We start from the raw sequence: 461373 nt of genomic DNA on the forward strand, positions 1-461373 counted from the left end.
AGTGCGACCTGCTCTTCGGTACCCACGGGCAGATGGTGCCCTCGTCGGCAATCCGCCTGGCCAAGCGTCTGGAGAAATACGACCCGCTGTGGTTCGAAGAGCCAGTGCCGCCGGGACAGGAAGAGGCCATGGCGCAGGTCGCGGCGAAGACCAGCATCCCGATCGCCACTGGCGAGCGCCTGACCACCAAGTACGAATTCTTCAAGCTGTTGCAGGCTGGCGGCGCGTCGATTCTGCAGATGAACGTGGCGCGCTGCGGCGGTCTGCTCGAAGCCAAGAAGATCGCCAGCATGGCCGAAGCCTACTACGCGCAAATCGCCCCGCACTTGTACAACGGGCCGATTGGCGCGGCGGCGAGTTTCCAGTTGGCGACCTGTACGCCGAATTTCCTGATTCAGGAAAGCATCGAGACGTGGGGTGGCTTCCACGCGCAAGTGCTGACCAAACCGTTGCAGTGGGAGGACGGCTACATCATTCCGTCCACCGAGCCGGGCCTGGGGGTTGAGCTGAACATGGACGTGGTGCGCAAGCATTCGCCGTACACCGGCGAGCGTTTGCACCTGCAGATGGCGCCGACCCCGGTGGACGTGAAAGACAGCTCACCAGCTCGCGGCTGACACAGGCTTTGATTGCCAGGCCAGTCCCCTGTGGGCGTGAGCTCGCTCGCGAACCGACGGGGTGTCAGGCAATGAAAATGCGAGCTGACAGGCAGTCTTCGCGAGCAAGCTCGCTCCCACAAGGGCGGCGAATTTTGTACAACGACTTACGCGGTAACCGTGCATGACATACGACTACATCATCGCTGGCGCCGGCGCCGCTGGCTGCGTGCTGGCCAACCGGCTCTCGGCCTCGGGCCAATACACCGTGCTGTTGCTGGAAGCGGGCGGCAAGGACAGTTCCCTGTGGTTCAAGATTCCGGTCGGCTTCGCCAAAATGTATTACAACCCGACCTTCAACTGGATGTATTACAGCCAGCCACAGAAACAACTGAGCAACCGCGAAATCTACGCACCGCGCGGCAAGGTGCAGGGCGGCTCCGGCTCGATCAACGCGATGATCTACGTGCGCGGCCAGGCTCATGATTTTGATGATTGGGCCGCCAATGGCAACGACGGCTGGGGCTTCAAGGACGTGTTGCCGTACTTCCGCAAACTGGAAAATCATCCACTGGGTGACAGCGAATATCACGGTGGCAGCGGCCCGATCAGTATTACGCCGATGAAGGGCCAGACCCATCCGATCTGCGATGTATTTCTTGAGGGCTGCTCGGAACTCGGCTATCCGCGCAGTGAAGATTTCAACGGAGCGAAGTTCGAAGGGGCGGGTCTCTACGACGTCAACACCAAGAACGGTCAGCGCTGCTCCAGCAGCTTCGCGCATCTGCATCCAGCACTGAAGCGGCCGAACCTGACGGTCGAGCACTTCGCGCTGGTGGATCGGGTGTTGTTTGATGACGCGCAACAACAGGCGACCGGGATCTCGATTACTCAGCATGGCGTGGTACGAACCTTTACTGCACGCAAGGAAGTGATCTTGTGTGCAGGTGCCGTCGACACACCGAAGATCCTGCAACTGTCCGGCGTGGCGGATCGTGAGCTTCTGGCCAAACATCAGATTCCCTTGGTCAAACACCTGCCGGCAGTCGGGCAGAACCTGCAGGATCACCTGTGCACCAGCTATTACTACAAGGCCAATATCCCGACGCTCAACGATGAACTGAGTTCGCTGTTCGGTCAGTTCAAACTCGGCGTGAAATACCTGCTGACGCGCAAGGGCGCCTTGGCCATGAGCGTCAATCAGGCCGGTGGTTTTTTCCGTGGCGACGCGCAGCAGAATCACCCGAACCTGCAGCTGTATTTCAACCCGCTGTCGTACCAGATCCCGAAAAACAACAAGGCCAGCCTCAAGCCTGAGCCGTATTCCGGCTTTCTGCTGTGCTTCAATCCGTGCCGGCCGACCAGCCGTGGGTATATCGAAATCGCCTCGAAAAATCCCCGGGACGCGGCGCTGATCGATCCGAATTACCTGAGCACGCAAAAGGATATCGACGAGGTGATACAAGGCAGTCGCCTGATGCGCAAGATCATGAATGCGCCGGCGCTAAAGGCCATTACCGTTGACGAGGTTTTGCCTGGGCCGGCGGTAGAAACAGACGAACAGATGTTGCAGTACTTCCGCGATAACTGTGGCTCGATCTATCACCTCTGCGGTTCGTGCGCGATGGGCGTTGACGAGCAGACGTCGGTGGTCGACAAGCGGCTGAAGGTGCACGGTTTCCAAGGGCTGCGGATTGTTGATGCGTCGATCTTTCCGAACGTGACATCGGGCAATACTCACGCGGCGGTGTTGATGGTGGCGGAGAAGGGCGCGGATCTGATTTTGCAGGATGCGTAATGAGTGGTGACAGTTGCGCGTGAGGGTTTTCAGCCGTGTGCACTAGGCTTTTGAGGGGCGGTCGATAGTCAGATCGGCCGGTCTTTCAAGGAGCCTCGGATCATGGATGATCTGGTCAAAGAAGTAATTCCGCTGTTGCAGTACCTGATTCCCGGTTTTTTGTCGGCGTGGATTTTTTATTCGCTGACGGCTTTCAGACGACCCGATACGTTCGGGCAGATTGTCCAGGCGCTGATTTTTACATTTGTGATTCAGGGAGCGGTTTTGGGGATTGGGGCGATGTGTTTGTGGGTAGGCTCGAAAGGCTTTTCTGTAGGACGTTGGGATGCCAAGGCCGAAACAATTTGGGCATTCGTTGTGTCGGTGACGCTCGGGTTGCTTTCCTGCTACCTGGCCACGAATGACAAATTGCATGGCTGGTTACGCAGTCGAAATGTCACGAAACAAACTTCCTACCCCAGCGAATGGTTCAGCGTTTTTGCCCAACATCATCGTCTGGTCACGCTACATTTGAACGATGAAAGGCGCGTTTTTGGCTGGCCCGTGGAGTGGCCACCGGAATCCAGCAGTGGCCAGTTCGTGATGCAGAATCCCTGTTGGCTGGATGCCGAAGGGGCAGAAGTGCCTTTTGGCGCTGAGTTTTTGCTGATAGATTCCGGCAAGGTCAAGTGGGTCGAATTCGGCCCGAAATCGGAGGTTTCTTTATGACAGCCAGAGCACCGCAACCAATGCCGGAATGGGTAGCGCGTCGTTACACGAAAGATGGCAAGCCAGTGGCAAATGCGCAGCCTAGAGCACCGAGCGCTCCACCACCGCTGAAGAGCTAGTATTTCCTTAGCCCCAACCCTCAGCCACCGCCCGGCGAATTGCTTCCAGCAACATCGCAAACGCCGGGTTGTCGTTGTTCTCGCGCCAGATCAGATGCAGCTCGCTCTGCACGCCTTCACCCAGATCGATATCGCGAAATACCACATTCTTGAACACCACACTGGTGGCGCAGCGCGGTACCAGCGCCAGGCCCATCCCGGCATTCACCAGTGCCAGAATCGTCAACGATGAGCCCAGCCACTGCACATAATCCGGCGCAACCCGAGCCGAGCGCAGCATTCCGGTGAGCAATTCGTTGAATGGCGGATACGCGGCATGGGAGTACATCAGGAACGGTTGTTTATCCAGATCACTGACCGCCACTTCAGCCGCCGACGCCAATGGGTGTCCGCTCGGCACCGCCAGTACAAACGGTTCGCGCACCAGGCATTCAGTCGCGTAGCCAGGCTCCAATAGCGGCGCGCGGGCGATGCCCAAATCGATGCGTCGCGCGCGCAGGGCTTCGTGCTGCTGGTAAGTGTTCATCTCCGACAGATCGATTTTCACCTGCGGTTGTTTCAGGCGCGCCTCGGCAATCACCTTAGGCAGAAATTCATACACCGCGCTGCCGACAAAACTGATGTTCACCGTACCGATGTCGCCCTCTGCGAACCGTCGGGCAGTGACGGCTGCTTGCTGTGCGCGCTCCAGCAGGTTCTGTGCTTCGACGAAGAACGCCCGACCGGCAGCCGTTAGCGCGACGCTACGAGTGCTGCGGGTAAACAGTTCGACGCCGAGGTGATGCTCGAGCAATTGAATCTGCCGGCTCAGTGGCGGCTGGGTCATGTTCAGTCGCTCAGCGGCGCGGCGAAAGTTGAGTTCGGTGGCGACCGTGGTGAAGCAGCGCAGTTGAGTCAGTTCGAACATTGATCTAATCCGGGTATCAATCGAATGCCAAGTTAGATTAGACGGGATCAATGACCCCGTCCATGATCGGCCCATCGCTTTACGCCATCCCTAAAAAAACAAGATCGGGAGTCGCCCCTTGAAAACCCTCCAGAGTCCGCTGGACGTCACGGTGCTTGCCCGTGCCGCCGCCAAGGTCAAGCGCCACGTGCTGCCGCTGTTCGTGGTGATGTTCATCGTCAACTACATCGATCGGGTCAACATCGGTTTCGTGCGCAGCCACATGGAAACCGACCTCGGCATCGGTGCGGCGGCTTACGGCCTCGGTGCCGGTTTGTTCTTTGTTGGCTACGCGCTGTTCGAAGTGCCGTCCAACATGCTCCTGCAACGTTACGGCGCACGGGTCTGGCTGACGCGGATCATGTTCACCTGGGGCGCGGCCGCCATGGCCATGGCGTTCGTTAGAGGTGAAACCAGTTTCTATGTGCTGCGCTTTATTCTCGGCGCGGCCGAAGCAGGGTTCTTTCCGGGGATCATTTATTACTTCACCCAATGGCTGCCAGCCTCCGAGCGCGGCAAGACCATGGCGGTGTTTCTCAGCGGTTCGGCGATTGCTTCGGTGATCTCCGGCCCGGTGTCCGGTGCGTTGCTGCATATCAGTGGCCTGGGTTTGCATGGCTGGCAGTGGATGTTCCTGATCGAGGGTGCCGCATCGGTGGTGCTCTGCGCATTTGTCTGGTTCTGGGTGCAATCGCATCCGCGTCAGGCCAAGTGGCTGAGCGAAGAGGAACGCGAAGCGCTGGTGGCGGCGATTGCCGAGGAGCAGCGTGCTCGTGAGGCGGTGCAAGTGGCCAAACCGTCGATGTTCAAGCTGTTGGCGGATCGGCAGATTGCGCTGTTCTGTTTCATCTACTTCTCCATTGCCCTGACCATTTACGGCGCGACGTTCTGGCTGCCGAGCATGATCAAGAAGATGGGCAACCTCGGTGACTTCCAGGTCGGCCTGCTCAATTCGATTCCGTGGATCATTTCGATTGTTGCTATGTATGGTTTCGCGGCGATGGCCGGCAAGTGGAAATTCCAGCAGGCCTGGGTCGCGCTGACACTGGTGATCGCGGCGATCGGCATGTTCATGTCGACCACTGGCGGGCCGATCTTCGCCTTCGTTGCCATCTGTTTCGCCGCCATCGGCTTCAAGGCTGCGTCGGCGTTGTTCTGGCCGATTCCGCAAAGCTATCTGGATGCGCGCATTGCCGCTGCAGTGATCGCGTTGATCAACTCCATCGGCAACCTCGGCGGCTTCGTTGCACCGACGGCGTTCGGCATCCTCGAAGAAACCACCGGCTCCATCGAGGGCGGTCTTTATGGCCTGGCGGCGACGTCACTGGTCGCTGCGGTGGTGATCTTCTTTGCTCGCACGGCCCCGGGTGCCAAGGGTAAAACTCCGGCAAAGCCCCATGACGAGACCGCCGTTGTCGCGACGGCCAGACCGGCCGCGAGCCATTGAATTGATTGTTGATCTGTCAGGAGCGTTATCTTGAAAATCACCCGTGTCACCGTGACCCCGATTGCCTTTCGTGATCCGCCGCTGCTCAACGCCAGCGGCATCCACGAACCGTTTGCCCTGCGTTCGATCATCGAGATCGAAAGCGATAACGGCTACATCGGCCTCGGCGAAAGCTATGGCGATGCCCCGGCGCTGGCGATCCAGCAGCAGTTGCAGGGGCAACTGATCGGCCTCGACCCGTTCAACCTCAACCAGTTGCGCGCGATCGTGCAGGCCACCGTTGCCGCGAACAAACCTGCAAGCATTGCTGGTGCCGAACTGGCGCCCGGTTCCCACGCCAGTAAAGCAGTGAGCAATGCCTATTCGGCGTTCGAAGTGGCGTTCCTCGATTTGCAGGCGCATTACCTCAATGTGCCGCTGGTGGATCTGCTCGGCGGTGCCATTCGCGATGAAGTGCCGTTCAGCGCCTACCTGTTCTTCAAGTATGCGCAGCATGTTGATTCGCCGTACAAACCGGACAATTGGGGCGAGGCGCTCAGCGAGCAGCAGATCGTCGCCCAAGCCGCGCGGATGATCGAGGCGTACGGTTTCAAGAGCATCAAGCTCAAGGCCGGCACCTTGCCGCCGGAGCATGAGGTGGCGTGCATCAAAGCGTTGAAAAAGGCTTTTCCCGGTTACCCGTTGCGCATCGATCCGAACGGCAACTGGTCGCTGGAAACCTCGATTCGCATGGCCGAGTTGCTCGGCGATGATTTGCAGTATTACGAAGACCCGACCCCGGGCCTCGACGGCATGGCCGAACTGCACAAGCGTACTGGTCTGCCGCTGGCGACCAATATGGTGGTCACCGATTTCGACGAGTTCCGTCGCAGCGTTGCGCAGAACAGTGTGCAGATCGTGCTTGCCGATCACCATTACTGGGGTGGCCTGCGCGACACGCAGACGCTGGCGAAGATGTGCGATGTGTTCGGTCTCGGTGTGTCGATGCATTCCAATTCACACCTGGGTATCAGCCTGATGGCGATGGCGCATGTCGCGGCGGCGGTGCCGAATCTGGATTACGCCTGCGACACCCATTACCCGTGGCAGGAGCCGGATGAGGAGGTGATCAAGGGTGGCAAACTGCCGATTGTCGATGGTTGCGTGAAGATCACCCGCGCGCCGGGGCTTGGGCTGGAGCTGGACCGGGATCAGTTGGGCAAGCTGCATGATCAGTACCTGACGTGCGGGATTCGTCAGCGCGATGATGTGCGGCAGATGCAGCGCTACAAGCCGGACTGGAGGGCGGTTAAACCGAGATTTTGATGTCGTGCTCGCTGGCCTCTTCGCGAGCAAGCTCGCTCCCACATTTGATCTGTGGCGTTCACAAATCCTTTGTGGGAGCGAGCTTGCTCGCGAAGGGGGCGACTCATTCCTTCAGAGTGTATGCACCAGCCAATCCCGAAACGCTTTCAGCGACGGCAAATTCTCATTTCGTGGCGGATACACCAGGTAATAGCTGCGGCGACTGGTAATCGCCTCACCCAGCTGCAGCAGCTCACCCTTCAACAACTCATCCTCAACCAGAATTCGCGGCACCAACCCCACACCAATATTGGCCCGCACTGCCTGAATCAAGTGCGAAGTCATTTCAAAGCTCGGCCCGATACGCATGCTGCGGTGCGGCAGACCTTGATGGCTGAACCACTCCGCCCACGCCTGGGCATTGCTGCTGACATTGAGCAGCAGTTGCCCGGCGATGTGTTGTTCGGCGTCGTCGCGTTCGGCGTCGGACAGCTGCGCACTGGCAATCACCACCAATTCTTCCGTGTGCAGGGGCAGGGCGGTCAGCCCCGGCCAGTCACCACCGCCGACACAGATTGCCGCATCGATTTCGCTGGTATCGAAATCAATCGCTTCGATCCGCGAATGCAAATGCACGGTCATACCCGGGTGCGCGGTGTAGAAATCCTTGAGTCGCGGCAATAGCCACTTCGAACCGAAAGTCGGCAGCGTTGCCAGGCGCAAGCTGTGAATGCCCGAACCAAACGCCATGGCCTGCAACGTCGCGCTGCGAATCTGCCCAAGCGCTTCAGCAAGTTCGCGCTGATACATGCGTCCGACATCGGTCAGCACCACTTGCCGGCCTTCGCGCGTGAACAGGCGCATGCCGAGCATTTTCTCGAGAATCTGCACCTGACGGCTGACCGCACTCTGCGTCAGCGACAGTTCATGAGCAGCGCGGGTGTAGCTTTCGTGGCGTGCGGCGGCCTCGAAAGCCAGCAATAACGACATGGAAGGCGTGAGCGTGCGCGGATTCATTCGTAAAAGTCATCAATAGCGGGTCGAATTTACGGTTGTCCCGGCGTTCGCCAGCAATGAACATGGACACCATGAGATGGCGGAGCCTGACGCAATCATTCGTTGCGTACAACTGTTCACCGCCACGCGGCCCGATTTGACCGAGATAACCTGACCGATGATTGCCCAGCTGTCCCCCGCCAAAGCCCTGACCAGCGATTACCAGCAGTTCCTCAAAGCCCTGAAAGCCAGCGGCTTTCGCGGTGAAATCAGCGCCGATTACGCCAGCCGTGTCGTGCTGGCGACCGACAACTCGATCTATCAGCGCCTGCCGCAAGCGGCGGTGTTTCCGCTGGACGCTGATGACGTGGCGCGGGTGGCGCGGCTGATCGCCGAACCGGCCTATCAACAAGTGGTGATCACCCCGCGCGGTGGCGGCACCGGCACCAACGGCCAATCGCTGACGGACGGCATCGTCGTCGACCTGTCGCGGCACATGAACCGCATTCTGGAGATCAACGTTGAAGAGCGCTGGGTGCGGGTGCAGGCCGGAGTGGTCAAGGATCAGCTCAACGCCGCGCTGAAATCCACCGGGCTGTTTTTCGCCCCGGAATTGTCGACCTCCAACCGCGCCACCGTCGGCGGCATGATCAACACCGATGCCAGTGGTCAGGGCAGTTGCACCTATGGCAAGACCCGCGACCATGTGCTCGAACTCGACATGATCTTGCGCGGCGGTGAGCGCCTGCACGGGCAGCCTCTTGCGGAAAGCGAACTCGAAGCCCTGTGCGCCCGCGAAGATCGCGTCGGTGAAGTCTACCGTTGCGCCCGGCAGATCATTGATGAGCAGGGCGAGCTGATCAAACAGCGTTTCCCCGATCTCAACCGTTGCCTGACCGGTTATGACCTCGCACACCTGCGTGAGGCGGACAATCGCTTCAACCTCAACAGCGTGCTGTGCGGTGCCGAAGGCTCGCTGGGATTTGTCGTCGAAGCGCGGCTGAACGTACTGCCGATTCCCAAACACACGATGCTGGTGAACATCCGCTACGCCGGGTTCATGGACGCACTGCGCGACGCCCGCGCCTTGATGGCGCTCAAACCCTTGTCGATCGAAACCGTTGACTCGAAAGTCTTGCTGCTGGCGATGCAGGACATCGTCTGGCACGGCGTCGCCGAGTATTTCCCGGAAAGCGCCGAGCGGCCGACCCTGGGCATCAACCTGGTGGAGTTCTGCGGCGACGATCCTGAAGAGCTGCGAGGTCGGGTCGAGGCGTTCGTCGAGCACTTGAGCAGCGACCGCACAGTCGAGCGTTTGGGCCACACGCTGGCGGTCGGGCACGCTGCGGTAAACAAGGTCTACGGCATGCGCAAACGCGCGGTAGGCCTGCTCGGCAACGTTGCCGGTGAAGCGCGGCCGCAGCCGTTTGTGGAAGACACCGCGGTACCGCCGCAGCACTTGGCCGAGTACATCGCTGAATTGCGCGACCTGCTCGACAGCCACGGTTTGCAATACGGCATGTTCGGTCACGTCGATGCAGGCGTGCTGCACGTGCGGCCGATCCTCGACATGAAAGATCCGCAGCAAGCGGCGCTGGTGCGTCCGGTGTCCGATGGTGTCGCCGCGCTGACCCAGCGTTACGGTGGCCTTCTGTGGGGCGAGCACGGCAAAGGCTTGCGCTCGGAATATGCGCCGGCCTTCTTCGGTGAACTGTACCCGGCGCTGCAAGCCTTGAAAGCCGCGTTCGACCCGTTCAATCAGTTCAACCCCGGCAAAATCGCCACCCCGGCCAACACTGGCGCAGCGCTGCTGAAAATCGACGAAGTCACTTTGCGCGGTGAACTCGATCGACAGATCGACGAAAAGGTCTGGCAGAGCTACGGCGCGGCCATGCACTGCAATGGCAACGGCGCCTGCTACAACTTTGACCCCGACGACGCCATGTGCCCGTCGTGGAAAGCCACCCGCGAGCGCGCTCAGTCGCCCAAGGGCCGTGCCTCGTTGATCCGCGAGTGGCTGCGTTTGCAGGGCGAGGCGGGTGTCGATGTGTTGTCCGAGGCGATTCGCAAGCCGGCGTTTTTCAGCACGTTGTGGCAGCGCTGGCGCAACAGTCGTGCGCAGGCCGAAGACTTCTCCCACGAAGTCTACGACGCCATGGCCGGTTGCCTGGCGTGCAAATCCTGCGCGGGACAGTGCCCGGTCAAGGTCAACGTGCCGGAGTTTCGTTCGCGCTTTCTCGAGCTGTATCACAGCCGTTATCTGCGCCCGGCGCGGGATTACCTGATCGCCTCGCTGGAATACAGCATCCCGTACATGGCGCGGATTCCGGCGCTGTATAACGGGTTGATGGGCGCTGCATGGGTTCGCGGGCTGCTGGAACGCGTCGGCGGCATGATCGATGTGCCGTTGCTCAGTCGCTTCGATTTCCACGCGGCGATGCGCCGTTGGCAAGTGCAGCCAGCGACGGTGTCGACCTTGGCGGCGCTGACTCCAGCGCAACGCGAACGCAGTGTGGTCATCGTGCAGGATGCCTTCACGCGCTACTTCGAAGCGCCGCTGTTGGCCGATCTGGTCGAGCTGATTTCGCGTCTGGGTTATCAGGTGTATCTGGCGCCGTTCAGCGCCAACGGCAAACCGCTGCACGTGCAGGGCTTCCTCTCGGCGTTCAACCGCGCGGCGCTGCGCAATGCCCGGCAGTTGCGCGAATTGGCGGACATCGGTGTGCCGTTGCTGGGCCTCGATCCGGCGATGACGCTGGTGTATCGCCAGGAATACCTGAAAGTCCCCGGCATGCAGCAATGCCCGGAGGTGGCGCTGGTGCAGGAATGGTTGCTCAAGGTCATGCCAGAGCAGGCGGCGCAGGATAAAACCGCCTCGTTCCGACTGCTCGCCCATTGCACCGAGAAAACCAACGCCCCGGCCGCGACTCGGCAGTGGGAACAGGTGTTCGAGCGCGCAGGGTTAAAACTGGCCACGCAAGCCACCGGTTGCTGCGGCATGTCCGGGACCTACGGCCACGAAGCGCGCAACCGCGAAACCTCAGCGGTGATCTACGAGCAGTCGTGGGCCCGTCAGGTGGCGGCGCCGGCAGAGCAGGGTGAAGCGTTGGCCACGGGGTATTCCTGCCGCAGTCAGGTCAAGCGCCAGTCGGATCAGGCACTGCGCCATCCGTTGCAGGTGTTGCTGACGGCTCTGCGTCGCTGAGTGGTTCATCGTCCGGAGCGTTGTCCCAGATCAGCCGAGGGTCGAAGCTCATTGCCGAGAGCATGGTCAGCACCACGACCATGCCGAAGAACAGGATGCCCGGTCGCGGTTCGATATCGCCCAGTGTCTGGAACTTCACCAACGCTGCGACCAGTGCGACCACCAGTACATCAAGCATTGACCAGTAGCCGATCAGCTCGACGAAGCGGAACATTTTCGAGCGCTCTCGGCGTGCCCAGCCACTGTCGCGTTGCACCGTGATCAACAACAGCGACAGGGCGACGAACTTGACGCCCGGCACGGCGATACTGGCAATAAAGATGATCAGTGCGATGTCCCACGCGCCATGCTGCCAGAACTCCAGCACGCCGCTCATGATCGTGCTGTCAGACCCGCTGCCAAGCATGGTGGTGTTCATCACCGGCAGCAGATTGGCCGGCACGTAAAACGCCAGCGCCGCGAGCATATAGGCCCAGGTGCGCGCCAGTGAATTGGTCTTGCGTCGATGCAGCGGCGCGTCGCAACGGGGGCATTCATGTGGCTCGTCGGTCATGTCGCAGGCCAGGCCACAGCTGTGGCACAGGCACAGGTTGAGTTCGCTGGCAGTCGCGGGTCGGTTCATGGAATATCCCATAGGTCGCGGATATCGCGGCCGGCAATCCTGATCATCATCAAACTCAGCACGGCCAATGCGAACAGGCCGATGCCGGGCAACACGTCGAGCAATCCCGCCAGTTTGAACACCGCGACCATCGCCCCCAGCAGGCACACTTCGAGCATGCTCCACGGCCGCAGGGTTTCCAGCCAGCGCATGCACAACTTGAACCCCGGTGCGCGTCGCGATGACAGCGCGAAGCTAAGCACCCAGGTCAGCAGGACCAGTTGAAATGCCGGGGCAATAATGATCGAAATTGCCGCGACCATCGCTATGAAGGTGATCGGCCCCTGACTCAGCGCCAGCACAGAATCCCACAGCGTCGCACTGTTTTTCAGGCCTTTGAGGCTGATGCTCATCACCGGATAGAAATTGGCAAACAGCCACAGCATCGCCGCCGTGAAGGTCAGGGCCAGGCGCTGTTCGACGGTCAAACCGTTGAAGCGCTGGAGCACGCCGCCACAACGCACGCACGAGGTTTTCTGGTGTTTGGCCAGCACGGCTTTTTCGTACACGCAGTCGCAGTGCTCGCAAATGATCAGGTGTTCGGTGTTGACCATGGACAACGCTCGACAACAGGCCGCAAGGGCAGGGGGACCTGATCACTATAGAAGCCTGAGGCTATTGGGCAACCTGGACGGTGTGATCGGCTGCGGTTTTCTGAGAATTGCTATCGATTGGGCTTTGGATTTTGCTTTTTAGTGTTATAAGGTAACGCAAAATTTTCAGGGCCGTCCTTGTCGGCGCCCGCTGTTAACCCTTCGATTGCGAAACGCTCATGACAATTGCGCTCCCCCATTCTGCCTCGCCCACTGGCCGGCTGCTGTCCATTGACGCCCTCAGAGGCCTGGTCATTCTGTTCATGCTGCTGGACCACGTGCGCGAAACTTTTTTGCTGCACCGCCAGGTCGCCGACCCGATGGACATTGCCAGCACTGAACCGGCGTTGTTTTTCAGTCGCACGCTGGCGCATCTGTGTGCGCCAGTGTTCGTGCTGCTGACGGGATTGTCGGCGTGGTTGTTCGGCGAAAAGTACGCAGGCAAGGCCGATGTCAGTGCGTTTCTGTTCAAACGCGGTCTGTTTCTGGTGGTGCTGGAGTTCACGCTGGTGAACTTCGCGTGGACCTTCCAACTGCCACCGAGTGTGATTTATCTGCAAGTGATCTGGGCGATCGGCTTGAGCATGATCGCCCTGTCGCTGCTGGTGTGGCTGCCGCGCTGGCTGTTGCTGACGTTGAGCCTGACGATCATCGCCGGACACAACCTGCTCGACGCGGTACATTTCCCGGTGGAGTCGGCGCTGCATGTGCCGTGGGCGATTTTGCATGATCGTGGCTGGATCGAAGTCAGTGAAAATCTGCGCCTGCGCACCTCCTATCCGTTACTGCCGTGGATCGGTGTGATCGGTCTGGGTTATGCGCTCGGGCCGTGGTTTGCTCGTGGCGTTGAAGCAGGTTTGCGTCAGTGCCACCTGCTGATCGCGGGTAGCGCCGGGCTGCTGGGTTTTGTCGGCTTGCGGCTGATCAACGGCTATGGCGAAAAACCATGGGCCGTGGGTGACACGTCGGTGCAAACCCTGATGAGTTTTTTCAACATCACCAAGTACCCGCCGTCGTTGCTGTTTATCGCGCTGACCGTGAGCGTCGGGCTGTTGCTGCTGCTGGCCTTCGAGCGTGTACAGGATCGCCGCTGGATTCGCTGGCTGACTGTGTTCGGTTCGGCGCCGATGTTTTTCTATCTGCTGCACCTGTACGCGTTGAAGGTGTTGTACCTGATCGGCGTGGCCCTGTTCGGGCTAAATCAGGGCAGCTATTTCGGCTTCTCGTCGGTGGCGGCGATCTGGCTGGCAGCGGCGATTCTGGCGATTGCACTGTTCCCGGCCGTGCGTTGGTTTTCGGCGTTGAAGGCGCGGCGCCGCGACATTGCCTGGTTGAAGTATCTGTAAACGCCTAACGCCGGTTGCGCACGAAGTCGATAAACGCCTTCAGCACTGCCGGCACATGACGGCGGCTCGGGTAGTACAAGTGCAGACCCGGATAGTACGGGCACCAGTCTGCCAGTGCCGTGCACGTGGTGGCGGGTGCCGAGGCGTCGCTGATCGCCGAGAACGCGCACCGGGTGACCACCGGCGATATGGCGCATGCGATCAACACCGTGCCAGGTCTGGCCAATGAACGTTTGGTGCAAGGTTATGCGGCGGCGTTTCAGTATCTGCTGCACATCCTGACGGTGATCACCCTCGCATCGGCGGCGGTGGTGCTGGGATTGTTGAGCAAGGATCGCAGTGTCGCCGAGCCACAACAGGCTGCTGCATAAACCCAATGTGGGAGCGAACCTGCTCGCGAAAGCGGTGAGTCAGACAATGGAGATGCTGACTGGGCCGGCCTCATCGCGAGCAGGCTAGCTCCCACTTTGGATTGTGCCGAGCCAACTATTTTCAATCTGTCTGCGAATCCCTGTGGGAGCGAGCCTGCTCGCGAAAGCGGTGAGTCAGACAATGGAGATGTTGACTGGGCCGGCCTCATCGCGAGCAGGCTCGCTCCCACTTTGGATTGTGCCGAGCCAACTATTTTCAATCTGTCTGCGAATCCCTGTGGGAGCGAGCCTGCTCGCGAAAGCGGTGAGTCAGCAACGGATGTGTTGACTGAGATTGCCTCTTCGCGAGCAAGCTCGCTCCCACTTTGTATTGTGCCAAGCCAACTATTTTCAATCTGTCTGCGAATCCCTGTGGGAGCGAGCCTGCTCGCGAAAGCGGTGATTCAGACAATGGAGATGTTGACTGGGCCGGCCTCATCGCGAGCAGGCTCGCTACAGGGGTTTCCGGTCTCTGGATTATTTGCGATCCAGCCACACAGTCTGCGCATTGCAGAACTCGCGCACGCCGAAGTGCGACAGTTCACGTCCGAAACCGCTCTTCTTCACACCACCAAACGTCACGCGCGGGTCGCTGGCGGAGTAGCCGTTGATGAACACGCCGCCGGTGTCCAGTTCGCTGGTCAGTTGCTGGGCCAGTGCCACGTTGGCGGTGTAGATCGTGGCGGTCAGGCCGAACTCGCTGTCGTTGGCCAGGGCCACGGCATGCGCGCAATCACGGGCGGTGATGATCGACGCGACCGGGCCGAACAGTTCCTGTTTGAACGAAGTCATGCGGTCGGTGACATCGGCCAGCACGGTCGGCTCGTAGTAGTTGCCCGGGCCTTCAGACTTGCCGCCGCCGAGCAACAGCGTTGCGCCTTCTTCAAGGGTGTCGCGCACTTGCTGGTCGAGTTCATCACGCAGGTCGAAACGTGCCATCGGGCCGATGTAGGTCTCGGCAGACAGCGGATCACCGACCTTCAACTTGCGCGTGGCCTCGACGAACTTGCGGGTGAATTCTTCAACCACGCCTGCTTCGATGATCAATCGTTTGGCCGCTGCGCAGACCTGACCGGAGTTCTGGTAGCGACCGATCACCGCCGCTTGCACGGCTTCATCCAGATCGGCGTCGTTGAGCACGATAAACGGATCGGAACCGCCGAGTTCCAGCACGCATTTCTTCAGCGCGGCACCGGCCTGAGCGCCGATGGCCATGCCGGCACGCACGCTGCCGGTCAGGGTCACGGCGGCGATACGCGAGTCGGCGATGGCAGTGGAAACGCCTTCCGGGGTGACGTTGATCACTTCAAACACGCCATCAGCGAAACCGGCGCGGGTAAAGGCGTCGCGCAACAGGTAGGCGCTGCCCATCACGTTCGGCGCATGTTTGAGCACGTAAGTGTTGCCGGCGATCAGCGCCGGCACGGCACCGCGCAGCACTTGCCAGATCGGGAAGTTCCACGGCATTACCGCGAGGATCGGGCCGAGCGGACGGTATTCGATGCGCGCCTTGCCGCCTTCAACCTGGGTCGGTTCAGCGTCAAGCATGGCCGGGCCATTCTCGGCGTACCACTCGCAGAGCTTGGCGCATTTCTCGATTTCACCACGGGCCTGAGCAATCGGCTTGCCCATTTCCTGGGTGATCATCGTGGCCATGGCTTCGCTGGTTTCACGCAACGCACCGGCCAGGGCGCTCAACAAGCGCGAGCGATCTTGCAGCGGCTTGCGCTTCCACTTGCCAAAGCCATAGGCGGCGCGGGTCAGCGCAGCGTCAAGGGCAGTGGCGGACTCAAACGCGTAGTGACCGATCTGCTCGCCGGTGGCGGGGTTGATCGAGATGGCGTGGGTCTGGCTGGAAATCTGGCTCATGGCATCGTCCTGCATGTTCGTCGGATGGGCCTAGAGTAGGGTGGTGTTTGTTTTCTGGAAACTGAATAATAAAGATCGTTTCTTTCACGATTGGAGAATGACTGTGGATCTGGTGCAGCTGGAAATCTTCAAAGCCGTTGCCGAGCACGGCAGCATCAGCGCCGCCGCCACGCAGATTCATCGCGTGCCGTCGAACCTGACCACGCGGATCAAGCAACTTGAGCAGGATCTCGGGGTTGATCTGTTTATCCGTGAGAAAAGCCGTTTGCGTTTGTCCCCGGCCGGGTGGAGTTTCCTTGAATACGCGCGGCGAATTCTCGACCTGGTGCAAGAGGCCCGGGCGACGGTGGCGGGAGAGGAACCGCAGGGCGCGTTTCCGCTAGGCTCACTGGAAAGCACGGCGGCGGTGCGCATTCCCGAATTGCTCGCGGCGTACAATCAATTGCACCCCAAGGTCGATCTCGACCTGTCCACCGGCCCCTCGGGCACGATGATCGACGGCGTGCTGTCCGGGCGTCTGGCTGCAGCGTTTGTCGACGGCCCGGTGCTGCATCCGACGCTGGAAGGTGTGCCGGCATTCGAGGAAGAAATGGTCATCATCGCGCCGCTCAACCACGCGCCCGTCAAGCGCGCGGCGGATGTCAACGGCGAGAATATTTATGCCTTCCGTTCCAACTGTTCCTACCGTCACCACTTTGAAAAATGGTTCAGCACCGACGCCGCCGTACCGGGCAAGATCTTCGAAATGGAGTCCTATCACGGCATGCTCGCCTGCGTCAGTGCAGGCGCCGGGCTGGCGCTGATGCCGCGCAAAATGCTGCAGAGCATGCCCGGCGGCGCGACCGTCAGCGTCTGGCCATTGGCGGCGGATTTTCGCTATCTGACCACGTGGCTGGTATGGCGGCGGGGCACGGTATCGCGCAGTCTGAGCATGTTTGTGCGTTTGCTGGAAGAGCGCGGGGTGGTGCGTGCAGATGCATGATCGCGTCTGCCGCGCACTGGGTTGCCGTTATTGCCCGTCGATGCTGCGCGGCAGATTCAGCGGATTACTCTCGCGCAACACCTCTGGCAACAACTCATCCGGAAACCCCTGATAAGCCACGGGCCGTAAGAAGCGCTCGATCGAGGTCATGCCCACGGAAGTGAAGCGGCTGTCCGATGTGGCCGGAAAAGGGCCGCCGTGCACCGTGGCAAAGGTTACTTCCTGTGGATGCGCGAAGGCGTTGACCACGATGCGTCCGGTGCGGCGTTCAAGAATTGGCAGCAGGCGCCGCGCCAATCCCATATCGACACTTTCAAGGTGAATCGCCGCGCTGAGCTGACCTTTGAACGAGCGGGCGACGGCCAGCAACTCGGCTTCATCGTTGACAGCAACCAGGAGCGCCGATGGACCAAACACCTCATGAGCCAATGCCGGTTCGCCGAGTAATTGGTGGCCCTCGACTTCCAGCAACACAGCGCGTCCAGCGAATGTGGCATCGGCCGGCGTGCCTGCCGCTATCACCTGCGCGCCGGTACCTTCCATCGCAATCAGACCCTCGACGTAGGCACCATGAATGCCCGGCGTCAGCATTGTCCGCGCCGGTGCCGCGCTGACCCGATTGCGCATGGCGTTGCGCAGCTCTTCAAACCCCGCACCACGGATGGCGATCAGGATCGACGGACACAAACAGGCCTGCCCGACGTTGACCAGCATGCGCTCGATAAAGCCGTCGCCGATTTCGGCGCCGCGAGCCGCCAGCGCCTCGGGCAGGATGAAGGTCGGGTTGACGCTGGTCATTTCGGTGAACACCGGGATCGGCTCGGGGCGCAATTGCGCACGGCGGTAGAGCGCCATGCCACCCGGTTCGGAGCCGGTGAAGGTCACAGCCTTGATCAACGGATGATCGACCAGCGCTTCGCCAATGGCATTGCCGCCACCACGCACCATCGAGAAAACACCTTCGGGCAAGCCATGCGCCTGCACGGCTTTACGAATGGCTCGCGCCTGGATTTCCGAGGCGCCGGGGTGGGCGTTGTGCGCCTTGAGAATCACGGTAGCGCCGGCCGCCAATGCTGACGCGGTATCGCCACCCGCCACCGAGTAGGAAATCGGGAAGTTGCTCGCGCCGAAAATCGCCACCGGGCCGATGGCGATTTTTTGCAAGCGATGATCCATCCGTGGACGCGGCTGACGCTGGGGTTGTGCCGGGTCGATCGCCAGTTGTAGAAAGCGGCCCCGGCGCACCACATCGGCGAACTGGCGGAACTGGATCGCGGCTCTCAAAGCTTCGCCCTCAAGCTGAGCTTCGGGCAGCCCGGTTTCGAGTGCCGCGCGTGCCGCCAGTTCGCTGCGCACCTCATCGAGGTTGTCAGCGATGCTCTCGAGAAACGCGGCACGCTCGGCCAGCGAGGTGTGGCTGTAGTGGTCGAACGCGGCATCGGCGAGTGTTGCAGCCTGATCAACCTGTGCCGCACCGCCGAAAGCGAAGTCCGGTTCTATCCGTTGATCGGTGGCCGGGTTCAGCGCTTTCATCGTGCCTTCGGTGGCGGCGACATCCGCCGCGCCGATCAGCAAATGGCCGGTCAGGCTCATTTCGATTCACCTTGGGATTTGAGGTTGGCAATCAGTTCGTCGGTGCTGGCAATCACGTGAGCGAATGTCGGGCCGTTGAGTTCGTGGGCGGCGTGCATCATTTCCGCTTTGAAGGCCGCTGTTGCATCGCGGACCAGGGTGACGTGGTAGCCCAGTTCCGAGGCATAGCGCGCGGTGGCTTCGATGCAGGTGTTGGCCAGCAGGCCGACGATGATTACGTGGGTGATGCCTTGCTGCTTCAGGCGAAAATCCAGGTCGGTGTTGGCGAAACCACTGGAACCCCAGTGTTCTTGAACCACGATGTCGCCGTCCTTCGGCGCAAAATCCGGGTGCCATTCGCCGCCCCATTCGCCCCGGGCAAAATGATGCATGTGCATGATTTTGCATTGGGTCGGGGTCGGGTGGTCCCAGGTTTCGTAGTCGCCTTTTTCCCAGCGATGATGGGGTACGATGACCACCGGAATGTTCAGGTCGCGCACCGTGCGGTCGAGTTTGCGCAGGTTGTCGAGCAGGCCGTTCTGCTCGGCCATGGGTTTGATCAAAGGGAAAATCTTGCCACCCTCCGAGAGAAAATCGTTGTACGGATCGACCAACAGGTAGGCGGTTCTGTCCAGCGGATAGGGGATATTCGACATGGCTGCTTGCTCCGGCAATGGGATTATCGGTGCACAGGGCTTGTCCCGGCATCGTGTAGATATGATAATCATAGTAACTGTAAAAGAGGCAAGCCCTGATGGCAGTAAACGATAGCCTTCCCGACACGCTGTGCCCGATTTCCCGGGCCGAGACGATCGTCGGCGACCGCTGGACCGTGCTGGTTTTGCGCGAGTTGTTCATGGCCAATCATCGCTATGACGAGATTCAGGCGCAGACCGGCGGTACGCCGCAGATGGTTGCCGCGCGTCTGAAATGCCTGGAAGCGGAGGGGCTGGTTGAGCGCCGGTTGTACAACGAACGGCCGAAACGCTACGAGTACCACCTCACGGCGAAAGGTGAGGCGTTCTACCCGGTGATCATTGCGTTGCGAGCGTGGGGAGAGACCTGGTGCAAATCACCGGAAGAGGGGCTGGCGGTGAACATGACCCACAAAAACTGCAACCATAGCGCCGGCCTCGGGCCGCTGTGCGAGCACTGCGGCGAACCGTTGCGTCGGCAAGATCTGATCAGCCAGCCACAAGAAGCCTACGCCGCCGAACGGCTGGCGCGGCGTGAGGCGTTCAAAAGCAAATAACCGCGATTACGGCGTGCCGTTGCGACCGTGCAGCAAGTAGCCTGGGCGCAGGCTCAAACGTTCGTAATAGGCTTTCACTGCGGCAAAATCCGGGTGAGCCAGTGGGGTTTCGAACCAGCGGTTCACCGACAGCCCGATGGGAATGTCCGCCAGGGAAAACTGTTCGCCGCTGACGTAGGCGCCGGTCTTGTCCAGTTGCCGGTCGAGGATGGCCATGTTCTTCGACCATTGTTTGATCCCTGCAGCCAATGCCGTGCTGTCCTGATGCCCCGGCGACTGACGCACCAGCGATAGAAACGCATACGACCACGAGCGATTCAGCTCCGAAGCCTGCCAGTCAATCCATTGATCAATCCGCGCCCGCGCCATCGACTCAAGGGGATAAAGCTGCGAACCGTTGTAGCTCGACACCAGATAACGAATGATCGTGTTCGATTCCCACAACGTGAAATCGCCGTCCTGAATCACCGGCACCATGGCACAGGGATTGAGCGCGAGAAACTGCGCATCGTGCGTCGATCTGAATCCCGAACCCCAGTCTTCACGCTCGAAGGGAATCTGCAGTTCAGCGCAAGTCCACAGGACTTTGCGCACGTTGATCGATGAGGCTTTACCCAGTATTCGCAGCATTGGATTTCCCTTACCCAATAATCGTCAGGCCTGAAGTAATACCACACCGCAATAGACAAGGCCCGCACTGGGCGTGCCTTGGTTGTTCATCAGGTCAAAATCACAGACTGCTCGCCAGTTTCCCGCCCATCATCCGCCGACGGTAGGACGTGTCCCGATTCGCCAGCCAGAAATACAGCGGCGAGGTCACCAGCAGTCCCACCAGCCAGGACAGGTCCGCGCCGTTGATGTGCGCCGACACCGGGCCTACGTACAGCGGCGTGTTCATGAACGGGATCTGCACGGCGATGCCGATCGCGTAGGCCAGTAGCGCTTGCGGGTTGTAGCGGCCGTAGATGCCGCCGTCGACCTGGAAGATCGACTGGATGTCGTACTGACCTTTGTGGATCGCGTAGAAGTCGATCAGGTTGATCGCCGTCCACGGCACCAGCACCACCAACAACACCAGCACCATGTCGACGAAGTGGCCGATGAAGTCCTTCGAGGCGCCGACGGCGGCGAAGCAGCAGGCCAGCAACACGATGATCGAGATCACCGCGCGGCTCTTGGCGGTGGGGATCCAGCGGTAGGCGAAGGTTTGCACCAGAGTGATCAACGACAGCACCGCGCCGTAGAGGTTGAGGGCGTTGTGGCTGATCACGCTGAGCAGAAACAGCACCAGCATCAGCGGGCCAATGGAACCGGTGGCGAGCTTCACCGCGTCCATGGTGTCCATCCCCACCGGTGTCGCCAGCACTGCGACGGCACCGAAGATGAACGCCAGACTCGAGCCCAGCGCTGAACCCAGATACGTGGTCCAGAACGTCGACGAGACTTTGACGTCGGCCGGCAAGTAACGCGAATAATCGGACACGTAGGGCGCAAACGCGATCTGCCACAACGCCGCCAACGACACAGTGGCCAGCCAGCCGGACAGGTTGAAGCTGCCGCGAGTGAGGAAATCATCGGTTTGAATGTGGGTAAAGATGTAGCCGAAACCGACAACGATGCCGATCCCCAACACCCACGTGCCGATGCGGTTGAGCACGTGGATAAAGCGGTAGCCGATGATGCCGATGATCCCCGAACCGACTGCGCCGATGACGATGCCGACCGGCACCGGAACGCTGTCGACCACGCCATGCAGCGACTTGCCGGCCAGCACGATGTTGGAGGCGAAAAAGCCGATGTACATGACGCCGGCAATCAACACCACCAACAGCGCGCCGAGGGAGCCGAACTGCGCGCGGCTCTGGATCATCTGTGGAATGCCCATCTGCGGGCCTTGCGCCGAGTGCAGCGCCATCAGCACGCCACCGACCAGATGGCCGACGAGAATCGCGACGATGCCCCAGAGCAGATTCAAGTGAAACAACTGCACGCCCAGTGCACCGGTGACGATGGGCAACGGCGCGATATTGCCGCCGAACCAGAGCGTGAACAGATCCCTGACCTTTCCGTGGCGATCTTCGGGGGGCACGTATCCTATCGTGTGTTTTTCAATCAGCGGAGCGGAGGATGCTGTTGGGGTAGCCATGACGAACTCCAAGGCAAGGATGAGTACGTGGACGTACTTCGGCAAGCGCCGGCACGGGCGGCGCATTTCTTGTTGAAGTGATCATGTGCAAAGCGTCGGGATAGATAAATTAGTAAGTTTGTTGCTACAGACCTTAAAAAAAATATGCTTCGGCTGGCGCCTGCGTCCGGTATGTTCAAGCTTGATCGTGCGCCAGGGAAACAGGGCGAACACTCGCGCTCTTCGGGAGACTCACATGGCTGCCTACAACCTGCGCCAGCTCAAATACTTCGTCACCACCGCCGACTGCGGCAGCGTTGCCGAGGCCTCGCGCAAGCTCTATATCGCGCAACCGTCGGTCTCCACGGCCATTAAGCATCTGGAAGAAAGTTTCGGTGTGCAGTTGTTCATCCGCCATCACGCCCAAGGGGTTTCGCTGACGCCGAGTGGCTCGCGGTTCTATCGCAAGGCACTGGAGTTGCTACGGGTGGCGCACGAGTTCGAGCAGAACGCGCTGGCTGACAATGATGTGGTCGCGGGGCAGATCGATATTGGTTGTTTCGAAACCGTCGCGCCGCTGTACCTGCCGCGCTTGATCGCCGGGTTCAAGGCGCGCTGGCCAGGGGTGGAAATCCGCATTCGTGATGGCGAACAACAAGAGTTGGTGCAGGCCCTCACCGCCGGCAGCATCGACGTTGCGATGATGTTTGAACACGACCTGGACAGCACCATCGAAACCACGCCGCTGATGCCGCCGCAGCAGCCTTATGCGTTGCTGCCGGCCAGCCACCGCTTTGCGCAACAGGCAAAGGTCTCGCTGGCTGATCTTGTGCTGGAACCGATGATCCTGCTCGACGTGGTGCCGAGCCGCACCTATTTCGTGAGCATCTTCGAAGAGCGCGGGCTGACGCCGAATATTGTCTTCAGCTCACCGTCGATAGAGATGGTGCGCGGCATGGTCGGCAATGGTTTCGGCTTTTCGATTCTGGTGACCAAACCGTTCAGCGACTACACCTACGACGGCCAGCAAGTCGTGTGCGTGCCGCTGGCGGAAAACGTCACCGGTTCGGGATTGTCGGCGGCCTGGCTGCGGCGGGTGCAACTGACCAAACCGGCGCAGTTGTTTGTCGATCATTGCCGCGAAGAGTTGGCCCGACTGCACTCGTGAGTGCCGCCAAGCCGCCTGTCAAAGACTGATAAACGCCAGCATGCGCTGGAGCATTTCATTGCACGCCTGCAACTGATCGAGGCTGACAAACTCATCGGGCTTGTGACCCTGATCCATGCTGCCGGGGCCACACACCACGGTGGGAATGCCTACTGCATCAAACAACCCGCCTTCAGTGCCGAAGGCCACGGTGCCGAAATCCGTTGAACCGCAGAACGCAGAGATCAACTCGGCGGCCTGGCTTTGCGCATCGGTGACCAGCCCCGGATACGCCGATAAGGCGCTGAAGCGAATATCACTCTGCGCACTGACCGCGCGCATACGTGGCAGCACTTCGCGTTCGGCGTAGGCTTGCAGCGCTTCGGCAACGAGCGCCGGATCCTGCGAGGGCAGGGCGCGGATTTCGAAATCGAAACGGCAATCGGCCGGCACGATGTTCAAGGCCTTGCCGCCGCTGATCACACCGGTCTGCACCGTGCTGTAGGGCGGGTCGAAGCGCGCGTCGTGATGCTCCGGCGCTTTCAGTTGCTGGCCGAGGCGACCCAGTTCGCCGATCAGTTCGGCGGCGTATTCAATCGCGTTGACCCCGAGCGGCGCGTACGCCGAATGGCACGGATGGCCCTGCACATCGCAGCGCATCGCCAGTTTGCCCTTGTGGCCGAGCACCGGTTTCAGTTCGGTCGGTTCGCCGATGATGCACAGCAACGGTTTGATTGGGCGTTGCTGCAAAACCTTGAGCAACGAACGCACGCCGAGGCAGCCGACTTCTTCGTCATAGGACAAAGCAATGTGCACCGGCATGCGCAGCGGCGTTTTAACCAGTGACGGCACCAGTGCGAGCACACAGGCGATGTAGCCCTTCATGTCCGCCGTGCCACGGCCGAACACTTTGCCGTCGCGCTCGGTCAGTTCGAACGGCGGCAGCGTCCACGGCTGGCCATCGACCGGCACCACATCGGTGTGCCCGGACAGCACAATGCCCGGTTGATCCACCGGGCCGATCGTGGCGAACAGGTTGGCTTTGCTGCGCTCATCGTTGTAGATCAGCGCGCACGACACGTCGAAACCTTCGAGGTAATCGCGGGCGAATTCGATCAGTTGCAAGTTGGATTCACGGCTGGTGGTGTCGAACCCCACCAACGCCTTGAGCAACTCCACGCTGTTCATCGGTCATCACCGGCCACGCCATAACCCGGTGCCTTGGCCGGATCGAGGGCGCGGTCGATATAGTCCTGAAGCTGCGGCTCGTAAGCGTTCCAGAGTTTTTGCAACTCGCCGATCGGGTCTTCATCAACCCAATCCACGCGCAGATTGACGATCGGCCAGGTCTGTTCACCGACCACCACGACAGCGGCCGAATGCACCGGGCCGGCTTCACCACCGAGGGCTTGCGCGGCGTGCAGGGCCTTGAGCAGACGATCAGCGAGTTGCCCTTCGCCATCCTCGAAGGCGCTGACCATGGCTTCGATCACCGAACGCCCGGCGAGCATGTTGCCAGCGGCGACGCATTGTTCGCCGGTGACGGCATTGTGCACGCCGAGGGTTTGCGCACCGCTGAAATACGCGGTCTGGCCGAGATGGTTGATCGCAGTGATCTGGCGGTACTGGCTGTAGCCGTTGCGCGTGAGGACTTTGTCCAGCGCATCGTCCGGCGCTAGACCTTGCTCCATCAGCGCAAGGACTTCCGGGCCGAGAGACGGCAGGGTGATGTTCTGGCTCGACACCGCGCCAACACCCGGCAGCAGCCACGGGCAACGGGCGCCGACGGCGATGCTGGAGGAACTGATGGCGACACCGAACTGGCCGGTTTCGGCGCAGCGGGCTGCGATTGAAAAGGTCATCTATTGAACTCCTTGTGTGTCTGGACTGGCCTCTTCGCGAGCAGGCTCGCTCCCACATTTGATTTGCATTCCATTGTGGGAGCGAGCTTGCTCGCGAAGGCCGCGACTCGGTGTGATGCCTTACTCAGGAATCACCGCAATCACATCAATCTCCATCAACCACTGCGGCTGCCCCAGTGCCGACACCACCAACCCAGTTGAAATTGGGAACACACCCTTGAGCCACTTGCCGACTTCGCCATACACCGCCTCGCGATAACGCGGATCGATCAGGTAAGTGGTGGTTTTGACGATATGGCTCATGTCGCTGCCAGCCTCTTCGAGCAATTGCTTGACGTTGCGCATGGCCTGTTCAGCCTGCGCGCGAGGATCTCCAAGGCCGACCAGATTGCCGTCGAAATCCGTGCCGACCTGGCCGCGCACATACACCGTGTTGCCGGCGCGCACGGCCTGGCACAGGTCATTGTCCAGCGTCTGGTTCGGGTAGGTGTCCTTGGTGTTGAACATGCGAATGCGAGTGTGGGTGGGCTGGCTCATGGAAAGCTCCTGAAGAAGGTATGCCCGGCGCAATCGGCGCCGGGGCGTAAAGGGCTGTCAAGCGTCGACGGTGTCGGCGGCTTTGCTGTGGCTGTTCTGGTGCAACTCGGCCTCGCGTTGTTCGGCATCGCGGTAGTCGAGGTACTTGCGCTGGGTGGCGATGTGGTCGGCGACATGTTTGGCGTCGTGCCAAACGCCCCAGATAAATGACGAGCCACGGCGCGACTGCCACGGCAGACCGAGGAAATACACCCCCGGCTCACTCGACACGCCGCGCTGATGCACAGGCTTGCCCTTGTCATCGAACGCTGCGACCTGCAACCACGAGTAATCCACGGCAAATCCGGTGGCCCAGATGATCGCGGTGACGCCAGCCTTGGCCAGATCCAGATCGGCTAGCGGATTTTTCACGCACTCGGGGTCGGGATAGGTTTCGCGCGCTTCTGGTTCTTCCGGCAGATCGAGGCCGTTGCGCTCGATGTAGGCGTCGGCGGCATCGAGCAACGCCAGATAATTCTCGTCGCCGCGAGTGAGGTTGCCGACCAGGTCCTGCTTGAACGTCACCACGCCGTTATTGAACGATTCGGTGACGCCGACCAGGGTCATGCCGCGATGGGCCAGACCACGGAAATCGATGGTGCGACCGCCATGGGCGCCGCTGACTGCGATGGTCACGTGCTCACGACCGGGTTTCATCGCCGCTTGGTCCCACTCGCCGAGCACGCCCAGCCACCAGCAGAAATCGCGGTTGCGATAAGCGCGAGGCGGGCGGTCATGGGCGCCGACCGACAGGTAAACCTGTTTGCCGGAACGTTGCAGCTCATCGGCGATCTGCACGCCGGAAGAACCGGCACCGACCACCAGCACTGCGCCTGCCGGCAGTTGCTGCGGGTTGCGATAGTCAGCGGAGTGGATCTGCAACAGACGTTGGTCTTGCGGGGCAATCGCCGGGATCACCGGTTTCTGAAATGGTCCGGTCGCGGCGACTACGCGGCTGGCTTCGATCACGCCTTCGGAGGTCTCGACAGTGAAACCCGGGCGGCCGACATTGCGTACCACGCTTTTCACTTCCACACCGGTACGGACCGGTGCATTGAATTTCTTTGCGTAGGCTTCGAAGTAGTCAGCTACACGTTCTTTCGGGGCGAAACCGTCGGGATCGACGTCATCGAATTCCAGGCCGGGAAAGCGGTCGTGCCACGCCGGGCCGTTGGCCACCAGCGAGTCCCAGCGCCCGCTGCGCCAGCGTTCGGCAATGCGATTGCGCTCCAGCACCAGGTGCGGCACACCGAGTTTGCTCAGGTGCTCGCTCATGGCGACGCCTGCCTGGCCGGCACCCACGATCAGCGTGTCTGTTTTTATTATCTCAGGGGTCATTTCTACATCCTTCCTAGCAAGGCAGTGGGATTCGGGCCGCTGTTGGCTTGTCCGTTTGGCTTGAGGTCAGACTAGGGAGGAGGGGGATATCGGTAAAATATTATTAAGCTGGGATGTGAAGATAAAATTCTGATGCAGAAACTCAAAGTCCGCGTATATCAAGGGCTGTAGGGTCAGTCGGGGTGGCTCAGAACGTCAAACGTGGACCCAGATAGGCATTGGCGTCGGCGATATCGTCGTCGCCCAGCGCGCCGACGTCGGCGGCAAGACGCAGCCTGGCCAGCAGATAGCGAAGTTTGGCTTCGAACAGGTCCCGGCGTGCGTTGAAGATCTGTTCCTGTGCGTTGAGGATGTCGATGTTGGTGCTGCTGCCGGCCTGGAACCCTTTCTTTGATGACAAAAGCGAGCGCTCGCTGGAGCTGACGGCTTTTTCCAGGGCATGGATTCGCGCTTCACCACTTTGTACGGCACGAAACTCTCGGGTCGTACCCGAGATGATCTCTTCGCGGGTGGCATTCAGATCCTCTTCAGCCTGGTCGCGCGTGGCCACACTTTGCCGGGCCCGGGCACTCACATAACCACCGCTGTACAGCGGAATGTTCAGCTCCACGCCGGCCGAGGTGTAACGGTTGCGTTGATTCTGGGTAGACAGGGTTTCGCTGTCGGCGGCGGTGTAGCCCAGTACCAGATCAAGGGTAGGCCAGTGGCCCGCCTTGGCTTTGGCCACCTCTTCATCGGCGGTGTTTACATTCAGGCGGCGGGCGCGAACCGAAGGATTGTCGGTGCCTGCGCGAATGATCCATTCCTGAAGATTGTCGGGCTGCAACGGTGGCGTGGGAAAGCTCTCCTGCAACGTCGCGATCTGCTCAGGAGCCTCACCGACGAACTCCTGCAACTGGCGTCTGGCGACGACAAGGCTGTCTTGCGCCTCAATCTGTTCAGCCTGAGCGAGATCGCGTCTGGCCACGGCCTCGTCGACATCGGTGATGGTGCCATCGCCTAGTTCCCGACGGCGCTGAGTTGACGCCACCTGTTCATTGAGTGCGTTGAGTTTGGCCGTTGCCAGCTTGACGGTTTCATGGGCCAGAAGCACGTCGAAGTAGCGCCCGGCCAGGCGCACCGCCGAATCCTGGGCCTTGCCGTCGTATACCGCGTTGCCGTACTCGGCCTGATACTGGCCCTGGTGATACTCGGCCATTTTCTGCTTGTTGAACAACGGCTGGCGCAGTTGCAGGGTGGCGCCGCGTGAGGCGTAGTTGAGGTCGTTGGTGTGGTTGTTACCGTAGAAATCCGGCTGTTGCTGCGTGCCGTTGATGTGGTTGTCGAACGCGGTGATGCCTATTTTCGGCAGCAGGCCGGATTTGCCAATGGCGCGGTTTTCCAACGCGGCATCTCGCTCGTGCCCGGCAGACAGGAAGGTCGGACCCTGGAACTGCATCAGGTTCCAGGATTCGCGCAGGTCCAGCGCTGCAGCTGATTGCGCCAGCCCCAGTAGCGTGGCCATCGCGATCACCCGCCGCATGCCATTCACCTCATTGCTCCTTGAACGCGCTGTTGACGCGGTCGAGCAGGGGTTTCAACAGGTAGCTGAGCAGGTTGCGCTCGCCGGTCTTGATGGTGACCGAAGCAGGCATGCCGGCACGGATGTGATTGTCGCCGAGCATGGCCATACCGGCTTGAGTCACTTCGATCTGGGCCAGGTAATAAGGTTGTTTGTTGTCCTCACTCATCAAGCGGTCGGCAGAGATGGTCAGCACCTTGCCGGGAATGTTGGGCGTCTGCACATGGTTGAACGCGGGGAACGAAATCATCACCGGCAGCCCGGGGTTCATGCGGTCGATGGCCTGGACCGGAATCATCGCATCGATTTGCAGCGGCTCATGGGCGGGGACGATTTCCATGATCTTGAAACCGGGGGCGATGACTCCGCCGACGGTCGACACACTCAAGCCCTGGACGATGCCGTCGATGGGCGAGCGGATCACCGTGTGCCGCACCTGATAGTCCAGCGCCTGCAAGCGATCGGTGAGGGCGCTGTTTTCCTTCTGCACATCGGCCAGCAGCGACTGTACTTCCTTGCGGTAGTCGTACTCGCGCTGAATGATGCGTAACTTGATATCGGCGGCCTGGCCCCGGGCGCGGGCGATGTTGTTGAGGTTATCGGCCTGAGAGGCATTCAGGTCGGAACCGGTACGCTCCAGTTCCAGCATGCGGTTGCGCGGCACGTAGCCTTCGGCGGCGAGTTGGCGCACGCCTGTCAGTTCCTGATTGAGGAAGCCGATCTGTGATGAGCGGGCGTTGTAGACGCGCTGCAGCCCCTTGATTTGCGCGTCGGCGGAGTTGAGCGACTCGCGCAGAATATCGAGCTCGCCGGCGAGGCTGGCGCGGCGCGTTTCGAACAGATGACGCTGCAGGCGGATCGCCTCGTTCAGGTGCTCATTGTCGGCGTAGCGCTGCAGCATGAGCGGGTCGAAGACCACCTCCGATAAACCGTCGCGCTCGGCTTGCAGACGGTTTTCCATGGTTTTCGTGGCGATGAATTGGGCGTTGACCACTCCTTGCTCGGAGAGCGCCTGAGTGGCATCGAGCCTGACCAGTTCCTGATCCTTGCTGACGTTGTCGCCTTCCCGTACCAGAATTGCGTCAATGGTGCCGCCGGTCTGGTGCTGAATGGCCTTGCGGTTACTGGTGACCTTGACCGTGGCGGTGGCAACGATCCCCGCGTCCAGCGGCGCGAGCCATGACCAGAGTAAAAAACTGCCGAAGCCGACGATCACCAACAGCACGCCCCAGCGCGCCGGGCGTCGGTCGTCGACGTCGATCTCGGCCACTGCACGTAGCAGTTCCTGGCCATGCGGGTCAACGCTCAAGGCCCCCATTTACTCTCTCCCGCGCACGGCTGACAGGGTGGGTGAGCCCACGGTCGGCAGCACACTGGTTTGGCGCAACGCCGCGAATACCTCTTCCCGTGGGCCGAACAATTGGGTGCTGCCTTCGCGCAGCATCAGGATTTTATCGACGGTGCCGAGGATGCTCGGCCTATGGCTGATCAACACCGTGGTGCAGCGCCGCTGCTTCAGGTCCTCCAGCACTTCGATCAGTGCTTTCTCGCCGGCATCGTCGAGGTTGGCGTTGGGTTCATCGAGCACAATCAGCGAAGGTTCGCCATACAGCGCTCGGGCCAGGCCGATGCGTTGACGCTGACCACCGGACAACGGGTTACCGTCGACGTCCAGTGTGGTGTCGTAACCTCGGGCAAAACGCAGGATCATGTCGTGTACGCCGGCGCGCCTGGCGGCGATGATCACCGCTTCACTGTCGAGGTTGCCGAAACGCGCGATGTTGTCGGCGATGGTCCCTTCGAACAATTCCACGTCCTGCGGCAGGTAGCCGATCCACGGGCCCAACTCTTGTTTGTTCCACAGGTAGACGTCGGCGCCGTCGAGTCGCACCTTGCCGCTGAGCGCCGGCCAGATACCGACCAGTAAACGCGCCAGGGTCGATTTGCCCGACGCCGAAGGTCCGATGATGCCCAGTGATTCACCCGGTGAAAGGTTGAAGTTAGGCCCGTGAATGATGGCTTGCGTCATGCCCGGCGCACCCGCGTGCAGGTGTTCCACCGAGATCATGCCCAACGGTTTTTGCAGTTTCATCGCATCGGCGCGGGCCGGGAAGTCCTGCAACAGGCTCCTCAGGCGCGCCCAGGCACGACGACTGGTCAGCAGTTGTTTCCAGGCACCAATCAGCTGTTCAACGGGGGCCAGCGCCCGACCACTGAGTATGGAACAGGCGATCATCATGCCCGGTGTGATCGAACCTTCGATGGCCAGCAAGGCGCCGGTGCCGAGGATCAGCGATTGCAAGGTAATGCGCACAAAACGCCCCAGCCCGCTGATGTAGGCCGCGCGATCCGAGGCCAGGGTCTGCATTTGCAGAATCTGCAGATGGCTGCCAAACCAGCGGCCGGTGATTGCCGGCAGCATGCCCATCGCTTCGATGACTTCGGCATTGCGCAAATTGTTGTTGGCGAATGTGCCTGAGACCTGAGCCGCCATATTGGCTTCGGCCAAGGGCTTTTTCGTGGCGATTTCGGTGAGCCAGGTCAGCGCCACCAGGATCAGCGAGCCGCACAGGGTGACGATGCCCAGCAACGGGTGAATCAGGTAAGCGACAAACAGGTAGATCGGCGTCCACGGCGCGTCGAAAAAGGCGAACAGTCCGTTGCCGGTCAAAAACTGGCGTACCTGGGCAAGGTCCTGCAGCGCCTGGGCGGGGTTGCCGCCGGCGCGTTGCAAGTTGCGCTCGAACGCGGCGGTGAACACTCGACGATTGAGGGCCATGTCGAGGCGGTTGCCGACCCGGATCATCACACGAGTGCGCACGACTTCGAGCATCGCCAGCAAGGTGTACAGGCCGATCATCAAAAAGGTCAGCATCAACAGGGTGGTGAGGTTGCTGCTGACCAGCGCCCGGTCATACACCTGCAGCATGTAGATGGCAGGAGAGAGCATCAGCACGTTGATCACACCACTGAATCCGGCCAGGGAATAAAGCGTGTGGCGCAGCCGAAAAAACACGTCGGCAAACTCGGATCGCGGGTGATTTTTCTTGTTCATCGCAAAGTTCCAGTGCCGTGGCCTGATGTACCTCAGCGTAGGAGAGCGACTGTTGGTCGGATGGCCACCAGGGCCGGGTTTTCGCTGGCGCTATATTTCTGACGGTTTTTTATTGATTTAGAAACAACGGTTTGCCGGCCTGTTTTGTGGTCGCTTGTTACGCGGATGGCTTGTTGACGGCGAAAAATCGCCCGACTTAAGTCTAATTTTGGCGCTGGCGACCCTGTTTGCACCGGATCGAAGCCCGACGGCTGGGCCGGTTAGCTGCTATTAATCAATGGGAGTTAAAACGCATGGCCTTTTTCAGGAGCGCGTCATGAATCCTTTCATCCGCATCGGCATTGCCGATGATCATCCTCTGCTGCGTGAAGGTGTTGCCAACACGCTGAGGAAAAGGGCAGACCTGCAAGTCGTGGAACAGGGCGGCAGTGCAGACGAGGCACGGGATATTGCTCAGCGGATGAGACCGGACGTGATGTTGATGGACGTCAACATGCCGGGTGACGTGTTTGCCGCAGTGAAGTTCATCTCCACGCAATTACCGCAGGTGAAAGTGCTGATGCTGACGGTGTCAGAGTCTGAGGATGACGCCTATTCAGCCCTGGAAGCGGGCGCGCGCGGCTATGTGTTGAAAGGGGTCAGCGGGCCGGACCTGGTGTTGGCGATCCGCTCGATTGCCAGAGGCGAAACTTTTATCACGCCCGAGTTTGCCAACAGGCTGCTGAGCAATTTCAAAAAGCATGAAGCTGAAGTGCGCAAGATCGATCTCACCCATCGGGAAGAGCAGATCATTCGCGAAGTCTCCAAAGGCCTGACCAACAAAGAGGTGGCATCCAAGCTGTTTATCAGTGAAAAAACCGTCAAGTACTACATGACCTGCGTGATGCAGAAGTTGCACGCACGCAATCGTGTGGAAGCGGTCACGGCGCTCAGGCGTCACTGGGAACGCGAGGCTGTCGGACGCTTGCACATCAACCCGGTGCCGACGCCGCTGGATGTTCACGGGGGCTCCTGACTACCACTTCAATTGCGCGCTGACAGCAGTGCCGACGCCCGGCGAGGACTCGATACTGAACGCGCCGCCCAGTGACTCCACGCGATAGCGCAAACCGGCCAGTCCGAGGCGGTTTCGGCCGTGGCCATCGACCACTAAAGCGTCGGCCGCCATGCCCGGCCCATCGTCTTTGACGGTGATGGTCAGTGTTCCTTCCTGGTGATTCGCGGTGATCGTCTGACCTTTGCCTTGGGCATGTCGGTAGGCATTGTTCAATGCCTCCTGAACAAATCGGTAAAGGCACAGTTTGACCGGCAGTGGCGCCGAGTCGGGCAATGGCGCGACATCCAGTTGCACTTTGCTGCCCGTGCGTTGCTCATGCCGCTGGGCCACCAGCTGCAGTTCTTGCGTCAGGGTCAAATCATTGATTTCCGGAAGGGCCAGGCCTCGTGAAAGGTCGCGCACCTCACGCAGGGCGTCGGTGGCGGCGCCGCGGATGGTTTCCAGCGACTCTTGATCCAGTGTCGTGCAGTGCTCGGCCAAGTCATCCAGGCGGATCAGAATCAGGGTCAGCAGTTGGGCCGGCCCGTCGTGCAGATCGGCGCCAATGCGGCGCAGGGTCAATTCGTTGATGCGCGAGAACTCTTGGGTCGCGGTGTTGACTTTGCGATGCAGGGCCGCGTTGCTGATGTGCAGTCGGGTCTGCTCCAGCAGCCGCATTCGCAGGGTGACCTGTTGACGCTGGATGATCTGGTCGCTGCGCCGGACGATGAAAAACAGCAGCGTCAGCATTGCCAGCGTGGCCGTTCCGACCACCAGCCATACTTGTTGGCGTACCCGATTGATTTCCTGTTCGAGGCTTTCCGCTTTTTCGTAGAACTCGCCCACGGCGATGATTTTCCGGGTATTGAACTCGCGAAGCGGTGCATAGATTTCGTAGAGCGGGACGTTGAGCTTGCGTTCGAATTCGTTCTCTTCCTGATCCAGGTCTTCAAGGTCAGTGACCACGTTGCCTTTGACCGCCTCGGCAATTTCATCCATCGGGAACTGGCGGTTGGTGATGGATTTGTCCGTGCTGTAAACCACCGTGCCGTCGGCTCGCCAGATCTTGATCGAGACAATGTGGCGCTTCAGCGAGCGGCTTTCCATCAGCCGGTCCAGGGATTTGACGCTGGTGGGGGACAGGCCGTTATCGCGACTCATCTCCTGCACGTAAGGCTCCAGAAACGCTTCCATGTAATGCGCGCCAGCCTCGGCAGCGCTTTGTACGGCTGCACGCTCAATACGTGCACTTACCAGTTTGCCGACGAAAAACATCGTCAACCCCAGTATCAGTGCAGCGGCCAGTACAAACTGCGTAGAGCGGCTCAGATGGCGCGCGCGCGACCTAACACGCAAATGCCAGGCCCTTCTGTGAGCGGGTTCCGGTTCGACCAAAGTCTCGGTTTCATCGGCGACAAAAGTCTCGTTTTTTGATTGGACTTTTGCATCTTTTGCCATTGCGTCGATTTCCTGATGATCGTGGTAAGTCGGTTGAAAAACCTTGCGAGCCAACGGATATCCGGAGTTTGCCATGTACCAGCTAAAGCGCTTCACCCTCAATGCCAACGATGTTTCGTTCCTTGAGCAGCAAGTGTCATTTCCGACTATCCATATCGTTGGCTACGACAGCGCCGGCCAGCCGCTTTACGGCTATGACGGTTCCGATGGCAACGTCCATGTGCTCGGCTTGCTTGGCAGTTTCAATCCCCTCGACACACCGCCCGGGGAAACTGTCTGGTACAACGGCGCCCGCGATCCGATCGGTCTGCGCAACGTCTCGGGCCACTTCAACAACCTGACCCAGGATGGACAGAGTTGGGGCAGTTTCGGTCAGAACTTCATCCGGCTGACCCATTCCGATTACAGTCACTACGTTCAGCAAAACCTGAGTAACGACGCCTTGACCGGCGCTGGCGTTCCGGCAGGCGCCACGCCCATGTCTGACAGTAGTTCACTCTATAGCGATCCGACAGCATCGCTGGTGGACTACACGCCACGGATGATCAGCCAGACCATCGTCAGCGGCGGCGTCACCTTTGCCACAGACGCCAATGGCCATATCCAGCACACCGCCACGGGCGTGGCGATCGTCACCGATCCCGGCATCCTCGGCACCATTGGTGAAGTCGACACCAGTGCTCCAGACTCCGGTCAGTACTACATCCGTAACCAGAACACTGTGTCGGGCGACCCGTCGACCACGGGCTGGTTCACCCTGTTCGGACAGTTCTTCGACCACGGGCTGGACTTCATCAACAAGCCCAATCAGAACGCGACGATCACCATTCCGCTGGCGCCGGACGATCCGCTCTACGGTACGATCGGGCCGGACGGGCAGCCGGTGTATTCGATCAAGGTTCATCGGGCCTCCGTGGCTGAAGTGGACGGCCAAGGGCAGGCGCAGTACGTCAACCTCGACTCGCCCTACATTGATCAAAACCAGACCTACGGCTCCAATGACGCCGTCACGCAGTTGTTGCGCCAGTGGGTGGCGGATCCGAATCATCCGGGGCAATTTATCGCCGGCGCAGCGCTGTTCGATGGCACGACCCTGAGCGATGAAGCGGCCTGGACACTCAACGGCGTGCTGACCCACCAAACCCTGCCGACGCTGAGCGAATTGCGTGCCCATGTGCTGGCCACCGGTCGTGATGATCTGACCTGGGACGACATCGCCAACTTCCGCGTGCGCGATGCCCATGGCCATGTGCTCGATGCCGATCCCAACACGGCTGGGGTGCAGGTGGTGTACACCCGTGAGGCGCTGTTGCTGGACATGAACCCGCACTTCGATGACGCGCATATCGACCAGGCCCGCCTGATGTCGCTGGACTCACATATCACCAGCATCACCTTCGACGCCAATAACCCATACGGCATGGTCGTCAACTACGATAATGCCGGGCCGAAGAATCTGTTCAGTTTCGTCAACTTTGCCGATTTCACCATCAGCTCGGCGCCGGGCAGTGCCGATTACGCGGTGGCCAACGAGTTGTTGCTGCAGTCGGTCGGTGATCACTACATTGCCGGCGACGGGCGGGTGAACGAAAACTTCGGTCTCACGGCGATTCATCACGTGTTCCACGAAGACCACAACGTGCAGCTGATCAACCTGCAGAACGAAGTGCTGAGCCAGACCGACGTCAATGTCCGGCATAACTGGCAAGTTCAGATCAGCAATGGCAGCGGCGGTTTTTACACCGATGCCAATGGCAACTTCACCTTGGCCGATGGCGTTACGGTGTCCTGGGATCAGGACAAGCTGTTCTACGCCGCCAAACTCACCGTGGAGATGGAATACCAGCACGTGGCGATCGACCAGTACGCTCGGCTGATCACGCCGGACCTGCCCGAATTCGTCACCTATGACTCGGGCATCAACACCAATATCTCGCTGGAATACGGTCAAGCCGCGTTCCGCTTCGGCCACTCGCAACTGCGCGAAACCATTGACGCGCTGGAGAAAAACGCCAGTGGCGGCTACGACCTGACGGGCGCAATCACCCACTATGCGCTGGAGCAGGCCTTCCTCAATCCGGGCGGTTTTGCCGAAGTGGGGCCGACCGCGATTGCGCTGGGCATGACCCGGCAGATCAGCAACGAAATCGATGAGTTCGTTACCCCGGCGTTGCAGCAAGGTTTGCTCGGCCAGCCATTGGATCTGGCGACCATCAACCTAGCACGCGGTCGGGATCTGGGGCTGCCAACCCTGAACCAGGCGCGGCAGCAGATCCACGATGCGTTGATCGCCGAACGGGCGTCACCGGCCGGTACGCAGCACCACACCAACCTGATCGTTGACGGCCTGACGCCCTATACCAGCTGGAGCGACTTCGCCAACAACATGATTCACCCCGAGTCGCTGGTGAACTTCATTGCGGCCTATTCGTTCGACGGTGATATTGCGCACGCCCAGGCCATTATCGATGCAGATGCAACCGGCCTGACCACCAACTATGCCGGCGGCAGTGTGACGGCAGAGCAAGCGGCCTATTTCCTCTCCGGTGCGGCAGATCCTGCCGGCAATCACGTGGCAGGTTATGACGGTTACAACGCGATCGATCTGTGGATCGGCGGGCTGGCGGAAAAACATGTGTACACCGGGCAACTGGGCACCACCTTCAACGCCATCTTCGAAGACCAGATGGAACGGCTGATGGACGGCGACCGCTTCTACTACCTGTTCCGCCTCGACCTCGGCTTGCCAGCGATGACCAACCTCAACGAGCAGGTGGTCACCGAGCAGTTCAAGGACATCATCGAACGCACCACCGACGCGCGGCACCTGGCCGGTGATGTGTTTGGCTATGCCGACAGCTACGTCGAGTTGAGCTACACCGACTCCGGTTCCAGCGCGACCGCGTACAAGAGCGAACACAAGTACGGCACGCTGATCGAAGCCAATCACATGGGGGTCTACTCCACCGGGGGCGTCGGCGGGATCGGTGGCAACGGCTTGCTGGTGAGCCTGAGCAATCCGGAAACGCACACCGCGCAAACCTACATCCGTGACTATCGGCCGGATCAGGGCGAGAACCCTGACGGCACCGCAGCCGTGGGCTACAACTCTCACGAGGTGCTGGTCGGTACTGACTACAACGACTGGCTCGATGCCGGTGACGGCGACGATACGATCTACGGCGAGGGCGGCGACGACATCCTTGATGGCAAGGCCGGCGCCGACCATATCTACGGCGGCGACGGTAACGACGTGATCTACGGTGGCGACATCGAGGACTTCCTCGATGGCGGTGAGGGTGACGACACGATCTATGCCGGTACCAGCGCTGGAGCCCTGGACGTGGTCATCGGCGGCAACGGCAATGATCACCTCTATGGCGAAGCCGGTATTGATGAGCTGTACGGTGGCGCTGGTAACGACTATATCGACGCCGGTGGCGACACCGACCTGGTGCATGGCGGCGACGGCAACGATGAAATCTATGGCGGCGACGGCCCGGACATCCTCTTCGGCGAAGACGGCGACGACATCATTTCCGGCGGCTCCACTGGTGACCAGGAATTTGGTGGTGCCGGCGACGACATTTTGCTGCCGGGGCTCGGTGGTGCTCCCGGCCAGGGCGATGGCGATGAGGCCATTGGTGATGTCGGCTTCGACATTGCCGCGTTCAGCGACGTGAACATCGCGCTGGATGCGGCGGCGGACCTGAACAACCAGAACATCGTCGCCGCTCCGGGTACCGGCGTGCTGTTCCAGCCGTTCAACGCCTTGCTCACCGACATTGAAGGGCTGATCGGTTCGCGCTTCAGTGACAGTCGGCCCAACAGCGCCTCGCCGGCCAATCCGACGGCCGGCCTGATCGGCAACACGACCGAGAACTGGCTGATTGGCGGCAGCGGCGATGATGTCGCCCAAGGCAACGGTGGCAATGATGTGATTGTCGGCGATTCGATCAAACTTGCCGACCTCAATCACTTGCTCGCCAGCCAGGGCTTTGCCGAGCATTTCACTAGCCTGCAGGCCAGCCGTCCGGATTTCATTCTGGGCGACAATCACGCCGCACCCGGCACGGCGGATGGTGCAGCCGATACCGCAATCCTCAGTGGCAACTTCGCCGACTACAGCATCACCAAGTTCACCGACACCCGTCCGGGTGGCGAGTTGATCACTGCGTTCAAAGTCGTCGATCTTCGTGTGGGGGCGGCCAATGTCGACGGCACTGACATCGTGATCGGTGTGGAAAAACTGCGTTTTGCCGATCGCACGGTCAATCTGAGCATCAATAACCATCTACCGACCGGCAATGTCGCTGTGTCCGGATTTGCCACCGCGCCGACCACGCCCGCTCGGCCGGTGCCGGCGCAATACCGGCTGACCGCGAACACCTCGGCGATTCAGGATGCCGACGGTTTACCCGGACCAAGCGGCTTCTCCTATCAATGGCAGGCACTGGCAGGCGCTGCGTGGCTGAACATCGCCGGCGCGAATGCTTCGACATTTGCTCCGACTTCGGCACAGTTCGGTCAACAGGTGCGAGTGCTGACCACCTACACCGACAATAACGGCACCGTGGAGCAATTGACTTCAGATCCGACGGAAGCGGTCGGACGCTTTATCGAAGGCACCAACTTCTTCAGCAACACCCTCAATGGCACCAACTATCAGGACATCCTGATGGGCTACTCGGGCAACGATGTGCTCAATGGTGGCCTCGGCTCGGATCTGCTGGATGGCGGTAGCGGCAACGACACGATGCGTGGCAATGCCGGCAACGACATCTACGTGGTCGACGCCAATGGCGATGTGGTGCAGGAAAACCTCAATGAGGGCACCGACACTGTGACGTCGTCGATCAGTTACACCCTGGGCGCCAACGTCGAGAACCTGACCTTGCTCGGCTCGGCCAATATCAATGGCACCGGGAACGCTCTGGACAACGTCATCACCGGCAACAGTGGCAACAACCAGCTCACCGGGCTGGCCGGCAATGACACGCTGTCCGGTGGTGCTGGCAACGACACGATGCTGGCGTCGCTCAACGATGGTAATGACCATTATGACGGCGGCACCGGCACCGACACCTATGATCTGTCAGCCACTTCGGCGGCAGCCACTGTGGACTTGCAGGCGGGCACCTCGACCAGCACACAGACCGGCAGTGACACATTGACCGGCATTGAGAACATCAACGGCAGTTCCGGCAATGATCATATCCAGGGCGACGGCGCCAGCAACGTGCTGCAAGGTCAGGGCGGCAATGACTGGCTGGACGGTGGCAGCGGTAACGACACGCTGGTCGGCGGTCAAGGCCTGGACAGTGTGTTTGGTGGCCAGGGCAATGACACTCTGCGCGCGTCGGTCAGCGACGGCAATGACACCTATGACGGCGGTGGCGACAACGATACATACGACTTGTCGGGCACGTCGGCCAATGCCACGGTCAACCTGGCGACCGGCTTGGCGAGCAGCTCGCAGACCGGTAGCGACACACTGATCAACGTTGAAAACGTGATCGGCAGCAGCGGTGCCAACACCTTGACTGGCGATGCTGGCAACAACGTCCTGACGGGGCAGGGCAGCAGCGACACACTCGCCGGCGGAGGTGGCAATGACACGCTCGAAGGCGGCGGCAATCGCGACATCCTGTCTGGCGGCGCAGGCAATGATTTGTTTGTGTTCTCTGCCACAGGCGACTCGGGAACGACGATTTTCACGCGCGATGTCATCAATGATTTCACTCAGGGGCAGGATCATATTGATCTGTCACTGATTGACTCGCGAACTTCCGGCGCCGGCTCGGCCGGTAATCAGGATTTCACGTTCCTCGGCGAATGGAATGGCGTGGGTACCGAGTTCAGTAATCAGTCACAACTGAAGTATCACTTCGTGAACGTTGGCGGCGTGGATCACACCTATGTGGAGGGCAATGTAAACACGGGATCTGGAGCGGATATTCAAATCGATCTGGTTGGGCATGTTGCGCTGACAGCGAGTGACTTTGTCGGCGTGGTTTGAATCGGCAACCGGTAAAAAGGCGCCCACCTCAGGAAGGGGGCGCCTTTTTCGTGGACGGCATTTGGCAATCAAGGAATCGGACCCAGCGCACGGTGAATCAAATCCAGACGCAATGCCTCTCAGCGTTTGAGAAACGCCAGCAGATCCTCATTCAATGCCTGCGCATGCGTCACCGCAAAACCATGCGGCGCCCCGGCGTAAACCTTCAATTCAGCCCCTTTGATCTGCGCCGCCGCCTGTTTGCCGGTGGTTTCGAACGGCACGATCTGGTCGCCGTCGCCATGAATCACCAGCGTCGGCACGTCGATCCTGGCCATGTCCGGGCGGAAATCGGTTTCCGAGAACGCCGTGACGCAATCCACGGTGCCTTTGAGCGAGGCCATCAGAGCAATATTCAGCGTTTGCGTGAGCACGCCGTCGGAGACTTTCTGGCCTTGATTGGTGCCATAGAACGGCGCGGCGAAATCGGCGATGAACTGCGCACGATCCTGCAGCAGGCCGGCCTTGATGCCGTCAAACACTGAAGTATCGACGCCCTGCGGGAAGTCGGCTTTCTTGCCGAACAGCGGTGTCACCGCGCCCAATAACACCAGACCGGCAACGCGCTCGCTGCCATGCCGGGCGATGTAGCGGCTGACGTCGCCGCCGCCCATGGAAAAGCCCACCAGCGTCACGTCACGCAGGTCCAAATGGTTGATCAGCTGCGCGATGTCATCGGCGAAGGTGTCGTAGTCATATCCGGTCCACGGCTGATCGGAACGGCCGAAACCGCGACGATCAAAGGCAATGGTGCGATAGCCACGGCTGCTCAGGTATTCCATCTGGTATTCCCACATGTCGGCATCCAGCGGCCAGCCGTGGCTGAACAGCACAGGTTTACCGCTGCCCCAATCCTTGTAGTAAATCTCGGTACCGTCTTGCGTGGTGAAGGTGCTCATGGAAACTCCTGCGTCAGGGATCGCGAGTGATGCCGAAATGGCGACATTCACTATCAACGCAAAGCGATCCGGCTACTTGTATGCAGGTGCTGGTTTTGCGTCGGTCCAGGCGTGAACGTGTCTTGCAGTTGTATGATGCAACTGTGAGCCGCGAGGCCAATCGACGAATGCATGGAGTACTCCTACGTGAAACGCAAAAGTTTGCAGGGCAATGCCTGCCCGGTCGCCCGGACGCTGGACCTGATTGGTGACTGGTGGTCGTTGCTGATCATTCGTGACGCGCTGGACGGGATTCGCCGTTTCAATGATTTTCAGAAGAGTCTGGATATCGCCAAGAACATGCTCAGCGCGCGCCTCAAAGGCCTGGTGGAGCAGGGCATCCTGCAAGCGCTGCCAGCGGCCGATGGCGGCGCCTATAAGGAATACGTGCTGACAGAGCGCGGCAAAGCCTTGCAGACGGTGATCGTCGCGCTGTCGCAGTGGGGCGCTGAATTCATGTACGCGCCGGGTGAGCCGGGCTCGGTGATGGTCGATGCGAAGAACCGTCAACCGATTCGCAAGCTGACTTTAACGGCGGCCGATGGTCGCGCGCTGGCCCCCGAGGACGTCGCTACGCGACTGGGCGTTGAACACTGAAAGGCGGGGCTGCTTGAACTGAGTTAATCGCTGCCGCCAAGTCAATGAAAACGGGCCCTTGCGGCTCCCACACCCGGTGACACTGACCTTATCCGTAACCGCCAGAATCGCCTGCTCGAAGAGCAGCAGGGCTCAAGGAACTGCCCGGAAAGGACGCCAAGCCTGCGCAACCGGCAGCCCCCAACTGTTCCTCAGTCGGTTCTGGATAGCTTGGGATTGAACTGATGAAAATTTATAAAGGTAGTATTTCTAAAAAGTCATTGAACCTGTTCGTATCGGATATTGGTTCCGGGGAGTTTTTTTCGTATGTCGGGAATCTGGTTTCACTGGAGCAAACCATTTCTGTTCTAGGTTTGCTTTCTCCTGATTTTATTGAGCTTGACGGCCACGTTTTCTGGTTGCCTAACGCTGAGCAATACGACCCGCAAAAATTTCCCTTGAAGGGGCTGGTCGAGACTGAAACGGGTGTGTTGGAAAAAAGTGCATTGCGTAGAGATGTTGAACGATACAGAAATGTTTTTTCAGTAAATCAGTTCTTTTCAAAGTGGGAAGATGCGCCGGACCGACCCGTATTTAAGGTTGGTCTGTCGGAAGAAGACTATCGTCTTTGTCATTTGTTTGCCGAACACCTCACTGGATATTGGAAGCGCGCATTATCAGACTGCTTTCCAGGGAAGGTGTTTCAGTTTGAAATCGCTGACGATCTGCTCGACGAATATGGCGTTTGTCTCACATTCTGGCAGTCGTAGTTGCAGCCTCCAGCAGAACTGGGATGCACCCAATGAAAATCAAGCTTTGACTGAAGAAGAAGTTCAGCGGGTTATTGATGAAGTCGAGGTGGAACTCTCCAGAACGGGACACATGCTTGACGTCGAGAAGTGACTCGGCGGAGCGGGCTATCCTGGAAGCGTCTCTGGTAGCTTCTTGCCTGTGGCCAAAGAAAACGCCCCGAACAATTTCGGGGCGTTTTCATTTACCGAACACTGGATGCTGAGTGCTTAGCGAAACGCCGGCACCACATGCTTGATAAACAGCTCCAACGACTTCTTCTTCTCCTCATGCGGCAAGCTGTTGTCACACCAGAAACTGAACTCATCCACCCCCAGTTCCTGGTAGTACTTGATCCGCGGAATGATCTCCTCCGGCGTCCCGATCATCGCCGTTTTGTGCAAACTCTCCAGCTCAAACTCCGGACGCCCGGCAAACTTCTCTTCCGGGCTCGGCGCGAGGAAACCGTTGACCGGCGTCTCCTTGTTACCAAACCACGCATCGAAAGTGCGGTAGAAGCGTGAAATAGCTTTCGCGCCGACTTTCCAGCCATCCGGATTATCAGCGGTGTGCACGTGAGTGTGGCGCAGCACCATCAATTGCGGACGCGGCACATCCGGGTTGTTATCCAGCGCAGTCTGGAACTTGTTCTTCAGGTCGAGGACTTCTTCGTCGCCCTTCATCAGCGGCGTGACCATCACGTTGCAGCCGTTGGCCACGGCGAAGTTATGCGAATCCGGGTCGCGGGCGGCGATCCACATCGGCGGGTTTGGCTTCTGGATCGGCTTCGGTACGCTGGTGGAAGTGGGGAATTTCCAGATGTCGCCGTCGTGGGCGTAGTCGCCTTGCCACAGGGCGCGGACCACCGGGACCATTTCGCGCAATGCCTGACCGCCCGATGAGGCGGGCATACCGCCGGCCATGCGATCGAATTCAACCTGATAGGCGCCACGGGCCAGGCCGACTTCCATGCGACCGTTGCTGATCACGTCGAGCAGCGCGCATTCACCGGCGACCCGCAGCGGGTGCCAGAACGGCGCGATGATGGTGCCGGCGCCGAGGTGGATGGTCGTGGTTTTCGCGGCGAGGTAGGCGAGCAGCGGCATCGGGCTTGGCGAGATGGTGTATTCCATGGCGTGGTGTTCGCCGATCCACACGGTGCTGAAACCGCCGGCTTCGGCCATCAGGGTCAGTTCGGTGAGGTCTTCGAACAGTTGGCGGTGGCTGACGCTTTCGTCCCAGCGTTCCATGTGGATGAACAGGGAAAATTTCATGACGCTTCCTCGGATCTTTTGTTGTTGAGGCTACAAAACTTGTAGGAGTGAGCCTGCTCGCGATGGCGGTGTGTCAGAAAACATATCGACATCGGATAAATCGCTATCGCGAGCAGGCTCACTCCTACAGTTGATTTGTGCGGGGCTGACGATCAGGCCAGGACGGGCAGGGCGCCCATCTTGCCGTGGCAATACACCAGCGGTCCGGCGATTTGCTCGGGAACGATCAGGTTCTTCACCGCGCCGACCATGATGGCGTGGTCGCCACCTTCGTATTCGCGCCACAGCTCACACTCGATGATAGCTGTCGCGTTGGCCAGGATCGGGTTACCCAGTTCGCTCAAGGTCCATTCGATGCCTTGCGCCTTGTCCTTGCCTTTGCGGGCGAAGGCGTAGGCTTCGCTTTGCTGTCCGCCGGAGAGAACGTGAATGGCAAAGCGCTTGTTCTTGATCAGCACCGGGTAGGAATCAGAGCTGTAGTTGGGGCAGAACAGCACCAGCGCCGGGTCCATCGACAGCGAGCTGAATGCACTGGCGGTCAGGCCGACGATCTGCCCGTCATCGTCCAGCGTGGTGATAACGGTTACGCCGGACGGGAACGAGCCCATGACTTGTTTGTAGATGGCGGCATCGATCATTGGTCGGTCCTCGGGTGATGTGTTGCTGTTTTTATGTGTTTGTTGGTCTGATGGTATACCAGTATTCGATCTTTGCAAGGGCTTTTAAGCTGAACCGATAAACGTGCCGCGTTCGTCGGAAACTCAGCATTTACGGGGCTTTCGGCTGGTCTGCAGGCCACGGTTTCAGCGAGGATGGCGTATCAGCTGGCGTCGTAAACTACGGATCAGTCTTGTGAATTGTTTGGAATACCATAATATGGTCTGCATCTGAGGGGCGGCCAGAGAGTCCCCCCGGTTTGGCTTCATACAACGATAAGAACAGACAAACTCGAGTTCATGCATATGTCCCAGATGTCCCGGCAAGATCCGTTGATCGAGAACCATACGGTCGACTACGTCCCACTCGCGGAACGCCACGGGAAGGCCCGCGACCTATTCACTCTTTGGTTCAGCACCAACATTGCGCCACTGCCCATCGTCACCGGCGCCATGGTGGTTCAGGTGTTCCATCTCGATTTGCTCTGGGGGCTGCTGGCGATTGCGCTGGGGCACATGATCGGCGGCGTGGTGATCGCGCTGGCCTCGGCGCAAGGCCCGCGCATGGGCATTCCGCAGATGGTCCAGAGTCGCGGCCAGTTCGGCCGTTATGGCGCGCTGTTGATCGTGTTTTTTGCGGCGATCATCTACATCGGCTTTTTCATTTCCAACATCGTCCTGGCCGGCAAATCCATCGTCGGCATTGCGCCGTCTGTGCCGGCGCCATTGAGCATTCTCATCGGCGCACTGGCGGCCACGGCGATTGGTGTGATCGGCTACAACTTCATTCACACGCTGAACCGCATCGGCACTTGGGTGATGGGCAGCGCGTTGCTCGCCGGGTTCATCTATATCTTTGCCCATGACTTGCCGGCGGACTTTCTCACTCGCGGCAGTTTTAACTTGTCCGGCTGGCTGGCGACGGTATCGCTGGGGATCATCTGGCAGATCAGTTTCTCGCCTTACGTGTCCGATTACTCGCGTTACCTGCCGGCGGACATTGGCATAGCCAAGCCATTCTGGGCGACTTATCTGGGCGCAACGCTGGGCACGATTCTGTCGTTCAGCTTTGGCGCCGTGGCGGTGCTGGCGACCCCGGAAGGCACCGAAGCGATGGTCGCGGTCAAGCAATCGACCGGGTGGCTCGGGCCGATTCTGATGGTGTTGTTTCTGCTGAATATCATCAGCCACAACGCGCTGAATCTGTATGGCGCGGTGCTGTCGATCATCACCTCGATCCAGACCTTCGCCAGCCAATGGACGCCGAGCATCAAGGTGCGCGTGGTGTTGTCGAGCGTGGTGCTCGCGGGTTGCTGCGTGGTAGCACTGGGTGCGTCGGCGGACTTCATTTCCGAGTTCATCGGTTTGATTCTGGCGCTGCTGCTGGTGCTGGTACCGTGGGCATCAATCAACCTGATCGACTTCTACCTGATCAAGCGCGGCTGCTACGACATCACCTCGATCTTCCGCGCTGATGGCGGGGTTTACGGGCACTTTAATCTCCACGCGATCATTGCCTACTTCATCGGCATTATTGTGCAGTTGCCATTCGCCAACACCTCGCTATACGTCGGGCCGTACGCCAATCTGGTCGAGGGCGCGGACTTGTCCTGGCTGGTGGGCCTGGTGGTCACCGTGCCGTTGTATTACTGCCTGGCCACACGCGGCCAGACTCAGCAAAGCAGGGCGGCGAGATTGGGTTACACCGACTGAGCTGATCCGTTACTCGACAATGCCCGGCCAAGTGCCGGGCATTGTTGTTTCCGCATCCCGGCGGTCAATCAAATTGGCCACATCGATCCCCTTTTGGCCCATCCCCCACTTTGCTCCAGCTACGCTGTCAGCAAGAATCAAAACCACAACAAGATGCTCGACCCTTTTTACCCTTGGCTACCTTTACAGCCGCTGCCGTGTACAGAACATAAAAACCATCGAACTCACGCTGCCTTTTGGGGAACAACCATGGTCACGATGAAACGCATTCTGGGTGCCACTGTGTGTGGGCTGACGCTGCTGGCCGGCGCTGTCCAGGCTGAGCAACGCGAACTGCGCGTGTACAACTGGGCGGACTACATCCTGCCGTCCGTGCCCAAGGATTTCGCCGCAAAAAGCGGCATCAAAGTGACCTGGGACACCTTCGACACTAACGAATCCCTCGAAGCCAAGCTGCTGACCGGCAACTCCGGTTACGACCTGGTGGTGCCGTCGAACCAGTTCCTCGAAACGCAGATCAAGGCTGGCGTATTTCAGAAACTGGATAAATCGAAACTGCCGAACTGGAGCCATCAGGATCCGGAACTGTTGAAACTGCTGGGCAAGAACGATCCGGGCAACCAGTACGGCGTGCCTTACATGGTCGGCACTGTGCTGATCGGCTTCAACCCGGCCAAAGTCAAAGCGGCACTGGGCGACAACGCGCCGGTGGACAGCTGGGATCTGGTGTTCAAACCGGAGAATATGGAAAAGCTCAAATCCTGCGGCGTGGCGATGCTTGACTCGCCGACGGAAATCCTCCCGTTGGCCCTGCATTACCTGGGCCTCGACCCGAACAGCCAGAACCCCGCCGACTATGAAAAGGCCAAGGAGCTGATGCTCAAGGTTCGTCCGTACGTGACCTACTTCAACTCGGCCAAGTACATGACCGACATCGCCAACGGCGACATCTGCGTGGCGATCGGTTACTCCGGCAGCTTCTATCAGTTCGGCAACCGCGCCAAAGAGGCGAAAAACGGCGTAGTGGTCGACTGGCGTCTGCCCAAGGAAGGCGCGCCGATCTGGTTCGACACCTTCGCGATTCCGAAGAGCGCGAAGAACGTCGCCGAAGCGCATGAATTCCTCAACAACCTGCTCGATCCGAAAGTGATCGCACCGATCAGCGACTTCCTCGGCTACCCGAATGCGAACAAGGATTCGATGCCGCTGATCAACAAGGAAATCACCGGTAACCCGAACCTTACACCGACCCCGGAAGCACTGAAAAACCTCTACGTCGTGCAGCCGTTGCCGCAGAAACTTGAGCGCGTGCGTACTCGCGTTTGGACCAGTATCAAGTCTGACAAATAGATATGGGCTGAACGAAATCCCTGTGGGAGCGAGCTTGCTCGCGAAGGCGTCAGATCATCCAGCATCATCGTTGAATGACACACCGCTTTCGCGAGCAAGCTCGCTCCCACAGGTTTATGTAGGGTGTCATTCGGTGCGGCGTTCGGCATCTTTGGTCATCACCAGGCTCAGCAAAACCGAACTCAGGATGACCCCACCCACCACCGCCAGCGACCATTCCACCGGCATGTGCAACCACGGCATCAACACCATCTTGCCGCCGATAAACACCAACACAATCGCCAGCCCATACTTGAGCAGATGAAAGCGGTCCGCCATATCTGCCAGCAGAAAATACAGCGCGCGCAGGCCCATGATCGCGAAGATATTCGAGGTGAAGACAATGAACGGATCAGTCGTCACGGCGAAGATCGCCGGGATGCTGTCGACCGCGAACATCAGGTCACTGGCCTCGATCAGCACCAGCACCAGAAACATCGGCGTGGCCCAGCGCACGCCATTCTGCAAGACGAAAAACCGTTCGCCATGAAAGCTGCTGGTGATGCGCATATGCCCGCGCACCCAGCGCAGCAACGGATTCTTGTCCAGGTCCGGCTGATGCTCGGCAAACACCAGCATCTTGATCCCGGTGATGATCAGGAACACGCCGAACGCGTACAGCAGCCACTCGAACTGCGACACCAGCCACACACCGGCGAAAATCATCACCGCGCGCATCACTATTGCCCCGAGCACGCCGTACAGCAGCACCCGCCGCTGTAACTCCGGCGGTACGGCGAAGTAGCTGAAGATCATTACGAAGACGAACATGTTGTCGATCGACAGCGATTGTTCGATCAGATAACCGGTGAGGAATTCGAGGGTTTTCTGCCGGGCGATCTCGGCGCCGAACGCACCGTGCAAATACCACCAGAGCAGCGCCGCGAAACTCAGTGCCAGCAGGCACCAGGCGATGACCCAGGACAAGGCTTCGCGAACCGACACCCGGTGCGCCTTGCGCCCACCGAAGACAAACAGGTCCAATGCCAGCATGGCAAGCACGAAGACGATGAAGGCGGCCCACATCCACGGTTCGCCGATATTGAGGTTGGTGGCTGGCATGTCACGCTCCCTGTCTATTCTTGGATTGGGGTCAGACGAGGCCATGCTAGCGACGAGTTTGCGGCAAAGAAAAATCGTTTATTTCTACGCAACAGTTCGATAAAAACGAACTATCTGCCCTCGTTATCAGCTCGGGCATTTTTTACGGAGCAATGTTTTCAGCGATGAATACCGACATTCTCGAACCTCAAGCGGTGTGCAGTCCGATCACCAGCAGTGCGATTTTCATCGTCGCGACGCTGAATGCCGGGCCTGAAGCCGCGCAAACCGTCAAAGACTGGTGCGGCGATGTTGCCGGGCTGGTGCGTTCGGTTGGCAAGCGCGTCCCGACCGGCAATCTGACCTGCATCTGCGGCTTTTCCTCGAACGCCTGGGATCGCCTGTTTGGCCATCCGCGCCCTGCGTCGCTGCACGATTTTCGCGAGTTTGGCGAGGAAGGGCGGCACGCTCCGGCAACCCCGGGCGATCTGCTGCTGCACATTCGCGCCGATCAAATGGACCTGTGTTTTGAACTGGCCACGCAAATCATGGCGGTTCTCGGCGAGGCGGTGACGGTGGTCGATGAGGTTCAAGGATTTCGCTATTTCGACATGCGCAGCATCATCGGTTTTGTCGACGGCACGGAAAACCCGGTCGGGCGCAAAGCGGTCAACTTCACCATCGTCGGTGACGAAGACCCCGAGTTCAGCGGCGGCAGCTACGTGCTGGTGCAGAAATACCAGCACAACATGACCGCGTGGAACGGCCTGAGTGTTGAAGCACAGGAGCGCGTTATCGGTCGCACCAAGCTCTCCGATATTGAACTGGATGACGCGGTCAAACCGAGCAACTCGCACAGCGCACTGACCACCATCACCAACGCAGCCGGCGAGGAAGTGAAAATCCTCCGTGACAACATGCCGTTCGGCCGGCCGGGGGCAGGGGAGTTCGGCACCTTCTTCATCGGCTACGCGCGCTCGCCGGAGCCGATGGAGCAGATGCTGGAAAACATGTTTGTCGGCAAGCCACCGGGTAATTACGACAAGTTGCTGGATTTCAGCACCGCCGTCACTGGCAGCCTGTATTTCGTGCCGTCAGCGGACTTGCTGGAAGCACTGGCGGATCGCTGATCAGCGAAAAAACTCCCCCGGCGTTTCGCCAAACTGTTGGCGAAACGCAGCGATAAACGCCGAGGTCGAGTCGTAACCACAGGCCAGCGCAACGTCGGTGACGCGTTCGCCTTTTTCCAGCGGTGTCAGTGCACCGAGCAGGCGCAAACGCTGGCGCCAGGCGCGGAAGGTCAGGCCGGTGTCACGTTGAAACAGGCGGGTTAGGGTCTTTTCGGTGACGCCGAACTTCTCGCTCCAGTGGCTCAGTGTGGTCTGCTGTTCCGGGTGTTGCTCAAGGCTCTGGTAGATCTGCTTCAAGCGGGCGTCTTGTGGCAACGGCAGCATCAGATCGATCTGCGGCGCCTCGGCCAATTGATCGAGGATGACCTGGGCCAGACGTCCGTGCGGGCCGCTTTGCTCGTATTCCACCGGAACCTCACTGAACGCGCGAATCAGTTCCCGGAGCAGGTCGCTGACGCCCAGCACATGGCAGCGCTCAAGCGCCCATCCGGCGACGCTGCAATCGATGTAGAGACTGCGCATTTCCGTGCGCGGCGAGCTGAACACCCGATGCGGCACGCCCGCCGGGATCCACACGGCGCGCTCCGGCGGAGCGATAAAGCGGCCGGCGCTGGTCTGGATTTCCAGCACGCCCTGAATCGCGTAGGACAGCTGCACCCACGGGTGACTATGCCGCCGGGTCAGGGCGCGATTGGGCAGCGATTCGGTGCGGCCGTAGAGAGGACGCGGCAGGCTGGGCAGCCCGGGAATGCTGCGACGGACGCTTTTCTCATGTCCTTTAGGCGGCATCTTGTGACCCTTCGGCGTTAGTCGGTAATTGGCAGTCACGTTAGAGTCGTCGGCACGCACTGGCAACCCCCGGATGAACCGACCATGACTCGCCCACGTTTTTTGCCTGACAACTTTACCCTGACGCTGATTGGCGTCGTGCTGCTGGCCAGTTTCCTGCCGGCGAGCGGCCAGGTCGCCGTCGGCTTTGGCTGGTTGACCAACATCGCCATCGCCCTGCTGTTTTTCCTGCATGGCGCCAAGCTCTCGCGCGAATCGATCATTGCTGGCGCCGGCCACTGGCGCCTGCATTTGCTGGTGTTTGGCCTGACGTTTGTCCTTTTCCCGCTACTGGGCCTGGCGCTGAAACCGCTGCTGTCACCGCTGATCGGCGACAAGCTGTACATGGGCATGCTTTACCTGTGCGCATTGCCGGCCACGGTGCAGTCGGCGATCGCCTTCACCTCGCTGGCGCGGGGGAATATTCCGGCGGCGATTTGCAGCGCGGCGGCGTCGAGCCTGTTCGGGATTTTCCTCACGCCGCTGTTGGTGACGCTGTTGCTCGACGTCCACGGTGATGGCGGTTCGACGCTGGATGCGATCCTGAAAATCAGCGTGCAATTGCTCCTGCCATTCATTGCCGGGCAGATCGCCCGTCGCTGGATTGGTGCGTGGGTCGGACGCAACAAGAACTGGCTGAAGTTTGTCGATCAGGGTTCGATTCTGTTGGTGGTTTACGGCGCGTTCAGCGAGGCGGTCAACGAAGGTATCTGGCATCAGATTCCCGTGGTCGATCTGCTGGGGCTGGTGGTGGTCTGCTGCATTCTGCTGGCGCTGGTGCTGTTGGCGTCGACGCTGTTGGGCAAGGCGTTCGGCTTCAGCCAGGAAGATCGCATCACCATTCTGTTCTGCGGCTCGAAAAAGAGTCTGGCCACCGGCGTGCCAATGGCGCAGGTATTGTTTGCCGGTAGCACGATTGGCGTGTTGATTCTGCCGTTGATGCTGTTCCATCAGATTCAACTGATGGTCTGCGCGGTGCTCGCTCAGCGCTATGCGAAACGGCCGGAATCGGTGCCGGAGCTCATGGCGCAAGTCGATCCATAACACGGCCCACCGGCAGCTCTTACAGAGTCCCCGTGTATTTCACGGCGGCAGCCGCCCGAGAGGGTACGTTGAGCGTGCGCAACAGCGATGACACATGAATACGCACCGTGAACGGTGAGATATCCAGTTCGCGGGCTATTTCCTTGTTGGTCTTGCCTTGAGCGATCAAGCGCAGCACGTCTTGCTGACGAGGTGTGAGGGCGGCGCCGGTTTCTAGCGGCAGCAAGCCGGACGGCGCAAACTTCACCAGCACCTCACCTTCACGAATCGCCAGAATCGCCTGACCGATTTCATCGGGGGCGATGTTTTTGCCGATAAAGCCGTCGATACCGGCGGCCATCACTTCATTGATCAATGCTTGATCGTCGACCATCGACACCACGATCAATGTCGTGCGCGGCAAGCGTCGACGCAGCTCGACGAGCTGGCTGACGCAGGTCAGGCCGGGGAATCTGAGATCGAGAATCAGCGTGTCCGGCTCGTCATCCAAAGGCAAAAGGGCCAGTACGGCGTCGAGGTCACCGGCTTCCTCAAGGACGGCGTCAGGCAGCAAACGCTCAACCGTGCGCAGCATCGCTTCACGAAACAAAGGGTGATCGTCGGCTATGATAATTCGGCAGGTCATGGCATGACCCTCCCTGGGTCAGGCGTGGCTCAAGGTCTGCACATTAGCACCGAGCGCACGGGTTGCCTGTAGGCTGATTCGGAATCTGACGATAGCCGCACAAGGACGTTTACCATGAAGTTCGAGAAAAACACTGAACTCGATCAGGCCAATTTGCGCATTATCATCGCCAGCATTGCCGTGGTTTACATGCTCATACTCGGCTTTTTGCCGGGGCAGCGCTTCGATACCTATTTGCCGGTGATCACCTACATCATCGTGTTTTTGCTGGCCTCGATCGGCTTGCGCCAGGCGATTGCGCGCTGGCCGGGGCATTACCCGGCACGGCGGATTTTCGCCATGGTCCACGATTACACCGGCACCTGCTTCGGGCTGGTGATCGGTGGTGAGGCGGCGTTGCCGCTGTATGCGGTGATTATCTGGGTCAATCTCGGCAACGGCATGCGCTATGGCTCGCGCTATCTGGCGATTGCCACGGCGCTGGCGTTAGTGGCGTTGCTGTGTGTTTATCGGCTGACGCCGGTGTGGCAAGCGCAACCGTTCATGGTGTTGATGCTGATGCTCACCAGCACGGTGATTCCGTTTTATGCGCACTTGTTGCTGGAGCGCACGCGCAAGGCCTCCGAAGAAGCGGTGGCGGCGAATCTGGAAAAGTCGCGATTTCTCGCTCAGGCCAGTCATGATTTGCGCCAGCCGATTCATTCGATTGGACTGTTTACTGCGTGCCTGCGTGAGTCGCGTTTGGGTGAGGACGAGCGGCGGTTGGTCGACAACATCGACCGTTCGTTGCTCAACGTCTCTCAACTGTTCCGCTCGATTCTCGACCTGTACACCCTCGACAACGGGCGCGTGTTGCCCAAACTGCAAAGCGTGAATCTCGGCGAATGGCTGGCGGAGCTGATCCGTCAGAACGCCGAGGCGGCGCTTTGGGCCGGGGTCGAGCTGCGTTTGCGTCCTTGTTCCTACTGGGTTCAGACCGACCCGGCGTTGCTGGCGACCATGGTGCAGAACGTGCTGTCCAACTGCTTCAAATACGGTGCGCAGCGGCCGGTGTTGATCGGCGTGCGCCGGCGTGGGGCAGGGCTGGCCATCGTGATTTATGACCGTGGCAACGGCATTGCCGAAGAGCATCTGGGCAAGGTGTTCGAGGAGTTCTATCGGGTGCGGCAAGTGCGCGATAAGGATGTCGAAGGCGTCGGGCTGGGACTGTCGATCGTCAAGCGTCTGGGGGAGTTGATTGGTGTCGGCGTTACTCTGCGTTCGCGGCTCGGGCGGGGAACGGCGGTGAGCTTGTACGGCTTGCCAATCGCTGCGCCGCCGCAGGTAACGGTCAATCGTGATGAGGCGCGTCAGGTCGGTCTGCTGACCGGGTTGAAGGTGTGCCTGGTGGAGGATGATCGTAATGTGTTGCTGGCGACTTCGGCGTTGCTGGAGCGCTGGGGCTGCTCGGTTCAGGCCGAGTTGACGGCTGAGGATCTGATCACAGACTGCGACATCATCGTTGCCGACTATGACCTTGGGACTCACGCTACCGGCATCGAATGCATCGACGATGTGCGCAAGCAGAGAGGCTGGGCAGTGCCGGCGATGATCATCAGCGGGCACGACGTCGAAAAAATCCAGGCAGCCCTGCACGACCGCGACATTGCCATCCTGTCCAAACCGGTGCGCCCGGCCGAGCTGCGCGCGACCTTGAGAGCCCTGCGCGACCGACAACCCGAACCCGCTGAAAGCGTTTCGTGAATGATCATCGCGGACACAGCCAAGATCCCTGTGGGAGCCAGCCTGCTAGCGATTTGGCCAGCAGGCTGGGTCCCACATTTTCAGATCAGCGCTTGCACAGGTAATCCTGGGTGATGGTGGTCTGCAGGCAGTTGTACTGGCCCATCGTGCGGCAGATGTTTTTCTCGGAGCCGGTGACTTCGGCGTTTTTGTAGCCCCAGGTCTTGCAGCGTTGTGCGGCGACGGTCAGGCCTTGTTCGGCGCTGGTCTGGCCGCTTTCGAATTGGCCCAGTTCATAGGAGACCTGGACGACGCCATCGTTTTTGCTGCCGCCAGTGGCTTCCCATTGTTTCGGCGTGGCGCAGCCGGTGAGGAACAGCGCGCTGAGAGTGAGTGTTGCGATCAGGGTTTTCATAAGTAAACGGTGTCCTTTACCGGGCGGGGAAGTTACTGCAATGGAATCGGCGAGGCGCCTTTCGGCAGGCATGACAGCGGCGGCGACATGATGCCCATGCTCGCCACAGCGATGATTACGCCGCTGGGCAATTCACAGTTGTATTCCCCGGCCGGGGTGTAGGCGGTGTAGTAGGTGAGGGTGCTGTCGTTGCGGATGTTGTCGATTTTCGACACCGGTTTACCGATCACCGTTTGCGCGCGTTCTTTCATGCTCGCTTCAGTGGGTTTGACGGTCTGGCAGCCGGCCACGCCGAGCAGCACAGCGCCGACCAAGGCGATCTTGCAGAGGTTTGCATGGAGTTTCATGGTGTTTCTTCCTTGGTGTTGTTCTGATTTCCAGGCACAACGATCCCGCACGCTGCGAACAGGCAACGTTGAGGAACATCGAGGGGTGCGGGGGAATATAACGCCAGCGGACAGGGCGGTCGATTAGCACAAATGTGCTAGTGCAGTGGGGGATCGACGGCCGTTAGGCGCTTCTCTTCCTGCCCGATTCGGGCAAAGCTCGAATCAGTCTAAAAACACTGACCCGCGTCGGCGAGCCTTTGCTAGGCTCAAAGATGTAGGCGAAGACGCAGACTGATGCGCAATCGGATAGCAAGGGGGCGTGGGGCGCGCTCCGAAAGGTACACGGTTAGAAAGATCTCCGCGCTGAGATCCAGCCCTTATGCCGTGTGAAGCAGCCGAGGCCGTACCTTTTCAATTTGACCCGGTACTGTGGGAAGCCCGATAAACCTTGTAAGCCAGAGACCAGCACTGGCCGCCTGCTCGAACACCAAAGCCCGCTTCGTGCGGGCTTTGTCGTTCCTGCCAGGTCAGATCGCTTGCAGCGCCTGCGCCAGATCGGCACGCAGGTCTTCGACGTCTTCGACGCCCACCGACAGACGCACCAGGCCATCGCCAATCCCCAGTTTCGCCCGGGTATCAGCCGGAATGGTCGCGTGAGTCATGATCGCCGGGTGCTCGATCAGGCTTTCAACGCCACCGAGACTTTCCGCCAGGGCGAAGATTTTCACGTTCTCGAGAAAGCGTCGCGCACCGTCCAGATCGCTGTTCAGATCAACCGAAATCATCCCGCCAAAACCACGCATCTGGCGCTTGGCCAACTCATGCTGCGGATGCGACGGCAGCCCTGGATAGTAGACCCGTTTGACCTGCGGTTGCTGCTCCAGCCACTGCGCCAGATCCAGCGCGTTGCTGCAATGACGCTCCATGCGCAGGGCCAAAGTCTTCACCCCGCGCAGGGTGAGAAATGCATCGAACGGCCCGGCAATCGCACCAACCGCGTTCTGCAAGAAGCCCAGCTTCTCGGCCAGTTCTTGGTTCTGGCCGACCACGGCGATGCCGCCGATTACATCGGAGTGACCGTTCAGGTACTTGGTGGTCGAGTGCAGCACGATGTCGAAACCCAGCTCCAGCGGCCGCTGGATATACGGGCTGGCAAAGGTGTTGTCGGCCACGCTGATGATCCCGCGAGCGCGGCAGATACGGGCGATAGCGGCGAGGTCCGACAGGCTCAGCAGCGGGTTGGTCGGTGACTCGACAATCACCAGGCGTGTGTCGTCCTGCAGCGCCGCTTCGAACGCCGCCAGGTCAGTCAGATCGACGTAGCTGAAACGGTGTCCGGCACTGCGCTGACGGACCTTGTCGAACAGGCGGAACGTGCCGCCGTACAAGTCATTGCCGGAGATCACGTGCGAACCGGCATCGATCAGTTCGAGCACCGTGGAAATCGTCGCCAGCCCGGAGGCGAACGCAAACGCCTGGGTGCCGCCTTCAAGGTCCGCCACGCAACGCTCCAGGGCAAAACGCGTCGGGTTGTGCGAGCGGCCGTAATCGAAACCCTTGTGCACGCCGGGGCTGTCTTGCAGATAGGTGGAGTTGGCGTATATCGGCGGCATCAGCGCGCCGGTGGTCGGGTCCGGTTCCTGCCCGGCGTGGATCACCCGGGTCGCGAAGCCTTGGGATTTATCGTCGTGCTGACTCATGCGAGGGATCTCCGTAATTGGTTGAGCATGTCGGTGCGGGTGATCAGGCCATGGAAGCCCGATGCATCGGCAATGATTGCGACGAGGCCACGGCTGAGCACCGCTTCCAGTTCAGCGAGGCTGGCGCCAGGGGCGAGGGTCTGCAGTTTGTCGGTCATCACGCTGGACACCGATTGGCTGAAGCGGGCGGCGTCTTCGTGCACCGCCAGCAGGATGTCTGATTCGTCGATCACCCCGACCAGTTGCTTGCCTTCCACCAGCACCGGCAGTTGCGAGACATCCGCCAGGCGCATGCGCTGGAATGCGGTGAGCAGGGTGTCATCCGGGCCTACGCTGATCACGCGGCCGTCCTCGAAACGCCGGGCGATCAAGTCGCGCAAATCGCCGTAGCCCTTGCGCTGCAACAGGCCCTGATCGGTCATCCACTGGTCGTTGTAAACCTTCGACAGGTAACGCGTGCCGGTGTCGCAAACGAAGCTGACCACACGTTTCGGCTCGGTCTGTTCGCGGCAGTAACGCAGCGCCGCAGCGAGCAGAGTGCCGGTCGACGAGCCGCCGAGAATGCCTTCGGCCTTGAGCAACTGGCGGGCGTGAGCGAAGCTTTCTTCATCGCTGATCGAATAGGCGTGGCGCACGCTGGAGAGGTCAGTGATCGACGGAATGAAGTCCTCGCCGATGCCTTCCACCGCCCATGAACCGGGCTTGGGCAGAGAACCGTCGCGGCTGTATTGCGCCATCACCGAACCGACCGGATCGGCGAGGACCATTTCCAGATCCGGCTGCACGCGTTTGAAGAAGCGGCTCAGGCCCGTCAGCGTACCGGCCGAACCGACACCGACGACGATCGCGTCCAGATCATGTTCAGTCTGCGCCCATATCTCCGGCGCGGTGCTGCATTCGTGGGCCAGCGGGTTGGCCGGGTTGTTGAACTGGTCGGCGAAAAATGCGCCGGGAATGTCTTTCGCCAAACGGGCGGCGACATCCTGGTAATACTCGGGATGACCCTTGCCGACGTCGGAGCGGGTGATGTGCACTTCGGCGCCCATGGCCTTCAAGTGCAGGACTTTCTCGGTGGACATTTTGTCTGGCACCACCAGCACCACGCGATAACCTTTGGCGCGGCCCACCAGTGCCAGGCCCAGGCCGGTGTTGCCGGCGGTGGCCTCAACGATGGTGCCGCCGGGTTGCAGACGACCATCACGCTCGGCAGCGTCGATCATGGCCAGACCGATACGGTCCTTGATCGAACCACCGGGGTTCTGCGATTCGAGCTTGAGAAACAGTGTGCACGGGCCAGTATCGAAACGAGTGACTTGAACCAGCGGAGTGTTGCCTATCAGCCCAAGTACGGCAGGGCGTGATTCCTTTGACATTTCTTCACCTCTTAATGGTGTTGATCGCGTTCCAATCGCGGGGAAAAGACTCGCGTGCAACATAGGCTCAGACATCAGCTGTCGCAACCTTTAGTCGGCCGCAAATGCTGCCATTTCGATCTAACCATAGATCGAAATCAGAGACCTGCCGGGGCGGGTTCGAGTACGTTTACACAGAGGCGTCATTGAGTTTTCAAAGGGCGTCTTCAGGGCGACGAACAGCTTGAATTGGCGAGAAATTCCCTGGCGCAAAAAACCGTTCATCCTTCACGCGCGCTCTCGGCTACGGAGTGTTTACAAGCGACAAGCAGCAATCTTTTGATCATGAGGGAAACTCGTGTTGATCGCGATTAAAATGAGTTTGTCTCACCAGTGACCGATGCCGACAATGGCCGCCATCAACAGGACATTGGAGTTGTTTGTTATGGCACTGGCCCATTCCCTTGGATTTCCGCGCATCGGTCGCGACCGCGAACTGAAGAAAGCGCAAGAGGCGTTCTGGAAAGGAGAACTGAACGAGGCCGGCCTGCGTGATGTTGGCCGTGAACTGCGCAAGGCCCAATGGGACCTGCAAAAAAACGCCGGTATCGAATTGCTTCCGGTCGGCGATTTCGCCTGGTACGACCAAGTGCTGACGCACTCGCTGATGTTTGGCGTAATCCCTGAGCGCTTCCGTCCACACGACGGCAAAGCCAATCTGCAAACCCTATTTGGCATGGCCCGTGGCGTCAGCGACAGTTGCTGCGGCGGTGCGCACGCCCAGGAAATGACCAAGTGGTTCGACACCAACTATCACTACCTGGTCCCGGAATTCAGTGCGGATCAACAGTTCCAGTTGGGCTGGGAGCAGTTGTTCGAAGAAGTCGAAGAAGCCCGTGCGCTGGGCCACAACGTCAAACCGGTGATTATCGGCCCACTGACGTATCTGTGGCTGGGCAAGGCCAAGGGCGCGGAATTCGACAAGCTGGAATTGCTCGATCGTTTGCTGCCGCTGTACGGCCAGATCTTCGCGCGCCTCGCCGCTCAAGGTGTGGAATGGGTACAGATCGACGAGCCGATTCTGGTCCTTGATCTGCCGCAGGAATGGAAGAACGCGTTCGAGCGTGCCTACAACCAGATTCAGCGTGATCCACTGAAGAAACTGCTCGCGACTTACTTTGGTGGTCTGGAAGAAAATCTTGGTCTGGCGGCGAACCTGCCGGTTGATGGTCTGCACATTGATCTGGTCCGCGCGCCGGAACAGTACCCGACCATTCTCGATCGTCTGCCGGCCTACAAAGTGTTGTCCCTGGGCGTGGTCAACGGGCGGAATGTCTGGCGCTGCGATCTGGAAAACGCCTTGGCGACATTGCGCCATGCCCATGAGCGTCTGGGTGATCGCCTGTGGGTCGCGCCGTCCTGCTCGCTGCTGCACAGCCCGGTGGATCTGGGCCGTGAAGACAAACTCGATGCCGAACTGAAAAGCTGGCTGGCCTTTGCCGTCCAGAAGTGTGAAGAAGTGGCAATTCTGGCGCATGCCGTCAATCAGCCGGAAGCGCCGAAAGTGCTACGTGCATTGACTGAAAGTCGCTCGGTGCAGGCTGCACGTGCAGCTTCCCCGCGCATTCACAAACCTGCGGTTCAGGCGCGAGTTGCGGCGATCACGGCCAAGGACAGCCAGCGTCAGTCGCTGTTTGCCCAGCGCATCGCCAAACAGCGCGCGGGTCTTGATCTACCACTGTTCCCGACCACGACGATCGGTTCGTTCCCGCAAACCGCGTCGATCCGCCTCGCTCGTCAGTCGTTCAAACAGGGCAAGCTGACCGAAGCCGAATACACCGAAGCCATGCACAGCGAGATTCGCCACGCGGTGGAAATCCAGGAACGTCTGGGCCTCGATGTGCTGGTGCACGGTGAGGCCGAGCGCAACGACATGGTCGAGTACTTCGCCGAGCAACTCGACGGCTACGTATTCACCCGGTTTGGCTGGGTGCAGAGCTACGGTTCGCGTTGCGTGAAACCGGCGGTGATCTTCGGCGACCTCAGCCGCCCGAAAGCCATGACGGTCGAGTGGATTCGCTACGCCCAAGGTCTGACCGACAAGGTCATGAAAGGCATGCTGACCGGCCCGGTGACCATGCTGATGTGGTCGTTCCCGCGTGAGGATGTCAGCCGTGAAGTGCAGGCCCGGCAACTGGCGCTGGCGATCCGCGATGAAGTGGTCGATCTGGAAGCCGCCGGCATCAAGATCGTGCAGATCGACGAAGCGGCGTTCCGTGAAGGTCTGCCGTTGCGTCAGGCGCAGTGGCAGCCTTATCTGGACTGGGCGACGGAAGTGTTCCGTTTGTGCGCCTCCGGTGTGCGCGACGAAACGCAGATCCACACGCACATGTGCTACAGCGAGTTCAACGATGTGATTGAGTCGATTGCAGCGATGGATGCCGACGTGATCACTATCGAAACCTCGCGTTCCGACATGGAGTTGCTGGATGCCTTCGAAGCCTTCGCCTACCCGAACGAAATCGGCCCGGGCGTCTACGACATTCACTCGCCACGCATCCCGGATGCCTCGGAAATGGCTAATTTGCTGCGCAAGGCTGCCAAGCGGATTCCGGCAGAACGCCTGTGGGTCAACCCGGATTGCGGTTTGAAAACCCGTGGCTGGCCAGAAACCGAAGCGGCGCTGGTGCACATGGTTACCGCCGCCCGGCAACTGCGCAAAGAGCTGGCATAACGCTCGGCTTGCATGAAATACAACACCTGTGGGAGCGAGCTTGCTCGCGAAAGCGTCCATTCAGTCAACATCAATGTTGGATGATCTGCCGCCTTCGCGAGCAAGCTCGCTCCCACAGGGTTTTGGGCAAGTCATGAAATTCTGGATGGCCTCGCGGGACCTGTTGTTGCTACTGTGGCCAGCCGCAATCCAAGTGTTTGCCGCTGCATGAATCATCAACCCGTTATCCAAACCGTGTCTGACGCAGACATTCCCGAGGTGCTGGATTTTGTTCTAAAGGCCCGCGCCGAGCTTTTCCCCAAGCTCAGCGCGACCGGCATGCCTGACGATCTGGCGCGTTTTGCCGAGGTTTATCTGCGTGGGGCAGGGCGCTTTCTGATCGCTCGCCATGAAGGGCAGATCGTGGCCTCGATCGGCTATCATCCTTACGACCGACGCTTCCCGCACTTGCCTTATCCGGACCTTAAAGTGGTGGAAATCGTACGGCTGTTTGTCCTTCCATCGCAGCGCCGCTCAGGTCTGGCCGGTGCGCTATATCGATCAATCAAAGATCTGGCAGTCGCCAGCGAAGTAGAAGTGATCTACCTGCACACCCATCCATTTCTGCCGGGCGCCATCGAATTCTGGCAGCGCCAAGGCTTCAAGATTATCGACGTCGACGCTGACCCGGTCTGGCAAACAACCCACATGCACAACGTCATGAGTGAAATCTGAGAATCTGCGCCCCATCGAACGGGTCCGTCAGGTAATGCGCCCTGACCCCGAACGTCTCCTGTAAGCGCTGCGGCGTCAGCACCGCCAACGGTTCGCCCAACGCCACCAGCCGCCCGCGTTCCAGCACCGCCAGACGATCACACTTCAGCGCCTGATTGAGATCATGCAGAGCGATCAGCGTGGTCACCGGCAACGCCCGCACCACGTTGAGAATGGTCAGTTGATGCTGAATGTCGAGGTGATTGGCCGGCTCGTCGAGCAACAGAATCTGCGGCCGCTGCGCCAGTGCCCGGGCGATGTGCACCCGCTGCCGTTCACCGCCGGACAGGCTGCGCCACAGACGCGTGCGCAGGTGCATTGCGTCAACGTCGGTCAGCGCCTGCTGAACAATCGCGTCGTCGGCCTGCGACCACGGTTGCAGCGCCGACAACCACGGCGTACGCCCCAACGCCACTGCGTCGAACACGCGAATGCCATCGTCGGTATCAGCTTGTTGCTCAACCACCGCAAGCTTTTGCGCAATGCTGCGCCGGGCCATTTTGCCCAGGCGCAGACCGTCGAGCAGCACCTCGCCAGCGCTCGGTTCACGCAGCCCGGCCAGCAACTTCAACAGAGTGGATTTGCCCGCGCCATTCGGCCCGACAATGCCCAGGGTTTCGCCACGCTGAACCTCAAGGCTGACACCGTTGAGCAACTCGGCGCCGCGCACCCTGAAGCTCAGGCCGGAACAACTCAAAACACTGTTCATCGTGCCGACCTGCGGCCAACCAGAATCAAGGCAAACACCGGCGCCCCGACCAGCGCGGTAATCACCCCGACCGGAATCACCTGGCCCTTGATCAGTGTGCGCGACAGCACATCGGCGGCTATCAGAAACACCGCGCCACCCAACGCACTGGCCGGCAGCAACCGCGCATGACCGGTGCCCAGCAACAGACGCGCGGCATGAGGAATGACCAGACCGACAAAACCGATCGAGCCGACAATCGACACCATCACTGCCGTCACCAGCGCTGCACAACCGATCAGCAGAATCTGCACACGCCGCACCGGAATGCCGAGCGACGCCGCCGAATCCGCACCAAAGGTAAACGCATCTAGCGCCCGCCGATGCCACAGGCAGACAACCAACCCCAATACGGCCACTGGCACCGCCAGCCACACCGATGGCCAGCGCACGCCGCCAAGATTGCCCAGCAACCAGAACATGATCCCGCGCGCCTGCTCGGAGCTGGCCGAGCGGGTGATCAGAAACGCCGTCAGCGCATTGAACAGCTGCGAACCGGCGATCCCCGCGAGAATGATCTGCCCGGTACCGCTGGCCGAGCCGCTGACCCGCGCCAGCACAATCACCAGCACGAACGCCGTGACCGCGCCGGCGAAGGCACCGACTGACAGTGAGATGATCCCGGCACCTACGCCAAGCAGCGCGACCATCACCGCTCCGGTCGAGGCGCCGGCAGAAATGCCCAGCAGATAGGGATCGGCCAACGGATTGCGCAGCAGCGACTGTAAAATCACTCCGCAGGTCGCTAACCCTGCACCGCATGCCGCCGCGACCAATGCCCGGGTCAGGCGGTAGTTCCAGATGATGCCTTCATCGATCGGGTCGAGGACATGCCCGGCGCCCCACAGTTTGTTCGCCAGCACTTGCAACACCACGTCCGGTGCAATCGAGGTTTCACCGATGGCCACGCCGGCGACCACTGCAATCAACAGGGTCGCCAGGGCCAGGAACGTGCGGATCAGGCTGGCACTCATTGCGACAGGTCATAGCCGTTGATGGCCGTGGCCAATTGCTCAATGCCCTCGAACATGCGCAGGCTCGCCTGCAGGGCCATGGCGTCGATAATGATGATGCGGTTGTGTTTCACCGCGTCCATGTTGCGCGTCACCGGATCACTGCGCAGGAAGGCGAGTTTCTTTTCATAGTCGTCGGCGGGGAAACGTCGACGATCCATGCGCGCGATGACCAGGAAGGTCGGATTGGCCTTGGCGATGGTTTCCCAACCGACGGTTGGCCACTCCTCATCGGACGCCACCACGTTGCGCACGCCGAGGGTGCTGAGCATGAAATCGGGAACGCCTTTGTGCCCGGCCACGAACGGCTCGATGTCCATTTGTGCGCTGGAGAACCACACCAGCGCGCTGGCGTCTTTGAGCTGTTTGCCTTGGGCGGTGGCAATCGATTTGGCGAGACTTGCCTTGAGTTGATCATTGAGCTGCTGGCCACGCTCCTGAACATCGAAGATCTGCGCCAGTTGGCTCACGCTTTTGTAAATCGTCTCGATGTGAAACGGCGCCAGTCGCGTGCCATCGGCGCCGACGAGGTTGTCCTTGGCTTCGCAATCGGAAGGCAGCAGGTACGTTGGAATCTTCAGTTCATGAAACTGCTCGCGCGTGCCCACCGCGCCTTGCGGGCCGACCATCCATTCCAGTTCCACGGCGACCAGTTCCGGACGCTTGCCGATTACCGACTCGAAACTCGGCTCGTTGTCAGCCAGGCGCTCGATCTGGTCGTTTTGTGCCTTGTATTTGGCCAGCACATTGTTGAACCACAGTGAGGTGCCGACGACTTTGTCGCCCAGGCCCATGGCGTAGAGCATCTCCGTGCCGGCCTGGCCGATGGTCACGGTGCGCGTCGGTGCGTACTGGAAGGTCAGGGTGCTGCCGCAGTTCTCGACCGTCAGTGGATAGACAGTCGGTGCCGCCTGCGCCAGGGCGCCAAGGCTCAGGCCGGTGATGAGGGTGGCGATGCGGGGCAGCAGCATGGGGCAGTCTCCAGGGGAACCGTACGGGGAGCGGGAGAGTACGGTCTGGAAACACACCATCGAACGCGGTCAGGAAAACAGCGCAAGGCCGGGCAGCCAACGAAGACGCGCACGGCACGATGTCCTTCCCGGACACCCCGCCGGTTAGTAATCACTGTGCCGGCAGGTCTCCTGACTGATGCGTCATCGCCTGGCTCCGGCCTTCCCGGGATTCACCCAGTGGCAGTCGTGGAGCAGGCTCGGCACCTACAGTTGCGGGGGCAGTTCCGGTCAATGCTGTGCAAGCACCCCGGATTCCCTATTAGTCCCGTTCGGGAACCAGCGGCGGCATGGTAGTCGATCAAGCCGCCGAAGGGGAGACGAATCTGTTGCGGCGAGGATTAGTGCTGGCTCATCAAACCGTGCAACACGCCCAGACGCAGGCCCGGTTCGGAGGGCAGCATTTGTGCGATACCGAACACTTTGAATGCCGCCAGCATTAACACCAGACCGCCGGGCAGAATGCTCTGGCGGTGTGGTTGCAGGCCTGCGAGCTTGAGCTGTTGCACGTTGTTTACCTTCAACAACAGCAGCGACAGGCGCAGCAGGCCGCCGTAGGTGATGCCGTCCTGGCCGAAGTCGTTGAGGCGATTGGTCTTGAGTACTTTGGCGAGCATGCGCGCGGTGCCGGAAGAGCCGATGGTTTGCTGCCAGCCCTGAGCACGGTAGCGCCGGGCAACTTTTTCAAACTGCAGGATGGCGAAGCGTTCGGCCTCCTGTAGCGCGCTGGCGGACACATCGCCGCCGCGAAAGAATCGCGTGCTCAAGGTGCCGCTGCCGATGGCGATGCTTTCGGTTAACAAGGGTTGTGAGCCCTGGCCGAGGATCAGCTCGGTGGAGCCGCCGCCGATGTCGACCACCAGGCGCAGGTCGTCGGCGCTGGGCAAGGCGTGAGTTACGCCGGCGTAGACCAGCCGCGCCTCTTCATGGCCGCAAATGACGTCGATGGGAAAGCCCAGATGCCGCTCGGCACTGGCCAGAAACAGTTGCGCGTTGTCCGCTTCACGCACCGCGCTTGTGGCCACCGCACGAACACGGCCGGCCTCGAAACCACGCAGCTTCTTGCCGAACCGCGCCAACGCCTGCCAGCCGCGATCCAGTGCCAAGGCATCCAGTGCGCCGCCATCAAAGCCTTCGGCGAGGCGCACCGGTTCGCGCAGGGTTTTCACTTCCTGAATCTGCAAGCCTTTGCGGCTGCGCACCGACTGGCCGATCATCAGGCGAAAGGCGTTCGAACCCAGGTCGATGGCGGCAAACAGCGAGGCGTCGTCTTTCATGGGAATCCTTGCAGAGCATCCGTCGCGAGGCTCAAGACGGTTTGCGAGGATTCTGCCGTGATCTTGATGACATCCTGATGACGGGGGCGGGGCGATTGAATGAATTTGCGACTGTCACGACACTGTCATTATCCGGCGTCTATGCTGAGGTCAATACATCGCGTGTTCTTAAAGTTTTTGCTGCCAGTTTTGGCAGCTTTTTTTTGCCCGCGATTTGGCTGTTGATCGTTCCCACGCTCCGCGTGGGAACGCCTCTAGGGACGCTCCGCGTCCAGTGACGCGGAGCGTCACGGGCTGCATTCCCACGCAGAGCGTGGGAACGATCAGCGCGGGGTGCGGACGATCAATCAGCAGGACTGCGGAGTTTCGCCCCGGGCCAGGCGCGCATTGATGTCTTCGATCACTTCGGGCAGTTCGGCGATGGTGTCGATCAGGTAGTGCGGGCGCGAAGGGGCGAACATCTTGCCGATCCGCGCGCGTTCTTCCGCCAGTCGATCCGACGGCAACGCCTTGTATTGCTCATAGGTCAGGCCCAGTGCGTTGCCGGAACAGGTCAACGCCACCGTCCACATGCCGGCGGCGCGGCCTTCGAGAATTCCCGGCCAGGTGTCGTCGACCTTGACGCAGGCGGCCACGTCATCGATGCCCAGGGCAATCACGTTGGCCAACGCCTGCGCCGGATACGGCCGGCCATTGGGCACTTCATCGGTGGCAACGACATGACCGGCGACATAGCCATTTTCCCGCGCCAGTTCGACAACCTTGGCCATTACCACCGCCGGGTAGCCCGAGCACGAACCGATTTTCAAACCCTTGTCGCGCAATGCTGCAATGGCTTCGAGCGCGCCCGGAATCAGCGCCGAATGCAGGGCGATTTTCTCGATCTGCAGCGGCATGAAACGTTCGTAGATTGCCGTTACATCGTCGTCACTCGGCAAGCGATCAAACGCCGCGCGGTAACGCTCGGCAATCTGCGGCAGGTTGCACAGCGTGCGAATGTGATCCCACTTGCCCATGCCCATTGGCCCGCGCGCTTCTTCCAGCGACACGGCGACGCCAAACTCGGCAAAGGCCTCGACGAAAATCTGCGTCGGCGCAAACGAGCCGAAATCGACAACGGTGCCGGCCCAGTCGAGGATCGCGGCTTGCAGGTGAGTCGGTTGTTGGTACTGCATGGTCAATCTCCGTTTTCAGGTAAGCGTGGGCCGTCCCTCGGCAATGAGGTAGGCGGTTCAAGGGTCAGTGCTGATCAGGTCAGCGGTGGATTCGCATCAAACAGTTCGGCAATCACTGGCCGGTTCCGGCGGATGCCGAGGCAGCACAGGTGGTATTCGATAAAGAACGGGTGATCGACAAAGGTGATCGGCGTGGTGCCCGGGGTTTCGGCGTACTCGACCGCCGAGACAAACCCGATGCCGATGCCCTTGACGATCGCGTGGACGATGGCTTCGCGGCTGTTGAGTTGCATGACGCAGTTGAGATCGATATTGAGGCGCTTGCAGCTTTCTTCCACCAGTTGTCGGGTGCGTGCACTGGATTCGCGCATCACCCATTTTTCGCCACTGATTTCACTGATGTGAACCTGCGCCTGACTGGCCCACGGATGGTCATCACGCACCACGGCGATGATCGGATAGCGGTGATACAACCGCGTGTGGAAGCGCTCATCGAATTCCGACAAGGCCAGAATCGCCACGTCGATATCAAAGTTGAACAACCGCGCCAGGGTGTCCTTTTCCGAAGAAAACGAGGTTTCCAGTTCGATATCCGGATGGCGCTGCATCAGCTCATAGGTCAGGTTCATGGCAATCGGCGGTGACACCGCGCCGAGGCGCAGCATTCCGGTCTTGCGCTGCTTGAAGCTCTGCAACAGTTGCACGGCTTCATCCTCCTGACCGAACAGGCCCTGAGTGATCGCATAGAGCTTGTGCCCGGCGGCGCTCATTTCGATGTAGCGGCCACGGCGATGGAACAGCTCGACCGAGAAGGTGTTTTCCAGCGCATTGACCTGTTCGCTGACGGTCGGCTGACCGACGCTGAGGAACTCTGCCGCAAGGGTAAAACTGCCGGTCTTGGCCACCGCATGAAACGAACGCAACCACTTGTGATACTGGTACATGCAAGCCCCGTCAGCGTCGAATGAACAATGCCACTGCCGCGCTGCACAGGCAGGCGCTGGTGACCACTATGAAGATGAGAGACGTGTTTGCTGTGGTGTCAAGCAAACGACCGATCATCGGCTCAGCCAGGCCGGCGAACAGGTAGGACGAGAAGTTCATGATCCCGGTCGCGGTGCCGGCGCGTTTGGCCCCGACCAGATCCGGGCACAGCGCCCAGAAACTCGAGGCCGGGCCGTAGACGAAGAAGCCGCACAGGAACAGGGCGATCAGGCCGATGACGCTGTGTGGTGGCAGGCTCCACATCCACAGGCTGGTCGCCGCGCCCAGCACCATATAGAGCATGATCGCCAGATACCGCTTGGAACCGAACAACTTGTCCGACACCCAGCCATTGCTCAACGCGCCAACCGCCATGCCGACGGGGAGGGCGACGGTGATCCATTTCGGGTCGACCATGCTGTCGCCGCTTTTCCAGTTGGCGCCGAGAAAGTGCACCGGCACCCAGACGATCAAGCCGTAGCGCGCCGCGTTCTGAAAGCCCAGGGACAGCGCAGCGATCAGCAGGCGGGGATTCTTCAGCACGGCTTTATAGCGTTGTGCCGAGGACTCGACTTCGCCCTGCGCGGCTTCCTGATGTTTGTCGTCAGCGTTGGCCACACCGGTATCACCCACCGGTTCGAAGCCCAGATCCTGCGGGCGTTCGCGGGCGACCAGATAGAAAATGATCCCGCCGGCGAGCATCAGCAGCACTGGCAAGCGGAAGATCCAGCGCCATTCCAGTTGCAGCACTTCGAGCACGACGATAGAGGTGACGTACGACAGAATCGACGCGCAACCGGCGGCGAAAGTGTAGAAACCGTAAACCTTGCCGCGCTCGCCCGCCGCCCACCAATTGGCAATCAGCCGACCGCCCGGCGCCCAGCCCAAGGCCTGAAAGTAGCCGTTGACGCCCCACGGCAGAATCAGGCTGGTGAAACCACCGGCAAAACTGGTCACCCAGTTGGCACCGCAGGACAGCACCGCACCCAGCGTCATGATCCGTCGGCCACCGAATTTATCGGCGAGGTTGCCGTTGATCGCCTGCCCAATCGCGTAGGCCCAGAGCATCGCTGCAGAGGCCCAGCCGAGGGTTTCCTTGCTCAGGCCGAACTCGGCCTGAATCCCCGGAATGGCAAAACCGAAGGTCTGCCGACCGGTGTAGAAAAACAGGTAACAGAACATCGCTGCCAGCAGCATGCGCCACTGGGCGACCCGGAACGAGGCAGAACGGACGGCGAGACCAGGCATTGTTTCGGCACGATTCATGATCTTTTCCTTATTGTTGTCGGTTCCCGCCGGGTGTCGTCGGCGGGGTGCACTCTTTTTTGGTGCGACAGGAAATCACCGCGGCTGCATGCCGCTGGCGGTGCTTGGGTGACTCGGGTGTTATCAGGCGTCAGGCGGCTTGTGAACCGATGAAGTTCTTGCCGCGCGCACCTTGCATTGCGAACTGGATGATGGCTTCGGCGTCCTTGGCCGAGACGCCGTAATCGGCAAACTCGGTCTTCACCCCGAGGCTGTGCAGGAACTCGCGCAGTTGCTGTTGGGCTTTGCTCAGGTCCGCGCCGAATACCCGTTGCAAGGTACGGTCGCGAGTAGCGTCGTGGCCCCAGGCCAAACCCAAAACCAGCGGCAAGGTGAAGGAGCAGGCGATGCCGTGGGGCAAACCGTGGCGCAAGGTCATCTCATAGGAAATCGAGTGCGCCAGCGCGGTTTTGGTGTTGGAAAACGCCAGCCCGGCCTTGAGTGCGGCCAGTGCCATGCGCGTGCGCAACTCTTGGCTCGACAGATCTTTGTGCAAACGCGGCAGGCATTCGAGAATGTCTTCAATTGCGGAAATGGCAAAGGTGTCTGAGACCGGGTTGGCGTTGACGTTCCAGATCGCCTCCAGCGCGTGCGACAGGGCGTCGAGCCCGGTGGAAACGGTGACGCCGGCCGGCACGGTGAGCATCAGTTGCGGGTCGATGATCGCCACCCGTGGCCAGGTGCAATCCAGATGAAGCGAGTATTTCTTCTGGCTGGCGCTGTCCCAGATCGTCGCCCACGGCGTGACTTCGCTGCCCGTGCCGGCAGTAGTCGGTGCGGCGATCAGTTGTTTGCAACGGGCCGGGGTGAACGGTTTGCCTGTCGCCAGCAGGCTCAGCAGTTCATCGAAACGGCCGGATTCGGTGCCGACGATCAACGCCTTGGCGGTATCGATGGCGCTGCCGCCGCCCACGGCGAGGACCACGTCACAATCAGCGGCGTGTTGCCAGAAGTGCTCGTAAGTGCTGCGCAGATGGGCGACGTCGGGGTTGGGCTGGACGTCTTCGAAAACGTAGATCAGGCGTTCGCCGAGCAAGCTTTGCAAACGGTCCACCAAGCCCAGCCCTCGGGCCTCAGGGAAGGTTACGAGGGCGACGCGCTGCTGCTCGGTGATGGCGGCAAGGTCTTGCAGGCTGCCCCAGCCGAAACGGGTATCGACGGGGTTCTGGAAGCGGGCAGTCATGGTCAATCCTTCTTGTTGTTGTCGTGTGGTCACATAGTCGAGGGCGACCGACAACGGCACAAATCGATAAATCGCAGGTTTGAATCGGCTGAGCCGATAGCAGCTTTACGCTAGTGCGCCGAACCGCTCTGGATCGCCGCGCGCAGGCGGCTGGAGATGGCGTCGGCGACTATCACCATGAAGGTGATGACGATGATGCAGGTCGCGGTTTCCTGATATTTGAACAGCTTGAGACTGCTCACCAGCTCGAACCCCAAACCGCCGGCACCGACCATGCCCAGCACCGTGGCCGAGCGCAGGTTGACCTCGAAGCGGTACAGGATCACCGCAATCCACGCGGTGATGACCTGCGGCAAAACACCAAACACAATCACCTGCAACGGCCGCGCACCGGTCGCTTGCAGCGCTTCAATCGGGCCTTGGTCGATCTCTTCGATGCTCTCGGCGAAGAATTTGCCGAGCATGCCCAGGCCATGCAGAGCCAGCGCCAATACGCCGGGGAACGGGCCGAGTCCAACCGCCGAGACGAAGATCAGGGCGAGGATCAGTTCGTTGATGCTGCGGGTGAAATTCAGCGCCTGGCGGGTGGCGTGAAACAGCCAGCGGTTGCGGCTTAAATTGCGCGCGGCGAGAAACGACATTGGAACCGCCAGTAAGACGCCAAGCAGGGTTCCCCAAATGGCGATCTGCAAGGTTTCCACCGCAGGCGCGATCAGACGCGGCAGGATGCTCAGGTCCGGCGGAAAGGTGCGCGAGAGAAAGTCGCCGATCTGCGGCAACCCGGCGGCCAGTTCACCGAGGCTGAGCTGCGCGCCTTGTGCGCTCCAGTTCAGCGTCCACAGCACGATCAGGACGACGGCGCCGGTGGTCAGCCAACTGCGCGGGCCACGGGGACGATCGCCGACCCACTGATAGTTTTGCGATTGCATGCTCAGGCCCTCGATACAGTGCGGTAGGACAGGGTGGGCGTGGGCACGTCAGCAGGGGATTGCGCCGATTGCCCCGGATAGATTCGCGCCAGATCGGCGTCGGTCATGCTCGACGCTTTGCCATCGAACACCAGACTGCCGTGCGCGAGGCCGACCACGCGGTCGCCGAACTCACGGGCGTATTCGACCTGATGCAGATTGCACAGCACGGTGATGCCCAGTTCGCGGGTGGCATCGCGCAAGTACTGCAACACCAGGCGAGCGGTCTTCGGGTCAAGGCTGGCAATCGGTTCATCGGCCAGAATCACCTGCGGTCGTTGCGCCAAGGCGCGGGCGATGCCGACGCGCTGTTTTTGTCCGCCAGACAACGAATCGGTGCGTTCGCCAGCCTTGTGCGCCAGTTCGACGCGCTCCAGGCATTGCATCGCCAGCGCCACATCGTCACGGCGGAACAGCTGCAGAATCGAGGCAAGGGTGCCGACGGAACCGAGGCGACCGGTCAGCACATTCTTCAAAACGCTTAAGCGAGGCACGACGTTGTGGTGCTGAAAAATCATCGCCACTTCACGGCGTAAAACGCTGGTGTCAGGGCAGGCGAGGGCGTCGATGCCGGCGACGTTCAGCGTGCCGCTGTCGGCCTGCGCCAAACGATTGATGCAACGCAGCAAGGTCGATTTGCCGGCGCCCGACTGACCGAGCACCACGACGAATTCCCCTGCGCCCACCTCAAGGTCGATGCCGCGCAACACCGGGTTGCTGCCGTAGTGTTTGGTCAGTTGGCGGATGCTGATCATTTCATGCTCCGTAAATCGAGATCGAGCACCTTGGCGGTTTCGCGCACCACGTCATACGACGCGTCGGTGGTCGGCTGGAAACCATTGAGTACGCCCTGATCACCCCACGGCACGTCCTTGATTGAAGCCAGCGCGTCGGCGATTTTCTTCTTCAGTTGCGGATCGAGCGCCTTGCGCCAGACCATCGGCGACTCAGGAATCGGCTTGGAACTCCAGACGATTTCAAAGTCATCCTGCTTCACCACGCCCTTGGCCACGGCGCTGGCGAAGATGCGGTCGGCGACAGCGGCGGCGTCGACCTTTTTGTTCTCGACCGCAAGGATGCTGGCGTCGTGGGAGCCGGAGAAAATCACCCGTTTGAACAGACTGTCCGGGGCAAAACCGGCCTGCTCAAGGCCAGCCTTGGGAAACAGATGCCCGGACGCTGAGCTCGGGTCGACGAATGCGAACGTATGGCCCTTGAGGTCGGCCAGCGAATGAATGCCGCTGTCCTTGCGCGCCAGAATCACGCTTTTGTACGCGCTCTGCCCGGTCTTCTTGGTCACCGCCACCGAAAACGCCTCGACATCCGCCACCGAGGTCGCCAGCACGTAGGAAAACGGCCCGAGATAGGCGACGTCGAGTTTGCCCGAACGCAGCGCTTCGATGATGCCGTTGTAGTCGGTAGCCACGAACGGCACCACCGGCATGCCAATTTTGGCTTGCAGATCGTCGAGCACCTGTTTGCTCGATTCGATCATCGCCTGGGAATCTTCCGAGGGGATCAAGCCAATGGTCAGTTTGTCCTTGGCCCAGACCTGGCTGGCGCCGAGGGCAATGACGGTGAGGCTGGCGACACGCAGAAACTGTTTGATTGTTTTCATGGCATTCCACGGTGTGGTTGGGAGTTGCCACAGGCTAGGTCTGTCACGTGACAGTCATTCAATCAATTCAATATGCGAAACGACAGCTAACTATTGATGGAGTCTATGGATGTCCAGCGCCAAACTGCGGGCCTTTCTCGCCGTCGCCCGTCACGGCAGTTTCAGTGCCGGGGCGCGGGCGTCAGGCTTGAGCCAGCCGACCCTGACCACGCAAGTACAAGCCTTGGAACGCCAGCACAATGTTGAGCTGTTCCATCGGCGCGGGCGGCGGATCGAGCTTTCCGATGTCGGGCGGCAGTTGCTGCCGATCGCGCAACGGATTGCCTTGCTGGAACTGGAAGCGCACAACCTGCTGCGCGACTCCGGACGGCTCGACAGCGGCCAGCTCAAGGTTGGTGCGGTGGGGCCGTTTCATGTGATCGAAATGGTCGACAGCTATTTGCAACAGCATCCGAATATCGATGTGTCGATCCGCGTCGGCAACTCGGCACAGGTGCTGTCGGATCTGGAAAACTATGTGACCGACATCGCCGTGCTGGCCGGGCGTCAGGATGATCCGGCGTTGTGTTCGGTGCGTTATGCGCGGCACGCGATCATCTTGTTCGCCCACCATGAACATACACTGGCCAATCGTGGCAGCGTGCGGCTGGAGGAACTGGAAGGGCAGCGGCTCCTGCAACGCGAGCCAGGCTCGACCACACGACTGGTGCTGGAACAGGCGTTGAATGCGGCGCAGGTCAAACCGCGCATCGCCATGGAAATCGGCAGTCGCGAGGCGCTACGTGAGGCGGTGGTGCGTGGTCTGGGGTTGGGGGTGGTGTCAGAAGCGGAGTTCATTGCCGACCCGAACATCCGCACGATCAGAATCGAGGGCGAGGAGCTGTTCACCGAGACTTATCTGTACTGCCTGGCGGAGCGGCGTTCCAGTCGGCTCATCTCATCGTTTTTCGACGCGGCGCTGGGTTGATTTGCAATTTCCCGTGAGGCTTGGCTAATATACGATCCATATACATATCGTATCGGATTCATATATGGGCATCGTAAAGATTTCAGAGGACATGCACGAGAACCTGCGTATCTCCAGCAACGCCCTCAGCCGCTCGATCAACGCGCAGGCCGAGCACTGGATGCGCATCGGCATGCTCGCCGAACTGCATCCCAACCTCGACCACAGCGCCATTTGCCGCTTGCTGATCCGCGCCGAACAGAACGGCGGGCTGGATCTGCAACAACTGACTCAGGAAGCCGTCAGCGCATGAGAAACCAGATCAAGATCAACACCCCGGCCGACATCGCGCAATCGCGTGCTGCCGGCAAACTCGCCGCTGAAGTGCTGGCCATGCTGGTGCCGCATGTGAAGGCCGGCGTCACCACCGATCAGCTCGATCAGCTGTGCAATGACTACATCGTCAATGTGCAGAAAGCGGTGCCGGCCAACGTCGGTTATCACGGCTTTCCGAAAACCGTCTGCGCCTCGGTCAACGACGTGGTGTGCCACGGCATCCCATCGGGCACGCCGCTGAAGGATGGCGACATCGTCAACCTCGACATCGCGGTGATCAAGGACGGCTGGTTCGGTGATACCAGCCGCATGTACGTGGTCGGTGAGGCGACACCTGAAGCGCAGCACCTGATCAAGACCACCTACGAGGCGATGTGCGCGGGCATCCGCGTGGTGAAACCGGGCGCCACGCTGGGCGATATCGGCCACGCGATCCAGAGCCTGGCGGAGAAAGAAGGCTTCAGCGTGGTGCGCGAGTACTGCGGGCACGGGATCGGCAAGGTCTATCACGATGAGCCGCAGATCCTGCATTACGGCTTTCCGAATCAGGGCATGAAGCTCAAGGCCGGGATGATTTTTACCGTGGAGCCGATGCTCAATGCCGGCAAGCGTCATGTGAAAAACATGCCGGATGGCTGGACGGTGCTGACCAAGGATGGCTCGTTGTCGGCGCAGTGGGAGCATATGGTGGCGGTGACGGAGACGGGGTTTGAGATCTTGACCGCGTGGCCAGATGAGATTGAAGGCTACCGCGCTATTGTCTGATACCGCGTCGACTGTTTCCCTCACCCTAGCCCTCTCCCAGAGGGAGAGGGGACTGACCGGGTTGTTTTGGCGTTATACATCGACTTGAAAGTCCTGAGTCGAACTCAGGTCCTGAAAAGCCCCCGATCTGCTCCCTTTCCCCCTCGCCCCCCTTGGGGGAGAGGGCTGGGGTGAGGGGGTAAATCTCACAGACAACACGCTATCAGTGAGCGCCGGCAGCCTTGTTCAGGTCGCTGTCGGTCCATTCGGTGTAAACGCAGGCGTCTGCGGTGGCCCAGCGCACTTGCACCGGATCGCCAGCCTTGAGCGGCATGCCAGCAGCCGACAACGCTTTCACCGTCATTGATGTGCCGCCCGACGTAACCACACTGCAAGTCTGGCTCTCACCCAGAAACAACACCTCCACCACCTTCGCTGAAACCTCGTTCCACCCCGACGGCAGCGGTTCGCTGATCGCCTGCGACACGCTCAACGCCTGCGCTTTTTCCGGCCGCACCATCAGCAACACATCCTGATCCGTATGCAACCCAGCGGTCAGGCGAATCGACAATGACTGTCCTTCAAACGAAGCCGCCGCATTGCCCTGCGCCTTGAGCTTGAGGAAGTTCGAATTACCCAGGAACGACGCCACAAACGCATTCGGCGGGTTCTGATAAAGGTCATAACCACTGCCCAGACCCACAATCTTGCCGTGACTGAAAATCGCAATGCGCTGCGACAAACGCATGGCTTCTTCCTGGTCGTGGGTCACGTAAACAATGGTGATGCCCAGGCGACGATGCAGTTGGCGCAACTCATCCTGCAGATCTTCACGCAGCTTTTTATCCAGCGCCCCCAGCGGTTCATCCATCAGCAGGATGCGTGGTTCGTAAACCAGCGCCCGGGCAATGGCGACACGTTGCTGCTGGCCGCCAGACAGTTGCGAAGGGCGGCGATGGGCGAACTGTTCGAGCTGGACCAGTTTCAACATCGCGTCGACACGTTTGTCACGTTCGGCGGCGGCGAGTTTGCGGATCGCCAGCGGAAACGCGATGTTGTCGCGCACCGACAAATGCGGGAACAGCGAATAACGCTGGAACACCATGCCGATGTCACGCTTGTGCGGAGGCACATTCACCAGCGACTGACCGTTGACGAGGATCTCGCCACTGCTCGGCGTTTCAAAGCCGGCGAGCATCGACAGCGTGGTGCTTTTGCCCGAGCCGCTGGAGCCGAGGAAGGTCAGGAATTCACCGTCCTTGATGTCCAGCGAGATGTTGTCGACGGCGGCAAAGTCGCCGTAGTGCTTGTTCAGATTGCGCAGGCTGACCAGGGGTTTGTCATTCTGCTGGGAAGCGTCTTTGATCACGGCACTCATGTCGTACTCCTGGGCGCTCAGGCGCTGATTTCGTTGCGCCGGCGCAGCGCGGCGGCGATGACCATGACCAAAACCGACAAGCCGATCAGCAGCGTCGAAGCGACGGCGATCACTGGCGTCAGGTCCTGGCGCAAGGTGGTCCACATTTTCACGGGAAGCGTTTGCAGTGTGGGACTTGCCATCATCACGCTGAGCACCACTTCGTCCCACGAAACGAGGAAGGCGAAGAGGGCGCCGGCGACCATGCCCGGACGGATCGCCGGGAACGTCACCTTGAACACCGCTTGCAGGCGCGAAGCACCGCAGATCACCGCCGCGTCTTCAATCGACTGATCGAACAGCTTCAGCGAGTTGATGATCGAGATGATGGTGAACGGCAACGCGACGATCACATGGCTGACGACGAAGGCGAACATCGTCCCGGTGTAACCGAGCTTGAGGAACAGCGCGTACACCGCCACGGCGATGATCACCAGCGGCACGATCATCGGCAGGGTGAACAGACCGTAGAGCATTTCCCGGCCAGGAAAGCGCCCGCGCACCAGTGCAAACGCCGTCGGCAAACCGAGGGCCACGGCGCAGATCGTGGTCAGCACGGCAACCTTGAGACTGGCCGCTGCGGCGTTCATCCAGTCGGGGTTGGAGAAGAACTGGCCGTACCATTTCAGCGTCCAGCCCGGTGGCGGAAACACCAGCCACTGCGAGGAGCCGAACGATAGCAGCACGATGAAGACGATCGGCAACAGCAGGAACAGACCGATCAGCCCGGTGGTTGCATACAAACCGAAGCGCATGCGCCGGCTCATCGCATTGGGGGTCAGGAGCATGTCGGCTTACCTCGCGTTACTGGCGCCAACCGGGGATTCCGGCTGGAGCTTCAGGTAGAAGTAGAACAGCACCAAAGTGATCGCGATCAGCAACGCGGCGCCGGCACTGGCCAGGCCCCAGTTGAGGAACGATTGCACCTGCTGAATGATGAACTCCGGCAGCATCATGTTCTGCGCGCCGCCGAGCAGCGCCGGGGTCACGTAGTAACCGAGCGACATGACGAACACCATCAAGCCACCGGAGGCCAGACCCGGCCGGCACAGCGGCAGGAACACCCGGAAGAAGTTGGTCCACGGGCTGGCTCCGCAAATCGAACCGGCCTGCAGAATCATCGGGTCGATGGCCTGCATGGTTGCCTGCAACGGCAGGACGATGAACGGGATCATGATGTAGCTCATGCCGATCACCACGCCGGTGAGGTTGTGGACCATTTCCAGCGGCTGATCGATGATGCCCATCGCCATCAGAGCCTTGTTGATCACGCCCGACGCTTGCAGCAGCACCAGCCACGAATACGTACGGGCGAGCAGGCTGGTCCACATCGACAGCAGCACGATGTTGAGAATCCAGCGACCCCAGCCACGCGGCACCAGGGTGATCGCCCAGGCCAGCGGAAAGCCCAGCAACAGGCTGAACAGCGTTACCAGCCCGGCCACCGAGAAGGTGTTGAGCAGCACTCGGGCGTACGCCGAGTTGGCGAACAGTTGTTCATAGTTGCCAAGGCCCGGGGTCGGTTCGAGCACGCCGCGCAACAGCAGGCCAATCAACGGCGCGAGAAAGAACAGGCCGATGAACAACAGCGCCGGGGCGAGGTTGCCGGCGCCGCGCCAGCGTTGTCTGAGGGACGGGGCTTGCTGCATCGCAACCGCCTGTGTTCCGTGGGCCGAACCGGCAGCGCTGGTCGCGCTCCCGGTGGCAGTGGAGGGACGGGACGCGGTGGCCGCCATTTTCATTTGACCAGCCATTCGTTCCACCGTGTCGCGATGGCCTGGCCGTTTTTGGCCCAGTACGCGAAATCAAGAGTGATCTGATCCTTAGCGTAGGCAGTCGGCAGGTTGGGGGCCAGCGTCGAATCCAGACGCTCCACACTGTCGAGGTTGACCGGGGCGTAGGCGGTCAGGTTGGAGAAGTCGGCCTGGCCTTTGGCGCCGCTGGCGGCGGCGAGGAACTTCATCGCCGCGTCCTTGTTTTTCGAGCCTTTTGGAATCACCAGAATGTCGGCCATGACCAGATTCTGTTTCCAGCTCACGCCGACCGGTGCGCCGTCTTCTTGCAGGGCGTGAATGCGACCGTTCCAGAACTGGCCCATGCTCGCTTCACCTGACGCCAGCAGTTGCTGCGACTGCGCGCCGCCGCCCCACCAGACGATGTCCTTCTTGATGGTGTCGAGCTTCTTGAAGGCGCGATCCAGATCCAGCGGGTAGAGCTTGTCGGCCGCCACGCCGTCGGCCAGCAGCGCCAGTTCGAGCACGCCAGGGCTTGGCCATTTGTACAGGGCGCGTTTGCCCGGGTAGGTTTTGGTGTCGAACAGGGCGCTCCAATCCTGCGGCTTGTTGGCGCCGAGTTTGCCCTCGTTGTAGCCGAGGACGAAGGAGAAGAAGAACGAGCCGACGCCGTAATCGCTGACGAAACGCGGGTCGATCTTGTCGCGCTGGATGACTTTGAAATCGAGGGGTTCGAGCAGGCCTTCAGCGGCTGCGCGCAGGGCGAAGTCGGCTTCGACATCGACCACGTCCCACTGCACGTTGCCGCTCTCGACCATGGCTTTGAGTTTGCCGTAGTCAGTCGGGCCATCCTGCACGACGGTGATGCCGCTGGCCTTGCTGAACGGATCGGCCCAGGCCTGTTTCTGCGCATCCTGGGTGCTTCCGCCCCAGCTGACGAAGTTCACGCTCTCGGCAGCCATTGCAGCCTGGCCGGTAACGCTGAGCAGTCCCGCAAAAAAGATCGCGGTTGCAGCTTTGTTCAACACCATTTTTACGCCCTCATTGTTGTGTTTTTGAGCGGGCTTGCGTTGTTGCCCGCCTGTCGGGAGCAGTAGATGGACCTTCGTTGGAATGTCCGGTCTATGGAATATCATATTATGGTATTCCAAACTTTGTGCAAGCACTTTGCCTTACCGGTTATCTGGCCGGGCGGTTATTTGATGCGTTCGGCTTGGATGTTTTTTGTGAATGTCAGATCCAGCCCCTCACCCCAGCCCTCTCCCTTCGGGAGAGGGGGCCGATTGGAGGCTGTTCAAAACCTCAGTTCGACTCGGTATCTCAAGTCGGCGTATAGCGACTAAACACCTCGGTCAGCTCCCTCTCCCTACGGGCGGTCCGACGTGTCGGGAGGGCTGGGGTGAGGGCAGCTTCACTCGGTAAACGGAATACTCTCGACCACTTCCAGGTCATACCCGGTCAACCCGGCGTATTTCAGAGGAGGGCCCAGGTGACGCAGCTTGCCAACCCCCAGATTCTGCAGAATCTGCGCCCCAGTCCCGACCTCCGAATAAATCCGCGATTGCGAACGACTGAACTGCCTCGGCGGCTGGGTCAACTGCGGCACCCGCTCCAGCAGCGCCTGCGACGACTCATGATTGGCCAACACCACCACAACCCCATGCCCCTCAGCAGCGACCCGTTGCAACGCCGCCCAAAGCGTCCAGTTCGTCGGCCCGCTATATTCCGCGCCAACCAGATCCCGCAGTGGATCGATCACATGCACGCGCACCAGCGTCGGTTCTTCACGGCGCAGATCGCCCATGACCATCGCCATGTGCACGCCGCCCTCGATGCGATCCTCAAAGGTGATCAAGCGGAACGTGCCATGCACCGTCGGCAGCTCCCGTTCGCCGATGCGTTCAATGGTGTGCTCGGTGCTCAGGCGATAGTGGATCAGGTCGGCGATGGTGCCGATCTTGATCCCGTGCTTGCGCGCAAACACTTCCAGATCCGGGCGACGGGCCATGGTGCCGTCGTCGTTCATCACCTCGACGATCACCGAGGCCGGGGTAAAACCGGCCAGACGCGCCAGGTCGCAACCGGCCTCGGTGTGACCCGCGCGGGTCAGTACGCCACCTTCCTTGGCGCGCAGCGGGAAGATGTGGCCCGGCTGCACCAGATCTTCAGCGCGGGCATTCGGCGCGACGGCGGCGGCCACGGTGCAAGCGCGATCTGCTGCGGAGATGCCGGTGGTCACGCCAACCGCTGCTTCAATCGATACGGTAAACGCGGTGCTGAACACGCTGCCATTGGCCGGCACCATCTGCTCCAAACCCAGACGCTGGCAATGTTCGTCGGTCAGGGTCAGACAAATCAGACCGCGCGCTTCGCGGGCCATGAAGCTGATCGCCTCGGGCGTGCAACGGTCGGCGGCCAGCAGCAGGTCGCCTTCGTTTTCGCGGTCTTCGTCATCGACCAGCAAGACCATTTTGCCGAGACGATAATCTTCGATGATTTCTTCGATGCTGTTGAAGGCCATGCTGGACTCTCAGGGTTCGTTGGAAATATATTGGTATACCATAATACAAAATCAACAAAGAGGTCACTATGAAGGCGTACTGGATTGCTCACGTGGATATAGCCGATGCCGATCATTACAGCCAATACACCCAGCGTGCGCCGGCAGCGTTCGCTGCGTTTGGCGCGAAGTTTCTGGCCAGAGGCGGGCGCAGCGAGGCGATGGAAGGCCGCGAGACGCCACAACGCAGCGTGGTGATCGAGTTCGAGAGCTATGAGAAGGCTGTGGCGTGCTACCACTCAGCGGCGTATCAGGAAGCGAAACGTTATCGCGAGGAATGGGCGAGGGCGGAAATCGTCATCGTTGAAGGCATCGCCCCAATTTAAGCAACACCACTAAACACTGTGGGAGCGAGCTTGCTCGCGAAGGCGTCGTGTCAGTCGATACACATGTTGAATGTCTGACCGCATTCGCGAGCAAGCTCGCTCCCACAGGGGGATAGGCAATCTTCAGCGGATAAAGTGAATCTTGCCGCTATCGTCATTGCCCATGTAGATCCCATACACCCCAGCCTGGCGTTCTTCGATATAGCGCTCGAGAATCTGCCGGATCGCCGGGTAATAGATCTGTTCCCACGGAATCTCTTCCGGCGCGAAGAACTTGTAATCCATAGTCTCCGGCCCGTACTGCCCGGTGATCTCCAGCGCGATCGCACGGAAGATGATGTACACCTCGCTGATCTTCGGCACGCTGAAAATCGAGTACGGCGAGACGATTTCCGCGCGCACACCGCTTTCTTCCCAGACTTCGCGGACGGCCGCTTGCTCGGTGGTCTCGCCGCTTTCCATGAACCCGGCGGGCAGCGTCCAGGTGCCCGGGCGCGGTGGGATCGCGCGTTGGCACAAGAGGTATTTGCCGTCCTGCTCGATGATGCAGCCGGCAATGATCTTCGGATTGACGTAGTGGATGTAGCCGCAGCCGCGGCACATCAGGCGCTCGTGCGTATCGCCCGGCGGCACCTGCTGACCGAGGTCAGGGCCACCGCATTTCGGGCAATAGCTCGGGCTGAACATATCAGTGACCTATACGGGGTTCTTTCAGCGCGATGGGCAGGGTGATGTTCGGCGTGGCGCCGGTCTCTTCCTGTTTGCGCTTGAGGTAGTCGAGCGCCACCGCAGCAGCGGCGCGAACGTGATCGACGCAGGCCTGATGCGCCGCCAGCGGATCGCCGCTTTTGATCGCCTCGACCATTTTTTCCATTTCGTGGTTACTCGCGCCGCGACGGTTTTCCTGGGACACCGAGGTCGCGCGCAGGTAGCTGATGCGCGCCTGCAACTGGCGCAGTTGAGTCGCCGCCACATGGTTGCCCGAACCTTCGAGCAGCACGTCGTAGAAACCCTGCACCGAGTCGATCACCTGCTGCAACTCGCCGTCCTTCAACGCCTTGCGGTTGTCGTCGAGGGCTTTTTCCAGGGCTTTGATGTCCTTGGCTTTAGCGCGCAGGGTGAACAACTGCACGATCAGGCCTTCAAGTACGCAGCGCAGCTCATAGATGTCGACCGCATCGGCGAGGGTGATGATCGCCACGCGCGGGCCTTTGGCATCGGCGAACTCGACCAGACCTTCGGATTCCAGGTGACGCAAGGCTTCACGCACCGACGTACGGCTTACACCGAGGCGATCGCACAGATCGCGCTCGACCAGACGATCGCCTGGCATGAGCTGGAAATTCATGATCGCGCTACGCAGTTTATCCAGCACGATTTCGCGCAGGGTAACGGGGTTGCGATTGACCTTGAAGCTGTCGTCGAGTGGCTGGCGTTTCATGGGGTCCGCTCTTTAAGTTGGCTGTCCATGCCAGACGGGCATCTAAACAGCCGAGGGGTTAACTGAGGCTTCGGCGTCGGCTTCGGCAAAGGCTTCACGGGCCAGCCGGAAACTGTCCACGGCTGCCGGAACGCCGCAATAAATGCCGACCTGAAGCAGAATTTCGCGTATTTGCTCACGACTCAGGCCGTTACGCAAGGCGCCACGCACATGCAGCTTGAGTTCATGCGGACGGTTGAGCGCCGAGATCATCGCCAGGTTGATCATGCTGCGCTCCTTGAGCGACAAACCCTCACGCCCCCAGACATGGCCCCAGCAGTATTCGGTAACCATTTCCTGCAGCGGACGGGTGAAGTCGTCGGCGTTCTCTATCGAACGCTGCACGTAGGCTTCGCCGAGCACCTGAGTGCGGATCTTCAGGCCTTTCTCATACTTTTCGTTACTCATCATTCCTCCTCACACCACTATCCCCTGTGGGAGCGAGCTTGCTCGCGAAAGCGCCACTAGATTCAACATTGATGTCGACTGACACTACGCCTTCGCGAGCAAGCTCGCTCCCACAGGGTTTCGCATTGTCGCCTCAGGCCAGGGTCGGCAACGGCCCGAGCTTGCCTTTGTGGTAAATCATCGGCGTCACCGGTTGTTCGGGCAGGATCAGGTTCTTCACCGCGCCAACAATGATCGCGTGGTCGCCACCATCGTATTCACGCCACAACTCGCACTCGATGATCGCCGTCGCTTTGGCCAGAATCGGGTTACCGAGTTCGCTCAAATGCCACGCGATGTCCTTGGCCTTGTCCTTGCCTTTACTGGCGAAAGCATAGGCCTCAGCCGTCTGGTCAGCCGACAGCAAATGGATCGCAAATTTCTTGCTGTCACGTAGCACCGGGTAAGTGTCGGAAGCATAGTTGGGACAGAACAACACCAGCGCCGGGTCAATCGACAGCGCGCTAAAAGCGCTGGCGGTGATGCCGACGATCCCACCCTCAGGGTCAAGGGTGGTGACCACCGTGACGCCGGACGGGAACGAGCTCATGACGTCTTTGTAAATGCCGGGTTCGATCATTTCGCAGGACTCCTAGCGCATCACAAACGGATCAGGCATTGGTGCCTGAGAAAGGTTGATCCACACCGTTTTCAGTTCGGTGTAGGCCAGCACCGAATCGATGCCGCTTTCGCGTCCATAGCCACTGTTCTTGAAACCGCCGATCGGGGCCATTGCCGACACCGCACGGTAGGTGTTGACCCAGATGATCCCGGAGCGCACATCGCGAGCGAGGCGGTGAGCACGGCCCAGATCACGGGTCCAGATGCCAGCCGCCAGGCCGAACTGTGAGTCGTTGGCGATCGCCAGTGCTTCGGCTTCATCTTTGAAGCGAATCACCGACGCCACCGGGCCGAAGACTTCTTCCTGCATGATCTTCATCGAATTGCGGTCGCATTCGAACAGCGTCGGCTCGTAGAACCAGCCTTCGCCAAGATCCGCCGGGCGCTTGCCGCCAGTGCGCAAACGCGCGCCTTCAGCGATGGCGTCGGCGACCAGACCTTCGACCACTGCCAATTGCTGCGCGGTGGCCATCGGGCCCATCTCACTGTGGTCTTCTTGCGGGTTGCCGATGCGAATGCGCTGGGCGCGTTCGACCAGTCGGCTGACGAATTCGTCGTAGATCTCGTCCTGCACCAACAGTCGCGAACCCGACACGCAGCTCTGTCCGGAGGCCGCGTAGATCCCGGCGATCGCGCCGTTGATCGCGCTGTCCAGATCGGCGTCGGCGAAGATGATGTTCGGTGATTTGCCGCCCAGTTCCAGCGACAGCTTGGCGAAGTTCTCGGCGCTGCTGCGCACCACATGGCGCGCTGTCGCCGCGCCGCCGGTGAAGGCAATCTTGCGGATCAGCGGATGGCGGGTGAGGGCGGCGCCAGTGCTTGGGCCGTAACCGGTGACGACGTTGACCACGCCCGGCGGAATCCCGGCTTCGAGCGCCAGACGTGCCAGTTCAAGAATGGTCGCCGAAGCGTGCTCGGAAGGCTTGATCACAATCGTATTGCCAGCGGCGAGGGCCGGGGCGAGTTTGATTGCGGTCAGGTACAGCGGGCTGTTCCACGGAATGATCGCGGCGACCACGCCCATTGCTTCGTGCACGGTGTAGGCGAACAGGTCGGGCTTATCCAGCGGCAGCGTGCCGCCTTCGAGCTTGTCGGCGAGGCCGGCGGTGTAGTGGAAAAACTCCGGCAGATAGCTGACTTGCCCACGGGTTTCGCGGATCAGCTTGCCGTTGTCGCGGCTTTCCAGCTGCGCCAGTTGTTCTTTATTTTCGGCGATCAAGTCACCGAGACGGCGCAGCAGTTTGCCGCGTGCAGTCGCGGTCAGACCACGCCAGGCCGGGCTGTCGAAAGCAGTCTGTGCCGATTGCACGGCGCGTTCGACGTCCGCCTCATCAGCGTCGGGCAGTTCGGCCCAGGCTTGCGCCGTGGCCGGGTTGAGGCTTTCGAAGGTCTTGCCGGAGAGGGCGTCGACCCATTCTCCGCCGATGCACATCTGGAAGCGTGCGAGTGTCATGCAACGATCCCCTTTATATGGTTTTGTCGGGAGTGTGCGAATTGCAGAAATTCCAGCAGCGTCTGGTTGACCAGGCGCGGCGACTCTACCGGCATCATATGCCGTTGCTCGGCCAGCACGGCAACCTTCGCACCGGGGATGCGTCGGGCCAGTTGCTCGGCCATTTCCGGGGTCGAACCCGGATCGAGTTCACCGGTGGCGATCAGCGTCGGCGCCTGAATGCTGCCCAGGTCGTCGGCGCGGTACATGTCTTGGGTGGCGAACAATTCGTAGGTGGTCAGGTAACCCTGAGGATCATTATTGGCGAGGGTCTGGCGCAATGCGGCGATCTGCGCCGGGTTGGCCGCCTGATACTCGCGGCTGAACCAGCGCGACAACGCCGCTTCGGCATTGGCGTCCGGGCCATGTTCGGCGGCTTGCGCGGTACGGGCGATGACGCCGGCACGCTGTTCTTCGCTGCGGTTGAACACACTGTTCAACACCACCAGGCTTTGCAGGCGCTGCGGGTAATGCAGGGCAAAGGCCCGCGCGACCAGACCGCCCATGGAGAAACCGATCACCGCTGCCTGCGGCAGATTCAGGTGATCGAGCAGCTCCAGCAACTGATCGGCGTAACCGAGCAGGTTGGTGCCGCTGGCTGGTCGCGGGCTGGCGCCATGGCCAAGCATGTCGTAGGCGATCACTTGGTACTGGCTGGACAGACCGACGATCTGCCCGCCCCACATTTCTTTGTTCAGGCCCACGCCGTGGATCAATACCACGGGCTGGCCTTGGCCGGTCGCCAGGTAACTGGTGCCAGCCGGGGTGAGTTCAGCGGTGAGCCGAATCATGGAGCGCTCCTGCAATGCCTTTTATTGTGATTACTGGGCTTTTTCGGCGGCCAGCTCTTCCAGATCGATGTAGCGATTGCCAATGCGCGGGTGCAGACGGCCACCGTCAGCGCAACCCAGCACGACAACGATTTCGTCGGCACGCGGTGCGTCTTCGATCTGCATTTCCAGAGTGATGTAGTGCGAACGCTGACCTTCGTCGTCCTTGTGCATCATCGGGATCTGGATCGAAGTGCCCGGGCCGCCGCGCTTGTTGGTGAAGCTCAGGTAGCTCTTGGCGTTGACCGCTTCGCGGTAGTGATTGCCAAAGCGCAGGGTGTGGATCACGGCGGAGGCGTGCTCGATCTCGCCGTCAGCGCCGACCACAGCCGCTTTGCCGTAGGCCTCGATTTTTTCCGCACCGCCGATGATGCCGACCAGACGCTCGACCATCAGCGCACCAAGGTCGGAGCAATTGGCGCGGATCTGCGGCTTGAGGTCTTCAACGAAACCGTTGCCCACCCATGGGTTTTTCATCACCACGGCGAGGCCAACCATGGTCACTGGCTTGTCAGTGGCCTTGCCGCCTTCAATGAAGGTTTCTTCGACATAGCTGACGATCTTGCGAATTTCGAAACTCATGAGCTGCTCCGTTGGGGGATTAAGAGTGTCTGTGCGTCTGATGGTATACCATAATACCGATCGTGCAAGTCCCTCCGGTAACTTTTGCCGCATCACCCCGGCGAATGGTCATGTATTCAAATCCCACAACCACCACCAACCTCTGTGGGAGCGAGCTTGCTCGCGAAGGCGGCGTAACGTTCACCCTCTTTATTGGCTGATCCACCGCTTTCGCGAGCAAGCTCGCTCCCACAGGGGAATTTCTTCGTAACAGACGGCCGCTTTCGGTTAACAAAAGATAACGTGGCGCCGATTGTCAGACGTTTCGAAAGCCCGATAGGATGAGCCAGCTTCCGAAGTGGCTCTGGATTGCGGGTTTCAGGACTATGCTTCTGACCAGTCATCAGCGGAGCACACTTGCGGCGCCCTTGAAGGCCAATGGCCTAACAATAATAAATAGGGGAAGGTCTATGAGTCGTTGCCGCCCGCCGGCGTTACGCAACACCGCGTTGCTGGCCACAGCACTCTCCATGCTGGGCTTGGCCACGTTATCGGCACCTGTGGTTGCTGCCGAGGCGCCAGCCGATGTGGTCTATGCCACCGAATCCGCCAAAGCCGCGAAAAGCCTGATTCTCGATGTCGTCCACGCTGGCGCACGCCTGGTCGCGGTCGGCGATCGCGGGCACATTCTCTATTCCGATGACCAGGGCAAAACCTGGACGCAAGCCAAAGTGCCGAGCCGGCAACTGCTGACCGCTGTGTACTTTGTCGACGACAAGCACGGCTGGGCGGTCGGCCACGACGCGCAAATCCTCGCCAGCGCAGACGGCGGTCTGACCTGGGCCAAGCAATTCGAAGACCTCAAACGCGAATCGCCGCTGCTCGACGTCTGGTTCAAGGACGTCAACAGCGGCCTCGCCGTGGGCGCGTACGGTGCACTGCTGGAAACCACCGACGGCGGCAAAAACTGGGAAGACGTCAGCGACCGCCTCGACAACGAAGATCAATTCCACCTCAACGCCATCGCGGCGGTGAAGGACGCTGGGCTGTTCATCGTCGGCGAGTCGGGCAGCATGTTCCGCTCCGCCGACGACGGCCAGACCTGGGAAAAACTCGAAGGCCCGTACGAAGGCTCGCTGTTCGGCGTGATCGGCACGGCGCAACCGCAGACCCTGCTGGCCTACGGCTTGCGCGGCAACCTTTATCGCTCGACGGATTTCGGCAGCACCTGGGAGCAGGTCGAGCTGAAAGCTGCGCGCGGATCGCTGGAATTCGGCCTGTCCGGCGCGACCCTGCTTGAAGATGGCTCGATCGTGATCGTTGGCAACGGCGGTTCGGTGATCAGCAGCAGCGACAACGGCGAGACCTTCAGCGTGTTCAACCGTCCGGATCGTATTTCCCTGTCGTCGGTCACCGCTGCCGGCGACGGCAATCTGATTCTGAGCGGGCAGGGTGGCGTTCACACCACGCTGCCAAACGGTGCCGAGATCAATAATAAGAAGGCGGGGCTATGACTTCCTTGATCACTCCTCAGCAGGACAAGGCGACGTTTCTTGAGCGCCTGATCTTCAACAACCGTCCGGCAGTGATCCTTATCTGCCTGGTGGTGAGTATTTTCCTGTTCTGGCAGGCCACGTTGATCCGGCCGTCGACCAGTTTCGAAAAAATGATCCCGCTCAAGCATCCGTTCATCGAGAAGATGATGGAGCACCGCAACGATCTGGCGAACCTGGGCAACACCGTGCGCATTTCGGTGGAAGCCAAGGACGGCGACATCTTCTCCAAGGAGTACATGGAGACTCTGCGCCAGATCAACGACGAGGTGTTCTACATTTCCGGCGTCGACCGTTCTGGCCTGAAGTCGCTGTGGAGCCCGAGCGTACGCTGGACCGAAGTGACCGAAGAGGGTTTCGCCGGCGGTGAAGTGATCCCGCAGAGCTACAACGGCTCGCAAGACAGTCTCGATCTGCTGCGCAACAACGTGCTCAAGTCCGGCCAGGTCGGGCGGCTGGTGGCCAACGACTTCAAGTCGAGCATCGTCGACATCCCGCTGCTGGAGTCCTACCCGGACCCGGAAGATCAGGGCAAGTTGCTCGCGCTGGACTACCGCAAGTTCTCCCATGAACTCGAAGACAAGATCCGCAACAAGTTCGAAGCGCAGAATCCCAACGTCAAGATCCACATCGTCGGTTTCGCCAAGAAGGTCGGCGACCTGATCGACGGTCTGGTGATGGTCGTGCTGTTCTTCGGCATCGCGTTTGTCATCACCCTGATTCTGCTGTTGTGGTTCACCAACTGCGTACGCAGCACCATCGCGGTGTTGAGTACGACGCTGGTGGCGGTGGTCTGGCAGCTCGGCTTGATGCACTTCTTCGGTTTCGGGCTCGATCCGTATTCGATGCTGGTGCCATTCCTGATTTTCGCCATCGGTATTTCCCACGGCGTGCAGAAGATCAACGGCATCGCCCTGCAATCCAGCGAGGCCGACAACGCGTTGACCGCAGCGCGGCGCACTTTCCGGCAACTGTTCCTGCCGGGGATGATCGCGATTCTCGCGGATGCGGTGGGCTTCATCACGCTGCTGATCATCGACATCGGCGTGATCCGTGAACTGGCCATTGGTGCGTCGATCGGCGTCGCAGTGATCGTGTTCACCAACCTGATTCTGCTGCCGGTCGCCATCTCCTATGTCGGCATCAGTAAACGCGCGATTGCCAGGAGCAAGAAGGACGCCAACCGCGAACACCCGTTCTGGCGCCTGCTGTCGAACTTCGCCAATCCGAAAGTCGCACGCGTCTCTGTGGTGCTGGCGCTGATCGCCTTCGGCGGCGGCCTCTGGTACAGCCAGAACCTGAAAATCGGCGACCTCGACCAGGGCGCGCCGGAACTGCGTCCGGACTCGCGCTACAACAAGGACAACAACTTCATCATCAACAACTACTCGACCAGTTCCGACGTGCTAGTGGTGATGGTCAAGACCAAGGCTGAAGGTTGCTCGCGTTATGAGGCCATGGCGCCGATCGATGAGCTGATGTGGAAGATGCAGAACACCGAGGGCGTGCAGTCGGCGATCTCGCTGGTGACCGTGTCCAAGCAGATGATCAAGGGCATGAACGAGGGCAACCTGAAATGGGAAACCCTGTCGCGCAACCCGGACGTGCTGAACAACTCGATTGCCCGCGCCGACGGTCTGTACAACAACAGTTGCTCGCTGGCGCCGGTGCTGGTGTTCCTCAACGATCACAAGGCTGAAACCCTCGATCGGGCGGTACACGCGGTGCAGGAATTCGCCAAGGACAATAACAAGGACGGTCTGGAATTCATCCTCGCCGCCGGTAACGCCGGGATCGAAGCGGCCACCAACGAAGTCATCAAGCAGGCTGAGCTGACCATCCTGATTCTGGTGTACATCTGCGTGGCAGTGATGTGCATGATCACCTTCCGTTCGTGGGCGGCGACGCTGTGCATCGTCCTGCCGCTGGTGCTGACCTCGGTACTCGGCAACGCGCTGATGGCGTTCATGGGCATCGGCGTGAAAGTCGCGACCTTGCCGGTGGTGGCGCTGGGTGTGGGGATTGGTGTCGACTACGGCATCTACATCTACAGCCGTCTGGAGAGTTTCCTGCGCGCGGGGCTGCCATTACAGGAAGCCTATTACCAGACGCTGAAATCCACCGGTAAAGCCGTGCTGTTCACCGGTCTGTGCCTGGCGATCGGTGTGTGCACCTGGATCTTCTCGGCGATCAAGTTCCAGGCCGACATGGGCCTGATGCTGACCTTCATGCTGCTGTGGAACATGTTCGGTGCGCTGTGGCTGTTGCCGGCACTGGCGAAGTTCCTGATCAAGCCTGAGAAACTGGCGGGGCAGAAGGGCAATTCGCTGTTTGCGCATTGATCTGAAGGGCTGAAATGACAAAGCCGCAACCTTAGGGTTGCGGCTTTTTTGTGTTTTAAGATCAAGAGCCCCTCACCCTAGCCCTCTCCCGGAGGGAGAGGGGACTGACCGAGGTGTGCGGCTTGATACATCGACCTGAAATACCGAGTTGATTATGGATTTAAAGCAAATCATTCGATCTGAGATACCGAGTTGATTATGGATTTAAAGCAAATCATTCGACTTGAGATGCCAGTCGGTTATGGATTCACTGCAAATCGTTCAAGTCGGTGTAGTTCTTAAATATCCCCCGGTCGGTCCCCTCTACCTCTGGGAGAGGGCTAGGGTGAGGGTAAGCGGTCTCCAGCCTTAGGAGAGTTCAGCGCCAAGCACAACACTCAAAGCACTACGCGCATCATCCAGCTGCACCAACGTCGCATGCCGAGCCCCCAGCGCATCACGATTCTCGATCGCCGTCAAAATCGCCTTATGCCGCGGCAACGCCAATTCATGCAGATTCGGCCGCTGATTCGAATGCTTCAACGCCTCGGCAATCGCCACCGACAACATATTGCACAGGTTCGCCAACAAGTCGTTGTGTGTCGCATCGGCAATCCGGCTATGGAAATCCAGATCCGGCTGCAACAACGCTTCCGGTGTCGGCGCCGCTTCCATGCGCTGATACGCCTCGCCAATCGCGGCAATATCAGCCTCGGTCGCATGTTGAGCGGCGAGAGCGGCAGCCGCCGGTTCGATAATGCTGCGCACACTGGTCAGCACATTGAAAAACTCATTCTGCGGGCTGCTTTGCATCAGCCAGTGCAGCACGTCCGGGTCGAGCATGTGCCATTCGCGCCGGGCCTTGACCACCGTGCCAACCCGAGGCTTGGAATACACCAGCCCCTTGGCCACCAGCACCCGCGTGGCTTCACGCAACACCGGCCGGCTGACCGCGTACTCCTCGCAGAGCAGGGCTTCGGCGGGCAGTTTGTCGTCGGGCAAGAAGCGTCCGGAGACGATCTGCATGCCCAGTTCCTGGACGATGCGCGAATGCATGCTTTTGCGGTCGGAAGGTTTGCGGTAATCCATGGGGAGTGGCGCGATCCTGAGCGATGGAGATGCCGCGCATCATAGCAGGCACGGCGCAATCTTGAGGCGGGTAAAGAACAACTGTGGGAGCGAGCTTGCTCGCGAAAGCGGTGGGTCAAACAACATAACTGTTGAATGTACCGCCGTCTTCGCGAGCAAGCTCGCTCCCACAGGGATTTGTGTGATCAGTGAGAATGACGCGGCACTTCAGCGCCTCGGCAACCTACCAGGAAGTCGAAGTCACAGCCCTGATCCGCCTGCAGCACATGGTCGATGTACAACTGACGATAGCCGCCCACCAACAACTGCTGCGGCGGCTGCAGATCGGCCATGCGTGCTGCCAGTTCGGCATCCGGAATGTCCAGGTGCAGCCGCCCGGTGGCGCAATCCAGCTCGATCCAGTCGCCTTCCTGCACCGTCGCCAAAGGCCCGCCGGCCGCCGCTTCCGGCGCCACGTGCAAAACCACGGTGCCATACGCCGTGCCGCTCATCCGCGCATCAGATATGCGCACCATGTCGGTCACACCCTGGGCCAATAACTTGGCCGGCAAGCCCATGTTGCCGACTTCGGCCATGCCCGGATAACCCTTCGGCCCGCAGTTCTTCATCACCAGAATCGAATCCTTATCGACCTCCAGTTCCGGATCGTTGATCCGCGCCTTGTACATGTCGAAGTTCTCGAACACCACCGCGCGGCCGCGATGCTGCATCAGTTCCGGGGTTGCAGCGGACGGCTTGAGTACCGCACCGAGCGGCGCCAGATTGCCGCGCAATACGCAAATGCCGCCATCGGCGCGAATCGGATTGTCGAGCGTGCGGATCACCTCGTCCTCGCCATAGATCGGCGCATCTTTGGTGTTCTCGCCGATCGACTTGCCGTTCACCGTCAGTGCATTCGGGTTAGGGATCAGATTAGCTTCACCGAGACGCCGCAGCACTGCCGGCAAACCACCGGCGTAATAGAACTCTTCCATCAGGAAACGCCCCGACGGTTGCAGGTCAACGATGGTCGGCATGCCACGACCGATACGGGTCCAGTCGTCCAGATCCAGCTCGACGCCGATGCGTCCAGCGATAGCTTTCAAGTGAATCACCGCGTTGGTCGAACCGCCGATAGCTGCGTTCACACGAATAGCGTTTTCGAAGGCTTCCTTGGTGAGGATCTTCGACAGTTTCAAGTCTTCGCGAACCATCTCCACTGCACGCATACCGGACATGTGCGCCAACACATAACGTCGCGCATCCACCGCCGGGATCGCCGCGTTGTGCGGCAGGGAAGTGCCCAGTGCTTCCGCCATGCAGGCCATGGTCGACGCCGTGCCCATGGTGTTGCAAGTGCCTGCCGAACGCGACATGCCACCCTCGGCCGCAAGGAAATCGTCAATCGTGATGGTGCCGGCCTTGACCTGCTCGCTGAGCTGCCAGACCACGGTGCCGGAACCGATGTCCTTGCCTTTGTGCTTGCCGTTCAACATCGGCCCGCCGGTGACGACGATCGCCGGCACATCGCAGCTGGCCGCGCCCATCAGCAGCGCCGGGGTGGTTTTGTCGCAACCGGTCAGCAGCACCACGCCGTCGATCGGGTTGCCGCGAATGGCCTCTTCAACGTCCATGCTCGCCAGGTTGCGAGTGAGCATGGCGGTCGGGCGCAGATTCGATTCGCCGTTGGAGAACACCGGGAATTCCACTGGAAAACCACCGGCCTCGATCACCCCGCGTTTGACGTGCTCCGCGATCTGGCGGAAGTGCGCGTTGCACGGGGTCAGTTCCGACCAGGTGTTGCAGATGCCGATGATCGGCTTGCCGTGGAACTGGTGGTCGGCGATGCCCTGATTCTTCATCCAGCTGCGGTACATGAAGCCGTTCTTGTCGGCCGTGCCAAACCATTGGGCGGAGCGCAGGGTGGGTTTCTTATCAGACATGATCGTTTCTCTTATTGTATGACTATAGTGTTCCAGCTACGGCCTAATCTAAGCGCAAAATCCTAGGTTTGGAAGTGTTGTTGGTGAATTAGTAATACTATATAGTCGTTTTCGACGGAGGGATGGCCCTGGCGGTTTTCCGTGAGAGGCGTCCCCCGAGGTTCTATAAAAACAACAATCGGAGACCGATCTCATGAGCCAGGAACTGCGGCTAATCCGGCGCATTACGCTGAAACTGATTCCCTTCCTGATCCTGCTGTACCTGATCGCCTATGTGGATCGCTCCGCCGTCGGCTTCGCCAAGCTGCACATGGGCGCCGACATCGGTATCGGCGACGCCGCCTACGGCCTCGGCGCCGGGCTGTTCTTCATTGGCTACTTCCTTCTCGAAATCCCCAGCAACCTGATGCTCGAACGCTTCGGCGCACGGCGCTGGTTCGCGCGGATCATGATCACCTGGGGCGCGATCACCATCGGCATGGCCTTCGTTCAGGGCCCGCACAGTTTCTACGTGATGCGCTTTCTGCTCGGCGCGGCCGAGGCGGGGTTCTTCCCCGGCGTTCTCTACTACATCACCCAATGGTTCCCGGTGCGCCATCGCGGCAAGATCCTTGGCCTGTTCATCCTCTCCCAGCCGATCGCGATGATGATCACCGGCCCGGTGTCCGGCGGCTTACTCGGCATGGACGGCGTCCTCGGCCTGCATGGCTGGCAGTGGCTGTTCATCGTCATCGGCACCCCGGCGATCCTCCTGACTTGGCCAGTGCTGCGCTGGTTGCCGGACGGCCCGCAACAAGTGAAATGGATGGATCAAGCCGAGAAAGACTGGCTGACCGGTGAGTTGAAAAAGGATCTGCAGGAGTACGGCCAGACCCGCCACGGCAATCCGCTGCATGCGCTGAAAGACAAACGTGTGTTGTTGCTGGCGCTGTTTTATCTGCCGGTGACGTTGAGCATTTATGGCCTCGGTCTGTGGCTGCCGACGCTGATCAAACAGTTTGGCGGCAGCGATCTGGTCACCGGTTTCGTGTCGTCGGTGCCGTATATCTTCGGGATCATCGGCTTGCTGATCGTGCCGCGCAGTTCCGATCGTTTGAATGATCGTTACGGGCATCTGGCTGTTCTGTATGTGCTGGGCGCGATTGGCCTGTTCCTGAGTGCGTGGCTGTCGCTGCCCGTGGCGCAATTGGCGGCGTTGTGTCTGGTGGCGTTTGCGCTGTTTTCCTGCACGGCGGTGTTCTGGACCTTGCCGGGGCGCTTCTTTGCCGGCGCGAGTGCGGCGGCGGGGATCGCCTTGATCAACTCGGTAGGGAACCTGGGCGGGTACATCGGGCCGTTCGTGATTGGGGCGTTGAAGGAGTACACCGGCAATTTGGCTTCGGGATTGTATTTCCTCTCTGGAGTGATGGTGTTCGGTTTGATCCTGACGGGCGTGGTTTACCGCGTGCTGGAACGCAAACACGTCCTGCCAGTCGACCAATTCGCCGCCAGCGCCCGTGGCGCCACCCGCACCTAACTGCTGGAATTCACGCAAATCCCTTGTGGGAGCGAGCTTGCTCGCGAAGAGGCCATCACATTCAACATTGTGAGTGACTGATACACCGCTTTCGCGAGCAAGCTCGCTCCCACAGTGGAACGGCGGTGTTTTTAGAGGGAATAGGAGAAAATCATGCATCTGGTTCAATTCGAATTAAGCAACCGCGAACGCCGCGTCGGCGTGGTCGACAACGATCTGGTGCGCGAAGTGCTAGACGCGCGCAGCGTGCGCGAGCTGGCGCTCGCCGCCATCGAAGCCGGCAACACCCTCGAGCAGCAAGTGCAAACCCTCGGCCTCGGCATCAGCCACGACTACGCCGAGTTGCTGTCGCAACTACGCATCCTGCCGCCCCTTGACCATCCGGACCCGGCGCACATGCTGGTCAGCGGTACTGGCCTGACCCACCTGGGCAGCGCCTCGGCGCGGGACAAAATGCACCAGCAGGCCGGCGACGAAGCGGCGATGACCGACACCATGCGCATCTTCAAATGGGGCGTGGAGGGCGGCAAACCGGCGGCGGGGCAGGCCGGTGTGCAACCAGAATGGTTCTACAAGGGCGACGGCAGTATCGTCGTTCGCCCGGGCCAGCCGTTCCCGGTGCCGCCGTTTGCTGAAGACGCTGGCGAAGAACCAGAGATGGCCGGCCTCTACCTCATTGGCAACGACGGCAAGCCTTATCGCCTGGGCTTTGCGGTGGGCAACGAGTTCTCCGATCACATCATGGAGCGCAAGAATTACCTGTACCTCGCGCACTCGAAATTGCGCAGTTGCAGTTACGGCCCGGAACTTCGCACCGGTGAACTGCCTCAACATCTGGCAGGCACCAGTCGCATCCTGCGTGACGGCGAAGTGCTCTGGCAGAACGAGTTTCTCAGCGGCGAGGCGAACATGTGCCACAGCCTCGCCAACCTCGAATACCACCATTTCAAGTACAGCCAGTTCCTGCGTCCGGGGGATGTGCACATTCATTTCTTCGGCACCGCGACCCTGTCGTTCGCCGATGGCATCCGCACCCAGCCGGGCGACGTCTTCGAAATCAGCCAGGCCGAATTCGGCGCCCCGCTGGTCAACGGCATCGTCCCGGTTCCAGCGGCATTTGAACCGGACAGCATCGGCACCCTTTAAGGAGATCCCATGACTCAGATTCTCGGTCACAACTACATTGGTGGTCAGCGCAGCGCCGCTGGCGACGTCAAACTGCACTCCGTCGATGCCACGACGGGCGAACAGTTGCCGCACGATTTCATTCAGGCCACGGTTGAGGAAGTCGACGCAGCGGCCAAAGCTGCCGCTGCCGCGTACCCGGCCTATCGCAGCCTCAGCGCCGAACGCCGCGCGCAGTTTCTCGACGCAATTGCCGATGAACTCGATGCCCTCGGTGATGATTTCGTCGCCGTGGTCTGCCGCGAAACGGCGTTGCCGGCCGGTCGCATTCAAGGCGAGCGCGGGCGTACCAGCGGGCAAATGCGTCTGTTCGCCAAAGTGCTGCGCCGTGGCGATTTCTACGGTGCGCGGATTGATCTGCCGTTGCCGGATCGCCAGCCATTGCCACGTCCTGATCTGCGCCAATACCGCATCGGCCTCGGTCCTGTCGCGGTGTTCGGTGCAAGCAACTTTCCACTGGCGTTTTCCACGGCCGGCGGCGACACCGCAGCGGCGCTGGCCGCCGGTTGCCCAGTGGTGTTCAAGGCCCACAGCGGTCACATGGCCACGGCTGAGCTGGTCGCTGACGCGGTGATTCGTGCAGCGGAAAAAACCGCGATGCCTGCCGGTGTGTTCAACATGATCTACGGCGGTGGCGTCGGTGAATGGCTGGTCAAGCACCCGGCGATTCAGGCGGTCGGTTTCACCGGTTCGCTCAGAGGTGGACGTGCGCTGTGCGACATGGCCGCTGCACGCCCGCAACCGATCCCGGTGTTTGCCGAGATGTCGAGCATCAACCCGGTGATCGTCCTGCCGCAGGCCCTTGCCGAGCGTTCGGAAACCGTTGCTCGTGACCTGACCGCTTCGGTGGTGCAGGGCTGCGGTCAGTTCTGTACCAATCCCGGTCTGGTGATCGGCATCCGTTCGCCGCAGTTCAGCGCGTTCGTGCAGCAGGTTGCGGGTTTGATCGGTGATCAACCGGCGCAAACCATGCTCAACGCCGGCACCCTCGGCAGCTACGGTAATGGCTTGCAGAAACTGCTGGCGCATCCTGGCATCGAGCATCTGGCCGGCAATCCGCAGCAGGGTAATCAGGCGCAGCCGCAATTGTTCAAGGCCGATGCGAGCCTGTTGATCGATGGCGATGAAGTGCTGCAGGAAGAAGTGTTCGGCCCGACCACGGTGATTGTCGAAGTGGCGGACAAGGCGCAACTCAGCGCTGCGCTGCATGGCCTGCACGGGCAACTGACCGCGACGATCATTGGCGAGCAGGCGGACTTTGAACGTTTCCCTGAGCTGACGCCGTTGCTGGAACAGAAGGTCGGGCGGATCCTGCTTAACGGTTATCCGACGGGTGTCGAGGTGTGCGATTCGATGGTGCATGGCGGGCCGTATCCGGCGACGTCCGATGCCCGTGGCACGTCGGTGGGCACGCTGGCCATCGACCGTTTCCTGCGTCCGGTGTGCTTCCAGAATTACCCGGACAGCTTGCTGCCCGAGCCGCTGAAGAACGCCAACCCGCTGCGCATCCAGCGCCTCGTCGACGGCAAGCCCTCACGCGACGCGTTGTAACTGACAGCCAATATCCCCTGTGGGAGCAAGCTCGCTCCCACAGGGATTGAGTCCACAATGAGCTATCATTGCCGGTTTCCCCCTGAAAGACTTTACTGCCATGACTGCCCAAACCCTTCTCAACGCCCTCGAACACTGCGGCATGGTCGAAATCGACGGCTTGCACGCCTTCGAATTCGCCCTCGACGAAGACGACAATCTGCACATCGAATGCATCGATGGCCGCGCGGCCAAGCATTGGGAATTCACGCCGGCGCAGGTTGCAGCGGCAACGTTTGACGAAGACCTGCAGAGCTGGCTGGTCATTGGTTATGCCAGCGACACCAAAACCACTGGCGAACACCGCTTGGTCTGCCTTGGCGATGTAGTCAGCAGCAGCGACGACGAGGATGACACTAATGAAAATGCGTAAATTCTGGCCGCTGCTGATGGCCGGCAGCGTCGGTGCCATGGGCCTGTCCACGGCGTACGCCGAAAGCTTCCAGTTGCTGGTCGGCTCCTACACCGCTGGCACCAGCCAGGGCATCTATCGCATGAACTTCGACAGCGCCACCGGCCAGATCGCCGCCAAACCGCTGCAAGTGGTGAAGAGCGAAAACCCGTCGTGGCTGACCCTGTCCAAAGACCAGCATCGCTTGTTCGTGGTTAATGAAAACGGCCCCGGCCAGAAAGACCCGGTCGGGCGTGTCAGCAGCTATTCGATCGACCCGAAGACTCACGCCCTGAGCCTGATCAATCAGGTGCAGAGCCTGGGCAACGAGCCGACTCATTCGAGCCTCAGTGGCGATGCCAGCCATCTGTTCGTCAGCAACTACTCGGTGGTGGAAGACCCGGGTGGAACGTTGGCGGTACTGCCGGTGGGTGCTGACGGCAAACTCAAACCTGTGGTGCAGATGAGCGCGCACCCGGCCAGCCGGGTCAATCCCGAGCGTCAGGCTTCGAACCACGTGCACTCGACGGTCTCTTCGCCGGACGGACGCTACGTGTTCTCCAATGACTTGGGCGCAGACAAAGTCTTCATCTACCAATTCGATCCCAAGGCCAACCCGGAGCTGCCGTTGACCCCAGCGAAAACCGCATCCGTGGCATTGCCTGCCGGCAGCGGCCCGCGTCATCTGCTGTTCAGTGCTGACGGTAAACACGCCTGGCTGACCATGGAAATGAGCGCGCAGGTCGCGGTGTTCGACTACCACGACGGCGTGCTGACCCAGACTCAACTGGTCGATCTGGCCGCCGGCCAGCCGACTTCGGACAAGGCTGCGGCGGCGCTGCACGCCTCGGCGGATGGCAAGTTCCTCTACGTCAGCAACCGTGGCACCGCCAATCAACTGCTGGTCTTTGCGATTGATCCGGTGAGTGGCCAGCTCAAGGAACTGCAAAAGCGCTCGGTGGAAGGTGATCACCCGCGCGAGTTCAGCCTTGATCCGAGCGGTAAGTTCCTGCTGATTGCCAACCAGAAGAGCAACGAAATTGTCGTCGTCGAGCGCGATGGCAAGACCGGTCTGCTCGGCAAAACCGTGCAGAAACTGCCGATGGACGCGCCGAGCGACCTCAAGTTTCTAGTGCGACAATAAGCCACAGGCCCCGGTTTACGGGGCCTGCCTCTTTGTATTAATCGCGCTGATATCGGGTAATGCTACAAAGCATTTCAAGCGATCAACCCTCGAGCGTTAAGTTTGCTTCACGGCCCAACCGGGCAAACAAGCCAACCGAACACGAGGGTTACCGCCATGAACTTCAATCTCTTCTCCGTGATTGCCGCTTCCGCCATCTCCGCTACCGTTGTACTGCCAGCCAGTGCCAACGTTGAAATCAACAGCAAAAAATCCCACACCCAGAGCTACACCCAGAAATACCTGCAACAGAGCGCCAACTTCTACGCCGCCCTGGATCACAAAGCCCAACACTGAAATCTTCGCCTCGACCACAGCTGCCGAAGGCTGCGATCTGTTGAATTTGTTGATCGTTCCCACGCTCTGCGTGGGAATGCCTCTAGGGACGCTCTGCGTCCAGTGACGCGGAGCGTCACGGGCTACATTCCCACGCAGAGCGTGGGAACGATCCATACAGCAAACTCAACAGATCGCAGCCTTCGGCAGCTTTTGTGTGTGGGCGAATCGAAAAATGGGCCTGATAGGTTTTCTTCAACACGTAAATAGACTGGCTAAATAATCAACGAAGCTGATGTTTACTATGGCAAACCCTGAGTGGTTGCCACGGCTTTTTTGATTGATTCTGTGGACATCGAAACATGCCCACGGGAGAACACCATGGCCAGCGCAATCCTTCATTCAGCCAAACGCGGCGCCTATCTGGCCATCGGTCTTTACCTGGCCGTGGTGTTGGTCGTCAGCATCGCCTCGCAGATGGAACACAGTTTTGAAGCGCCGATTCAAGTTGCCCACCCCGGCGTGCAGTTCGAAGTTCGCTCGCAAAGCGTGATGGTCGACCGGGCTGAACTCGCAGGAGTTGGCGGAGCATGAAAGGCTACAGACTTTGGGTTGTCGCCGGTTTAGCGTTCTTCACCAACGGCGCTTCATTATTGGGTATCGGCCAAGGTTCGGTAGGTGCATTGGCCCGCGCCATAGAGGCCAATCACACCATCGCGCACAACATCGAACGGGCGAATACCCTGGGGCTGATGGCCGGCAATCCACCGGTAAAAGTCTCGGCTGATTTTCTCGGGCCGTTCGAGATAGATTGCATGGCACTGGGCATGTGCCAAGCGCTGGCTTGACCCTGTAGGAGTTGATCGTTCCCACGCTCCGCGTGGGAATGCAGCCCGGACGCTCCGCGTCCGATTGGAACGCAGAGCGTCCCTTGAGGCATTCCCACGCAGAGCGTGGGGAACGATCAAAGCAGGAAGGTAAGGGTTATTTCTTCATGATCGAAGTGAAGAGCTCGGACTCAAGGAAGCGCTGCAACCAGGCCTGCAACCGAACATAAGGCGTCTGCGCAAACCACTCACGATCAACATGGGCGAACTGCCGAACGAAGGGCAGCAGGGCGATATCCGCCAGGCTCGGATGATCAGCCAGCAAGTAATCGCGATCGGTCAGCAGCTCCTCCAGCCTCTGCAAGTACAGCGCCCCCTCAGCCCGATAAATCTCCATCGGTTGCTCCGGGTAACGTTCGGCGTATTTGTAGCGATTCAAATGCACTTTGAACCCTTGATCATTCGCTTCGATCAATTCAGCAATCCGCGAGTCGCCATCAAGCAACCAATCCTGCGGATCATTCTGCGCCAACGCCCAGCGCATGATCTCCAGACTCTCGTCTATCACCTGCCCACCGGCATCCAGCACCGGCACAGTGCCCTTGGGCGAGATCGCCAGCATCTCGGCCGGCTTGGCCTTGAGGCTGACTTCGATGATGTCCACCGGCACACCCGAATAACGCAGCGCCATCCGCGCCCGCATCGCGTACGGGCAGCGGCGGAAGGAGTACAGCGTGTTCATTTCACCTCCAGCGTGCTCAAACCATTGCCCTGACGCTGCACCTGAATCTGTACCGGAATCCGCTCGTGCATTTCCTGTACGTGGGAAATCACCGCAACTTTGCGGCCCTGCGCCTGCAAACCGTCCAGCGCATCCATCGCCAGTTGCAGCGACTCCGGGTCGAGGCTGCCAAAGCCTTCGTCGATAAACAGCGATTCGATTTTCAGCGTGCTCGACGCCATCGATGCCAGACCCAACGCCAGCGCCAACGATACGAGGAAAGTTTCGCCGCCAGACAACGAATGCACCGAGCGCAGCTCATCGCCCATTTCCGTGTCCATCACCAGCAGGCCGAGCATGCTGCCGCCGCGTTTCAGGCGATAGCGCTTGACCAGTTGGCGTAACTGCACGTTGGCGTGATGCACCAGTAAATCGAGGTTGTAGGCCTGGGCGATCTTGCGGAAGGTGTCGCCGGTCGCAGAACCGATCAAGGCACTCAATCGCGCCCAGCGCTGATACTCGGCATAGGCCGAGGCGATCTGCTGCGCCAGCGCCTGATTGGCGTTTTGCCGGCGCTGGTCTTCGACCTGTTCGGCACGCAGTTCGGCGCATTGCTGTTCGCTGACGGTGAACTGGTTCTGCAGGTCGGCGAGGGCGCTGGCCAGTTGTTCGGCATCGAGATTGCCGTTGTGCTGCGCCTGATGATCGAGCAACAAGCGATCACGCTCCTGCAACAACACCTTGGCCTGTTCGATGGCTTTTTCGTTGTGCTGCAAGCGCTGGCGCAGTTCGGCGACTTGCCCGTCATCGACTCGCAACAGATCTTCGAGGCCACCGTCATCCAGCTCCGGGTGGCGGGCGCGCCACTCGGCAATCTTGCCGGCCAGGTCCTGCTCTTCGTTTTCCAGTGCCTGCAAACGCTCTTGTTGCGCCTTGAGTTCGGCGGCGATCTGCACCCGTTGCGTGCGCACATTCTGCAGTTCCTGCGCGGTAGCGGTTTCGGCGTTGCGCGCCTGTTCGACCGCTTGCTCAAGCTGCTGCTGCCAGTGCTCGGCGCTGCTGTGCTCGCCAAGCAACTGGGCGAGTTTTTGCTGGCAGGTTTGCTGTTGCTCGGTGAGTGCCGTGAATTGCTGTTCGGCGCTGAGCAACTGCTGTGCGCGGGTCTGCTGGCGATCCTGTTCTTTCTCCAGCGTCTGTTGGCGCTGTTGCTGCTCGGCCTGTTCTTCTTTCTGCTGCTCGACTTGCGCCAGGCGCTCGGCGATCTGCCGGTCGAGCTGCATGAACGTCGCGGCCGGTTCCTGGCGCAAGGCTTCCAGGGTGTCGGCCGGCAACAAACTGCCGAACGCGCTGAGTTCTTCGTCGAGACGCTGACGGTCGCTGCTCAGCTCGCGCTGCTGATTGCTCAGGTGCTGCGCGGCTTGCTGGTGCGCGGTTTCGGCCTGACGCAATTGCTGGGTCAGCCGCGCGGCATCCTGTTGCAAGGTGAGCAGGGCGTTCTGGCGTTGTTCGTCCTGAGTGATGCTCTGGTTCAGTTGCTCGTTTTGCCGGGCGAGCCAGGCATCGCGCTTGTCGGCGTCCTGATTGAACAACAGCGTGGACAGCGGATGCGCGTCGAGGCTCGGCGCCAACGCTTGCTGCTGGGCGGCCAGTTGTTCCTGCTGTTGCAGCAGTTCTTTCTGCTGAGCAATGACGCCAACGACTTCGGCGCGCAGTTCAGTGAGTTTTTCCTTGAGCTGATCGACCACTTGCTGGGCGTTAGCCTGCTCGCTTTCGTCGTGGCGACCGAGGCTTTGCAGCAGCGCTTCAGGCTGATGATACGGGTGCTCGTTGCTGCCGCAGACCGGGCACGGCTGATCGTCCTGCAACTGCGCACGCAATTCTTCGACACTGGCACTGCGCGCCAGACGCTGGCGTTCAAGCAGTTCGCGAGTGACGTTGAGAGTTTGCTCGGCGACGGTCAGCTCGGCTTTGGTTTTCACGCCGTCCTGAGTCAGACGTTCGCGTTCCTGCTGGGCGCTGAGCTGGCGCTGTTGCAACTCGGCGCTGCGCTTTTCCAGATCCTGTTGCGTGGCCCACAGGCGTGATAAATCTTCGAAGGCGCGCAGTTGCTTGCGGTTGTCCTGCAACAGCGTGCCGAGGATGCCGATCTGCTCAGCGACGGCGTCGGGTTCGGCGCCGGCCTCTTTGAACAGTACTTCCAGTTGCTGCTTTTGCGTGGTCAGCTCTGCGGCGCTGCGCGTGGCGTTTTCTTCGAGGCTCGCCAGTTCGGTCTGGCCCTTGTTCAAGCGATTGCCGATCAACATCAACTGTTGCAGGCGATCGCGGTAGGCATTCCACGCATCACTCAGTGGTGCCAGATGGGTACTTTGCTCCAGCTCAGCGGCGATGCGTTGCAGGCGTTCGGCGACTTGGGTCTGTTTATCCAGCAAGGCTTGAATGGCATTCTGGCCCTCGGTGCAAGCCTGCTGCGCATTGAGCCTGGCTTCGGTACTTTGCGCGACATCCTTGGCCAGACGGGCGAGGGTGCTTTGCTCTTCGAAGGCCTGACGCAATAGCGGCGCGTTTTCACTTTGCCGTTGTTGCGCTTCGCTCAGAGCGACTTTCGCTGCTTCGAGATTCTGCTCCAGTTGCGTCTGGCGCTCAGTCAGTTCGGCATGTTGCCGGGTGTGCGCGGAAATTTGCGCGGCCAGTGGCGTCAGCAGGGCATCGAGTTCGCTTTTGCGCGCGAACTGATGCCGCTGCGGGCCGAGCTGCTCCAGTCGCGTCAGTTTTACCCGCTCGCCGGCCAGACTTTCCGAATGCTGTTGCGCGCTGTGCAATTGCTCGGCGGCCGCTTGCTGCGCGTCCTGCAACACACGCAAATCCTTGAGCCAGCCGTGCTGTTGCTCAAGCTGTTTGAGCTGCGCCTGCTGCAACTTCATTTGCTGTTGCGCGGCGTTGAAGCGCTCATCCAACTCGGCCCGCGCTTCGGGCGCCAACGGGGTCACGCCGGTCGCCTGATCCTGCAACAGCTTATGCGCTTCGCGGGCTTCTTTAGTCTTGTCGAAGGCGCGGCGGCCGAGACGGGTGTACAGGGCGGTGTCGGTGAGTTTTTCCAACAGTTCGCTGCGGTCGTTGTCGTCGGCCTTGAGGAACGCACTGAACTCGCTCTGCGCCAGCAGCACGGCGCGGGTGAACTGTTCGAAGTTCAGGCCGAGCGCGGCTTCCAGTTGGGTTTTGTATTCGCCTTTCTGACTGGCGAGCAGTTGATCCTGATCGATGTCGCGCAGGCTCTGCCGGCTGGCCTGCAACTTTCCGCCGGCCTTCTCGCGGGCGCGATTAGCTTCCCAACGTGCCCGATAGCGACGGCCATCGACACCGACGAAATCCACTTCGGCATAACCTTCGCCGGTACCGCGACGCAGCAAGGTGCGCGGGTCGCCGGTGGCGATTTCACCGTCGGCATCCGGAACCTTGGCGTCACGGCCGGTGTTGTTCAGGCGCGGCACGGCGCCAAACAGCGCCAGGCACAAGGCGTCGAGCAAAGTACTTTTACCCGCGCCGGTCGGGCCGGTAATCGCAAACAAACCGGCACTGGCCAATGGTTCAGCGGTGAAATCAATCTCGAACGGCCCGGCCAGCGAGGCGAGGTTCTTCAAACGAATGGCGAGAATCTTCATGGCTGCTCGCCCTCCAGTTGTACGTCCTGCAGCAGTTCGGCGAAGTCCTTCAGCGTTTGCTCGTCGACCTCGCTGCCATAGTTGTCGAGCCAAGCGCGGCTGAACAGTTCCTGCGGAGTGAGCTGGTCGAGTTCGATCAGCGCGGTGCCGTCTTCGACGCCGTCAGCGCCTCGGTTGCCGGCGTACTCGGCGGCGATGCGCACCAGGCGCACAGCTTTGCCTTGCAGGGCGCTTTCGACTTGATGGCGCAGATCCGGCTGTGGCTCGTCGAGGGTTACGCGCACTTCCAGCCACGGCTGGCGTTGGGTTTCGGCGAGCAGGTCGATGTTCGGCAGGTCGGCCAGTTGCAGCAGGATTTCGGCCAGCGGTGCCGGGCCGATGCGCTGCAGATTGACCGAACGCGGGATCAGTTTCGGCTCGACGCTGACCAGGGTTTCGCCGTCGAGAGTGACGTCGAGAATCTGGTGCTGATAGCCGATCTCCGAGAACGACAACGGAATCGGCGAACCGCTATAGCGGATGCGCTCTTCACCGTTGACCTTCTGCGGCTTGTGCAAATGGCCGAGGGCGACATAACTGATGCTCGGCCCGAACAGGCTGGCGGGCAGGGCTTCAGCGTTACCGATGATCAGGCTGCGCTCGGAGTCTTCTGACACCGAACCGCCGGCCATATGCGCATGGCTGATGGCGATCAGCGCCTGACCGGGTTGGCGCTTGGCGTTGGCAGCCTCGATCAGCCATTCATGCACCTGACCGATGCCGCGCAGATAGTTGTCGCCCAGATGCGCGCCCGTCACCTCCGCCGGACGCAGGAACGGCAGCGCCAGGCACCACGCGGCGATTTCGCCGGTTTTATCCGGCAACGGCAGGAGCAGGCGTTCGGCATCCAGTTGCCCGTCATCCAGCCACAACACCCGGCCCAGCGCATGCGTGCGCAGACGGCGCATCAGCGGCGCGGGCAGTTCGATCCGCGAGCCGGAATCATGGTTGCCGGCAATCATCACGATGGTCAGCAACGGCTGCTGCTCGTGGGCGCTGACGATGAAATCGTAGAGGCGTTCCTGAGCTTTGACCGGCGGATTGACCGTATCAAAGATGTCCCCGGCAATCAGCAGCACATCCGGCTGCGCCAGTTGCAGTTGGCGCAGCAGCCATTCGAGGAAGCACGCATGCTCGAAATCGCGCTCCTGGCCGTGCAGGTTTTGCCCAAGGTGCCAGTCGGAGGTGTGGAACAGACGCAAGGTGAACTCCGGTGCATTTGAAGAGGTGATGGCCGCGGGGAAATGAAGGGCGGCGAAAGAGGGGAGAGTTTACAGATTATTGCGCGAGTGGGGCTTGTCGGGTCAGGGTACAACAGGGCATATCGATGAATCCCTTCATTGACGCCCAAATGGCGGCTATCTAGTATCTGGCCATCATATTGATATTGCCTCGACCGCATGGAGCAAACGCAGTGCAACTGATCAACTCTATTCCCCCGGTTACCGACACTGAAAAATATGATGCCTGGAAGAAACAGTGGTCGAATCAGGAGGGGTTGGATATGCATTCGTATATCAATGATCAATGCCACCCGGAACAGATGCTGGTGTTTTCGACGTTGTTCTTCCCGACGTTCGTCGTGTCTCAAGGGGCGTTTTTCTAGAGCGAAATTTTTCAGTAGAAACGTTGGCGCGCTGCTTGAGCCTAGCCTCTCACGACATGGCAGAGGCTGAACGGTTGTTGAATTATGTGAAGCTCTACGATGTTTTTGGTCAATACGGAGATGGCGTGTCGACCGCCATATTTCTTCAGTTGTGCGAGGTCATTGGGTTTGCCTGGCGCATGGTGCTGAAGGAAAAATTCCCGGACAAGTTATTCAGTGTCGAGGTGTCGAACTCCGATGAGAATTACGGCCCGGTGGTTACGTTTTATCAGGTGAAGAAATGATTGATAGTGGGTTGGCAGGCTTTCCGCCCGGAGAATACGGACAGTGAAGATACTTTGCCCGAGGTGCGAGCAGGACCACATTGTCGGTGCCAGTATCAGGGCTACCGGGACTGAGCTATTTATATGTCCAGAGTGTGACGCCATCTGGTTTGCAATTGAGAAAGTTGGCGTTGAACCTTTTATGGATTTTGGTACTTACATGAAAAGCCTGGGGCTTTCAATGCTGTGGGACGAGTTGGACATCATTTCCGAAGGGCCTTAGGCGGTGTGAATCTGGCGTGGAGGGAGGTTCTGTCCCGGTTCTGTCTTCAGATAGCCGAGCACTTGGTGGTTGTCCGACAAGCTTCAAAAAATATTCGTGTCAGGTGGGAGTACGCACGGTGGGTTGCGAATGGTGTGTAATCGAGCAGTTCTATTCGCTGGGCGAATATGATCGTTTTGTGGTTTGGATCAATCATCAAGTAGTGGGGCTGCGGAACGCGTTCCGGTAACAGACAGCTTCGCCGGTCCGGGGTTTGATGAGTGTTGGTACAAATGCACCGACAGCGCAGTGGTCTGGCGTTTGGTTGCGCCCGATCCTCCTTTTCGTGGGTATTGGGCGCCGCTTGATTGAAGTCCTTTTATAACGTTGGCTTTTACGTTCGGTTCATGCGGGTTAAACGGAGGCAGATAACGTTTGAACCGGGCGTTGTCCCGGTTCTATCTAAAAATACCCGTGTGCAAAAAGAGAACGTTGAGATGAATGATTTCGAGTCGGTTAAAAACCTTATCATCCAATTGGTAAAAGAAAAGACCGGTGATTTTGATGGCGATAGCTGGGAGGCTGATTACAAACTGAACTGGGAGTCCGAGTTGGCGGAAAGGCTCGAGATTGCTCTTTTCAGTATGTCTAAAATGGCCTCCGCCAGGGAGAGTGGCGATGATGTCATGTTGACGGCGGCGCTGGTGCATTCACGGATGAACTTCATGGATCTCGCGAATTTTTTCAGGGACATCTTTGACGATCTGGATGCGCTGCTCGTAAAACCAGTCTGGCCAGATATTCCTGAAGGGTTTGATTATGGAAAAAGCGCGAATTAACGGGCAGTGTGGTTTTATTCCGAGGGGATCCGCGCACAACGGTTTTTTCTGTCTATGAACCTTACGTATCGGACGCATTCATGGAACTGAAGTTTTTTCATCATTCAGCCGGTCCTCATCCTGTTGTGGGTGAGGTCTTTTATGACATGGCGCAAGTGAGTCCTGGACAGGAAGGGGCTCAACGCTATGAGCTTTATGTCTGCAGTGTGCTGGATGCCGTCGCACAAACCCCCGCAAGTTGTGACCGGCTGCTTGGGTATCTGGCGTCGGTACTGGATGGCACAGAGCAATCAATTTGTGCGGGTGGAAACGACGTTGTATTGAATATTGATACCACGGGTGTGCAGGTTGACATATCGATCAATGACGACTGGATCGGTCAGCCTGAAAGCAAGTTCACCTTGCAGGAATGGCAAAAAATTCTTGAAAGTTGGAAGTACCTCTTGGAGATGCCCAAGGGGTCAGATGAGGTTGTGTTAGTCCAACTGACATAGAAAATGTAGACCCTCAGCGTACGAACTGAGGAGTAGTCGTAAATTCCAAGGCATTTATGGAACTGAAATTTTATCAAACCGCCGGCGGTACCTATCCCCAAGGACAGTTGTTTCACGCGATCGTTGAAGTGAATTCTGATCAGGAAGACGCTGAACGCTATCAGCTTTATGTGTGCAGCGTTCTTGATGCCATCGCACAAGTTCCGGAGGATTGTGATCGTCTGCTGGCAGCTATGTCATCTGTAGAGGCGGGCGTGCAAGCTTCAATCACTGACGGGGGAAACGATGTCCTGTTGAATATGAGTGATGAGGGAGTACAGGTCGATATTCTGGTCAACGATGACTGGACTGGGCAGCCGCAAAGCTGGTTTACGTTGCAGGAGTGGAGGAAAGTTCTGGAGCAATGGAAGTGGCTTCTCGAATTGCCGGATGGTTCTGACGAGGTTGTGATACTGAAATTGCCATAGGTCATCACTGAAACGGAAGAAAGGGGCTGAGATTAGAATCGGTAAGGATTTGATGAACAGTCGGTACGCTGTTGTGTTAGGTCGAGGAAGCTATAAATAGGGCAGACCACGTTTAAATAAACGTGGTCTGTCCCCGATTCTGTCTTTTTTGGCAAAAGATTTAAAGGCGAATGCCGTGCAGCGTGGCGAACCCTGGAAATCTTTTGTCATGTCTTATCGCGACGGTGAGCAAGTGAAGACCAAATTCAATTAGTAATTCACCCAAGTCTTTTCAAAAGCGTGACCTTATGTCCGGAACGATGGACTGCACTCGCCGTCCGTTTTTTCGCATTTGAATTACTTCGTTGCCTGCGCTTCGTGGCAGCATCTCGAAGCGTATCCTCCTTCATACCGGAGGATAATGGAGGATAATGGGACAGACCACGTTTAAATAAACGTGGTCTGTCCCCGGTTCTGCCCGGTTCTGCGTCCCCGGTTCTGCGCCGGTTCTGCGCAAAATGTTCTATGAAAACAGGGTTAGAGAGGCGCTGGACGATCCATCAAAAACAGTTGGTGTAACGACCGTCAGGTTCGTGCGTGAAGACCCTGGGTCAGTCCGTCCTGACGCGATGAGAGTTACTTACATAATTGATGGGAAGGCTAAAACCGTACTCTTTAAAAACGAGCCCCATCAAATTCCGGAGGTTATATAGTGATTACTGAAGATATAAAAATCGTCCAGGAAATCTTCCAGGAAGTCGAAGCCGGTATCGTCCATGGCTACGATGCATTCAGCTACGGTGTCGAGTTGGGTGAGGGATACATTGAGACGGAGCTGGGTGTTGAGAAGGACGGAGTGGAGGACTGGAACGTCGAGACCGATATGAACGACGCGAAAATTCTGCGTCTTGTAGGCGAATTACAGGCCAACGCAGACAAGCGTGGAGAACCATGGAAGTCATTTGTCATGTCTTATCGCGAAGGCGAGCAAGTGAAAACGAAATTCCAGTATTGATTCGAGATGACACATTCTGGCATCCCGGGATTGCAGCAGGCGGCACTTGCCGCCTCTTGTCGTTTACCTGACAGGTACAGATAGACTGCGCTCGGACGGAGGATAATGGGACAGACCACGCTTAGAAAGTGTTCCAAAAACGTATTCTGTCCCCGTTTTACCCCGTTTAAATAAACGCGGTCTGTCTCGAGGGATCAAAGGTCTTTAATTTATGACAGTTGAAAATGAAGAAGGCCATCTCCTGAATGTTATTGCTGAAATTGGCGTATTGGAGTGGCAAAAGTATCAACAGCGTTTTCCAAAAGTAAGGGTCGCGAATGAAATGCAGCGGGAGGATGATTCTGCGCTGCCACCCTTCATCGCTTTCAGGTTTGAGTGTATTAGCAAGGTTGATATCGACAAGTTAAAGGCCGCCGTGGAAGGCTACAAGGGGTCTTTACCATGGTCGCTTGTTGGCCGGTCACGAGAAGGGCTACCTGGGATTAACTGGATGATTGCACCGTCAAGGTTGTGGGACGTGGGTGAATGTGCTTTGCAAGCAAACATGACGGCAGCGGCCTATTTGTCCATTCATGAACCTTTACTTGGTCCAGTGGCATACGAGGATTTAATTGGACTCACGGAACATATTCGTTCTGTGTTTGATCACTGAGGATACTGGGACAGACCTCGTTTAAGTAAAAACGTGGTCTGTCCCTGAGGGATCCACTTAGAAGAGGGGATGATTGGAACAATCAATTTCCGGAGGAGAGAGAGTGATTGCTGAAGATTTTGAACTTGTGGCAGCCATTTTTCAGCTGGTTGAGGCCGGAATTGTTCACGGTTATGACGCCTTTCGATACCGCGTTGAATGGGGGGGGAACTATATGGAGGCAGACCTCGCCGTTGAAAAAAATGGCTCAGAAATCTGGGACGCTGAAACTGATTTCAATCATTCGAAAATCTATGCGCTTGTAGAAAAATTACACGTGCATGCAGTCGCTCGCGGTGAGCCCTGGAAGGCATTTGTTCTCTCCTATCGCGAAGGCGAACAAGTGAAAACGAAATTCGACTATTGATTCTGATTGTCTTCAGCCTTTTTTCCCTAAAGCAAAATCGAAAAATCGCAGCCTTCGGCAGCGCCTACACATACCCTCTGTAGGAACTGCCGAAGGCTGCGATCTTTTGCTTTTACTTCGGATAAAGCGGCGGCAATCCACTATCACCCACCGGATCCTGCACCCGTTCCGCCGCCGGAATAGTCCGAATCGCCCGCCACAAATCCTCACCCTGCCAGTGCTGCCCCGTCTCGCTGTACAGCGCACCATTCAACCCGTCCAGCGCATCCGACAACGGCACAAACCGCGCTGCCATGTCCGCCAGTGTCTCTGGCTGCTGCCGCGCCCACGCATCCAGTGCCTGCCGCGTCGCCTGCGGGTCATTCGCCTGGCTCGCCCGCTTGATGTCATCCATCAACGTGCGCGGGCTCGGGCCGGTTTGGGCGGCGCGATGCACCGCCGGTTGCCAGCGTGCGCGCCACCACAGGCCGAAGCCGAGGAGGGTGGTGCAGGCGAGGATCAGGGTGCTGAGTTTCCACCACCACAACACATCGTTATCGACGATGCTCGGTTGCAGGTTGCCGGTCGGGGTGTCGACTTGCAGGCTCGGGTTGTTGGCCACTTGCAGAGTGCGCGCCGGCAGGCTGCTGTGTTCCAGGTGGTCTTCGAAGGTGTTCCACCAAACCAAGTCCACCGTCGGCAATTCGATGGCGCCGCTGCGACTTGGCACCAGCGCTTCGCGTTCTTCGCGGCTGCCGACGATGCCCCGGTCGGTGCTTTGGTTGCTCAGCACCGGTTGATCGGGGTAGCGGCGCAGGCCGTTGACGTCGGTGGCGGGCAGCGCTGGCAGTTGTGAGCTGGCGAGGCCTTCGACTTTCAGGGTCAGGCTGCGCGTCATCGAATCACCGACCTGAGTGTGTTCCGGTTCCGGGTTCCAGCTTTCGCTGAGGCTCAGGCTGCGCGCGGGCAGCCATGGCGCGTCGACCGGATAGGTCAGCGGTTTGGGTTTGACGGTCAGGGGAATTTCGGCGGAACTGACGCGCATCAGTTTGCCCGGTTTCGGCCCCTGCGCATTGGCGTCCTGAGACGGCTGCGTGTCGACCAGTGTGGCGCTGAAGGTCTGCGGCGCAATGGTCAGCAAACCGCTGTGTTGCGGGTAGATCGCATAGCGCATTTCGATCACGCCATGGCGCACGCCGTTGAGGTCTTTTTCGTAGGTACGCGTGTCGCCGAGCTGTTCGATGCGCGCATCGGCGATTTGCAGCGGCGTCAGGCTGCTGTCGTCGTACAGCGAAACGGAATGGTAGATGCGTAAAGTCAGGATCGCCTGCGCCTGCACGTAGACGCTGGACTGATCGAGGCTGGCTTCGATGAACACCGGATCAAGGCTGTTCTGGTTCTCGCGGGTGTCGCTCTCGACCACTTGCACGGTGATCGGCTGGCTCTGCGCGTCGCCCAGTTGCAGCGGCGGGATGACCACGCTGCCGTTTTCTTTCGGCAGCAGAGTGATGATCCAGCGCGTGGTCGCGCGGTTGTCGCCATTGAGGGTGTTGAGCTGGTTGACTTGCCGCGTGCCGCGCACTTCGAACAACGCTTCCAGCGCGGTCAGGTCGGGTTTGCCGAACTGGGTGACGTCGCTGGTTTCGAGGGTGAGTTCGACCGTCTCGCCGGAGTTCAGGCGACTGCGATCCACGCTGGCTGTGAGCTCGGCCGCGTGGGCGGTGGCCGTGCAGAGCAGCAGGGGCAGCAAGAGAGCGGTGAAGCGGGTCATCGAGTGTTTTCCTGATCCTGATGTTGTTGCTGTTCGTACCAGAATTTGCGTCGCAGCAATTCGCCCGGATCGTCGGGGATCTTGCCCAGCCATTGTTCCAGTGCCTGACGTTGCTCGCCTTCGAGGTTGTCTTCACTCGGGCGCAGCGTCGGCACGGTGTCCGTTTGCTCTTCTTCGTCGCTGCCCGGCACCTCGTTGGGGCGAGGCTGCGGCGGTGTGGTCGGTGGCGGTTCGCTGGCCGATTCGGTCGGTTGCGCCTCGCTCTGGGTTTCACTTTTTACCGCCGGTGGCGGTGCGGTCGCTGGCGGTGGTTCGTCGCCCGGCAGACTTTGCTGTTCGCTCGGTTTGGTGTCCGGCTCGGCGGGCGGCGGTGTGTTTTTCTGCTTGAGCAGGTTTTCCACCAGCGCCTTGTTGGTCTGCGCCGGGCGCAAATCCGGTTGCAGTTCCAGTGCCTGTTCATAGGCGTCGATTGCCGCTTCCAGCTCACCACTTTGCGCCAAGGCGTTGCCACGATTGTAGTGGGCGCGGGCGTCGCTGCCTTCGGCGAAGCGCTGGGCGGCGCCACTGTAGTCGCCGGCCTCGTACAACGCCACCCCTTGCCACTGATGATCTTCGAAATGTTGGGCGGCTTCGACCGGGCGCTTTTGCTTGAGCAAATGCAGGCCCTGTTGGTCGGGACGCAGCCACAGGTCTTCGAAGTCGAAAGCGTAGCTGGGCTGCGGCAGGCAGAACAGCAAGGGCAGGCAGAACAACCAGCCGCGCCGCCCGGCGCAAGCGGCGAGCAACAACAGCGGCAACAGCAGCCAGTAACCCTGATCGGCCCAGGTATCGAGGCGCACGGTCTGGCCGTCGTCGCGCAGGCTGCGCGGACCGTTGAGCAGGCCGAGCGCGCCAAGATCCGCTTCGTCGAGGCGAGCAGGGTGGTATTCGCCACCGACGCTGTTGAGAAACGCGCTCAGGCCCGGACTGTCGAGTTGCGGCACGCGAATCGCGCCTTGCTCGTCCTTGAGGAAACTGCCGTCCTCTTGGGCAATCGGCGCACCTTCGGCGGTGCCGACGCCGAGCATCAGCAGTTGTGCCGACTCACCGTTGAGGGCACGCCGAATACCCTGGCGTTCCTCTTCGTTCAATGACGAGCCGATCAACAGAATCCGCCCCTGACCGAGCGCGCCTTGTTTGAGCAAGGCCAGCGCTTTGCTCACGGCGAGATCGGCACGATGGCCGCTTTCCGGCATCAACGAAGGCTTGAGCGCATCGAGCAGATTGCGGCTGGTCGCCAGGTCATCCGACAGCGGCACCAGCGTGTGCGCGCTGCCGGCGTAGACGACGATGGCGGTCTGCGCATCGCTGCGCGCCTGCAACAGGTCGAACAGCTTGCGCCGGGCCTGTTCCAGTCGCGTCGGCGGTGAGTCGCTGGCGAGCATTTCCGGGGTCAGTTCCAGTACCACCACCAACGGATCGGCGGGTTTCTGGCTGGTCTGTTCGACGCGTTCCCAACTCGGTCCGAGCAGCGCAAGAACCGTCAGCAGCCACGCCACGCCAAGGGCAACCCACGGCAGTTTGCTGTCGCGACCATTGCCGCCGCTGAGCAGGGTGGCATGAAACGCCGGCGGCAAAATCATCTGCCAGCGCCCGGCGCGCTTCTGCCGATGCCAGAGTTGCCAGATCAGCCAGCCCAGCAGCGGTAGCAACAGCAACCACCACGGACGGAACCAGTGCGGCCAGAGCGCGATCATCGGCGCCTCCGCAGACGCAAGCGCTTAAGGCGCTCACGCCAGTCAGGCAGCGGACTTTGCAGATACAGCTCCTTGGTGAACAGGCGTTGCAGCGGGTTGTCCGGCCACAATTCACGCGCGACCAGCAACAGACTCAGCCACAGCGCCAGCGCCAAAGGCCAGTGATACAAGGCTTGTGCCGGGCGCGCCTGAGTCGGTTGCTGGGTGACCGGTTCGAGTTGATCGAGGGTGTCCTTGATCGCTTGCAGTTCCTTGCCGTCGTGGGCACGGAAGTACTGGCCGCCGGTGACTTCGGCGATGGCTTTGAGCGCTGGTTCGTCGAGGTCCAGACTTGGATTGACTCCAAGCAAACCGGTCGAACCGCTGTCCTCGGGATTGGCGCCGATACCGATCGGATAGATTTTGACGCCTTCGCTGGCGGCCAGTTTTGCCGCCGTCAGCGGATCGATTTCGCCACCATTGTTAGCGCCGTCAGTGACCAGAATCAGCACACGACTTTGCGCCGGACGCAGGCGCAGGCGTTTCAGCGCCAGACCGATGGCGTCGCCGATCGCAGTGTTCTTACCGGCAATGCCGATCCGCGCTTCGTCGAGCCAGACGCGTACGGTGTGGCGATCAAAGGTCAGCGGCGCTTGCAGATAGGCCTGACTGCCGAACAGGATCAGGCCAACACGGTCGCCGTCGCGGCTTTCAAGGAAATCGCCGAGCAGGTGCTGAACCAGGGTCAGCCGACTGACTTCTTCGTCCTGCCACTGCATATCGGGGAAATCCATGGAGCCGGACACGTCCACCGCCACCAGCAGATCGCGGCCACTGGCGGCAATCGGCAACGGTTCGCCGAGCCATTGCGGGCGCGCGGCGGCGGTCAGCAGCAACAGCCACAAGAGCATGAACGGCGCCTGTTGACGCCACGCCGGCAGATTAGCCCGAGCGCGACGGCGGACGAGACCTTCGAGGTCGGCGAGGAAACTGACTTTCAGCGCGGGCTCGCCGCTGTCCGCCACTGGCAGCACCAGGCGCATCAGCCACGGCAGCGGCACCAGCACAAAGATCCACGGCCAGGCGAACTCAAACATGTTTGCGAATCCACGTGTCGACAGCCTGGGTCAGGCCGGCGATGGCTTTGTCGTCGAGTTTGCATTCCGGTTTGTACGCGCCTTCAACCAGCACCATCCAACGGGTGAGGCCGGCAGCCGGGCAACGGTTGTCGAGGAACGCCAGCCATTTACGCCCATTGAGGGTGTGGCTCTGGCTGTAGGGATAGTGGTTGCGGCACAGGCGTTTGAGCAGGCCGTTAAGTTGCTGCAACCACGCCCCGGCCGGCGCGCCGTCGTAGGGTTTGGGCATTTGTGCGAGTTCAGCGAGGGCGGCGACGCGCACCGGGTCGAGCGGCTGTTCGGCACGGACGATCGGGCGTTTCTTCATCGGGATGAAACGGCGCAGACGCCATACGGCGTAGCCCAGCAGCGGCAGCAACAGAAGCAGCAGCCACCAGCCCGGAGCCGGTGGCCAGAAGGCAATCGGTGGCGGCGAGATCAGCGGTTGCAGTTGTTCGAGGCCGTTCATCGACCTTTCCCCGGACGCTGCGGATTGAGGAATTCGCGCATCTGCTCGACCATTTCACTTTGCGTGCTCAGCGGCATCAGCAATACCCGCAATTTTTGCGCGAGCAATTCCCAACGCGCGATGCGTGCTTCGGCCTGGGCGCGATAGGTCTGGCGCAGGTCGAAATTCAGCGTATCGAGTTCGAGTTGCGCGCCGCGTTCGGCGAATCGGAGAAGACCGGCGGCGGGCAGGGCGTGATCGAGGGGATCGGACAGCGGCAGCATCAGCAAATCACAATGGCGCGAGAGCAGGCTCAATTGTTGTTCAGCGCTGTCGGACAACGCGCGCTCGTCGCAGATGACGATCACCAGACTGCCCGGGCGCAATACTTCACGGGCACGACGCAGCGCCACGCCAAACGCATCGCGATCCGGCTCGCGCTCGCTGTGCAGCGACTGATTAACCTTGACCAAACGGTTGAGCAGTTGCAGCAGGCTTTGTTTGCTGCGCCGTGGCTTGATTTCGTAGTGCTCGTTGTCGCCGAACACCAGCCCGCCAACCCGGTCGTTATGGCCGAGCGCGGCCCAGCCGATCAGCGCCGCTACTTGCGCTGCCAGTACCGATTTGAACATCAGCCCGGAGCCGAAAAACAGCCGTGTGCTTTGCTCGACCATGATGAAAATCGGCCGCTCGCGTTCTTCATGGAACAGCTTGGTGTGCGGCTCCTGGGTGCGCGCCGTCACGCGCCAGTCGATGGTGCGCACATCGTCGCCGGCCTGATAGACCCGCACCTGATCGAAGTCGACGCCGCGACCACGGAATTTCGAGTGATGCAGGCCGATCAGCGGGCTGCGCTGGCTCGGCGTGGAAAACAGCTGCACTTCACGCACGCGGTGGCGCATCTCGATCAGCTCGGCGAGGCTGACGCGGATGCCCGGTTCGGACGGCAGGGGGGCGTTCATCGGGGTCAAGCGACGGCTACGACGTCGAGAATCCGCTGCACCACCCGATCCTGATCGATGCCGGCGGCTTCGGCTTCAAACGACAAAATGATGCGGTGACGCAACACGTCGAACAGCACCGCTTGAATGTCTTCCGGGCTGACGAAATCGCGACCGGCCAGCCAGGCGTGGGCGCGGGCACAGCGGTCGAGGGCGATGGAACCGCGCGGGCTGGCGCCGTAGGCGATCCACTCGGCCATTTCCGGGTCGAACTTGGCCGGGTTGCGCGTGGCCATGACCAGTTGCACCAGGTATTCCTCCACGGCGTCGGCCATGTACAGACCGAGGATTTCCTTGCGTGCGGCAAAGATCGCCTGCTGGCTGACGCGGCGTTCAGGCTTGGTCTCGCCGTTCAGCGCTTCGCCACGGGCCTGCTGGAGGATGCGGCGTTCGACGGCAGCGTCCGGGAAACCGATTTTCACGTGCATCAGGAAACGGTCGAGTTGTGCTTCCGGCAGCGGATAGGTGCCTTCCTGCTCGATCGGGTTCTGCGTGGCCATCACCAGAAACAGCGGCGACAGCTCATAGGTACTGCGGCCGACACTGACCTGACGCTCGGCCATGGCTTCGAGCAGCGCCGATTGCACTTTGGCCGGGGCACGGTTGATTTCGTCCGCCAGCACCAGGTTGTGGAAGATCGGCCCTTGCTGGAACACGAAACTGCCGGTTTCCGGGCGATAGATTTCGGTGCCGGTGATGTCGGCCGGCAGCAGGTCCGGGGTGAACTGAATGCGATGGAACTGGGCTTCGATGCCCTCGGCGAGTTCTTTGATCGCTTTGGTCTTGGCCAGACCCGGAGCGCCCTCGACCAGCATGTGGCCGTCGGCGAGCAGGGCGATGAGCAAACGCTCGATGAGTTTTTCCTGGCCGAGAATCTGCGTTGAAAGAAAGGTTCGCAGCGCCAGCAGCGCTTCACGATGTTCCATCGGTGACTGTTCCTGGAAAGGGGTGGCCACAGGCGTTCGGATAACGCCGGGGCTGGGGGCGTTACTTTAATCCATCGCGGGGGGTGGCGACTAACGGCATTTTGCGCAAAGTGCGGGAAATGACTGGGGCATTTGTTGGATTTTTGTAGTGCCGGGGAAGGGCGCTGTTCTTTCGGGCCTCTTCGCGAGCAGGCTCGCTCCCACATTTGAGCGGCGTGCACCTATCAAATGTGGGAGCGAGCTTGCTCGCGAAGAGGCCGGTTCAGACGCTATCAAACTTCGTTAATGAAGGTACCCGTCCCATCAAGGATATTCGTCAAAGTCTCGACCACCTCATCCAGATCAACCATATCCGGGTTAAAGCTGATCTCCAGCACATCATCCCCGTTCAACGCATCGGCATCCGCCGCACCAATCTCGATCTTCAACAGGTTCGAAGTCAGGGTGACTTTCACCCCGTCCAGCGTCGAAGGCTCGCCATCCAGGGTGATCTCCAGCTCATCCTCGTCCGGGTAGCGGCTCATCAGAAACATATCGCCCTTGTCGCTGTGGCAGCAGAGCATGGCCATGTTGTCTTCTTCGTCATCGCACGGGTTGACGATCAGTAGGGCGGTGGTCATTTGCATGGTCAATTCCTGCCTCTGGGGGCGTGTTGGTCGCTAATGGGCGCGATTCTGCCAGTCCTTGGGAATTTCTGCATGTGAGAGTGTCAGAGGATGTGTCGTGAACGCGACATGGATCAATGGTCATTTCTGGCACGCATGTACCGTAAAAACGGGCATTCAGACCAACATTTTTCGCCACGACTGCTAGTGTTTACCGGTGCCAGACCCTCGGTTTACGTGCCAATGACCGAATATGTCGCAGCACCGCAAGCAGACACATTGTCGCACCCTTTAAGCTGCGCAACGGATGAGCACCCGTAAAGGCATTGTCGGCACCGCTGGCAGTCGCTTTTGCAGATGCTCATTCTATGGAAGGTGAATGTGACCTGAGTGTCCCGTCCAGCTTCACCCACCTGTCCCCCTGTTTCCTCTGCCCGAGAATCAGGAACAGGGCGACACAAGCCCCGAAAGGGGTGTTGCACGCGACGCTTTCCATCAATAACAAGCTTAAGCGGAGTACCACAGATGGCGTTCTTCACCGCAGCCAGCAAAGCCGACTTCCAGCACCAACTGCAAGCGGCACTGGCGCAGCACATCAGTGAACAGGCACTGCCACAAGTGGCGCTGTTCGCTGAACAATTCTTCGGCATCATTTCTCTGGACGAGCTGACTCAACGTCGCCTCTCCGACCTCGCTGGCTGTACTCTTTCTGCGTGGCGCCTGCTTGAGCGCTTCGATCACGCGCAACCGCAAGTGCGCGTCTACAACCCTGATTACGAGCGTCATGGCTGGCAGTCGACCCACACCGCGGTCGAAGTCCTGCACCACGACCTGCCATTTCTGGTCGACTCGGTCCGTACCGAGCTGAACCGCCGCGGCTACAGCATCCACACCCTGCAAACCACCGTGCTCAGCGTACGTCGTGGCAGCAAGGGCGAGCTGCTGGAAATCCTGCCGAAGGGCAGCACCGGCGAAGGCGTGTTGCACGAATCGCTGATGTACCTGGAAATCGATCGCTGCGCCAACGCGGCCGAACTGAATGTGCTGAGCAAAGAGCTGGAACAGGTTCTCGGTGAAGTCCGCGTCGCGGTCGCCGATTTCGAGCCGATGAAAGCCAAGGTGCAGGACATCCTCACCCAGCTCGACAACAGCGCCTTCGCCGTCGATGCCGACGAAAAGAACGAAATCAAAAGCTTCCTGGAATGGCTGGTGGGCAACCACTTCACCTTCCTCGGCTACGAAGAATTCGTGGTTACCGATCAGGCCGATGGCGGCCACATCGAGTACGACCAGAACTCCTTCCTCGGCCTGACCAAATTGCTGCGCACCGGCCTGACCTACGATGACCTGCGCATCGAAGACTACGCCGTCAGCTACCTGCGCGAACCGACCCTGCTGTCGTTCGCCAAGGCTGCGCACCCAAGCCGTGTACACCGTCCGGCCTACCCGGACTACGTGTCGATCCGTGAAATCGACGCTGACGGCAAAGTCATCAAGGAACACCGCTTCATGGGCCTGTACACCTCCTCGGTGTATGGCGAGAGCGTGCGGGTCATCCCGTTCATCCGCCGCAAGGTCGAAGAAATCGAGCGTCGCTCTGGCTTCCAGTCCAAGGCTCACCTGGGCAAGGAACTGGCGCAGGTGCTTGAAGTACTGCCGCGTGATGACCTGTTCCAGACCCCGGTCGACGAACTGTTCACCACCGTGATGTCGATTGTGCAGATCCAGGAACGCAACAAGATCCGCGTGTTCCTGCGCAAAGACCCGTACGGTCGTTTCTGCTACTGCCTGGCCTACGTGCCACGCGACATCTACTCCACCGAAGTTCGCCAGAAGATCCAGCAAGTGCTGATGGAGCGCCTGAAGGCCTCCGATTGTGAATTCTGGACATTCTTCTCTGAGTCGGTTCTGGCGCGCGTGCAGTTGATCCTGCGTGTCGACCCGAAAAACCGTCTCGACATCGACACCGTGCTGCTGGAAAAAGAAGTCGTACAAGCCTGCCGCAGCTGGCAGGACGACTACGCCGCACTGACCGTCGAAAGCTTCGGCGAAGCCCACGGCACCAACGTGCTGGCCGACTTCCCGAAAGGCTTCCCGGCCGGCTACCGCGAGCGTTTTGCTGCGCATTCGGCCGTGGTCGACATGCAGCACCTGCTGAGCCTCAACGAAAAAATCCGCTGGTGATGAGCTTCTATCAGCCGCTCGGTCAGGTCTCCGGCCAGCGCGAGCTGCATTGCAAGCTGTACCACGCCGACACGCCGCTGGCGCTGTCCGACGTCTTGCCGATTCTGGAAAACCTCGGTCTGCGCGTACTGGGTGAATTCCCGTACCGTCTGCGTCACACCAATGGCCGCGAGTTCTGGATCCACGACTTCGCGTTCACTGCCGCTGAAGGCCTGGACCTCGACATCCAGCAACTCAACGACACCCTGCAGGACGCCTTCGTCCACATCGTTCGCGGCGACGCCGAAAACGATGCGTTCAACCGTCTGGTGCTGACCGCCGGCCTGCCATGGCGCGACGTGGCGCTGCTGCGTGCTTACGCGCGTTATCTGAAGCAGATTCGTCTGGGCTTCGATCTGGGTTACATCGCCAGCACCCTGAACAACCACACCGACATCGCTCGCGAGCTGACCCGGTTGTTCAAGACCCGCTTCTATCTGGCGCGCAAACTCAGCGACGACGATCTGGAAGACAAGCAACTGCGTCTGGAACAGGCGATTCTGACCGCACTGGACGACGTCCAGGTGCTCAACGAAGACCGCATCCTGCGTCGTTACCTCGACCTGATCAAAGCGACCCTGCGTACCAACTTCTACCAGACTGACGCCAACGGCCAGAACAAGTCGTACTTCAGCTTCAAGTTCAACCCGCACGCGATCCCTGAACTGCCGAAGCCAGTGCCGAAGTTCGAAATCTTCGTCTACTCGCCACGCGTTGAAGGCGTGCACCTGCGCTTCGGTAACGTCGCCCGTGGTGGTCTGCGCTGGTCCGACCGTGAAGAAGACTTCCGTACCGAAGTCCTCGGCCTGGTAAAAGCCCAGCAAGTGAAAAACTCGGTCATCGTGCCGGTGGGCGCGAAGGGCGGCTTCCTGCCGCGTCGCCTGCCACTGGGCGGCAGCCGTGACGAGATCGCGGCCGAGGGCATCGCCTGCTACCGCATCTTCATTTCCGGTCTGTTGGACATCACCGACAACCTGAAAGACGGCGCGCTGGTACCGCCGGCCAACGTCGTGCGTCATGACGACGATGACCCGTACCTGGTAGTAGCAGCGGACAAGGGCACTGCGACCTTCTCCGACATCGCCAACGGCATCGCCATCGATTACGGCTTCTGGCTGGGTGACGCGTTTGCGTCCGGTGGTTCGGCCGGTTACGACCACAAGAAAATGGGCATTACCGCCAAAGGCGCGTGGGTTGGCGTACAACGTCACTTCCGCGAGCGCGGCATCAATGTTCAGGAAGACAGCATCACTGTTGTCGGCGTCGGCGACATGGCCGGTGACGTGTTCGGTAACGGCCTGTTGATGTCCGACAAGCTGCAACTGGTCGCTGCCTTCAACCACATGCACATCTTCATCGATCCGAACCCTAACCCGGCAACCAGCTTCGTCGAGCGTCAGCGCATGTTCGACCTGCCGCGTTCGGCCTGGACCGACTACGACACCAGCATCATGTCCGAAGGTGGCGGCATCTTCTCGCGCAGCGCGAAGAGCATCGCGATCTCCCCGCAGATGCAGGAACGCTTCGACATCAAGGCTGACAAACTGACCCCGACCGAACTGCTGAACGCTTTGCTCAAGGCGCCGGTGGATCTGCTGTGGAACGGCGGTATCGGTACTTACGTCAAAGCCAGCACTGAAAGTCACGCCGATGTCGGCGACAAGGCCAACGATGCACTGCGCGTCAACGGCAACGAGCTGCGCTGCAAAGTCGTGGGTGAGGGCGGTAACCTCGGCATGACCCAATTGGGTCGAGTGGAGTTTGGTCTGAATGGCGGCGGTTCCAACACCGACTTCATCGACAACGCCGGTGGCGTGGACTGCTCCGACCACGAAGTGAACATCAAGATCCTGCTGAACGAAGTGGTTCAGGCCGGTGACATGACCGACAAGCAACGTAACCAGTTGCTGGCGAGCATGACCGACGAAGTCGGCAACCTGGTGCTGGGCAACAACTACAAGCAGACTCAGGCCCTGTCCCTGGCGGCGCGTCGTGCCTACGAACGCATCGCTGAGTACAAGCGTCTGATGGGTGATCTGGAAGGCCGTGGCAAGCTGGACCGTGCCATCGAGTTCCTGCCGACCGAAGAGCAGATCAACGAGCGCATTGCCGAAGGCCACGGTCTGACTCGTCCTGAGCTGTCGGTACTGATCTCGTACAGCAAAATCGACCTTAAAGAGCAGCTGTTGGGCTCCTTGGTACCGGACGACGATTACCTGACCCGCGACATGGAAACGGCGTTCCCGCCGACCCTGGTCAGCAAGTTCTCCGAAGCCATGCGTCGTCACCGTCTGAAGCGCGAGATCGTCAGCACCCAGATCGCCAACGACCTGGTCAACCACATGGGCATCACCTTCGTTCAACGACTCAAAGAGTCGACCGGCATGAGCCCGGCGAACGTCGCTGGCGCTTACGTGATCGTGCGTGACATCTTCCACCTCCCGCACTGGTTCCGTCAGATCGAAGCGCTGGACTACCAAGTCAGCGCTGACGTACAGCTGGAGCTGATGGACGAGCTGATGCGTCTGGGCCGTCGCGCTACGCGCTGGTTCCTGCGTGCCCGTCGCAACGAGCAGAACGCTGCCCGTGACACCGCGCACTTCGGTCCGCACCTGAAAGAGCTGGGTCTGAAGCTCGACGAACTGCTGAGCGGCGAAATCCGTGAAAACTGGCAGGCGCGTTATCAGGCGTACGTCGAAGCCGGTGTGCCGGAATTGCTGGCGCGTATGGTTGCGGGCACCTCGCACCTGTACACCTTGCTGCCGATCATCGAAGCGTCCGACGTGACCGGGCAGAACCCTGCCGAAGTGGCCAAGGCCTACTTCGCCGTAGGCAGTGCGCTGGACATCACCTGGTACCTGCAACAGATCAGCGCGCTGCCGGTTGAGAACAACTGGCAAGCCCTGGCCCGTGAAGCGTTCCGTGATGACGTCGACTGGCAGCAACGCGCGATCACCATCTCCGTCCTGCAACAGGGCGACGGCACTCAGGACGTGGAAGCACGTCTGGCGCTGTGGATGGAACAGCACGAAAGCATGATCTCGCGCTGGCGCGCCATGCTGGTGGAAATCCGCGCGGCAAGCGGCACGGACTACGCCATGTATGCCGTGGCCAACCGTGAACTGCTGGATCTGGCGTTGAGTGGGCAAGCGGTAGTGCCTGCGGTGGCTGCGAATGCCGAGGCTGAACTGGCGTAAGTAAGCGCTGAATGAAAAAGCCCCGCTCTCGGAAGAGGCGGGGCTTTTTCATTTTCCTTATTTACACCAGTTCCGAACAACGAAAGGCGAAACCGCGTACGCCATCGGCATGAGGCAAGGAAGTGCCAGCCCCGATAATCTGATCATTTTGGGTGGCTATGGATACGCCTAAATCGAGAACATCAGTTAGATTAATGGTCAAAAAACCATTATCTGCAAAATTCATGTCTTGAACACCGTCCAGGTCGAACTTGGCAATGATCGTTTTTGAGTTTTCCTCTCCTAAGGTGTCAGCGATAACCATTATGTGCTTACCCTGTCGCAGGGTACCTTGATGCCATTGAATACCCATCGGCGCCCGTGGATATGAGGTAATCAATGGCTCGCCTTGATTAAAGTAAGAGACCAATGCGCCTTTGTTGTCGATACAAAACAATAGGCCACTTTGAATCGCGTGTGACGACGTGCTACCGACCCCCAGGATATTGCCGTCAGGTAATTCTATAAGTTGACTTGTACCGCCACGATGCTGATCAGTTTCAATCACAACGAAGCCTTCGTTTCCGAAATCTTTAATGATGTCACCCTGTGCATTGAAGCGACAAATCATCGGCATCATTTTGCCATTCACGAGAGTGCTTCCACCAACGGTAAACGATCCGTCCTGGAGCCTTATCAGTGAGGTAGCCGTTGTGTAATTAGCAAGATACTGGACAGCGACATAGCCTTTTTCATGAAAATCCATGTCCAGCGAACCGTCCTTTTTCAGCCTGACTAATAAACCGATATTGTCGCTGAAGCTATATAGATGATTGCTGATAATCATCAGCTTGCCGTCGGGCAACTCAATGGAGTGCCCACCTTCGAGGGACGCCGATGCGTCTTTATTGGCGATCTCTTCATTGGATAATCGGTAGGCGGGTGTCGAAATGGGATCAACGATCAGTACCCCATCGTTTCCAAATGTCTTGACGGGCAATCCTTTATCGTCAAAGAGAGCCAAACCACGCAGCGGTGGGGTCGAAGGATCGTACTCGAACCACCCTTCAAGCAGTATTGTCTCGTCTTTGAGTACGCGAACGCCCATGCCCGTTGATAGATCGCCGACTGCGAACTCACCAATGACACTTCCTTGATCACCGAAATCGGCATCTTTTCCACCATCAGTCTTCAAGCGCACGATTGAGAAACGTTTTCCAGCTCTGCCTGCGATCAACAGTTTGTTATCCGGCGCGACGGTGATGCCCCACACAAATCCATTGGTGCCATCCGGATGTTCTAACCAACTCACGCCTGAATCATCAGATCCGAAAGTTGGATCGAGAGCTTCCACGTTAGCGCTATTGATAATGTTAGACATTGCCTGCTCCTCAAACCTGTGGTTTCTGCATACGCCGATAACCGACCTGGGATCGAGAGATCAATACAGTCAGATTATTGGAAGCCAATTTGGCGAGACGGTCTACTGTCAGGGTTGACAGTAGACAGATGAGCATATGTGTGAAGTTTGAGGGCGCGGTATCTCGCCTTTGCTGCCAATGCCGAGTTTTACTCGGCTTGGGCAGTGGTTGAACGAGAAAGCCCGGGTATCGTGAGATGCCGGGGCTTTTTTATGCCTGAGGGTTTTTTGGTGCCTGATGCGGCGCCATCGCGAGCAGGCTCGCTCCCGCAGGTGGAATGCATTTCAAATGTGGGAGCGAGCCTGCTCGCGAAAGGGCCCTTACATTCAATACAACTTAGATGACTGTTTACTATCCAGCATCGAAACTTTGTCCGAAGGTCTGGCCACTAAATTGTTGAGCGACTGGTCAAACTTCTGCAACGCCCGAACTTGCACATCCTGCTGCTGGTTAATATCGGCAACTATCTCTTCCGAGCCCTTGAAGTCCGCCCACACCGGTGTCAGTTCTCTCGCCTCTGAGCCTTTCGCCGTACCGATATAGTTCAGCTGCGCATCATAAAAATCGGCACTGACGTCGGCCTTGATGTCGGAACTGCGCGAAGTAATCAACTGGTTATGGGTGTCGACGATCGCCACCACATCCGGTCTGGCCGCACGCAGGCTTTGCATGTCCGGATACACCGTCACCGAGCCGAACTGACGCTGCAGCGAGGCGTTGACCCATTCCACCGCCATGTCCGGTTTCGAGCTGGCGACGTAGGCGTCATGGATCGGTTGCACCAACAGGCTCTGGCCGAAACCGGTGCCGGCGTTGGTTTGATAGTCGCGCAGGTATTCGCGGTTGGTCTGGGTACTTGGGCTGTAGACCACGCCGAGCGACACGCCGGGACCGCTTTTAACCTGAGTGGCGCTGCTGCGGCCGGTGGGATGGGGGAGCAGGGTGTCCAGTGAGGAAACGGCTTGGGGCGCGGTGGGTACCGAACAGGCTGACAGAGCTAAAACCGATATCGCCAGTACACTGGCAAAGGCAAGTTTCATGGTGTTTCTCCCGTGAAACAACATCAGTCGGAAAGTTTAAAAGTCGTAAATCACGACCGTTAATTCAGACTAAACCCGCCAACCTGACAATTTGCTGAGCTAACGGCCTTTGAATAGTTTCATTTGCTGTAACCCGCAGCGGTTAATGACGCCGGGAAATAAAAAGGCGCCAATCGTCTATTTATGGCTGGTTAAACAGCCATCAGTTTTTCAGTGGGATCAACACTTGTTCGTCCGGGGCCAGCACCATGAACACCAGCAACTTGGCCGATTTGGTTTTGCTGGCGTTTTTCGACACCAGATGTTCCGAGCCAGCAGGCTCGTACCAGAACTGGCCCTTTTTGTAGGTAATCGCTTGTTCGCCCTTCACTTGGGAAATCACTTCACCTTCGAGCACGTAAGCCATCGCCGTGCCGTCATGTTTGTGGGCGATGGAGGACTGGCCGGGTTTGTAGTCGACCTCGATCATCATGGCTTTTTTGCCGGGGGCGTTTTTCAGCATCTGGTCTTGCAGGACGGTGACTTTTTCCGACGGGTCGTGGGCGAAAACGGCCGAAGTGCAAAGGCTCATGGCAAGGGCAGCGGCGAAGAAGGGCAGGGCTTTCATGGCGGGTTACCTGTGATGATCGGGGTGTTGCTGATCACAGTAGTCCGCAGGGCTAAGCATTCAAACGGCCAATATTCGGGAAGATCAGGTGACCAATTTGCGGGGCGTCAGAAAGGTTGTCGGTGTGGCGGAATACGCCTTCGCGAGCAGGCTCGCTCCCACAGGTTCTGCGGTTGTTCACCGATCTTGTGAACAACCAATAACCCTGTGGGAGCGAGCTTGCTCGCGAAGGCGTCAGATCAGACGATAGGGAAGCTATTGAAGTCGACGCTATTGGCCAGCCGACTATCGATCAAGTCAATAAACCCCTGCGCCTCGGGCCGGTTGAAATGCGCCTGCATCGCCGCTTCCGACTGCCAGCGGGCACTGACCGTCCAGCGGTGGCCGTCCTCGGGGCAGCGGTCGACCAGGTAGGAATCGCAGCCCGGTGTTTCGCGCAGGGTTTCGACGATCTTCTGCAGTTGCCTGCCCAGTTCATCCGAGCGGCCGGCCGCAGCCTGCACCTGCACGGTATTGATCACTTCGTTGGACATTGCTCACACTCCTGAATCAGGCCGGACGAATCCTGCTCATTGAGGGATAACGCCTGTGCAGAATAGGCCTGCACCTGTCGATCACCAATAACCAATCGGCGGTTAATCGCCCAGACCAATCATTCAGGCAACTTGTTGCAGAATGTCGCGCAGACGATCCAGCGCGGTATCGATATCGAGCGTTTCGATGGCACCGAAGCCGAAGTACAGGCCGTTTTTCGGCGTTTGCTGGTAATAGAAACCGTTGATCGCATACAGGCCGACTTCGACCTTTTTCGCCAGTTCGATCACCAGCGGCAGGTCGATCGGCACCTTGCAGAACACCGCCATGTGGAACCCGGCACTCGGCGGCACCGCCTGCAGCCACGGCGAAAGATCGTCGGCCATGCGCGCCAGAATGCGCTCGCGGCGTTGCGCATAAATGGTGTGGCAGCGGCGGATGTGCTTGAGCAGGCAACCCTCGGCGATGAACTTGGCCAGCGCCCACTGCGGCAAGGTCGAGGCATGCAGGTCGGTGAGTTGCTTGGCGCGGATCACCGCTTCGAGAATGGCCGGCGGCAGGATCGCATAACCCAGGCGCAGCTCCGGCAGCAGGGTTTTCGAGAAGGTGCCGACGTAAGCGACGATGCCGCGCTGGTCGAGGTTGAACAGCGAATCAGTGGGCCGGCCTTCATAGCGAAACTCACTGTCATAGTCGTCCTCGATGATGATCGCGCCCAACTCATGCGCGCGAGCCAGCAAGGCTTCACGGCGCGCCTGACTCATCGGCATGCCCAGCGGGAACTGGTGCGACGGCGTGACATAGATAAGGCGCGTGCCCTCGGGAATGTGTTCGACCTGAATGCCCTCGGCATCTACCGGAATCCCGACCACCTCGGCGCCATGGGTGGCGAACAGCAAACGTGCCGGCGGATAACCGGGATCTTCCATGGCTACAAGACTGCCGGGGCTGATCAAGACGCGGGTGATCAGGTCCAGCGCCTGTTGCGCGCCATTGCACACGACGATGTCTTCGTCCTGACAGTTGATCCCGCGAGAAAACGCGATGTGCCGGGCAATCGCATTGCGCAGCGCCGGCAAGCCCTCGGGCAGGCTATAGAAACCCTTGGACTGCGCCATCTGCCGCATCGCGTGAGACACGCAGCGGCGCCAATCATCCTGCGGGAACTGGCCCTTGCTGGTGGCGCCGCCGATAAAGTCATAGCGCAGCGAACCTTCCAGCGTCGGGTGACGCAGAAACACCGGCAGATTGCGCCAGCTCTCGATCACCTCGGCGCCGGCCAGTTCGGTGTGGCTCTGTTTGCGCTGGATCTGCGCCGGACGCGCGTTGACGTAGGTGCCTTTGCCGATCACCCCGGTGAGGAAATTTTCGTAGGTTAGCTGTGCGTAGGTATCGGAAATGGTCTTGCGCGAGATGCCCAGTTGCTCGGCGAGCAGACGGCTGGGTGGCAACTGCGTGCCGGCGGCCAGACGCCCGGATTCAATGGCCCCGCGCAGTTGCTGATACAACTGACCGGCAAGATCCTTGCGGCCGTTGATCACGACGTGAAGTTCCATACCGACGAGGCTCCCGAGGCTATTTGGCGTGCCTGCCAGATTACCGCTGTTGCGGGATCGACAATAGTTGCCTACCCGAAAAACCCGAAATTGGCCTAGATCCCCTGTGGGAGCGAGCTTGCTCGCGAATGCGGTGTGTCAGTCGCCAAATAGGGTGTCTGGATTGGCGCTTTCGCGAGCAAGCTCGCTCCCACAGGTATCGTGTATATCCGCGATTCAGTGGTGTACCCACAATTCGACAAATTGGGGCTGTAACGCACCACTGTCGGCGTTTACGGTGAACTCATTATTCCGTCTACCGAGACCTGCCCATGTCCCCGCGCCTGGATTACTACAACGCTTCGCCCAAAGCGATGAAAGCGATGATTGCCATGGAGGCGCTGACCGCCAACCTCAGCATCGAGCAGCCGCTGCTGCAACTGATCCGCATCCGTGCTTCACAGCTCAATGGCTGCGCGTTCTGCACCGATATGCACTCGGTGGATGCGCGGAGGGCCGGGGAGAGTGATCGGCGTTTGTATGCGATTGCGGTGTGGCGCGACAGCAACTTCTTCAACCCGCGTGAGCGTGCGGCGTTGACTTGGGCGGAGGCGGTGACGTTGTTAGCGGAGAGCCGGGTGCCCGATGAGGTGTATCAGCAAGCGCGCGAGCAATTCAGCGAAGGCGAACTGGTCGACCTGACCATGGCCGTGACCACCATCAACAGTTGGAATCGCCTCGCGGTGAGCTTCCGCCAAACCCCCAGCGACTGAGCCTGCCCTGATCATTCCCACGCTCTGCGTGGGAATGATCGGTAAGCGACTGAACACCACAGGATCGTTCCCACGCTCTGCGTGGGAATGCCTCAACGGACGCTCCGCGTTCGGCTCTGGATGGGACGCGGAGCGTCCCGGGCTGCATTCCCACTCGGAGCGTAGGAACGATCGGTAAGCGACTGAACACCACAGGATCGTTCCCACGCTCTGCGTGGGAATGCCTCAACGGACGCTCTGCGTTCGGCTCTGGATGGGCCGCGGAGCGTCCCGGGCTGCATTCCCACTCGGAGCGTAGGAACGATCGGTAAGCGACTGAACACCACAGGATCGTTCCCACGCTCTGCGTGGGAATGCCTCAACGGACGCTCTGCGTTCGGCTCCGGATGGGACGCGGAGCGTCCCGGGCTGCATTCCCACGCGGAGCGTGGGAACGATCGGTGGGGTGTCATTGCGGTGGGCGTTGTGGTTTCACCGAGGTGCCGAAGGTATTGCCCATCCGCGTACTGGTCGCCGCCGGCGTCGCCAGCCCGACCTGATTCGGCGGCCGTTTGTTCACCGGCACATTCAGCGCCTCCTGGTTCTTTTCCGCCGCCGCCGCGCCTTCCGGGTTGTTGCCCATCTGCTGGCTCAAACAGTCGTAATTCGGCGCCTTGTAGCCGCCGACCGTCACCTCGACACAGCCCAACGGTTCCTCGGCATAAGCGCTCGACAGCGCCATCAACAACAGCCCGCCAAGGCTCAATCGCCACAGTGTGTTCATGCTCGCCTCCTGGCCAGCCCGAAGGGGCCGCGCTATGGCGTGAGTCTAGTGCAAGCCTTGCGCAATTCCCGTGATGGTTTTTTTGCACCGCTCGTCACACCAGATTCATAAACAGCCCTCAGGATGACGATTTCCAAGGATTCGTCAGCCGTGCAGCGAGGCAATTCCACGGACGGTTTTCAGCGTTCAACGAGGCTTGTGCGCCGGATGTGTCTGGGGTGGCTGCTTGGCTGTGCGGCAGGCCAGGCCATGGCCGATGCGGTGCCGGCGGACTTGCGCATGACGCTGCACATTCCGGCACAGGATCTGGCGCACGCGCTGGATCAGTACAGCCACGCCACTGGCGTTGCGGTGCTGGTCGACAGCCAGTTGAGTCGCGGCCGACGTTCGCTGGCGGTGGACGGTGAATACACCGCCGCCGATGCCCTGCGTCGATTGCTCGGCGGCAGTGGTTTGATGGCGCGGTATGCCCGCGACGATGCGTTTACCTTGCAAGTGGCGCAGGTCGAAGACGTGCCGGCGCCGCCGCAAAAACAAACGCCGGAAAGCGTCGCGGTCAACCGCAGTTACGCGACGGCGGTGCAAGCGGCGATCGAGCGCAACCTGTGCCGCTCGCCGCTGACCCGGCCGGGCAGTTATCGCGCGGTGTTGCAGGTCTGGGTTGGCCGTGACGGCTTGGTGCAGCACAACCGGTTGGTCACTTCGACCGGAGATGTACGGCGCGACAACGCGCTGGTGGAAAGTTTTCGCAACCTCAAAATCGACCGGCCGACGCCCAGCGCCTTGCGTCAGCCGGTCACGTTGCTGTTGTTACCGGAGTCGTCAGGGAAACGCATGGAATGCACCAAATGGGAAGGAGTTTCCGGGGGATGAAAGACGCCGGACAAGGTTCGATGGTCCAACTGTTCCTGGCCTCCTACGAGGACTTTCGGGTGCGCCTGCGCAGGCGTCTCGGTTCGGAAGATCTGGCCAACGACGTGCTGCACGAAACCTACCTGCGCGTCGACCGCATGGAGACGCCGCCGAACGTCCTGCGGCCCAACGCCTACCTCTATCGCATGGCCCTGAACATCGCCGCCGACCGCCGCCAGGCCGATGCGCGTCTGCTCACCGGCGAGGAAGTCGAAGAGCTGCTGCAAATCGGCGACGAAGCGCTGGATCCGGCGCGAGTTGTGGGCGGGCAGAAGGAAATCCAGTCGCTGCTCAGTGCGTTGTACGAGCTGCCCGCACGGCGCCGGAAGATCTTCATCGCGGCGCGTCTGGAAGAGGCGCCGCACCTGGAGATTTCCCAGCGTTTCGGCATTTCCACGCGCATGGTCGAGAAGGAAATCAAAGCCGCGTTGGGCTTTTGCGCGGCGAAACTGGAAAGAAAAGTGTTTCAGCGGTTCGGTCGCGGGGCCGGAAAACCGTCTTCTGAATAGTGCCCGATCAATTCGTTGAGAATCTGCGCGTTTGAACATCTTTCGACTGACACCTGCCGAGCCATCGGCGGCCGACAATCTGCACAACGAAGCCCGCGACTGGCTGGTCTTGCTGACCTCCGGACGCGCCACCGTGGCCGATGCCCGCGCCTTGCGCGAATGGTGCGCGCAGAGCGCCGAGCATGCCCGCGCGTTCGAAGAGGCCAAGCGGTTGTGGCAACAACTGCAACCGGCCATGGAGCAAATGCAGGCGCCACGCGGGTTTGGTCGACGTGTTTTTCTCGGTGGGGCGATTGCTGCGTCGGCGGCGTTTTTGCTGGTGCGCGGGACGATTCCTGGTGGTTTTGAAGGGCTGGGCGCGGACTACATCACTGAGGTTAGCCAACAGCGCCGCTTCGAACCGGCGCAAGGCGTGAGTCTGGAGCTGAACACCCAGACGCGGATCAATCAGCGTGCAGTGTCTGAGGGTGTGCAGGGTTTTGAGCTGGTTAGTGGTGAGGTTGAGGTGCAGACCGCGCGGTTGCCACTGGCGATGCAGGCTGGAGGAGGGTGGTTGCGCGCCAGTCAGGGGCGTTTCAACTTGCGTAATACTGATCAGCAAGTTTGCGTGACCTGTCTCGATGGCGCGGTTGAAGTGGATATTGAAGGTCGCAGCCTGCGCCTCGAACCGGGCCAACAAGTGACCTACGACGCGCGGCAAGTCGGCAGCGTACAAAGCGTCGACACAGCCGCCGTGATGAACTGGCGCCAACAAGTCCTGGTGTTCAACGGCGCAACCCTCAGCCAGATGATCGACGAAATCAACCGCTACCGCCCCGGCATGTTGCTGCTGCTCAACCGCGAACTCGGCCAACGCCGCGTCCAGGCCCGCTTCAGCCTCGACCAACTCGCCGGCGTCGCACTGCTGATCCGCGACGCCTACGGCGTCAAATGCACTGAGTTGCCGGGTGGCGTCGTTGTTTTGAGCTAGTGGGTTTGACTGGGTACATATCCGTTTCTGCGGTAACGGCCGCTTAGGGTTTCGCCCTTACGGCGACTCACTTTTTTTACAAACGCCTAAAAAAAGTAAGCAAAAAAACGCTTGCTCCTACGTCCGGCCCGCTCGCTGAGGCTCGGGGTTCCTTCGCTCCGGGATCCATCCGGGCGCATCGCCTACGGTTTGCTTCGCTGCACCTCCTCTCGATGCATTTGGCTGCGCCAAACGGTCGCTGCGCTCCCACGCCCGGATGAATCCCTCCACTCAGCCTTCCGACGTCGCCCGTGGATCAAAATCAAGATCAAGAGCTGCAGCCGAGCTAACGCTCATCCTGTTGAGTGGGGCGGCTTTGCCGCTTGGGTTGTACGCAAATTTAAAACTGTGGGAGCGAGCCTGCTCGCGAAGGCGGCCTGCCAGCCGACCAATCTCTTGCTGATGTACCCAATCCAATCTGTAGGAGTGAGCCTGCTCGCGATGACGACCTCACAGCCAACCAATCCCCACTGACCTCACCCAATTCCTGTGGGAGCTGGCTTGCCAGCGATGACGGCCTGCCAGCCAACCAATATCTACCGGTTGTACTCAATCCCTGTGGGAGTCTGGCTTGCCAGCGATGGCGGCCTAAAAGCCGACCAATTTCCAACTGATTTCAACCAATCCCAATGTAGGAGCTTTGCAGGGATACGCATCAATCCAACGGCCCAATCACCTGCCGATACCTCTCCAACCCCTGCGCCGTCCCCCGACTCAACCGAATCTCCAACCCCAACGGTTCCTCCCGCCGATTCCCGCTCAACTGCCGCCACCCCTTATCCACCTCCCAAACCCGCACCTGCACATCACTGACATCACTCAAAACAGCCACCCCATTCCCAGGCGCCGGCAACGGATACCGACTCCGCGCCTCAGCCACCGCCCGATACAACGTGTCGCCCTTGACCCACCAGCGCACCCGCTGCAAAGCCCCCGGCTGATCCGCCGCACTCCGAATAATATCCAGCCGAAACCCCTTGCTATCACTGCTGCGCACAGTCAGAGCGGGCGGGGCGCTCGGCGGCTCATCATCCACCCCAACCTTCTTCGGCTCGATCAACTCAATCCCCGCCCGCATCTCCACATCCCGCTGCAACTGATTCAACGCCCGCAACAATCCGTCACTCTGCTCACTGCTCGCCTGCAAATGACTGTCCGCCCGCGTCACACTGTCCAGCCCCCGCCAGGCAATCAGACTCACCACCGCCATCAACAAAATCGCGACCATCACCTCAATCAACGTAAACCCTTGCTGGCGCTTCATTGCAGACTGATCCTTCCGCTGCCATCACGCAGCACACTCAAGCGATTCAACCCATCCGACAACGTCAATTGTAGCGGCGGATTGATCCACTCAGCGTTCAGCACAACCCTCTGTTTCGGCTCCACCCGCACCTCCATCTTCGGACTCTGCCAGGCACGCGGTCGCAACTGCGGATCCTGCGCGAAATGATCAAACCCCTTGCCACTGTCACTGCGCCGACTAAACCGAAACCCCTTGGCATCACTCACCCACACAATCGGCCGGCCATCCGCGCGGGCCTCGGCCTGCGCCACCTGCAGCAACTGCGCCACACGCTCGGCATCCTTGCGCAGCAACTGCAACGGATCAGGCTTGATACTCAGGCTGATCGCCGCACTGGCGATGCCGATGATCACCAGCACCACCATCAATTCGATCAGCGTAAAACCCTCTTGCCTGTTCATCGCGCGCGCTCCTTTGCGTCCTACGCCATCGTGCACGGCCAACATGTAAGGCGTGTGAAATAAAACGGAGAGAATTGCCGCGTAGGCTGACAGCAGGGATAAAAAGGAGATTCAACCCATGACCTTCACCGCACGCTTTTCCCCACCCCAAATGGTCCAGGCCCTCGCGCTGCTCGCCGCGCTGGTCGGCGTGGCGACATGGTCGTCGCTGCTGCTGACCTCCGCCGAGTCACACACCCCGGCAGCGGCCCCGCAGTTGCTGGCGGCGCGCAGCGATAGCCCGGCGTTACAGTGGTTTTCCAATCAAACGGCGCCGGTGGACATCAAGGTGAGCGGGGTGATGGCGGGGAGTCGGGGGGCGGTGGCGATATTGAGTTTGAATGATGGGCCGCCGAGGAGTTTTTTGCAGGGGGAGAAGGTTGGGCCTGGGATGAAGTTGGTAGCGGTGGAGGGGGATGGGGTGGTGATTGAGCAGGGTGGGGAGAGGGTAAGGTTGGGGGTGGAGAGGTAGGGGGAGGGGGTGGTGTTGCCGAAGCTGACTCGGCCCTGAATTGCAGGATTGAGGTTTGTCATTCTGCCATTTCAGTTGGCTGGGTGCCTTTGGGAGTAGCGGAACGAGTGCCCCCACACAAAATGCGAACCGAAAGGCAAATATTGCGGTTGCTTTCGCCACTCCTGCACAGCGCTCGTGTGCTGACCGGACAGTAGCCTACGTTCAACCTAGCGTGGGATCGAGTTGATAGATGAATGCTGCCGTTCGCAATAATCGACTGGCTTTTCGGCCATCTATTACTACTGTTATGAGGTGTCGAGACTTTTAAACAAGTGCTAAGTATCTGGTTTGATGGTAGATGAGTGAGCATCATTCACTCCAAGGAAGATCAGAATGACTGCAGAAAAGAGAGTTAGAACAATAGGCTCCGTAGCTGATGAGCTAATAAAAAAGTCCAGAGAGGCGGCCTTAGCCTCAGTGCAGATATTTAACAATCCGGCTCTGTTGTTTAAGTCGGAGATTTTCATTGTGTTGATGATGATATCTTGGACTTATCTTCTTCATGCGTTCTATCGAAAGAAAGGTATTGAGTATAGATACTTTAAGCTTGAAGGCCAGCGCAAGAGATTTCAAAAAACCGCTAAAGGCGCTATGAAGCATTGGGAGCTAGAGAAGTGCCTAAATCAAAAAGAGTCGCCAATAGATGCGAGTGCTGCGAATAATCTTCGATTTTTAATTGGTCTTAGGCATGAGATAGAACACCAAATGACAACAAGGATAGATCAGTTTCTAAGTGCAAGGTTCCAAGCTTGCTGCCTAAATTATAATGAAGCTATAAAGTCGATATTTGGACCTCGGTATGGCATAGACAAGCATTTGTCTTTTAGTCTTCAATTCTCATCATTAAATAAGGAGCAGGTGGACCAATTGTCTAAGGCTAATGGTCTCCCGGAAAATATACGGGCATATATAACTGCGTTTGACTTGGCTCTGAGCGATGAGGAGTTTAATGATCCACGGTTCTCTTATCGTGTTTTCTTTGTACCTAAAACTGCAAACCATAAAGGTCAGGCTGATCAGGTTATTGAGTTTATTAAGCCGGGATCTGAAATTGCTGAAGGAATGAATACGAAGTATATTCAAATTAAGGAAACTGAGCGTCCTAAATATTTGCCATCTAAAATTGTCGAAAAAGTTCAAGGCGCCGGCTATCCACGATTCACCATGACGCATCACACCAAGATGTGGCAATCCTGCGAAGCAAAAAAACAAGCTAAAGGTTTTGGAGTAATGGTTATGAATACTTGGTATTGGTATGAAACGTGGCTGGATTACGTGTTGGCCGAATGTGAAGAACGGAAAAGTGAATTTGTATAAGTTGAATGCGTCTCTGGTGTTTGAATAGGAAAAGGCCCGATTTTATATCAAAAATAAATCGTCCCTTTTACTGGTGTTGTATATCAAGAGGATTGTTTTAGTGGAAGTAACTCTTTATGACAGTGCGGGGCATCCTGTTGCCTACATTGCTGACGACGGAGACAAAAGCATATACCTCTGGAAAGGACATGCGGTTGCCTACATCTCAGAAGAAAAAATTTATGGATGGAACGGTAAGCACCTAGGTTGGTTCGTGAATGGCGTGCTGTTTGACCTTCGCGGTCATCGTGTTGGTTCCATTGGTGAGAATTGCCCTCGTGCGCTATACGCTCAACCAGCCAAGTTCGCAAAACTTGCTAAGTACGCTAAATACGCTCGCTTTGCCGCATTCGCTAAATCCGCTCTGAGTACTGGTTACAGCAACGAGCCGCTTGAGGTATTTTTGAAGGGAGGAGCTGTTGGTAACATTTGACGGATAGTACCTCGCCGACGACTAAAAAGGGGCCAGTTGGCCCCTTTTTTATATCTTGAACTTCATGTTCGGCTGAATGCAAAACTGCCAGAGTGGAAGCTGGTCGCCTTTGTAGTCGTTAGGAATGTGCACTGAAAACATCTCAGGGTTAACCCTGGCATCAAGGGCATATACCTTGCTTTCGTATACGGTATGCTCATTGTAAGCGCTAGTGACCATTGAACTCAGTGAGCCTAGCATTGCAAATCCCTGCTCTTCCTCCCATGGTACGTCAGGGTAAAAATCATACCTTATAGACCTAACTCTTTCTCCATCCATCTCAGCCGAAGGATCGTCGGTAGTCCAGTCTCCGAATCTAATTAGATAAAATGCAATATGCTTTTCATTTTCCATCAATATTTCATTGTTATGGCAGTATAGCTTGACATCACCTATTGTTATTGAGGCTTGTCCATCTTTGTTGATTTCTGAATTTTCTTCGGGCTTTGCAATTAACTCGATGCTCAAGTTCGGCTTAGTGCCGATCATTCTATCCCCTAGTGAGATCATTTCACTCTTGGCGTAGCCTTCAAGGAAGTTGGTCGTATATTTATTTCGATGTTCAGTCATTGAATCTTTGGACAGGAGTACCCACTTTCTGATTCTAGAGAAATAAATCGCAAACTTTACAGCTGTACCTTGTAGTTTTGCATAATTCTCTAGCCGTTCTACGTAGTCCTTCCGAAATTCATAGTCCTTTTTGGGGTCGCCATGATGGCAGTTTTTCACCTCTACAAGAAATCTCGTTCCGTCATTCAAGGCAATAGAGTAATCGGGTGCCTGAACATTCATCCCGGCGGCGAATATTGCACCACTGTCTTCCTGCTTCACCATTGCGCACTTGCCTAAAGCTCCAGCAACATGAGCAAATAAAGCTTCGACTCGCTTACCATTCAGCAGGCTTTGGTTTTTTAGAGATGACTTGAGGGACTTTCCAACTTTATCTAGGAAGTCTTCAATATCCTCTTCTGCTTCGATTCTGTAATTATTATCCCTGCTTACGGCGGCAAACAGTTCAACTGGGTCGAATTTTAATGGATCTCTTGGCATGCGTTTCAAGAATTACTCCTTGTCAAAAATCTAGAATTGAGCGGCAGGTGGAGGCCAAGGCAGGCGCTGAGGATGCGTTGCCAGTAGCAGCACTTCCTCCATGCCGAACGAAACGAGCAACATTAAGTAGAAGCAGAGCTGAATCTTATGATGTACCTGGCTCAGCTCGGCAGAGCTCAACAATAGCAAAGAAAAGGGTGCTAATTTATTTCTCAGAAAATAAATCAGTCCCCTTTAGTTTCCAATATTCTTAGTTGATCAGATTTTTCCAAATAGATCCCGGATTAAAGTTTTTGATAGATGTGCCATGCTCTTGATTTGATCGTAAGTGACTACGATTATGGCCGGATTGAGTCGTTGTTTCGCCTCGATAAGTCGTTCGGTTGCGTCGCTCCATCCACCACCTACTATTAAATAGCAAACCGCATTTTCAAAGTTTAAATTTTTTCTCCTTCGTAGATAGTCAGATTCTGTTCTGGTGAAATCTAGATATCGTTCCGCTTGATTCCAAGCGTCGCTAAATTGAGAGCTGAGCCCGCCAGATGCTCGCTCCACAGGCATGAAAGGCTGCTTGATTTCAACTATGTCGAGGCGACTGTCTCGAGATCTTGTGCCACTAAAATCGGGAATGTTTTCGTCGTCTAGTGATTGGTGACTCTGAACTGAAGAGTATTGGAGGCCGAGCAACCAAGGATGTTTTTTAAATAATTCTTGATAAAGCGATTCCTTTTCCTCCCGTGCGTTGAGTAGTTCGTGAAGCTCTGCTACTGCTTGATCTTCGAAGTGGATGCTGGGTTTGTTGCGAGACAATGTTTTGTTTAATAGGGGTTTGAGTTCGTCGAGCATTTTTTCTTCAAGACGAGCAGGGTCGTCTGAGGAAGCAGCATATAAATAGATATTCTCTAGGTCGGTCTGTGATGTTATTTCAAAAAGCGTGTCATGGTTATTTGTTTGCAGTCTGCTACGAAGAGACTTTGTAGTCATTCCCACATACAAAATCGCTGGCAAACCCGTAAATGGGCTTGGCGGTACGGAATAGTTTCGATGAACGTCTACCAAAAAAGGTGAACTGCTATTTGTTATCAAATACAAGCCTGGGGTGTCGGGTAACTTGTAAGCTTCGCGAAGTTTATATGGGCCGTGCCATTTCAATAGTTTGTAAGTCATAAGATTCCTCTTAAAATCTATCGTGAGCATGAAGGAAGAAGCGAAAAGTTGGATAGATCTATTTTCTGGAAAATCGATCCGTCCCTTATTCTGTCCATTTTTCGTCAGAGAAAAATATTTAAATTTTGTTTTGTTACCGCGTCGCGGAAATTTGGGGTTTGGCGTGCGATAGTAATCGAAGTCTAATATGGTCTTCGACTACTTTGAATAGTGGTGTCACCTTATCCTCGAGTTCGCGCCATCCGTCCATTTCCATTTTTCTATCATTTGCCTCGCGGCCAATTTCTTTGGAAGTCAAAGCCCCCCATATTGCAATTTCTATCTCTTTGCATACGGATTTTATGTTGTCCGGAAGAAAGATCCCATTTCTTGCTAAGTATTTTGAAAGCTCGCTGTTGGCGGACTTTGCTGTGCCAATGTTTTTTCTGAATATTATCTCTTGATATAGCTTGTTCTTGCTGGGTTCTTCTTGGAGTCGATTCTTGTCATAAGTGCGCAAGTCTCTCCCCTCAAGGAATTCTTTAAGTTCCGCCTCCGCCATCCGCTCTAGATCAGCGTACTGCTGCATAGGGCTAAGTACCAACTGCGCTCTTCCATGAGCCTCATCAAGCTTTCCCCATATTTCAGGTAAAACAATAAACTCTTTCTCTTGGATTTTTAGGGAGCCGCTAAGAAGAGAGTCTATTTCTATTTTTAATCTCTGTAATTCAATGTTGTGTTGGTGCTTCAAGTTATCGAGCTTCGTTTTGAATTGGGTTTCAATCCATTGTTTAGTGAATAATTTGAATAAGAAGTAGGTGAATGTTGTAATGATTCCCGTATAGAGAATCGCTGAGCCGAGTTTCTGTAGAATCCAAGTATATATTTCCATCGTGCCCCCATAAGAAAATTTTCACAAAAGTTTATCCTCTTGCAAGCTTATAGATCAGGGTCTCGATAAACGCCAGCGTTTAAAAAGAAATCTCCAGACACTCTCTCAGGCTACACATCCTTGCGCCTTTGCCTACAGCTACGCCAGAATCCGCCGGCTTGTGCGCTTTTGGGTCGGATTCTATTGTGGTCCGGTCGCTGACGAATCAGCGATCGGGTTTGGTAGCCCGGCTTAGACTTGGCGCATAGCGTCACCCGATACACGCCTTTTTGGGGCTGTGTATTTATGGTGGCTCATGCGCAGGGCGTCTTCGGGCGCGCCGGTTCTCCAAGTCACCGGTCTACCAACCTTCGTATGGCCACCACCCCTTCGTTTGGTAGCGAAAGATGATGGCTCCTTTTCTATGATTTGGAGATTCACTCATGATCAAACCAACACCCAACCCGCCAGAAACCGCCTCGGTTTCCCCCTACGAATCCATCGATTCCAAAAAACTCCACGAAGCCGCCGACCGCGCGCTCGACCATTACCTCTGTCCACCCGGTTCCACGCCGCCGCCACGTAAAAACCGTGGGATGTACGCCGTGACGGCGGACAACAAAACCGAAGAACTGCTGGTCGATGCCAGTGCAACACTCGCTTCGGCCAAAACCATCGCCCAGAACGTCTCCAGCCTGTTGCCGGCATCGCAGCGCCATGCGCTGGCGGGGATTGCGCAGTTGATCATGCTCGGGGAGCTGGCGGTGAATCGGGCGCTGGATAATTTGCAATTGCCGGAGTGATGCGGGTGCCGGGATCACCTGGTGATTGATCGGGTGTTCATTCTGGCGCTTTCGCGAGCAGGCTCGCTCCCACAGGGTTTTATGCTGATTGCAGATGTTGCGTACGACGCTGACACCTGTGGGAGCAGTTGATTAGTACCGCGCCGTCTTCGTGTGGTTATTGAGTCGCTTCAGGACATTCGCGGGTCCATCGCGTCACCGTCATGTCATTGAATTGCTCTCCGATGGTATCGACGCGTAGGCAAGTTCCTTTCTTCGCGTAGTACAAGATGCAACGCGAGCTATCAAACGAGCAGTTATCCAGTTCGAAGAAACTGCGTGTAGCCAGCTCCTTCTCCACGCCACTGTATTCATAGCCGTCGTTGGTATGCATCCGCGTCGGCTTCCAGCCTTGTTTGACTAGCTTGGATCTGGCCGCGGCCAAACGCTCACCGGCGACGATGCCTGCTGGCCCGCGATTGTCGTTTGGCGCCTGTGAGTCATCGGCAAACGCTGCGCTGATACCCATGCAATAAACAGCGACAAGTACGAGGGTTGAGGCCTTCATTGGACAGTTCCTCCGCAGATTTGTAGGTCGATAAAAAGTCCGGATACTCGGCGTAAGGTTGCGGAGGATAGTGATTCTTCTTGCCTGGACCTTCGGGAAGCGCCGCCCACTTTATTGTCGATTTATGGTTTCAATCCTTTTCAGGGCATTTGAAGTTCCAGGAATAAATTTTCATGTCTTTGACTTCTTCGCCGACAGTTCCTACACCTAAACAAGCTCCGTTCTTGATGTAGTTGAAGCTGCAGAAACGGACCCCCTCCGTGCAAGACTCGATTTCAATGAAGCCTTTTCTTTGGATGACGTTTTCGACCCCGAACTCACCTGAGTAGGACGGATTCGGCTTCCAGCCATTTTTGATCAAAGCTTTTCGGGCTTTCGAAAATGGCATTCCCTCTTTGATGGGAACGTCTGCTGCGCTAGAAAATAAACTGACGCAACATAAAAGGCTGATGGCTAATATTTTTAGTTTCATTTAACAGTACCGCCAAAGCCTTTAAATATTTTTTCTACTTCTTCGTACTCAGTATAAGGTTGGCCGGACGGCTTTCCATTGATTGGTCGATTTGCCAAGCCCGGCCCCATAGGCAACGCTTCCCATTTTTTTGATGCTTTTCCAACTGCAGTTTTTAAGTCGCCACCGATCAGCGGTTCGATGGCACTCACGTTGCGCAGGAGTTCAACGGCAATCAAGTCCTGCGTTCCGGGGCTGAAGTCAGATAGCCCCATTGCTTTGATGGAGAGTTCCGACCAGGTGGCTTTCGTGATTTGGTACCTTCCAGAAGCTGTAGTTGAACCACCATGACCTGGTCCAGGGTGAGTAGACTCATCACTGAATGTCCACTTCCCGGATTTCCAGCCAGCTGCCCAACCATATCCGAATTTTGCGTGATAATCGCCACCCTCGACTTTTGCCAACGTATCCAGAAAGGCCTTCACATTTTTGTTTTTTAAGAACTCCGCATTCTCGGCACGTCTCTTTTGTTGCTTTGCGTCTACGGATACCGCTTTAGGGCTGGAGTCTTTGACAGGCGTCACTGTTCTGGTGGCTACAGATGACATTTTTCGGCCGTTTTTGCTAATGACTTCAGCCATGAGGAAAACTTCCTTTATCTTCTTTGACGCTCTGCTGGTGGCTGTTTTGGAGAGTGAAAATAAAGAAGTTTATGGTTTTGGCCATGGAACCTTGTACACGGTAGTTTTCTTGAGTTGTATCTACATTCATTTTCAATCCTCCAAAAACAGTTGGATCGTTTCGGCGAGGTGCGAGCTAATTACGTGCGTATACCCCATTGAATCGCTGACGCCGTGCTCAATGCTGCCGTCAGCTCGCTGAATGGCGTAATCAAGATTAGCTAACGGCTCCCCTGACTCGTCGTCAATAATCCTGAACTTGTCGCTGAAGTGCACGGGCATGGACGTCAGACCGCTGAAAGGCGCTGATACGACGGTGTCGCCAATGATGACCGTGCCGGATCCGCCGATAACCACGTTGCCGTGGCCACCAGTACTGTCTTTGGTCGCAGCGTTTAGCCCATTGATGAAAACCGTAGCGCTGACGGCGCCCGTGATTGGGCTACCGCAGGCGGACTTATCAGTCATTCGAGCGGCGGCAAGGCCGTCGAAATTCACATTGGGCGAGCCGCTGACAATAGGGTTTGTGCCATGCCCAGGAAGCGGGCAATTGGTTGGGTCTGTAACTCGCGCAGCGGGTTTGCCACTCATGAATTGTTCCTTTTCAAAGCTTCAGTTTTCCTTGACCTGAATGGAGTCGATATGGGAGCGAGGGGTATCGGCCGCCAAAATAATGCGGGGGTGTGCAGCGTTTAAGCGCGAAGAAAAGGGCGTGTCCTTGGAGGGGCGCATAAAGTTTTACTGTCCATGTAAATGTGCTGCGCGCAGCATGCCCGAGGTAAGAGGCGCGCTCAATATTTACTTACAAATTATTGGTTGACTGCTAGATATGGCCGCGAAGCGGGGTGAGCAGGGGAATCCTTGGCAACAGGTAATGGGATCGATTTTAGACGGCAGGACGCGATGAGACGCGATAAACACCAACGTTTAAAAAGACATCTCCAAACACTCTCCCAGGCTACATATCCTTGCGCCTTTGCCTACAGCTACGCCAGAATCCGCCGGCTTGTGCGCCTTGGGGTCGAGTTCTATCTTGGTGCGGTCGCTGACGAATCAGTGATCGGGTTTGACCGCCCGCCCAACATCAAGGCGCGCCAGCGTTCTGCACGTGTTCAGGCATTGTCTGAAATCATGTCGCGGTGGCTGTGCGTGGGACACCTTCGGGTGTGCCGGATTCCTTGATGTCCGGTCGGTCAACCCGCGTACAGCTGCCACCCTGTTTGTTTGACCGCGAACGGTGGCGGTTCCAGTCATCAAGGAGCTTCACCATGATCAAACCAACACCCAACCCGCCCGAATCCAACTGCACGTCTCCCTACGAATCCATCGATTCCAAAAAACTCCACGAAGCCGCCGACCGCGCGCTCGACCATTACCTCTGTCCACTCGGTTCCACGCCGCCCCCACGTAAAAACCGTGGGATGTATGCCGTCACCGCCGACAACAAAACCGAAGAACTGCTGGTCGATGCCAGTGCAACACTTGCTTCGGCCAAAACCATCGCCCAGAACGTCTCCAGCCTGTTGCCGGCATCGCAGCGCCATGCGCTGGCGGGGATCGCGCAGTTGATCATGCTCGGGGAGTTGGCGGTGAATCGGGCGTTGGATAATTTGCAGTTGCCGGAGTGATGCGGGGGGCGGGATCACTTGGTGATTGATCAGGTGTTAATTCTGGCGCCTTCGCGAGCAGGCTCGCTCCTACCTTTGAGTGTGTTCCAAGGTGGGAGCGGACTTGCTCTTCAGCCGCGATAAATGTTGAGACGATGTACGCGTATCTGTACCTGCGAGTGGGTTGCTTTCTTTGCGTCAATCGACTGTCAGGTTGTCCCGAGCCCACTGTTCAGCCGTAGTGACCTGAATCGACTGCTGTTCGTTGAACGTCCCCGCTTTAGGCCACGACACGCCTCTGCCTTGGGCAAATACGGCGCGGTATTTTTTGATGTGGTGGGTGGGGTCTTTTTCCAGTTCCTGCATCAGGTACGGAACCGTCCAGACGTTACGCTTGAACGGCCGCCCCAGCACACGCTCGAGCAGGTTCGCCACCTGCCCATACGTCACCGTGTCGCCAGACAGGTAGACGATCTCATTGCGAAAGCGCGGTTCGAAGAAAACGATGTCCGCTGTCAGCTTGCCGATGTCCTCGGGTGTCGTGAGCGTCACGCTGGTTTCCAGGCTGCCCAAGGCGTTGACGGTGTGGTTGTCAAAATCGACGACCTCAAAGACCGGCTCGAACAGGAAGCTGGTGAACATGCCGGTCGAGATGATCACCCATTCGGTTTTATCCTGGGCGCGGAGCAACTCGCGCACGTCGAGTTGCGCATCGAACAAGTCCTGCGGGCTGCCCCGGCCAATCACTTCGAAATCGACGCCAAACTGCCAGGGGAAGTAGCGCTTCACGCCGGACTTTAGCGCTGCTGTGGCCAGTTTCATCGGCGTTTCACGGCCCGCGACCATGCCTGCGCAGCCTATGACGGTGTCGAATGCTGCGAACACTTCGGCCAGTTGATCGATGGAATCGTTAACCAGGTCTGCAGCGACTAGCTGGATGCCCAGACTGCGCAGTTCATCGACTTCCAGTTTTTTCTCGGGGGCTTGCGTGTTGATGGTCGAATCCCTGAGCAGGACGCTGATGGTGCTGCCGGGCGAGCGTTTTGCTACCCGCGCAAGATTGCGCAGCACCGGCAGGCCGAGTTCGCCGGCGCCGAGTACGAGAATGGATTGGGGGGAAGGGTGGGTCGTTGCGGTCATGATGTCTCCTGAGATCCGTCGTCTGTATGATTTGTTGATGCTGGCACGATTGCGCAGCGCTCAGAAGAAGGCACACGCGTGATACCAGGGGGACACATGACCGATGAGGAAACCCTTAGCCAGGCAGAAGCGATCTGCCAGACGCTAAGACGAGACGATGATGGCGTGCGGCGCGAAGTCCTGGCTCACGCCGGTAGCCGCTGGTCACTGGGTATCCTGCATGCCCTGGGTGTGTACGGCACGATGCGTCATGCCGAGATCAAACGGCAAATGACGGGCGTGACTCAGCGCATGTTGACCAAGACGCTGCGGGCGCTGGAACGTGATGGTTTGCTGATTCGGCGGGAGTTTGATCAAGTGCCGCCCCATGTTGAGTACGAGTTGACGGCGTTGGGGATGGAGCTGTTGGTTCGCATGTCGCCGATTTGGACTTGGGTTGTGGAGCACGTCGATGATTTTCGCGAGGCGCGTCGTGTGTTTGATGGTCAGAGTGGGAAAAAGCCTTCGTGGCAGGTTCCGGTGGTGGGGCTGGTTGATTTGGATGGGTCTGATTGATTGGTTGCTTTGGTTCAGGCCATTGCCTGGAACGTTGCCAGTCTGTTGCCGGGTTTGGGGGGGGTGCAAGCAGAAGCGGCCCTCACCCCAGCCCTCTCCCGGGGGGAGAGGGGGCCGACCGAGGTGTCTTGCGGGGTACATCGACCTGGAAGACCTTGGTGATTATGGCTTTGGTGAAAGACCTTGGCGGTTATGGCTTTTGTGAAAGGCCTTCGATTTGGCTTTGTGAGCTTGGCCATTTTGGATTCAATGAAAGACGTTTAAGTCGGTGTAGCTTTCGAATGTCCCCGAATCGGTTCCCTCTCCCTTGGGAGAGGGCTAGGGTGAGGGGCTTTCCGTTCGGGACAGCAAGGTCTCGAGCCGGGCCAACGGTGGCGCGTCCTGACTGCGGTCAAACACCTGAATCCCAACCTTGAGCAAGCGCCCATTCTGCGCCGCACCAATCATTTGCTCACACCGCAACAACAACCGCCCCTGATCACATTCCATCGCCTTCATCCCCAGCGGCAATCGGCCCTCCAACCGCAACTCGGCCATACGACTTTGTCCCGCCAGTAGCGCAATCGAACGATCCCTCAAAACCCCACTGCTCTGCGTCATCAACCCCGCCACACGCACGGCCGCCGACATCGCCACGGCAATAATCGCCAGCGCCACCAGCACTTCAATCAGGGTGAAACCGGCCTCGCGGCGATTGACACGCATCAAGTCATCTCAAAGACAAAGAACAGCAATGTAAGCAACCAAGGTGACCAATTGCTGACCAAAGATCCCGTGCGGCCTTGGACCGTTGGTCGCTACTGTCAGATCTGACAGTAGCGACACGTTTAGAGGCTCTGTTTTGATGGATGTGGCTTGCCAGTCCATTGAGGTGTGACGCTGTGGACGGCCGGTCAATACCTGCCAGTTGGAAGTCTGTCGGTCGCTGGTGAAATCTATCGTAGTGAGGATTTAACCGATGAGACTTTTTATGGTTGTGTTTTTGTGCGTGTTGGCAGGCTGCAGCGCCCGATACAAAGCGCCCGATGAATTCAACATCCAGCAAGCGGCAATTGACGGTGCGGCCACGGCGACCAAACTGCAGGCGCTTTACAACGACACCCGTATCGATTGTGGCGGACCTCGACGTCCTGCCTTTCTTTGTTCGGGCATCATGGGTAGAGCGACAGTGAAATCGACGGCATATCATGTCTGGAATCCGAGCCCGACCTCCGTGAGCCGCGGTGGCGTGTCCTGGTCCTGGTTGCGCCGCGATTCGACATTTCGAACGTTTCTGTACAACAACGGCTATTTTACCTACCCGATTTTCGACAGCCCGGCAGACAAGATCGATATCGATGTTTTCTGCGTTTTCCCGCTGAATGCCAGTACGAACGGGCGGACGGAAAATGGTTGCGGGAACGTTTCATCACAGCCACTGACCAGTCGCCCTTGTCATTTGTCAGGCATTACCACAGCCCAACAGTGGCTGAATAACTACCGCACCAACAATGCCCAATGCGGGTTCAATGTTCGCGAAACCACTTCGGGTGATCACTCGGCATCTGCCTATATCGAAGGTATTCGGGCAATGGCGCTGCTGGGGGGCACTTCGTTTCAGGGCTGGAACGAGATCGTCAGCGGCATCTGGCCGCAGAACATCCACAGAACCGTGCCACTGTGGGCCTTTTTCTATACGGGTAGCGGCTTATCTGATGCGCAATACAACCAGCGGGATTTTTATGCATCCGGTGGCATCGTCGCGCCGATCATCCGCGTGACGATGCCGGCGACGCAGGGAGGGAGCGCCAGCTTCCAGTTTTTCAGTGGTGAGCAGGTCGTGGGACGTTGGCAGCCAACTGAGCCTGCGAAGGCGGATTACGCCAAGGCTCTGTGAGTAGCAGCGTACTGGGCGGTGCCCGCCGGGGCACCGCTCGAATCTCTATTTCGTGACTGTTTCACCCGAGGATTTTCAACATCACTGACATATCTTCTTGCAACACTGCGCGTCGAATCGAATCAAGCCAGGGATTGTCGAGATGGATATCGCACCTTTCAAATCGCGTCAGCAACCGTTGCGCACGCCGCGTGGTCAGCAGGGTTTTACCCTGATCGAGATCATGGTGGTCGTGGTGATTCTGGGGATTCTCGCGGCGATGGTGGTGCCGAAAGTGCTCGACCGGCCTGATCAGGCGCGGGCGACGGCGGCGAAGCAGGATATTGGTGGGTTGATGCAGGCGTTGAAGTTGTATCGCCTCGATCACGGCACTTATCCGAGCATGAACCAGGGCCTGAAAGTGCTGGTGGAGCGGCCGGCGGACGCGAAGAACAGCAATTGGCGCTCGTACCTGGAGCGCTTGCCGAACGATCCGTGGGGGCGTCCTTATCAGTACCTCAACCCTGGCGCCAATGGCGAGATCGACATCTTTTCCCTCGGTGCCGACGGTCAGCCGGACGGCGACGGCGTGAATGCCGATATCGGTTCCTGGCAGTTGTAAGGCCGGCCATGAACAGCCGCTCGCCTGAGGGGGCGAAGCAACAGGGCATGGCGATTATCAGCGCGTTGTTGATTGCGGCCGTGGTGGCGGTGATTGCGGCGGGCATGTTGACGCGCCAGAGCGTGTCGACCCGGGCGCTGGAGGCGGATCAGCAGCGTGTGCAGGGGCGGTGGGTGGTGCAGGGCGGGTTGGAGATCAGCCGTCAGTTGCTCTGGGATGCGCGTCAGCGCGATCCGTTGACCCGGCTCGATCAGCCGTGGGCGCAGCGTCTCTCCGCGCAAGGTTTTGAAGGGCGGCTGGAGGATGAGCAGGGCAAGTTCAACTTGCGCAATCTGGTCGCCAATGAGCGTGTCGATGAGGCGCAGGTCGCGGCGTTTCAGCGCTTGTGCGAGTTGATCGGGGTCAGTGCCGGGTTGAGTCAGCGCATCAGTCAGCGGGTGATTGCCTCTTATCCGCGACTGCTGAATGCGCAGATTGCCGAGGCGCCGAAAAGTGGTTTCGACAGTGGCCGCGCGACCTCGCCGAACGCTTCACACAAACCGCAGAATCCGACGTTGCCGATGCTGCGCAGCATCGACGATTTGCGCAGTGTCGACGGCGTTAATGAGGCGCTGATCGGCAAACTGGCGCCGTACCTGACGGTGATCCCCGCGACGACCTGGCTCAATGGCAACACTGCCACCGCGCCGGTTTTAGCCGCTTACGTGCCGGGGCTGTCGCTGGAGCGTGCCAATGCGTTGATTGCCGAGCGCGATGCCGGGCGCTGGTTTATCAACCGTGGCGATTTCGTCAACCGCTTGCGCATGCCGCAACTGGAGCTGACCAGCGTCAGGGTCGGCATCACCAGTGACTGGTTTCGCCTGCGCGGTGAGGCGCGGCGTGATCAGCGTCGGGTCAGTCTTGAGGCGTTGCTGCATCGAAGCCAAGACCGCTTGCCGCAGGTGATCTGGTCGCGGGTGGGTGTATGAGCCAGTTGAAAGTGGCGTTGCCGCCCTTGGCGGAACTGGATCTGCACAGTCAATTGTACTGCGCCTGGTTGGATCGTCAGGGCGTGGTCACGCGGGAAGAACGCCTCAGTTTGAGCCAGTTGAGTCAGCAGTCGAAACTGCCGCCGCTGGTGTGTTTTCTGCACCCGGCTGACAGCCTGTTGGCGAGTCTCGATTTACCGCCGTTGCCGGCCAACAAGATTGTCGCGGCGGTGCAGTGTGCGGCGCAGGCCTTGATGCTCGGCGACAGCAGCGCGATGCACATCGCGCACAGCTCGCGGGACGAGGCCGGGCAGGTACAGATTGCTTGGGCGCCTCGGCAACAGTTGTTGGGTTTTGGTCAGTTGCTGAAAAGCGCTGGGCTGAACCTGCGCGGTCTCTACCCGGCGCCTTACAGTTTGCCGGTGTTGCCCGGCACCGTCGCTTGCGTGCAGGACGGGCATTTGTTGCTGCGCGATAGCGTGCAAGCGGCGCGGGTGCAGCCGTTGTTCGATGACGGTTTCGACGGTGTCGTGTGGGAATCGGGCGTCACTTTGCATTGGATCGGTGAGCAACCGCCGCCGGGTGCTGAACTGCCGATGGCGGATGCGCAGCGCTGGACCGGGCCGCTTCCGGGTTGGGGGCTGCATGGCGCGGTCCAGCAACAAAAAACCGAGCATCGCGGCTGGGGCAGGGCGATCGCCCTGTCAGCGTTGGCCGTGGCCATTTGGGTGATCGGTTTGAACCTGTATGCCGCCCGCGAAGCCGGGCAGGGCCAGCAACTGAAAACCCAGATGAACCTGCGGGTAAAGCAGGCGTTCCCCGAGTTGCCGGTGATCCTCAACCCGTTGCAACAGGCTCGCCAGCAATTGGCGGCGCGGCAGAAAGGCGCGGCGGATGATCCGGCGCAGACCTTCAATCGTCTGGTGTTGCAGGCCGGCAGCGGCATGCCGTCGATGGCCGGCAGTGTCGAGCGGTTGGCGTTTGTCGATGGCGTCTTGCAACTGAGTCTGCTGAGTGAAGCCCGTCGCGGCGGCAATGATCAGGAGTGGCAAAGCACCTTGGCCCAGGCCGGTATCAGCGTGACGGCAGACGACGAGGGCTGGACCTTGCGTCCGGCCACTGAAGCCACCTCAAGTGAAAGCGACGACAGCGGCGGAGCAGAAGAAGATGAATAAGGCCTCGCTCGCGCTCTATCGCGCCAAGTGGCAACGCTTTAACGCCCAGTTGCAGGCGCGTTGGCAGCCGTTGGCGCTGCGTGAAAAACGCATGGTTGCCGGCATGGCCGTTGCGCTGGTCGGCCTGCTGTTGTGGGTTGCGCTGATCCAGCCACCGCTGAAGAAAATTGCTTATTGGGAAGCCGAGACGCCAAAGCTGCGCGCCCAGACCGAAGCGTTGGAAGTATTGCTGCGCGAAGTTAGCGTGCGTCCCACCGGGCAAAGCGTGGCGCAGTCGCTGGAGCAGACTCTGCAAGCCAGCGGCCTGGCGGGGCATTACCAATTACAGGAAGCACAAGGCGCCTGGCAGTTGACCTTCGACGCGGCACCGGCTGACGCCGTACTCGACTGGCTGTTGAGCAACCCGGCACAACTTTCTCTGCAAGTGGTCGAGGCCCGTTTGCAACGCGCAGACAACCCCTCGACCGAAGTCACCGCCGGCACTTTGTCAGGCACCGTTCGCATGGATCAGGCGCTGGGCGCTAAGGAAGCTTCATGAAGGGGTCAGGATCCAAACCGGCACGTCTGGCGTTGCCGATGCTGCTGATGGCGTTGAGCGCGTGCAGCAACACCAGCACGCCGCAAAACCAGCCGCCATTGCTGGTCGACAGTGAGCTCGGTCGGCCGCTGGCCAACACCCAGCGCAGCGGCGACGCGGTGCTCGATCGCGAGCGCGCGCAGGCTCAGGCGCGACCCGTGCCGAAGCAATTACACAACATCACCAAGAGTGCGCGCAGCGGTGCGGCGGCGTCGGGCATTGCGTTGCCGAGCAATCCTTTGGGCGATCAACCGGTGACGCTGAATTTTGTCGACGCTGATATTCAAGCGGTGGTGCGCGCGTTGTCGCGGTCGACTGGTCAGCAGTTTTTGGTCGATCCTCGGGTGAAGGGCACGTTGACCCTGGTCTCGGAAGGTCAGGTGCCGGCGCGGCAGGCTTACGACATGCTGCTGGCGGCGTTGCGCATGCAGGGTTTTAGCGTGGTCGATGTTGGCGGTGTGGCGCAGGTGGTGCCGGAGGCGGATGCGAAGTTGCTTGGCGGGCCGATTTACAGCGCCGACAAACCGGCGGGCAACGGCATGCTCACGCGCACATTTCGTCTGCAATACGAGAACGCAGTCAACCTTATTCCAGTGCTGCGGCCGATCGTTTCGCCGAACAATCCGATCAACGCTTATCCGGGCAATAACACCATCGTCATCACCGATTACGCCGAGAACCTGACCCGCGTTGCGCAGTTGATCGCGAGCATTGATTCGCCGAGCGCGATCGACACCGATGTGGTGCAGATCCAGAACGGCATCGCTGCCGACATTGCGCCGATGGTCGCGGATTTGCTCGATGCGCCGGGCAATGATCCGACGCAGAAAATCGCGGTGATCGGTGACCCGCGTTCCAACACCATCATCATTCGCGCCGGCAGCCCGGAGCGCACGGAACTGGCGCGTAACCTGATCTACAAACTCGACAACGCGCAGAGCAATCCGAGCAATCTGCATGTGGTTTATCTGCGTAACGCGCAAGCGGCGAAACTGGCGCAGGCCTTGCGCGGTTTGCTCACCGGCGAGAGTGACAGCGGCAGCAGCGACAGTGCGCGTTCGGTGCTCAGCGCGATGGGCGGCAGCACCGGTGGCAGCGCTGGGCAGAATGGCCAGAGCGGCACGCAAACCAGCGGCAGCACGTCGACCACCAACAGCAGCGGCAGCACGGGCGGCAGTTACGCGCAGGGCAGCAGTGGCAGCACAACCGGCAGCGGCGGTACGCAGAACAGCGATCAGAACGTCGCCTTCAGTGCCGGTGGTGTGACCATTCAGGCCGACGCCACCACCAACACCTTGCTGATTTCCGCGCCGGAGCCGTTGTACCGCAACTTGCGCGAGGTGATCGATCTGCTCGACCAGCGCCGCGCACAAGTGGTGATCGAAAGTCTGATCGTCGAAGTCGGCGAGGACGATGCCAGTGAGTTCGGCGTGCAATGGCAGACCGGCAATCTTGGCGGCAATGGCGTGATCGGCGGCGCGAATCTGGGTGGCTCGGGGATCAACGTCAGCGGCAAAACCAGCATCGACGTACTGCCGCAGGGTTTGAACCTGGGTTACGTCAACGGCACTGTCGACATCCCCGGCATCGGCAAGATTCTCGACCTGAAGGTGCTGGCCCGGGCCTTGAAAAGTAAGGGTGGCACCAACGTGCTGTCGACGCCGAACCTGCTGACCCTCGACAACGAAGCGGCAAGCATTTTTGTGGGGCAGACCATTCCGTTTGTCAGCGGCAGTTACGTCACTGGCGGTGGCGGCACCAGCAATAACCCGTTCCAGACCGTGACCCGTGAAGAAGTGGGTTTGAAGCTCAATGTGCGCCCGCAGATTTCCGAGGGCGGCACGGTCAAGCTTGATATCTATCAGGAAGTCAGCAGCATTGATGAGCGGGCTTCGGCCAGTGCCAATTCGGCGGGGATCGTCACCAACAAACGCGCGATCGACACCAGCATCCTGCTCGATGATGGGCAGATCATGGTGCTCGGCGGGTTGCTGCAGGATGGCTACAGCCAGAGTAACGACGCGGTGCCATGGCTGGGCAGCCTGCCGGGCATCGGCGCACTGTTTCGCAACGAACGCCGGGCGATTACCAAGACCAACCTGATGGTCTTCCTGCGCCCGTACATCATCCGCGACAGCGAAGCGGGGCGCAGCATCACGCTGAACCGCTACGACTTTATGCGTCGCGCCCAGGGCGGTTTGCAGCCGGAGCGCAGTTGGGCGATGCCAGACATGCAGGCGCCGCAGTTGCCGACGGCGGCGCAGGGCGTTCCGGCGGTTATGCCCGCCTCAGGGCCTCGCGCGACGATCAAAGCGGTGCCTATCCAATGAGTGCGTTGCCTTACGCCTGGGCCAAGGCGCAGCGGATTCTGTTGTGCGATGGCGTGCTGACCGTTTGCCCGTCAACGCCGGGCTGGTCGATCAGCGAAGCGCGGCGCCAATTCGGCGCGACCACGATTCAGCGCGTGCGCGATGACGAACTCGATGGCTTGCTCGCCGCTGCCTATGCCGACACCGGCAGTGCCGCCGCTGTGGTCGGGGCTGCGGAAAACGAAGTCGACCTCGATCGCCTGATGCAGGACATGCCGGAAATCACCGACCTGCTCGACACCCAGGACGGCGCGCCGGTAATCCGCATGATCAACGCCTTGCTCACCCAAGCGGCGCGCGACGAGGCCAGCGACATTCACATCGAACCGTTCGAAACCCATTCAGTGGTGCGCTATCGCGTCGACGGCACGCTGCGTGACGTGGTCTCGCCGCGCAAGGCTTTACATGGCGCACTGGTGTCGCGGATCAAGATCATGGCCCAGCTCGACATCGCCGAAAAACGCCTGCCGCAGGATGGTCGCATTGCTTTGCGCGTGGCCGGGCGGCCGATCGATATTCGTGTTTCCACGGTGCCGACCGGGCATGGCGAAAGGGTGGTCATGCGTCTGCTCGACAAACAGGCCGGGCGTCTGCATCTGGAAAACCTTGGCATGGACGCGCAGGTGCTGGCCAAACTCGATCACCTGATCCGCCAGCCCCACGGCATTGTGCTGGTCACCGGGCCCACAGGCAGCGGCAAAACCACCAGCCTGTACGCTGCACTGGCGCGGCTCGATGCGAGTACCAGCAACATCCTTACCGTTGAAGATCCGGTGGAATACGACTTGCCGGGCATCAGCCAGATTCAGGTCAACACCAAGATCGACATGACCTTTGCCCTGGCACTGCGGGCGATCCTGCGCCAGGACCCGGACATCATCATGATCGGCGAGATTCGCGATCTCGAAACCGCACAAATCGCCGTGCAGGCTTCGTTGACCGGGCACTTGGTGCTGGCAACCTTGCACACCAACGACGCGGTGTCAGCGGTCAACCGCTTGATCGACATGGGCGTCGAACCGTTTCTGCTGGCGTCTTCAATGCTCGGGGTTTTGGCGCAGCGACTGGTGAGGCGGCTGTGTAATCAATGCAAGGAAGAAGACCCCACCGCGCCCGGCACTTGGCGCCCGGTCGGTTGCCCGGCGTGCAATCAAACCGGCTACAGCGGCCGCACCGGCATCCACGAATTGTTCTGCATCGACGACGACATCCGAACGCTGATTCACCAAGGGGCAGGCGAGCAGGCCTTGCGCGCTTCGGCCGCGAAAGCCGGGATGTTCAGCCTGCGCGAGGACGGTGAGCGCTGGATCCGCAGCGGCGCCACCGCGCCTGAAGAAATCCTCCGTGTGACACGGGACGCCTGATGAATCGCTATCGTTTTGAAGCCGCCGACGCGACCGGCAAGATTGAATCCGGACACCTTGAGGCCGACAGCCAAGGCGCGGCGTTCAGCGTTTTACGCGGGCGCGGTTTGACCGCGTTGTCGGTGCACAAGGAAAGCAACGTTGCTCAGCACGGCGGTGGTGGATTGTTCAGCGCCAAACTCTCGGACAACGATCTGGCCTGGGCCACGCGGCAACTGGCGAGTCTGTTGGGCGCGAGTCTGCCATTGGAGGCAGCGCTGAGTGCCACGGTCGAGCAGGCCGAGAAAAAGCACATTGCCCACACCCTAAGTGCCGTGCGCGCCGATGTGCGCAGCGGCATGCGACTGGCGGAATCACTGGCGGCGCGGCCACGGGATTTCCCCGAGATCTATCGCGCGTTGATTGCCGCAGGGGAAGAGTCCGGTGATCTGGCGCAGGTCATGGAGCGGCTGGCCGACTACATCGAAGAACGCAACAACCTGCGCGGCAAGATTCTCACCGCGTTTATCTATCCCGGTGTGGTCGGGCTGGTGTCGATCGGCATCGTGATTTTCCTGCTCAGTTATGTGGTGCCGCAGGTGGTCAGTGCGTTTTCCCAGGCGCGGCAGGATTTGCCGGGGTTGACCTTGGCGATGCTCAACGCCAGTGATTTCATCCGCAGTTGGGGCTGGCTGTGCGCAGGGATCATGGCGGGCGCGTTTTGGAGCTGGCGCCTGTATCTACGCAATCCGGCGGCACGTTTGAGTTGGCATCACCGGGTGTTGAAACTGCCGTTATTCGGGCGTTTCATCTTGGGGCTGAACACCGCGCGTTTTGCCTCGACGCTGGCGATTCTCGGCGGCGCCGGGGTTCCGCTCTTGCGTGCGCTGGAGGCGGCGCGGCAGACCTTGTCCAACGACCGCTTGAGTTTGAGTGTCACTGAGGCCACGGCGAAGGTGCGCGAAGGGGTCAACCTTGCCGCTGCATTACGGGTGGAGAACGTATTCCCGCCAGTGCTGATTCATCTGATCGCCAGCGGTGAGAAAACCGGATCGCTGCCACCAATGCTTGAGCGCGCTGCGCAGACGTTGTCCCGTGATATCGAACGCCGGGCAATGGGCATGACCGCGCTGCTGGAGCCGCTGATGATCGTAGTGATGGGCGGGGTGGTGCTGGTGATTGTGATGGCGGTGTTGTTGCCGATCATTGAGATCAACCAATTGGTCCAGTAGCCGCTTTTGATGGTGTCTGACCGGCCCCCTTCGCGAGCAGGCTCGCTCCCACAGGGGGAACGCATTTCAAATGTGGGAGCGAGCCTGCTCGCGAAGGGGCCAGTCAGGGCAACAAAAAATCCAATCTTTTTTCCAGGACTTCAGCATCACCCGACCCTCAAAAGACCCATCCTCGGGTTCTCCTTTCTGTCATCTGCAACCACCCGCCAACGCCTCCAGCCCGATTCAGCCAAACCCGCGATCCAGACACTGCGCAGTAGCCGACAAACACCCGAGAAAATCCCTTCGGAAACAGCTCTCAGCTCCCGAGGTTTTTTCCTTTATCTGTCACCGGAAACTGCGAATTTCTCAGTGCGACTTAACCAAGGCCAACGCTAGCGAGGGCCCCGGTGAGTCCTCCCAGTGTCATGCAAGTCACCCGAAAACCTGTGTTCCCAAACCTAGTTGAAAAGGAGATTCTTCATGTTCAAGCGCACTCTGATCGCAGCTTCCCTGACCGTCGCCGCCCTGGCCTCCGCTCAAGCCATGGCCGTTACCGGTGGTGGTGCAACTCTGCCAGCCGCTCTGTACAAAGGTTCTGCCGACAGCATCCTGCCAGCCAACTTCAGCTACGCCGGCATCGGTAGCGGTGGTGGCAAGACTGCTTTCCTGACCAACAACCCAGCCGGCTTCGGCGCCACCGGTACCGTGCACTTCGCCGGTAGCGACTCGGTACTCAGCGCTTCGGAGATCAGCACTTACAACACCGCGTTCGGTGCTTCGTTCGGTCCGCTGATCCAACTGCCTTCGGTTGCCACTTCGGTTGCCATCCCTTACAAAAAATCCGGCCAGACCGCTCTGAACCTGACCAGCGCTCAACTGTGCGACGCGTTCTCGGGCACCGTGACCACTTGGGGCGGCCTGCTGGGCACGACTGACGCTACGCCGATCCGCATCGTTTACCGCAACGGTTCCAGCGGTACTTCGGAAATCCTCACACGTCACCTGAACGCCGTCTGCCCAACCAAGTTCACCACCAACTCGACGTTCGTCAACGCGCGTCCAGTCGGTTCGACCCTGCCGTCGAACTGGGTCGGTGTTGCCAGCACCGCTGACGTTGCGCCAACCGTCGCCGCTGTTGACGGTTCGCTCGGTTATGTCGGCCCGGACGGCGTAGACGCTACCAGCAACGCCGTGGTTGCTCGCGTCAACAACGTACAGCCAACCTCCGCCAACGTCGCATTGGCCCTTGCCTCGGTGACTCCACCATCGACCGCCGTACTGGCCGCTGACCCAAGCCGCTGGTCGCCAGTGGTGGCTAACCCGGCCATCGGATACAAACTGGCTGCCTATACCAACCTCATCGTCGGTCAGTGCTACAAGGACGCAGCCGTGGCCAACGACGTCAAGGCGTTCCTGACCACTCACTACAACACCACCAACAACGACCTGGCGATCAAAAACCACGGTTTCGTCACCGTGCCATCGGCCTGGAAAACCAAGGTGTATGAGACCTTCGTTTCCAACGCTACCGGTTACAACCTGAACATCAACAACACCAACGTCTGCAACACCATCGGTCGTCCTCAGTAAGGCGCTCGATTCACACCGCAACACGAATGGCAGCCCCTCGGGGTTGCCATTTTTTTTTGGCTCCCGTGAGCGGAGCATTCAATAAGGAGATTGGACATGTTCAAACGAATTGGAAGGGTTGCGCTGCTGTCTGCGACGGTACTGATTTCGGGGCAGGCATTGGCGGTGACCGGTGGCGGGGCGACGTTGCCAGCCGCGCTGTACAAGGGCTCGGCCAACAGCATTTTGCCCGCCAGTTTCAGCTACGCCGCTGTTGGCAGCGGGGCAGGCAAAGCGGCGTTTTTAAGCAACAATGCTGCGCCGTTCGGCACTACAGGCACTGTGCATTTCACTGGCAGCGATTCGATCCTGACGGCAAGCGAAATCAGCCAATACCAGAGCGCTTTTAACGCCAGTTATGGCCCGCTGATTCAACTGCCATCCGTTGGCACTGCAATCGCCGTGTCCTATAAGAAAAGCGGTATCAGCAATCTCAATCTGACGAGCAGCCAGTTGTGCAGGGCGCTGTCGGGTGACGCGCCAACGTGGGGGCTGCTACTGGGGACTGCCGACACCACACCGATTCGCGTGGTCTACCGGAACAACGCCAGCGGCACCTCGGAAATCCTCACTCGCCACCTCAACTCTGTTTGCCCGGTTAAGTTCTCGACCAATTCCCTGTTCACTGCGGCGCGCCAGCCGTCAGGTTCGACAGTGCCGAGCAACTGGGTCGGCGTGTCGAGCGACAGTGATGTCCTGCCTACGATCAATCAGGTCGACGGCTCAATCGGTTACTCCGGCCCGGACGGTGTACTGGTGAGCGATAACACTGTCGTTGCGCGTCTTAATGGTGTGTTGCCAACCCTGATCAACGTCGCGCTCGGACTGTCGTCGGTTGCGCCACCGGCGTCAGCGTCTCAGGCAGCCAATCCCGCCAATTGGTCGCCCGTGGTGGCGAACCCTGTCAACGGCTACAAAATGGTCGCCTACAGCAATTTGATCATCGGGCAGTGCTACAGGGATGCCAACGTGGCCAACGAGATTCGTGCCTTCCTGACCACCCACTACAGCAATCCTGGCAACAATGCCGCGGTGGTGGCGCACAAGTTACTGGTGATGCCACTGAGCTGGAAAAACGCCGTCACTGCCAACTTCATCACCAACACCACCGGCAACAACCTCGACATCAACAACCCGGCCGTGTGCAACGGCATCGGTCGTCCTCTTTAAAAGTGACTGCCGCCAAACCGATGGCAGCCCCATATAGGGCTGCCATTTTTTTGAAGGCGCAGAACGGCCCGGCGCGAATACTCCCCCAACATGAAGTTTGTGTGACATCCGTTCGGTCTCGACCGCCGCCAACTGCCTATGACGTAACAGCAGGTTTTTGCACGCCTGCGGCATGTGTGGCAACCAAAGTGTGGCAACCAAAAAGGATCTCGTAGTGATGCTCGCTCGCCCATCCCGTCGTACCAACGTCCAGTCGTTCAAACGTGAAGCCGTGGAGCCGGCGCTGTGGCTGCTCAAACCACTGGCGCAGGCGGTGGCGTTGTGTCTGGTGGCGGGCAATGCGCACGCGGCAACGGCGTTCAGCTCCAACTGGTTCGCCGCCAAAGGTGCGGCGCAGCAAGCCGCTGCCGCACGGCCGAGCACTGGCAGTTTGCCGGGGATGACGCCACCCCTGGCGCAGCAGCAAAAAGCCAATCAGCAATTGCAGCGCTCGATCCAGACCTTGAACAACACGGTCGCCGCGATTGCCGCGCAGCAGGCGGCTCAGGCGGCCGGTCGTGCCGCTGCGCTGGGTTCGGTGCAGTTTGTCCCGGACGGTCTGGGCGAGGGCGGTCTGAAGGTCGATAACAGCCTCACCCAAGGTTGGCAGAACGCCAAAGGCCCGCAGCAAACCAAGGCTGACGGCAAGACCACGGTGACGATCGAGCAGACCGCCGACAAGGCCATCCTCAACTGGGAAACCTTCAACGTCGGGCGCAACACCAGCGTTGAGTTCGCCCAGCAGGCGAACTGGGCGGTGCTCAACCGGGTCAACGACCCGAACGCACGGGCCAGTCAGATTCAGGGCCAGATCAAGGGCGACGGCACGGTGATGCTGATCAACCGCAACGGCATCGTCTTCAGTGGCAGCAGTCAGGTCAATGTACGCAACCTGGTGGCCGCGGCCGCCAACATCACCGATATCCAGTTCCGCGACCGTGGCCTGTATTTCGACAGCAGCGCCACTCAGCCGACCTTCACCGATGCCGCCGGCAAGGTGTTGGTGGAGCGCGGCGCGAGCATCACGACGCACAAACCGGCGACGTCGACCGATGCCGGTGGTTATGCCTTGCTGCTCGGCAGCGAAGTGCAGAACGATGGCAATATCAGCACCGCCAAGGGCCAGACCGTGCTCGGCGCCGGTGACCGCTTCTACATCCGCAAAGGCGCGGGCACCGAGGGCAATGCGCTGTCGACCACGTTCGGCAACGAAGTCACGCCGGGCTTCAAGGCCGGCAACGTCAGCGGCAAGGTCAGCAACAACGGCTTGATCCAGTCATCTACCGGCGACATCACGTTGACCGGCCATGAAGTCGTGCAGAACGGCGTATTGCTCGCCAGCACCTCAGTGGCGTCTCGCGGCACGATTCACTTGTCCAATCCCGCGAGCGACAGCGGCGGCAGTGTCACCCTGGCGCAAGGCAGTGCCACGGCGATCATGCTCGACAGCAGCGATCTGACGGCGCTCGACAGTCAGCATCAGGCCGCCCTCAGCGCGGTCACTGCGAACAACCGCATTCGTGGCGATCAGTCGCGCATCGAGATGCAGAGCGGCGGCAGCGTCGAGTTCCAGAATGGCTCCATCACTCTCGCCACCGGCGGGCAAGTGGCGGTGACGGCGCAGCGTCGCAGCCTGGTGCGCGACGGGGCAATGATCGATGTTTCCGGTGCCCTCGGCGTCAAAGTGGCGATGGAAAACAACAACATCAAGATCAACGTGCAAGGCAACGAGCAGCGCGACGCCTCGGTCAACCGCGACAAAGGCGCGCTCAACAGCAACGACATCTGGGTCGATGTGCGAGAGCTGGTCTACGTGCCGGCCGGCACCAACGGCTATGCCACCGATCGCTGGTACACGGCCGGCGGCTTGCTGGAAGTCGGCGGTTATCTCGGCACTCAGGCGCACAGTGTGGGTGAGTGGATGGCGCAGGGTGGTACGGTGAGTTTTGCCGGCAACGACGTAGTCACCGAAAAGGGTTCGTTGATCAATCTGTCCGGCGGCACTCTCGATGTGCAGAGCGGCGAGATCCGCCAGAGCTGGTTGCGCGGTGCGGACGGCAAGTTGTATGAAGTGTCCCGTGCGCCGGGCGATCTGCTCTACACCGGGCTGTACAAAGGTTACGAGGACAGCAGCGAGCGCTGGGGCCAGACCAGCTACTTCTACAACCCGCTGATTGCCCCGCGTTCGCGTTTCGAGTCGGGTTACACCGTGGGGCGTGATGCCGGGCAACTGGTGATTGCCACGGCCAACGCCGTACTCGACGGGCAGATGCTCGGCGAGGTGTATCAGGGCGAGCGGCAGAACCAGGCGCCGAAACCAGTGCTTGATGGTTATGAACAGAGTCAGACCGCGCTGGCCCGTCGCGCGCAGTTGATTGTCGGCAGTTATGACCCGGCGTATGTGGCGGCTTCGGGTGGCGTTTTGTATGCGCTCAATCCGCTGCTGGACCAGGTGCAGATCGGCGGCGAACGACCGGTGGCCAACAATGATCAAGATCTGGCCGGCGCCGTGTCGCAGGCGCGCAAGGGCACGTTGTATCTCGATAACCAGCAGCTCAACGGTTTCCGTCTCGGCGCGCTTAAAGTGGCGGCCAGGGATCAGGTTGTCGTTGACGGCGCGCTCATCGTCGATGCCGGTGGCGATATCACCTTGTATGCCCCGGATGTGCAGGTCGGCGCCGACCTGACGGCGCGTGGCGGCAGTCTGCGACTGGGCAACGTTCTCAATCAGTTCACCGGCTCCGAGAGCAGCGACACTCGGCTCACGGCGAAAGCCGACAAGGCGACGCAAGTCCTCGTGGCTGCCGGCGTGCAACTGGATACCCGTGGAGTGTGGAGCAATCTGCGCACCGACCCGGATGATGGCGCGAGTCTGGCCTCCCTCAACGGTGGTTTGATCTCGATCCGTAGCAGTGGCGATATCGATATTGGTGCTGGCAGTCTGCTCGACGTTTCTTCCGGCGGCGCGGTACTCGCCAACGGCAAGACCCGGGGCGGCAAGGGTGGCGATCTGACGCTGGAGTCCAGCGCGATTTCCGCGCCGGGCCAATCGCATTTGCGCCTCGATGGCGATCTGCGTGGCTACGGCGTGACCGGTGGCGGCACCCTTACGGTACAGGCCAACAAGATCCTCATTGGCCAGACCGACAAGCTGCTGGCCGACACCACGCTGCAGCTGTCCGCCGATCTGTTCAAAAAAGGCTTCTCCGCATACAACCTGATTGGCCTTAATGGTCTGGACGTGGCCGAAGGCACCGCCGTCGAGGTGACGATGCCGGTTTACCGTTTTGCCGACGCTGCGCCAGGCATGGCCAGCGGTGTCGATCCGCAAGCGGCGCTGGAGCTGTGGACGCCAACGCTGTTTCAGGAAAATCCGACCCAAGGCGTGCTGACGCAACGCGCCGGTGCCAGCCTGACGTTGCAAGGCGGCGCCAGCCTGATCAACCTGATCGACGCGGCCAACAGCACGCTGACCCTGGGCCGCGATTCGCGTATCAGCGTCGATCCGGGTCAGAGCATCAAGCTGCGCGGCGCCGGACAGATCACCGTTGACGGTGCACTCAACGCCTGGGGCGGCACGATCGATATTCGCCAGCAACAGTTCGGCTCGATCAAACCGGCCACCTCCAATCAGTTGGCCGACCCGAACGCGCATGACCGTTCGATCTGGGTCGGCGAGCATGCGGTGCTGGACGTGGCCGGGCGAGCCAACACGGCAGTCGATGCCTTGGGTCGCACCTATGGGCAGGTCGGCAAAGGCGGCAGCATCATTCTCGGCGGTGAGATCGACGCGAAACTCGCCACGGCCACCGCCGCCGATGCTTACGTGATTGTGCGGCAAGGTGCGCGGCTGGATGCCTCCGGTGCCGAGGCACTGCTGGATATCGCTGGCCAGGGACCGACGCGCGTGGCGACTGACGGCGGGCGCATTGGCATCGGCTCTTACAAGGGTCTGTTTATCGAGGGTGACCTGCGTGCAGCAGCGGGCGGTGTCGGCGCGGCGGGCGGTCGTCTGGAGGTGGCGCTGGAGACGCCGTTGTACCTCGAATCGGCGGACAACAACGTTCGCGCACCTCGAGAGTTGATCATTGATCAGCGCGCGACGGAGCAGATACTTGCAGCCGGTTTGCGTCCGGGCGAGAGCGATACCGGTCTGCGTTATGGTCAGGCGCGGCTGCATGCCGACAGCCTGATGTCCGGCGGTTTCGACATCCTGAGCTTGTTGAGCAACGGCTTGTTGTCGTTCGACGGTGACGTCAATCTGCACATGAATCAAAGTCTGAGCCTGTATGCCGGTGCGCTGTCCCTTGCCGAGTCTTCCAAAGGCACCGCACGGGTCGATTTGCAGGCGCCGTACCTGCGCTTGTCCGGTGTCGGCAGCTATTACAGTGTGGTCGGCACCGTGCGCCCACGCCCGACCAACAACCCGACCGGTAAACTGTCGGACGCTCGCTTCAGCGCGACGGCGAACCTGCTGGATGTGGGCAACAGCCTGTCGTTCGGCACGCAAGGTTCGATCCTGCAACTCAAGGCGCCGGCCGCCGAATACAGTCGCCGCGCATTTGCTGACGTCAGCCTCGATAGCCGTGGTGATCTGCGCTTCCTGGCGCCAACCGATGGCGATCAGAAAAGCCGGCTGTGGACGCCGGGCGATTTGAACTTGAGTGCGGCGCAGATTTACCCCGCTACTGATGTGCAGGCTGAAGTGCGTGTCGGGTATCAGGGCGCGCAGGCGGTGGCCGAGCATACCCTGCGGATCGGCGGTCACGGCCCGGCGCCGGTGGCCGCGCCGTACTCAGCGTTTGGCCAGTTGACGTTCTCGGCCGCGCACATTGAACAGGGGGGCGTGTTGCGTGCGCCGCTGGGCAAGATTGTCCTCGGCGATGACCTGCTGACCACCACCCGCGAAGTGCGGTTGCTGCCGGGCAGTCTGACGTCGGTCAGCGGCGCCGGGCTGGTCATGCCGTACGGTGGCACCACGGACGGTATCGACTACCGCTTTGGCGGCAAATCGGTGGTGTTGAATGGCATCACCGGTGAAACATCGGGTGTGTCGATGAGCACCCAGTTCATTGATGTGCAGAGCGGTGCGGTCATCGATCTGTCCGGCGGTGGCGATTTGCGCGGCGCCGGTTTTGTTTCCGGGCGCGGTGGTTCCACGGATGCGCGGTTCAACCCGCTAGTGCGCAATGCCACCGACGGCACCTTCAGCCTGCCGGGGCTGGCCAGCAATCCCGTGTATGCCATCGTGCCGGGTAATCAAAGCGCCTACGCGCCAGTGCTGGCCGAGGCGGGCGCGGTGGATCCGCGCATTGGCCAGCAGATCACCCTCGGCGCCGGGGTTCCGGGGCTGGCAGCGGGTACTTATACGTTGTTGCCGTCGACGTTCGCGTTGCTGCCGGGCGCCTTCCGGGTCGAGGTCAATGGTCAGGCGACAGCGGGCACAACCACGGGCGCGCTGCCACTGCGTAACGGTTCATGGACCGGCAGCGGACAGTTGTCGATTGCCAACACCGGCCAGCGGGACAGTCTGGCCAAACAGGTCATTCTGACCTCGGCCGATGTACTGCGCCGTTACTCGCAATACAACGAAACCAGTCTCAGCCAATTCATCCAGAGCGATGCGGTGCGGCGCGGGGTGCCTCGAGCGTTGGCACCGCAGGACGGCAAGACGCTGGATCTGCGCCTGGTTGACGGTGGCGAGCAGGATGTCGCGTTGTTGTTCAAGGGCCAGGCGCGGTTCGACGCTGCGGCGGGCGGGCTGGTCGGAACGGCCGTGGTGCGCAGCGGCAACGCGCGCAGCAGTTTTGAAATTCTCGGCACCGGGCAGGCGCCCACCGAGGGCTTCAGCGGCATTTCGCTGTATGCCGACACGCTCAATAACCTCAACGCCGGGCGTTTGACCATCGGTGCGATGCCGACCGTCAGCTACAGCACGGCGGGCAATATCATTGGCTTCACCGGCGACACCGCCAGCATCGTCCTGCGTGACGGTGCGCAGTTGGCGGCACCGGAAGTGTTGTTGCGTACCAACTCGATCAATGGCGGCATCACCGTTGAAGCGGGCGCTGGGATCAACGCTCTGGGGCGCGGCAACGTGGCGTATGACTCGACGGTCGGGTACATCTATCAACCGGGCGCGTCCAGCGTGGTGGTGGTGTCGAACGGCTGGACCAATGTCCTGGCGCCGGAGGCGGGCGGCGGTTTCACCGGCGCCGGCAGCATTCGCATCGGCACCTGCGCCGTGGCGGTTTGCAGCAGTCCGGCGCTGTTGTATTCCAATGGCAGCATCACCGCCGCGACGGACAACCAGTTCGAACTCGGTGAAGCCGTGCGTTTCGGCACGCGTCATCTGGCTCTGGCAGTCGGCGCGGTCAACGCCGGTAGTGCCGAGGCCTTGGCCGCCGCAGGCAACCGTGTGCCGGCCGGTCTGACCTTGAACCAGAATGTGCTGGATCGTTTGCTGCGCGGTGATACGCAATTCGGCGCGCCGGCCCTGGAGACGCTGAGCCTGACCACGCGCGATGCCTTCAATCTGTACGGCAGCGTGACCCTCGATACGTTCGATGCGCAGACCGGTCAGAGCAAATTGCAGAACCTGGTGCTCGCCACCCCGGCGATTTACGGCGCGGGCGATGCCGACGATGTGGCGACGATCCGCACCGCCCAACTGATCTGGAACGGCGCCACTCAGGATCCGGGCAGTGTGATCAATGGCGGCGCCGGTACTGGTAGCGGCACGCTGGATATTCAGGCACAACGCATCGAATTGGGTTACGGCCCGATGCCACAACCCAACGGCCTCGATCAGAACAACCGGTTGGCGCTGGGTTTTGCCAACGTCAATCTGAGCGCCAGCGAGCGCATCACCGCCAATCACAAGGGCAGCCTGGCGGTGTATCAACAGCAGGGCGCCTTCGATCCGGTCAAAGGCTATGCCTACAGCGGCGGTAATCTCACGCTGCGCACACCGTTGCTCACCGGTGAAGCGGCGTCGGTCAACCTGCTCAAGGCTGGTAACAGGCTCACGCTCAGCGGTGCCGGTGCTGCTGGCGTGGCCGATGCCCTCGGCGCAGAACTCAATCTGCAAGCCCGCGACATTGTGCTCGACAGCCGCATCGCGTTGGCCAGCGGCAAGCTCACGGCCAAGGCCGAGCACGACTTGACCCTAGCCGGCGGCGCGCAACTGGACATGGCCGGACGCACTTTGCCGTTCAACGACGTGAGCAAGTACAGCTGGGGAGGCGATGTGTCGCTGTTGAGCGCCGCAGGCGATATACGCCAGCTCGCTGGCTCGCGCATCGATCTGTCGGCGAAAAACAATCAGGCCGGCAACCTCAGCGCCGTTGCCTTGGCAGCGGATGCCGGCATCGTCGATCTGCAGGGCGAGATTCTCGGTGCCAGCAGCGGTTATTACGATGCCGGCGGCACGCTGGTGCCGTACAAGGCCGGTGGCGTGGACATTCGCGCGCAGCAACTGGGCGGTGAGGCGAGCGCCCAGTTCGCGGCACTCAACCAACGCTTGAACGCAGGCAAAGTGTTCGGCAGTCGCAGTCTGCAACTCAAGCAAGGTGATCTGTTGATCGGTGACGGGCTCAAGGCCGGCGAGGTCAATGTCTCGGTGGACAATGGCAGCCTGACGGTCAATGGCTTGATCGATGCCAGTGGCGAACGGGTCGGCAGCATTCGTCTGGCGGCGCAGAACGGCCTGACCCTGGCCGGCGACAGTGTGCTCGATGCCCACGGTCGCGTACTGCGGGTCGACAGTTACGGCAAGATCATCGACGCGCCAAACCGGGCCATGGTCGAGCTGAATTCCGGGGCCGGGGTGTTGACCCTGGCGTCCGGTACGCGCATCGACTTGCGCCATGGCACCGATGCAGTGCCGGGCTTTCTCGCCGGGCAGAATGATCAGATGTTGCGCGGCACCCTGGAGCTCAACGCGCCGCGTCTGGGCGCCGGCGACATCGCCATCGATGCCAGCGGCACGGTCAATATTCAGGGCGCGCGTTCCATCGGCCTCAATGGCACGCGCCGTTACACCGATGCGCGTGATGGTGTCGATCCGGCGGTCAGTGGCCGGCCGTATCAGGTGATCGATCAGGCGCTGTTGACCCGCATCGACGGCGACAACACCACGTTCATCGACGCCGCGCTGACAAACGCCGATCTGTTGCAACGCAAGCTGGCGGGTCTGAACAACGCGACCTACGCCGATGCCTTCCACCTGCGCCCCGGCGTGGAGATCGCCAGCAAGACAGCGGACGGCGACCTGGTGGTGGAGGGTGATATCGATCTGTCGCGCTACCGCTACGCCAGCCTCAATCGGCACACGGGCAAAGTCGATGGCGTCTACGGTTCCGGTGAATCCGCCAGCCTGGTGATCCGTGCCGGCGGCAATCTTGATATTTACGGCAGCATCAACGACGGTTTCGCGCCTCCACCGGAGACCGTCGACGACGCTGGCTGGAAACTGTTGCCAGGCGTGCAGCCATTCGGCGGCGATCTGGTTGTACCGGGGAGCGGGGTGACGCTGGCGCCGGGCACGCAATTCCCGTCGGGCGTGACCCTCAATTACGATTTGCCGATTCAGGACACGACGTTGGTCAGCGGTACGCTGTTGCCGGTTCAGGTGGAGCTGGCCGCGCCGTACACCTTCAGTGCCGGCACCGTGCTCGCGGGGGCGGTGCATGACGCCTCGGGCAATCTTTTGTATGCCGCCGGAACACTGCTCGACAGTGACCTGACCGTGCCGGCCAGCAGCCGACTGGGTGCCGGGATTCGCTTGAATCGCAACACCGCGTTGAAGGCGATGAACTGGCCCAAAGGTGTGCCGTTGCCGGGCGCCTTCGATGCCGACACCGGCAGCAGCAAGAATTTGATGTTGAGCAGTTCTCTGGCGCTGTTGCGCGGTTCGTTGATTCCGTCGATGACCAATGTGGTGCTCGCTGACGGCGCCGCGTTTGTCGAGTTGCGTGGATTCAATGGCACACAGCAGGGCGCCAACTGGGCACTGGCGAGCATGTTGCCGTCGGGCAGTTCGTCGTGGTCGATCCGCGCGGTGGCGGGGGCGGATCTTTCCGCCGCCGATAGTCGTGCGGTGAAACCGCTCACCACCGAGGGCAATTTGCGTCTGGCGGACACTCATTACGGTGCGAAGATCACCGAAGGCAATCCACGCGCGGTGTGGTCGGAAACCAACCAGTACGGTTTCCCCGCCTTCGAACCAGTGCCCGAGGAATACCTGATTCTCTGCGAAACCGATCCCGGTGCCTGCGCCCCGATGGCGCGCTGGACCTGGGCCCCCGGCAACCAGTTCGGCTTTCAGGATTACGCGCCGATTCCCGAGGAATACCTGACGCTGTGCGACAGTTACCCCGAGGTGTGCGTCGAGAGCAATCCGGCGAAAAGCGCCAGCATCCACAGCCAGATGTTCAGTGTCCTGCGTACCGGTACCGGCGATCTTGATTTGCTCGCTGCCGGCAATTTGAGCATGGCTTCGCCGTTTGGTGTGTACACCGCTGGCACCCAGTCGGCCGATGTCGATCCGCGCTTCAAGCAGATGCGCGGACGCTTGTCGGACAAGGATTCGGTATTGGGCAGTGCCGGTGGCGACGTGGAAAAATGGGCCAACGGTGGCACCGACAGTCTCTATCAAGCCTGGTATCCGCAGCTCGGCGGCAACCTGACGATCAATGCCGGTGGCTCTGTCTCCGGTGACACTCTTGGGCGAAAAACCGCCAATACCGGCGGTTACCGTGAACAGGTGCCTGGCGTGGCGGTGGGCAACTGGTTATGGCGTCAGGGCACCGGCAGTGATGACGTGCCGACCGCCTGGTGGATCAATTTCGGCAGCTATGCGACGCAGCCGCTGCCCGACGCCGACATGGACGCGGCGCCGTACCTGGTGGGCTTCACCGGTTTTGGCACTTTGGGCGGTGGCAACATCAGCCTGCGCGCCGGAGAAGATGCCGGCATGCTCAGGCCGATGGGGGATGCGCGGACCAACCCACGCAGCCAGGGCCTGATCGTGGCGGTGGGTAGCACCGGTCGTGTCGGCAGCGACGGTAGCCTGCAATTGACCGGTGGCGGCGACATGGACATTCGCATCGGTGGTTCGCTCAATCCGTCCCTGCAAGCGCGCGCCGGCAACAATGGGATCACGCCACCCAAGCATGATCTGCAAGGCGCGCTGATCAACCTGCGCGGCGCGGCACAGGTGAGTGGCAGTGCGGTCGGCGGCATCAATCTGCAATATGGCGCCAACAGCGTGTTGCATGATGCTCGGGAAACCCGCGCGCTGGACCCGTTTACCGCGACCACCGGCAATGCCTCCGGCGGGCTGGTGCTGATCCCCGGCGATTCGGGCATGCGCATCAACACCCGTGGCGATCTGGTCCTGGGCGGCGCGGCGGACCCGGGCCGCGTGCGTTTGCAGAACGCCACGCCGCTGTTTGACGAGGCGGGGAACGTCAGCCAGGGCGGGATTTTGAGTGGCTTCTCGCTGTGGACCGAGCACACGGCCATCGATCTGTTCTCGGCGGGTGGCAACCTCACGCCGAGTACCCAGTTGGCCGAGACGGACACCAACGGGCCCATCAAAGGGCAGAACACTTCACCGACTGACAGTCGTTTTGTTTATCCGTCGATTCTGCGCGCCGTCGCCGGTCAAGGCTCGATCTACGCAGGTTCATCGGCGGCTTACAGCGTCGGCAATACCGCTCCCGCCACCGCTTACTCGCTGCTGTTGGCGCCTTCGGCTTCAGGTCAGCTGGAGCTGTTGGCCGGTGATTCGATTTATGCCGGCGGCTATGCGATCAACCAGTCCGGGGCCAGTCCACTGGCGATTGCCACGCCGTTTGCGCCGGCATTCAACGGCTATGCCAGCAACTCGGCGCAAACCCCGTTCATCTCCAACAGCGGCAGCGATGGTGTCGCCGCAGAACCGAATCTGCGCTTCCCATTGTTCGCCTTCGGCAGCAACTCGTACTCCGGCCTCAGCGATGTCATGGGGCCGGCGCGAATCTACGCGTTGACCGGCGATCTGGTCGGCATCCGCAGTGGCGAGTCACTGCGTGCAAGCGATTCGCAGCGAACCTGGTACGAAGCAGCCGGGCCGGTGTGGATGATGGCCGGTCGCGACATCGTCGCCTCTGGCACCAACCTGGGCCAACCGACGATTTCGCCGAAAGATGGCGTCGGCACCACCAAGGACACGATTTACTCCACCGGCAACCTGTTCGTGCATAACGACCCGAGGGATGTGTCGAGAGTGTCGGCCGGGCGCGACATCCTTTACAGCAGCTTCGACGTCGCCGGTCCCGGCACGCTGGAGATCAATGCCGGGCGCAATATTCTGATGGAGGACCGTGCCAGCATCACCAGCCTTGGCTCGTTGCTGGCCGGTGATCAGCGTCCGGGGGCCAGCGTGGTCTTGCAGGCCGGCGCGGGCGCGCAGGGGCCGGATTATTCGCGGTTTATCGCGCACTACCTGAACCCGCAGAACGTGGCGAGCGCGGACGCAGCCCTCAGCGCGCAACCGGGCAAAGTGGTCAAGAGTTACCAGGACGAATTGCAGAGCTGGCTGACCTTGGGCTACGGCTTCAGCGGCAACGCCGAACAGGCACAGGCGTTCTACGCCGCGCTGCCAAGTGGCGAGCAGGCGATCTTTGCCCGCCAGGTGTACTTCGCCGAACTGCGCGCCGGTGGCCTGGAATACAACGATGTCGATGGCCCGCGCAAAGGCAGTTACCTGCGTGGTCGCAACGCCATTGCTTCGCTGTTCCCGACCACCGATGTGGCCGGCAATCCGATCCGCTACGACGGCGACATCACGCTGTACGGCGGCGCCGGGGTCAAGACCCTGTTCGGCGGCGATATCCAGATGCTCACCCCGGGCGGCGGTCAGGTGTTCGGCATCGAAGGTGCGGCACCACCGTCGACGGCGGGGATCATCACCCAAGGTTCGGGCAACATTCAGCTCTATTCGCAGGGCAGTATTTTGCTCGGCCAGAGCCGGATCATGACCACCTTCGGCGGCTCAATCCTCGGCTGGTCGGCCGAGGGCGACATCAACGCCGGTCGCGGCTCGAAAACCACCGTGGTCTACACCCCGCCGAAACGGGTTTACGACACTTGGGGCAACGTCACCCTGTCGCCATCGGTGCCGAGCACCGGCGCCGGTATCGCCACGCTCAACCCGATCGCCGAAGTGAAGCCCGGCGACATCGACCTGATCGCGCCGCTGGGCACCATCGATGCCGGTGAGGCGGGGATCCGCGTGTCGGGTAACGTCAACATCGCCGCGCTGACGGTGGTCAACGCCGCGAATATCTCGGTACAGGGCAAGGCAACGGGTGTGCCGGTGGTCTCGGCGGTGAACACCGGGGCGATTACTTCGGCGAGTTCGGCGGCATCGTCGGCCACACAAGCGGCGGAAGATGTCGCGCGTCAGCAGCAAGCAGCGTCGCGGCAGAATCAGGCGTCGGTGTTTACCGTGCAGGTGCTGAGCTTCGGCAACGAACAACTGGCGCCGACCCGCGATGGCGCCAGCCGCGCACCGGCCCCGGGTTACAACCCGAACAGCCCGGTGCAAGTGTTGGGGGCAGGGGCGCTGGATGAACAGGCGAAGCAGCAGTTGACCGAGGAGGAGCGTGGGCAACTGACGTTGTAAAAGACTCTCGTGCAGTACGTTTGGGCGGCCGGTTGGTCGCCCTTTTTTTATGTTGATGAAGTTGAAGGGTATTTTTGTCGGGCGTGAAGCACCCTCAGTATTCTGATGCGCCCATTCACTCGATAGACCAGCAGATAGTTCGGATGAATCACCATCTCACGAGTACCAGGCACTCGGCCAGGTCGGTAACCGTAAGGTATTGATGAAAGCCGTTGTGCTGCCGCACCAACCTTGTGTCTTAGCGAAATTGAAGCGTTGGTGTTGTGTTGCTCGATGTACTTGAAGATGTCAGCCAGTTGACGCGAGGACTTGCTGCTCCATTCAAGCAGCAGAGCGGCGCTTCCTGCGCATCTCTTCCAGCATCTGGTCGAGCATCGCCATAGCCTCATCATGGGGAATACCAGGACTAGGATCATCGAGTGCATCCTGTACCTCTGCCCGAAACCAGCGATCGTAGCTCTCGGCCTCTTCTTCGGATTCGAAGTCAGAGTAAAACGGGGAAAGTAATATGCTCATAGTGATCTCCGTGATCAATCTCAGCAGTTTAAGGGGGGAATGGCCCATTGTCGTCACTGGCAGACGATGCACCCCATGAGCCCTTGAAGATCCATGGGATAACGGAGCCCAGTATCTGCAAGCGCACCCTTTAAATCTGCCAGACGTTTCCCCCTGTTGTCCGGTAATCTCGACCGCCGCTGTAGGCGTATTCCTCCCCTCCGTTTTTCAGGTTTTCAGGCTACAAAACCGGGTGTTCTTTCCTACAAATACACTCAGAACGCATAGGGAATACTCACCTTCGCCCACAACATTTCCCCTTCCGGCCGGTTCTCCACATCAAACTCTTTGGCCCAGCGAATCTCCGCACTGGCGTACTTGAGAAAGGTGAAGTGCAGCGCCGGGCCAATCGCGAACACCTTGCCGCGCACGCCATCATCAACGTCCTGCCCGGCAAACTGCACGGTGTGGCCGAACTGTTTGTCGTCGGTGGCCTGCTTGAGGAAGTAGCCGTTGACGCCGAGCATCAGGTCGTCGGTGATCTTGTAGCTGGCGGAATAATCGAAGTGGAAAATCTGCCCGGACTTGTAATCGGTGTCCTTGTTCTTTTCGTTGAAGCTGTAAGTGGTCTTCATCGAGATTTCGGTGTTGTCGGTCGGCAACCAGGTGAACGAGAACAGCGGTTTGTAGGTGTAGAAATTGTTGCTGGTGTTGGCCAGCCGATCGACGCTGTATTCGCCGGTGGGCACGGTGACCTCCACGGCGGCGCCGAGGGTCAGGTTTTTGCCCATGTCCCACAGAATGATCGGTGCAAACGTGGTATCGCCCATGCCTTCGCGGGTGTCGCTCAAGCCGAACACCGCGACTTCCTGCTTCAACCACGGCTGGGCGATGTAGCCCGCCAGACGTCCGCCGAACACACGCACCGGGCTCAAGTAATCGAGACGCGGAATCACCGCGGTGGATTCGATTTCGACGTTCGGCACCTTGCCACCCAGCGAGCTGATGTTGAACCTGGTCGCCTTGTAATGGTTGTAGTAGAGGTTGAACGCGACCATGTTCTCCGGAAGGCTGTCGACTTCCAGCGGCAGCATGAAGAAACCGTCGGTGCCGGGGCCGATGTTGTCAACGCCGGCTTCGGTGGCCAGGGCGGGCAACGTCAGCGCGCACCCCGCGATGAAAAGAGCGCGGGGCAAGAAGGATTTCACGCGGTTCGGGCTCATGACTGTCCTCATTATTATTGTGATTGGGACCCGGTATCGGTCGCTCGGAGCGCCGGTACGCTAGAAATAAGCGTTTGGCGTACGTTGGGGCAGGGTATTGGCGGACACTGAGGGGGGCATCTGCGGACAGTCCGTAAACCTTGTGCTAACTTCCATCGACACAACCGGTTACAAAAATAACAATCAAGCGTGATCCGGAATGTCAGCCCCCATGAACGTAAAAGTCCAAGACCCGACCTTTGAATTGGCGCTGGTCTCGCCGTTTCTCCTGCAAACCCTCGCCGAAGTCGTGCAGAACAGAGGAGTCGATTCCCAGAGCCTGTGCCGTGGTCTGGGTTTCACCCTTGAGGATCTGCAGGATCCGGCGCAGCGGATTTCCTATCGCCAGGCCGTAGCGATGATTCAGCGCGCACTCAAAGTGCTGCCCAATCAGGGTTTGGGGCTGTGGGTCGGGGCGCAGAACGTACTCGGCACACTGGGCCTGCTCGGGCACGTGTTGTCACTGTGCAAGACCTTGCGCGATGCCTTTGCCCTCGGCATTCGTCACCAGCACACGTCGGGCGGCATCGTCGTGTCCAGCGTCGATGTGGTCGGTGGGCAGGTGCATCTCGATGCTGAATGCCGCCTGCCATTTGCCGACGTGCAGGTGTTTGCGGTCGAGGAGTTCTTCGCCAGTTTGCTGGTGTATGGCCGCGCACTGGTGGGGGCTGAGTTCAAGGCGATTGCCGTGGAATTTGTGCATGCCGCGCCGGATTACCTCAGTGAATACCACCGCCTGCTCGGGCCGCAGGTGCGCTTCGGCTGTCTGCACAATCGCATGTTGATCGACGCGCAATGGCTGGACGTGCACCTGCCTAATCATCATTCGCTGGCGTTGCGTCAGGCCGTTGCATTGCTGGAGCTGGAAGCAGCGCAGGTGCATCAGAAGCTCGATCTGATTCAAGCGGTGGAGCGGGCGATTGCCCGGGACCTGAGCAGCGGCAGTCACATTGAAAAGATTGCCGGTGATTTGAACATGAGCAGTCGCACGTTGCGCCGGCGGTTGACTGAGCATGCGTTGACGTTTGAGGCGTTGCTGGAGCAGGTGCGGCAGGCGCGGACCTTGAGTCTGCTGGCCAATCCGGATATGCCGATTGAACGGATTACCGAAGAGGTGGGCTACAGCGATGTGCGCAGTTTTCGCCGGGCGTTCAAGCGCTGGACGGGGCTGAGCCCTAGCGCTTGGCGTAATGACGCTAACCCTCACCCCAGCCCTCTCCCAGAGGGAGAGGGGGCCGACCGCAGTGTCTTGCGTCATACATCGACCTGAAAGGTCTTTGTCGATTATGGATTCACCGATGCACGCTCAATTCAGTGTCTTACCTCGATCATCCCCTCACCCCAGCCCTCTCCCGGAGGGAGAGGGAGCCGACCGGGGTGTCTTGCGTCATACATCGACCTGAAAGATCTTTGTCGATTATGGATTCACCGATGCACGCTCAATTCAGTGTCTTACCTCGATCATCCCCTCACCCCAGCCCTCTCCCGGAGGGAGAGGGGGCCGACCGAGGTGTCTTGCGAGTTGCATCGACCTGAAAGATCTTGGTCGATTATGGATTCACCGATGCACGTTCAAGTCGGTGTAGATCTCTAATATCCCCGAATCAGTTCCCTCTCCCCCCGGGAGAGGGCTAGGGTGAGGGTGCTTTTGACTTCCATCCAAACCCACACAAACCCTCCGGCCACAGGTAAACTCCCGCGCACTTTCCCAAGGAGTTCACATGAGTTACTACCAGCCGGGCATTCTCGCCACCCCTGTTCCTGCGCAAGCGCGTCACCTGTTTTTCGCCCTTGAGTCGGTTGAAGCCCTGCCGCAGGCGCTCGACAGCCTGCTCAATCAGGTGGACGGCAAGTCGGCGGTGGTCGGTTTTGGTGAATCCCTGGTCAAGGCGCTCAACGTGCAGATCGGCGGCCTGCGCAGCTTCCCGGCGCTGACCGGTGTTGGCGTCGAGAACCCGTCGACCCAGCACGCACTGTGGGTGTGGCTGCACGGCGTCGACCGTGGTGAACTGCTCAATCGCTGCAACGCTCTCGAAGCCGCACTCGCACCAGCCCTGCGTCTGGTCGAGATGCAGGAAGCCTTCCGCCACAAGGACGGCCACGACCTGACCGGCTATGAAGACGGCACCGAAAACCCCCACGACGAAGCCGCCATCGCTGCCGCCCTGCAAAGTGCCGGCACTGACGGCATGGTCGGTGGCAGTTTCGCCGCGATCCAGCAATGGCAGCACGACCTCAAGGGTTTCCACAAACTGTCCGCCGAGGACAAAGACAACATCATGGGCCGTCGCCTCAGCGACAACGAAGAGATCGACGACGCCCCGGTCTCCGCCCACGTCAAACGCACCGCACAGGAAAGCTTTGCCCCGGAAGCGTTCGTCGTGCGCCGCTCAATGCCGTGGATTGAAGGTGATCGTGCCGGTCTGATGTTCCTCGCCTTCGGTTTCTCGCTGGATGCCTTCGAAGCGCAACTGCGCCGTATGAGCGGCCTGGAAGACGGCATCACCGATGGCCTCTATCGCATCAGCCGCCCAATCACTGGCGGCTACTACTGGTGCCCGCCGCTCAAGGACGGTCACCTCGATCTGCGCGCCTTGCGCATCGGCTAAAGGAAGAGACATGGACGTGGTGCGCTGGGGCATGATCGGTTGCGGCAGCGTCGCCGAGCGCAAGAGCGGGCCGGCCTTCTACAAGGCGCCCGGTTCGGCGCTGGTGGCGGTGATGGGCCGACGCCTTGAGGCCGTGACTGACTACGCCGCGCGCCACGGTATCGAGCGGGTCTACACCGACGTCGATGCACTGATCAACGATCCCGAGGTGGACGCGGTGTACATCGCCACGCCGCCCGACAGCCACCACGCCTACAGCCTGAAAGTCGCTGCGGCCGGCAAACATTGCTGCGTGGAAAAGCCCATGGCGCTGAATGCCGGGCAAAGTCGCGAGATGCAAAAAGCGTTTGCCGACGCCGGTTTGCACTTGTTCGTGTCCTACTACCGCCGTTCGTTGCCGCGCTTTGCACAGGTGCGGCAATGGTTGGAGGAGGGGCGCATCGGTGACGTGCGGCACTTGAGCTGGACGCTGACCAAGGCGCCTTCGCCGGCGGATCTGGACGGTCGCGACAACTGGCGCACCGATCCGGCAGTGGCCGGTGGCGGTTACTTTGCCGATCTGGCCAGCCACGGCTTTGACCTGTTTCAGTATCTGCTCGGTGACATCGTTGAAGTCGCTGGATTCACCGCGCGTCAGGCCGGTTTGTATGCAGCGGAAGATGCCGTCAGCGCCAGTTGGCGGTTCGCCTCCGGGGCGCTGGGCATGGGCTGCTGGAGCTTTGTCGCGGATCGGCGTGAGGATCGCGTCGAGATCATCGGCAGCCTCGGGCGGATCAGTTTTTCGGTGTTTGATGAGCATCCCGTGCAGTTGCATGCCGATGAACACCTCAGCCTGGAAATCCCCCATCACGAGCACATCCAGTGGCATCACGTGCTCGGAATGAATGCGCATATTCGTGGAGATTCCAAACATCCCGCCGTCGCCGAACAAGCCCTCAAAACCGACTGGGTCATGGACCAGATCCTCAAACGCCACTGATCCTCCATGTGTACACCGTCCCCTGTGGGAGCGAGCTTGCTCGCGAAAGCGTCCTGTCAGTCAATAATCTGGTGACTGTTACACCGCCTTCGCGAGCAAGCTCGCTCCCACAGGGAATCGCGTGTGTCCTGCATCTAAGGTTATGCCCAAACAATATTTCTCAACCTCGTCATAACATCTCTAAGATCACGTCATAACTCGTTATAACAAGTGATCCCGTGATGACCGATAACGTTCTCTCCCTAAGCAGTGTCCCGCTGCACACCCAACTGCGCGACGTCCTCCGTGCGCGGATCCTCGACGGTGAATACCCGCAAGACAGCCAGATGCCCTCCGAAAGCGAACTCGGTGCGCTGTTCAAAGTCAGCCGTATCACCGTGCGCCAGGCGCTGGGCGATCTGCAAAAAGAAGGGCTGATCTTCAAGATCCACGGCAAAGGCACCTTCGTCGCCAAACCGAAAACCTTTCAGAACGTCAGCAGCCTGCAAGGCCTCGCCGAGTCGATGACCGGCCGTGGCTACGAGGTGATCAACCGCCTGCGCAGCTTCAAATTCATCCCGGCCGACAAGCGCGTCGCCGAGCGTTTGCAAGTCGCCGAGGGCGAGATCGTTACGCAGATCAAACGCGTGCGCCTGATCAATCGTGAACCGATCTCGCTGGAAATCACCTACCTGCCCAAAGCCGTCGGCGAGCGGCTGGAGAAGGCCGATCTGGTCACCCGCGACATCTTTCTGATCCTCGAAAACGACTGCGGCATCGCCCTCGGTCACGCCGATCTGGCCATCGACGCAATGCTGGCTGACAGCGATCTGACCCAGGCGCTGAACGTCGAGGCCGGCTCGCCGATCATGCGCATCGAGCGTCTGACCCACGACGCGCAAGGCCAGCCGCTGGACTTCGAACACCTTTACTACCGTGGCGATGCGTTCCAGTACCGCCTGCGGATCGACCGGCAAAAAGGGGAGCAGGCATGACCCGCAACGTGCTCGAACAGGAATACGACATCGTCGTCATTGGCGGTGGCACCGCAGGCCCGATGGCCGCGATCAAGGCCAAGGAAAAGAACCGCGACTTGCGCGTGCTGCTGGTCGACAAGGCCAACGTCAAACGCAGCGGCGCGATCAGCATGGGCATGGACGGCCTGAACAACGCGATCATTCCCGGCCACTCGACGCCCGAGCAGTACACCAAGGAAATCACCATCGCCAACGACGGCATCGTCAATCAGGCCGCCGTTTACGCCTACGCCACCCACAGCTTCGAAACCATCGAACAGCTTGATCGCTGGGGCGTGAAGTTCGAGAAGGACGAGACCGGCGATTACGCGGTGAAAAAAGTCCACCACATGGGTGCTTACGTGCTGCCGATGCCGGAGGGGCACGACATCAAAAAAGTCCTCTATCGGCAGTTGAAACGTGCGCGGGTGAGCATCACCAATCGTCTCGTCTGCACGCGGTTGCTGACTGACGAGGAGGGCACCGTCAACGGTGTGATGGGCTTCGATTGTCGCACGGCCGATTTCCATGTGATCAAGGCCAAGGCTGTAGTTCTCGCTTGTGGCGCTGCCGGGCGACTCGGTCTGCCTTCGTCGGGCTACCTGATGGGCACCTACGAGAACCCGACCAACGCTGGCGACGGTTACGCGATGGCCTATCACGCGGGTGCCGAACTGGCCAACCTCGAGTGCTTTCAGATCAACCCGCTGATCAAGGATTACAACGGCCCGGCCTGCGCCTACGTGACCGGTCCGCTGGGTGGCTACACCGCCAACAACAAGGGTGAACGCTTCATCGAGTGCGACTACTGGAGCGGGCAGATGATGTGGGAATTCCACCAGGAACTGGAAAGCGGCAACGGCCCGGTGTTCCTCAAACTCGATCACCTGGCCGAGGAAACCATCCAGAACATCGAAGAGATTCTGCACAGCAACGAGCGCCCGAGTCGCGGCCAGTTCCACGCCAATCGCGGCACTGATTACCGCACGCAAATGGTCGAAATGCACATCTCCGAAATCGGTTTTTGCAGCGGTCACTCGGCCTCCGGGGTGTGGGTCAACGAACGCGCCGAGACCTCGGTGAAAGGCTTGTATTCGGCCGGTGACATGGCCGCTGTGCCGCACAATTACATGCTCGGCGCCTTCACCTACGGCTGGTTTGCCGGACACAACGCGGCGGATTTTGTCGCCGAGCGCGAGTTTTCTGCGCTGGATGCCGCGCAGATCGAAAAGGAAAAGGCCCGGGTCTACGCCCCGCTGGATCGCGAACACGGTCTGCCGCCGGCGCAGGTCGAGTACAAGCTGCGGCGCTTCGTCAACGATTACCTGCAACCGCCGAAAGTCACCAGGAAAATGCAGATCGGCCTGCAACGCTTCAGCGACATCGAGCGCGATCTCGAGCAGATGAAGGCCAACAACGCCCATGAACTGATGCGCGCGATGGAAACCAGCGTGATTCGCGACTGCGCCGAAATGGCTGCACGCGCCTCGCTGTTTCGCGCCGAAAGTCGCTGGGGCCTGTACCACTATCGCGTCGATCACCCGCAGCGCAACGACAGCGAGTGGTTCTGCCACTGCCATCTGAAGAAGGGCGAGGACGGCCGGATGATCAGTTTCAAGAAAGCCGTCGAGCCTTACATCATGCCGCTCGATGCCGAAGAAATGCAGGCGTACGACCGCTTGCGGGTTGGCGCTTTCGCCGCTTGATGCACCCCTAAAAGAGAATCCGGACCATGGCCTATCAAGCTCAGGAAATCTTCTTCCGCTCCAACGCCCCCGTCACCGTGGACGAGGACAAATGCATCGCCGAAAAGGGCTGCACCGTGTGTGTCGACGTCTGCCCGATGGACTTGCTGGCGATTAACCCGGCGACGCAGAAGGCCTATATGGCGTTCGACGAGTGCTGGTACTGCATGCCGTGCGAGAAGGATTGCCCGACCGGCGCCGTCAAGGTCGACATCCCCTATCTCCTGCGTTGAAAGGCTTCCCCTGTAGGAGTGAGCCTGCTCGCGAATGCGGTGGGTCATTGCGCAATGATGTCGACTGATACTCCGCTTTCGCGAGCAAGCTCGCTCCCACAGTGGATCGAGTTACTGCACAAATTGAATACGCCAGAAATCCTGTGGGAGCGAGCTTGCTCGCGAAGAGGCCACGCCAGACAACCCAAAGCCATCCGGAAACCCCGGACGCTGGATTCACCGAAAACCCCTCGTTTCCCACCGCGCCCTGATCGCGGCGGAGACGAACTCAAATAAATGATTCGAGGGGAAACACTCATGTTGCGTGCAGCAATCGCCGGTCTGGTACTGGCTTCGTTCACTTTGTCGGCCTCAGCCGAAACCATCCGCATCGCCATCGGCACCCAGGACACCACCATCAATTGCGCCGCTGGCGGTCTGTTGATTCGTGAACTCGGTCTGCTCGACAAATACCTGCCCCACGACGGCACTTACAAAGACGCCAAGTACGACGTGCAGTGGAAAAACTTCACCAGCGGCGCGCCACTGACCAACGAGATGGTCGCCGGCAAACTAGACTTCGGCGCCATGGCCGATTTCCCAGGTGCGTTCAACGGTGTTGCGTTCGAGACTGCCGGCAAGCACAGCCTGTTCATCAGCGTATTGTCGGGGAGCATCAAGGGCAGCGGCAACGGCATCGTCGTGCCGAGTGCGTCTGGCGTGCAATCGCTGAGCGAGCTCAAGGGCAAGACCATTTCCGTGCCGTTCGCCTCCACCGCCCACAGTATGTTGTTGCGCGCGGTGGCGGAGCAGGGCTGGGATCCGCTCAAGGACGTCAACATCATTGCCCAGCCACCAGAAGTCGCCGGCTCGGCGTTGCAGGCCGGCAAGATCGACGCCCACGCTGATTTCGTGCCGTTCGCCGAGCTGTTTCCGAGCCGGGGCTTCGCCCGCAAGATCTACGACGGCGCTCAGGCCAACGCGCCGACGTTCCATGGTGCGCTGGTGGATCAGGCGTACGCGAAGAAGTACCCGGAAGTCGTCGTCGCCTATTTGCGGGCGAGCATCGAGGCCAATCAACTGCTCGCCGCCGAGCCTGAGAAGTACAGCGAACTGATCGCCAAAGTCACCGGTGTCGATGCCGAAGTGAATTACCTGTTCCACGGCCCGCTCGGCGTGCAGACCCGCGACCTGAGCTGGAAGCCGGAATATCGTCAGGCGGTTGGTACGGCCATCGATACGTTGAAGCTGTTGAAGAAGGCTGATCGTGGCCTCGATCTGAATACGTTCATCGACGATCAATACATCCGCGCCGCGTTCAAGGCGTCGGGTCTGGACTACACGGCGCAACTGGCCAACTACGCACAGACGCCACTGAAGGCTACGGATGCGACGACGGGGAAAGCGATTACTGACTTCAGTCATGTCGCGGAAATCTGGGTGCGCGGTGAGGACAAAGTGCGCCGCTATGCCTCCGCCGAGGCCGCTTTCACTGCGTTGGCGGCGTTGAAGCAGGAAGGCAAAAACATCCGTGCCGTGTATGCACAGGCCAGTGACAGCGGGATCAAGTTGTTGGCTGAGCAGGCGTGGTTTGCCAGTGATGCGAAGGGCCGGTTGAGTGCGTTTTTGCTTAAGGGGCAGGCTCAGCAATATGCGTCGGCGCAGGGTGGCAAGGTTTTCGATTTTACGGATGCCACGACCCAGGCGGTCGTCGCCCGCTAGTTGAAGATCAAGAGCCCCTCACCCTAGCCCTCTCCCAGAGGGAGAGGGGACTGACCGTGGTGTTTGGACTCGCTACGCCGACTTGAAATACCGAGTCGAACGCGGGTTTTGGAAAGCACGCAGGTCGGCTCCCTTTCGAGTCGAACGCGGGTTTTGGAAAGCACGAAGATCGGCTCCCTTTCCCCCTCGCCCCCCTTGGGGGGAGAGGGCTGGGGTGAGGGGGGTAAATATCAGCCATCACACAGATCCAGAACCGGAAACCCGCTCGATGAAAACACCCATCCGCTGGACATCAAGAGCCGCCTCCTTGCTGCTCTGCCTGCTGTTCTGGCAACTCGCCGCCAGCCACCACTGGAACCTCGGCCTGGTCACCTTCGCTAACGTGCCAACACCCATCGCGGTGATCGAAGCGGCGCTCGGTTTGGGCGATTCTGGCAAGTTGCTCCAGCACCTGACCGCCAGCCTCAGCCGCGTCTTCGCCGGCTATCTCGCGGCGCTAGTCATCGGCATCGCCCTCGGTCTGGCCATCGGCCGTTCGAAGTGGGCCGAAGACCTGCTGCTGCCACCGCTGGAAGTCCTGCGCCCAATCCCCGCCGTTGCGTGGATTCCATTGGCGATCCTGATGTTCCCATCCTCCGAACTGTCGATGGTCTTCATCACCTTCACCGGCGCGCTGTTCCCGATCCTGCTCAACACCGTACACGGCGTCGAAGGCGTCGACCCACGCCTGATCGCCTCGGCGAAAAGCCTCGGGGCAGGGCGCCGGGCGATCCTGCTGGAAGTGATCCTGCCCGGCGCCGCACCCAGCATCATCACGGGCCTGGCGATCGGCATGGGTACCTCATGGTTCTGTCTGGTCACCGCGGAAATGATCTCCGGTCAGTTCGGCATCGGTTATTACACCTGGGAGTCCTACACGATTCAGAACTACGCCGACATCGTCGTCGGCATGCTGCTGATCGGCGTGTTGGGCATGGGCAGCAGCCTGCTGATCAAACGCCTCGGCGGGCTGTTCACGCCCTGGCATCGACCGCGAGGAAAAGCCTGATGAGCGTGATGCAAACCCCGGAAGGGCGGATCGACATTCGCCAGTTGTCCATTGTCCTCGGCGCAGGGCGTGAAGCGTTCGAAGCCGTGCGCGAACTTGATTGCCAGATTGAACCGGGCCAGTTCGTGTGCATTCTTGGTCCGTCTGGTTGCGGCAAATCGACCTTGCTCGGCGCCTTGGCCGGGCATCTGAGTGCGCATGCCGGCAGTCTGAAAGTCGATGGCGCGGCGGTGTCCGGGCCATCTCCACAGCGCGGCATGGTGTTCCAGCACCACACGTTGTTTCCGTGGCGCACGGTGCGTGACAACGTGGCTTTCGGCCTGAAAATGCGTGGCATCGGCAAGGCTGAGCGCCATCGCGCCGCCGATGACATCCTTAAGCTGGTCGGCCTCGACGGCTTTGCCGAACGCTGGCCCGATCAACTCTCCGGCGGCATGCAGCAACGGGTGGAGATCGCCCGCGTGCTGGTCAACCGCCCGCGTCTGCTGTTGATGGACGAACCGTTCGGCGCGCTGGATGCGCTGACCCGGCTGAACATGCAGGAACTGCTGCTGGACATCTGGACGCGGATCCGCACCACGGTGGTGTTCGTCACCCATGACATCGACGAGGCGCTGTTTCTCGCTGACCGCTTGCTGGTGATGAGCGCGCGGCCGGGGCGAATCATCGAAGACTTGCGTCTGGATTTCGCCCGGCCACGCACCAGCGAACTGGTCACCAGCCCTGAATTCTCCCGACTCAAACGCCACTGCCTCGATCTGCTGCGCCACGACAACGACCGACCGCTGCCGCGCCTCAACCCGCTCGGTCTGCCTCCTGAAAACCCTTTGCCGCGATTTGCCCTATGACCTCTATTTTTGCTGTGACCGATAACCAGGACATTCTCGATCTGCAACCGCGCCTCGCCGCTGAAGACGCCGGTGTGCGGCGCATTGCGCTGATTGATCTGGCGGATCTGGAAGAACCGGATGGCTTGCTCTGGCTGGTTGATCGCCTGAGGCAAGATCCCGCCGAAGACGTTCGCGCTGAAGCCGCACGTTTGCTGGAGGCCTGGGAGGATGAGGACGTCGTGCAGGCCTTGTGTGAAGCCTTGACCGACCCGTCGCTCGCCGTGCAATCGGCCGCCGCGCAGAGCCTGAGCTTGCTCAAAACGGAAGCGGCGGGGCAGGTGATTTTGCCGTGGACCGATCATGCCGACGTCAGCGTGCGTATCGCCGCATTCCGTGCCTTGCGTGAGTTGCGTTTCGCCGCCGCCGCGCCGGCAGCGGTTTCGGCGCTGAACGATGCCGACGCCAGCGTTCGTCGTGAAGCCGTGGGCGTGCTCGGCTGGCTCAAGCAGTTCGACGCTTTGCCCGCCCTGGCACGATTGGCCAGCGCTGACCCCGACACCGAAGTACGCCGTGCTGCGACTGGCGCTTTGGGCTTGGCCTCCAGCGCCGAAGTGTTGCCAGCCCTGCGCCAGGCCTTGCGGGATGACGCCTGGCAAGTACGCGAAGAAGCCGCGACGACCTTGGGCAAGGTCGGCCACATTGACGCTGGTTCCGCGCTCGTCGAAGCCTTGAGCGATGATTATTGGCAAGTGCGCCTGCGCGCCACTCGCAGCCTCGGCCGTTTGCGTTTCGCCCCGGCGCTGGACGCCCTGATCGACACCCTCGGCCATCGCATCAGTAACCTGCGAAAAGAGGCCGCGCTGGCCTTGGGCGAACTGCATGATCGCGGCGCCGTGGCCGCGTTGCAGGCCGCGCAGGACGACGGCGACCCGGAGGTGCGCAAAGCCGTGCGCATCGCCTTGAGTCAGTTGCAATGAACCCGCTGTCGATGGCTAATTCGCAAAGCGAAGGCGCCTTGCGCTTGAGCTGGCCGGATGGCCGCGAACAACAGCTCAATCACGCCGAACTGCGCCGTCAGTGCCCATGCTCGCAATGCCGCGCGTTTCGCCTCCAAGGCATGACACCACGGGTGGATGATCGCGTGCGCCTGATCGAACTCAACCCGCAGGGCTACGGCGTGCAACTGATCTTCAGCGACGGCCATCAACGCGGCATCTACCCGTGGGCCTATTTGGCAAACCTCATCCCCTAGGTCCACCAAAATCAACTGTGGGAGCGAGCTTGCTCGCGAAGGCGGCGGGTCAGTCGACATCTGTTTAGACTGATCTACCGTATTCGCGAGCAAGCTCGCTCCCACAGGGTTTTGCAGTGTCTGCGAGTTACTGGGCAGCCGTCATCGAAGGCCGGCAGCCATGAAAAATATCCAGCCCCGGCTGATACACCGACGTCCTCACATCAAACAGCCCCAGCACCGAGTGGAACAGGTTGTCGTGGCTCAGATCGGCCTGCCCGGTCTTACCTTGCAAACAACCGCGATCGATCCCTTCACTGGCGAGCGTGCCATTGCCGAACCACATCACCATCGGCACGTGCGTCTGCGCTTCAGGTGCCAGCGCATACGGCGCCGCGTGCAGATACAAACCGTTTTCGCCCAGCGATTCTCCGTGATCGGAGACATACACCATCGAGGTGTCCAGCGAATCCTGATTGTGTTTGAGCAGTTCGATGACCTTGGCAAGGAAATGGTCGGTGTACAGAATCGTGTTGTCGTACACGTTGACCAGTTCATCGCGGCTGCAACTGCCCAACTGGTTGGTGTGGCAGATCGGTTTGAAGCGCTCCATCTCTTTCGGGTAACGCTCGTAGTATTCCGGGCCGTGACTGCCATCGGCGTGCAGGACAATGATCGCGTGGCCCTTGAGGCTGTCGATGTAGCTTTGCAGGTCTTGCAACAGCGCCTCGTCGAGGCAGTTGTTGCCATCGCAGAATGGCCCCGGCTGATTCTTCGAAATGTCGCGATGCGGTACGCGCAGGCAGGTGCCTTTGCAGTCGCTGTTGTTGTCCAGCCAGAGCACTTGCACGCCGGCACGCTGGAGAATGTCGAGCAGGCCTTCGTAGGTTTTGCCTTTCTTGTCGCTGTAATCCTCACGCGGGAACATCGAGAACATGCACGGCACCGAGACGGCCGTCGACGTGCCGCAGGAATGCACCTGAGTGAAGTTGAGGATGTCGAGTTTGCTCAGTTCGGGATTGGTCTCGCGCTCGTAGCCATTTAGCGAGAAATGATCGGCGCGGGCGGTTTCACCGACCACGAAGACCATCAGCGATTTCCTCTCGCGGCTGGCCGCGTTGGCGCTCATCACCGCGTCTTCGCCGATGGCCTGCACCACGAAATGTTTTTTGATGCCCAGGCGTTGCTTGGTGTACTTGCTGATCGCGTAGATGTAGTTGGTCGGGTTGATGAAGTGGGTGAGCTTGTCTTCTTCGCGGAAGATTGGCGCGTAGGTCGAATAGAACGCGCCCACCGACGCGGCGATCACCAGCACACAGGCGATGATCACCAGCACCTTGTTGAGCAGGCCGCGAAAGAACGGTCGATAACTCACCGGCCAGCGCCAGATCAGCGCCGCCGGCAACACCCCGAGCAGCAGCAGGTAAGCTAACAGCTTGCCGCTGAACAGCGCGGTGGCTTCGGCGGGGTTGGTTTCGAAGACGTTCTGAATCATCACCGTGTCGATGGTGATGCCATATTCGTTCATGAAATACGCGGCGCAGGCCGAGAGCAGAGCGACCAGGGTGAGCGCCGGTTTCAGTGTCCAGCGAAACGACACCAGGGTCAGCAGCAGGGTGATCGCGGCCCACAAAAACAGCGCGAACGAGGCGAAAAACGCCAGTTTGTGCGCACCTTGCAAAGTGATCAGGGTGCCCAGCGCCTTCCAGGTCGCCAGGTTGTACAACGCCACCAGCGCCAGAGAAAACAGCAGCACCAGTCGGGTAGGAGTGATGGACGGTAAACGCAGTCCGTTGCCCAAAGCCATGTCAAACATTCCTCTACTTGAATAGAAAACCACGCGGTTGCGCGTGTAACTGTAGAAGAACATTAGTAAAAAATTCGTAAACATCCTGTAACAACTAACGAATTCGAAGCAAATCCTTGTAGGAGTGAGCCTGCTCGCGATAGCGGTGTGTCAGGTGTCGATGTGTTGTCTGACACACCGCTATCGCGAGCAGGCTCACTCCTACAATGGATCTCGGTGGGGTCAGAAAGATTTGCTGACGCTGGCGACGACGGTTGCCGTGCAGACATCTTTGAAGCCCCAATTGCTCAGGCATTGGGTTTGTGAGAGATCGGTGTCGATGTAGCTCAGGCCCAGTACCACGCCGGCGAGGTTATGGGTGAGTTTGACTTCCCACTCGCGATAACTGTCCTCGGCCTGCCCGGACGCCGAGTACAGATGCGGATCCTTGAAGTCCATATTGCCGTAACGCAGCTTCAGTCCCGAGTCGAACGGCAACTCGGTTTCATAACCAATGTAGCTGTACAGCGAACTCTGCTTGCTATCGATCCCCGGCGCATCACTGGAGTAATACGCCGCCAGCTTCACCCCGTAAACCCCGAGAATCCCGTAGACCTCGCTCTGGTTGAACTGGCTTTCCTTGGGGTAGGCGTACTTGATGTAGCCCAGATCGAGGCTGACTTCCTCGGTCGCCTGCCACAGCCAGCCGCCGTAGTAATCGACTTCCTGACGGGTTTTCAGACCACCACCGAAATCGACGTTGGAACTCCACGCGCCGAGGTACAGACCGCTGCTGTGCGCGAGGGTGAGACCGGCTTGCACGGCAGGGTCGTTTTGCGTTTGCGAGATGCCCCGCGTGCGGTAGTCGCTGGCGAGGGCCAGGTCTACCTCCAGCGCAAAGTCATCGTTCAAGGGGATCGCAAAACTGCTCAAGGGCAGCACGCTCAAGAAACTCAGGGCGAACAGGGGCAAGGCTTTCATGTGAGGTCCCGATGTTGTGATTGTTTTTGGGCAGTACGAAAACTGTGTGTGGGAATGCCATATCGGCCACTCTCACAAAACATGTGGGAGCGAGCTTGCTCGCGAAGGCGGTGGGTCAGTCAGTGAAGATGTTGAATGGACTGGCCTCTTCGCGAGCAAGCTCGCTCCCACAGGGTGGGATGGTTGTTGTTATTGGGTGGCGGTATAGACCTGACGGCCGCCGAACCAGGTCTGCAAAACCTGGGTGTCATGCAGGGCTTTGTTGTCGACGCTGAACACATCGCGGTCGAGCACGATAAAGTCAGCCTGCTTGCCCGGCGTCAGCGAGCCGATCTGCTTTTCCAGGCCAATGGTCCGCGCGGCGTTGACGGTGTAGGCGTAGAACATGGTTTCACGGTCCAGACGCTCATCGGCATTGAGTACACCCAACGGTCCGACACGGGTAATCGCCTGGGCCATGGCGTTGAACGGATTCGGTGTCGACACCGGCCAGTCACTCGCGCCGGCGATCGTCGCGCCCTGTTTCAGCAGCGAATGCGCCGGGTACTGGTAGCGGAAGGCGAGGGCGCTGACGTAGGGCTTGATCATCTCGGTGGTGTAGTCGTCGGCGCTGGCCCACAGCAGTTGCATTGAGGCAATGACATTGAGCGGTTTGAAGCGGGCGAACTCTTGCGGGTTGACCATTTGCAGGTGAGTGATCGAGTGGGTCACGCCGCTCTGACGATCCTTGCGCGCCTGAGCAATGCCGTTCAGCGATTCCCGCACCGCACGGTCGCCGATCGCGTGGATGTGCACCAGCCAGCCGCGCTGGTCGATGGCGCTGACCAGTTCGCCGAAATGCTGCGGATCGATCAGCAGTTCGCCCTGTTTGTGCGAGTTGCTGTACGGGTCGATCATCGCCGCGCTCTGCGCCGGGAATTCAATCACGCCGTCGGCGAAGATCTTGATCCCGGGCAGGGTCAGGTTGGGAATGCCCTGGAATTGCTGGCGCACCTTGTCCAGCGTATCGAGGTCGGCGGGTAGGCTTTTCGGGTTGGCCACCAACAGCGCCGCGACGTGCACGCTCATGTCGCCGCTTTCCGACAGGGCTTTATAGGCCGGCAGCACGCCGACGGTTTTCTCGGTCGGTTTGAGGGCGAACACCGCTTCACCCGGTGCGGCGTTGGCGGCTGGATCCATCCACGCGGTGATGCCCAGGCTGTTGTTGTAGCGCACCGCTGATTTGGCGGCGTTCAACATGTCGGCAGGGCTTGGCACTGGCATTTTCGAGGCGACCCGGTCCCAACCGGCGTCGACCACAAAGCCGTTCGGCTCACCGTTGGCCAGTTTGCCGATGGTGTCTTTTTCTGCGTCGGGCAGGGTTTTCAGCAGAGCCGCATCAATCCCGGCGCGCTTGAGCATGACGTTGTTGGCCCACGCCGTGTGGTGGTCGCTGCCGATAAACACCACTGGCACATTGGCCCATTCGCCGTTGTTGAAGGTGTTGCCCAAGGCTTCGGCCTGCGCCCAGTAAACCGAACTCATGCCGGCAATGCTCAGCACATCGCCGTGCCTGGCCTTGCCGTCTGCACGCCAGCCACGCAGGCGTTTTTGCAGTTCGTCGAGGCTGACGACTTCGTCTTCCATGTTCGCCGAGACCATTTCCAGTCCGCCGAAAATCGCGTGGGAATGGCTGTCGATCAGGCCGGGCATCAGCGCTTTGCCTTTGAGATCGATGACTTGGGTGCCGGATTCGATCAGGGCTTTGATCTGCGCGTCGGTGCCGACCTTCAGCACTTTGCCGTTCTCTACGGCGAGGGCTTGCGCCTTGGGTTGTGCGCGGTCGGCAGTGAAAATCTTGCCGTTGAGCAGGATCAGATCAGCAGCGGCCATGGCTTCCATCGAGGCAAAACTTACAGCGACTACCAACAGACTCGGGATGAATCTTTTCATTGAAGATTTCCTTGTTATTGCGTCTGATGGCGAGATTAGTGGCTGACAGCGGCCGACAGAACGCCTCCCTCACGAAAAACGTTTTTGCCTGAATGGAAAAAGTATGGATAAGCTGGGTGCATTGAAAATGTTCGTGGTCACCGCGCAGCTCGGCAGTTTCAGCCGCGCCGCCGAGCAGTTGGGCAAGACCCCGTCGGCGCTGACCAAAGCGGTCAATCACCTGGAATCGGAGTTGGGTGCGCGCCTGTTTGAGCGCAGCACACGGCGGATCCTGCTTACCGAAATCGGTCGGGTGTACCTGGAAACCGCACGGCTGGTGTTGCAGCGGCTGGACGAGGCCAACGAGGAAATCGAGCAGTTGCAGCACGGCTTGCGCGGCAACCTGAAAATCACCGCGCCGCTGGCGTATGGGCGGGCGTTTCTCGATCAGGTGTGTGACGGCTTTCTGCAGCAATACCCGCAGATCAGTCTGCAAGTGGACCTGTGCGATGCCTTCGTCAACCTGCTGGAAAGTGGTTACGACCTGGCGCTGCGTGAAGGCCACGATGACTTGCCGGGGCTGATCGCGCGGGTGGTGGGTAGCAATCGACTGGCCCTGTGCGGCAGTCCGGAGTACCTGGCGCGCAAGGATTTGCCGGTGACTCCGCAAACCCTTGAGCAGCATGAGTGGCTGCTCTATCAGCACCCGTTGCTCAGCCGCGAATTCTGGTGGGCCGAGCGCGACGGGCAGCGCTTGAGTCTGGCGCAACCGGCGGCGCCGCGGTTGCGCAGCGACAATTACGACTTGCTGCTGGCCAGTGCTTTGGCCGGGCGCGGTTTGCTGCACACGCCGCTGTGGAGCGCCGCACCGTATATTGCCGACGGGCGACTGGTGCGGGTCATGGCTGATTACGACATCGACCCGGATACCTTTGGCCCGCATATTCTCGCGGTGTACCCGAGCCATCGGCGGGCCACGGCGAAGGTGGTGGCGTTCATCGATTACATCTCGGCATTCCTCACCGAACGTGGCCTGAGCTGACAGCCCATTCCTGCGTAGAAGTAGCCTTCGGCAGCTCCTGACGGGGCGTTATGCCAGGACGGTCAGCCATGCCGAGAGCAGCAGCAACAACGCCAGTGCCGCATTCATGCGTTTGAACGCCCGTGGCGAACCCATCAACCGTGCGCTGCCCACACCCAGCAATGCCCAGAACGTCATACACGGCAGCGACACCAGCAAAAACGCCAGTGACAACACTAGCAGCCGCAGGGGCTTGTCACCCCCGCCCACAAACACGCTGACCACTGCCACCGCCATCATCCATACCTTGGGATTGACCAGTTGCAGCATGGCAGCGCCCAGCACGCTGAAACTTTCTTCCTGGGCATCCGCCGGGTTCAGTGATGGCGGCGTGCTGCGAAAGATCTGCCACGCCAGCCAGCTCAACCAGAGTACGCCGCCCCAGGCCATGGCTTGCTGCACACGCGGGTAGCGCAGCAACGTTTCGCCGGCACCGAGGCCGACCACCAGCACGATCAGGGCCGCCGCCGCGCAGGCGCCAAAAATGATCGGCAACGTGGCGAGCAGGCCTTGGCGCGAACTGTGGCTCAACACCAGAATATTGGTCGGCCCCGGCGTGATCGAGGCAACGAAAGCAAACAGCAGGAAGGGCAGTAATGACGCCATGATCGGGATTCCCTGAAAATCAACACAGGTCTCCATGATCGCCAGACGGCGTGCGTCAGTCTGGAAGGTTTGAGCAGCGTTTGCGGTAATCCGCCGGCGTCAGTTGATAGGCGCGCCGGAACCAGCGACCGAGATGGCTCTGATCGGCAAAACCGAGCACGCTGGCGACTTGCGCCGGCGTTTCACCGCGCGCCAGCAACTGCCGCGCCTTGGCCAAGCGCAACTGGATCAGGTAGGCGTGCGGCGCCAGACCGAAGGCAGACTTGAACGCCCGGCTGAGACGGAAACGGTCCACCCCGCAGACCCGCGCGAGATCATCGAGACCGATATCTTCATAGGTGTGCGCGTGCAGATAATCCCGCGCCAGTTGCGCCACCAAGGGCAGGCGCGGATCGAAAACCTGGCGCTTGCGCCAGTCGAGATGACGCGTGAGCGAGTTCAGCAGACCGTCGATGGCGGTCTGCCGGACGATGCGCAGATCGCCGTCATGCAAGGCATGGAAAGCGTGATTGATCGCTGTGGCCAGACGCGGATCCTGACTCAGCGTGTCGGCAAAACCGGGCTGGCTGTCGGACGGTGCGTATTCGAACAGCGCGTGCATTTCACGCTCCAGCCAGTGCGGATCGAGGTAGAGCATCGAATAGGTAAAACCTTCCTCGGTCGGCGCCTGGCCATCGTGGATTTCCCCCGGCTCCAGCAGGAACACATTGCCCGGGGTACTGCGATGACGCACGCGGCGGCAGTTGAACTGCTGCACACCTTGCTCGGTGACGCCGACGAGGAAGCTGTCATGCCAGTGCGGATCGTAGGCATGCCCCTGAAAATGAGCACGAATCGATTCAATCCCGGTGTCGGCATCCTGGGACAGCTCGATCCAGTTGCGTTTATCCACGAAAGCTCCAGTGTTAGCCATTGAAAGGTGCGGCCCCATAAAATACCGCGCAATGCTCATCGAGGTTTAGAAGATTTGTGCAGGTGAAGGGGGCTAGACTCAACAGGTCACGACCCCTTTGGCGACAGGTGGAATACGATGCTCAACCGATGCTCGCTCTGGGGCATGCTCACCCTGATCGGCCTTAGCCTGATGTTTACCGCAGGTTGCTCCAGCCGAAAACATTATCCACCTTCAGGTGTTGGCGATGCCTGCTACGCCAAAGCCCTGCCGTCGGTCGGCGAGGGCGGTCTGGCCTGGGGTTCCAGTTTGAACATGGCCCGGCAGAAGTCGATGAACAACTGCATTCGCTATGCCGGACGCTCCGGGGGCACGCCGGATACCTGTCAGGTGGTGTTGGCCAAGTGCCGATAGCTTTCTGTTGACATGGTTGCTTTTGGCAAATATATAGTTGCTTTAAGCAATTAATTGAGCATTTGTCATGTCCAGCAGCCATCTCCTCGAGCAAGCCGACGTCGTGCGCGGTTTCAACCGCTTCTACACCCATCAGATCGGTGTATTGCAGGAGCATCTGCTGCAAAGCGACTACTCGCTGACCGAGTTGCGCATTTTGTATGAACTGGCGTCGCGCGGTGACCTGACCAGCGCTGAACTGCGCCAGATGCTCGGCCTCGATGCCGGCTACATGAGCCGCATCATCAGCGGTTTCGAAAAGCGCGGCTTGATCCAGAAAGCGCCGTCGCCTACGGATGCCCGCGCTGCACAATTGCACCTCACCGACCTCGGGCGCGAAATTCTGGTCCCGCTGGAAAAGGCCTCCCGCGAACAGATCGTCGCCATGCTCGAGCGATTGCCAGAACCGCAGCAGAAACAACTGATCGGCGCCATGACGCTGATCCAGACACTGCTGCAAGGCAACAAAGACTCAACCTACGTATTACGCGATCCGCAACCCGGCGACATGGGTACGGTGATGCAACAGCAAACCGCACTGTATACCCGCGAATACGGCTGGAATTCGGAGTTCGAGGTGCTGGTGGCCGAGGTGGTCGCCAAGTACCTGCGCGATTACGACCCCACCTGTGAGCGCTGCTGGATTGCCGAAAAGGACGGCAAGGTCATCGGTTCGGTGTTCATCGTCCGCCAGGATGAAACGACCGCCAAACTGCGCATGCTCTACGTCGACGCCAGTGCGCGGGGCTTAGGTATTGGCAGTCGTCTGGTCGAGGAGTGCCTGCGCTTTGCCCGGCAGATTGGCTACAAGCACATGACCTTGTGGACGACCAGCAACCTGACGGCCGCACGCAAGATTTATCAGCAGGCCGGGTTTGAGTTGGTGGAGGAGGAGGCGGTTCACAGCTTTGGCAAGGACCTGGTAAGTCAGACGTGGGCGCGCGCATTGTGAGCTGTTTTTCGTCGGCGGGTGCAGTGAAAAGGCAGACGAAAAAAAACCGCCTTTGCGGGGCGGTTTTTTTGTAAACCCTGGTTTGCGACCGAGGTTTGTTGCTTCACTAGCCGAACTGACGTGTGAGGATAGTATGAGCCTTTGCGCCACCTTGCAACGGTAATAGCTTTTTTTGAACGACTTTTTTCCAGATCTGTTTATTTTAATAAACAGGCAGAAATAACGGTTTACAAAGGCAATAGAACTCTCTGCATGAAATCTTTTTATTGAGGTTATGATGCAGGCGCTCATATGTTAGTTCGGTAGTGAGGTCTGGCTGGAAAACTTAACAGTTTCATTCCCTTTGACACGGTTTTGCACCCGTGCCGGGATGATGGCTCAGAGGGTTTTCAACCGGCCGCCTCACTAGTCGAACTGACGTTCAGGCTGAAAGCAAGCATGGTCCGGTAAGCTTGCTGGAGGTTTGGCCCCCAGCCCTGGAGGCCAAAACGTATGAAGCTTTTGCTGCGTACGCTGAGCCTTGTATGGAGATTGTTTAAAGCCTTTCGCTTTTACGAGTTCCTGCGAGACCACTTTGACGACCTGAAGTAACGGCCGTTGAGGTGGGAGAAGCCCGTTTCAGTTTCGACTGAAACGGGCTTTTTTTGTTTTATAAAACTGTCATAAGTAGGATTTTTCTGTATCGGGTTTTTTGGCGTGTAGGGGATTTCTTCGGCAAGTGTAGGCGTTGTTCAAAACACTCTGTAATCCGCAAAAAGTGTTCGATTATCGAGTACCCAAACCTTCGTCCAATTGCCCCCTCCGACACTCCGGCGTACTGTGGCTCGATGTGCCTGAAACCCCATGAAACCAAAATAACGACAACAACGAGCAACGCCCCATGGACAGCCATCTGCTGAGCGATCGCAGCAGCGTATTTCGTCACGCTGACCCTTATGCCGTCTCCGACTACGTCAATCAGCACGTCGGCCAGCACTTCATCGGCCTGTCCAGAACCACCCACCCGCAAGCCAGCCTCAACCATCGCAAACTCGCCGATCTCGATCTGGCCCGCATCAGCTATGGCGGCAGCGTACGCGTGACCTCCGTGGCCCTGGAGACCGTTTACCATCTGCAAGTGCTGCTGCAAGGCAATTGCCTGTGGCGCGGGCACAAGCGCGAGCAGCATCTGGTGCCGGGCGAGTTGCTGTTGATCAACCCGGATGATCCGGTCGATCTGACTTACTCGGATGATTGCGAGAAATTCATCCTCAAGGTGCCGGTCAGCGTGCTTGAATCGGTGTGTGACGAGCAGCGCTGGCAGCGTCCGGCAAGCGGTATCCGTTTCCTGCGCAATCACTATCGGCTGGATGAGCTGGAAGGCTTCACCAACCTGCTCGCGATGATCTGTCAAGAAGCCGAGGCCAGCGATCCGTTGCTGCGGGTGCAGGAGCATTACGCGCAGATCATCGGCAGCAAACTGATCTCGCTGATGAGCACCAACGTCAGTCGTGAATGCCTGAGTGCACCGAACATCAGCTTCGAACGCATCGTCGATTACATCGACCGCAACCTGAAACTGGATTTGCCGGCTGAACATTTGGCCGCACAGGCGAGCATGAGCCCGCGCTCGCTGTACACCTTGTTTGAACGCCAACTGGGCGTTACGCCGATGCAATACATCCGCCAACGCAAGCTTGCGCGCATCCACGCCTGCCTCAGTGATCCAAGCTGCCCGGTGCGCAACCTCACCGAGCTGGCCCTCGACTACGGCTTCCTGCACCTGGGCCGTTTCTCCGAAAGCTATCGCCAGCAGTTCGGTGAACTGCCGTCGCAGACCTTCAAACGCCGCCACTAACACTCCCCGCTGAAACTTCCCCGAATCACCTGCCGCGCCATCCTGCACAAATCGGATAGCGATCTGCAGGATTCGGCTATTGCCTCCTGCATCGCCTCCCTAATCTGACCTGGCCTGAACAATAACAATGGAGGCCCCGGCCATGTCCCTGGGAATCGACTACCTCAATGCCATGCTTGAAGAAGACAAGGAGAAGGGCGCCTACCGCTGCAAGCGGGAGATGTTCACCGATCCGCGGCTGTTCGAACTGGAGATGGCGCACATCTTCGAAGGCAACTGGATTTACCTCGCCCACGAAAGCCAGCTCCCCAACAACAACGATTTTCTGACCACGACCATGGGGCGTCAGCCGATCTTCATCGCGCGCAACAAGGACGGTGTGCTCAATGCGTTCCTCAATGCCTGCAGCCATCGCGGCGCCATGTTGTGCCGGCACAAGTCCGGCAACCGCTCCAGCTACACCTGCCCGTTCCACGGCTGGACGTTCAACAACAGTGGCAAACTGCTCAAGGTCAAAGACCCGAGCGAAGCCGGTTATCCCGCAGGCTTCAACTGCGAAGGCTCCCATGATCTGACCAAAGTTGCGCGTTTCGAGTCCTATCGCGGCTTTCTGTTCGGCAGCCTGAATGCCGATGTGAAATCCCTCACCGAACATCTGGGCGAGTCGGCAAAAATCATCGACATGATCGTCGACCAGTCGCCAGAAGGCCTGGAAGTACTGCGCGGTTCCAGCTCCTACATCTACGAAGGCAATTGGAAACTCACCGCTGAAAATGGCGCCGACGGTTACCACGTCAGCTCGGTGCACTGGAACTACGCCGCCACCCAGAACCAGCGCCAGCAACGCGAAGCGGGTGAAGCGATCAAGACCATGAGCGCCGGCAGCTGGGCAAAAAAGGGCGGCGGTTTTTACTCCTTCGACCACGGCCATCTGCTGCTCTGGACCCGCTGGGCCAACCCCGAAGACCGTCCCGCCTACGAGCGCCGCGATGAACTCGCCCGTGATTTCGGTCAGGCTCGAGCCGACTGGATGATCGAAAACTCGCGCAACCTGTGCCTGTACCCGAACGTGTATCTGATGGATCAGTTCAGTTCGCAGATCCGCATCGCCCGGCCAATCTCGGTCGACAAGACTGAAATCACCATTTACTGCATCGCCCCCAAAGGCGAGAGCGCCGAGGCCCGCGCCAAGCGCATTCGGCAGTACGAAGATTTCTTCAATGTCAGCGGCATGGCCACGCCGGATGACCTGGAAGAGTTCCGCTCGTGCCAGACCGGTTACGGCGCCGGGCGTGGCTGGAACGACATGTCCCGGGGCGCGACCCACTGGGTTGAAGGCGCCGACGCAGCAGCCGAAGAAATCGACCTTAAACCACTGCTCTCCGGCATGCGCACCGAAGACGAAGGTCTGTTCGTGCTGCAACACAAGTACTGGCAGGAAACCATGCTCAAAGCCGCTGCCAGCGAATCACAACTGATCCCTGTGGAGGCCGTGTGATGAGCAACCTCTACGACAGCGTGCGCGATTTTCTCTACCGCGAAGCGCGCTATCTCGATGACGGCCAGTGGGATCAATGGCTGGAGCTGTACGCCGCCGACGCGACCTTCTGGATGCCGGCCTGGGACGATAACGACACCCTCACCGAAGACCCGCAAAGCGAAATCTCGCTGATCTGGTACGGCAACCGTGGCGGCCTCGAAGACCGCATCTTCCGGATCAAGACCGAGCGCTCCAGCGCGACCATTCCCGACACTCGCACCTCACACAACCTGAGCAACATCGAGATCGTCGAGCACAGCGAAGGGCAATGCCAAGTGCGTTTCAACTGGCACACCTTGAGCTTCCGCTATCAGGTCACCGACAGCTACTTCGGCAGCAGTTTCTACACCCTCGATCTGCGTGGCGAACAGCCGCTGATCAAGGCCAAGAAAGTCCTGCTGAAAAACGATTACGTCCGTCAGGTCATCGACATCTACCACATCTAGTCGACACGGCGAGGTGCACCATGAATTTCCAGATTGCGCTTAATTTCGAAGACGGCGTCACCCGTTTCATCGAGGCCGGCGGCCATGAAACCGTGGCCGATGCGGCGTATCGCCAAGGCATCAACATCCCGCTGGACTGCCGCGATGGCGCCTGCGGCACCTGCAAATGTTTCGCCGAGGCAGGGCGTTACGACATGGGTGACAATTTCATCGAAGACGCCTTGAGCGCCGATGAACTCGCGCAAGGTTATGTGCTGACCTGCCAGATGCGCGCTGAAAGCGATTGTGTGGTGCGAGTGCCGGCCGGCTCGCAGGTGTGCAAGACCGAACAAGCGAACTTCCAGGCATCGATCAGCACTGTCCGGCAATTGTCCGAGAGCACTATCGCGCTGTCGATCAAGGGCGAGGCGCTGAGCAAACTGGCGTTTCTGCCGGGCCAGTACGTCAATCTGCAAGTGCCCGGCAGCGAGCAGACCCGCGCTTATTCCTTCAGCTCATTGCAGAAAAACGGCGAGGTCAGCTTTCTGATTCGTAACGTGCCTGGTGGCTTGATGAGCAGCTTTCTCACCGGGTTGGCCAAGGCCGGCGACAGCATGAACCTGGCCGGGCCGTTGGGCAGTTTCTACCTGCGCGAAATCAAGCGGCCGCTGCTGTTGTTGGCGGGCGGCACCGGCCTGGCACCGTTCACCGCGATGCTGGAAAAGATCGCCGAGCAGGGCTGCGATCATCCCGTGCATTTGATCTACGGCGTGACCAACGATTTCGATCTGGTCGAACTCGATCGTCTCGAAGCCTTCGCCGCCCGCATTCCCGACTTCAGTTTCGGCGCCTGCGTGGCCAACCCGCTGAGTGCGCATCCACTCAAGGGCTACGTCACCCAGCACATTGAACCGCGCCACCTCAATGACGGCGATGTCGACGTGTACCTCTGCGGCCCGCCGCCGATGGTCGAAGCGGTCAGCCACTACATCCGCGAGCAGGGCATCACCCCGGCGAACTTCTACTACGAAAAGTTCGCTGCTGCGGCTGCCTGAAACCCTTCTTTCGAGGTTGTCATGAACAACAGATTCTCCAACAAGGTCGCGCTGGTCACCGGCGCGGCGCAGGGTATCGGCCGCCGCGTCTGCGAACGCCTGCTGAACGAAGGCGCACAAGTCGTCGCCGTCGATCGCTCTGAACTGGTTCACGAACTGCAAGGCGAGGGCGTTCTCGCGCTGACCGCCGACCTTGAGCAATACACCGATTGCGCGCGGGTCATGGCTGAAGCCATCAACACCTTCGGCCGTCTCGACATTTTGATCAACAACGTCGGCGGCACGATCTGGGCCAAGCCGTTCGAGCATTACGAAGTCGAACAGATTGAAGCGGAAGTGCGCCGTTCGCTGTTCCCGACGCTGTGGTGCTGCCACACAGCGCTGCCGTACATGCTCAAGCAAGGGCGCGGCGCCATCGTCAACGTTTCATCGATTGCCACCCGCAGCGTCAATCGGGTGCCGTACGGCGCCGCCAAGGGCGGCATCAACGCACTCACAGCATGTCTGGCCTTCGAAAACGCCGAGCGCGGCATTCGCGTCAACGCCACGGCTCCGGGCGGCACCGAAGCGCCGCCCCGGCGCATCCCGCGCAATGCCGCCGAACCGTCAGCGCAGGAGCAGGCCTGGTATCAAGAGATCGTCGCGCAAACCCTCGACAGCAGCCTGATGAAACGTTACGGCAGCCTCGACGAACAGGTCGGCGCGATCCTCTTTCTGGCTTCCGATGACGCCTCGTACATCACCGGCGTGACGTTGCCGGTCGGTGGCGGCGACCTCGGTTGACTACTTTTCAAGGGACATTGAAATGCAGCAAATTCTGATTGAAAACCTGACGACGATCATCGTCGACCTGCCGACCATTCGCCCGCACAAACTGGCGATGCACACGATGCAGAAGCAGACGCTGGTGATTCTGCGACTGCGCTGCAGCGATGGTATTGAAGGGATCGGCGAAGCCACCACCATCGGCGGTCTCGCTTACGGTTATGAAAGCCCGGAAAGCATCAAAGCCAATATCGATGCGCATCTGGCGCCGGCGCTGGTGGGTATGGAGGCCAACAACATCAACGCGGCGATGCAGCGGCTCGACAAGATCGCCAAGGGCAATACTTTCGCCAAGTCCGGCATCGAAAGTGCACTGCTCGATGCCCAGGGCAAGCGCCTCGGTTTGCCGGTCAGCGAGTTGCTTGGCGGCCGCGTGCGAGACAGCCTTGAAGTGGCCTGGACCCTGGCCAGCGGCGACACCGCCCGCGACATCGCCGAAGCCGAGCAGATGCTCGAAGCACGTCGCCATCGCATCTTCAAATTGAAAATCGGCGCCAACCCGCTGGAGCAGGATCTCAAGCATGTCGTGGCGATCAAAAAAGCCTTGGGCGAGCGCGCCAGTGTGCGGGTCGACGTCAACCAGTATTGGGATGAATCCCAAGCGATTCGCGGCTGTCAGGTGCTCGGTGACAACGGTATCGACCTGATTGAACAGCCGATTTCGCGGGTCAACCGCTCCGGGCAGATTCGCCTGAATCAGCGCAGCCCGGCGCCGATCATGGCCGACGAATCGATCGAAAGCGTCGAGGATGCTTTCAGCCTCGCCGCCGACGGCGCCGCCAGTGTGTTCGCCCTGAAAATCGCCAAGAACGGTGGTCCGCGTGCCGTGCTCAGAACCGCGCAGATCGCCGAGGCCGCCGGCGTCGCGCTGTACGGCGGCACCATGCTCGAAGGCTCCATCGGCACGCTGGCCTCGGCGCACGCCTTCCTCACACTCAAGCAACTGACCTGGGACACCGAACTGTTCGGCCCGTTGTTGCTGACCGAAGACATTGTCACCGAAACGCCGCAGTACCGCGATTTCCACTTGCACGTCCCGCGAACTCCAGGCCTGGGTCTGACGCTGGACGAAGAGCGTCTGGCGCGTTTTCGTCGCCACTGAATCAGGAGAGTCACCATGTTGTTCCACGTAAAAATGATCGTGAAATTGCCCGTCGACATGGACCCGTCATTGGCCACCCGGCTCAAGGCTGACGAGAAGGAACTGGCCCAACGGCTGCAACGCGAAGGCATATGGCGACACCTGTGGCGCATCGCTGGGCATTACGCCAATTACAGCGTGTTCGATGTGCCGAGCGTCGAGGCCCTGCACGACACGCTGATGCGCTTGCCGTTGTTTCCCTACATGGACATCGAGGTCGACGGCCTGTGCCGGCATCCGTCGTCGATCCACAGCGACGACCGCTAATTCTGAGCTCGCCGCATTTCCCTTGTGGGAGCGAGCTTGCTCGCGAAAGCGGTGAGCCAGTCACCATAGATGCTGAATGACACAACGCATTCGCGAGCAAGCTCGCTCCCACAGGGGAAGTGCGCTGAATAAGAGAACTGCGCCAACAAAACAACAAGATGAGGTAACCACCATGACCGTGAAAATTACCCACACCGCCGAGTTGCAAGCCTTCTTCAAAGAAGCCGCCGGTTTCGCCAACGACGAGGGTAACTCCCGGCTGAAAACCATCGTTCTGCGGATCTTGCAGGACAGCGCGAAAATCATCGAAGACCTCGACATCAGCGAGGACGAGTTCTGGAAAGCGGTCGACTATCTCAATCGTCTGGGCGCTCGTTCGGAGGCGGGATTACTGGTCGCCGGCCTTGGCATCGAGCACTTCCTCGACCTGTTGCAGGACGCCAAGGATGCACAGATCGGCTTGACCGGCGGCACACCACGCACCATCGAAGGCCCGCTGTACGTTGCCGGCGCGCCCCTGTGCGAAGGTGAATGCCGAATGGATGACTGCAGCGAAGAGGGCGTCGCCACCGTCATGCACCTCGAAGGCCAGGTGTTCGATCTGCATGGCCTGCCGCTGGCCGGTGCCACCGTTGATCTGTGGCACGCCAACACCAAGGGCACTTACTCGTTTTTCGACTCGAGCCAGTCCGAGTACAACTTGCGTCGACGCATCATTACCGACGCCGAAGGCCGTTACCGCGCTCGCAGCATCGTGCCGTCCGGTTATGGCTGCGACCCGCAAGGGCCGACCCAGGAATGCCTGAACCAGCTCGGCCGCCATGGCCAGCGTCCGGCCCATGTGCATTTCTTTATCAGCGCGCCGGGGCATCGGCATCTGACCACGCAGATCAATCTTTCGGGTGATCAATACCTGTGGGATGACTTCGCTTACGCGACCCGTGAAGGCTTGGTCGGGGAGGTGGTGTTCCGTGAAGACGCAGCGTCGGGGCGTTATGCCGAGCTGAAGTTCGACTTCCAGCTGCAACCGGCGCCGGACGCCAGTGCCGAACAACGCAGCCAACGGCCACGTGCGCTGCAAGACGCTTGATACCGAGTCGTCAGTGCCCCTCACCCTAGCCCTCTCCCAGAGGGAGAGGGGACTGATCGGGGTGATCTTGAGTGCTACGTCGACCTGAACGTTTTGTACCGAATCCAACCTGGTCGTTCAGGTCGATGCATAACGCTAAACAACTCGGTCGGCTCCCTCCGGGAGAGGGTTGGGAGGGTACTGACCGAGTCGATATTTAGTGCTACGCCGACCTGAACAGTTTGTGCCGAATCCATAATCGACTCGGTCGTTCAGGTCGATGTATCGCGATATACACCTCGGTCGGCTCCCTCTCCCTCCGGGAGAGGGCTGGGGTGAGGGGAAATCAGGCCTAAGGTAATGCGAAAAAGATATTGGCTACGTATTTTTAAGATCGTTTAGTTTTGTCGCAACGACGAATCAAAACGCATCAAACCGATAGACCCCCGATTGCCATGACGGCACACGCTGAATCGATCACAGGTTCTTCAGGTTTGATTCACACGGGAGTGAATCATGCCGCATACCCTCGACATCACCGCATTACCGACGCTGGACCTGTCGCTGTTCGAAGGCACGACGCAACAGCGCTACGAATTTCTTGAAAACCTGCGCGATGCCGCCCGTGACGTCGGGTTCTTCTACCTGACCGGGCATGGCATCGACAGCGCTTTGCTCAAGCAGGTACAGGCCTACGCCCGCCAGTTTTTCGCTTTGCCCGACAGCGAGAAAAACGCCGTCGGCATGATCAATTCACCGCACTTTCGCGGTTACAACCGTGCCGCCTCGGAGATCACCCGTGGCCAGCCCGATCTGCGTGAACAGTTCGATCTGGGCGCCGAGCGCGAGGTGTTGCCATTGACGGCGGACAGCCCGTCCTGGGCGCGGCTGCAAGGCCCCAACCAATGGCCGGCGGCACTGCCGGAACTGAAACCTTTGCTGCTGGAATGGCAAGAGGCGATGACGCGGATGTCGTTGCGCCTGCTGCGAGCGTTCGCTCAGGCACTCTCGCTGCGCGCCGATGCGTTTGATCAGCTCTACGGCGACAAACCCAACGAACACATCAAATTGATGCGTTATCCCGGTCAATCCAGCGAGTCAAGCCACCAAGGTGTCGGCGCACACAAGGACTCCGGGTTCCTCAGCTTCCTCCTGCAAGACCAACAGGCCGGTCTGCAAGTCGAAATCGAAGAGGGCCGCTGGATCGATGCGTTGCCACGCGAGAACACCCTGGTGGTGAACATCGGCGAATTGCTCGAACTGGCCAGCAACGGTTATCTGCGGGCCACGGTACATCGCGTGGTTTCGCCACCGGCGGGTAGCGAACGCCTGTCTGTCGCGTTCTTCCTTGGCGCGCAACTGGATGCCGTGGTGCCGCTGTATCCGCTGCCCACCGCACTGTTGCGCGAGGCGCGCGGGCCGGCGAGTGATCCGCTCAATCCGCTGTTTCGCGATGTCGGCTGGAACTACCTCAAGGGTCGTTTGCGCTCGCATCCGGATGTCGCGCAGCGCTTCTACGCCGATGCACTGCTGCCGCCACCGCCCGTTCGTAAATCCGCATGACTCAACCACCGCTCAAGGACTCCGCACATGATCAAGAAAGCAGGTTTGACCCTGGCCGTGCTCGGCGCACTGGTGACGTCGTTTGGTGCGCAGGCGCTGGAGCCGTTGCGCGTCGCCGCCGATCCGGTGCCCCACGCGCAGATTCTGACGTACATCCAGAAAATCGATCCGCAGCTAAATCTTAAAGTCATCGAGATCCCCAACGGGGTGAACTCCAATGAGCTGTTGGTACACGGTGATGTCGACGCCAATTACTTCCAGCACCTGCCGTACCTGAAATCCCAGGAAAAGGCCCTCGGCGAAAAACTCGCGGTGGCCGCCACGGTGCATATCGAGCCCTTGGGCATCTACTCGCACCGGCACAAAAGCTTCGCCGACGTGCCGGTAAAAGGCACCGTCGCCGTGCCCAACAACGTCACCAACCTGAGCCGCGCGCTGTACCTGTTGCAGGACAACGGTCTGATCAAGCTCAAACCCGGCTTCAACGATCCGGCGACCGATCAGGCGACGCCCAAGGACATCGCCGAAAACCCGAAACAACTGAAGATTCTCGAGATCGAATCGCCGCAGATTCCGCGCTCGCTGGACGACGTCGATCTGGCCGTGATCAACGGCAACTACGCGCTCGACGCAGGCCTGGTGCCGGCCAAGGATGCCTTGGGTCTGGAGAAAGCCGAGCACAACCCCTACGCCAACATTCTGGTGACCACACCCAAGCTCGAACACGACCCGCGTATCGCGCAACTGGCCAAGGACCTGACATCGCCCGAGGTCGCCAAATACATCACCGACAACTTCGCCGGCTCGGTGATTCCGGTGGCGGGCGGCAAGCCATGATCGCCGTCGAGCAGTTGAGCAAGACTTATCCTTCGGCCGCGCAACCGGCACTCGATCAGGTCTCGCTGAGCATTCCCGACGGTGCGGTCTACGGGATTCTCGGGCGCAGCGGCGCGGGTAAGTCGACGTTGCTGCGCTGCCTCAATCTGCTCGAACGACCGGACAGTGGGCGCATTCTGCTCGATGGTATCGACCTGACGACGCTGCCGGTCAGCGAACTGCGCCAGCAGCGTCAGCGCATCGGCATGATCTTCCAAGGCTTCAACCTGCTGCATTCGCGCACGGTGTTCGACAACATCGCGGTGCCGCTGGAGATCGCCAAAGTCGGCAAGCCGTGGCGCCATGTGCGGGTTCGCGAACTGCTCGAGCTGGTTGGCTTGAGTGACAAGGCGCAGGCCTTTCCCTCGCAGTTGTCCGGCGGGCAGAAACAGCGCGTCGGCATTGCCCGCGCTTTGGCCGCTGAGCCGGCGTATTTGCTCTCGGACGAGGCCACCAGTGCGCTCGACCCGGAAACCACCGAATCGATCCTGCAATTGCTGCGCGATATCAATCGGCAACTGGGCGTGACCATCGTGTTGATCACCCACGAACTGGACGTGGTCAAGTCGATCTGCGATCACGCCGCGTTCATGGCCAATGGACGTCTGGTCGAGGCCGGGCCGGTGCCACGGCTGCTGGCCGATGCGCAATCGCAACTGGGCGCTTCGCTGCGACCGACCTGCGGTTTGCCGCTGGGCCACGCTGAGCCGGGCCTGAGTTTTCTAAAACAATACGGCGTACGAGCGGCGCACTCATGAACCGCACGGTCAATTGGGATGAAATCCTGCAACTGGTGTTCAACGCCACCGGTGAAACCCTGTACATGGTCCTGCTCGCGGGGCTGTTCACGCTGCTGATCGGTTTGCCGCTGGGCGTGTTGCTGTTCATCAGTCGTCGCGACGGACTGCTGCCGATGCCACGCTTGAATGCCGTGCTGGGTGGCGTGGTCAACCTCGGCCGTTCACTGCCATTCGTGGTGATGCTGATCGCCCTGATCCCGCTGACGCGGCTGGTGGTCGGCACAACGCTGGGCAGCACCGCCGCTGTGGTGCCGATCACCATCGGCGCGTTTCCGTTTTTCGCACGCATCGTCGAAAACGCTCTGGACGAAGTCGACAAGGGGCGCATCGAAGCGATCCTCGCCATGGGCGGCGACATCTGTCATGTGATCTTCAAGGTGTTGCTACCCGAAGCGCTGCCGGCGTTGTTGGCCGGGATCACCTTGACGCTGGTGATGCTGATCGGTTTTTCCTCGATGGCCGGCGTGATCGGCGGTGGCGGGCTCGGTGATCTGGCGATCCGTTACGGCTATCAGCGGTTCAATAATGAAGTGATGGTTGCCACGGTGGTGGTGTTGGTGATCCTCGTCCAAGGCGTGCAAAGCCTGGGTGATCGATTGGTTCGTTCGCTGGCGCATCGCCGCTAAGGAATTGTATGAGTGTGCCGGTCGCCGTCGTCCGCGAACCGCTGATTCGTGTACGTGAGCTAAGCAAAATATTTGGCGCGAGCCGGGCGCTGGACGCGGTCAGCCTGGACATCTATCCCGCCGAAGTGGTGGCGCTGCTCGGCGCCAATGGTGCGGGTAAGTCGACTCTGGTGAAGATCCTCGCGGGCAGCCAGACTGCCGACGCTGGCGAGATCTGGCTGGAGGGCGCGCCACGCCATTTCAGTTCGCCGCTGTCGGCGCGACGCTTCGGTATTGTCGCGGTGCACCAACAGATCAACGAGGGCATCGCACCGGGTCTGAGCGTCGCGGAAAACCTCCTGCTCGATGAACTGTGCAAGCCGGACGCGGACTTCTGGCTCAATCGCCAACGCCTGCTGGAACGCGCTGCGAGCATCGCCGCCGGGCTGGGATTGACCTTGCCCCTGGAGCAGCCGATTGAGCATCTCGGTCAGGCCGAACGGCAATTGGTGGTGCTCGCTCGAGCCTTGGCGTTGCAGCCGCGCCTGTTGATTCTGGATGAGCCGACCGCCGCGCTCTCCGATGCCGAGGCGCAGCGGCTGTTTGGATTGATCGACACCTTGCGCACTCGTGGTGTGGCGATTCTGTACATCTCCCATCGACTCTCCGACCTGCAACGCGTGGCGGATCGCGCCATCGTTCTGCGTGATGGCCAGTTCGCGGGCGAGTTCACGGCGCGGCAATTGCCGGAAGCGGTGAGCGCCATGCTCGGGCAGGCGCTGGCCGAGCATGTTTATCAGCCAAGCGTGGCCGGGCGCGAGGTGTTGAAAATCAGCGCCATGCAAATCCTGCCGCGCTCCGCCGCGTTCGATCTGAGCCTGCACGAGAATGAAGTGGTGGTGCTCACCGGGCTGTTGGGTGCCGGTAAAAGCGAAATCGCCGAGGTGCTGTTCGGTCTGCGTAAAGCGTCCTCGGGCCGCTTGCAACTGGATGGCGCGGACTGGCGTGCGGACTCGCCACGCCAGTCCATTCAAAGCGGGGTGTTCTTCGCGGCCGAAGATCGCGCCAGTCAATCGCTGGTGCCGGATTTCTCTTTGCGTCGCACCCTGACTTTGCCGTTTCTCGAGCGCTTCACCCGCGGCGGTTTTATCCGCAACCGCGCCGAAGCAGCAGCGGTCGAGGCACAAGTGGCGGCGCTGGGGATCAAGACTGTCGGTATCGATGTGCCGATGACTGCGCTATCGGGCGGCAATCAGCAGAAAGTCGTGCTCGGCCGCTGGCTGCTCGGCGAAGGGCGGGTATTGATCCTTGATGAACCCTTTCAAGGCGTTGACGTGCGCGCCCGCCGCGACATCGGCCAACTGCTGCGCGACAGCGCCGAGGGGCGCGCGACTTTAGTGATTTGCGCCGACGTCGATGAAGCCCTGGAAATTGCCGACCGCATTCTGCTGGTGCGCGATCACGCCGTGGTCGCCGAGTACCCGCGTGCCGGCCTCAATCGTGCTGATCTGGTCGCTGCACTGGCGGGCAGCGACGCCACCGAACATTCCCCTCAAGCCACGCCAAGGAGCAGAGCGAGTGCCTGATTCAAGTTCACTGTTATCGACCGAGTCGGCACGCGCCGAACGTCTGCTGCACGTATTGATCCGCTACGGCCTGCTGTGGCTGCTGGCGCTGATCGTGGTGTTTTTCAGTGTGTCCGAGCCGGCATTCCTGCGCGTCGGCAACCTGTTCAGCATCCTGCAATCGGTGTCGATTGTCGCGCTGCTGGCGTTGGGCGTGACGCTGACCATGTCCGTGGGCGGCCTCGATCTGTCGATTGGCGCGGTGGCGGCGATGAGCCTGATGATCGCCAGTTACGTGATGGTCGTGCTCGGCTTGGGCGCGGTGCCGGCGGTGTTGATCAGTCTGGCCGGTGGGGCGCTGGTCGGCCTGCTCAACGGCTGGCTGATCGTCAAACTGCGGGTGCCGGACATTCTCGCGACGCTGGGCAGCATGTTTCTGGTAATCGGCGTGCAATTGATTCCCACCGGCGGACGCTCGATTGCGGTAGGCATGACGCTGCCCAGCGGTGAGGAAACCGAAGGTACCTTCAGTGCTGCGTTTCTGGCGCTGGGGCGTGGGCGGTTGTGGGAGGTGGTGCCGATTCCGGTGTTGATCACGGCGGTGGTCGCGATCGCAGTGTGGCTGTTTCTCGAGCGCACGCGCATTGGTCGTTTGTTCTATGCCATCGGCGGCAACGAGCAAGCCGCACGACTGGCCGGTGCACCGGTGCAGCGCTTCAAGTTATTGGCTTACGTGCTCTCGGCGTTGCTCGCATCGCTGGGTGGATTGTTGCTCGCGGCGCGCTTGGGCCGTGGTGACGTCAGTTCCGGTAACGGTCTGGTGCTGGATGCCCTCGGCGCGGCGCTGATCGGGTTTGCCGTACTCGGCGCGAAGAAGCCCAACGCCTTTGGCACCCTGGTCGGCGCGCTGCTGGTGGCGGCGTTGCTCAACGGTCTGACCATGCTCAACGCGCCGTATTACGCGCAGGATTTCGTCAAGGGACTGGTGCTGGTGCTGGCCCTGATGTTCACGTTCGGCCTCGCGCATCGGGCGCGTTGAGCCGCTTTATGCAAGGAAGTTGTATGCACGGTTCAATCACACAGTTCGCCCGTCACTGCCTCGCCGGTGCGCTGCTTTCGGCATTGGCGCTGAGCGCGCAGGCCAAAGCCTTGCCCGGCGCGCCCGCACCGTTCGACAAAGGTCAGGTGCAGATCGCGCTGGTGGGGTATTTGTTCTCCGGGGACTTCCCCGAGGCGTATTTGCGCGGCGTCGAAAAACAGACCGAAGCACTGGGTGCCAACCTGCGGGTATTCGATGCCCGGCAGCAAGCGGCGAGTCAGGGCGAGATGATCGATCAGGCAGTCGATCTGGGCGTCGACGGCATCATCGTCCAACTCGGCTTGGCCGAAACCCTTAAAGCACCGATTGATCGCGCTATCGCTAAAGGCATCAAAGTCGTCGCTTTCGATGTCGATCTGAACACCCCGCAAGTGACCCAGGTCGAGCAGGACCACCATGCGCTGGCGCGTCTGGCCCTCGATCAAGCCGTCAAGGACAACGGCACGAAGTTTGATGCCGGCTACGTGTACATCAGCGGTTTTACGCCGATGGAGCGCCGCGACGAGATCTGGAGTCAGGTCAAGAAAGCCAATCCGGGGATCGTCGAGAAGGCACGCTTTGGCACACTGAATCCGCCGATTGCCAACTCCGTGGCGGATCAGGCCAGCGCCGTGCTTCGAGCCAATCCAGGCATCAGCGTGATCTTTGCCCCGTTCGATGAGTTCGCCAAAGGCGCAAAAATCGCCGTCGACGAAGCGGGGCTGGCGAGTAAGGTCAAGATCTACAGCGCCGATATTTCCACTGCCGATATTCAAATCATGAAAGAGCCGGACAGCGCCTGGGCGGCGACGGCAGCGGTCAATCCGCAAGTGGCCGGGGCAATCAGTGTGCGCAGTCTGGCGATGTTGATTGCCGGGGAAAATCCGGGGCATCAGGTGCTGGTACCGCCGACACTGATTACTCGTCAACAGTTGCTGGATCTGGATGTGAAAAACGTGCGTGATCTGGCGCAGAAACTCCCGGCCTTCGGTGATACCGCGAATGTCGCACGGGCGTCGTGGATCCCGGTGGCCAACTAGAACATTTGCCACGACGTCGCCCCTGTGGGAGCGAGCCTGCTCGCGAAGAGGTCCGATCAGTTGATATCTCTGTTGACTGACCCAGCGCTTTCGCGAGCAGGCTCGCTCCCACAGGGGTCACGTGTAGTTGCGCAAACTGAGGGAGTTCTGGAGCTTACATGCACAACAAAGCTGACCGCTTACGCAAAAGCCGTTCCCCGAAAACTGATCCGGCGCTCGGTAAACGACTGCCCCCAGGCCAAGTGCTGACGGAGCGTTTTCCAATCCTGCACGAAGGTGAAATACCGGAATACGACCTCGCCAACTGGTCGCTGCGCCTGTTCGGCACGGTCGACCAGCCAATCGAATTACGTTATGCCGATCTGCAGGCACTGCCGCAACGACAACTGCGCTGCGACATCCATTGCGTGACACGCTGGTCGAAGTTCGACACCGAGTGGAGTGGGGTGCATCTGCAGGATTTGTTGCAGGCGTTCGATATCCAGCCGACATCAGCGTTCGTCATGGCTCATGCCGACCCCGATTACCAGACCAACTTGCGACTCGATGATCTGTTACCCCCCGACAGTCTGTTGGCCACCCACTACGCCGGCCAGCCGCTGAGCGCGCAACATGGCTGGCCACTGCGGCTGGTGGTGGCGGGGCGGTATTTCTGGAAGAGCGCGAAGTGGTTGCGCGGGCTTGAATTCGTCGAGCAGGAGCAAGCGGGATTCTGGGAGCGCAATGGCTTTCATCTGCACGCCGATCCGTTTGCCGAACAGCGTTTCAGTGGTGATGAACTGGATATTGCCGAGGATGCCTGGCTGGAAAAAGAGTTCGACTAAGTTTTCTAGACGCAACCTGTTCAAACATTGAAATACGATCAACCTGTGGGAGCGAGCCTGCTCGCGAAGGGGCCGGGCCAGCTGCCTCTTTGGTGACTGATCCAGCGCTTTCGCGAGCAGGCTCGCTCCCACAGGGGGGGGATGTGTTCCGCACCTTGCTTAGTTGTAGGTTAGTTGGTTCTGGTGTTGGCTAAGCAACACTTATGTTGAACTAAGAACAATCCTTTAGAGCGATCTAACCTAAGCGTTATTGGTTCTTTTGCGATCAACTGAAGCTCGTCTAGCATCGGGCTTCAAGGGGAAACGTCTCACGCTGGGGAAACTGCAATTCACCGTAAAAAAGCTTCACTGCCTTCCAGAAATCCAAAACTACAGCAGACATTGCCGCGCATTGCTTGCCGAACTTTATTGTCGGTAACGGCCGGGTATTAACTGCGATTCAAGGAGCTGTTATATGCATTACCGTTCCCGTTCATTACTGGCGGCCGCTGTCGTGTCCGCTATTTGGCAACTTCCGGCCAACGCCGAAGAAACTTCCGTCAGCGCCGACAGCGAATCCCGACTCGGCACGGTGTTGGTCACCGGCACCCGGGGTACTTCGCGTACCGTGCTGGATTCGCCGGTTCCGGTCGATGTGCTCACCGCCGAAGACCTCAAATCCGCCGGCGCCGCTGATGGTGAACTGGGCGCGGCGTTGCAGACGTTATTGCCATCCTTCAGCCTACCGCGCCAATCCAACTCCGGCGGCGCCGACCATGTGCGCGCGGCGCAACTGCGTGGCATGAGCCCGGATCAGGTGCTGGTGCTGGTCAACGGCAAGCGCCGCCACACCTCAGCGGTGGTCAACGACTCGTCGAAGATTGGTCGCGGTACTGCGCCGGTCGACTTCAACTCGATCCCGCTCAGCGCTATCAAACGTATCGAAGTGCTGCGTGACGGTGCCGGCGCGCAGTACGGTTCAGATGCGATTGCCGGGGTGATCAACATCATCCTCGACGACGCGCCCGAGGGCGGCGAAGTGTCGACCAGTTATGGCGCTTATCACACCCATCAGGACGCCATCGGCAAGACCACCACCGACGGCCAGAACAGCGTGACCACGGCGAAGATCGGCACGCGTTTAGGTGAGGAGGGCGGGTTTATCCGTGGCGGCACCGAATACAAGGATCGCAACCCGACCAACCGCGCCGGTTTTGACGGCTTTGCCGATACCCCCGGCCAGCGCAACTATGTGATGGGCGACGGCGTCGCGCGGGACGTCAACCTCTGGTTCAACAGCGAACTGCCGCTGGCCGGCGGCAAGGCTTACAGCTTCGGTACTTACAACCAGCGCCACACCACCGGCGCCGAGTTCTATCGCTATCCGTACGAACAGCCGCAGTTCTACCCCAACGGCTACTTGCCGCAATCGCTCGGCGACAACAAGGACATCTCCGCCACCGCCGGTTTCAAGGGCCTGATCGGTGACGAGTGGGATTTCGACAGCAGCGTCACCCACGGTCGCAACCGCTTCGATGGATCGACCCGGCGCACGCTGAACGTCAGCCTTGGAGAAGACTCGCCGACGAAGTTCGACACTGGCGATTACGAGCTGCGCCAGACCACCACCAACCTCGATTTCAGCCGCGAACTGCGTCTCGGCGAGCGCTCCTTTGTATTGGCGGTTGGCGGCGAATACCGCTATGAAAACTACCTGACCTATGCCGGTGACGAGGCCTCCTACATCGGCTCCGGAGCCGACGGCGCCAACGGCCTGCGCCCGAGCGAAGAGTCGGATCTGGATCGCAACGTGTTCGGCACTTACGCCGAGTTGTCCGGCGATCTCACTGATCGCTTCTTCGTCGACGCCGCGACCCGCTGGGAACATTACGACGATGCCGGCAGCAAACTCACCGGCAAACTCAGCGGTCGCTACAAGCTCACCGAGCAATGGGCCTTGCGCGGTGCGGTATCGAACAACTTCCGCGCACCGTCGCTGGCCCAAAGCGGCTTCCAGAACACCACCAGCAACTTCGGCGATGGCGGCACGCTGACTGACATCCGCGTGCTCTCGGTCAACGACCCGATCGCCCGCGCACTGGGCGCCGAGAAGCTTGATCCGGAAACCTCGAAGAACTTCAGCCTCGGGCTGACCTTCCAGTTGAACGAACGCTTCGACGCCTCGCTGGACGTGTTCCGCATCGACGTCAAAGACCGCATCACCCTGTCGCAACGCATTGGCAGCGATGCGCTGGAAAACTACATCAACGACAACTTCGGCGTTGCTGGCGTGCACGACGTCAACTTCTTCACCAACGCCGCCGACACCAGCACCGACGGTGCCGAACTGGTGCTCAACTACCATCAGCCGTTTTACGAAGGGCAACTGGGTCTGACCACCGCGTACACCTACAACCACACCAAAGTCACCAGCACCAAAGGCACGCCGTCGCAACTGACGGCGCTGGGCATCGGCAATGACGCCCTCGTTGGCGTCGAAGAAACCAACACCCTGACTGACGCGGCGCCAAAGGATCGCTTCATCTTTTCCGCCAACTGGGCCAGTGAACACTGGGGCCTGCTCGGGCGGTTGACGCGCCAGGGTGAGACCACCCGCGTGTTCGATTTCGGCGACTCGCAACCGGAGCAAACCTACGGTGCCGTGTGGCAACTGGACGCCGAGGTGGCCTACAAATTCACTCCGAAATTCAACATTGCCGTGGGCGGCAACAACCTCACCGACAACTACCCGGAACGCTCCGGTTCGGCGATCAACTACGGCGGCAACCTGCCGTACGACGTGCTCTCGCCAATCGGCACCAACGGGGCCTACTACTACGCTCGCGCCACCTATGGTTTCTGACGCAGGGCCGGGGCGGCACCTGCCGGTGTTTCAGGCGTTGCTGATCACGCTGGGCATGGTGATCACCACCGATATTCTGAAAACCGCGCCGACCGTGGCCCTCAACGTCGGGCCAGAGCATTTCTATCTGGTGTGGGTGCTGGGCGGTGTCGCGTCGATGATTGGCGCGCTGTGTTTTGCCGAGATGGCCACGGCGTTTCCGCACCCGGGCGGCGATTATCACTTTCTGCGCACGGTGTATGGCGAGCGCATGGGATTCTTGTTCGCCTGGTCGCGGTTTTCGGTGATGCACACCGGGTGGATTGCTTTGTCGGCGTTCATGTTTGCCGATTACGTCAACGCGGTGGTGCCGCTGGGTCAGTACGGCTCGGGGCTGTTTGCCGGGGCGGTGATTGCCGCGCTGGTGTTGCTCAATCTGACGGGCAAGCGCATTGGTTTTATCACCCAGACCTTGTTGGTGGGACTGTTGGCACTGGGCTTTTTGAGCATTGCCAGTGCCGGCGTTTTTTTGGCTTGGCAAGGCATCGAAGCGCCTGCGCCGAGTCTTGCGCCCGTCGCGGAAAAAACCGGTATGGCCGGGTTTTCGGCGGCGATGATTTTCGTCTTTCTGGCGTTCGGCGGCTGGAGCGATGCGGCGACGTTGTCGGCGGAAGTGCGTGATGGCCGGCGGGGGATTTTCATCGCCATGCTCGGTGCGCTGAGCGTGTTGATGGCGATCTATCTGGCGCTCAATTGGGCGTTCGTTCAGGGTCTGGGATTCGCCGGACTGGCGGCCAGCAATGCACCGGCGGTTGAGTTGTTGAACCGTGCATTCGGTGCGCCCGGTGTCATGCTGATTTTGCTGATGGTCGGCATCGCCGCGATCGCTACGATCAATTCGACCCTGCTGGTCGGCGCGCGCACCACTTACGCGGCCGCGCGTGATGTGCCGCAACTGCGCGGTTTCGGCGAATGGGACGATCGGCATGGCGTACCGCGTAAAGCGCTGCTGGCGGAAGGTGCGGTGGCGTTGTTGCTGGTGCTGTTTGGCAGTTTTACCCAGAGCGGTTTCAACACAATGGTCGAGTACCTGACCCCGGTGTACTGGCTGTTTCTGAGTTTGAGCAGTGTGGCGCTGATCATTCTGCGGCGGCGTTTTCCCGAGGTGCCGAGGCCGGTCAAGGTGCCGTTGTATCCGCTGTTGCCGCTGCTGTTTTTCGGGTTGTGCCTGTACATGCTGTATTCCAGCGTGACGGTGGTGGGGGTTGGGGCGTTTTTGGGGATTGGAGTGTTGCTGGTTGGTACCGTGCTATTGGCCGGGTTGAGCCGTTTAAAAGCGAACCCTCACCCCAGCCCTCTCCCGGAGGGAGAGGGGGCCGACCGAGGTGTCTTGCGTGATACATCGACCTGACAGACTGAGTCGATTATGGATTCAGTGAAGCAAATACAGGTCGAGGTCGATTATGGATTCGGTGAGGCAAATACAGGTCGAAATCGATTATGGATTCAGTGAGGCAAATACAGGTCGAAATCGATTACGGATTCAGTGAAGCACGTTCAGATCGGCGTACTTCTCCAATATCCCCCAATCAGTTCCCTCTCCCTTTGGGAGAGGGCTAGGGTGAGGGGCTTCTGATTCTAGAAGGACACCTCCGCCGGCTGCGACAACCGCAGCACCGACAAATCCCCGGTAATACGCTTGTAAGCCAGGCGAATCGCTTCGATGTTGCCCGCATTCTTCGGGCTGTTCTCATGCAAGATCACAATCACCTTGGTGCTCAAGCGCTCAGGCTCCTTCGCGCCCTTATCCCGCCACTGCCCATACGCATCGAACACACTGAAACCATCAGGAAATCGCGACGTCACCTCCTGATCAAGAAACTCGCGCCAGCGCGCCGGGCTGACTGCACCGTCCTTGCCATCGATCGGACCAACGGAGAAGTACAACTCGGTGCGAATCCACTGCGCCTGCGCCGGCCGCGAAATATCACCTTGCAAGGTCGAACTGACGGGATCATGGGTGTGAACGGACGCAGGAGGAGGGCTGGCACAACCGGCGACGGCGACGAACAGCGCCGCCAGTAGAAAACGTCGAGGCATGGAACATCCTTATTGAACGATGAGTAAACCGCTCAAGTATAAGGTTGCCGTCTGACCGCCAATAAAGACCTAAAAAGCAGGCATTTAGGCGCTTCCGGAATAACCCTTCACCGCGCAAAAATTGTGGGAGCGAGCCTGCTCGCGAAAGCGATTTTTCAGACAGCGAAAATATTCCATGCCAGAGCCTTACCGATTCATTACGCACTCGCCGGCGGTTTCGCCAACGCAATCTCTGCCGCACCCAGCCGCTTGAGAATCTCGAACAACAAATCACTTTTGGTCACCCCGACAATCCTCGGACTGCCCACATAACCAGTCACCGTCAAGGTAATCCCGTCCGGCGACAACTTGCTGAAGCGCACAAAAGGGGCTGGCTTATCGAGGATGGTTTCGTTCTCCTTGTACGTGTTGAGCAACAGTTCCTTGACCTCTTCGGGATCGATATCCAGCGGGAACACCAGTTCCAGTGACGCCACGCCTTGCGCGCTGCCGCCCAGCGTGACGTTGCGCAGGTTCTGCGAGATCAGTTGAGAGTTGGGCACGATGACGATCGAGCGGTCGCTGAGCTGGATTTCCGTGGCGCGCACGTTGATGCGGCGGATGTCGCCTTCGACGCCACTGATGCTGATCAGGTCGCCGACCTTCACCGGTCGTTCGGTGAGCAGAATCAGCCCCGAGACAAAGTTCTTCACGATCTCTTGCAAACCGAAGCCGATGCCCACCGACAGCGCACTGACGATCCACGCCAGATTGGTCCACTGCACGCCCAGCGACGACAGCGTCAGCAGAATCACGAAGGCGTAACCGATGTTGGAAAACAGCGTGCTCAACGAGGCACACATGCCCGGGTCCATGTCGGTCCTGGGCAGGAACTCGTTGTCGAGCCAGCGACTCAGGGCGCGGATCAGCCAGATGCCGATCATCAGCGCCAGCACGGCATTGAGCAGGTGGCCGGGGACGATGTTCAGCTTGCGCAACCCGGCGCCGCCAAGGATCGCCATGATGTTGCTCGCCAGTTGCCCGAGCGTGGTGCCGATGCCACCGACAAACAGAGCGATCACCGCCAGCAGCATCAGCGCGGCCCGACTGAAGCCGGACAGCAGGATCGAGATCTGATCGAGGCGGCGATCACCGATGCCCAATAACTGTTTGAGCGCCTTGCCGCTCGCATGTCTGGGTGAAAATACGTGCTCGCAGGCGTCCTTGATCAACTGGATCAGCAGGTAGAAACCCGATAAGACAATGTACGCCCACACCAGCTCATAACTGATGAATCGCGCCAGCGACACGTAGCCGGCGAGCAAGGCGATCGCCGAGACAAACATCGAGACGCTGGCGATGGTGTAAATCACCCCGGCAAATGTACTGTTCGCTGCTGCCGCATCATTGGCCGCGACCAGCGCCTTGCGCACTTTGCCGACGCGCAACAACAGGACCGTCACGATCGCCAGCACAACGATCGAAATGACCCCGCGTCCGGCAATCACGATCTGGCTGCTCATGCCGGTGGCATTGCTCACCTGCACCAGCGTCACCAGCACCAATAACGTGCAGGACAGAATGCGCGGGTAGGGCCTGAGCGCCAGCGCCACCTGATCGGCAATCGCCGGCAGGCGCCACGAGGGATGTTCGGTCGACAGCAATGCGCGGCTCAACCCGGTGAGCAGTACGCAGGCATAGACGACCTTTTCGAACTCTTCGGAGAAGGTTTCCAGCACTGGCGGCAAAGGTTGATGACGGGTGCAGGCGTAGAACAGTAATTGCAGGGCAATGGCGGTGGTGGCGATGGTCGCCAGCGCCGAGGCGAACGCCAGCGCACTGCGGCGCAGACGTCCCTCGGGCATGCGGTAAATGCACGCCCAGGTCAGACCGCGTTCGGCCAGCCGGCGACCGAAGGTCCAGATGATCAGCGCCACTAGCACCAGGATACTGGTGAAGAGGCGTTCGCCTGGCGCCCAAACCGTGGCCCAGGTATCACGTACTTGATCGACGAAAAAACGCAGACGCTGACGATCATCGTCGGTCGGATTCACCAGCGGTGACCAGAAACTCGGACTCAGCACGCTGTCAGTGCCCAAGGTCAACTCGCTCTCGAGCAACGTGCGACGAATGCCGGCGATCTGCGTAATCAGGTCCGCCGCGCTCTGCTTCAACGCCGCCAGGCTCTTCAGGGTTCCGTCGACCTTGCTTTTCTGCTCCGCCAGCGCTGCCCGTTGCACGACGATATCCGCCTGTTCCGCCGCCAGATCAGCATCCGGCGCCGCGCCGAGCACCCCCAACTGCACCGCCAGTTGCGCCTGCTGCGGCAACAACGCCGTCGACAACCGATCGACATCCAGAATGAACGCCTGCACCCGATCCTGCGGGCCTTCGAGCTGGTTGTAATTGTTCGCCGCGGAAATCTGTTGCTTGAGGCCGTCGAGGCGTTGTTGCAGCGCCTGCAGTTCGCTTTGCGAAATCACCGGCAGCGGCGCGGCGGCGGTGGTTGCCGGCGCCGGCAAGTCGGCGGCCAATAGCGTCGGACTGCCGCCAACCAGCAGCATGAATGCGACAAAAAACAACGACTTCAATGTGTTGCGCATGGGTGAGGCGGCTCGAATGGATCACACAGTCTATGAGGTTAGGTGATCGAGGCGATTGGCGAGGAAAAGTTTCCGGCAGAGCAGGGTAGGTGAGCAGAACTTGCAGACGCAAAAAGCCCGACGGGTGAGGTCGGGCCTTTATTCGGTGACGGCGGTAAAGCGCTGCATTCAGACGGCGCGGCGTTCGAGCAAACGGTCGGAACCCCCTTCGGCAACGGCATCGCTGAACAGTGGGTCGGTTTCGGTGGCGGCGGCAACGGCATCGCTGAACAGCGGATCAGTCTGGGTGGCGGCGGCTACTGCGTCGCTGAACAGCGGATCGGTTTGAGTCGCGGGAGCGGCAACAGCGTTCAGGGCGAACAATGAGAAAGCGATGCTGAGAAGGGCTTGGCGTTTCATGAGTGTGTGCTCCTTGGGGTAGTGGTCAGGTCTGGAGCCGATGTTACGCCGTGCTATTGATAAGAGAACTTCATTGAATCAATGGTTGTTATTGATGCGGTTAATGGCTGTGCTTTGTGAAGGCGCAACCCTGCACTCAGTCATAGCCGATCTTGACCTGCGCACTGATCAGCTCGGCCAGCATCCGTACAGGTTCGGTGAAGGTCTGGCGCGATCGGTGCACCAGCCCGATATCACGGTGGAACGTGTGCTGACCGAGGTCGAGCACCCGGACGCCGGCAGGCCAGGCAAAGTCGGGCGCCGTCTGCGGCACCAGCGCCACGCCGACACCGTTTTCGACCAGTTTGATAATTGCCTCCAGTTCATCCAGCTCGCAGACCTCGTGCAGGGTGAAATGCATCTGCCGTAAAAAGCGGTCGACCTGCCTGCCGCCAAAGGAAGAGCGGTCGTATCGAATGAATGGCTGGCTGGAAAGCAATTGGGTCCAGTCATCGCCCGGCACATCGCGTGGCACGATCAACCGGTAAGGCTCCAGCGCCAGCGTGGTCCAGCGCAGATCACTTTGCAGTGAGAAGGGTGGTCGGATGATCACGGCCATGTCGATCTCGCCAGCATCCACCAGGTTGACCAGTTCCATCGACAACCCCGGAACGATCCGGGATCTGCACTGCGGGCAGTGCTGGTGAAACTTCGCGAGTGCATCGGGTAGATAAGAGCGCTGCACCGACGCAATGGCGCCGATGTTGACCAGCACGCTGGGCGGCAGCCCCACCGTTGTCGAGCCGAGGCTGTCGTAGAGCCTGAGCAGTTCTTGCGCTTGCAGCAGTATCTGGTGGCCCATTCTGTTGAGGTGTGCCGAGCGCCCCTTTCGGTCGAAAAGCTCGAAGCCGAGTTCGGCTTCCAGGCGCTGGATCTGGGCGCTGACGGCAGCCTGCGTGAGGCCGATCCTGTTGCCGGCTGCAGCGAAAGTACCTTCGCGTGCTACGGCGATGAGTGTCTTCAGTTCTTTGATCATTCACAAATATTAATTGTGTTTCTAAGAAATATATATTGATTTTTATGTTTGGTTTTCCGCCCTAGGATGTTTCCCATCCCCCGGCAGCGGCTGAACCCAAGGCGCCGATGACGGCAGGAATGTTCACCAACCAACAAAAACATGATTGGAGTTTCTGATGAGCCTCTCGCCTTTTCACCTCGCTATCCCCGTTTACGATCTGGCTGCAGCGCGCACCTTTTACGGTGAAGTCTTTGGTCTTGAAGAAGGGCGCTCCAGTACTCAGTGGGTCGATTTCGACTTTTATGGCCACCAACTGGTGATTCATGAACACCCGAAAACCGCGTCCCAGGAAAGCGTTCACAGCAACCCGGTCGACGGTCACGACGTCCCTGTTCCGCACTTCGGCATCATTTTGGGATGGCAACAGTGGGAAGCATTGGCCGAACGTCTGAAGTCCTTTGGCACCGAGTTTGTGATCGAACCTTACATCCGCTTTCAAGGGCAGGTGGGTGAGCAGGCCACCATGTTCCTCTTTGATCCTTGCGGTAACGCCCTGGAGTTCAAGGCGTTCAAGGATATGAGCCAGCTCTTCGCCAAGTGACAACCGTCATGGCACAACCCGGTTGTGCCATTTGGTCCCTAGTGAGCTGGAAGCTCATGACTCTAGCAACTGCCGCTGACGCAGACCTTTCCTTCCAACAAAAAGGCTAGACATGAAACGTATTCCCCTGGTGTGGCAAATCGTTGCCGGGCTGTTGCTTGGCGTGCTCGTCGGTTGGTATTTCAATACCCATCCGCAATATCAAACGTGGGTCAGTACAGAGATCCTCAAGCCCCTCGGTGACATCTTTATCAAGATGATGAAGATGGTGGTTGTACCGATTGTCTTCTGTTGCATGATTCTGGGCATCGCTGGCGGTGGCGATAACAAGTCGTTTGGCCGCATGGGCATCAAGTCGCTGGGTTATTTCTTTGCTATTACCGCGCTGGCCATTGTCATCGGCTTGTGTTTCGCAAACCTCTTTGAACCGGGTAGCGGCACCGATATTTCCGGCCTGTCGCATGGCACGGCATCGATCAGCATGGAACCCTCGAAAGGCGCGCTGGTGATCGTGCAGAACATCGTGCCGGATAATGTTCTGGTGGCGATGTCGGAAGCGAAATTGCTCTCGGTACTGTTCTTCGCCGTGCTGTTCGGCCTCGCTTTGAATGCGCTGCCAAGAGAAAAAAGTGCGCCAGCCATCGCGGTGGTTCAGAGCATTTCCGATGCGATGTTCAAAGTGGTCTCTATTGTCATGGCCTACGCGCCGGTTGGTGTCTTCGGCATGATTGGCGCCACGGTCGCGACCTTTGGTTTTGCCTCGCTGTTGCCATTGCTCAAGTTGATCGGGGTGGTTTATCTGGCGCTGATTGTGTTCGCTCTGGTGATACTCGGCGGCATTTGCTACTTGATTGGGGAGAACATTTTCAAATTGATTCGCTACTTCCGCAGTGAATTGATTCTGGCGTTCTCAAGTGCCGCATCCGCCGCCGTCATGCCGCAGTTGATGAGCCGTTTGGAGCGCTACGGTGTACCGCGGCGGATCGTCAGTTTCGTGGTGCCGGTGGGTTATGCATTCAATCTGGATGGCGCTTCGATCTTCCTCGGCGTCGCGACGATCTTCGTCGCGCAGCTCTATGGCATCGACCTGTCGCTGTCGCAGCAGATCCTGCTAGTGGTGACGATGGTCCTGACGTCCAAAGGCGCGGCGGGGGTGCCCGGGTTTGCCATCATCATCCTCTCCGCTACGTTGGCTTCGGCCGGTCTGCCCCTGGAAGGCGTGGCATTGATCGCGGGTATTTTCAGGATCATCGACAGCGGTACGACCACGCTGAACGTATTGGGCAATGCCATCGCACCGCTGGTGATTGCCAAGTGGGAAAGGGCAGCGCTTGAACCGTCAGGTGTTCATCCCGCTGCCGAAGTGTGAGCCTTCAAGCGTCGGACCCTCACGTTTAAAACCGCACCGATAACGAGTGCACGCCCGCTGGCGCAGGGGCGTTTTTTTTGGGTTGCTTTACTAGACGACCGGTCTATTGAATAGGAGTGCTTATGATTGATAACGCTGTTGATACCGACCTTTTTTCGCCCATGCAGATGGGCGCGCTGCAATTGGCCAATCGAATTGTCATGGCCCCCGTGACGCGCAGCCGGATGGCCGACGACGGCGTACCGAATGAAATGCATGCGACTTACTACGCTCAGCGTGCGAGTGCAGGTTTGATCATCGCCGAGGCGACGAACATTTCCGCTCAGGGACGTGGCTATGCGATGACGCCGGGCATCTGGTCGCAAGCGCAGGTCGCCGGGTGGAAACAAGTCACCGATGCGGTGCACGCGGCCGGCGGAAAAATCGTCTGCCAGCTGTGGCACGTGGGGCGTTTTTCCAGTGTCGAGTTGCAGCCCAATGGCGAAGCGCCGGTCGCACCCTCGGCCATCAAGGCTGAGGGCAGCACGTATACCGAGAAAGGTTTTGTCGAAGTATCGATGCCTCGCGCGCTTGAGATCGCGGAAATTCCCGGAATCATCGAGCAGTACAAACTCGCCGCCGAGAATGCCAAGCGAGCCGGCTTCGATGGCGTCGAAGTGCATTCGGCCAACAGTTATCTGCTCGACCAGTTTCTGCGTGATTCGACCAATCAGCGCACGGACCTCTATGGCGGCTCCATCGAGAACCGTGCGCGGCTGACGCTGCAAGTGACGGAAGCGGTGGCGTCCATCTGGGGCAGCGACCGTGTCGGTATCCGCCTGTCTCCGGTAACGCCCGATGCCGGCAATACGCCGCCCGACAGCAACGTCATGGCGACTTACGGCTACCTGATCCAGCAACTCAATCGATTCAATCTGGCCTACCTGCATTTCGTCGAAGGCGCCACGGCCACTTCTCGCAGCGTTCCTGCGGGCGTGGATCTTGACGCGCTGAGTGCGCAGTTCGACGGCGCGTTCATTGGCAACAACAACTATGACCTGGCGATGGCGCTTGAGCGTCGGGCGCAGGGCCGTATCGATGCGGTGGCGTTTGGGCGTTTGTTTATTGCCAACCCCGACCTGGTCGAGCGCTTGCGCCATGGTCTCGAACTGACCATTGCCCCGCGTGAGAGTTACTACGGCGGTGGCGCGAAAGGCTACATCGATTGGCCAACCGCTAACGCCTGAATGGCAACCCTGACACCGACCGGGCGCAATCGCATTCACTGCAAAGAGGAACGAAACATGAATTATCTACACAACAAAGTCGCCATCGTCACCGGTGCATCTTCCGGTATCGGCGCGGCCACGACGCGTGCGCTGGCGGCACAAGGGGTTCGTGTGGTTGTCGCTGCGCTGGACGAAAAGGGCTTACAGGCTTTCGTCGCCGAGTTGCGTGAGGCCGGCCATGACGTGGTCGCTTTTACTGCTGATGTGACCCGGCTTGAGCAAACCAGAGCACTCGCCAGGTTCGCGCAGGACACCTATGGCGGTGTCGACATTCTGGTGAATAACGCCGGGCTGATGCTGTTCTCCAATTGGGTCGATCTGGTCGTGGAGGATTGGGAAAAGATGATCGACGTGAACATCAAGGGTTATCTCAACGCTACCGCGGCAGTGCTGCCTGTGATGCTGGAGCAGCGGTCCGGGCAGATCCTCAATATGGACTCGGTGGCCGGCCATCAGGTCGGGCCGGCGGCGGGTGTTTACAGCGCTACCAAATTTTTTGTGCAGGCCATGACCGAGTCCATGCGCAAGGAACTGGGCGTACAGCATGGCATCCGCGTCAACACGGTCAGCCCCGGCGTTATCAATACCGGTTGGGCGGACAAGGTCAGTGATCTGCAAGGGCGCAAGGCCGCCCAGGAACTCAACCGCATCGCCATCGCGCCTGACGATGTTGCCCGTGCGGTGATCTATGCGCTCAACCAGCCGGAAAACGTCACCGTCAACGACCTCATCATTTCGCCGACGCGCCAGGACTGGTGAGTGTTGGCTGCTGCAGCCACCGGGTGCCAGCCTTGGCTTCCGGTGGCCTTTGTAACTCACCCCCAACGAAAGGAAACAACCATGTCGAAGAACATCAAGGCTGTACCGACCGCCGAATACACCGCTGTCATCGCCACCGCCAATCAATACGTCGAAGGTCTTCGGGTCGGTGATGCTCAAGGCGTTGCTCAAGCCTTCCATAAAGAGGCGGTGATGTACGGTTTCACCAACGGCGAATTACTCGGCGGCCCGATCAAGAACCTGTTTGATTTCGTCGAGAAAAACGGTGCTGCCCCGCAAATCAGCACACGTCTTGACGTGCTGGCGATCACACCGACCACCGCAGTGGTGCGCGTGGACATGGAAACCGATGCGATCGGTGCTGACTACAACGACTACCTGACCCTGATCAAAATTGGCGGCGTCTGGAAGGTCATCGCCAAGGTTTATCACCAGTTCGAGGCCTGAGTCTCGGTCGATCCCGGTAGTCCGTTGCCGGGATCGGCGGATGATCAATTACAAGGGGATACGAGATGAAGGTTAAGTTTTCCGCTGTCGTGGAAGGCGCTGCACAACAGGTCTGGAACGTGGTGAAGCAGTTTGGCGAGATCAAGAACTGGCACCCTTCGATTGTGGACAGTCATATCGAAGGCGCAGGTCCCGAGATTGTGGGCTGCATTCGCACGCTCACGTTGAGCGATGGCGCCGTTGTCAGAGAGCGCTTGTTGTCGGTTGATGACTCGGCGTTGAGGCTGTCCTACCGTTTTGAAGAGTCGCCCTTACCGCTGGACAACTACGTGGCCAGCGTGGAACTGGTTGCTTTGTCAGGCCAGGACAGAACACTGGTCAGTTGGCTGGCCAGTTTCGATCTTCGAGAACCGAACAGTGCCGAGCACTATCAGGCACTGATTCGCAGCCTGATCGTCGACGGCCATGGTGGGCTGCAGGCGCTGCTTGCTCGGTAATACAAAACCCAGGTTCACATGCCCCGCATTCCCGCAAGGAATGCGGGGCATGAAGCGAATGAATTTTCCCTCTCGCGCTCTTCGGCGTAGCGTGCTCGAAAAACCAGGAGCATTGCCGTGAGCCAAACCTCGACCAGCCCCGCAGAAAAATTCGACACTTCCCGCGCCAGCGAATACGCCCGCCAAAGCCGGATCGCGCTGGCCGGCTACGACGCCTGTCATGATCTGGCGGCCTGCATGTTGGCGGCGAGCCTGGGTTCGCGTCCGGCCAACATACTGGTGGTCGGCGCTGGCGGTACGGCGCAGGAAATCATTGCGATGGCGGCGCTGGAGCCGCAATGGCATTTCACCGCAGTCGACCCTTCCGTACCGATGCTGGAAACCGCGACAGCGCAACTGCAGGCCAACGACTTGCTGCACCGAACCCAGGTGCATCTCGGCCACGTCGAAGATCTGCCGGCTGCTGCCTCATTTGATGCGGCAACGTTGATCGGCGTGCTCCATCATCTGAACGGTGATGAGCCCAAGCGCCAGATCCTGCAAGCGATTCAGGCGCGGCTCAAACCGGGCGCGCCGCTGATTGTCGCCGGCAACCATTACGCCTATGCCAGTCAGCCATTAATGCTCCAGGCGTGGGGGCAGCGTTGGCGGCAGCAGGGCGCCAGTGCGCAGGAGGTGAAGGCCAAGCTGGGCAAGATTCTGCAAGGCGCTGACCCGCCGCATTCCGAAGCGGCGGTTCAGGCACTGTTGCATGAGGCCGGTTTTGGCGAGGCGACGCGGTTTTTCAGCAGTTTGTTCTGGGGGGCTTGGCTGGCGTGTAAAACGCCTTCTTGATGCGGACTGGCTCGCAAGGTGCGCTCAGACATGCCATTAACGTCACCGTCGGCGTTCGATCCATTGTTCCCTGGTCAGCCCATAGCACTTGCACAGGGCCGGTGCACCGGAGAGGTTCAACTCGGCGTCGTAAAAGTATCGGCGCAGAAAAGGAGAACCGCTCACATGTCCGTTCTCACAAGCCTATTAATGTTTTTGTTCCGGATCCTGCCATATTGTGCATTGCAAGAAGAAGTACCCCAACAACGTGCCTATTGGAAAACCAAACATCAATAACGCACCTATGAACTCTGATGCTTTTCTCGAAGACTCAAGTCGGTTTCTGCTTCCATAGGCAAGCAGTAAATGGACGAAAACGGCTGCTGCGCAAAACACAGGTATGCCTATTGAGGTGCTTTTATCAATCATGCATAGCCATGCAGAAAGTGAGCAGATGAGGAAATAGAATAATGCCAGGGTGATATGAAATCTCATCAGTTTAATATGATTTTTTTCATAGTTTGGCGAGCTATTTGTCATCGTGAGTCTGGCTCCGAAATAGGCGCAAGCATAAAAATAAATGTGTCGTAAATTTGGTCGGTAAACGCGCAAAACGGGCAGAAAAAAAACGACCACCCGGCCCGGTCAGCGAAACGCGTGGCGCCGGTGGCGGAGAAAGACCGCTACATTGAGCGGGCGCTGGCGAATATTGCGCCGTTCTTGTAGGGCAGGGATCAGCTCTCGCGGGTATCGGTTGATTCCACCGCCGCCTCAGCCTCCAGTTTCGCCCGCTCAGCCTTGCTGATGTACTTGGGCTTTTTCGGCGCCAGTTTGGCGCTGGCCTTCTTGGCCTTTTCCTTGAACAACTGCTGCAGTTTCTTTTGACGATTCATGTTTTCTGTCCGGCCTGCTCTTGCGCGCAAAAGGGGCGAATCCTGACGTAAGCGTCGGGCCAAGGCAATGCCCATTCTTCACATTGCGATAAAGTCGCGCACTGCCTTGATGGTCGGTGCCGGCGCCTCTTCCATCAACCAGTGTCCGGCTGCCGGAATCACCACCTCGGTAACGTTGTCCGCGGCATTGCGCATGACGATTGCTTCGTTGTTGCCAAAGGACTTTTCACCGCCCACGGCGAGCACCGGCATGGCCAGGTGTTTCTGCAGAACGGGGGCGTTGTCGAGGGCGTCCTGACGAATGCTGCGGAACTGGGCAAAAGCGGCGTGCATGGCGCCGGGGCGGGCGTAGAGCTTGGCGTAATGCTGGCGGGTGCCTTCATCGATTTTGGCCGGGGTGCCGGCGAACTCGTTCCAGAAACGGTCGAGGTAGATGCGTTCGCGTCCGGCAACCAGACGCTCCATGTCCGCGCCGCCGAAGTCGAAGTGCCAGAGCATCGGCGAACGAACGATGTCGTTCCACGGTGTGATGCCGGGTACGGGCGCATCCATCACCACCAGGCGCTCGGTCAGCTCGGGATAGCGCGCGGCATAGGCGAACGCGACCATGGTGCCGATGTCATGCCCGATGACCACCGAATGTTCGATCTTCAGCGCGCTCAACACCTGACGAATGTCGCCGGCCTGGGTCTTCTTGTCGTAACCGTCCTGCGGAATCGATGACAAACCCATGCCGCGCAGATCCGGCACCACTACGGTGTGGTCGCGGGCCAGATCCGCCGCCAGCGGTGCCCACATATCGCCGGTATCGCCGAAGCCATGCAACAGCACCACGGCCGGACCCTTGCCACCAACTCGCACATGCATTGTCGCGCCTTCGACTTTGATGTCCTGAGTGTGGAAGGTGGCGGGGAAGGGGGTGATGTCGGCGTGGACCTGGAAACTCAGGGCGAGCAGGGCGAAGCCAGTCAGCAGCAGGCGGGTCATGGCGAAGTCTCCAGGCGTGGTGGCGATGGAGAGAGCGTAGACGTATCGATCAGGGGCGGCGGAGTTTCATCCGCAAGCAAACGCCGCCTCGATAAATGCCCCCAGCGCCTTCTCTTCGAGAATTTCGATCGAGAAATGCCCGAAGCGCTTGGGCAACCAGATGATGCGGGTTCCGGAGGGCGATTGCAGGTTCTCGCGGGCCAACGGCTGGCCGTTCTCGTCTTCCGGCTGAACTCCGTTGGCGAGCAGTTCGTCGTAGGCCAACTCGATATCAGGGGTCGTGTAGCAATGACGGTAAATCATGCCTTCGCCCACCGTATCCAACAGTTCCTTGAGATTCCCCGCCAGCGGCTGGACCAGCATAAAGCGTTCCTGACCGATCAACGCCACGGCATAGCGTACGTGCAGACCCCCGCGATTCCAGGTCTGCGTTGTGGAGATCCGCGCCTGAAGGATCTGCGCGTAATAGGCACAGGCTTCTTCAAGGTCTTTGACCAGTACGTCGATGTGGCTGAACTTCAAATCCATGAAATAGCTCCTGTCAGGCAGTGTCGATGGGCTGGGCGTAATCGACGATCGGTCAGCCGGAATAAACTAAGCTGATGTGTAACGTCAAGATGACACAGGAGCAACCCACCATGAAGGCGCGCCGCATGAACAAGTCACGCACGTTGATTGCAACGATTTCCTCTCTTGCGCTGGTTTTCAGCTCGGCGATGGCATTGGCTGATCCCGGTAATGGCAAGGGCCAGGGCAATGGCAAAGGTAATTCGCAGAATGTGCAGGGCCACGGTAACCAGAAAGGTAACGGCAACAAGGGCAACAACTCGGGTGGTGACTGGAGTCATGGCCCAAATATCGATCGCGGCAATGTGCTCGGGATAGTTGGTGGCTACCGCGACTACTGGAGTCCGGGGCCTGCGCTACCACCGGGCATTCAAAAGAATCTTGCACGCGGCAAGCCATTGCCGCCCGGTATCGCGAAAAAGCTCGATGGGCGTTTGGCCGGTCATCTGCCGCATTACGATGGCTACGAATGGCAGCAGGCGGGCACGGATCTGATATTGGTTGCGCTGGCCACCGGCCTGATTTACGAGGTGCTCAACGGGGCGTTTGATTAAGATTTCCTGCCCCGCTGCGCACCACCTACCCCGATCAGACGATTTTCAAAGCGCTCAGCACGATCAGCGATTGCTCGGCAAACGCCTGGGCTTGCTCGGTCAGTGCGGCGATGTTGGCTTCGGCGGTGGTCAGCGTTTTGCCGTCCTTGACCAACACTTCGTTTTGTTCAGCGATGACGCTCCACGCCAGTTGCGCCCACTCCGCCGGGTGCTGTTTGCCCTGGCGGATTGCAATCAGGAACAGTTGCTGGAAGCGGCTGACCATGACGCCACCGCCGGTGACCGGGCTGCTCAACACCTGAATGTCGGCGTTGAAGAGCGCGCGCTTGCACAGTTGCAGGTTGAACGCGGCGCAGCGTTCGTACACCCGCGCCTCGGCGGCTTCGCTCTGGCACGGGGCTACCGCACCCATGCCGACCAGGATGGCGAGCGCCTGTTCCAGATCGTCATAGGCGATTGGCGACACCGCATCGAATAACTGCTGCATCGTTTTGGCTTCATACGTCTGGCCCGCGAGGGCATCAAGCAGCGGGCCGTAGATTTCCGCTTGCAAAGACGCTTCGCCAGCGGGGCCGGTGACGCTGGACGCTACGTTTTCTGCTGGTTGCATGAGGACAAAACGCGTTTTGAGCATGCGCGCCCGACGCTCGGCGGCGCAGAGCCGGTTGGCACCCCGCACGTACAGATCACGACGGAAAGACTGATTGACGAAGTAGTCACGTGCCTGCTCGCGCATCACCGGGTGCTCGATACCGTCGAGAAAGGTCAGGGCTTCGGCACTCAGATTGAGTGCATCAACCGAATCCAGCGGCACCGCTGTCGTGACGTAATCGAGCTTGGCCGGGGCCAGCGCATCCACCATGTCGGCGAAATACATGCAGTTCCAGTCGCGATTGAAATATTCGTGGGCGACGTATTGGCGGTCCTGACCTTTGATGGTCTGCAGTCGGGCGCCCAGACTTGGCGCGGCGATGGCGTACTTGGGGTTGGCCGCCAGCAGCGCTTCGGAAAACTGCAACGCGGCGTCGATGCGCTGATCCGCCCGCGTCGAGTGATTGGCGAAGCGGTCGTGCAGGCTGAACAATTGGCGCAACGGCGCCGCAGGCGACCAGCCCGGGAATGCGTTGTAACTGACGTACAGATGACCACCCGGTTTGAGGTGGCGCCGAGCGAATTCGACAATCAGCTTCTGGTTGTCACGGCTGACCCAGGTCCAGATGCCGTGCAGGCTGATGCTGTCGAATTGCGGCAAATCATGGCGCGCCAGCAGTTGCTCAAAGCTTTCGTCATAGAGTTTTGCGCCGTTGTTGCTGAGTTCTGCCAGCTCAATGGCATGGGCCGCCTGACCGGGGTGGAAGTCGGTCCCGACGAAGCCGGCAGGGCTCGCCGTGGCGTGGATATTGATCGACACACCCTGGCCAAAGCCGAGTTCACAGTGATAACCGTCGGGATTGTCCAGACCGGCAACGCCGCGCAACAACAGGCAGTAACGCTGGAAAACCGGATTGATTTCCCGGCTATAGCTGTAGGTGTAGCCTTCGTCGGTGAAATAACCTTCGTTCCAGGCGTTGCTCATGGGTGCAGCCTCTTGAATCGTAATAGAAAGTGGCTTTTATACGGGGAAACTTGTGCCGTTAAACCCCTCGGTGTCCATCAGGATGTTGTCGGCAGGATCGAACCATTCGATAGGGTCCATGCGGATATTTCGCAGAGCCACCGTTTGAAGGTGAGACGCGTACAGCGGCTCGGCCCAATAGTTGATCAGTATCGAACGCCGGCGGCCACCCAGCAGGTTTCGGCTGCCGGCATGCAGCAGGTCGACATCGAACACCAGAATATCGCCCGCACGGCCCGTGAGCTGGACTGACCCCGACTCATCATTGACGTCTACCGGTGGCGCTCCCGGCGCCGGGCGATGGCTGCCGGGGACGAGGCGGGTCGCGCCGTTGTCGGCACCATAGTCATCGAAAAAAGCCAGGGCCACCGCACAGTCGCCGGGGCGTTGCGCGGACAAGTCGCGATGCAGCTGCTGATGGCCGCCCCCGCAAGCGGTTCGCGACCCTCAACCTGGGACAGGAAGAAGCGCTCGGCGATCAGCTCACCGACCACGGCCAACACCGTTGGCAAGCGGCACACCGTGCGCACGGTCGCATGCTCATCCAACAGCGAATGGCGCCAGTCCTGACCTCGTGGCACGGGCCAGCGATCTGACGGCAGCACACCCGCATCGAACGCCTGGCGCAGGTCGTCCAGCCACTCGGCGGGTATGGCGTGACGGAGCAGGGCGAAACCTTGTTGAAGGAGCTGTTCACGGTTATTCATGATCGGACGTGTCCGCTCCTCACAAACGCACGCCCATCTCCAGGGCACGGGTTTCGAAGCCGAACTCGGCATACATGCGTACCGCGCGCTCGTTGAATGGCCATACCGTCAGGCGCAAGTCCTGAGCATTTTGCTCGATAGCCCAGTCTTTCACCCGTTGAATCAGTGCGCGGCCAATGCCTTTGCCCCAGAACGGCTGGGCGACACACACCGAGCCGATGCGCACCACATTCTGCGGTTGCATCAGCGGGCCGGAACTGGCGGACAGGATGGCCGTAATGAACGCCACGGGCCGTTCACCGGCGCTGGCGATGAAGACGATCTGGCCAGGCTTTTCGAATACCCCGGTCCAGTGCGGCAAATCGCGGGCAAAATCTTCGGTGGCGGCGGCGTAGATATCGGGGCGAGCGGCGTGGTGTACCGAGTTGAGCAGTTGGCCCAATTCGCTCATTACCGGCGCATCGTCAGCAGTGGCAATGCGATAGTTGATGACTTCTTCCATGATAAAAATCTCTTTGTTGTAGATATTGCCGCAGGTTCTCAGCGGGTAAGAGCAGCGTTGTTTGTCACTTTGCCGCAATTCTGAAAAAACGCTCTGGGCGGCACGGTGCAAGGGCAGCAGATGACTGGTGATCCATCAGCTCTTCACTGACGAGGCGCCCGACGATTGCCGCCAGCGTCACACCGGGATGCATCGCGCAAACGTAAACTCCACCGACCCCAGGCAAGTAACCGACAACGGGGAGGCCATCAGCGGGCATGGGCCGAAGCCCGACGGCGACGGTTTGCGGCGCAATGGAAACCACACCGTGAAGTTCACTCTGTATGGCTTCGGCGGTTTGCCGGGCGATGTCAGTCGGCGAGTTGCCCGGCGCCTCTCCCAGATAATCTTCAGCGGCCAGCAACGTGCCGTCGGCGCTTTGCCGAATTTCCATGACAGGGCTGGAAATGATGCCTTTAACGAGGCCCGGTTGGGTCTGGTAGCGGATGAAAATGGCGGGCGAGGCGTCGATGGGCAGGGAGACGTTGAGCATCTGTGTTAACTGTCGGGTGCCAGTCCCCGCAGCAAGCACAACAAGGTCAGCATCAAACGTGCCCGCTGTGGTTTCAACGCCGGTGACATCTGCGTTGCAGGTTTTGAAAGCGGTCACTCGGGTTTGCGTGAGCAATTGCGCCCCCAGCGCCTGGGCGCCGGCAATCAAGGCGTGGGTGGCCTGCACGGCGTCGAGTGCGCCTTCTTCAGCAAGAAATAACGCGCAGGATGGGGGATTTTTCAGGTTGGGCTCGCGGGCAAGCACTTCGGCAGACGATAACAATGTCGCCGACGCCGGATACTCTGCTGATTCGCTGTACGACAGCGCTCCGGTCCAGCGAATCTGCAAATCCGGCAGCTCGGTTTCGAGTCGCTGGTAGGCTTCTATGGCCATACCGCGCAATTGCGCAATCGGCTCAGCGCCGGCGTGCGTGGCAGCGATCCAGGCGAAAGAGCTTGCCGTCACGCCACTCGCGATCTCGCCGGCCTCGATCAACGTGACCTGCGCACCTCTGCCAGACAGGTGATACGCAAGCGAGGCGCCGACGATGCCCGCACCCACCACCACAATTCGTCGATGTGTTGCCTGGTTCATTTCAACATTCCCTGTTGTCGATCGGCTGATCCTGCAGCAGGGAGACGCAGCGAGCAACCAGAAAAAAGCCCGGCCAAAAGCCGGGCTCGTACGCTGGCAACGGGTTAAGCAAGCATATCTCCGGCGGGCATTAGGCCTGCCGGTCCGTGACGGATGCTCAGTCGCTATGGATCAAGGATCAGGTTACGACGCCGAATGCTGACTGACATGCTTGGGCCCCGCCAGCGCCCAGGCAATCAACCCGAACAACGGCACAAACACGATCAGCACAATCCACACACCCTTATTGCTCGCTTTCCCCTCGCTCTTGCGCACCCGATTGATGGCCCAGAGTTCGATTAGCAGAAGAACTGCCGCCAGTACGATCCACACGGTTTCGATTTGCATTGGCTACCTCCTGATGGTCTGTTCGTTAGGTGGCGTAGGGTGCGGCGGGTTCATTTATTTTTATTCAGGGCATTGAGCAGGCGAGCGAGCTCCAGCGCCACCCGACCGCTGTTGAAGGTCGGTAGCAGGTGGGTGAACGGGATGTCGATGATGCGGTTCTCGCGCACCGCGCGCAGTTGCGAGAGGACCGGGTCGTGGGCCAACAGGTAGCGTTTGCGGCGGGCGGGCGACCATTCGGCGTCGGCCAGCAGGATCACGTCCGGGTCGCTGGCCAGCAGGGTTTCGCTGTTCACGGTCACTCGATAGAGGTTGATGTCGGCAAACACATTGCGCGCACCGGCAGCGGCCAACAGCTGGGTGACAAAGCCACGTCGACCTTCGCTGTCGAGACCTTTGACTTCGCTGTCGAGATAGAACACGGACAACGGTTTACCTACACCGGCCAAGGCTCGGGCGCTGGCAATGTCCTTTTCCATGGAGTCGATCAATGCTTGGGCTTTTTGCTGCTGGTGCAGCAGCTTGCCCAAGGTCAGCAAGTCATTGCGCACATGCGCGAAATAATCCAGCGAGTGCCCGTTGCAGGCGGATTCCAGCAGATACGTACCCACGCCATTGCGCGCAAGCCCCGAGCGCGAGGTCACCCCGTCGCCGAACGCCGTGGCAAAACCGCCGATCACCAGATCCGGCTTCGCAGCGTAAAGCACTTCGCTGGCCGGGTACTGCCGCGCGATTACCGGTACGCCGAAATACTCGGCTTGGCGCTGACCGGCACCGGTGTCATCCAGATACGCCACGCCGACCAGCGCTGGCCCGGCACCCAGTGCGAGGACGAGATCGGCCGCATGCTGATTGAGCGCGACGATGCGCGAAGATTGATCGGCGCTCCATTCTTCGCCGCAATTGCGGTAGCTGTCGGCGAGTACAGGCATTGAGCAGAGCAGGGCGCCAAGTACGTACAGAATCGATCTCATGTCTGCACCTTGATCAGCAAATCCGCAACCACTTCACCGCCCACCAGATGCCCCTCGACCAGCCGCTGCACATCTTCATGGCTGCGCACGCCATACCAGCAGCGCTCCGGATACACCGTTACAATCGGCCCCAGATTGCACGGAAACTGGCAGTGCGTACGCGTCAGCAAGACGCCATCCGGCGTCTCGATGCGATCGTGCGCGAGCAAATGCCGGCGCAGGGTTTTCCATAATTGCAAGGCGCCGCGCTGGGTGCAACGCGGGCCGGTGCAGAGGAATACATGGCGCGCATGCTCGGGCACATTTGACCAGTCCGGGTGCGTGTCGACGCCGTCGACGGTTTTGATTTCACTCATCAGAAGCGGTACGTGTAGCGCACTTCGGAGGTGAACGGCCGGCCGAGGTTGTCGACGTTGCTCGAACGGCTGGTGACGTAATCGCGGTCGAACAGGTTTTCCACCAGCAGGCTCACTCGGTGCTGATGAGCGTTGTCGAGGTAGCGATAAGCGTCGGCGTCGACCACGGAATAGTTACCGTACTCGACTTGCTTCGAGCTTTTGATGTCGCGGATATAGCGGATCGCACCGCCGGCACCCCACAGGCGATTTTCCGATTCATAACCCACGTGTGAACGGGCGAAGAAGCTCGGGATATCGTTGAGGGTTACACCGCTGCGCGATTCGGTGAGGTTGCGGGTCATGTCCGCTTGCAGGCTCCACTGATCGTTGAGCGCGAGTTTGGCGTCGGCCTCGAAACCGCGCATACGCACCTGGCCTTCACCGTTGACCCATTGAATGTCGTCGAGGGTGATCAAGTCGTCGATCTTGCGTTTGAACAGGGTCACGCTGGCGCTGAATTCGCGGTCGAGCAGAAAGCCTTTGTAGTCGACACCCAGCTCCGCATTGCGGCTTTTTTCCGGCTTCAGGTTGCGATTGCCGATCTCGTCGCCCGGTTCATTGACGAACAATTGCTCGGCGTTTGGCAGTTTGTAGGCGCTGCCGTACTGGCCGCGCACCGACCAATTGTCATTGAGGTCATACAGCGAAGTGAGCATGCCGACGGTGGCACTGTCGCCGCCGCTCATGGCCTCGTGACGCACACCGATGCTCGGGTGCCAGTCGGGCAGGGCGTCGATCTGCGGGCGCAGTTGCGTGTAGAAAGCGTGGGCTTCGGCCTTGTCGTTATCGATGATCAGCACATCGTCCTGGCCCTTGAACCACTGGTTGTCGGTGCCAAACACCAGCACATGGCCGCCGGGCAATTCAGCCTTGCCTTCGGCCTGCACACCCCAATCGGTGAAGCCCCAATAGTCGTTGTGATTGATTACTTTGGTGCCGCCGCCCTCCACGTTGTTGACGCGGGTATAACGCGTGTCCCAGTCGTTGATATGGCCTTTGACGAAGTAGCTCAGGCGCTCATTGACGGTCTGCTCGAAGGTCGCCGTGGCGATCTGCTGCACGCGGTCGTTAGTGGTCTTGTGGTTGTCGACCGGGCGGGCGAAATCGAGGTTGGCGTCGGCGTATTGGTAAAACAGCTCCAGCCGCGAATCATCGCCGAATGACTGAATCGCCTTGCCGCCGAACGTGGTGACTTCGTAGGCGCGATCCTTGCCGGAATCGTTTTTCATGTCGCGGTTGCGATAGGGCTGGTAACCGTCGGAGACGTTATGGCTGACGTACGCCAGCAAACCGAGGTCGCCGAAACCGTTAGTGAAGATATTCTCGACGCGGGCGTCTTCGGTGGTGCCGCCAAAGCTGTCGACGCCCAGATTCACCTCGCCGGCGGCTTTGCGCGATTGCGGGCTGCGGGTGACGATGTTGATCACGCCGGACACGGCCTGGGTGCCGAACAACAGGCTCTGCCCACCCTTGAGCACTTCGATGCGTTCGATGGCGTTGGCCGGCAGAGTGTCCAGATAGAGGCCGCCGTACAGGCGATTGTTCAGGCGCACGCCGTCGAGCAGGATCAGCGTGTCGTCGTTGCGCCCGCCGAGCAGCGAATACGTGCCGTAGTCGAAAGGGCCGTTTTTCGGCGCCACATACAAGCCTGGAATGAACATCTGCATCACGCGGCTGACATCGGCGCTGGGGCCGGCGCGTTCGATCTGCTCGCGGCTGACGATTTCGACCTTGCTGCCGAATCTGGCCATCTCGGCGACGGTGGTGGATTCCACTGACGGTGCAGTAACGATTTGTTGATTGAGTTCCAGCGGCGCGTCGTCGGCCAGTAGCAGCGGGCTGAACAGGCAGCCAAGGAACAGGGTTGGAGCAGAAGTGTTGAAAGGTCGAATCATTGTCTTCTCGAAAAGGATCTTCGCAGAAGAGCATGCAAGAGAAGGCATCGCGCACAGCCAATACCGGCCCATGCCCGCCCACCGCAGGATTTTGCCAAACGAAATTCCAGGCCGGTCTCCGGGCTCGCGCGTATAGAGGTTTTCACCTTCCCATGGCCGTCTGGCCACAGTGGTGTATTGAAAACATCACGCGCATACCGTTGCGGGGGCAGCACCGGACTTGTTCGAAAAGAACGTACCGGTTTCCCGTTTCACCCCATGCACGGCGGCATGGGACACCTGAAACTGGCCGGCATCTGAACATTCGAGGAGCGTCTCGTCAATGCGGCAACCACCAGGGGAGCTATTGGATACGTTCCAGAGCGACAAACTGGCCACTCAACCACGCATAAAGCTGAGACACCGCCGGGGTGATCTGCTTGCGATGCGGGCACACCAGACTCAACGGTGAGGCATTGCCGGGAAAATCCTTCAGTAGCACGACCAGTCGCCCTGCGATCACGTCTGCACTGACGTCCAGCCAGGATTTGTTGGCGATGCCTTCGCCGCTCAACGCCCAGCGGCGCACGATGTCGGCGTCGTCGCTGAACATCGGTCCCGAGACCTGGATCGTTTCACTGCCCAGACTCCACTTGTCGTAGATCCGGCCGCCTTGCTGGTAGAGCAGGCAAGCGTGGTTGTGCAGATCATCCGGCGTTTGCGGGTATCCGTGGCGCTCCACGTATTCCGGTGCGGCGACCAGCACCCGCCGGTTCCACGGTGCCAGCGGCAGCGCCACGTAGTTGGCATCTTCATTCGAGCCGTATCGAATCGCCACGTCTACCGGGTCACGAAACAAGTCGGCCATCTGGTCCGACAGGGAAAAGCGCAAGGTCAGTTCCGGGTGCTGGCGGCGAAACAGTGTGAGCCACGGCAGCAAAATGTTGCGCCCCAGATCGGACGGCGCCGTCACTTGCAACACGCCGCGCAACGTGGCGTTTTCACCGCGCAGGTTTTCCTTGCCTTGCTTGAGCGCCTCCAGCACCGAGTGGGCAGTGGGCAAGTATTGCTCGCCCTCGGCGGTTAATCGCAGGCTGCGGGTGGTGCGCGCAAACAGGCGCACGTCCAGCTCACGCTCCAGACGCTTGATCGCCGCGGCAACCTGACCGGGCAATAAATCCGCCTCATGGGCGGCAGCTGTGAAGCTGCCCAGCGCGGCGCTGCGGGTGAACAAACCAAGATCATCGATGCGGATCATTTTCACTCCTGAAGTGAAAGTGTTGGCGCATTCTGCTGGTTTTTCTTTGTGCTTGGGAAGTCGAAGATGGCGGCAAGCGAGCACATCAGCTCTTCAGACAGCGAGTTTCCATGAAAGCCATCACCTTCACCCAACACGCTTTGCCCATTGAAGATCCGCAATCGTTGCAGGACATCGACCTTCCGGTGCCAACTCCCGGCCCCCGGGATTTGCTCGTAGAAGTTCGTGCGGTGTCGGTCAATCCGGTCGATACCAAAGTACGCGCCGGCACTTTCACCAAAGAACCGAAAATCCTCGGCTGGGATGCCGCCGGCATCGTCCGCGAGGTCGGGACTGAAGTGACGCTGTTTCAGCCTGGCGACGAAGTGTTCTACGCAGGCTCCCTTGCCCGCACCGGCAGTTATAGCGAATTTCACCTGGTGGACGAGCGAATCGTCGGGCACAAACCGCGTTCGTTAAGTGCTGCGGATGCCGCGGCATTGCCGTTGACCTCGATCACCGCCTGGGAGCTGTTGTTTGACCGTCTCGGTGTCACCGAAGGTTCAGGGCAGGGCAAGTGCCTGTTGATCACGGGGGCAGCGGGCGGCGTCGGTTCGATGCTGGTGCAATTGGCCCGACAGTTGACGCGGCTGACCGTCATCGGCACCGCCTCACGGCAGGAAACGGCTGACTGGGTCCGGCAATTGGGCGCGCATCACGTCATCGATCACAGTCAGCCGCTGCTCGCACAGTTGCAGGCACTGGGCATCGACGAGGTCAGCCATGTCGCCAGCCTGACCCATACCGAGGAGCATTTTGCGCAGCTGATTGAAGTGCTCCAACCACAAGGGCGTCTGGGCGTGATCGACGATCCTGAAAGCCTCGACGTGATGCCGCTCAAGCGCAAGTCGCTCTCGCTGCACTGGGAGCTGATGTTCACCCGTTCGCTGTACGAAACCCCGGACATGATTGAGCAGCATCACCTGCTCAATCGCGTCAGCGATCTGATTGACCAGGGCATTTTGAAAACGACCGTCGGTGAACATTTTGGCGCGATCAACGCGGCAAACATGCGCCGTGCCCATGCCTTGGTCGAGAGCGGCAAGGCCCGAGGCAAACTGGTACTCGAAGGTTTCTGATTTCACTCATTCAGACGGGCCGGCACGCGGGCCGGTCAGGAGCAGCTCATGCGTATGAAAAAGCTTTCTGCTGCATTGGTCATGGTCATGGCAGCGCCGTTCGCCCATGCAATCAGCGCCGTGCCGTTGCCGGCCAATGCCCCCGCCGACCGATCCTTCGGCAAGCTCGAACAGGTCCATGCGTTCTACGACGCAATGCCCACCGGCGTTTCCGTCACCGAGACCGGACGAATCTTCGTCAACTTCCCGCGTTGGGGCGACAACGTGCCGTTCACCGTGGGCGAGATCCGCGACGGCAAAGTCGTGGCTTACCCGAACGCGGCGATCAACCAGGAAAACCTCAACGATCCCAGTGATGGTCTGATCAGCGTACAGAGCGTGGTGGCCGACGGGCGCGGTCGTGTCTGGTTGCTCGATACCGCCGCGCCGGGTTTCGCAGACCCAAAACCCAAAGGCGCGAAGCTGATCGCGGTGGATCTGGTCAGCAACAAGATCGTCAAACGCCTGGTGTTCCCGGACAACGTCATGTTGCCGAGCACCTACGTCAACGACATGCGTTTCGACTTTCGCACAGGCCCGGAGGGAACGGTCTATCTCACTGACTCGTCCCTGCGCGGACCGGGCGCGATCATCGTCATGGACATCGCCAGCGGCAGTGCCATGCGCCGCTTGAGCGGTGTGCCGGCGACCTCGGTTGACCCGACCTTTGTCCCGGTGGTTGAAGGCCTGCCACTCACCGTTGAAGGTCCGGACGGCAAGCGCAAACCGCTGGGCGTGGCCTCGGACGGCATCGCGCTGTCGGCGGACGGCAAGACACTGTATTTCACACCGCTGTCGAGTCGGCACCTGTATTCGGTTTCCACCGCGTTGCTGCGTGATGCCAACTTCAGTGAACAGCAACTGACGGCCGCCGTGCAGGATCTGGGGGAGAAGGGCGCGTCCGATGGTCTGGAGGCTGACGCCGCCGGCGCCGTCTATGCCGGCGATTACGAGCACAACTCGATCCGCAAGCGTCTGCCGGACGGCCAATGGCAAACGCTGGTACACGACCCGCGCCTGCTCTGGCCAGACACATTGTCGATTGGCCCCGACGGCTATCTGTATTTCATCGCCAACCAGTTGCACCGCCAGGCGGCATTCCGTTCCGGGCAGGATCAGCGGCAAAAACCTTACAGCCTGATGCGTCTGAAGATCGACGCAGCGCCGGCGCCGACGCGCTGATTTCCAAGCGGCATTGAGTTCTACGTTTTCACTTTTCAGATCAGGAGTTCAATCATGGATCTCGTTTCTCTGGCCAAGCGCCGTTTCACCACAAAAGTTTTCGATGCCGACCGCAAGATCCCCAGGCACACACTGGAGTCGCTGCTGGAACAACTGCGCAACAGCCCGTCGTCGGTCAACTCCCAGCCTTGGCATTTCGTGGTTGCCGAGAGTGATCAGAGCCGGGCGCGAATCGCCCACAGTACTCAGGGGCCGTTCAGCTTCAACCAGCCGAAAATACTCAACGCGTCGCACGTCATCGTCTTCTGCACTCGCACGCATCTGCCCGAGGAATACCTGCAGGCGTTGCTGGCTCAGGAAGCCATGGACGGGCGTTTTCACAATGCCGAGGCGCGAGCAGGGCAGGAGCGTGGACGGCGCGGTTTTGTCGATCTGCATCGCTTCGATCAGAAAGACCTGCAGCACTGGATGGAAAAGCAGACCTACCTCGCGCTGGGCACATTGCTGCTGGGTGCCGCCTCGCTGGGTATCGACGCGACGCCGATGGAAGGTTTCGACAGCAAAGTCCTCGACAGTGAACTGGGCCTGCGCGAACAGGGCTTCACCAGTCTGGTCGTGGTGAGCCTGGGCTATCACAGCAGCGAAGACTTCAACGCAGGCCTGCCCAAGTCCCGCTTGCCGTCCCAGTCGCTGTTTACCTTTCTCTGAAGGCACCCGGTCCCAGGAGTATTGAAGATGAGCCAGTCCACAGAAACATTGATCTCGATTGCCGTGCTCAAGGCCAGGTCAGGCCAGGAACAGGCCTTGAAAGAAGGCTTGCTGGCGCTGGTTGAGCCGACACGCGCAGAGCCGGGCAATCTCGACTATGTGTTGTTTGAACTGCGCGACCAGCGCGGCACGTTCTACATGCGCGAGGCCTTCAAGGATCAGGCGGCACTGGATGCGCATTTCGCCATGCCTTACTTCAAGCGCTTTGCCGCCGCGGCGGATGACCTGCTGGAAGAGCCGTTGCAACTGATATTTCTTGAGCACGTGTCGAACTGATCCAGTCGTCCATTCAACCTGTCAGGGTGTGCAGCCATGAAAGATACCGCGCAACGGCCAACCCACGGTACGCCGGTTCACGAAGACATCGATGCCATTGAAACCAACGAGTGGCTGGAAGCCCTGGCAGGTGTCGCGAAAGTCGGCGGCAGACCGCGCGTGCGGTTCTTGCTGCTGCGACTGGCCGAGCAGGCCAGCCGTCTCGGCGTGCAAACGACGGCGAGTGCGTATTCGCTGTACCAGAACACCATCGCGCTCGAACAGCAGCCGGTTTATCCCGGGGATCTGGTGATGGAGGAGCGCATCACCTCGATCATTCGCTGGAACGCCCTGGCCATGGTGGCGAAGGCGAACAAGGCCTATGGCGAATTGGGTGGTCACATCGCCAGTTACGCCTCGGCGGCGGAAATTTTCGAGGTCGGCTTCAATCACTTTTTCCGTGCGGACAGCGAAGCCGGGCGCGGTGATCTGGTTTACTTCCAAGCGCACTCTGCCCCCGGCGTGTACGCGCGGGCCTTTCTTGAAGGGCGTTTGCAGGCGTCGCAACTGGAGCGTTACCGGCAAGAAGTGAAGGGCGGCGGATTGTGTTCCTATCCGCATCCTTGGCTGATGCCCGACTTCTGGCAGTTTCCCACGGGCTCAATGGGTATTGGCCCGATCAATGCGATTTACCAGGCGCGGTTCCTGCGGTATTTGCAGCACCGTGGGATTGCCTCGACGGAGGGGCGGCATGTCTGGGGCGTCTTTGGTGATGGCGAGATGGACGAGCCGGAGTCCATCGCCGCGCTTTCGCTGGCAGCGCGGGAGAATCTCGACAACGTCACCTTCGTGATCAACTGCAATCTGCAGCGTCTCGACGGCCCCGTACGCGGCAACGGGCAAATCGTTCAGGAACTGGAGTCACTGTTCAGCGGCGCTGGCTGGAATGTGATCAAGGTGCTGTGGGGTTCGGACTGGGACCCATTGTTTGCCCGCGATGACGGCCATGCACTGTTGCGCCACTTCGCCGGGATGGTGGATGGCGAGTACCAGAATCTGGGGGCCAATGACGGTGCGTATAACCGCAGCCATTTCTTCGACCAGGACCCGCAGTTGCAGGCGTTGGTTGCAGACATGAGCCCGGAGCAGATCGACGCGTTGCGCCGGGGCGGTCACGACTTTCGTAAGTTGCATGCCGCGTTCGAGGCCGCGCGCAAGCACAAGGGCAGGCCAACCGTGGTGCTCGCCAAAACCAAGAAAGGTTTCGGCATGGGCCAGATCGGCGAGTCGCGCAACACCTCGCACCAGCAGAAAAAACTCGATATCGAGGTGCTCAAGGCATTCCGTGATCGTTTCGCCTTGCCGCTGGATGATGAGGCCGTGGCAGAAATGCGCTTCTACAAACCGGCTGACGACAGCCCCGAGTTGCGATACCTGCATCAGCAGCGACGGGCACTCGGCGGTTACTTGCCCAAGCGCAACGGTGTGGCAGCACCAATAGCAGTGCCACCGCTCGACAGCTATGGCCGTTTTGCGCTGAAGGCCGATGAGCGTGAAAACTCGACGACCATGGCGGTGGTGCGACTGTTCACCCATCTGATCCGGGACAAACAATTGGGGCCGCGCATTGTGCCGATTGTCGCCGATGAAGCGCGCACATTCGGCATGGCGAATCTGTTCCGGCAGATCGGGATTTATTCATCCGTCGGCCAGTTGTACGAGCCAGAAGATGCCGGCGCGCTGCTCTATTACAAGGAATCGACCGACGGCCAACTGCTCGAAGAAGGCATCACCGAAGCCGGTGCGATTTCTTCCTGGATCGCTGCGGCGACGTCCTACAGCGTCAATGGCGAGCCGATGCTGCCGTTCTACATTTACTACTCGATGTTCGGCTTTCAGCGCATTGGCGACCTGATCTGGGCTGCCGCCGACCAGCGCGCCAGAGGCTTTTTGATCGGCGCCACATCGGGGCGCACAACGCTCGCGGGTGAAGGACTGCAGCATCAGGACGGCTCCAGTCAGTTGATGGCAGCCACTGTGCCCAACTGCCGCGCCTACGACCCGGCATTTGCCAGCGAGGCGGCGGTGATCATCGACCATGGCGCCCGGCGCATGCTGGAGCAGCAAGAGGATGAGTTCTATTACCTGACGGTAACCAACGAGAACTACGTTCAGGCCTCACTTGAACCAGACGAACACGCGGACGTGATTCGCGGCATGCGCCTCTATGCCCGCTATGGCGAGGGGGTGCCGGCGGTTCGTTTACTGGGTTCGGGAGCGATTCTGCGCGAGGTGATTGCCGCCGCACATATGCTGGATCAAGAGTGGCAAGTCAGCAGCGAAGTGTGGAGCGTGACCAGCTTCTCCGAACTCGCCCGGGATGCCCGCGAGGTGCAGCGTCAGCAAGTGTTCGGCGGCGATGTCGAGTGCCAGAGTCACCTGCTGCATTGTCTGCCCGGTCACGCGCCAGTCGTGGCGGCCAGTGATTACGTGCGTGCCTATGCACAATTGGTGGTGCCGTATTTACAGGCGCCGTGCATCTGCCTGGGCACCGACGGATTTGGACGCAGCGACACACGTTCGGCGTTGCGCAGCTTCTTTGAAGTGGATCGCTATCACATCGTTTTGGCGGCGCTTGCTTCGCTCGATCCGCAGGCACATGCCGAGGCTCGGGCGAAATACGGCATCGACGCCGACGCCGAAGCCCCCTGGAATTGCTGAGTTTTCACGTCTTGTGTTGCGTCTTTCATCAACCAACAATCGCGACGGCACACTCTGGCTGTCTGCTGCGCAAATGGATCGCGTCTGCTGGCGAACAACTGATCTGAATGGCCTGCTGACGTTCGGCCCTATATCCTTCCCGCCTGTTTGATGAAATGACTTAGGGAAGAATTGCATGCCGTTCAGGGTGATGGTGGTCGGGGGCTACGGAAATTTCGGCAGCATCGTGTGCAGACATCTGGCGCTGATGCCGGACATCGGGCTGGTGCTCTCGGGTCGTGATCCGCGCAAGTTGCAGCGCAAACTCGATGAGCTCAACAGCCATTCGGGAAACGTCTGCGAAGGCTGGTGCGGCGATGCCATGGGGACGGAGTTCGAAGCCGCTTTGCGTGCGCTGAACATTCAGTTGGTCGTCCATACCGGCGGGCCGTTTCAGGGGCAAGCCTATGCCGTTGCGCAGCGTTGCATCGATGCCGGCGTGAACTACTGCGACCTCGCGGACTGCCGCACCTTCGTCAACGGCATCGACGTGCTCGACGCGCGGGCGAAACAAGCGGGCGTGGCGATCCTCAGTGGTTGCAGTTCGGTGCCGACGCTGTCTTCCGCGATCATTGATGAGCAGCGCCAGCGCTTTTCGCGCATTGACTCGATCGAGCATGGCATTTCTTCCTCGGCAAAAATGCCCGGGCTGTCGACCATCGAAGGCGTACTCGCTTACGCCGGCAAACCGATCAAGCAACTCAAGAACGGCAAAGTCCATGAAGTGTCGGGCTGGCTGGACCTGACCCTGCGCAAGATGCCGCAGATGGGCACGCGATTGCTGGCCAACGTCGATGTCCCGGACATGGACATCTTCGCCGGTCGTTATGGTGCGCAAACCCTGAGCTTCAAGGCCGGCGCCGGTCTCAAGCTCGGCGGTATCGCCAACGGCTTGCTGGCGCAGGCGCTGAAAGTCGGGCTGGTGCGCGACCATGCCTTGTGGGCCGGAAGACTGCATCGGTTGGGCATGCGATTTGAGCGATTCGGCGATGGCAAAAGTGCGATGTACATCGACGTGCAGGGCCTTGGTGTTGATGGCAAAGCGCTGTCGATGACCGCGCAACTCACCGCTTTGAACGACAAAGGCCCGGAGATCCCCAGCTGCGCCGCCGTGGCCCTGGCCACGAAAATGGCCCAGGGTTACGTGCCAACCGCCGGCGCCAGACCGTGCGTGGGCGAAATCAGCGTCGCCGAGTACATGGCCGCGATCAACGACCCGGACAACCTGAGCCTGGCCGTGCATTTCTCGGACGGGCAGCGCTGACATGCTCTATCTGTGCCTCAAGTACCTGCACATCATCGCCGCGATCTTCCTGTTCGGTTTCGGCATGGGCTCCTACCTCTACCTGATCGCCGCCAGCCGCACCGGCAACCCGCACGTGATCGCGCACGTCGCGCGCATGGTGGTGCGCTTCGACACCTGGATCACCACGCCGGCCGGGTTTATGCAGATCATCACCGGTTATCTGCTGATGCGGCTTTCGGGGTTGTCGATGAGCACCGAGTGGGTGCTGACCTCGCTGATCGTCTTCTTCTGCGTCGGCTCGCTGTGGCTGCCGGTGTTGCTCCTGCAGAAGCGCCTGTATGTGATGGCGTCGAGTGCGAGCGAGGCGGGGGCGAGGCTTGATGAGCAGTATCAAGCCGTTTACAGGAAGTGGTTCTGGATGGGCGTGCTCGGGTTTGCCGGGATGTTTGTCATCGTGCTGATGATGGTGACGAAGATGACACTGGTGCAGTTGATTAGCTTTCTGGCGTAGTTATTTTCAGAAAGCGCTGTTGATGATCCGGGGTTGGCAGCAGGCAGGTGTCGTACTTGCCGAACAGTCGGTAGCGGTTCAGCGCGATGCGGTCGTAAGCCCAGTCGCGCAGGCCGCGCGGAAATACGCGTAGCAGCCGCAATGCCTGCCAGCGGGCGGGTAGTTGGCTGATGACTTCGAAGAACGCGTCTGAACGTTCCCAGTAGTGACGGTCACGGATTACCGCCATGGTGTCGAATTGGTCGACTGGCAGGCCGGCCCACGCGAGCAAGGCTTGTCCCTCCGGCGACTGCACCGCTGCCAGACGCACGCGACGTTGATGATCATGGCGAATCAAAAAACGCGCCCAGCCGTTGCAGAGCTTGCACACGCCATCGAACAGGACCACGGATTCGCCGGGGTTGAGGAACGGGGCGGGGGTAGGGCGGGTTTTTGGCGTGGGCATGGGTTTTGTGTTCAAGACGTCGGGTGTTGCGATCATAGCGCCGCCAGCAGTGGTTCGCGAATGACCGCGCTCGCTTAGGCACATGAATGTGAGAGACAGACCACGTTCAGCAGCGTGATCCCTCGCCTGTTGAATGTCGCCGTCAAGCCGTTGCCTCACTTGCCCGAACGGCCCCCACTCGATCCTTGGAGCCGGCCCGAAGTTTATGCCGATACTTCAACGCTGGCCGCTCGACGCAGTAATACGAAACACCACTGAGCAAGAACGACAGCACCAACACCGTTGCAACCTTGGACCAATCGAATGAGGTGATCGGCCAGAGGCCGTGCAGGAAGTAAATCACCAGGAAGTGATTGAGGAATACGCCATAGCTGATGTTCCCGAGAAACTCGTCAATCCGGTGAAATTTGAGTGTTGTCAGCCCGTACACGGCAGGGATGCCCAGGGCAATGCCGGCGGCCACTTCGGCGTTGGACGGCCGACGTTCGATCCAGCCCATCATGATCGCTGCAAAGATCAATGCCGCTGCCACAGCGGTGCCTGCGGCGATTATTAATCCCTTGGCCTGCGGTTTGTAGAGGTAACTGCCGCACAGGAATATAAACAGCACGCCGGGCAACAAGCGGTAGCCGTAGTAGTCGGTGTTGACGAAACCCAGGCACGCGGGGATGAAGACCGCAACGGACAAGGCGAAAGCCACGCCCCGTGCTCGGTAGATGAGCAGGAACGGGATCACCAGATAAAAGCACATCTCAAGCCCGAGCGACCAGGCCGGAGGCAAAATCCACGATCCGCTCGCGCCGAACATATAGAAACCCAACGGCACGATCGCCAGGCTGGCTGCGATGTTTCTGAAGGTCAATTCGGCCCATTGCGGCGTGCCAGGCAGGAGGAAATAGATCACCGCACAAGAGAGGATGAAGTAGAACAGGAATTGCGGGTAAAGGCGCAGGGCGCGGTCCAGGTAGAACCGGCCAACTTTCTCGGGCGCCTGGTAGTTGCGCTCGATCAGTGAGGTCATCACAAAACCACTGATGAGCAGGAAAGAAATCACCGCCACCACGCCCGGGTTGAACCCCATGAACATCTTGCCCATATGCGAAACAGCGACCAGCACGGCCAACAACAGACGATAGGCTCCCACGTGTATCCCCAAACGACCTTGTAGTTATGGCGGGTAAATTACGATGGTTTATGGGTGGATAACAGGTTTTTCTCTGCGTTCAGGGTTAAAGGATTTCAGCGGCCGATCACCTCGGGAGGCTAGGCCAGTCGCCATTGACCTTATCGTTGCGTGACGAATATCAGCTCAGGCCAAATCTCACGCCACGCTTTGGATCTAATGCGGTCCAGGAACAGGGGGTATTTTTCGGATTTGAATCGATCGGTCGGCCGCACCACTCCTGAGAACAGGTCTTCCAGCCCCAGCGGTGCTGAAACTTCCACTTCACCGTGATGATCAAGCCTGACAGCGACGGCCGTGGCAGTCTCGGGCCAGCAGGTCATTGCATCGGTCGTCGATTGATAAGGGGTATCGGCGTTGCGCAAGTGCATTCGCGCCTGATTTTTTACAGACCAGTTCACTTCACTACACCGGCTCGACAGCTTTCTGACTAAAGCCGAATCCGTTTCTGTATTGGCACGTGCCGGGTCGAACCAGATGACATCGATATCATCTGGCAGCGCTGAAGGCTTGCGTTGATGCAGGTGATCCCATACCAGACTGCGCACGAAGCCGGCGGCAATCCAGCAGTCGGGCAAGTTCAGATCGCGAGCCATACGCAGGATTTTCATCCTTGCAGGGTCGTGAGTAAGCAGGGCCTTTAGTTGTGCTACGTGCTTCATCGCGTGTTCCCTATTACATCCAGTCACTGCTTGGGAGCCAGCGTGGACATTGACTATTGTCTGCTTCCGGCCAGTAGCAGACATTCGATCTAGTGCCTCTACGATCCAGCCTACAGATTTCCGCCTAGCGATTGCAGCGTTTCTAGCTACGCTTGCCAGCATGAGACTGGTGTAAATAAGCCAACTCCTTAATTGTCTGGCAAGGGAGCCAACAACCATGGATAGCACTCAGGGCGTTTATCCATCAGCGACCGTTCTGGTGGTCGACGATACCCCCGACAACCTGATGTTGATCGCCGAGTTGCTGAAGGACAAATATCGGGTCAAGGCCGCCAACAGCGGCGAAAAGGCCCTACGCCTTCTGCAGGCCGACCCGCTTCCCGATCTGATCCTGCTGGACATCATGATGCCGGGCTTGTCCGGTTATGACATTGCCGAGCAGCTCAAGCTTGACGTTCGCATTCGCCATATACCGATCATTTTCCTCACCTCCATGACCGCCACGGAGGACGAGATTCGCGGCTTGAGCCTCGGGGCTGCGGATTACATCACCAAGCCGATCATCCCCCCGGTGCTCATGGCCAGGGTCGAGACCCAAATCAAGCTCAAGTCCGTTGCCGATTTCCTGCGCAATCAGAATGAGTTTCTGGAGCGGGAAGTGCAGCGCCGCACCCAGGAGGTGATCGCCATCCAGGATGTCACCATCCACGCCATGGCTTCGCTGGCCGAAACCCGTGACAACGAAACCGGCAACCACATTCGCCGTACCCAGCACTACATCAAACGCCTGGCTGAACTGTTGCGCAACCACCCGCGCTTCCGGCACTTTCTCGACGAGGACAGCATCAAGCTGCTCTTCAAATCGGCACCGCTGCACGATATCGGCAAGATTGGCATTCCCGATCGCATCCTGCTCAAACCGGGACGCCTCACCGCTGAAGAATTCGAGATCATGAAGACCCACACCACATTGGGGCGTGACGCCATCCAGCACGCGGAGGATCAATTAGGCATAAACGTCGATTTCCTTCATTTGGCCAAGGAAATCGCCTACGGCCATCAGGAAAAGTGGGATGGCAGTGGCTATCCGCAAGGCTTGGCCGCCGACGATATCCCGATCAGCGCCAGGTTAATGGCCGTGGCAGATGTCTACGATGCGCTGATCAGCCGCCGCGTGTACAAACCCGGCATGCCTCACGAGCAGGCGGTGAAAATCATCCACGAAGGCCGGGGCTCGCATTTTGATCCGGACATCTGTGACGCGTTTCTCGCCAATGCCGAGCAGTTCCGCGCAATTGCCGAGCGATTTGCCGACAGCGACCAGGACATGGCCAGGCAGTTAGCACTGCTTGAGCAGATTGCCGAACGTCCCTGAACCCCGCGCATTACTCTGCACATCCAGCTGAAAGAGGCCGTTTATGAACAGACTGTTCGAGATGCTCGAGCGCCTGTCTCTGCGCAGTAAATTGATCATCGGCTTCGCTGCGCTGCTGATATTGATCCTGATATTGGGCGTGCAAAGCCTGCGCACGCAGTATTCGCTAAGAACTGAAATGCAGCAGTTGTACCAACAGGATCTGGTAGGTATTCAGCATGTGCAGGAGGTCCGGGTGCAGTTGCCGCATCTGTTGCTCGCCATGCAACGTGCAATCGCGACCAACAACGCAGACATCCGTATCAGCGCCAGAGCCCAGATGGATGTCGCCCAGGCGCGACTCCACGAAGCGCTGGAGCAGGTTCGTCCAACGCTGCGCAGGCAGAGCAGCGTCAGCAGCCTGCTGGAATTCGAAATGGTATTAAAGCGTCTGCAAAAAGACGGCGATGAGGCACTGGAGCTGGCCGGCAAGGGTTCCTTGGGTCAGGCCTTGATGTTGCTCAACAGTAAAGATTTTCTTGCGCTGGAACAGGGCGGCGACGGGCTGCTCAACAAGATCGAGAAAAACAAGGAAGCCGACATCCACGATACAGCGAAGAACCTGGCGGAGTACGCAGAGCGAAGTACTGCGATTACGTCCATCTTGCTGCTGGGTGGGTCGACGCTGGCCTTGCTGTTGACCTGGCTGGTCAGTTATTCCATTCGCGTGCCGTTGAATCGCGTCCGCGTGGCGGTGGACGAATTGGCGTCCGGCAAGCTGGACGGTCACATCCCGCACACCGATCTTCGCAACGAAACCGGCGACCTGGCGCGTGCCATCGCCACGCTGCAGCTGGAAGCTTGTCAGCTTGAGCGCCAGCGCTGGATCAAAAACCACACGTCGCTCCTGCAAGTGGATCTGCAACAGGCGGAGACGCCGCAGCAGTTGGCCCAGGCTTTTTTCAGCCACATCGCGCCGCAGTTGGGCATGTGCCAGGGAGCGCTTTACGTTCTCTATGAAGGCGCGGCACGCCTGCGCCTGGTTGGCGGTTATGCGGTGGACAGTGTTCACCCGCTCCCCGCTGAACTTGATCTCGGTGAAGGGTTGCTTGGCCAGTGCGCACTGGATCGCCAGCCCCGCCAGCTTCAGGATCTACCGGAGCCGTTTTGGCATGTGCGCACGCCGTTGGGCGCAGCCCCCGCCAGCGTCCTGTTGGTTCAGCCCGTGATGCGTGGCGAACGCCTGCTCGGGGTGATGGAAATGGCCGGTTTTCGCCAACTGGAAGAGAATGAAGCGCTGCTGCTGCAAGAAGTCCTGCCCCGGCTGGCCGGCGCCATGGCCATTATGGAACGCAGTGAGGCAGCTCAGGCGCTGCTCTTGGAAACTCGCCGTCAGGCAGACGAAATGGGCGCGCAGGCTTTGCAACTGGAGCACCAGGCCAGCGAGCTGGAGGCCCAGCAGGCCGCATTGCGCGCCACCGAAGCCTGGTACCGCGGCATCATCGAGGCAGCACCGGACGGCATGCTGGTGCTGGGCGCCGACGGTCGCATCCTGATGACCAACCCGCAAATGGATACCCTGTTTGGCTACGCCCCCGGCGAGCTGATTGGCGCCAGCATCGAGCGTCTGGTACCGCAGGCTGCCCGCGAGCGCCATGTCAGGTTACGCGACGGCTTCATTGCCAGCGGCGGAACCCGGCAGATGGGCGGCGATCTTGACGATCTGAGCGGCGTACGCAAAGACGGCAGTTTGTTCTCCGTGGAAATCGGCCTTTCCCATCTACCGCGTCTGGAGGGGCGTGGCGTCTGTGTGTGCGCCTCGGTGCGCGATGTCAGTGAGCGCAGGGCGATGGAAGCCAGGCTGCGCACGGCCAGCGATCGTCTGAATCTGGCGCAGGAGTCCGGTGACATCGGGCTGTTCGACGTCGACCTGATCAGTGGCACAAATTATTGGACCCCCCAACTCGAAGTCCTGTTTGGTCTGGAGCCAGGCGGCTTCGGCGGTACGCTGGCGCACTGGAAGGCACTGGTGCATCCCGACGATCTGGCGCGGGTCAGCAGCACGTTCGAGAGTGCCGTCCAGAGTGGCGATGATCGCGCCGAGTTCGACTTCCGGATTGTGCGTAAAAACGATGGGCAGGTGCGCACGTTCCGGTCGCTGAATCGCTTTTCACGCACGCCTGACGGCAAGCCATTGCGCGCAACCGGCATCAACATCGATGTCACCGCACTGGCAGAGGCAAGGGCTGCGGCCGAGGAGGCCACGCAGGCCAAGAGCGAGTTTCTCGCCAACATGAGCCATGAGATCCGAACACCGATGAACGCCATCATCGGCATGAGCCACCTGGCGCTGCGTACCGAACTGGATAAGCGCCAGCGCAACTACATTGAAAAAGTCCACCGATCAGCGGAGAACCTGCTGGGAATCATCAACGACATTCTTGATTTCTCAAAGATCGAAGCCGGCCGAATGAGTCTCGAACAGATCCCGTTCCGTCTGGAAGATGTACTCGACAGCTTCGCTGCCATGATCGGCTTGAAGACCGAGGACAAGGGGCTGGAGTTGTTGTTTCAGATCCCGCCCGACCTGCCCACGGCACTGCTGGGCGATCCCTTGCGTCTGGGGCAGGTGCTGATCAACCTCGGCAACAACGCGGCAAAGTTCACCGAGCACGGTGACATCGTGGTCGGCGTTGAAGAAGTTGCTTCTCACAACGAACACGTGCAGCTGCATTTCTGGGTGCGCGATACGGGCATCGGCATGACCGTCGAGCAGTGTTCACGCCTGTTCCAGTCGTTCAGTCAGGCTGACAGTTCGATCACTCGCAAGTACGGGGGCACCGGGCTGGGATTGTCCATTTCGAAGAAGCTGGTGGAGCTGATGGCCGGTCGAATCTGGGTTGAAAGCCAACCGGGAGTCGGCTCCACGTTTCACTTCCAGGTACAACTCGGCGTACAGCAAAATGTTCCGCCGCGTCGCATGTTCAAGGCTGGCGAGCTGTTGGGCATGCGCGTGCTTGTCGTGGATGACAACGCCAGTGCCCGTGAAATCCTTTCGGGCATGGCGCGCAGCTTTGGTCTGGAAGTGGATGTCGCGCAGAGCGGTAGTCTGGCGCTGCGCATGTTGGCCGACGCCGAGCACAAGGTGCTGCCTTACGATCTGGTCTTGATGGACTGGCGGATGCCCGGCATGGATGGCATGGAGGCTGTGAGCAGAATGCATTCCGCCAGCCTGATGCGCACGCCATCGGTGATCATGGTGACCGCTTTTGGCCGCGAAGAAGCCCGCGAAGAAGCCGAGCGCCAGGGCATCCAGTTGCCGGTGGTACTGACCAAACCTGTCACGCCGTCCTCGTTACTTGAAGCCATCGGTGTCGTGCTGGGCAGAGACACCCACAGCGATACTCGGGCTGGCGAACGCTCCCTGCACAATGCCAACACCGTCGCCAGCCTCAATGGAGCGCGACTGCTTCTGGTCGAAGACAACGATCTGAATCAGGAACTGGCCAGCGAGCTACTGGAGAGCGTCGGAATACGCTTGCGACTCGCCACGCACGGCCAAGAGGCCCTGGATATTCTCGGCGAGGATGACGACTTCGATGGCGTGCTGATGGATTGCCAGATGCCGGTGATGGATGGCTACACGGCCACCCGGAAAATTCGTCAGCAACCGCGCTTTCGCACTCTGCCAGTGATCGCCATGACCGCCAACGCCATGGACGGTGACCGCGAGCGCGCCCTCGAATGCGGTATGAACGATCATATCTCCAAGCCACTCAATGTCGAAACCATGTTCGCCACAATGGCAAAATGGATCAAGCCACGAGCCGCTCAAGCTTCGCTGAACGCAGGTTTGGTCGATGGATTGCCAGATCGTCTTGAGGGCATTGACCTGGCGGCGGGACTCGCCACCTGCATGGGGCGGCGGGATCTCTACTTACGTCTGCTCTGCAAGTTTCGCGACACTCAGACAGATTTTTCCGAGCAATTCCAGGCCGCACGAATCGATCCGGATTCTGCTGCTGCCGCACGACTGGCGCACAGCTTGCGCGGCACCGCCGGCAACATCGGCGCCAAGGCCGTGGCGCAGGCCTGCACGTTGTTAGAACAGGCCTGTCAGGACAACGAACCGGCTGAGGTCGTGCAAGCGCTAGCGATGCAGGTCGAGCATTACTTGCTCCCGACCCTCGCAAGTCTGGCGAACCTTGAGGCGGACACACTGGCTTCCACGGAGGGTGACCTGCTGGACGACTCGGGAATCAGCGAGCAACTGAACAGGCTTATTGTTCTTCTGGACGAAGGAGATACGGCGGCTTTGGACGTGCTGGCGGCCCTGCGCAACAGGCCACTCGATCGAGCGCTGGCAGAACGTCTGGCACTTGCCGCGGCGCAGGTAGAGCTGTTCGACTTTGATCGCGCCTTGAAGCTCCTTCAGTAAAATTGAGTTGGGTAAACACGTAGCCGTTTAGTTTTAATTGCAGCTGACGGCTTTTGGCCGAGAGCCGACGCCAAATGCAATCCTGATCCCTTTGTGACAGCAGCCAGAACGCCGCCACAAAGGGATTACTCATCAATCCACCGGCACAACATTATCCAGCGCTTGATTTACCGCCAATTCGCCCAGCATTACCACTTGCGCAATGCCCTGAAGGGTCTTGCGCGCTGAGCCTTCCACCATTCCGATCACGTTGCCCAACATCACCGAAGCAGAGCCTAGCGATTCACTGGCATTGACCAGTAATTCTTCTGTCGCAGTTTTCGGGTTGGCTTGGAACATGGTGCTGGGTCGGTACGGCGTGGCCATTATCCGGTCGGCCGGTTTGAGGTAGTGGTCGAGGGCGCGTTCGGCGGCTTCGTGGAATTTCTTTGAGTCGGGTGATTCGTACGGAGAGGCCGGATCTGTCTCCGGCGGGTTTGGCGTGATCTTGAACATTTCTTCTTTTTCCTGTTGGGTGGCCGCCGCTCCGAGCTACTAAACAGGGGGGGCAGCTGTACGCAGGTTAGTAGACCGGGGAAAAGAAGAAAGCCGGCGCGCCCGAGGGCGCCCTACGCACAGCCGCCATCAAGTGCAGGTAAGTGAATACCTTCTAATGGACGCTTGTGCACTTTCATTTACCACGGGCTACTAAACCCGATCACTGGGAATCAGTGACGCGAACAAAGTTACCGGTGGCCCTTGAGACGCACAAGCCGGCGGATTCTGGCGTAGTCGTAGGCAATGGCGCAAGACGTTGTAGCCTTAAGCAGGTAACGCGACGTGTCTTTTAAACAACCATAAAAAACGCCTAAACACGGCTCATCAACACGCTGTTCAAAATGACATTCGTCGGTCCACTCTCCAGCTCAGGCAGTGGCGGGGAACCCTCACGACAGGGCACGCACCAACACTAGGTTACAACCCCAAAAGACGAGGAAGGATACCCATGTCAGTTCACCCGATTTTGTTCCTGGGCGGTTCCGGCGCCATTGGCCACCGTTCTGCCGAAGCGTTGCGTGCTGCTTATCCCGGCGTCCCGTTGCTGATCGGCGGCCGAGACCTGGCCAAGGCTGAGCAAGCCGCCGAGGAAATGGGCGGGGCGCAGGGCGTGGTCATTGACCCTGCTGCCGATGACCTTGGGCTGGGTGATCGCCCGGTCAGCGCCGTAGCGGTTTTCTATATGGATCATTCCCTTGCCGGGTTGCGTTTCGCGCAGAGGCGACGGGTGCCGCACCTGAGCATTTCTTCCGGCATTTTCGAGATAGCGCCGCAAATTGCCAATTACATCCATCGACCTGATGCGTCGCCCATTGTGTTGGGTTACGAATGGATGGTGGGCGCGACGACCGTGGCGACGCTGCATCTTGCCAAGGCGTTTGCCCGGGTGCGCGACATCCGCATCGATGCGTTGGTCGACGAGCAGGATGGCGGCGGGCCGGCGGTGGCCAAGGATTTCGAACACCTGAACAAGATGCTGCCCGCCGCCCTGACTCGGCGCGAGGGCGATTACCTCTGGCGCGAAGGGGTGGACAAGAACGTCAGCTTCCGAGCGCTGGACGGCACGGCGATGCAAGCCAGCGGCTTCTCGTCCATCGATGTCACCGGGCTGGCGGCGGCCACCGATGCGCCAAATGTTCAGTTCAATCTCGCCAGCGGAGTGAGTTCATCGCGGCGCGCCGGTCGGCCGATGTCGACCGAGATTCTTATCGAACTGCTGGGTGAGGATCATCAAGGGCGCCCGTTGCACACCCGGCATGCTCTCGTTCACCCGGCAGGCGCTGCAGCGTTGACGGGTCTGAGCGTCGCCATGCTGCTGGAGCGATTGCTTGGGCTGGATGGTCAGCCGCCGACTCCGGCAGGTCTTTACTTTCCTTATCAGTTGCTTGACGCCGGTGCATATCTGCAGCGTCTGAGTGAAGAGGGTGGTGAGTTGCTACAACTGAATGTGCAGTAAGGCAGGCCTCTTTCGGAATGCTGATTTTGCTCAATGAGCCGCTGACGAGCCTTTAAGTGCTCGCCAGCGATGATTTGCTCACGGTGACTGCCAAACCCCACCGTCAGCCACCGGCACCTCACCCAGATGATCTTACCGATCTGTTTGAACATGACTAAGCCTGCGTCCAGTCCACCGTCGCCGTTTCGCGCCATTTCACCTCGGTGATACCGAACCGCTCGGCTTGGGGTTTGGAGATGACTTTCAACGGAGGCTTGCCGGGTTTTGGAATCGGCGCAATGCCGGCGTCGCAACTCGCCCAATGCCATGCGTCAGCGTTGCGCATGGTTTTTGCGCGGATGACGAATGACTTTGGCTGGCCGTGAAGTTTGTATTCGATGACGAAGATGTCGACGTTACTCATGCGCTCCTCCTTACGCTCATACGCAAATGAGTTTTGCCGACGAAAAAAATTCAAAGGATTTTCGGGAGTTCGTTTCAGGCCGCTGGTAGGTGTTTTGCTTTGAACGGTTGGAACCGACGGCAGCCTAACGATCAAGTACTTACCAGGCAGGCAAAGGACGAAAAATCCCCACGATTTCAACTCCGGAGGTTAGCGGTGAACAAGACCATCAGCGCCAGGGATTTGAACATTCAGCTTAAGCACAACGATGACGGTGGCTTGTTCAAATGGCTGCTCGCGAGCTTCTTGATGGGCAAGCGGATACAGGCTGAAATCGCCGCCGAAGCGTATCGGGTGATTGCCGATAAACACGGGCGCGATACGCCGCGCAAACTGGCTGCGTGCAGCCATCGTGAACTGGTCGCGATGCTAGGGGAGGCGCATTACGTGCGTTACGACGAAACCACTGCCGTGCGGCTGCACGCCTTGGCACGCAAGCTTAACGACGAGTACGCGGGCAAGGTCAGCCATATGATCGAGGCAAGCCCTGATCGCCAGGCATTCGAGAAGCGACTGGCGGAGTTCGATGGCATCGGCCCGAAGACCGTGGAAATCTTCATGCGCGAAGCCAGCGCTGTAATCAGCCTTTGATCGCGGGCCGTAAAAAAACGGTCACCGCCCGCGTCGTGCAAAGCCTATTTGACTCGACGGCCAGAACGATTGATCGCCAACAAGCACAGCCCTACCAGCAATGCCGCGCCTGCAACCAACAGCGCAGAAGGTTGCATCGGCTGGCGGCCGGCTGTCGTGTGCCGCTGCGATATCGTCAGAGGTCGGGTTTTAACGGTCACTTCGTCAAACGTCCGCAATGGTGAAACGGCTTCTGCCTGAAACGGCATTTCCTCGATGCTCAGACGCAACCCATCCGTCAGTTCCAGTGTCCGCGCGGTAATCGTGCCAACGATTCTGCCCGGATAAACCGGCTCGCCATTGGGATCGAGTTGGTCATACAGGAAATTCTGTCCTTCAAGCCAGCCGACGGCCGTCTGCAACTCGGGGCCCAGGTAATACTTGCCATCGAGGAAAAATCCAGGAAATTGCGGCGCGCGCTCGACGCTTTCAATGCAGTAACGCTCACCCGGTTTCATACCGGTTTCAGGGGCAATCATGGTCAATCCCTCCACTGTAGGTTCAGTGGTAGAGAACAAGGATCGACCGTCGTTCCATGTAAAGGAGGAAAGGTAGCGGTTGTCCCGGAACGGATCTGTAACAGGCGAAAACAACTTCGCCCGACCAAGGCCGGGCGAAGCGGTGTGGCGCTAGCTCAATCAGTAATCCCAGATCGCCGGAATCCAGCGGAACGCCTCGCCATTGACGGCAACGCGGCCGACCGACGGGAAGGGCAGATGTGTGGCGACAAACAGTTCGCCACTGGCCGCTGCTTCCTGCAGCAGGCGCACGCGCACGCGCACCGCTTCATCAGGATCGTGCTCGAAGCCGTTGTGCCAGTCCGGATGGTCGAAGGCAACCGGGAACAGGGCGTCGCCGGCAAAGGTCAGGCGTTCGTCGCCGGAGTTCACGTAAACCACGCAGTGGCCCGGGGTGTGGCCGCCAGTGAGTTTTGCGACCACGCCGGGGGCGACTTCGAACGCGTCCTCGAAGATGTGCAGTTTGCTTTGGTATTGCTGGATGAAGGCGTTGGCGGTGGACCGCAGCACGTCCGGGACAGGCGCGGGCATGTCGGTGCTGGTGAAGTCCGGCGAGGTCCAGAAGTCGACTTCGGTGGCGGTGACGTGGATGCGCACGTCGTCGTGCAGACGATTTTTCACCGTCTCGACGAGTAAGCCGCCGATGTGGTCCATGTGCATGTGCGTGATGACAATATCGGTGACGTCCGCGAGGTCGATACCGGCCGCCGCGAGGCGTTTGGGAAACTGCCCGGCGCGAGGGAAACCGGGAAATTGTCCGCCGAGGCCGGCGTCGACGAGGATCACCTGCTCGCCGCTGCGCACCACCAGGACATTGAGTGCCCAGTCGAACGCTTCGGGACCCAGATACATCTCTTTGAACCACGCAGCGCGCTCGGCGGGATCGGCGTTGGTCGACATGGTTTGGGTCGGCAGCGGCAGGACGCCGTCGCTGATTACCATCACGTCGATGTTGCCGAGGCGCAGCGCGTAACGCGATGGCACCAGCTCTTCGGTCGGGGTTTGCAGGGTGGCGTTGTGGGCGGTGAAGGAATCCAGATGTATGGTCATGGTGTTCTCCTTTTTATCAGGCAAGACATCGGTTCTTGGACAATGGGGGCGAGATCAGGCCACCGGAATCATCGGGTCGGCAGCGGCGAGGGCGGTGCGACGGTCAGCGGCCGGCGGGTAGATCCACACACTGTTGATTTGCGTCTTCAGTTCCTTGGCTTCGGCTTTCACCAGCTTCAGTTGGCGATCCCAGCCTTCGGTGTACACCGCGCCCCAAGCACCCAAATCGAGGCAGGTCACGTACTTCGGCTGACGGTAGGTGGTCGGCGTCACGCCAAGCAGATCAGCAATGGCGTTGTTGCCGGCATGACGACCAAGGCTGATCGCGTGCTGGCAGGACATCACCGAGGTATTGCCGACGTCGTCGGTGGCAGCACGGGCGACATCGCCGGCGGCGAACACGTGCTCAAGACCTTGCACTTTGAGATTGCCGTCGACGTGCAGACGCCCTTGGCCATCGCGTTCGGCATTGAGCTGTTCGGTCAGTGGACTGGCGCGGAAACCCACGGTCCAGATCACGGTATTGCTCTCGATGTGGCGACCGTCGGCGAGGGTGACGCCGTTGGCATCCACGGCGGCGACCGTGGCGTCGATGATCCACTCGATGCCCAGTTCTTTTGACGCTTCGATGATGGACGGACGGATGCCGTCGCCCATGGTCGCGGCGATGTCTTTGCTGCGATCAACGATGATCACTCGAATGTCTTGCAGCTCGCCGAGAATGGCGCGCAGACGGTTCGGCATTTCGGTCGCGGTTTCGATACCGGTGAAGCCACCACCGGCGATGACCACTGTGTTGCGCGCGGCGCTGGCCGGTTGGCTGGCCAGCGCGTGCAGGTGGCGCTCCAGGCGTGCCGCCGACTCGATCTGGTCGACGTCGAACGCATTCTCTTTCAGGCCCGGCACTGGCGGACGCGCCAGTTGACTGCCGCTGGCCAGCACTAGGCGATCGTAAGTCAGCTCACCCGGGCGACCGGCCTCATCGCGATAACCGACACGGCGTGCCTGGCTGTCAATGCTCTCGGCGGTGCCTTTGACGAAACGCACACCCACGGCAGCGAGCAGCGCATCCAGCGGCGCGTACATGCTGTGGACATCGGGTTCGTAGAAGCGCGGACGGATGCGCAGTTCGGCTTGCGGGGCGAGCAGTGTGATCTCCACATCGTGGCGGTCATGCATATCCAGCAAACGCGCGGCGCTCAACGTGCTCCACAGCCCGCCGAACCCCGCACCGATCACCAATAATTGCTGTTTCATAATGTGCTCCCTGATGCTGATGGATGGATAACCCGAGTTTTTTCCGACACTGGCGTGATGATCACTGGCCGCCGCAAACTGCTTGCCGTACTGCATGGCGCTTAATCGTCCGCTGTCGAAATCAATGCTATGGCGTGGGCGCTGCGGGCGCAGTTGTCCATCGGTGTGTGCGGATTACGCATGGGTCGAAGGGCGGTATACGAAGGTATCGAACACGCTACAGAGGACGGTTCAGGGCAAAGTCGATGTGGTTGAGAAGGGTGTCGGGCGGGAAGGGTTTGGGCAGACAAGCGATGACGCCGGGCGCGCGGGTGTGGAATTCTTCGGGATGGGCGGTGACGAAAATCACCGGAATGCGCCAGCCTTGTGCGCGTAATGCTTCGTGCAGTTGCGGGCCGCTCATGCCAGGCATCTGGATATCGGAGATCAGGCAGTGTGTCTGCGCCGGGCTTTTTGACTCAAGGAATGCCTGCGCGCCCGGATAGGTGAACACCTGATAACCGAAGGCGCGAAGCAAACCTGCGAGTGCATCGCGAATGGCCTCGTCGTCGTCAACCACCGCAATGACAACCTTATGCTGCATAGGGCTCCCTGGCCGGACGGGCACATATCGCGACTCCTGTCGTTCTTGCACCATACGCCCTCAGCACCGGCGCAAAACTATACCTAGGTATAGTCCGTGGAGACTTTTTGAGCGTCAGCGGTTTTCGGCATCAACCTTCGCGGCTGAAGCGGCTGCGGTAGTCGCGCGGTGAAATCGACAGGTGACGCTGGAAGCAGGCGCGCAGCCGCTCTTCATCACCGAAGCCGCTAAGACGCGCAACCTTGTCGATGGTGTGCGCCGAGTTCTCCAGCATGCGCCTGGCCGCTTCGAGGCGGAACAGTTCAATGGCTTTGGACGGCGTGCGCCCGGTGCTCTGTTTGTAGACGCGGGTGAAATTGCGCAGGCTCATTTTCGCCTGTTCGGCGAGTCGCTCTACAGTCAACTTCGGATCGTCGAGGTGATCGATCAGCCACAAGTGCAACGGGTCGAACTGCGGGCTGTCCTGCACCTGCGCTTGCAGCAATGTGCTGTATTGCGCCTGACCACCGGGGCGCTTGAGGTACACCACTAGCTCGCGGGCAACCTGCAACGCCACCTCGCGGCCGTAATCGGCCTCGACCAGCGCTAAGGCCAGATCGATACCGGCCGTGACCCCCGCCGAGGTCCAGACCTTGCCCTGCTGGATGAAGATCGCATCGGCATCCACGTCGATCGCCGGGAAGCGCTCGCGCAGGTTGTCGCACATGGCCCAGTGCGTGGCGGTGCGGCAGCCGTCGAGCAAACCGGACTGGGCCAGCAGGAAAGCGCCGCTGCACACCGACACCACTCGCCTCGCGACAGGGGCATTACGCCGCAACCACGCGGTAAGTTCGGCGTGCTCGTCGAGGGTCTGGCAGATATCGGGTGCGCCGGGTACGACGAGGGTGTGCAGCGCGGCAATGTCCAATTCGCGCAGCGCTCGGGTGTCCACGGCCAAACCTTCAACGGTATTGACCAAACCACCCTCAAGGCTGGCGGTGTGCAACTGATAACCGGGTTGGCATCTTTCGGCCAAGGCTTTGCTCGCGGCCCAGAACACCGTTTGCGCGCCACTGAGGTCGAGCAGGCTCATTCGCGGGTAGGCAATAAACACCACGTCGCGCGGTTCGGGCGTAGCGGTGAAGGGAATGCTGGACATTGAAATCCTGCCTGTTCAAACGGCTGAAGAAGGAGGGGAAAGGGCATGGCCGATTTTCAGGGGTTTCTGGCCTGTCGGCAATGCGCGTCGACTGCTAGCCTGCTGCGCGACCGTTTGGCTGGCCTCTGGCTGCGTTCGCCATCATGGACTAGATTTATTCACCTGCACATCGCACACGTTGCGATCTCGCCGAGGACTCACGATGACCCTGTGGTCGCATTCCAGCCCCAGCGCAGCCCCGTCCGTGCTGAGGGAACCGGTGGTTTATGTGGTCGACGACGACACCTCCATGCGTCAGGCCCTCGACGGTTTGCTGCGTTCGATCGGCCTGCAGGTGCAGACCTTTGAAACGTCCCGAGACTTCCTCGCTTCGGCCAAACGCGACGTGCCCGGTTGTCTGGTGCTCGATGTGCGTTTGCGCGGTGAAAGTGGCCTGACCTTTCAGGAGCAAATGGAAAAAAACGGCCTGCGCATTCCCGTCGTGTTCATGACCGGTCACGGCGATATCGCCATGAGCGTGAAGGCGATGAAGGCCGGCGCGGTGGATTTCCTGGCCAAGCCTTTTCGTGATCAGGACATGCTCGATGCGGTGGCCAGTGCTTTGGCCCGCGACAGTGCGCGACTGCTCGCCGAACAATCCGGCGCGGCGTTGCGTCAAGCCTACGAAACATTGACGGCACGTGAGCGCGAAGTGCTCGGTTTCGTCATTGGCGGGCTGATGAACAAGCAGATCGCCGCGCAACTCAACCTCAGCGAAGTGACGGTGAAAGTCCATCGCGGGCAGGTCATGAGGAAACTCGCTGCACGTTCGGTCGCCGATCTGGTGCGTATTGCCGAATCGCTGGGCATCGAGCCGGCGCGGCGGACAAGCTGAACCGAGCTTCAGCGCGTGACAGAAACCCCTTTGACGGTGTCGACTCCGATGGCCAGCAAACAACAGATTTTGTGGGACGACGGCGAGCGGGTGTTCTCCCGCAAACGAGGACAGGGGGAGAGCGCCAGCGTGCTGATAGTGCGTCCGGCAATCGCTCAGCCTTTGCCCGCAACCCTCGACCGGCTGGCGCATGAATACGGCCTCAAAGACGCTCTGCACAATGAATGGGCGCTGCAACCGCAAGCCCTTGAACGCGCGGGCGGAACCACGCACTTGTTATTCGACGACCCCGGCGGCGAGCCGCTGTCGCGTCTGCTGATCACGCCGCTGGACACTGAAACCTGCCTGTTGCACGCAATCAACATAGCCGTAGCGCTTGGCCGTTTGCACCTGTGTGGGCTGGTTCACAAGGATCTCAAACCGCAGCACATCCTTGTCAACTGCCATGACGGACAAGCCCGGTTGATGGGGTTCGGTCTAGCCTCGCGACTGCCGCGCGAACGTCAGGCCCCCGCGCCGCCAGAAACCATTGCCGGGACCCTGGCCTACATGGCGCCGGAACAAACCGGTCGAATGAATCGTTCGATCGATTCGCGCAGCGATTTGTATGCCTTTGGTGTGACGCTGTACCAGATGCTTACCGGCTCGCTGCCGTTCAACGCCAACGACCCGATGGAGTGGGTGCATTGCCACATTGCGCGGCAACCGATGCCTGCATGCGAACGCGTGGCCACGGTGCCGTTGATGCTCTCGCGGGTAGTCATGAAACTGCTCGCCAAGACCGCCGAAGCGCGCTACCAAACCGCCGCCGGCGTCGAACATGACTTGCGTCGTTGTCTGGACGACTGGCGTCGGGCGCGGCGGATCGATGTGTTCACGTTGAACGAGCAGGGCGCGATCGATCGCTTGCTGATCCCGGAAAAGCTCTACGGTCGTGAACGCGAAGTGCAAACCCTGATCGATGCTTTCGCCCAGGTGGTGCAGGCTCCTTCGCCGAAGCTGGTGCTGGTGTCCGGTTACTCCGGCATTGGTAAATCCTCGGTGGTCAGTGAACTGCACAAAGTGCTGGTGCCGTCGCGGGGATTGTTCGCCGCTGGCAAGTTCGATCAGTACAAGCGCGACATCCCCTATGCGACGCTGGTCCAGGCCTTTCAAGGATTGGTGCGAACGCTGCTGGGCAAGCGTCGCGAGGTGCTCGCTGACTGGCGTGCGGCGTTGTTGCAGGCACTGTCACCGAGTGCACGGTTGATGACCGAGCTGATCCCGGAACTCAAGTTGATTATCGGTGAACCGCCAGCGGTGCCGGAGCTTGAACCGCAGCAGGCGCAGCAGCGCTTCATGGCGGTGTTGCAGCGTTTCATCGGTGTGTTTGCTCGGCCGGAACATCCGTTGACGCTGTTTCTCGATGATCTGCAATGGCTCGACGCAGCGACCCTCGATCTGCTCGAAGATCTGCTGACCCGCTCGGAGCTTGGGCATTTGCTGCTGGTGGGCGCGTACCGCAATAACGAGGTCGATGCCGACCACCCGCTCAGCGGCAAACTCAAAGTGCTGCGTAATGGCGGCGTGCATATCGACGAGATCTGCCTGACCTCGCTGGCCAGCGTGCACATCGAGCAACTGATCGCAGAATCCCTGCGCTGCCCACCCGCGAGCATCGTTGCCCTGGCGCGCCTGGTGCTGGAAAAGACCGGCGGCAATCCGTTTTTCGTCATCCAGTTTCTTCACGCGTTGGCCGAAGAACAGCTGCTGATCTACGACCACCAATTCAACCGTTGGCGCTGGGATCTGGCACTCATCAACGCCAAGGGCTACACCGATAACGTGGTCGATCTGATGGTTGGCAAACTGGCGCGTCTGCCGTTGGACACGCGTCAGGCACTGCAACAATTGGCCTGCCTGGGCAACGTAGCGCGCATTGATACGCTGGCCACCGTGCTTGACCTGCCGACGGCGCGGGTGCACGCGGCGCTGTGGCCGGCGGTGCGCCAGGAACTGGTGGAGTTTCACGACGGTACTTGTGCGTTTGTCCATGACCGTATCCACGAGGCGGCATACTCACTAACCGCGGAAACCGAACGTGCGCAAACTCATCTGCGTATCGGCCGTTTGCTCGCCCTGCAGACGCCAGCGGAGGGGCGTGAAGACGCGATCTTCGAAATCGTCGGGCAACTCAATCGCGGCGCCAGTCTGATCAGCGCGCGGGCCGAACGCGAACAGCTGGCCGAATTCAACCTGCTCGCAGGTCAGCGTGCCAAGGCTTCGACCGCTTACACCTCAGCATTGAGCTACTTGGGCACGGGTGCTGCGTTGCTCGGCGAGCACGGTGATGACCGTCGCCATGAACTGGGGTTTGCTCTGGAGCTGAACCGCGCCGAGTGCGAATTTCTCACTGGGCAACTGGCACTGGCCGATGCGCGCCTGACTGCCCTGGCCGAGCGCGTCGAGACCACGGTAGAGCGGGCGGCAGTCACCTGTTTGTTGATGGATGTCTGCCTGCTGCTCGACCGCAGTGACCGTGCGGTGAATGTGTGCCTGACGTATTTACGTCAGGTCGGCATCGACTGGACGGCGCATCCGGACGATCAGCAGGTGCGCGCCGAATACCAACAGATCTGGAGGCAACTGGGTGAGCGCAGCATCGAGCAGTTGATCGACCTGCCACTGATGGAGGATCCGGCCACGCTGGTGACACTGGAAGCGTTGAGCAAACTGCTGGCCCCGGCGTTGCAGTCCGATGCGAACCTCGCCTGCCTGACCATATGCAAAGCCGTTAACCTGAGCCTGGAGCACGGTAATTGCGACGCCTCCTGCATGCTCTACGCCAATGTTGTGCGGGTTGCCGGGCGGCGCTTCGGCGATTATGCCAGCGGTTACCGCTTTGGCCGCTTGGGCTGCGATCTGGTCGACCGCCGTGGCCTTGCGCAATACGAAGCGCGTACCTACCTGTGCTTTTCGATCTTCGTGGTGCGCTGGATGCGCCCGGTGCGCGAGTGCCGCGAATTGCTGCGGCGTGCGCTCAGCGCCGGCAACCGCACCGGCGATTTGCCCTATGCAGCCTACGCTGGCAATAGCCTGATTTCCGACTTGCTGTTCATTGGCGAGCCGCTGGCGGAAGTGCAGGTGCAGGCTGAAACGGGTCTGGCTTACTCGCAAAGAATCCGCTTCGGTCTGGTGATCAGTTTCATGAGTTGCCAACGGGCACTGATCCGCATGTTGCGAGGGCAGACCCCGGTGTTTGGCAGTTTCAATGATGAAGAATTCGATGAGACACGCTTTGAGGCGAACCTCGCTGCTCCGGACCTGGCCTTGGCTCGGGGCAAGTACTGGGTGCGCAAGTTGCAGGCGCGTTATCTGGCCGGGGATTACGCAGCGGCCGCCGATTGCGCGGCGCAGGCCCGGGAACTGTTGTGGGTGATCTCCTCGTTTTTTGAAGAGGCCGAATTTCACTTTTACGCAGCGTTAACGTTGGCTGCCCACGGCGAAGCCGATACCGACCGATTGCAACGCTTGGGCGAGCACCACGATCAACTGCAAACCTGGGCGCAACAGTGTGCGGAAACCTTCGCCAGTCAGACGGCGCTGGTCGCAGCCGAAATCGCTCGGGTCACCGGGCAGTTGATCGAAGCCGAGATGCTGTACGAGCAAGCGATTCAGTTGGCCAGGGACAACGGCTTTGTGCATGTCGAAGCCTTGGCCAACGAACTCGCAGCGCGGTTCTACAGTGCCCGTGGTCTGAGCAAAATCGCCCGCCTGTACCTGCAAGATGCGCGCTACGGTTACTTGCGCTGGGGGGCTGAGGGCAAGGTGCGGCAACTGGAGCTACAGCACCGCTATCTGCGCAATGAAGATACGGCGCCCGGTCCGACTGCGACCATCGCCACCCCGGTCGAGCATCTGGATCTGGCCACGGTTCTCAAGGTGTCCCAGGCCGTTTCAGGCGAGATCGTGCTGGATCGACTGATCGAAATGGTCATGCGCACCGCTATCGAACAGGCTGGCGCCGAGCATGGCCGGCTGATTCTGACCGAAGGCGAGGCGCCGTATATCGCCGCGAAAACCAGTGTCGGTGACGACAGCGCGCTGCTTTGCCATGAGCCGGTAAGTTCATCGATGCTGGCCGAATCGGTGCTCTACCAGACCCTGCGCACCGGTGAAAATCTGTGTCTGGACGATGCCGTCGCCGATCCGGCATTTGCCGCTGATCTGTACATTCATCAACGCGGCGCTCGCTCGATCCTGTGCATGCCGTTGATGAATCAGGGTCGGATTGCCGGGGCGCTGTACCTGGAGAACAATCTATCTGCGGGTGTGTTCAGTCCGGCGCGCATTGCCGTACTGCGACTGGTGGCTTCGCAGGCGGCGATCTCGCTGGACAACGCGCGGCTGTATCGAGACGTCGCCGAGCGCGAGGCGAGGATTCGCCGGTTGGTCGACGCCAATATCATCGGCATCATCGTCTGGAGTGTCGACGGTGAAATCATTGAGGCCAACGACGCGTTCCTGCGCATGGTCGGTTACGAGCGCGACGATCTGCTGTCAGGCAGGGTGCATTGGCGCGACATGACACCGCCGCCACTGCGCATGAAAAGTGAAGCCGCGCTGGCGACGGCAATCCGCACCGGGCGCGCCCAGCCGTTCGAGAAGGAATACATCCGCAAGGACGGCACTCGCCTGCCGGTGATCGTCGGTCTGGCCGCATTCGAAGCCAGTCAGCAGCAGGGCGTGGCCTTCGTGCTTGACCTGAGCGAACGCAAACAGGCCGAAGAGCAAGTGCGCGAAGGCGAGCGCCGATATCGCCAGGTACAAGCGGAACTGGCCCACGCTAATCGCGTGGCGACCATGGGCCAGTTGGCAGCGTCCATTGCCCATGAAGTCAACCAGCCAATCGCCGCCACCGTGATCAATGCCAACGCGGCGTTGCGCTGGCTCGGCGCGCAACCGCCGAACACCGATGAAGTTGAACAGGGCCTCAGACGCATCATCAACGACGGTAACCGCGCGGCCGACGTGCTCGGACGTATCCGCGCATTGATCCGCAAAACACCGCCGCAACGACATCCGGTGGACCTCAACGCGGTAGTGGGCGAGATGGTCGGGTTTACCCGGGGTGAAGCGGCCCGCTATGGCGCGGCGGTCACCACGCGCCTTGTCAACGATTTGCCTGCCGTGCTGGTTGACCGCGTCGAGCTGCAACAGGTGCTGCTCAATCTGATCATCAACGGTCTGGAGGCCATGGCGGTGATCGAGGAGGGCGAGCGTCGGGTAATCATTGTCAGCGAGTCTGTCGGGAAAGACGTGCGGATTGTCGTAAGCGACTCGGGACCGGGATTTGCCTGCGATCAGGTGGAGGAGGTTTTCACCGCGTTCTACACCACCAAAGTCACCGGGTTGGGGATGGGGTTGTCGATCTGCCGGTCGATCATCGAAGCCCATGGCGGTCACTTGTGGGCGGAGGCGAACGCGCCGTGTGGGGCGCGTGTGGTGTTTACGTTGCCGGGGTGTGCGGGGAGGTGAGGGCGAGATGAGGGTATCTGTCGTCAGATACTGGGTGACTTATCGGTATTCATTGCGACCGATTGGTTTCGATATGTCGATATCAGACACAACCATGACGCAATCAGGCTACTGAGTCATCTGACAGCCCGGGTAAGGTGACGCGTCTTCACATCAAAATAATCCCATCCAGATCATGGGGTTGATAAGAACTGCGGCGGTTGAAGGGGGCTTCTTTCGGGGGGCTCGGCAGGCAACGACAGTGCTCGATTGCCTTGGTCAACTCGCTAGAATGTCGTTCAGCAGAGAATAAAAAAACCAATGATCAGCCCGAACTCAACGGATTCGAGTAGCCAATTGGCGCAGGGCTTCAAGCCTCGTCACGTCACTATGTTGTCCATTGCCGGGATTATCGGCGCCGGATTGTTCGTAGGTTCAGGACATGCCATTGCGGCGGCGGGGCCGGCGGTTCTGCTGGCTTATCTGTTCTCCGGTTTGCTCGTTGTGCTGGTCATGCGCATGCTCGGTGAGATGGCGGTGGCTAACCCCGACACTGGCTCGTTCTCGACCTATGCCGATCAAGCCATCGGACGCTGGGCCGGCTTCACTATCGGCTGGTTGTACTGGTGGTTCTGGGTTCTGGTGATTCCTATCGAAGCGCTCGCCGCCGGGCATGTGCTGAATCAGTGGTTTCCGCAGGTCGATGCCTGGCTGTTCGCGTTGGGCTCGATCATTGCGCTGGTGGTGACCAACCTGTTCAGCGTGTCCAAGTACGGTGAATTCGAGTTCTGGTTCGCCATGGCCAAGGTCGTGGCGATCATTGGTTTTATCGGTGTTGGTTTTGCCGTGTTGATGGGCTGGATTCCCGACAGAGAAGTCAGCGGTTTGAGCGGGCTGATGGCCGAGCACGGTGGGTTTGCACCCAACGGCTTGTCAGCGGTGGTCGGTGCGTTCATCACCATCATGTTCAGCTTTATCGGTACCGAAGCGGTGACCATCGCCGCCGCCGAATCGAATGACCCGTCGCGAAACATTGCCAAGGCCACCCGTTCGGTGATCTGGCGTATCGGCGTGTTTTACCTGCTGTCGATCTTCGTGGTGATCTCCGTGGTGCCCTGGAATGATCCGTTGCTGGCCTCGGTCGGCTCTTATCAGCGCGCTCTGGAAATCATGAACATTCCCCACGCCAAGTTCATGGTCGACGTCGTCGTGCTGATTGCCGTGGCCAGTTGCATGAACTCCTCGATCTACATTGCTTCGCGGATGCTGTACTCGCTGGGCCGGCGTGGCGATGCGCCGAAAGCGCTGAAGGCGACCTCTTCCGAAGGTGTGCCGCGCGCAGCGGTTATCGCCAGCACCGTGCTCGGTGCGTCGATCACTGTGTGGAGCTACTTCATGCCTGCCGGGCTGTTTGAATTCCTACTGGCCAGCTCCGGAGCGATTGCCCTGTTGGTGTACCTCGCCATCGCGGTGTCGCAGTTGCGCATGCGGCGGATATTGCAACAGCGCAACGTCGAGCTGACCTTCCGCATGTGGCTGTTCCCCTGGTTGACGTGGCTGGTGATCGTATTCATCTGCGCCGCGCTGGCGGTGATGATGATCACCCCGCAACACCGCACTGAAGTCACGACAACCATTGGCCTGGCGCTGGCGATTTCCTTCATTGGCCTGTTGACGTCGCGTCATCCCGCGCCGACGGCGAGGGTCACATCGGTGGGGTAGGCGTTTGCGCCGAACCTGATACTCCCTCCACGTATGTCGGAGGGAATGGCGGACGCCTGCGTCGCGACCGATTTTTATGAGGCCATGATGTCATCGATCCCCTCCGTAGCCGACGGTGCAACCCAATCCATAGGGTTTCTGCTGTTGGACAAATTTACCCTGATGTCATTGGCGTCCGCCGTCGAGCCATTGCGCATGGCCAATCAACTGACGGGGCGAACTTTGTATCGCTGGCATACGTTCAGCCCCAATGGCGCGGCGGTCTGGGCCAGCGATGGCGTGCCAATCACCCCGGATGGGTCGTGGAGCAATCCCTCCGTGGCGGACACGGTTATCGTCTGCGGTGGCGTCGGCATCCAGAGCGCAATTACCCGCGAGCACACGACATGGCTGCAAGCCCTGGCGCGACAGTCCAAGCGCTTGGGCGGGGTGTGCACCGGTAGCTGGGCGCTCGCCAAAGCCGGGTTGCTCGACGGCTACGAGTGCAGCGTGCACTGGGAATTTCTGGCGGCGATGCAGGAAGCTTTTCCGCGCGTCAATGTCAGCACCAGTCTGTTTACCCTCGACCGCAACCGCTTCACCAGCTCCGGCGGCACCGCGCCGCTGGACATGATGCTGCACCTGATTGCGCGCGATCATGGTCGTGAACTGGCCACCGCCATCTCCGAGATGTTCGTCTACGAACGCATCCGCAATGAGCAGGATCACCAACGCGTACCGCTCAAGCATGTGGTCGGCACGCATCAGCCCAAGTTGCAAGAAGTGGTGGCGTTGATGGAGGCCAATCTTGAGGAGCCGATCGACCTGGATAACCTGGCCGAATACGTCGACCTGTCACGTCGACAGCTGGAGCGGCTGTTTCAGAAATACCTGCAATGCACGCCGTCGCGCTACTACTTGCGGTTGCGGCTGATTCGCGCACGACAACTGCTCAAGCAGACGTCCCTGTCGATCGTTGAGCTGGCGTACGTGTGCGGTTTCGTCTCAACACCGCATTTCTCCAAATGCTACCGCGAGCACTTTGGCGTGCCGCCGAGTGATGAGCGCTCCGGCTCTGAGATGAGTCGCAAACCGGTAGCGCAGCCGTCAACAATCAAACCGCTGACGACGCTCGACCAAGCGCGCAACGAATCGACGTTTGCCAGTGTTCGAATGATGGAACGTGGCGATCTGGCGTCCACGGGATGATCGGTCGGTCCTGCTTCGACAGTTGATCACTGGAGATTCCGCATCCGTATAGTTCTTGCCCCATCAGACGATTGCCAATAAACCCTCCCATTAAGGTCAATGAAGCCGGTGAGTCACCGGCACCAGGAGGGACCATGGACGCCATCGCAATTCCTGAAGGTTTCACCGCGTTTACCCGCAGCAGCCCGTTGCTTGATTTGCTGGGCCCGATCTACGCGAGGGGCAGCGGGCTGCAACTGGAACTGGGTTTGTTAACCGACTCACGCCATGCCAATGGCCGTGGCACCTTGCATGGCGGCGTATTGGCGACGTTGGCCGATGTCGGGATGGGTTACGCCATGGCGTTTTCCAGCGACCCTCCACAGCCATTGATCACGGCGAGCATGACCCTGGATTATCTCGGCGCCGTGCAGATGAACGAGTGGCTGGAAGTGCGTTTGGAGTATTCGAAAAAAGGCCGGCAACTGGCGTTTGCTGCTGTCAGTTTGCATGTTGGGGAGCGCACGGTGGCGCGGGCCAGTGCGGTGTTTGCGGTGCCAATGGGTTGAAAATGTGTGTTCATCAAGCGGTGGATCATCGATGGACTGCGTCTTGGGCAATAGCGGGTGAGTGTTTGCATGTCTTGGATGAGGCGATATCCGCTCACGAACGACTGCTGTCGGCCAGTGGACGCTCTCTAAACTACCGCCCGGGCGTTGCGATATTCGAATCGACCTTTTTCCCCATGCTGATGCGCGGTTCGGTCGAGTAGCCAAGAGATTCGTAGAAGGTTTTAACGCTTTCATTGGTGTTGACGATTTGCAAATTGATTTTCATGCAGCCGCGCAAGGTCAAGGCGCGCTCAGCATGATTAACGAGTTGTGCGCCCAAACCCTTTCTGCGATGTGCAGGGTGCACAGCAACTGAATATAACCAACCACGATGACCGTCATATCCCGCGAGAACGGTGCCTATTACTTCATTTCCGGACAGCGCGACAAAGAAGAGGCCGTCCTTGACGGCCAGCTTCTTATCGATAGCCAGGCTCGGCGTGTTGTGCGCGGTTTCGTAACCGAAAACGGTTTCCCATAGCGCCATGACAGGCATTCGATGGTGTTCGTTTGAGTAATCGGCAATAACATCCATGGAGCAGCCTCTTAGTTAAAGAGCGACCCTAACTCCCTGTAAAGGTCTGTGTCCACTGGACGACTGCTGCCGATTGCAGTCTCCGCTGCCGACCAATCGCGAACGCTTAATTCAGATTTTCAGATCCTCCTGATGCTATTGCCAGGATTGCGCCATATGCGCCTTCCTCAGGGACATAGGAAACAAATCTTTCACTGTCATCTTTTTGCACCCAAAGGCGTCCACAGTTCTGGCACTCGTAGGCACTCGACATTCGGCGAATGTAGAGGCTGGATATCCGGTCTTGTAGCTTGTCAGCAGCGCTGAACCAGGGTGAAAACTCGCCAAATGCATCGGCGATCGCAGCCTTGTCTCCGGACTCCGCAGCCTCTACCAGGGGTTTGAGTTCACGGTGCACCTCATCCCAAAATTCATTTTCTACCTCGTCGCGAAGCAGGCTCGCCTTATAGGGCAAGCCGTCGGTCTGATCGGTAATCACATGGCCACATGTGCAACCCAATTTACTCATTTTCGGTTCATCAACCTGATGTTCGATCACTCATTAAATGGCGGACAACTCTTTGTTACAACTCCTAATTGATCGTCCGCTTCTGGCCGATAGCAGTCACCCACAAGCTACTGCTTCCAACCAGCCCCACACCCTCAAGCCTGATCCATCGTCGCCGATCACCAAGGGCTGGAAACAACCAATACTGGCCACTCGATTCCGCTAGGTTCATCTGGAAGTAGACGGTGATACGAGTTGCTGAGTGCCAAAAAGATCAGCTCACTCGTAGGAAAAGTCCTACATTTCCGTCGGAAAAGCCTGAATTTTTGCCGCTAAATTTCCTGTTCAAATTTCTCCTCAGTGACTTTCGAGCGCCGGCTTGTTTAAGCCTGTCCTGAAAAAAATCCATGAATGAGAGATTTATGAACAGCATCTACCGAACTATATGGAATCGCACGTGCACCTATTTTACGGTGCCGTCGGAGTCGGCGTCTGGCGTATTAAAATCGCGAAACAGCGTTGCGCGCTTAACTTCAAGAGCCCCGGCTTTTCCCTTGAGCACGTTGTCTGCCAGCTTGTTGTTGGCCTTTTCCAGCATGGGGCACGCCACTGGTGTGCTCGTCGACGGTACGATCTATAACGGTACCGGGAAAATGGTGACATCAGGTGACAACAACCCTGCATTGCGGGTTATGAATGTCGGTGATGCGACTTGGAGCAACGGTATTCTCAGCACTTCAGGCACTGGCTTGGGCGCTGTGCTGGTAGAAACCAGCTCCACGCTGAACTTGATCGGCATGACCGTGAATTCCCTCATGGCCAATACGCCTGGGTTGGTGGCGTCTGGTGGCTCTAAGGTAAACCTTCAAAACACCGAGGTCGCTACACTGGGCAACAGCGTCGCGTTGGATATCAAAGAAGCAAGCCAGCTAAGTGGTAACAATGTGCAGATCAATAGCACAGGTTCGGGCCTGCTCGTGACGAATGCGACGGCTGATGTCAGCAATCTCGATATCGTTACCCTCGGAGCCAACGGGTATGGAATTGCAACAACGGGGACCAGCAACGTCAACGTTCGCGGAGGCTCCATTAAAACCACCAATAGCAGGGGCTATGGAATATACGCCACCGCAGGCGGGACGGTGTCGGCGGACAATATTGCGATCAGTACTTCGGGGGACAACAGTCGTGGAGCGCTGGCCTCAGGAGAGGGTGCTCACATAAGTCTGGACGGCGGCAGCATAACCACTACCGGATCAGGGTACGCCTATGGTGCTCAGGCATCCCAAGGGGCGACCGTTGATGTCAAGAACATGGACATCAACTCTAACGCCGAAGCCGTATTTGCTGATGTTGGAGGGACGGTGAATGTTGAGTCGTCAAACCTGCACTCAACGGCCACTGCCATCTCGGCCAAACAGGGAGGTGTGGTCAATGCGAACAATGTGAAGATCACCAGCGACGGATCAGGACCTATGCTCCGGGCATCTGCAGGCTCAACCCTCAACTTGACTAACAGTGAAGTGGATTTAGGGGAACACGGCCTCTGGAGCAGCAAAATCGATGGCGGGAAAGCAACGTTCGATAATGTCCGCATCCACGGTGAGCACGGCGGCATCGGTCTCTACTCTGCATCTGGGGGTACTGTCATCGGTAAGAATGTCGATATCGCTCTCAATGGTAATGGCAGCTACGGTGTCTATGTAGGCACGGACGTCGGTTCATCGTTGAGCCTCGAAGACTCACGTGTTGTGGTCAATGGCACGACCGCTGTCGGGATCACCGCTCTGACATCCGGCCAGCATAGCGTTCATCTCAAAAACAGCCTGGTCAGCTCTAATGACTATGCCATCAAGGGAGGGGTTCTCGCCGGTGTTGATGTGACCGCTGACGGTTCAACGATTGAAGGCAACATCTTGATGGGCTCCCGTAGCGTGGAGACTAGCGGCAAGAAAATCGAACGTATGACACTGGCCGCCACCAATGGGTCGCGACTGAAAGGCGACGTGTCGATCGATCATGATCACACGCTAGACAGCAGCATCAACCTTGAAAATGGTTCGACCTGGCAAGGTGCAGCGCAATGGCTGGATAAACTGGGTGTAAACAGTGGAAGCGCCTGGACAATGACTGGCGACTCTTCGTTGGGTGCTCTTTCGTTGAACGACGGCCGTGTCAATTTCGACCACGCCAACGGCTTGTTCAAAACGCTGACGGTGGGCAATTTGAGCGGCAATGGCAGCTTCTTGCTCAACACTGACCTGGCAACGCTGCAAGGCGACTTGCTCAAGGTTGAAGGACAAGTTGACGGGGAGCACACGCTGGTCGTTGCCGATTCCGGCCACCAGGCCCAAGGTGGTGCACTGATGCTGGTGGATACCAACGGCGGCGCGGGCAAGTTCGATTTGTACGGCGGCAAAGTCGACGTGGGTGCCTTCCGTTATGGCCTCGAACAGCGTGGCGATGACTGGTACCTGGCTGGCACTGCACAGGATGCGGGCGGTGGCGAGGGGCCAGTGGGTGATACCGCTGGCGGCGCCGGAGACATCGTTGCGCCCATTGAACCTATTATCAGCAATCCTCAACCAGAGAACCTGAGTAAGGGCGCGAACGCTGCCATCGCTCAACAGGCGGCGGCCACGGGACTCATCGGTGCGCAGATGAATGCCTTGACCAAACGACTTGGCGAGTTGCGTATGGGCAATGATGAGGGCGGTCTGTGGACACGTGGCTTCGGCAAGGAGCAGCGCATCGATACAGGTTCCAGCCGTGCCTTTGAGCAGCAGGTCAACGGTTTCGAGATTGGCGCCGACAAGGCCATTCCTTTCTACAACGGCAAGCTGTACCTCGGCGGTATGGCCGGACAAGGTGAGGCTCGTCAGAACTTCGGCGAAGGCAGCAAAGGCCACATCGACAGCGCCATGCTCGGCACCTATGCAACCTACATCGACCAAAACGGCGTGTACGTTGACAGCGTGCTGAAATACACCCACTTGGACAACAAGGTCGATATCACCAGCAATATGGGCCAGAAGGTCGACGGTAAATACAAGAATCACGCAATTGCGGCGAGCGTAGAAGTTGGCAAGCAAATCGATCTTGGACAAGGCTGGTTCGTCGAACCACAACTGGAAGTGCAAGCATTCCGAGTGGGCAGTGGCGACTACACCGCAAGCAATGGCTTGAAAGTTGAGCAGGATGCCGTTACTTCTGTTCAGAGCCGAGTCGGCAGCCTGTTCGGTCGTAACATGAAGCTGGATAACGGTATGACTGTGCAGCCATACGCCAAAGCATCGTGGATTACCGAACATGCCGGTGACAGCCATGTGAGCGTCAACGACGTAAGTCTGGACAGCAAATTGCCAGGTTCGCGGGCCGAAATCGGTGGCGGGGCGATCCTGCAAACCGCCGAGAAGCACAAGTTCTTCATCGACGCGGAATACACCAAGGGCGATGGCATAGAACAGCCTTATTCGGTGAACCTCGGCTACCGCTACGCTTGGTAAAAGCCTCTCCTGAAGGCAGTTTCAGATAAACCGAACAGGACCCGGATCTTTGAATTCGGGTCTTGTTCGTTTGTATTTTTGTTGATGACAATCGGCAGGTTCATTTCGTTATTTCAAACAAGAAACGATTCCTTCCCAGAAAAGTAAGCGCACCTGAGGCAATTGGGGCAAATGACTAATATGCAATTGACGTTTTTGTTGGCCATTGGACGTTTAGACCACTTTCCGATAATGGCCGATAGCAGTCGCTCACAAGCGACTGCTCCCCACTCAGCCCCACACCCTCAAGCCTGATCCATCGCCGTCGCCACGCCCTGATCCTCACCGAGAAACCCACCACTCTGATGCTGCCAGAGCCGCGCATAAATACCGTTTCTGCTCAGCAACTCAGTGTGCGTCCCTTGCTCGATAATCCGCCCCTCATCCATGACAATCAGTCGATCCATCGCCGCAATCGTCGACAGCCGATGGGCAATGGCGATCACGGTTTTGCCTTGCATCATTTCATCGAGGCTTTCCTGGATGGCGACTTCGACTTCCGAGTCCAGCGCGCTGGTGGCTTCGTCGAGCAGCAGGATCGGCGCGTTCTTCAGCATCACTCGGGCGATGGCGATGCGTTGGCGCTGGCCGCCGGAGAGTTTGATGCCGCGCTCGCCAACCAGAGTGTCGTAGCCGCTGTGGCCTTGCTTGTCGCTCAGTTGGCTGATGAAGCCGTCGGCCTGCGCATTGGCGGCGGCGCGGCGGATATCTTCGTCGGTGGCGTCCGGGCGGCCGTAGGCGATGTTGTCGCGAATCGAGCGGTGCAGCAGCGACGTGTCTTGGGTGACCATGCCGATGGCGCTGCGCAGACTGTCTTGCGTCACGTGCGCGATGTTCTGGCCGTCGATGCGGATCTCACCGCTGTCGACATCATAGAAGCGCAGCAGCAGATTGATCAGCGTCGATTTGCCCGCACCGGAGCGGCCGACCAGGCCGATTTTCTCGCCAGCGCGGATGCTCAGGCTCAGGTTGTCGAGGACCTGACGTTCGCCGTTGTAGTTGAAATTCACCTTGTCGAACGTCACCGCGCCGCCCGCCGGCACCAGCACGCCGGCGTTCGGCGCGTCCTGCACTTTGGGGCCACGGGTGAGGGTGGCCATGCCGTCCTGCACGGTGCCGATGTTTTCGAACAGCGACGTCATCTGCCACATGATCCAGTGCGACATGCCGTTGATGCGCAGCGCCATGGCGGTGATCGCCGCCACTGCACCGGTGCCGACCTGACCCAGATGCCACAGCCACAGGGCATAGCCGCCGGCACCGATAATCAGCCCGACCACCAGCGCCTGATTGACGATTTCGAACTGGCTGACCAGACGCATCTGGCGGAACCCTGTGAGCTTGAAATCCTCCATCGCCGCGCGTGCGAAGTGCGCTTCACGCTTGGAGTGCGAGAACAGTTTTACCGTGGTGATGTTGGTGTAGGCGTCGGCAATGCGCCCGGTCATCGACGATCGCGCATCAGCCTGCTCCTGACCAACCTGGCCCAGACGCGGCACAAAGTACACCATCGCCAGCCCGAACAACGCGACCCAGATAATGAACGGCAGCATCAGTTTCAGGGCAAAGCCGCCGGCCAGGGCGATGATCGCAATGAAGTAAACGCCGATGCCCGGTGCGATTTCGATGAGGGTGAACAACACTTCGCGCACGGCCAGTGCGGTCTGCATGACCTTGGTCGTGACCCGCCCGGAGAACTCATCGGAAAAGAACGAAAGGCTTTGCCGCAGCATCAGCCGATGGAAGTCCCAGCGCAGCCGCAACGGCAGATTGATCGCGAGGATCTGGTGCTGAACCATGGTGCGCAGCGCCACCAGACCGATGCTGATAAACAGCACAATACCGATGCCCCACAGCACGCGACTTTCCTGCGCGTTGACTCCACCGCCGGCCTGCCACGTCGAGAGCAGATCCACGACCTGGCCGAGAAAAGAAAACAGCCAGGCTTCGTAGATCGACACGCCGGCACTGAGCAGCGCCAGCGCGAGGATATAACCGCGTGCACCGCGCGTGCAGGCCCAAAGGAACCGCATCAGGCCGACGGGCGGAGGCGGTGCTTCGTCGGGAGGAAATGGGTCGAGCCGTTGTTCAAACACGCGCAGCATTGTGGTCTCCGAAATCATCAGGGTCAGGGGATTCTGCCATTGAATGGCGGACTTGAGGGTTTGCATGTCACCGACTTGTCCCCACCCAGTGTTATCGCCCCGGGACACTGCGGCGGAGAACCCCACGGATTCCGGGGGCATGCCGATCAGCTAAGCTGTTTGCTCAGACGACTTGAGCAGCGCGCGATGCAGCGAACAAATCCGGTTTCATGTTGGGAGTCGATGGACAAAGGAAATGTTTAATTTCTTTTTGACGTTTTTGTTCGTGTTGATCCCCACGGCGTCGCTTTCGCTCGACAGTTATCTTCGCTACCGAGTGGCAAAAAACCAACCGGTGAGCAAGGCGTGGAAGGGCTGCAATCATTTGCTCTCCATCCTGTTGCTCATGCAGTTGCTGGGTTTGGCGCTGTACTTTTTCTACATCGCCTGAGCGCGGCGGTTGTCGGCCTTCCAGGGAGAGGAAACCTATGCCTGAAAACCGACACCTATCGTTGTGCAAGCACTTCCCGCCTGACCTGCAACGCAAGCACAGCAAAGCCTTTGCCAGTGCCGCGCTCGGAAGCCGAATAGTTCTGATGCGCCGAGACATCCTCCCATTGGCTTACGAACTCTACGTGTAGATGATCACTGTCGGTGTCAATTTGAAACGCTATGAACCGTTCCGCTTGATCGAGGATCAAGCCATACAGGCGTGGCATTCCGGGAAAGTCGACTTCAAGATCAAGTACGACGGTTTCTGACCAATCAACACCTTGGCGCTCGCCGAAACGTGTCAAGGCCTCGGGAATATTGGTATCACGCCAGAATCGAGCGGTTTCCTTCAGGCGATGGGCAGTCACCGTATTCTGTTCCTGCACATTGAGTTGCCGCTTCTTGAGCAGACGATCTATTTCCATATTGCGCCCCCAGTATTGCTCACGCCCAAAAGCTCCCTTTTTGGATTCGTCGCTGATGCCAGCGTCCGGTGTAGCGACTAACGCGCCCCTGCGAACGTGGAGTCCATGGCCGAGCGGTCATAGTCAAGCAGGTATTGATTGTGCCGCTCGTACAGTTGCGAAAGCAGCGGTGCATTAGGGCCGACGACATCCATGCCTCTGTCGTCGTAGGGAAAAACCATGACCTGTTTCGGCAGATTGAACAGATACACATCACAGTGGGGATTGGGCTCAATAGCGCCAAAATCTTTAGTCAACGCGCACCAGAGAAATGCTTGAAGGCTTGTGATCGGCGCTTCGAACGCGATGTTGATCCAGTACTCAGGCTCTTCTTCGCAATACCATTCTTCGACATCTATCTCCTCGCTCCAGATTGAGCGTTCAGGAGGAATATCAATGCCGGCAGATCGAAATGCCCGAATCGCGGCCCGATGAGTAAAGCCATGGTTGCCTGAGTGAGTGCGCAGACACGCCACAAACGTTGCCGCGTCAGAAAAGATATCGCTGCAGATCGTTGTCGATTTTCGTAGGGCGGTCAGGAACTGCTCAATGATCCCACCCGTTTCGGAGAGCTCGAAGCGCAGACCTCCGGGGCAGGAATAGAAAAGAGGTCGGGCAAAGGCTTTGCCTTGAAAAGTCCTCTCGATTTCATCTCGTAGGTTCACGTTATCCCTTCGTATTCATTAGCCTGTCTCCTCAACCAAGGAGTTGCGGACAGATCTTACTTTAACCCCGACTCTAGAGCTAAGTCGGTGGACTCAATGAGACGGTGCCGCTGCTGGCGTTTGTGGCGAACCAACGGCCTCGACGCGCGCCGAAATCCATTTCCGGCTGTAGGCCAGCACGCCTTGAGCGATTGCCGTGGGGAAGTGAATGAAACCGTGAGGCGAGGAGGGCAGCATGTACATTTCGACCGGGGCCGCTTGCGCCCAACGTTTGGCGATGTCGAGTGTGTCGTCGCGTAGCGGATCGAGTTCACCGGCAAACAGCAGCGCGGGCGGGAGGCCGCTGAAGTCGCCGTACAGCGGAGACAGCGATGGCTGACGGCGCTGCTCGTCGGTCAGTTCGGGTGTGAGCAAGCGCAACGCCTCGACCATGCCGGGGCCGTCCAGCACCAGTGTGTCCGCAGGCGCGTTGCGTACGCTTGGCGTTCCGGTGAGGTCGTAGACGCCGTAATACAGCAGTGCGCCGTTGATACGTTGCAGTAAATCGGGCCATTGCTTCAGCGCCAACAAGGTCGCCGCCGCCAGATGGCCGCCCGCCGATTCACCGACCACCACCACGGGCAGACCGGCAAATTCGGCATCACTCAATACTCCGCGCGTAGCGTTGAGGCAGTCTTGCAGCAGACCCTCAATCGGCGTCGAAACCGCTAATCGATAGTCGACCGAAACCACAGTCACTTCGCAGGTCTCAACAATGGCCGCGTTGAAGTTGTCGTCCATCTGCGCATTGCCGATCACCCAGCCGCCACCGTGAAAATCCAGCACCACGCCTTTCGCCGGGCCTTTAGGGCGGATGATGCGCACCGGTACGTTATCAATCAGCTTACGCTCAGCGGTCAGGCCAAGCTTGCGCAACGCGCCCGAGCCGCCAATCTGACTCGCGCGCAACAGCGCCTGAATCAAGCGTGGCGTCAGGCGGTTGCGGATCTTGAAACGCGGCAGCCAGGCCAGCTTCCTGTTGAAGGCGCGCACCTGCGCCAACTCGCGCTCGCCCTGCGGCCATGGCGTTGCACTGCCCCGATTGGCACTGGTCATCAGCGGTTCTTGATCAGGATGGAAAAGTTCAACGCCGCCGCCACGCACAGCCACGCCAGATAAGGAAACAGGATCAAGCCAGTGATCAGGTCCAGTTGTATCGCCAGCACCACCATCGCCGCGACCACCAGCCACAGCACGGTGAGAATCACCATCGCAGCCAGCACCTGATGCGCGCCGAAGAACACCGGCGTCCACAGCGTGTTCAACGCAATCTGCGCCGCCCACAACGCCAGCACGGTCTGGCTGCCGGGGATCAGGCTCAAGCGGTAACCGGCCCAGGCCAGCAGCAGATAGATAATCGTCCAGGCCACCGGGAACGCCCAATTGGGCGGGGTGAAACCGGGTTTGTTCAGCCCTTCGTACCACGGCCCTGGTTTGAACATCACGCCGGTGGCTGCCGCCGCAGCGCAGGCCAGAAGAAAAATGAAAAAGGTCATCGCCAGTCCTTGGCTGAAATCAGCCGGTTGGGGGTTTAAGAAAGGGACGCCTCGGCAAGGAAAAAGTTTGCCATGAATTCCAGATTGGTCAGAGAGGCGATTCAATTTGAACTAAAAACTGACCGTCACGTCAGGATAATCAGTGCCTTTTCCTACTGACGTGGATGACATCATGTACACCTATCACATCAAATATCTATTCAACGGCGAGCCTCGGACTTTTCTGCTTGAACTCAAGGAGCAGCAGTTGGCCAAGCACGCGGCTGCGATGCATCTGCTGGAACTGCATCTGGGCGATGCGGAAAACGGCTTGATCATGCCTACAGCGGATTCAACGCCCGAGCAGATTCTTGAACATGCCGAGCGAGTAGGGATTACGGAGATTGAGGTTTTCAGCCAGACCAACTGAAGCAGGCTGACGGCAAACCCATTGCGCGACCGAAGATGGGTTTGCCCGCGTGTTTATGCGCGCTTAAACCGGCATCGCTGCTTCCTGCGCATCGTGCTCCACTTGCGCGCACTCTCGATAGAACCGTAAAAACTCCTCCGCCGGCATCGCCTTGGCAAAAAGCCAACCCTGACCAAACTGCACACCCTGACCGCGCAAGTAATCGCGCTGCGCTTCGGTCTCGATACCTTCAGCAACGATCTGCAAACGTAAACTCTTGGCCATTTCGATGATGTGGCCGGTCACGGTGCCGGTCGCGGCATCCTGATCGATATTGTCGACGAACGACTTGTCGATCTTCAGCACATCCAGCGGCAGTTGCTGCAAATGCTGCAGGCTGGAAAACCCGGTGCCGAAATCATCGATAGCCGCCAGATAACCCAGCTCACGGGCGCGATTGACGGTGGCGCGGGCAGCATCAATCTCAACGAAGCCGCGCTCGGTGGCCTCCAGCCAGATCTGCTTTTGTTGCACGTCGGCGCGGCGTAACGCAGCGTCGAGTATCGGCAGAAAGCGGCCGCTGCTGACGTCTTTCGCCGCCAGGTTGATTGCCACGTGCAGACTGCGTTCCTTGACCAGCAGCGGACCGAGGTCGTCCATCACGTGGTCAATCACTTGATCGGTGATCGGCAGAATCAAACCGCTGTGCTCGGCCAGCGGAATAAACGCATCGGGGCACACCCGCGAGCCATCCGGATGCTGCCAGCGCACCAGTGCCTCAGCGCCAACGCAGGCACCGTCGCTGAGGCGGAGTATCGGTTGATAGTGAACAACGAACTCGCGATTGCGCACCGCCAGTTGCAGTTCCGCCAGCGGCGACAGACGTTGCCGGGTGCGGCGCACGATCAGCAACACCAGCACCCCGGCGAGCAAACCACCGATGGGCAACAGCAGTAACTCCCGGCGGATCAAGCCTTGCATCAGCTCATGGCGCGACAGCGCGGCGATGGCGACCCAGTCGCCGCTGTGCACGAGGGTGTAGAGGTAGCCGTCGGCAAGGCCCGAGTGCGGGCCGGAATGCACGCGAGCAAGAAAGTGTTCCGCGCCCGGGCGTGAGGTGCTGATCAATTGCCCGGACGCGGTGCCGACCGCCAGGTGCAAATCCTCATCAAGCATCACCTGCAAAAACTGCTCGGGATCGACCAGCACGTTGAACGCCGCGTACTGCAGCGCCATCATCGGTTTCGCCGCAACGATGCGCGACTGCACGCCGAGTGAAACGCGCACGCCGTCCGAGGTGGTGAAATCCTCGCGCCATGGCGTCGCGTGCTGCCCGACCGGGCCCCAGGAACCGCAGGCGTAAATCTCTTCTTCGACGTAGCCGATCGACTTCACCGAGAGGGTGTTGATGGTCAGCAGACGCATTTCGTCGATGCTTTCCGGCGTGCACGGCGCGAGACGCGATCCAGCGATGGATTTCAGTGCACCGGCCGCTTCACTGAAAGTCCCGTGGGCGCGACTGGAGGCGACGGAAGCGAGGGTTTCCAGGCGCTGTTGTGCCGCCGCCAGATTCAACATCCAGGCGACGTAACCCATCAAAAGGAGCGGAAGCAAGACACACGGAAGGCCTAGGAGAATGCTCCCCCAGACAATGCGTTTTTTGTTCATTTAGCGCCACCTTGGCCACAAGGCCTGTGACGTGCGCACAGCACGGCTGTTTTCAGCCCATTCAAAATACCGCCGCCGGGATCGGCGGATATTGTTGTAGATCAACTATTCCAATGCCGGCCTTCAATCCCTGTGGCTTGCTCCCACAGGTTTGTGGCAAACCACAGATCTCCAGTAGCCCAAAGAACCCTGTAGGAGTGAGCCTGCTCGCGATCGCGGTCTATCTGCCACATCATTGCTAAATGACCCACCGCTATCGCGAGCAGGCTCACTCCTACAAAATTTGTGTCAAATCCAGGATATCCAGCAATCCCGAGCTCCTACAGTTTTTGTGTGAAAACCGAGGTATCCAGCATCCCGAAGAACCCTGTGGGAGCGAGCTTGCTCGCGAAGGGGGCCTGTCAGCCAATATCACCTTAGCTGACCCTCCGCATTCGCGAGCAAGCTCGCTCCCACAGTGTCGCCGCTCAAACTCCACCATCCGACCCGATGGACAATTCACGCACCCCACGGCCCATTCGCGCAGGCATTTTCGCGCTACGCGAATTTGTCATATTTCGTGTCAATTCAGTGCAGATAGTAGGCAGCCCAACGCTAACCGAAATGAGGCTGCACCGTGTTTCAACGTCTTCTGTGTTCGCTGTCCGTACTGAGCCTGTCCATCGCCGCCGCCCATGCTGCCGAGGCTGTACCGCTCGACACGCCGCGCCTGCAAGGCATCGACAACTTCCGCGACGTCGCCGGCATCACCACCGCGTACACCACGGCCCACGACGGCACGATGCGCGCCGGGGTGTTCTACCGTTCCAACGCGCTGACGCCGACCGCCGCCGATCTGGCGATTCTCAACGGCCTCGGCATCAAAGCCGTTTACGACTTGCGTACCCCCAGCGAAATCGCCGCCACCCCCGACACCATGATCAGCGGCGCAACCTGGCAGAACATCGACATCATCGGCAGCACCACCTCCGGTTCGAATATCACCAACATCTCCTTCAAAAGCGCCGCCGACGCCATCGCCATGATGGAACAGACCAACCGCGCTTTCGTCAGTGACGCCGGCATGCGCGGCCAGTTCGGCAAGTTGTTCAATGAACTCGCCAGCGTCGACGCCGCGCAACTGTTCCACTGCACCGCCGGCAAGGACCGCACCGGCTGGACCGCCGCCGTGTTGCAGAGCATCGCCGGGGTCGACAACGCGACCATCATGGCCAATTACCTCGCCACCAACGACTACACCGCCGCCCGCGTCGCCGCCACGCTCAAAGCGCTGCCGCCGAGCATGGCCGCCATTTACGAGCCGCTGCTCGGCGTACAGGCCAGCTACCTGCAGGCCGGCCTCGACGAAGTCACCGCGCAATACGGCAGCATGGACAACTACCTCAAACAAGGCCTCGGCCTGTCGCAGGAAACCATCTATGTGCTGCGCGGCAAACTGGTCGAATACAACAGCCTGCCGGGTCAGGCCGGGCTGATCGGCAACGCCGCCGCTGGCGCCGAACTGCTCAGGCAATTGCAGAACACGAACCTGTCCGGCACCTACAGCGCCTACAACTACTACCTGCCGGCACCCTTGGCGGTGTCGAATCCCAGGTCGGCGGCCAGGTTCACGCCGACGCCGCCAGCTACTTGCTGCGGCAAAACGCGATGATCGAACAAGCCGCCGCGCCGTTTGCCAGCGGCACTGACCTCAAGGTCGGCCAATATCGCCTCTGGACCACCGCGCTCGCCGGCTACCTCGGCACCGACGGCTCGGCCCACGCCGAAAGCAGCAACGAACACAGCCAAGGCCTGATGGTCGGCATCACCCAGCGCTTCAGCGAACAATTCAGCGCACGCGGCGGCTTCGGCTACAGCAAAGGCACGGTTGGCGGCGCGGGTGGCGAAGCCGACACCGACTTCACCTTCCTCAACGTCGGCGCCCGCTACGGCTTCACCAGCCTCGAACAAGGCCTGTTTCTCGACGCTAACGCCAGCGCCGGCTACGTCGACTACGACAGCAAACGCGACCTCGGCGGTGGCCTCGGCACCGCGAAAGGCGACACTCATGGCAACCTCACCGGCGCCACCGTCGCCCTCGGCTACCGCGCCCCGGTCAACGGCATGACCTTCGAGCCGAGCCTGGGCTTCCGAGTCAGCCACCTCGACCTCAACGGCTTCAAAGAGAAGGGCAGCGAACTGTCCCTCGACGTCGACGACAACAGCGCCACCCGCCGCAGCGCCGTCGCCAACCTCAACGTAGGTTTCGCCCCGGTGACGATGGGCGCATGGCAACTGGTGCCGGGCGTACAAGTGGGTTACGAACGCACACTGGGCGACAACCAGGTCGACAGCCAAAGCCACCTGCTGGGCCTCGACATCGAACAACGCGCCGCGTTTGATAATCGCGACCAGTTCAGCGGCGGTGTGAATGTGATGGCCAGCCTCGGCGCCCTGAGCCTAGGCGCAGAAATCGGCGCCAATGGCGGCGGCGACAGCCACGGCTTCAACGGCGGTCTAAAAGCCAGCTACGCCTTCTAAAAGACACACGGGATCAAGGATGACCCCAATCCAACAAACACCGCAAAACCCAATGTGGGAGCGAGCCTGCTCGCGAAAGCGCCAGATCAGCCAACACCAACATCGACTGACCCACCGCCTTCGCGAGCAAGCTCGCTCCCACAGTTAGCTTTCCAGCTTATGAACCGATCAACCCTGTCCACGCAATCCAACTGCCAGTTTAGTGACGACCCAAATCCAGAAAACAACCCAAAACCAATGTGGGAGCGAGCTTGCTCGCGAAAGCGCCAGACCAGTCAACATCAACATCGACTGACCCACCGCCTTCGCGAGCAAGCTCGCTCCCACAGTCAGCTTTCCAACTTATGAACCGATCAATTCCGCCCGCGCAAATCCGCCGGACTCACCCCAAAAGCCCCCTGAAAATACTGACAAAACCGCCCCACATTACTAAACCCGAACCGCAACGCCACCTCGGTCACCGACCCCGAACCCCGCTGTTTCAACACCGCATAAGCCCGCTCCAGCCGCACCTGCCGCTGATACGCCACAATCGACATCCCGACAAACCGCCGAAATCCCTCCTGCAATGCGCGCTGACTGACATGGCTCAACCGCGCCAGATCCACGCCACTGACCAACTGCTCCGGATGCGCCTGAATAAACTCCACCGCCAACTTCACATGCCGTGGCGCAACCATCGGCGTCGGCCGCTGCAATGCCTCGGAAAAATTATGCGGCCACGCCTCCAGCACCGCATCAATCAACATCTCGCGCAACCGTGACGGCATCAATGTCCCGCTGTTTAGCAACAGATCAAACTCCGCCCCCGTCGCCAGATCAATCAACGCCCGAATCCCCTGAAACGCTGCGCTGTTCAGGTCCACGCTGGGTGCAAAAACGATCTTCTGCAGAATCGGTTTATCCAACAACACCGACAACCGCTCGGTGAGTTGATGACGATTGATCGACATGCCGTGATGCGCATGATCATCAACAAAGCGCATCGAACGAATATCGGCCTTATCAACCGCCAGGCCCACATGCGTCACACCGATGGACTCGGTCGCGTGATTGAAAACAATCTTGCCCGCCGTGGGGATCACAAACGTGATCTCATCCTGCGGATCGGGAAACGAAACGCTGAAATCGCCGTGGTAATGCATGCGCCGGAAACTGACGCCATCGTGCCGCCCGTAAACGCCGCCGATAATGATGTTCGACGGCAGCGGCGGGGTATCGGCATAGCGATTGCCGAAGAGCTTGGAGAACATCGCCCCGAAGTCATCGGAACGGAGATTGTCAGAGCGCAGGATGATCTGTTGGCGAACAGGAGTCGGAAACACCTTGGCGGCACCTTCGGTTGGGGGCTCTAGGACTGGGGTGTAGGGCAGGGCGCCGAGGAGATTAGCAGAGGCAATATGACGCGTTTGTGACAGCCAGAAACATGTCGTTACAGCGCCGCCCCACGTTTACGCAACGGGCACTCGGCAGGCCATGGCCGACATGGCAACCTGCTCGCAACTGTACTCAGCAAAAAAATCAAGGCACCGCGCCGAGCGCCCAGCCTTGTTTACCGACACCTGAAAGCATTCAAGTCAATTGGAGCGGCAATGCAAGCCAACACGCAAACACTCCCCATCAGCCTGTCCCCCGAACTCGACTTCGACCAAACCGCCGCCAGCGCTTTCGGCGAATCGCTGACCCACGAATACACCCAGGCCACGCCATTCCCGCACATCGTCATCGACAACTTCCTGCAAGCCGACGTCATCGCCAGCATCCGCGAACACTTCCCGGTCGAACCGACCAACAACGAACAAATCTACGAGCGCGGCTACAAAGGCCAACTCAAACGCCAGATCAGCCCCAACGCCTGCAGCCCGTACCTGAAGAACGTATTCAACACCTTCAACTCCGCGCCGATGCTGGAATTCCTCGAAAAACTCACCGGCATTCATGGGCTGATCCCCGATCCTTACTTCACCGGCGGCGGCCTGCACGAAACCAAAACCGGCGGCTTCCTCGGCGTGCACTCGGATTTTCGGCTGAACAAAAAGCTCAATGTTGAGCGTCGGCTGAACGTGATCATTTACCTGACCGAGGACTGGCAGGAGGCGTACGGCGGCAACCTGGAGCTTTGGGATGTGGGCATGAAGAAATGCCTGAAGAAGGTGCTGCCGGTTTATAACCGCTGTGTGATTTTTAATACGGATAAGGACAGCAATCACGGGCATCCGGAGCCGTTGACTACGCCGGAAGGCATCACTCGGCGATCGATTGCGCTTTATTACTACACGGCGAGTGGGGTGGGTGGGGAGCCGGGTCAGAGGAATAAAACGCACTATAAGCCGCGGCCGAAGGATCGGTGGAGTTTGAGGTATTACTTGAATAAATTGTTTAGGAAGAAGGGGTGAGGAGTCTGTGTAATTAGGGGGGGCAGCCGTTTTTTGGGACTGGGTTGTGAGAAGTCGGTGCTAGTTCAGATTTTGGCGAAAGGCGGACATTGGAGAAACCTGTAATTCTGAGGTGATTTATTTCGCTTGTGGCTAAAATCAGTCGACTTAAAGCGATCAGTTAGGACCGTAAAAATGACTATGTCTATCCATTGCGCAAGACATGGAAAAATGAGGGGGCCGGTTTGCCGAGGCTGTCAAACTCGAATTCAGAAAATCGATTTAAACCTTACATAAGCCCTTGGAAAAATCATTTAACCTAGGCAAGCTAGAGGTTCATCTTCGGTAGCAAATCATGAATTTCGACACCCTCCACATCACTCTATCCACGCAACTTCAAGCCCTCATCAGCGGCACCACACTCTTGACCCCCGACAGAATACGCTCCCGCCAGTTCTCGGTTTTACGATACCAAGACGACGCGTTGTACGTTGAAACCCAGGGTGGGACTGAAATGCAACTACCTCTGCATGCCTTTACGAGAACGCTGACTCACATGTACGAAGCGAATTCCAGTGCAGACCGACCCTCGTTGATACGCTCAAGCAATCTTGAGCCACCGCTAGGAGGTCTCTGCGACGTTTGCCGAGGAGCCAATGGTGAGACTCGCTGGATCACATACGTTCTTCCGGTTCTCCAGCATCTGGGCTGGGTCCATATCAACGGTGAGCAGTGGCCGAATACTTCATGGCTAGCATCGCCGGCCTAAAGAAGTAAAATAACGGGGGGCAGTTCATGATTTATCTAAATTGGTCTGTCCCAAGTATTTCCTTAACCTCAGTTTTTTTCGTCCTACCTCTTCGCACACGTTTCGATATCGGCTTGGGTCGTAACATCTGAGTCGATACCTAATCTGTATTTGCAATAATCTATGATGTCTTGTCTCTGCTCGCTCGTTAGTTTTTCTATGCGTCGATGATTGCCATCATTGGCGTGAATGTTAAAAAACTGCACTCGAAATGTTGGATGCTTTTTAATGAAAAATATTCTATTGACCTCGGCATCAGAGACTTCGTTGTAGAAGCCAATATTCAGAATGAGTAGCAGCGACGTTAAAATAGCGAGTATGAAATATTTCATTCCGCACCTGGCTTCGGTGGCGGTAAAAGTCCGGTCTTGGTACGGATGTTTCTGACAAGCTCCATACCAATATTGCCGGGGCAGATTTTCCCTTCGCTCACTTGGCCAGGGTATTCACGATGGCCACCAAAGTTTTTAATGACAAAAACCCCCTTCAAAACATCGATCAAACGCAGCAGCGAATCAATTTGTGTCGCAGGAATGACGTTTGTTGTGCTGACCCCGAAGTACTCCAGTGTTTCCCTACCTTTCGCTACTATGTCTCCGCCTTCCTCTGCGGTAGTCAAGTTCTCCAGAAGCACAATACCGATTACGCCTGTATTGAAGAGATGAACGTTTGATCCTAAAAATCTAATGTCACGACCTTCAAGAACCGCTCCGTCACAAGCAATCGCATAGTGATAGCCAATGTCATCAAATCCGTTGCCCATGTGATGAGATTGAACACCCTTCATTTGTTTAACGCCGCCCGGGGTGCATTCATATGAGCGACCGGCATGATGCAGCGCAATCATTGAATAGTCCCAATCCATCTCCATGTCAGGCTTGGCCTTGGCTGCCCCCCAGCTAGAGCGCTCAGTAAAGGTGCCTCCCGATGAGCGGATGTTTTTAATGATGGCTTCCCGTGTCGCCGCTCGATCATCCACTTTCACGGGGATGGGGCACATGAACTCACCGGGCTTTATTTTTTGAGCAGTTGCTTTCGTTGAAAAATTTTCGGCCATTACTGCCCCTCCGATAGTTCGTCAAGCGTTCTTGCTGGCGCACTGAACTTGATATGCAGTGAGATTTTTGAGTCTTTCGATGGGGCTTTAATATGAGCTACGCCACTCGCGTCCGTCACGCCCGTAATCGTCACTCCGTCAACGGTGGCAACATAATCCCTAAGCGCCAATGGCTCGCCCGTTTCGCTGTTAAGAACGCTGAATGATTGACCGAAGGTATTTGGCAGGACTAATGGCAGTGGTGGTGTAAATGGAGCGGGCGTGTGGGAGTTGCCGATTATGATTGTGCCGGAACCGCCGATGACATTATTGCCGTGGGCGCCGGTGCTACCCACGGTTGCAGCAGGCAAGCCATTGATGAGAACCGTAGAGGCGACGTCTCCGACAATTGCGCTTCCGCATGCGCTTTTGTCTGTTTGTCGTGCGGCGGCTAATCCGTCGAAGAAAACATCTGGAGATCCAGAGGCTATTGGATTGACCCCATGCCCAGGCAGAGGGCAGGAAGTGGGATCAGTAATACGAGCTGCAGGTTTTCCCGACATCTCAAACATCCTTGTAGAAATTACGTCAGTCGAAGTTTGGCATAAAAGACCGGGCGCGGACCATACGGAGTGAAGGGGCGAGCAAACAGAACGAGGTACTGGAGGTATGAAGACTGGCCAGAAAGCGGGAGCGTCCCCCTTTGGTTTTTTCGGCTGATCCCTCCATGGCGACAGATCAACTGCCGCAATGGAGGGGACTTCGTTACTCCGTCGGCACCACGTTATCCAACGCCCGATTCACCGCCAACTCCCCAAGCATTACCACCTGCGCAATGCCTTGCAGTGTCTTGCGCGCCGGCCCCTGCACCAGCCCGATCACATCCCCAAGCATCACCGAGGCCGAGCCGAGTGATTCGCTGGCATTCACCAGCAATTCCTCAGTTTTGGTGTTCGGGTTGGCGATAAACATCTTGTTGGTTTGGTACGGGGTGAGCATGATTTCCGGGGCAGGGCCGAGGTAATGCGAGAGGGCGCGGTCGACGGCTTCGTTGAATTTCTTGGCGTCTGGGGATTCGTCGCCTGCGATTGGATCGGTTTCTGGTGGATTCGGTGTGATCTTGAACATGATGTAACTCCCTTGTGTCGCTTAAAAGGAGCCATCACCCACTCGCTACCAAACGATGGGTGGCGGCCATGCACAGGTTGGTAGACCGGGACACAAGGAAAACCGGCGCGCTCGAAAGCGCCCTGCGCATGACCACCATAAAAGCCAGGCGAAGACTTTCGCCAATAGTGAAATTGCGCACCTTGTATACACGGGCTACCAAACCCGATCACTGCTATTCAGTGACCGAACCACAATAGAACCCGCATCCAAGGCGCACAAGCCGGCGGATTCTGGCGTAGTCGTAGGCAACGGCGCAAGGCGTTGTAGGTTGGGATGGCGTAACTTTGGGTGTCTTTAAACAAAGTCCAGGAATCGCTTCAACATGGCAGTTAGAGCTGTTTTTGCGATGTCTTTGTGGACTGGATGAGCGGGAACCGTTTCGCGATCCATCGGGGGCAAGTCCTCTCGCTACAGATGGGAGTCAATTCGCCAGCGAAATCAGCATGTCGATCACATTAATCGGCACATAAATCAGCGTAATCACCGCAGACGCTTTACGCGACCGCGCCAAAAACGCGCCAATCGGCAACACAATCATGATCACATCCAGCAAACCCCAAAGCGCTAACGGTGATGCCTCAAACAACGTGACATTGACGATCAGCCCCAGGCACAGGTACGTGGATAGCGACAGCAATGCATAGCGCCCGTCCTGGTCGAAATACACGCGCAACCCGTTCTGCTCATCCTCACTACGGCTCGGCAGCAACAACGCCGCGGTGACAAATAGCGACAGTGTCAGCATCACCAACAGTAGAAATTCGAGAAACGAGAAGGTCTGTTTCACCGCCGACAGTGCGTTGACGGCCCACCAGAACTGCAGCTGCATGGTAAACAGCATCACCGCCCAGACCAGTGCCACCCAGTCTGGCTTGGCTAATCGGCGGATGCGGAACACCGTTAATACGCCGAGCAGCAGACGGGTGACGGAGAGCCCGAGGATCATCGAGAGAACGGTGGCGACGATTGGGAAGTTGCTCATCTTGTCTCTCGTGAACTCGGTTTTGGCTGTAAGGGTGCTCTGGGCAGACTAGGTGGGGCGGGTAGGACCGTCAAACGTGGCTGTGCGGTTGGGTTGGCAGAAAACGCCTGTAGAGCCTTGCTGCGCGGAGGTAATGGATTAGGATGCCCGCAGGCTGGAATGGATCTTCTCGACTAAGGATGTGTGGTTATGGAATCTGCTTTTTCGCAAGTCATCGAGCGTTTGCACAACCGTCGGTTTTCCGTGGCGAATAACGCTCAGGGCTTGTCCGATGCACGCACGGTGTTTGAATACTTCGTCGAAGGCGCGGCGGTTTGGGGGACTTATGCGGGTGGGCATATTCGCATGGGCAACCAGGTTGGGCGGGTGACCGGGCCGGATAGTATCGAGCTGCTTTATCAGTGCATCACCACGGATGGCGAGATTCGCGCGGGTTGGTCGCGGGGCGTGGTGGGGGTTGATGAGACGGGGCGGACGACGTTGCGGTTTGTGTGGGGTTGGTTGTCGGGGGCCGAGGGGGCGGGGAATCGAGTTATGTTGAGGTGGTCGCTTAGCGATGGGGCATCTTGTGATTATCGCGTGCTGCTCGGCACTAACCTTTCAACGCAAGGATGGCTATGTCTGTAGATCTTGATGAGTTGCTGGAACGTGTCACCGATGAGCAATCGTTCATCGATTTCGTCGCGGCGTTGGGCGCTGATTTCTCCCGTGAGCGGGCACTGGAGAAGACGACACCATCGTCTGCTTATCAGGCGGGTGCGTTAGGCTGGGAAAATGGATCGGTCGATACGTTTCTTGATGCTGCGGCTGCTTGGGCGATGGCTACTTCGAGGAATGCTCAGGCGGATGCTGCCGTTTCTAATGTCTGGCAACGGTGCGCGGAGATTTTGTTGGCTGGGAAGTTTTACGAGTGAGGCTCGCAGATCATCCGCTTTAGGCCTGCATTTTTTTGATAAAAAAACGCCCAAGGGTTTGGCGTGTCCTGGATGGTTAGGACCGCTTACTGCCTTGGGCGAGATGGGCGCAGATTAGGTGGGTGCAACGTAGACGTCAACTCTTCGCCATCAAATCCCACGTGCGCATCACCTGCGTAATCGCCGCATCAATACTCTCAATCGACGTGTCATCCCGAGCAAGGATGGAAATCCCCTGCAAGAAACTGTCGAACACCGTCGCCATGGCGGCTCCGTTCGTGTCCTCCGCTAACATTCCTTCACTCACACCACGCTCGACACACGCCACAATCCCCGCGCGGGTTCGGGCGCGGGAGTGGGTGAGGGCTTGAGCGACGTGGGCGTTTTCCGGGCTCGGGGCGCTCATGACGCCGAGGGTGACCATGCAGCCTTTGGGGTGGCCGTCGTCGCATTGCATGCGTGCCGACTGGCGCAGCGCGGTCTCGATGGCTTGGCGTGGCGGCAGGGTTGCGTCCCACAGGCATTCGATGACCTGGGCGAAGGTCGTCAGGTAACGCTGCACGCATTCGTCGAACAGGGCTTCTTTGGAGCCGAACGCGGCGTAGAAGCTTGGCGCGGAGATGCCGCCGCCCAACTGCGCCTTCAACAGGGCGAGGGAGGTCGAGTCGTAGCCGTGTTGCCAGAACAATTGCATCGCCTGGTCAACGGCGTCGTCGCGATCGAAAGCGCGGGGGCGACCGGTTCTGGCCATAGCTGAAGCTCCTCGGAAAGTGATTTGGATACTAGTCGATACATAAGTCGTTGACAACTTGCCTCGGCTGCCGCCAGTATTTTATATCGATCGGTATTCAAGTCTGACATTCTGCGCTCAAGGAGTTTCCCGTGACACCTTCAATGACTCTATCGGCAGCGCCCAAACGCTTGCCCATCGGCGCCTTGCTGGCGCTGGCCATGACCGGTTTTATCTGCATCGTTACCGAAACCTTGCCCGCCGGGCTGTTGCCGCTGATCAGCGATGGCCTGGCAATTTCGCCTTCCATGGCCGGGCAAATGGTCACCGCGTACGCGCTGGGCTCGGTGCTGGCGGTGATCCCGATGACCATCGCCACGCGCGGCTGGCGTCGGCGCAATGTGTTGTTGCTGACGATTGTTGGTTTTCTGTTGTTCAACTCGATTACGGCGTTGTCGTCGCACTATGGCGTGACGCTGGTGGCGCGCTTCTTCGCGGGAGTGGCGGCAGGCTTGGCGTGGAGTTTGTTGGCCGGTTATGCACGGCGAATGGTCGAGTCGGATCAGCAGGGCAAGGCGTTGGCGCTGGCCATGGTCGGTACGCCGATTGCCTTGTCACTGGGCGTGCCGCTCGGCACTTGGCTGGGTGGCCTCGTCGGGTGGCGCACGACGTTTGGGCTGATGTCGGCCCTGACCTTGATGCTGATCGTCTGGGTGATGGTGAAGGTGCCGGATTATCCGCCGCAGCCTGCGCATCAGCGTCTGTCGTTGCGCCGCGTGTTGACCACGCCGGGTGTGCGGCCGGTGCTGGCGGTGGTGATCAGCTGGATGCTGGCGCACAACATTCTCTACACCTACATCGCGCCGTTTGTGGCTCCGGCGGGGCTGGCGGATCGCGTGGATCTGGTGTTGTTGGTGTTTGGTCTCGCGGCGTTGGCGGGGATCTGGCTGACGGCGAAACTGGTTGAGCCGCTGTTGCGCAAGACCGTTCTGGTGAGTCTGGCCACGTTTGCACTGGTGTGCGTAGGGTTCGGCTTTTACGGACGGGTGCCGGAGGTGATTTATCTGGGCGTGTTGGTGTGGGGATTGAGTTTTGGCGGTGCGGCGACGCTGTTGCAGACAGCGCTGGCAGATGCCGCCGGTGATGGCGCCGATGTCGCGCTGTCGTTGAATGTGGTGGCGTGGAACAGCGCGATTGCCGGTAGCGGAGTGGTCGGCGGGGTGTTGCTGGATCGATGGGGCGTTGCCTCGTTTCCCTGGGCGATGGTGGTGTTGGTGAATGTGGGGTTTGCCATTGCGTTCGCCGCAAGGGGGCACGGATTCAGGTCGGGGCCGCGTGGGGCGGGAGCGGCGGCGGTTGTCGGGCAGTGATGTCCGGACGTGTTGGGCGGTGGTGACGCGGAAAGGCTGGCAAGCCCTATCCGTTACTCGGCGCCCCCGGCTTTCATCAGCCTGTACAAATCCTCCAGCGCGCCGCGAAACTGTGCCAGGGAAAAACTGGCCGGGCGGCTATCGGCGTCCCACCGCGTGCTGATGCCGACTTCCAGGCCGCTGGAAACGCTCAAACCAAACCGACGCCAGTGCAAAGTGTCGCCATCGATCACCTGTTCGGTCATCAGCACAAAGCAATCGAAGTTCATGTCATCGCTGCAGACCAGCAGCGGTACAAGCGTGGACGAACCGTGTTCTGCAGGCGCGAAACGGCGTTGGGCGAGGGCGTCTTCTTCCTCGTCCAGCAACCACATCAACGACAAACCATTCAAGTCGAGGTCGGGATATTCGAGATGCTCGTTGAGCCATTGCTCGATGGGGATGCCGTCGATAAACAGCCAGGCGCAGGCGCTACGGTTGCATTTCGCCTGGTGATAATCGGCGTGGATACGGTGGAGCATTGGAGAGTCCATGATCAATAGAGGATTGGCGGGTGAATCAGTGCGAAAATGCCCACGCCCGACTGAACCACCGAACAGGTTATCGCCAGCCTTGAGGGATACTGAAGGCCGACTTGCACCAGGCGTATTTAAACGCTGTTGAACCTAGGCCGCTGGATAGCTGAACGGCTCCAGAAAAATCTGTGGATCCACCCACAATCTCAGGCCAAAGGGAATGACTGAGTAACCGTCATATCGCCCGGTGAAGGTGTCCGACGCGGCGAATTCAACAAATTTCCCGCGTTTATCGTCAATCACACGGATACCGGGGCAGCCCAGCATTGTGTATTTGATAATGGGGTTGGGTAATGATCTTTCCCAGACCTGAATCTCTACATCCGAATCGTATTGCCAGATCGTCAGCTTCAGGCTGATAGAACCCTGTTCGATCAAGTATTGATGGGATGTTCCATGCCCGTCCTGATCGGGAATCACGCCTAGCGCAGTAATAAGGTCAAAAGGGTCCCATGTGAGCAGCGGCATAGCGTTTCCTTGGTCTGGAATCTGCGTTTATGGTACTCATCACTGACCTGTAAAAGTACACTCGCGTACTACTTCCGAGAGGAGCCACAACCCATGACCACTCAAACCGAAACCGCCATCCTCGCCGGCGGCTGCTTCTGGGGCATGCAGGATCTGCTGCGGCGCTATCCCGGCGTGTTGCAGACTCGCGTTGGTTACACCGGCGGCGACGTGCCGAACGCTACTTATCGCAACCATGGTGACCACGCCGAAGCTATCGAAATCGTTTTCGATCCTGCGGTGATCAGCTATCGGCAGATCCTCGAGTTCTTCTTCCAGATCCACGACCCGAGCACAGCCAACCGGCAGGGCAATGACCTCGGGCGCAGCTATCGTTCGGCGATTTACTACCTCAGTGAAGAACAGCGCGATGTCGCTGAAGACACCGCGGCCGACGTCGACGCCTCAAAACTGTGGCCGGGCCCGGTGGTGACCGAAATCGAATCGGCGGGGCCGTTCTGGGAAGCGGAGCCGGAGCATCAGGATTACCTTGAGCGTATTCCGAATGGCTACACCTGCCATTTCATTCGGCCGAACTGGAAGCTGCCGAAGCGCGCGTGAGAGGTGCACGCCGCTCATTCAGCGCCACTTCAGTGGTTGCGAGGCTGAATGAGTTTCCGACTTCGCGGGCAAGCCCGCGAAGAGGCGAGCGCTCATGGCGCCGTTTTGGCCCTGCGCTTGATTCTTCAACTTATCCAGCACAACCTGGCAGGTAAAAAGCGGTTGTTGCCACATCGCTGTGTGCCGGGTCCGGATGCAGCGTCATGTAGCGCGTGCCATCGCGGTGACTGCGCACGCAGCCATGTTCTTCCAACAACTCAAGTGCTTGGCGAAGGCGTGTGGGCAGCGGATTGCCCGCAGGAAAAGCGGCCGCCATTTCATCGGAGAAGTTCATTCATTTCCTGACTCGGCGGCCATTGGAGAGGGTTGGGTTCCGGTGACCTCGGCGGTCTCGTCCAGAACCCAAGGTCCCGGTGTATGTTCAATCATGCTTTACCAAACCCCAGAAAAGAACGCAGTTTATGGCTCCACTTGCGCTCATAGAAGGGCGTGGTTTCCCTGAGAAAGTAATCACTCAGGCCGGCCTCACCTTGGGACACCCGGCACAAATCAACCGGCTCGCCCTGCGGCGCGGTATCCCCGGCAACATTGCCTGCCTCACGCATAACTCGCTCAATATCGCCGTCCGCCTCAATGCCCACGATCAAGTGCGGTTTTTCGTCCACCGAGGTGTCATGCATCAATGCCAGAAACGCGCGCTTCACATTGGAATGTTTGACGAGCAACTGCGTGAGCGAGTGGATCATTTGAGATGGGTATTCGGCGGGCTGACCGAGCAACACGTTGGTTTCTTTCTCGACCGTGCGTTGCGTGGCGGTCTGGCCAACGGCATCGGCGAGCAAATTTTGCACCTCTTGCGGGAAAAACTCTTTGCCGTACGGCGACTTCGGATTCAGGCAGAGCAGGGCGCCCAGTGTGATTTCGAACAACGATCGGGCGGGTATTTCGAGGTAGGTCTGCTCGCTGTCGATGGACTGTTGCAGTGTTTGCAGTGACGAGAAAAACGGGATGACCGGGGTGCCGTCCGGTTTTTGCCAGTGGGCAATGCTGATGTTGCTGCCGGCTTGGAGATTGACGTGGCCGTCTGCCTCTCCGGCGGTGCCGAGGATGTAAACGTTCGAGTTCAACAGGGTATTGAAAAACTCGGGACGATGTGCCGGTTCGTCGGCGGCGCGTTTGAGGCTTTTTTCCAGCAGGTTTTCTGGTTGGGTATCCATGGTCTTCATCCGTGACTCGTTCTGAAACAGGGCATAGAACAATTACATCGACGCGTGTTCGGCTGACGCCTTTGCGGGCAAACCTGTTGCCACAGGTTTGTGTATAGATCACAAAATTCGGGTACAGCGCAAATCACTGTGGGAGCTTGCCTGCAAGCGATGGCGGTGGGTCAGCTAGCTTCTTCGCAACAGATACGCCGCCATCGCCAGCAGGCTGGCTCCCACAGGGTTAGGTGTCAGAGCAAACTCCACGACACCCCGACATAAACCCCCATCCCTTCACCCGGCGTAGACCGCGCGGCATCCAGTCCTTTGTCGTCATACCCCGGTGTGACCGTTGCCGCGTAGTGTTTGTTGGTCAGGTTGCGCATATCCACCCACGTCTGCCAGTCACCCTTCGGCGCGTTGTAGCCCAGCGTCGCGCCAAACAATGCGTAAGGATCGGCGTAGTAGCTGTTGGCGTAATCCACGGCAACTTTCGAGACCAGTTGCGTGTTGACCGCGGCGAAGAAGCCCTGAGGCCAGTCGTAGCGCAACTCGCCCTGGTAGTAATGCATCGGCAAGCCGGGCAGGCGATTATCGCCAAAACGATCATCGTCGCGATAGTGGAAATCGCTGAAGGTATACGCCTGACGCAGGCGCAACTGGCGGCCATCGGCGGCAGACCAGAGTTGGCTGTTGAGACTCGCTTCGACACCTTGGTGCACGGTCGGGCTGGCGTTCAACTCATAAGGTGTAACGGCGTCGGCATCTGGCAACACCGACAACAATTCATGCCGCACTTGCGCGTAGTACCACGCCAGACTCCATTCGCCGACGGCGCTGTCGCCACGACCACCCAGTTCCAGTGTGGTCGCGGTCTGGTTCTGCAGTTTGATCGGGTCTTTCTGCGTGCCGGTCGCCGGGCCGTTGCTGGGCGCAAAGCGAACGTTGGAGCTGTAGATCAGCGACCACGGATGCGGTGCCTCAACCGAGCGGCTGAGGTTGCCGAACACTTGCAGATCCGGGGTGATCTGGTAACGCAGGCCGAGGCGTGGCGCGTAATCCCAGTCGTTCATGCTGGTTTTGCCGCCGCTCTGCGGATAGGTCACGGCACTTTCGCGGCGGGTGTAGATAGCGGCGAGGCCAGTGGTCAGCCAGAGGTCGTCGGCGATTTCCAGGTCGTTGCCAAAATGCAGAACGGTGTCGGAACCCTGATAGGTGAAATTGCGCATGCGCGTGCCCGGCACGTAGCTTGCGGTGTTGCCGGTGGGGATGCGCACGAACTCGCTGGCGCCGTCGTTGGGCAGGTGTTTGGTCACGCGCAGGCCGACGTTGCTGCGGCTTTCCATGCCGAAAATCGTGTCGCGGCGCTTGTAGTCGAAGGTGCCGCTGACGTCGGTGTAGGCGACTTTCAAGCGGTTCGGGCCTTCGCGCAGGTCCATCGGGTAATCGTGATAGACGAGGCCGGTCTGGATGCTCGAGTCGTCGTCGATATAGAACGTAGTCTTGTTGCCGATGAACGTGCTGCCCGGCTGCTTGCGGCTGTCATCGCGTGCCACATAGGACGGATTGGCCGCGCGAGGCGAGTGCTCGATGGAGTGCTTGGTCACGCGGCCGGCGAGGTCGTTGTCGGTCTCGCGGTAACGGATATAGAAGCGGGTTTCCAGGTTCGGGTTGAAGCGATAGCCGAAATTGGCGATCACGCCTTTGCTCTCGCTGGCGGTGTGATCCTGATAGCCGTCGGCGTTGGAATCAGTCAGCGACACGTAGTAATCGAAATCGCCGAGCACTTGTCCAGAACTGACCTGGCGCTGCTGATAGCCGTGGCTGCCGGTGGCATAACGCACTTGCAGTTTCGGCGCGTTGTAGCCGGTGTGGCTGACGTAATCGATGGCGCCGCCCAGTGCCAGCGAACCGCGATCAAAGCCGTTGGCGCCGCGCAGCACTTCAACGTGATCGACCCACAGCGGTTCGAGCAATTCATACGGCGTGCCGCCCGGGCCAGTCAGAGGCAGGCCGTCAAGCATCGTGTACAGCCCCGACGCATGGGCGCCCGGCGCGCGGTTAATGCCCGAGCCACGCACCGAGATCTTCACGCCTTCGTTGCCCGCCGACTGCGCATAAACGCCCGGCTGATAGGCCAGCACATCCTGATTGCTCGCCACGCGGCCCTGCAACGGCTGACGCATGTCGACCACGTTGGTGCCGCCGGGGACCTGTTCAAGACGGGTTTTGGCCTCTTCAATGCTCGCGTCTGAGCCGCTTTGCTCGTCGGCCGAAATCAGCACTTGCCCCAGTTCCAGACCTTGAGTCTCGGCCATTGCCGGGCCGGCGAGAGCCAGACCGAGCAGGGCGGCGGGCAGGGATTTGGACGCGGGCATCGAGAAAACTCCAGGCAGACAAGGGCAGGGCAATGAACAGTGCGACGCAACAAAGAACGAAGGAAACACATGGCAATTTTGCTTTTTGCCCGGCAATGGCAAACAGCACGTCATGAACTAACCTCACGTGTCTGGTGTATCCCGTCAATCAACAGTCTGTTTCTGCATTTATTGGAGAGGGCCAAGGTCATGGCAAAAGGCAAAAAGAAGGCCGCCACAGCGCCTGAAAGTCTGAAGCTGAAAAACAAGGATTACCTCGACCAGTTGCGCAAACTGCATGTCGAACTGGTCAAGTTGCAGGACTGGGTGATCGCCAAGGGCGTTAAGGTCTGCATTGTTTTTGAAGGGCGCGATGGCGCCGGCAAGGGCGGCACGATCAAGGCGTTGACCGAGCGCGTCAGCACGCGTGTCTTTCGCGTGGTGGCGTTGCCGGCACCGACGGATCGCGAGAAAAGCCAGATGCATGTGCAGCGTTATCTGCCTTATCTGCCGGCAGCGGGCGAAATAGTGATCTTCGATCGCAGCTGGTACAACCGCGCCGGTGTCGAGCGGGTGATGGGCTTCTGCACCGACGAGCAGGCTGACAAATTTCTCAAATCGATTCCCTTGGTTGAACACGCCATCGTCCAGTCCGGAGTGATCCTGCTCAAGTACTGGCTGGAAGTCAGCCCCGAAGAGCAGACCCGCCGGCTCGAAGCGCGAATCAACGATGGTCGCAAGACCTGGAAACTGACACCCATGGACTTGAAGTCCTACAGCCGCTGGTACGACTACTCACGGGCGCGGGATGAAATGTTTAAACACTCCGACACCGAACACGCGCCGTGGCTGGTGGCCGACTCCAACGACAAGCGCCGCGCACGGCTGAACATCATCACCGATGTGCTCAGCCGCATTCCGTATGAGGATGTGAAACGCGAGAAAATCGAGCTGCCCAAACGGCAGAAACCGGGCAAGTACCGGGATCCGGATTATCCATACCGGCGCGTGGCCGAGAAGTTCTGACAAACTGCCACAATCCCTGTAGGAGTGAGCCTGCTCGCGATAGCGGTGTGTCAGCCAACACATCCGCCACAGACGATCCGCCATCGCGAGCAGGCTCACTCCAGGGTTCGGTGGTGTATCCGAAGCAAACAGTCCATCCGTCGACTGCGCTGAACCACTGCGCTGACCTTTCTTTCTACCGGGGAAGTCCCTCACGAGATCATTCCCGATGTTCGATCAGCGCAAACAAGAAAAACTGGCGGCATGGCGAAAGCTGGCGACGCAATCGCAGATGCGTCTGGACCCGGAAGAGCAGTACGACGAACTGCTCAAGGCAGCCGATGAAATGGAGGAGCAGGGACTGATCACCAGCGCCGAGTGGCGGCAACTGGTGCGGGATGCGGGCAATGTGTTCATCGGGGATACGGGGCGATCAAACGGTTGAACCCGCCGCAAACGGCTACAGCGATGGATCCGCCCTGTAGCCGTTCAGGTCACTCGACCTGTCTTCGCTTTCAACTGTGCACCTCTGGAATCCTGCAGCAACCGCGCAAACGCTGCTTTGTCGATCGGCCGGCTCATGAAGTAACCCTGCACCTCATTGCATTGATCGACCCCGAGAATATCCAGCTGTTCTTCAGTTTCGACCCCTTCGGCAGTCACGGTCAGGCCCATGGCCTTGCCCAGGCCGATGATCGCCTGCACCACCGCGCGATCGTTAGTGCCGCTGCTGATCGAGGCGATAAAGCGCTTGTCGATCTTGATCCCGTCAAACGGGTAAGCGCGCAGGTAACCGAGCGATGAGTAACCGGTGCCGAAGTCGTCCATGTTCAGGCGCACACCCAATTCCTTCAGGGCATTCATGGTGGTCAGCGCGCAGTCGGTGTCGTTGAGCATCACGTTCTCGGTGATCTCCAGTTCCAGGCGACTGGCCGGGAAACGGGTCTGTACCAGCACTTCGCGAACATCCTCGACCACATCGCTGAGGGCAAATTGCGCCGGCGACAGATTGACCGACAGCAGGATGTCTTCCGGCCAGCCGAGCGCGGTTTCGCAGGCTTCGCGCAATACCCAGCGACCCAGCGGAACGATCAGATCGGTTTGCTCCGCCAACGGAATGAACAGGTCAGGGCCGAGCAGGCCTTTGGTCGGATGTTGCCAGCGCACCAGCGCTTCGACCGAAACGATGTGCTTGCCATCGATCTTGTAGCGCGGCTGATAGTGCAGGATGAATTCGTTGTGCTTTAGCGCATGGCGCAGGTCATCCTCAAGTTGTCGGCGGGTCTGGATCTGATCGCTCATGTGCGCTTCGAAATAGCACCAGGTGTTCTTGCCCTCGGATTTGGCCTGATACAGGGCAATGTCGGCGTAACGGATCAGGTCGCTGGGCACGTAACTGTGGCGCCGGCTGAGCGCGATGCCGATGCTGGCGCCGATGTGCAGCGGATGCTGCTCGAAGACCACCGGTTGATGCAGGCTGGCGATCAGGCGGGTGCAGAACTTGTCGATTTCGTGATGACTGTCCATGCCATTAAGCACCACGATGAATTCATCGCCGCCCAGACGCGCGACGATGTCCAGTTCGCGAGTGCATTCACGCAGGCGTACGGCGACTTCCTGCAGCACTGCATCACCGGCCGGGTGGCCGAGCGAATCGTTGATCGGCTTGAAGTTGTCGAGGTCGATCATCAGCAACGACAGCGGCGGCGCGTGCTCCTTGAGCAGCAGCGCTTCATCCAGATAACGCGCGAGTTTGTTGCGATTGGGCAGGCCGGTGAGGGCGTCGTGCATCGACAGATGCTGGATTTGCGCATGTGCTGCCACTTCGTCGGTTATGTCGCTGGCGGTGCCGCGATAGCCGATGACCGCGTGCTTGTCGAAGATCGGCCGGGCGGAGAGCCGGCAGTGGCGTTGCTGGCCGGCGTGGTCACGGTAGGTGCAACGCAAGTCACTGGCGCTGTCTTGCTCGGTGAGATTCCTCAGCCACAGTTCCAGAGGCGTGGTGTCGCACAACAGAAGTTGACCGATGTCTTGCCCCAGCCAGAGGGTTTGCGGGTAACCGGTCACTGCGCTGAAGCGTGCCGAAAGGTAGGTCAGTGCCAGGGTGCGGTCGACTTCCCAGATCCAGTCCGACGCGGCTTCGGCCACCGCGCGAAAGCGTTCTTCGCTGGCTTCCAGTTCGCGGTTGGCGTTCTCCAGTGCGTGATTGGAAGTCTGCATGACAGCAAAACTCTGATCGACGTACTGCGATGACCGCAACGCGTGGCGGAAGAAGTACGCGGTCAGCAGCATTAGCACCACTATCGTCGCGCCGAGTGGCGGCAACAATGACCACAATAAATGTTGCCCGGGCCGCTCCAGATCGGCGATCAGGCTGTAACCGGTGTTGTCCAGTGGCACCCGAGGGCGCTGCGGGTCGATGGTCTCGTCCGGCGCCAGGGTCAGGTTGTTCAAGCCGTAACCGCTGCCGATCAGACGCAATTTGGTCGGCGTAAGTTTGTCGACGAACACCAGCACCGAAGTTTTCTGCGGGTCGCCGAGTGGTCGCTCATCGTTGGGAATAATCGCTGCCGCCGAGACCAGCGCCGGCCAGCCTTCGAACAGTGAATAGCGGCTGACCGGCTTGGTCAGATCACCTTGGCCCAACGCTTGATCGAGTAACTCCGTGGCGCTCACCTGCACGAACGCGGACAACTCGGCAGCGACCATTTGCCCGCGCACCACCGCGTAACGGGTGCCTTCACGGTTGAGCACGAACACGCCGTCATAGCCGTCACTGGTGAACAGGGTCTTGCCGAGGTTCTGTTCGGTGTAGGCCCAGTCGGTGTCGACCTGACCGCTCAAATGCTCGTAGGCCGTGGTCCAGTAGGCGTAGCTGGTAATGTAGTTTTTCGAGGCGGTGATGCGGTTTTCCAGCGCGCGAGCGGAATAGAAGCGGGTTTTGTTGATCTCGTCGTTGTCGAGGCGTTCGGCAATGCCGAGCAAGGCCACGGCGGCAGCAATCACGCCACTGACAAACAGCGCACCGACCGCGAAGGCCAGGCGGCGGGTGACGGCGCTCTGGCGCGGTGGAAGCGGGGCTGCAAAGCTGGAAAGGTCCATGTGCTCGTCCTTGATCCGCTGTCTTCTGAATCTAGAACCACGGCGCGGGCGCAATGTTCAGATTCTTCTGGGGGACTGCATTGAAAGCGTAGTGAAACCCGCGTGATTTGCCTCCCCAAGTGCAGCGCGCCGATCAGCGGCCAATCCCGAAAGGGCAAGACTTCCCGCGCAAAAACCGGATAATGGCGGCCATTCGTTTAGCCGTATTCTGGTAATCCCGCATGGAAATCAAGGTCAATTTTCTCGACAACCTTCGACTTGAAGCCAAGTTCGACGACTTCACGGTGATCGCCGATCAGCCTATCCGCTACAAGGGCGATGGTTCGGCACCGGGGCCGTTCGACTACTTTCTGGCGTCTTCGGCGTTGTGTGCGGCGTACTTTGTGAAGTTGTACTGCGACACGCGCAACATCCCGACGGAAAACATTCGCCTGTCGCAGAACAACATCGTCGACCCGGAAAACCGCTACAACCAGATCTTCAAGATCCAGGTGGAATTACCGGCGGACATCTCCGAGAAGGATCGTTTGGGCATCCTGCGTTCCATCGACCGCTGCACGGTGAAGAAGGTTGTGCAGACTGGGCCGGAATTCATCATCGAAGAAGTAGACAACCTCGACGCCGATGCCCAGGCCTTGTTGATGCCGGTGGCCGGTTCGGACGCAGGCACCTTCATCGCCGGCAAGGACCTGCCGCTGGAGCAGACCATCGCCAACATGTCGGGCATCCTCGCCGACCTCGGCATGAAGATTGAAATCGCCTCGTGGCGCAACATCGTGCCCAATGTCTGGTCGCTGCACATTCGCGATGCGCATTCGCCAATGTGCTTCACCAACGGCAAGGGCGCGACCAAAGAAGGCGCACTGGCCTCGGCGCTGGGCGAGTTCATCGAGCGCCTGAACTGCAACTTCTTCTACAACGATCAGTTCTGGGGCGAAGAAATCGCCAACGCCGAGTTCGTGCATTACCCGGACGAGAAGTGGTTCAAGCCAGGGCCAAAGGACGAGTTGCCGAGCGAAATTCTCGACGAATACACCCTGAAGATTTACAACCGTGACGGCGAATTGCGTGGCTCGAACCTGTTCGACACCAACTCCGGCAACACCCAGCGTGGCATCTGCTCGCTGCCGTTCGTGCGCCAGTCCGACAACGAAGTGGTGTACTTCCCGTCCAACCTGATCGAAAACCTTTACCTCAGCAACGGCATGAGCGCCGGCAATACCCTGGCCGAAGCGCAAGTGCAGTGCCTGTCGGAGATCTTCGAGCGCGCGGTCAAACGCGAAATCCTTGAAGGCGAAATGGCCCTGCCGGACGTGCCGCAAGAAGTGCTGGAGAAATACCCGAGCATCCTCGCAGGCATCAAAGGCCTGGAAGAGCAGGGCTTCCCGGTGCTGGTCAAGGATGCGTCGCTGGGCGGCGAATTCCCGGTGATGTGCGTGACCCTGATGAACCCGCGCACCGGCGGCGTGTTCGCCTCGTTCGGCGCGCACCCGAGCCTGGAAGTGGCGCTGGAGCGCAGCCTCACCGAACTGTTGCAGGGCCGCAGTTTCGAAGGCCTCAATGACTTGCCGCAACCGACCTTCTCCGGCCAGGCTGTCACTGAACCGAACAACTTTGTCGAGCACTTCATCGATTCCAGCGGTGTGGTGTCGTGGCGCTTCTTCAGTGCCAAACCGGACTTCGAATTCGTCGAGTGGGACTTCTCCGGCCAAGGCGAAAACTCCAACGCCGAAGAGGCTGCAACGCTGTTTGGCATCCTCGAAGACATGGGCAAAGAAGTCTATATGGCGGTCTACGAGCACATCGGCGCCAAGGCCTGTCGCATCCTGGTGCCAGACTACTCGGAGATCTACCCGGTCGAAGACCTGATCTGGGACAACACCAACAAAGCCCTGCAATTCCGTGCCGACATCCTCAACCTGCACACCCTGAGCAAGGTCGGCCTGCGCAACCTCGCCCAAGGCCTGGAAAACAGCGAGCAGGACGATTACACCGAGATCACCACACTGATCGGCGTCGAGTTCGACGACAACACGCCGTGGGGCAAGCTGACCATTCTGGAGCTGCGCCTGCTGATCTGCCTCGCGCTGCAGAAGTACGAACAGGCTAAAGACCTGGTCGAAGCGTTCCTGCAATACAACGACAACACCGTCGAGCGCGGCTTGTTCTATCAAGCGGTCAACGTAGTGTTAGAGATGGAGTTGGACGAGGATCTGCAACTGGAAGACTACGAAGCCAACTTCCGCCGCATGTTCGGTGACGAGCGTATGGATGCAGCGATTGGCTCGGTCAACGGCAGCGTGCGCTTCCATGGCCTGACGCCGACGAGCATGAAGCTGGAAGGACTGGATCGGCATTTGCGCTTGATCGAGAGCTATAAAAAGCTGCACACGGCGCGGGCGAATGTGACGGCTTCTTCGCACTGACTACATTATTTCCGCTGACCAGAAAAGCCAGGCAGTTGCCTGGCTTTTCTTTACGCGCGATGTTTTGCCTATTCAGCAAAACTGCGTTGATGCAACGTCAACGAGAGTAAGGCTATCTGGAGATTTTTCGTCGATTGACGATGAAAACGCTTTTTAGCAACTGCGCAAGAAGTTGCGCAGTTGTTTCCAGAAAACATTCCTGAAAATCGCTACAGGCCACGCCGTTCAGGGCGTGCAGCCAAGTGCGCAACTTCTTGCGCAGTACTGCGCAAGAAGTTGCGCACTTACGACGACTCTTCCTGGCTGCAATAGCTACTTTTGTTGAAGTTGTTTACACAAGTTGTTGATGAACAATGGCAATGTAATGACTGGCATGAAAGTTGATATATCCAAATTCGCACGGACAGGCAATGGTGCCTGTCGCTTGTGTCTTTTGAGCAAGGAGAGCATTCCATGGCAACCCCCGCGTACATGTCCGTCACTGGCGAAAAACAAGGCCTGATCACTGCCGGCGCATTTACTGCCGATTCCGTTGGCAACACCTTTCAAGAAGGCCACGAAGACCAGGTGATGGTTCAGGCGTTCACCCACGACGTGATCATCCCGCGTGACCCGCAATCCGGTCAGCCAACCGGTCAGCGCGTGCACAAGCCTGTGGTGATCACCAAGGTCTACGACAAGGCTTCGCCTCTGCTGCAAGCGGCGCTGACTTCCGGCGAGCGCATGAGCGAAATCGTTATCCAGTGGTACCGCACTTCGGCGCAAGGCACCCAAGAGCATTACTACACCACCAAACTGGAAGACGCGATCATCGTCGCCATCAACAACAAAATGCACAACTGCCAGGATCCAGGCAACGCGCACTTCACCCACCTGGAAGAAGTGCAGTTCACCTACCGCAAAATCACCTGGACCCACGAAGTCTCCGGTACTTCGGGTTCCGATGACTGGCGTGCTCCAGTCGTTTAATCGCGGCTGATAGTGATACCGACTCGACCAGTCTGACTGGTCGAGTTCACTGTTCGATCAAGCAATTCTTCGCCTCAGGCTCTTGCACCCTGAGGCGTGTTGCAGCACTGCGCGAGGGACAAGGGAATGTTCTCACCGGCCAACCAGCCTCATTTCAATCTGACCGTTGATGGTGTCGACAGCGACTTTCAGGTGCTGTCGTTCACCGGTCGTGAGGCCCTTAACACGCCGTTCGAATTCGAGCTGGAACTGGTCAGTGAAAAGGCCTCGATCAACCTCGAAAGCGTGCTGCACAAACTGGCGTTTCTTCAGCTGTCGCCAACCGGCACTGGCATTCACGGGCTGGTCTACAGCATTGCCCAAGGCGAGGCGGGCAAGCGCCTGACCCGCTACAAGATTTACCTGCGCCCGCAACTGGCCTACCTCGCGCATCGAGTCAACCAGCGCATCTTCCAGCAGATGACCGTGCAACAGATCATCAGCCAGGTCCTGGAAGAGCACGGCATTCTCGCCAGCGACTACCACTTCCAGCTCAGCGCGATTTATCCGGAACGGATCTACTGCGTGCAGTACGACGAATCGGACCTGGATTTCATCCAGCGCCTGTGCGAAGAGGAGGGGATTCACTACCACTTCCAGCACACGTCCAGCGGCCACAAACTGACCTTCGGCGATGACCAGACGGTGTTCCCGAAACTCGCGCCAGTGGCCTATCAGCAGGACTCCGGACTGGTCGCCGACAAACCGGTGGTCAAGCGTTTTGGCCTGCGTCTGGCCACCCGCACCAGTCGCACCACGCGCCGCGATTACGATTTCGTCAAACCGAAGATCGAGCTGGAAAGCGACGCCAAAAGCAGCGCCCAACCGGACCTCGAAGACTACGATTACCCGGGCCGTTTCGTCGATCGCGAGCGCGGCAAACACCTGGCCAATCGCGCGCTGGAACGCCATCGCAGCGACTATCGTCTGGCCGAAGGCAACAGCGATCAGCCGATTCTGGTCAGCGGGCATTTCCTCGCCCTGACCGAGCACGCCAACCCGACGTGGAACGACCTCTGGCTGCTCACTGAAATCTTCCACGAAGGCAAGCAGCCTCAGGTGCTCGAAGAGTCGGTGACCAGCGACACCACCGACAACAAAGACGATTTCCACCAGGGCTATCGCAACCGCTTCAGCGCGATCCCATGGGACGTGCCGTACCGTCCGCCGCTCGATCACCCGAAACCGAAAGTCCTCGGCACGCAAAGTGCGGTGGTCTGCGGCCCTGAAGGCGAAGAGATCTACTGCGACCAGTACGGCCGGGTGAAAGTGCAGTTCTTCTGGGACCGCGAAGGCAAGCACGACGACATGACCAGTTGCTGGATGCGCGTCGCATCGAGCTGGGCTGCCGAGACTTTTGGCTCGATCAACATTCCGCGGGTCGGCATGGAGGTGTTGATCACCTTCCTCGAAGGCGATCCCGACCAGCCGCTGATCACCGGTTGCCTGTACCACGGCGCGAATCTGCCGCCGTACAAACTGCCGGACTTCAAGACCCTGGCCACGGTCAAGAGCAAGGAATACAAGGGCAGCCGCGCCAACGAATTACGCATCGACGACACCACCAGCGAGATCAGCATCGCGCTGCGCAGTGACCACGGCGCGAGTGCGATCAACCTCGGTTATCTGACTCATCCGCGCCCGAGCGGCGGTCAACCGCGCGGCGAAGGTTTTGAGTTGAGAACCGACCGCCACGGCGCAGTACGTGCCGGGGCCGGTCTGTTGATCACCACCGAGCCACGGCCGAACGAATCCAAGCACCACAAGGATCTGCCGGAAACTGCCGAGCGCCTCGCCACGGCCAGCGATCAGCAGGACGGTTTTGCCGTTCAGGCCAAAGAGCTTCAGGCCCAAGAGGCCGGCGATCAGGACGACGTCGCCAAAGCGCTGCACGCCCAGCACCAAGGCGTACTCGGCAGCGGTCCGGCCAACCTCACCGCCAACGAATTTCCCGAGTTCACCGAGCCGCATCTGGTCCTCGCCAGCCCGGCCGGCATCGCCCTGACCACGCCGCGCTCCAGCCACATCGCCACTGGCGAACATTTGGCATTGAGCAGCACCGGCCACACCAGCCTGTCGATCGGCAAACGCCTGTTGGCCAGCGCCAGTCGCGGCATGCGCCTGTTCGTGCAAAGCATGGGCTGGCGTCTGGTTGCAGCGTCCGGCGACATCGATGTGCGCGCACTCAAGGACAGCATCAACCTGCTGGCCAAACTCAACATCACTGCCAATGCCGACCGCATCACCATCACCGCGAAAACCGAACTGGTGATCCAGGGCGGCGGCAGCGCCACCACCTACAACGCCGGCGGCATCACCCACGCCACCAGCGGCCCGTACACCGCGCACGCGGCGAACTTCGCCTACACCGGCGCGAAATCCCTGGCGGGCGTGTTCCCGGAACCGCCGAAACCGGGCAAGGGCAACCTTGAATTGTTCAACCAGTACGCCGGGCGTCAGGGCATCAAGGAAGGCGACTACGAAGTTATCGATGCCCTGGGCAAAAGCATCAAGGGCAAGCTCGACGGCAAGGGTTTCGCCAGCGTCACCGGCGCCGCACCGGGGCCGGCGCAAGTGCTGTTCGGCAAGGATCCGGCGGATACGTGGAGCGATGGCAGTTACATCGGCAAACCTGAGTGGCCGTTGAATCCGCCGGGGGCTGAAAACGTGCCGAGCCAAGTGCAGGCGATGGTCGCGCAGGTCTTGCCGAGCAAGAGTTGGGACATGTTGGAGAAGGGCAAGGACATGGCGCAAACAGGGATGAGTGCGATGCAGACGGCGCAAGGTGCGATGCAAACAGCGCAGCAGGTTAAGGGTGTTGTGCAGGGTGGCGCGGCTGGATTGCCGAAATTGGCGAGTGCGGCGTTGCCGAGTGCGTCGAGCATCCTCGGCGCCGCGAGCAAGAACGGCAAGTTGCCGAGTTTGCCTGCCGTTTCGTTGCCCAAAAACGCGATTCAAACGCCCGGCCTGAGTCCGGCCTCAAGCTTGCTGCCAGATGAGTTCATGTCATGACTACTCCGACTCCTGCGCCCGATAAAAAACGTGAACCCCAGGTTGCTGTCGTTCCGCTCAACACCATCGATATTCAAGACGTCGGTCGCGGCGCCGCCAAATTCGATGCCTGGCTGCAGTCGATCAGTGGCGGGGTTGTCACGCTCGACCGTGTGAAGAACGTTGCCGGCGCCTTGCCGGTGGTGGGTAACATCATGGCGCTGGTCGACGCCCTTGGCGACATCGTGACCCTGGCCAAAAGCAAGCAGCGCCAAGTGCTGGACTGGGTCAGCCTGGGGATCAACCTGATTGGCGTACTGCCGGCCCCTCCAACCATGGCATCGGCACGCATGACGCTGCGTCCGACATTGGGCCTGGTGCGCCAGGAACTGCGTAACAGCGCGAAGATGCTTCTGGGTGATTCGCTGATCGAAGTGTTGATCGGGCATTTGAACGCGACCATTGTCGGCACGATCGATGACTTCGTAAAACAGGCGCAGCCCAAACTCGCTGGCATTCTCGACGACGCTGGCAAACTGGGCCAGAGCGCGGTGAACGAGATTGCCAAGGGGCTGGAAACCGTCGTCAATGGCAAACTCGATGCCAAGGGCGACCTCAACGCTGCGGGTTCAAAGATCACGGCGGCGCGCAGCCAGTTACTGCATGACCCCAAAGCGGCCATCGGCAACATCTTTGGTGCAGCGTTCAGTGCCTACAAGGCCGCCGGCAAAGGCGTAGCCAACAGCGCAGCGAAAAACCTGCTGCCGGAAAAAGCCAAGGCATTGGTGCTCAGCAATACGTCCATGCTGCGGACTTTGGGCGTAGAGCTGCGAACTCAGCTGAAGAAGCTCAGCGATCCGGGTGTTCAACACTCCATCGGCTGGCTGTTGCAGATGCTCGGTGGCGCCGTGGTCACCTGGCGTAAGCGCAAGGCGCATGGTCAGAGTACGAACGTCAAACCCGGCGGCACCACCCAGGCCAAGCGCAAGGCCGGGGAAGGTCAGCTTGAGATGCAGTCCAAGCAAGCCGGGGCGAAAGCCGACCCTAATTGCAGAAAAAACGTGGTGTGCCCGATTACCGCGCACAGCATCAGTTTCTCGATGGGCTCGGAGACTTTCCGTCACACTGATTTCAGCCTGCCGGGCCCGTTCCCGATCAACTGGACGCGCACGTATTACTCGCGCCTGGAGGCCTATGACAAAGGGGACATGGGCGCTCGCTGGATTACCGAATTCACCACCCGTTTCGATCGCGTCGATGACGGCCTGGTGTTTCACGCGGCAGATGGACGTAGCCACAATTACCCACTGCCCAAAGTCGGTGAGGCCCATTACGACCCGGTTGAAAGCCTGACGCTGGTGCGGGTCGACGAAAACCGGCTGGTGCTGTGCAGCGGTATCGAGCGCAAGGAAACCTACGTGCGCCGCGGTCAGCGTTACGTGCTGATCGGTATCGTCCTGCGCAGCGGTGCCGGGGTCATGCTTCACTACGAACACCGTCATGACGACGAGGCGGTGTTGTCGGATCTGATTACCTACGAAGGCGATATCAGCAACGTCCACTTGCAGCTCGGCACCCTGCTCGACGCGCAAGGGCACCTGATCGGTCTCTGGGAAATTCGCCACGGTGCACCCAAGCGTCAATTGTGTGCCTATCGCTACGACGCCAGCGGTGATCTGATCCAGGCCCAGGATGAAAACGGCGCGGCCTGGAATTATCAATACCAGCACCATCTGGTCACGCGTTACACCGATCGCACCGGGCGCGGGATGAACCTGCAATGGCAAGGTCAGGGCGCTGATGCCAAAGCCGTCCGCGAATGGGCGGATGACGGCAGTTTCGATACCCGGCTGGAATGGGACGAAAACATCCGCCTGACGTATGTCACCGATGCCCATGGCAACGAGACCTGGCACTACTACGACATCCTTGGCTACACCTATCGCATTCGACACCCGGATGAACGCTCGGAATGGCTGTTTCGCGATGAGGCGAAAAACGTCGTGCGCCATGTGCACACCGACGGCAGCATCGACCGCTTCAGCTATGACGAACGGGGCAATGTGCTTGAGCATATTCGTGCCGACGACACCGTCGTGCATTTTGCGTATGACGATCAAGATCAGTTGATCAAGATCAGCGACGCCGAAGGCGGGCTCTGGCTGCGCGACTATGATGCTCACGGCAATCTGGAGAAAACCATTGACCCATTGGGCAACCAGACCGAATACGCCTACACCTCGGCAGGCCTGCTCAAAGCGATCAAGGACGCCAACGGCGCCGAGAAGAAACTTGAATACAACGATGCCGGTCAACTGACGAAATATACCGACTGCTCCGGCAAGGCCAGTACCTGGGAGTACAACAGTCTTGGGCAGTTGATTTGCTTCACCGACGCGGCCGGGCAAAGCACCGAGTACCAATACCGTGCCGGCCAGCGGGTGCTGATCAGGCATCCGGATAAAACCGAAGAACGTTTCACTTACGATGCTGAAGGTCGTTTGCTGGCGCATGTCGACGGGCTGGACCGCTGCACCTCCTGGCGTTACACGGCTGCGGGGCTGGTGGCCGAGCGAGTGGATGCCACGGAACAGACGTTGCGCTATCGCTGGGACCGACTGGGGCGGCTGACCGCCCTGGAAAACGAGAACCAGCAGCGGGTGCAGTTCGAGTACGATCCGGTAGGGCGCTTGCTCCATGAAACCGGCTTCGATGGGCGCAGCAAACACTATCGCTATGACACCGAGACCGGGCGATTGGCCTCCATTCGCGACGGCGAGCGCCTCACCGAATTCCAGTTCGACCCGATGAACCGGATGATCAGCCGTTTGGCGACGCTGGGCAGCGAGTCGCAAGCGGAAACCTTCGCCTACGATGGTAACGGCAACTTGGTGCTGGCCAGTAACGATCAGAGCCGCTTGCAGTGGTTCCATGACCCGGCTGGCAACCTGCTGCGCGAACATCAGCATTTTCTGGGGTTGGAAAAACCCTCGGTCGCGATCTGGCGACATGAATACGATGCGCTCAATCAGCGAGTGGCCACGCTGCGTCCGGACGGTCATCGGGTCAGTTGGCTGACTTACGGCAGCGGTCATCTGTTGGGCATGCGCCTCGATGAACATGACCTTATCGGTTTCGAGCGCGACGACCTGCATCGTGAAGTTGCGCGGCATCAGGGCAATCATCTGTTGCAAACCCAGCAGTGGGACCCCGCCGGACGTTTGCAGGAGCAACTGCTGGGGCGCGCCGACGATAAGCGCACTGTCCTCAAACGCGAGTATCAGTACGATGCGGCAGGTCAGTTGCGCGGTATTGACGATACTCGCCGAGGGACGTTGGCTTATCAATACGACCCGGTCGGTCGTCTGCTTCAGGCGAGCAGTCGCCTGGGTGTGGAAACCTTTGCCTTCGACCCGGCTGGCAATCTGCTCGACGATACGGCCCGGCAAACCCGACGCCCGCTGGATCAGGACCCGACCCGCAGCAAGCTTCTGGATAACCTGCTGCGCGAGTACGCCGGCACTCATTATGAGTATGACGAGCGGGGCAACCTGATCCAGCGCTGGCATAACGGCACTTACAGCCGGCTGCGCTGGGATCTGTTCGACCGTCTGGTGCATTTTGACGACGCCCGTCTGGAGGTCGATTACGCCTACGATGCGCTGGGCCGCAGGGTTTACAAACACTCCCGTGCGCACTTTAAACAGCACCCTGAAGCCGGCTCTCAATGGAACCATCACGAATACGCACGCAAGCAGCGCGAGTCGGGTTGCGGCTTCACGTTATATGGTTGGGACGGTGACGTTCTAGCCTGGGAAAGTAGCCTCGCACAGGTGGATGGTGACTATGGTCGTACCGTGCATTACGTGTACGAGCCTGGCACCTTTGTGCCTGTCGCTCAGGCACTGCGGCATCAGGCAATCAAACTGTCGGAGCAGCCCGACTACAGCGACGAATATCGACTGGACGATGATCCGTTGTGGAACCACGCACCCAAGGCCCAACCGATCGATGAGTTGAGCTGGTATCAGTGCGATCACTTGGGCACGCCACAGGAACTGACTGACCAGCGAGGTGAAATCGTCTGGAGTGCGCAATACAAGGCGTGGGGCCAAGTTCAGGAACAGCGTTCAGATCGTGCCAGGCAACAAGGGCTGACGAATCCACTGCGTTTTCAGGGGCAGTACCATGACCATGAGACGGGCCTGCATTACAACCGCTACAGGTACTACGATCCGCAGGTCGGTCGTTTCATCAGCAAAGACCCGATCAGCTATGCCGGTGGCTTGAATCTTTATGTCTATGCACCAAACCCGACGGGCTGGATCGATCCGCTGGGCCTGGAAACCTGTGATCCACGGCAGCAACTGGCTGACCGCAGGAAAGCCTTGGGTCTACCCGTCGCAGGTTCTGCCAATGACACATCGACATTGTCTTTATTGAGGGTCAATGGTCAGAGTTTCGAGGGTATAAACTCAGGTGATCAGAATCCCAAGACGGCGATTACCCTCGATCGGGTAAATGCGCAAACCAAAACCCACGCGGAGGCTGAAGCGGTGCAACATGCCGTGAATGCGGGCATGGCAGGTAAAGCCGAAAGTGCCGAAATGTGGGTCGACCGCGATCCGTGCAAGGCTTGTGGGTTGCCGGGCGCAGGGGGTATTCGTTCACTGGCTCGAAATCTGGGATGTAATATTACCGTGCATTCACCCAGTGGCAGCCGAACTTACACACCAACGAAGTAGTGATCATGAAGCTGGAAAAAATCATAGAAGACGAAGCAAAGGGCGAGACTTTCAAAGAGCGAGAGCACTTGAGTCCCGACCGCGCAAAGGTACTCGAAACTCTGGATCGACTGGATGGAAAGGCGTGCAGTTCGACACTGTTTTTGCTCGATGACGATAACTACATGAGCGTGGGCGGGGGGAACGACCATCGCTATGTTGTGTTTATCGCGGTCAACGTCGACGAGAAGCTGTACACACTGACTACTCCTGATGCATCAAACGATGAGACGGTTGATGTCGTCGTCGGTGGGCAGTCCGGGAGTTACCCGAAAAACCAGGTTGTCGGCAAAGAAAGTGCCCGGAAAGCGTTGCTGTATTTTTGCGAACACGGCAAAGCGGACCCGGGATTGGCGTGGGAGATTGAAGAATGAGGGGGCGAAGGTCAGACCGTCGGGCCTGATTGAACGGCAAAGGAGTTATGCTGTGAAAGACGCGATTCGCTTGGGTGACTCCACCACGCATGGTGGCACGGTCCTTGAGGCATTCTCTCAAACCGATCTCAATGGCAAGCCCATTGCCGGTGTCGGACACAAGGTAAGCTGCCCTCTGTGCAAAGGGATTTTCCCCATCGCCGAGGGCAGTAGCACTTACACCGTTGATGGCACGCCTGTGGCGTTGGACGGCATGAAAACCGCTTGTGGCGCCGCCCTGATTGCCAGCGGCCCCAAAGGGGCTGTGGTCAGTTGAACAGTCGCCAGGGCCTGCCGGTAACGGTTTGACAAGCCAGGCAGGCTCGCCAGGTTTATCGCCCGTGTGCCGCATCCGCCAGTTGCCCGGTATCGACACGCACAAACACCGAATCGCCCACTGACGTCAGGACTTCCCCGGCAAACACCTCGCAGATCACCCGGGTCTTGCGCCCGACGTCACCCTCGACTTTCGCGCGCAGAGTCAGCGTCACGCCCATCGGTGTCGGCTTGATGAATTTGATGCCGAGGTTACCGGTGACGCAGTCGATGCGCGGCAGGCTACCGGGTTCGCGGTGTTCGGCGCGGTAGTGGTAGGCCATGGCCGTCCAGTTGGAATGGCAGTCGACCAGCATCGCGAGCAGGCCGCCGTAGACCAGGTCCGGCCAGCCGCAGTACTTGGCGTCCGGCAGGTGTTCGGCGATCACGTGAACGCCGTCTTCGTGCCAGCGGCTTTTGACGTGCAGACCGTGCGGGTTGCGGCCACCGCAGCCGTAGCAAACGCCTTCGGGTGCTGCGAGGTCTTGCAAAGGGGTAACGAGGCTGGACATGGTTTTTATTATCCTGGAGGAGTGAGTCCGGTCAGGCGCAGACGATTGCGTCCGCCGCGTTTCGATTCGTAGAGGGCGGCGTCACCTTGTTCGATCAGCGCCGTCAGGTGCGCGGGCGGCTTGTCGAACAGGCTGGCGCCGATGCTCAGGGTCACCGCAGCGGTGGTCGGGAACGTCTGGGAGGTCATGATCAGAAACTGCTCACGCAACGCGTTGCCCAGTTCCATGACGCGCTCACCTGAGGTGCTGCTGAGCAAAATGACGAACTCGTCACCGCCCAGGCGTGCGGTCAGCGCATTGCGCGGCAGCACCGAGCGGATCATCTCGCTCAAGGTAATCAGCAAACGATCGCCGGCGGTGTGGCCGTATTGGTCGTTGACCAGTTTGAAGTTGTCGATGTCGATCAGCAGCAAGGCGCCGGGATGCGCCGGCGAAACCTGTTCGAACAGGCGCGGCGCGCGTTTTTCCAGGGCGCGGCGGTTATACAAAGCGGTCAGCGGGTCGCGTTCGGCGAGGCGGGCGATCTGTTTTTCGCGGCGATAACGCTCGGTGCCGGTCATCGACAGGGCGATCAACATGATTGCCATCGCGCCCTCGACCAGGGAAATCTGAATGATCTCGCCGCGAAACGCCGCCAGATCGATCAGCGTGCCGGGGATCACCACTGTCAGCGCTTTGGCCACGTAGAAAATACCGTGACCGAGCAGCACATAGCGCAACTGCACCGCGCCGACGCTCAACGATTTGCCATGGGGGCGCAGCAGCGAGCTGGCCTTGAGGGTCGACAGCGCCACCAGCAACGAATTGGCCGCCAGCATGACCTTCGACCACAGCGGCCCCTCCGGCAACAGCAGCAAGACCAGCCAGGTGACAAAGATCAGGTACCAGGCCGTCGACAAGCGTATCTGCGTGAAACGCGCCACGCCGAGCAGAAACAGGAAATGCGCGGTCACCAGCAGGCCGTTGGCGAACCAGATGCCGATCAGCAAAAAGCCGCTGCTGCGTAGCAGGGCCAGGGTGGAACCGACCGTGATGGTGGCGAAACCGGCGCTCCAGAACAGCAGCGAAGGCTCACGAATGCTGCGCCATTCGATCGCCAGGTACAGCGCTGCGGCGGCTGCGAGGGCGATGGAAAGGGTCAGCATCGTAGGTGGGTCGAGCGGCATTTCTTGATGAGCCTGTCTGAGTGGCAGTTTGACCGGCGATTGTAAGCGTTCGGGCGGTTTTTTCGCAGAGGTCGTGTTGCCGCGCAGATCATTGGCAGCGGGGAGGGCGCGGTCGCTCACCGCCACCCTGACCGCCGTGCCGATCGGTCATGGCTTGGGCTCAAGCCAGGTGTCGACGACTCGGCGATCCAGCTCTTCCCAATAGGCCATGCCCAGCACCCGGGTGGTGTTAAGCCCGCGCAGGTAACCGCGCAACTGGTTGGCGGTGTCTTGGATGAGCTGCGGGTCGGTAATGCCTTTGTCCAGCAATACGCTTTCGTACTGAACCAGATATTCGGCCACACGCTCGCGAAAATCGGGCAGAACGGCGTCACGGATCAGGTCAAACGTTCTCAAGGCGAACTCCTCATGGGCTGTTTTTCTCGTTGTGGTTGAGTGTGTAGCAGTCTGCACGTCGCGCAACTATTGCTAGAAGTAATAGTGACCATCACGAAACGCAAGTTCTGCTTTGTCGGCATTCGGCGGAAAATCGCTTCCATCGAACACGCAGCTCAAGGAATTTGCGCGATGAACACCCTGACCCGACTGGCTTTTGTCGCCCTGCTGACAGGCGGCGCACTGTTCACAGCTCCGACTTACGCAGCCGACGCCGGGTCGTGTCACTTCCAGACCATCACGGGCAGCAGCGCCACGTTGCAGCATTCGCAAACCGTGGGTGTGTTGCTCAGCGAGAACACCCTGGACAACCTGCAATACCTTGAGCGTTACCACAACATGGCGGTCAACGGCGCGAAAGACGCGCTGGATTCGCGGATTCGTGAAGCGTTCGTTGACAGTTCCGATCCGGAACTGGCCATCGACTGGCTGGTGAGTTCGCTGCAACAACAGTTCTTGTCGGTAACCGTTTACGACAACCTTGATGCCCTGGTACAGGCGCATCCGGACGTGGTGGTGAAGCTCGATACCTTCAACCGCTTGCTGACGCAGCGCAACAGTCTGGTTGAAGCGCGTTTTACCGCACGCTTCTACGACGCCGACCTGCAATACATCGGCAAGGCAGAAGGCGCCGTCGAGAAGCAGTTGCCTTCGGTCTGGGTGCATAACCAGGCGGCACCGGCCATCGCTGCACAGATCGGCAAGCAGCGTGACCTGCAACTCAACGCGTTGAAGCAATTCGATGTGTCGCTCAAGGCGCTGGTGGCGTCGAGCTGATCACTTAAAACATAAATGGCGACGGCGGCTCCGTGAGGCTGAACCGTTGCCGGTTGAACCGAACCTTTATTTTCAGGATGACACCGATGCGTCTTTTATTTGTGCCCGCTCTGGCCGTTGCCTCTTTGCTGCTCGCCGGTTGCGCTTCGGCGCCGAACAATCCGAGCCTGACGTTGCAGACCAGCAAGACGCCTGCGCAGTACGCCGATTGTGTTGTGCCGAAGTTGCAGGGCAGTGCATTGAATCCGACGGTTTCGCAGACTCAGCGTAGTTATCGGATTGTGGTGCCGAGCAAGATTTCTGCTGACAACGTGCTGGAGGCTTATAAGGCCGGTAATGGCGGCAAGGTGTTTATCTATGAGCGCCATTTGCTGGCTTCGAATCTTTTGCCTTCGAGTTTTGAGCGGGCGGCGCAGGATTGCATCTGACTTTGGCTTTTTTACGTATTGACTGAGCTCCTTTGGTTGGCCGCAACCAACCAATTTTTTGCCTCGCGCCTTTCATTCGGTTTGCGGGGCTTTTTTTTGTTTGGTGCCTTGGCGGCCTTTGGGCCGACCATGCTCTGGGTGTTCTTTGTGAATATCCGTTTCTGCGGGTGTCGCCGCTGGCGGTTTCGCTCTTACAGCGACTCACTTTTCCAGACGCCGAAAAGTAAGCAAAAGGCTGGGCCCCGGCGTTCGGCCCGCTCGCTGGGGCTCGGGGTTCCTTCGCTCCGGGATCGATCCGGGCGCAGCGCCTACGGTTTGCTTCGCTGCACCTCCTCTCGCTGTGTTTGGCTTCGCCAAACGGTCGCTGCGCTCCCACCCCCGGATCAATCCCTCCACTCAGCCTGCCGAAGGGGCCAGCACGGCAAGATCAAGAGCTGCAGCCGAGCTAACGCTCATCCTGTTGAGTGGTGAAGAGAGCGGGGTGGGTGCGGCTTTTGATTTGCTTCCGAATTTGAGTGCAGCTCGGTATTTCAAGTCGGTGTATTTCCCGCAATCACCTCGGTCAGTTCCCTCTCCCTCCGGGAGAGGGTTAGGGTGAGGGGCTTTTGATCTGCTTCTGGATTTGAGTTCGGCTCGGTATTTCACGTCGGCGTAACTCTGGCAATCACCTCGGTCAGTTCCTTCTCCCTCCGGGAGAGGGTTAGGGTGAGGGGGCTTTTGATCTGCTTCTGGATTTGAGTTCGGCTCGGTATTTCACGTCGGCGTAGCTCTCGCAATCACCTCGATCAGTTCCCTCTCCCTCCGGGAGAGGGTTAGGGTGAGGGGGCTTTTGATCTGCTTCCGGATTTGAGTTCAGCTCGGTATTTCACGTCGGCGTAGCTCTCGCAATCACCTCGATCAGTTCCCTCTCCCTCCGGGAGAGGGTTAGGGTGAGGGGGCTTTTGATCTGCTTCTGGATTTGAGTTCAGCTCGGTATTTCACGTCGGCATGACTCTGGCAATCACCTCGGTCAGTTCCCTCTCCCTCCGGGAGAGGGCTAGGGTGAGGGGCTTTTGATCTGGGCTATGCAGCCGGTTGTTGTAAGATGCGGCATCTTCAACCTTGCGAGCAGCGAAAATGGATTCTCACTCGATATTGACCTTCACTCTGGTCGCGGCAATTGCCATCGCCAGTCCGGGGCCGGCGACGCTGATGGCGATCAACAATAGCCTTGCTCACGGGCAGCGCAGCACGATCTGGTCGTCGCTGGGCAATGCCAGTGGGCTGTTCTGTTTGTCGGCGGCGGCGATGTTGGGGCTGGGGGCGTTGTTGGCCAGTTCTGAAGTGCTGTTTAACGCGGTGAAGATCATCGGGGCCGGGTATCTGTTCTACCTCGGGGTCAAGCAATTGTTCAAAAAGGGGCCGATGCTGCCGGATGGGATTGAAGGTGAGGCGGGCAGGGTGCGACCGACTCGCGGCAAGCTGTACAAGTCGGCGTTCCTGACGGCGGTGACCAATCCCAAGGCGACGATGTTTTTTACTGCGTTGTTTCCGCAGTTCATTGATCAGGGCGCGGCGTTGCTGCCGCAGTTTCTGATCCTGACCTCGATCTTCATGGCGTTGTCGGTGTCGTCACTGAGTGTGTATGCCGCGCTGGCTTCGCGCGCGAAGGGCGTGCTGACCCGTCCGGCGTTGTCCCGTTGGGTCAGTCGTGTGGTTGGTTCGACCTTTATCGGTTTTGGCGCGGCGATTCTGACAATGCGGCGGCAGGCGGCTTAAAGCCATTTGTACCGGGCCGGGAGTCTCGCCACGAAGCAGGTTCCCGACTCGGCGCTTGAGGTCACGCTTAATGTACCGTTGTGCGCCATCGCGATCTGCGAGGCGATATACAGCCCCAGCCCTAAACCCTCGCAACGTTGCCCGGCCTCGGCGCGGGAGAACGGTTCAAACAGCAGTGGCAGCAGTTGCGCTGGAATCGGTGTGCCCTGGTTGGTCAGGGAGATCACGATCTCGTCATTTTCCGCATACGCCTTGAGGACGATTGGCGCGCTGTTCGAGCCATGGGTGGCCGCGTTGCCCAGCAGATTGGAAAGCAATTGGCTGATGCGCAGCGCATCGCAATAAATGCCCGCCGGCACATCCAGTTCATGGATAAACACCGCTTGGGGATGGGACGCTTGTACCTCGGCGAGGGTCAATTGCAGGGTGTGCTGCAAGTCGTCCACCAACTTGCGCTGCACCGGAATCCCGCCACCCAGACGTCCTCGGGCAAAGTCGAGGATGTTTTCGATCAACACGCCCATGCGCACCGAGCTGTTGCGAATCGCCGCAATCAGGTTGAGCGAACGTTTGTCTTCGGTTTTGCTTTCCAGCAAGTCAGCGCTCATGCGCACCGCGCTCAGTGGTGTGCGCAAGTCGTGGCCGAGAACGGCGATGAATTGCTCGCGCAGGCGCCCGAGTTCATTGGCGTTGTTCAGCTCGATTCGGGTCGCTTCCAGATGGCGTTGGGTGTCCAGGTTCATGGCGATCAATTGAGCGAACAGGGTCAGTGTTTTGGTGATGGCCGGTTCGTCGATATTGGCCGGGACCGAGTCGATGGCGCACAGCGTACCGAAGAAGTCGCCATTGGCTTTGACGATGGGAATGGAGATGTAGCTTTCCAGCCCATAGGTTTTCGGCGTGTGGTGCAGCGAAAAGACCGGGTGCGCACTGGCGTGCCCGAAGATCACGGGCTGCTTATGCTGGCGGATCTCGTGGCAGATGGTCGATTCAAGTACCAGTTCGCCACCGGGTTTGAGTCCGAAATCAATGGAGTCATCGACAGCGCATGCCACCCAGTTGCTTTCAGTGACCCGCGCGACTGCGGCGAAACGCATGCCAGTGAGGTGTTTGACCATGCTCAGGATGACTGGCACCGCGTCAATGCTGCGGATCGCGTCAATATCAGGGGTAAAGGCCGGATTGGTCATGGCGCGATGCTTCGTGAAGAGTTCGCTCAGAGACTAACGGTTATTGCTGCTCATGACTAATGAAGAGGCCAGAAAGTACAAGGGCGCCGTGGCTTTCCCCAGCGCCCTTGCTTGTTGCTGATCAGAAGGTCAGCGACTCAGAACTTGTACTTCGCCGTCAGCATATAGCTGCGCGGGTTGCCGTAGTTGTCGTTGGAGCCCCACGTAACATTGGAGCCAATGGCGGAGTAGTAGACGCGATCAAAGATATTGTTCGCGTTGACCTGCAGATCCAGGTGTTTGTTGACCTCGTACCCGGCCATCAGGTCGGTGACCGCATAGCCACCCTGTTCAAGGCGGTAGCTGCCGTTATTGGCCAGAGCGACGTCGTTGTACATGCGGCTCTGCCAGTAAACGTTGCCACCCACGCGCAAGTGTTGCAGCGGACCCTGGAAGCGATAGACGGTGGACACCTTGAACAGATGCTCTGGCGTGTCGGTTTCGAAACGTTGATTGTTGTTGGCCGGGTTTTCGTCCTTGATGTAGTGCGCGCGGGTATAGGTATAGCCGGCGCCGACCTGCCAGTTGTCGGTCAGCGCGCCTTGCAGTTCCATGTCCACGCCCTGGCTGCGTACCTTGCCCGATGAGCCGTAGCAGGTCAGGACCGGGCAACCGAACTGATTGTCGGCCTGGGTGGCACGACCGGTCTGGTCCATCTGGAACACCGCCAGGCTGGCGTTGAGGGCGCCGTCGAAGTACTCGCCCTTGATGCCGACCTCGTAGTTTTCGCCGACGATTGGCTCGAGCACCTTGCCGCCGAGGTCCTTCTGGGTTTGCGGGGTGAAGATGTCGGTGTAGCTGGCGTACACCGAATGATGGTCGTCGAGTTTGTAGATCAGACCGGCATAACGGGTCAGGTTACGCGTGACTTTGTAGTCGCCATCGGCCGTGCGGTCATCGTAGTCGTACCAGTCGAGACGGCTGCCGAGGATCAGCGTCAGCGGGTCGGCCAGGCTCAGGCGGGTGGTCAGGTAGACGGCGTCCTGAGTGGTGACGTTGCGGGTTTTGCCGTCCCGTACGAAATCAGGCTTGGGCGCGCCAATCGGCCAGGCCGTGGTGTACGGATCGTATTCCTTGGTGGTCGCGTCATACACCCGGTTGCTGGCGCCGACCACCAGTTCGTGGCTGCGGCCGAACGCTTCGAACGGGCCACTGGCGAACACGTCGAGCGAGCGCTGCTTGTCGGTGTGATGGGATTGATAGGCCGTGGTTTCCAGCGGGCCGGCGTAACGCGACAGGTAAGTCCCGGAGAACTCGCCGTCGAGGGTCGAGGACGAGCCGGCGACGTGCAGTTTCCAGTCGTTGTCGAAACGATGCTCGACTTCGCCGAACACAGTATCGATCTGCAGCTTGCGGTTTTCCCAGTCGGTGCCCGGGTAGGTGGAGCGGGGCAGGTCGAGGTGGTGGCCGTTGGTGCCGATCGGCAGGCCGCCCCAGAAATAGTTGGTCTGTTCGTTCTGACGCGAGAAGCCGAGGGTCGCGGTGGTGCTGTCGCTGAGGTCGGCTTCACCGATGGCGTAGAACAGGCCATGGTCGTTTTCTTCCTTGTCGCGGAAGCTGTCGGCGCCTTGATAGGAACTGACCACCCGGCCACGCAGGGTGCCGCTTTCGTTCAACGGGCTGGAGGCGTCGATCTCGCCACGGTAGTCATCCCAACTGCCGGCGGCGCCAGTGAGGGTTACACGCTGATCGGCCGTCGGGCGTTTGCGCACCAGGTTGATCGCCGCCGAAGGGTTGCCGGCACCGGTGACCAGGCCGGTCGCACCACGGACAATTTCGACGCGGTCGAACATTGCCAGGTTCGGTTGCACCGCCATCGAGAACGGCGAATAGGAGCTCGGCAGGCCGTCGTACATGATGGTGTCGATGTCGAAACCGCGCGAGCTGTAGGTCTGCCGACCCGGGCCGCTGGCCTGACTGAGGAACAGTCCCGGCGTGTCTTTCACCACGTCGTTGATGCTGGTCATGTTCTGGTCGTCCATGCGCTGACGGGTGATCACTGTTACTGCTTGGGGTGTTTCGCGCATGGTCAGCGACAGCTTGGTCGCCGTCCGCATCGGGCCGGTGGTGTAGGATTGGGTGTCTTCGGTGGTGCTGCTCATCTGGGTCGCGCCGATTTCTGTCGCGTCCAGTTCCAGCGTGGCCGGCGCGGCTGTTTCAGACGTGGCAGGTGTTGCCTCGTCGGCCAGCGCCGGTGTGATGCTGGCCATGCAAATGGCGAGTGCCAACAGGTTTGGTGAACGGTTTGAGCGGCGGTGTATGGTGCAAAACGACATCAATCTGCTTCCCCAAATGATACGAAAACGAATCCAGTGCGAGTGCGTGTAGGAATTATTCGCATTAGTCTGTCAGATCATTCCGGGTGAAGAAAGGCGTACGGCTCAGTTAGTTAACGAATTTTTCACAATCGGGCGGGCGCTCTACGGCGCGGGTTGGCGCAGAGTCGTGGTTTTTCGGGGGCGAGATAGAAGCAAAAACGGGCCGATCTCAAACGCTTGTGATCGGCCCGCTGCTGAACGTGATGAAAGGGCTGTCAGTTCAAATCTTCAGCCTGGTGACGCTCGGGTACTTGGGTTGCTTCATCACCCCAGGTGCGATTGATGCGTTGCCCACGAATGACCGCCGGCCGCTGGGCGATGTCCTCGGCCCAGCGCTGTAAATGGGTGTACTCGTGAGCGGCGAGAAACTCGGCCGCCGAATAAACGTTGTTGCGCACCAATTGCCCGTACCACGGCCAGACTGCGATGTCAGCGATGGTGTAGCTGTCGCCGGCCAGATAGGCGCTTTCGGCCAGACGCCGGTCGAGCACGTCCAGTTGCCGCTTGGCTTCCATGGTGAAGCGGTTGATCGGGTACTCCATCTTCTCCGGCGCATAGGCATAGAAATGCCCGAAACCGCCGCCCAGGTAGGGCGCCGAGCCCATCTGCCAGAACAGCCAGTTCAAGGTTTCGGTGCGGCCCGCCGGATCCTTCGGCAGGAATGCGCCGAATTTTTCCGCCAGGTACAGCAGGATCGAACCGGATTCGAACACACGAATCGGCGGCTCAACGCTACGGTCCATTAGCGCCGGAATTTTCGAATTGGGGTTGATCTCGACAAAGCCGCTGGAGAACTGGTCACCCTCGCCAATGCGGATCAGCCACGCATCGTATTCGGCAGCGCTGTGCCCCAGCGCTAACAGCTCCTCCAGCATAATCGTCACTTTGACGCCGTTGGGCGTGGCCAGCGAGTAGAGCTGCAACGGATGCTTGCCGACCGGCAAGGTCTTGTCATGGGTCGGCCCGGCAACCGGCCGGTTAATGCTGGCGAACTGGCCACCGGACGGGGCTTCGTTTTTCCAGACCTGGGGCGGAACGTACGGTGCTTTGCTCATGTAAGGGGCCTCATCTTGGCAAGTGGAAAAAATACCTCGCTGATAATAGACAGCACACCACAGAACCCGCTTCCTGATCCAGAGTGCGATTGATCGGTCTGATCAGTCATTTTGCGCGCAGGTAGCGAATCCATTCGCTGGCTTTTCTGAAACCATAAAAACCCAGGATCGAGACGGCGATGACCGCGATCATCGGCCCGATCACACCCAGCCCTGTGGTCATCTGGGCGTAGGCCGCGAGGGACAGGGCAAGCACCGCATAGCCGGCGAGGTACCTCCTGTAGGCGATCAAGAGCGTTGGCACCATCAGGACGACGAACAGATGAGTGGCGATGGTGATCAGGATTTGTGCGACCAATTGGACAGGCACGCTGCCCATGGATGCCTGAGCCATGGTTATCTCGGCGTCGTACAGAAACATCTGCAGTGAAATGACGGTTATTGCGGCCATTACCAGCGCAGCCAACGCCGCAATTTTTGAGCGTTTCATCTGATCTCCAACGGGTGAAGCAACGTCTGATAAATGAATCTTTCAGCCTCAGCGCTGCGGCCATTGATCCTTGATTTCAAACCACGGCGCCTTCGACGTGACTTCCACATGTTGCTGTTTTTCCGTGGTGAACGTCGTGTCGAGCGTGCCCAGCGCAACCGAGATCCAGCCGTTGAACTCCCCTTGATTGCTTGCCCAGAACAGCGACGAGCCGCAGTGCGTGCAGAACTGGCGTTGTACCGATTCAGACGATTGATACGACTTCAGATGGTCAGCACCTTCCAGCAACTCCAGGTTCTGGCGCTGCACGCTGCCATAGCTGGCAAACGCCGCGCCGTGGCTTTTGCGGCACTGGCTGCAATGGCAATGCGAAAGCGCCTTGGGCCGTGAACGGATCTGGTATTTCACCGCTCCGCACAGGCAACTGCCCCGGAAGGTCTGAGGGGAGGGCGTGAGCATTGTTATTGCGAATCCTTGTAGGTAATGGCTTGTTTCAAGGGGGCAGGTGACTGCGACAGAAACCCGGTAATCAGGGAAATCACCTGTTGTTGAATCTGCGCGCGTGGGCGGCCGCCCTCGCCATCAGTGCAGATGATGCTGTCGCCCGGTACATCCTCGTCGAGCATCGCCACGGCGCCAGGTTTGCAGATTGCCATGAAACTGAAGTGACTGGCGTCGCTGATCTCGACATAACGCGATGAGGTTTTTGGCAGACGTTTCGCGAGGTCGACGGACTCCAGTTCAGCGGGCAGTTCTTTCGACGGCACGCCAGCAGCGATCACCAGGATCGGCACGGGGTAGGCCGCGAGGCTGGCGTCGGTCATCCCGCGCGACAGGCCCAGATCCAGTGAAACCACGGCAGTGACGCGCTTGTCACGCCAGTCGGCGGCCAATTGAGCTTTCGCTTGCGCGGTGTTTGTAGTGTTCATTTGTTGGTAGGCGGTGCAACTGGCGAGTTGCGTGTGAACCTTGCAGTCTTCGGCAAAACGCTCGGGGTCAAAGCGCGCGCCGCCGGCTTCGAGGACCGTCCAGCCGCCGAGCGAATGGCCCACAACAGCAATTCGATCCTTCGTCACTGCGCCGAATTTTTCCGGTTGCGCCGTCACCGCATCAATGGCGCGGCTGAGGTCAACGGGGCGCTGCCACAACTGCGCTGCGGCTTGCGGGCTGCGATCACGGCTGGTGGTGCCGGGGTGGTTGACCGCTGCGACGATGTAACCCTGACGGGCCAGCGCGCTGGCCAACCACGTCTGGTTGATCCAGCTCCCGCCATTGCCGTGGGATAGCACAACCAATGGATGCTCGCCTTTGGCGGCCGGGGCGTTGAGCACCGCAGGGGCGCCGACGAATACCGGGTTGTCGCCGAACAATTGTGGTGTCGCAGCGGTGGTCGCACTCGGGTACCAGACGACCATTTCTACCGGGCGCTCATTGCGCGGATCCGCCAGCATGGCGTACTGGAAACCAACGGGTTGGGCGTCAGCGAAGGCGTGGCTGCTCAAGCAGATCAGTAGTAGGGCACCGAGCGTTTTTTTCATTGTTGTTATCTTCCGTGATAGGCCGATTGGGCGAGGTGGACTTTGCCCGATTTCGCGCGCTTCAGCGAGCCTCTTTGAACCCAGAATCTTAAACATTTTCCATCGGCCAGCGCGTGGCCAGATGCGCTGTCAGATAATCCAGAAAGGCTTTAACCTTCGGCGTCATCGCCGCGCGTTCTTGCACGCAGGCATAGATGTCCATTGGCTGGACGACGCTGTGTTCAAACAGCGGCACCAGTTGCCCGGTCGCCAGGAAAGGCGCTGCAACAAACTCCGCCAGTCGCGTGATCCCTGCACCGTGAACCGCCATTTGCGCCAGTGCATCAATGTCATCACTGATGGCGGTGGCGTTGACAGGGGCGTCGAAACGCTGCCCGTCGCGGATAAAACTCCAGCGCAGAAAACGCCCGTCCAGGGGATAACGAAAGGCCAGGCAGGCATGGTTTTGCAGATCATCCGGCGATTGCGGCCACCCGGCACGCTGAAGATAAGCTGGCGCGGCGCACATGATGAAGGGCAGCGAAACGATCTTGCGCGCGACGATGCCGTCCTCCAGTTGCGGCTTGATCCGCAGGCTCAGGTCGATACCGTCCTGGATGTGGTTGATCTTGCCGTTGGTGGTGGAGAGTTCGATGAGCAGGCGCGGGTGCAGTGCGCCGAAACCGGCAATCAGCGACGCCAGTACGTGGCGGCCGAACGCCGATGTCGAGGCGATACTCAGCCGACCCTGCAAATGGGTTTCATCGCTGCTGATCGAGCTTTGTGCCGATTCCAGATCCGCGGCAATTTTCCGCACTTTCTCGTAGTACACCGCGCCGTTTTCGGTGAGCGCCATGCTGCGCGTGGTACGTTGCAACAGACGCACGCCAAGGTGCGCTTCCAGCCGATTGAGCGTCTGGCTCACCGCCGCCGCGCTCACGCCCAGGGTCTTGGCGGCGCCGACAATCGAGCCGGCTTCGACCACTTTGATAAAACAGGCAATCGCCGTCAGCAGGTTCATTCATCGTCCCGTTGAGGGTTGATTCGTAAGTTCTACTTTATAAAATACCTGCGATTAACCGTCTAGTTGCAGCAGAAAGGCTTTGTTAACGTGCGGGCTCCCTGTCAATGGATGGAAAAGCCATATGAATCAACCGACAAGCTCTGAAGCCCTGATCATCAGCCGTCGCAAACTGTCGCCACGTGCTACGCCTTATGTGTTTGCGCTGTACATGGCGACGATCATGGCGTTCCTGATGTCGTTGGTGATCACCGCTGCCAATTCGGGCATTGATAACAACTACCTGAGTAATGCCTTGCACGCCTATAAGCTGGCGATGCCGGTGGCGTTCCTGTGCATCCTGGTCGTGCGGCCGATCGTGATCAAACTGGTGGCGTTCACGGTGCATCCGCATCGTTGAAAGCCTCCGCGTCATCAGTGGCTGTTCTACCGACTTCGCGAGCAGGCTCGCTCCCACATTTGCAACTCAATTCCCAGTGGGAGCGAGCCTGCTCGCGAATGGACTCACCACCGATCGACAGGTCTTGTGGGGAACTCAGAAAAACAAACAAGGATTGGCCTGAGGAAACCAATCGAAACTTCGCCAACAACCCAACTGTCCAGACCCTTACACCTCCCGGCGGATGTGCTGTCGGGGCAGCTCCATGCAGCGGAGAAAGACGAGGATCGAGATGACGATGACAGTGGGAGATTTTCTGGTTGAGCGGCTCAGTGAATGGGGTGTTACGCGAATTTTTGGTTATCCGGGCGACGGCATCAACGGCGTGTTCGGCGCGCTGAGTCGGGCCAAGGGCAAAATCGAATTCGTTCAGGCGCGGCATGAAGAAATGGCCGCGTTCATGGCCTCGGCACACGCGAAGTTCACCGGCGAGCTGGGTGTGTGCATCGCCACTTCCGGCCCCGGCGCCTCGCACCTGATCACCGGCCTCTATGACGCGCGCATGGACCACATGCCGGTGCTGGCCATTGTCGGCCAGCAGGCACGCACGGCGCTGGGCAGTCACTACCAGCAAGAGCTGGATCTGGTGTCGATGTTCAAGGATGTCGCCGGGGCATTTGTGCAGCAGGCGTCGGCGCCTTCGCAGGTGCGGCATTTGCTCGATCGCGCAGTGCGCACGGCCGTGGGCGAACGGCGGGTAACGGCGCTGATTCTGCCAAACGATTTGCAGGAATTGAAATACGAAGCACCGGCGCGCGCCCATGGCACCGCGCATTCCGGGGTGGGTTACACGAAACCCAAAGTGCTGCCTTATGACGAGGATCTGCAGCGTGCCGCCGAGGTTTTGAACGCGGGCGAGAAGGTCGCCATTCTGGTTGGCGTCGGGGCATTGCAGGCGACCGATCAAGTCATCGCCGTGGCGGAAAAACTCGGTGCCGGCGTCGCCAAGGCATTATTGGGCAAAGCCGCGTTGCCGGACGATCTGCCTTGGGTCACCGGCAGCATCGGCCTGCTCGGCACCGAACCGAGCTACAAACTGATGAACGAATGCGACACTTTGCTGATGATCGGTTCGGGTTTTCCGTATTCGGAGTTTCTGCCCAAAGAAGGCCAGGCGCGCGGCGTGCAGATCGATTTGCAGCCCGACATGCTCAGCCTGCGTTATCCGATGGAAGTCAATCTGGTCGGCGACTCGGCGGAAACCCTCGCCGCGTTATTGCCACTGCTCGAACAGAAAACCTCCAACAAGTGGCGCAAGAAAATCGAAGGTTGGCGCAGCAGTTGGGAGAAAACCCTCGAAAGACGCGCCATGGCCAAAGCCGACCCGGTCAACCCGCAACGGGTGGTCTATGAGCTGTCGCCACGCTTGCCCGATGAGGCCATCATCACCAGCGACTCTGGCTCCTGCGCCAACTGGTTCGCCCGTGACCTGAAAATCCGCCGTGGCATGCAGTGCTCGTTGTCTGGTGGCCTGGCGTCCATGGGCGCCGCAGTGCCCTACGCGATTGCCGCGAAGTTTGCTTATCCCGAGCGTTCGGTGATTGCGCTGGTGGGCGATGGCGCAATGCAGATGAACAACATGGCCGAACTGATCACCGTCGCCAAATACTGGCGGCAGTGGGCGAGTCCGAAATGGATCTGTGCGGTGTTCAACAACGAGGATCTCAATCAGGTCACGTGGGAGCAGCGGGTGATGGAGGGCGATCCGAAGTTCGAAGCGTCGCAAAGTATCCCGGACGTGCCTTACCACTTGTTCGCCATTTCCATTGGCCTGAAAGGCATTTTTGTCGATCGCGAAGAAGACGTCGCCGCAGCCTGGGAAAAGGCATTGGCCTCGGAAGTGCCGGTGGTGATCGAGTTCAAGACCGACCCGAACGTGCCGCCCTTGCCGCCGCACATCAAGCTTGAGCAGGCGAAGAAATTCGCCACGACATTGCTCAAGGGCGATCCGGATGAAGCCGGGGTGATCGTGCAAACCGCCAAACAGGTGCTCGGCGCGGTGTTACCCGGGAAAAAATAACCGGTAAACGCACAGGTTTGATCGTTCCCACGCTCGGCGTGGTAATGCAGCCCGTGACGCTCCGCGTCACTGGACGCGGAGCGTCCCTTGAGGCATTCCCACGCAGAGCGTAGGAACGATCAGGCAGGAGAAACCCGGAGGTGTGCTTTTGATTTTCATCGGTTGTGCCGGCTGGAGTCTGGGGCGCGAACACTGGCCGGTATTTCCCTTGGAGGGCACGCATTTGCAGCGCTACGCCACGCGACTCAACGGCGTGGAAATCAACAGCTCGTTCTACCGTCCGCATCGCCGGCAAACCTATGAGCGTTGGGCCGATGGTGTACCGGAGGCCTTCCGGTTTTCGGTGAAAACGCCCAAACACATCACCCATGAGTTACGCCTGGCAGGTTGCGAGGCGGCGCTGGACAGGTTTCTGGCTGAATGCGGCGGTCTGGGCGAACGCTTGGGCTGCTTGCTGGTGCAGTTACCACCTTCGCTGGCGTTTGACGCCGCCATCGCCGAAACCTTTTTCACGACATTGCGCGAGCGGTTCTCCGGCGCGGTGGTGCTTGAGCCAAGGCATGAATCGTGGGTCAGCGCCGAGCCGATATTAATGACTCATCAGATCGCCCAAGCAGCAGTCGATCCTTCGCGCATCCGCCGTGATATTTCGCCAGCCGGCTGGGCGGGCACCCAGTATTGGCGCCTGCACGGCTCACCGCGCATTTACCACAGCGCCTACGATTCACCTTATCTGCAACACCTCGCACACGCCTTGCTGTCAGCGACCGCTGCAGGTGCCACGACCTGGTGCATTTTCGACAATACCGCCAGCGGCGCGGCGCTGGGCAATGCCTTGGCGCTGGCGACGCTGACGGCCGATTGGGAGCAGATATGTGCGGCCGTGAAACTCAACCCGGCGAAGAAACCCTCACCCTAGCCCTCTCCCAGAGGGAGAGGGGACTGACCGAGGTGTTTGTGCAAGTAACGCCGACTTGAAATACCGAGTTGAACGCAAGATTTGAAGAACACACAGATCGGCTCCCTTTCCCCCTCGCCCCCCTGGGGGAGAGGGCTGGGGTGAGGGGGTAGATCGAACAGACTGCCGCGATCTCCTTCAATACCACTAATTACCATCAGCCACTTTGCGCTCTATCTCATCGATCTTGCGCTGCAGCGTCTCGGCGTCCTGCTCCTTCACTCTTGTGGACGAGGGCGTGATGACTTCATCCACGGCTGCGCTGTCATCGTCCCGGTCTTCAAGATCGCGCTCGACAACGTTTACCGGTTTGCCGGACGTATCGGTGGGCGGGGCGTGCGGGGTTTTATCGTCGCTGTTCATTTTGCTGACCTCCAGTGGTGTAAACATTGGAGGCAGGCAGTGCGGCAGGCGTTCGATATTTTTGCCAGGTCATGCCGAATGGCGCCCTCCCGCGATGGAGAGGGCGCGCACGGTGTTCAATCCTTGAGAATGTCGCGATCCTTGGTTTCCGGCAGGAAGAACGTGCCCAGTATCGCTGTCATCACCGCAATCACGATCGGATACCACAAGCCGTAATAGATATCCCCGGTCGCGGCGACCATGGCAAACGCCACCGTCGGCAGGAAGCCACCAAACCAGCCGTTACCGATGTGATACGGCAGCGACATCGAGGTATAGCGGATGCGGGTCGGGAACAGCTCGACCAGCCACGCGGCAATAGGGCCGTAAACCATGGTCACGTAGATCACCAGCACGGTCAGCAGGAGCAACACCATTGGGTAGTTGGTTTTCGCCGGGTCGGCTTTCTCCGGATAACCGGCTTCCTTGAGCGCGGTGCCGAGAGTCGCGGTGAACGCATCGTTGCGGGTCTTGAAGTCGGCGGCCGGCAGGGCGCTGCCTTCGAAACTCTCGACGACTTTATCGCCGATGCGCACTTGTGCGACGGTGCCCGGCTCGGCAATCACGTTCTCATACGGGATCGCCCGTTTTGCCAGCAGGGTCTTCGCCAGGTCGCAGGAACTGGTGAATTTGGCCTTCCCCACCGGGTCGAACTGGAACGAGCACTGATCCGGGTTGGCGATCACTTTGACCGGGTTCTTCTCCTGGGCGATAAACACATCAGGGTTACCGTACTGGGTTAGCGCGTGGAAGATCGGGAAGTACGTCAGCGCCGCCAGCATGCACCCGACCATGATGATCGGCTTGCGCCCGATGCGGTCGGAGAGGCTGCCGAAAATCACGAAGAACGGCGTGCCGATCAGCAGCGAACCGGCGATCAACAGGTTGGCGGTTTGCGGGTCGATCTTCAGCGTCTGCAGCAGGAAGAACAACGCGTAGAACTGCCCGGTGTACCAGACCACCGCTTGCCCGGCCGTGCCGCCAAGCAGCGACATGATCACCACTTTGAGGTTGTCCCAGCGCGCGAAGGATTCGGTCAGCGGCGCTTTCGACGCCTTGCCTTCGGCCTTCATTTTCTGGAACACCGGCGACTCGCTCAGTTGCAGGCGGATGTACACCGAAACGATCAGCAGCAGGATCGACAACAGAAACGGAATCCGCCAGCCCCAGGCTTCGAAGGCTTCAGTGCCCAGCGCCGTGCGGCAGGCGAGGATCACCAGCAGCGACAGAAACAGGCCGAGGGTCGCGGTGGTTTGAATCCACGAGGTGAAGAACCCGCGTCTGTTGCGTGGCGCGTGCTCGGCCACGTAGGTCGCGGCGCCGCCATACTCGCCGCCGAGCGCCAGGCCTTGCAGCAAGCGCAGGGTGATCAGAATGACCGGTGCGGCGACGCCGATGGTCGCGTAGCCGGGCAACAGACCGACTATCGCGGTCGACACGCCCATGATCACGATGGTGATGAGAAACGTGTGTTTGCGCCCGATCATGTCGCCGAGCCGGCCAAACACAATCGCCCCGAACGGCCGCACGGCAAACCCCGCCGCGAAGGCGAGCAGGGCGAAGATAAACGCGGTGGTTTCGTTGACACCGGCAAAGAAGTGCTTGGCGATGATCGCCGCCAGTGAACCGTAGAGATAAAAGTCGTACCACTCGAAAACCGTGCCAAGGGACGAAGCGAAGATGACCTTGCGCTCTTCCTTGGTGATGCCGCCGCTGCGCGGTGGACTGCCGGTGGACGTTGTGTAGGTTGTGGCCATGGGTGTTCTCCGTCGTGCTTATTGTTGTAGGCCGGAGTCCCCCGTTATTGCTCGTCTCACTCTGGCCTTGTGGCATATGCCGGAAGCGCTGTTGCGTGAAGCTTGCACAGTGCCGCCATCGCGCAAATGTGCAAGCTTTCCTGAAGCATAATCAGCTTCTGCCAGATATCCACTCGCCAGCCTGCGTACTAGGCCTTGACCCAGCGTTGCCGGCTCCACGCACTCAACCAGTCGACCACAAACACCAGCACCAGCATCGCCAGAATCACCGTGCTGGCTTGCGCTTCCTGAAACAGGCTGAGGCTCACATAGAGCATCTGCCCCAATCCGCCAGCGCCGACAAAACCCAGCACGCTGGCCATGCGGATGTTGTTTTCCCAGCGGTACAGAACGTAGGCGAGCAGTTGCGGCGCAAGGTTCGGCAGGGTGCCGTAGCAGAAGGCCAGAATCGGGTTGCCGCCCTGCAAGCGAATGGCTTCGGCCGGTTGCGGTGGCGTGTTTTCCAAGGCTTCGGCGAACAAGCGACCGAGCACGCCAGTGGTGTGCAGGGCGAGGGCGAGGGTGCCGGCGTTCGGGCCGAGGCCGGCGGCGAGCACCATCAATGCCGCCCAGACCAGTTCCGGTATCGCCCGCAAGGCATTGAGCAGCAGGCGCGAGGCACTTTGCAACGGCCAGCCGAACCGTCCGGCGGCGGGCAGGGCGAGAATGATGCCGAACACAGCGGCGAGCAGGGTGCCGAGGGCCGACATCGCCAGAGTTTCCATCGAACCATGCAAGATGGCTTTCAGGTAGTCCGCGCTCAAGTCCGGGCTGAGAAAACGCTGCACATACGCGCCCATCTGCTTGACGCTGGTGGCGCTGCCCACCTCGCCCAGATCCAGTCCCAGATAAGCGAAAGACGCGATGACCGCCAGCGCAATACCGGCGATCAGCAGCAAGTTGATCAGCCGGTTCATGTCAGCCTCCAGCGCAGCAGGCGACTGAGTTGGTCGGCGGCCAATACCAGCACCAGGAAGCACAGCAGGATACTGGCGACTTCACCGCCGGCGAACATGCGGATCGACAGGTCGATCTGCTGACCCAGGCCGCCCGCACCGACAAACCCCATCACCACTGACGCGCGGATCGCGCATTCCCAGCGATAGACCGTGTAAGAGAGCAGTTCTGACCCGACGTTGGGCAACGTGCCGTAAGCAAACGCCGCCAGACGGCCGCTGCCAGCCTGCAACAGTGCGTGCGCCGGACGCTGATCGGTCGATTCAAAAATCTCCGCATAGACTTTGCCGAGCATGCCGCTGTAGGTGATGGCGATGGCCAGCACACCGGCCGCCGGCCCCAACCCTACAGCGCGCACAAACAGCAGCGCCCAGACGATTTCCGGCACGCTGCGCAGGAAAATCAACAGTCCGCGCACCGGCCAGCGCAACAGACGCCCCAGTCGGCTCGGCACGCCACCGCGTGACGCGGCAGACAGCGACAGCGCACGACTGGCGACCAGGCCCGCCGGTATCGCCAACACCAGCGCCAGAGCCATGCCGGCGGTGGCGATGGCCAGAGTTTGCAGGGTGGCTTTGAGCAGTAACTGCAGAAACGCTTCGTCGTGCGCCGGTGGCCAGAACTGCGCGACAAAACGGCCCATTTCATTCTGGCTGTCGGGGAGCAATACGCCCAGATTCAGCTCGCTGAGCTGAATGCCCGGCCACAGCAAAGCTATCGCCAGCAACGTCAGCAGCAGACGTGGCCATGCAGCGGGATCGCGTGAATCGGCTTTCAGCATCGTGGAATCTGCACAGTCAAAGGCGCCACCGCAGCGGCCGGCGATTGCAGTTTTTCGTTGGCGTACAGCGCGTCGAGCATCTCGGGTCTGACTTGAGCGGAGGCGCTGTCGAACAGAATCTGCCCGTCGCGCAGACCGATGATTCGCGGGAAGTGCGACAGCGCCAGATCCACCGCATGCAAGCTCGCCACCAGCGTGACGTTACGTTCGCGGGCATGTCGCGAGAGGATCGACAGCGTGTGCCCGGCCATGACCGGGTCCATGGCTGACACCGGTTCGTCGGCCAAGAGGATTTCCGGCGCCTGATACAACACGCGGGCGATACCGACGCGTTGCAACTGGCCGCCAGATAATTGCTGGCAATGCGCGAATAATTTGTCGCCCAGGTCCAGTCGCGCCAACGCCGCGCGCGCACCGGCCACATCCAGCGGATGCAACAGGTTCAAAAGACTTTTACCCAGACTCCATTGGCCGAGCTTGCCGGCCAGCACCGCCGTCACTACACGCTGACGCGGTGGCAGTGGCGGCGCCTGATGCACCAGGCCGATCCGCGCGCGCAGACGCTGACGCTGGCGGGCAGACAAGTGCCAGGCGCGTTCGCCCAGCACTTCAATCTCGCCGCTGCTGGGCCGCAGGGCGGTGGCCAGCAGGTTGAGCAAACTCGATTTTCCGGCTCCGGACGGGCCAATGATGGCCACCTGTTCGCCGACGCCAATCTGCAAGTCGACACCGCGCAGGGCGTCGACTCCATTGGCGTGGCGCAGGCTGCCTTGGTTGAGGCGTAGGGTCATTTCAGCAGTTCGGCGGCGCGGGCGGCTTCCTCGATGCCCTTGTAGTTCTCGGGTTTGGTCTCGATGAAGCGGCTGGCGGCCTGCAGATCTAGAATCTTCTTCTGCTCAGGGTTGGCCGGGTCCAGATCAAGGAAGGCTTTCTTGATCTTCGCGGCCAGTGCCGGGTCGAGGGTGCCGCGCACAGTCCAGTTGTAATCGAAGTAGGTCGGGGTGGTGGCGAAGACTTTGACCTTGTTGGTGTCGACCTTGCCGGCGTCAACCAGTTTCTGCCAGACACTGGCGTTCAGCACACCGGCGTCAACCTTGCCAGCCTGCACCCAGGCCACGGTGGCGTCGTGGGCGCCGGAGTAGGCGACACGGCTGAAATAGCCCTCAGGCTTGATGTTGTCGTTTTTCAGCATGAAGTAACGCGGCATCAGGCTGCCGGAAGTCGACGACACCGAACCGAAAGCGAAGGTCTTGCCCTTCAAGTCGGCGAGGCTATGCACATTGGGGTCAGCGGTGATGAATTTGCTGGTGAACTGCGCATCCTGTTCGCGTTGTACCAACGGGATCACTGGCGTCGTTGCGTCGGTTTTCAAACGTGCCTGCACGAACGTGAAACCGCCGAGCCAGGCCATGTCGAGGCGATCGGTCGCGAGTGCTTCAACCACTGCCGGGTAGTCGGCCACCGGCACGAACTGCACCTTCATGCCAAGTTGCTGCTCCAGATAAGCACCCAGTGGTTCGAACTTGCGCAGCAACTCGGTCGGGGCTTCATCGGGAATCGCGCTGACGCGCAAAACGTCAGCGGCTTGCACCACCAAAGTAGAAAAGGACAGGGCCAGGCCGGCGGTCAGTGCCAGTGTTCGTTTGAGCATGGAATTCTCCGTTTCGTGAGCGTCAAAAAGTGTGAAGAGCTGAACCAGGGCGCTACGTGAGGGTAGACGAATCGGCGAGGTTATACGTATTCGCACGCGTAAAGGCCAGCGCCATCAGGGTCGGAACGGTCAAAAGCGTTCGTCGAGGATTGCCGGCAGGGTGAGTTCCTTGACGTAGCTGGCCGAAGACAGACTCAGAATCATGCGCACCACCTGAACGACATCGTGAACTGGAATCAGCTGACCCTCGCCACGCTGCGCAGCCAGATCTCGCGGCGTGCTCAGCCGATCCTCGGTGTTGAGATACCCCAGATTCAGGCAAGTCACCGCCAGACGCTGCTGCCGGTAGCCTTCGCGCAGCGTATCGGCAATCCCGCGCAGGGCGAATTTGGAGGCGCCGAAGGCGACTTCCGGACGCCCGCTTTGCGGCAGGCCTGAAGTCGATCCGGTGAGGATGATTCTGGGAAGGGGGCTTTTCAGCAGAAGCGGAAGCAGGCGTTTGATCAACAGGATTGTTGCGCTGATGTTGCAACTGACGATGGCTTGCAATTCGTCGTCCGGACTGTCGAGAAAGTCATAGGCTGGATCGAAAGCCGACTCTTCCCAGATACCGAGGTTGTAGATCAGCGTATCCAGCCCATCGTCGACGACCGCATGCTCGATGGCGTGCGCGGCTTTGGCCGGATTCATCAGATCGGCTTCCACCCAGCGTACTGGATGCTCTGCCTCGCACACCAAACCTTCGGGACGCGTGCGGGACACACCAATCAGTGTGTCTCCCGCGTTACCCAAACCTTCGATAAAAGCTCGGCCCAAGCCTTTACTGGCACCCACGACCAAAATGTTCATCGATCCTCTCCCTGATCTGAATGCTGATGTGGGGCAGCATGCAAACAGACGACCTCTGAAATGGCAAACGAATGGGTGTGTCCGGATATTTACGGCAACCTGGCAATCACCTTGATCTCGAAATCAAACCCATACAGCCACGTCACACCAACCGCCGTCACCGTCGGATGCGGCGCCTCGCCCCAGAACTCGGTCAGCACCACATTCCAGATCGTCTCGAATTTCGACGGTGGGTCGACGATGAACACGGTGACATCGACCACGTCATCGAAGCTGGCACCGGCCTCTGCAAGGATTGCATTGAGGTTAGTGAACGCCTGACGCACCTGGTTTTTCAGGTCCGGCTCCGGCGTGCCGTCCTCGGTGCTGCCGACCTGTCCTGAGACAAACAGAAAACCGTTGGAGCGAATGGCGGGCGAGTAACGGTGGCGTTCGTAAAGCGTGCGGCGTGCGGATGGAAAAACAACATCGCGCTGAGTCATGGGAGTGTCTCCTTCATTTGAGTTGATGGAGCCACTGTAGGTATTTGCAGGCCAGCGATAAACGCGCAAGCTTGGCGTTCACTGTTTGTGAAATCCAAACAATCGAGGGCACACCTTGGACCGTTTTGACGCAATGCAGGCCTTCGCCCGAGTGGTCGAGGCGGGGAGTTTCACCAAAGCGGCGGAAACCTTGCACATGAGCAAGACCACCGTGACCCAACTGGTTCAGCAACTGGAGGCGCGCCTGCGGGTCAAGTTGCTCAATCGCACCACGCGCAAGGTCAACGTCACCGACCATGGCGCGGCGTATTACCAACGCGTGATCCGCTTGCTCGCCGACCTCGATGATGCCGAAACCAGCCTGCCAGGCGCGGCGGCATCACCTTCGGGCCGGCTGCGAGTGGACGTCCCGAGTCCGCTCGCACGGTTGATTCTGGTGCCGGCCCTGCCTGAGTTTCACGCGCGCTATCCGGATATCCAGATCGACATGGGCGTCAGTGACCGTATCGTCGACATCATTGATGAGAACGTCGATTGCGTGGTGCGCGGCGGCGAACTCATGGACCTGTCGCTGATGGCACGCAAGGTCGCCGATCTGCAGTTGGGGGTGTTTGCCGCACCGCAATACCTGGCGCGCGCGGGCATCCCCGCGCACCCGAGAGACCTGGAAGACAGCCACCATCGCGTGGTCGGTTTTCTCTGGGCACGCACCGGCAAACCGGTGCCATATGCCTTGCACAACGCCACTGAAAACCTGCAAATCAAGGGACGGCACGTATTGGCAGTCGATGACGGCAACGCTTATCTCGCGGCAGGTCTGGCGGGCATGGGCGTGCTGTGGTTACCCAAATACATGTCTGCCGCCCATCAAGCGCGTGGCGAGCTGGTGCCGCTGTTCGAAGACTGGAAACTCGCGCCGATGCCGCTCTACATTGCTTATCCGCCGAACCGGCATGTCAGCCTGAAATTGCGCGTGTTCATCGATTGGGTCGTTGAGTTAATGGCGTAGAAGCATTGTGGTGCAGTTATTGCTAGCTGCTGTGCCAGTGCCGTCAAAATACCAACACAATCAGGCGACTTGAAAGCCCGTAGTGATGAGATGCATGGCTTTCAATTCTAGGAGCTTCACCCGCATGAATATGTACATCGATATCGTCGGTGCGTGCAATCTGAGCTGCCCGTCTTGCCCAATGGGCAACTCGGAAAATCTCAATTTCAAAAAAGCCATGCAGCTCGACATGTTCAAGCAGATTGTCGATAAGGCCAAGACAGAGGGCGTCGACACCATCTACCTCTATAACTGGACCGAGCCGCTGATTCATCCAAAAATTGGCGAATTTATCGAGATCATTAATGCTGCCGGCATGGGCAGCGGTATCAGCACCAACCTTAATCTCGCCAAGAATATGGAAAAGGCCCTGATGGCCGAGCCGAGTTACTTCCGTATTTCGCTCTCGGGTTTTTACCAGAAGACCTACGAAAAGGGCCATGTCGGCGGCGATATCGAAGTTGTAAAACAAAACATGATCGCCCTGCAGGAGATCAAACAGCGCCTGGGTCTGAGAACCCGTGTGGATGTTTACTATCACCGCTACCTGGATAACATCGAAGAAGAATCACTGATGCGCGCGTTCAGTGAGCGTCTTGGCTTCATCTTCACCACCGGGTATTCGGTGATGATGCCGCTGGAGAAGACACTGGCCATTGTCGAGCGTGACCCGTCTGTCACGGCTACGGACATTGACACCCTGAAACGCCTCGCATTGCCGCCGTACGACGATCTCGTCAACGTCATCCAGCAATTTCCCAAGATGGCGTGCACGCTCAAGGATGACTGGCTGGTCATCGACTGCAATGGCAACACGGTGCTTTGCTGCACGATCTTCAATCAGACCGAGTATCAGGTTGGCAAGTACCTCGACATGCCGCTTGAAGAGCTGACGCGGCGTAAATCGACGCAGAAAAACTGTGTCGACATGTGCGACCGCTGCGCCAGTAAGGGCCTGCATATCTACTCGATGCATCCCAATCAGGGTGTGCTGGAGCGGCACGCGGTGAATCGCATCATCGATTTCGAGCACTTCGCCAGCCAGGGTCTCACGGTGGACAGCGAGCGTCTCGGGCGTGCGGGCGAAGTCAGCGCAGAAAACTTTGATGAAGCCCAGTACCTTCGATTGAATGACGATGTCAGGATCGCGATTTCCCAAGGATCGTTCTCCAGCGGCTATCAGCACTACGTGCTGTGTGGGCGTCTTGAGGGGCGTTTAGGCGCCGGGGTTTTCTCGGCTGTTTGAGTCAGAGATGGATTGGCGGACAACCCCCCACTGAAACTGTTCGCCATTCACCGGCGTGATTGACTCTTTGGCGGATCAAGCCAACTATCGGCGCACAACAACATGACCGATGGACCACAACTTGATCGAACGACGCCAATTCAGCGGAGGCATGAAGGGGAAAAACCTCCGCTATCTGAATGAGCAAAGCGCGGATGAAACGCGCATGACCCGCACCGGTTTTCTGCTGCTCGAACACTTTTCGCTACCGGCGTTTACCCAGGCGCTGGACACCGTTGTCACTACCAACCTGTTGCGTCCGGGGTTGTTTTCGTCGCGCACGTTTGGCTTGGGTGACGGCGAAGTCATCAGTGATCTGGGGCTGGTCATCCGCCCTGACGCACGTCTGGATTCAGCCGCGCTGGCGCAACTGGATCTGCTGGTGGTGTGTGGCGGGTATCGCACCGAGTTGCGGGCGAGTGAGGAGTTTATTCATTTGCTTCAGGTTGCAGCGGAGCGGGGCATCAGCCTCGCCGGGTTGTGGAACGGTTCGTGGTTCCTCGGCCGCGCCGGATTGCTCGACGGCTATCGCTGCGCGATCCACCCGGAACATCGCCCGGCGCTGACTGAAATCGCCAAAACCACCCATGTCAGCAGCGAGCCTTACGTGATCGACCGCGACCGGCTCACGGCATCCAGCCCGTCCGGCGCTTTCCACATGGCGCTGGACTGGATCAAGAGCCTGCACGGTAAAGCCCTGGTCGAAGGTATCGAAGACATCCTCGCCTTCGAGGAATCGCGTTACCGGCGCATCAAACCAGACGAGAACATCTGCGTCAGTGCGCCGTTGCGTGAAGTGGTGAAGCTGATGGATGCCAATCTGGAAGAGCCGCTGGAGCTGGAGCAACTGGCGGTGTATGCCGGCCGTTCTCGTCGGCAGTTGGAGCGCTTGTTCAAGGAGCAACTGGGCACCACGCCGCAGCGCTATTACCTGGAACTGCGCATCACCGAAGCGCGACGGTTGTTGCAGCACACTGAGCTTTCACAAGTGGAAGTGCTGGTCGCGTGCGGCTTCGTCTCGCCAAGCCATTTCAGCAAATGCTACAGCTCATATTTCGGCTATCGCCCATCAAAAGAAAAACGCCTGGTCAAATAACCCAAGCCGTCACCCACCTGAATTCTCCTCGGAATCTCACGTCGGCGTACCTCCCCCAAACAGCCGGTCAGTTCCCTCTCCCTTTGGGAGAGGGCTAGGGTGAGGGAACTTGCAGGCGGCACCAACCGCTTCGTCACCAAAATTCACCTCGGTATCCCACGTCGGCGTAGCTCTCCCAAACACCCCGGTCAGTCCCCTCTCCCTCTGGGAGAGGGCTAGGGTGAGGGGCTTTTAAACGCTATCACCCACGCACGTTTAACTTACACGCACTGTTACGCCATAACGGCTACAACACCTTGCGCCGTTGCCTACGCGTACGCCAGAATCCGCCGGCTTACGCGCCTTGAGGCGGGCTGTATCGTTTCCCTGTCACTGCAAAACAGTGATCGGGTTTGGTAGCCCGTTTTCTAAGCGTTATGCGCCGCTATATGCAGTCTCTTTTCGGGGCTCGGTTTTTTATGGTGGCCATGCGTGGGGCTCCTTCGGGAGCGCCGGGGTTTACTCGCTTAGACCGGTCTACCAACCTGCGCAATGGTCACCACCTCGTTTGGTAGCGTGAGTGATGGCTCCTTATTTTTTGCTAAGCGAGTGTCATCTATGTTCAAAATTACGCCAAACCCGCCAGAAACCGATCCAATCCCCTACGACGCCGCACTCGAGCCTCAAAACATCAAAGAGGCCTCCGACCGCGCGATCAACTTCTACCTCAATCCCTCCGCGCTGAAGACCTCAGTACCCACCCGCAAGACCGGCAAGATCTACCTCATCGACCCCACAGTGGATAACGAAACCCTGCTCGTCGAAGCCACTGAAACCTTGTCCTCCGCCACTGACATGGCCCGAGATCTCGCCGATTCGATTGACCCTTCACAGCGCAAAAAGATGCTGATCCTGCAACAGGTGATCATGCTCAGTGAACTGGTGGTCGGCCGAGTTCTGGACAACCAGCGCTTGCCGCACTAGTCGCGGAGCAGATGGGTGAGGGGGCTCGCTCCCTCATTGCACAGAAGCGTCTGTAATCGCGGCGCTTCACGCCTTCTATCAAAGAGCCGCCAACGGTTCTTGTCTGGAGTTTCAGCTGATGTCCCAGCCACCCGAACCACCGGTCACTGACCTGATATCGCCGTACGCCTCGCCCAATTCAAGAAAGCTCCACGAAGCGGCAGAGCGTGCACTCGACCATTACCTGTTGCCTGCCGCGATCATGGCCACACCCTATACGCCCAATGCTCTGTTCATGGCCAACCCGCAAGCAGACACGGAGTCGCTGCTGACCAATGCTTGCGGCTCCCTGGCGTCCGCGTCGGTCATGCTCGGTAATTTTGCCGGAATGCTGGAGGGCGCAAATCGTCATACCCTGCTGGGTATTGCGCAAGTGGTCATGTTGGGGGAGTTGGCGGTGAACAAGGCGCTGGATCTGGTTGTGCCAACCGAGTGATCGCGCACGTTAGTCGGGGTTGAGGGTGTCTGGTCGGGCGTGATCGCGAGCAGGCTCACTCCTACATTTGAAATGCGTTCCCCCTGTAGGAGTGAGCCTGCTCGCGATGGCGTCCGTTCAGGCAAAGCATCTGCAAAACGTGACCATCCCTCCACCCTCAAATAATCAAGCAGTCAGCCTGAGCGGCTGACTGCCTTTTTGTTTCTACAGGTGATCCGCATCAATCACCGCTTTGGCAAACGCCTGCGGATCCTCCTGCGGCAAGTTGTGCCCGATCCCGCCATTGATCAAGCGGAACTGATACTTGCCGGTAAAACGCTTGGCGTAATCCTCCGGCGCCGGGTGCGGCGCGCCGTTGGCATCGCCTTCGAGGGTAATGGTCGGCACGTTGATCGACGGCGCGGTAGCGAGCTTCTGTTCCAGCGCGGCGTATTTCGCTTCACCCTGAACCAGGCCTAAACGCCAGCGGTAGTTGAACACGGTGATGTCGACGTGATCGGGGTTCTCCAGCGCTTTGGCACTGCGATCGAACGTGGCGTCGTCAAATTTCCACTGCGGCGAGGCCAGTTGCCAGATCAGCTTGGCAAAGTCGTGAGTGTTTTTCTCGTAACCGGCACGACCACGGTCGGTAGCGAAGTAGAACTGATACCACCACTGCAATTCAGCCTTGGGCGGCAGCGGGTTTTGCCCGGCGGCCTGATTGCCGATCAGATAACCGCTGACCGAAACCAATGCCTTCACGCGTTCCGGCCACAGCGCCGAAACGATGTCCGCCGAACGCGCGCCCCAGTCATAACCACCGAGCACCGCTTGTTTGATCTTCAGCGCATCCATGAAGTCGATGACATCACTGGCCAGCGCCGCTGGTTGACCGTTGCGCAGGGTGTCTTTGGAGAGGAACTGCGTATCGCCATAACCGCGCGCATACGGCATCAACACCCGATAACCCTTGGCCGCGAGCAGCGGCGCGACTTCATCGTAGCTGTGAATGTCGTAGGGCCAACCGTGCAACAGGATCACCACCGGGCCGTCTGCTGGGCCGGTTTCGGCATAGGCGACGTCAAGCACGCCAGCCTTCACATGCTTGAGCGGGCCGAAGGGTGAGGGCGCGGAATAGCTGACGGCGGCCGGTTCAGTGGTTTGCGCCTGAGCGCTGCCAAAAGCGCCGAACAGCGCCACAGCCAGAATCGACAAGCCGAATGCAGTTTTGCGGGTGTGCAGTGCCATCTTCATGGTGACGTCTCCTTTGCGAGCCTTTGGCCAAGGGTTCTGAATGAACACCTGAAACCTTGAGTGCATTTGAGCGCGGAGACGTATCTGGCCTGTGTCGAAGAACGGCTTTGTTGAAAGTCGATGTGTCGCGGCGGGGGGCGTACACAGTGTGATACACGGCGGCGAAACCGACTCCCCCTGGACCTGATTCAGGCCAAAATATTAAGTCGCTGTTTTAAAACAAAAAATATTTCACTTCGCGCTTCCCAAAGCAAAAAAACCTTGGTAAATTGCGCCCCGTTCTCACAGCGAAACTAACGGAGTAGCTGGAAAGAGCAGTAGGGGCGTCGCCAAGCGGTAAGGCAGCAGGTTTTGATCCTGCCATGCGTTGGTTCGAATCCAGCCGCCCCTGCCATATTCGAAAAAAACGCCAACTTCGCAAGAAGTTGGCGTTTTTTTATGCCTGCGATTTAGCCCGGTGGTGCAGGGCAGGCGTGCGCGGCGCCGAAGCACCGCGCACGTCATCCACTCAGTGCGGTGCGCGCGGGATGGTTTTCATCAGGTCTTCGGGGCTGATGTGGCCGACCACGCTGCCCGGTTGCGGCAGGTTGAGGATGTGGCCTTTCATCTTGCCGATGATGTGCATTTCGCACGGCTTGCAATCGAACTTCAGCGTCAGCACTTCATCGCCGTGGATCAACTGCATCGGTGCAACCTTGGTGCGCACGCCGGTCACGCCTTTCGCCTGTTTCGGGCACAGGTTGAAAGAGAAGCGCAGGCAGTGCTTGGTGATCATCACCGGCACTTCGCCCGGCTCTTCGTGAGCCTCGTACGCAGCGTCGATCAGCTTCACGCCGTGACGGTGGTAGAAGTCGCGCGCCTTTTGGTTATAGACGTTGGCGAGGAAGGTCAGGTGCGAATCCGGGTACACCGGCGGCGGACTGGTTTCAGCTTTACGGCCGCCACGCGGATGAGCGGCGACACGGGCAGCGGTCAGGTTCTCGATCACTTCACGGCGCAGGGCTTTGAGCTGCGAGTTGGGGATGAAGAACGCCTGTGGCGCATCCAGCTTGACGTCGGTGGCGTGGTACTGCGTGGTGCCGAGCTGGCCGAGCAGATCGCGCAGCTGTTCGAGCGCTTGCTCAGGCTTGTTGGCCACGCCGAACGGACCGGCGAGGGTGACGCTGGCGCTGATGCCTTCTTCACTGGTGGCAGTCACTTCCAGCTGTTCTTCACGCAGACGAGCGACCCAGCTCAGGGCCACGCGACGCTCGGAAGAGGTCTTCTGCAGCGCCTGTTGCCAGTTGTGATCGAGGTTGCGATTCAACGGGTGGTTCGGGCGCAGCTTGTACAAGCCTTCGGGCATCTCGTTCGGCTCGACGCGGTAGCGGTAGCGCTTCTCTCCGTCTTCTTCGAACTCACCTTTGGCTTCGGCGATGTTGGCGCGGAAACCGACCACTTCGCGCTTGACCAGCACGTTCAAGCCGTCGCCGTTGGACAGCGGCTCCTGGGTGACGACCTGCATGTCGCGTTTGCCGACTTTCTCGACGGTGCCGACTGGCAGGCCGGTGAAGGTCGGCGAATCGAAAGCGCCGATGTCGATCTTGCGATCGGTGACGAAGTAGTCGGTGCTACCACGGTGGAAAGTCTTTTCCGGGTCGGGCAGGAAGAAGTGCGCGGTGCGGCCGCTGGACGCGCGGGCTAGGTCCGGGCGATCTTCGAGCACGTCGTCGAGGCGCTGGCGGTAATAGGCGGTGATGTTCTTCACGTAACCCATGTCCTTGTAGCGACCTTCGATCTTGAACGAGCGCACACCGGCTTCAACCAGGGCGCGGATGTTGGCGCTCTGGTTGTTGTCTTTCATCGACAGCAGGTGTTTTTCGTAGGCGATCACGCCACCCTTTTCATCTTTGAGGGTGTACGGCAAGCGGCAAGCCTGCGAGCAGTCGCCACGGTTGGCGCTGCGCCCGGTTTGCGCGTGGGAAATGTTGCACTGACCGGAGAAGGCCACGCACAACGCGCCGTGAATGAAGAACTCGATGGCGGCGTCGGTTTCGTCGGCGATCGCGCGGATTTCCTGCAGGTTCAGCTCACGGGCCAATACCAGTTGCGAGAAACCGGCCTGATCGAGGAACTTCGCTCGCTCAAGGGTGCGGATGTCGGTCTGCGTCGAGGCGTGCAGCTCGATCGGCGGAATGTCCAGCTCCATCACGCCCAGATCCTGAACGATCAGCGCGTCGACACCAGCGTCGTACAACTGATGGATCAGCTTGCGCGCCGGCTCCAGTTCGTTGTCGTGCAGGATGGTGTTGATGGTGGTGAAAATGCGCGCGTGATACTTGCGGGCGAATTCCACCAGTTCGGCGATTTCGCTGACTTCGTTGCAGGCGTTGTGGCGCGCGCCGAAGCTCGGGCCGCCGATGTACACGGCGTCGGCGCCGTGCAGGATCGCCTCACGGGCGATGGCGACATCGCGGGCAGGGCTGAGCAATTCCAGGTGATGCTTGGGCAAGGACATAGTTTTTTTAGTCAGGCTGTCACGGTTAGGCGCGCATTCTACCCGTGAAACGACATGTCGGCACCTATGTACCGATGGTCTGCAAATCGCGCTTGGCACGTTTCGCGGATTCGCACAACTGTCAGACCTGTCAGTTGTTGTTCAGACGTAAGTTGGAAATAGTAACGAAGTCATTCGCCGACCATTCATTACGAAAAGGACATGTTGCTATGAACGATAAAGACCATTTTCGTTATTTAGGTATCAACAAAAATAATTTGAACAGAGGGGCCCACGCGCCGGAAATTTACTACAAAGCAGTGATTGACCCTGCCCATCCGCACCTTGTCGGGCCGGTATTTCAGGCAACCCAAGAAGGTAAAGCTCTGTACTTCGGATCCGCCGAAACCTTTAGCCTTATCGCGCACCATCGAGAGGATGCGAACAACATTATCGAAATAATGTCGTTCGTTATTGATAACGAGCTACCCGATGGAGAACACGACATAGGGGGGCTGGGTAGTAGTGTTCAAGGGCTCATCACAATGACCCCAAATATCATCTATGCCAAGGCGGGAAAAATTAAGTTTCAGAGAAATGACGCGAACGGTTCGATAACCGCCAATTTCCACTTCGACTTTGAGTTTGAAGACCAAGGTGAAGTCAAAAAATATCGCGTAAAGGAAGGAAAGTTATCGCTTGTTGCCACAGGGCCACTTGAAGCCCGGAAGCGATCCTGAAAAGACGCGAGCCAGCCTTTACAGGCTTGGCTCGGGTTTTAAGCCTCTATGAGGCGGCGGCTGATGACCTGAAAGGAGTGGCGCTCAGGCTTTGGCCGCCATCGCGGTGACTTCTACGCGCATCCCTTCAACCGCCAGCGACGCCACACCCACCGCCGCACGCACCGGCCAAGGCTTGGCGAAGTAGCGCTTGTACACCTCGTTGAATGCCGCGCGATCCGCCATGTCGGTCAGGTAGATCGTCAAGTGCATCACCCGATCCATCGAGCTGCCGGCACCTTCCAGCGCAACTCTAAGCGCTTGCAGGGTGCATTCGCTTTGCGCGGTGATATCGCCCAGTTCCAGACTGCCGTCGGCACGGGTTGGAATCTGGGTGGAAACCATGATGCCGTTGAATGTGGCAACGTCCGAGGAAATCGAGTCGGCGTCCGGATCTGGAGTGAAGGTGATGTCTTGGTTAGCCATGCTGATCCTTTGAGTGAGCGAGTGAAGAGGGCCGCAGTTTACAGATACAGCGTCGACATGGCCCGCTCCGTGGCAACAGAGGCCGGTCAGACCGGCTGCGTCGCGGCTTCCGCCGCGATGGCTGCAAGAACGCAGGGGCGGGCGCCGATGCGCTGCATGTAGCTGGCAAGTGCCGGCCAGTCCTGTATGTCGATGGCAAAGGTCGGCAGCCACTTCAGCACGGTGAACAGGTAAGCATCGGCGACGCCGAATTTGTCCATCAGATAGTCCCGAGCCGACAGTTGCTGATTCAGGTAATCGAGGCGCTTGAACAGTGTGTGGCGGAAAATCGTTTTGACCGATTCCGGGATCTGCGCATTGAACAGCGGTGCACTGCCACCGTGAATTTCCGTACTGATGAAATTCAGATGTTCCTGCAAGCGCGTGCGCTCCCATGAACCCAAGGGTGGCGCCAGCGCGTTGCCGGGCACCTGATCGAGCAGAAACTGCAGGATCGCCGGCCCCTCCGTCAACACTTCGCCGTTATCCAGAACCAGCGCTGCAACGTAGCCCTTTGGGTTGATCTCGCGAAAGTCGCGGCCATCGGCGGTGCGTTTGCTCTGGTTGTTGACGCGAACCAGTTCGAAGGGCAAACCCAGTTCTCGCAGCACAATGTGCGGGGAAAGCGAACAGGTCATGGGCGCAAAATACAGTTTCATGGCACTTCCTTGCTGAGAGAGAGCGCCAGATTCCATTGCCGAAGCGGCTTTCGCAAAGGTCATTTACGGTGCTAGCGTATGACAAAATCTCATGAGCACTCAGAACCATGACGGTCCGACTTCCCTCGCTGAATGGCTTGCGCGCCTTTGAAGCGGTCGCCAGGCACATGAGCTTCACCAAGGCTGCCGAAGAACTCAATGTCACCCAGACCGCTGTCAGTCACCAGATCCGCCGACTCGAAGCCGAGCTGGGCGGGCCTCTGTTTTTGCGGCTCAACGAGGGGTTGGTGCTGAGCGAGGACGGGCACGCCTATTTGCCGGGTGTGCGTGCAGCGTTTCATGAGCTGCGCTATTCGACTGAGCAGTTGCTCGCGTCTCGCGATAAAAGCGTGCTGACGATCAGTACGCTGGTGTCGTTTGCATCGAAGTGGCTGTTGCCGCGGTTGCCGTCCTTTCAGCAGGCGTTTCCCGCTATCGATGTGCGAATCAGTGCGGTCACTGAGCTGGTCGACTTTCGCAAGGGCACGATTGATGCGGCGATCCGTTATGGGCGCGGCGACTGGAGGGGGTTGTGTGGCGATTTTCTGATGTCCGATGATATTTTCCCGGTATGCAGTCCGGCATTGGCGAAAACGTTGCGAACGCCCGCAGACCTGGCCAATCACGCATTGCTGCAAGTCAGTGGCGCGACGGCCGGTGACTGGAGCGCCTGGTTGCGTGCCGCAGGCCAGCCGCCGCAACTCGCTGAAGGCCCGCGCCTGACCTTCGATCTGGCGCTGATGGCGGCACAGGCAGCGGTTGACGGGCAGGGTGTGTGCATTGGCCGTTCAACCTATGTCGAGGACGATCTGCGGGCCGGCCGTCTGGTGGCTCCGTTCGATCTGCGCTTGCAAGATGAGCTGGGTTTTTATCTGGTAGCGCCCCATGAAACGGCGCAATCGAAGAAGATCGTGGCATTCAGGACATGGCTGTTGGCACTGTCACCGGGCAAAGACGCTTTTGTATAAGCGTGTATCAAGTTGCCGCGCAGACACACGCGAACAATAAACCCGGGGTTTACGACACATCAGCCATACACGCGACTCCCAAAGTAGCGGTCACACCACCACTGCGTTTGAGAGGGCAACATCATGCATCGTCCACTGTTACTGGCCAGCGCTGCGCTACTCGCTTCAATGATCGGCATCGTCCACGCGGCTGACGCGCCAGCCAAGAGCTGGCAACAAGGTTTGAGCCGGACCGATCTGGTGCGCGAGGACCTCGGTGCTGCCGAGCGCGAAGTGATTCAGGCGCGAGTCGATTTCGAACCGGGCGTGACTTCGCCTCGGCATGCACACCCGGGTGTCGAGGTCGCTTACGTGATCAGCGGCACGTTCGAATATCAACTGGAGGGCAGGGCGCCGGTGACGTTGAAGGCGGGGGATTCGCTGTTCATTCCGCAAGGGGTGGCGCATGTGGCCAAGAACGTGGGTGCGGACAAGGGTTCGGAGTTGGCGACTTACATCGTCAAAAAGGGCGAGCCGTTGCTGATTCTCAAACCGTAGGCCCACGCCTCAATGGAGCGTCGCCGCTCGGCGACTTTCTCCAATCCTGATTCGATCGAGCGCTCGGTTCAACGCGTCGAGGGCATCGAGCAGCGCTTTGGCCTCGGCTTCCCGGCCTTCGCCCCACAAGCGCTCGGCCATTTTGTTCAGGGCTTGAATCGAGCGCTCGATGTCTGCGGCGGTTGCGCGCTCTTTAGGGGCCGGTGGTTTCTTCGGCATTCAGGGTTCCTCTGCTGACGGCAAACCACCATACCGCTGCTGCGCCCAACAGCATAGTCAGCACGGCCAGAATCAGGATCACTCCTTGTGTGCCCACGTTTGTGGCCAGCAACGCCACCAGCAAACCCGCCAAGGGTTGCGAGAGGTTATTGAGCAAGGTGATCACGCCCACGGTCTTGCCAAAATCCTTGGCCGGAATCACCCGCTGGCGGATGCTGCGCATGTAAATGTTGAACATCTTGTCGAAACCGACGATCAGCAGGAACCCAAGCACATAGCCGGCCAGATTCGGACTCAGTGCACTGATAAGGGCGCCAGCCGCGATCATCGAGTAAGCGAGCCCGCCCAGTAACCGTTGCGGGATCTCAACCCGGGCGAGGAAGAACAGAATCACGATGGTGGTGACCGCGCCCGCTGCCTGTAGACCGGCGTAGGCATCCTTGCCGGCACCGAACTCGCCGATCACCATCGCCGCCGAAGTGGCCAGCGTGACGCCGACGATCAGGTTGACGCCGACGGCCAGCAGAATGATTTTTTTCAGCTCCGCCAGTTCACGTATATGCCCGAAAGCGATGCGCAGCGGTTGCAGCCAGATGTCCGAATGCTGCTCGAACACTTCCAGGGTGATACGGCTAAGGCGTTGCCAGACCAGCATGCTCAGGTCCGCCAGCAGGAAGAGCCCGGCGACCCACAGCACCACCAAATGCCACGCCCATACCTCCAGCAAAAGCGCAGCCACCAGCGGCCCGAGAACCAGTCCAGTCTGATCGGCGATCTGCGAATAGGACAACGTCTTGGTGTAGCTGTAGTGCTGGAAAATATGCGGCATCAGCACCTCGCGGGCCATGATGCCCTGGGTGGTCAGCACGCCACATAGCGCCGACAGCACGACGACCCAGGCGATACCGCCGAAGAGGGCAAACATTGCCACCGCGATCAGGCACAGCAGTGCCCGGTAAACCTGGCTGATGTGCAGGATGCGGATGGGCGAAAACTTGTCGCACAAGGCTCCGCACAGCGGAAACGCGAGAAACCGTGGCAGCGATTCGACGAAAAACGCCAAACCTGCCCAGGAGGCGCTGTTGGTGGTCTGGAACACCACCAACGGCACGATGAACAGCAGGATCTGATCCGCCAGTCGCGACAGAAACAGCGAGGTGAAAAAGGCCAGGTAGTCCTTGCGCAAAATGAAGCTCCTTTATGTCGACGGTCAGGCCGCGCGGCCAGTTGTGCTTCAGTATGCCGATCCTAGGCTGTCATTGAGATTATGCCGCTCATCCCCGCGCTTGGGCGGGTTGAATACGCTGGCGAGGATCAGGTCTTGCTCCTTGCCCTCGCGCAGGTAATGACGATCGTGTTGGTTGAGTACAAGAAAAAAAACGTCGGTTGAGTGACTGCAATTTTAACGAGCTGTTTGCCGGCGGCTGGCCGATATTTGCAGTCTCGACGGTATAATCGGATCTTTTTTCTTGAAGTGAAAACAGGGCAGATATGGAGCAGGACAGCCGCATTCTGAGCGCTCTCAAGCGTTTTCGTTATTTGATCCTGGCGGTCATGGTGATCGCCTCCCTGGTCAGCGCGTTCTGGCGCTTTACAGGCGGCTGGAGTCAGTTTTGGACATGCGTAGGAGCGCAAGCGTGGTTTACCCAAGCCGTGTTTGCTTACCTTCGCGGGGGCTGGGTAGCAATCGGCCCCGGTGGACTGCCGAGGGATGCCAATCCGATCGGCAGGGCACTGTTGGCTGCAGTGGCGCTGGGGCTCTACTTGTTGATGTTCAGCTACGAAGAGCAGAAGCCCGACTCTATTTATGAACGACGCGCCTCGGACTGGACCATGCCTACACGGGAGGAGATGCGGCGTTCGGCGGAGTGAAAGCGGGTGCTGGGCTGAAACACGTCTGGTGCAACGTGTGATCTTCACTTCTACGTCCAGTAAAGTCATGGAACACGATGAGAAGGACACGGAAATTTCGTGACTTCCAGAAACGACAAAGCCCTGAATAATCAGGGCTTTGTCGGTACAAAATATGGCGGAGGCGATGGGATTCGAACTCATGGACCTGTTACAGTCGACGGTTTTCAAGACCGTTGCCTTAAACCACTCGGCCACACCTCCGTTGCGTTGCGGGCGCCATAATACCTGAATGAAACACACTGTCAAACTCTCTGCATGGCTTGTTACAGAGCGTCTGTTATGATCTTTGCGACTGAACGTTTCAAACCAACAGGAGTGTCGCCATGCGCGAACAGGATTACGCAGTTAATAACAGCGTGCAGGCTGAGCAGCTAGAGGTTAGCCGCGTCCTGCGCAACACTTACGGCCTACTGGCTCTGACCCTCGCATTCAGCGGCGTCATGGCTTTCGTTGCCCAGCAGATGCGCGTTGGCTACCCGAACATTTTCGTGGTGCTGATCGGCTTCTACGGGCTGTTCTTCCTCACCAACAAACTCCGTGACTCCGCTTGGGGCCTGGTGTCCGCTTTTGCGCTGACCGGTTTCATGGGTTTCCTGCTTGGCCCGATCCTCAACCGTTACCTGGGCATGCAGGGCGGCGCTGAAGTGGTCAGCTCGGCGTTCGCGATGACCGCGCTGGTGTTCGGTGGTCTGTCGGCCTACGTGCTGATCACCCGCAAGGACATGAGCTTCCTCGGTGGTTTCATCACCGCTGGTTTCTTCGTGTTGCTGGGTGCGACGCTGGCGAGCTTCTTCTTCCAGGTCAGCGGCCTGCAACTGGCGATCAGCGCAGGTTTCGTGCTGTTCTCGTCGGTGTGCATCCTGTTCCAGACCAGCGCCATCATCCACGGCGGCGAGCGCAACTACATCATGGCGACCATCAGCCTGTATGTATCGATCTACAACCTGTTCATCAGCTTGTTGCAGATCTTCGGCATCATGAGCCGCGACGACTGATCATTAGTCGTTTCAACAAAAAACCCGCTTCGGCGGGTTTTTTGTTGCTCGCCGAAAAGCGTAGTGGCCTTTTACTTACAAAATGATCTGAAAATAGTGGCGTCTTTTTGGAAATCACCTACACCTAATTACCAAGGAAGAGCAGTAGCCTGATCGACAGGAGTCGGTAACCAGCACCCCTCGTGTAATCCTGCGTCCCTCGCATTCACTTCCCTTGCTGTTGATCGCCAGGCCTTTCGGTCGAGAGCGACTGTATTCGTTCGTCCAGTGAAAACCGGGAGGTGAACCACGCCAAATGCCATGCACCGTGACCGTATCCCGGCGAACGACCGGGGCCCTGATACCAGAAAAAAATAATGGAGGCCCTGCCATTGCAGGCGTTGTCCCAATCAAGGAGATCATCGATGAACCAGCCCCAAGGAAAACTGGCTGTACTGGCCGTCACCACCGCGCTGTTCAGCGCGTCAACCCTCGCCGGCGTCTATCCTGACTTCGGCTATCAACCACCTTCCAGCCAATACTCTGGTCCACTGTTCGAGTTGAGCCAGAGTTACCCGGCCACAGCGCCGAAAGTACCGCTCCCCGGTTTTTTCAAGAATCTACCGACCAAGCCAGATAACAATTTTGAGACTTGGCGTGCGTACATGGAGGAAGTCAAAACCTATTGCCTTGAAGGCAACGTCGAGGCTGATTGGTACGTGCAGAACAATAAAAAACGTCAGTGGTATCACATGCCGTGGCAGCACTACGGCCCGCTGGGACGCGAAGGGATTCACGGCCTGACCAAAGAGGCGCAGATCCAGGTCAAGCAACTCGCCCCCACGCAGACTGCCACCGGCCAGACTTACGCGGTGGGCATCTATAACGACATCGGCGCCTATACCATCGGAGAGGTCTGGAAAGACCCGAACAACCCTGATCCGAAATACACATCGGCACCCAACAGCTTCCCCGACGGCACCGTAGTCTGCAAAGCCCTGTTCGCCGATATTGATCGCAGCACCGTGCCGTTCCTGGTGAACCCGGTGTTATGGAAGGGCTACGTCACCGAGACGTTCACCTCGGCCAATCGCAAGATCAAGGATGTCGCCTTGATCCAGATGGACATCGCCGTGCGCGATAAGCGCATGAGCGCCACCGGCTGGATCTTCGGCACCTTTCAGTACAACGGCGCGAAAACCGGCAAGCCAGGCTGGGACAACCTTGTCCCGGTAGGGATCATGTGGGGCAACGATCCGGAAGAAATCGGCAACGACTTCACCAACCCGCAACCGACGCAGACCAAGATCAACCCCGCGTTGCAACAGACCGCGATCAACGCCAAGACCCAGGAGTTGCCACCCACCCATCTGGGCTGGAACGGTCGCCTCAATGGTCCGGTGGACAACCCCAACAGTTCCTGCCTGAGCTGCCATGCGACCGCCGAAACGCCGCAAGTGGCGATCATGAATCCAACGTTCCAAGCCAATGCGCCGAAGCCGGGTTCGCCTGAATGGATGAAGTGGTTCCAGAACATTCCGGCCGGCCATGCTTTCACGCCGGGCACTCAAAGCACTGACTACAGCCTGCAGTTGTCCGGCGGTCTGGTGAATTACTTCGAGTGGAAATGCGACATGAGCGGCATCTACGCCGACGGCAAGAACGCGTGCAGCAAAGCGTCGGACATGAAACTGAAAATGCTCAATTCCACCAACAACGCCACGCCGAAGCCATTGCAGAAAGTCATTCGTGACCCGAGCCTGCAGCAACTGCTGGAGTAAGCAGCGCAAAGCCTGCGCACGTTTCGGCGTGCGCAGGCTTTTTTCAGTTGATCAGGATGCTGCCATCAGTCTGCTGTTTGTAAATGGTGTAAGGCAACAACAACGTGTCGAGCACCCCGGACGCCACAGCATCAATCGCCCAGCCGGGCAGGGCGGCGTTGTACTTGTTACCTTGGTCTATCGGCGCATGCAGACTGCAGAAGTCATACATTACGCCGCTGTAGATTCTCGGCACCGCTCCGCAATAGGATTTGTTCGATCTCAAATCGTCCACGGCGACCTGATCGTCGCGCATGACCGTTTGCACTGTCCCGCAACCACTCAACACTAATGCACTCAGCATCATTGCCTGAACTTTCATACCGCCAATCCTTCGCCGGAAAAACCTCAATTTACGCCGAACATGCGGAAAAAGCTCTTAGGCCATCGGCGGCAATCGACGCTTGACCGGGGTTTTCTTGACGATTGCGGTGTTGGTTTCGGCCAAGGTATTGAGGCGGTCGAGCAGGGTGTCGAGCTGTTCCATCGAGCGCACATGCAGGCGAGCGATGAAGCAGTCCTCGCCGGTGACCTTGTCGCACTCGGTGAACTCGGGAATCGCCAGAATCTGCCGCTCGACTTCCTGCAGTTGTCCCGGCAGCGGCCGAACCCGGACGATTGCCTGCAACTGATAGCCAAAAAACTTCGGATCGATTTCCACGGTGTAGCTCCTGAGCACACCGCGTTCCTCCAGTCGGCGCAAGCGTTCGGCCACACTCGGCGACGACAAGCCGCTGATCTGCGCCAGCGCCTTGAGCGAACGCCGCGAATCCTCCATCAATGCGCCGATGAGGATTTGATCAATGTCATCAGTCATAAAAACTCCAGTATTAGGCGATTGATGAAAACCACCCACGATAAAAAAGGCAGATCACGAGTTTAGCCTGCTTTTTGCTCTGGAGCGCCGCCGGGACGCCTTGGCATACTTTGTTCAATTGTTGAGGAGATTGATGATGGACAAGACCCTGCGGCGCGGCTCATTCGAAATGACTGCCGCCATGTTGATTTCCGGGACTATCGGCTGGTTTGTGCTGGTCTCCGGGCAACCGGTGCTGGACGTGGTGTTCTGGCGCTGCGTGTTCGGCGCCGGCACCTTGTTGTTGATCTGCGCGGTATTCGGCTTCCTGCGCCCGGGCATTCTGACCCGAACCACCTTCCTGCTTGCAGTGCTCAGCGGGATGGCGATTGTCGGTAACTGGGTGTTGTTGTTTGCCTCCTATTCAAGGGCTTCGATTGCCATCGGCACGGCGGTGTACAACGTGCAGCCGTTCATGCTGGTCGGTTTGGCGGCGCTGTTTCTCGGCGAGAAAATCACCCTGCAAAAGCTGTTCTGGCTGGCGATTTCCTTCATGGGCATGTTGGCGATTGTCAGTGCCCATGGCACCCAGAGTGAAAGCGGCAATGACTATCTGATGGGCATTGCGCTGGCCTTGGGTGCGGCGTTTCTCTATGCGATTGCCGCGTTGATCATCAAGCGCCTGACCGGCACGCCACCGCATCTGATCGCGCTGATTCAGGTCTGCACCGGGGTTCTGTTGCTGGCGCCTTTTGCGCACTTCAGCGCATTGCCGCAAGCACCGAGTGCCTGGGCCAGCCTGGTCACATTGGGCATCGTCCACACCGGTCTGATGTATGTGCTGCTGTACGGCGCGATCCAGAAATTGCCGACCGCATTGACCGGTGCACTGTCGTTCATCTACCCGATAGCGGCGATCTTCGTCGACTGGTTCGCGTTCGGCCATCGTCTGGAAATCCTGCAATGGGTCGGCGTGGCGGCGATTCTGCTGGCCGCCGCCGGTATGCAACAAGGCTGGGGCCTGAAGTCCCGGCGGCTGGCTGCGCAGTAACCCTCAGATGTTCCAGTGCGGTGCGCTTTTCGCCAGGCGCTGGCGCATCTCGCCGATGTTCGCTGCCAGTTGCCGGGTCAACAGTCGATAGCCATCCAGCGTGCTGTAAACCGGCGCATCGAGGTTGGCTTCCGGCAACTCGAGCGGCTTGTCCAGGCGTTGCGAAGCGCCGGTTTTCAACGCCCGGGCCATGCCGATCAGTTGCACGCGAATCTGCCGGTGCTCGGCCTTCAGCGCTGATTGCAGATGCGCCATGACTTCTGGGTCGTTGGCATCCGGTCGCGTGTTGCCAAGGATCTCCAGCGTGCTGATGCACATGCGCAGGTTGCGCTGGATGGCATCAAGTTCGGTCATGGAAATCTTCACTTCCTTGGACACCGACGGCATCAGCGAGCGCAATTGCACCATCACCGCGCCGAGTCGCCCCATCAGCTTCAAATGCTCATCGGCGCTGACCGGCTGGCCGCCGATGATTCGCCCAAACACCGTGGCGCAATCGCGCAGGGCATCGGCAAGGTTGTAGCGCCACGAATACACCGCGTAGAGCGGCAGGGCGAAAGAGAAGGCCAGCGCCAGCGCAATACCAATCAAGATATCGACCCCGCGCCATAAGCCGTCGGTGATCGGGTTGTCGCCATGCCCGGCGACAATGAACACGGTGATCGCTGAGAGCAGGGCGGTATAACCCCCCTTGCCAATCGCGTGATAAGAGAAGAACCCACAGACCACCGCCATCGCAAAATACGTCAGCCACGGCATGCCGAGCCACGCCTGCTGCGCCACCAGCAGTAAACCGACGCCGGCGCCGATCAAGGTGCCGGTGGCGCGTTCGGCGGCTTTTTTGCCGATGTTGCCGTGGTGCTGTAAACCGCCGATGACCACCAGCATGGTCACCGAGGCCCATTCGCCGTGGGGCAGATTGATGCCGGTGGTCAGCAGGATCGTCGCCAGCAAGCCGAGGGCAACGCGCACCGCATGGATCAGCCGCGCGTGCCGGTAACGTCGATAAGGATCAAGCAACGGACGCAGGACACGGCGCAGCAAGGGCGGAAGTCGATGGGTGCTGTAAGTACTCAGTGCGGGCCTCTCGTGATTGGGCTTCAGGTCAATGGAAAGGAAAAATGTAATTCATCCATGCTGCCATACGCAGGAGGATTTTGCGCATCGTGCCAATGTGATGGAAGTGTTGACTGTACAACGCGGCCTGCCCGTAAGCACCGCCCGGCATCAGCTTGCTGTACTGGGCGAAGGCCGGATCGGTGATTTCGATGATCACTGGCACACGCCCGGCCGGCGGTGAACCGGTATAGCCGATCAGGGTGCCGGAAGGTTGTACCTGACCTTCGGCAATCACCCCGATGACGTTTTTCACCCGGCCAGCGAACACCTTGCCGGGAATGCCATCGAACGCGACTTCTGCTTCATCGCCGACGGTCAGGCGCAGCAGGCTGTTCTGGCGCATCCACGCGGCAAAGTATTGGCCCTCTTCTGGAATGAACACCATCGATGGACGCAGCGGCAACTTGCTCGCCATCATTCCCGGCCGTAGCGAAACATGGGTGACGAAGCCTTTGCTTGGCGCGCGAACGGTGGTGTTGTCCAGCTCGAACTGGGCGTTGTCGAGCTGCGCTTGCAGGTCGTCGGTGCGGGCGATGGCGGCGTCCAGTTCACGCTGGGTACCGAAATTGCGCCGGATCAATTCGGTGATGCGGTAGCGATCGCCTTTGGCTGCGATCAATTGCGCCTTGAGGGATTTCACCCGGTTGGCAAACGGCGTGGGGTCGATGCGAAACAGCACGTCGCCTTTTTCCAGCGGCTCGTTAACCTTCACCGGCACGTCGATCACCTGGCCGCTGACGATGGGGATGACCGGCACGGAAACGAAGTAAGTGCGCGCCACCTCAGAGTAGGGATGGTTGTAGTTCATGGTGAAAATCAAGGCGCCGATCATCAGGATGCCGCCCAGTACGGCGGTGGGCACCGTCCATTTGTTCAGCGGGATACGGAAGATCTTGAACACTGCGACGCAGATCGCGGCGTAAGTCAGGATAAGGAGCAGATCCATGGTGTTCAGCCCTCCCGGTTGTGGGGAGCGGTGGCATTCAGCGCTTCGAGTCGTTCGAGGCGTCCTTGCAGTTCGACCACCTGTTGCTCCAGGCGAACGACATGGTTTTGCACGGATTTACCGTCACCGAAGCCCCAGCCGCGATCTTCTCGATAGGCCATCGCCCAGATCCACAGGAAGGGCCAGAGCGCATGCAGGGTGAACAGACTGACCCAGCCAGTGGCATGGATCGCATCCTGATGCGGGTGGTTACGATGAACGGCAATCTCATAGGGGATGTCGTGCAACACGATGATCCCGTAAAACAGTACGAGCCCGGCAAACACCAAAACCCCTAGCGCAAAGTAATCCAGCATGGTCAAGCTCCCGGCATCCAGCACAGTGCTGGCATCAGTGTAGCCACTGATTTGCCGGGCGCTTGGCGACTTTAGGTCAGAAGCGGTTGCCGTCGCCTTTTTGCTTATTCACGATCCGCGTGACAGTTGATCAGAAGATGTAATCGGTGGTCAGGAAGCTCGAATCACGGCCGCGAATGATCTCGCTGATCAGGTCCTTGTTGCTGTCCTGGAACTTGGTCGCCACCAGCGTACGGATCGAGAACACCCGTAATGCATCGTGTACCGAGAGCGTACCTTCCGCCGAGTTCTTGCGACCATTGAACGGGTAAGTGTCCGGGCCGCGCTGGCACTGCGCGTTGAGGTTGATCCGCCCGACCTGGTTGGCGAAGGTGTCAACCAGACGGCCGACCGCCACCGGGTTGGTGCCGAAGATGCTCAACTGCTGGCCGAAGTCCGACTCCAGCACGTAGTCGATCACGGTATCGAGATGGCGGTACGGCACAATCGGCACCACCGGGCCGAATTGCTCTTCCTGGTAGACGCGCATCTGCGGATTTACCGGGTAGAGCACCGCCGGATAGAAGAACGATTCGCGGGATTCGCCACCATTGGGGTTGACCACTTCGGCGCCCTTGCTGCGCGCATCCGCTACCAGACCGTGCAGATAATCGACCTTGCCCGACTCCGGCAGCGGCGTCAGCGACACGCCGCTGTCCCATGGCATGCCCGGTTTCAGCGTGGCCAGTTTGGCGTTGAATTTTTCGATGAAGCTATCGACCACATCCTCGTGCACGAAGAGGATTTTCAGCGCGGTGCAGCGCTGACCGTTGAACGACAGTGAACCGGTGACCGCTTCGCTGACGGCGTTGTCGAGATCGACTTCCGGCAAGACGATGCCGGGGTTCTTCGCATCCAGACCCAGCGCGGCGCGCAAACGGTGAGGTTTGGGGTGGAGTTTCTTCAGGTCGCTGGCGGCTTTGTTGGTGCCGATGAAGGCGAAGATGTCGATCTTGCCGCTGGCCATCAGCGCGCTGACGGTTTCGCGGCCACTGCCGTAAATCACGTTGATCACGCCGGTGGGAAAGCTGTCGCGGAACGCTTCCAGCAGCGGACGGATCAGCAGCACGCCGAGCTTGGCCGGTTTGAACACCACGGTGTTGCCCATGATCAGCGCCGGAATCAGCGTGGTGAAGGTTTCGTTCAGCGGATAGTTGTAAGGGCCCATGCACAGGGCGACGCCGAGCGGTACGCGTCGGATCTGCCCGAGGGTGTCCTGTTCCAGCTCGAAACGGCTGGAACGGCGGTCGAGTTCCTTGAGCGCATTGATGGTGTCGACGATGTAGTCGCAGGTGCGGTCGAACTCTTTTTCCGAGTCCTTGAGGTTCTTGCCGATTTCCCACATCAGCAACTTGACCACGGCATCGCGCTGTTGGCGCATGCGGCCGAGGAAGGCTTCGACGTGCTGGATGCGTTCGGCCACGCGCATGGTCGGCCACAGGCCCTGGCCCCGGTCGTAGGCACGCACAGCGGCGTCGAGGGCAGTGAGCGCGGTGTCGGCGTCGAGCAGTGGCGTGCTGCCGAGGATGACTTGTTCGTCGCCGTTAGCGCCCTTGAGATAAACCGGGCTGCGCACCGTGGCGAGCGGGCCGTCCCAGCGGCGCAACTGGCCGTCGACCAGGTATTCGCGTTGCTCGACCTGAGCGTCGAGGCGATATTTTTCCGGGATGTCGCTGACAGAAGGGAACAGGTTGCCAAGGATGTTTGCTGTGGTCATGTCGCTACCCCGTGTTGATGTCCGTATGCAGATCAAAAAGCCTTCACAGGTTATACGCCTGAATGCGCCGGAATTTAAACCCGCAAATGTCACCCGAATGTCACGCAAAGGCGCAGAGCAGAGCGGACATCCACATCGGGGGGAGAGCTGGCCCCGTTTGCCCCCCTCGCTGTCCCGCAATGCCCTCAACCCGTTGCAGGCGCTGCCGTAAGGTGTGTTCACAACAATAAGCGAGGCCGTTATGCGGGCAATCCGACTCACTCTACTGCTGGCGTTGGCCGTGGCGCTGCCTGGTTGCGGCGAAGACTCCAAACCCCCGGCCAGCGTCAATAGCAACGCCACACCCAAAGACCCGGCACTGGCGCAGATCTACGCCAACAGCTGCCAACTCTGCCACGCCAATCCCGCCGCCAATGCACCACTCACCGGCGACCGCAAAGCCTGGGAGCCGCGCATCCAGCAAGGCACCGACACGCTGCTCGATCACGCCATCAACGGCTATAACGGCATGCCGCCGATGGGCCAGTGCGTCGAGTGTTCGGAAGAACAATTCCTGCAATTGATCGGCTTCATGGCCGACCAGGCGCTCCCACAATAAGGTGCCCGGCATGACGATGGATCTGACTCGGCGTCAGTTGTTGCAACGGGCAAGTATCGTTGGCGCGTTCAGTGCGCTGGCGACGAACCCGGCATTGGGCCAGTTGCTGCGGGCGCCACGCTTGATTCCGTGGCGCAACTGGTCGGGCGGGCAGAGTTGTTTGCCAGCGGCGCGCTTGGCGCCGAAGAATCTCGATGAGCTGGTGGCCGTGATCCAGCAGGCACAAGGCAAGATCCGCCCGGTTGGCTCGGCGCACTCGTTCAGCGCGCTGGTGCCCACCGACGGCACGCTGTTGTCGCTGAGCTATTTCAGCGGACTGCTCGATCACGATGCGAAAACCCTGCAAGCCGAATTCGCCGCCGGCACCCCCATGTCGCGCATGGGCCAGCCACTGAAAGACATCGGCCAGGCCCTGCAGAACATGGCCGATATCGATTACCAGACCCTGGCCGGGGCCGTTTCGACCTCCACCCATGGCACTGGCAAAAACTTCCAGTCCTACTCGGCCCACGTCTGCGGACTGCAATTGGTTACGGCCAATGGCGAGGTACTCGACTGCGACAGCCAACGCCATCCCGAAGTATTCAACGCCGCCCGCGTCTCCCTCGGTGCGCTCGGTGTCGCCACTAAAATCCGTCTGCAAAACCGCCCGGCATACCGCCTGCGCGAACGCCAGTGGATCGCCAAGACCGAAGAGCTGCTCGAAGACCTCGACAACAACACTCGTGAAAACCAGCACTGGGAAATGCTCGTCGTCACGCATTCCGACTACGCCCTGTCCATCGCGCTCAACGAAACCGACGACCCGGCGACGCCGCCGATCAGCCCGGAAGAAGAGGGCGGCAACGAGTTCGTCACCCTGATCGAGAAGATCGACAAATACGCCAGCGACTTTCCCGACCTGCGCCGCACGCTGCTCAACAGCCTGCGCCATCTGGCCAGTTTCGATGACCGCGTCGGCGACTCCTTCGACATCTACGCCAATGTGCGCACGGTGCGGTTCAACGAAATGGAGTATTCAGTGCCGGCCGAACATGGCCCTGCTTGCCTGCGTGAGATTCTCAAGCTGATTCAGGACAAGGATCTGCGCACCTGGTTTCCCATTGAGTACCGATACGTCAAGGCCGACGACATTCCGCTGAGCATGTTCGAGGGCCGCGACAGTTGTTCGATCTCGGTACACCAGCATTACCAGATGGATCATCACAACTTTTTCGCCGTGGTCGAGCCGATCTTCTGGAAGTACAACGGACGGCCGCACTGGGGCAAATTGCACACGCTCAACGCGAAGAACCTGCAGCCGCTGTATCCGCGCTGGCGCGAGTTTGTCGACGTGCGTCAGGCGCTTGATCCGAGTGGACGGTTTCTCAATGCGCATCTGTCGTCGATTCTGGGGGTGAGCTGATGGCGGTCAATCGACGCAATTTTCTGCTCGGCACGTTGGGTGTCGGTGCTTTGTTGGTCGGCGTTGGCGCGTGGCTGCGGCCGGGCGATCGCGGCGCGCCGTACAGCGAATACTTCCGGGCGCTGAACAAGGAGTTGAAGGAAAAGGGGCCTATGCGCCCGGTGCTGCTGATCGATCTGGATCGCCTCGATCACAACATCGATGTGGTGATGCAATCGGTCAAGCGCGGCGGCAAACACCTGCGGCTGGTGGAGAAGTCGCTGCCAGCACCGGGACTTTTGAGCTACATCGCACAGCGTGCCGGAACGCAGAGGCTGATGTCGTTTCATCAGCCGTTTCTCAATCACGATGCGCAGGTTTTTCCACAGTCCGACATCCTGCTCGGCAAGCCATTGCCGGTGCGTTCGGCAGAGCTGTTCTACCAAACCCACAAAGGTCCGTTCGATCCCGCAAAGCAACTGCAATGGCTACTCGACGGGCCGGAGCGTTTGCAGCAATACCTTGCGCTGGCGCAGGGTTTGGGCACACGGATGCGCATCAACATCGAACTGGACGTCGGTCTGCATCGTGGCGGGGTCAGTGATGTGAATGTCCTTGGGCAGATGCTCACGCTGATCAGCGCTAACCCCCAGCATCTGGAGTTCGCCGGGTTCATGGGTTATGACCCGTTCGTAGGCATGGGCGTGCCGGGGATTCTCGGTTCACCGGAAGAATTGTTCGCCAAGGTCATGGTGATTTATCAGCACTGCGTCGATTTCACCCGGCAGCAGTTCCCGGGGTTGTGGCTCGACGGGTTGTGCCTGAACACTGCTGGCAGTCCGAGTTATCGCATTCACGAAAACGAGAAACTGAGTACCGAGGTTTCCGTGGGCACGGCGATGCTCAAACCGACGCACTACGATTTGCCTTCGCTGACCGAGCATGTGCCCGCGACTTACATCGCCACGCCAGTCTTGAAAAGCACAGGCGCGGTGAATATTCCGGCACTGGATGACAGGTCGAAGCTGTTGTCGTGGTGGGATCAGAATCAGCGCCAGACCTATTTCATCTACGGCGGTAACTGGATGGCCGAGTTCGAATCGCCAGCCGGTTTGCAGAGTAATGGGGTGTACGGCCGCAGCTCGAATCAGGAAATGGTCAATGGCTCGAATGCCGTGGGATTGGTTGTGGAAGATCAAGTCTTCCTGCGTCCGACGCAGACTGAAGCAGTGCTGTTGCAGTTTGGGGATTTGTTAGCCGTGCGGGGTGGAAAGATCGTTGAAGTGTGGCCAGTTTACGCCTGATCCCAATTTTTTTGAGTTTGTCTACTGTCAAGTCTGACAGTAGACATCTTTTCCGCGATGGATGTACTTATGGTAGGTGACACAGTCTATGCAGCATGCATTGAAAGTTCAGGCTGTGCCGCTCTTTCAATAGACAAATAGCCTATCAGGATGACAAAAATGAAGACGGACACTGAAGTGGTCGTAGCCAATGCAATTGGCCTGTTTGAAGTGGAAACCGACCAGCGCGGAAGCATGCGGGCAGATATTGTTACCCTTGACGACACAACCTACGGTTTCAGCGTATTTGGACGTCAGGGTGTGGGCGGAAATATGGAGCCAAAAAAACAATTGCTATTAACGTTTCCCAAAAGAGAGTCGTTTCTAATATATGACGCGAAGGATCTGTTGGATGTGAAGTATATCGACTACAGCGATTCGTACCATTACGAATATGGTGTTGAGTCTGGTTCATTTGCTGTCTCGTATACAGAGTCACCCAAGACAGCCACTGGGTTGTTCAGTATGGATATGAAGTTGAAAGGCTCTCCGGTTCCACCAGGACCGGAGAGGCTGAAAGTAAAAGGATTCTTTCATTTGAAGAACGACTAGCCATACTTGAATGGGGGACTGAATTACCGTGTGGCGCCTGCGCGATATTTCGTTAAGTCACCTATTCGATATGTGCTGGCCCCTGACTCGAGTCCATCCCGGGTCGACTTAAAGCCAAATACAAATAAAACGGTAAACCTGTGGGAGCGAGCTTGCTCGCGAAGGCGTCCTGTCAGTCACCTTCTAATTGACTGGCACACCGCTTTCGCGAGCAAGCTCGCTCCCACAGGGTTTTGTGTTGTCTGTTAAATCCCTATCAATCCTGTAATGAAGCTTTTATGACAAAAGTTCGGTAGCACATCGCCAGTCCGGTCATGCCTATGTAACGCGCTTGAGGGGCCCAATGGGGCGCTTTTCACAAGCCGAGGCGGGACGCCGGGAGTGAGGCAATGGGGACTATGGAACGCTACTCGAAAGTGGGCATGCAGGAACTCGATCAACGCCTGTCGAAGATCGTCGAAGCCGCGCGCAAGAAGCCGGTTTCGGTGTATCGCTACGGCGCGCCGTGGGTCTGGATCGTCTCGCAGGATGACTGGCAGGGCGCCTTGAAAGAGGTCTCCAGCTACATTCCGCCGGGCCATTCGCTGGTGTTGCTGCGCCCGCAGATCGACGACTTGTTCGACGCCCACCGCGAACTCCTGCACGACCTCAATGCCGAGCCGGGCATGTTGATACCCGCGCAAACGGTGATGCACATCCTGCTTCTGCAGCTGCTGTATTCGGTGCCCAGCGAACAGCAACTGTATGAACAGCTCAATTACAACCTGCTGTTCCGCTGGTTCGTTGGCCTGGGCCTGAACCAGAAAGTCTGGAGCTTCAACGCCCTCAGTCGCGACATCGCCACGTTGCTCAACGAGCCGCGCGCGGTGCTGCTCATTCAAAAAATCATCGGCGAAGTGTTCTGCGGCGCCTTGCTGCAAATGCCCGAGTTCTCGTTGAACTTCGCGCTTTTGCACACGTGGCTGGGCAAACACGCCTGCGCCTCGACAGCCAGCAATTGACGCCATACACGCGGCGTTCGAAACGCCAACAGGTCATCGCGAATTCAGGGGGTAGTGTGGAACCGATTTTCAAGTCACGGCTGGCGCTGTGGGGCTGGCTGCTGGTGACGGCGGGCGCGCAGCCGGCATTGGCCGAAGAGGCTGCCGAAAACGCGGCGGCGCAGCGTCTGGTCGACGTCAACGAATACTTCGTGCGCGGCAACACCGTGCTCGATGCGCGGGCGATTGAAGAAGCGGTGTACCCGTTCCTCGGCCCACAAAAAGCCCTCACGGATATCGAAGGTGCGCGCGATGCCTTGCAGAAGGCCTATCAGCAACGCGGCTATCAGTCGGTGTTCGTCGAGCTGCCCGAGCAAGCCGTCGCCGACGGTATCGTCTACCTGCAAGTCAGCGAAACCAAGGTCGGCCGGGTGCGAGTGGTCGGCGCCAAACACTATTCGCCGTTGGACATTCGCGACGACGTCCCGGCGCTGAAAGAAGGCGAGGTGCCGGATTTCGCCAAGGTCCAGGGCGAACTGGCGCAACTCAACAAAACCCCGGGCCGGCAAGTCATGCCGCTGGTGCGCGAAGGTCAGCGCCCGGGCACCATGGACGTCGATCTGCAGGTCGAAGACCAGAACCCGTGGACCGCCAGCGTCGGCCTCAACAACGACTACAGCGCCGACACTGAAAAGCTGCGCACCGTCACCAGCCTCGGCTACAACAACCTCTGGCAACTCGGCCACAGCATCTCGCTGACGTACTTCACTGCGCCGCAGGAAACCGACAACGCCAAGGTCTGGTCCGGCTCCTACACCGCGCCGCTGACCGAGCGCTGGAGCGTGCAGTTCTCCGGTTACCAGTCCGACAGCAACGTCGCCACCATCGGCGGCAGCAACGTGTTGGGCAAGGGCCATTCCTATGGCGTCTCGGCGATTTACACGTTGCCATCGAGCGGCAACTGGTCGAACTCGCTGTCGGCCGGCATCGACTTCAAGGACTTCGACGAACGCCTGACCCTGTCCGGTGAGAGCGACAAAGTCCCGCTGCAATACGCACCGTTCACCTTCGCTTACAACGGCTATCGCTACACCGAGAAGAGCCAGCTCGGCCTGGGTCTGAGTCTGGTTGCCGCGACCCGCAGCATTTTCGGCTACGGCAGTTCCGACGAAGATTTCGACTACAAGCGCTACCGCGCCAAGCCGAGTTTCGCTGTGCTCAAGGGCGACACCAATTACACCTGGACCTTCGACAGCGACTGGCAGAGCGCGAGCAAAGCCGCGTTCCAGTTGGCCTCGGGGCCGCTGGTTTCCAACGAACAATTCTCCGCCGGTGGCGCCACCTCGGTGCGCGGCTATCTGGCCGCCGAACGCACCGGCGATGACGGCTTGCTGCTCAGTCAGGAAGTGCGCACGCCGTCGCTGGCCAAATACGCCGGCACATGGATGCAGGACTTGCGCTTCTATGCCTTTGCCGAAGGCGCGCAACTGTATCTGCGCGACGAACTGCCGGACCAGGACGCCAATTACGCCCTGGCCAGCGTCGGCCTCGGCACCCGCGCCAGCCTGAGCAAATGGCTGTCCGGCAGCCTCGACTGGGGCTACCCGCTACTCGAAGGGCCGAACACCTCGAAGCAGGAATCGCGCCTGCACTTCAACCTTCAAGCCACTTTCTGACAAGGAGCACGTTCATGCAGCGCCTCTTCCTTTCGTTGTTGATCTGCCTGGGCTTCGTGCTCCCGGCCACGGCTCAGGCCTGGTGGCAGGACGACTGGCACTACCGTAAACAGATCGCCGTCGACACCACGCCACAAGGCGCGGCGATCAATCAGGCTCTTGGCCGCACTGCGCTGCTGGTGCGCCTGCACACCGGCAACTTCACCTTCGATGGGGTGAAAGAGGACGGCGCGGACCTGCGCTTTGTCGCCGCCGATGACAAGACCGTGCTCAACCACCAGATCGAAAGTTTTGATGCGCTGATGGGCATGGCGCTGATCTGGGTCGATGTGCCGAATGTCGAGGGCGCTCAGCGCCAAGACATCTGGATGTATTACGGCAATCAGAAGGCGCCGGCCACCGGCAACGGCCAACTGACCTTCGACCCTAATTACACCGCGCTCTATCACTTTGACGGCGCCACTGGCACCCCGGCCAAAGACACCACCGCCTACGGTAATACCGCACAAAGCGCGACCGGCGCGGCGATTGACGGCGTAGTCGGGCGCGCCTTGCAGTTCAGCGGTCAGCCGCTGTTGCTGCCGGCCAGTCCATCGCTGCAGCACAACGCTGGCAGTGCGTTCACCTTCAGTGCCTGGCTGCGTCTGGATCAGGCCAATGGCGAGCAACTGATTCTCGCCCGTCGCGAAGGCGCCAACAGCTTGCTGATCGGTGCGAACCAAGGCGTGCCGTTTGTGGAGATCGATGGCCAACGCGCCGTCGCCACACAAGCGCTGAATCCGGGCCAATGGCAGCACGTTGCGCTGACTGCTGAAGGTTCCAAAGTGACCCTGTTCATCAATGGCCGCGAAGCCGCCACGCTCGCCCAGGCGATGCCGGCCTTCAACTCGGTCATGGCCATCGGCGCTGACGTGCACGAAGGCCCGTTCCAGCCGTTCGTGGGCGCTATCGATGAGTTGCGCCTGTCGAAAGTGTCACGTCCGGCAGCACTGCTGCTGGCCGATGCCACCTCGCAAGGCGCCGAGTCGAAACTGGTCGCTTACGGTGTCGACGAAGAACAGTCCGGTTTCGGTTTCGGCAGCCTCGGCTTCCTGCTCAACGCCGTGCCAATCGATGCCTGGGTGATCATCGCCGTGCTGGTGCTGATGATGTTCCAGTCGTGGATCATCATGCTGCGCAAGAACCGCAGCCTCAGCCGTGTCACTGCCGCCAACGAAGACTTCCGCGTGCAGTTCGCCAAGGTCGGCACGCGTCTGGAGATGTTCGCCGACGACGCGCAACTCGCCCAGCGTTTGCAGCATTCGTCGCTGTGGCGCCTGTATCTGGTAGCGGTGAAAGAGATCCGCACCCGTCGCGAGCAGGGCGCCGATACCTCGTCGGTGTCAGCGGCCACCATCGAAGCGATCCGCTGCTCCATGGACGGCGTACGTACCCGGGAAAACCAGCAACTGAGTTCGAAACTCTCGACCCTGTCCAACGCCATCGCCGGCGGCCCATACATCGGCCTGCTCGGCACGGTGTTGGGGATCATGGTGGTGTTCCTCGGCACCGCGATGGCCGGCGACGTCAACATCAACGCCATCGCTCCCGGTATGGCTGCTGCTTTGCTCGCCACGGCAATGGGCCTGTTCGTCGCGATCCCGGCGTTGTTTGGCTACAACCGCCTGATCACCCGCAACAAGGAAGTCAGCGCCGACATGCGCGTGTTCGTCGACGAGTTCATCACCCGTCTGGCGGAGATGCACGGCGAGAGCCAGTTCAGTGAAGCGTCGCATCGCGGCCATCACGCCAACCACTCCGTACCGGCCTGAGGAGCACTGACATGGCGTCTGTAAATGCCTCCCACGACGACGATGACGATGCCGCGGTGGACAGCATCAACATCACCCCGCTGGTCGACGTGCTGATGGTGGTGCTGGTGATGTTCATCCTCACCGCCACCGCGCAGGTTTCCGGGATCCAGATCAACCTGCCCAAGGCCAGCGCCTCCGTGTCGCTGTCCGAGGCCAAGACCAAGGCGATCTCGGTTAACGACGGCGGCCAGGTGTTCCTCGACGCCTATCCGGTGACATTGGCTGAACTGGAAGAACGCCTGCGCATCGAGAAGGCGCAGAGCCCGGATTTCCCGGTGATCGTGCGCGGCGATGCGACCGTGCAATACCAGAAAGTCATCGAAGTGCTGGATCTGTTGCGCCGGCTCGAACTGTCCCAGGTCGGTCTCGTCACCGGCAAACCGAGTCAGGGCTGAGTCATGACCGCACAACTCCCGATCGAGCCGCTGCCGGTGAAAAAACCAGCGCTGCGTTATGCGAAGTGGGGCGCCGGCTTGCTGATCGGCGCGCTCGCCGCGTGGTTCCTGTGGCAGTGGGCCAATGACATGAGCGGCATCCGCCGCGAAGCGCCGAAGGTGCCGACGATCATTCCGTTGCCACCGCCGCCACCTCCGCCGCCAGAAAAACCGCCGGAGCCGGAAACCCCGGTCGAAGAAAAAGTCGTCGAGCCCGAGCCAACGCCCGAGCCAGAAGAGGTCAAGCCCGAGGAAGAAGCACCGCCATCGCCGGCGGACGATCTGGCCAACCCAATGCAAATGGACGGCGATGCGCAGTCCGGCAACGACGCTTTCAACATCGGCGCGGGCAAGGGCGGCGGCATGGCCGGGACCGGCGGCGGACGCTTGGGCACGGGCACGTACAGCCAGTTTCTGGCGTTCACCTTCCAGCGTTTGCTCCGTGAGAACCCTGAGCTGCGCAACCTCGCGTTTTCGCTGCAGGCCGATGTGTGGCTGAGCAGCGTTGGCGAGATCACCCGGGTCGAGCTGATCAAGTCCAGCGGCAACCCCGAAATCGATACCCAAGTGCTGGCGGCGCTGCGCGGTGCCCCGGCGCTGAGCGAACGGCCACCGGCCTCCATCACGTTGCCTGTGCGCCTGTCCCTGCAAGGGCGGCGTCCGGGTTAATTCACTTATTTACGCTTTGCCAAAAGGAGTTGTGTGCAGATGATTTCCAATGTGAATCGATTGTCCCTGGCGGTCGGCATGGTCATTGCGACCCTGGTCGGTCAGGCCGTGGCAGCGCCTGCGCCCTCGGAGAACGCCACGATCAATCTGATCCGCTTGCTGGTCGAGCAGGGCATTCTGAAACAGGACAAGGCCGACGCGCTGATCGCTCAGGCGCAGAACGAAGCGGCCCAGGCCAAACAGGCCGCCGCATCCACCGCAGTCGCGGCCGGGCCGGTCGCTGCGCCGGGTGACGTGCGTGTGCAATACGTGCCGGCCGCGGTGCGCGACCAGATCCGCGACCAGGTCAAAGCCGAAGTCATGGCCACCGCCAAACAGGAAAACTGGGCCGCGCCCAACAGCTTCCCGGAATGGGCGGCGCGCATCAGTTTCGACGGCGACATTCGCCTGCGTGATGAATCGCGCTACTACTCGGACAGCAACAGCAACGAGATCGTCGACTTCGCCAAGCTCAACAACAATGGCCCGTACGACGTTAACCCGAACAGCAGCACCAATCTGCCGCCACTGCTCAACACCCGCGAAGACCGCACCAACCAGTTCCGCATCCGCGCACGGCTGGGCATGAAAGCCGAGATCTCGCCGCAATGGACTGCCGGCATTCGCATCGGCACCGGCTCGGACAACAACCCGGTATCGACCACACAAAGCCTCGGCGGCGGTTTCGCCAAAAAGGACATCTGGCTCGATCAGGGTTACCTGAACTGGAAGCCGACCGATGAGTTGACCCTGACCGGCGGGCGTTTCGCCAACCCGTTCATGTCCACCGACATGCTCTATTCCAACGACTTGAACTTCGACGGTGTGGCAGCGATTTTCGACCACAAACTCAACCGCGATTGGGGCGTGTTCGGCACCGTCGGTGCGTTCCCGGTGGATTACACCAACGACACCGCCAGCAGCAACGGCTTCGACAAGGAAGAGAGCGACAACAAGTGGCTGTACGGCGCGCAGATCGGCGCCAAGTGGGCAATCAACAGCAACAACCGTTTGAAAGGCGCACTGGCTTACTACCGCTTCGACGACATTCAAGGCCAGCGTTCCAGCCCTTGCGAACCGTGGGCCGGCGCGCCAGGTTGCGACAGCGATGGCAGCCGCGCAGCGTTCATGCAGAAGGGCAACAGCGTGTTCCTGCTGCGCGACATCACGCCGAACCCGCTCAACCCGACCACCACGCCGCAGCCGCAGTTTGTTGGCCTCGCTTCGGAATTCAACCTGCTCGATCTGAACATGGTCTGGGATGCCGACCTGCCAGAAGATTTCAAACTGCGCAGCCAGGGCAACTACATCCACAACCTCGCCTACGACGAAGGCGACATGCGCAAGCGTTCGGCCGGGCAGATCGTCAACAACCTCGACAGCAACGGCGACATTGAAAGCGGCGCCAATGCGTGGATGGTGCAGTTCACTCTCGGCAGCGCGCTGGACCTGAAAAAGCAGGGCGACTGGAACATGTTCGCTGGCTACAAGTACATCCAGCCGGATGCCTTGCCGGACGGCTTCAACGACTCGTCGTTCCACCTCGGCGGCACCAATGCCAAGGGGTATTTCATCGGCGGCAACTATGGTCTGGCGAAGAACGTTTACGCGACCGGTCGCTGGATGAGTACGGAAGCGGTGTACGGCGCGCCATTCGACATCGACGTCTTGCAGCTTGAGATCAACACGCGCTTCTAAGGCGCCGGGAGAGGGTTATGAAAACGCGATTTGTGTTGCTCGGGCTCGGGCTGTTGATTGCCACCGGGGTGAATGCCGAAGGCATGGAAGAGCGCCTGCGCACGCAATTGCGCAGCACCACGCAACAGTTGCAGGCCCTGCAAAGTCAGCAGGCCCAGGCCAGCGCCGCGCAACTGGCGGCGCAAAACGAAGCCAAGGCTGCGCAGGCGCAAATCAAGCAATTGGTCGCTGAACTGGCCAAGGCCAAAGGCGTCGCTGAGCAACTGGCCGGGCAGCAGCAGAGCCTGCACAGCCAGGCGCAGGCACAGGTAGCGGACAGCGCCGAGCAGACCGGCAAGTTCAAAAAAGCCTATGACGAGTTGCTGGTCATGGCCCGAGCCAAAGAGGCAGAACGGTCTAAGCTTCAAGCGCAATTGGCTGAACGTGACACACAAGTGCAGCAATGTTCAGTCAAGAATCAGCAGATGTACGGCGTCGCCAAACAGATCCTCACCGCCTACGAAAACATCGACGTGGCCGAGGTGATGAAGATCCGCCAGCCCTTCGCGGGCAGTGCCCGGGTCAAGTTCGATGAACTGGCTCAGGGGTTTGGCGACGACCTCTACAAGACTCAATTCGACGCGCCGCAAGCCGCGCTCACGCACTGACAAACAAGGAAGAAACAATGACTCAATTGATCAGCCACGTATCGCCAAAATCCCTGACCGAAGTCCTGCAAGCCGCCGGTTATCGCGTCAACGAAACCGAGCAGAACGGCATCGTCCAGTTGCTCAGCGCTAGCCAGGGCATTGGTTACGCCGTGCGTTTTGGTAATCCGGCGGTGGAGCAGGGCAGCTACGTCGATTTCACTTTCAGCTGTGCGCTGCGGGTGCAGGGTGAGTTGCCACAGGGTGTGGCCGAGCAGTGGAACGCGAGCCGTCGTTTTGCGCGGTTGTCGTTGCAGGGCGAGTTTCTGGTGATGGAAATGGATGTAGTGGTGGCGGCGGGCGTGAGCAACGATCACCTGCGCGGCAACCTGGAATTGTGGGATCGCCTGTTGCAGGAATTTATCGTTTATCTGCGTGATTTCACTCAGGCAGCGCAAGCATCCACTTCTAAAGCGGCTGTCGCCGAGCAAGAGGAAGTCGCGCTGTGAAGAAGCCAGCCATGGTGATCAGCGCTGCGGCAGTGGCGCTGCTGGTGGTGGCCGTGGCGCTGGTGGTGCGGCCGGGCAGTGACCCGGTCGCCGCCCAGCAATCGTCGTCCGTAGCGGCGGTTGCAACGGGGCCGGCGGTGGCGCGGTTGGGTAATCAGCAGGTAACCCCTGCGGAACTTCAGGCGTTGCTGGCTACAGTTCCGCCGGAAACCCGCGAACAATTGCGCGGCAATCGTGAGGCGCTGGAGCGCTGGATTCGCACACGTCTGGCCGAGAAAGCGGTGCTCGAGCAGGCCGATGCGCAGGGCTGGGCGCAGCGTCCCGAGGTTGCGCGGCAGACTCGGGCAGCGACTGAGCAGATCGTGTTCCGTGATTACTTGCGTTCGGTTAGCCAGGTACCGGCGGATTATCCGAGTGCGGCTGAATTGCAGCAGGCTTATGACGCGGGCAAAGCGAATTGGCAGACGCCGGCGTTGTATCGGGTCAGCCAGATTTTCCTTGGGGTGAATGATCCGCAAGGTCTTGAGGCTGTGCGCAAGCAGGCCACTGAGCTGAGCAAGAAAGCGCAGGCGACACCGGCGGAATTTGCTGCACTGGCGACGCAGTATTCGCAGGATCGCGTCACCGCTGAACGCGGCGGTGATAGTGGCCTGCAACCGTTGCAGCAACTGGTACCGGAGGTGCGTGGCGCCGTGGCGCGGCTCAAGGTTGGCGCAGTCTCTGATCCCGTCCAAAGCGCCGCTGGGTTCCACGTGATCAAACTCACCGAACAACAACCGGCGCGCGCCGCAACTCTTGATGAACTGCGCGATCAACTGACCCAGGCCTTGCGTGCTCAGCGTCAGGAACAGATCGCCCAAGCCTACCTGGACGGCATGCTCAACACCGCGACGCTGAGCATCGACGGCGCTGAACTCAACAAAGTCCTGGAGGAAAAACACTGATTTCACCTTCACCACAAACCCCCTGTAGGAGTGAGCCTGCTCGCGATAGCGGTGTGTCAGGTTAAGAAATGTCGACTGACACACCGCTATCGCGAGCAGGCTCACTCCTACAGGGAGCTGCGTTAAGACAAATACAAAGATCGACAGGGAGTCATCGATGTCATTCACCGAACCCGCAGGACGACCGGGCACCAACGATTACCACTGGCCGCACGACCACAGCGAACCTTGGCTCGCACACGCCGCCACCATCGACAGCGAAGTCGCGCAATACTTCCTGGTCAGCGCCCGCTGCGGTTGCTTCATGCAAGCCGCGCGCAGCCTCAACGTGCGCGCGACCTTGTTGCGCAAACAACTGGCCCAGCTCGAACAAGAACTGCAACACACCCTGTTCAGCTTTCAGGGCAGCGCCTTGAGCCTCACCCACGAAGGCCAACAGCTACAGGCCAAACTCATAGCGCTGGCCAACGAACGCAAACTGCCGGTGATCGAGCAACCATTGATCCGCCTCGCCGTCGCCGAATCGATCCTCCACGACATCCTCGGCCGCGATCTCATCGCACTGCTGCGGCGCAACGCCAGCGTGCGCCTGGAAATCATCGCGCTGGACAGCGAACTGTCGCTGCGTGCGGTCAGCGCCGACATCGTCCTCTGGCTCGCCCACGGCGAAACCCCCGCACCCCGGCCCGACCTTCGCCACCAGCGAACCGCAACCGCTGGCACGCCTCGACTACCTGCCACACATCGCCAAACGCTACTCCCGCGTCACCGCCCGCCCGGACACGCCTGATGACCTCGCCGACTTCATGCTGGTGCAATGGCAGCATGACCGGCAGGTCGACAGCTTTCGTCCGTGGAATGAGTTGGTTGAACAGCGGTTGGCCGGGGTGGTGCAGATGCAGTCTTATGAGTTGATGCTGGAGATGATTCGTTGCAGCGCTTGCATTGGGTTGTTGCCGGCGTATATGAGCCGGTTTGATCGAGGCCTGATTGCGCTGCCGGGATTATTTGAAGAACCTATGCAATTGCAGGCATGGCTGGCGGTAAACGCCGAGTCGCAAGCCCTGGCCGAGGTGCAAACCCTGGTCGACCTCATCCACCACACCTTCAACGAACGCCAGGAATGGTTTCAGGGTTGACTCTCCATTCTTCCGTGAAGAACGCGATTCGCCCGAACTGAACGAGCGAATCGCGAGCGCTTTTGTCAGCGCCAGGAGATGTTATCGAGAAAAAAGCCATTATTGTTAGGGGTGGTAATCTCTAACCTTTTAATGTTGGTGGCAACGGATGAGCATTTTTCTGTGCCGGTTTTGCCTGTAACCGGTAAGTTTAGGCGCTGCAAGAGTTTTCCGTTGTTGTCGAAAGTGCTGTAATAGCCTCCACTGAATAAAACCGAGTAACACCAAAATGAAATTTCCGAGCAAGTGCTTTTCAATTCAAACGTGATTACATCAACTGCGTTGCTTATACCAAGTACCAATAAGGCATGCCCCTCTATTTGTCCCGGGATGCCATGGCCAATGTAGGCAACAGAGAAGCCGCCCCTGCCTGGGATCGCAGACGTTATTAACATGGAAGATAGTTCAAGGCTATGAATGTTGGGGGTCAGGGGGCTTCATCAAAGTTCTCCTCTCCTGCTGTTTTTATCGTGTAAGAACGAACGGGGAGTGGCACCGCTTTGGTTTTATCGCTATTACCATCGAGACTGATAACACCGTTGATTTTTAGCGCGGTTCCATCTTTGAGTGCTTTCAACCATTCAATCGGTGCTTCCAGCGAGTAACCGTCAGCCGATTCGTTAGGTTCTCCATTACGGACATTCAGAGTGATCAGGTTCCCATTCTGATCCACACCTTCAAGGTCTACCCACAGAAGCAGACCTGCAGTCTGCAAAGGCACTCTCGCCGAGAGAATACGGGCGTCGGGTGCGAGTTTTAGCGTTTCCAGCATCTCGCCCGTTTCCCCGGCAATATTGGGCGTCGGCAACCGTGGATCATTCTCGGCAATGGAATTAATAACCAACGTCAAATCCGGCGAATCCCCCACCGGCTTGCCGCCACTGATCAACGTCCAATAAAACCTTCTACTGGTTCCCCTGCGCGCCACCAGAAACGCTGAATCAAGCGGAAAGTCAGCCTGGCTATTCGGATCAAGCGTCACCACTGGAAACGGCTCACTCCCAGGCAGCGGATCACGATCTTTGAGTTGCGCTTGTTGCCCCGGCAATGCTTGCGCAAACGCGACGCGCAAGGTGACACCTTGCTCGTAAGCCAGCACATCGATCGGATTGACGGCCGGTGCCAACAACACCGGCGGCTGCATGCTCACTACATTAATCGTATAGGCATCGGAACTCTGTCCCGCTCCATACAACTCCTTCGCCACGAAAACGTATGTTGTCTCGTCCAGCGCCGGAATGAGCAGCGTCCAGAGACCGGTGACGCCATCGACATCGGGTTTGCCGTGGGACACCTGCCCGCTGATTACCTCGACTTTTTCCCCTTTTTTCGCGACACCGGTCAGCGTGACAGCGGTTTCTACCGTATTACCGCCATCAGCAATGTTCTCTCCACTCGGTGAGCCAGTGATCAGTGAAATCACCGGTTTGTCATCGCCGACGGTGCCGCCAATCACGTCAGCTTTGGCCACTCTCGAGTCGCCAATGATTTCAAGGCCTCGTTTGAGCTGGTACGTTACTTGAATCTTGCTGCCCGAAACCACTTTGCTTTTTTCCAGTTTCATAACGCAGGGCAGCAACACGCCGAAGTTTTCTTCGAATATTCCATTCAGCTGCCATTGCGCATCGGGCTGGGTGGCCCGATACATCGCCACAACTTCATCGCCCTTTTTATGGATACCTGCTTTGGGGGGCACCACTACCAATAGTGAATCCCCGAGGATCTTGTCCAGATCTACGATCTCGGGCACATCCATGTCGTCATCAATGACTTCACGCAGGATCGCCTTGTCCAGAATCAACTGGGTAAGGTTGATGTCCGCTCGACTGATCTTCGACCAGCGTCGCTTGTGAGTAGCATTGAGTAGTTGATCGACCACGGTGTAGGAGAACGGGCAGGCATCCAGACTGCCGACCAGTTGAAACTTGTCTGAATCAATGAACAGAGGAACAGGTTTGCCAACATCCGCCGGTTTGACGGTGAAAGAGAACCGCTCGCGGCGGATCTCCAGGGTGATCCGGTCGTAGGCCTTCGTGTATGGATAGTCGACAGTAAGGGTGACGCCTTTCTCGACTTCATCCTTGCCAATTCGTGGTGGATCGCCAAGTTCGGGTGGAAAGTTGAGTTCAAGGTCAGGGTGTTCATCGCCATCGTCTTCCGGCACATCGTTGCCACCGGGCAGGGTGTCGCTGTACAGCACCCATAGCTCTGTGGAAGTCCCGGTGTTGCCGCTGGGGCGGTGCGTTTTATAGAGGATCTTGTTGACGACGTTGTCCAGCAAGTCGGTCTGGAATACATCAAATAAAAACTGTTTGTCGCGATTTTCGGGGGTGACCGTTGTGCTCTGGATTTCTTTTCCGTTGAGCCAGAAGGAGATGGCATTGATGTCGTCGCTGCTGTCGACCGGCGGTGGATCGATGCGCAGTTTCACTGCGCCCGCCAGCACTCCGTTGAGATTGAGCACGGGGAGGAACAGGTTCAACGGCACACCTTGCACGGGCACATCTGGCGGCGGCGTCGGGTCGCTGATTACATTTGTGGTCGCACCGTCGATTTGACCGGGATAGAGCGCTAGCACTGCGTTGTTCACTTTATCGTTTGTCATGAAAGCACCTTCCTTTGTCGGGCGGCCTGATACGCGGGACTGCCGGGATGGTTTGATCAAACACCTGAGCAGGACGTTTGCCTACTGTCAGATCTGACAGGTGCGGGCGGGTTTCTGACGAACGGTTGTATAGCCGGACTCGCTTCAGGGCTTTTACGCCGGCGAGCCTGCTCGTGAAGGTGCGGTGTCAGTCATTGAACATGTCGCTGACAAACCGCTGTCGCCATCAGGCTGGATGCCACATTTTGATATTCGCCAGACAGCGGTTTATCGGTTTAGAGTGGTCAGCCACACATCGATCCAGGAAGGATCCGCCATGCCAGACCACAACCCCGCCATCCACCTCGAGCGTTTCAACGAATCGCACATTGAGGGCATCACTGCGCTGTACAACGATCCAGCTGTGGCGCGTCAGGTGCTGCAGATGCCGTTTCAGTCCGTTGAGGTCTGGCGCCAGCGCCTGCTGGCGGACAACGAACGGGCGGTGAAGCTGGTTGCGCTGCATCAGGGTGTGGTGATCGGCAATCTGGGGCTGGAGGCTCATTCACGGATGCGCCGGGCGCATGCCGGCAGTTTCGGTATGGGCGTTGCGGTGGCGTGGCAGGGCAAAGGCGTGGGCTCGACGCTGTTGGCGGCGGCGCTGGAGGTTGCCGACAACTGGATGAATCTGCACCGCGTCGAACTCACCGTGTATGCCGATAACGAAGCGGCCATCGGCCTCTACCGCAAGTTCGGTTTCGAGGACGAAGGCCTGTTTCGCGATTACGCGGTGCGCGACGGGCAATGGGTCGACACCCTGAGCATGGCCCGCCTGCGCAATCGTCCGAAAGCCTGACTCACTCGCCCAGGGCGAACGCCACCGCCGACTGCGCATGCAGCTCGGTGGTGTCGAGCAGGGGCAGGGCGCTGTGTTCGGGTTTGACCAACATGCCAATTTCCGTGCAGCCGAGGATGATCGCCTGCGCGCCGCGTGCGGTCAGGGATTCAATGACCCGCTGATAGATTTGTCGCGACTGATCGCTGATCACGCCGACGCAGAGTTCGTCGTAGATGATCCGATGGACTTCATTACGCTCGGCCTCGTCCGGCACTAACACGGTCAAACCCTTGGCGACCAGGCGTCGCTTGAGGAAATCCTGTTCCATGGTGAATGCGGTGCCGAGCAATCCGACCGTGCGTGCATCTATGTTCAGAGCCGCCTGTGCGGCCGGTTCGGCAATGTGCAGAAACGGAATGCTGATCGCCGCCTGAATCTGTTCGGCGACCTTGTGCATGGTGTTGGTACACAGCACCACGCATTCCGCGCCGCCCGCTTCAAGCCTGCGCGCAGCATCGACCAGAATCGCCGCCGCATCGTCCCAGCGCCCGGCGTGCTGGGCCTGTTCGACAGGGCCGAAGTCGACGCTGTACATCAGCATTTGCGCCGAGCGCAACGGGCCGAGACGATCGCGGACTTGCTGATTGATCAGTCGATAGTATTCGGCGCTGGATTCCCAGCTCATGCCGCCGATCAGGCCGATGGTGCGCATTGAAGTTCCTCGGGCAATGGCCTGACGCGAGTGAAGACAGGCCTGCACCGAGTTTCCTTGGGTTAAAGGATGGATGCCAGCAGCAAAATAACTGTAACGATGAAGTTTTACGCAAGTGTCATGGTGCAGGCTCAGGTAACGGGATGACGTGATTGCAACCGGCGGCGAGTGTCTTGGCATATCCGACATCCGGACGCCACGGCTCGAGATTCCATTCGGGTTTATCGCGCGCGATCGCCAAGTGGCAAATCAGTTGGTGGCGCATGCCGTGGGTATTTTGCCAATAGCGGCTGTTGGAATAATCACGTGTCAACTCATCCCAAATAAAAGGCGTGGCTTCCGGGAGGGTTTTCCTGGCACAAGGTGTGGGTGTGATGGAAAAAGTCCATTCATATTCCCGATACACCCAATGCGCGCTCTGAATGTATTTTACGCAGCGCTCGACCGTCAGAATGAAGCTATCCGGGTCGTCCGATTTTGGCTGCGCATGAGCCGGCCAGCTCAACAGTGCCGTCAGGCCGATGGCAGCCATTGCGAACGTTGTAGAGATTGTGCGAACAGTGCTCATTATCTGATTTCCTGGTCTGCTGCGGAGTAGGTGAACGTCGCTGTACCGGTCGCGCTGGCGGCCAACTCCACGCGAATGATGGGAACGATCACCTTCGCACTGGTCGAGTTATAAAAATCCCGTTGGTTGTATTTCGCATCGGCGAGCTGCTTGGGATCGGTGCTCGAACCGAGGTAGAAGAACGCCAGGATGGGGAAGGTGTTTTGCTTGCCGGCAGGCCAGGTTTTGATAAGTATGTCGTTCCATTGGGCGAAGCCTGTTTGCCCTAACAAGCTCTTGGCGCGCAGCGATTGATAAAACGCCGGGCCGGCGAGCATGTTGCGTTCGTCTCTGACATCAAAGTCGCATTGACGCCGGTTTTGATCGCCAGGAGCGCCATCCCAAGCCGCTTTGAATTGCTCGCCGGTGGTTATGTTTGCATCCTGGCAGTGGCCACTCTTCGGGTAAGAAGGGTGAGCAACGCAAACGGCGGTTGCACTGCGATACCATCCATAAGAGTCCATGGGATACGCACATAGCACTGCTAACTGGTCAGTGCCGGCAAGCCTTTCCAATATCGGATACAGCATGTAGCCATTGGCGTTGCCCCAGGCCATTTTGCTGAAGTTGCTATCAGCACGCAGATAGGAGAAGTTGACTCCGCCATTTTTTACCGAGGTGGGACTCGGATCCCAGACTTTATAAGTATTGTTCGGGTCTTTTTCCGTAACCCTGATCATCACCCCTGAACATAGAAAGGCAGGTTGCGAATCCACTTTGTTGCAATTGGGGAACTTGCGGGCGTAGAGCGTCGTGAGATAAGTGGCGGTAGCCGGGCCATCCATTCTCTGGCTTTGCACTGCGCTCGCGTCGATTACATCAGGCGATTGCGATGCAGGCTGTGAGCATGCCGTCAACAAACCGATCAGCAAGAATGCGACTATTTTGTACATGATGATTTCCTTTTCCTTCAACTAAAGTTGGAATGGGCTTACTGGAGGATCACCTGATCGGCCTGTATGTAAGTAAAAATCGTGCCACTACTGGCAAGCGTCAGACGAATGATCGGTACGATGACTTTCGGATTGGTCGAGTTATAGAAATCACGCTGGTTGTACTGGGCGTCCGCCAGGCCCGCGCTGCCGTTTAAGTAGAAGAACGCCATGATCGGAAACCTGTTGGCAGGGAAGGACTGTTTACATGAAGTGGCAGGGTTGGCGCTGGTGGGGTCGCACCAGGTCTTGATCTGGATTTCGTTGTGATTCTCGTTGCGCGGATTGGGCAGCCCTCTGGCGCGTATGGATTGATAGAACGCCGGGCCGGCCAATGCATTGCGTTCATCCCTGACGTCAAAGCCGCATTGCCGTTGATTGGGGCTGCCGCCGGGCACTTTCCAGACTTCGTACCATTGTTCTGCGGTGGTCACGCCCGCGTTTTGGCATAGCTGGCTTTGCGCTGGATAGCTCGCGTGCGCTGCACAAGGGGTATAGCCACGGGTGTGACTCCAAGCGTCGTACGGGTAAGAGCACAGTATTTGTTGATCAAGCTTGTCTGTGGGCGCTTCGAATATCGGAAAGAGTATGTAGCCGTTGTTATAACCATAAGCGAAGCGTGCGATGTTGGAGTCTGCTCGCAGATAGGAAAATGTCACCATGCCCTGTTTTACCGAAGTCGGGCTCGGTTCCCAGACTTTATATTTGTTGTCAGGATCCTTGACGGTGACTCTGATTATGACGCCTGAACAGAGAAACGCAGGTTGAGAGTTTGAGTTGTTGCAGTTCGCGTACTTGCGGTCGTACAGGGTTGAAAGGCGTGCGGCAATGGCAGGCCCATCAATGCTCTGGACTATATTGGTAATGGTGGGCGCCGGCAGTTGCCGGGTGTCTTGGGAACAACCGAACAACACAGCGATTAATATGAAACCGATTATTTGGCGCATGATGATTTGCTCTTCACCGTTCAGGGTAATGAGAAATGTCGGTTTGATTGCGGTTGCCCTGCCTCGTAACTCGCTAGAGCCTCACCCTGAGGCACCATGAAAAGATCAGTGGCTCACTGGTCCCGGTACGTTTGAGCGTGTAGTTGAACATCACGTCTTTGCCGCGGTTCTCTGTGATCCACGCCGCTGGAATCGGGAAGTTGGTGTAAGACTCGTTGACGATGTCCACCTCGTCGCTATAGCGGGTGGTCACACCATGCAACGCCATACGCACTCTGTAGGGAGCTTCAAGTGTCGGGTAGTAAACCCTTAAATTGGTTCTGTCCGTATTGATCGTGGGTTGCCCTAGAAGGTGCTTCTGCTCGGTGAATGCCAGATTCAGATCGCGAGAGGGCTTGTCATCGGTAGTGCCGGGCAATCTGACCGTGTAGGTTACTTCTGCCCGCCCACCGCCCCCCATAGTGTCGATGACCTCCAGGCGCGGAATCTGGAAATGCAACGTTTCCCCAGGTGTTTTTACAGTCTGCACCTCAGTGGTGTAGGTGAAGTTGCGTCCGAGCCATTGGACTCTTACCGTTTGCCCTGTGTCGGAGCCTGTGTAGTTGACTTCTACCGTGGCGAACTTGGCTTCATAAAAATCCTTGATGAAGTTCAGTAGCGTGCCGCCGGACTCTTTCGCTTCCAGTACCTTGGGCCTGATCAGATCGAGCTCCGGTTGTCGGCGTAAGTGCACATCAATCAACGTGGTTTTTGACCAGATGGCTTGGGGGCCGGAAGAGTTGCCGAGTTGATCGGTGACTCTGAAACGCATGGCGAATTTGGGGTTGTCCTGCCAGAAGTCGATGGCGACCAGTTTCAATACCACGCTGCCTGCCGCTGCTTGCGCCGCGCTGACGACATGCTCTTTTTCCAGGCTATCGCAATAAAGCGTAATGATGTCCCGCTCGCGCATATGGATGTAACGCAGAGTCACATCCACGCCCTTTTCTGCGCGGCCGGCATCGATGCCGTCGGTGATGACATCGGCCGGAAGGCTCATGATCAGATTGGGATTGTCTCCACCCCCCGAAATCTGGTCACCGGGGCGCGGGGTGTAATAGAGCACTTTCAGCGCCTCCGAAGTTTCGGGATCCTGACCGACTCGGGTCACTTGCAGGCGTATCAGGTTGATGTCGTTTTTCAATAGTGCGGCAGGTAGATACATGTTGAACCGCTGATTCTCCTCGCCCGGCTGGGTAACCTTGTTGATCACCGCGACATCCGAGGTTCCGAGCAATATGCCTGCGTCGTCATAGGCGCTATGGTTGAGCCATGGATCGATTAGCAGTTGGAGAAAGCCACTGTTGTGCAACGACAGGGGAACTCCGCCATGTGGCTTTTCCGGATGTTGTATGGCTGTAACCCAGCCTGGAATTATCACAGGGGCGATGTCTTGGGGTTGTGTTTTACCGTTATCGACTGTCATGCGGCTTCTCCGGAACTCAAGCAACTCGAGGATTTATCTAAAACCCTCTGTCGCTGGCTGCCTACTGTCAGATCTGACAGGTGGAGGGGGCAAATCCTACCGTTCGTCTGGATTAAGCGTATGCGGAGCTTGAATCGGTGGTTAACCGTACGCCAGCACGTTGATCTGCCACTATCGGAGTTCGCAGGCTTTGAGCCGAGGAGTGCAACAATGGACGACGTACAACAACTGGGCGATATGCTTCGCCGCTATGCCGAGAGCGAAGCGCACAAGGCCCAACTGTTCGAGACCCAGTCGGCGGCGTGGGCCGCCCGGATCATCGAGTTGTTCGGCAACATTGAGCAATGGCTTGCGCCGGTACAAATGCCCAATCTGCTGGAAGTCAGCCGTGAGACGTATGTCGCGTTCGGGCCGGGCACGCCGGTGGAAACCTCGACCTTCAAGACGGAAAAGCTGAGCATCGTGATTGCCGGCAAACCGGTAGAGTTCGTGCCGGATGTGATGGGCAGCGCGGGGCAGATTTCCCTGGCGGTGATGGGCCTTACGGCGGCACGTTACGGCAGTATTTCCCTGGTGGGATTGGCAGACGGTGAGTGGCAGTGGCGCAAGACCAATGGGTTGAAGGATCCCGACACGTTTGTATTTGATGCAAATTTTCTGGCGCTGCAATTGCAGAGTCTGATACCGCGTGAACGCGGCTAGCACCATCGGCCTCGCTTGGTCCAGTCCTGCACACGTGACGAGGCCAATCTGGCGGTGACGCTACTGGCTGCGTTTGCAGTGCAGGCACGGTGAGCAGCACGGGCTGAATCAGGGTTTGATCAACTGATCCGTGTCAACGTACTGGAATGTTGCATCGTGGGCTGATGTGGATGGGGGATACAGACGGATCACCGGCACCCAGATTCTGGAAGTCGTGGAATCATAGAAATCCTTCTGATTGTCTCGGGCTTGAGATAACCCGGCATTGTCCCCCCCGGCGATATAAAAGAAGGCCATCAGAGGCAAGGTGTTTTGCAGGTTCTGTGGCCAGGTCTTGATCACGATTTCATTCTGTTCGGAGAAATGTGCAGACACTTGGCTCAACATTGTGCGGGCTCGTACCGATTGGTAAAAAGCCGCTGCAGCCGGCCTTCCGGTTGCCTCGGAAACGTCGAAGCCACATTGTCGAATGTGATGACTGTTGGGCGAGTTATCCCAAACGCTTTTCCATTGCTCGGCGGTGGTCACACCCGCACTTCGGCAACGCTGGCTTGTCGCGGGAAAAGAGGCGTGTGGACCACAGGGGGTGGTGCGGTTCCAGGTCCAGCCATCGATGGGAAAGGAGCACAAAACGTCCAGATCGACCTTGTCTTGCGGCGCACCGAAGATGGGGTACAACATTAATCCATTGCCTTTGCCCCAGGCCAGACGGCCGAATTTCGAGTCTGCCCTGAGGAAGGAAAACGATACTCCGCCGTTCTTGATTGAGGTTGGGCTTGGGTTCCATACGTGATGCGTTTCGCCAGGCTGCTTGTCCGTGACTCGAAGAATGATCCCGGAACAGAGAAAAGCCGGTTGATTGGCTGACTCATGGCAGTTCACGAATTTGGAGTTGTAGAGCTGGTTCAATAGCTCGACCACTTGCGGACCTGTCATTGCTACGTTTGGACTATTGCTGACACCTTGCTCGACCGGTGACTGGGTGGCGATGGGTGAGCAGCCTAATAGTGTTACAAGGAGCAATGAAAGGAGGGCGTTTCTCATCTTGGTGCTCCCTGGTTCTGACTGGTCAATACCGATGGTCATGTGGCAGTGTTTGGCAGCACGTTGGAAAACGATGCGCTATGAGTGCCGTCTCGTTAGCAACATAAAGACAAACCTGCCACCTGCCTACTGTCAGATCTGACAGGGAAAATACGAAAAATCTACCGTTTGTCGGAGGCGGACTGTCAGAGCAAAATGTGCAGGCAGCGAAGGGGAGGCCCCTCCGCTACTGATTCCTCTCACATTTCAAGATTGATCCAGCCTGGTTTGGCGTCTTCCGGCGCCACCGCTTTCACGGTTTTCCCGGTAGCCAGTTCAACCCGCCGCGCCACCTCGGGGTCATCGGCAAACGGCACCATGCTCGCTTCATCCAGACTGTCCGCCGTCTCCCGCCGCAAGCAGTACTCCACCGCCAGCCAAAGAAACATCACGCCCAACACATCAAAGAAAATCTCCATCACGCGCGACTCCCTGCCTCAGGCGATCTGCGCTTCACTGCGCGCCAGTGAAATGTCGGCCACCCGCACCGTGCGCCACACGTTGTAAGCCATCAACAACATCCCGGTGAGGAAGAACACCCCGCCGGCAAAGCGCACGATAAACCCCGGATGACTGGCCTGTAGCGCTTCGACGAACGAATAGGTCAGCGTGCCGTCCTCGTTGATCGCCCGCCACATCAGGCCCTGGGTGATGCCGTTGACCCACATCGAAGCGATGTAGAGCACCGTGCCGATGGTCGCCAGCCAAAAGTGCAGATTGATCAGCGGCGTGCTGTACATCTGCTCGCGGCCAAACACTTTCGGCACCATGTGATAGGTCGCGCCGAAGGTGATCATCGCCACCCAGCCCAACGCGCCGGCGTGGACGTGGCCGATGGTCCAGTCGGTGTAGTGGGAGAGGGCGTTGACGGTTTTGATCGCCATCATCGGCCCTTCGAAGGTCGACATGCCGTAGAACGCCAGCGACAGCACGAGGAATCGCAGGATCGGGTCGGTGCGCAACTTATGCCAGGCACCGGACAAGGTCATCATGCCGTTGATCATCCCGCCCCAGCTCGGCGCCAGCAGGATCAGCGACATGGCCATGCCCAGTGACTGCGCCCAGTCCGGCAGCGCGGTGTAGTGCAAATGGTGCGGGCCGGCCCAGATGTACAAGGTAATCAGCGCCCAGAAATGCACAATCGACAAGCGATACGAATATACCGGCCGATTGACCTGTTTCGGCACGAAGTAATACATCATGCCGAGGAACCCGGTGGTCAGGAAGAAACCCACTGCGTTGTGCCCGTACCACCACTGCACCATCGCATCGGTGGCGCCGGAATACACCGGATACGACTTGAACCAGTCCACCGGAATCGACAGGTGATTGACCACGTGCAACATGGCGATCACCAGGATGAACGCACCAAAAAACCAGTTGCCGACGTAGATATGTTTGGTCTTGCGCTGCACCACAGTGGTGAAAAACACGATGGCGTAAGCGACCCAGACCACGGCCATCCACACCGCGCCGGAGAATTCGATTTCGGCGTATTCCTTGGTGGTGGTGTAGCCCAGCGGCAGGGTGACCAGCATGATCACGATCACCGATTGCCAACCCCAGAAGGTGAACGCGGCGAGTTTGTCTGAATACAGCCGCACCTGGCAGGTGCGCTGCACGGCGTAGTAACTGGCGGCAAATTGCGCGCTGCCGGCGAAACCAAAAATCACCAGGCTGGTGTGCAGCGGGCGCAAGCGGCCGAAGGTGGTCCACGGCAGGTCCAGGTTCATCTCTGGCCACACCAGTTGCGAGGCGATAAAAACCCCCATCGCCATGCCCACCACACCCCAGAAAACCGTCGCGATAACGAATTGGCGGACGACCTTGTAGTTGTAAGCCTGTCCGATTGTTGCTGTGCTCATGGTCAGTTCATCCACGGTTGCAAAGTCTTGCCAGGCCACCCGGTCTGGCATGAGCTGCACTGTAGAAACCCCACCAGAAACAAAACAGGCTCAGGAATCTTTGATTTGTACGGATCAGATTGAAGGGCTGACTGCGGCGTTCTGCCGCGCCCTGATATGGTTTTTATGAGTTCAGGTGAATCTGTAACGTGCTGCGCCGCTTCGTCATAGTGCTCTGAAGAAAACTGTGGGAGCGAGCCTGCTCGCGAATGCGGTGTGTCAGGCAACTGCATTGTTGGCTGACACACCGCATTCGCGAGCAGGCTCGCTCCCACAGGAATAACTGATGAGGTGGCAGGCATGTATCGATACGATGATTACGACCGGGCGCTGGTGTTCGAGCGTGTTGCGCAATTCCGCGATCAGGTCGAGCGCTTCATGGCCGGGGAGTTGAGCGAAGAGGAGTTTTTGCCGCTGCGCCTGCAAAACGGCCTGTACATGCAGAAGCACGCCTACATGCTGCGCGTGGCGATTCCCTACGGCACGCTGAGCGCCGAGCAGATGCGCACACTGGCGAGCATCGCCAGTGATTACGATCGTGGTTACGGCCACTTCACTACGCGACAGAACATGCAGTTCAACTGGATCGAACTCGCCGAGGTGCCGGATATCCTCGAGCGTCTGGCGCAGGTCAACATGCATGCGATCCAGACCTCCGGCAACTGCGTGCGCAACATCACCACCGAGGCGTTCGCCGGGGTCGCGGCGGACGAACTGATCGACCCGCGCCCATTGGCCGAGATCCTGCGGCAGTGGTCGACGATCAACCCGGAATTCCTGTTTCTGCCGCGCAAATTCAAGATCGCCATTTGTTCGGCGAAGCAGGATCGCGCGGCAATCATGATGCACGACATCGGCCTCTACCTTTACCCCGGCCGCGATGGGCAGATGCTTCTGCGAGTGATCGTCGGCGGTGGTCTGGGGCGCACGCCGATCCTCGGTTTGCAGATTCGCGAAGGCTTGCCCTGGCAGCATTTGCTGTCCTATGTCGAAGCGGTTCTGCGCGTGTACAACCGCCACGGCAGGCGCGACAACAAGTACAAGGCGCGGATCAAGATTCTGGTCAAGGCACTGGGTATCGAGGTGTTCGCCAAGGAAGTCGAAGAGGAATGGCAACACCTCAAGGACGGCCCGGCGCAGTTGACCGAAGCCGAATATCAGCGGGTCGCCAGCGCCTTCGTGCCGCCGGTTTATCACACCCTGGCTGACACCGATCTGGACTTCGGCACGCGCCTGGCCGAAAGCCCGGCGTTTGCCCGTTGGGTCGCGCGCAATGTGCAACCGCACAAGGTGCCGGGTTACACCAGCGTGGTGCTGTCGACCAAACCGGGCATGGCTTCGCCGCCGGGGGATGTCACCGGTGTGCAGATGCTGGCGGTGGCGGACTGGTCGCAGCGTTTCGGGTTTGGCGAAATTCGTATTGCCCATGAGCAGAACATCGTCCTCCCTGACGTGGCGAAAACCGACCTCTATGCGCTGTGGCAACTGGCGTGTAAACACGATCTGGGCAGCGCCAACGTCGGCCTGCTGACCGACATCATTGCCTGCCCCGGTGGCGATTTCTGTGCACTGGCCAACGCTAAATCGATCCCGATTGCCCAGGCGATTCAGGCACGCTTCGACAACCTCGATTACCTGCATGATCTGGGTGATATCAGCCTGAATATTTCTGGGTGCATGAACGCCTGCGGCCACCACCACATCGGCAATATCGGCATCCTCGGTGTCGATAAAAATGGCAGTGAGTGGTATCAGATCACCCTCGGCGGCGCCCAGGGCAAAAACAGCGCATTGGGCAAAGTCATCGGCCCGTCGTTCAGCGCCGCCGAGGTGCCACAGGTGATCGAGCGGATCATCGGCACGTTTGTGCGCTATCGCGAGCACGAGGAACTGTTTGTCGACACCGTCGCGCGGATTGGCCTGGAGCCGTTCAAGGAACGGGTCTATCCGAAGACGCTGGAGGCGGCGGTATGAACAATCTGTTGCGGCTGGAGCAGGGCGTAGCGCGGATAGTGACAGACGATCCGTGGACGTTGGTGCGCGAACCATCGACGCTAAGGCCGGAGGGTTTGCTGATATTGCCGCTGATGCATTGGCTGGAATCACCGTCGACTCATGCGGTGTGGCTCGGCCCCGACGATGAGGTTGAAAGTCTGGTGCCGTGGCTGGCCTCTTTACCGCTGATCGCACTGGATTTTCCGAGTTTTCGCGACGGGCGTGCTTACAGTCAGGCGTATCTGCTGCGCAGTCGGTTCGGCTGGGCAGGGGAGTTGCGCGCGATTGGCGATGTGCTGCGTGATCAGCTCAGCCATATGCGCCAGTGCGGGTTCGACAGTTTCGCGGTGCGTGAGGACAAATCGGCTGAGGATGCACTGAAAGGATTGGCCGGGATGAGCGTGCTGTATGGGCGCTCAGTCATCGAACCACGTCCGTTGTTCCGGCGGCGCTGACGCTTGAAAAGATCGCAGCCTGCGGCAGCTCCTACATGAGTTCAACTGTAGGAGCTGCCACAGGCTGCGATCTTTTGATCTGGCTTTTACCACCGGGGAAACCCCTAGAAACCTCCTGAATCGGGCATTTTCCCTTGGGTCGATGGTGGCCTTTTGGTAGAGTCGCCGTCGCCAGCGGGTTTTCGGCTGGACGATGGAACCGAAGAAGGGAGTCTGATCAGTGAGTCCGGGCAAAAAAATCCTCGGCCTCACAGCGTTGCTGTTAATGGTGACGCTGTGGGCCAGTTACTTTTATGTATTCAAGGAAAACCGCGACGGCCAGCTCGGCGGCGTCGGCGAAAGCACCGCGTGGTGTGGCACACCACCGACTACGGAAGCAGCGCTGCTGGGCAAGGACCAGTTGACCTTGCGCGTCACCAATAACCTGCGCGGCGAGTTCATGCTCAGTGGTTCCCTGGTGGTTTCCGAACGCACCTTCAACCGCTACGACCTCGCTCGCAATGAACTGCGTTTGCGACTGGAACCGTTGCAGTGGTCATTCGGCGTCACGCCGATCTTCCTTGAGCAGGTCAAGGTGCAGCCGCTGAGCCGCAACCTGTCGGCCACCAACAAAAGCGCCTACGCCGAACTTGAACCGCGCCCGATTGGTGTCCAGGGTCAGGTTACCGAATTCCCTTTCGACAGCTATCGCTACGGCTATAAACCGGTGCTCTATTACCTCAAGGGCAGCGAGCGCATCGACCTGCGCTTCAAGAACATCACCACGTTAATGGAGATGTCCAACACCTTCACGCCGATCCAGAAGTACAACCGCGTCGACTACATCAACGAGAAAACCTCGATGATCCGCGACGAGGATTACAAGGCTTACGGGCCGCACGAATGTGCGTTCAGCGTTGAGCGCAAAGGCTCGTTCAAGGTTGTGGTGTTGTTGCTCCTGCTGGTGTTGTGCCTGCCGTTATTGCTGGTGTTTTACCGCAATGAACCGGGGATCGACTTCCTTGCCACGCTGTTGGGCGCCGCGATCGTGCGGGTGCTGCTGATCGGGCCGGTGCAGGATTTTCAGCTGTACAACATCGACTTCCTGTTGGGCGCGGCGATTTTGCTGGTGGGCACGGTATCGTTGATCAAGGCGATGCACATCAACAGCCGGCGGGAGATGGCGTTGCGCAGTGGTGAGACTTCGTCCTGGTAACGGGGTGAACCCCTGAAAAGCCCCTCACCCTAACCCTCTCCCGGAGGGAGAGGGGACTGACCGAGTTGTCTGGCGAGCGACACCGACGTGAAAGACCGAGTCGATTATGGATTCAAAGCCAATCGTTCACGTCGGTGCATCTCTCGAATCTCCCCCAATCGGTCCCCTCTATCTACCTCTGAGAGAGGGGACTGACCGAGGTGTCTGGCGAGCGACACTGACGTGAAAGACCGAGTCGATTATGGATTCAAAGGCAATCGCTCAAGTCGGCGGAACTCTTGAATATCCCCCAATCGGTCCCCTCTCCCTCTGGGAGAGGGCTAGGGTGAGGGAAGACAATATCCAGCCGGTCACTTAAGCGCCGGATCCCCCATGTTCATCTTCTTCCACCCCTGCAACAACACTTGCGGGCGTTCTGGCTCAGCTTGTTCCAATGCAGCGGATTCTTGAAGCTCACCAATAGCCAAGAGCTCGATGCAGCATTGCCGGATGCTCGACGTCTTTCAAATGACGCTTGTGATCCGCCGCGCAGCCTTGCGTGAATATTGTGCTGTGCAATCGCAATTACTGAAGTTTTAGCTATACCTGTAATTCCCCCGGGCAAAGTTTTTCGGCCTTCTGACAGGAGTTACAGCATGAAGCTAGCAGTGATGATGGGCACTCTGTGCATTGCCACCGTCGCAATGGTGGGTTGTTCCAGCAAAACCGTCGACCCGAAAGAGTACTCAGGATTCCTCAAAGACTACAGCCAGCTCAAGGAGGCCAAATCCCCGTCCGGTGCCGAGGTGATGCGCTGGATCGATCCAAAGGTCGACGTCAGGAAATTCACCAGTGTGTACATCGAGCCGACTCAGCTCTACCCGAAACCGCAACCCACCGCGAAGATCTCCCAGCAAACCCTCAATGGCATCACTTCCTACTACGATCAGGCGCTCAAACGTGAGATCGGCAAAGACTTGCCGTTGGCCACCGGTCCTGGCCCGGGCGTGATTGTGGTGCGTGCGGCAATCACCGCCGTGAGCAGCTCCACCGAAGGCCTGCATGCTTACGAGGTGATTCCGATTGCGCTGGTCGCCGCTGCGGTCAGCACCGCCAGCGGTATTCGCGATCAGGAAACTACGTTGGCCACCGAAGCGGTGTTCCTCGATGGCGCAAATAACAAGGTCGTCGCGCAAGTGGTGCGCAAAGGCACCGGCAAACCACTGGAAAATGATTCGCAGGCAATGAGCACCAACGACGTCAAACCCGTCATCGATGGCTGGGCCTCAGACCTGCGTCAGTCGTATCTGAAGCTCAAGAAAGCCAAGTAAGCGCACGAGGCCGGATTGTCCGCGAGGACCGTCCGGCCTGTGCACACCCTCAGAAATTGGCGCGTGCCTGGCGGTTGTAGTGGCTGAGCAAGGCGTCGTAGCCACGGGTGACGGCGTAATAGTCGTCGCTCAAACGTTGCGGTTCGGCGCGGTCCTGCCAATCCCTGTGCAGGGTGTTCAGTGCTTCGAGATAGTGCTGCGCAGGCTCACGGATGTGTCGCCACAGCTCGCGCGCATCATCGTCTTTGTTACGGAAACCAGGCTCACGCGGGCCGATGAATGGCCCACCGCGATTCCACGCCTGTTGCAGATCAGCGGTGGTTTCGGCCACGGCTTGAGGGGTCAGGGTGCGATGCTTCATCCCGTCCTCCAGCCGCTCCAATGTCTCTCGGGCCTGAATCATATACGCCAGTAGAGACCAGTGGATCTCCTTGCCTACGCGTGCCTCAAGAAGTTTGAGCTGTTCGGATCGCTGCGCGATGTCCAGTGGCAGCAGTTCTTCTCTCAAGGCAGTCGATGCGCTGAGATAGGCATTGCTGGCGGTCTGAATTTGCGCCAGAACTCGCGGTGTCTGGTTGAACGGGACGACAAAGAAGCTCGCACTTTTATCGAGTCGAGTCGGTGGCGAAATCACCGATGCCCACTTCAGTGCTTGCGCGTAGTCACGGACTTTCTGCGACAGCGCTGGCTGGTAGGCCAGCAGCTCGAGCTTTTCGTTGATATCCCGCAGGCAGGTATCCTCCTGGATGTCACGCACAGTGAAGGCATCACTGTTATCGAAATCCTGAGGCTCGGAAATATACTTTCCGAACGCATCAGCGGTTGGCCGCTGATGTTGGTTTTTGTCGTAGGCGTTGCGCCAGTGCACATCGACACGGTTGACGCAGGCAATGACCGGACTCAACGCGTTGGCCTGTGCGGTCACCACTGAGTCGCGCTGATCAAGCCACAGGTCGAGCTTCAGGAACGGTCGGGTCGCGCTCGACAGCCCCATCACCACCAGAACGACCACGACGCCGCTGACAAACATGAATCTCGACGTCATGGCCGTGCCTCCGCGGGATACCACTGCTCGCGGGTGGCCGGAGCGCCGCAATCGAAAGAACTCGCCGGCAACCGGCTACACAAACGCTCCGCCCAGGGTTGCAGACCCTGATTGCGATTGACCGTGCCTTGGCTGGCGGCCACTTTGAACACACCTAGCACCAGCACCAGGGCGACAACGCCGAGTAGCGTCAGGCCGATTTTCACCGGCAGGTTGGTCTTTTCCCAGGACGTGTGTGGCTTGACCTGACGGCGACGAATCAAACCCACGCTGGCCAGCGTGGCCGCATAAACGACGCCAGCGATGGGGCCGAAAAACCAGCAGAGTCCGGCCACCATCAATGCGCAGGGAATCAGATCGCGTAGTACGCCGAACGGCGCAGCGTCCTTGGCAAAACCCGGCCACAACCGCGCGCTGAGGCGGTCATCCAGCAGCCAATGGGTGTGCGCCAGTTCGTGCGTCAGCCAGTTGATACCCGCAGCGATCACGCCAAACACGATTGTTGAGGTCATGACGATATTGATCAGCCCGGTGACGCGCAGCCCCAGCGGGATGAAATGAGTAAACGCACCGATCAGACAGGCCAGCACCACGCCAACGTAGGTCGGCCATTCGCCGCGTTTCAGTTCCCAGTCGCGCCAGAAAAACGCGGTGCCCCCGGGCATCTCTGCGCAGACCTTCGGATGATTGGCATACAGCGCCGAACTCAAATGTCGGCAATGCTCCCAATCTTTCTCACGCAGGCGTCTGGCCAATGCGCGACGCTGGTTGAACGGGCCGCTGCCGAGCAACAGGCGGGCGGCGCGGTGTTCGGCGGTGGCGGGCGGCTCTTCGGCGAGTTGACGCTGTTGCGCGATAAAAATCGGAGCTTCATGGCGCGCGACCAGACGTTTCCATTCATCTTTCGGGCAACGGTTGGCCGGACCGGAATGCCAGCCCTGGCCCGCGCAGACCTGCTCGAAAATAGTGGAGGACCAGTATTCGCTGTCCAGCAGCAATCGACTGAGGAACAGGTTGAACCACAGCCGGTGCACTTCAGCGTCGAGCCAGAGGTATTGCGCGCACTGTGCGTAGGCCTGCAAAAAGGCCGCACTGTCCTCACGTTCGAGGGCATCACGCAGCGGTCGAGTCATGCGTTCCCGCTGGTGATCGAGCAAATGTTCGATGGATTCCTCGTCCAGTTCCAGCCGCTGCCAGGCACTGAACCAGTGATACGTCTGCACCGCCCAATCGACCATCGGCGCCGATGTATCCGGGTGCTCGATGCAATGCTGCAGCAGGGTCTCTTCGAGGATATGCGCGCAACCCTGCTCAACGGCGAGGGCATGGCGCTGTTGCAATTGTGCAAGGCTGGTGTCGGCCAGCGAGCGCGTCGCCTGCTGCAAGGCGTCGACTTCGACTACGGTCAGACCGGTCAAATCCCAGGCGTCTTCATCAGCCCCGTGGTCCTCGCTGGCCTGCGCCCATTCCTTGTAATTCAGGGCTTGCTCATAGGCGTCACGCAGGCGCTGGAAGCCCTCGGTGTCTTCGTCCGGACGGGTCTGTTTGAGCAGGGCAGCGTATTGGCGTTTGATACTGCGCGTATCGGCGTCGGCCGTGAGGCCAAGGACGGTCCAGCAACTCATTGCGTGTACAACTCCATGAAAACCTGCGACGCGGTCCAGTGATGGCACTTTGATTTTGCGCACCCTACCTGTTTCGCGTCGAAAAGTCCTCAGCCGTCGTTTATTTGCCGACGAACCAGCGGAAATACGGGTTGCCGCCATCGCCGCGCATCACCCGCCAACTGACTCTGCAAGCGGACGACGCACTGGCGACAGGAGCTGGCGAGTGACACGAGGCTGCGATCTTTTGATCGTGTTTTTTAAATGCAAAATCAAAAGTTCGTCCGATCGCGGCTCTAGCCTTCGGCCGCTACTACATATGCGTATTTCAATTCGGGATGTTTAAACGTTGTTTGGAATTTGCGGAACGTTCCCACAAGGTTTTCAGGTTGTCCGTCGGACGTCGGGTCTCTAGCCTGTGTTCGTCGCTGCCAAATCAGCGACCGGGACTGGAAACCCCGACGGGTATTAGTGGCGCGTACACGCCTTTCATAACGTATCCTTGCGCACTTCGAATGTGTGCACTCCGTTATGGCGGCTGTGCGCGGGGGACCTTCGGGTCGTCCGGGTCGCCGCTGCCCGGGTTTCCAACCTGCGTACAGCTGCCACCTCTTCGTCCGGAAACCGAATGGGGCAGCTCCAATTTTCCAGTGGAGTTACACCATGAAAAAGCCAACACCGAACCCCCCAGAATCAGACGCCGACACCACATCCCCCTACGCCTCAGTCGACAGTAAAAAACTCCACGAAGCCGCCGATCGCGCCCTCGACTACTACCTCAACCCCAGCGCCCATATCATGTCCAGCGCCAACGAGCCGGAACCCATGTACCTCGCCAATCCCAGGTACAACACTGAATCCCTGCTCGCCAACGCCAGCGAAACCCTCGGCTCGGCCAGTGAAATGCTGATGAACTTCGCCGCCTCGCTGGAAACCTCGCAGCGCAAGACTGCACTGGGTATTGCACAGGTTGTCATGCTGGGGGAACTCGCGGTGAATCAGGCATTGGATCACGTCGAGCTCAAGAGCTGATCTCTATTGAATGATCAAGATCCGCTCTATGCCCGAGTGATCGATTCTGTAGGTGTCGAGTGAAACGAGGCTGTGATCTTTTGACTTTGCTTTTCAAGATCAAAAGATCGCAGCCTTCGGCAGCTCCTACATGGGATTTCCGGTTCAGCCGTTTTTCTTGGCCTGTTCGCGGACACGTTCTTCCTGTTCCCGCGCTTCAGGAGTGAACTCAGCGCCGAAGTCTTCTGCAGAAAATATCTGGCGGATTTCAATATCAGAATCGCCTGACATTGGGTTGGGGCAGCGCTTGACCCATTCGATGGCTTCTTCTTTTGATTTCACTTCCCAGATCCAGTAACCCGCTACCAGTTCTTTGGTCTCGATGAACGGCCCGTCGATGACCGTGCGTTTGTCCCCGGAGAAATGCACGCGAGCGCCTTTGCTGCTCGGGTGCAGGCCATCGCAATCGATCAGGATGCCGGCCTTGACCAGTTCTTCGTTGAAGTTGCCCATCGCGGTGATCAGTTCTTCGCTGGGCATGATGCCGGCTTCCGAATCGGCGCTGGCTTTGACAAGGATCATGAAGCGCATGGCGGTTACTCCGTGAGTTTGGTGGGATTCATTGCTTAGTCGAACGGGCCACACTTGAATCGACAGGGTCTCTGGTAAAAGTGCGGAGAATTTTTCACACCGCAGATCTAATTGTAGGAGTGAGCCTGCTCGCGATGGCGGTGTGTCATACACGCAGATGTTGACGGACAGACCGCTATCGCGAGCAGGCTCACTCCTACAAGGGAATTGTGCTGGTTTTGTATACAATTTTTCGCGCAGGCACCCAACAATTTCCAAACAGGGCATAGGTCGTCGGACCATTTCGTGGTTAACTTCGGCCTCTTGCATGCTTTCCAATCAAAACATCAGAAGGACTCAAGTCATGGCTCAAGTCACCCTTAAAGGCAATCCGGTTCAAGTCAACGGCCAGTTGCCACAAGCCGGTTCCAAGGCGCCAGCCTTTTCTCTGGTTGCCGGCAATCTGTCCGACGTCACCCTGAAAGACTTTGCCGGCAAGCGCAAAATCCTCAACATCTTCCCAAGCGTCGACACCCCGACCTGCGCCACTTCCGTGCGCAAGTTCAACGCTCAGGCCAACGACATCGCCAATACCGTGGTGCTGTGCATCTCCGCTGACCTGCCGTTCGCCCAGGCACGTTTCTGCGGCGCCGAAGGTCTGGAAAACGTACAAAACCTGTCGACCTTGCGCGGCACCGAGTTCATCGAGAACTACGGCGTGGCCATCGCTGACGGCCCGCTGAAAGGCCTGACCGCTCGCGCCGTTGTGGTGCTGGACGAAAACGACAACGTCCTGCACAGCGAACTGGTCAAGGAAATCGCTGAAGAGCCTAACTACGAAGCGGCGCTGTCCGTTCTCAAGTAAGCGCTTTTACAATTGTTAACGGCCTGGCCCTGTCCAGGCCGTTTTCATTTGTGTATCAGTGTTTTGCCTCACACCTTGAAACGTAAGTTGAAGGTAAATTGCCGGTAAAGCTGCTTTGCTATTTCCCCACCAGTGCTTATCGTTCAGCCTCCCGTAAAAGAAGCCCACGCGCCCAATGGTTAATGACTCCATGCAATCGTCCCCTCGTAACTCCCGTCGCTGGCTGATCAGCCTGCTGGTCTTGTTGGTGATCGCCGTCCTGTGCTGGAAATTCTGGCCCACCGGTTCAGCCCACAAAGAGGGCGCTGACAAAGCGGCGGCCGGGCACACCGGGCGTTCGGGGATGATGCGGCCGGGCTTCGGTGGCGGCACCGGGCCGATTCCGGTGCGCGTGGCGCCGGCGGTCACCGGCGACTTCCCGCTGTACTACAAGGCATTGGGCACCGTGACCGCGCTCAACACCATCAATGTGCGCAGCCGTGTGGGCGGCGAGCTGGTCAAGATCAATTTCGAAGAAGGGCAGATGGTCAAGGCTGGCGACCTGCTGGCAGAGATCGATCCACGTCCATACCAGAACGCTTTGCTGCAGGCCGAAGGCACCTTGCTGCAGAATCAGGCGCAACTGAAAAACGCCCAGGTCGACGTCGAGCGTTATCGCGGTCTGTACAAAGAGGACAGCATCGCCAAACAGACGCTGGACACCGCCGAAGCGCTGGTCGGTCAGTATCTGGGCACGGTCAAGACCAACCAGGCCGCAGTCAACGACGCCAAGCTCAATCTCGAATTCACCAAGATCCGCGCGCCGATTGCCGGCCGTGTCGGTCTGCGCCAGGTCGACGTCGGCAACCTCGTCACCGCCAATGACACCACGTCCCTCGCGGTGATCACCCAGACGCAACCGATCAGCGTCGCTTTCACCTTGCCGGAAAACAGCCTGGAAACCGTGCTCGCGCGTTATCGCAGCGGCGCCAAGCTGCCGGCCGAAGCGTGGGACCGCGGCGACAGCAAACTGCAAGCCACCGGCGTTCTGCAAAGCCTCGACAACCAGATCGACGTTGCCACCGGCACCCTGAAGTTCAAGGCCCGCTACGATAACCGTGATCAGGCGCTGTTCCCCAACCAGTTCGTCAACGTTCACTTGCTCGCTGACACGCTGAAGGGCGTGGTGCTGGCACCGTCGGCGGCCATCCAGTTCGGCACCAACGGCACCTTCGTCTATGCACTGGATGGCGACAAGAAAGTCACCATTCGCCAATTGAAGATCGGCGCCAGTGATGGCGAAAACACTGTGGTCACCGAGGGCCTGGCCGCCGGCGACCGCGTGGTGCTGGAAGGCACCGACCGTCTGAAGGAAGGCAGCGAAGTGGAAGTGGTCAACGACAGCAACCAAGTGCCGACCACTCCAACTGAACACCTGCAAGGCAAATCTGCCGCCACCCCGACTGACGCTGCTGTCACCGACAAGGCCAAGAAGGGCGCATGAACATTTCGCGGCTGTTCATCCTCCGACCGGTAGCCACCACCCTGAGCATGCTGGCCATTGTTCTGGCCGGCCTGATCGCTTATCGCTTGCTGCCAGTTTCTGCGCTGCCACAAGTCGATTACCCGACCATCCGCGTCATGACCTTGTATCCCGGCGCCAGCCCGGATGTGATGACCAGTGCCGTAACTGCGCCGCTCGAGCGCCAGTTCGGGCAGATGCCGGGCCTCACGCAAATGGCCTCGACCAGTTCCGGCGGTGCGTCGGTGCTGACCCTGCGCTTCAGCCTCGACATCAACATGGACGTCGCCGAACAACAGGTGCAAGCCGCGATCAACGCCGCGACCAATCTGCTGCCCACCGATTTGCCGGCGCCGCCGGTGTACAACAAGGTCAACCCGGCGGACACCCCGGTGCTGACCCTGGCGATCACCTCGAAAACCATGTTACTGCCCAAACTCAATGACCTGGTCGATACGCGCATGGCGCAGAAAATTGCCCAGATCAGCGGCGTCGGCATGGTCAGCATTGCCGGCGGTCAGCGTCAGGCCGTGCGCATCAAGGTCAACCCGGAAGCGTTGGCGGCCAACAGCTTGAACCTGGCGGACGTGCGCACCTTGATCAGTGCTTCCAACGTCAACCAGCCGAAGGGCAACTTTGACGGCCCGACGCGGGTGTCGATGCTCGACGCCAACGACCAACTGACCTCGCCCAAGGATTACGCCAACCTGATCCTCGCCTACAAGAACGGCGCGCCGTTGCGGCTCAAGGACGTGGCGGAAATTGTCGATGGCGCCGAGAACGAACGTCTCGCTGCGTGGGCCAACCAGAATCAGGCGGTATTGCTGAACATCCAGCGTCAGCCGGGGGCCAACGTCATTGAAGTGGTCGACCGCATCAAGGCGCTGCTGCCGAGCATCACCGACAACCTGCCGGCCGGCCTCGAAGTGACGGTGCTGACGGATCGCACGCAGACCATCCGCGCCTCGGTCACTGACGTGCAACACGAATTGCTGATCGCCATCGCCCTGGTGGTGATGGTGACGTTTCTGTTCCTGCGGCGCGCCAGTGCCACGATCATTCCGTCGGTGGCGGTGCCTCTGTCGCTGATCGGCACTTTCGGCGTGATGTATCTGGCCGGCTTCTCGGTCAACAACCTGACCTTGATGGCGCTGACCATTGCCACCGGTTTCGTGGTCGACGACGCCATCGTCATGCTCGAGAACATCGCGCGCTTCATCGAAGAGGGCGACAGCCCGATGCAGGCCGCGCTCAAAGGTGCCAAGCAAATTGGTTTCACCCTGATTTCCCTGACCCTGTCGCTGATCGCAGTATTGATTCCGCTGTTGTTCATGGCCGACGTGGTCGGGCGTTTGTTCCGCGAGTTCGCCATCACCCTGGCCGTGGCGATCCTGATTTCGCTGGTGGTCTCGCTGACCCTGACGCCGATGATGTGCGCGCGTCTGCTCAAGCGCGAACCGGAAGAACACGAGCAGGGCCGTTTCTATCGGGCCAGTGGCGCGGTGATTGACTGGATGATTGCCGAGTACGGGCGGATGCTGCGCTGGGTGCTCAAACACCAGCCGCTGACCTTGCTGGTGGCCATCGCTACGCTGGGGTTGACCGTATTTCTTTACATGGTCGTGCCGAAAGGCTTCTTCCCGGTGCAGGACACCGGGGTGATTCAGGGCATCTCCGAAGCGCCGCAGTCGATCTCCTTCGCCGCGATGGGCGAGCGTCAGCAGCAACTGGCGAAAATCATTCTGCAAGATCCGGCGGTGCAGAGCCTGTCGTCCTACATCGGTGTCGACGGCGATAACGCCACGCTCAACAGCGGCCGCTTGCTGATCAACCTCAAGCCCCATGGCGATCGCGATCTAAGCGCCACTGAAGTGATTGCGCGCCTGCAACCGCAACTGGACAAACTGGTCGGCATCCGCCTGTTCATGCAGCCGGTGCAGGACCTGACCATCGAAGACCGTGTCAGCCGGACCCAGTATCAGTTCAGCATGTCCTCGCCGGATTCCGAACTGCTCAGCCAGTGGAGCGGGAGACTGGTCGAAGCGCTGGCACAACGTCCGGAATTGACCGACGTTGCCAGTGATTTGCAGGACAAGGGTTTACAGGTCTATCTGGTGATCGATCGCGATGCCGCCTCACGCCTTGGCGTCTCGGTGGCGAATATCACCGATGCGCTCTATGACGCTTTCGGCCAGCGGCAGATCTCGACCATTTACACCCAGGCCAGCCAGTACCGCGTGGTGCTGCAAGCCCAGGCCGGAGAGAAGATCGGCCCGCAGGCGCTGGACCAGATTCACGTCAAGACCACCGATGACGCGCAGGTACGCCTGTCGAGTCTGGCTCATATCGAGGAGCGTCAGGCGCAACTGGCGATCACCCATATCGGCCAGTTCCCGGCGGTAATGATGTCGTTCAACCTCGCGCCCGGTGTGGCGCTGGGGCATGCGGTCGACATCATCGAGCAGGTACAGAAAGACATCGGCATGCCCGTCGGCGTGCAGACCCAGTTCCAGGGCGCGGCCGAAGCGTTCCAGGCTTCGCTGTCGAGCACCTTGCTGCTGATTCTGGCGGCGGTGGTGACCATGTACATCGTGCTGGGCGTGCTGTACGAGAGCTACATCCACCCGATCACCATTCTCTCGACCTTGCCGTCGGCGGCGGTCGGTGCCTTGCTGGCGTTGCTGCTCAGCGGCAATGATCTGGGCATGATCGCGATCATCGGCATCATCCTGCTGATCGGTATCGTCAAGAAAAACGCGATCATGATGATCGACTTCGCCCTCGATGCTGAGCGCACGCAAGGCATGGCGCCGGAACAGGCGATCTATCAGGCGGCGCTGTTGCGCTTCCGGCCGATTCTGATGACCACGCTGGCGGCGCTGTTTGGTGCGGTGCCGTTGATGCTCGCCACGGGCTCAGGTGCTGAATTGCGTCAGCCGCTGGGTCTGGTGATGGTCGGTGGTTTGCTGGTCAGCCAGGTGCTGACGCTGTTCACCACGCCAGTGATCTACCTGTATTTCGACCGCCTCGGTCGGCGCTTTGGCAAGACCAATGCTGACACTGAAGAGGTGTCGGGATGACTGTCCGAACACATAACCCTTGTAGGAGTGAGCCTGCTCGCGATGAGGCCGGCACCTGCAACATCAATGTAAACAGACACACCGCTATCGCGAGCAGGCTCACTCCTACAGGGGATTGGTGTGACGTTGGGGATCGCGGTCAATGAACCTCTCCGGTCCTTTCATCAAGCGCCCGGTCGCCACAATGCTGCTGAGCCTGGCGATCATGCTGCTCGGCGGTGTCAGCTTCGGCCTGCTGCCGGTTTCGCCGCTGCCGCAAATGGATTTCCCGGTGATCGTCGTGCAGGCCAGTCTGCCCGGCGCGAGCCCGGAGGTCATGGCGTCCACCGTGGCCACACCGCTGGAGCGCTCGTTCGGCGCGATTGCCGGCGTCAACACCATGAGCAGCCGCTCCAGTCAGGGTTCGACCCGGGTCATTCTGCAATTTGACCTCGACCGCGACATCAACGGTGCTGCGCGGGAGGTGCAGGCAGCGATCAACGCTTCGCGCAATCTGCTGCCGAGCGGCATGCGCAGTATGCCGACCTACAAGAAGGTCAACCCGTCGCAGGCGCCAATCATGGTGCTGTCGCTGACCTCCGATGTGCTGGAAAAAGGCCAGCTTTACGATCTGGCCTCGACGATTCTTTCGCAGAGCCTGTCGCAAGTGCAGGGTGTCGGTGAAGTGCAGATCGGCGGCAGTTCGCTGCCGGCGGTGCGCATCGAGCTCGAACCACAGGCGCTGAACCAGTACGGGGTGGCGCTCGACGATGTGCGCAAGACCATCGCCGATGCCAACGTGCGCCGGCCGAAGGGTTCGGTCGAGGACGGCCAGCGTTTGTGGCAGATCCAGGCCAATGACCAGTTGGAGAAAGCCAAGGATTACGAGTCACTGATCATCCACTACGCCGACGGCGCCGCGCTGCGCCTCAAGGACGTGGCCAAGGTCAGTGACGGCGTCGAAGACCGCTACAACAGTGGTTTCTTCAACGATGACGCGGCGGTGCTGCTGGTGATCAACCGCCAGGCTGGCGCCAACATCATCGAGACGGTCAACGAGATCAAGGCGCAACTGCCGGCCTTGCAAGCGGTGTTGCCTGCCAGCGTAAAGCTGAATCTGGCCATGGACCGCTCGCCGGTGATCAAGGCGACGCTGCATGAAGCCGAGATGACCTTGCTGATTGCGGTGGCGCTGGTGATTCTGGTGGTATTCCTGTTCCTCGGTAACTTCCGCGCCTCGCTGATTCCGACACTGGCCGTGCCGGTGTCGCTGGTCGGCACCTTTGCGGTGATGTACCTCTACGGTTTCTCGCTGAACAACCTCTCGCTGATGGCGCTGATTCTCGCCACCGGTCTGGTGGTGGACGACGCGATTGTGGTGCTGGAGAACATCTCCCGGCACATCGACGAAGGCGTCAAACCGATGCAGGCCGCGTACCTCGGGGCCAAGGAAGTCGGTTTCACCTTGCTGTCGATGAACGTCTCGCTGGTGGCGGTGTTCCTCTCGATCCTGTTCATGGGCGGGATTGTCGAAAGCCTGTTCCGCGAGTTTTCCATCACCCTGGCGGCGGCCATCGTCGTCTCGCTGGTGGTTTCGCTGACGTTGACGCCGATGCTTTGCGCCCGTTGGCTCAAGCCGCACACGCCGGGGCAGGAAAATCGCCTGCAACGCTGGAGCCGTCGCACCAACGACTGGATGGTCGGCAAGTACGCCACCAGCCTCGATTGGGTGTTGCGTCACCGGCGCCTGACCTTGCTCAGCCTGCTGATCACCGTCGGCGTCAACGTCGCGCTGTACGTGGTGGTGCCGAAAACCTTCATGCCGCAGCAGGACACCGGGCAGTTGATCGGTTTTGTGCGCGGCGACGACGGCCTGTCGTTCAGCGTGATGCAGCCGAAAATGGAAATCTTCCGCCGCGCAGTGCTCAAGGACGAAGCAGTGGAAAGCGTCGCCGGGTTCATCGGCGGCAGCAACGGCACCAACAACGCGTTCATGATTGTGCGTCTGAAACCGATCAAGGAGCGGCAGCTGTCGGCACAGAAAGTCATCGAGCGTCTGCGTAAGGAAATGCCCAAAGTGCCCGGTGCGCAGTTGATGCTGATGGCCGACCAGGATCTGCAATTTGGCGGCGGTCGCGAGCAGACCAGTTCGCAATACAGCTACATCCTGCAAAGCGCCGACCTCGGCGAGTTGCGTAAATGGTTTCCGAAAGTGGTCGCGGCATTGCGAGCCCTGCCCGAACTGACCGCCATTGATGCCCGAGAAGGCGCCGGGGCGCAACAAGTGACGCTGATTGTCGACCGCGACCAGGCCAAACGCCTCGGTGTCGACATGAACATGGTCACGGCGGTGTTGAACAACGCCTACAGCCAGCGGCAGATCTCGACTATCTACGACAGCCTCAACCAGTATCAGGTGGTGATGGAGGTCAATCCGAAATACGCCCAGGATCCGGTGACGCTCAAGCAAGTGCAGGTGATCACCGCTGACGGTGCGCGGGTGCCGCTGTCGACGTTCGCTCATTACGAAAACAGCCTGGAAGACGACCGCGTCAGCCACGAAGGCCAGTTCGCCTCCGAAGACATTTCCTTCGACATGGCCGAAGGCGTGACGGTGGAGCAGGGCAGTGCCGCGATTGAGCGGGCGATTGCCAAGCTCGGCCTGCCGGAAGATGTCATCGCGAAAATGGCCGGCACTGCCGACGCCTTCGCCGCGACGCAGAAGAGCCAGCCGTTCATGATTCTCGGCGCGTTGCTGGCGGTGTATCTGGTGCTGGGCGTGCTGTATGAAAGCTACATCCATCCGCTGACGATTCTGTCGACCCTGCCGTCGGCCGGTGTCGGTGCGTTGCTGTCGATCTATGCGCTGGGCGGCGAGTTCAGCCTGATCTCGCTGCTCGGGCTGTTCCTGCTGATTGGGGTGGTGAAGAAAAACGCCATTCTGATGATCGACCTTGCGCTGCAACTGGAACGGCATCAGGGCCTGTCGCCGCTGGAATCGATCCGCAGCGCCTGTCTGCAACGGCTACGGCCGATTCTGATGACTACGCTGGCGGCGATTCTCGGTGCCTTGCCATTGCTGCTCGGCCGGGCCGAGGGCGCGGAAATGCGCCAGCCGCTGGGCCTGACCATCATCGGCGGGCTGATCTTCAGTCAGGTGCTGACGCTTTACACCACGCCTGTGGTTTACCTCTATCTCGACAAGCTGCGCCATCGTTTCAACAAATGGCGTGGCGTGCGTACTGACGCCGCTCTGGAAACTCCGCTATGACTGACCGTTCGCTTATCAATCTGGCCACTGTTCGCGGCTCGCGTCTGCTGAGCCTGTCGCTGTGCGTGGCGATGCTCAGTGCCTGCGCCGTCGGCCCGGACTACCAGCGTCCGCAAACCGCTGAAATCACCCAGTACAAGGAAGCCGCTGGCTGGACCCAGGCCAACCCGAGCGATTCGCTGGCCCGTGGCGCCTGGTGGGAGTTGTACGGCGATCAGCAGCTCAACGGGCTGATCGAAAAACTCAACAATTCCAACCAGACCGTCGCGCAGTCGGAAGCCCAGTACCGTCAGGCCCAGGCCTTGGTGCGCAGTGCTCGCGGAGCGTTCTATCCCAGCGTTGACTTGAGCTTGGGCAAGACCCGCTCCAGCCAAGGTACCGGCAGCAGCAGTTCGAGTCTGAGCAGTTCCTCCAGTGGCATTCGCGACACCTATAACGCCGAGCTGGGCGTCAGTTGGGAAGCCGATGTCTGGGGCAAATTGCGCCGTGGTCTGGAAGCCGATGAGGCCAGTGCCCAGGCCAGTTTTGCCGATCTGGCGGCCATGCGTCTGAGCCAGCAGTCGGAGCTGGTGCAGAACTACCTGCAACTGCGGGTGATCGATCAGCAAAAACGCCTGCTCGAAGCCACGGTTGCTGCTTACGAACGCTCGCTGAAAATGACCCAGAACCAGTACCGCGCCGGCGTTTCCGGGCGCGATGCAGTGGCGCAGGCGCAGACGCAACTGAAAAGCACCCAGGCTGATCTGGTCGACCTGATCTGGCAGCGCGCGCAGTTCGAAAATGCGATTGCCGTGCTGACCGGGCAGGCGCCGGCGGATTTCAACATTGCCGAAGTGCAGACCATTCCAAAGCTGCCCCAGGTGCCGTTGAGCCTGCCCTCGCAGTTGCTTGAGCGGCGTCCGGACATCGCTTCGGCGGAGCGTTCGGTGATTGCCGCCAACGCCAATATCGGCGTGGCCAAAGCGGCGTATTACCCGGACCTGAGCCTGAGCCTGAGCGGCGGTTACAGCAGCAGTACCTCGCAGAACCTGGTCAGCCTGCCGAACCGTTTCTGGTCGGTCGGGCCGAAACTGTCGTTGCCGATTTTCGATGGCGGCATTCGTTCGGCAGAAGTCGACCGCACTGAAGCGGTCTACGACCAGACCGTGGCCAAGTACCGCCAGACTGTGCTCGACGGTTTCCGCGAAGTGGAAAACTATCTGGTGCAGTTGAAGGTGTACGAAGACGAAGCGGCGGTGCGCCAGGAAGCGCTCGATGCGGCCCGCGACTCCCTGCGCCTGACGGAAAATCAGTACAAGGCCGGGTTGATTGCCTACATCGATGTGGTGGTGGTGCAAGCCACGGCACTGAGCAACGAGCGCAGCGTGCTGAACATTCTGCAAAGCCGCTTGATTGCCAGCGTGCAACTCATCGCAGCGCTGGGCGGCGGTTGGGACGGACAACTGGATGTCAGCGATAACACCCGCTGAAGGTTGGCTTCACTGATCGTTCCCACGCTCCGCGTGGGAATGCAGCCCGGGACGCTCCGCGTCCCATCCAGAGCCGAACGCAGAGCGTCCGCTGAGGCATTCCCACGCAGAGCGTGGGAACGATCGGGTAAAGCCGTGAGCGCCGGACCAGAGCCTCGTCGGCCGATCAAACAAACGTTTCATCGGCTTGATGGCCAATTGATTACTTTGTCAGTGCGTTCTTCTGCGTAATCAGTACAATCGCCGCATTTGCCCGACCGAGAATGGACGCAGTCCGCGTTGGGTGGCCACGAGAAATCCCATGCTCATCGGTAGTTATTCCTCCACCCTGGTTTTTATTTCGTTGTGCGTGGCGATTCTCGCTTCCTACACTGCGCTCGACCTCACCGGTCGCATTGCCACGGCCAAGGGCCGTGCGGTGCATTTCTGGAACGCCGGCGGTGCGTTTGCCATGGGTATCGGCGTCTGGTCGATGCATTTCATTGGCATGCTCGCCTTCAAACTGCCGATCGACCTTGGCTACGACATCACCCTGACCGCGCTTTCACTGTTGATTGCCGTGTTGTCCTGCGGGTTCGCCTTGTGGCTGGTCAGCCAGCCAAAACTGCCGATTCTGCAACTGGCCTTCGGTGCGCTGATCATGGGCGCCGGGATCAGTGCCATGCATTACACCGGCATGGGAGCGATGCGCATGACGCCGGGGATCGACTACGACCCGACGCTGTTCGGCGCTTCGTTGCTGATTGCGGTCGGCGCATCGGCAGCGGCGCTGTGGATTGCCTTTCGCCTGCGTAAGCACTCGCCGTATGTGCGCCTGATTCGCGGCGGCGCAGCGGTCATCATGGGTATCGCCATTGTCGGCATGCATTACACCGGCATGGCCGCTGCGCAATTTCCAGACGGCAGTTTCTGCGGTGCCACCGTCAACGGTTTGAAGGGCAGCGGCCTCGACAGCCTGGTGCTGATCACCACGCTGGCGGTGCTGTCGATTGCCTTGCTCACCTCGATCCTCGACGCACGACTTGAAGCGCGCACTGCCGATCTGGCGCATTCGTTGACCGTCGCCAACCGTGAACTTACGCAGTTGGCCCTGCACGACACCCTGACCGGCCTGCCGAATCGCATGTTGCTCGACGACCGGATCAATCAGGCGATGAAAAAGGTCAACGAGCAGGGCGGCTGCTTTGCCTTGATGTTCATCGATCTGGACGGCTTCAAACCGGTTAATGATGCGTTCGGCCATCACATGGGGGATCAGTTGTTGCGCGAAGTCGGCGTGCGCCTGCGTGAAGACTTGCGCAGCCTCGACACGCTGGCGCGGATCGGTGGCGATGAATTCGTGTTACTGGTGCGCCTCAGCGAACCCAATGATGCGCTGGGACTGGCGGCGCGTCAGGTCGGTCTGATCGCACAATCATTCCGCGTTGCCGAGCATGACTTGCAGATCTCCGCTAGCGTCGGCATCGCCCTGTACCCGGGCAATGGCCAGACCGCGCAGGAGCTGCTGATGAACGCCGACGCGGCGATGTACCACGCCAAGGGCGGCGGCAAAAACGGTTACAGCTTTTTCGATGCGTCAATGAACAACAACGCGCGCAAGCAGTTGCAGTTGTTGCAGGACCTGCGCGCGGCGCTGGAACACAGCCAGTTCAGTTTGCATTACCAACCCAAGTTCGACGCCGCCAACGGCCGTCCGGTCGGGGCTGAAGCGCTGTTGCGCTGGGAGCACCCGATCCACGGCATGCTGATGCCGGACAAGTTCATTGACCTGGCCGAGAAATCCGGGCTGATCATCCCGATCGGCGACTGGGTGCTCAACGAAGCCTGTCGCCAGATGCGCGAATGGTATGTGCTCGGTTACACCGATTGGCGTATCGCGGTGAACCTGTCGGCGTTGCAGTTCTGCCACACGGGACTGGTGCGCAGCGTGGCCAAGGCGCTGGCCACGCACCACTTGCCGGCCAACAGCCTGACTCTGGAAATCACCGAAACCACGGCCATGAGCGATGCCGATGCGAGCATGATGGTGTTGCAGGAACTGTCGGACATGGGCGTCGACCTGTCGATCGATGACTTCGGCACCGGTTATTCCAGCCTGATGTACCTCAAGCGATTGCCGGCCAACGAGCTGAAGATTGATCGCGGTTTTGTGCGCGATCTGGAGCATGACAGCGACGATGCGGCGATTGTCTCGGCGATTGTCGCGTTGGGGCAGGCACTGGGTTTGCGCATTGTCGCTGAAGGTGTCGAGACCGGTGTGCAGCAGGCGTTTCTGACTGAACTGGGCTGTGATTCGTTGCAGGGTTATCTGCTCGGGCATCCGATGCCGGCGGACAAATTCATGCAGGATATTGCGCGGGGTGAGCAGTCAGCGGTGGTCTGATCGACCGCGTTATCGTTCTTCGCGAGCAAGCTCGCTCCCACATTTGGAATGCATACCCCTGTGGGAGCGACGGTGCGACGATTCGACCTGCTCGCGAAGGCGTCCGGCCCGACACAACAGACCTCATGCAAAACCCGCCAATGGCGGTTATTCTTCCCCCCGACTGTTACGTGTGCATTTGGGGGAAAGGCCAGCATGGATAAAGTCATTGTGATCACCGGTGGCGGGCGCGGGATTGGCGCCGCTACGGCGTTGTTGGCTGCCGAGCAAGGTTATCGGATCTGCATCAACTATCAGTCGGATGAGCAAGCCGCGCAAAGCGTGCTGGAGCAAGTTCGCGGATTAGGCGCCCAGGCCATCGCCGTGCGTGCCGACGTCAGCATCGAAGACGAAGTGATCGCATTGTTCCATCGGGTCGACGCCGAGTTGGGCCGGGTCACCGCGCTGGTGAACAACGCCGGCACTGTCGGACACAAATCGCGGGTCGACGAAATGTCCGAATTCCGCATCCTCAAAATCATGAAAACCAACGTACTGGCGCCGATTCTCTGCGCCAAACACGCGATCCTGCGCATGTCGCCCAAGCACGGCGGGCAGGGTGGCAGCATCGTCAACGTGTCGTCGGTGGCCGCGCGTCTCGGTTCGCCCAACGAATACGTCGATTACGCCGCGTCCAAAGGCGCGCTCGACACCTTCACTATCGGTTTATCCAAGGAAGTGGCGGGCGAGGGGATTCGGGTCAACGCGGTGCGCCCGGGTTACATCTATACCGATTTCCACGCACTGAGCGGCGATCCGGATCGGGTCAGCAAGCTTGAGTCGGCGATTCCTATGGCCCGTGGCGGGCGCCCGGATGAAGTGGCGGAGGCGATTGTCTGGTTGTTGTCGGATAAGGCTTCTTATGCGACCGGGACGTTTGTTGATTTGGGTGGTGGGCGCTGATCGCTTGGATTTGCTTCGATAGCACCGCCCCCTTCGCGAGCTTGCTCGCGAAGAGGCCAAGGCAAACACCATCAATCTGTCAGAACGACCGCACAATCCGCCCCAATGTCTCCATGGCCTTTTCCGAATCCTCGGTCCAAGGGCTGCCATAGTTCAACCGAATACAATTCCTGAAGCGCTGCGTCGGCGAAAAGATCGGCCCCGGCGCAATGCTGATGCCTTGCGCCAGTGCCATCTGAAACAACTTCAGCGAATCCATTTGCGGTGGCAGTTCCAGCCATAAGAAGTAGCCGCCGGCCGGTTGGCTGACCCGCGTCTGCGCCGGGAAGTAGCGGGCAATCGCCGCGAGCATCGCGCTCTGCTGTTCTTCCAGTGCGTAACGCAGTTTGCGCAGGTGCCGGTCATAACCGCCGTGTTGCAGGTAGTCGGCAATCGCCGCTTGCGCTGGCATCGAAGCACACAGAGAGGTCATCAGTTTCAGTCGTTCGATTTTCTGCGCGTAACGTCCGGCGGCAACCCAGCCGATGCGGTAGCCGGGGGCGAGGCTTTTGGCGAATGAACCGCAGTGCATCACCAGACCTTCCGTGTCGAACGCCTTGGCCGGTTTCGGTGCTTGTTGGCCGTAATAGAGTTCGGCGTAAACGTCGTCTTCGATCAGCGGCACCTGATGGCGGCGCAGCAGTTCGACCAGTTCCTGTTTCTTCGCCTCGGGCATGGTTGCACCCATCGGGTTCTGGAAACTGGTCATGCACCAGCAGGCTCTGACCGGATGGCGTTCGAGGGTTTGCGCAAGTACGCCGAGGTCAATGCCATCGCGCGGGTGCACGGGAATTTCCACGGCTTTGAGTTTCAGCCGTTCGAGCACTTGCAGGCTGGCGTAGAACGCCGGGGCTTCGATGGCCACCAGATCGCCCGGTTCGGTGACGGCTTGCAGGCACAGGTTCAGCGCTTCGAGGGCGCCGTTGGTGATCAGCAGCTCTTCCATTGGCAGCATCAGGCCGCCGACCATGTAGCGCAGGGCTATCTGTCGGCGCAGTTGCGGATTGCCCGGCGACATGTCGGTGACGACCATGCGCGGGTCCATCTCGCGGGCCGCGCTGGCCAGCGAGCGCGACAGGCGCTGCAACGGGAACAGGGTCGGGCTGGGGAACGCCGAACCGAACGGCACGGTACTCGGGTCCTTGATCGAATCGAGGACCGAGAACACCAGTTCGCTGACGTCGACTTCGGTGGAATCGTTGACGTGGCTGCTGATCACCGGCTCCGAGAACGGGCTCGGCGCGTGGGTATTGACGAAATAGCCGGAGCGCGGCCGGGCGCGGATCAGGCCACGGCGTTCGAGCAGGTAATAGGCCTGGAATACCGTGGACGGGCTGACCCCGTAGGTCTGGCTGGCGTAACGCACCGAGGGCACGCGCTGGCCGGGGCCAAGGACGCCGGAGCGGATCAGTTCAGCGATGTCGTCGGCGAATTTTTCGTAGCGTTTCATCGAGGAGCCTTGGTGCTGGTTGATGATGAGGTGTGTCAGGAGAACTGCCCCTCACCCTAGCCCTCTCCCAGAGGGAGAGGGGACTGATTGGGGGATGCTTGTGAACTACACCGACCTGAAAGTGCTTTGCTGAATCCACAATCGACTCAGCTTGATGTGCTTTGCTAAATCCATAATCGACTCGGCTTGATAGTGCTTTGCTGAATCCATAGTCGATTCGGTCTGTCAGGTCGATGTATAGCGACAGACACCTCGGTCGGCTCCCTCTCCCTCCGGGAGAGGGCTGGGGTGAGGGAAAAAGATTCTAACGGCTCAGCGATTCATCGGCGCAACAAACCTGCTCTTCGCCACGCTGTAAACCTCAGGCTCATCCCTGTCGACAATCTTGAAACTCAAGGTCTGCGAACTGCTGGCCGGGCGTTCCGTGGTCATCGCCACCGACACCGGCACATCGACAATCTCACCCGGCGCCAGGCTCAGTTCAGTCTTGCCCTGCAACTGGAAGCCGTCGCCATCCACCAGACTCAGGTTGTAGTCCTGGCGCTGCTGGGTCTTGTTGATGACTTTGAGGGTGTAGATGTTTTCGATCTGGCCCTGACCGTTCTCGCGGAACAACCCGCGATCCTTGGTCACGTCCAGCGAGACCATTGGCCGCTCGATCAACGCCAACGCCAATGCGCCGATCATCGCCACCAGCACCACGGTGTAACCGATCAGGCGCGGGCGCAGCAGGTGGGTTTTGCCGCCCTGCAGTTCGCGCTCGGAACTGTAGCGGATCAAGCCGCGCGGGTAGTTCATCTTGTCCATGATCGAGTCACAGGCGTCGATGCACGCGGCGCAGCCGATGCACTCCATCTGCAAGCCGTCGCGGATGTCGATGCCGGTCGGGCAGACCTGCACGCACAACTGGCAGTCGATGCAATCACCCAGGCCAGCCTCGAGCGGTTTCACGTCGCGTTTACGCGGGCCACGGTTTTCGCCACGGGCCACGTCGTAGGAAATCGCCAGGGTGTCCTTGTCGAACATCACGCTCTGGAATCGCGCATACGGGCACATGTGCATGCACACCGCCTCACGCAGCCAACCGGCGTTGATGTAGGTGGCGGCGGTGAAAAACAGCACCCAGAACAGGCTGACGCCGCCGATTTGCAGGGTCAGCAGTTCTTCGGCCAGCGGCCGGATCGGCGTGAAGTAACCGACGAAGGTCAGGCCGGTCAACACGCTGATCGCCAGCCACAGGGTGTGCTTGGCCGCGCGTCGGGCCAGTTTGTTCAGGCTCCACGGCGCGGCTTGCAGTTTGATGCGTTGGTTGCGTTCGCCTTCGGTGATCTTCTCGCACCACATGAAGATCCACGTCCACGAACTTTGCGGGCAGGTGTAACCGCACCAGACCCGACCGGCAAACACGGTAATGGCGAACAGACCGAACGCAGCGATGATCAGCAGCGCCGACAGCAGAATGAAATCCTGCGGCCAGAACGTCGCGCCAAAGATGTGGAATTTGCTTTCGGAAAGATCCCAGAGCACCGCCTGACGTCCGCCCCAGTTCAGCCACACGGTGCCGAAAAACAGCACGAACAGAAATCCCGCGCCGCTCATGCGCAAGGTGCGGAACAGGCCGGTGAAGCTGCGGGTGTGGATCTGGTTGTCGCTGGACTTGGCCGTCGCCTTCATTGGGCGTGCGGGCACACTTTTGATAGTTGGAGATGCTTCTACGGTTCGGACGGGGATTTGTTCGCTCATGGTTATTCGCTCATCAGCCTCCATCAGGCCAGAGCACTATGAGCGTCGATCTGTTTGCATAACAGACTCAGCTATTTCAATAAAAAGCGGATCAGATGCGATTCTGCGCAACGCCTGCGACAACTTGAAGCAGCCCGCAGACAAAGGCGCAAACGCCTATATCAGGCGTTTGCGCGGGGTGTTGATCAAGGTCAGTCAAATCACCGAACCACTCTCGTCAGCCTTCAAGTGCTTGCGACCATCCTTGGCGCCTGCGACGGTCAATTCGTCGGCTTCTGCTTCGGTGATGTACACGCGCCGGCCTTCTATTTCCACAAACGACATGGCCTTGTCGCTGTCCGTGCGCACTTCCAGAGTGTCGCAAATGCGGATTTCTTCGCCATTCTCGACGGTGAAAAAACACACTTTCTGTTCGGGATTGGATTCATCGACTCGAACGGGCATGAGGGCAGTCCTTTTTCTGGGGGGGCTGAAAGGTTAGGGCGCGCGCTTCGCCGATGGTTCTGCGCAACTGATTAATGGTCGCCGCTGTCCATCGTCTATCCAGCCAATAACAAGGACTGCACGATGGACGCGTGGTGGCATGAAGTGTGGCAAACCCTGCAGGCGGAATTCGCCGACGTCGGCGATGCTTCGCAATTGACGCGCATCACCGTGCGCCTGCTGATGGCGGCGGTACTGGGCGGCATTCTCGGTTTTGAGCGCGAACACAAGGGCAAGGCTGCCGGGGTGCGCACGCATATGTTGGTGGCGCTGGGGGCTGCGCTGTTTGTACTGGTGCCGCAGACATCAGGGGCGGAATCCGATGCGATGAGCCGCGTAGTCCAAGGGGTGATTGCCGGGATCGGCTTTCTCGGTGCCGGGACTATCCTGAAAAACAAGGAAGGTGATGAAGGCCATGTCAAAGGCCTGACCACGGCTGCCGGGCTGTGGATGACGGCAGCCATTGGGGTCGCGGCGGGATTGGGCAGGGAAGCAACGGCGCTACTCAGTACTTTTCTGGCGCTGGGGATTTTCAGCGTGATGCCGCGCATCGTGAAGCTGTTCGAAAAGGACGAGGAAAAGACTGATGACCACTGATCATTCCTGCGCCGGATGATCGTTCCCACGCTCTGCGTGGGAATGCCTCAATGGACGCTCCGCGTCCGCTTTGGGACGCGGAGCGTCCCGGGCTGCATTCCCACGCGGAGCGTGGGAACGATCAGTTAGACGATGACTGGTGGCATCGTCGTTGGTGGTTCTTCTTTCGGCGGTGGCGTGGTGCCGGGTGGTTCCTGCTCGGGAATTGGCTGCGGCTCGGTCTCGGGCAGCGTGGGTTTGTCGATGTTCGGATCGGGCGTTTCGGCCGGGATCGGGATATTCATCTGATGACCTCCGTGTGGCACATGGCGTGAGAAGTGCTTAAGTGGATTGACCACCCTGCACGCAATTCGATCCGCTTTTCTGACACGGCAATTTCATCTGAACTTTTCCCGGCGCCGGTCGCTCGGAACCTAAGTGAGTTCATTTCGGGGCAGGCGCTTCGTTGTGAACACTGATCCGGCACAAGAGCGTCCTTGGGGCGTTAAGGAGAGATGCTCAATGACTGCTGAAAGACCTTCTGAACTGAGCTACAACCCGCACATGCCGCTGTCGCAGGCGTTGCTGCTGCCGCGCATTGCCATCGAAAACACCATGCCGACCCTCGATGGCGGGCAGTTCGCCGTGAAGTCGATTGCCGGCCGTGAGGTGGTGGTCACCAGCAAGGTGTTTGCCGACGGTCACGACAAACTCGCGGTGCGCATCCGCTGGCGCGAGGAAGGCGAAGACACCTGGGAAAGCGAGGTCATGACCGATCAGGGCAATAACGGCTGGCAAGGCCAGTTCCGCCCTGAACACCAAGGGCGCTTCCTCTATTGCATCGAGGCGTGGATCGATCACTTCGCCAGTTTCCAGTACGAACTGGAGAAAAAACACAGCGCCGCCGTACCGGTTTCGCTGGAGTTGCAGGAAGGCCGGAGCATGGTGCAACAGGCCGCCGAGCGCAGCGAAGGTCAGCTCAGTGAACAGCTCGCCGCGTTGCACCACGAATTGTCCGGGCTGCTCGAAACCGAGCAGGTCGCGCTGTTCCTGCACTCGCGCAGTGCGCAGTTGATGGCTGAGGCCGATCACCGCGCCTACCTGAGCGTCAGTCCGGAATATCCGGTAGATGTCGAACGCGAACTGGCCGAATTTGCCAGTTGGTACGAACTGTTTCCGCGCTCGATCACCGACGATCCCCACCGTCACGGCACCTTTAATGACGTGCATGCGCGTTTGCCGATGATTCAGGACATGGGCTTTGACGTGCTCTATTTCACGCCGATCCACCCGATTGGTCGCGCCCATCGCAAGGGGCGCAACAATTCCCTGACCGCCGGTCCCGATGATCCCGGCAGCCCTTATGCCATCGGTAGTGAGGAGGGTGGTCACGAGGCGATCCACTCGCAACTCGGCACTCGCGAGGACTTCCGCCGATTGGTCGCCGCTGCTGCCGATCACGGCCTGGAAATCGCCCTCGATTTCGCCATTCAGTGTTCCCAGGATCACCCGTGGCTCAAGCAGCATCCGGGCTGGTTCAACTGGCGCCCGGACGGCACGATCAAATACGCGGAAAACCCGCCGAAGAAATACCAGGACATCGTCAACGTCGACTTCTATGCGCCGGACGCGATTCCGAGCCTGTGGGTCGAATTGCGCGACATCGTCATTGGCTGGGTCGAAGAGGGCGTGAAGATCTTTCGCGTCGACAATCCGCACACCAAACCACTGCCGTTCTGGCAATGGCTGATCGCCGATGTTCGGGCGCTATATCCGGAAGTGATCTTCCTCGCCGAAGCCTTCACCACGCCGGCAATGATGGCGCGGCTGGGCAAGGTCGGTTACACGCAGAGCTACACCTATTTCACCTGGCGCAACAGCAAGGCTGAGCTGGCGACGTATTTCACTGAGCTGAATGAATCGCCGTGGCGCGAATGCTACCGGCCGAATTTCTTCGTTAATACGCCGGACATCAACCCGGCATTCCTGCACGAATCCGGGCGTCCAGGATTTCTGATTCGTGCGGCGCTGGCGACCATGGGTTCAGGCTTATGGGGCATGTATTCGGGGTTCGAGCTGTGCGAGTCGGCGCCGGTGCCGGGCAAAGAGGAATACCTCGACTCGGAGAAGTACGAGATCCGCATCCGCGACTTCACCGCGCCGGGCAACATCATTGCCGAGATCGCCCAGCTCAACCGCATCCGCCGGCAGAACCCGGCGCTGCACACGCATCTGGGCCTGAAGGTCTACAACGCCTGGAACGACAACATTCTGTATTTCGGCAAGCGCAGTGTCGACGGCAGCAACTTCATTCTGGTCGCGGTCAGCCTTGATCCGCATAACGTGCAGGAGGCGAATTTCGAACTGCCGCTGTGGGAAATGGGCCTGCCCGATGACGCGACAACCCACGGTGAGGATTTGATGAACGGGCATCGCTGGGACTGGCATGGCAAGTACCAGTTCATGCGCATTGACCCGGCGTACCAGCCATTCGGCATCTGGCGAATTACCGCTACGTAATGATCGTTCCCACGTCGAGGCGTCGAACCGTCTGCGTGGGAACGCATCCCGGGACGCTCCGCGTCCCAGAAACTGACGCAGAGCGTCCATGGCGGCATTCCCACGCGGAGCGGGGGAACGATCATCGTGGGGGCTTTTAAAGCATTCAGCAGGAGTTTCACATGGCGAAGAAACCCAAGGCAGCCACCTTTATCAAAGACCCGCTCTGGTACAAGGACGCGGTGATCTATCAAGTTCACGTCAAATCGTTTTTCGACTCCAACAACGACGGGATCGGCGACTTTCCCGGCCTGATCGCCAAACTCGATTACATCGCCGACCTCGGCGTCAACACCATCTGGCTGTTGCCGTTCTATCCCTCGCCACGTCGCGACGATGGCTACGACATCGCCGAATACCGTGGCGTGCACAGCGATTACGGGACCATGGCCGACGCCAAGCGCTTTATCGCCGAGGCGCACAAGCGTGGCTTGCGGGTGATCACCGAACTGGTCATCAACCACACCTCCGACCAGCACCCGTGGTTCCAGCGTGCGCGCAAGGCCAAGCCCGGCTCGGCGGCGCGGGACTTTTACGTGTGGTCGGATGACGATCAGAAATACGACGGCACGCGAATCATTTTCCTCGACACGGAAAAATCCAACTGGACCTGGGACCCGGTCGCCGGACAGTACTTCTGGCACCGTTTCTATTCGCACCAACCGGATCTGAATTTCGACAATCCGCAAGTGATGAAAGCCGTGCTCTCGGTGATGCGCTACTGGCTGGACATGGGCATCGACGGCCTGCGCCTCGACGCGATTCCGTACCTTATCGAGCGTGATGGCACCAATAACGAAAACCTGCCGGAAACCCACGACGTCCTCAAGCAGATCCGCGCCGAGATCGACGCCAATTACCCCGATCGCATGCTGCTCGCGGAGGCCAACCAATGGCCGGAAGACACCCAGCTGTACTTCGGTGATACCGATGCGGCAGGCCTTAACGGTGATGAATGCCACATGGCGTTTCACTTCCCGCTGATGCCGCGCATGTACATGGCGCTGGCTCAGGAAGATCGTTTCCCGATCACCGACATTCTGCGCCAGACCCCGGAAATTCCCGCCAACTGCCAATGGGCGATTTTCCTGCGCAACCACGATGAGCTGACGCTGGAGATGGTCACCGACAAAGAGCGTGACTATCTGTGGAATTACTACGCGGCTGACCGTCGGGCGCGGATCAACCTCGGCATCCGCCGTCGTCTGGCGCCGTTGATGGAACGCGATCGCCGCCGCATCGAATTGCTCAACAGCCTGCTGCTGTCGATGCCGGGCACGCCGACCCTGTATTACGGCGACGAGATCGGCATGGGCGACAACATCTACCTTGGCGACCGCGATGGCGTGCGTACGCCGATGCAGTGGTCGATCGACCGCAACGGCGGCTTCTCCCGTGCCGATCCGGCGAGCCTGGTGCTGCCGCCGATCATGGACCCGCAATACGGCTATCTGTCGGTCAACGTCGAAACCCAGTCCGGCGATCCGCATTCGCTGCTCAACTGGACCCGACGCTTGCTCGCTGTGCGCAAACAGTCCAAGGCGTTTGGCCGTGGCACGTTGAAAATGCTCTCGCCGAACAACCGTCGCGTGTTGGCTTACACGCGCGAATTCACTGATGCCGATGGCAAGCACGAAATCATTCTCTGCGTGGCCAACGTCTCGCGCAGTGCGCAAGCGGTGGAGCTGGACCTGTCGGCCTACGTCGGCATGGTGCCGGTAGAGATGCTTGGCGGTAATGCGTTCCCGCCGATTGGCCAGTTGAATTTCCTCCTGACCCTGGCGCCTTACGGTTTCTACTGGTTTGCACTGGCAGCGGAAAACCAGATGCCGAGCTGGCACGTGGAGCCGGCGCAAAGCCTGCCGGACTTCACCACGCTGGTGCTGAAAAAACGCATGGAAGAATTGCTCGAAGCGCCGTCGCGCACATCGCTGGAGCAAAACATTCTGCCGAGCTGGCTGCAGAATCGCCGCTGGTTCGCCGGCAAGGACGCAGCCATCGACAGGGTGCATCTGGCCTACGGCGTGCGTTTCGGCGATGCGCAGCATCCGGTGCTGCTCAGCGAAATCGAAGTCACCGGCGGCGGGCAGACCAGTCGTTATCAACTGCCGTTCGGCTTTATTTCCGAAGATCAGGTCGGCCCGGCGTTGCCGCAGCAATTGGCCTTGTCCCGTGTACGCCGAGTGCGACAGGTCGGCTTGATTACTGACGCGTTCAGCCTTGAAACGTTTATTCGTGCGGTGCTGCAAGGCATGCAGAACAACACCGTGCTGGAGTCGAGCGAAGGCGAAATCCGCTTCGCACCGACGCCGCATCTGGAAACGCTCGGCCTCGGTACCGAGTCGGAAGTGCGTTATCTGTCTGCCGAGCAATCGAACAGTTCGGTGGTGATCGGCAATAGTCTGGTGCTTAAGCTGATACGCAAAGTCGCTTCTGGCGTACACCCGGAACTGGAGATGAGCGCTTACCTGACCGAGGCCGGATTTGCCAATATCTCTCCGCTGCTCGGCTCGGTGATTCGCCGCGATGCCAAGGGCGAAGACAATCTGCTGATGATCGCCCAAGGCTATCTGAGCAATCAGGGCGACGCCTGGGAATGGACGCAGAACAACCTCGAGCGGGCGCTGCGCGATGAGCTGGCCGATGCCATGTCCGAACAGGAACAGCATTACAACGCCCTCGGTGAACTGAAGGATTTTGCCGGCATGCTCGGTCAGCGTCTGGGCGAGATGCACAAGGTGCTCGCCGCGCCCACCGACAATGCCGACTTCGCCCCGCAGGTGTCGACGGCCAAGGACATGCAGGCCACCGGCAAGGATGTTGTGGCGCAGGTCGAACACGCGCTGAAACTGCTCAAGCAGCATCAGGGCGAACTCAATGCGGCGGATCAGAAACTGGTCAAACGCCTGATCGACGAGAAGAAAACCATCCTCACGCACGTGCAGGATCTGGCGAAAAAGGCTGTCGGCGGTTTGCGCATTCGCGTCCACGGCGATCTGCATTTGGGCCAGGTGCTGGTGATCAAGGGCGATGCCTACCTGATCGACTTCGAGGGTGAACCGGCGCGGCCATTGGGCGAGCGTCGTGGCAAACACAGTCCGTACAAGGATGTCAGCGGCGTGCTGCGCTCCTTCGATTATGCGGCTGCAATGACCATCAACGTGCACAACGTTGACCACAGCGCCGAGTCTGAAACGGCGCGGCGCCTGGTCGCCGAGCGCTATCTGCGTGAGGCCCGCGAGGCATTTGTTCAGGCATATCGCCGCGCGGCAGCTAGTCTTGATCATGCCTGGCAAGATCCTGAAGGTGCCGACGCCGCGCTGGCGTTGTTCGGCCTGGAGAAGGCGGCCTATGAAGTGGCCTATGAAGCCGAAAATCGCCCCACGTGGCTGCCCGTGCCGTTGCACGGTTTGTATGGGTTATTGACGGGGCTTAAACCCTTTTCCGATCTTGGTGGAGAGTAGTCATGAGTTTCTCGAACAAGGAACAGGGTGCGGTTAAAGAAACATTGCTGCCCTCGGCGAAAGATATTGATGCCTTGGTCCGCGCTGAACATCACGACCCTTTTTCCATTCTCGGCCCGCACGGCGATGGCGCTGGCGGGCAGTTCATTCGTGCATATCTGCCCGGGGCGCTGAGTGTCGTGGTGCTGGACAAGGACAGCGGTGAAGAACGCGGTCCGCTGGAGCAGACCGAAACGCCGGGGCTGTTTGTCGGCCATTTCGATCAGGCGCGGCCGTATCAGTTGCGTACGCGCTGGGCCGGCGGCGAACAGGTTGCCGAGGATCCTTATAGCTTTGGCCAGTTACTCGGTGAAATGGACTTGTATCTGTTCGCCGAAGGCAATCACCGTGACCTCAGCGCCTGTCTCGGCGCGCAATTGAAAACAGTGGATGGCGTCGACGGCGTACGCTTTGCGGTGTGGGCGCCGAATGCCCGGCGCGTGTCGGTGGTTGGCGATTTCAACGTCTGGGACGGCCGCCGCCATCCGATGCGCTTGCGGCACCCGTCCGGGGTCTGGGAACTGTTCATCCCGCGCCTGCAAGCGGGCGAGTTGTACAAATACGAAATTCTTGGCGCCCACGGCATTCTGCCGCTCAAGGCTGACCCGATGGCGCTGGCCACCAGCCTGCCGCCGGACACCGCTTCGAAAGTCGCTGAACCGCTGCAGATCGACTGGCAGGATCAGGAGTGGATGAGCAGCCGACGCGACCGGCAGAAACATTCGGCGCCGCTGTCGATCTACGAATTGCACGCCGGTTCGTGGCAGTGCGAACTGGATGATCTCGGCGAAGTCGCCCGCCAGTACACCTGGCCGGAACTCGCCGAACGCTTGATTCCCTACGTCAAGGAACTGGGTTTCACCCACATCGAACTGATGCCGATCATGGAGCACCCGTTTGGTGGCTCCTGGGGTTATCAACTGCTTTCGCAATTCGCCCCGAGTGCGCGGTACGGCTCGCCGGCGCAGTTCGCTGAATTCGTCGACGCCTGCCACCGCGCCGAGATCGGCGTGATTCTCGACTGGGTACCGGCGCATTTCCCTACCGATACTCACGGTCTCGCCCAGTTCGACGGCACCGCGCTGTACGAATACGGCAACCCGCTGGAAGGGTTTCATCAGGATTGGGACACGCTGATCTACAACCTCGGCCGCACCGAAGTGCACGGCTACATGCTGGCTTCCGGGTTGCATTGGTTGAAACATTTCCATGTCGATGGTTTGCGCGTCGATGCGGTGGCTTCGATGCTCTATCGCGACTATTCGCGCAAGGCAGGCGAATGGGTGCCAAACCGTCATGGCGGTCGGGAAAATCTGGAGGCCATCGACTTCTTGCGGCATTTGAACGATGTGGTCGAACTGGAAGCACCGGGTGCGCTGGTCATCGCCGAAGAATCCACGGCGTGGCCCGGTGTCAGCCAAAGTACGCAGCAGGGCGGCCTCGGTTTTGCCTACAAATGGAACATGGGCTGGATGCACGATTCGTTGCATTACATTCAGCAGGATCCGGTGTACCGCGCGCACCATCACAACGAGTTGAGTTTTGGTCTGGTCTACGCTTGGTCCGAGCGTTTCATCCTGCCGATCTCCCACGATGAAGTGGTGCACGGCAAGCATTCGCTGATCGACAAGATGCCCGGCGATCGCTGGCAAAAATTCGCCAACCTGCGCGCGTATCTGAGTTTCATGTGGACCCATCCGGGCAAGAAGCTGTTGTTCATGGGTTGCGAGTTTGGCCAGTGGCGCGAGTGGAATCACGATCAGCAACTGGATTGGTATCTGCTGCAGTACTCCGAGCACAAGGGCGTGCAGAAACTGGTCGGCGATCTCAATCGGCTGTATCGCGAAGAGCCGGCGCTGCACGATCAGGACGACGCGCCGCAGGGTTTCCAGTGGTTGATCGGCGACGATGCGATCAACAGCGTTTATGCCTGGTTGCGCTGGAGCAAGGAGGGTAAACCGGTGCTGGTGGTGGCCAACTTCACGCCGGTGCCGCGTCAGGCCTATCGCGTGGGTGTGCCGTTTGCCGGGCGCTGGACTGAATTGCTCAACAGCGATGCCGACACCTATGCCGGTTCCAATTACGGCAATGGCGGCGGGGCGTTTACCGAGGAGGTGCCGAGCCATGGCCAGTCGTTGTCGCTGGAGCTGAATCTGCCGCCGTTGGCGGTGTTGATCCTCAAGCCGGAGGGTTGATCCGGTACCGCAAAACCTGTGGGAGCGAGCTTGCTCGCGAAGGCGATATGTCAATCAACAATGATGTTGAACGTTACACCGCTTTCGCGAGCAAGCTCGCTCCCACAGGGGCCTTCGGTAGCCTGAAGATCACCAACGCATCCGCACCCCAAGGCTGCCAATGATCCCGTTCAAATCATTGTCATCGACATCACTGCTGTAATCGGCACTGACATACAGACTCACCACAGGCGTCACCCGCGCCACCAGCCCCAGGCCCAACTCAACGGTCGATGACTTGCGGCTGCTGCTGATCTTGTCGACCTGATCCAGCGTCACCGTGCTGCCGGTATAAACGGTGTGCCACAGGTTGGTGCGCACATAAGGTTCGACCGGCAGACCATTCAAATCGTAACTGCCTTTCAAACGGGCACCGACGCGGCCGCTCCAGGCCGTCAGATCGGTGGAGGACGCATTGCCCGAGCCGGCGTAGGGCGTGTCGAGGGTGATGCGTTGATTGATCAATTGCGCCTGCGGTTCGACCACCCAGTTGTCGCTCAAGCCAATCGGAAAACCGCCTTCGACCGAGAAGGTCATGGCGCTGCCTTCGGTGGCTTGCCGGGCGCCTTGGCCGTTGCGACTGAAACCGCTGACCCGGCCACCGCTGGCCGATAAATCCACGTGCCAGCCCTGGGCGCCGATCAGGCTGTAATAAGCGCCGACGCTTTGGCCTTGCAGGTTGAGAGTGTCGCTGTTCGGGTCGGCCAAGGCGCGGCTGGTGAGCAAGCCATTGCCATTGGCCCGGATCTGGTTGAAGCCGCCGATCAGGCCGAGGGTCTGGGTATGGTTGCCGCTTTGCACGGTGAGCACCGCCGGGCCTTTGAAGTCGCCGCTGCCGGGTGTTGCGAAGCCTGACGACAGCACATCGGTTTGCGCCTGGCGGGCGTTTCGACCGTACAACTCGTCCCAGGCCGACGGTGCGAGGTCTTCGGTAATCAAGCGCGTGCCCCGCAGATCGGGCCGTGGGCTGAAGCGTTGCGGGCCGGGGGTAATGACGGTGACGGGCAACGTCATCACGGGCACATCCGCGCGGTACCAAAGGGTGGTTTCATCCGCCGCAGGACCGGCCTGCGCCTCCATGGATGAGCACAGCAAGATAGAACTCGACACTGTGCAGAACGTGATTTTGATCTCGTGTGGGGTGATTGAAGTTCTCATGGAGGTCTACCTTGCAGGCGCATGCGGCATCTCGATGTGGCGTCTCTCCTACCCCGAACGAGGGGCGACCGAATGGAGCGGGGCGAACCGTGGCCGCTCGATTTCGCGAGTGTCCTAAGGCTCGTCCCGGTAGTTATTCCGGGGGTAGTAAGGTAGAGATAAGAAGAGTCGCGCGCCGCCGTCAAGAAATTGAACGATGAGCGGTAGTGGCAAAACAGGCTTTGCAAGCGTTTGTTTTTCTGCACATAACTAAGTGGTTGTTTGTATGGAACAACCCGACAAAAGCCCCGGCTCAGAGCGCTTCAGTTACCGACAGAAGGTCTGCCGGCACTGAAAGGGCACAAGGGTTGTCAATCTTCCACATAGGGTATTGCTGTCATTAATGCGGTTACAGATGCACTTCAACCGCCAATGGCAGGTGATCGGACAGATGCGTCCACGGCTTGTTGCCGAGGATCTGCGGGTCATGACTACTGGCATTGCGCAGGTAGATCCGGTCCAGTCGCAGCAACGGAAAACGTGCCGGGTAGGTCTTGGCCGGGCGCCCATGGTGGCGCTCGAACGCTTCGTGCAGGTAGTCACGACGGGCGAGGGCGGCGTTGCCCTGTAACTGCCAGTCGTTGAAGTCGCCGGCGATGATTACCGGGGCATCCTCGGGCAGCGATTCAAGCAACTGACAGAGCAGTTGCAGCTGCAATTGCCGATGGCTTTCGAGCAGACTCAGGTGCACGCAGATTGCGTGAACTTCGGCGTGACCTGGCACATCGAGCACACAGTGCAAAAGGCCTCGGCGTTCGGGGCCGGTGATCGACACATCGAGATTGCGGTATTCACGGATCGGGTATTTCGACAGCAGCGCATTACCGTGATGGCCGTCAGGGTAAACGGCGTTGCGCCCGTAGGCGAAATCGCTCCACATGCTGTCGGCGAGAAATTCGTACTGCGAGGTTTGTGGCCATTCGTTGTAACGGTTCGAATGCCGTTCGTGTTCACCCACCACTTCTTGCAGAAACACCAGATCGGCCGAGGTGCTGCGCACCGCTTCGCGCAGTTCCGGCAGGATGAATCGCCGATTGAGCGCGGTAAAACCCTTGTGGGTGTTGACCGTCAGCACCCTGAGGCGATGAATGACGGGCGCGTCGATAACATGACGCTTGGGATCGCTGGACACGTTCACTCCTCTGGATTGCGGGCCGCTTATTCATGCGACTGATGGCGAGGGGCGGCAGTTCCTTCTGGATAATTTCGATTGCACATCAAACCCTGTGGGAGCGAGCTTGCTCGCGAAGGCGTCGGTCCAGTCGATACGAGTATTGAATGTGACGGCCTCTTCGCGAGCAAGCTCGCTCCCACAGGGAATCAGATATCAGACGAAGACGATTTCGTAAGGCAAACGCATTCTTTCGAGAATCACCGGCGGCAGCATCGGCGCAATACCAATCGCCGGCTCACCCTTGAGCTGACTGGCGTAAGCATGGGTGGCGTGGCTCTTGCGCGCTACGGTCCAGGTGTCGAGGCGCAGTTTGCGCGCGCGTTCCCAAGGGATCAGTTGCTGGTCGCGCTCGGGCCAGTGCCAGGCCCAGACCGGTACGTCGTGGAAGGTCGCCCCGGTTTGTTCCGCTGCCTGTGCGCTGGCCCGACCCACCGCTTCATGGTCGTCGTTGCCATCGCCGCGCCAGGTGCTGAACACCACATCGCCTGGGCGCAGGTAGCGGCTGATGAATTCGGTCACTTGCGCTTGCTGTTCGCACAGAGCGTTGTCAGTGAAACCGCCGCGCACCCATTTCAGACTGTGCATTGGCAAGCCGAGACGGCGCAGGGCCTCGACGCTTTCCTGCGGGCGGAACACGCTCAGGCGTTTTTCCGACCATTGCCGCGAACCCGGGTGGCTGGCGCTGCCATCGGTGATCGAGAGCAATTGCAACGGATGACCGAGGCTGGAGAGTAATTGCAGCAGACCGCCACAGGTGACCACTTCATCGCCCGGATGCGGCGCGATGACCACGGCGCGGGCGCCGGCGGGTACCAGACTTAAAGTATTGATGACCGGGATGTTGTCCAGTTGCGGGGCGCTGTTCCAGATTTGCGCCGACGAACTGCTGTCGCTGAGGGTTAACGGTTTCATGGTGTGACGTCCTTGTGTTGTTTCGCCCTCAGTCGTGCGTTTGGCGGTGATTGCCAGACGCCGCCGACCCGTGAAGGCTGGTTGATTGCCCAGCGACGCTCCGAACCCTGGATTGCCGCGCAGCAGAGTATTGCTCATGAAGCGAAGTTCGTCGCGTCACAGATCAATCTGATCCGCTTTTTTTGCTCCATCTGTGCCAGATGTCGCAGATAGTCACCAAAGCCACCGCGCGCACGGCTGTCGAAGCGCGCGCTGGTCAGCACTTGCGGGCGATGACTCCAGGCGATGTTCGCGCCGTCCCGTTCCAGCTCCCGCACCAATTGCACATCTTCGTCGCAGGCCAACGGTTTAAAGCCTCCGGCCCAACGATAGGCGTCGGCGCTGATGCCCAGATTGGCACCGTGAATGTGCCGGTGACCATCGCAGGCCCGGTAATCCCGGTGATAGCGGATTTGCGCCGCTTCATCGAACGACTCGTGCCAGCGTTCGACCGTGACGGTACCGCATACCGCGTCCGCGCCCAACCCCAGTTGCGCCACCAGCCAGTCGTCGGCCACGCGGCTGTCGGCGTCCGAGCAAGAGATCCAGCGCGCGCCGCGCTCCAGCAATAGCTGCGCGCCGGCCGCCCGGGCCTGGCCAACATTGCGTGCGTCGATGTGCAGGCTCAGCACCGGATAGCGACTGACGATCTGCGCCGAGCGGTCGGTGCAACTGTCGAGCACCACCAACACCTCAACCTTTTCGCCGGCCAGCAATCCGTGGCGGCTGGCGCGCACTGCGGCGCTCAGGCAGTCGTCGAGCAGGTCTTCCTCATTGTGCGCCGGGATCAGAATGCCGATCATCGCAAGCCCTCCAGTGCCGCCACCGAGCGCGGTTCGCGGCTCCACACCTCAAGGATGAAGTCCGCTTCCTGATGCAAGACCAGACGGGACAGATGCAGTTTTTCGTGAATCAGGTCGTGAACCTGCCGCGCATTCAGCGGGCAGCCTTCAATGGGCGGACGCCAGTGACAGGCGAGGAACTGGCCGTCGGCAGTCAGGCAATCACTGGCCCGACGGATCACTTCTGTCAGATCCTGACTATCCAGGTAGTAGCCGATCTCGCTAAATACGATCAGGTCGAATTTTTCCTCCGGCCAGTCGCCCGGAAGACGCTTTTGCCGCACTTCGGCGTGGTCGAACACGCTCAACCGCGTGCGCGCCAGAGTCACTGCCGCACTGGCCGTGTCACAGCACAACAATCGATCGCAACGCGCGGCCAGTTCGGCGCTCAACTCGCCGTTGGCGCAACCCGGTTCGAAGATTGCCCGGTAGTGCGGACGCGGCAGGGCGGCGAGGGTGATCGCGCGTTTGCGCTGCTCATACCAGCGCTCACGGAACGCCCATGGGTCATCGTTGCCGGCAAACAATCCGTCGAAATAGCGATCTTCGACACTCATAGAAACACCACTTCGAAAGGTTGCAGCAGGCGATCGAGCACATAGGGCGCCAGTACCGGACCGAGTCCGGCGTCAGGATCGCCTTCCAGTTGACTGGCGAAAGCGTGCACCGCGAGGCGTTTGCGCGCGACTTGCGCCGGCGTCAGAAGAATCTTGCGTGCGCGTTGCCACGGTACGAAGGCGTCTTCCGGAGTTGCCCAGTGCCAGGTCCACACCGGCAGTTCATGGCAAGTCGCACCGACGCGACGGGCAGCCTCGGCACTGGCGCGGCCGACGGCCTCGTGGTCGCAATGTCCGTCCTCGCTCCACGTGGTAAAGAGCACGTCGTCGGGGCGCAGATGACGCTCGATGAACTCGACCAACTGCGCTTCCTGCGCCGCGACCTGAGTGTCAGTGAAGCCACCGCGCAGCCACTTCACGCGATGCATCGGCAGACCGAGTCGGCGCAGCGCTTCGGCGGATTCCTGTGGGCGCACCACGCTCAGACGTTCCACCGGCCAGCGACTGGAACCGGGATGACTGGCGCTGCCGTCGGTGACCGACATCAGTTGCAAAGGCCGACCGGCCTCGGCAAGCAATTGCAGCAAACCGCCGCAACCGAGCACTTCGTCGTCCGGGTGCGGCGCGATAATGACTGCCCGTGCGCCCGGTGGCACCAGACTGAGGATGTCGATGCTGTCCAGTTCCGCCAGATGCCGCGAAGCCTGCCACTGATGCAGGCTTGTGCCCTGACCGACAATCGGATTGGTTTTCATAGTGCCCATGCCTCCATAGAGTGCCCGGCCACCAATTGCCCCAGCGCGGCCAGATCCCGTTCGGCATGACTCTGGCGCAGAAACACCGGCAGATCAGCGCTGAGCCGGGCAAAGTGGCGATCTTTGCAAAACGGCCCGGCACCGAGGGCGCGGCCGACTTCACGCATGACCTGTTCAGCCGACTGCTCGACCACCGCGCGGGCACGCCGGGCGAGCAATTCGGCGTTGTCCTCGGGATGCGCATCGATGTGCAAGGCGCTGAAACGCAGTACATCGGCAGCGGCCTGCAAAGCGCTGTCGACCGCGCCGAGATGCGCCAACGCGTGCGGTTCCGGACGTTGCCCACACTGGGTGCGCAATACTTCGGCAATTTGCCGTGCGGCGCCGTACCAGCACGCGGCAATACCGATCCCGCCCTGCCAGAAACCCGGGCGTTGCAGATAGTCACCGGGATTGCCAATGGCCTGCGCTTCGGCACCGTCGAACAGCACCTCGACGCTGCCAGTAGCCGCCATGCCCACCGCTTGCCAGCCTTGCTCGGTGACGGTGACGCCCGGTTGGTCGAGGGCAACGGCGACCAGTTGCTGCTGATCGTCGCCATCCCAGGCGGTGAGCAAGGCGTGGCTGAGCACCGCGGCGCCGGAGCACCATGCCTTGCGTCCATGCAGCGCGACCATGTGCCCGGCCGGGCTGGCTTTGACTCGTGCTTGCGGTGGCTCCGCTGCCCACATGCCCCAAGTGCTGCCCGGCGTAGGTGAGCCGCCGAGTTGTTCAATGATCGCCAGCGCGTCGGTGTGACCTTCGAACAGTTTGCACAGACCCAGGTCATGCCCGCCGACTTCCGCCAACTGCTGAAAGCGCTCCAGCGTGCGGCCACTGCCCGGTAACGGCAGACGATCCAGCCCGGCCTCGACCAGCGCCCGCAGGCACCCGCCGAGGGCTGCGGTGTGCGGATAATCCGTTGGTCGTCGGCTCAGATAACGGTGCAGATCCATATCAGTCTTCTTCGTCACGTTGCAGTTCAAACAGCAGCAGCGAGCGCCCGGTGACCGAGTATTCGTGACCGAAATCGAAGCGTTCCTGACCACGGATCGACGGCTGATTGGTGTCGATCATGCAGGTCCAGAAACTGCCTTCCGGTACCTCCGGCAAGGTGAAATTGACGATGTCATGATGGGCGTTGACCACCAGCAGCAAGGTCGCATCCGCACCTTTGCGGCGAATCCCGGTTTCCTGTGCGCGCCCGTCGAGCAACATGCCCAGGCAGCGGTTGTGCGCATCGTGCCAATGCTCGGTGGTCATCTCGGTGGCATCCGGCGCCAGCCAGGTGATGTCCTTGACGCCGATGTCCTCGTTGTATTCGCCTACCAGGAAGCGGCCGCGACGCAGGATCGGATAGGCCAGGCGCAGCTTGATCAGGCGCTTGACGAATTTCAGCAATGCCTTGCCGTCCTCGCTCAGGTCCCAGTTGACCCAACCGATCTCGCTGTCCTGGCAATAGGCGTTGTTGTTGCCGTCCTGAGTGCGGGCGAACTCATCACCGGCGACGATCATCGGCGTGCCTTGGGCGAGCAGCAGGGTGGCGAAGAAATTGCGCATCTGCCGATGGCGCAGGGCATTGATTTCAGGATCGTCGGTCGGGCCTTCGACGCCATGGTTCCACGACAGGTTGTTGTTGCTGCCGTCCTGGTTGTTTTCGTCGTTGGCTTCGTTGTGCTTGTCGTTGTACGAGACCAGATCGTTGAGGGTGAAACCGTCGTGGGCGGTGATGAAGTTCACCGAGGTGTACGGACGCCGCCCGCGCTGGTTGAACATCTCGCCGGAAGCGGTCATGCGGCTGGCAAAGTCGGCAACCTGGCCGTCGTCGCCTTTCCAGAACGCGCGCACGGTGTCGCGGAATTTGTCATTCCACTCGACCCAGCCCGGCGGGAAGTTGCCCACCTGATAGCCGCCGGGGCCGCAGTCCCAAGGTTCAGCGATCATCTTCACCTGGCGCAGCACCGGGTCCTGGCGGCAGGCGACAAGGAAACTGTGACGCTCGTCGAAACCATCGTGGTAGCGGCCGAGAATCGTCGCCAGGTCGAAGCGGAAACCGTCGACGTGCATCTCGCTGGCCCAGTAACGCAGCGAGTCGGTGACCATTTGCAGCACGCACGGGTGGCTCAGGTCGAGGGTGTTGCCGGTGCCGGAATCGTTGATGTAGTAGCGCTTGTCGTCGGGCATCAAGCGGTAATACGAGGCGTTGTCGATGCCGCGCATCGACAGGGTCGGGCCTTGCTCGTTGCCTTCTGCGGTGTGGTTGTAGACCACGTCGAGGATCACTTCGAGGTTGGCTTCGTGCAGGTGCGCGACCATCTCCTTGAATTCGGCAATCTTGCCGCTGGCCAGGTAGCGCGGGTCCGGGGCGAAAAACGCGATGCTGTTGTAACCCCAGTAATTGGTCATGCCTTTGTGCAGCAGATGCTGGTCATTGACGAAGGCATGAATCGGCAGCAATTCGACGGTGGACACGCCGAGCCTGCGAATGTGTTCGAGCACGTCGTCGACCATCAGCCCGGCAAAGGTGCCGCGTACGTTCTCCGGTACCGACGGGTGACGCATGCTGATGCCGCGCACGTGGGTTTCATAAATGATGGTCTTGTCCCACGGCACGCTGACGCGATGGTCATTGCCCCAGGTGTGCGCCGGGTCGATGACTTTGCACTTGGGTACAAATGGTGCGCTGTCGCGTTCATCGAAACTGAGGTCGGCGTCGGGGTGGCCGATGGTGTAGCCGAACAGCGCTTCCGACCATTTGAGTTGGCCGACCAACTGCTTGGCGTACGGGTCGATGAGCAATTTGTTGTGGTTGAAGCGGTGGCCGTTGGCCGGGTCATACGGGCCGTAGACGCGGTAGCCGTAGATCAGCCCCGGGTGCGCATCGGGCAGGTAGCCGTGGTAGATCTCATCGGTGTATTCCGGCAGTTCGATGCGTTCGAGTTCGACTTCGCCGGCATCGTCGAAGATGCACAGTTCGACCTTGGTGGCGTTGGCGGAAAACAGAGCAAAGTTCACCCCCAGACCATCCCAGGTCGCACCGAGCGGGAAGGGCAGGCCTTCACGGATTCTCGACGGCTCGGCGTGCGCGGTGGGCTCGGTATTCTTTGGACGGGTCATGATTGCTCCTGCAAAAATCGGGATGGTTCGGTTAACACCAATCCCCTGTGGGAGCGAGCTTGCTCGCGAAAGCGCAATGTCAGTCGACTTCAATGTTGAATGGCAGACCGCATTCGCGAGCAAGCTCGCTCCCACAAGGGATTTGTGTATTTCTTCAGGGCGAGTAAGCCCTCGGTGGCGAGCGAACCCGCCACACGTTCATTCAGTTCAATAATCCGGTTAGAGCGTCAGATCGCCGAAGGCTTCTTCGGCGCCCGAGGCTTTTTCTCGGCAGGCTTTTCGCCCGGGGGAACCACTTTAGCGGCGCTGGCCGGCTTGGCTTTGGCCGGTGGTTTCGGCTTGGCGGCCGGGGCCTTGGCCTCAGCTGTCTTGCCCGCCGGTTTGCTGCCGGCGGCTTTCGGCGGTTTCTTCGGTGCCAGCGCTTCCGCTTCGGCGAGCTTGCGCGCCATTTCCCAGTGGCGTTCTTCATGCCCCTCGGGCTTACCTTCCGATTCCCAGATTTGATAGGCGAATTCGCGGATGCGTTTATCGTCGGTACTCATCGCAATGCTCCTGAACTGAACTCATGCTTACGTTAAGTGTTGGATAAAGAGATTGACCGGGACATCCCCCAGCGCGTCGCTGATATTCAGCTCCCTGTTTTTTGTGACTGCGCTGCTTGAAAAAAGTCCCTTCAGGTTTGTCGCAGAGGCGGCGAACGGTAAAACCACCCGCGTATCGCCCCAGCGCAGCGCATCGACCTGAGGTACAGCACCGTTTTCCAGCAGGGTCGCGCAACGGACCGGCACGATCACGATGGCCTGCTTGCCCGCGTGCTCACGGGCAAACGCGAGCACGTTGTGCGCCTGACTGCCGAGCACTTCCAGAGCCTGGTAGCTGCCCCGGCGGAACAGCTCGGCATGTTCGACGCGCAGCTTTAGCACTTGGGCGATCAAGGCTTGCTTGATGCGCCCGTCACGCCAATTCGCCAGCAACTCCACAGCTGGCAATGGCTCGTGCAAAGCGTGTTCGCGAGCGGCGTAATCCACCGGCCGGCGGTTGTCCGGATCGACCAGGCTGAAGTCCCAGAACTCATTGCCCTGATACAGGTCCGGCACCCCCGGCACGGTCATGCGCAGCAAGGTTTGCGCCAAACCATTGAGCGCGCCGGCAGCGGCGATGCTGTTGACGGTCTTGCTCAGCGCGGCGCGCAGCAGTTCGCCTTCCTCACCGGTGAGGAGTTTTTCGGTGAACGCTTGCGCGGCGTTTTCGTAGCTTTCGCTCGGTGCGCTCCAACTGCTTTGCAGCTTGGCTTCACGCAGGGCTTTCTGCTGCCATTGCCAGATGCGCTTGGCGTAATCGGCGAAACCCGCCTGGTCGTCGTCACGCAGTTGCAGCGGCCAACTGCCCAGCAACGCTTGATAGAGAATCAGCTCATCGCCGCTCGATGGCATCTGATCAGCCACCCGCACCGGGCGGGCGAGGGCGCGCCACAGCTCAATCTGCTCGGCGTACCAATGGCTGCGCTCACTGAGTACGGCCAGACGTGCGCGGGTGTCTTCACCACGTTTGTGATCGTGGGTCGCGGTGGCCAGCAAGTTGTCGGGGAATTCACTCAGCCGTTGTTGATTGACCGCATGAAAGTCGCTGAGCGGAGCGCTGAACTGTTCGGTGTTGTAGCCGACGTCATTGCGCGACAGCAGCACGGCGGAGCGATACAGCGCGGTGTCTTCCACGGCTTTGGCCGCTGCCGGGGAGGTCAGTTGCTGAAAGCGTACGCAGGCATGCTTGAGAATCTTGCGCGAACGCCCGCGCGGTTTACGCCGCCACGGCGTACCGCCAAGCCAGGCGGCAACGCAGTCGAGCACCGGCCAGTCGCCTTCGCCGAGGCTCTGTCGCGCACCGTCCATGGCCTGCTGGAAGAATTTTTCATCCTGCGCGGAGCGGCCCATGGCGCTGATGTACGTGCGATACACCGGGAAGTGCACGATCAACGCCTGCAACACCCGGCGGATCGCACCGAGGGTCAAGTCGCGAGTCATCAGGTCATCGCGAGCGACCTGCAGCAGGGCCTGGGCGACGCTCTCGCAATCACTGGCGAGCGAGCCGTTGAGGATCTGCTGACGCGCCAGTTGTGCTTCTTCGATGAACGCGGCGGGGCGCTCGGTGCGCCGTTGCCAGAGGTCACCGAGCACGTATTCGCCGTCCGGGTCGTGTTGCAGCAGCGACAGCTGATTCATGAACTCGTAACCGGTGGTACCGTCCACCGCCCAGTCGCGGTGCAGGGTTTCGCCAGCGCCGAGGATTTTCTCGACGTAGATCGGCAAGTGCCTGCCGGGTGCCAGCAGATCGACGCGCCGCCGCAATTTACGGCAATAACCACGCGGGTCGGCGAGCCCGTCGATATGATCGATGCGCAAGCCGTCGACCAGCCCTTCAGCGATCAATTGGAAAATTTTGCCGTGGGTGGCTTCGAACACTGCCGGGCGCTCGACACGCAGCCCGCCGAGTTCGTTGATGTCGAAAAAGCGCCGCCAGTTGATGTCGTCAGCCGCCGTGCGCCAACTCGCCAGGCGATAGCTTTGACGTTCGAGCAACTCATGCAGTTTGTGGAAGCCTTCTTCGCTGGTCGAATCGTAATGCTTCAGGTTGTTTTCGATGGCCTCGGCAATTGACGGATCACTCGCCAATTGGCGCAATTCTTCTTTGAGCGGAGTCGCCAGTGAATGGGCATCGGTCTGATAGCTGAGGGCGCCGAAGCGATCGGCCAACGGCTTCAGCGCATCCGAGGTTTTCAGCAGCTCAGGGTAATCATTCGGGCACACCGGGAAGTGATGGTCGTAGTGCTCGACATGGAAACTGCCGGTCTGCGCATTGAAGTGCAGTTTCAGCGTGCCTTCCTGCAGGGCCACGCCGTAATCGCTGCCGAGGAACGGCAGCAGCAACTGGCCTTCCATCAGTGGATCCGGCGAATGCCATTGAATGTCGAAGAACTCGCCATAAGGACTCAGCCGCCCCCATTCCAGCAGATCAAGCCACCACGGGTTGTCGCTGCCACCGACCGCCATGTGGTTGGAGACGATGTCGAGGATCAGGCCCATGTCGTGTTCGCGCAGGGTGCTGATCAAGCGCCGTAATGCCGGCTCGCCGCCAAGTTCCGGGTTGACCTGGGTCGGGTCGACCACGTCGTAGCCGTGCATCGAACCGGCCCGCGCTGCGAGCAGCGGCGAGGCATAGATATGGCTGATGCCGAGCCGGGCGAAGTACGGCACCAATGGCACCGCGTGTTCGAGGGTGAAACCTTTATGAAATTGCAGGCGCAAGGTCGCGCGCAGGGGCTGGATGAGCGCTTGGTTCATTGGTCACGCTCGGCAGCCTGAAGCCTTGCGCAGGCGAGTAATTCCAGACGTCGCGCCGCATCCGCGCCATCGAGCAGCGCCTCACTGGTGCCGGGCAAGCGCCGTGACCAGTTCGGATGGGTGTCGATGGTGCCGGGCAGATTCGCCTGTTCATTGATGCCCAGCGCATCTTCCAGCGGCAACAGCACCAACGGCGCGCGGGTGTGGCCAAGGAAGCGTACGGCGGCATCGACCACTTGATCGGCCTCGTGGGATTCCTCGCGAAAGTTTTGCGGGTCCTGGCTCAACGCGTTGCGCAGGCCTTCGCGCTCACGCTGGCGGTGATGCCGCCATTCGATTTCACCGTTGGCATCGACAAAGCCCAAGCGCGCGTTCCAGTCGATATCACGACCATGCCACCAGCCGTTGAGCGTTGGCAGGTCGTGGGTGCTGGTGGTCGCCAAGGCGTTGTCCGGCCAGTCGAGAATCGGTTTGAAAAAGGTGTTGTCCTGCTCGAACAGCAGCACGCGCATGCCGAGCATGGAGCGGGCGATGAGCTTTTCACGCAGGCCATCGGGCACCGTGCCGAGGTCTTCACCGAGGACGATGGCCTGGTGACGATGGGATTCGAGGGTCAGCAATCGCAGCAAGTCATCGACCGGGTAATACAGGTACGCGCCATCGGCCGGCGCCGCGCCGTTGGGGATCACCCACAAGCGTTGCAGGCCCATGACATGGTCGATGCGCAAACCACCGGCATGGGCGAAGTTGGCGCGCAGCATGTCGATGAAGGCGCGAAAGCCATTGCGAATCAGACCTTCCGGCGAGAATGCGGAAATGCCCCAGCCCTGGCCCGAGCGATTGAGAATGTCCGGCGGCGCACCCACGGTCAGCGACGCGAGCAATTCATCCTGGAAACTCCAGGCCTGGCTACCGGCGCCGTCGGCACCCACCGCCAGATCGGCGATCAGGCCAATGCCCATGCCGGCGCTGCGTGCAGCGGTTTGCGCGCGCTCCAGGCAACGGTGGATCAGCCATTGGCAAAAAGCGAAGTAGCCGATGCGTTCGGCATATTCTTCGGCAAACGCTTCGAGCGCTGCGCCGCGTGGGTCGTGCCAGTGTTCCGGCCATTGTCGCCAGTCGAGGTTTTCACCACGGGCGGCGCGCATTTCCTGAATGGCTTCGAAGCGGCAATGGTTTTCCAGTGCTTCACCACCGGCATGGCGGAAACTGGCGAAGTCCGGGTGCAGCGGGTGGTCACCGGCGACGAAACCTTCATACAAGGCTTGCAGTAGTTTTTGCTTGGCGTCGGCGGCGCTTGGCCAGTCGATCAGGGTCAGGTCTTCCAGTTGCGCAAACTGCTCGGCCAGGCCGGTCGCGTCGATCGCATCGCGCAAAGCGCGCTCACCAAGAATCGCGCCGGGGGCGGCGTACAGGGGATTGAGGAACAGACGACTGGACGGCGAATAAGGGCTGTAGCGCCCGGTATCGGCGCTGAACATCGCGTGCAATGGGCTGATTGCCAGCGCATCGGCGCCGCGTTCACCCGCCACGCGGACCAGATCCTCCAACGCTTGGGTGTCACCGAAACCGCCATCGCCGGGGCGGCGCAGCGAATACAGTTGCGCACTCAGACCCCAAACGCGAGGAATCGGATTATCCACCGCATCGCCGACACTGAAGCAGCGCTCCGGGGCCACGGCCAAGGTGAAATATTGATCGCCGATGTGCACCTGTTGATAGCCGACCGGAATCAGTCCCGGCAGTACTGCTTCAGAATCGAGTTTCAGGTTCAGCCGCGAGCCGTCTTCAAGGTGGATTTCGCACGGGGTTTGCGGGGCGAAATACCGACCCAGATCGAGGCCGACGCCGACATCGCTAGTGAGTAGCGGCGGCAAGTGGCGGTCTTGTTGGGCAGCTTGCAGTTCCAGCAGGCTGGCGTCGATTTCCTGCGCGGTGCTGGCGGGGTGGCCGAGTCCGATCAGAACATTGCGCAGCACCGCCGGGGCGACTTTTTGCGGGCGGCCGTTGGCGTCGATCCAGTCGACGGCAAGGCCGGCGCGGCTTGCAAGTATTTCCAGTTGCGCATCGCTCATAGGCGCTCTCCATCCAGAGGTTGCAAAGGGGTTGCGGCCGTGAGGCTGACAAGCGCGCAATACGCGGGCAGTTCGCCCGATTCCGATAGATCGACGCTGGATGGCTGTTGAAACAACCACACGGCCTCGGTCTGTGGAGGGTTGACCACTGGCGTGTCGCTGAGGTTCAGGTCAATTCGCAGCTCGCTGCCATTGCCCAGACGCCAGCGCGCACTGACCGCGCCATAACCGAGCATATGCGCGCCGAGCGCTTGCGTGCCGGACAGATGGGGGATGATGTATTGATGGCGGAATTGCAGCAGCTTCTGGTACAGCGCGAGGGTTTCCTGCTGTTTCACGCTGCCATTGCCGATCAGCCTGGGCTGTGAGGCGTGGAAGGTTTTTTCGGCGTTCGGGTCGGGAATCTGCTCGCGTTTGTGCGGATCGGTGAAAGCGCTGAACGCGGCGAATTCATTGCGGCGGCCCTCACGCACCAACTTGGCCAGTTCACCGTGGTGACTGGTGAAAAACAGGAACGGTTGCTCAGCGGCGAACTCATCGCCCATGAACATCAGCGGAATCATCGGCGACAGCAGTAACAACACGGTCGCTGCCTGCACGGCACGCGGATCGGCCAGGTGATGCAGGCGCTCGCCGAACGCGCGGTTGCCGATCTGATCGTGGTTTTGCAGGAACAGCACGAACGCCGTGGAGGGCAGGTGTTCGCTGGGTTCGCCGCGTGGTTCGCCATGGCGGGTGATGTGGCCCTGGAAAACAAAGCCCTGACTGAGGCAGCGCACCAATTGTTCGGTGGGTTGTGCGGCGTAGTCTGCGTAATAGGCGTCGGTTTCGCCGGTGAGCAGGACGTGCAGGGCGTTATGGCCGTCATCGTTCCACTGCGCGTCGTAGTCGTATTCCAGCAGGCTCGACTGGTTGAGTTCGTTTTCCACGGTCAGCCAGACATGCCGACTGGGGTCGATCTGCGCGCGGATGCGTCGGGCCATTTCGCTGAGAAAATCCGGATCCTCAATGGCATGCACAGCGTCGAGGCGCAGGCCGTCGAAACGGTATTCGAGCAGCCACATCAGCGCGTTTTCGATGAAGAACTCGCGCACTTCGCTGCGACGAAAATCGATCGCCGCGCCCCACGGCGTGTGCTTGTCTTCGCGAAAGAAGCCTTTGGCGTAACGGTGCAGGTAATTGCCGTCCGGGCCGAAGTGGTTGTAGACCACGTCGAGAATTACCGCCAGACCGTGGCTGTGGGCGCTGTCGATCAGGTGTTTGAGTTGTTCCGGCGTGCCGTAGGAGGCTTGCGGGGCGTAGGGCAAAACACCGTCGTAGCCCCAATTGCGTTCGCCAGGGAACTGCGCCAGCGGCATCAGTTCGATGGCGGTGATGCCCAGGCCTGCAAGGCGCGCCAGATGTTGTTCGACTTCCGCGAAACCACCGAGCGCACCGACGTGCAACTCGTAGATCACCGCTTCGCTCCATGGCCGACCGTGCCAGGCCGTGTGTCGCCATTGATAAGCCAGAGGATCGACCACCACGCTGTGGCGGTCGAGGTCGCCATCCTGGGCTCGGGAGGCCGGATCGGGCACCTCCAGTTCGCCGTCGATGTTGTAGCGGTAGCGGGTGCCCGCCGGACAGCGGGCCTTGATCACAAACCAGCCGTCTGCCTGAGGCAGCATTGGCAGCGACTGACCGTTTTCAAGTTCGACACTCACGTAAAACGCATCCGGCGCCCATAGCGCAAATTGCGTGTGTTCGGCGTCCAGCATGATCGCGCCGTGGGGCCAGGTTTCAGTAGACCGTAACGGCATCGTGGTGAACCTCCCTGGTTATTTGTGGTGAGCTTTACCCAGCGCCTTGGCGACCAGTTGTTCGTAGAGTTCGGCGTACGGTTCAACCGCTTTGCACCAGTTGAACGGCGCAGCCATTGCGCGGCAACGCATGGCGTTGAGCAGTTCGGGGAAGGCGAATACCTTGAACGCGCGGCTCAGGGCCTCTTGATAGCTTTCAGCGGTGGACTCATCGAAGAGGAAACCGGTGACGCCGTTTTCAATGGTGTCGGCCAGACCACCGGTATTGCGCGCCACCGGCAGCGAGCCGAAACGCTGGGCGTACATCTGACTCAAACCGCAAGGCTCGTAACGCGAAGGCATCAGCAGGAAATCGCTGCCGGCGAACATGCGTCGGGCGTCGGTTTCGTTGAAGCCGATGCGCACACCGATCTGCCCTGGAAAGCGCAGCGCCAGTTCGCGCATGGCTTGTTCTTCTTCCGGTTCGCCGCGACCGATGATTGCGATCTGGCCACCGTTCTGCACGATGTATTCGGATACCGCTATCGTCAGGTCCAGACCTTTCTGGTAGACCAGTCGCGACACCACAGCGAACAACGGTCCGGTGGAATCGTTGAGGCCGAACAGCTCACGCACGTGCGCGGCGTTGATCGCTTTGCCTTCCCAGTCGCCAATTGCAAACGGTGCAAACAGGTGCGGATCGGTCGCAGCGTCCCAGCTTTCATCAATGCCGTTGGGGATGCCGCTGAGCAAGCCTTGCTGAGTCTTGGCGGCGAGGAAACCGTCGAGGCCACAGCCGAAATCCGGGGTGGTGATTTCCTGCGCGTAAGTGGCGCTGACCGTGGTGATATGGCTCGAATACGCCATGCCGGCCTTGAGGAACGACATCTTGCCGTAGAACTCCATGCCTTCCTGTTGCAGGGCATGGGCTGGAATCCCCAGCTCCGGGCAGGAGCCGAGGCTGGTCACGCCTTGATAGGCGAGGTTGTGAATGGTGAACAGGGTGGGCGTACGCTGCCCGCGCCAGTGCATATAGGCAGGCGCGAGACCGGCCGGCCAGTCATGGGCGTGCACCAGATCCGGGCACCAGTGAATTTGCGCGAGGTTGGCGGCGATGTCGGCGGCGGCCAGACCGAGGCGGGCGAAGCGAATGTGGTTATCCGGCCAGTCGCGGCCGTTGTTGGCGCCGTAGGGCGAGCCTTCGCGCTCATAGAGTTCGGGGCAGATCAGCACGTAGATGACCAGACCGTCCGGCATGTCCATGCGCCCGATCTTGCACGGCGGCAGCGCTGCGTGGCCGCCCAGTTCGCCGATGATGTGGATCGGGTTTTCGCTGTGCATCACCTGCGGGTAACCGGGGATCAACACGCGCACGTCGTGCAGATGGGCCATGGCCCGGGGCAGGGCAGCGGAGACGTCACCCAGACCGCCGGTCTTGACCAGATCGGCGATTTCCGAGGTGACGAACAAGACTTTTTTCTTGTTGGGGTTCTGGCTCGCTACCGGAGTCAGCGTTTTGGTGCCGGGAATGTTGATCTGTCGGCTGCCAGGAACACTGATGGTGCTCGATTCACCAACCGCCTGCTGAGCACGCTCTCCCTGAATTTCCAATGCCGCACTGATCATATGAATCTCCCGTCTCGTTGATCTGATTCTTGTCTTGAACAAGCGATGTCCATGGCCAAGTCCTGTGGCCGGGCGCAAACGCGCCACGCATCGGTGAGCAAACGCTACCCAACACGCGCAAGCAGAATGGGTGAACGGGCCGTTGCAAGGATTGCACCAGTCGCTATGGCCCTGTCTTTCAGATGACCAGCCGCCGCGCGCAAAAGTTTCGACTTTTTTTCCGCGATGTGACCGGTCGGTTTTACCCCGCGAAAGTCAGTCTAGGCCAGATCCTAGAGCGGGGCGGAGCAAATGGGTAAATTGTTCGACAATCGGTTGGCAAGCCACGCCGACCGTGCTTTTGAGGGGGAAACGCACCGACGAAGTGCAGGTTTTTCTGCGAGGGAGGGCGAAAACGGTGACTGATCGGTCACGATTCTGTGCTAGCGGGAAGTGCGGTTGCACTGTTGTGGTGCGGGCAGTTTGTTGATGGGGTGACAGTGAGTGCCCATTCGCGAGCAGGCTCGCTCCCATAGGAGATCTTCAGTGGACAGAAAATGTGTTCCTGGCACAGATCCAATGTGGGAGCGAGCTTGCTCGCGAAGGCGGTGGTCGCTACACCAGCGTAATGATGGGAATTCTCAGTTCAACAGGCGAACCGGCTCCCCAGCCGCCCAAGCCTGAATATCCTCGATCATCTGCGAAAAGAACTGCTCATAGTTCTGCCGGCTGACATACCCGACATGCGGCGTCGCCAAGACATTGTCCAGCGTTCGAAACGGGTGCATCGCGGGCAGCGGTTCCTGTTCGAACACGTCCAGCGCCGCCCCGGCGATCTGCTGTTTCTGCAACGCCTTGATCAGCGCTGCCTCATCGACAATCGGCCCGCGGGCGGTGTTGACCAGCAGGGCCGTCGGCTTCATCCAGCCCAGTGCCTGTGCATCGACCAGCCCGCGACTGCGCTCGCTGAGCACCAGATGCACCGACAACACGTCCGCCTGCTCGAACAGTTCCTGCTTGCTCACGTACATCACGCCAGCCTGTTCAGCGCGTTCGGCGGTGAGGTTTTCGCTCCAGGCAATCACCCGCATGCCGAACACCTGACCAAACTGCGCCACGCGTTGGCCGATGCTGCCCAGACCGAGAATGCCGAGGGTCTTGCCGTGCAGGTCACCGCCCAGCCCTTGCTGCCAGTGACCGTCGCGCAGGGCATTGGCTTCGTTCACCAGATTGCGCGTGGCCGCCATGATCAGCGCCCAGGTCAATTCCGGCGCGGCATGCTTGTAACTGTCGGTGCCGCAAACCTTGATCCCCAGCCTGGCGGCCGCTTGCATATCCAGCGCTGCGTTGCGCATGCCGCCGGTGACCAGCAACTTCAGATGAGGCAAACGCTTGAGCAAATCCTCATCGAAGCGCGTGCGCTCGCGCATCACGCAGATCACCTGGTAGCGGCCCAGTCGCTCGGCCAGTGTGGCATTGTCCGCCGGGTAATCGTGTTCGAACGTCACTTCACCGAGGCCATCGAGCACCGACCAGTCGACCACGTCGCGGGCCACGTCCTGCCAGTCATCGATTACTGCAATCTGCACCGCCATCAGCCTTACCTCATCAACGAACGGGATTGGTTGTATTCAGCCAGCCGAGCAAGGCCTTGTGGAACTGTGCCGGCTCTTCCATTTGTGGCGCGTGGCCCATGCCGGGAAACTCCACCAGCGTCGACTGCGGGATCAGCTTGGCCACTTGTTTGCCGAGCACGTCGTAATGGCCGATTTTCGCTTTCACCTCAGGCGGCGCGAGGTCCTTGCCGATGGCCGTGGTGTCGGAGGTGCCGATCAGCAGCAGGGTCGGCATCTTCAGGTCTTTGAACTCGTAATACACCGGCTGGGTGAAAATCATGTCGTAGATCAGCGCTGAGTTCCATGCGACCTGAGTCTTGCCCGGGCCTTTGCTCAGCCCGGCGAGCATGTCCACCCAACGGTCGAATTCCGGTTTCCAGCGGCCGTCGTAGTAAGTGGTGCGTTCATAATCACGGATGCCTTGGGCGCTGACTTTCAGCTCACGCTGATACCACTGATCCACGGTGCGATACGGCACGCCGAGGGCTTTCCAGTCTTCCAGGCCGATCGGGTTTACCAGCGCCAGTTGCTCAACCTGCTCGGGGAACAGCAAGGCATAACGCGTGGCGAGCATGCCGCCGGTGGAATGACCGAGCAGCGTGGCTTTTTGAATGCCCAGCGCTTTGAGCAACTGCTGAGTGTTGGTCGCCAGTTGCTGAAAGCTGTATTGATAGTTGTCGGGTTTACTGGAGGTGCAGAAGCCGATCTGGTCCGGTGCGATCACCCGGTAACCGGATTCGCTCAAGGCCTTGATCGAACTGTCCCAGGTGGCTGCGCAAAAATTCTTGCCGTGCATCAGCACCACAGTGCGGCCGTTGGCCTTGCCGTGAGCGGCGACGTCCATGTAACCCATCTGCAGGGATTTGCCCTGGGACTGAAAGGCAAAGTGTTTAAGGGTGTAGGGATAATCGAAGCCTTGCAGTTCCGGGCCATAGGCCGGGCCTTCCGGCGTCGCTTCGCTTGACGTCGCAGCCTGCGCCGACAGGGGCAGGGCGGCGCAAAGAAACAGGCCAGGCAGCCAACGGGAAAACATGACAGACATAAGGTCAAACTCCGTTTGAAATCGGCCGATGCTGGAACGAGCGGATTACGCCGACGTTAAACACAGGCAATGCCCGCGCCTGAACGTTCAACCCAGCCACCCCAGCGTCAGCAGGGCCAGCACGCCGTAACGTGCACCTTTGGCCAGGGTGACGATCAACAGAAAGCGCCCTAGCGGTTCGCGCATCACGCCGGCAATCAGCGTCAGGGGGTCGCCAATGATCGGCAACCAGCTCAGCAGCAACGACCAGTGACCGTAGCGCTCATAGTGTTTGCGCGCCCTCGCCATGTGCGCGGCGCTGACCGGAAACCAGCGCCGATCCTGAAAGCGCTCGATCCCGCGCCCCAGCCACCAGTTGACCAGCGAGCCGAGTACGTTGCCCAGCGTCGCCACCGCCAGCAGCCCCCACAGCCAATAACGCTCGCTGACGATCAGGCCGACCAGTAACGCCTCGGATTGCAGCGGCAACAAGGTCGCCGCGCCGAAAGCGGCGAGAAACAGGCCGCCGTACGCCGTGATGATCAATGGGCCGGGTAATCCGCCACGACCACGTCAGCCCCGTCTTTCTTCAGGCCGATAACCTGATAAGCATCACTCATGCCGTCCATTTCCATGCCCGGCGAGCCCATTGGCATGCCCGGTGCGGCGACGCCGAGCAGATCGTCACGCTTGCTCAGGGCCAGAACCTGTTCCGCGGGCACATGGCCTTCGACGAATTTGCCGTTGATGATCGCGGTGTGGCACGAGGCCAGACGCGGCGGTACGCCATGTTGCTGCTTGAAGCTGCTCATGTCGCTTTCGACGTGATCTTCGACTTTGAAGCCATTGGCTTCAAGGTGGCTGATCCATTTTTTGCAGCAGCCGCAATTGGCATCGCGATGGACTTCGATCGGAATCAGGTCGGCAGCCTGGGCCATTGCGGAGATGAACAGGGCGCTCAGGGCGAGCAGACGCAGGTGGGTTCGCATAACGGATTCTCGGCTCGGGTGACAATCGGAAAGCACGCATTTTGACCGGTTTTTGCCGCCGGGCATCAACGCAATGTTTCCAGTTGTTGCAAAACGCAGCACCAACCTGTGGGAGCGAGCCTGCTCGCGAATGCGGTAGTTCAAACACTGAAGCGGGGACTGAAAGATCGCTTTCGCGAGCAGGCTCGCTCCCACAAGGGTTATCTGTTGAGCAGAAAACCCCTGTGGTACGCAGGGATCAGCGCACTTTGAAACGGCCCATGATCGCGCTCACCCGGCTGTTGGCTTCGAGCAACTGGTGAGTGTTGAGTTCGCTGGCTTTGCCACTCTGCACCAGCTCATCGACCATGTGGCGGATCTGCACCATGCTGCGGTTGATCTCTTCGGTCACGGCGCTTTGCTGCTCGGCGGCGGTGGCGATCTGGGTGCTGAGGCTGTTGATGTGGCTGACCGAGCCGGCCATTTCGTCCAGACCGGAGTTGACCCGTGCGGTCGCGTCGGCGGCGGACTGGCAACTGGCCTGGGTGTTTTCCATGGCGCTGACCGACGAGCTCACGCCCTGAGTCAGACGCGTCAACATCTCGTTGATTTCCGAGGTGCTGGCCTGGGTGCGCGCGGCGAGGGCACGCACTTCATCGGCAACCACGGCAAAACCACGGCCCTGTTCACCGGCGCGTGCTGCTTCGATGGCCGCGTTGAGCGCCAACAGGTTGGTCTGCCCGGCAATCGCGCCGATCACCCCGAGAATTTCGGTGATGCGCTGGGCGTCCTGCTGCATGTTTTCAACTTTGTGTGTAGCGCTGGCCACTTCATCGATCAACGCGACCACGCTGTTGGTCGCTTCGCCCACCACCACCCGCGAACGGTCGGCATTTTCATTGGCGCGCTGGGTAAACGCGGCGGTTTCGGCGGCGTTCTGCGCAACGCTTTCTGCCGTCGAACTCATTTCGGTGATAGCGGTAACGGTCTGATCGGTTTCCGAAGCATGACGCAACAGAATCTGGCTGGTCTGCGCCGAGGTGCGTTGCAGGTTATCCAGGCTGGAGGCCATGGCCCCGGTGGCCTGGGTGACTTCACCGATCATGTTTTGCAGGTAGGCAATAAAGGTGTTCACCGAGTGGCCGATGGCGCCGAGTTCATCTTCGGCGCGAATGGTGATGCGTCGGGTCAGGTCGGCATCGCCGCTGGACAGCAGATCGATGTTGGCTTTCAAGGCTTTCATGCGTTGCACCAACTGGCGAATCGCGTAGACCTGCAACAGCACCAGCAGGATCACCAGCGGAATCTGCAACAGGCTCAAGGTGCTGAGGACGTCATCACGCTGGGCGGTGAGCATTTTCGTCGGCAGCGCCGTGGCGAGGAACCACGGCGTGCCTTCGATAGGACGCATGAAGAAAGTGCTGGCTTCGCCGTTGTTATCGAACTCGACGCGCTGCGCCTGATCGCGATTCTGCAGTCCGGCTTTGACCTGGCTGGCGAAGGTCGACGTGCCGGCCAGTTCGCTGATGTTCTTCAGCACGATCGGGCCACTGATGCGCGAGCTGTTACTGATGACCTTGCCGTCGGCTTCAACGATCAGCATCTCGGCGTTGAGGTCTTTTTCCTTGCGCGCCACCAGGTCGTTGAAGAAGCCAAGGGTGACGTCAATGGTCGACACGCCCCACGCATTGCCGTTTTTCTGGATGGCCATGGCGCAGTTGGTGCGCGGCTCGGCGCTGGCGTCATCTTTATAGGCCGCCGCCCAGGCGCATTGACCGCGCGGTGTGGCCATGCCGCCCTTGTACCAGCTCTGGTCGTAGTAGTTGGGCGCCGCGTCGCTGTTCCAGAACGTGTTGACGGCGAGTTTGCCCGAAGCGTCGCGGTGCCAGAACGTACTGAATTTGTTGCGCCCGGCTTCACGTTGCCCCGGCAGAGGCCAGATCCCGCCGCCGAATACTTTCAGCTCGCCGTACTGATCGACCAGACCTGGCAGCACCGCGTCGATGGCGGCGCTGTCGAGCAGCGGGATGGTCTGGGTGATGCTGCGCTGTTGCGCCTGCACTTTGTTCAACTCGCCCTGAATCTGCTCGGCGACTTCGGCGATGCGGTTGAGTACCACCTGTTCTTCGGTATGGCGCAGTTTCGGGGCGACCAGTTGGCTGATGCCAACCACGGTCAACACCGACAACAGCAGGATGAACAGAACCAGAAACAGCGTGTAGCGAGCCTGAATAGTGCGGAATGCGGGCATGGAGTCCGGTCCTTGAGCAGCGTTTCTTATTAGGGGCAGGGGTAAAACAGTGCGGGTATCTCCAGCGTATCGTCGTGGTGCCCGGAAGCTTTAGGTACTCGCGTCCTAAAAAGCAGCAATACCGATGACCGGCCGGTATCGAGATCGATACACAGGTGCTGATCAGCGCGCGTCGATAAGCAAAAAAGTGATTTTCGTTGCCTTGTCATGACAACTTCGGGTCAGTGAACGCGGGCCGTTGGGCTTTTGTATCGAGAATGTACAAGAATTGTAAAAAAGTGCAGAAATAGGTTGGTGCCATCAATTCGCCCGCCGATACTCGCGGCCATTATTGCCGTTCAACACGGATATTTTTTTGTTCATTTCACAGGGAGTCTTCTCATGACGATCGGTATTGTCGGCGGCTGGGAGAGCAAAGCAGGCGTTATGGTTCGTAACACCGGCGCGAAAAAACAAGTGGCCCAGAGCATCAAAGTGCAGCAGATGCTGACCAAGGTCGGTACCAATCCCACCGCGCTGAATACCGCTGAAATGGACAAGCAGGGCCTGCGCAAGGCCATCAAGGGCTTTGATCCTGCGAATGTTTCAGTAAAACAATTGGGAAATCTGAGCGAGATGCTGCGCAGCCGTGGCCTGATCTCCGAGATCACGTCGTTTACCTTGAAGAACGCCGGTGACAAGTTCGACCGTTTTGGCGTGACCAAAGATATCGATGCCAAATTCAACGCCCTGGAGTATTTCGCGACCCAGCTCGACGCCATTCAGAACAATGGCCTCAATGGCAACGCTTACGGCCAGAGTCTGATTCCCGAGTTCAAGAAAGCGATCTATGTCCTGCAGAACCTCAAGACCTACGGTGAAGGCAACGCCGCGAAACCGGTCGATGAAGGTGTCAAAGCCAAAGCTTGAGGCTGACCGTTTAGCCCGCTCAACGCTTGAACGGGCTGGTTGATGTGCAAGAACCCGGCAACGCCTCGCTTCAGCGTGCCGCGACGCGTTGTTGAGCCTGATCATGCAGTCGTTGCAGGTGTGGGCAGCGCAGCTCCAGCGATCGCGCGCGATAGCCCCGATGAAACAAAGCCAACCATCCAGCGCCCCGTTCATTCGGGGCAATCCCGGTGAAGACGAAGCCCATTGCCGACAGGCTATCCACGGCATTGGCGAAGCCTGTTGCCAGTCTTAGCCTGATCGAGATCAACCAGTGTTCGGGCAGTCGTCGTAGCTGTTGAAGCAAGCCGGCGTCGAGTTTTTTCAGCACCACGTCATAACGCCCTGAGTATTGTTCAACCTGCATCGGCTCTCCCACCCAACGCGCTTCTTTGTCTTGTGTTCCGTATACGCCGCACAAATGCGCCATGAAATCGTGACAGCTTTGCGGCCAGGACAATGCCGGGAGCGGGCGGCGATAGCCTTCGACAGGGGTGTAGCCGATGACGATGGACTCCGGCAGTGGCTCGCCAAACGGTGAGGGGACGTAGTCGAGCAACAACCCGGTGCTGCAAAAACCGAGTCGGTCAGCCATGCGTTGGGTGTAGAGATGCTGCGTCACCTGTTTGATGGTCACGCCGTGGCAACCGAGTGCCTGGGCATGGATCAACAACCGCATGCCCAACTGCGTCGCGATGTTCTGCCCGCGTGTTGACGGATGGACCACGCTCAACGCCAGTTCCGCCGTAGACGATCCCGCGTTTCTGCACAACGTGGCGTGGCCGAGGATTTTTTTCCCGGATTCCGCCACCAGCGAATGCCAGCGACCCTCGCCATGGTTCTGATTGATCATCAACGGCAAATACACGTGCGGCTGCACGTAGTGGTCACCATAGATTTCCCGAAACAGATGGCTGATGGCCCTGGCGTCGGATCGGCGATAACTGCGCAGCGTCAAGTTGTCCATGGACGTTGCTCCGGTCCGGGCGTGGCGTAGACACGCAGATCGACGACGCGTTGGCGCTTGCCGGAACGCGGATGGCGCGCGAGTTCATCGGGAGTGCAATGGGTAATCTGCAACTCGATCAAGCGCTCAGCGCAGAGTTGCTTGATCAGCGGGTATTGCTCGATCAGTGCGCGCTGCAAGGTCGTGTTGGCGTCTGCGGTCTCGGCCGTCAGCGCGTTGGGTAGCCATTTCAGGCACACGATATCGACGTTGGCCGATTGGCTGATGACCAGTTGCCAGTCGTCGCTGGCGGTGATGCGTGCGACGATTGCGGCAATGTCTTCGATCAACAGAGTCAGGCTGCTCACGCGCACCCGCTGACTGCTGGTGCTGCGGCCCATCAAGGCGAACTTGCGCATCGACGCAGTAGCCGGCTCTCGCCAGCAAGCGAGATCACCCACAGGGTAGCGGATCAGCGGCATCAGTCGGCGGGTGAGGTTGGTGATCAGCAGTCGTCCGGTTCGGTCGCATTCTTCGATCACTTCACCGGTGTGTTCATCGACGATTTCCAGCACGCTGTGGCTGGCCAGCATCCGGTGCTCGCCGAGTGCGCAATCGCGGCTTGCGGCGCCGATGAAACCGGCATCGACACTGGCGTAACCGATCGAGGCAATCCGCGCGTTGGGAAACACCCGGTGCAACGCCTGCAATTGTCCGGTGAACAGGCTTTCGCCGCCGTAAAGGATTGTTTCCACTTCGGCCAGGGTTCGCGCCTGGCGCTCCAGCCCGGCGGCGAACGCCAGCAATTGCGCGGGCACGCCGGCCAGCACATTGATCCGGTGTTGGCGGATCGAGTCGGCCAGCACCGCAGGGTCGACGTCGCCGGTAAACGGGTATTCGGTAACACCCGCCGGTTCGTGCGCCAGGGCGTCGTGGATAAAAATGAAACTGGCATACAGGTCGCCGACGAAAAACAGGTTCGCCACCCGGTCGCCGGGATTGAGTTGACCAGCGAGATGGCTGCCGAAGTCCCGCACAAGTGTCTGCCATTCTTCGCGGGTAAATACTGAAAGTTTACCGGCGCTGGTTGTTCCACCGGTCTTGAATACCAGGGCGCGTTCGACCGTTGAGGTCAGTACCGGCCATTGTTCCAGATGCTCGCTACTTGCCCAGTATTGTTGAGGATCGATTACCGGAAGTTCATCCAGGGTATTTGTCTGCGGCGCGACGTTTTGCAAGTGTCTGGCGTAATACGCCGAATGTTCGCGGGCAAAAGCGAACAACTTGCCAAGTTCTGTTGTTGTATTCATGGTGTTCTCGTTAATTGTTTTGGCCATGGCTGACGATCGCTGTTAACGGCGCGAGTCGATTACGGGCGGAATCTTTCCGCTGTGTTTGTTTCTGTCGAAATGTTGCGGCTCGCAGGTTTGCGCCTGCACGGTGAGAAGCCCGGTGCGCACGAGTGTCGCCAGCGTCGCGTAGCCCTCGAGTCGGCAGAGAATGTCTGCGGGTTCGCCAGGGCTGTGAATCAGCAGGCGCTCAAGGCCATCGGGTGCGTGATCGAGGTGTAACTGAAACGGCGCCTGCAGGTGCCGGGCGAGTTCGTTCAGACAAATGAAGTCGCTGCCGATGCGCAGCAGTCGGCCGTGTCGTTGCAGCAATTCGAAACGTGGCGAACTCAGCCCGCACGGGCAGTCGCCGGCCAGCCAGCGGCCGGTGTCGCCGACTTCATAGCGCTGCACCTGTTGGCCTTCACGTGCTTTGGAGGTGAACAGCAAACGGCCGACTTCAGCGCCAACGACCGGCTTGTCCTGCTCCAGTGCGACGATTTCCAGATGCTGGATAGCGTCCATCAAATGGAACACACCGTCGCCAGTGGCGGCGCAGGCATGCCCGAATGGCCCCGCATCGACACTGCCGTACACCGCCGAACGGATACTGGCGACGCCGCAGCGATGCAGTAATTCGCGGCACTGATCGCTGATGTGCTCTCCGCCGAGGAAAACCTTTTCAATCACCCCATAACGACTCAGGCGCGGCCCCTCGTTGAGGAACAGTCGATGCAGGGTGCTGGGCATGCCGATCAGCACGGTGACGCGCTGCTCGATGATCACTTGCGCAATATCGCGGTAATCATCGTCGGCCGGCGCGCCCATGGGCAGGTGCGTCGCACCGAGCAATTCCAGGACTTTGGCAAAACTGAAGAAGCCGCCGTACAAGCCGCCACTGAAGAACAGGTTCATCACCTTGTCGCGCCGCGGATCAAGGCCCGCCGCGAACAACCCATCGGCCGTCGCGCGCATTTGCCGTTGAAAATCGCGGTAACTGAAGCCCGACAGCGCCGGTGTGCCGCTGCTGCCGCCGGAGCGGAAAAACAGCTGCGCCGCCGCTGTCGTCGGTCGCGCGATAAACGCTGCTTTGTCGGTGATCGGCAGACCTGTCAGTGTCAGTGCGCAAGGTGGCTGGTCGAGGTTCATGTGGGTGGGCAACTGCGTTGGCGCGAGGCTGACCGACACGCGGCGGCTCAGGCGTTGCAGTGCGTAAACGCCGTCGTGGGGCTCGCCGTCGTAGCCGTCGTGGATCGCGTTGATCGGCGTAATTCGGCTGACGCCCGCTGCAATCAATGTGCGTGCGAGCTCATTGAGCTGCGCCTCACCGCAGACCAGCGCGCAACTCTGTAACACGTTGCGCCAAGGCAGCAGTGTTTGCGTCAGTCGCGCCCGTGGCAGTGGTTTGAGCAGCAACGTGCGAAACAGCGGCGAAGGCGCCAGCGACTGATCATGGCTCCAGATCACCCGCCAGCCCGGCGCGCGCCAGACCTGCCCGGTGTTACCGGAAAAGCTCTGGCCCAGACGCGCCATCAGGGTGTGGCTGGTGATCTCGCTGGCTTCCTGAACCGTCGGAGTCAGCGCCGGCCATTGCCCGACGCGACGCTCGAATGCCTTGGCCAATGCGCTGCCGATGCCTTGCACAACGGCGGGATCGTCGCTGTCGACCAGCAACCATTGCGGGCTGGAGCAAGCTTGTTGGTCCAGTCGGCAGACTTCATCGACAATCGCGTCCAGCGCTGGCGGCGAGGCCGCGTCTGGCGTCAGGTAGGCGAAACTGATGCGGTGCCCCCAGTCGATCCAGCGGCATCCGGGTGGCAACTGTTGGCGGATGGCTTGCAGCGCGGTTTCGCCTCCCCACGCCGATACGCCATTGGCCATTTTGCACAAGCGGCCGATCTGCTCCGTCGCTACGGGTAACACCGCGACGTAATGGCAGAGTTGACCGCTGGGGTCGCATTGCACCAATGCGTGCAGCAGGCGTGCGGTCAGGCCTTGGTCGCTGCGGCTGGGGCGTAGCCAGTTAAGGTTGCCGGCCAACAGGCTTTCGAGCATGGCGCAGCAGGCCAACAGCGGCGCGTTGGCCGGGGTGACGTGAACCACCAGGCCCAAGGGACTCCAGCGTTCAAAGCGCGACTGCTGATAATCAACGCGCCGCAGTGACTCGGCCTGATCACCCAGTTCGCGTTCAAGTTTGGTTTGCAGGGCGTGAGGCTGACAGAAGTCAATCAGCGCCAGGCGTTGTTCGTCATCCAGCGGCAGTTCGGCGCTGTGCAGATGCTGCGCAAAGTTGCCCGCGGCGGTCAGAACAACGGCGCTATCCAGCGGTGTGCTGAGGTGGTGCGGCAAGGTCTGATGCAGTTGCGCCAGTGCGTTGTCGAGGTCGATTTCGGCGAAAAGCTCTCCGTTGAGCAGGTACATGTCAGTGCCTCCCCAATAATTCGGAGGCGGCCATCGCGCAGCTCCTGCCGGCGGTGGTGCCCGCACGGCCATGCAGTTCGAACCAGTCGCTGGCGAGGCCGCAGCCGCAACTTGAGCCAGGGTGCAGCGTCGCCAGATCGCTCATCACCACCGCATGCGCCGGGCTGGACGAAATGTAGGGCGAGACGAATCCCAGCAAGCCTTGCTGGCCGTAGGGCTGGATGGAAAAATCCTGCGGATTGCGCACGTACGCCTTGGCGTAAACCGGCACATGAAAATGATGCCGGTCACATTCGATGTACGGCACCGCGTGCTCGACTGCACCGTAACCGTCGCGGCACCATGCGGTTTCGATGCCCAGTTGCCGGGCGATGCGTCCATACAATTGCTGTTTGGGGATTTCCTCGCTGGCCCGGGTTTTCCAGCCACCGCCAAAAAATGCCAGCGAACCTGCCGGCAGTTTCAGCTCAGGCACGCCGGTGGCCTGCATGTGTTGCAGGGTCTGCCAAAGGAACGCCGGGAAACCGAAAATGCGCACGGGCAGGCCTTCTTCGGCGAACGATTGCAGGGCCGTGATGACGCCGAACACATCGAATTGATGGCCGTCGCCGTTACTGCGTAACGCGTAGGCGACGCGGTTGACGGGAGCAAAGCGGCACAGGAACTGATCGGTATACGACGTTCCCAAGGTGATCGCACCTTGCGGTTCGTAGCTCAGCAGCAGGTAATTGCAAGGCGTATCTGGTGAGTACCAGCCGTAATGACTGAAGATCCGCTCGACCATGAACTGAGCGCCCGCGAGGCTGCGCGGGTCATAGCGCATACGGCTTTTCTGGCCGCTGGTGCCGGACGATGTCAGTTCCAGGGCGCGCTCTCCGGTCGGACTGAGCAGCAATTGCTGTTTGAAGAAGTTCGCCAGAATCGGCGGCAGACGAGCCCAGTCATCAAGACTGTCCAGGTCCTGTTCGTCGAGGCCGTTGGCGTTCAGCCAATGGGCGTAGCCGGGGGTATGCCGGCAATGAAACCGACTGATCTCGGTCATGGCCTGATCGAACAGGCCCACCGGCACGGAATCCGGGCAATAGGGGTGTGGCAACGCGCAAAGCGCATCGCTGGCGGGGAAGTGGTGCATTCAATATTCCTTTACTGAGCAGAGGCGGAGTCGGGAGGGGTGCGTTGCAACAAACCCTGCAACAGAGGGAGACACATCAAACCGCTGAAAGCGGCGCAAAGCGCGAAAAGCTCGAGCCTTGCGCCACCGCCGATTGCAGCAATCAGCAAGCCGCCGAGGCCCATCACGGCAATCGAAATCATCCCGACCAATGCCGATACCAGACCTTTACTGTCATCACTGGCAAACAGCGCCAATCGATACAGCGCGGCATTGCTCATGCCCAATCCGACTGCGTACAACGCCAGACTGGCGACCACCGGCCCGAGTCCGGCGCCAGCCAGTGCGCAGACGATCAGGGCCAGAAGCCCCAGGCAAAACGGCCAGAGCGCCAAGCGGATCAGTTGCGGCAAGGCGTGCGTGATCAGCAACCGGTCAAGGATCAGATTGCCGACAATCACCGCAGAGAAAATCGGGATTTGCCAGACGCCATATTCAAGCGGCGTCAGCCCGAGCAACTCGATCAGCAGCAACGGCGCCAGGCCGATCCAGGCGATCAGCGGCAGGCTCATCAGCCCCAGCGCCAGGCTGGCGGCGAGGAATCGGCAATTACCCAACAGGGCGCGGTAACGTCGGCAGGTTTGCTCCCAGGAAAAGCGCACGGCAGGTTGCATCTGTCCGTCTCGACGGGCGACGCCAACCGTTTCCGGCATCCATGCGAATAGCCCCAGCCAGACCATAGACGCGGCAAGGCCCAAGCCCAGAAACACTTCGCGCCACGACAGCCATTGCAACAGCAGAATGCCCAGCAGCGGCCCCATCAAGGGGGAAAGCAGGGCGATATTGCCGAGCAGCGCCATCAAACGCACCGCATCCGCTTCACAGAACACTTCCTGAAGGGCCGGATAACTGACCGCCACAACAAAACCCAGGCCCATGCCCTGCAGCAGTCGCAATAGATTGAAGGCTTCAATGCTTTCGGTGCTGTAGGCCCCCGCGCAGGCGACCGCAAATAACGCGCAGCCGATCAACAATACCCGCCTTCGACCCCATTGATCGGACAGCGGGCCAATCAGCCATTGCAGGCAGACACCGCCAAGCAGATAAAGATTGAAAGCGTTCGGTACATGCCGCACATCGGCATCAAGTTCGGTGGTAACGCTTAACATCGCAGGCATGATCAAGTCGCTGGCCATATACGTCAGAAGTTCAAACGCGCTGATCACCAAACAAAATCCGAGCGCTTTTCGCGGCTGGATCTGTATAAGAGTTCTCTGCATAAACGTTCCTGTTAGTGAGTGAAAGGAAGTTGCCAGAGACTAGTTGCAGAGGTGCGCCCGGCCTATTGTTTTGCTGCGACATTAGATTTCAAATGCTTGCAACTTATTTAGTGATCGGGTTTTGCGCAGAGCACGAGTTAGAGCGATTTATGGAAGCATTTGGCAAAAACAGAAAAGCCCGCAACGGGGCGGGCTTTGTTTGAAGTTGATCGGACTTGTTGATTTCCTGCCACGGTCTGTTCATTGGCAAGCGGGCAGGGCGAACAATCCTGTTCTAGCGATGTTGGTAATAACCAGGGCCACCCTGGTAGTAACGGTGGTGATCGTCATGCCAGCCGCCGTGGGGGAAGATGATGCAGCCACTCAGGGTCAGCAGGGCAAGAATGGGAATCAGCCAGGTGATTCGACGCAGCATTTTGAAAATTCCTCATGGTTACGCCGTCATGAAGCCAAAACTCTTCATCGGCTGTAACATGAGACCCCGATTGCAGCGGCGCATCCCCGTAGAACGGTAAGTGCATGGCATGCAAACGGATACAAACCGGATACATTTCAAAGTTTCAGGAAGCCGCAATGACCCACAAGCAACGCTTGATTTATTCGATTCTGATCGCCGTGTCGGTCCTGGCCATCATGCTCGGCCTGTCCTGGCTGCAAAATGCCGGCATGATTTCGGAGAAGACGTTTCAGTTCGTCGCCATCGGTGTGGCGGTGATCGTGGTGGTGATCAACGGCGTGATGCGCCGCAAGGTCAAGCCTTGACGGCGATGGCTGCACGCTTCAATCGTGGTTGAGGACAGCTGCAGCCTGTGGATGCAGGCTGTAGCTCTTGTCGTCATTGAAGGTGATCACACCTTCGGCGCACAGGCGCTTGAGCACCTCACGCACACTGAGGAAGGACAGCGGAATATCGAGGTCGAGCAATTGGCTGTGGACACCGCGAACGCCCAGGCGCCGTTCGCTTTGTGCGGCGACCAGTAAGGCGTCGATGACTTTCAGACGAATCAGGCTGGTGCGCAGCCCGAAACTTTTCAGCAGCAAGCGGATGCGTTCGTTACCGTGACGCTCGACGCGTTGCCCGAAATCGCTCGCGTGAGGGCTCATGGAAACTCCTTTGGGTGCCTGGCTACCGTCCGCTGGTAGTTGCGAGTTGTACATGCGATTACTCCTTTTCAGAGTCTGATCGGGGTGGTTTTTTTGCGCTCTCTAGAACAAGACGTATCAGCACGACAAATCATGAAAGAAAAAATGTAGAAATTTTGTCGGGGATTTGTCTTTTCCTTGTGATTGGGGGGTGGCCTTGGCGGCCTTTGGGCCGACCAGGTTCTTTGGGTTTTGGGTGTATATCCGTTTTTTTGGGGGTTGCGGCTGGCGGTTTCGCTCTTACAGCGACTCACTTTTCCAGACGCCGAAAAGTAAGCAAAAGGCTGGGCCCCGGCGTTCGGCCCGCTCGCTGGGGCTCGGGGTTCCTTCGCTCCGGGATCGATCCGGGCGCAGCGCCTACGGTTTGCTTCGCTGCACCTCCTCTCGCTGTGTTTGGCTTCGCCAAACGGTCGCTGCGCTCCCACCCCCGGATCAATCCCTCCACTCAGCCTGCCGAAGGGGCCAGCACGGCAAGATCAAGAGCTGCAGCCGAGCTAACGCTCATCCTGTGGAGTGGTGAGGGGCGGGGGGGTGGGTTTGGTCACCTCGATCAGTTCCCTCTCCTTCCGGGAGAGGGCCAGTGAGGGGTTTTTGATCTGCTTCTGGATTTGCGTTCGGCTCGGTATTACACGTCGGCGTAGCTCTGGCAATCACCTCGGTCAGTTCCCTCTCCCTCCGGGAGAGGGCCAGGGTGAGGGGCTTTTGATCTGCTTCTGAATTTGCGTTCGGCTCCGCATTACACGTCGGCGTAGCTCTTGCAATCACCTCGGTCAGTTCCCTCTCCCTCCGGGAGAGGGCCAGGTTGAGGGGCTTTTGATCTGCTTCTGGATTTGCGTTCGGCTTGGTATTTCACGTCGGCGTAGCTCTGGCAGTCACCTCGGTCAGTTCCCTCTCCCTCTGGGAGAGGGCTAGGGTGAGGGGCTTTTGATTCTGCTTCGGGGATTGCGTGGAGAGCCTAAATTTTTTCCTCTGACTTCGTTTCTTGGACAGGCTCATTGCGCGTGGACGCGTGGGTGTTTCCAGAGCGGATCCGTGCCAGCGCCGGGTTCGCTCTTTGGCATGTCGATCAGGAGCGAGCGTGATAATTTCCAGACAGTTAACGGGACTGACCTTGGCCGGCGTGGCTTTCGGGCTGAGTTGTTCGGCCTATGCGTTCAGTCCGACCACGGATGTCAGCGCCGATATTCGCCGTACCGCTTTTGGTGTGCCGCATATTCGTGCGCAGGACGAGCGCGGGCTTGGTTTCGGCATCGGGTATGCCTATGCGCAGGACAACCTCTGTCTGCTGGCCAATGAGATCGTGACGGTCAATGGTCAGCGTTCACGCTACTTCGGCCCGGACCAGTTCACCGTCGAGCAGCGTGAAAACCGTGTCAGCGATGTGTTCTTTACCTGGCTCAACACGCCGGAAGCGGTCAAGGCGTTCTGGCAGGCGCAACCTGCGCAGGTGCGTGATCTGGTCGAAGGCTATGCCGCGGGCTTTAACCGCTATCTGGGCGAGCGCCGTCAGCAAGGCTTGCCGCCACAGTGTCAGGGCGAGTGGGTGCGTGAAATTGCACCGCAAGATCTGGTGAAGCTGACCCGCCGTCTGCTGGTCGAGGGTGGTGTCGGGCAGTTCGCCGAGGCGCTGGCTGGGGCTACGCCGCCGCAGGCGAGCGCGGTGATCGAACACGATGTGCAGGCCTATCAGTTGGCCGATGCGCGTCAGCAACGCTTCGCTCTGGACCGTGGCAGTAACGCTGTCGCGGTGGGTAGCGAGCGCTCGTTCAACGGGCGTGGGATGCTGCTCGCCAACCCGCATTTCCCGTGGGTCGGTGGCATGCGCTTCTATCAAATGCATCTGACCATCCCCGGCAAGCTCGACGTCATGGGCGCTGCCTTGCCAGGCTTGCCGATGATCAATATCGGCTTCAATCAGCATCTGGCGTGGACGCACACGGTCGACTCGTCGAAACACTTCACCTTGTATCGTCTGCAACTCGATCCAAAGGATTCCACACGCTATATGCTCGATGGCCAATCCTTGCCGCTGAACAAGCAGGCCGTGACCGTGCAGGTCAAACAGGGCGACGGCCAGGTGGTGCCGGTTTCGCGTGATGTCTACAGCTCGCAGTTTGGCCCGATCGTGCAGTGGCCGGGCAAGCTCGACTGGGACAATCAGTTCGCCTACAGCCTGCGCGATGCCAATATCGACAATGATCGCGTGCTGAACCAGTGGTACGCGATGAATCAGGCGTCCACGCTTCAGGAACTGCAGAATTCGGTACACAAGATTCAGGGCATTCCGTGGGTCAACACCCTGGCCGTGGATGACAAAGGCCAGACGCTGTACATGAACCTGTCAGTGGTGCCGAACGTCAATGCCGAGAAACTGGCCAAGTGCAGTGATCCGCGTATCGGCACGCAGATGATCGTGCTGAATGGCTCCAACAGCGCGTGCGCATGGGACATTGATCCGCAAGCGGCGCAGCAGGGTATTTATGCTTCCAGCCAATTGCCGCAACTGCTGCGCAAGGACTTCGTTCAGCACTCCAACGACTCGGCGTGGCTGGTCAACCCGGCGCAACCGCTGACCGGTTTCTCGCCGCTGATCAGTCAGGATGGCCAACCACTGGGCTTGCGCTCCCGGTTTGCTTTGGATCGCTTGAGCACGCTGAGTAAAAAAGGCCCGCTGGCAGTGAAGGATCTGCAGCAAATGGTGATGGACGATCAGGTGTACCTGGCGACTCAGGTGGTGCCGGATCTGTTGAAGTTCTGTGCTTCTGACCTCGGTGTCGATGCGCCAGCGCTGAAGCCGGTTTGCACCAGTCTCAAGGCATGGGATGGCCGCGCCAACCTTGATTCGGGTATGGGCCTGATGCATTTCCACAACATCATGCAGGCCTTGCAGGCTTCGCCGGATGTCTGGCGTATCGCGTTCGATCCCAAAGATGCGCAACACACGCCGCGCGGTCTGGCGATCGAGCAGCCAACCGTGGCCAAGGCACTGCGTGAGGCCATGTTGGCATCGGTCGAGTCGAGCACAAAAATGGGCCTCAAGCCGCAGACCCGCTGGGGGGATATCCAGGTCGTCAGCAGCGGCGGGCAACAGACGCCAATTCACGGTGGGCCGGGCACGCTGGGCATCTACAACGCTATCCAGAGCGTGCCGCGTGAAGACGGCAAACTCGAAGTGGTCAGCGGCACCAGCTACCTGCAAGTCGTGACCTTCGACGAAAAGGGCCCGCACGCCCAAGGGCTGCTGGCGTTCTCGCTGTCGAGCGATCCGGCGTCGAAGTATTCGCGGGATCAGACCGAGGCGTTCTCGAAGAAACAGTGGAGTGTCCTGCCGTTTACCGAACAGCAGATTCAGGCTGACCCGCAGTATCAGGTGCAGACTGTGCGCCAGACACTGGACAAAGCGGGGAAGGTCGCCGCTCAGTAATCCCGAGCGTCAATTGCGTTGAGCCAGAGGGCCGCATCCTGCAAGGGGTGCGGCCTTCAGTTTTTTGGCGGTTGTTGCGGTATCGAGTTGATCACCGGGTTACCTTCCTTGTTACGGGTGAGGTAGACCGGCAGCGCCTTGGGCAGGCTGTTGGCGAGATTGTTCAGCTCTTTGATGTTGTAGATGCCACCCACGCGAATCGTACCGGTGCTGTTGTCCGCCAGCTCCAATGGATTGCTCAGATAGCGGTTGATCAGTGGCAGCGCTTCGCTCAACGCGAGGTTATCCAGCACCAGTTTGCCATTGCGCCAGGCCAGCGAGGTGTCACCAGGGTAAGTCTGGCTGATCTGGGGCATGTAATCGCCCTGTTTGTAGCGCGCCTGCATCGACGGGCCGAGGCGCAAACCATCGCCCGGCAACGAGCGATTGCTGGTGACCAGCACCGAACCTTCGATCAGGTTCACACGCACTTGGTCCTGATACATCCAGACATTGAAACGCGTCCCGGTGACGCGAATCTTGCCTTCGCCTGCGCGGACGACAAACGGGTGGGCCATGTCGTGGCTGACCGTAAAGAACGCTTCACCTTTTTTCAGGGTGACGCGGCGTTCGTCCTTGTAATTGCTGAAGGTCAGATCAGTGTTCAGGTTCAGTTCGAGTTGGCTGCCGTCACTCAGCGTGACCTGGCGGACAGTATCGGTAGCGGCGAAATGCTGATAGCTGTTGGGCAGCCAGCCCAGATTCCAGCCGGTGTAAGCCGCCAGCGGCAGGGCGAGCGCACAGACGCCGGCCGCTACGACGAGTTGACGCCACGAGCGCGGTGCCTGACGGGCCGGCATGACCGGAACGGATTGCGGGCGTGGCAAATGTTCGGCCACCTCCCAGACTTCCAGCATGGCCTCGTACTCGAATGCATGCAGGGGATGAGCGTCGTGCCATTGCTTGAATGCGCGACGTTCTTCGTCCGTGCAGTCATCGGCGTGCACCCGCATGCACCAATGCGCGGCGGCATCGGTGATCGCATCGTATTCGGCTTCCGAGAGAGTGTCTTGGGTCATTGACTCGTCCTGATTTCGCCCATTCTAACCTTGTCGGGAAGTGACCGAGAACAACCGTCATGGCATTTACCCATCAAAGTGGAACTTATTTTTCCCTCAGACACCCAAAAAGCAGGACGACCAAGACCACTATCCACAAATGGAGAAAACAAATGATCAAGAAGACATTCGCAGCGTTGATCGCCACGGCCGGTTTGCTCAGTGCTGGCGCAGCGTTGGCCGATCGCCCCGGCGCTGGCTGGGTCACCATCGAAAAAGCCATCGAGATCGTCAAGACCAAGGCCGGTTACGTCGAAGTCTATGAGATCGAAGCCGACAACGACGGCTACTGGAAAGGTGAAGGACGCAAGGCTGACGGCGTGGTTTACGAGTTCCGCATCGACGGCGCATCGGGCAATATCTTGCGCGACCAGAAGGATTGATCACGCGGTAAATACTCAGTGTGTTCCTGAAAAATGCGCCGGCCTCAGACCGGCGCATTTTTTTCTCCCGTGGTCACGGTGACGCTTGCACGGAATCCGCCTGGCTTGAAGTTGGCGCCGGCAACGGTATCGGCGCCGTTCGCGGATCCAGTTGTCTGCCCATTTCGCTGATGAGTAAGGCGATCGAGTCGGCGTTGGCCATCAGCACTTCGATGCGCGCTTCATCAGCGAGCGGATTGCGAAAGGCTTTACGTGCCTCTGCAAGGTTTCTGGTTTTGGTCAGACTGAGGACTTTTTTGTAGACATCGGCCTGCTCCGGCAACTTATCCAGATCTACCCACAGCCCTTGCTCATTCCTGGTCGCGAATAACTGTTCGGGCGCAGCGGAGCGTGACAAGGATTTACGATAACGTTCCAGACCCGTTTTGAGCTGTTGCCCGTCCGCGGTGGTGGTATCGATAAGGTCGGGGTAGGGACTCATCGCCTCTACGGAGACGAAATCTTCGCTATCGTTGATCAGGTGCGACAGTTCGTGCAGCAGCGTGATCGCGCGAGCATGGGAATCAACATTGAACCTGGGCGGCAAAAAAGCGGTGTAGACATCCAGTTTCGGATTGAAAAAATGCTCAGTGAAGTGCACGACTTTTCGCCGGTCTTCCTTGAAGACAAAGGCAACCGTGTCATCGTCGTAGCGCGCATTGAGGCCAGCGAAAAAGCGCTCTGTGTAGAGCAAGTCATCCTTTGGGTCCGTCAGTTCGCGGCAAATCGGCAGGATCACCTTCTCGATTTTCTTCAGCAGCATCGGCGTGATCTGTCGCACGTCGAAAAAATCCCTGAGGACCGTTTCCACACGAGTGCCCCCGAGGTTGTCGCGATGTTCGACGAAGTTATACAGGCAATACAACGCGTAGTTTCTTGCCCGGGTAACCGCTTGCTGAATCACGAAGGCTCTGGCGGGGTATCGGCGGTTGATCTCTGCCATCCCTCGCGCCTGGATCAGCATCAGAATTGAACAGTGCTGCTCCACTTTGGTTTGCAGAGCCAGGGGCCTCCTCGATCGACAGCGATGCACGGCCTGACTGGCGCGGGCAAGCACCAGTCGTGAGTTTTTCTGTTCAAGCGCCGGCCCACGGCTCCCGTCTTTTTTGCGCAAGTACCAGGCTTTTTCGGCCTGGACCACCGGATATACCTTGCCGGCAATCGCTGCATATTTGTGCGTGCTGGATGAATCCCCGTACACCAGCTTATTGCTATCAAGTGTGAGGCTGTCGAGTGCGGTGGTCGTTTCATAAGACTGCAAGTTCGCGCGCGAGGTGCTAACCGGTGGGACTTTTGACCAGCGAGCGGCGGTTTTTTCCGTAGTGTTCGCGCCGGTTTCGGCAACCTTTGCTCCAGTGGCCTGCGCCTCGGAGGCAAATTCAGCTGTTTGCGCCTCTGCCTCTGTTTCCCAGGACAGCCGACCCAGACTAAACAGGGATAACGCCCCGGCGATAAAGCCTTTCAGAGCGTTGGCCCAATGATGATCCTGAAGGTCTTCGGCGGACTCCTTGAACTCGTTGTAGCTTTTCCAGAGAAAAAACAACGAGGCGATTTTCCCCGACAAGAGATGGGGAACCAGGCGCACACCGTGACTGAACAGAGACTTCGCGGTTTCCCAATCGGCTTGTGCGTTGATCTGCGGCTGGCACGCGAGCAGTTGCGGTAGAAGGCTGAGCGTGTCCTTGTGCAAATGCTCCAGCAGATTGCCGGTGATGGGCGTGCGGTGAAGTTTGATTTCACTGGTCTTGCCAATCGTCGTGTTCAGCAGATTCTTGAAGACGGCTTGTTGCCCGGAAGGCAGGCGCCGGATGATCAGGTCCTGAAAATGCCCCGGTGTATTCAAGGCCTCGATCAATTGCGCTTCGTCCTCGAATTCACGAAATACGAACCGCGAGTAGGGTGCGTAGAGCACGCGTGGCCCTGTATGTTCCGCCCCGGGGCCAATGACATAAAGTCCGAGGGCGTCGACGAAATCGCTACCGGGGGTCTTGATCAATGACAGCGGGCAAGCACTGGCGTGAGCGCCCTCTACGGTGGCGCGCGCTACCCCGTCGGGCATGTCCAGAACCTGGCAAACGTAGTCGAAACCGCTTTGCGACAACTGTTGTTGCAACTTCAAGGCGTGCGCGTGCTGCATCAACTGCCAGGGCAACTGACGAAGGAACCGTGCTTTGCTGGTGCGTGCCGGCTCAGTGTCGGATGAGAGCGCCTCGGTGACTTTCCGGGTGTAGGCGGTAGTGATGTCGAGGGATTGCAGCAGTTGCTGAACCGCAGACTGATTGAGCGTTGCTGGCAAAGCGCTGGCGATGGTCGAGGCGACCTTGAACCCGGTGTCCTGCACGATGTTGTAGTGATGCAAGGCAAAATCGAGCAGGTTGCAGGGCGGGCCTGCCAGCGTGAGATTCGGGGTGATCTGGATCTGCTTTGGTTTGAGATCGGTGCCAGGGAATCGGGCGTCGAGCAGTGTTTTCAGCGTCTGCTCCACATGGCTGGCTAACGCGGGGACGTCGTGG

397 protein-coding genes, 2 tRNA genes, 6 pseudogenes and 2 riboswitches (2 of these 407 cut by a window edge) are annotated in these 461373 nt (G+C 59.4%); of the genes and pseudogenes, 195 read left to right on the top strand and 210 right to left on the bottom strand.

The annotated features are described in order from the left end of the window. The 3 genes from AB4O01_RS02525 to AB4O01_RS02535 all read left to right on the top strand — a co-directional run. Window positions 1–617, top strand: partial view of a mandelate racemase/muconate lactonizing enzyme family protein gene (locus AB4O01_RS02525; protein WP_116255444.1) — the 3' portion only. Its footprint begins 601 nt before the window's first position; the window shows 617 of its 1218 coding nt (coding positions 602–1218); its start codon lies beyond the left edge, outside the window; it ends in the stop codon at window positions 615–617. 163 nt (window positions 618–780) lie between these two features. Further along, the gene (locus tag AB4O01_RS02530; RefSeq protein ID WP_460090571.1) at window positions 781–2394 is read left to right on the top strand and encodes a GMC family oxidoreductase; all 1614 of its coding nucleotides are present in this window, start codon (window positions 781–783) and stop codon (window positions 2392–2394) included. Between the two features lie 102 nt (window positions 2395–2496). Next, window positions 2497–3102 carry a DUF6338 family protein gene (locus tag AB4O01_RS02535; RefSeq protein WP_460090572.1) on the top strand — a complete coding sequence of 202 codons (606 nt, stop codon included), beginning with the start codon at window positions 2497–2499 and terminating at the stop codon, window positions 3100–3102. A 126-nt stretch (window positions 3103–3228) separates the two neighbouring features. On the opposite strand, the gene AB4O01_RS02540 is transcribed toward AB4O01_RS02535, so the two are convergent. Beyond that, a complete protein-coding gene (locus tag AB4O01_RS02540; RefSeq protein ID WP_194934364.1) occupies window positions 3229–4128 on the bottom strand; it encodes a LysR family transcriptional regulator in 900 nt (299 codons plus the stop codon). 118 nt (window positions 4129–4246) lie between these two features. On the opposite strand from AB4O01_RS02540, the gene AB4O01_RS02545 reads away from it, so the two are divergent. Together AB4O01_RS02545 and AB4O01_RS02550 are read left to right on the top strand one after the other, a co-directional pair. Then, window positions 4247–5614: an MFS transporter gene (locus AB4O01_RS02545; protein ID WP_460090574.1), complete on the top strand. Its 1368-nt coding sequence runs from the start codon at window positions 4247–4249 to the stop codon at window positions 5612–5614. Between the two features lie 30 nt (window positions 5615–5644). Next, entirely contained in the window at window positions 5645–6919 is a 1275-nt protein-coding gene (locus AB4O01_RS02550; RefSeq protein WP_427119367.1) for a glucarate dehydratase family protein, read from the top strand. Window positions 6920–7030: 111 nt separating this feature from the next. Here AB4O01_RS02550 and AB4O01_RS02555 read toward each other — a convergent pair whose 3' ends face one another. Further along, window positions 7031–7915, bottom strand: coding sequence for a LysR substrate-binding domain-containing protein (locus tag AB4O01_RS02555; RefSeq protein ID WP_093437464.1), 885 nt, complete (start codon window positions 7913–7915; stop codon window positions 7031–7033). A 157-nt stretch (window positions 7916–8072) separates the two neighbouring features. On the opposite strand from AB4O01_RS02555, the gene ydiJ reads away from it, so the two are divergent. Continuing rightward, window positions 8073–11099, top strand: coding sequence for a D-2-hydroxyglutarate dehydrogenase YdiJ (gene ydiJ / locus AB4O01_RS02560; RefSeq protein ID WP_460090575.1), 3027 nt, complete (start codon window positions 8073–8075; stop codon window positions 11097–11099). On the opposite strand, the gene AB4O01_RS02565 is transcribed toward ydiJ, so the two are convergent. Further along, the gene (locus tag AB4O01_RS02565) at window positions 11032–11721 is read right to left on the bottom strand and encodes a paraquat-inducible protein A (RefSeq protein ID WP_186623606.1); all 690 of its coding nucleotides are present in this window, start codon (window positions 11719–11721) and stop codon (window positions 11032–11034) included. The two genes, ydiJ and AB4O01_RS02565, sit on opposite strands and share 68 nt — an antisense overlap. Next, window positions 11718–12314: a paraquat-inducible protein A gene (locus AB4O01_RS02570; RefSeq protein WP_093437478.1), complete on the bottom strand. Its 597-nt coding sequence runs from the start codon at window positions 12312–12314 to the stop codon at window positions 11718–11720. Before AB4O01_RS02570 ends, AB4O01_RS02565 begins: the two co-directional genes overlap by 4 nt. Before the next feature lie 218 nt (window positions 12315–12532). On the opposite strand from AB4O01_RS02570, the gene AB4O01_RS02575 reads away from it, so the two are divergent. Beyond that, window positions 12533–13699: a DUF1624 domain-containing protein gene (locus AB4O01_RS02575; RefSeq protein WP_460090577.1), complete on the top strand. Its 1167-nt coding sequence runs from the start codon at window positions 12533–12535 to the stop codon at window positions 13697–13699. Between the two features lie 4 nt (window positions 13700–13703). Here AB4O01_RS02575 and AB4O01_RS02580 read toward each other — a convergent pair. Further along, window positions 13704–13814, bottom strand: a pseudogene (locus AB4O01_RS02580) (LysR family transcriptional regulator); the annotation flags it as partial. Window positions 13815–13872: 58 nt separating this feature from the next. Here AB4O01_RS02580 and AB4O01_RS02585 point away from each other — a divergent pair. After that, complete coding sequence (locus tag AB4O01_RS02585) at window positions 13873–14070, top strand: hypothetical protein (protein ID WP_460090578.1); 198 nt, start codon at window positions 13873–13875, stop codon at window positions 14068–14070. A 516-nt stretch (window positions 14071–14586) separates the two neighbouring features. On the opposite strand, the gene AB4O01_RS02590 is transcribed toward AB4O01_RS02585, so the two are convergent. Beyond that, a complete protein-coding gene (locus tag AB4O01_RS02590) occupies window positions 14587–15978 on the bottom strand; it encodes an aldehyde dehydrogenase family protein (RefSeq protein ID WP_320337052.1) in 1392 nt (463 codons plus the stop codon). Window positions 15979–16081: 103 nt separating this feature from the next. Between AB4O01_RS02590 and ptrR the strand changes: the two genes are divergently transcribed. Next, on the top strand, window positions 16082–16960 hold the full coding sequence (ptrR, locus tag AB4O01_RS02595; RefSeq protein WP_116255474.1) for a putrescine utilization regulator PtrR: 879 nt from the start codon (window positions 16082–16084) through the stop codon (window positions 16958–16960). A 27-nt stretch (window positions 16961–16987) separates the two neighbouring features. Here ptrR and AB4O01_RS02600 read toward each other — a convergent pair whose 3' ends face one another. Together AB4O01_RS02600 and AB4O01_RS02605 are read right to left on the bottom strand one after the other, a co-directional pair. After that, a complete protein-coding gene (locus tag AB4O01_RS02600) occupies window positions 16988–18553 on the bottom strand; it encodes an aldehyde dehydrogenase (NADP(+)) (protein ID WP_460090580.1) in 1566 nt (521 codons plus the stop codon). Then, window positions 18550–19188: a cysteine hydrolase family protein gene (locus AB4O01_RS02605; protein ID WP_093437504.1), complete on the bottom strand. Its 639-nt coding sequence runs from the start codon at window positions 19186–19188 to the stop codon at window positions 18550–18552. The genes AB4O01_RS02600 and AB4O01_RS02605 overlap by 4 nt, the downstream gene beginning before the upstream one ends. A gap of 98 nt (window positions 19189–19286) precedes the next feature. On the opposite strand from AB4O01_RS02605, the gene AB4O01_RS02610 reads away from it, so the two are divergent. After that, window positions 19287–19784 (top strand): winged helix-turn-helix transcriptional regulator, encoded by a 498-nt coding sequence (locus AB4O01_RS02610; RefSeq protein WP_460090582.1) that lies wholly within the window; start codon window positions 19287–19289, stop codon window positions 19782–19784. A gap of 6 nt (window positions 19785–19790) precedes the next feature. Here the strand turns inward: AB4O01_RS02610 and AB4O01_RS02615 are convergent, their stop codons facing one another. Together AB4O01_RS02615 and AB4O01_RS02620 are read right to left on the bottom strand one after the other, a co-directional pair. Continuing rightward, the gene (locus tag AB4O01_RS02615; RefSeq protein ID WP_460090583.1) at window positions 19791–20414 is read right to left on the bottom strand and encodes a glutathione S-transferase; all 624 of its coding nucleotides are present in this window, start codon (window positions 20412–20414) and stop codon (window positions 19791–19793) included. A 100-nt stretch (window positions 20415–20514) separates the two neighbouring features. After that, on the bottom strand, window positions 20515–21930 hold the full coding sequence (locus AB4O01_RS02620; RefSeq protein ID WP_134173764.1) for a purine-cytosine permease family protein: 1416 nt from the start codon (window positions 21928–21930) through the stop codon (window positions 20515–20517). 235 nt (window positions 21931–22165) lie between these two features. On the opposite strand from AB4O01_RS02620, the gene AB4O01_RS02625 reads away from it, so the two are divergent. Then, window positions 22166–23077 carry a LysR family transcriptional regulator gene (locus AB4O01_RS02625; RefSeq protein WP_116255455.1) on the top strand — a complete coding sequence of 304 codons (912 nt, stop codon included), beginning with the start codon at window positions 22166–22168 and terminating at the stop codon, window positions 23075–23077. An 18-nt stretch (window positions 23078–23095) separates the two neighbouring features. On the opposite strand, the gene argE is transcribed toward AB4O01_RS02625, so the two are convergent. From argE to AB4O01_RS02660, 7 genes are all read right to left on the bottom strand, one after another. After that, complete coding sequence (gene argE / locus AB4O01_RS02630) at window positions 23096–24244, bottom strand: acetylornithine deacetylase (protein WP_460090585.1); 1149 nt, start codon at window positions 24242–24244, stop codon at window positions 23096–23098. Next, window positions 24241–24918 carry a DUF1028 domain-containing protein gene (locus AB4O01_RS02635; RefSeq protein ID WP_427119383.1) on the bottom strand — a complete coding sequence of 226 codons (678 nt, stop codon included), beginning with the start codon at window positions 24916–24918 and terminating at the stop codon, window positions 24241–24243. Before AB4O01_RS02635 ends, argE begins: the two co-directional genes overlap by 4 nt. Window positions 24919–25038: 120 nt before the next feature. Continuing rightward, window positions 25039–25455, bottom strand: a complete 417-nt coding sequence (locus AB4O01_RS02640) for a RidA family protein (RefSeq protein ID WP_007910844.1) — start codon at window positions 25453–25455, stop codon at window positions 25039–25041. A 57-nt stretch (window positions 25456–25512) separates the two neighbouring features. Then, entirely contained in the window at window positions 25513–26832 is a 1320-nt protein-coding gene (locus AB4O01_RS02645) for a flavin-containing monooxygenase (protein WP_427119385.1), read from the bottom strand. Between the two features lie 187 nt (window positions 26833–27019). Continuing rightward, complete coding sequence (locus AB4O01_RS02650; protein ID WP_460092201.1) at window positions 27020–28354, bottom strand: TolC family outer membrane protein; 1335 nt, start codon at window positions 28352–28354, stop codon at window positions 27020–27022. Between the two features lie 10 nt (window positions 28355–28364). Then, entirely contained in the window at window positions 28365–29711 is a 1347-nt protein-coding gene (locus AB4O01_RS02655) for an HlyD family type I secretion periplasmic adaptor subunit (protein ID WP_460090587.1), read from the bottom strand. After that, a complete protein-coding gene (locus AB4O01_RS02660) occupies window positions 29712–31448 on the bottom strand; it encodes a type I secretion system permease/ATPase (RefSeq protein WP_460090588.1) in 1737 nt (578 codons plus the stop codon). Between the two features lie 316 nt (window positions 31449–31764). On the opposite strand from AB4O01_RS02660, the gene AB4O01_RS02665 reads away from it, so the two are divergent. Beyond that, entirely contained in the window at window positions 31765–32463 is a 699-nt protein-coding gene (locus tag AB4O01_RS02665) for a response regulator transcription factor (RefSeq protein ID WP_320337042.1), read from the top strand. On the opposite strand, the gene AB4O01_RS02670 is transcribed toward AB4O01_RS02665, so the two are convergent. Further along, a complete protein-coding gene (locus AB4O01_RS02670; RefSeq protein WP_460090589.1) occupies window positions 32464–33942 on the bottom strand; it encodes a sensor histidine kinase in 1479 nt (492 codons plus the stop codon). It abuts the gene before it with no gap. 73 nt (window positions 33943–34015) lie between these two features. Between AB4O01_RS02670 and AB4O01_RS02675 the strand changes: the two genes are divergently transcribed. Then, the gene (locus AB4O01_RS02675; protein WP_460090590.1) at window positions 34016–39961 is read left to right on the top strand and encodes a peroxidase family protein; all 5946 of its coding nucleotides are present in this window, start codon (window positions 34016–34018) and stop codon (window positions 39959–39961) included. A gap of 119 nt (window positions 39962–40080) precedes the next feature. Here AB4O01_RS02675 and AB4O01_RS02680 read toward each other — a convergent pair whose 3' ends face one another. Further along, window positions 40081–40899 carry an alpha/beta fold hydrolase gene (locus tag AB4O01_RS02680; protein ID WP_320337039.1) on the bottom strand — a complete coding sequence of 273 codons (819 nt, stop codon included), beginning with the start codon at window positions 40897–40899 and terminating at the stop codon, window positions 40081–40083. Between the two features lie 186 nt (window positions 40900–41085). Here AB4O01_RS02680 and AB4O01_RS02685 point away from each other — a divergent pair, with 186 nt between their 5' ends. From AB4O01_RS02685 to AB4O01_RS02695, 3 genes are all read left to right on the top strand, one after another. Beyond that, a complete protein-coding gene (locus AB4O01_RS02685) occupies window positions 41086–41535 on the top strand; it encodes a winged helix-turn-helix transcriptional regulator (RefSeq protein ID WP_311886616.1) in 450 nt (149 codons plus the stop codon). Between the two features lie 224 nt (window positions 41536–41759). After that, window positions 41760–42284, top strand: a complete 525-nt coding sequence (locus AB4O01_RS02690) for a hypothetical protein (protein WP_016987067.1) — start codon at window positions 41760–41762, stop codon at window positions 42282–42284. After that, window positions 42253–42417, top strand: a complete 165-nt coding sequence (locus AB4O01_RS02695) for an Imm74 family immunity protein (RefSeq protein ID WP_080761988.1) — start codon at window positions 42253–42255, stop codon at window positions 42415–42417. Before AB4O01_RS02690 ends, AB4O01_RS02695 begins: the two co-directional genes overlap by 32 nt. Before the next feature lie 116 nt (window positions 42418–42533). Here the strand turns inward: AB4O01_RS02695 and AB4O01_RS02700 are convergent, their stop codons facing one another. Then, window positions 42534–43577, bottom strand: coding sequence for an LLM class flavin-dependent oxidoreductase (locus AB4O01_RS02700; RefSeq protein WP_093437590.1), 1044 nt, complete (start codon window positions 43575–43577; stop codon window positions 42534–42536). Between the two features lie 152 nt (window positions 43578–43729). After that, window positions 43730–44215, bottom strand: a complete 486-nt coding sequence (locus AB4O01_RS02705) for a flavin reductase family protein (RefSeq protein WP_016987069.1) — start codon at window positions 44213–44215, stop codon at window positions 43730–43732. Window positions 44216–44539: 324 nt separating this feature from the next. Between AB4O01_RS02705 and AB4O01_RS02710 the strand changes: the two genes are divergently transcribed. Together AB4O01_RS02710 and AB4O01_RS02715 are read left to right on the top strand one after the other, a co-directional pair. Next, on the top strand, window positions 44540–45946 hold the full coding sequence (locus AB4O01_RS02710; RefSeq protein ID WP_460090592.1) for a purine-cytosine permease family protein: 1407 nt from the start codon (window positions 44540–44542) through the stop codon (window positions 45944–45946). A 249-nt stretch (window positions 45947–46195) separates the two neighbouring features. After that, window positions 46196–47296 (top strand): polyamine ABC transporter substrate-binding protein, encoded by a 1101-nt coding sequence (locus tag AB4O01_RS02715; RefSeq protein ID WP_099758767.1) that lies wholly within the window; start codon window positions 46196–46198, stop codon window positions 47294–47296. 126 nt (window positions 47297–47422) lie between these two features. Here the strand turns inward: AB4O01_RS02715 and AB4O01_RS02720 are convergent, their stop codons facing one another. Further along, complete coding sequence (locus tag AB4O01_RS02720) at window positions 47423–48397, bottom strand: TerC family protein (RefSeq protein WP_460090594.1); 975 nt, start codon at window positions 48395–48397, stop codon at window positions 47423–47425. Between the two features lie 164 nt (window positions 48398–48561). On the opposite strand from AB4O01_RS02720, the gene AB4O01_RS02725 reads away from it, so the two are divergent. Further along, a complete protein-coding gene (locus AB4O01_RS02725; protein ID WP_460090596.1) occupies window positions 48562–49506 on the top strand; it encodes a Dyp-type peroxidase in 945 nt (314 codons plus the stop codon). Here AB4O01_RS02725 and AB4O01_RS02730 read toward each other — a convergent pair whose 3' ends face one another. Continuing rightward, on the bottom strand, window positions 49507–50295 hold the full coding sequence (locus tag AB4O01_RS02730) for an AraC family transcriptional regulator (RefSeq protein WP_460090598.1): 789 nt from the start codon (window positions 50293–50295) through the stop codon (window positions 49507–49509). An 84-nt stretch (window positions 50296–50379) separates the two neighbouring features. Here AB4O01_RS02730 and AB4O01_RS02735 point away from each other — a divergent pair, with 84 nt between their 5' ends. After that, on the top strand, window positions 50380–51378 hold the full coding sequence (locus AB4O01_RS02735; protein WP_110720925.1) for a bile acid:sodium symporter family protein: 999 nt from the start codon (window positions 50380–50382) through the stop codon (window positions 51376–51378). A 19-nt stretch (window positions 51379–51397) separates the two neighbouring features. On the opposite strand, the gene AB4O01_RS02740 is transcribed toward AB4O01_RS02735, so the two are convergent. Continuing rightward, window positions 51398–52003, bottom strand: coding sequence for a LuxR C-terminal-related transcriptional regulator (locus AB4O01_RS02740; protein ID WP_460090599.1), 606 nt, complete (start codon window positions 52001–52003; stop codon window positions 51398–51400). A gap of 114 nt (window positions 52004–52117) precedes the next feature. Here AB4O01_RS02740 and AB4O01_RS02745 point away from each other — a divergent pair, with 114 nt between their 5' ends. Then, complete coding sequence (locus AB4O01_RS02745) at window positions 52118–53746, top strand: ATP-binding response regulator (RefSeq protein ID WP_460090600.1); 1629 nt, start codon at window positions 52118–52120, stop codon at window positions 53744–53746. 85 nt (window positions 53747–53831) lie between these two features. Here AB4O01_RS02745 and yecR read toward each other — a convergent pair whose 3' ends face one another. The 4 genes from yecR to AB4O01_RS02765 all read right to left on the bottom strand — a co-directional run bounded on the left by yecR (window position 53832) and on the right by AB4O01_RS02765 (window position 57542). Next, window positions 53832–54140 (bottom strand): YecR family lipoprotein, encoded by a 309-nt coding sequence (yecR, locus tag AB4O01_RS02750; protein WP_007918065.1) that lies wholly within the window; start codon window positions 54138–54140, stop codon window positions 53832–53834. Between the two features lie 32 nt (window positions 54141–54172). Next, window positions 54173–54487 carry a hypothetical protein gene (locus tag AB4O01_RS02755; protein WP_116256656.1) on the bottom strand — a complete coding sequence of 105 codons (315 nt, stop codon included), beginning with the start codon at window positions 54485–54487 and terminating at the stop codon, window positions 54173–54175. 509 nt (window positions 54488–54996) lie between these two features. Continuing rightward, complete coding sequence (locus AB4O01_RS02760; RefSeq protein WP_099758775.1) at window positions 54997–56169, bottom strand: cystathionine gamma-synthase; 1173 nt, start codon at window positions 56167–56169, stop codon at window positions 54997–54999. Further along, window positions 56166–57542 (bottom strand): pyridoxal-phosphate dependent enzyme, encoded by a 1377-nt coding sequence (locus AB4O01_RS02765; protein WP_093437711.1) that lies wholly within the window; start codon window positions 57540–57542, stop codon window positions 56166–56168. The genes AB4O01_RS02760 and AB4O01_RS02765 overlap by 4 nt, the downstream gene beginning before the upstream one ends. 424 nt (window positions 57543–57966) lie before the next feature. Between AB4O01_RS02765 and metE the strand changes: the two genes are divergently transcribed. Together metE and AB4O01_RS02775 are read left to right on the top strand one after the other, a co-directional pair. Then, on the top strand, window positions 57967–60255 hold the full coding sequence (gene metE / locus AB4O01_RS02770) for a 5-methyltetrahydropteroyltriglutamate--homocysteine S-methyltransferase (RefSeq protein ID WP_460090601.1): 2289 nt from the start codon (window positions 57967–57969) through the stop codon (window positions 60253–60255). Between the two features lie 207 nt (window positions 60256–60462). Next, entirely contained in the window at window positions 60463–60969 is a 507-nt protein-coding gene (locus AB4O01_RS02775; RefSeq protein WP_460092202.1) for a GNAT family N-acetyltransferase, read from the top strand. On the opposite strand, the gene AB4O01_RS02780 is transcribed toward AB4O01_RS02775, so the two are convergent. The 11 genes from AB4O01_RS02780 to phnD all read right to left on the bottom strand — a co-directional run bounded on the left by AB4O01_RS02780 (window position 60953) and on the right by phnD (window position 72289). Beyond that, window positions 60953–61717 carry an ABC transporter ATP-binding protein gene (locus AB4O01_RS02780; RefSeq protein WP_460090602.1) on the bottom strand — a complete coding sequence of 255 codons (765 nt, stop codon included), beginning with the start codon at window positions 61715–61717 and terminating at the stop codon, window positions 60953–60955. The genes AB4O01_RS02775 and AB4O01_RS02780 overlap by 17 nt on opposite strands. Beyond that, window positions 61714–62718 carry a FecCD family ABC transporter permease gene (locus AB4O01_RS02785; RefSeq protein ID WP_460092203.1) on the bottom strand — a complete coding sequence of 335 codons (1005 nt, stop codon included), beginning with the start codon at window positions 62716–62718 and terminating at the stop codon, window positions 61714–61716. The genes AB4O01_RS02780 and AB4O01_RS02785 overlap by 4 nt, the downstream gene beginning before the upstream one ends. An 8-nt stretch (window positions 62719–62726) precedes the next feature. Then, window positions 62727–63740: an ABC transporter substrate-binding protein gene (locus AB4O01_RS02790; protein WP_460090604.1), complete on the bottom strand. Its 1014-nt coding sequence runs from the start codon at window positions 63738–63740 to the stop codon at window positions 62727–62729. Between the two features lie 144 nt (window positions 63741–63884). Beyond that, window positions 63885–64078: riboswitch (cobalamin riboswitch) on the bottom strand. A 42-nt stretch (window positions 64079–64120) separates the two neighbouring features. After that, a complete protein-coding gene (locus AB4O01_RS02795) occupies window positions 64121–65056 on the bottom strand; it encodes a Ppx/GppA family phosphatase (protein WP_320337024.1) in 936 nt (311 codons plus the stop codon). Between the two features lie 347 nt (window positions 65057–65403). Then, window positions 65404–66231: a phosphonoacetaldehyde hydrolase gene (gene phnX, locus AB4O01_RS02800; protein WP_460090605.1), complete on the bottom strand. Its 828-nt coding sequence runs from the start codon at window positions 66229–66231 to the stop codon at window positions 65404–65406. A 74-nt stretch (window positions 66232–66305) separates the two neighbouring features. Beyond that, window positions 66306–67175: a LysR substrate-binding domain-containing protein gene (locus tag AB4O01_RS02805; RefSeq protein WP_460090606.1), complete on the bottom strand. Its 870-nt coding sequence runs from the start codon at window positions 67173–67175 to the stop codon at window positions 66306–66308. A 10-nt stretch (window positions 67176–67185) separates the two neighbouring features. Further along, window positions 67186–68481 (bottom strand): MFS transporter, encoded by a 1296-nt coding sequence (locus AB4O01_RS02810; protein WP_093437737.1) that lies wholly within the window; start codon window positions 68479–68481, stop codon window positions 67186–67188. Between the two features lie 130 nt (window positions 68482–68611). Then, window positions 68612–69703, bottom strand: coding sequence for an iron-containing alcohol dehydrogenase PsrA (gene psrA / locus AB4O01_RS02815; RefSeq protein WP_116256664.1), 1092 nt, complete (start codon window positions 69701–69703; stop codon window positions 68612–68614). A 110-nt stretch (window positions 69704–69813) separates the two neighbouring features. Continuing rightward, window positions 69814–70632, bottom strand: a complete 819-nt coding sequence (gene phnE / locus AB4O01_RS02820; protein WP_320337020.1) for a phosphonate ABC transporter, permease protein PhnE — start codon at window positions 70630–70632, stop codon at window positions 69814–69816. A gap of 2 nt (window positions 70633–70634) precedes the next feature. Continuing rightward, the gene (gene phnC, locus AB4O01_RS02825; protein WP_460090608.1) at window positions 70635–71426 is read right to left on the bottom strand and encodes a phosphonate ABC transporter ATP-binding protein; all 792 of its coding nucleotides are present in this window, start codon (window positions 71424–71426) and stop codon (window positions 70635–70637) included. Continuing rightward, window positions 71423–72289, bottom strand: a complete 867-nt coding sequence (gene phnD, locus AB4O01_RS02830; protein ID WP_093437749.1) for a phosphonate ABC transporter substrate-binding protein — start codon at window positions 72287–72289, stop codon at window positions 71423–71425. The genes phnC and phnD overlap by 4 nt, the downstream gene beginning before the upstream one ends. A 109-nt stretch (window positions 72290–72398) precedes the next feature. On the opposite strand from phnD, the gene AB4O01_RS02835 reads away from it, so the two are divergent. From AB4O01_RS02835 to map, 3 genes are all read left to right on the top strand, one after another. After that, entirely contained in the window at window positions 72399–73256 is an 858-nt protein-coding gene (locus AB4O01_RS02835; RefSeq protein WP_460090609.1) for a LysR substrate-binding domain-containing protein, read from the top strand. Window positions 73257–73320: 64 nt separating this feature from the next. Next, complete coding sequence (locus AB4O01_RS02840; protein WP_007918027.1) at window positions 73321–73548, top strand: ParD-like family protein; 228 nt, start codon at window positions 73321–73323, stop codon at window positions 73546–73548. After that, entirely contained in the window at window positions 73545–74336 is a 792-nt protein-coding gene (map, locus tag AB4O01_RS02845) for a type I methionyl aminopeptidase (RefSeq protein ID WP_093437755.1), read from the top strand. Before AB4O01_RS02840 ends, map begins: the two co-directional genes overlap by 4 nt. A 202-nt stretch (window positions 74337–74538) precedes the next feature. On the opposite strand, the gene AB4O01_RS02850 is transcribed toward map, so the two are convergent. From AB4O01_RS02850 to ribBA, 5 genes are all read right to left on the bottom strand, one after another. Beyond that, window positions 74539–75693 carry an ABC transporter ATP-binding protein gene (locus AB4O01_RS02850; RefSeq protein WP_460090610.1) on the bottom strand — a complete coding sequence of 385 codons (1155 nt, stop codon included), beginning with the start codon at window positions 75691–75693 and terminating at the stop codon, window positions 74539–74541. A 17-nt stretch (window positions 75694–75710) separates the two neighbouring features. Then, window positions 75711–76520 (bottom strand): ABC transporter permease, encoded by an 810-nt coding sequence (locus AB4O01_RS02855; RefSeq protein ID WP_007918021.1) that lies wholly within the window; start codon window positions 76518–76520, stop codon window positions 75711–75713. A 6-nt stretch (window positions 76521–76526) separates the two neighbouring features. Then, on the bottom strand, window positions 76527–77474 hold the full coding sequence (locus AB4O01_RS02860; protein WP_166674938.1) for an ABC transporter permease: 948 nt from the start codon (window positions 77472–77474) through the stop codon (window positions 76527–76529). Continuing rightward, entirely contained in the window at window positions 77471–78496 is a 1026-nt protein-coding gene (locus tag AB4O01_RS02865) for an ABC transporter substrate-binding protein (RefSeq protein ID WP_186624248.1), read from the bottom strand. Before AB4O01_RS02865 ends, AB4O01_RS02860 begins: the two co-directional genes overlap by 4 nt. Window positions 78497–78876: 380 nt before the next feature. Beyond that, entirely contained in the window at window positions 78877–79986 is a 1110-nt protein-coding gene (gene ribBA / locus AB4O01_RS02870) for a bifunctional 3,4-dihydroxy-2-butanone-4-phosphate synthase/GTP cyclohydrolase II (protein WP_095050094.1), read from the bottom strand. Window positions 79987–80054: 68 nt separating this feature from the next. Between ribBA and AB4O01_RS02875 the strand changes: the two genes are divergently transcribed. Next, window positions 80055–80351, top strand: coding sequence for a DUF1330 domain-containing protein (locus tag AB4O01_RS02875; RefSeq protein WP_460090612.1), 297 nt, complete (start codon window positions 80055–80057; stop codon window positions 80349–80351). Window positions 80352–80474: 123 nt separating this feature from the next. Here AB4O01_RS02875 and AB4O01_RS02880 read toward each other — a convergent pair whose 3' ends face one another. From AB4O01_RS02880 to AB4O01_RS02910, 7 genes are all read right to left on the bottom strand, one after another. Continuing rightward, window positions 80475–81038 carry an NUDIX hydrolase gene (locus AB4O01_RS02880; protein ID WP_099758790.1) on the bottom strand — a complete coding sequence of 188 codons (564 nt, stop codon included), beginning with the start codon at window positions 81036–81038 and terminating at the stop codon, window positions 80475–80477. 1 nt (window position 81039) lies between these two features. Next, window positions 81040–81792: a GntR family transcriptional regulator gene (locus AB4O01_RS02885; RefSeq protein WP_116256671.1), complete on the bottom strand. Its 753-nt coding sequence runs from the start codon at window positions 81790–81792 to the stop codon at window positions 81040–81042. Window positions 81793–81834: 42 nt separating this feature from the next. Continuing rightward, on the bottom strand, window positions 81835–82239 hold the full coding sequence (locus AB4O01_RS02890) for a carboxymuconolactone decarboxylase family protein (RefSeq protein ID WP_034155594.1): 405 nt from the start codon (window positions 82237–82239) through the stop codon (window positions 81835–81837). A gap of 133 nt (window positions 82240–82372) precedes the next feature. Beyond that, window positions 82373–82858 carry a flavin reductase family protein gene (locus AB4O01_RS02895; RefSeq protein WP_099758793.1) on the bottom strand — a complete coding sequence of 162 codons (486 nt, stop codon included), beginning with the start codon at window positions 82856–82858 and terminating at the stop codon, window positions 82373–82375. 12 nt (window positions 82859–82870) lie between these two features. After that, window positions 82871–84352 (bottom strand): aldehyde dehydrogenase, encoded by a 1482-nt coding sequence (locus tag AB4O01_RS02900; protein WP_093437780.1) that lies wholly within the window; start codon window positions 84350–84352, stop codon window positions 82871–82873. After that, window positions 84349–85182: an alpha/beta fold hydrolase gene (locus AB4O01_RS02905; protein ID WP_320337015.1), complete on the bottom strand. Its 834-nt coding sequence runs from the start codon at window positions 85180–85182 to the stop codon at window positions 84349–84351. The genes AB4O01_RS02900 and AB4O01_RS02905 overlap by 4 nt, the downstream gene beginning before the upstream one ends. A 30-nt stretch (window positions 85183–85212) precedes the next feature. Beyond that, entirely contained in the window at window positions 85213–85803 is a 591-nt protein-coding gene (locus AB4O01_RS02910; protein ID WP_007917992.1) for an amino acid synthesis family protein, read from the bottom strand. Between the two features lie 449 nt (window positions 85804–86252). On the opposite strand from AB4O01_RS02910, the gene AB4O01_RS02915 reads away from it, so the two are divergent. Further along, window positions 86253–87296 (top strand): WD40/YVTN/BNR-like repeat-containing protein, encoded by a 1044-nt coding sequence (locus tag AB4O01_RS02915; RefSeq protein ID WP_460090613.1) that lies wholly within the window; start codon window positions 86253–86255, stop codon window positions 87294–87296. Continuing rightward, window positions 87293–89677, top strand: a complete 2385-nt coding sequence (locus AB4O01_RS02920; protein ID WP_093437794.1) for an efflux RND transporter permease subunit — start codon at window positions 87293–87295, stop codon at window positions 89675–89677. The genes AB4O01_RS02915 and AB4O01_RS02920 overlap by 4 nt, the downstream gene beginning before the upstream one ends. A 348-nt stretch (window positions 89678–90025) precedes the next feature. On the opposite strand, the gene AB4O01_RS02925 is transcribed toward AB4O01_RS02920, so the two are convergent. Continuing rightward, on the bottom strand, window positions 90026–90745 hold the full coding sequence (locus AB4O01_RS02925; protein WP_093437799.1) for a FadR/GntR family transcriptional regulator: 720 nt from the start codon (window positions 90743–90745) through the stop codon (window positions 90026–90028). 185 nt (window positions 90746–90930) lie between these two features. Further along, window positions 90931–92667 (bottom strand): IlvD/Edd family dehydratase, encoded by a 1737-nt coding sequence (locus AB4O01_RS02930; protein ID WP_093437804.1) that lies wholly within the window; start codon window positions 92665–92667, stop codon window positions 90931–90933. Window positions 92668–92860: 193 nt separating this feature from the next. Here AB4O01_RS02930 and AB4O01_RS02935 point away from each other — a divergent pair, with 193 nt between their 5' ends. From AB4O01_RS02935 to AB4O01_RS02970, 8 genes are all read left to right on the top strand, one after another. After that, window positions 92861–94183: an MFS transporter gene (locus AB4O01_RS02935; protein WP_038368111.1), complete on the top strand. Its 1323-nt coding sequence runs from the start codon at window positions 92861–92863 to the stop codon at window positions 94181–94183. A 153-nt stretch (window positions 94184–94336) separates the two neighbouring features. After that, window positions 94337–95329: an AraD1 family protein gene (araD1, locus tag AB4O01_RS02940; protein WP_460090616.1), complete on the top strand. Its 993-nt coding sequence runs from the start codon at window positions 94337–94339 to the stop codon at window positions 95327–95329. 9 nt (window positions 95330–95338) lie between these two features. Further along, a complete protein-coding gene (locus AB4O01_RS02945) occupies window positions 95339–96919 on the top strand; it encodes an aldehyde dehydrogenase (NADP(+)) (protein ID WP_460090617.1) in 1581 nt (526 codons plus the stop codon). 100 nt (window positions 96920–97019) lie between these two features. After that, a complete protein-coding gene (locus tag AB4O01_RS02950) occupies window positions 97020–97331 on the top strand; it encodes a DUF5629 family protein (RefSeq protein WP_186624256.1) in 312 nt (103 codons plus the stop codon). Beyond that, window positions 97318–98493: a lactonase family protein gene (locus AB4O01_RS02955; RefSeq protein ID WP_460090618.1), complete on the top strand. Its 1176-nt coding sequence runs from the start codon at window positions 97318–97320 to the stop codon at window positions 98491–98493. Before AB4O01_RS02950 ends, AB4O01_RS02955 begins: the two co-directional genes overlap by 14 nt. Window positions 98494–98649: 156 nt before the next feature. Continuing rightward, window positions 98650–98829 (top strand): hypothetical protein, encoded by a 180-nt coding sequence (locus AB4O01_RS02960; protein ID WP_007917967.1) that lies wholly within the window; start codon window positions 98650–98652, stop codon window positions 98827–98829. A gap of 360 nt (window positions 98830–99189) precedes the next feature. Beyond that, window positions 99190–99402 carry a hypothetical protein gene (locus AB4O01_RS02965; RefSeq protein ID WP_093437841.1) on the top strand — a complete coding sequence of 71 codons (213 nt, stop codon included), beginning with the start codon at window positions 99190–99192 and terminating at the stop codon, window positions 99400–99402. After that, complete coding sequence (locus AB4O01_RS02970) at window positions 99399–99656, top strand: hypothetical protein (protein WP_093437845.1); 258 nt, start codon at window positions 99399–99401, stop codon at window positions 99654–99656. The genes AB4O01_RS02965 and AB4O01_RS02970 overlap by 4 nt, the downstream gene beginning before the upstream one ends. 136 nt (window positions 99657–99792) lie before the next feature. On the opposite strand, the gene AB4O01_RS02975 is transcribed toward AB4O01_RS02970, so the two are convergent. The 3 genes from AB4O01_RS02975 to AB4O01_RS02985 are packed head-to-tail and all read right to left on the bottom strand — an operon-like array spanning window position 99793 to window position 105256. Further along, entirely contained in the window at window positions 99793–100377 is a 585-nt protein-coding gene (locus AB4O01_RS02975) for a glutathione S-transferase (RefSeq protein WP_460090619.1), read from the bottom strand. Next, on the bottom strand, window positions 100374–104015 hold the full coding sequence (locus tag AB4O01_RS02980) for an SbcC/MukB-like Walker B domain-containing protein (RefSeq protein WP_460090620.1): 3642 nt from the start codon (window positions 104013–104015) through the stop codon (window positions 100374–100376). The genes AB4O01_RS02975 and AB4O01_RS02980 overlap by 4 nt, the downstream gene beginning before the upstream one ends. Next, entirely contained in the window at window positions 104012–105256 is a 1245-nt protein-coding gene (locus AB4O01_RS02985) for an exonuclease SbcCD subunit D C-terminal domain-containing protein (protein WP_186624260.1), read from the bottom strand. The genes AB4O01_RS02980 and AB4O01_RS02985 overlap by 4 nt, the downstream gene beginning before the upstream one ends. 212 nt (window positions 105257–105468) lie before the next feature. On the opposite strand from AB4O01_RS02985, the gene AB4O01_RS02990 reads away from it, so the two are divergent. The 8 genes from AB4O01_RS02990 (at window position 105469) to AB4O01_RS03025 (ending at window position 110037) form a co-directional block, all read left to right on the top strand. After that, complete coding sequence (locus AB4O01_RS02990) at window positions 105469–105660, top strand: hypothetical protein (protein WP_460090621.1); 192 nt, start codon at window positions 105469–105471, stop codon at window positions 105658–105660. Window positions 105661–105785: 125 nt separating this feature from the next. After that, window positions 105786–105944: a hypothetical protein gene (locus AB4O01_RS02995; RefSeq protein ID WP_460090622.1), complete on the top strand. Its 159-nt coding sequence runs from the start codon at window positions 105786–105788 to the stop codon at window positions 105942–105944. A gap of 738 nt (window positions 105945–106682) precedes the next feature. Further along, window positions 106683–107024 carry a hypothetical protein gene (locus AB4O01_RS03000; protein WP_134173654.1) on the top strand — a complete coding sequence of 114 codons (342 nt, stop codon included), beginning with the start codon at window positions 106683–106685 and terminating at the stop codon, window positions 107022–107024. A gap of 80 nt (window positions 107025–107104) precedes the next feature. Continuing rightward, window positions 107105–107518, top strand: a complete 414-nt coding sequence (locus tag AB4O01_RS03005) for a hypothetical protein (RefSeq protein WP_093437870.1) — start codon at window positions 107105–107107, stop codon at window positions 107516–107518. Between the two features lie 56 nt (window positions 107519–107574). Continuing rightward, a complete protein-coding gene (locus tag AB4O01_RS03010; protein ID WP_320337006.1) occupies window positions 107575–107985 on the top strand; it encodes a hypothetical protein in 411 nt (136 codons plus the stop codon). 691 nt (window positions 107986–108676) lie between these two features. Further along, a complete protein-coding gene (locus AB4O01_RS03015) occupies window positions 108677–108979 on the top strand; it encodes a hypothetical protein (RefSeq protein WP_175554550.1) in 303 nt (100 codons plus the stop codon). Window positions 108980–109190: 211 nt separating this feature from the next. Beyond that, window positions 109191–109631, top strand: coding sequence for a hypothetical protein (locus AB4O01_RS03020; protein WP_460090623.1), 441 nt, complete (start codon window positions 109191–109193; stop codon window positions 109629–109631). Between the two features lie 103 nt (window positions 109632–109734). Next, complete coding sequence (locus tag AB4O01_RS03025) at window positions 109735–110037, top strand: hypothetical protein (RefSeq protein WP_460090624.1); 303 nt, start codon at window positions 109735–109737, stop codon at window positions 110035–110037. Between the two features lie 112 nt (window positions 110038–110149). On the opposite strand, the gene AB4O01_RS03030 is transcribed toward AB4O01_RS03025, so the two are convergent. The 7 genes from AB4O01_RS03030 to AB4O01_RS03060 all read right to left on the bottom strand — a co-directional run bounded on the left by AB4O01_RS03030 (window position 110150) and on the right by AB4O01_RS03060 (window position 117621). Then, window positions 110150–111787, bottom strand: a complete 1638-nt coding sequence (locus AB4O01_RS03030) for a BatD family protein (protein ID WP_460090625.1) — start codon at window positions 111785–111787, stop codon at window positions 110150–110152. After that, window positions 111784–113523, bottom strand: a complete 1740-nt coding sequence (locus AB4O01_RS03035; protein WP_460090626.1) for a tetratricopeptide repeat protein — start codon at window positions 113521–113523, stop codon at window positions 111784–111786. The genes AB4O01_RS03030 and AB4O01_RS03035 overlap by 4 nt, the downstream gene beginning before the upstream one ends. Next, window positions 113520–114599 (bottom strand): vWA domain-containing protein, encoded by a 1080-nt coding sequence (locus AB4O01_RS03040; protein WP_460090628.1) that lies wholly within the window; start codon window positions 114597–114599, stop codon window positions 113520–113522. The genes AB4O01_RS03035 and AB4O01_RS03040 overlap by 4 nt, the downstream gene beginning before the upstream one ends. Further along, complete coding sequence (locus tag AB4O01_RS03045) at window positions 114592–115089, bottom strand: DUF4381 domain-containing protein (protein WP_460090629.1); 498 nt, start codon at window positions 115087–115089, stop codon at window positions 114592–114594. Before AB4O01_RS03045 ends, AB4O01_RS03040 begins: the two co-directional genes overlap by 8 nt. Next, window positions 115086–116030 (bottom strand): DUF58 domain-containing protein, encoded by a 945-nt coding sequence (locus AB4O01_RS03050; protein WP_093437905.1) that lies wholly within the window; start codon window positions 116028–116030, stop codon window positions 115086–115088. Before AB4O01_RS03050 ends, AB4O01_RS03045 begins: the two co-directional genes overlap by 4 nt. Window positions 116031–116035: 5 nt before the next feature. Next, the gene (locus tag AB4O01_RS03055) at window positions 116036–116995 is read right to left on the bottom strand and encodes an AAA family ATPase (protein ID WP_007913915.1); all 960 of its coding nucleotides are present in this window, start codon (window positions 116993–116995) and stop codon (window positions 116036–116038) included. 272 nt (window positions 116996–117267) lie between these two features. Beyond that, window positions 117268–117621, bottom strand: coding sequence for a hypothetical protein (locus AB4O01_RS03060; RefSeq protein WP_093437909.1), 354 nt, complete (start codon window positions 117619–117621; stop codon window positions 117268–117270). A gap of 504 nt (window positions 117622–118125) precedes the next feature. On the opposite strand from AB4O01_RS03060, the pseudogene AB4O01_RS03065 reads away from it, so the two are divergent. Further along, window positions 118126–123020: pseudogene (locus AB4O01_RS03065) on the top strand (NAD-glutamate dehydrogenase). Window positions 123021–123081: 61 nt separating this feature from the next. Here the strand turns inward: AB4O01_RS03065 and AB4O01_RS03070 are convergent. From AB4O01_RS03070 to pdxR, 5 genes are all read right to left on the bottom strand, one after another. Continuing rightward, a complete protein-coding gene (locus AB4O01_RS03070; RefSeq protein ID WP_460090630.1) occupies window positions 123082–124380 on the bottom strand; it encodes an NHL repeat-containing protein in 1299 nt (432 codons plus the stop codon). 366 nt (window positions 124381–124746) lie between these two features. Further along, window positions 124747–125460, bottom strand: coding sequence for an ATPase (locus AB4O01_RS03075; protein ID WP_460090631.1), 714 nt, complete (start codon window positions 125458–125460; stop codon window positions 124747–124749). Window positions 125461–125662: 202 nt separating this feature from the next. Next, window positions 125663–126067 carry a cupin domain-containing protein gene (locus AB4O01_RS03080; protein ID WP_460090632.1) on the bottom strand — a complete coding sequence of 135 codons (405 nt, stop codon included), beginning with the start codon at window positions 126065–126067 and terminating at the stop codon, window positions 125663–125665. A gap of 239 nt (window positions 126068–126306) precedes the next feature. Then, on the bottom strand, window positions 126307–126600 hold the full coding sequence (locus AB4O01_RS03085; protein ID WP_093437926.1) for a putative quinol monooxygenase: 294 nt from the start codon (window positions 126598–126600) through the stop codon (window positions 126307–126309). A 123-nt stretch (window positions 126601–126723) separates the two neighbouring features. Further along, complete coding sequence (pdxR, locus tag AB4O01_RS03090) at window positions 126724–128157, bottom strand: MocR-like pyridoxine biosynthesis transcription factor PdxR (protein WP_093437929.1); 1434 nt, start codon at window positions 128155–128157, stop codon at window positions 126724–126726. A gap of 311 nt (window positions 128158–128468) precedes the next feature. On the opposite strand from pdxR, the gene AB4O01_RS03095 reads away from it, so the two are divergent. Then, window positions 128469–128909, top strand: a complete 441-nt coding sequence (locus AB4O01_RS03095) for a carboxymuconolactone decarboxylase family protein (RefSeq protein ID WP_460090633.1) — start codon at window positions 128469–128471, stop codon at window positions 128907–128909. Window positions 128910–129357: 448 nt separating this feature from the next. Here AB4O01_RS03095 and AB4O01_RS03100 read toward each other — a convergent pair whose 3' ends face one another. Further along, window positions 129358–129672: a hypothetical protein gene (locus AB4O01_RS03100; protein ID WP_077573225.1), complete on the bottom strand. Its 315-nt coding sequence runs from the start codon at window positions 129670–129672 to the stop codon at window positions 129358–129360. A gap of 207 nt (window positions 129673–129879) precedes the next feature. Here AB4O01_RS03100 and AB4O01_RS03105 point away from each other — a divergent pair, with 207 nt between their 5' ends. From AB4O01_RS03105 to AB4O01_RS03115, 3 genes are read left to right on the top strand one after another with little or no spacing between them, the layout of a single operon-like run. Next, window positions 129880–130545, top strand: coding sequence for a secretin and TonB N-terminal domain-containing protein (locus AB4O01_RS03105; protein ID WP_093437943.1), 666 nt, complete (start codon window positions 129880–129882; stop codon window positions 130543–130545). Then, on the top strand, window positions 130542–131093 hold the full coding sequence (locus tag AB4O01_RS03110) for an RNA polymerase sigma factor (protein WP_093437948.1): 552 nt from the start codon (window positions 130542–130544) through the stop codon (window positions 131091–131093). The genes AB4O01_RS03105 and AB4O01_RS03110 overlap by 4 nt, the downstream gene beginning before the upstream one ends. Before the next feature lie 31 nt (window positions 131094–131124). After that, window positions 131125–132063, top strand: coding sequence for a FecR family protein (locus tag AB4O01_RS03115; protein WP_460090634.1), 939 nt, complete (start codon window positions 131125–131127; stop codon window positions 132061–132063). Window positions 132064–132757: 694 nt separating this feature from the next. Here AB4O01_RS03115 and AB4O01_RS03120 read toward each other — a convergent pair. After that, window positions 132758–133366, bottom strand: coding sequence for a prepilin-type N-terminal cleavage/methylation domain-containing protein (locus AB4O01_RS03120; protein ID WP_460090636.1), 609 nt, complete (start codon window positions 133364–133366; stop codon window positions 132758–132760). Next, the gene (gene gspH / locus AB4O01_RS03125; protein WP_064392940.1) at window positions 133363–133809 is read right to left on the bottom strand and encodes a type II secretion system minor pseudopilin GspH; all 447 of its coding nucleotides are present in this window, start codon (window positions 133807–133809) and stop codon (window positions 133363–133365) included. Before gspH ends, AB4O01_RS03120 begins: the two co-directional genes overlap by 4 nt. Before the next feature lie 118 nt (window positions 133810–133927). Between gspH and AB4O01_RS03130 the strand changes: the two genes are divergently transcribed. The 3 genes from AB4O01_RS03130 to AB4O01_RS03140 all read left to right on the top strand — a co-directional run bounded on the left by AB4O01_RS03130 (window position 133928) and on the right by AB4O01_RS03140 (window position 136151). After that, window positions 133928–134320 carry a type II secretion system protein N gene (locus AB4O01_RS03130; protein ID WP_460090638.1) on the top strand — a complete coding sequence of 131 codons (393 nt, stop codon included), beginning with the start codon at window positions 133928–133930 and terminating at the stop codon, window positions 134318–134320. Window positions 134321–134695: 375 nt separating this feature from the next. Then, window positions 134696–135679 (top strand): DUF3644 domain-containing protein, encoded by a 984-nt coding sequence (locus AB4O01_RS03135; protein ID WP_460090639.1) that lies wholly within the window; start codon window positions 134696–134698, stop codon window positions 135677–135679. Window positions 135680–135779: 100 nt separating this feature from the next. Beyond that, on the top strand, window positions 135780–136151 hold the full coding sequence (locus AB4O01_RS03140; RefSeq protein ID WP_460090641.1) for a 4-fold beta flower protein: 372 nt from the start codon (window positions 135780–135782) through the stop codon (window positions 136149–136151). Between the two features lie 48 nt (window positions 136152–136199). Here the strand turns inward: AB4O01_RS03140 and AB4O01_RS03145 are convergent, their stop codons facing one another. The 3 genes from AB4O01_RS03145 to AB4O01_RS03155 form a co-directional block, all read right to left on the bottom strand. Then, complete coding sequence (locus AB4O01_RS03145) at window positions 136200–137249, bottom strand: hypothetical protein (RefSeq protein WP_460090642.1); 1050 nt, start codon at window positions 137247–137249, stop codon at window positions 136200–136202. Between the two features lie 249 nt (window positions 137250–137498). Continuing rightward, window positions 137499–138407 carry a Shedu anti-phage system protein SduA domain-containing protein gene (locus AB4O01_RS03150; RefSeq protein WP_460090643.1) on the bottom strand — a complete coding sequence of 303 codons (909 nt, stop codon included), beginning with the start codon at window positions 138405–138407 and terminating at the stop codon, window positions 137499–137501. A gap of 133 nt (window positions 138408–138540) precedes the next feature. Further along, window positions 138541–139278, bottom strand: coding sequence for a hypothetical protein (locus tag AB4O01_RS03155; protein ID WP_460090644.1), 738 nt, complete (start codon window positions 139276–139278; stop codon window positions 138541–138543). A 422-nt stretch (window positions 139279–139700) separates the two neighbouring features. Between AB4O01_RS03155 and AB4O01_RS03160 the strand changes: the two genes are divergently transcribed. Next, window positions 139701–140060 (top strand): DUF6124 family protein, encoded by a 360-nt coding sequence (locus AB4O01_RS03160; RefSeq protein ID WP_008087957.1) that lies wholly within the window; start codon window positions 139701–139703, stop codon window positions 140058–140060. Window positions 140061–140217: 157 nt separating this feature from the next. Here the strand turns inward: AB4O01_RS03160 and AB4O01_RS03165 are convergent, their stop codons facing one another. The 5 genes from AB4O01_RS03165 to AB4O01_RS03185 form a co-directional block, all read right to left on the bottom strand. Further along, window positions 140218–140607: a hypothetical protein gene (locus tag AB4O01_RS03165; protein WP_460090646.1), complete on the bottom strand. Its 390-nt coding sequence runs from the start codon at window positions 140605–140607 to the stop codon at window positions 140218–140220. Window positions 140608–140737: 130 nt separating this feature from the next. Then, on the bottom strand, window positions 140738–141079 hold the full coding sequence (locus tag AB4O01_RS03170) for a hypothetical protein (protein WP_224787101.1): 342 nt from the start codon (window positions 141077–141079) through the stop codon (window positions 140738–140740). After that, a complete protein-coding gene (locus tag AB4O01_RS03175) occupies window positions 141076–141699 on the bottom strand; it encodes a lysozyme family protein (protein ID WP_460090647.1) in 624 nt (207 codons plus the stop codon). The genes AB4O01_RS03170 and AB4O01_RS03175 overlap by 4 nt, the downstream gene beginning before the upstream one ends. Next, entirely contained in the window at window positions 141692–141829 is a 138-nt protein-coding gene (locus AB4O01_RS03180; protein WP_460090648.1) for a hypothetical protein, read from the bottom strand. Before AB4O01_RS03180 ends, AB4O01_RS03175 begins: the two co-directional genes overlap by 8 nt. A gap of 2 nt (window positions 141830–141831) precedes the next feature. Next, window positions 141832–142329 carry a PAAR domain-containing protein gene (locus AB4O01_RS03185; protein WP_460090649.1) on the bottom strand — a complete coding sequence of 166 codons (498 nt, stop codon included), beginning with the start codon at window positions 142327–142329 and terminating at the stop codon, window positions 141832–141834. A 677-nt stretch (window positions 142330–143006) separates the two neighbouring features. On the opposite strand from AB4O01_RS03185, the gene AB4O01_RS03190 reads away from it, so the two are divergent. Next, complete coding sequence (locus tag AB4O01_RS03190; RefSeq protein WP_460090650.1) at window positions 143007–143366, top strand: DUF6124 family protein; 360 nt, start codon at window positions 143007–143009, stop codon at window positions 143364–143366. A gap of 177 nt (window positions 143367–143543) precedes the next feature. On the opposite strand, the gene AB4O01_RS03195 is transcribed toward AB4O01_RS03190, so the two are convergent. Beyond that, window positions 143544–144485 carry an aromatic alcohol reductase gene (locus tag AB4O01_RS03195; protein WP_460090651.1) on the bottom strand — a complete coding sequence of 314 codons (942 nt, stop codon included), beginning with the start codon at window positions 144483–144485 and terminating at the stop codon, window positions 143544–143546. Window positions 144486–144581: 96 nt separating this feature from the next. Here AB4O01_RS03195 and AB4O01_RS03200 point away from each other — a divergent pair, with 96 nt between their 5' ends. After that, the gene (locus AB4O01_RS03200) at window positions 144582–145040 is read left to right on the top strand and encodes a winged helix-turn-helix transcriptional regulator (RefSeq protein WP_460090653.1); all 459 of its coding nucleotides are present in this window, start codon (window positions 144582–144584) and stop codon (window positions 145038–145040) included. A 318-nt stretch (window positions 145041–145358) separates the two neighbouring features. On the opposite strand, the gene gspI is transcribed toward AB4O01_RS03200, so the two are convergent. After that, window positions 145359–145745, bottom strand: a complete 387-nt coding sequence (gene gspI, locus AB4O01_RS03205) for a type II secretion system minor pseudopilin GspI (RefSeq protein WP_460090655.1) — start codon at window positions 145743–145745, stop codon at window positions 145359–145361. Window positions 145746–145998: 253 nt separating this feature from the next. Here gspI and AB4O01_RS03210 point away from each other — a divergent pair, with 253 nt between their 5' ends. From AB4O01_RS03210 to AB4O01_RS03260, 11 genes are all read left to right on the top strand, one after another. Further along, complete coding sequence (locus tag AB4O01_RS03210; RefSeq protein WP_460090656.1) at window positions 145999–146916, top strand: halovibrin HvnC; 918 nt, start codon at window positions 145999–146001, stop codon at window positions 146914–146916. A 142-nt stretch (window positions 146917–147058) separates the two neighbouring features. Then, window positions 147059–147517: a type II secretion system major pseudopilin GspG gene (gspG, locus tag AB4O01_RS03215; protein ID WP_008087930.1), complete on the top strand. Its 459-nt coding sequence runs from the start codon at window positions 147059–147061 to the stop codon at window positions 147515–147517. 8 nt (window positions 147518–147525) lie between these two features. Continuing rightward, window positions 147526–148485: a type II secretion system minor pseudopilin GspK gene (gene gspK / locus AB4O01_RS03220; RefSeq protein WP_460090658.1), complete on the top strand. Its 960-nt coding sequence runs from the start codon at window positions 147526–147528 to the stop codon at window positions 148483–148485. After that, window positions 148482–149660: a type II secretion system protein GspL gene (gspL, locus tag AB4O01_RS03225; protein ID WP_460090659.1), complete on the top strand. Its 1179-nt coding sequence runs from the start codon at window positions 148482–148484 to the stop codon at window positions 149658–149660. The genes gspK and gspL overlap by 4 nt, the downstream gene beginning before the upstream one ends. Continuing rightward, complete coding sequence (gene gspM, locus AB4O01_RS03230) at window positions 149653–150198, top strand: type II secretion system protein GspM (protein WP_099758875.1); 546 nt, start codon at window positions 149653–149655, stop codon at window positions 150196–150198. Before gspL ends, gspM begins: the two co-directional genes overlap by 8 nt. Further along, on the top strand, window positions 150195–152567 hold the full coding sequence (gene gspD, locus AB4O01_RS03235) for a type II secretion system secretin GspD (protein WP_460090660.1): 2373 nt from the start codon (window positions 150195–150197) through the stop codon (window positions 152565–152567). Before gspM ends, gspD begins: the two co-directional genes overlap by 4 nt. Further along, window positions 152564–153970, top strand: a complete 1407-nt coding sequence (gspE, locus tag AB4O01_RS03240; protein ID WP_460090661.1) for a type II secretion system ATPase GspE — start codon at window positions 152564–152566, stop codon at window positions 153968–153970. Before gspD ends, gspE begins: the two co-directional genes overlap by 4 nt. Continuing rightward, window positions 153970–155181 carry a type II secretion system inner membrane protein GspF gene (gene gspF, locus AB4O01_RS03245; protein WP_122605147.1) on the top strand — a complete coding sequence of 404 codons (1212 nt, stop codon included), beginning with the start codon at window positions 153970–153972 and terminating at the stop codon, window positions 155179–155181. Before gspE ends, gspF begins: the two co-directional genes overlap by 1 nt. Window positions 155182–155643: 462 nt before the next feature. Continuing rightward, window positions 155644–156753 carry a substrate-binding domain-containing protein gene (locus AB4O01_RS03250; RefSeq protein ID WP_460090663.1) on the top strand — a complete coding sequence of 370 codons (1110 nt, stop codon included), beginning with the start codon at window positions 155644–155646 and terminating at the stop codon, window positions 156751–156753. 96 nt (window positions 156754–156849) lie between these two features. Further along, window positions 156850–157962 (top strand): substrate-binding domain-containing protein, encoded by a 1113-nt coding sequence (locus AB4O01_RS03255; RefSeq protein WP_460090664.1) that lies wholly within the window; start codon window positions 156850–156852, stop codon window positions 157960–157962. A 217-nt stretch (window positions 157963–158179) separates the two neighbouring features. After that, on the top strand, window positions 158180–170674 hold the full coding sequence (locus AB4O01_RS03260; RefSeq protein WP_460090666.1) for a filamentous haemagglutinin family protein: 12495 nt from the start codon (window positions 158180–158182) through the stop codon (window positions 170672–170674). 47 nt (window positions 170675–170721) lie between these two features. Here the strand turns inward: AB4O01_RS03260 and AB4O01_RS03265 are convergent, their stop codons facing one another. From AB4O01_RS03265 to AB4O01_RS03275, 3 genes are all read right to left on the bottom strand, one after another. Next, window positions 170722–171063 carry a type II toxin-antitoxin system RelE/ParE family toxin gene (locus AB4O01_RS03265; RefSeq protein WP_127930382.1) on the bottom strand — a complete coding sequence of 114 codons (342 nt, stop codon included), beginning with the start codon at window positions 171061–171063 and terminating at the stop codon, window positions 170722–170724. After that, window positions 170996–171190 carry a type II toxin-antitoxin system RelB family antitoxin gene (gene relB / locus AB4O01_RS03270; RefSeq protein ID WP_122600383.1) on the bottom strand — a complete coding sequence of 65 codons (195 nt, stop codon included), beginning with the start codon at window positions 171188–171190 and terminating at the stop codon, window positions 170996–170998. The genes AB4O01_RS03265 and relB overlap by 68 nt, the downstream gene beginning before the upstream one ends. Window positions 171191–171444: 254 nt before the next feature. Further along, complete coding sequence (locus AB4O01_RS03275) at window positions 171445–172392, bottom strand: SphA family protein (protein WP_460090667.1); 948 nt, start codon at window positions 172390–172392, stop codon at window positions 171445–171447. Window positions 172393–172603: 211 nt separating this feature from the next. Between AB4O01_RS03275 and AB4O01_RS03280 the strand changes: the two genes are divergently transcribed. From AB4O01_RS03280 to AB4O01_RS03330, 11 genes are all read left to right on the top strand, one after another. Beyond that, window positions 172604–173701, top strand: a complete 1098-nt coding sequence (locus AB4O01_RS03280) for an AraC family transcriptional regulator (protein WP_460090668.1) — start codon at window positions 172604–172606, stop codon at window positions 173699–173701. A 451-nt stretch (window positions 173702–174152) separates the two neighbouring features. Then, a complete protein-coding gene (locus AB4O01_RS03285) occupies window positions 174153–175040 on the top strand; it encodes a Dyp-type peroxidase (RefSeq protein ID WP_460090669.1) in 888 nt (295 codons plus the stop codon). 10 nt (window positions 175041–175050) lie between these two features. Continuing rightward, window positions 175051–176019, top strand: coding sequence for a Gfo/Idh/MocA family protein (locus tag AB4O01_RS03290; RefSeq protein WP_460090670.1), 969 nt, complete (start codon window positions 175051–175053; stop codon window positions 176017–176019). A 221-nt stretch (window positions 176020–176240) separates the two neighbouring features. After that, window positions 176241–176993 (top strand): GntR family transcriptional regulator, encoded by a 753-nt coding sequence (locus tag AB4O01_RS03295; protein ID WP_099758886.1) that lies wholly within the window; start codon window positions 176241–176243, stop codon window positions 176991–176993. After that, a complete protein-coding gene (locus AB4O01_RS03300; protein ID WP_460090671.1) occupies window positions 176990–178720 on the top strand; it encodes a fumarate reductase/succinate dehydrogenase flavoprotein subunit in 1731 nt (576 codons plus the stop codon). Before AB4O01_RS03295 ends, AB4O01_RS03300 begins: the two co-directional genes overlap by 4 nt. 26 nt (window positions 178721–178746) lie before the next feature. Continuing rightward, on the top strand, window positions 178747–178992 hold the full coding sequence (locus AB4O01_RS03305) for a 4Fe-4S dicluster domain-containing protein (protein ID WP_003225615.1): 246 nt from the start codon (window positions 178747–178749) through the stop codon (window positions 178990–178992). Between the two features lie 276 nt (window positions 178993–179268). Continuing rightward, complete coding sequence (locus tag AB4O01_RS03310; RefSeq protein WP_460090672.1) at window positions 179269–180693, top strand: ABC transporter substrate-binding protein; 1425 nt, start codon at window positions 179269–179271, stop codon at window positions 180691–180693. A 268-nt stretch (window positions 180694–180961) separates the two neighbouring features. Continuing rightward, window positions 180962–181741: an ABC transporter permease gene (locus AB4O01_RS03315; RefSeq protein WP_102901951.1), complete on the top strand. Its 780-nt coding sequence runs from the start codon at window positions 180962–180964 to the stop codon at window positions 181739–181741. Then, window positions 181741–182589: an ABC transporter ATP-binding protein gene (locus AB4O01_RS03320; protein ID WP_258709733.1), complete on the top strand. Its 849-nt coding sequence runs from the start codon at window positions 181741–181743 to the stop codon at window positions 182587–182589. The genes AB4O01_RS03315 and AB4O01_RS03320 overlap by 1 nt, the downstream gene beginning before the upstream one ends. Beyond that, the gene (locus tag AB4O01_RS03325) at window positions 182586–183548 is read left to right on the top strand and encodes a HEAT repeat domain-containing protein (RefSeq protein WP_460090673.1); all 963 of its coding nucleotides are present in this window, start codon (window positions 182586–182588) and stop codon (window positions 183546–183548) included. Before AB4O01_RS03320 ends, AB4O01_RS03325 begins: the two co-directional genes overlap by 4 nt. Next, entirely contained in the window at window positions 183545–183823 is a 279-nt protein-coding gene (locus AB4O01_RS03330; protein ID WP_460090675.1) for a DUF971 domain-containing protein, read from the top strand. Before AB4O01_RS03325 ends, AB4O01_RS03330 begins: the two co-directional genes overlap by 4 nt. A gap of 127 nt (window positions 183824–183950) precedes the next feature. Here AB4O01_RS03330 and AB4O01_RS03335 read toward each other — a convergent pair whose 3' ends face one another. The 3 genes from AB4O01_RS03335 to AB4O01_RS03345 all read right to left on the bottom strand — a co-directional run bounded on the left by AB4O01_RS03335 (window position 183951) and on the right by AB4O01_RS03345 (window position 188501). Further along, window positions 183951–185609 carry a phosphoethanolamine transferase gene (locus AB4O01_RS03335; RefSeq protein WP_460090676.1) on the bottom strand — a complete coding sequence of 553 codons (1659 nt, stop codon included), beginning with the start codon at window positions 185607–185609 and terminating at the stop codon, window positions 183951–183953. A gap of 222 nt (window positions 185610–185831) precedes the next feature. After that, window positions 185832–186569, bottom strand: a complete 738-nt coding sequence (locus tag AB4O01_RS03340) for a TorF family putative porin (protein WP_257358355.1) — start codon at window positions 186567–186569, stop codon at window positions 185832–185834. 189 nt (window positions 186570–186758) lie between these two features. Continuing rightward, window positions 186759–188501 (bottom strand): amidohydrolase, encoded by a 1743-nt coding sequence (locus tag AB4O01_RS03345; protein ID WP_460090679.1) that lies wholly within the window; start codon window positions 188499–188501, stop codon window positions 186759–186761. A 103-nt stretch (window positions 188502–188604) separates the two neighbouring features. On the opposite strand from AB4O01_RS03345, the gene AB4O01_RS03350 reads away from it, so the two are divergent. Next, entirely contained in the window at window positions 188605–189522 is a 918-nt protein-coding gene (locus tag AB4O01_RS03350; RefSeq protein ID WP_460090680.1) for a LysR family transcriptional regulator, read from the top strand. Window positions 189523–189570: 48 nt separating this feature from the next. Here the strand turns inward: AB4O01_RS03350 and AB4O01_RS03355 are convergent, their stop codons facing one another. Together AB4O01_RS03355 and AB4O01_RS03360 are read right to left on the bottom strand one after the other, a co-directional pair. Next, window positions 189571–190167 carry a LysE family translocator gene (locus tag AB4O01_RS03355; protein ID WP_460090681.1) on the bottom strand — a complete coding sequence of 199 codons (597 nt, stop codon included), beginning with the start codon at window positions 190165–190167 and terminating at the stop codon, window positions 189571–189573. 55 nt (window positions 190168–190222) lie between these two features. Continuing rightward, window positions 190223–191059, bottom strand: a complete 837-nt coding sequence (locus tag AB4O01_RS03360) for an AraC family transcriptional regulator (RefSeq protein WP_460090683.1) — start codon at window positions 191057–191059, stop codon at window positions 190223–190225. Between the two features lie 138 nt (window positions 191060–191197). Here AB4O01_RS03360 and AB4O01_RS03365 point away from each other — a divergent pair, with 138 nt between their 5' ends. From AB4O01_RS03365 to AB4O01_RS03460, 20 genes are all read left to right on the top strand, one after another. After that, the gene (locus tag AB4O01_RS03365) at window positions 191198–191473 is read left to right on the top strand and encodes a hypothetical protein (RefSeq protein WP_116255676.1); all 276 of its coding nucleotides are present in this window, start codon (window positions 191198–191200) and stop codon (window positions 191471–191473) included. Window positions 191474–191540: 67 nt separating this feature from the next. Continuing rightward, a complete protein-coding gene (locus tag AB4O01_RS03370; RefSeq protein ID WP_460090684.1) occupies window positions 191541–192464 on the top strand; it encodes a bifunctional helix-turn-helix transcriptional regulator/GNAT family N-acetyltransferase in 924 nt (307 codons plus the stop codon). 880 nt (window positions 192465–193344) lie between these two features. Then, a complete protein-coding gene (locus AB4O01_RS03375) occupies window positions 193345–194301 on the top strand; it encodes an AraC family transcriptional regulator (RefSeq protein ID WP_186624174.1) in 957 nt (318 codons plus the stop codon). Window positions 194302–194443: 142 nt separating this feature from the next. Further along, window positions 194444–195799, top strand: a complete 1356-nt coding sequence (gene benA / locus AB4O01_RS03380) for a benzoate 1,2-dioxygenase large subunit (RefSeq protein ID WP_460090685.1) — start codon at window positions 194444–194446, stop codon at window positions 195797–195799. Next, window positions 195799–196287, top strand: a complete 489-nt coding sequence (benB, locus tag AB4O01_RS03385) for a benzoate 1,2-dioxygenase small subunit (RefSeq protein ID WP_460090686.1) — start codon at window positions 195799–195801, stop codon at window positions 196285–196287. The genes benA and benB overlap by 1 nt, the downstream gene beginning before the upstream one ends. A gap of 20 nt (window positions 196288–196307) precedes the next feature. After that, window positions 196308–197321: a benzoate 1,2-dioxygenase electron transfer component BenC gene (gene benC, locus AB4O01_RS03390; RefSeq protein ID WP_460090688.1), complete on the top strand. Its 1014-nt coding sequence runs from the start codon at window positions 196308–196310 to the stop codon at window positions 197319–197321. Window positions 197322–197342: 21 nt separating this feature from the next. After that, window positions 197343–198104, top strand: coding sequence for a 1,6-dihydroxycyclohexa-2,4-diene-1-carboxylate dehydrogenase (locus AB4O01_RS03395; protein ID WP_460090689.1), 762 nt, complete (start codon window positions 197343–197345; stop codon window positions 198102–198104). A gap of 22 nt (window positions 198105–198126) precedes the next feature. Continuing rightward, window positions 198127–199248: a muconate cycloisomerase family protein gene (locus tag AB4O01_RS03400; protein ID WP_460090690.1), complete on the top strand. Its 1122-nt coding sequence runs from the start codon at window positions 198127–198129 to the stop codon at window positions 199246–199248. A 15-nt stretch (window positions 199249–199263) separates the two neighbouring features. Then, window positions 199264–199554 (top strand): muconolactone Delta-isomerase, encoded by a 291-nt coding sequence (gene catC / locus AB4O01_RS03405; protein WP_460090691.1) that lies wholly within the window; start codon window positions 199264–199266, stop codon window positions 199552–199554. Window positions 199555–199726: 172 nt separating this feature from the next. Then, window positions 199727–200644 carry a catechol 1,2-dioxygenase gene (catA, locus tag AB4O01_RS03410; RefSeq protein ID WP_460090692.1) on the top strand — a complete coding sequence of 306 codons (918 nt, stop codon included), beginning with the start codon at window positions 199727–199729 and terminating at the stop codon, window positions 200642–200644. 495 nt (window positions 200645–201139) lie between these two features. Then, on the top strand, window positions 201140–202186 hold the full coding sequence (locus tag AB4O01_RS03415; protein ID WP_093433460.1) for an isopenicillin N synthase family dioxygenase: 1047 nt from the start codon (window positions 201140–201142) through the stop codon (window positions 202184–202186). A gap of 27 nt (window positions 202187–202213) precedes the next feature. After that, window positions 202214–203023: a MetQ/NlpA family ABC transporter substrate-binding protein gene (locus AB4O01_RS03420; RefSeq protein WP_093433458.1), complete on the top strand. Its 810-nt coding sequence runs from the start codon at window positions 202214–202216 to the stop codon at window positions 203021–203023. Then, window positions 203020–203820, top strand: coding sequence for a methionine ABC transporter ATP-binding protein (locus tag AB4O01_RS03425; protein ID WP_093433455.1), 801 nt, complete (start codon window positions 203020–203022; stop codon window positions 203818–203820). The genes AB4O01_RS03420 and AB4O01_RS03425 overlap by 4 nt, the downstream gene beginning before the upstream one ends. After that, the gene (locus AB4O01_RS03430; RefSeq protein ID WP_093433452.1) at window positions 203817–204488 is read left to right on the top strand and encodes a methionine ABC transporter permease; all 672 of its coding nucleotides are present in this window, start codon (window positions 203817–203819) and stop codon (window positions 204486–204488) included. Before AB4O01_RS03425 ends, AB4O01_RS03430 begins: the two co-directional genes overlap by 4 nt. Before the next feature lie 8 nt (window positions 204489–204496). After that, window positions 204497–206053 (top strand): sugar ABC transporter ATP-binding protein, encoded by a 1557-nt coding sequence (locus tag AB4O01_RS03435; RefSeq protein ID WP_093433449.1) that lies wholly within the window; start codon window positions 204497–204499, stop codon window positions 206051–206053. Continuing rightward, complete coding sequence (locus tag AB4O01_RS03440; RefSeq protein ID WP_093433446.1) at window positions 206046–207071, top strand: ABC transporter permease; 1026 nt, start codon at window positions 206046–206048, stop codon at window positions 207069–207071. The genes AB4O01_RS03435 and AB4O01_RS03440 overlap by 8 nt, the downstream gene beginning before the upstream one ends. A gap of 23 nt (window positions 207072–207094) precedes the next feature. Beyond that, entirely contained in the window at window positions 207095–208150 is a 1056-nt protein-coding gene (locus AB4O01_RS03445) for a substrate-binding domain-containing protein (protein WP_093433443.1), read from the top strand. A 158-nt stretch (window positions 208151–208308) separates the two neighbouring features. Beyond that, a complete protein-coding gene (locus AB4O01_RS03450; RefSeq protein ID WP_093433440.1) occupies window positions 208309–208974 on the top strand; it encodes a sulfite oxidase-like oxidoreductase in 666 nt (221 codons plus the stop codon). Window positions 208975–209428: 454 nt separating this feature from the next. After that, window positions 209429–211816, top strand: coding sequence for a TonB-dependent receptor plug domain-containing protein (locus AB4O01_RS03455; protein ID WP_093433437.1), 2388 nt, complete (start codon window positions 209429–209431; stop codon window positions 211814–211816). Beyond that, window positions 211806–213206: an APC family permease gene (locus tag AB4O01_RS03460; protein ID WP_093433434.1), complete on the top strand. Its 1401-nt coding sequence runs from the start codon at window positions 211806–211808 to the stop codon at window positions 213204–213206. The genes AB4O01_RS03455 and AB4O01_RS03460 overlap by 11 nt, the downstream gene beginning before the upstream one ends. A gap of 227 nt (window positions 213207–213433) precedes the next feature. On the opposite strand, the gene AB4O01_RS03465 is transcribed toward AB4O01_RS03460, so the two are convergent. The 4 genes from AB4O01_RS03465 to AB4O01_RS03480 all read right to left on the bottom strand — a co-directional run bounded on the left by AB4O01_RS03465 (window position 213434) and on the right by AB4O01_RS03480 (window position 217891). Continuing rightward, window positions 213434–213895 carry a DUF3574 domain-containing protein gene (locus tag AB4O01_RS03465; protein WP_093433431.1) on the bottom strand — a complete coding sequence of 154 codons (462 nt, stop codon included), beginning with the start codon at window positions 213893–213895 and terminating at the stop codon, window positions 213434–213436. Between the two features lie 197 nt (window positions 213896–214092). Beyond that, on the bottom strand, window positions 214093–216477 hold the full coding sequence (locus AB4O01_RS03470; RefSeq protein ID WP_460090694.1) for a DUF3772 domain-containing protein: 2385 nt from the start codon (window positions 216475–216477) through the stop codon (window positions 214093–214095). Window positions 216478–216645: 168 nt separating this feature from the next. Continuing rightward, window positions 216646–216876 carry a hypothetical protein gene (locus tag AB4O01_RS03475; RefSeq protein WP_095049881.1) on the bottom strand — a complete coding sequence of 77 codons (231 nt, stop codon included), beginning with the start codon at window positions 216874–216876 and terminating at the stop codon, window positions 216646–216648. A gap of 136 nt (window positions 216877–217012) precedes the next feature. After that, window positions 217013–217891, bottom strand: a complete 879-nt coding sequence (locus AB4O01_RS03480) for a LysR family transcriptional regulator (RefSeq protein ID WP_099758913.1) — start codon at window positions 217889–217891, stop codon at window positions 217013–217015. A 157-nt stretch (window positions 217892–218048) separates the two neighbouring features. Here AB4O01_RS03480 and AB4O01_RS03485 point away from each other — a divergent pair, with 157 nt between their 5' ends. From AB4O01_RS03485 to AB4O01_RS03515, 7 genes are all read left to right on the top strand, one after another. Further along, window positions 218049–218474 (top strand): VOC family protein, encoded by a 426-nt coding sequence (locus tag AB4O01_RS03485; RefSeq protein ID WP_026000724.1) that lies wholly within the window; start codon window positions 218049–218051, stop codon window positions 218472–218474. Window positions 218475–218586: 112 nt separating this feature from the next. Beyond that, window positions 218587–219843, top strand: a complete 1257-nt coding sequence (locus tag AB4O01_RS03490; protein WP_460090696.1) for a cation:dicarboxylate symporter family transporter — start codon at window positions 218587–218589, stop codon at window positions 219841–219843. A gap of 122 nt (window positions 219844–219965) precedes the next feature. Next, window positions 219966–221069, top strand: coding sequence for an alkene reductase (locus tag AB4O01_RS03495; RefSeq protein ID WP_460090697.1), 1104 nt, complete (start codon window positions 219966–219968; stop codon window positions 221067–221069). Window positions 221070–221126: 57 nt separating this feature from the next. Beyond that, the gene (locus tag AB4O01_RS03500) at window positions 221127–221870 is read left to right on the top strand and encodes an SDR family oxidoreductase (RefSeq protein WP_460090698.1); all 744 of its coding nucleotides are present in this window, start codon (window positions 221127–221129) and stop codon (window positions 221868–221870) included. 81 nt (window positions 221871–221951) lie between these two features. Then, window positions 221952–222338 (top strand): nuclear transport factor 2 family protein, encoded by a 387-nt coding sequence (locus tag AB4O01_RS03505; RefSeq protein WP_095049886.1) that lies wholly within the window; start codon window positions 221952–221954, stop codon window positions 222336–222338. Between the two features lie 65 nt (window positions 222339–222403). After that, complete coding sequence (locus AB4O01_RS03510) at window positions 222404–222835, top strand: SRPBCC family protein (protein WP_320336949.1); 432 nt, start codon at window positions 222404–222406, stop codon at window positions 222833–222835. A gap of 117 nt (window positions 222836–222952) precedes the next feature. Next, entirely contained in the window at window positions 222953–223669 is a 717-nt protein-coding gene (locus AB4O01_RS03515; RefSeq protein ID WP_320336948.1) for a class I SAM-dependent methyltransferase, read from the top strand. Window positions 223670–224382: 713 nt separating this feature from the next. Here the strand turns inward: AB4O01_RS03515 and AB4O01_RS03520 are convergent. The 3 genes from AB4O01_RS03520 to AB4O01_RS03530 form a co-directional block, all read right to left on the bottom strand. Continuing rightward, window positions 224383–224541 (bottom strand): DUF2986 domain-containing protein, encoded by a 159-nt coding sequence (locus AB4O01_RS03520; protein ID WP_093433404.1) that lies wholly within the window; start codon window positions 224539–224541, stop codon window positions 224383–224385. A gap of 78 nt (window positions 224542–224619) precedes the next feature. After that, a complete protein-coding gene (locus tag AB4O01_RS03525) occupies window positions 224620–225528 on the bottom strand; it encodes an alpha/beta fold hydrolase (RefSeq protein ID WP_093433401.1) in 909 nt (302 codons plus the stop codon). Between the two features lie 66 nt (window positions 225529–225594). Then, window positions 225595–226056: a VOC family protein gene (locus AB4O01_RS03530; protein WP_460090699.1), complete on the bottom strand. Its 462-nt coding sequence runs from the start codon at window positions 226054–226056 to the stop codon at window positions 225595–225597. A 125-nt stretch (window positions 226057–226181) separates the two neighbouring features. On the opposite strand from AB4O01_RS03530, the gene AB4O01_RS03535 reads away from it, so the two are divergent. Then, entirely contained in the window at window positions 226182–226649 is a 468-nt protein-coding gene (locus AB4O01_RS03535) for an anti-virulence regulator CigR family protein (RefSeq protein WP_175559608.1), read from the top strand. A 34-nt stretch (window positions 226650–226683) separates the two neighbouring features. On the opposite strand, the gene AB4O01_RS03540 is transcribed toward AB4O01_RS03535, so the two are convergent. From AB4O01_RS03540 to AB4O01_RS03580, 9 genes and pseudogenes are all read right to left on the bottom strand, one after another. Further along, a complete protein-coding gene (locus tag AB4O01_RS03540) occupies window positions 226684–228225 on the bottom strand; it encodes a methyltransferase regulatory domain-containing protein (protein ID WP_460090700.1) in 1542 nt (513 codons plus the stop codon). 36 nt (window positions 228226–228261) lie between these two features. After that, window positions 228262–228971, bottom strand: a pseudogene (locus AB4O01_RS03545) (phytanoyl-CoA dioxygenase family protein). Between the two features lie 19 nt (window positions 228972–228990). After that, a complete protein-coding gene (locus AB4O01_RS03550; protein ID WP_460090701.1) occupies window positions 228991–229473 on the bottom strand; it encodes a GNAT family N-acetyltransferase in 483 nt (160 codons plus the stop codon). Between the two features lie 64 nt (window positions 229474–229537). Beyond that, window positions 229538–230599: an NAD(P)/FAD-dependent oxidoreductase gene (locus AB4O01_RS03555; protein ID WP_460090703.1), complete on the bottom strand. Its 1062-nt coding sequence runs from the start codon at window positions 230597–230599 to the stop codon at window positions 229538–229540. Between the two features lie 183 nt (window positions 230600–230782). Continuing rightward, window positions 230783–230986 carry a PLD nuclease N-terminal domain-containing protein gene (locus tag AB4O01_RS03560; RefSeq protein ID WP_007916127.1) on the bottom strand — a complete coding sequence of 68 codons (204 nt, stop codon included), beginning with the start codon at window positions 230984–230986 and terminating at the stop codon, window positions 230783–230785. 50 nt (window positions 230987–231036) lie between these two features. Further along, the gene (locus AB4O01_RS03565) at window positions 231037–231957 is read right to left on the bottom strand and encodes an ABC transporter substrate-binding protein (RefSeq protein ID WP_460090704.1); all 921 of its coding nucleotides are present in this window, start codon (window positions 231955–231957) and stop codon (window positions 231037–231039) included. Then, entirely contained in the window at window positions 231954–232313 is a 360-nt protein-coding gene (locus AB4O01_RS03570) for a (2Fe-2S) ferredoxin domain-containing protein (protein ID WP_257358390.1), read from the bottom strand. Before AB4O01_RS03570 ends, AB4O01_RS03565 begins: the two co-directional genes overlap by 4 nt. Next, on the bottom strand, window positions 232313–234250 hold the full coding sequence (locus AB4O01_RS03575; protein ID WP_460090705.1) for a TonB-dependent receptor plug domain-containing protein: 1938 nt from the start codon (window positions 234248–234250) through the stop codon (window positions 232313–232315). Before AB4O01_RS03575 ends, AB4O01_RS03570 begins: the two co-directional genes overlap by 1 nt. A 92-nt stretch (window positions 234251–234342) precedes the next feature. Continuing rightward, window positions 234343–234548, bottom strand: a riboswitch (cobalamin riboswitch). Between the two features lie 45 nt (window positions 234549–234593). Then, complete coding sequence (locus AB4O01_RS03580) at window positions 234594–235487, bottom strand: LysR family transcriptional regulator (protein ID WP_093433378.1); 894 nt, start codon at window positions 235485–235487, stop codon at window positions 234594–234596. A 110-nt stretch (window positions 235488–235597) separates the two neighbouring features. On the opposite strand from AB4O01_RS03580, the gene AB4O01_RS03585 reads away from it, so the two are divergent. From AB4O01_RS03585 to AB4O01_RS03615, 7 genes are all read left to right on the top strand, one after another. After that, complete coding sequence (locus AB4O01_RS03585) at window positions 235598–236605, top strand: zinc-binding alcohol dehydrogenase family protein (protein WP_099758924.1); 1008 nt, start codon at window positions 235598–235600, stop codon at window positions 236603–236605. Between the two features lie 48 nt (window positions 236606–236653). Further along, window positions 236654–237826, top strand: coding sequence for an L-dopachrome tautomerase-related protein (locus AB4O01_RS03590; protein WP_460090706.1), 1173 nt, complete (start codon window positions 236654–236656; stop codon window positions 237824–237826). Window positions 237827–237880: 54 nt separating this feature from the next. Continuing rightward, complete coding sequence (gene nfsB, locus AB4O01_RS03595; RefSeq protein WP_093433370.1) at window positions 237881–238534, top strand: oxygen-insensitive NAD(P)H nitroreductase; 654 nt, start codon at window positions 237881–237883, stop codon at window positions 238532–238534. Window positions 238535–238561: 27 nt separating this feature from the next. Next, a complete protein-coding gene (locus AB4O01_RS03600) occupies window positions 238562–238870 on the top strand; it encodes a putative quinol monooxygenase (RefSeq protein WP_095049901.1) in 309 nt (102 codons plus the stop codon). Between the two features lie 36 nt (window positions 238871–238906). Then, window positions 238907–241570: an alpha-ketoglutarate dehydrogenase gene (gene mdeB, locus AB4O01_RS03605; protein ID WP_460090707.1), complete on the top strand. Its 2664-nt coding sequence runs from the start codon at window positions 238907–238909 to the stop codon at window positions 241568–241570. Window positions 241571–241745: 175 nt separating this feature from the next. Next, entirely contained in the window at window positions 241746–242873 is a 1128-nt protein-coding gene (locus tag AB4O01_RS03610; RefSeq protein WP_460090708.1) for a saccharopine dehydrogenase family protein, read from the top strand. A 1-nt stretch (window position 242874) separates the two neighbouring features. After that, a complete protein-coding gene (locus AB4O01_RS03615) occupies window positions 242875–243366 on the top strand; it encodes a DUF2269 family protein (RefSeq protein WP_460090709.1) in 492 nt (163 codons plus the stop codon). Here the strand turns inward: AB4O01_RS03615 and AB4O01_RS03620 are convergent. The 3 genes from AB4O01_RS03620 to AB4O01_RS03630 form a co-directional block, all read right to left on the bottom strand. Next, window positions 243350–243811 (bottom strand): thiol-disulfide oxidoreductase DCC family protein, encoded by a 462-nt coding sequence (locus tag AB4O01_RS03620; protein WP_186624195.1) that lies wholly within the window; start codon window positions 243809–243811, stop codon window positions 243350–243352. The two genes, AB4O01_RS03615 and AB4O01_RS03620, sit on opposite strands and share 17 nt — an antisense overlap. Before the next feature lie 142 nt (window positions 243812–243953). Next, window positions 243954–244955 carry an acyltransferase family protein gene (locus tag AB4O01_RS03625; RefSeq protein ID WP_099758930.1) on the bottom strand — a complete coding sequence of 334 codons (1002 nt, stop codon included), beginning with the start codon at window positions 244953–244955 and terminating at the stop codon, window positions 243954–243956. Window positions 244956–245095: 140 nt separating this feature from the next. Then, window positions 245096–245656 carry a nucleotidyltransferase family protein gene (locus AB4O01_RS03630; RefSeq protein ID WP_460090710.1) on the bottom strand — a complete coding sequence of 187 codons (561 nt, stop codon included), beginning with the start codon at window positions 245654–245656 and terminating at the stop codon, window positions 245096–245098. Window positions 245657–245873: 217 nt separating this feature from the next. Between AB4O01_RS03630 and AB4O01_RS03635 the strand changes: the two genes are divergently transcribed. Together AB4O01_RS03635 and AB4O01_RS03640 are read left to right on the top strand one after the other, a co-directional pair. Next, complete coding sequence (locus tag AB4O01_RS03635; protein ID WP_460090711.1) at window positions 245874–247031, top strand: HD-GYP domain-containing protein; 1158 nt, start codon at window positions 245874–245876, stop codon at window positions 247029–247031. 43 nt (window positions 247032–247074) lie between these two features. Continuing rightward, on the top strand, window positions 247075–251448 hold the full coding sequence (locus tag AB4O01_RS03640) for a response regulator (RefSeq protein WP_460090712.1): 4374 nt from the start codon (window positions 247075–247077) through the stop codon (window positions 251446–251448). A gap of 132 nt (window positions 251449–251580) precedes the next feature. On the opposite strand, the gene AB4O01_RS03645 is transcribed toward AB4O01_RS03640, so the two are convergent. Then, the gene (locus AB4O01_RS03645; protein WP_460090713.1) at window positions 251581–251943 is read right to left on the bottom strand and encodes a DUF6124 family protein; all 363 of its coding nucleotides are present in this window, start codon (window positions 251941–251943) and stop codon (window positions 251581–251583) included. A 490-nt stretch (window positions 251944–252433) separates the two neighbouring features. On the opposite strand from AB4O01_RS03645, the gene AB4O01_RS03650 reads away from it, so the two are divergent. Continuing rightward, window positions 252434–253441 (top strand): NAD(P)-dependent oxidoreductase, encoded by a 1008-nt coding sequence (locus tag AB4O01_RS03650; RefSeq protein ID WP_460090715.1) that lies wholly within the window; start codon window positions 252434–252436, stop codon window positions 253439–253441. A 154-nt stretch (window positions 253442–253595) separates the two neighbouring features. Here AB4O01_RS03650 and AB4O01_RS03655 read toward each other — a convergent pair whose 3' ends face one another. Further along, a complete protein-coding gene (locus AB4O01_RS03655; protein ID WP_460090716.1) occupies window positions 253596–253844 on the bottom strand; it encodes a DUF6555 family protein in 249 nt (82 codons plus the stop codon). Between the two features lie 195 nt (window positions 253845–254039). Between AB4O01_RS03655 and AB4O01_RS03660 the strand changes: the two genes are divergently transcribed. After that, the gene (locus tag AB4O01_RS03660) at window positions 254040–254474 is read left to right on the top strand and encodes an HhH-GDP family DNA glycosylase (RefSeq protein ID WP_099758936.1); all 435 of its coding nucleotides are present in this window, start codon (window positions 254040–254042) and stop codon (window positions 254472–254474) included. A 44-nt stretch (window positions 254475–254518) separates the two neighbouring features. Here the strand turns inward: AB4O01_RS03660 and AB4O01_RS03665 are convergent, their stop codons facing one another. The 5 genes from AB4O01_RS03665 to AB4O01_RS03685 all read right to left on the bottom strand — a co-directional run bounded on the left by AB4O01_RS03665 (window position 254519) and on the right by AB4O01_RS03685 (window position 259059). Continuing rightward, window positions 254519–254992: a short chain dehydrogenase gene (locus AB4O01_RS03665; protein WP_093433332.1), complete on the bottom strand. Its 474-nt coding sequence runs from the start codon at window positions 254990–254992 to the stop codon at window positions 254519–254521. 159 nt (window positions 254993–255151) lie between these two features. After that, entirely contained in the window at window positions 255152–256081 is a 930-nt protein-coding gene (locus tag AB4O01_RS03670) for an MBL fold metallo-hydrolase (RefSeq protein ID WP_460090718.1), read from the bottom strand. A 54-nt stretch (window positions 256082–256135) separates the two neighbouring features. Next, the gene (locus AB4O01_RS03675) at window positions 256136–257338 is read right to left on the bottom strand and encodes an NAD(P)/FAD-dependent oxidoreductase (protein WP_460090719.1); all 1203 of its coding nucleotides are present in this window, start codon (window positions 257336–257338) and stop codon (window positions 256136–256138) included. 217 nt (window positions 257339–257555) lie between these two features. Beyond that, window positions 257556–257921: a response regulator transcription factor gene (locus AB4O01_RS03680; RefSeq protein ID WP_093433326.1), complete on the bottom strand. Its 366-nt coding sequence runs from the start codon at window positions 257919–257921 to the stop codon at window positions 257556–257558. A 130-nt stretch (window positions 257922–258051) separates the two neighbouring features. Then, complete coding sequence (locus AB4O01_RS03685) at window positions 258052–259059, bottom strand: GlxA family transcriptional regulator (RefSeq protein WP_093433323.1); 1008 nt, start codon at window positions 259057–259059, stop codon at window positions 258052–258054. 202 nt (window positions 259060–259261) lie between these two features. Here AB4O01_RS03685 and AB4O01_RS03690 point away from each other — a divergent pair, with 202 nt between their 5' ends. From AB4O01_RS03690 to AB4O01_RS03710, 5 genes are all read left to right on the top strand, one after another. Beyond that, window positions 259262–259933 carry a response regulator transcription factor gene (locus tag AB4O01_RS03690; RefSeq protein ID WP_258709754.1) on the top strand — a complete coding sequence of 224 codons (672 nt, stop codon included), beginning with the start codon at window positions 259262–259264 and terminating at the stop codon, window positions 259931–259933. A gap of 48 nt (window positions 259934–259981) precedes the next feature. Further along, window positions 259982–265450, top strand: coding sequence for a trifunctional serine/threonine-protein kinase/ATP-binding protein/sensor histidine kinase (locus AB4O01_RS03695; RefSeq protein WP_460090720.1), 5469 nt, complete (start codon window positions 259982–259984; stop codon window positions 265448–265450). A gap of 300 nt (window positions 265451–265750) precedes the next feature. Further along, window positions 265751–267151 (top strand): GABA permease, encoded by a 1401-nt coding sequence (gabP, locus tag AB4O01_RS03700; protein WP_460090721.1) that lies wholly within the window; start codon window positions 265751–265753, stop codon window positions 267149–267151. 87 nt (window positions 267152–267238) lie between these two features. Then, the gene (gbdR, locus tag AB4O01_RS03705) at window positions 267239–268339 is read left to right on the top strand and encodes a choline metabolism transcriptional regulator GbdR (protein ID WP_257358429.1); all 1101 of its coding nucleotides are present in this window, start codon (window positions 267239–267241) and stop codon (window positions 268337–268339) included. A gap of 134 nt (window positions 268340–268473) precedes the next feature. Then, window positions 268474–268887, top strand: a complete 414-nt coding sequence (locus AB4O01_RS03710; protein WP_095049916.1) for a PaaI family thioesterase — start codon at window positions 268474–268476, stop codon at window positions 268885–268887. Window positions 268888–269020: 133 nt separating this feature from the next. Here AB4O01_RS03710 and AB4O01_RS03715 read toward each other — a convergent pair whose 3' ends face one another. Next, a complete protein-coding gene (locus AB4O01_RS03715; RefSeq protein WP_186624211.1) occupies window positions 269021–269464 on the bottom strand; it encodes a GNAT family acetyltransferase in 444 nt (147 codons plus the stop codon). A 106-nt stretch (window positions 269465–269570) separates the two neighbouring features. Further along, on the bottom strand, window positions 269571–269972 hold the full coding sequence (locus tag AB4O01_RS03720; protein WP_460090723.1) for a hypothetical protein: 402 nt from the start codon (window positions 269970–269972) through the stop codon (window positions 269571–269573). Between the two features lie 401 nt (window positions 269973–270373). On the opposite strand from AB4O01_RS03720, the gene AB4O01_RS03725 reads away from it, so the two are divergent. After that, complete coding sequence (locus AB4O01_RS03725; RefSeq protein ID WP_460090724.1) at window positions 270374–273457, top strand: autotransporter outer membrane beta-barrel domain-containing protein; 3084 nt, start codon at window positions 270374–270376, stop codon at window positions 273455–273457. Between the two features lie 284 nt (window positions 273458–273741). On the opposite strand, the gene AB4O01_RS03730 is transcribed toward AB4O01_RS03725, so the two are convergent. Further along, complete coding sequence (locus AB4O01_RS03730; protein ID WP_116255724.1) at window positions 273742–275601, bottom strand: ABC transporter ATP-binding protein; 1860 nt, start codon at window positions 275599–275601, stop codon at window positions 273742–273744. 235 nt (window positions 275602–275836) lie between these two features. On the opposite strand from AB4O01_RS03730, the gene AB4O01_RS03735 reads away from it, so the two are divergent. Further along, window positions 275837–276031 (top strand): hypothetical protein, encoded by a 195-nt coding sequence (locus AB4O01_RS03735; RefSeq protein ID WP_095049919.1) that lies wholly within the window; start codon window positions 275837–275839, stop codon window positions 276029–276031. 55 nt (window positions 276032–276086) lie between these two features. On the opposite strand, the gene AB4O01_RS03740 is transcribed toward AB4O01_RS03735, so the two are convergent. From AB4O01_RS03740 to tspO, 4 genes are all read right to left on the bottom strand, one after another. After that, complete coding sequence (locus AB4O01_RS03740) at window positions 276087–276497, bottom strand: hypothetical protein (RefSeq protein WP_095049920.1); 411 nt, start codon at window positions 276495–276497, stop codon at window positions 276087–276089. 77 nt (window positions 276498–276574) lie between these two features. Then, complete coding sequence (locus AB4O01_RS03745) at window positions 276575–277201, bottom strand: DUF3885 domain-containing protein (RefSeq protein ID WP_414925870.1); 627 nt, start codon at window positions 277199–277201, stop codon at window positions 276575–276577. 93 nt (window positions 277202–277294) lie between these two features. After that, window positions 277295–278296 carry an alpha/beta hydrolase gene (locus tag AB4O01_RS03750; RefSeq protein WP_095049922.1) on the bottom strand — a complete coding sequence of 334 codons (1002 nt, stop codon included), beginning with the start codon at window positions 278294–278296 and terminating at the stop codon, window positions 277295–277297. Next, the gene (tspO, locus tag AB4O01_RS03755) at window positions 278296–278736 is read right to left on the bottom strand and encodes a tryptophan-rich sensory protein TspO (RefSeq protein WP_095049923.1); all 441 of its coding nucleotides are present in this window, start codon (window positions 278734–278736) and stop codon (window positions 278296–278298) included. The genes AB4O01_RS03750 and tspO overlap by 1 nt, the downstream gene beginning before the upstream one ends. A 142-nt stretch (window positions 278737–278878) precedes the next feature. Here tspO and AB4O01_RS03760 point away from each other — a divergent pair, with 142 nt between their 5' ends. Beyond that, complete coding sequence (locus AB4O01_RS03760) at window positions 278879–279145, top strand: hypothetical protein (RefSeq protein ID WP_257354755.1); 267 nt, start codon at window positions 278879–278881, stop codon at window positions 279143–279145. Window positions 279146–279208: 63 nt separating this feature from the next. Here AB4O01_RS03760 and AB4O01_RS03765 read toward each other — a convergent pair whose 3' ends face one another. After that, entirely contained in the window at window positions 279209–280720 is a 1512-nt protein-coding gene (locus tag AB4O01_RS03765; protein ID WP_460090725.1) for an EAL domain-containing protein, read from the bottom strand. A 688-nt stretch (window positions 280721–281408) separates the two neighbouring features. On the opposite strand from AB4O01_RS03765, the pseudogene AB4O01_RS03770 reads away from it, so the two are divergent. Next, window positions 281409–283312 (top strand): annotated as a pseudogene (locus AB4O01_RS03770) (tyrosine-protein phosphatase). A 353-nt stretch (window positions 283313–283665) separates the two neighbouring features. Here the strand turns inward: AB4O01_RS03770 and AB4O01_RS03775 are convergent. Continuing rightward, entirely contained in the window at window positions 283666–284637 is a 972-nt protein-coding gene (locus AB4O01_RS03775) for an AraC family transcriptional regulator (RefSeq protein ID WP_460090726.1), read from the bottom strand. A 267-nt stretch (window positions 284638–284904) separates the two neighbouring features. Between AB4O01_RS03775 and AB4O01_RS03780 the strand changes: the two genes are divergently transcribed. Next, window positions 284905–285708 carry a 2OG-Fe(II) oxygenase gene (locus AB4O01_RS03780; RefSeq protein WP_460090728.1) on the top strand — a complete coding sequence of 268 codons (804 nt, stop codon included), beginning with the start codon at window positions 284905–284907 and terminating at the stop codon, window positions 285706–285708. A gap of 1115 nt (window positions 285709–286823) precedes the next feature. Here the strand turns inward: AB4O01_RS03780 and AB4O01_RS03785 are convergent. The 4 genes from AB4O01_RS03785 to AB4O01_RS03800 all read right to left on the bottom strand — a co-directional run bounded on the left by AB4O01_RS03785 (window position 286824) and on the right by AB4O01_RS03800 (window position 289683). Next, window positions 286824–287552 carry an N-acetylmuramoyl-L-alanine amidase gene (locus tag AB4O01_RS03785; RefSeq protein ID WP_460090729.1) on the bottom strand — a complete coding sequence of 243 codons (729 nt, stop codon included), beginning with the start codon at window positions 287550–287552 and terminating at the stop codon, window positions 286824–286826. Next, window positions 287552–288094, bottom strand: coding sequence for a PAAR domain-containing protein (locus AB4O01_RS03790; protein ID WP_186625719.1), 543 nt, complete (start codon window positions 288092–288094; stop codon window positions 287552–287554). Before AB4O01_RS03790 ends, AB4O01_RS03785 begins: the two co-directional genes overlap by 1 nt. 202 nt (window positions 288095–288296) lie before the next feature. Next, window positions 288297–288659 carry a DUF6124 family protein gene (locus tag AB4O01_RS03795; RefSeq protein ID WP_095111968.1) on the bottom strand — a complete coding sequence of 121 codons (363 nt, stop codon included), beginning with the start codon at window positions 288657–288659 and terminating at the stop codon, window positions 288297–288299. Window positions 288660–289122: 463 nt separating this feature from the next. Then, window positions 289123–289683, bottom strand: a complete 561-nt coding sequence (locus AB4O01_RS03800; RefSeq protein ID WP_460090730.1) for a hypothetical protein — start codon at window positions 289681–289683, stop codon at window positions 289123–289125. Window positions 289684–289872: 189 nt separating this feature from the next. On the opposite strand from AB4O01_RS03800, the pseudogene AB4O01_RS03805 reads away from it, so the two are divergent. Together AB4O01_RS03805 and AB4O01_RS03810 are read left to right on the top strand one after the other, a co-directional pair. Further along, window positions 289873–290237: pseudogene (locus tag AB4O01_RS03805) on the top strand (hypothetical protein). Between the two features lie 63 nt (window positions 290238–290300). Next, entirely contained in the window at window positions 290301–290597 is a 297-nt protein-coding gene (locus AB4O01_RS03810; RefSeq protein WP_202894562.1) for a DUF7660 family protein, read from the top strand. A gap of 136 nt (window positions 290598–290733) precedes the next feature. On the opposite strand, the gene AB4O01_RS03815 is transcribed toward AB4O01_RS03810, so the two are convergent. Further along, window positions 290734–291348, bottom strand: coding sequence for a TetR/AcrR family transcriptional regulator (locus AB4O01_RS03815; RefSeq protein WP_460090731.1), 615 nt, complete (start codon window positions 291346–291348; stop codon window positions 290734–290736). A 131-nt stretch (window positions 291349–291479) separates the two neighbouring features. Here AB4O01_RS03815 and AB4O01_RS03820 point away from each other — a divergent pair, with 131 nt between their 5' ends. Continuing rightward, on the top strand, window positions 291480–292697 hold the full coding sequence (locus AB4O01_RS03820) for an MFS transporter (RefSeq protein ID WP_460090732.1): 1218 nt from the start codon (window positions 291480–291482) through the stop codon (window positions 292695–292697). Between the two features lie 53 nt (window positions 292698–292750). On the opposite strand, the gene AB4O01_RS03825 is transcribed toward AB4O01_RS03820, so the two are convergent. Next, window positions 292751–293218 carry a hypothetical protein gene (locus AB4O01_RS03825; RefSeq protein WP_099758969.1) on the bottom strand — a complete coding sequence of 156 codons (468 nt, stop codon included), beginning with the start codon at window positions 293216–293218 and terminating at the stop codon, window positions 292751–292753. A 144-nt stretch (window positions 293219–293362) separates the two neighbouring features. Continuing rightward, entirely contained in the window at window positions 293363–293740 is a 378-nt protein-coding gene (locus tag AB4O01_RS03830) for a hypothetical protein (protein ID WP_460090733.1), read from the bottom strand. A gap of 93 nt (window positions 293741–293833) precedes the next feature. Between AB4O01_RS03830 and msrA the strand changes: the two genes are divergently transcribed. Beyond that, the gene (msrA, locus tag AB4O01_RS03835) at window positions 293834–294340 is read left to right on the top strand and encodes a peptide-methionine (S)-S-oxide reductase MsrA (RefSeq protein WP_460090734.1); all 507 of its coding nucleotides are present in this window, start codon (window positions 293834–293836) and stop codon (window positions 294338–294340) included. A gap of 130 nt (window positions 294341–294470) precedes the next feature. Here msrA and AB4O01_RS03840 read toward each other — a convergent pair whose 3' ends face one another. From AB4O01_RS03840 to AB4O01_RS03850, 3 genes are all read right to left on the bottom strand, one after another. Further along, window positions 294471–294674: a hypothetical protein gene (locus AB4O01_RS03840; RefSeq protein WP_460090735.1), complete on the bottom strand. Its 204-nt coding sequence runs from the start codon at window positions 294672–294674 to the stop codon at window positions 294471–294473. Window positions 294675–294765: 91 nt separating this feature from the next. Then, a complete protein-coding gene (gene sseB, locus AB4O01_RS03845) occupies window positions 294766–295557 on the bottom strand; it encodes an enhanced serine sensitivity protein SseB (RefSeq protein ID WP_460090736.1) in 792 nt (263 codons plus the stop codon). 236 nt (window positions 295558–295793) lie between these two features. Next, the gene (locus AB4O01_RS03850; protein WP_460090737.1) at window positions 295794–297920 is read right to left on the bottom strand and encodes a TonB-dependent receptor family protein; all 2127 of its coding nucleotides are present in this window, start codon (window positions 297918–297920) and stop codon (window positions 295794–295796) included. 189 nt (window positions 297921–298109) lie between these two features. Here AB4O01_RS03850 and ppk2 point away from each other — a divergent pair, with 189 nt between their 5' ends. Together ppk2 and AB4O01_RS03860 are read left to right on the top strand one after the other, a co-directional pair. After that, window positions 298110–298925, top strand: coding sequence for a polyphosphate kinase 2 (ppk2, locus tag AB4O01_RS03855; RefSeq protein ID WP_186624330.1), 816 nt, complete (start codon window positions 298110–298112; stop codon window positions 298923–298925). Between the two features lie 208 nt (window positions 298926–299133). Then, window positions 299134–299349, top strand: a complete 216-nt coding sequence (locus AB4O01_RS03860; protein WP_093433233.1) for a hypothetical protein — start codon at window positions 299134–299136, stop codon at window positions 299347–299349. A gap of 44 nt (window positions 299350–299393) precedes the next feature. Here the strand turns inward: AB4O01_RS03860 and AB4O01_RS03865 are convergent, their stop codons facing one another. Beyond that, window positions 299394–302006, bottom strand: coding sequence for a bifunctional diguanylate cyclase/phosphodiesterase (locus tag AB4O01_RS03865; RefSeq protein WP_460090739.1), 2613 nt, complete (start codon window positions 302004–302006; stop codon window positions 299394–299396). A 221-nt stretch (window positions 302007–302227) separates the two neighbouring features. Between AB4O01_RS03865 and AB4O01_RS03870 the strand changes: the two genes are divergently transcribed. The 6 genes from AB4O01_RS03870 to AB4O01_RS03895 all read left to right on the top strand — a co-directional run bounded on the left by AB4O01_RS03870 (window position 302228) and on the right by AB4O01_RS03895 (window position 313905). Beyond that, window positions 302228–304432, top strand: a complete 2205-nt coding sequence (locus AB4O01_RS03870; protein WP_186624328.1) for an OsmC domain/YcaO domain-containing protein — start codon at window positions 302228–302230, stop codon at window positions 304430–304432. 453 nt (window positions 304433–304885) lie between these two features. After that, window positions 304886–305401 carry an Hcp family type VI secretion system effector gene (locus tag AB4O01_RS03875; protein ID WP_008084998.1) on the top strand — a complete coding sequence of 172 codons (516 nt, stop codon included), beginning with the start codon at window positions 304886–304888 and terminating at the stop codon, window positions 305399–305401. Between the two features lie 126 nt (window positions 305402–305527). After that, a complete protein-coding gene (locus AB4O01_RS03880; protein ID WP_460090740.1) occupies window positions 305528–308452 on the top strand; it encodes a type VI secretion system Vgr family protein in 2925 nt (974 codons plus the stop codon). Beyond that, window positions 308449–313176: an RHS repeat-associated core domain-containing protein gene (locus tag AB4O01_RS03885; protein WP_460090741.1), complete on the top strand. Its 4728-nt coding sequence runs from the start codon at window positions 308449–308451 to the stop codon at window positions 313174–313176. Before AB4O01_RS03880 ends, AB4O01_RS03885 begins: the two co-directional genes overlap by 4 nt. Before the next feature lie 5 nt (window positions 313177–313181). Further along, complete coding sequence (locus AB4O01_RS03890; protein ID WP_320336919.1) at window positions 313182–313589, top strand: Imm1 family immunity protein; 408 nt, start codon at window positions 313182–313184, stop codon at window positions 313587–313589. Window positions 313590–313641: 52 nt separating this feature from the next. Then, complete coding sequence (locus AB4O01_RS03895) at window positions 313642–313905, top strand: PAAR domain-containing protein (protein WP_093433215.1); 264 nt, start codon at window positions 313642–313644, stop codon at window positions 313903–313905. Window positions 313906–313960: 55 nt separating this feature from the next. On the opposite strand, the gene AB4O01_RS03900 is transcribed toward AB4O01_RS03895, so the two are convergent. The 3 genes from AB4O01_RS03900 to AB4O01_RS03910 all read right to left on the bottom strand — a co-directional run bounded on the left by AB4O01_RS03900 (window position 313961) and on the right by AB4O01_RS03910 (window position 316017). Beyond that, the gene (locus AB4O01_RS03900) at window positions 313961–314455 is read right to left on the bottom strand and encodes a PaaI family thioesterase (protein WP_320336918.1); all 495 of its coding nucleotides are present in this window, start codon (window positions 314453–314455) and stop codon (window positions 313961–313963) included. A gap of 8 nt (window positions 314456–314463) precedes the next feature. Continuing rightward, window positions 314464–315621 carry a GGDEF domain-containing protein gene (locus AB4O01_RS03905; protein WP_460090743.1) on the bottom strand — a complete coding sequence of 386 codons (1158 nt, stop codon included), beginning with the start codon at window positions 315619–315621 and terminating at the stop codon, window positions 314464–314466. 147 nt (window positions 315622–315768) lie between these two features. Further along, window positions 315769–316017: a hypothetical protein gene (locus tag AB4O01_RS03910; protein WP_093433206.1), complete on the bottom strand. Its 249-nt coding sequence runs from the start codon at window positions 316015–316017 to the stop codon at window positions 315769–315771. Window positions 316018–316188: 171 nt separating this feature from the next. Between AB4O01_RS03910 and AB4O01_RS03915 the strand changes: the two genes are divergently transcribed. From AB4O01_RS03915 to AB4O01_RS03925, 3 genes are all read left to right on the top strand, one after another. Continuing rightward, window positions 316189–316833: an ATPase gene (locus tag AB4O01_RS03915; RefSeq protein WP_093433203.1), complete on the top strand. Its 645-nt coding sequence runs from the start codon at window positions 316189–316191 to the stop codon at window positions 316831–316833. A gap of 86 nt (window positions 316834–316919) precedes the next feature. Continuing rightward, a complete protein-coding gene (locus AB4O01_RS03920) occupies window positions 316920–317261 on the top strand; it encodes a hypothetical protein (RefSeq protein WP_095126388.1) in 342 nt (113 codons plus the stop codon). Between the two features lie 1116 nt (window positions 317262–318377). Next, window positions 318378–319019 carry a LysE family translocator gene (locus AB4O01_RS03925; RefSeq protein ID WP_093433198.1) on the top strand — a complete coding sequence of 214 codons (642 nt, stop codon included), beginning with the start codon at window positions 318378–318380 and terminating at the stop codon, window positions 319017–319019. Here AB4O01_RS03925 and AB4O01_RS03930 read toward each other — a convergent pair. From AB4O01_RS03930 to AB4O01_RS03960, 7 genes are all read right to left on the bottom strand, one after another. Then, entirely contained in the window at window positions 319016–320209 is a 1194-nt protein-coding gene (locus AB4O01_RS03930; RefSeq protein ID WP_099758980.1) for a GAF domain-containing sensor histidine kinase, read from the bottom strand. The two genes, AB4O01_RS03925 and AB4O01_RS03930, sit on opposite strands and share 4 nt — an antisense overlap. A 137-nt stretch (window positions 320210–320346) precedes the next feature. Further along, window positions 320347–322524, bottom strand: coding sequence for a TonB-dependent siderophore receptor (locus AB4O01_RS03935; RefSeq protein WP_460090745.1), 2178 nt, complete (start codon window positions 322522–322524; stop codon window positions 320347–320349). 257 nt (window positions 322525–322781) lie between these two features. Continuing rightward, entirely contained in the window at window positions 322782–323621 is an 840-nt protein-coding gene (gene yghU / locus AB4O01_RS03940; protein WP_460090746.1) for a glutathione-dependent disulfide-bond oxidoreductase, read from the bottom strand. 106 nt (window positions 323622–323727) lie between these two features. Continuing rightward, entirely contained in the window at window positions 323728–324111 is a 384-nt protein-coding gene (locus AB4O01_RS03945) for a hypothetical protein (RefSeq protein WP_093433186.1), read from the bottom strand. Window positions 324112–324159: 48 nt separating this feature from the next. After that, window positions 324160–324570, bottom strand: a complete 411-nt coding sequence (locus AB4O01_RS03950) for a GFA family protein (RefSeq protein ID WP_099758983.1) — start codon at window positions 324568–324570, stop codon at window positions 324160–324162. 2 nt (window positions 324571–324572) lie between these two features. Beyond that, window positions 324573–325649 carry an alpha/beta hydrolase family protein gene (locus AB4O01_RS03955; RefSeq protein ID WP_460090747.1) on the bottom strand — a complete coding sequence of 359 codons (1077 nt, stop codon included), beginning with the start codon at window positions 325647–325649 and terminating at the stop codon, window positions 324573–324575. A gap of 88 nt (window positions 325650–325737) precedes the next feature. Beyond that, entirely contained in the window at window positions 325738–326649 is a 912-nt protein-coding gene (locus AB4O01_RS03960; RefSeq protein ID WP_460090749.1) for a LysR family transcriptional regulator, read from the bottom strand. Between the two features lie 124 nt (window positions 326650–326773). On the opposite strand from AB4O01_RS03960, the gene AB4O01_RS03965 reads away from it, so the two are divergent. The 3 genes from AB4O01_RS03965 to AB4O01_RS03975 all read left to right on the top strand — a co-directional run bounded on the left by AB4O01_RS03965 (window position 326774) and on the right by AB4O01_RS03975 (window position 330027). Next, window positions 326774–327049 carry a DUF2798 domain-containing protein gene (locus tag AB4O01_RS03965; protein ID WP_099758985.1) on the top strand — a complete coding sequence of 92 codons (276 nt, stop codon included), beginning with the start codon at window positions 326774–326776 and terminating at the stop codon, window positions 327047–327049. A gap of 271 nt (window positions 327050–327320) precedes the next feature. Next, a complete protein-coding gene (locus AB4O01_RS03970) occupies window positions 327321–329108 on the top strand; it encodes a thiamine pyrophosphate-requiring protein (protein ID WP_460090750.1) in 1788 nt (595 codons plus the stop codon). Window positions 329109–329256: 148 nt separating this feature from the next. Beyond that, window positions 329257–330027 (top strand): DUF72 domain-containing protein, encoded by a 771-nt coding sequence (locus tag AB4O01_RS03975; RefSeq protein ID WP_460092205.1) that lies wholly within the window; start codon window positions 329257–329259, stop codon window positions 330025–330027. 186 nt (window positions 330028–330213) lie between these two features. Here the strand turns inward: AB4O01_RS03975 and AB4O01_RS03980 are convergent, their stop codons facing one another. The 8 genes from AB4O01_RS03980 to AB4O01_RS04015 all read right to left on the bottom strand — a co-directional run bounded on the left by AB4O01_RS03980 (window position 330214) and on the right by AB4O01_RS04015 (window position 336984). Continuing rightward, window positions 330214–330429 (bottom strand): hypothetical protein, encoded by a 216-nt coding sequence (locus AB4O01_RS03980; RefSeq protein ID WP_460090751.1) that lies wholly within the window; start codon window positions 330427–330429, stop codon window positions 330214–330216. Between the two features lie 116 nt (window positions 330430–330545). Continuing rightward, window positions 330546–332225, bottom strand: coding sequence for an MFS transporter (locus AB4O01_RS03985; RefSeq protein WP_093433152.1), 1680 nt, complete (start codon window positions 332223–332225; stop codon window positions 330546–330548). A gap of 188 nt (window positions 332226–332413) precedes the next feature. Continuing rightward, the gene (gene phnE, locus AB4O01_RS03990; RefSeq protein ID WP_099758995.1) at window positions 332414–333181 is read right to left on the bottom strand and encodes a phosphonate ABC transporter, permease protein PhnE; all 768 of its coding nucleotides are present in this window, start codon (window positions 333179–333181) and stop codon (window positions 332414–332416) included. Further along, window positions 333178–334002, bottom strand: a complete 825-nt coding sequence (locus AB4O01_RS03995) for a PhnE/PtxC family ABC transporter permease (RefSeq protein ID WP_093433144.1) — start codon at window positions 334000–334002, stop codon at window positions 333178–333180. Before AB4O01_RS03995 ends, phnE (AB4O01_RS03990) begins: the two co-directional genes overlap by 4 nt. After that, on the bottom strand, window positions 333996–334793 hold the full coding sequence (locus AB4O01_RS04000; protein WP_460090752.1) for a phosphonate ABC transporter ATP-binding protein: 798 nt from the start codon (window positions 334791–334793) through the stop codon (window positions 333996–333998). The genes AB4O01_RS03995 and AB4O01_RS04000 overlap by 7 nt, the downstream gene beginning before the upstream one ends. Then, on the bottom strand, window positions 334790–335653 hold the full coding sequence (locus AB4O01_RS04005) for a putative selenate ABC transporter substrate-binding protein (protein ID WP_099758997.1): 864 nt from the start codon (window positions 335651–335653) through the stop codon (window positions 334790–334792). Before AB4O01_RS04005 ends, AB4O01_RS04000 begins: the two co-directional genes overlap by 4 nt. 129 nt (window positions 335654–335782) lie before the next feature. Then, on the bottom strand, window positions 335783–336502 hold the full coding sequence (locus AB4O01_RS04010) for an SDR family NAD(P)-dependent oxidoreductase (protein ID WP_460090753.1): 720 nt from the start codon (window positions 336500–336502) through the stop codon (window positions 335783–335785). Between the two features lie 89 nt (window positions 336503–336591). Beyond that, window positions 336592–336984: a RidA family protein gene (locus AB4O01_RS04015; protein WP_116255582.1), complete on the bottom strand. Its 393-nt coding sequence runs from the start codon at window positions 336982–336984 to the stop codon at window positions 336592–336594. Window positions 336985–337099: 115 nt separating this feature from the next. On the opposite strand from AB4O01_RS04015, the gene AB4O01_RS04020 reads away from it, so the two are divergent. The 5 genes from AB4O01_RS04020 (at window position 337100) to AB4O01_RS04040 (ending at window position 341851) form a co-directional block, all read left to right on the top strand. Further along, on the top strand, window positions 337100–337993 hold the full coding sequence (locus tag AB4O01_RS04020) for a LysR family transcriptional regulator (RefSeq protein ID WP_460090754.1): 894 nt from the start codon (window positions 337100–337102) through the stop codon (window positions 337991–337993). A gap of 124 nt (window positions 337994–338117) precedes the next feature. Further along, on the top strand, window positions 338118–339278 hold the full coding sequence (locus AB4O01_RS04025) for a radical SAM/SPASM domain-containing protein (RefSeq protein ID WP_460090755.1): 1161 nt from the start codon (window positions 338118–338120) through the stop codon (window positions 339276–339278). Window positions 339279–339387: 109 nt separating this feature from the next. Beyond that, window positions 339388–340413, top strand: a complete 1026-nt coding sequence (locus AB4O01_RS04030; RefSeq protein WP_460090756.1) for a GlxA family transcriptional regulator — start codon at window positions 339388–339390, stop codon at window positions 340411–340413. A gap of 597 nt (window positions 340414–341010) precedes the next feature. After that, window positions 341011–341376 carry a DUF6124 family protein gene (locus AB4O01_RS04035; protein WP_460090757.1) on the top strand — a complete coding sequence of 122 codons (366 nt, stop codon included), beginning with the start codon at window positions 341011–341013 and terminating at the stop codon, window positions 341374–341376. 118 nt (window positions 341377–341494) lie between these two features. After that, a complete protein-coding gene (locus AB4O01_RS04040) occupies window positions 341495–341851 on the top strand; it encodes a DUF6124 family protein (RefSeq protein ID WP_099759009.1) in 357 nt (118 codons plus the stop codon). Between the two features lie 204 nt (window positions 341852–342055). Here AB4O01_RS04040 and AB4O01_RS04045 read toward each other — a convergent pair whose 3' ends face one another. After that, complete coding sequence (locus AB4O01_RS04045; RefSeq protein ID WP_460090758.1) at window positions 342056–343084, bottom strand: alpha/beta fold hydrolase; 1029 nt, start codon at window positions 343082–343084, stop codon at window positions 342056–342058. A 319-nt stretch (window positions 343085–343403) separates the two neighbouring features. Between AB4O01_RS04045 and AB4O01_RS04050 the strand changes: the two genes are divergently transcribed. Beyond that, window positions 343404–343478 (top strand) — tRNA-Gln (locus AB4O01_RS04050). Between the two features lie 114 nt (window positions 343479–343592). Here AB4O01_RS04050 and AB4O01_RS04055 read toward each other — a convergent pair. Beyond that, complete coding sequence (locus AB4O01_RS04055) at window positions 343593–345581, bottom strand: peptidase U32 family protein (protein ID WP_099759010.1); 1989 nt, start codon at window positions 345579–345581, stop codon at window positions 343593–343595. Window positions 345582–345790: 209 nt separating this feature from the next. Between AB4O01_RS04055 and AB4O01_RS04060 the strand changes: the two genes are divergently transcribed. Then, window positions 345791–346300: a hypothetical protein gene (locus AB4O01_RS04060; protein ID WP_093433109.1), complete on the top strand. Its 510-nt coding sequence runs from the start codon at window positions 345791–345793 to the stop codon at window positions 346298–346300. Window positions 346301–346384: 84 nt separating this feature from the next. Here the strand turns inward: AB4O01_RS04060 and AB4O01_RS04065 are convergent, their stop codons facing one another. Further along, window positions 346385–346765, bottom strand: coding sequence for a RidA family protein (locus AB4O01_RS04065; RefSeq protein WP_460090759.1), 381 nt, complete (start codon window positions 346763–346765; stop codon window positions 346385–346387). An 86-nt stretch (window positions 346766–346851) separates the two neighbouring features. Then, on the bottom strand, window positions 346852–347463 hold the full coding sequence (gstA, locus tag AB4O01_RS04070; protein WP_460090760.1) for a glutathione transferase GstA: 612 nt from the start codon (window positions 347461–347463) through the stop codon (window positions 346852–346854). A gap of 107 nt (window positions 347464–347570) precedes the next feature. Here gstA and AB4O01_RS04075 point away from each other — a divergent pair, with 107 nt between their 5' ends. Next, a complete protein-coding gene (locus AB4O01_RS04075; RefSeq protein ID WP_460090761.1) occupies window positions 347571–348470 on the top strand; it encodes a transcriptional regulator GcvA in 900 nt (299 codons plus the stop codon). A gap of 123 nt (window positions 348471–348593) precedes the next feature. Further along, on the top strand, window positions 348594–349007 hold the full coding sequence (locus AB4O01_RS04080) for a cupin domain-containing protein (protein ID WP_093433097.1): 414 nt from the start codon (window positions 348594–348596) through the stop codon (window positions 349005–349007). 9 nt (window positions 349008–349016) lie between these two features. On the opposite strand, the gene AB4O01_RS04085 is transcribed toward AB4O01_RS04080, so the two are convergent. From AB4O01_RS04085 to AB4O01_RS04095, 3 genes are read right to left on the bottom strand one after another with little or no spacing between them, the layout of a single operon-like run. After that, the gene (locus AB4O01_RS04085) at window positions 349017–349226 is read right to left on the bottom strand and encodes a hypothetical protein (protein ID WP_122597898.1); all 210 of its coding nucleotides are present in this window, start codon (window positions 349224–349226) and stop codon (window positions 349017–349019) included. After that, a complete protein-coding gene (locus tag AB4O01_RS04090) occupies window positions 349201–350412 on the bottom strand; it encodes an MFS transporter (protein WP_460090763.1) in 1212 nt (403 codons plus the stop codon). The genes AB4O01_RS04085 and AB4O01_RS04090 overlap by 26 nt, the downstream gene beginning before the upstream one ends. 48 nt (window positions 350413–350460) lie before the next feature. Continuing rightward, window positions 350461–350568, bottom strand: a complete 108-nt coding sequence (locus AB4O01_RS04095) for a hypothetical protein (protein ID WP_460092206.1) — start codon at window positions 350566–350568, stop codon at window positions 350461–350463. Window positions 350569–350717: 149 nt separating this feature from the next. On the opposite strand from AB4O01_RS04095, the gene AB4O01_RS04100 reads away from it, so the two are divergent. Then, complete coding sequence (locus tag AB4O01_RS04100; RefSeq protein ID WP_099759015.1) at window positions 350718–351098, top strand: hypothetical protein; 381 nt, start codon at window positions 350718–350720, stop codon at window positions 351096–351098. A gap of 155 nt (window positions 351099–351253) precedes the next feature. Here AB4O01_RS04100 and AB4O01_RS04105 read toward each other — a convergent pair. Next, window positions 351254–351341 (bottom strand) — tRNA-Ser (locus tag AB4O01_RS04105). Between the two features lie 122 nt (window positions 351342–351463). Here AB4O01_RS04105 and AB4O01_RS04110 point away from each other — a divergent pair. Together AB4O01_RS04110 and AB4O01_RS04115 are read left to right on the top strand one after the other, a co-directional pair. After that, on the top strand, window positions 351464–352135 hold the full coding sequence (locus AB4O01_RS04110) for a Bax inhibitor-1/YccA family protein (protein ID WP_007915443.1): 672 nt from the start codon (window positions 351464–351466) through the stop codon (window positions 352133–352135). A 404-nt stretch (window positions 352136–352539) separates the two neighbouring features. Beyond that, entirely contained in the window at window positions 352540–353895 is a 1356-nt protein-coding gene (locus AB4O01_RS04115) for a hypothetical protein (RefSeq protein WP_093433079.1), read from the top strand. A gap of 43 nt (window positions 353896–353938) precedes the next feature. On the opposite strand, the gene AB4O01_RS04120 is transcribed toward AB4O01_RS04115, so the two are convergent. Together AB4O01_RS04120 and AB4O01_RS04125 are read right to left on the bottom strand one after the other, a co-directional pair. Beyond that, entirely contained in the window at window positions 353939–354256 is a 318-nt protein-coding gene (locus AB4O01_RS04120; protein ID WP_093433076.1) for a YceK/YidQ family lipoprotein, read from the bottom strand. Window positions 354257–354313: 57 nt separating this feature from the next. After that, on the bottom strand, window positions 354314–354751 hold the full coding sequence (locus tag AB4O01_RS04125; protein WP_257354874.1) for an Lrp/AsnC family transcriptional regulator: 438 nt from the start codon (window positions 354749–354751) through the stop codon (window positions 354314–354316). Between the two features lie 136 nt (window positions 354752–354887). On the opposite strand from AB4O01_RS04125, the gene AB4O01_RS04130 reads away from it, so the two are divergent. Then, window positions 354888–355781 carry a DMT family transporter gene (locus tag AB4O01_RS04130; protein WP_093433072.1) on the top strand — a complete coding sequence of 298 codons (894 nt, stop codon included), beginning with the start codon at window positions 354888–354890 and terminating at the stop codon, window positions 355779–355781. Window positions 355782–355784: 3 nt separating this feature from the next. On the opposite strand, the gene AB4O01_RS04135 is transcribed toward AB4O01_RS04130, so the two are convergent. The 4 genes from AB4O01_RS04135 to AB4O01_RS04150 form a co-directional block, all read right to left on the bottom strand. Then, window positions 355785–356825, bottom strand: coding sequence for an FUSC family protein (locus tag AB4O01_RS04135; protein WP_460090765.1), 1041 nt, complete (start codon window positions 356823–356825; stop codon window positions 355785–355787). A 61-nt stretch (window positions 356826–356886) separates the two neighbouring features. Next, window positions 356887–357846, bottom strand: coding sequence for an HlyD family secretion protein (locus AB4O01_RS04140; RefSeq protein WP_093433070.1), 960 nt, complete (start codon window positions 357844–357846; stop codon window positions 356887–356889). A 5-nt stretch (window positions 357847–357851) separates the two neighbouring features. Further along, a complete protein-coding gene (locus AB4O01_RS04145; protein ID WP_122597889.1) occupies window positions 357852–358202 on the bottom strand; it encodes a DUF3302 domain-containing protein in 351 nt (116 codons plus the stop codon). 130 nt (window positions 358203–358332) lie between these two features. Beyond that, on the bottom strand, window positions 358333–359958 hold the full coding sequence (locus AB4O01_RS04150) for an NADP-dependent glyceraldehyde-3-phosphate dehydrogenase (RefSeq protein WP_099759018.1): 1626 nt from the start codon (window positions 359956–359958) through the stop codon (window positions 358333–358335). Window positions 359959–360199: 241 nt separating this feature from the next. Here AB4O01_RS04150 and AB4O01_RS04155 point away from each other — a divergent pair, with 241 nt between their 5' ends. The 14 genes and pseudogenes from AB4O01_RS04155 (at window position 360200) to AB4O01_RS04220 (ending at window position 374402) form a co-directional block, all read left to right on the top strand. Then, window positions 360200–360556 (top strand): c-type cytochrome, encoded by a 357-nt coding sequence (locus AB4O01_RS04155; protein ID WP_460090766.1) that lies wholly within the window; start codon window positions 360200–360202, stop codon window positions 360554–360556. Window positions 360557–360632: 76 nt separating this feature from the next. Beyond that, window positions 360633–361961, top strand: a complete 1329-nt coding sequence (locus AB4O01_RS04160; protein WP_427120733.1) for a D-arabinono-1,4-lactone oxidase — start codon at window positions 360633–360635, stop codon at window positions 361959–361961. 74 nt (window positions 361962–362035) lie between these two features. Continuing rightward, entirely contained in the window at window positions 362036–363244 is a 1209-nt protein-coding gene (locus AB4O01_RS04165) for a DSD1 family PLP-dependent enzyme (RefSeq protein WP_286079831.1), read from the top strand. Window positions 363245–363403: 159 nt separating this feature from the next. After that, a complete protein-coding gene (locus AB4O01_RS04170) occupies window positions 363404–363835 on the top strand; it encodes a hypothetical protein (protein ID WP_320336883.1) in 432 nt (143 codons plus the stop codon). Between the two features lie 389 nt (window positions 363836–364224). Beyond that, window positions 364225–364836 carry a transposase gene (locus AB4O01_RS04175; protein WP_093433056.1) on the top strand — a complete coding sequence of 204 codons (612 nt, stop codon included), beginning with the start codon at window positions 364225–364227 and terminating at the stop codon, window positions 364834–364836. Between the two features lie 56 nt (window positions 364837–364892). Next, window positions 364893–366491: a ShlB/FhaC/HecB family hemolysin secretion/activation protein gene (locus AB4O01_RS04180; protein WP_460090767.1), complete on the top strand. Its 1599-nt coding sequence runs from the start codon at window positions 364893–364895 to the stop codon at window positions 366489–366491. A gap of 14 nt (window positions 366492–366505) precedes the next feature. Then, window positions 366506–368302 (top strand): DUF2341 domain-containing protein, encoded by a 1797-nt coding sequence (locus AB4O01_RS04185; RefSeq protein WP_460090768.1) that lies wholly within the window; start codon window positions 366506–366508, stop codon window positions 368300–368302. Window positions 368303–368313: 11 nt separating this feature from the next. Continuing rightward, window positions 368314–368739 (top strand): ExbD/TolR family protein, encoded by a 426-nt coding sequence (locus tag AB4O01_RS04190; protein ID WP_003201710.1) that lies wholly within the window; start codon window positions 368314–368316, stop codon window positions 368737–368739. Between the two features lie 3 nt (window positions 368740–368742). Next, window positions 368743–369447: an energy transducer TonB family protein gene (locus tag AB4O01_RS04195; protein WP_007915486.1), complete on the top strand. Its 705-nt coding sequence runs from the start codon at window positions 368743–368745 to the stop codon at window positions 369445–369447. A 39-nt stretch (window positions 369448–369486) separates the two neighbouring features. After that, a complete protein-coding gene (locus AB4O01_RS04200) occupies window positions 369487–371184 on the top strand; it encodes a putative porin (protein ID WP_099759024.1) in 1698 nt (565 codons plus the stop codon). A gap of 17 nt (window positions 371185–371201) precedes the next feature. Beyond that, entirely contained in the window at window positions 371202–371831 is a 630-nt protein-coding gene (locus AB4O01_RS04205; RefSeq protein WP_460090769.1) for a DNA repair protein, read from the top strand. Between the two features lie 17 nt (window positions 371832–371848). Beyond that, the gene (locus AB4O01_RS04210) at window positions 371849–372319 is read left to right on the top strand and encodes a YbjN domain-containing protein (protein WP_116254711.1); all 471 of its coding nucleotides are present in this window, start codon (window positions 371849–371851) and stop codon (window positions 372317–372319) included. Then, window positions 372316–373263: a peptidylprolyl isomerase gene (locus tag AB4O01_RS04215; protein WP_257354887.1), complete on the top strand. Its 948-nt coding sequence runs from the start codon at window positions 372316–372318 to the stop codon at window positions 373261–373263. Before AB4O01_RS04210 ends, AB4O01_RS04215 begins: the two co-directional genes overlap by 4 nt. Window positions 373264–373420: 157 nt before the next feature. Then, window positions 373421–374402, top strand: a pseudogene (locus AB4O01_RS04220) (LysR substrate-binding domain-containing protein). A 466-nt stretch (window positions 374403–374868) separates the two neighbouring features. On the opposite strand, the gene AB4O01_RS04225 reads toward AB4O01_RS04220, so the two are convergent. Next, window positions 374869–377046 (bottom strand): hypothetical protein, encoded by a 2178-nt coding sequence (locus AB4O01_RS04225; RefSeq protein ID WP_460090770.1) that lies wholly within the window; start codon window positions 377044–377046, stop codon window positions 374869–374871. A gap of 316 nt (window positions 377047–377362) precedes the next feature. Here AB4O01_RS04225 and AB4O01_RS04230 point away from each other — a divergent pair, with 316 nt between their 5' ends. Further along, on the top strand, window positions 377363–377881 hold the full coding sequence (locus tag AB4O01_RS04230) for a GNAT family N-acetyltransferase (protein ID WP_257354891.1): 519 nt from the start codon (window positions 377363–377365) through the stop codon (window positions 377879–377881). 1 nt (window position 377882) lies between these two features. Here AB4O01_RS04230 and AB4O01_RS04235 read toward each other — a convergent pair whose 3' ends face one another. The 5 genes from AB4O01_RS04235 to AB4O01_RS04255 form a co-directional block, all read right to left on the bottom strand. Continuing rightward, window positions 377883–378575, bottom strand: coding sequence for an aspartate/glutamate racemase family protein (locus AB4O01_RS04235; protein WP_460090771.1), 693 nt, complete (start codon window positions 378573–378575; stop codon window positions 377883–377885). Window positions 378576–378693: 118 nt separating this feature from the next. After that, window positions 378694–379143: a DUF2599 domain-containing protein gene (locus AB4O01_RS04240; RefSeq protein WP_093433029.1), complete on the bottom strand. Its 450-nt coding sequence runs from the start codon at window positions 379141–379143 to the stop codon at window positions 378694–378696. After that, complete coding sequence (locus tag AB4O01_RS04245; RefSeq protein WP_460090772.1) at window positions 379143–380075, bottom strand: halovibrin HvnC; 933 nt, start codon at window positions 380073–380075, stop codon at window positions 379143–379145. Before AB4O01_RS04245 ends, AB4O01_RS04240 begins: the two co-directional genes overlap by 1 nt. Before the next feature lie 38 nt (window positions 380076–380113). Next, entirely contained in the window at window positions 380114–381061 is a 948-nt protein-coding gene (locus AB4O01_RS04250) for a halovibrin HvnC (protein WP_460090773.1), read from the bottom strand. A 73-nt stretch (window positions 381062–381134) separates the two neighbouring features. Beyond that, on the bottom strand, window positions 381135–382526 hold the full coding sequence (locus tag AB4O01_RS04255; protein WP_460090774.1) for a hypothetical protein: 1392 nt from the start codon (window positions 382524–382526) through the stop codon (window positions 381135–381137). 210 nt (window positions 382527–382736) lie between these two features. On the opposite strand from AB4O01_RS04255, the gene AB4O01_RS04260 reads away from it, so the two are divergent. Next, window positions 382737–383228: a hypothetical protein gene (locus tag AB4O01_RS04260; RefSeq protein ID WP_460090775.1), complete on the top strand. Its 492-nt coding sequence runs from the start codon at window positions 382737–382739 to the stop codon at window positions 383226–383228. 108 nt (window positions 383229–383336) lie between these two features. Here AB4O01_RS04260 and AB4O01_RS04265 read toward each other — a convergent pair whose 3' ends face one another. The 3 genes from AB4O01_RS04265 to ccoN form a co-directional block, all read right to left on the bottom strand. After that, window positions 383337–384272 carry a halovibrin HvnC gene (locus AB4O01_RS04265; protein WP_460090776.1) on the bottom strand — a complete coding sequence of 312 codons (936 nt, stop codon included), beginning with the start codon at window positions 384270–384272 and terminating at the stop codon, window positions 383337–383339. A 239-nt stretch (window positions 384273–384511) separates the two neighbouring features. Then, on the bottom strand, window positions 384512–384730 hold the full coding sequence (locus tag AB4O01_RS04270) for a CcoQ/FixQ family Cbb3-type cytochrome c oxidase assembly chaperone (RefSeq protein ID WP_093433014.1): 219 nt from the start codon (window positions 384728–384730) through the stop codon (window positions 384512–384514). A gap of 18 nt (window positions 384731–384748) precedes the next feature. After that, complete coding sequence (ccoN, locus tag AB4O01_RS04275; RefSeq protein ID WP_099759420.1) at window positions 384749–386176, bottom strand: cytochrome-c oxidase, cbb3-type subunit I; 1428 nt, start codon at window positions 386174–386176, stop codon at window positions 384749–384751. A gap of 339 nt (window positions 386177–386515) precedes the next feature. Here ccoN and AB4O01_RS04280 point away from each other — a divergent pair, with 339 nt between their 5' ends. The 4 genes from AB4O01_RS04280 to AB4O01_RS04295 all read left to right on the top strand — a co-directional run bounded on the left by AB4O01_RS04280 (window position 386516) and on the right by AB4O01_RS04295 (window position 391170). After that, window positions 386516–388189, top strand: coding sequence for a nitrite/sulfite reductase (locus AB4O01_RS04280; protein WP_460090777.1), 1674 nt, complete (start codon window positions 386516–386518; stop codon window positions 388187–388189). Next, on the top strand, window positions 388186–388665 hold the full coding sequence (locus AB4O01_RS04285) for a DUF934 domain-containing protein (protein WP_460090778.1): 480 nt from the start codon (window positions 388186–388188) through the stop codon (window positions 388663–388665). Before AB4O01_RS04280 ends, AB4O01_RS04285 begins: the two co-directional genes overlap by 4 nt. A 220-nt stretch (window positions 388666–388885) precedes the next feature. Next, complete coding sequence (locus AB4O01_RS04290; RefSeq protein WP_460090779.1) at window positions 388886–389860, top strand: hypothetical protein; 975 nt, start codon at window positions 388886–388888, stop codon at window positions 389858–389860. Between the two features lie 635 nt (window positions 389861–390495). Next, window positions 390496–391170 carry a DUF3313 domain-containing protein gene (locus tag AB4O01_RS04295; protein ID WP_093433003.1) on the top strand — a complete coding sequence of 225 codons (675 nt, stop codon included), beginning with the start codon at window positions 390496–390498 and terminating at the stop codon, window positions 391168–391170. Between the two features lie 49 nt (window positions 391171–391219). On the opposite strand, the gene AB4O01_RS04300 is transcribed toward AB4O01_RS04295, so the two are convergent. Next, entirely contained in the window at window positions 391220–392215 is a 996-nt protein-coding gene (locus AB4O01_RS04300) for a DUF3829 domain-containing protein (RefSeq protein WP_460090780.1), read from the bottom strand. Then, on the bottom strand, window positions 392212–393840 hold the full coding sequence (locus AB4O01_RS04305) for a J domain-containing protein (protein WP_460090781.1): 1629 nt from the start codon (window positions 393838–393840) through the stop codon (window positions 392212–392214). Before AB4O01_RS04305 ends, AB4O01_RS04300 begins: the two co-directional genes overlap by 4 nt. A gap of 642 nt (window positions 393841–394482) precedes the next feature. On the opposite strand from AB4O01_RS04305, the gene AB4O01_RS04310 reads away from it, so the two are divergent. After that, on the top strand, window positions 394483–394851 hold the full coding sequence (locus tag AB4O01_RS04310; protein WP_460090782.1) for a DUF6124 family protein: 369 nt from the start codon (window positions 394483–394485) through the stop codon (window positions 394849–394851). 144 nt (window positions 394852–394995) lie between these two features. Here AB4O01_RS04310 and AB4O01_RS04315 read toward each other — a convergent pair whose 3' ends face one another. After that, on the bottom strand, window positions 394996–395421 hold the full coding sequence (locus tag AB4O01_RS04315; protein WP_095126253.1) for a YciI family protein: 426 nt from the start codon (window positions 395419–395421) through the stop codon (window positions 394996–394998). Between the two features lie 343 nt (window positions 395422–395764). Here AB4O01_RS04315 and tpx point away from each other — a divergent pair, with 343 nt between their 5' ends. The 7 genes from tpx (at window position 395765) to AB4O01_RS04350 (ending at window position 408890) form a co-directional block, all read left to right on the top strand. After that, entirely contained in the window at window positions 395765–396265 is a 501-nt protein-coding gene (gene tpx, locus AB4O01_RS04320) for a thiol peroxidase (protein ID WP_186624725.1), read from the top strand. A 175-nt stretch (window positions 396266–396440) separates the two neighbouring features. Further along, on the top strand, window positions 396441–397748 hold the full coding sequence (locus AB4O01_RS04325; RefSeq protein WP_257354912.1) for an MdtA/MuxA family multidrug efflux RND transporter periplasmic adaptor subunit: 1308 nt from the start codon (window positions 396441–396443) through the stop codon (window positions 397746–397748). Continuing rightward, complete coding sequence (locus tag AB4O01_RS04330) at window positions 397745–400846, top strand: MdtB/MuxB family multidrug efflux RND transporter permease subunit (RefSeq protein WP_460090784.1); 3102 nt, start codon at window positions 397745–397747, stop codon at window positions 400844–400846. The genes AB4O01_RS04325 and AB4O01_RS04330 overlap by 4 nt, the downstream gene beginning before the upstream one ends. Window positions 400847–400988: 142 nt before the next feature. Further along, window positions 400989–404096 carry an efflux RND transporter permease subunit gene (locus AB4O01_RS04335; protein ID WP_099759038.1) on the top strand — a complete coding sequence of 1036 codons (3108 nt, stop codon included), beginning with the start codon at window positions 400989–400991 and terminating at the stop codon, window positions 404094–404096. Beyond that, window positions 404093–405565, top strand: coding sequence for an efflux transporter outer membrane subunit (locus AB4O01_RS04340; RefSeq protein WP_460090785.1), 1473 nt, complete (start codon window positions 404093–404095; stop codon window positions 405563–405565). Before AB4O01_RS04335 ends, AB4O01_RS04340 begins: the two co-directional genes overlap by 4 nt. Window positions 405566–405866: 301 nt before the next feature. Continuing rightward, the gene (locus AB4O01_RS04345; protein WP_460090786.1) at window positions 405867–407948 is read left to right on the top strand and encodes a putative bifunctional diguanylate cyclase/phosphodiesterase; all 2082 of its coding nucleotides are present in this window, start codon (window positions 405867–405869) and stop codon (window positions 407946–407948) included. A 195-nt stretch (window positions 407949–408143) separates the two neighbouring features. Beyond that, the gene (locus tag AB4O01_RS04350) at window positions 408144–408890 is read left to right on the top strand and encodes an SDR family oxidoreductase (RefSeq protein WP_460090787.1); all 747 of its coding nucleotides are present in this window, start codon (window positions 408144–408146) and stop codon (window positions 408888–408890) included. Between the two features lie 79 nt (window positions 408891–408969). On the opposite strand, the gene mapR is transcribed toward AB4O01_RS04350, so the two are convergent. The 3 genes from mapR to AB4O01_RS04365 all read right to left on the bottom strand — a co-directional run bounded on the left by mapR (window position 408970) and on the right by AB4O01_RS04365 (window position 412566). Beyond that, window positions 408970–410379: a GntR family transcriptional regulator MpaR gene (gene mapR, locus AB4O01_RS04355; RefSeq protein WP_460090788.1), complete on the bottom strand. Its 1410-nt coding sequence runs from the start codon at window positions 410377–410379 to the stop codon at window positions 408970–408972. A gap of 312 nt (window positions 410380–410691) precedes the next feature. Then, window positions 410692–412122, bottom strand: coding sequence for a cytochrome c oxidase accessory protein CcoG (gene ccoG / locus AB4O01_RS04360; protein WP_460090789.1), 1431 nt, complete (start codon window positions 412120–412122; stop codon window positions 410692–410694). Between the two features lie 195 nt (window positions 412123–412317). Then, complete coding sequence (locus AB4O01_RS04365) at window positions 412318–412566, bottom strand: DUF3203 family protein (protein WP_460090790.1); 249 nt, start codon at window positions 412564–412566, stop codon at window positions 412318–412320. Between the two features lie 123 nt (window positions 412567–412689). Between AB4O01_RS04365 and AB4O01_RS04370 the strand changes: the two genes are divergently transcribed. Next, window positions 412690–413202: an MgtC/SapB family protein gene (locus tag AB4O01_RS04370; protein WP_186624731.1), complete on the top strand. Its 513-nt coding sequence runs from the start codon at window positions 412690–412692 to the stop codon at window positions 413200–413202. A 125-nt stretch (window positions 413203–413327) separates the two neighbouring features. On the opposite strand, the gene AB4O01_RS04375 is transcribed toward AB4O01_RS04370, so the two are convergent. Further along, window positions 413328–413486, bottom strand: coding sequence for a hypothetical protein (locus AB4O01_RS04375; protein ID WP_003224520.1), 159 nt, complete (start codon window positions 413484–413486; stop codon window positions 413328–413330). A 217-nt stretch (window positions 413487–413703) separates the two neighbouring features. On the opposite strand from AB4O01_RS04375, the gene AB4O01_RS04380 reads away from it, so the two are divergent. The 3 genes from AB4O01_RS04380 (at window position 413704) to glgB (ending at window position 421438) form a co-directional block, all read left to right on the top strand. Further along, window positions 413704–415701 carry an alpha-1,4-glucan--maltose-1-phosphate maltosyltransferase gene (locus AB4O01_RS04380; protein ID WP_460090792.1) on the top strand — a complete coding sequence of 666 codons (1998 nt, stop codon included), beginning with the start codon at window positions 413704–413706 and terminating at the stop codon, window positions 415699–415701. Between the two features lie 161 nt (window positions 415702–415862). Next, complete coding sequence (treS, locus tag AB4O01_RS04385) at window positions 415863–419204, top strand: maltose alpha-D-glucosyltransferase (protein WP_460090793.1); 3342 nt, start codon at window positions 415863–415865, stop codon at window positions 419202–419204. 2 nt (window positions 419205–419206) lie between these two features. Next, on the top strand, window positions 419207–421438 hold the full coding sequence (gene glgB / locus AB4O01_RS04390; protein ID WP_095050725.1) for a 1,4-alpha-glucan branching protein GlgB: 2232 nt from the start codon (window positions 419207–419209) through the stop codon (window positions 421436–421438). A gap of 129 nt (window positions 421439–421567) precedes the next feature. On the opposite strand, the gene AB4O01_RS04395 is transcribed toward glgB, so the two are convergent. The 18 genes from AB4O01_RS04395 to AB4O01_RS04480 form a co-directional block, all read right to left on the bottom strand. Beyond that, the gene (locus tag AB4O01_RS04395; RefSeq protein ID WP_460090794.1) at window positions 421568–422635 is read right to left on the bottom strand and encodes an autotransporter domain-containing protein; all 1068 of its coding nucleotides are present in this window, start codon (window positions 422633–422635) and stop codon (window positions 421568–421570) included. A 388-nt stretch (window positions 422636–423023) separates the two neighbouring features. Continuing rightward, complete coding sequence (locus AB4O01_RS04400; RefSeq protein WP_460090795.1) at window positions 423024–423806, bottom strand: endonuclease/exonuclease/phosphatase family protein; 783 nt, start codon at window positions 423804–423806, stop codon at window positions 423024–423026. Between the two features lie 195 nt (window positions 423807–424001). Next, on the bottom strand, window positions 424002–424760 hold the full coding sequence (locus tag AB4O01_RS04405) for a PIG-L deacetylase family protein (protein ID WP_257354945.1): 759 nt from the start codon (window positions 424758–424760) through the stop codon (window positions 424002–424004). Window positions 424761–424894: 134 nt separating this feature from the next. Next, window positions 424895–425602, bottom strand: coding sequence for a glycosyltransferase family 2 protein (locus AB4O01_RS04410; protein ID WP_460090796.1), 708 nt, complete (start codon window positions 425600–425602; stop codon window positions 424895–424897). Next, on the bottom strand, window positions 425599–426198 hold the full coding sequence (locus AB4O01_RS04415; RefSeq protein WP_460090797.1) for an SAM-dependent methyltransferase: 600 nt from the start codon (window positions 426196–426198) through the stop codon (window positions 425599–425601). The genes AB4O01_RS04410 and AB4O01_RS04415 overlap by 4 nt, the downstream gene beginning before the upstream one ends. Beyond that, the gene (locus tag AB4O01_RS04420) at window positions 426195–426953 is read right to left on the bottom strand and encodes a PIG-L deacetylase family protein (protein WP_460090798.1); all 759 of its coding nucleotides are present in this window, start codon (window positions 426951–426953) and stop codon (window positions 426195–426197) included. The genes AB4O01_RS04415 and AB4O01_RS04420 overlap by 4 nt, the downstream gene beginning before the upstream one ends. Further along, the gene (locus AB4O01_RS04425; protein WP_460090799.1) at window positions 426950–427948 is read right to left on the bottom strand and encodes an acyl-CoA dehydrogenase; all 999 of its coding nucleotides are present in this window, start codon (window positions 427946–427948) and stop codon (window positions 426950–426952) included. Before AB4O01_RS04425 ends, AB4O01_RS04420 begins: the two co-directional genes overlap by 4 nt. 1 nt (window position 427949) lies before the next feature. Then, complete coding sequence (gene glgX / locus AB4O01_RS04430) at window positions 427950–430109, bottom strand: glycogen debranching protein GlgX (RefSeq protein WP_460090801.1); 2160 nt, start codon at window positions 430107–430109, stop codon at window positions 427950–427952. Window positions 430110–430336: 227 nt separating this feature from the next. Then, on the bottom strand, window positions 430337–430651 hold the full coding sequence (locus AB4O01_RS04435) for a DUF2934 domain-containing protein (protein WP_093432930.1): 315 nt from the start codon (window positions 430649–430651) through the stop codon (window positions 430337–430339). A 27-nt stretch (window positions 430652–430678) separates the two neighbouring features. After that, window positions 430679–433447 carry a malto-oligosyltrehalose synthase gene (locus AB4O01_RS04440; RefSeq protein ID WP_460090803.1) on the bottom strand — a complete coding sequence of 923 codons (2769 nt, stop codon included), beginning with the start codon at window positions 433445–433447 and terminating at the stop codon, window positions 430679–430681. Continuing rightward, window positions 433444–435522 (bottom strand): 4-alpha-glucanotransferase, encoded by a 2079-nt coding sequence (gene malQ, locus AB4O01_RS04445; RefSeq protein ID WP_194934965.1) that lies wholly within the window; start codon window positions 435520–435522, stop codon window positions 433444–433446. Before malQ ends, AB4O01_RS04440 begins: the two co-directional genes overlap by 4 nt. Then, window positions 435519–437321, bottom strand: coding sequence for a malto-oligosyltrehalose trehalohydrolase (gene treZ, locus AB4O01_RS04450; protein ID WP_460090805.1), 1803 nt, complete (start codon window positions 437319–437321; stop codon window positions 435519–435521). The genes malQ and treZ overlap by 4 nt, the downstream gene beginning before the upstream one ends. 18 nt (window positions 437322–437339) lie before the next feature. Then, window positions 437340–438926: a glycogen synthase GlgA gene (gene glgA / locus AB4O01_RS04455; RefSeq protein WP_095050737.1), complete on the bottom strand. Its 1587-nt coding sequence runs from the start codon at window positions 438924–438926 to the stop codon at window positions 437340–437342. A gap of 620 nt (window positions 438927–439546) precedes the next feature. Then, the gene (locus AB4O01_RS04460; RefSeq protein ID WP_460090806.1) at window positions 439547–440500 is read right to left on the bottom strand and encodes a D-2-hydroxyacid dehydrogenase family protein; all 954 of its coding nucleotides are present in this window, start codon (window positions 440498–440500) and stop codon (window positions 439547–439549) included. Between the two features lie 13 nt (window positions 440501–440513). Further along, complete coding sequence (locus tag AB4O01_RS04465) at window positions 440514–441563, bottom strand: alpha/beta fold hydrolase (RefSeq protein ID WP_093432913.1); 1050 nt, start codon at window positions 441561–441563, stop codon at window positions 440514–440516. Window positions 441564–441650: 87 nt separating this feature from the next. Continuing rightward, complete coding sequence (locus AB4O01_RS04470) at window positions 441651–442085, bottom strand: YqaA family protein (RefSeq protein ID WP_177413082.1); 435 nt, start codon at window positions 442083–442085, stop codon at window positions 441651–441653. Beyond that, window positions 442085–442531 (bottom strand): DUF411 domain-containing protein, encoded by a 447-nt coding sequence (locus AB4O01_RS04475; RefSeq protein ID WP_093432907.1) that lies wholly within the window; start codon window positions 442529–442531, stop codon window positions 442085–442087. Before AB4O01_RS04475 ends, AB4O01_RS04470 begins: the two co-directional genes overlap by 1 nt. A gap of 238 nt (window positions 442532–442769) precedes the next feature. Then, complete coding sequence (locus AB4O01_RS04480) at window positions 442770–444761, bottom strand: methyl-accepting chemotaxis protein (RefSeq protein ID WP_460090807.1); 1992 nt, start codon at window positions 444759–444761, stop codon at window positions 442770–442772. A 381-nt stretch (window positions 444762–445142) separates the two neighbouring features. Between AB4O01_RS04480 and AB4O01_RS04485 the strand changes: the two genes are divergently transcribed. After that, complete coding sequence (locus AB4O01_RS04485) at window positions 445143–445670, top strand: hypothetical protein (RefSeq protein WP_093432901.1); 528 nt, start codon at window positions 445143–445145, stop codon at window positions 445668–445670. A 70-nt stretch (window positions 445671–445740) separates the two neighbouring features. On the opposite strand, the gene AB4O01_RS04490 is transcribed toward AB4O01_RS04485, so the two are convergent. The 6 genes from AB4O01_RS04490 to AB4O01_RS04515 all read right to left on the bottom strand — a co-directional run bounded on the left by AB4O01_RS04490 (window position 445741) and on the right by AB4O01_RS04515 (window position 453189). Further along, window positions 445741–446655 (bottom strand): GNAT family N-acetyltransferase, encoded by a 915-nt coding sequence (locus tag AB4O01_RS04490; protein ID WP_257354963.1) that lies wholly within the window; start codon window positions 446653–446655, stop codon window positions 445741–445743. Further along, window positions 446643–447944, bottom strand: a complete 1302-nt coding sequence (locus tag AB4O01_RS04495; RefSeq protein ID WP_460090808.1) for a phenylacetate--CoA ligase family protein — start codon at window positions 447942–447944, stop codon at window positions 446643–446645. Before AB4O01_RS04495 ends, AB4O01_RS04490 begins: the two co-directional genes overlap by 13 nt. Before the next feature lie 42 nt (window positions 447945–447986). Further along, entirely contained in the window at window positions 447987–450383 is a 2397-nt protein-coding gene (locus AB4O01_RS04500; RefSeq protein WP_460090809.1) for an acyl-CoA reductase, read from the bottom strand. 1 nt (window position 450384) lies between these two features. Further along, window positions 450385–451515 (bottom strand): LuxE/PaaK family acyltransferase, encoded by a 1131-nt coding sequence (locus AB4O01_RS04505; RefSeq protein ID WP_460090810.1) that lies wholly within the window; start codon window positions 451513–451515, stop codon window positions 450385–450387. Window positions 451516–451526: 11 nt separating this feature from the next. Further along, window positions 451527–452774, bottom strand: a complete 1248-nt coding sequence (locus tag AB4O01_RS04510; protein WP_099759063.1) for an MdfA family multidrug efflux MFS transporter — start codon at window positions 452772–452774, stop codon at window positions 451527–451529. Between the two features lie 274 nt (window positions 452775–453048). Continuing rightward, complete coding sequence (locus tag AB4O01_RS04515; RefSeq protein ID WP_176471331.1) at window positions 453049–453189, bottom strand: hypothetical protein; 141 nt, start codon at window positions 453187–453189, stop codon at window positions 453049–453051. 158 nt (window positions 453190–453347) lie between these two features. On the opposite strand from AB4O01_RS04515, the gene AB4O01_RS04520 reads away from it, so the two are divergent. Next, window positions 453348–453536: a hypothetical protein gene (locus AB4O01_RS04520; protein ID WP_038363103.1), complete on the top strand. Its 189-nt coding sequence runs from the start codon at window positions 453348–453350 to the stop codon at window positions 453534–453536. An 18-nt stretch (window positions 453537–453554) separates the two neighbouring features. On the opposite strand, the gene AB4O01_RS04525 is transcribed toward AB4O01_RS04520, so the two are convergent. Then, window positions 453555–453932, bottom strand: a complete 378-nt coding sequence (locus tag AB4O01_RS04525; RefSeq protein WP_460090811.1) for a fe2+ zn2+ uptake regulation protein — start codon at window positions 453930–453932, stop codon at window positions 453555–453557. A 1063-nt stretch (window positions 453933–454995) separates the two neighbouring features. Between AB4O01_RS04525 and pvdQ the strand changes: the two genes are divergently transcribed. Further along, a complete protein-coding gene (gene pvdQ / locus AB4O01_RS04530) occupies window positions 454996–457341 on the top strand; it encodes a bifunctional acylase PvdQ (protein ID WP_460090812.1) in 2346 nt (781 codons plus the stop codon). Between the two features lie 56 nt (window positions 457342–457397). Here pvdQ and AB4O01_RS04535 read toward each other — a convergent pair whose 3' ends face one another. Further along, on the bottom strand, window positions 457398–458399 hold the full coding sequence (locus tag AB4O01_RS04535) for a FecR family protein (protein ID WP_460090813.1): 1002 nt from the start codon (window positions 458397–458399) through the stop codon (window positions 457398–457400). A 152-nt stretch (window positions 458400–458551) separates the two neighbouring features. On the opposite strand from AB4O01_RS04535, the gene AB4O01_RS04540 reads away from it, so the two are divergent. Further along, complete coding sequence (locus AB4O01_RS04540; RefSeq protein ID WP_093432877.1) at window positions 458552–458821, top strand: PepSY domain-containing protein; 270 nt, start codon at window positions 458552–458554, stop codon at window positions 458819–458821. Between the two features lie 73 nt (window positions 458822–458894). Here AB4O01_RS04540 and AB4O01_RS04545 read toward each other — a convergent pair whose 3' ends face one another. After that, window positions 458895–461373, bottom strand: the 3' portion of a protein-coding gene (locus AB4O01_RS04545) for a dermonecrotic toxin domain-containing protein (protein WP_460090814.1). It continues 2387 nt past the right edge of the window; only the last 2479 of its 4866 coding nucleotides appear in the window; its start codon lies off the right edge, out of view; the stop codon is at window positions 458895–458897.

The sequence above is a fragment of the Pseudomonas sp. S2_E02 genome, from assembly GCF_054668355.1.

Coding starts and splice junctions, on each gene's coding strand:
- AB4O01_RS03430 (WP_093433452.1), top strand. CDS start 203,817: ATGAACCGCACGGTCAATTGGGATGAAATCCTGCAACTGGTGTTCAAC.
- AB4O01_RS03900 (WP_320336918.1), bottom strand. CDS start 314,455: ATGTCCAGCCTCGTTACCCCTTTGCAAGACCTCGCAGCACCCGAAGGC.
- AB4O01_RS03735 (WP_095049919.1), top strand. CDS start 275,837: ATGTTTAATTTCTTTTTGACGTTTTTGTTCGTGTTGATCCCCACGGCG.
- AB4O01_RS04175 (WP_093433056.1), top strand. CDS start 364,225: ATGGGGACTATGGAACGCTACTCGAAAGTGGGCATGCAGGAACTCGAT.
- AB4O01_RS04425 (WP_460090799.1), bottom strand. CDS start 427,948: ATGGATCTGCACCGTTATCTGAGCCGACGACCAACGGATTATCCGCAC.
- AB4O01_RS03035 (WP_460090626.1), bottom strand. CDS start 113,523: ATGATCGCGCTCTGGCCGCACTGGTTCCGTCCGTGGTGGTTGCTGTTG.
- AB4O01_RS04120 (WP_093433076.1), bottom strand. CDS start 354,256: ATGAAAGTTCAGGCAATGATGCTGAGTGCATTAGTGTTGAGTGGTTGC.
- AB4O01_RS03195 (WP_460090651.1), bottom strand. CDS start 144,485: ATGACCGCAACGACCCACCCTTCCCCCCAATCCATTCTCGTACTCGGC.
- AB4O01_RS03630 (WP_460090710.1), bottom strand. CDS start 245,656: ATGAAGCACGTAGCACAACTAAAGGCCCTGCTTACTCACGACCCTGCA.
- AB4O01_RS04190 (WP_003201710.1), top strand. CDS start 368,314: ATGGCGTCTGTAAATGCCTCCCACGACGACGATGACGATGCCGCGGTG.
- AB4O01_RS02615 (WP_460090583.1), bottom strand. CDS start 20,414: ATGCTGCGAATACTGGGTAAAGCCTCATCGATCAACGTGCGCAAAGTC.
- AB4O01_RS04010 (WP_460090753.1), bottom strand. CDS start 336,502: ATGAACATTTTGGTCGTGGGTGCCAGTAAAGGCTTGGGCCGAGCTTTT.
- AB4O01_RS02950 (WP_186624256.1), top strand. CDS start 97,020: ATGACTGCCCAAACCCTTCTCAACGCCCTCGAACACTGCGGCATGGTC.
- AB4O01_RS04510 (WP_099759063.1), bottom strand. CDS start 452,774: ATGCAGAGAACTCTTATACAGATCCAGCCGCGAAAAGCGCTCGGATTT.
- treS (WP_460090793.1), top strand. CDS start 415,863: ATGGCGAAGAAACCCAAGGCAGCCACCTTTATCAAAGACCCGCTCTGG.
- AB4O01_RS02945 (WP_460090617.1), top strand. CDS start 95,339: ATGACTCAGATTCTCGGTCACAACTACATTGGTGGTCAGCGCAGCGCC.
- AB4O01_RS03635 (WP_460090711.1), top strand. CDS start 245,874: ATGGATAGCACTCAGGGCGTTTATCCATCAGCGACCGTTCTGGTGGTC.
- catC (WP_460090691.1), top strand. CDS start 199,264: ATGTTGTTCCACGTAAAAATGATCGTGAAATTGCCCGTCGACATGGAC.
- AB4O01_RS03460 (WP_093433434.1), top strand. CDS start 211,806: ATGGTTTCTGACGCAGGGCCGGGGCGGCACCTGCCGGTGTTTCAGGCG.
- ppk2 (WP_186624330.1), top strand. CDS start 298,110: ATGGCAAAAGGCAAAAAGAAGGCCGCCACAGCGCCTGAAAGTCTGAAG.
- AB4O01_RS03665 (WP_093433332.1), bottom strand. CDS start 254,992: ATGATTGCCCCTGAAACCGGTATGAAACCGGGTGAGCGTTACTGCATT.
- AB4O01_RS04300 (WP_460090780.1), bottom strand. CDS start 392,215: ATGACGTCGAGATTCATGTTTGTCAGCGGCGTCGTGGTCGTTCTGGTG.
- AB4O01_RS03850 (WP_460090737.1), bottom strand. CDS start 297,920: ATGCCCGCGTCCAAATCCCTGCCCGCCGCCCTGCTCGGTCTGGCTCTC.
- AB4O01_RS04375 (WP_003224520.1), bottom strand. CDS start 413,486: ATGAATATCCCGATCCCGGCCGAAACGCCCGATCCGAACATCGACAAA.
- AB4O01_RS04410 (WP_460090796.1), bottom strand. CDS start 425,602: ATGATCGGCATTCTGATCCCGGCGCACAATGAGGAAGACCTGCTCGAC.
- AB4O01_RS04170 (WP_320336883.1), top strand. CDS start 363,404: ATGAAGACGGACACTGAAGTGGTCGTAGCCAATGCAATTGGCCTGTTT.
- AB4O01_RS03945 (WP_093433186.1), bottom strand. CDS start 324,111: ATGAAACGCTCAAAAATTGCGGCGTTGGCTGCGCTGGTAATGGCCGCA.
- AB4O01_RS03450 (WP_093433440.1), top strand. CDS start 208,309: ATGCACAACAAAGCTGACCGCTTACGCAAAAGCCGTTCCCCGAAAACT.
- AB4O01_RS04435 (WP_093432930.1), bottom strand. CDS start 430,651: ATGAGTACCGACGATAAACGCATCCGCGAATTCGCCTATCAAATCTGG.
- AB4O01_RS02745 (WP_460090600.1), top strand. CDS start 52,118: ATGAAGTTCGAGAAAAACACTGAACTCGATCAGGCCAATTTGCGCATT.
- AB4O01_RS03560 (WP_007916127.1), bottom strand. CDS start 230,986: ATGCAAATCGAAACCGTGTGGATCGTACTGGCGGCAGTTCTTCTGCTA.
- AB4O01_RS04340 (WP_460090785.1), top strand. CDS start 404,093: ATGACTGACCGTTCGCTTATCAATCTGGCCACTGTTCGCGGCTCGCGT.
- AB4O01_RS03535 (WP_175559608.1), top strand. CDS start 226,182: ATGAACAAGTCACGCACGTTGATTGCAACGATTTCCTCTCTTGCGCTG.
- AB4O01_RS04005 (WP_099758997.1), bottom strand. CDS start 335,653: ATGCTCAAACGAACACTGGCACTGACCGCCGGCCTGGCCCTGTCCTTT.
- catA (WP_460090692.1), top strand. CDS start 199,727: ATGACCGTGAAAATTACCCACACCGCCGAGTTGCAAGCCTTCTTCAAA.
- AB4O01_RS03300 (WP_460090671.1), top strand. CDS start 176,990: ATGACCCGCAACGTGCTCGAACAGGAATACGACATCGTCGTCATTGGC.
- glgA (WP_095050737.1), bottom strand. CDS start 438,926: ATGATCAGTGCGGCATTGGAAATTCAGGGAGAGCGTGCTCAGCAGGCG.
- AB4O01_RS03575 (WP_460090705.1), bottom strand. CDS start 234,250: ATGATTCGACCTTTCAACACTTCTGCTCCAACCCTGTTCCTTGGCTGC.
- AB4O01_RS02970 (WP_093437845.1), top strand. CDS start 99,399: ATGAAAGGCTACAGACTTTGGGTTGTCGCCGGTTTAGCGTTCTTCACC.
- AB4O01_RS03860 (WP_093433233.1), top strand. CDS start 299,134: ATGTTCGATCAGCGCAAACAAGAAAAACTGGCGGCATGGCGAAAGCTG.
- AB4O01_RS02905 (WP_320337015.1), bottom strand. CDS start 85,182: ATGATTCGGCTCACCGCTGAACTCACCCCGGCTGGCACCAGTTACCTG.
- AB4O01_RS02790 (WP_460090604.1), bottom strand. CDS start 63,740: ATGCTGCTGCCCCGCATCGCCACCCTCATCACCGGCCTGAGCCTTGGC.
- ribBA (WP_095050094.1), bottom strand. CDS start 79,986: ATGGCCTTCAACAGCATCGAAGAAATCATCGAAGATTATCGTCTCGGC.
- gspI (WP_460090655.1), bottom strand. CDS start 145,745: ATGCGTGTCAATCGCCGCGAGGCCGGTTTCACCCTGATTGAAGTGCTG.
- AB4O01_RS03350 (WP_460090680.1), top strand. CDS start 188,605: ATGGATAAGCTGGGTGCATTGAAAATGTTCGTGGTCACCGCGCAGCTC.
- AB4O01_RS02680 (WP_320337039.1), bottom strand. CDS start 40,899: ATGAGCACCTTCACCACGCAAGACGGTACCGAGATTTACTACAAGGAT.
- gbdR (WP_257358429.1), top strand. CDS start 267,239: ATGTCATCGATCCCCTCCGTAGCCGACGGTGCAACCCAATCCATAGGG.
- AB4O01_RS03265 (WP_127930382.1), bottom strand. CDS start 171,063: ATGAGGCTATGGCGATGCTCGACCAGATGCTGGAAGAGATGCGCAGGA.
- AB4O01_RS03615 (WP_460090709.1), top strand. CDS start 242,875: ATGCTCTATCTGTGCCTCAAGTACCTGCACATCATCGCCGCGATCTTC.
- AB4O01_RS02840 (WP_007918027.1), top strand. CDS start 73,321: ATGGGCATCGTAAAGATTTCAGAGGACATGCACGAGAACCTGCGTATC.
- AB4O01_RS03670 (WP_460090718.1), bottom strand. CDS start 256,081: ATGACCATACATCTGGATTCCTTCACCGCCCACAACGCCACCCTGCAA.
- AB4O01_RS03290 (WP_460090670.1), top strand. CDS start 175,051: ATGGACGTGGTGCGCTGGGGCATGATCGGTTGCGGCAGCGTCGCCGAG.
- tpx (WP_186624725.1), top strand. CDS start 395,765: ATGGCTCAAGTCACCCTTAAAGGCAATCCGGTTCAAGTCAACGGCCAG.
- AB4O01_RS03890 (WP_320336919.1), top strand. CDS start 313,182: ATGAAGCTGGAAAAAATCATAGAAGACGAAGCAAAGGGCGAGACTTTC.
- AB4O01_RS02755 (WP_116256656.1), bottom strand. CDS start 54,487: ATGAAACTCCATGCAAACCTCTGCAAGATCGCCTTGGTCGGCGCTGTG.
- AB4O01_RS03790 (WP_186625719.1), bottom strand. CDS start 288,094: ATGTCGGGAAAACCTGCAGCTCGTATTACTGATCCCACTTCCTGCCCT.
- AB4O01_RS03085 (WP_093437926.1), bottom strand. CDS start 126,600: ATGTCCAACGAAGTGATCAATACCGTGCAGGTGCAGGCTGCGGCCGGC.
- AB4O01_RS02635 (WP_427119383.1), bottom strand. CDS start 24,918: ATGACCTTTTCAATCGCAGCCCGCTGCGCCGAAACCGGCCAGTTCGGT.
- AB4O01_RS02875 (WP_460090612.1), top strand. CDS start 80,055: ATGAAGGCGTACTGGATTGCTCACGTGGATATAGCCGATGCCGATCAT.
- AB4O01_RS04295 (WP_093433003.1), top strand. CDS start 390,496: ATGAAGCTAGCAGTGATGATGGGCACTCTGTGCATTGCCACCGTCGCA.
- AB4O01_RS04205 (WP_460090769.1), top strand. CDS start 371,202: ATGAAAACGCGATTTGTGTTGCTCGGGCTCGGGCTGTTGATTGCCACC.
- treZ (WP_460090805.1), bottom strand. CDS start 437,321: ATGCCGTTACGGTCTACTGAAACCTGGCCCCACGGCGCGATCATGCTG.
- AB4O01_RS03400 (WP_460090690.1), top strand. CDS start 198,127: ATGCAGCAAATTCTGATTGAAAACCTGACGACGATCATCGTCGACCTG.
- AB4O01_RS03915 (WP_093433203.1), top strand. CDS start 316,189: ATGAACACCCTGACCCGACTGGCTTTTGTCGCCCTGCTGACAGGCGGC.
- AB4O01_RS02930 (WP_093437804.1), bottom strand. CDS start 92,667: ATGTCTGATAAGAAACCCACCCTGCGCTCCGCCCAATGGTTTGGCACG.
- AB4O01_RS04420 (WP_460090798.1), bottom strand. CDS start 426,953: ATGAAAACCAATCCGATTGTCGGTCAGGGCACAAGCCTGCATCAGTGG.
- AB4O01_RS03100 (WP_077573225.1), bottom strand. CDS start 129,672: ATGAACACACTGTGGCGATTGAGCCTTGGCGGGCTGTTGTTGATGGCG.
- AB4O01_RS03370 (WP_460090684.1), top strand. CDS start 191,541: ATGTCCAGCAGCCATCTCCTCGAGCAAGCCGACGTCGTGCGCGGTTTC.
- AB4O01_RS03110 (WP_093437948.1), top strand. CDS start 130,542: ATGAAAGACGCCGGACAAGGTTCGATGGTCCAACTGTTCCTGGCCTCC.
- gspD (WP_460090660.1), top strand. CDS start 150,195: ATGAAGGGGTCAGGATCCAAACCGGCACGTCTGGCGTTGCCGATGCTG.
- AB4O01_RS03875 (WP_008084998.1), top strand. CDS start 304,886: ATGGCAACCCCCGCGTACATGTCCGTCACTGGCGAAAAACAAGGCCTG.
- AB4O01_RS04060 (WP_093433109.1), top strand. CDS start 345,791: ATGAACGATAAAGACCATTTTCGTTATTTAGGTATCAACAAAAATAAT.
- phnE (WP_099758995.1), bottom strand. CDS start 333,181: ATGAACCGGCTGATCAACTTGCTGCTGATCGCCGGTATTGCGCTGGCG.
- AB4O01_RS03800 (WP_460090730.1), bottom strand. CDS start 289,683: ATGAGCAACTTCCCAATCGTCGCCACCGTTCTCTCGATGATCCTCGGG.
- AB4O01_RS02720 (WP_460090594.1), bottom strand. CDS start 48,397: ATGCCAGCCACCAACCTCAATATCGGCGAACCGTGGATGTGGGCCGCC.
- AB4O01_RS04260 (WP_460090775.1), top strand. CDS start 382,737: ATGGACGACGTACAACAACTGGGCGATATGCTTCGCCGCTATGCCGAG.
- AB4O01_RS02555 (WP_093437464.1), bottom strand. CDS start 7,915: ATGAATCCGCGCACGCTCACGCCTTCCATGTCGTTATTGCTGGCTTTC.
- AB4O01_RS04225 (WP_460090770.1), bottom strand. CDS start 377,046: ATGACAAACGATAAAGTGAACAACGCAGTGCTAGCGCTCTATCCCGGT.
- AB4O01_RS03045 (WP_460090629.1), bottom strand. CDS start 115,089: ATGAACGGCCTCGAACAACTGCAACCGCTGATCTCGCCGCCACCGATT.
- AB4O01_RS03750 (WP_095049922.1), bottom strand. CDS start 278,296: ATGACCAGTGCCAATCGGGGCAGTGCAACGCCATGGCCGCAGGGCGAG.
- AB4O01_RS02670 (WP_460090589.1), bottom strand. CDS start 33,942: ATGGCAAAAGATGCAAAAGTCCAATCAAAAAACGAGACTTTTGTCGCC.
- AB4O01_RS03780 (WP_460090728.1), top strand. CDS start 284,905: ATGCAAGCCAACACGCAAACACTCCCCATCAGCCTGTCCCCCGAACTC.
- AB4O01_RS03355 (WP_460090681.1), bottom strand. CDS start 190,167: ATGGCGTCATTACTGCCCTTCCTGCTGTTTGCTTTCGTTGCCTCGATC.
- AB4O01_RS04030 (WP_460090756.1), top strand. CDS start 339,388: ATGGACCACAACTTGATCGAACGACGCCAATTCAGCGGAGGCATGAAG.
- AB4O01_RS03710 (WP_095049916.1), top strand. CDS start 268,474: ATGGACGCCATCGCAATTCCTGAAGGTTTCACCGCGTTTACCCGCAGC.
- AB4O01_RS02610 (WP_460090582.1), top strand. CDS start 19,287: ATGGCAGTAAACGATAGCCTTCCCGACACGCTGTGCCCGATTTCCCGG.
- AB4O01_RS03580 (WP_093433378.1), bottom strand. CDS start 235,487: ATGATCCGCATCGATGATCTTGGTTTGTTCACCCGCAGCGCCGCGCTG.
- AB4O01_RS03550 (WP_460090701.1), bottom strand. CDS start 229,473: ATGGAAGAAGTCATCAACTATCGCATTGCCACTGCTGACGATGCGCCG.
- AB4O01_RS03610 (WP_460090708.1), top strand. CDS start 241,746: ATGCCGTTCAGGGTGATGGTGGTCGGGGGCTACGGAAATTTCGGCAGC.
- AB4O01_RS03680 (WP_093433326.1), bottom strand. CDS start 257,921: ATGCAGCATAAGGTTGTCATTGCGGTGGTTGACGACGACGAGGCCATT.
- AB4O01_RS03810 (WP_202894562.1), top strand. CDS start 290,301: ATGTCTGTAGATCTTGATGAGTTGCTGGAACGTGTCACCGATGAGCAA.
- map (WP_093437755.1), top strand. CDS start 73,545: ATGAGAAACCAGATCAAGATCAACACCCCGGCCGACATCGCGCAATCG.
- AB4O01_RS04080 (WP_093433097.1), top strand. CDS start 348,594: ATGCATCGTCCACTGTTACTGGCCAGCGCTGCGCTACTCGCTTCAATG.
- AB4O01_RS02850 (WP_460090610.1), bottom strand. CDS start 75,693: ATGAGTGCCGTGATCAAAGACGCTTCCCAGCAGAATGACAAACCCCTG.
- AB4O01_RS03420 (WP_093433458.1), top strand. CDS start 202,214: ATGATCAAGAAAGCAGGTTTGACCCTGGCCGTGCTCGGCGCACTGGTG.
- AB4O01_RS02880 (WP_099758790.1), bottom strand. CDS start 81,038: ATGTTCAGCCCGAGCTATTGCCCGAAATGCGGTGGCCCTGACCTCGGT.
- gspL (WP_460090659.1), top strand. CDS start 148,482: ATGAGCCAGTTGAAAGTGGCGTTGCCGCCCTTGGCGGAACTGGATCTG.
- AB4O01_RS03715 (WP_186624211.1), bottom strand. CDS start 269,464: ATGGATGTTATTGCCGATTACTCAAACGAACACCATCGAATGCCTGTC.
- AB4O01_RS03600 (WP_095049901.1), top strand. CDS start 238,562: ATGAGCCAGTCCACAGAAACATTGATCTCGATTGCCGTGCTCAAGGCC.
- AB4O01_RS03425 (WP_093433455.1), top strand. CDS start 203,020: ATGATCGCCGTCGAGCAGTTGAGCAAGACTTATCCTTCGGCCGCGCAA.
- AB4O01_RS04240 (WP_093433029.1), bottom strand. CDS start 379,143: ATGAGCACTGTTCGCACAATCTCTACAACGTTCGCAATGGCTGCCATC.
- AB4O01_RS02725 (WP_460090596.1), top strand. CDS start 48,562: ATGAATACCGACATTCTCGAACCTCAAGCGGTGTGCAGTCCGATCACC.
- AB4O01_RS02675 (WP_460090590.1), top strand. CDS start 34,016: ATGTACCAGCTAAAGCGCTTCACCCTCAATGCCAACGATGTTTCGTTC.
- AB4O01_RS03470 (WP_460090694.1), bottom strand. CDS start 216,477: ATGCGCAACACATTGAAGTCGTTGTTTTTTGTCGCATTCATGCTGCTG.
- AB4O01_RS04485 (WP_093432901.1), top strand. CDS start 445,143: ATGACGATCGGTATTGTCGGCGGCTGGGAGAGCAAAGCAGGCGTTATG.
- AB4O01_RS04245 (WP_460090772.1), bottom strand. CDS start 380,075: ATGTACAAAATAGTCGCATTCTTGCTGATCGGTTTGTTGACGGCATGC.
- AB4O01_RS03365 (WP_116255676.1), top strand. CDS start 191,198: ATGCTCAACCGATGCTCGCTCTGGGGCATGCTCACCCTGATCGGCCTT.
- gspF (WP_122605147.1), top strand. CDS start 153,970: ATGAATCGCTATCGTTTTGAAGCCGCCGACGCGACCGGCAAGATTGAA.
- AB4O01_RS04440 (WP_460090803.1), bottom strand. CDS start 433,447: ATGAACCAAGCGCTCATCCAGCCCCTGCGCGCGACCTTGCGCCTGCAA.
- AB4O01_RS04065 (WP_460090759.1), bottom strand. CDS start 346,765: ATGGCTAACCAAGACATCACCTTCACTCCAGATCCGGACGCCGACTCG.
- AB4O01_RS03880 (WP_460090740.1), top strand. CDS start 305,528: ATGTTCTCACCGGCCAACCAGCCTCATTTCAATCTGACCGTTGATGGT.
- AB4O01_RS03345 (WP_460090679.1), bottom strand. CDS start 188,501: ATGAAAAGATTCATCCCGAGTCTGTTGGTAGTCGCTGTAAGTTTTGCC.
- msrA (WP_460090734.1), top strand. CDS start 293,834: ATGACCACTCAAACCGAAACCGCCATCCTCGCCGGCGGCTGCTTCTGG.
- AB4O01_RS03825 (WP_099758969.1), bottom strand. CDS start 293,218: ATGCTCCACCGTATCCACGCCGATTATCACCAGGCGAAATGCAACCGT.
- AB4O01_RS03160 (WP_008087957.1), top strand. CDS start 139,701: ATGATCAAACCAACACCCAACCCGCCAGAAACCGCCTCGGTTTCCCCC.
- glgX (WP_460090801.1), bottom strand. CDS start 430,109: ATGACCCGTCCAAAGAATACCGAGCCCACCGCGCACGCCGAGCCGTCG.
- AB4O01_RS04480 (WP_460090807.1), bottom strand. CDS start 444,761: ATGCCCGCATTCCGCACTATTCAGGCTCGCTACACGCTGTTTCTGGTT.
- AB4O01_RS03540 (WP_460090700.1), bottom strand. CDS start 228,225: ATGAGCAACGCCTGGAACGAAGGTTATTTCACCGACGAAGGCTACACC.
- AB4O01_RS03495 (WP_460090697.1), top strand. CDS start 219,966: ATGATTGATAACGCTGTTGATACCGACCTTTTTTCGCCCATGCAGATG.
- AB4O01_RS03490 (WP_460090696.1), top strand. CDS start 218,587: ATGAAACGTATTCCCCTGGTGTGGCAAATCGTTGCCGGGCTGTTGCTT.
- AB4O01_RS03840 (WP_460090735.1), bottom strand. CDS start 294,674: ATGAACTTCTCCGATGAAATGGCGGCCGCTTTTCCTGCGGGCAATCCG.
- AB4O01_RS03475 (WP_095049881.1), bottom strand. CDS start 216,876: ATGAAACGCCAAGCCCTTCTCAGCATCGCTTTCTCATTGTTCGCCCTG.
- AB4O01_RS04015 (WP_116255582.1), bottom strand. CDS start 336,984: ATGACTCAGCGCGATGTTGTTTTTCCATCCGCACGCCGCACGCTTTAC.
- benC (WP_460090688.1), top strand. CDS start 196,308: ATGAATTTCCAGATTGCGCTTAATTTCGAAGACGGCGTCACCCGTTTC.
- AB4O01_RS02780 (WP_460090602.1), bottom strand. CDS start 61,717: ATGAACAGTGTTTTGAGTTGTTCCGGCCTGAGCTTCAGGGTGCGCGGC.
- AB4O01_RS03000 (WP_134173654.1), top strand. CDS start 106,683: ATGAATGATTTCGAGTCGGTTAAAAACCTTATCATCCAATTGGTAAAA.
- AB4O01_RS03930 (WP_099758980.1), bottom strand. CDS start 320,209: ATGACCAATCCGGCCTTTACCCCTGATATTGACGCGATCCGCAGCATT.
- ccoG (WP_460090789.1), bottom strand. CDS start 412,122: ATGAGCGAACAAATCCCCGTCCGAACCGTAGAAGCATCTCCAACTATC.
- AB4O01_RS02540 (WP_194934364.1), bottom strand. CDS start 4,128: ATGTTCGAACTGACTCAACTGCGCTGCTTCACCACGGTCGCCACCGAA.
- AB4O01_RS04345 (WP_460090786.1), top strand. CDS start 405,867: ATGCTCATCGGTAGTTATTCCTCCACCCTGGTTTTTATTTCGTTGTGC.
- AB4O01_RS02925 (WP_093437799.1), bottom strand. CDS start 90,745: ATGGATTACCGCAAACCTTCCGACCGCAAAAGCATGCATTCGCGCATC.
- AB4O01_RS03740 (WP_095049920.1), bottom strand. CDS start 276,497: ATGGAAATAGATCGTCTGCTCAAGAAGCGGCAACTCAATGTGCAGGAA.
- AB4O01_RS02900 (WP_093437780.1), bottom strand. CDS start 84,352: ATGACACTCGCACGCTTCCAGATGTGCATCGGCGGAGAATGGGTCGAC.
- AB4O01_RS03285 (WP_460090669.1), top strand. CDS start 174,153: ATGAGTTACTACCAGCCGGGCATTCTCGCCACCCCTGTTCCTGCGCAA.
- AB4O01_RS03730 (WP_116255724.1), bottom strand. CDS start 275,601: ATGCTGCGCGTGTTTGAACAACGGCTCGACCCATTTCCTCCCGACGAA.
- AB4O01_RS02890 (WP_034155594.1), bottom strand. CDS start 82,239: ATGAGTAACGAAAAGTATGAGAAAGGCCTGAAGATCCGCACTCAGGTG.
- ydiJ (WP_460090575.1), top strand. CDS start 8,073: ATGATTGCCCAGCTGTCCCCCGCCAAAGCCCTGACCAGCGATTACCAG.
- yghU (WP_460090746.1), bottom strand. CDS start 323,621: ATGAGCAAAGCACCGTACGTTCCGCCCCAGGTCTGGAAAAACGAAGCC.
- AB4O01_RS03135 (WP_460090639.1), top strand. CDS start 134,696: ATGACTGCAGAAAAGAGAGTTAGAACAATAGGCTCCGTAGCTGATGAG.
- AB4O01_RS03155 (WP_460090644.1), bottom strand. CDS start 139,278: ATGGAAATATATACTTGGATTCTACAGAAACTCGGCTCAGCGATTCTC.
- AB4O01_RS04315 (WP_095126253.1), bottom strand. CDS start 395,421: ATGCGCTTCATGATCCTTGTCAAAGCCAGCGCCGATTCGGAAGCCGGC.
- AB4O01_RS02860 (WP_166674938.1), bottom strand. CDS start 77,474: ATGAAAATGGCGGCCACCGCGTCCCGTCCCTCCACTGCCACCGGGAGC.
- AB4O01_RS02795 (WP_320337024.1), bottom strand. CDS start 65,056: ATGAAAGACGACGCCTCGCTGTTTGCCGCCATCGACCTGGGTTCGAAC.
- AB4O01_RS02910 (WP_007917992.1), bottom strand. CDS start 85,803: ATGAGTTTCGAAATTCGCAAGATCGTCAGCTATGTCGAAGAAACCTTC.
- AB4O01_RS04230 (WP_257354891.1), top strand. CDS start 377,363: ATGCCAGACCACAACCCCGCCATCCACCTCGAGCGTTTCAACGAATCG.
- AB4O01_RS02665 (WP_320337042.1), top strand. CDS start 31,765: ATGAATCCTTTCATCCGCATCGGCATTGCCGATGATCATCCTCTGCTG.
- AB4O01_RS02735 (WP_110720925.1), top strand. CDS start 50,380: ATGACTCGCCCACGTTTTTTGCCTGACAACTTTACCCTGACGCTGATT.
- araD1 (WP_460090616.1), top strand. CDS start 94,337: ATGCATCTGGTTCAATTCGAATTAAGCAACCGCGAACGCCGCGTCGGC.
- AB4O01_RS03185 (WP_460090649.1), bottom strand. CDS start 142,329: ATGAGTGGCAAACCCGCTGCGCGAGTTACAGACCCAACCAATTGCCCG.
- pdxR (WP_093437929.1), bottom strand. CDS start 128,157: ATGGAACTTCACGTCGTGATCAACGGCCGCAAGGATCTTGCCGGTCAG.
- AB4O01_RS04325 (WP_257354912.1), top strand. CDS start 396,441: ATGGTTAATGACTCCATGCAATCGTCCCCTCGTAACTCCCGTCGCTGG.
- AB4O01_RS02920 (WP_093437794.1), top strand. CDS start 87,293: ATGACTTCCTTGATCACTCCTCAGCAGGACAAGGCGACGTTTCTTGAG.
- AB4O01_RS02600 (WP_460090580.1), bottom strand. CDS start 18,553: ATGAGCCTGACCGGCCATTTGCTGATCGGCGCGGCGGATGTCGCCGCC.
- AB4O01_RS03005 (WP_093437870.1), top strand. CDS start 107,105: ATGGAACTGAAGTTTTTTCATCATTCAGCCGGTCCTCATCCTGTTGTG.
- AB4O01_RS03645 (WP_460090713.1), bottom strand. CDS start 251,943: ATGTTCAAGATCACGCCAAACCCGCCGGAGACAGATCCGGCCTCTCCG.
- AB4O01_RS04460 (WP_460090806.1), bottom strand. CDS start 440,500: ATGGCGGTGCAGATTGCAGTAATCGATGACTGGCAGGACGTGGCCCGC.
- AB4O01_RS02705 (WP_016987069.1), bottom strand. CDS start 44,215: ATGATCGATGCCGCCATCTACAAACAAGTCATGGGCTCGTTCCCGTCC.
- gspM (WP_099758875.1), top strand. CDS start 149,653: ATGAATAAGGCCTCGCTCGCGCTCTATCGCGCCAAGTGGCAACGCTTT.
- AB4O01_RS02895 (WP_099758793.1), bottom strand. CDS start 82,858: ATGATCGAACCCGGCATTTACAAAGACGTCATGAGCTCGTTCCCGTCC.
- AB4O01_RS04350 (WP_460090787.1), top strand. CDS start 408,144: ATGGATAAAGTCATTGTGATCACCGGTGGCGGGCGCGGGATTGGCGCC.
- AB4O01_RS04395 (WP_460090794.1), bottom strand. CDS start 422,635: ATGAGAACTTCAATCACCCCACACGAGATCAAAATCACGTTCTGCACA.
- AB4O01_RS03070 (WP_460090630.1), bottom strand. CDS start 124,380: ATGTCTAACATTATCAATAGCGCTAACGTGGAAGCTCTCGATCCAACT.
- gstA (WP_460090760.1), bottom strand. CDS start 347,463: ATGAAACTGTATTTTGCGCCCATGACCTGTTCGCTTTCCCCGCACATT.
- AB4O01_RS03325 (WP_460090673.1), top strand. CDS start 182,586: ATGACCTCTATTTTTGCTGTGACCGATAACCAGGACATTCTCGATCTG.
- AB4O01_RS03335 (WP_460090676.1), bottom strand. CDS start 185,609: ATGGCTTTGGGCAACGGACTGCGTTTACCGTCCATCACTCCTACCCGA.
- AB4O01_RS04110 (WP_007915443.1), top strand. CDS start 351,464: ATGCGCGAACAGGATTACGCAGTTAATAACAGCGTGCAGGCTGAGCAG.
- AB4O01_RS04475 (WP_093432907.1), bottom strand. CDS start 442,531: ATGCGAACCCACCTGCGTCTGCTCGCCCTGAGCGCCCTGTTCATCTCC.
- AB4O01_RS03200 (WP_460090653.1), top strand. CDS start 144,582: ATGACCGATGAGGAAACCCTTAGCCAGGCAGAAGCGATCTGCCAGACG.
- mdeB (WP_460090707.1), top strand. CDS start 238,907: ATGAAAGATACCGCGCAACGGCCAACCCACGGTACGCCGGTTCACGAA.
- AB4O01_RS03315 (WP_102901951.1), top strand. CDS start 180,962: ATGAAAACACCCATCCGCTGGACATCAAGAGCCGCCTCCTTGCTGCTC.
- AB4O01_RS03520 (WP_093433404.1), bottom strand. CDS start 224,541: ATGAATCGTCAAAAGAAACTGCAGCAGTTGTTCAAGGAAAAGGCCAAG.
- AB4O01_RS03120 (WP_460090636.1), bottom strand. CDS start 133,366: ATGAAGCGCCAGCAAGGGTTTACGTTGATTGAGGTGATGGTCGCGATT.
- AB4O01_RS04000 (WP_460090752.1), bottom strand. CDS start 334,793: ATGACCCTACGCCTCAACCAAGGCAGCCTGCGCCACGCCAATGGAGTC.
- AB4O01_RS03590 (WP_460090706.1), top strand. CDS start 236,654: ATGCGTATGAAAAAGCTTTCTGCTGCATTGGTCATGGTCATGGCAGCG.
- AB4O01_RS04535 (WP_460090813.1), bottom strand. CDS start 458,399: ATGACCCAAGACACTCTCTCGGAAGCCGAATACGATGCGATCACCGAT.
- AB4O01_RS03620 (WP_186624195.1), bottom strand. CDS start 243,811: ATGCCCACGCCAAAAACCCGCCCTACCCCCGCCCCGTTCCTCAACCCC.
- argE (WP_460090585.1), bottom strand. CDS start 24,244: ATGAACAGCGTGGAGTTGCTCAAGGCGTTGGTGGGGTTCGACACCACC.
- AB4O01_RS03935 (WP_460090745.1), bottom strand. CDS start 322,524: ATGTCGTTTTGCACCATACACCGCCGCTCAAACCGTTCACCAAACCTG.
- AB4O01_RS02570 (WP_093437478.1), bottom strand. CDS start 12,314: ATGGTCAACACCGAACACCTGATCATTTGCGAGCACTGCGACTGCGTG.
- AB4O01_RS02975 (WP_460090619.1), bottom strand. CDS start 100,377: ATGAACACGCTGTACTCCTTCCGCCGCTGCCCGTACGCGATGCGGGCG.
- AB4O01_RS02605 (WP_093437504.1), bottom strand. CDS start 19,188: ATGTCGAATATCCCCTATCCGCTGGACAGAACCGCCTACCTGTTGGTC.
- AB4O01_RS03685 (WP_093433323.1), bottom strand. CDS start 259,059: ATGTCCAGCATTCCCTTCACCGCTACGCCCGAACCGCGCGACGTGGTG.
- gspE (WP_460090661.1), top strand. CDS start 152,564: ATGAGTGCGTTGCCTTACGCCTGGGCCAAGGCGCAGCGGATTCTGTTG.
- AB4O01_RS02535 (WP_460090572.1), top strand. CDS start 2,497: ATGGATGATCTGGTCAAAGAAGTAATTCCGCTGTTGCAGTACCTGATT.
- AB4O01_RS02810 (WP_093437737.1), bottom strand. CDS start 68,481: ATGAATCGTGCCGAAACAATGCCTGGTCTCGCCGTCCGTTCTGCCTCG.
- AB4O01_RS04255 (WP_460090774.1), bottom strand. CDS start 382,526: ATGACAGTCGATAACGGTAAAACACAACCCCAAGACATCGCCCCTGTG.
- nfsB (WP_093433370.1), top strand. CDS start 237,881: ATGGATCTCGTTTCTCTGGCCAAGCGCCGTTTCACCACAAAAGTTTTC.
- AB4O01_RS03510 (WP_320336949.1), top strand. CDS start 222,404: ATGAAGGTTAAGTTTTCCGCTGTCGTGGAAGGCGCTGCACAACAGGTC.
- gspG (WP_008087930.1), top strand. CDS start 147,059: ATGGATATCGCACCTTTCAAATCGCGTCAGCAACCGTTGCGCACGCCG.
- AB4O01_RS02690 (WP_016987067.1), top strand. CDS start 41,760: ATGAAAATTTATAAAGGTAGTATTTCTAAAAAGTCATTGAACCTGTTC.
- AB4O01_RS03465 (WP_093433431.1), bottom strand. CDS start 213,895: ATGCCTCGACGTTTTCTACTGGCGGCGCTGTTCGTCGCCGTCGCCGGT.
- AB4O01_RS03480 (WP_099758913.1), bottom strand. CDS start 217,891: ATGATCAAAGAACTGAAGACACTCATCGCCGTAGCACGCGAAGGTACT.
- AB4O01_RS03275 (WP_460090667.1), bottom strand. CDS start 172,392: ATGAGCCCGAACCGCGTGAAATCCTTCTTGCCCCGCGCTCTTTTCATC.
- AB4O01_RS03305 (WP_003225615.1), top strand. CDS start 178,747: ATGGCCTATCAAGCTCAGGAAATCTTCTTCCGCTCCAACGCCCCCGTC.
- AB4O01_RS04025 (WP_460090755.1), top strand. CDS start 338,118: ATGAATATGTACATCGATATCGTCGGTGCGTGCAATCTGAGCTGCCCG.
- AB4O01_RS04100 (WP_099759015.1), top strand. CDS start 350,718: ATGGAGCAGGACAGCCGCATTCTGAGCGCTCTCAAGCGTTTTCGTTAT.
- ccoN (WP_099759420.1), bottom strand. CDS start 386,176: ATGAGCACAGCAACAATCGGACAGGCTTACAACTACAAGGTCGTCCGC.
- AB4O01_RS04195 (WP_007915486.1), top strand. CDS start 368,743: ATGACCGCACAACTCCCGATCGAGCCGCTGCCGGTGAAAAAACCAGCG.
- AB4O01_RS02935 (WP_038368111.1), top strand. CDS start 92,861: ATGAGCCAGGAACTGCGGCTAATCCGGCGCATTACGCTGAAACTGATT.
- AB4O01_RS03030 (WP_460090625.1), bottom strand. CDS start 111,787: ATGACCCGCTTCACCGCTCTCTTGCTGCCCCTGCTGCTCTGCACGGCC.
- AB4O01_RS04365 (WP_460090790.1), bottom strand. CDS start 412,566: ATGCCCGTTCGAGTCGATGAATCCAATCCCGAACAGAAAGTGTGTTTT.
- AB4O01_RS04250 (WP_460090773.1), bottom strand. CDS start 381,061: ATGCGCCAAATAATCGGTTTCATATTAATCGCTGTGTTGTTCGGTTGT.
- AB4O01_RS03640 (WP_460090712.1), top strand. CDS start 247,075: ATGAACAGACTGTTCGAGATGCTCGAGCGCCTGTCTCTGCGCAGTAAA.
- AB4O01_RS03295 (WP_099758886.1), top strand. CDS start 176,241: ATGACCGATAACGTTCTCTCCCTAAGCAGTGTCCCGCTGCACACCCAA.
- AB4O01_RS04150 (WP_099759018.1), bottom strand. CDS start 359,958: ATGACCACAGCAAACATCCTTGGCAACCTGTTCCCTTCTGTCAGCGAC.
- AB4O01_RS03925 (WP_093433198.1), top strand. CDS start 318,378: ATGGATTCTCACTCGATATTGACCTTCACTCTGGTCGCGGCAATTGCC.
- AB4O01_RS03995 (WP_093433144.1), bottom strand. CDS start 334,002: ATGCTGAAAGCCGATTCACGCGATCCCGCTGCATGGCCACGTCTGCTG.
- AB4O01_RS02565 (WP_186623606.1), bottom strand. CDS start 11,721: ATGAACCGACCCGCGACTGCCAGCGAACTCAACCTGTGCCTGTGCCAC.
- AB4O01_RS04515 (WP_176471331.1), bottom strand. CDS start 453,189: ATGCTGCGTCGAATCACCTGGCTGATTCCCATTCTTGCCCTGCTGACC.
- AB4O01_RS03175 (WP_460090647.1), bottom strand. CDS start 141,699: ATGGCTGAAGTCATTAGCAAAAACGGCCGAAAAATGTCATCTGTAGCC.
- AB4O01_RS04265 (WP_460090776.1), bottom strand. CDS start 384,272: ATGAGAAACGCCCTCCTTTCATTGCTCCTTGTAACACTATTAGGCTGC.
- AB4O01_RS02575 (WP_460090577.1), top strand. CDS start 12,533: ATGACAATTGCGCTCCCCCATTCTGCCTCGCCCACTGGCCGGCTGCTG.
- AB4O01_RS02740 (WP_460090599.1), bottom strand. CDS start 52,003: ATGACCTGCCGAATTATCATAGCCGACGATCACCCTTTGTTTCGTGAA.
- AB4O01_RS03565 (WP_460090704.1), bottom strand. CDS start 231,957: ATGAGATCGATTCTGTACGTACTTGGCGCCCTGCTCTGCTCAATGCCT.
- sseB (WP_460090736.1), bottom strand. CDS start 295,557: ATGGATACCCAACCAGAAAACCTGCTGGAAAAAAGCCTCAAACGCGCC.
- psrA (WP_116256664.1), bottom strand. CDS start 69,703: ATGACTGCCCGCTTCCAGAACCCCGTCGATACCCGTTTCGGCTGGGGC.
- AB4O01_RS04405 (WP_257354945.1), bottom strand. CDS start 424,760: ATGAAACCGTTAACCCTCAGCGACAGCAGTTCGTCGGCGCAAATCTGG.
- AB4O01_RS04085 (WP_122597898.1), bottom strand. CDS start 349,226: ATGCCGAAGAAACCACCGGCCCCTAAAGAGCGCGCAACCGCCGCAGAC.
- AB4O01_RS02640 (WP_007910844.1), bottom strand. CDS start 25,455: ATGAGCCAGCCCACCCACACTCGCATTCGCATGTTCAACACCAAGGAC.
- gabP (WP_460090721.1), top strand. CDS start 265,751: ATGATCAGCCCGAACTCAACGGATTCGAGTAGCCAATTGGCGCAGGGC.
- phnD (WP_093437749.1), bottom strand. CDS start 72,289: ATGAAAACAATCAAACAGTTTCTGCGTGTCGCCAGCCTCACCGTCATT.
- AB4O01_RS04035 (WP_460090757.1), top strand. CDS start 341,011: ATGTTCAAAATTACGCCAAACCCGCCAGAAACCGATCCAATCCCCTAC.
- AB4O01_RS02865 (WP_186624248.1), bottom strand. CDS start 78,496: ATGGTGTTGAACAAAGCTGCAACCGCGATCTTTTTTGCGGGACTGCTC.
- AB4O01_RS02650 (WP_460092201.1), bottom strand. CDS start 28,354: ATGCGGCGGGTGATCGCGATGGCCACGCTACTGGGGCTGGCGCAATCA.
- phnE (WP_320337020.1), bottom strand. CDS start 70,632: ATGCAATCGCAAAACTATCAGTGGGTCGGCGATCGTCCCCGTGGCCCG.
- AB4O01_RS04210 (WP_116254711.1), top strand. CDS start 371,849: ATGACTCAATTGATCAGCCACGTATCGCCAAAATCCCTGACCGAAGTC.
- AB4O01_RS03970 (WP_460090750.1), top strand. CDS start 327,321: ATGACGATGACAGTGGGAGATTTTCTGGTTGAGCGGCTCAGTGAATGG.
- AB4O01_RS04330 (WP_460090784.1), top strand. CDS start 397,745: ATGAACATTTCGCGGCTGTTCATCCTCCGACCGGTAGCCACCACCCTG.
- AB4O01_RS03375 (WP_186624174.1), top strand. CDS start 193,345: ATGGACAGCCATCTGCTGAGCGATCGCAGCAGCGTATTTCGTCACGCT.
- AB4O01_RS02655 (WP_460090587.1), bottom strand. CDS start 29,711: ATGGGGGCCTTGAGCGTTGACCCGCATGGCCAGGAACTGCTACGTGCA.
- AB4O01_RS04495 (WP_460090808.1), bottom strand. CDS start 447,944: ATGAATACAACAACAGAACTTGGCAAGTTGTTCGCTTTTGCCCGCGAA.
- AB4O01_RS03075 (WP_460090631.1), bottom strand. CDS start 125,460: ATGAAACTTGCCTTTGCCAGTGTACTGGCGATATCGGTTTTAGCTCTG.
- AB4O01_RS04075 (WP_460090761.1), top strand. CDS start 347,571: ATGACGGTCCGACTTCCCTCGCTGAATGGCTTGCGCGCCTTTGAAGCG.
- malQ (WP_194934965.1), bottom strand. CDS start 435,522: ATGAGCGATGCGCAACTGGAAATACTTGCAAGCCGCGCCGGCCTTGCC.
- AB4O01_RS03695 (WP_460090720.1), top strand. CDS start 259,982: ATGGCCAGCAAACAACAGATTTTGTGGGACGACGGCGAGCGGGTGTTC.
- AB4O01_RS03095 (WP_460090633.1), top strand. CDS start 128,469: ATGTCCCCGCGCCTGGATTACTACAACGCTTCGCCCAAAGCGATGAAA.
- AB4O01_RS02530 (WP_460090571.1), top strand. CDS start 781: ATGACATACGACTACATCATCGCTGGCGCCGGCGCCGCTGGCTGCGTG.
- AB4O01_RS03530 (WP_460090699.1), bottom strand. CDS start 226,056: ATGGATTTGAAGTTCAGCCACATCGACGTACTGGTCAAAGACCTTGAA.
- AB4O01_RS04305 (WP_460090781.1), bottom strand. CDS start 393,840: ATGAGTTGCTGGACCGTCCTTGGCCTCACGGCCGACGCCGATACGCGC.
- AB4O01_RS03960 (WP_460090749.1), bottom strand. CDS start 326,649: ATGAACCTGCTGACGGCGATTGCCTGTTTTATCAAAGTGGTCGAAGCC.
- gspH (WP_064392940.1), bottom strand. CDS start 133,809: ATGAACAGGCAAGAGGGTTTTACGCTGATCGAATTGATGGTGGTGCTG.
- AB4O01_RS04280 (WP_460090777.1), top strand. CDS start 386,516: ATGTATCGATACGATGATTACGACCGGGCGCTGGTGTTCGAGCGTGTT.
- AB4O01_RS04310 (WP_460090782.1), top strand. CDS start 394,483: ATGAAAAAGCCAACACCGAACCCCCCAGAATCAGACGCCGACACCACA.
- AB4O01_RS04140 (WP_093433070.1), bottom strand. CDS start 357,846: ATGGATCTGCTCCTTATCCTGACTTACGCCGCGATCTGCGTCGCAGTG.
- AB4O01_RS03055 (WP_007913915.1), bottom strand. CDS start 116,995: ATGGAACATCGTGAAGCGCTGCTGGCGCTGCGAACCTTTCTTTCAACG.
- tspO (WP_095049923.1), bottom strand. CDS start 278,736: ATGACCTTTTTCATTTTTCTTCTGGCCTGCGCTGCGGCGGCAGCCACC.
- AB4O01_RS03255 (WP_460090664.1), top strand. CDS start 156,850: ATGTTCAAACGAATTGGAAGGGTTGCGCTGCTGTCTGCGACGGTACTG.
- AB4O01_RS02855 (WP_007918021.1), bottom strand. CDS start 76,520: ATGCTCCTGACCCCCAATGCGATGAGCCGGCGCATGCGCTTCGGTTTG.
- AB4O01_RS02730 (WP_460090598.1), bottom strand. CDS start 50,295: ATGCCGCCTAAAGGACATGAGAAAAGCGTCCGTCGCAGCATTCCCGGG.
- AB4O01_RS04520 (WP_038363103.1), top strand. CDS start 453,348: ATGACCCACAAGCAACGCTTGATTTATTCGATTCTGATCGCCGTGTCG.
- mapR (WP_460090788.1), bottom strand. CDS start 410,379: ATGAAACGCTACGAAAAATTCGCCGACGACATCGCTGAACTGATCCGC.
- phnC (WP_460090608.1), bottom strand. CDS start 71,426: ATGATCAGCATCCGCCAACTGACCAAACACTACGGCAGCAACCCGGTG.
- AB4O01_RS03980 (WP_460090751.1), bottom strand. CDS start 330,429: ATGAACAGCGACGATAAAACCCCGCACGCCCCGCCCACCGATACGTCC.
- AB4O01_RS03445 (WP_093433443.1), top strand. CDS start 207,095: ATGCACGGTTCAATCACACAGTTCGCCCGTCACTGCCTCGCCGGTGCG.
- AB4O01_RS03500 (WP_460090698.1), top strand. CDS start 221,127: ATGAATTATCTACACAACAAAGTCGCCATCGTCACCGGTGCATCTTCC.
- AB4O01_RS02710 (WP_460090592.1), top strand. CDS start 44,540: ATGTCCCAGATGTCCCGGCAAGATCCGTTGATCGAGAACCATACGGTC.
- AB4O01_RS03765 (WP_460090725.1), bottom strand. CDS start 280,720: ATGGGTTACGTCGCCTGGATGTTGAATCTGGCGGCGGCACAACAGCGC.
- metE (WP_460090601.1), top strand. CDS start 57,967: ATGGCACTGGCCCATTCCCTTGGATTTCCGCGCATCGGTCGCGACCGC.
- AB4O01_RS03785 (WP_460090729.1), bottom strand. CDS start 287,552: ATGGCCGAAAATTTTTCAACGAAAGCAACTGCTCAAAAAATAAAGCCC.
- AB4O01_RS03720 (WP_460090723.1), bottom strand. CDS start 269,972: ATGAGTAAATTGGGTTGCACATGTGGCCATGTGATTACCGATCAGACC.
- AB4O01_RS03330 (WP_460090675.1), top strand. CDS start 183,545: ATGAACCCGCTGTCGATGGCTAATTCGCAAAGCGAAGGCGCCTTGCGC.
- AB4O01_RS03570 (WP_257358390.1), bottom strand. CDS start 232,313: ATGAGTGAAATCAAAACCGTCGACGGCGTCGACACGCACCCGGACTGG.
- AB4O01_RS02805 (WP_460090606.1), bottom strand. CDS start 67,175: ATGTACCAGTATCACAAGTGGTTGCGTTCGTTTCATGCGGTGGCCAAG.
- AB4O01_RS03950 (WP_099758983.1), bottom strand. CDS start 324,570: ATGCTCACGCCCTCCCCTCAGACCTTCCGGGGCAGTTGCCTGTGCGGA.
- phnX (WP_460090605.1), bottom strand. CDS start 66,231: ATGCAGTACCAACAACCGACTCACCTGCAAGCCGCGATCCTCGACTGG.
- AB4O01_RS03795 (WP_095111968.1), bottom strand. CDS start 288,659: ATGTTCAAGATCACACCGAATCCACCAGAAACCGATCCAATCGCAGGC.
- AB4O01_RS03310 (WP_460090672.1), top strand. CDS start 179,269: ATGATTCGAGGGGAAACACTCATGTTGCGTGCAGCAATCGCCGGTCTG.
- AB4O01_RS04505 (WP_460090810.1), bottom strand. CDS start 451,515: ATGCACCACTTCCCCGCCAGCGATGCGCTTTGCGCGTTGCCACACCCC.
- benA (WP_460090685.1), top strand. CDS start 194,444: ATGTCCCTGGGAATCGACTACCTCAATGCCATGCTTGAAGAAGACAAG.
- AB4O01_RS04040 (WP_099759009.1), top strand. CDS start 341,495: ATGTCCCAGCCACCCGAACCACCGGTCACTGACCTGATATCGCCGTAC.
- AB4O01_RS02660 (WP_460090588.1), bottom strand. CDS start 31,448: ATGAACAAGAAAAATCACCCGCGATCCGAGTTTGCCGACGTGTTTTTT.
- AB4O01_RS02955 (WP_460090618.1), top strand. CDS start 97,318: ATGAAAATGCGTAAATTCTGGCCGCTGCTGATGGCCGGCAGCGTCGGT.
- AB4O01_RS02700 (WP_093437590.1), bottom strand. CDS start 43,577: ATGAAATTTTCCCTGTTCATCCACATGGAACGCTGGGACGAAAGCGTC.
- AB4O01_RS03050 (WP_093437905.1), bottom strand. CDS start 116,030: ATGAACGCCCCCCTGCCGTCCGAACCGGGCATCCGCGTCAGCCTCGCC.
- AB4O01_RS02695 (WP_080761988.1), top strand. CDS start 42,253: ATGGCGTTTGTCTCACATTCTGGCAGTCGTAGTTGCAGCCTCCAGCAG.
- AB4O01_RS03955 (WP_460090747.1), bottom strand. CDS start 325,649: ATGAAAAAAACGCTCGGTGCCCTACTACTGATCTGCTTGAGCAGCCAC.
- AB4O01_RS03170 (WP_224787101.1), bottom strand. CDS start 141,079: ATGAAACTAAAAATATTAGCCATCAGCCTTTTATGTTGCGTCAGTTTA.
- AB4O01_RS03105 (WP_093437943.1), top strand. CDS start 129,880: ATGTGTCTGGGGTGGCTGCTTGGCTGTGCGGCAGGCCAGGCCATGGCC.
- AB4O01_RS03180 (WP_460090648.1), bottom strand. CDS start 141,829: ATGAATGTAGATACAACTCAAGAAAACTACCGTGTACAAGGTTCCATG.
- relB (WP_122600383.1), bottom strand. CDS start 171,190: ATGAGCATATTACTTTCCCCGTTTTACTCTGACTTCGAATCCGAAGAA.
- AB4O01_RS03965 (WP_099758985.1), top strand. CDS start 326,774: ATGAATCAACCGACAAGCTCTGAAGCCCTGATCATCAGCCGTCGCAAA.
- AB4O01_RS03985 (WP_093433152.1), bottom strand. CDS start 332,225: ATGGCCACAACCTACACAACGTCCACCGGCAGTCCACCGCGCAGCGGC.
- AB4O01_RS04465 (WP_093432913.1), bottom strand. CDS start 441,563: ATGTCTGTCATGTTTTCCCGTTGGCTGCCTGGCCTGTTTCTTTGCGCC.
- AB4O01_RS03080 (WP_460090632.1), bottom strand. CDS start 126,067: ATGAAAGCCCTGCCCTTCTTCGCCGCTGCCCTTGCCATGAGCCTTTGC.
- AB4O01_RS03020 (WP_460090623.1), top strand. CDS start 109,191: ATGACAGTTGAAAATGAAGAAGGCCATCTCCTGAATGTTATTGCTGAA.
- AB4O01_RS03190 (WP_460090650.1), top strand. CDS start 143,007: ATGATCAAACCAACACCCAACCCGCCCGAATCCAACTGCACGTCTCCC.
- AB4O01_RS03905 (WP_460090743.1), bottom strand. CDS start 315,621: ATGCCGCTCGACCCACCTACGATGCTGACCCTTTCCATCGCCCTCGCA.
- AB4O01_RS03655 (WP_460090716.1), bottom strand. CDS start 253,844: ATGAGTAACGTCGACATCTTCGTCATCGAATACAAACTTCACGGCCAG.
- AB4O01_RS04045 (WP_460090758.1), bottom strand. CDS start 343,084: ATGAAGATGGCACTGCACACCCGCAAAACTGCATTCGGCTTGTCGATT.
- AB4O01_RS03525 (WP_093433401.1), bottom strand. CDS start 225,528: ATGACCCGCCTGCTGCTGACTGGCTTCGCCCTGCTCGCCCTGAGTTTC.
- AB4O01_RS03485 (WP_026000724.1), top strand. CDS start 218,049: ATGAGCCTCTCGCCTTTTCACCTCGCTATCCCCGTTTACGATCTGGCT.
- AB4O01_RS02645 (WP_427119385.1), bottom strand. CDS start 26,832: ATGACCCCTGAGATAATAAAAACAGACACGCTGATCGTGGGTGCCGGC.
- AB4O01_RS02620 (WP_134173764.1), bottom strand. CDS start 21,930: ATGGCTACCCCAACAGCATCCTCCGCTCCGCTGATTGAAAAACACACG.
- AB4O01_RS04540 (WP_093432877.1), top strand. CDS start 458,552: ATGATCAAGAAGACATTCGCAGCGTTGATCGCCACGGCCGGTTTGCTC.
- AB4O01_RS03585 (WP_099758924.1), top strand. CDS start 235,598: ATGAAAGCCATCACCTTCACCCAACACGCTTTGCCCATTGAAGATCCG.
- AB4O01_RS02885 (WP_116256671.1), bottom strand. CDS start 81,792: ATGAAACGCCAGCCACTCGACGACAGCTTCAAGGTCAATCGCAACCCC.
- AB4O01_RS03555 (WP_460090703.1), bottom strand. CDS start 230,599: ATGAACCAGGCAACACATCGACGAATTGTGGTGGTGGGTGCGGGCATC.
- AB4O01_RS04370 (WP_186624731.1), top strand. CDS start 412,690: ATGGACGCGTGGTGGCATGAAGTGTGGCAAACCCTGCAGGCGGAATTC.
- AB4O01_RS03690 (WP_258709754.1), top strand. CDS start 259,262: ATGACCCTGTGGTCGCATTCCAGCCCCAGCGCAGCCCCGTCCGTGCTG.
- AB4O01_RS04335 (WP_099759038.1), top strand. CDS start 400,989: ATGAACCTCTCCGGTCCTTTCATCAAGCGCCCGGTCGCCACAATGCTG.
- AB4O01_RS02915 (WP_460090613.1), top strand. CDS start 86,253: ATGAGTCGTTGCCGCCCGCCGGCGTTACGCAACACCGCGTTGCTGGCC.
- AB4O01_RS04185 (WP_460090768.1), top strand. CDS start 366,506: ATGCAGCGCCTCTTCCTTTCGTTGTTGATCTGCCTGGGCTTCGTGCTC.
- AB4O01_RS03340 (WP_257358355.1), bottom strand. CDS start 186,569: ATGAAAGCCTTGCCCCTGTTCGCCCTGAGTTTCTTGAGCGTGCTGCCC.
- AB4O01_RS04115 (WP_093433079.1), top strand. CDS start 352,540: ATGAACCAGCCCCAAGGAAAACTGGCTGTACTGGCCGTCACCACCGCG.
- AB4O01_RS03725 (WP_460090724.1), top strand. CDS start 270,374: ATGAACAGCATCTACCGAACTATATGGAATCGCACGTGCACCTATTTT.
- AB4O01_RS02965 (WP_093437841.1), top strand. CDS start 99,190: ATGGCCAGCGCAATCCTTCATTCAGCCAAACGCGGCGCCTATCTGGCC.
- AB4O01_RS03830 (WP_460090733.1), bottom strand. CDS start 293,740: ATGCCGCTGCTCACATGGGACCCTTTTGACCTTATTACTGCGCTAGGC.
- AB4O01_RS04235 (WP_460090771.1), bottom strand. CDS start 378,575: ATGCGCACCATCGGCCTGATCGGCGGCATGAGCTGGGAATCCAGCGCC.
- AB4O01_RS03455 (WP_093433437.1), top strand. CDS start 209,429: ATGCATTACCGTTCCCGTTCATTACTGGCGGCCGCTGTCGTGTCCGCT.
- AB4O01_RS02960 (WP_007917967.1), top strand. CDS start 98,650: ATGAACTTCAATCTCTTCTCCGTGATTGCCGCTTCCGCCATCTCCGCT.
- AB4O01_RS04525 (WP_460090811.1), bottom strand. CDS start 453,932: ATGTACAACTCGCAACTACCAGCGGACGGTAGCCAGGCACCCAAAGGA.
- gspK (WP_460090658.1), top strand. CDS start 147,526: ATGAACAGCCGCTCGCCTGAGGGGGCGAAGCAACAGGGCATGGCGATT.
- AB4O01_RS03010 (WP_320337006.1), top strand. CDS start 107,575: ATGGAACTGAAATTTTATCAAACCGCCGGCGGTACCTATCCCCAAGGA.
- AB4O01_RS03250 (WP_460090663.1), top strand. CDS start 155,644: ATGTTCAAGCGCACTCTGATCGCAGCTTCCCTGACCGTCGCCGCCCTG.
- AB4O01_RS03130 (WP_460090638.1), top strand. CDS start 133,928: ATGACCTTCACCGCACGCTTTTCCCCACCCCAAATGGTCCAGGCCCTC.
- AB4O01_RS03650 (WP_460090715.1), top strand. CDS start 252,434: ATGTCAGTTCACCCGATTTTGTTCCTGGGCGGTTCCGGCGCCATTGGC.
- AB4O01_RS03260 (WP_460090666.1), top strand. CDS start 158,180: ATGCTCGCTCGCCCATCCCGTCGTACCAACGTCCAGTCGTTCAAACGT.
- AB4O01_RS03505 (WP_095049886.1), top strand. CDS start 221,952: ATGTCGAAGAACATCAAGGCTGTACCGACCGCCGAATACACCGCTGTC.
- AB4O01_RS02590 (WP_320337052.1), bottom strand. CDS start 15,978: ATGAGCCAGATTTCCAGCCAGACCCACGCCATCTCGATCAACCCCGCC.
- AB4O01_RS03865 (WP_460090739.1), bottom strand. CDS start 302,006: ATGGACCTTTCCAGCTTTGCAGCCCCGCTTCCACCGCGCCAGAGCGCC.
- AB4O01_RS04490 (WP_257354963.1), bottom strand. CDS start 446,655: ATGGACAACTTGACGCTGCGCAGTTATCGCCGATCCGACGCCAGGGCC.
- AB4O01_RS03150 (WP_460090643.1), bottom strand. CDS start 138,407: ATGACTTACAAACTATTGAAATGGCACGGCCCATATAAACTTCGCGAA.
- AB4O01_RS03060 (WP_093437909.1), bottom strand. CDS start 117,621: ATGCAAATGACCACCGCCCTACTGATCGTCAACCCGTGCGATGACGAA.
- AB4O01_RS04500 (WP_460090809.1), bottom strand. CDS start 450,383: ATGTACCTGCTCAACGGAGAGCTTTTCGCCGAAATCGACCTCGACAAC.
- AB4O01_RS04130 (WP_093433072.1), top strand. CDS start 354,888: ATGGACAAGACCCTGCGGCGCGGCTCATTCGAAATGACTGCCGCCATG.
- AB4O01_RS04270 (WP_093433014.1), bottom strand. CDS start 384,730: ATGGAGATTTTCTTTGATGTGTTGGGCGTGATGTTTCTTTGGCTGGCG.
- AB4O01_RS03395 (WP_460090689.1), top strand. CDS start 197,343: ATGAACAACAGATTCTCCAACAAGGTCGCGCTGGTCACCGGCGCGGCG.
- AB4O01_RS02980 (WP_460090620.1), bottom strand. CDS start 104,015: ATGAAGATTCTCGCCATTCGTTTGAAGAACCTCGCCTCGCTGGCCGGG.
- AB4O01_RS04125 (WP_257354874.1), bottom strand. CDS start 354,751: ATGACTGATGACATTGATCAAATCCTCATCGGCGCATTGATGGAGGAT.
- AB4O01_RS03415 (WP_093433460.1), top strand. CDS start 201,140: ATGCCGCATACCCTCGACATCACCGCATTACCGACGCTGGACCTGTCG.
- benB (WP_460090686.1), top strand. CDS start 195,799: ATGAGCAACCTCTACGACAGCGTGCGCGATTTTCTCTACCGCGAAGCG.
- AB4O01_RS04200 (WP_099759024.1), top strand. CDS start 369,487: ATGATTTCCAATGTGAATCGATTGTCCCTGGCGGTCGGCATGGTCATT.
- AB4O01_RS03885 (WP_460090741.1), top strand. CDS start 308,449: ATGACTACTCCGACTCCTGCGCCCGATAAAAAACGTGAACCCCAGGTT.
- AB4O01_RS02760 (WP_099758775.1), bottom strand. CDS start 56,169: ATGAGTCAGCACGACGATAAATCCCAAGGCTTCGCGACCCGGGTGATC.
- AB4O01_RS04055 (WP_099759010.1), bottom strand. CDS start 345,581: ATGTCCTTGCCCAAGCATCACCTGGAATTGCTCAGCCCTGCCCGCGAT.
- AB4O01_RS03870 (WP_186624328.1), top strand. CDS start 302,228: ATGGAAATCAAGGTCAATTTTCTCGACAACCTTCGACTTGAAGCCAAG.
- AB4O01_RS04155 (WP_460090766.1), top strand. CDS start 360,200: ATGCGGGCAATCCGACTCACTCTACTGCTGGCGTTGGCCGTGGCGCTG.
- AB4O01_RS02625 (WP_116255455.1), top strand. CDS start 22,166: ATGGCTGCCTACAACCTGCGCCAGCTCAAATACTTCGTCACCACCGCC.
- AB4O01_RS03210 (WP_460090656.1), top strand. CDS start 145,999: ATGAGACTTTTTATGGTTGTGTTTTTGTGCGTGTTGGCAGGCTGCAGC.
- AB4O01_RS02835 (WP_460090609.1), top strand. CDS start 72,399: ATGTCCAGCGCCAAACTGCGGGCCTTTCTCGCCGTCGCCCGTCACGGC.
- glgB (WP_095050725.1), top strand. CDS start 419,207: ATGAGTTTCTCGAACAAGGAACAGGGTGCGGTTAAAGAAACATTGCTG.
- yecR (WP_007918065.1), bottom strand. CDS start 54,140: ATGAAAACCCTGATCGCAACACTCACTCTCAGCGCGCTGTTCCTCACC.
- AB4O01_RS03920 (WP_095126388.1), top strand. CDS start 316,920: ATGCGTCTTTTATTTGTGCCCGCTCTGGCCGTTGCCTCTTTGCTGCTC.
- AB4O01_RS03165 (WP_460090646.1), bottom strand. CDS start 140,607: ATGAAGGCCTCAACCCTCGTACTTGTCGCTGTTTATTGCATGGGTATC.
- AB4O01_RS02765 (WP_093437711.1), bottom strand. CDS start 57,542: ATGTCAAAGGAATCACGCCCTGCCGTACTTGGGCTGATAGGCAACACT.
- AB4O01_RS02775 (WP_460092202.1), top strand. CDS start 60,463: ATGAATCATCAACCCGTTATCCAAACCGTGTCTGACGCAGACATTCCC.
- AB4O01_RS02715 (WP_099758767.1), top strand. CDS start 46,196: ATGGTCACGATGAAACGCATTCTGGGTGCCACTGTGTGTGGGCTGACG.
- AB4O01_RS04145 (WP_122597889.1), bottom strand. CDS start 358,202: ATGCTGGATTACTTTGCGCTAGGGGTTTTGGTGTTTGCCGGGCTCGTA.
- AB4O01_RS04285 (WP_460090778.1), top strand. CDS start 388,186: ATGAACAATCTGTTGCGGCTGGAGCAGGGCGTAGCGCGGATAGTGACA.
- AB4O01_RS03675 (WP_460090719.1), bottom strand. CDS start 257,338: ATGAAACAGCAATTATTGGTGATCGGTGCGGGGTTCGGCGGGCTGTGG.
- AB4O01_RS03815 (WP_460090731.1), bottom strand. CDS start 291,348: ATGGCCAGAACCGGTCGCCCCCGCGCTTTCGATCGCGACGACGCCGTT.
- AB4O01_RS03320 (WP_258709733.1), top strand. CDS start 181,741: ATGAGCGTGATGCAAACCCCGGAAGGGCGGATCGACATTCGCCAGTTG.
- AB4O01_RS03040 (WP_460090628.1), bottom strand. CDS start 114,599: ATGTTTGAGTTCGCCTGGCCGTGGATCTTTGTGCTGGTGCCGCTGCCG.
- AB4O01_RS03435 (WP_093433449.1), top strand. CDS start 204,497: ATGAGTGTGCCGGTCGCCGTCGTCCGCGAACCGCTGATTCGTGTACGT.
- AB4O01_RS04380 (WP_460090792.1), top strand. CDS start 413,704: ATGACTGCTGAAAGACCTTCTGAACTGAGCTACAACCCGCACATGCCG.
- AB4O01_RS03280 (WP_460090668.1), top strand. CDS start 172,604: ATGAACGTAAAAGTCCAAGACCCGACCTTTGAATTGGCGCTGGTCTCG.
- AB4O01_RS04415 (WP_460090797.1), bottom strand. CDS start 426,198: ATGAGTGTCGAAGATCGCTATTTCGACGGATTGTTTGCCGGCAACGAT.